The organism is Thermopirellula anaerolimosa (assembly GCF_054657335.1).
On the sequence record NZ_BAAHYX010000006.1, the window covers coordinates 1,038,087 to 1,499,459 of the forward strand.

Annotated in this window: 302 protein-coding genes, 4 tRNA genes and 2 CRISPR repeat arrays (1 of these 308 cut by a window edge); of the genes, 160 read left to right on the forward strand and 146 right to left on the reverse strand. The window is 61.2% G+C overall.

The genetic code is table 11. The annotated features are described in order from the left end of the window. Nucleotides 1–152: 152 nt before the first annotated feature. Nucleotides 153–2,114, reverse strand: a complete 1,962-nt coding sequence (acs, locus tag ACYQ6J_RS09955; RefSeq protein ID WP_460184030.1) for an acetate--CoA ligase — start codon at nucleotides 2,112–2,114, stop codon at nucleotides 153–155. 328 nt (nucleotides 2,115–2,442) lie between these two features. Between acs and ACYQ6J_RS09960 the strand changes: the two genes are divergently transcribed. Further along, complete coding sequence (locus ACYQ6J_RS09960) at nucleotides 2,443–3,972, forward strand: sulfatase family protein (protein ID WP_460184031.1); 1,530 nt, start codon at nucleotides 2,443–2,445, stop codon at nucleotides 3,970–3,972. 212 nt (nucleotides 3,973–4,184) lie between these two features. Beyond that, nucleotides 4,185–5,459, forward strand: a complete 1,275-nt coding sequence (gene nhaA / locus ACYQ6J_RS09965) for a Na+/H+ antiporter NhaA (RefSeq protein ID WP_460184032.1) — start codon at nucleotides 4,185–4,187, stop codon at nucleotides 5,457–5,459. A 145-nt stretch (nucleotides 5,460–5,604) separates the two neighbouring features. On the opposite strand, the gene ACYQ6J_RS09970 is transcribed toward nhaA, so the two are convergent. Both ACYQ6J_RS09970 and ACYQ6J_RS09975 read right to left on the reverse strand, forming a co-directional pair. Continuing rightward, a complete protein-coding gene (locus tag ACYQ6J_RS09970) occupies nucleotides 5,605–6,462 on the reverse strand; it encodes a hypothetical protein (RefSeq protein WP_460184033.1) in 858 nt (285 codons plus the stop codon). Between the two features lie 142 nt (nucleotides 6,463–6,604). Next, the gene (locus tag ACYQ6J_RS09975; RefSeq protein ID WP_460184034.1) at nucleotides 6,605–7,132 is read right to left on the reverse strand and encodes an RNA polymerase sigma factor; all 528 of its coding nucleotides are present in this window, start codon (nucleotides 7,130–7,132) and stop codon (nucleotides 6,605–6,607) included. A 214-nt stretch (nucleotides 7,133–7,346) separates the two neighbouring features. Here ACYQ6J_RS09975 and ACYQ6J_RS09980 point away from each other — a divergent pair, with 214 nt between their 5' ends. Then, nucleotides 7,347–7,583, forward strand: coding sequence for a hypothetical protein (locus ACYQ6J_RS09980; protein ID WP_460184035.1), 237 nt, complete (start codon nucleotides 7,347–7,349; stop codon nucleotides 7,581–7,583). Between the two features lie 186 nt (nucleotides 7,584–7,769). Here the strand turns inward: ACYQ6J_RS09980 and uvrB are convergent, their stop codons facing one another. Then, on the reverse strand, nucleotides 7,770–9,866 hold the full coding sequence (gene uvrB / locus ACYQ6J_RS09985; protein ID WP_460184036.1) for an excinuclease ABC subunit UvrB: 2,097 nt from the start codon (nucleotides 9,864–9,866) through the stop codon (nucleotides 7,770–7,772). Nucleotides 9,867–10,190: 324 nt separating this feature from the next. Between uvrB and ACYQ6J_RS09990 the strand changes: the two genes are divergently transcribed. The 17 genes from ACYQ6J_RS09990 (at nucleotide 10,191) to ACYQ6J_RS10070 (ending at nucleotide 38,428) form a co-directional block, all read left to right on the forward strand. Then, nucleotides 10,191–11,078: a phosphoribosylaminoimidazolesuccinocarboxamide synthase gene (locus ACYQ6J_RS09990; protein ID WP_460184037.1), complete on the forward strand. Its 888-nt coding sequence runs from the start codon at nucleotides 10,191–10,193 to the stop codon at nucleotides 11,076–11,078. A gap of 464 nt (nucleotides 11,079–11,542) precedes the next feature. Further along, nucleotides 11,543–12,682 (forward strand): chorismate synthase, encoded by a 1,140-nt coding sequence (gene aroC / locus ACYQ6J_RS09995; protein WP_460184038.1) that lies wholly within the window; start codon nucleotides 11,543–11,545, stop codon nucleotides 12,680–12,682. Between the two features lie 75 nt (nucleotides 12,683–12,757). Next, the gene (locus tag ACYQ6J_RS10000) at nucleotides 12,758–13,819 is read left to right on the forward strand and encodes a hypothetical protein (RefSeq protein WP_460184039.1); all 1,062 of its coding nucleotides are present in this window, start codon (nucleotides 12,758–12,760) and stop codon (nucleotides 13,817–13,819) included. Nucleotides 13,820–15,163: 1,344 nt separating this feature from the next. Further along, the gene (locus tag ACYQ6J_RS10005) at nucleotides 15,164–15,613 is read left to right on the forward strand and encodes a helix-turn-helix domain-containing protein (protein ID WP_460184040.1); all 450 of its coding nucleotides are present in this window, start codon (nucleotides 15,164–15,166) and stop codon (nucleotides 15,611–15,613) included. 378 nt (nucleotides 15,614–15,991) lie between these two features. Continuing rightward, on the forward strand, nucleotides 15,992–16,852 hold the full coding sequence (locus ACYQ6J_RS10010) for a hypothetical protein (RefSeq protein WP_460184041.1): 861 nt from the start codon (nucleotides 15,992–15,994) through the stop codon (nucleotides 16,850–16,852). A gap of 149 nt (nucleotides 16,853–17,001) precedes the next feature. Further along, entirely contained in the window at nucleotides 17,002–20,568 is a 3,567-nt protein-coding gene (locus ACYQ6J_RS10015) for a helicase-related protein (RefSeq protein ID WP_460184042.1), read from the forward strand. Continuing rightward, entirely contained in the window at nucleotides 20,565–21,728 is a 1,164-nt protein-coding gene (locus ACYQ6J_RS10020; protein ID WP_460184043.1) for an AAA family ATPase, read from the forward strand. The genes ACYQ6J_RS10015 and ACYQ6J_RS10020 overlap by 4 nt, the downstream gene beginning before the upstream one ends. 3 nt (nucleotides 21,729–21,731) lie before the next feature. After that, entirely contained in the window at nucleotides 21,732–22,349 is a 618-nt protein-coding gene (locus ACYQ6J_RS10025; protein ID WP_460184044.1) for a hypothetical protein, read from the forward strand. Next, nucleotides 22,342–25,548 carry a DUF559 domain-containing protein gene (locus ACYQ6J_RS10030; protein ID WP_460184045.1) on the forward strand — a complete coding sequence of 1,069 codons (3,207 nt, stop codon included), beginning with the start codon at nucleotides 22,342–22,344 and terminating at the stop codon, nucleotides 25,546–25,548. The genes ACYQ6J_RS10025 and ACYQ6J_RS10030 overlap by 8 nt, the downstream gene beginning before the upstream one ends. Before the next feature lie 66 nt (nucleotides 25,549–25,614). Then, the gene (locus ACYQ6J_RS10035; protein ID WP_460184046.1) at nucleotides 25,615–29,028 is read left to right on the forward strand and encodes a helicase-related protein; all 3,414 of its coding nucleotides are present in this window, start codon (nucleotides 25,615–25,617) and stop codon (nucleotides 29,026–29,028) included. 4 nt (nucleotides 29,029–29,032) lie between these two features. Further along, on the forward strand, nucleotides 29,033–32,350 hold the full coding sequence (locus ACYQ6J_RS10040; RefSeq protein WP_460184047.1) for an Eco57I restriction-modification methylase domain-containing protein: 3,318 nt from the start codon (nucleotides 29,033–29,035) through the stop codon (nucleotides 32,348–32,350). Then, nucleotides 32,347–33,003, forward strand: coding sequence for a DNA-processing protein DprA (locus ACYQ6J_RS10045; RefSeq protein ID WP_460184048.1), 657 nt, complete (start codon nucleotides 32,347–32,349; stop codon nucleotides 33,001–33,003). The genes ACYQ6J_RS10040 and ACYQ6J_RS10045 overlap by 4 nt, the downstream gene beginning before the upstream one ends. Before the next feature lie 358 nt (nucleotides 33,004–33,361). Then, nucleotides 33,362–33,589 carry a helix-turn-helix transcriptional regulator gene (locus ACYQ6J_RS10050; protein ID WP_460184049.1) on the forward strand — a complete coding sequence of 76 codons (228 nt, stop codon included), beginning with the start codon at nucleotides 33,362–33,364 and terminating at the stop codon, nucleotides 33,587–33,589. 69 nt (nucleotides 33,590–33,658) lie between these two features. Continuing rightward, on the forward strand, nucleotides 33,659–34,528 hold the full coding sequence (locus ACYQ6J_RS10055; RefSeq protein ID WP_460184050.1) for a bifunctional DNA primase/polymerase: 870 nt from the start codon (nucleotides 33,659–33,661) through the stop codon (nucleotides 34,526–34,528). After that, on the forward strand, nucleotides 34,525–36,135 hold the full coding sequence (locus ACYQ6J_RS10060) for a DUF3631 domain-containing protein (RefSeq protein WP_460184051.1): 1,611 nt from the start codon (nucleotides 34,525–34,527) through the stop codon (nucleotides 36,133–36,135). The genes ACYQ6J_RS10055 and ACYQ6J_RS10060 overlap by 4 nt, the downstream gene beginning before the upstream one ends. Continuing rightward, entirely contained in the window at nucleotides 36,132–36,623 is a 492-nt protein-coding gene (locus ACYQ6J_RS10065; protein ID WP_460184052.1) for a TubC N-terminal docking domain-related protein, read from the forward strand. Before ACYQ6J_RS10060 ends, ACYQ6J_RS10065 begins: the two co-directional genes overlap by 4 nt. A 32-nt stretch (nucleotides 36,624–36,655) precedes the next feature. Further along, a complete protein-coding gene (locus ACYQ6J_RS10070; RefSeq protein WP_460185541.1) occupies nucleotides 36,656–38,428 on the forward strand; it encodes a site-specific integrase in 1,773 nt (590 codons plus the stop codon). Here the strand turns inward: ACYQ6J_RS10070 and ACYQ6J_RS10075 are convergent. The 4 genes from ACYQ6J_RS10075 to ACYQ6J_RS10090 all read right to left on the reverse strand — a co-directional run bounded on the left by ACYQ6J_RS10075 (nucleotide 38,388) and on the right by ACYQ6J_RS10090 (nucleotide 41,004). Continuing rightward, nucleotides 38,388–38,461: transfer RNA gene (locus tag ACYQ6J_RS10075), tRNA-Val, on the reverse strand. The two genes, ACYQ6J_RS10070 and ACYQ6J_RS10075, sit on opposite strands and share 41 nt — an antisense overlap. 79 nt (nucleotides 38,462–38,540) lie before the next feature. Next, nucleotides 38,541–38,915, reverse strand: a complete 375-nt coding sequence (locus ACYQ6J_RS10080) for a YbaB/EbfC family nucleoid-associated protein (RefSeq protein ID WP_460184053.1) — start codon at nucleotides 38,913–38,915, stop codon at nucleotides 38,541–38,543. Nucleotides 38,916–39,526: 611 nt separating this feature from the next. Beyond that, a complete protein-coding gene (locus tag ACYQ6J_RS10085) occupies nucleotides 39,527–40,447 on the reverse strand; it encodes a PEP-CTERM sorting domain-containing protein (protein ID WP_460184054.1) in 921 nt (306 codons plus the stop codon). 80 nt (nucleotides 40,448–40,527) lie between these two features. Further along, nucleotides 40,528–41,004 carry a hypothetical protein gene (locus ACYQ6J_RS10090; protein ID WP_460184055.1) on the reverse strand — a complete coding sequence of 159 codons (477 nt, stop codon included), beginning with the start codon at nucleotides 41,002–41,004 and terminating at the stop codon, nucleotides 40,528–40,530. A 689-nt stretch (nucleotides 41,005–41,693) separates the two neighbouring features. On the opposite strand from ACYQ6J_RS10090, the gene ACYQ6J_RS10095 reads away from it, so the two are divergent. Next, nucleotides 41,694–42,233, forward strand: coding sequence for a transposase (locus ACYQ6J_RS10095; protein ID WP_460184056.1), 540 nt, complete (start codon nucleotides 41,694–41,696; stop codon nucleotides 42,231–42,233). Nucleotides 42,234–42,597: 364 nt separating this feature from the next. On the opposite strand, the gene ACYQ6J_RS10100 is transcribed toward ACYQ6J_RS10095, so the two are convergent. Further along, on the reverse strand, nucleotides 42,598–43,791 hold the full coding sequence (locus tag ACYQ6J_RS10100; RefSeq protein ID WP_460184057.1) for a GTPase: 1,194 nt from the start codon (nucleotides 43,789–43,791) through the stop codon (nucleotides 42,598–42,600). Nucleotides 43,792–44,302: 511 nt separating this feature from the next. On the opposite strand from ACYQ6J_RS10100, the gene ACYQ6J_RS10105 reads away from it, so the two are divergent. Beyond that, entirely contained in the window at nucleotides 44,303–44,764 is a 462-nt protein-coding gene (locus ACYQ6J_RS10105) for a hypothetical protein (RefSeq protein WP_460184058.1), read from the forward strand. Here the strand turns inward: ACYQ6J_RS10105 and ACYQ6J_RS10110 are convergent. From ACYQ6J_RS10110 to ACYQ6J_RS10120, 3 genes are all read right to left on the reverse strand, one after another. Further along, nucleotides 44,736–48,131 (reverse strand): polysaccharide lyase family protein, encoded by a 3,396-nt coding sequence (locus ACYQ6J_RS10110; protein WP_460184059.1) that lies wholly within the window; start codon nucleotides 48,129–48,131, stop codon nucleotides 44,736–44,738. The genes ACYQ6J_RS10105 and ACYQ6J_RS10110 overlap by 29 nt on opposite strands. Nucleotides 48,132–48,427: 296 nt before the next feature. After that, complete coding sequence (locus ACYQ6J_RS10115) at nucleotides 48,428–48,865, reverse strand: RrF2 family transcriptional regulator (RefSeq protein WP_460184060.1); 438 nt, start codon at nucleotides 48,863–48,865, stop codon at nucleotides 48,428–48,430. Nucleotides 48,866–48,931: 66 nt separating this feature from the next. After that, nucleotides 48,932–49,807 (reverse strand): phosphoadenylyl-sulfate reductase, encoded by an 876-nt coding sequence (locus ACYQ6J_RS10120; protein WP_460184061.1) that lies wholly within the window; start codon nucleotides 49,805–49,807, stop codon nucleotides 48,932–48,934. Nucleotides 49,808–50,175: 368 nt separating this feature from the next. Between ACYQ6J_RS10120 and ACYQ6J_RS10125 the strand changes: the two genes are divergently transcribed. Continuing rightward, nucleotides 50,176–50,733 carry a YqgE/AlgH family protein gene (locus tag ACYQ6J_RS10125; protein ID WP_460184062.1) on the forward strand — a complete coding sequence of 186 codons (558 nt, stop codon included), beginning with the start codon at nucleotides 50,176–50,178 and terminating at the stop codon, nucleotides 50,731–50,733. Between the two features lie 116 nt (nucleotides 50,734–50,849). On the opposite strand, the gene ACYQ6J_RS10130 is transcribed toward ACYQ6J_RS10125, so the two are convergent. Continuing rightward, on the reverse strand, nucleotides 50,850–51,881 hold the full coding sequence (locus tag ACYQ6J_RS10130) for a GGDEF domain-containing protein (protein ID WP_460184063.1): 1,032 nt from the start codon (nucleotides 51,879–51,881) through the stop codon (nucleotides 50,850–50,852). 418 nt (nucleotides 51,882–52,299) lie between these two features. On the opposite strand from ACYQ6J_RS10130, the gene ACYQ6J_RS10135 reads away from it, so the two are divergent. Then, nucleotides 52,300–55,425, forward strand: a complete 3,126-nt coding sequence (locus ACYQ6J_RS10135; protein ID WP_460184064.1) for a DUF4091 domain-containing protein — start codon at nucleotides 52,300–52,302, stop codon at nucleotides 55,423–55,425. A gap of 29 nt (nucleotides 55,426–55,454) precedes the next feature. Here the strand turns inward: ACYQ6J_RS10135 and ACYQ6J_RS10140 are convergent, their stop codons facing one another. Then, nucleotides 55,455–56,060 (reverse strand): RNA polymerase sigma factor, encoded by a 606-nt coding sequence (locus tag ACYQ6J_RS10140; protein WP_460184065.1) that lies wholly within the window; start codon nucleotides 56,058–56,060, stop codon nucleotides 55,455–55,457. Nucleotides 56,061–56,346: 286 nt separating this feature from the next. Here ACYQ6J_RS10140 and ACYQ6J_RS10145 point away from each other — a divergent pair, with 286 nt between their 5' ends. Next, the gene (locus ACYQ6J_RS10145) at nucleotides 56,347–57,150 is read left to right on the forward strand and encodes an ABC transporter ATP-binding protein (protein WP_460184066.1); all 804 of its coding nucleotides are present in this window, start codon (nucleotides 56,347–56,349) and stop codon (nucleotides 57,148–57,150) included. Beyond that, nucleotides 57,147–58,142 (forward strand): FecCD family ABC transporter permease, encoded by a 996-nt coding sequence (locus ACYQ6J_RS10150; protein ID WP_460184067.1) that lies wholly within the window; start codon nucleotides 57,147–57,149, stop codon nucleotides 58,140–58,142. The genes ACYQ6J_RS10145 and ACYQ6J_RS10150 overlap by 4 nt, the downstream gene beginning before the upstream one ends. A 34-nt stretch (nucleotides 58,143–58,176) precedes the next feature. Here ACYQ6J_RS10150 and ACYQ6J_RS10155 read toward each other — a convergent pair whose 3' ends face one another. Together ACYQ6J_RS10155 and ACYQ6J_RS10160 are read right to left on the reverse strand one after the other, a co-directional pair. Further along, a complete protein-coding gene (locus tag ACYQ6J_RS10155) occupies nucleotides 58,177–59,619 on the reverse strand; it encodes a neutral/alkaline non-lysosomal ceramidase N-terminal domain-containing protein (protein WP_460184068.1) in 1,443 nt (480 codons plus the stop codon). A 462-nt stretch (nucleotides 59,620–60,081) separates the two neighbouring features. Beyond that, the gene (locus ACYQ6J_RS10160) at nucleotides 60,082–60,321 is read right to left on the reverse strand and encodes a hypothetical protein (protein ID WP_460184069.1); all 240 of its coding nucleotides are present in this window, start codon (nucleotides 60,319–60,321) and stop codon (nucleotides 60,082–60,084) included. 830 nt (nucleotides 60,322–61,151) lie between these two features. On the opposite strand from ACYQ6J_RS10160, the gene ACYQ6J_RS10165 reads away from it, so the two are divergent. Beyond that, on the forward strand, nucleotides 61,152–62,540 hold the full coding sequence (locus ACYQ6J_RS10165) for an MFS transporter (RefSeq protein WP_460184070.1): 1,389 nt from the start codon (nucleotides 61,152–61,154) through the stop codon (nucleotides 62,538–62,540). A gap of 86 nt (nucleotides 62,541–62,626) precedes the next feature. On the opposite strand, the gene leuS is transcribed toward ACYQ6J_RS10165, so the two are convergent. The 3 genes from leuS to ACYQ6J_RS10180 all read right to left on the reverse strand — a co-directional run bounded on the left by leuS (nucleotide 62,627) and on the right by ACYQ6J_RS10180 (nucleotide 67,335). Beyond that, nucleotides 62,627–65,494 carry a leucine--tRNA ligase gene (gene leuS, locus ACYQ6J_RS10170; protein WP_460184071.1) on the reverse strand — a complete coding sequence of 956 codons (2,868 nt, stop codon included), beginning with the start codon at nucleotides 65,492–65,494 and terminating at the stop codon, nucleotides 62,627–62,629. Nucleotides 65,495–65,902: 408 nt separating this feature from the next. Next, entirely contained in the window at nucleotides 65,903–66,406 is a 504-nt protein-coding gene (locus ACYQ6J_RS10175) for a ferritin (RefSeq protein WP_460184072.1), read from the reverse strand. 479 nt (nucleotides 66,407–66,885) lie between these two features. Further along, nucleotides 66,886–67,335, reverse strand: a complete 450-nt coding sequence (locus tag ACYQ6J_RS10180) for an Hsp20/alpha crystallin family protein (protein WP_460184073.1) — start codon at nucleotides 67,333–67,335, stop codon at nucleotides 66,886–66,888. Between the two features lie 652 nt (nucleotides 67,336–67,987). On the opposite strand from ACYQ6J_RS10180, the gene dxr reads away from it, so the two are divergent. Both dxr and ACYQ6J_RS10190 read left to right on the forward strand, forming a co-directional pair. Beyond that, nucleotides 67,988–69,154, forward strand: a complete 1,167-nt coding sequence (gene dxr, locus ACYQ6J_RS10185; RefSeq protein WP_460184074.1) for a 1-deoxy-D-xylulose-5-phosphate reductoisomerase — start codon at nucleotides 67,988–67,990, stop codon at nucleotides 69,152–69,154. Continuing rightward, nucleotides 69,139–71,355, forward strand: a complete 2,217-nt coding sequence (locus tag ACYQ6J_RS10190; protein WP_460184075.1) for a site-2 protease family protein — start codon at nucleotides 69,139–69,141, stop codon at nucleotides 71,353–71,355. Before dxr ends, ACYQ6J_RS10190 begins: the two co-directional genes overlap by 16 nt. A 70-nt stretch (nucleotides 71,356–71,425) precedes the next feature. Here the strand turns inward: ACYQ6J_RS10190 and ACYQ6J_RS10195 are convergent, their stop codons facing one another. Both ACYQ6J_RS10195 and ACYQ6J_RS10200 read right to left on the reverse strand, forming a co-directional pair. Beyond that, the gene (locus ACYQ6J_RS10195) at nucleotides 71,426–73,048 is read right to left on the reverse strand and encodes a GTPase family protein (RefSeq protein ID WP_460184076.1); all 1,623 of its coding nucleotides are present in this window, start codon (nucleotides 73,046–73,048) and stop codon (nucleotides 71,426–71,428) included. After that, nucleotides 73,045–74,277 (reverse strand): GTPase, encoded by a 1,233-nt coding sequence (locus ACYQ6J_RS10200; protein WP_460184077.1) that lies wholly within the window; start codon nucleotides 74,275–74,277, stop codon nucleotides 73,045–73,047. The genes ACYQ6J_RS10195 and ACYQ6J_RS10200 overlap by 4 nt, the downstream gene beginning before the upstream one ends. Nucleotides 74,278–74,677: 400 nt before the next feature. On the opposite strand from ACYQ6J_RS10200, the gene ACYQ6J_RS10205 reads away from it, so the two are divergent. Together ACYQ6J_RS10205 and ACYQ6J_RS10210 are read left to right on the forward strand one after the other, a co-directional pair. Further along, complete coding sequence (locus ACYQ6J_RS10205; protein ID WP_460184078.1) at nucleotides 74,678–75,544, forward strand: ThuA domain-containing protein; 867 nt, start codon at nucleotides 74,678–74,680, stop codon at nucleotides 75,542–75,544. A gap of 281 nt (nucleotides 75,545–75,825) precedes the next feature. Then, entirely contained in the window at nucleotides 75,826–76,791 is a 966-nt protein-coding gene (locus tag ACYQ6J_RS10210; protein WP_460184079.1) for a sugar phosphate isomerase/epimerase family protein, read from the forward strand. A gap of 91 nt (nucleotides 76,792–76,882) precedes the next feature. Here the strand turns inward: ACYQ6J_RS10210 and ACYQ6J_RS10215 are convergent. Continuing rightward, nucleotides 76,883–76,966, reverse strand: a tRNA-Leu gene (locus tag ACYQ6J_RS10215). A 780-nt stretch (nucleotides 76,967–77,746) separates the two neighbouring features. On the opposite strand from ACYQ6J_RS10215, the gene mgtE reads away from it, so the two are divergent. After that, nucleotides 77,747–79,126, forward strand: a complete 1,380-nt coding sequence (gene mgtE, locus ACYQ6J_RS10220; protein ID WP_460184080.1) for a magnesium transporter — start codon at nucleotides 77,747–77,749, stop codon at nucleotides 79,124–79,126. 91 nt (nucleotides 79,127–79,217) lie between these two features. Here mgtE and ACYQ6J_RS10225 read toward each other — a convergent pair whose 3' ends face one another. The 5 genes from ACYQ6J_RS10225 to ACYQ6J_RS10245 all read right to left on the reverse strand — a co-directional run bounded on the left by ACYQ6J_RS10225 (nucleotide 79,218) and on the right by ACYQ6J_RS10245 (nucleotide 86,136). Continuing rightward, nucleotides 79,218–80,591: a PFL family protein gene (locus ACYQ6J_RS10225; protein ID WP_460184081.1), complete on the reverse strand. Its 1,374-nt coding sequence runs from the start codon at nucleotides 80,589–80,591 to the stop codon at nucleotides 79,218–79,220. A gap of 112 nt (nucleotides 80,592–80,703) precedes the next feature. Further along, the gene (locus tag ACYQ6J_RS10230) at nucleotides 80,704–81,297 is read right to left on the reverse strand and encodes a glycine cleavage system transcriptional repressor (RefSeq protein ID WP_460184082.1); all 594 of its coding nucleotides are present in this window, start codon (nucleotides 81,295–81,297) and stop codon (nucleotides 80,704–80,706) included. Nucleotides 81,298–81,610: 313 nt separating this feature from the next. Further along, nucleotides 81,611–82,963, reverse strand: coding sequence for an efflux RND transporter periplasmic adaptor subunit (locus tag ACYQ6J_RS10235; RefSeq protein WP_460184083.1), 1,353 nt, complete (start codon nucleotides 82,961–82,963; stop codon nucleotides 81,611–81,613). Nucleotides 82,964–83,026: 63 nt separating this feature from the next. Then, nucleotides 83,027–85,408, reverse strand: a complete 2,382-nt coding sequence (locus ACYQ6J_RS10240; protein ID WP_460184084.1) for an ABC transporter permease — start codon at nucleotides 85,406–85,408, stop codon at nucleotides 83,027–83,029. After that, nucleotides 85,402–86,136 (reverse strand): ABC transporter ATP-binding protein, encoded by a 735-nt coding sequence (locus tag ACYQ6J_RS10245; RefSeq protein WP_460184085.1) that lies wholly within the window; start codon nucleotides 86,134–86,136, stop codon nucleotides 85,402–85,404. The genes ACYQ6J_RS10240 and ACYQ6J_RS10245 overlap by 7 nt, the downstream gene beginning before the upstream one ends. A 608-nt stretch (nucleotides 86,137–86,744) precedes the next feature. Between ACYQ6J_RS10245 and nusA the strand changes: the two genes are divergently transcribed. The 5 genes from nusA to ACYQ6J_RS10270 all read left to right on the forward strand — a co-directional run bounded on the left by nusA (nucleotide 86,745) and on the right by ACYQ6J_RS10270 (nucleotide 94,027). After that, the gene (gene nusA / locus ACYQ6J_RS10250; RefSeq protein WP_460184086.1) at nucleotides 86,745–88,151 is read left to right on the forward strand and encodes a transcription termination factor NusA; all 1,407 of its coding nucleotides are present in this window, start codon (nucleotides 86,745–86,747) and stop codon (nucleotides 88,149–88,151) included. A gap of 223 nt (nucleotides 88,152–88,374) precedes the next feature. Further along, nucleotides 88,375–91,479 carry a translation initiation factor IF-2 gene (gene infB / locus ACYQ6J_RS10255; RefSeq protein ID WP_460184087.1) on the forward strand — a complete coding sequence of 1,035 codons (3,105 nt, stop codon included), beginning with the start codon at nucleotides 88,375–88,377 and terminating at the stop codon, nucleotides 91,477–91,479. Nucleotides 91,480–91,611: 132 nt separating this feature from the next. Next, a complete protein-coding gene (gene rbfA, locus ACYQ6J_RS10260; RefSeq protein WP_460184088.1) occupies nucleotides 91,612–92,058 on the forward strand; it encodes a 30S ribosome-binding factor RbfA in 447 nt (148 codons plus the stop codon). A gap of 72 nt (nucleotides 92,059–92,130) precedes the next feature. Further along, the gene (locus ACYQ6J_RS10265; RefSeq protein WP_460184089.1) at nucleotides 92,131–93,228 is read left to right on the forward strand and encodes a hypothetical protein; all 1,098 of its coding nucleotides are present in this window, start codon (nucleotides 92,131–92,133) and stop codon (nucleotides 93,226–93,228) included. 217 nt (nucleotides 93,229–93,445) lie between these two features. Continuing rightward, nucleotides 93,446–94,027, forward strand: a complete 582-nt coding sequence (locus tag ACYQ6J_RS10270) for a hypothetical protein (RefSeq protein ID WP_460184090.1) — start codon at nucleotides 93,446–93,448, stop codon at nucleotides 94,025–94,027. Nucleotides 94,028–94,030: 3 nt separating this feature from the next. Here the strand turns inward: ACYQ6J_RS10270 and ACYQ6J_RS10275 are convergent, their stop codons facing one another. Further along, complete coding sequence (locus tag ACYQ6J_RS10275; RefSeq protein ID WP_460184091.1) at nucleotides 94,031–95,854, reverse strand: FHA domain-containing protein; 1,824 nt, start codon at nucleotides 95,852–95,854, stop codon at nucleotides 94,031–94,033. Nucleotides 95,855–96,825: 971 nt separating this feature from the next. On the opposite strand from ACYQ6J_RS10275, the gene ACYQ6J_RS10280 reads away from it, so the two are divergent. Then, nucleotides 96,826–97,278, forward strand: coding sequence for a TraR/DksA family transcriptional regulator (locus tag ACYQ6J_RS10280; protein WP_460184092.1), 453 nt, complete (start codon nucleotides 96,826–96,828; stop codon nucleotides 97,276–97,278). Between the two features lie 212 nt (nucleotides 97,279–97,490). On the opposite strand, the gene ACYQ6J_RS10285 is transcribed toward ACYQ6J_RS10280, so the two are convergent. After that, a complete protein-coding gene (locus ACYQ6J_RS10285; protein ID WP_460184093.1) occupies nucleotides 97,491–98,462 on the reverse strand; it encodes a site-2 protease family protein in 972 nt (323 codons plus the stop codon). Nucleotides 98,463–99,586: 1,124 nt separating this feature from the next. On the opposite strand from ACYQ6J_RS10285, the gene ACYQ6J_RS10290 reads away from it, so the two are divergent. Then, on the forward strand, nucleotides 99,587–99,847 hold the full coding sequence (locus tag ACYQ6J_RS10290) for a hypothetical protein (protein ID WP_460184094.1): 261 nt from the start codon (nucleotides 99,587–99,589) through the stop codon (nucleotides 99,845–99,847). A gap of 236 nt (nucleotides 99,848–100,083) precedes the next feature. Then, the gene (locus tag ACYQ6J_RS10295) at nucleotides 100,084–103,566 is read left to right on the forward strand and encodes a glycosyl hydrolase (RefSeq protein WP_460184095.1); all 3,483 of its coding nucleotides are present in this window, start codon (nucleotides 100,084–100,086) and stop codon (nucleotides 103,564–103,566) included. A 38-nt stretch (nucleotides 103,567–103,604) separates the two neighbouring features. On the opposite strand, the gene ACYQ6J_RS10300 is transcribed toward ACYQ6J_RS10295, so the two are convergent. Next, nucleotides 103,605–103,961 carry a cupin domain-containing protein gene (locus ACYQ6J_RS10300; protein ID WP_460184096.1) on the reverse strand — a complete coding sequence of 119 codons (357 nt, stop codon included), beginning with the start codon at nucleotides 103,959–103,961 and terminating at the stop codon, nucleotides 103,605–103,607. A 276-nt stretch (nucleotides 103,962–104,237) separates the two neighbouring features. On the opposite strand from ACYQ6J_RS10300, the gene ACYQ6J_RS10305 reads away from it, so the two are divergent. The 5 genes from ACYQ6J_RS10305 to ACYQ6J_RS10325 all read left to right on the forward strand — a co-directional run bounded on the left by ACYQ6J_RS10305 (nucleotide 104,238) and on the right by ACYQ6J_RS10325 (nucleotide 109,305). Beyond that, nucleotides 104,238–104,552 (forward strand): anti-sigma factor family protein, encoded by a 315-nt coding sequence (locus ACYQ6J_RS10305; protein ID WP_460184097.1) that lies wholly within the window; start codon nucleotides 104,238–104,240, stop codon nucleotides 104,550–104,552. A 57-nt stretch (nucleotides 104,553–104,609) separates the two neighbouring features. Beyond that, nucleotides 104,610–104,873 carry a hypothetical protein gene (locus ACYQ6J_RS10310; RefSeq protein WP_460184098.1) on the forward strand — a complete coding sequence of 88 codons (264 nt, stop codon included), beginning with the start codon at nucleotides 104,610–104,612 and terminating at the stop codon, nucleotides 104,871–104,873. Between the two features lie 83 nt (nucleotides 104,874–104,956). Continuing rightward, nucleotides 104,957–105,163, forward strand: a complete 207-nt coding sequence (locus ACYQ6J_RS10315) for a YgaP family membrane protein (RefSeq protein WP_460184099.1) — start codon at nucleotides 104,957–104,959, stop codon at nucleotides 105,161–105,163. A gap of 384 nt (nucleotides 105,164–105,547) precedes the next feature. Then, nucleotides 105,548–107,149, forward strand: a complete 1,602-nt coding sequence (locus ACYQ6J_RS10320; RefSeq protein ID WP_460184100.1) for an amidophosphoribosyltransferase — start codon at nucleotides 105,548–105,550, stop codon at nucleotides 107,147–107,149. Nucleotides 107,150–107,361: 212 nt separating this feature from the next. Continuing rightward, nucleotides 107,362–109,305 carry a YgiQ family radical SAM protein gene (locus tag ACYQ6J_RS10325; protein ID WP_460184101.1) on the forward strand — a complete coding sequence of 648 codons (1,944 nt, stop codon included), beginning with the start codon at nucleotides 107,362–107,364 and terminating at the stop codon, nucleotides 109,303–109,305. Between the two features lie 120 nt (nucleotides 109,306–109,425). Here the strand turns inward: ACYQ6J_RS10325 and ACYQ6J_RS10330 are convergent, their stop codons facing one another. Continuing rightward, complete coding sequence (locus ACYQ6J_RS10330) at nucleotides 109,426–110,835, reverse strand: hypothetical protein (protein WP_460184102.1); 1,410 nt, start codon at nucleotides 110,833–110,835, stop codon at nucleotides 109,426–109,428. A gap of 545 nt (nucleotides 110,836–111,380) precedes the next feature. On the opposite strand from ACYQ6J_RS10330, the gene ACYQ6J_RS10335 reads away from it, so the two are divergent. Beyond that, nucleotides 111,381–112,847: a Mur ligase family protein gene (locus tag ACYQ6J_RS10335; RefSeq protein ID WP_460184103.1), complete on the forward strand. Its 1,467-nt coding sequence runs from the start codon at nucleotides 111,381–111,383 to the stop codon at nucleotides 112,845–112,847. 357 nt (nucleotides 112,848–113,204) lie between these two features. Here ACYQ6J_RS10335 and rimO read toward each other — a convergent pair whose 3' ends face one another. After that, nucleotides 113,205–114,644, reverse strand: a complete 1,440-nt coding sequence (rimO, locus tag ACYQ6J_RS10340) for a 30S ribosomal protein S12 methylthiotransferase RimO (RefSeq protein ID WP_460184104.1) — start codon at nucleotides 114,642–114,644, stop codon at nucleotides 113,205–113,207. A gap of 264 nt (nucleotides 114,645–114,908) precedes the next feature. Continuing rightward, the gene (locus ACYQ6J_RS10345; protein WP_460184105.1) at nucleotides 114,909–116,039 is read right to left on the reverse strand and encodes a GNAT family N-acetyltransferase; all 1,131 of its coding nucleotides are present in this window, start codon (nucleotides 116,037–116,039) and stop codon (nucleotides 114,909–114,911) included. A 531-nt stretch (nucleotides 116,040–116,570) separates the two neighbouring features. Between ACYQ6J_RS10345 and ACYQ6J_RS10350 the strand changes: the two genes are divergently transcribed. From ACYQ6J_RS10350 to ACYQ6J_RS10365, 4 genes are all read left to right on the forward strand, one after another. Further along, nucleotides 116,571–117,779, forward strand: a complete 1,209-nt coding sequence (locus ACYQ6J_RS10350) for a cobalamin-independent methionine synthase II family protein (protein ID WP_460184106.1) — start codon at nucleotides 116,571–116,573, stop codon at nucleotides 117,777–117,779. A 285-nt stretch (nucleotides 117,780–118,064) separates the two neighbouring features. Next, nucleotides 118,065–118,664, forward strand: a complete 600-nt coding sequence (locus tag ACYQ6J_RS10355; protein ID WP_460184107.1) for a flavodoxin family protein — start codon at nucleotides 118,065–118,067, stop codon at nucleotides 118,662–118,664. Nucleotides 118,665–118,734: 70 nt separating this feature from the next. Then, a complete protein-coding gene (locus ACYQ6J_RS10360) occupies nucleotides 118,735–119,916 on the forward strand; it encodes an FG-GAP repeat domain-containing protein (protein WP_460184108.1) in 1,182 nt (393 codons plus the stop codon). Nucleotides 119,917–120,069: 153 nt separating this feature from the next. Further along, a complete protein-coding gene (locus ACYQ6J_RS10365; RefSeq protein ID WP_460184109.1) occupies nucleotides 120,070–121,800 on the forward strand; it encodes a hypothetical protein in 1,731 nt (576 codons plus the stop codon). Between the two features lie 176 nt (nucleotides 121,801–121,976). Here the strand turns inward: ACYQ6J_RS10365 and ACYQ6J_RS10370 are convergent, their stop codons facing one another. Then, nucleotides 121,977–122,768: a ThuA domain-containing protein gene (locus ACYQ6J_RS10370; protein WP_460184110.1), complete on the reverse strand. Its 792-nt coding sequence runs from the start codon at nucleotides 122,766–122,768 to the stop codon at nucleotides 121,977–121,979. A 547-nt stretch (nucleotides 122,769–123,315) separates the two neighbouring features. On the opposite strand from ACYQ6J_RS10370, the gene purH reads away from it, so the two are divergent. The 4 genes from purH to ACYQ6J_RS10390 all read left to right on the forward strand — a co-directional run bounded on the left by purH (nucleotide 123,316) and on the right by ACYQ6J_RS10390 (nucleotide 128,334). Next, nucleotides 123,316–124,890 carry a bifunctional phosphoribosylaminoimidazolecarboxamide formyltransferase/IMP cyclohydrolase gene (purH, locus tag ACYQ6J_RS10375; protein WP_460184111.1) on the forward strand — a complete coding sequence of 525 codons (1,575 nt, stop codon included), beginning with the start codon at nucleotides 123,316–123,318 and terminating at the stop codon, nucleotides 124,888–124,890. A gap of 34 nt (nucleotides 124,891–124,924) precedes the next feature. Then, nucleotides 124,925–126,001: a mandelate racemase/muconate lactonizing enzyme family protein gene (locus ACYQ6J_RS10380; RefSeq protein ID WP_460184112.1), complete on the forward strand. Its 1,077-nt coding sequence runs from the start codon at nucleotides 124,925–124,927 to the stop codon at nucleotides 125,999–126,001. A 181-nt stretch (nucleotides 126,002–126,182) separates the two neighbouring features. Next, on the forward strand, nucleotides 126,183–127,841 hold the full coding sequence (locus ACYQ6J_RS10385; RefSeq protein WP_460184113.1) for a hypothetical protein: 1,659 nt from the start codon (nucleotides 126,183–126,185) through the stop codon (nucleotides 127,839–127,841). 22 nt (nucleotides 127,842–127,863) lie between these two features. After that, entirely contained in the window at nucleotides 127,864–128,334 is a 471-nt protein-coding gene (locus ACYQ6J_RS10390; RefSeq protein WP_460184114.1) for a TraR/DksA C4-type zinc finger protein, read from the forward strand. A gap of 31 nt (nucleotides 128,335–128,365) precedes the next feature. On the opposite strand, the gene ACYQ6J_RS10395 is transcribed toward ACYQ6J_RS10390, so the two are convergent. Continuing rightward, nucleotides 128,366–129,196 carry a glycosyltransferase family 9 protein gene (locus ACYQ6J_RS10395; protein ID WP_460184115.1) on the reverse strand — a complete coding sequence of 277 codons (831 nt, stop codon included), beginning with the start codon at nucleotides 129,194–129,196 and terminating at the stop codon, nucleotides 128,366–128,368. A gap of 344 nt (nucleotides 129,197–129,540) precedes the next feature. Between ACYQ6J_RS10395 and ACYQ6J_RS10400 the strand changes: the two genes are divergently transcribed. The 6 genes from ACYQ6J_RS10400 to ACYQ6J_RS10425 all read left to right on the forward strand — a co-directional run bounded on the left by ACYQ6J_RS10400 (nucleotide 129,541) and on the right by ACYQ6J_RS10425 (nucleotide 138,193). Then, the gene (locus tag ACYQ6J_RS10400) at nucleotides 129,541–130,596 is read left to right on the forward strand and encodes an NAD-dependent epimerase/dehydratase family protein (RefSeq protein ID WP_460184116.1); all 1,056 of its coding nucleotides are present in this window, start codon (nucleotides 129,541–129,543) and stop codon (nucleotides 130,594–130,596) included. A gap of 267 nt (nucleotides 130,597–130,863) precedes the next feature. Further along, on the forward strand, nucleotides 130,864–132,819 hold the full coding sequence (locus tag ACYQ6J_RS10405) for an ABC transporter substrate-binding protein (protein WP_460184117.1): 1,956 nt from the start codon (nucleotides 130,864–130,866) through the stop codon (nucleotides 132,817–132,819). 100 nt (nucleotides 132,820–132,919) lie between these two features. Further along, entirely contained in the window at nucleotides 132,920–134,737 is a 1,818-nt protein-coding gene (locus tag ACYQ6J_RS10410) for an ABC transporter permease (protein ID WP_460184118.1), read from the forward strand. Then, nucleotides 134,734–136,002 (forward strand): ABC transporter permease, encoded by a 1,269-nt coding sequence (locus ACYQ6J_RS10415; protein ID WP_460184119.1) that lies wholly within the window; start codon nucleotides 134,734–134,736, stop codon nucleotides 136,000–136,002. The genes ACYQ6J_RS10410 and ACYQ6J_RS10415 overlap by 4 nt, the downstream gene beginning before the upstream one ends. A gap of 42 nt (nucleotides 136,003–136,044) precedes the next feature. Then, entirely contained in the window at nucleotides 136,045–137,088 is a 1,044-nt protein-coding gene (locus tag ACYQ6J_RS10420) for an ABC transporter ATP-binding protein (protein ID WP_460184120.1), read from the forward strand. Further along, nucleotides 137,078–138,193, forward strand: coding sequence for an ABC transporter ATP-binding protein (locus ACYQ6J_RS10425; RefSeq protein ID WP_460184121.1), 1,116 nt, complete (start codon nucleotides 137,078–137,080; stop codon nucleotides 138,191–138,193). Before ACYQ6J_RS10420 ends, ACYQ6J_RS10425 begins: the two co-directional genes overlap by 11 nt. A gap of 72 nt (nucleotides 138,194–138,265) precedes the next feature. On the opposite strand, the gene ACYQ6J_RS10430 is transcribed toward ACYQ6J_RS10425, so the two are convergent. Both ACYQ6J_RS10430 and ACYQ6J_RS10435 read right to left on the reverse strand, forming a co-directional pair. Continuing rightward, nucleotides 138,266–139,678, reverse strand: coding sequence for a sulfatase family protein (locus tag ACYQ6J_RS10430; RefSeq protein ID WP_460184122.1), 1,413 nt, complete (start codon nucleotides 139,676–139,678; stop codon nucleotides 138,266–138,268). 31 nt (nucleotides 139,679–139,709) lie between these two features. Then, a complete protein-coding gene (locus ACYQ6J_RS10435) occupies nucleotides 139,710–140,981 on the reverse strand; it encodes a glucose-1-phosphate adenylyltransferase (protein WP_460184123.1) in 1,272 nt (423 codons plus the stop codon). Nucleotides 140,982–141,444: 463 nt separating this feature from the next. Here ACYQ6J_RS10435 and ACYQ6J_RS10440 point away from each other — a divergent pair, with 463 nt between their 5' ends. Then, entirely contained in the window at nucleotides 141,445–142,812 is a 1,368-nt protein-coding gene (locus ACYQ6J_RS10440) for a bZIP transcription factor (protein ID WP_460184124.1), read from the forward strand. Between the two features lie 159 nt (nucleotides 142,813–142,971). Here ACYQ6J_RS10440 and ACYQ6J_RS10445 read toward each other — a convergent pair whose 3' ends face one another. Further along, on the reverse strand, nucleotides 142,972–145,722 hold the full coding sequence (locus ACYQ6J_RS10445; protein ID WP_460184125.1) for a M16 family metallopeptidase: 2,751 nt from the start codon (nucleotides 145,720–145,722) through the stop codon (nucleotides 142,972–142,974). A 243-nt stretch (nucleotides 145,723–145,965) separates the two neighbouring features. Between ACYQ6J_RS10445 and ACYQ6J_RS10450 the strand changes: the two genes are divergently transcribed. From ACYQ6J_RS10450 to dnaB, 3 genes are all read left to right on the forward strand, one after another. Continuing rightward, nucleotides 145,966–146,559, forward strand: a complete 594-nt coding sequence (locus ACYQ6J_RS10450; RefSeq protein WP_460184126.1) for a hydrolase — start codon at nucleotides 145,966–145,968, stop codon at nucleotides 146,557–146,559. A 206-nt stretch (nucleotides 146,560–146,765) separates the two neighbouring features. Next, the gene (locus ACYQ6J_RS10455; RefSeq protein ID WP_460184127.1) at nucleotides 146,766–147,674 is read left to right on the forward strand and encodes an SAM-dependent methyltransferase; all 909 of its coding nucleotides are present in this window, start codon (nucleotides 146,766–146,768) and stop codon (nucleotides 147,672–147,674) included. Nucleotides 147,675–147,882: 208 nt separating this feature from the next. Next, the gene (gene dnaB / locus ACYQ6J_RS10460) at nucleotides 147,883–149,349 is read left to right on the forward strand and encodes a replicative DNA helicase (protein ID WP_460184128.1); all 1,467 of its coding nucleotides are present in this window, start codon (nucleotides 147,883–147,885) and stop codon (nucleotides 149,347–149,349) included. A gap of 95 nt (nucleotides 149,350–149,444) precedes the next feature. Here the strand turns inward: dnaB and ACYQ6J_RS10465 are convergent, their stop codons facing one another. Further along, on the reverse strand, nucleotides 149,445–150,485 hold the full coding sequence (locus tag ACYQ6J_RS10465; protein ID WP_460184129.1) for an HDOD domain-containing protein: 1,041 nt from the start codon (nucleotides 150,483–150,485) through the stop codon (nucleotides 149,445–149,447). Between the two features lie 624 nt (nucleotides 150,486–151,109). Here ACYQ6J_RS10465 and nuoF point away from each other — a divergent pair. The 3 genes from nuoF (at nucleotide 151,110) to nuoE (ending at nucleotide 155,718) form a co-directional block, all read left to right on the forward strand. After that, the gene (gene nuoF, locus ACYQ6J_RS10470) at nucleotides 151,110–153,293 is read left to right on the forward strand and encodes an NADH-quinone oxidoreductase subunit NuoF (RefSeq protein ID WP_460184130.1); all 2,184 of its coding nucleotides are present in this window, start codon (nucleotides 151,110–151,112) and stop codon (nucleotides 153,291–153,293) included. A gap of 86 nt (nucleotides 153,294–153,379) precedes the next feature. Continuing rightward, nucleotides 153,380–155,149 carry an NADH-dependent [FeFe] hydrogenase, group A6 gene (locus tag ACYQ6J_RS10475; protein WP_460184131.1) on the forward strand — a complete coding sequence of 590 codons (1,770 nt, stop codon included), beginning with the start codon at nucleotides 153,380–153,382 and terminating at the stop codon, nucleotides 155,147–155,149. After that, entirely contained in the window at nucleotides 155,146–155,718 is a 573-nt protein-coding gene (gene nuoE / locus ACYQ6J_RS10480; RefSeq protein WP_460184132.1) for an NADH-quinone oxidoreductase subunit NuoE, read from the forward strand. Before ACYQ6J_RS10475 ends, nuoE begins: the two co-directional genes overlap by 4 nt. A gap of 179 nt (nucleotides 155,719–155,897) precedes the next feature. Here the strand turns inward: nuoE and ACYQ6J_RS10485 are convergent, their stop codons facing one another. The 7 genes from ACYQ6J_RS10485 to nifJ form a co-directional block, all read right to left on the reverse strand. Further along, nucleotides 155,898–157,865: a HAMP domain-containing methyl-accepting chemotaxis protein gene (locus ACYQ6J_RS10485; protein ID WP_460184133.1), complete on the reverse strand. Its 1,968-nt coding sequence runs from the start codon at nucleotides 157,863–157,865 to the stop codon at nucleotides 155,898–155,900. Between the two features lie 326 nt (nucleotides 157,866–158,191). Further along, nucleotides 158,192–159,490 carry an FG-GAP repeat domain-containing protein gene (locus tag ACYQ6J_RS10490; RefSeq protein WP_460184134.1) on the reverse strand — a complete coding sequence of 433 codons (1,299 nt, stop codon included), beginning with the start codon at nucleotides 159,488–159,490 and terminating at the stop codon, nucleotides 158,192–158,194. Between the two features lie 282 nt (nucleotides 159,491–159,772). Next, nucleotides 159,773–163,906 carry a hypothetical protein gene (locus ACYQ6J_RS10495; RefSeq protein WP_460184135.1) on the reverse strand — a complete coding sequence of 1,378 codons (4,134 nt, stop codon included), beginning with the start codon at nucleotides 163,904–163,906 and terminating at the stop codon, nucleotides 159,773–159,775. Nucleotides 163,907–164,837: 931 nt separating this feature from the next. After that, on the reverse strand, nucleotides 164,838–165,962 hold the full coding sequence (locus ACYQ6J_RS10500) for a hypothetical protein (RefSeq protein ID WP_460184136.1): 1,125 nt from the start codon (nucleotides 165,960–165,962) through the stop codon (nucleotides 164,838–164,840). Next, nucleotides 165,959–167,350: a cytochrome ubiquinol oxidase subunit I gene (locus ACYQ6J_RS10505; protein ID WP_460184137.1), complete on the reverse strand. Its 1,392-nt coding sequence runs from the start codon at nucleotides 167,348–167,350 to the stop codon at nucleotides 165,959–165,961. The genes ACYQ6J_RS10500 and ACYQ6J_RS10505 overlap by 4 nt, the downstream gene beginning before the upstream one ends. A gap of 363 nt (nucleotides 167,351–167,713) precedes the next feature. Then, the gene (locus ACYQ6J_RS10510) at nucleotides 167,714–168,721 is read right to left on the reverse strand and encodes a dihydroorotate dehydrogenase-like protein (protein WP_460184138.1); all 1,008 of its coding nucleotides are present in this window, start codon (nucleotides 168,719–168,721) and stop codon (nucleotides 167,714–167,716) included. A gap of 29 nt (nucleotides 168,722–168,750) precedes the next feature. Beyond that, nucleotides 168,751–172,332: a pyruvate:ferredoxin (flavodoxin) oxidoreductase gene (gene nifJ / locus ACYQ6J_RS10515; protein ID WP_460184139.1), complete on the reverse strand. Its 3,582-nt coding sequence runs from the start codon at nucleotides 172,330–172,332 to the stop codon at nucleotides 168,751–168,753. Nucleotides 172,333–173,251: 919 nt separating this feature from the next. Here nifJ and ACYQ6J_RS10520 point away from each other — a divergent pair. Further along, the gene (locus ACYQ6J_RS10520; RefSeq protein ID WP_460184140.1) at nucleotides 173,252–173,815 is read left to right on the forward strand and encodes a peroxiredoxin; all 564 of its coding nucleotides are present in this window, start codon (nucleotides 173,252–173,254) and stop codon (nucleotides 173,813–173,815) included. A gap of 43 nt (nucleotides 173,816–173,858) precedes the next feature. Here ACYQ6J_RS10520 and ACYQ6J_RS10525 read toward each other — a convergent pair whose 3' ends face one another. After that, complete coding sequence (locus ACYQ6J_RS10525) at nucleotides 173,859–175,220, reverse strand: Gfo/Idh/MocA family protein (protein ID WP_460184141.1); 1,362 nt, start codon at nucleotides 175,218–175,220, stop codon at nucleotides 173,859–173,861. Between the two features lie 542 nt (nucleotides 175,221–175,762). Between ACYQ6J_RS10525 and ACYQ6J_RS10530 the strand changes: the two genes are divergently transcribed. The 4 genes from ACYQ6J_RS10530 (at nucleotide 175,763) to ACYQ6J_RS10545 (ending at nucleotide 181,582) form a co-directional block, all read left to right on the forward strand. Then, nucleotides 175,763–177,214, forward strand: a complete 1,452-nt coding sequence (locus ACYQ6J_RS10530; protein ID WP_460184142.1) for a CCA tRNA nucleotidyltransferase — start codon at nucleotides 175,763–175,765, stop codon at nucleotides 177,212–177,214. Nucleotides 177,215–177,380: 166 nt separating this feature from the next. Continuing rightward, nucleotides 177,381–177,569, forward strand: coding sequence for a hypothetical protein (locus ACYQ6J_RS10535; protein ID WP_460184143.1), 189 nt, complete (start codon nucleotides 177,381–177,383; stop codon nucleotides 177,567–177,569). Between the two features lie 90 nt (nucleotides 177,570–177,659). Further along, a complete protein-coding gene (locus tag ACYQ6J_RS10540; RefSeq protein ID WP_460184144.1) occupies nucleotides 177,660–179,186 on the forward strand; it encodes an oxidoreductase in 1,527 nt (508 codons plus the stop codon). Next, nucleotides 179,183–181,582: an efflux RND transporter permease subunit gene (locus tag ACYQ6J_RS10545; RefSeq protein WP_460184145.1), complete on the forward strand. Its 2,400-nt coding sequence runs from the start codon at nucleotides 179,183–179,185 to the stop codon at nucleotides 181,580–181,582. Before ACYQ6J_RS10540 ends, ACYQ6J_RS10545 begins: the two co-directional genes overlap by 4 nt. A 102-nt stretch (nucleotides 181,583–181,684) precedes the next feature. Here the strand turns inward: ACYQ6J_RS10545 and ACYQ6J_RS10550 are convergent, their stop codons facing one another. The 5 genes from ACYQ6J_RS10550 to ACYQ6J_RS10570 form a co-directional block, all read right to left on the reverse strand. Then, nucleotides 181,685–183,073: a PP2C family protein-serine/threonine phosphatase gene (locus ACYQ6J_RS10550; RefSeq protein WP_460184146.1), complete on the reverse strand. Its 1,389-nt coding sequence runs from the start codon at nucleotides 183,071–183,073 to the stop codon at nucleotides 181,685–181,687. Between the two features lie 184 nt (nucleotides 183,074–183,257). After that, entirely contained in the window at nucleotides 183,258–184,085 is an 828-nt protein-coding gene (locus ACYQ6J_RS10555) for a ParA family protein (RefSeq protein ID WP_460184147.1), read from the reverse strand. Nucleotides 184,086–184,589: 504 nt separating this feature from the next. Continuing rightward, nucleotides 184,590–187,100 (reverse strand): GspE/PulE/PilB domain-containing protein, encoded by a 2,511-nt coding sequence (locus ACYQ6J_RS10560; protein ID WP_460184148.1) that lies wholly within the window; start codon nucleotides 187,098–187,100, stop codon nucleotides 184,590–184,592. A gap of 408 nt (nucleotides 187,101–187,508) precedes the next feature. Then, the gene (locus tag ACYQ6J_RS10565) at nucleotides 187,509–188,048 is read right to left on the reverse strand and encodes a hypothetical protein (RefSeq protein WP_460184149.1); all 540 of its coding nucleotides are present in this window, start codon (nucleotides 188,046–188,048) and stop codon (nucleotides 187,509–187,511) included. Between the two features lie 12 nt (nucleotides 188,049–188,060). Next, entirely contained in the window at nucleotides 188,061–188,351 is a 291-nt protein-coding gene (locus tag ACYQ6J_RS10570; RefSeq protein ID WP_460184150.1) for a hypothetical protein, read from the reverse strand. A gap of 443 nt (nucleotides 188,352–188,794) precedes the next feature. On the opposite strand from ACYQ6J_RS10570, the gene ACYQ6J_RS10575 reads away from it, so the two are divergent. Beyond that, nucleotides 188,795–189,175 carry a response regulator gene (locus ACYQ6J_RS10575; RefSeq protein WP_460184151.1) on the forward strand — a complete coding sequence of 127 codons (381 nt, stop codon included), beginning with the start codon at nucleotides 188,795–188,797 and terminating at the stop codon, nucleotides 189,173–189,175. A 93-nt stretch (nucleotides 189,176–189,268) separates the two neighbouring features. Here ACYQ6J_RS10575 and ACYQ6J_RS10580 read toward each other — a convergent pair whose 3' ends face one another. After that, nucleotides 189,269–190,948 (reverse strand): hypothetical protein, encoded by a 1,680-nt coding sequence (locus tag ACYQ6J_RS10580; protein WP_460184152.1) that lies wholly within the window; start codon nucleotides 190,946–190,948, stop codon nucleotides 189,269–189,271. 463 nt (nucleotides 190,949–191,411) lie between these two features. Between ACYQ6J_RS10580 and ACYQ6J_RS10585 the strand changes: the two genes are divergently transcribed. Beyond that, entirely contained in the window at nucleotides 191,412–192,551 is a 1,140-nt protein-coding gene (locus tag ACYQ6J_RS10585; protein ID WP_460184153.1) for an LptF/LptG family permease, read from the forward strand. Between the two features lie 90 nt (nucleotides 192,552–192,641). Here ACYQ6J_RS10585 and acpS read toward each other — a convergent pair whose 3' ends face one another. From acpS to ACYQ6J_RS10605, 4 genes are all read right to left on the reverse strand, one after another. Continuing rightward, on the reverse strand, nucleotides 192,642–193,061 hold the full coding sequence (acpS, locus tag ACYQ6J_RS10590) for a holo-ACP synthase (protein ID WP_460184154.1): 420 nt from the start codon (nucleotides 193,059–193,061) through the stop codon (nucleotides 192,642–192,644). Between the two features lie 228 nt (nucleotides 193,062–193,289). After that, entirely contained in the window at nucleotides 193,290–194,258 is a 969-nt protein-coding gene (gene trpS / locus ACYQ6J_RS10595; RefSeq protein ID WP_460184155.1) for a tryptophan--tRNA ligase, read from the reverse strand. Nucleotides 194,259–194,323: 65 nt separating this feature from the next. After that, entirely contained in the window at nucleotides 194,324–195,346 is a 1,023-nt protein-coding gene (locus ACYQ6J_RS10600) for a dihydroorotate dehydrogenase (protein WP_460184156.1), read from the reverse strand. Between the two features lie 191 nt (nucleotides 195,347–195,537). Continuing rightward, nucleotides 195,538–197,238 (reverse strand): L-lactate permease, encoded by a 1,701-nt coding sequence (locus ACYQ6J_RS10605; RefSeq protein ID WP_460184157.1) that lies wholly within the window; start codon nucleotides 197,236–197,238, stop codon nucleotides 195,538–195,540. A gap of 585 nt (nucleotides 197,239–197,823) precedes the next feature. Between ACYQ6J_RS10605 and ACYQ6J_RS10610 the strand changes: the two genes are divergently transcribed. The 12 genes from ACYQ6J_RS10610 to ACYQ6J_RS10665 all read left to right on the forward strand — a co-directional run bounded on the left by ACYQ6J_RS10610 (nucleotide 197,824) and on the right by ACYQ6J_RS10665 (nucleotide 224,667). Continuing rightward, a complete protein-coding gene (locus ACYQ6J_RS10610) occupies nucleotides 197,824–198,951 on the forward strand; it encodes a formylglycine-generating enzyme family protein (protein ID WP_460184158.1) in 1,128 nt (375 codons plus the stop codon). A 120-nt stretch (nucleotides 198,952–199,071) separates the two neighbouring features. After that, nucleotides 199,072–200,361, forward strand: a complete 1,290-nt coding sequence (locus tag ACYQ6J_RS10615) for a Gfo/Idh/MocA family oxidoreductase (protein ID WP_460184159.1) — start codon at nucleotides 199,072–199,074, stop codon at nucleotides 200,359–200,361. A 387-nt stretch (nucleotides 200,362–200,748) separates the two neighbouring features. Further along, nucleotides 200,749–203,088 (forward strand): heavy metal translocating P-type ATPase, encoded by a 2,340-nt coding sequence (locus ACYQ6J_RS10620; RefSeq protein ID WP_460184160.1) that lies wholly within the window; start codon nucleotides 200,749–200,751, stop codon nucleotides 203,086–203,088. A 201-nt stretch (nucleotides 203,089–203,289) separates the two neighbouring features. Then, the gene (locus ACYQ6J_RS10625) at nucleotides 203,290–204,078 is read left to right on the forward strand and encodes a 3-ketoacyl-ACP reductase (RefSeq protein ID WP_460184161.1); all 789 of its coding nucleotides are present in this window, start codon (nucleotides 203,290–203,292) and stop codon (nucleotides 204,076–204,078) included. Between the two features lie 346 nt (nucleotides 204,079–204,424). After that, nucleotides 204,425–207,931: a hypothetical protein gene (locus tag ACYQ6J_RS10630; protein ID WP_460184162.1), complete on the forward strand. Its 3,507-nt coding sequence runs from the start codon at nucleotides 204,425–204,427 to the stop codon at nucleotides 207,929–207,931. After that, complete coding sequence (locus ACYQ6J_RS10635) at nucleotides 207,928–215,595, forward strand: hypothetical protein (protein ID WP_460184163.1); 7,668 nt, start codon at nucleotides 207,928–207,930, stop codon at nucleotides 215,593–215,595. The genes ACYQ6J_RS10630 and ACYQ6J_RS10635 overlap by 4 nt, the downstream gene beginning before the upstream one ends. A 284-nt stretch (nucleotides 215,596–215,879) precedes the next feature. After that, nucleotides 215,880–216,608 (forward strand): type 1 glutamine amidotransferase, encoded by a 729-nt coding sequence (locus ACYQ6J_RS10640; protein ID WP_460184164.1) that lies wholly within the window; start codon nucleotides 215,880–215,882, stop codon nucleotides 216,606–216,608. Nucleotides 216,609–216,989: 381 nt separating this feature from the next. Next, nucleotides 216,990–221,342: a tetratricopeptide repeat protein gene (locus tag ACYQ6J_RS10645; protein WP_460184165.1), complete on the forward strand. Its 4,353-nt coding sequence runs from the start codon at nucleotides 216,990–216,992 to the stop codon at nucleotides 221,340–221,342. 305 nt (nucleotides 221,343–221,647) lie between these two features. Then, nucleotides 221,648–221,734 (forward strand) — tRNA-Ser (locus ACYQ6J_RS10650). 343 nt (nucleotides 221,735–222,077) lie between these two features. Continuing rightward, the gene (locus ACYQ6J_RS10655; RefSeq protein ID WP_460184166.1) at nucleotides 222,078–223,070 is read left to right on the forward strand and encodes a family 43 glycosylhydrolase; all 993 of its coding nucleotides are present in this window, start codon (nucleotides 222,078–222,080) and stop codon (nucleotides 223,068–223,070) included. Nucleotides 223,071–223,284: 214 nt separating this feature from the next. Further along, nucleotides 223,285–223,857: a hypothetical protein gene (locus ACYQ6J_RS10660; protein ID WP_460184167.1), complete on the forward strand. Its 573-nt coding sequence runs from the start codon at nucleotides 223,285–223,287 to the stop codon at nucleotides 223,855–223,857. Nucleotides 223,858–224,328: 471 nt separating this feature from the next. Further along, nucleotides 224,329–224,667, forward strand: coding sequence for an Hpt domain-containing protein (locus tag ACYQ6J_RS10665; RefSeq protein ID WP_460184168.1), 339 nt, complete (start codon nucleotides 224,329–224,331; stop codon nucleotides 224,665–224,667). A gap of 30 nt (nucleotides 224,668–224,697) precedes the next feature. On the opposite strand, the gene ACYQ6J_RS10670 is transcribed toward ACYQ6J_RS10665, so the two are convergent. The 4 genes from ACYQ6J_RS10670 to ACYQ6J_RS10685 all read right to left on the reverse strand — a co-directional run bounded on the left by ACYQ6J_RS10670 (nucleotide 224,698) and on the right by ACYQ6J_RS10685 (nucleotide 228,007). Next, on the reverse strand, nucleotides 224,698–226,032 hold the full coding sequence (locus ACYQ6J_RS10670; protein WP_460184169.1) for an endo-1,4-beta-xylanase: 1,335 nt from the start codon (nucleotides 226,030–226,032) through the stop codon (nucleotides 224,698–224,700). A 46-nt stretch (nucleotides 226,033–226,078) separates the two neighbouring features. Further along, on the reverse strand, nucleotides 226,079–226,807 hold the full coding sequence (locus ACYQ6J_RS10675; RefSeq protein ID WP_460184170.1) for an HAD family hydrolase: 729 nt from the start codon (nucleotides 226,805–226,807) through the stop codon (nucleotides 226,079–226,081). Between the two features lie 97 nt (nucleotides 226,808–226,904). Continuing rightward, nucleotides 226,905–227,210 carry a DUF167 domain-containing protein gene (locus ACYQ6J_RS10680; protein ID WP_460184171.1) on the reverse strand — a complete coding sequence of 102 codons (306 nt, stop codon included), beginning with the start codon at nucleotides 227,208–227,210 and terminating at the stop codon, nucleotides 226,905–226,907. Between the two features lie 68 nt (nucleotides 227,211–227,278). After that, nucleotides 227,279–228,007 (reverse strand): YggS family pyridoxal phosphate-dependent enzyme, encoded by a 729-nt coding sequence (locus tag ACYQ6J_RS10685; RefSeq protein WP_460184172.1) that lies wholly within the window; start codon nucleotides 228,005–228,007, stop codon nucleotides 227,279–227,281. Between the two features lie 456 nt (nucleotides 228,008–228,463). On the opposite strand from ACYQ6J_RS10685, the gene ACYQ6J_RS10690 reads away from it, so the two are divergent. Both ACYQ6J_RS10690 and ACYQ6J_RS10695 read left to right on the forward strand, forming a co-directional pair. Beyond that, nucleotides 228,464–229,936, forward strand: coding sequence for a hypothetical protein (locus ACYQ6J_RS10690; RefSeq protein ID WP_460184173.1), 1,473 nt, complete (start codon nucleotides 228,464–228,466; stop codon nucleotides 229,934–229,936). Between the two features lie 100 nt (nucleotides 229,937–230,036). Then, nucleotides 230,037–231,176, forward strand: a complete 1,140-nt coding sequence (locus tag ACYQ6J_RS10695) for an SGNH/GDSL hydrolase family protein (RefSeq protein ID WP_460184174.1) — start codon at nucleotides 230,037–230,039, stop codon at nucleotides 231,174–231,176. Nucleotides 231,177–231,251: 75 nt separating this feature from the next. Here ACYQ6J_RS10695 and ACYQ6J_RS10700 read toward each other — a convergent pair whose 3' ends face one another. Then, on the reverse strand, nucleotides 231,252–234,173 hold the full coding sequence (locus ACYQ6J_RS10700) for an HzsA-related protein (RefSeq protein WP_460184175.1): 2,922 nt from the start codon (nucleotides 234,171–234,173) through the stop codon (nucleotides 231,252–231,254). A gap of 495 nt (nucleotides 234,174–234,668) precedes the next feature. Between ACYQ6J_RS10700 and ACYQ6J_RS10705 the strand changes: the two genes are divergently transcribed. Beyond that, nucleotides 234,669–235,580: a hypothetical protein gene (locus tag ACYQ6J_RS10705; protein ID WP_460184176.1), complete on the forward strand. Its 912-nt coding sequence runs from the start codon at nucleotides 234,669–234,671 to the stop codon at nucleotides 235,578–235,580. Nucleotides 235,581–235,664: 84 nt separating this feature from the next. Here ACYQ6J_RS10705 and ACYQ6J_RS10710 read toward each other — a convergent pair whose 3' ends face one another. The 4 genes from ACYQ6J_RS10710 to ACYQ6J_RS10725 form a co-directional block, all read right to left on the reverse strand. After that, nucleotides 235,665–236,045, reverse strand: coding sequence for an STAS domain-containing protein (locus ACYQ6J_RS10710; protein ID WP_460184177.1), 381 nt, complete (start codon nucleotides 236,043–236,045; stop codon nucleotides 235,665–235,667). Between the two features lie 218 nt (nucleotides 236,046–236,263). Next, nucleotides 236,264–237,247 carry a DUF6807 family protein gene (locus tag ACYQ6J_RS10715; RefSeq protein WP_460184178.1) on the reverse strand — a complete coding sequence of 328 codons (984 nt, stop codon included), beginning with the start codon at nucleotides 237,245–237,247 and terminating at the stop codon, nucleotides 236,264–236,266. Between the two features lie 400 nt (nucleotides 237,248–237,647). Next, nucleotides 237,648–237,896 (reverse strand): hypothetical protein, encoded by a 249-nt coding sequence (locus ACYQ6J_RS10720; protein ID WP_460184179.1) that lies wholly within the window; start codon nucleotides 237,894–237,896, stop codon nucleotides 237,648–237,650. Further along, nucleotides 237,877–238,746: a hypothetical protein gene (locus ACYQ6J_RS10725; protein WP_460184180.1), complete on the reverse strand. Its 870-nt coding sequence runs from the start codon at nucleotides 238,744–238,746 to the stop codon at nucleotides 237,877–237,879. The genes ACYQ6J_RS10720 and ACYQ6J_RS10725 overlap by 20 nt, the downstream gene beginning before the upstream one ends. 478 nt (nucleotides 238,747–239,224) lie before the next feature. Between ACYQ6J_RS10725 and ACYQ6J_RS10730 the strand changes: the two genes are divergently transcribed. The 3 genes from ACYQ6J_RS10730 to ACYQ6J_RS10740 all read left to right on the forward strand — a co-directional run bounded on the left by ACYQ6J_RS10730 (nucleotide 239,225) and on the right by ACYQ6J_RS10740 (nucleotide 241,930). Then, complete coding sequence (locus tag ACYQ6J_RS10730; RefSeq protein ID WP_460184181.1) at nucleotides 239,225–239,818, forward strand: RNA polymerase sigma factor; 594 nt, start codon at nucleotides 239,225–239,227, stop codon at nucleotides 239,816–239,818. Between the two features lie 168 nt (nucleotides 239,819–239,986). Continuing rightward, a complete protein-coding gene (locus tag ACYQ6J_RS10735) occupies nucleotides 239,987–240,769 on the forward strand; it encodes a hypothetical protein (protein WP_460184182.1) in 783 nt (260 codons plus the stop codon). A gap of 198 nt (nucleotides 240,770–240,967) precedes the next feature. After that, nucleotides 240,968–241,930: a S1C family serine protease gene (locus ACYQ6J_RS10740; protein WP_460184183.1), complete on the forward strand. Its 963-nt coding sequence runs from the start codon at nucleotides 240,968–240,970 to the stop codon at nucleotides 241,928–241,930. Nucleotides 241,931–241,957: 27 nt separating this feature from the next. Here ACYQ6J_RS10740 and ACYQ6J_RS10745 read toward each other — a convergent pair whose 3' ends face one another. The 3 genes from ACYQ6J_RS10745 to ACYQ6J_RS10755 all read right to left on the reverse strand — a co-directional run bounded on the left by ACYQ6J_RS10745 (nucleotide 241,958) and on the right by ACYQ6J_RS10755 (nucleotide 248,784). Then, nucleotides 241,958–243,385: a glutamate synthase subunit beta gene (locus ACYQ6J_RS10745; RefSeq protein ID WP_460184184.1), complete on the reverse strand. Its 1,428-nt coding sequence runs from the start codon at nucleotides 243,383–243,385 to the stop codon at nucleotides 241,958–241,960. Further along, nucleotides 243,378–247,937: a glutamate synthase large subunit gene (gene gltB, locus ACYQ6J_RS10750; protein WP_460184185.1), complete on the reverse strand. Its 4,560-nt coding sequence runs from the start codon at nucleotides 247,935–247,937 to the stop codon at nucleotides 243,378–243,380. Before gltB ends, ACYQ6J_RS10745 begins: the two co-directional genes overlap by 8 nt. A 358-nt stretch (nucleotides 247,938–248,295) precedes the next feature. Next, nucleotides 248,296–248,784, reverse strand: coding sequence for a ComEA family DNA-binding protein (locus tag ACYQ6J_RS10755; protein ID WP_460184186.1), 489 nt, complete (start codon nucleotides 248,782–248,784; stop codon nucleotides 248,296–248,298). Between the two features lie 202 nt (nucleotides 248,785–248,986). On the opposite strand from ACYQ6J_RS10755, the gene nadC reads away from it, so the two are divergent. After that, nucleotides 248,987–249,928 carry a carboxylating nicotinate-nucleotide diphosphorylase gene (gene nadC, locus ACYQ6J_RS10760; protein WP_460184187.1) on the forward strand — a complete coding sequence of 314 codons (942 nt, stop codon included), beginning with the start codon at nucleotides 248,987–248,989 and terminating at the stop codon, nucleotides 249,926–249,928. Nucleotides 249,929–249,973: 45 nt separating this feature from the next. Here the strand turns inward: nadC and hisB are convergent, their stop codons facing one another. The 3 genes from hisB to hisD form a co-directional block, all read right to left on the reverse strand. Continuing rightward, complete coding sequence (gene hisB / locus ACYQ6J_RS10765; RefSeq protein ID WP_460184188.1) at nucleotides 249,974–250,561, reverse strand: imidazoleglycerol-phosphate dehydratase HisB; 588 nt, start codon at nucleotides 250,559–250,561, stop codon at nucleotides 249,974–249,976. An 82-nt stretch (nucleotides 250,562–250,643) separates the two neighbouring features. Then, the gene (gene hisC, locus ACYQ6J_RS10770; protein ID WP_460184189.1) at nucleotides 250,644–251,732 is read right to left on the reverse strand and encodes a histidinol-phosphate transaminase; all 1,089 of its coding nucleotides are present in this window, start codon (nucleotides 251,730–251,732) and stop codon (nucleotides 250,644–250,646) included. A gap of 118 nt (nucleotides 251,733–251,850) precedes the next feature. Beyond that, entirely contained in the window at nucleotides 251,851–253,224 is a 1,374-nt protein-coding gene (gene hisD, locus ACYQ6J_RS10775; protein ID WP_460184190.1) for a histidinol dehydrogenase, read from the reverse strand. A gap of 321 nt (nucleotides 253,225–253,545) precedes the next feature. On the opposite strand from hisD, the gene ACYQ6J_RS10780 reads away from it, so the two are divergent. From ACYQ6J_RS10780 to ACYQ6J_RS10795, 4 genes are all read left to right on the forward strand, one after another. Then, complete coding sequence (locus ACYQ6J_RS10780; protein ID WP_460184191.1) at nucleotides 253,546–257,085, forward strand: hypothetical protein; 3,540 nt, start codon at nucleotides 253,546–253,548, stop codon at nucleotides 257,083–257,085. Between the two features lie 252 nt (nucleotides 257,086–257,337). Continuing rightward, a complete protein-coding gene (pheA, locus tag ACYQ6J_RS10785; RefSeq protein ID WP_460184192.1) occupies nucleotides 257,338–258,462 on the forward strand; it encodes a prephenate dehydratase in 1,125 nt (374 codons plus the stop codon). A gap of 238 nt (nucleotides 258,463–258,700) precedes the next feature. Beyond that, nucleotides 258,701–260,044 (forward strand): outer membrane protein assembly factor BamB family protein, encoded by a 1,344-nt coding sequence (locus tag ACYQ6J_RS10790; protein WP_460184193.1) that lies wholly within the window; start codon nucleotides 258,701–258,703, stop codon nucleotides 260,042–260,044. A 47-nt stretch (nucleotides 260,045–260,091) separates the two neighbouring features. Continuing rightward, entirely contained in the window at nucleotides 260,092–260,679 is a 588-nt protein-coding gene (locus tag ACYQ6J_RS10795) for an LURP-one-related family protein (protein WP_460184194.1), read from the forward strand. Between the two features lie 138 nt (nucleotides 260,680–260,817). On the opposite strand, the gene ACYQ6J_RS10800 is transcribed toward ACYQ6J_RS10795, so the two are convergent. Both ACYQ6J_RS10800 and ACYQ6J_RS10805 read right to left on the reverse strand, forming a co-directional pair. Next, nucleotides 260,818–261,747, reverse strand: coding sequence for a sugar phosphate isomerase family (locus ACYQ6J_RS10800; protein ID WP_460184195.1), 930 nt, complete (start codon nucleotides 261,745–261,747; stop codon nucleotides 260,818–260,820). A 196-nt stretch (nucleotides 261,748–261,943) separates the two neighbouring features. Continuing rightward, on the reverse strand, nucleotides 261,944–266,011 hold the full coding sequence (locus ACYQ6J_RS10805) for a hypothetical protein (RefSeq protein ID WP_460184196.1): 4,068 nt from the start codon (nucleotides 266,009–266,011) through the stop codon (nucleotides 261,944–261,946). Between the two features lie 510 nt (nucleotides 266,012–266,521). Between ACYQ6J_RS10805 and ACYQ6J_RS10810 the strand changes: the two genes are divergently transcribed. Together ACYQ6J_RS10810 and ACYQ6J_RS10815 are read left to right on the forward strand one after the other, a co-directional pair. Beyond that, nucleotides 266,522–267,187: a hypothetical protein gene (locus ACYQ6J_RS10810; RefSeq protein WP_460184197.1), complete on the forward strand. Its 666-nt coding sequence runs from the start codon at nucleotides 266,522–266,524 to the stop codon at nucleotides 267,185–267,187. A 117-nt stretch (nucleotides 267,188–267,304) separates the two neighbouring features. Beyond that, nucleotides 267,305–268,225, forward strand: a complete 921-nt coding sequence (locus tag ACYQ6J_RS10815) for an NAD(P)-dependent oxidoreductase (RefSeq protein ID WP_460184198.1) — start codon at nucleotides 267,305–267,307, stop codon at nucleotides 268,223–268,225. 49 nt (nucleotides 268,226–268,274) lie between these two features. Here ACYQ6J_RS10815 and ACYQ6J_RS10820 read toward each other — a convergent pair whose 3' ends face one another. The 3 genes from ACYQ6J_RS10820 to ACYQ6J_RS10830 all read right to left on the reverse strand — a co-directional run bounded on the left by ACYQ6J_RS10820 (nucleotide 268,275) and on the right by ACYQ6J_RS10830 (nucleotide 271,510). Next, a complete protein-coding gene (locus ACYQ6J_RS10820; RefSeq protein WP_460184199.1) occupies nucleotides 268,275–269,594 on the reverse strand; it encodes a Gfo/Idh/MocA family protein in 1,320 nt (439 codons plus the stop codon). A gap of 78 nt (nucleotides 269,595–269,672) precedes the next feature. After that, nucleotides 269,673–270,749: a flotillin-like protein FloA gene (gene floA, locus ACYQ6J_RS10825; RefSeq protein WP_460184200.1), complete on the reverse strand. Its 1,077-nt coding sequence runs from the start codon at nucleotides 270,747–270,749 to the stop codon at nucleotides 269,673–269,675. Nucleotides 270,750–270,940: 191 nt separating this feature from the next. Continuing rightward, nucleotides 270,941–271,510: an NfeD family protein gene (locus ACYQ6J_RS10830; protein ID WP_460184201.1), complete on the reverse strand. Its 570-nt coding sequence runs from the start codon at nucleotides 271,508–271,510 to the stop codon at nucleotides 270,941–270,943. Nucleotides 271,511–271,897: 387 nt separating this feature from the next. On the opposite strand from ACYQ6J_RS10830, the gene ACYQ6J_RS10835 reads away from it, so the two are divergent. Then, nucleotides 271,898–273,442: a glycoside hydrolase family 172 protein gene (locus ACYQ6J_RS10835; RefSeq protein WP_460184202.1), complete on the forward strand. Its 1,545-nt coding sequence runs from the start codon at nucleotides 271,898–271,900 to the stop codon at nucleotides 273,440–273,442. 94 nt (nucleotides 273,443–273,536) lie between these two features. Here ACYQ6J_RS10835 and ACYQ6J_RS10840 read toward each other — a convergent pair whose 3' ends face one another. Continuing rightward, complete coding sequence (locus ACYQ6J_RS10840; RefSeq protein ID WP_460184203.1) at nucleotides 273,537–275,876, reverse strand: PQQ-dependent sugar dehydrogenase; 2,340 nt, start codon at nucleotides 275,874–275,876, stop codon at nucleotides 273,537–273,539. 324 nt (nucleotides 275,877–276,200) lie between these two features. Here ACYQ6J_RS10840 and tsaB point away from each other — a divergent pair, with 324 nt between their 5' ends. Continuing rightward, nucleotides 276,201–276,950 carry a tRNA (adenosine(37)-N6)-threonylcarbamoyltransferase complex dimerization subunit type 1 TsaB gene (gene tsaB / locus ACYQ6J_RS10845; RefSeq protein ID WP_460184204.1) on the forward strand — a complete coding sequence of 250 codons (750 nt, stop codon included), beginning with the start codon at nucleotides 276,201–276,203 and terminating at the stop codon, nucleotides 276,948–276,950. A 176-nt stretch (nucleotides 276,951–277,126) separates the two neighbouring features. On the opposite strand, the gene ACYQ6J_RS10850 is transcribed toward tsaB, so the two are convergent. The 4 genes from ACYQ6J_RS10850 to ACYQ6J_RS10865 all read right to left on the reverse strand — a co-directional run bounded on the left by ACYQ6J_RS10850 (nucleotide 277,127) and on the right by ACYQ6J_RS10865 (nucleotide 283,631). Next, nucleotides 277,127–278,299 (reverse strand): endo-1,4-beta-xylanase, encoded by a 1,173-nt coding sequence (locus ACYQ6J_RS10850; protein WP_460184205.1) that lies wholly within the window; start codon nucleotides 278,297–278,299, stop codon nucleotides 277,127–277,129. A 361-nt stretch (nucleotides 278,300–278,660) separates the two neighbouring features. Then, nucleotides 278,661–279,959: a glutamate-1-semialdehyde 2,1-aminomutase gene (hemL, locus tag ACYQ6J_RS10855; RefSeq protein WP_460184206.1), complete on the reverse strand. Its 1,299-nt coding sequence runs from the start codon at nucleotides 279,957–279,959 to the stop codon at nucleotides 278,661–278,663. Nucleotides 279,960–280,072: 113 nt separating this feature from the next. Further along, complete coding sequence (locus ACYQ6J_RS10860; RefSeq protein ID WP_460184207.1) at nucleotides 280,073–282,913, reverse strand: tetratricopeptide repeat protein; 2,841 nt, start codon at nucleotides 282,911–282,913, stop codon at nucleotides 280,073–280,075. A gap of 46 nt (nucleotides 282,914–282,959) precedes the next feature. Further along, complete coding sequence (locus ACYQ6J_RS10865) at nucleotides 282,960–283,631, reverse strand: helix-turn-helix transcriptional regulator (protein ID WP_460184208.1); 672 nt, start codon at nucleotides 283,629–283,631, stop codon at nucleotides 282,960–282,962. Nucleotides 283,632–284,271: 640 nt separating this feature from the next. Here ACYQ6J_RS10865 and ACYQ6J_RS10870 point away from each other — a divergent pair. Both ACYQ6J_RS10870 and ACYQ6J_RS10875 read left to right on the forward strand, forming a co-directional pair. Beyond that, on the forward strand, nucleotides 284,272–285,042 hold the full coding sequence (locus ACYQ6J_RS10870; protein ID WP_460184209.1) for a ThuA domain-containing protein: 771 nt from the start codon (nucleotides 284,272–284,274) through the stop codon (nucleotides 285,040–285,042). Nucleotides 285,043–285,144: 102 nt separating this feature from the next. Continuing rightward, the gene (locus ACYQ6J_RS10875; RefSeq protein ID WP_460184210.1) at nucleotides 285,145–285,849 is read left to right on the forward strand and encodes an SDR family oxidoreductase; all 705 of its coding nucleotides are present in this window, start codon (nucleotides 285,145–285,147) and stop codon (nucleotides 285,847–285,849) included. 70 nt (nucleotides 285,850–285,919) lie between these two features. On the opposite strand, the gene ACYQ6J_RS10880 is transcribed toward ACYQ6J_RS10875, so the two are convergent. Then, nucleotides 285,920–288,013, reverse strand: coding sequence for an ATP-dependent helicase (locus ACYQ6J_RS10880; RefSeq protein ID WP_460184211.1), 2,094 nt, complete (start codon nucleotides 288,011–288,013; stop codon nucleotides 285,920–285,922). A gap of 279 nt (nucleotides 288,014–288,292) precedes the next feature. Between ACYQ6J_RS10880 and tsaD the strand changes: the two genes are divergently transcribed. Further along, nucleotides 288,293–289,324 carry a tRNA (adenosine(37)-N6)-threonylcarbamoyltransferase complex transferase subunit TsaD gene (gene tsaD / locus ACYQ6J_RS10885; RefSeq protein ID WP_460184212.1) on the forward strand — a complete coding sequence of 344 codons (1,032 nt, stop codon included), beginning with the start codon at nucleotides 288,293–288,295 and terminating at the stop codon, nucleotides 289,322–289,324. Between the two features lie 82 nt (nucleotides 289,325–289,406). On the opposite strand, the gene ACYQ6J_RS10890 is transcribed toward tsaD, so the two are convergent. The 7 genes from ACYQ6J_RS10890 to ACYQ6J_RS10920 all read right to left on the reverse strand — a co-directional run bounded on the left by ACYQ6J_RS10890 (nucleotide 289,407) and on the right by ACYQ6J_RS10920 (nucleotide 300,723). Beyond that, nucleotides 289,407–289,814: a Dabb family protein gene (locus tag ACYQ6J_RS10890; RefSeq protein ID WP_460184213.1), complete on the reverse strand. Its 408-nt coding sequence runs from the start codon at nucleotides 289,812–289,814 to the stop codon at nucleotides 289,407–289,409. A gap of 185 nt (nucleotides 289,815–289,999) precedes the next feature. Then, nucleotides 290,000–291,895: an alpha-L-arabinofuranosidase C-terminal domain-containing protein gene (locus ACYQ6J_RS10895; protein WP_460184214.1), complete on the reverse strand. Its 1,896-nt coding sequence runs from the start codon at nucleotides 291,893–291,895 to the stop codon at nucleotides 290,000–290,002. Nucleotides 291,896–292,005: 110 nt separating this feature from the next. Continuing rightward, the gene (locus tag ACYQ6J_RS10900; RefSeq protein WP_460184215.1) at nucleotides 292,006–292,860 is read right to left on the reverse strand and encodes a sugar phosphate isomerase/epimerase family protein; all 855 of its coding nucleotides are present in this window, start codon (nucleotides 292,858–292,860) and stop codon (nucleotides 292,006–292,008) included. 112 nt (nucleotides 292,861–292,972) lie between these two features. Continuing rightward, nucleotides 292,973–293,770: a M90 metallopeptidase family protein gene (locus tag ACYQ6J_RS10905; protein WP_460184216.1), complete on the reverse strand. Its 798-nt coding sequence runs from the start codon at nucleotides 293,768–293,770 to the stop codon at nucleotides 292,973–292,975. Next, nucleotides 293,767–295,053 carry a Gfo/Idh/MocA family protein gene (locus tag ACYQ6J_RS10910; RefSeq protein WP_460184217.1) on the reverse strand — a complete coding sequence of 429 codons (1,287 nt, stop codon included), beginning with the start codon at nucleotides 295,051–295,053 and terminating at the stop codon, nucleotides 293,767–293,769. Before ACYQ6J_RS10910 ends, ACYQ6J_RS10905 begins: the two co-directional genes overlap by 4 nt. Nucleotides 295,054–295,305: 252 nt before the next feature. Next, a complete protein-coding gene (locus ACYQ6J_RS10915) occupies nucleotides 295,306–297,327 on the reverse strand; it encodes a glycoside hydrolase family 172 protein (RefSeq protein WP_460184218.1) in 2,022 nt (673 codons plus the stop codon). Between the two features lie 168 nt (nucleotides 297,328–297,495). After that, entirely contained in the window at nucleotides 297,496–300,723 is a 3,228-nt protein-coding gene (locus ACYQ6J_RS10920) for a GH116 family glycosyl hydrolase (protein ID WP_460184219.1), read from the reverse strand. A 500-nt stretch (nucleotides 300,724–301,223) separates the two neighbouring features. Here ACYQ6J_RS10920 and ACYQ6J_RS10925 point away from each other — a divergent pair, with 500 nt between their 5' ends. Beyond that, nucleotides 301,224–305,093: a hypothetical protein gene (locus tag ACYQ6J_RS10925; protein ID WP_460184220.1), complete on the forward strand. Its 3,870-nt coding sequence runs from the start codon at nucleotides 301,224–301,226 to the stop codon at nucleotides 305,091–305,093. Nucleotides 305,094–305,200: 107 nt separating this feature from the next. On the opposite strand, the gene arsB is transcribed toward ACYQ6J_RS10925, so the two are convergent. From arsB to ACYQ6J_RS10965, 8 genes are all read right to left on the reverse strand, one after another. Continuing rightward, a complete protein-coding gene (gene arsB / locus ACYQ6J_RS10930) occupies nucleotides 305,201–306,286 on the reverse strand; it encodes an ACR3 family arsenite efflux transporter (protein ID WP_460184221.1) in 1,086 nt (361 codons plus the stop codon). A gap of 197 nt (nucleotides 306,287–306,483) precedes the next feature. Continuing rightward, nucleotides 306,484–306,903: an ArsR/SmtB family transcription factor gene (locus tag ACYQ6J_RS10935; protein ID WP_460184222.1), complete on the reverse strand. Its 420-nt coding sequence runs from the start codon at nucleotides 306,901–306,903 to the stop codon at nucleotides 306,484–306,486. Between the two features lie 154 nt (nucleotides 306,904–307,057). Further along, nucleotides 307,058–307,231: a hypothetical protein gene (locus ACYQ6J_RS10940; RefSeq protein ID WP_460184223.1), complete on the reverse strand. Its 174-nt coding sequence runs from the start codon at nucleotides 307,229–307,231 to the stop codon at nucleotides 307,058–307,060. A gap of 18 nt (nucleotides 307,232–307,249) precedes the next feature. Beyond that, complete coding sequence (locus ACYQ6J_RS10945) at nucleotides 307,250–307,696, reverse strand: Minf_1886 family protein (RefSeq protein ID WP_460184224.1); 447 nt, start codon at nucleotides 307,694–307,696, stop codon at nucleotides 307,250–307,252. Nucleotides 307,697–307,922: 226 nt separating this feature from the next. Beyond that, nucleotides 307,923–308,999, reverse strand: a complete 1,077-nt coding sequence (locus ACYQ6J_RS10950) for a sulfate/molybdate ABC transporter ATP-binding protein (protein WP_460184225.1) — start codon at nucleotides 308,997–308,999, stop codon at nucleotides 307,923–307,925. Further along, entirely contained in the window at nucleotides 308,996–309,940 is a 945-nt protein-coding gene (gene cysW / locus ACYQ6J_RS10955; protein WP_460184226.1) for a sulfate ABC transporter permease subunit CysW, read from the reverse strand. The genes ACYQ6J_RS10950 and cysW overlap by 4 nt, the downstream gene beginning before the upstream one ends. After that, a complete protein-coding gene (cysT, locus tag ACYQ6J_RS10960) occupies nucleotides 309,937–310,782 on the reverse strand; it encodes a sulfate ABC transporter permease subunit CysT (protein WP_460184227.1) in 846 nt (281 codons plus the stop codon). The genes cysW and cysT overlap by 4 nt, the downstream gene beginning before the upstream one ends. Nucleotides 310,783–310,792: 10 nt before the next feature. Further along, the gene (locus tag ACYQ6J_RS10965; protein WP_460184228.1) at nucleotides 310,793–311,938 is read right to left on the reverse strand and encodes a sulfate ABC transporter substrate-binding protein; all 1,146 of its coding nucleotides are present in this window, start codon (nucleotides 311,936–311,938) and stop codon (nucleotides 310,793–310,795) included. Between the two features lie 318 nt (nucleotides 311,939–312,256). On the opposite strand from ACYQ6J_RS10965, the gene ACYQ6J_RS10970 reads away from it, so the two are divergent. Further along, complete coding sequence (locus tag ACYQ6J_RS10970) at nucleotides 312,257–313,846, forward strand: sigma-54 interaction domain-containing protein (RefSeq protein WP_460184229.1); 1,590 nt, start codon at nucleotides 312,257–312,259, stop codon at nucleotides 313,844–313,846. A 744-nt stretch (nucleotides 313,847–314,590) separates the two neighbouring features. Then, nucleotides 314,591–320,599, forward strand: a complete 6,009-nt coding sequence (locus ACYQ6J_RS10975; RefSeq protein ID WP_460184230.1) for a hypothetical protein — start codon at nucleotides 314,591–314,593, stop codon at nucleotides 320,597–320,599. A gap of 178 nt (nucleotides 320,600–320,777) precedes the next feature. Here the strand turns inward: ACYQ6J_RS10975 and ACYQ6J_RS10980 are convergent, their stop codons facing one another. Both ACYQ6J_RS10980 and ACYQ6J_RS10985 read right to left on the reverse strand, forming a co-directional pair. Next, nucleotides 320,778–322,142, reverse strand: coding sequence for a Gfo/Idh/MocA family protein (locus ACYQ6J_RS10980; RefSeq protein ID WP_460184231.1), 1,365 nt, complete (start codon nucleotides 322,140–322,142; stop codon nucleotides 320,778–320,780). Between the two features lie 378 nt (nucleotides 322,143–322,520). Next, nucleotides 322,521–323,960 (reverse strand): arylsulfatase, encoded by a 1,440-nt coding sequence (locus ACYQ6J_RS10985; protein WP_460185542.1) that lies wholly within the window; start codon nucleotides 323,958–323,960, stop codon nucleotides 322,521–322,523. 391 nt (nucleotides 323,961–324,351) lie between these two features. On the opposite strand from ACYQ6J_RS10985, the gene prfB reads away from it, so the two are divergent. From prfB to cutA, 3 genes are all read left to right on the forward strand, one after another. Beyond that, nucleotides 324,352–325,489, forward strand: a protein-coding gene (gene prfB / locus ACYQ6J_RS10990) for a peptide chain release factor 2 (RefSeq protein WP_460184232.1) whose coding sequence is annotated in 2 segments (ribosomal slippage) — nucleotides 324,352–324,420 and nucleotides 324,422–325,489 — 1,137 coding nt in all. Because the reading frame shifts where the segments join, the coding sequence is not laid out codon by codon here. 69 nt (nucleotides 325,490–325,558) lie between these two features. Further along, nucleotides 325,559–325,987: a hypothetical protein gene (locus ACYQ6J_RS10995; protein WP_460184233.1), complete on the forward strand. Its 429-nt coding sequence runs from the start codon at nucleotides 325,559–325,561 to the stop codon at nucleotides 325,985–325,987. 137 nt (nucleotides 325,988–326,124) lie between these two features. After that, complete coding sequence (gene cutA / locus ACYQ6J_RS11000; protein WP_460184234.1) at nucleotides 326,125–326,472, forward strand: divalent-cation tolerance protein CutA; 348 nt, start codon at nucleotides 326,125–326,127, stop codon at nucleotides 326,470–326,472. A 16-nt stretch (nucleotides 326,473–326,488) separates the two neighbouring features. On the opposite strand, the gene ACYQ6J_RS11005 is transcribed toward cutA, so the two are convergent. Beyond that, the gene (locus tag ACYQ6J_RS11005; protein ID WP_460184235.1) at nucleotides 326,489–327,643 is read right to left on the reverse strand and encodes a DNA topoisomerase IV subunit A; all 1,155 of its coding nucleotides are present in this window, start codon (nucleotides 327,641–327,643) and stop codon (nucleotides 326,489–326,491) included. Nucleotides 327,644–328,030: 387 nt separating this feature from the next. Between ACYQ6J_RS11005 and ACYQ6J_RS11010 the strand changes: the two genes are divergently transcribed. The 9 genes from ACYQ6J_RS11010 to ACYQ6J_RS11050 all read left to right on the forward strand — a co-directional run bounded on the left by ACYQ6J_RS11010 (nucleotide 328,031) and on the right by ACYQ6J_RS11050 (nucleotide 339,103). Next, a complete protein-coding gene (locus ACYQ6J_RS11010; protein ID WP_460184236.1) occupies nucleotides 328,031–330,379 on the forward strand; it encodes a hypothetical protein in 2,349 nt (782 codons plus the stop codon). Between the two features lie 205 nt (nucleotides 330,380–330,584). Further along, nucleotides 330,585–331,622 carry a D-2-hydroxyacid dehydrogenase gene (locus ACYQ6J_RS11015; protein ID WP_460184237.1) on the forward strand — a complete coding sequence of 346 codons (1,038 nt, stop codon included), beginning with the start codon at nucleotides 330,585–330,587 and terminating at the stop codon, nucleotides 331,620–331,622. 480 nt (nucleotides 331,623–332,102) lie between these two features. Then, nucleotides 332,103–332,363 (forward strand): hypothetical protein, encoded by a 261-nt coding sequence (locus ACYQ6J_RS11020; protein ID WP_460184238.1) that lies wholly within the window; start codon nucleotides 332,103–332,105, stop codon nucleotides 332,361–332,363. Then, nucleotides 332,360–332,926 carry a hypothetical protein gene (locus ACYQ6J_RS11025; RefSeq protein WP_460184239.1) on the forward strand — a complete coding sequence of 189 codons (567 nt, stop codon included), beginning with the start codon at nucleotides 332,360–332,362 and terminating at the stop codon, nucleotides 332,924–332,926. Before ACYQ6J_RS11020 ends, ACYQ6J_RS11025 begins: the two co-directional genes overlap by 4 nt. A 12-nt stretch (nucleotides 332,927–332,938) precedes the next feature. Then, nucleotides 332,939–333,223 carry a hypothetical protein gene (locus ACYQ6J_RS11030; protein ID WP_460184240.1) on the forward strand — a complete coding sequence of 95 codons (285 nt, stop codon included), beginning with the start codon at nucleotides 332,939–332,941 and terminating at the stop codon, nucleotides 333,221–333,223. Between the two features lie 285 nt (nucleotides 333,224–333,508). Beyond that, nucleotides 333,509–334,336 (forward strand): hypothetical protein, encoded by an 828-nt coding sequence (locus ACYQ6J_RS11035; RefSeq protein ID WP_460184241.1) that lies wholly within the window; start codon nucleotides 333,509–333,511, stop codon nucleotides 334,334–334,336. Between the two features lie 704 nt (nucleotides 334,337–335,040). Beyond that, nucleotides 335,041–336,630, forward strand: coding sequence for an AAA family ATPase (locus ACYQ6J_RS11040; protein ID WP_460184242.1), 1,590 nt, complete (start codon nucleotides 335,041–335,043; stop codon nucleotides 336,628–336,630). Nucleotides 336,631–336,646: 16 nt separating this feature from the next. After that, a complete protein-coding gene (locus ACYQ6J_RS11045) occupies nucleotides 336,647–337,135 on the forward strand; it encodes a hypothetical protein (RefSeq protein WP_460184243.1) in 489 nt (162 codons plus the stop codon). Nucleotides 337,136–337,882: 747 nt separating this feature from the next. Further along, a complete protein-coding gene (locus tag ACYQ6J_RS11050; protein ID WP_460184244.1) occupies nucleotides 337,883–339,103 on the forward strand; it encodes a tyrosine-type recombinase/integrase in 1,221 nt (406 codons plus the stop codon). A 184-nt stretch (nucleotides 339,104–339,287) separates the two neighbouring features. Here the strand turns inward: ACYQ6J_RS11050 and ACYQ6J_RS11055 are convergent. After that, nucleotides 339,288–339,360 (reverse strand) — tRNA-Ile (locus ACYQ6J_RS11055). 562 nt (nucleotides 339,361–339,922) lie between these two features. On the opposite strand from ACYQ6J_RS11055, the gene ACYQ6J_RS11060 reads away from it, so the two are divergent. The 5 genes from ACYQ6J_RS11060 to cas1 all read left to right on the forward strand — a co-directional run bounded on the left by ACYQ6J_RS11060 (nucleotide 339,923) and on the right by cas1 (nucleotide 343,425). Then, complete coding sequence (locus tag ACYQ6J_RS11060) at nucleotides 339,923–340,123, forward strand: hypothetical protein (RefSeq protein ID WP_460184245.1); 201 nt, start codon at nucleotides 339,923–339,925, stop codon at nucleotides 340,121–340,123. A gap of 94 nt (nucleotides 340,124–340,217) precedes the next feature. After that, nucleotides 340,218–340,565: a hypothetical protein gene (locus ACYQ6J_RS11065; RefSeq protein WP_460184246.1), complete on the forward strand. Its 348-nt coding sequence runs from the start codon at nucleotides 340,218–340,220 to the stop codon at nucleotides 340,563–340,565. Then, nucleotides 340,562–340,729, forward strand: coding sequence for a hypothetical protein (locus ACYQ6J_RS11070; protein WP_460184247.1), 168 nt, complete (start codon nucleotides 340,562–340,564; stop codon nucleotides 340,727–340,729). Before ACYQ6J_RS11065 ends, ACYQ6J_RS11070 begins: the two co-directional genes overlap by 4 nt. 143 nt (nucleotides 340,730–340,872) lie before the next feature. After that, nucleotides 340,873–342,372: a reverse transcriptase domain-containing protein gene (locus ACYQ6J_RS11075; RefSeq protein WP_460184248.1), complete on the forward strand. Its 1,500-nt coding sequence runs from the start codon at nucleotides 340,873–340,875 to the stop codon at nucleotides 342,370–342,372. 24 nt (nucleotides 342,373–342,396) lie between these two features. Next, nucleotides 342,397–343,425 (forward strand): CRISPR-associated endonuclease Cas1, encoded by a 1,029-nt coding sequence (gene cas1, locus ACYQ6J_RS11080; RefSeq protein WP_460184249.1) that lies wholly within the window; start codon nucleotides 342,397–342,399, stop codon nucleotides 343,423–343,425. 727 nt (nucleotides 343,426–344,152) lie between these two features. Further along, nucleotides 344,153–344,724: direct repeats of the CRISPR family, unit length 37 nt; unit sequence GTGCTAAAGGGGCTTGGCCGAGAAGGGCCATTGAAAC. Between the two features lie 828 nt (nucleotides 344,725–345,552). Here cas1 and ACYQ6J_RS11085 read toward each other — a convergent pair. Further along, entirely contained in the window at nucleotides 345,553–346,461 is a 909-nt protein-coding gene (locus ACYQ6J_RS11085; RefSeq protein ID WP_460184250.1) for a hypothetical protein, read from the reverse strand. A 311-nt stretch (nucleotides 346,462–346,772) separates the two neighbouring features. Between ACYQ6J_RS11085 and ACYQ6J_RS11090 the strand changes: the two genes are divergently transcribed. From ACYQ6J_RS11090 to ACYQ6J_RS11135, 10 genes are all read left to right on the forward strand, one after another. After that, nucleotides 346,773–348,044: a hypothetical protein gene (locus ACYQ6J_RS11090; protein WP_460184251.1), complete on the forward strand. Its 1,272-nt coding sequence runs from the start codon at nucleotides 346,773–346,775 to the stop codon at nucleotides 348,042–348,044. Nucleotides 348,045–348,080: 36 nt separating this feature from the next. Then, a complete protein-coding gene (locus tag ACYQ6J_RS11095) occupies nucleotides 348,081–348,239 on the forward strand; it encodes a hypothetical protein (RefSeq protein WP_460184252.1) in 159 nt (52 codons plus the stop codon). 248 nt (nucleotides 348,240–348,487) lie between these two features. Beyond that, entirely contained in the window at nucleotides 348,488–350,083 is a 1,596-nt protein-coding gene (locus tag ACYQ6J_RS11100; protein ID WP_460184253.1) for a Cas10/Cmr2 second palm domain-containing protein, read from the forward strand. After that, nucleotides 350,080–352,488, forward strand: coding sequence for an RAMP superfamily CRISPR-associated protein (locus ACYQ6J_RS11105; RefSeq protein WP_460184254.1), 2,409 nt, complete (start codon nucleotides 350,080–350,082; stop codon nucleotides 352,486–352,488). Before ACYQ6J_RS11100 ends, ACYQ6J_RS11105 begins: the two co-directional genes overlap by 4 nt. Beyond that, nucleotides 352,478–353,995, forward strand: a complete 1,518-nt coding sequence (locus tag ACYQ6J_RS11110) for an RAMP superfamily CRISPR-associated protein (RefSeq protein ID WP_460184255.1) — start codon at nucleotides 352,478–352,480, stop codon at nucleotides 353,993–353,995. Before ACYQ6J_RS11105 ends, ACYQ6J_RS11110 begins: the two co-directional genes overlap by 11 nt. Next, complete coding sequence (csx19, locus tag ACYQ6J_RS11115; RefSeq protein WP_460184256.1) at nucleotides 353,992–354,561, forward strand: type III-D CRISPR-associated protein Csx19; 570 nt, start codon at nucleotides 353,992–353,994, stop codon at nucleotides 354,559–354,561. Before ACYQ6J_RS11110 ends, csx19 begins: the two co-directional genes overlap by 4 nt. Next, entirely contained in the window at nucleotides 354,554–356,965 is a 2,412-nt protein-coding gene (locus tag ACYQ6J_RS11120; RefSeq protein WP_460184257.1) for a TIGR03986 family type III CRISPR-associated RAMP protein, read from the forward strand. The genes csx19 and ACYQ6J_RS11120 overlap by 8 nt, the downstream gene beginning before the upstream one ends. Further along, on the forward strand, nucleotides 356,965–358,197 hold the full coding sequence (gene csx2 / locus ACYQ6J_RS11125; protein ID WP_460184258.1) for a TIGR02221 family CRISPR-associated protein: 1,233 nt from the start codon (nucleotides 356,965–356,967) through the stop codon (nucleotides 358,195–358,197). The genes ACYQ6J_RS11120 and csx2 overlap by 1 nt, the downstream gene beginning before the upstream one ends. Nucleotides 358,198–358,230: 33 nt before the next feature. Further along, the gene (csx15, locus tag ACYQ6J_RS11130) at nucleotides 358,231–358,614 is read left to right on the forward strand and encodes a CRISPR-associated protein Csx15 (RefSeq protein ID WP_460184259.1); all 384 of its coding nucleotides are present in this window, start codon (nucleotides 358,231–358,233) and stop codon (nucleotides 358,612–358,614) included. A 123-nt stretch (nucleotides 358,615–358,737) separates the two neighbouring features. Further along, nucleotides 358,738–360,024 (forward strand): hypothetical protein, encoded by a 1,287-nt coding sequence (locus ACYQ6J_RS11135; protein ID WP_460184260.1) that lies wholly within the window; start codon nucleotides 358,738–358,740, stop codon nucleotides 360,022–360,024. 226 nt (nucleotides 360,025–360,250) lie between these two features. Continuing rightward, a CRISPR array of direct repeats spans nucleotides 360,251–361,049; the repeat unit is 37 nt; unit sequence GTGCTAAAGGGGCTTGGCCGAGAAGGGCCATTGAAAC. 721 nt (nucleotides 361,050–361,770) lie between these two features. Here ACYQ6J_RS11135 and ACYQ6J_RS11140 read toward each other — a convergent pair. The 5 genes from ACYQ6J_RS11140 to ACYQ6J_RS11160 form a co-directional block, all read right to left on the reverse strand. Further along, complete coding sequence (locus ACYQ6J_RS11140) at nucleotides 361,771–363,147, reverse strand: hypothetical protein (protein ID WP_460184261.1); 1,377 nt, start codon at nucleotides 363,145–363,147, stop codon at nucleotides 361,771–361,773. Between the two features lie 69 nt (nucleotides 363,148–363,216). Further along, nucleotides 363,217–364,272, reverse strand: a complete 1,056-nt coding sequence (locus tag ACYQ6J_RS11145) for a hypothetical protein (RefSeq protein WP_460184262.1) — start codon at nucleotides 364,270–364,272, stop codon at nucleotides 363,217–363,219. Between the two features lie 106 nt (nucleotides 364,273–364,378). Then, nucleotides 364,379–365,119: a hypothetical protein gene (locus ACYQ6J_RS11150; protein WP_460184263.1), complete on the reverse strand. Its 741-nt coding sequence runs from the start codon at nucleotides 365,117–365,119 to the stop codon at nucleotides 364,379–364,381. Nucleotides 365,120–365,178: 59 nt separating this feature from the next. Next, entirely contained in the window at nucleotides 365,179–365,883 is a 705-nt protein-coding gene (locus ACYQ6J_RS11155; protein ID WP_460184264.1) for a hypothetical protein, read from the reverse strand. A gap of 1,176 nt (nucleotides 365,884–367,059) precedes the next feature. Next, nucleotides 367,060–367,629: an LIM domain-containing protein gene (locus ACYQ6J_RS11160; RefSeq protein WP_460184265.1), complete on the reverse strand. Its 570-nt coding sequence runs from the start codon at nucleotides 367,627–367,629 to the stop codon at nucleotides 367,060–367,062. Between the two features lie 972 nt (nucleotides 367,630–368,601). On the opposite strand from ACYQ6J_RS11160, the gene ACYQ6J_RS11165 reads away from it, so the two are divergent. Together ACYQ6J_RS11165 and ACYQ6J_RS11170 are read left to right on the forward strand one after the other, a co-directional pair. After that, entirely contained in the window at nucleotides 368,602–369,918 is a 1,317-nt protein-coding gene (locus ACYQ6J_RS11165; RefSeq protein WP_460184266.1) for a hypothetical protein, read from the forward strand. Nucleotides 369,919–369,968: 50 nt separating this feature from the next. Beyond that, nucleotides 369,969–371,450, forward strand: coding sequence for a serine/threonine protein kinase (locus ACYQ6J_RS11170; protein ID WP_460184267.1), 1,482 nt, complete (start codon nucleotides 369,969–369,971; stop codon nucleotides 371,448–371,450). Between the two features lie 26 nt (nucleotides 371,451–371,476). Here the strand turns inward: ACYQ6J_RS11170 and ACYQ6J_RS11175 are convergent, their stop codons facing one another. After that, nucleotides 371,477–372,169 carry a class II aldolase/adducin family protein gene (locus tag ACYQ6J_RS11175; protein WP_460184268.1) on the reverse strand — a complete coding sequence of 231 codons (693 nt, stop codon included), beginning with the start codon at nucleotides 372,167–372,169 and terminating at the stop codon, nucleotides 371,477–371,479. Between the two features lie 129 nt (nucleotides 372,170–372,298). Further along, a complete protein-coding gene (locus ACYQ6J_RS11180) occupies nucleotides 372,299–373,999 on the reverse strand; it encodes a ribulokinase (protein WP_460184269.1) in 1,701 nt (566 codons plus the stop codon). A 531-nt stretch (nucleotides 374,000–374,530) separates the two neighbouring features. Between ACYQ6J_RS11180 and ACYQ6J_RS11185 the strand changes: the two genes are divergently transcribed. From ACYQ6J_RS11185 to ACYQ6J_RS11235, 11 genes are all read left to right on the forward strand, one after another. Then, nucleotides 374,531–375,037, forward strand: coding sequence for an L-2-amino-thiazoline-4-carboxylic acid hydrolase (locus ACYQ6J_RS11185; RefSeq protein ID WP_460184270.1), 507 nt, complete (start codon nucleotides 374,531–374,533; stop codon nucleotides 375,035–375,037). 50 nt (nucleotides 375,038–375,087) lie between these two features. Then, nucleotides 375,088–375,627 (forward strand): phosphoribosyltransferase, encoded by a 540-nt coding sequence (locus tag ACYQ6J_RS11190; protein WP_460184271.1) that lies wholly within the window; start codon nucleotides 375,088–375,090, stop codon nucleotides 375,625–375,627. Continuing rightward, complete coding sequence (locus tag ACYQ6J_RS11195; RefSeq protein ID WP_460184272.1) at nucleotides 375,624–376,811, forward strand: glycosyltransferase family 4 protein; 1,188 nt, start codon at nucleotides 375,624–375,626, stop codon at nucleotides 376,809–376,811. Before ACYQ6J_RS11190 ends, ACYQ6J_RS11195 begins: the two co-directional genes overlap by 4 nt. A gap of 287 nt (nucleotides 376,812–377,098) precedes the next feature. After that, nucleotides 377,099–378,244 (forward strand): glycosyltransferase, encoded by a 1,146-nt coding sequence (locus ACYQ6J_RS11200; protein WP_460184273.1) that lies wholly within the window; start codon nucleotides 377,099–377,101, stop codon nucleotides 378,242–378,244. Between the two features lie 40 nt (nucleotides 378,245–378,284). Then, nucleotides 378,285–380,240 carry an asparagine synthase (glutamine-hydrolyzing) gene (asnB, locus tag ACYQ6J_RS11205; RefSeq protein WP_460184274.1) on the forward strand — a complete coding sequence of 652 codons (1,956 nt, stop codon included), beginning with the start codon at nucleotides 378,285–378,287 and terminating at the stop codon, nucleotides 380,238–380,240. A 496-nt stretch (nucleotides 380,241–380,736) separates the two neighbouring features. Next, complete coding sequence (gene glgC / locus ACYQ6J_RS11210) at nucleotides 380,737–382,002, forward strand: glucose-1-phosphate adenylyltransferase (protein WP_460184275.1); 1,266 nt, start codon at nucleotides 380,737–380,739, stop codon at nucleotides 382,000–382,002. A 207-nt stretch (nucleotides 382,003–382,209) separates the two neighbouring features. Further along, nucleotides 382,210–382,425: a Sec-independent protein translocase subunit TatA/TatB gene (locus ACYQ6J_RS11215; RefSeq protein WP_460184276.1), complete on the forward strand. Its 216-nt coding sequence runs from the start codon at nucleotides 382,210–382,212 to the stop codon at nucleotides 382,423–382,425. 58 nt (nucleotides 382,426–382,483) lie between these two features. Then, entirely contained in the window at nucleotides 382,484–382,792 is a 309-nt protein-coding gene (locus ACYQ6J_RS11220; RefSeq protein ID WP_460184277.1) for a Sec-independent protein translocase subunit TatA/TatB, read from the forward strand. A gap of 370 nt (nucleotides 382,793–383,162) precedes the next feature. Next, nucleotides 383,163–383,951 (forward strand): ImuA family protein, encoded by a 789-nt coding sequence (locus ACYQ6J_RS11225; protein WP_460184278.1) that lies wholly within the window; start codon nucleotides 383,163–383,165, stop codon nucleotides 383,949–383,951. After that, nucleotides 383,854–385,281, forward strand: a complete 1,428-nt coding sequence (locus ACYQ6J_RS11230) for a DNA polymerase Y subunit UmuC family protein (RefSeq protein WP_460184279.1) — start codon at nucleotides 383,854–383,856, stop codon at nucleotides 385,279–385,281. Before ACYQ6J_RS11225 ends, ACYQ6J_RS11230 begins: the two co-directional genes overlap by 98 nt. Nucleotides 385,282–385,309: 28 nt before the next feature. Then, a complete protein-coding gene (locus ACYQ6J_RS11235) occupies nucleotides 385,310–388,666 on the forward strand; it encodes an error-prone DNA polymerase (RefSeq protein WP_460184280.1) in 3,357 nt (1,118 codons plus the stop codon). A 24-nt stretch (nucleotides 388,667–388,690) separates the two neighbouring features. Here the strand turns inward: ACYQ6J_RS11235 and ACYQ6J_RS11240 are convergent, their stop codons facing one another. The 8 genes from ACYQ6J_RS11240 to ACYQ6J_RS11275 form a co-directional block, all read right to left on the reverse strand. Further along, nucleotides 388,691–390,904 (reverse strand): glycoside hydrolase family 32 protein, encoded by a 2,214-nt coding sequence (locus ACYQ6J_RS11240; protein WP_460184281.1) that lies wholly within the window; start codon nucleotides 390,902–390,904, stop codon nucleotides 388,691–388,693. Nucleotides 390,905–391,006: 102 nt separating this feature from the next. Then, the gene (locus tag ACYQ6J_RS11245) at nucleotides 391,007–392,371 is read right to left on the reverse strand and encodes a sugar porter family MFS transporter (RefSeq protein WP_460184282.1); all 1,365 of its coding nucleotides are present in this window, start codon (nucleotides 392,369–392,371) and stop codon (nucleotides 391,007–391,009) included. A gap of 238 nt (nucleotides 392,372–392,609) precedes the next feature. Beyond that, nucleotides 392,610–394,553, reverse strand: a complete 1,944-nt coding sequence (locus ACYQ6J_RS11250; RefSeq protein ID WP_460184283.1) for a HEAT repeat domain-containing protein — start codon at nucleotides 394,551–394,553, stop codon at nucleotides 392,610–392,612. A 146-nt stretch (nucleotides 394,554–394,699) separates the two neighbouring features. After that, on the reverse strand, nucleotides 394,700–395,977 hold the full coding sequence (locus ACYQ6J_RS11255) for a Gfo/Idh/MocA family protein (protein WP_460184284.1): 1,278 nt from the start codon (nucleotides 395,975–395,977) through the stop codon (nucleotides 394,700–394,702). A 155-nt stretch (nucleotides 395,978–396,132) separates the two neighbouring features. Then, complete coding sequence (locus tag ACYQ6J_RS11260) at nucleotides 396,133–397,158, reverse strand: ThuA domain-containing protein (protein WP_460184285.1); 1,026 nt, start codon at nucleotides 397,156–397,158, stop codon at nucleotides 396,133–396,135. Between the two features lie 134 nt (nucleotides 397,159–397,292). Beyond that, a complete protein-coding gene (locus ACYQ6J_RS11265; RefSeq protein WP_460184286.1) occupies nucleotides 397,293–398,543 on the reverse strand; it encodes a Gfo/Idh/MocA family protein in 1,251 nt (416 codons plus the stop codon). A gap of 59 nt (nucleotides 398,544–398,602) precedes the next feature. Beyond that, nucleotides 398,603–399,019 carry a hypothetical protein gene (locus tag ACYQ6J_RS11270; RefSeq protein WP_460184287.1) on the reverse strand — a complete coding sequence of 139 codons (417 nt, stop codon included), beginning with the start codon at nucleotides 399,017–399,019 and terminating at the stop codon, nucleotides 398,603–398,605. 228 nt (nucleotides 399,020–399,247) lie between these two features. Then, nucleotides 399,248–399,943: an RluA family pseudouridine synthase gene (locus ACYQ6J_RS11275; protein WP_460184288.1), complete on the reverse strand. Its 696-nt coding sequence runs from the start codon at nucleotides 399,941–399,943 to the stop codon at nucleotides 399,248–399,250. Between the two features lie 104 nt (nucleotides 399,944–400,047). Between ACYQ6J_RS11275 and ACYQ6J_RS11280 the strand changes: the two genes are divergently transcribed. The 3 genes from ACYQ6J_RS11280 to ACYQ6J_RS11290 all read left to right on the forward strand — a co-directional run bounded on the left by ACYQ6J_RS11280 (nucleotide 400,048) and on the right by ACYQ6J_RS11290 (nucleotide 402,767). Further along, nucleotides 400,048–400,665, forward strand: coding sequence for a Maf family protein (locus ACYQ6J_RS11280; RefSeq protein WP_460184289.1), 618 nt, complete (start codon nucleotides 400,048–400,050; stop codon nucleotides 400,663–400,665). Between the two features lie 478 nt (nucleotides 400,666–401,143). Then, on the forward strand, nucleotides 401,144–402,136 hold the full coding sequence (locus ACYQ6J_RS11285) for a DUF1559 family PulG-like putative transporter (RefSeq protein WP_460184290.1): 993 nt from the start codon (nucleotides 401,144–401,146) through the stop codon (nucleotides 402,134–402,136). Between the two features lie 136 nt (nucleotides 402,137–402,272). Further along, a complete protein-coding gene (locus ACYQ6J_RS11290; RefSeq protein WP_460184291.1) occupies nucleotides 402,273–402,767 on the forward strand; it encodes a carboxypeptidase-like regulatory domain-containing protein in 495 nt (164 codons plus the stop codon). Between the two features lie 89 nt (nucleotides 402,768–402,856). Here ACYQ6J_RS11290 and ACYQ6J_RS11295 read toward each other — a convergent pair whose 3' ends face one another. Further along, nucleotides 402,857–404,215: a tetratricopeptide repeat protein gene (locus tag ACYQ6J_RS11295; protein ID WP_460184292.1), complete on the reverse strand. Its 1,359-nt coding sequence runs from the start codon at nucleotides 404,213–404,215 to the stop codon at nucleotides 402,857–402,859. A gap of 480 nt (nucleotides 404,216–404,695) precedes the next feature. On the opposite strand from ACYQ6J_RS11295, the gene ACYQ6J_RS11300 reads away from it, so the two are divergent. Further along, the gene (locus ACYQ6J_RS11300; RefSeq protein ID WP_460184293.1) at nucleotides 404,696–406,273 is read left to right on the forward strand and encodes a CRTAC1 family protein; all 1,578 of its coding nucleotides are present in this window, start codon (nucleotides 404,696–404,698) and stop codon (nucleotides 406,271–406,273) included. A 48-nt stretch (nucleotides 406,274–406,321) separates the two neighbouring features. On the opposite strand, the gene ACYQ6J_RS11305 is transcribed toward ACYQ6J_RS11300, so the two are convergent. The 15 genes from ACYQ6J_RS11305 to ACYQ6J_RS11375 form a co-directional block, all read right to left on the reverse strand. Then, entirely contained in the window at nucleotides 406,322–408,172 is a 1,851-nt protein-coding gene (locus ACYQ6J_RS11305) for a CRTAC1 family protein (protein ID WP_460184294.1), read from the reverse strand. Beyond that, complete coding sequence (locus ACYQ6J_RS11310; protein WP_460184295.1) at nucleotides 408,169–409,512, reverse strand: tetratricopeptide repeat protein; 1,344 nt, start codon at nucleotides 409,510–409,512, stop codon at nucleotides 408,169–408,171. Before ACYQ6J_RS11310 ends, ACYQ6J_RS11305 begins: the two co-directional genes overlap by 4 nt. 341 nt (nucleotides 409,513–409,853) lie before the next feature. After that, nucleotides 409,854–411,254 carry a hypothetical protein gene (locus ACYQ6J_RS11315; RefSeq protein ID WP_460184296.1) on the reverse strand — a complete coding sequence of 467 codons (1,401 nt, stop codon included), beginning with the start codon at nucleotides 411,252–411,254 and terminating at the stop codon, nucleotides 409,854–409,856. Nucleotides 411,255–411,467: 213 nt separating this feature from the next. Then, a complete protein-coding gene (locus ACYQ6J_RS11320) occupies nucleotides 411,468–415,292 on the reverse strand; it encodes an efflux RND transporter permease subunit (protein WP_460184297.1) in 3,825 nt (1,274 codons plus the stop codon). 95 nt (nucleotides 415,293–415,387) lie between these two features. Further along, on the reverse strand, nucleotides 415,388–417,481 hold the full coding sequence (locus ACYQ6J_RS11325; protein WP_460184298.1) for a heavy metal-binding domain-containing protein: 2,094 nt from the start codon (nucleotides 417,479–417,481) through the stop codon (nucleotides 415,388–415,390). A 321-nt stretch (nucleotides 417,482–417,802) separates the two neighbouring features. Continuing rightward, complete coding sequence (locus tag ACYQ6J_RS11330; protein WP_460184299.1) at nucleotides 417,803–418,249, reverse strand: hypothetical protein; 447 nt, start codon at nucleotides 418,247–418,249, stop codon at nucleotides 417,803–417,805. Between the two features lie 105 nt (nucleotides 418,250–418,354). Continuing rightward, nucleotides 418,355–420,073: a S1C family serine protease gene (locus tag ACYQ6J_RS11335; RefSeq protein WP_460184300.1), complete on the reverse strand. Its 1,719-nt coding sequence runs from the start codon at nucleotides 420,071–420,073 to the stop codon at nucleotides 418,355–418,357. A 107-nt stretch (nucleotides 420,074–420,180) separates the two neighbouring features. After that, the gene (locus ACYQ6J_RS11340) at nucleotides 420,181–421,065 is read right to left on the reverse strand and encodes a hypothetical protein (RefSeq protein WP_460184301.1); all 885 of its coding nucleotides are present in this window, start codon (nucleotides 421,063–421,065) and stop codon (nucleotides 420,181–420,183) included. 28 nt (nucleotides 421,066–421,093) lie between these two features. Beyond that, nucleotides 421,094–421,888: a hypothetical protein gene (locus ACYQ6J_RS11345; RefSeq protein WP_460184302.1), complete on the reverse strand. Its 795-nt coding sequence runs from the start codon at nucleotides 421,886–421,888 to the stop codon at nucleotides 421,094–421,096. After that, nucleotides 421,881–422,780, reverse strand: a complete 900-nt coding sequence (locus ACYQ6J_RS11350) for a MotA/TolQ/ExbB proton channel family protein (RefSeq protein WP_460184303.1) — start codon at nucleotides 422,778–422,780, stop codon at nucleotides 421,881–421,883. Before ACYQ6J_RS11350 ends, ACYQ6J_RS11345 begins: the two co-directional genes overlap by 8 nt. A 256-nt stretch (nucleotides 422,781–423,036) precedes the next feature. Further along, nucleotides 423,037–424,038 carry a DUF4339 domain-containing protein gene (locus ACYQ6J_RS11355; protein WP_460184304.1) on the reverse strand — a complete coding sequence of 334 codons (1,002 nt, stop codon included), beginning with the start codon at nucleotides 424,036–424,038 and terminating at the stop codon, nucleotides 423,037–423,039. A gap of 124 nt (nucleotides 424,039–424,162) precedes the next feature. Then, on the reverse strand, nucleotides 424,163–427,177 hold the full coding sequence (locus ACYQ6J_RS11360) for a hypothetical protein (protein ID WP_460184305.1): 3,015 nt from the start codon (nucleotides 427,175–427,177) through the stop codon (nucleotides 424,163–424,165). A gap of 58 nt (nucleotides 427,178–427,235) precedes the next feature. Continuing rightward, nucleotides 427,236–429,638: a GAP1-N2 domain-containing protein gene (locus tag ACYQ6J_RS11365; RefSeq protein ID WP_460184306.1), complete on the reverse strand. Its 2,403-nt coding sequence runs from the start codon at nucleotides 429,636–429,638 to the stop codon at nucleotides 427,236–427,238. Between the two features lie 10 nt (nucleotides 429,639–429,648). Further along, nucleotides 429,649–430,998: a hypothetical protein gene (locus ACYQ6J_RS11370; protein ID WP_460184307.1), complete on the reverse strand. Its 1,350-nt coding sequence runs from the start codon at nucleotides 430,996–430,998 to the stop codon at nucleotides 429,649–429,651. A gap of 9 nt (nucleotides 430,999–431,007) precedes the next feature. Beyond that, the gene (locus ACYQ6J_RS11375; RefSeq protein WP_460184308.1) at nucleotides 431,008–431,250 is read right to left on the reverse strand and encodes a hypothetical protein; all 243 of its coding nucleotides are present in this window, start codon (nucleotides 431,248–431,250) and stop codon (nucleotides 431,008–431,010) included. A 954-nt stretch (nucleotides 431,251–432,204) separates the two neighbouring features. Here ACYQ6J_RS11375 and ACYQ6J_RS11380 point away from each other — a divergent pair. Both ACYQ6J_RS11380 and ACYQ6J_RS11385 read left to right on the forward strand, forming a co-directional pair. Beyond that, on the forward strand, nucleotides 432,205–433,797 hold the full coding sequence (locus ACYQ6J_RS11380) for a sulfatase family protein (RefSeq protein ID WP_460184309.1): 1,593 nt from the start codon (nucleotides 432,205–432,207) through the stop codon (nucleotides 433,795–433,797). Nucleotides 433,798–433,883: 86 nt separating this feature from the next. Beyond that, nucleotides 433,884–434,255: a hypothetical protein gene (locus tag ACYQ6J_RS11385; RefSeq protein ID WP_460184310.1), complete on the forward strand. Its 372-nt coding sequence runs from the start codon at nucleotides 433,884–433,886 to the stop codon at nucleotides 434,253–434,255. Nucleotides 434,256–434,364: 109 nt separating this feature from the next. Here ACYQ6J_RS11385 and ACYQ6J_RS11390 read toward each other — a convergent pair whose 3' ends face one another. The 3 genes from ACYQ6J_RS11390 to ACYQ6J_RS11400 all read right to left on the reverse strand — a co-directional run bounded on the left by ACYQ6J_RS11390 (nucleotide 434,365) and on the right by ACYQ6J_RS11400 (nucleotide 438,517). Then, nucleotides 434,365–435,768, reverse strand: coding sequence for a choice-of-anchor Q domain-containing protein (locus ACYQ6J_RS11390; RefSeq protein ID WP_460184311.1), 1,404 nt, complete (start codon nucleotides 435,766–435,768; stop codon nucleotides 434,365–434,367). A 220-nt stretch (nucleotides 435,769–435,988) separates the two neighbouring features. Then, complete coding sequence (locus ACYQ6J_RS11395) at nucleotides 435,989–436,717, reverse strand: CPBP family intramembrane glutamic endopeptidase (RefSeq protein WP_460184312.1); 729 nt, start codon at nucleotides 436,715–436,717, stop codon at nucleotides 435,989–435,991. 6 nt (nucleotides 436,718–436,723) lie between these two features. After that, nucleotides 436,724–438,517, reverse strand: a complete 1,794-nt coding sequence (locus ACYQ6J_RS11400) for a B12-binding domain-containing radical SAM protein (RefSeq protein WP_460184313.1) — start codon at nucleotides 438,515–438,517, stop codon at nucleotides 436,724–436,726. A gap of 239 nt (nucleotides 438,518–438,756) precedes the next feature. Between ACYQ6J_RS11400 and ACYQ6J_RS11405 the strand changes: the two genes are divergently transcribed. Beyond that, nucleotides 438,757–439,074, forward strand: a complete 318-nt coding sequence (locus tag ACYQ6J_RS11405) for a hypothetical protein (protein WP_460184314.1) — start codon at nucleotides 438,757–438,759, stop codon at nucleotides 439,072–439,074. A 43-nt stretch (nucleotides 439,075–439,117) separates the two neighbouring features. On the opposite strand, the gene ACYQ6J_RS11410 is transcribed toward ACYQ6J_RS11405, so the two are convergent. The 3 genes from ACYQ6J_RS11410 to larC are packed head-to-tail and all read right to left on the reverse strand — an operon-like array spanning nucleotide 439,118 to nucleotide 442,008. Next, complete coding sequence (locus tag ACYQ6J_RS11410; protein WP_460184315.1) at nucleotides 439,118–440,224, reverse strand: FAD:protein FMN transferase; 1,107 nt, start codon at nucleotides 440,222–440,224, stop codon at nucleotides 439,118–439,120. 18 nt (nucleotides 440,225–440,242) lie between these two features. Then, entirely contained in the window at nucleotides 440,243–440,806 is a 564-nt protein-coding gene (locus ACYQ6J_RS11415; protein WP_460184316.1) for a hypothetical protein, read from the reverse strand. Then, the gene (larC, locus tag ACYQ6J_RS11420; protein WP_460184317.1) at nucleotides 440,803–442,008 is read right to left on the reverse strand and encodes a nickel pincer cofactor biosynthesis protein LarC; all 1,206 of its coding nucleotides are present in this window, start codon (nucleotides 442,006–442,008) and stop codon (nucleotides 440,803–440,805) included. The genes ACYQ6J_RS11415 and larC overlap by 4 nt, the downstream gene beginning before the upstream one ends. A gap of 483 nt (nucleotides 442,009–442,491) precedes the next feature. Between larC and ACYQ6J_RS11425 the strand changes: the two genes are divergently transcribed. Further along, complete coding sequence (locus tag ACYQ6J_RS11425; RefSeq protein WP_460184318.1) at nucleotides 442,492–444,762, forward strand: prenyltransferase/squalene oxidase repeat-containing protein; 2,271 nt, start codon at nucleotides 442,492–442,494, stop codon at nucleotides 444,760–444,762. 90 nt (nucleotides 444,763–444,852) lie between these two features. Here ACYQ6J_RS11425 and ACYQ6J_RS11430 read toward each other — a convergent pair whose 3' ends face one another. Next, nucleotides 444,853–446,106, reverse strand: coding sequence for a ribonuclease D (locus tag ACYQ6J_RS11430; RefSeq protein WP_460184319.1), 1,254 nt, complete (start codon nucleotides 446,104–446,106; stop codon nucleotides 444,853–444,855). Between the two features lie 371 nt (nucleotides 446,107–446,477). Here ACYQ6J_RS11430 and ACYQ6J_RS11435 point away from each other — a divergent pair, with 371 nt between their 5' ends. Next, the gene (locus tag ACYQ6J_RS11435; protein WP_460184320.1) at nucleotides 446,478–447,098 is read left to right on the forward strand and encodes a PH domain-containing protein; all 621 of its coding nucleotides are present in this window, start codon (nucleotides 446,478–446,480) and stop codon (nucleotides 447,096–447,098) included. Between the two features lie 135 nt (nucleotides 447,099–447,233). On the opposite strand, the gene glgB is transcribed toward ACYQ6J_RS11435, so the two are convergent. The 3 genes from glgB to ACYQ6J_RS11450 are packed head-to-tail and all read right to left on the reverse strand — an operon-like array spanning nucleotide 447,234 to nucleotide 450,393. Further along, nucleotides 447,234–449,444: a 1,4-alpha-glucan branching protein GlgB gene (gene glgB / locus ACYQ6J_RS11440; RefSeq protein ID WP_460184321.1), complete on the reverse strand. Its 2,211-nt coding sequence runs from the start codon at nucleotides 449,442–449,444 to the stop codon at nucleotides 447,234–447,236. 54 nt (nucleotides 449,445–449,498) lie between these two features. Next, nucleotides 449,499–449,645 carry a hypothetical protein gene (locus ACYQ6J_RS11445; RefSeq protein ID WP_460184322.1) on the reverse strand — a complete coding sequence of 49 codons (147 nt, stop codon included), beginning with the start codon at nucleotides 449,643–449,645 and terminating at the stop codon, nucleotides 449,499–449,501. 34 nt (nucleotides 449,646–449,679) lie between these two features. Beyond that, on the reverse strand, nucleotides 449,680–450,393 hold the full coding sequence (locus ACYQ6J_RS11450; protein ID WP_460184323.1) for an RNase H family protein: 714 nt from the start codon (nucleotides 450,391–450,393) through the stop codon (nucleotides 449,680–449,682). A 1,021-nt stretch (nucleotides 450,394–451,414) separates the two neighbouring features. On the opposite strand from ACYQ6J_RS11450, the gene ACYQ6J_RS11455 reads away from it, so the two are divergent. The 4 genes from ACYQ6J_RS11455 (at nucleotide 451,415) to ACYQ6J_RS11470 (ending at nucleotide 459,550) form a co-directional block, all read left to right on the forward strand. Further along, complete coding sequence (locus ACYQ6J_RS11455) at nucleotides 451,415–452,296, forward strand: hypothetical protein (protein ID WP_460184324.1); 882 nt, start codon at nucleotides 451,415–451,417, stop codon at nucleotides 452,294–452,296. Nucleotides 452,297–452,572: 276 nt separating this feature from the next. Continuing rightward, nucleotides 452,573–454,027, forward strand: a complete 1,455-nt coding sequence (gene uxaC / locus ACYQ6J_RS11460; RefSeq protein WP_460184325.1) for a glucuronate isomerase — start codon at nucleotides 452,573–452,575, stop codon at nucleotides 454,025–454,027. Nucleotides 454,028–454,270: 243 nt separating this feature from the next. After that, complete coding sequence (locus ACYQ6J_RS11465) at nucleotides 454,271–458,041, forward strand: DUF5696 domain-containing protein (protein WP_460184326.1); 3,771 nt, start codon at nucleotides 454,271–454,273, stop codon at nucleotides 458,039–458,041. 846 nt (nucleotides 458,042–458,887) lie between these two features. Continuing rightward, the gene (locus tag ACYQ6J_RS11470; protein ID WP_460184327.1) at nucleotides 458,888–459,550 is read left to right on the forward strand and encodes an RNA polymerase sigma factor; all 663 of its coding nucleotides are present in this window, start codon (nucleotides 458,888–458,890) and stop codon (nucleotides 459,548–459,550) included. A gap of 78 nt (nucleotides 459,551–459,628) precedes the next feature. Here ACYQ6J_RS11470 and ACYQ6J_RS11475 read toward each other — a convergent pair whose 3' ends face one another. Next, nucleotides 459,629–460,057 carry a DUF423 domain-containing protein gene (locus ACYQ6J_RS11475; protein ID WP_460184328.1) on the reverse strand — a complete coding sequence of 143 codons (429 nt, stop codon included), beginning with the start codon at nucleotides 460,055–460,057 and terminating at the stop codon, nucleotides 459,629–459,631. A 98-nt stretch (nucleotides 460,058–460,155) separates the two neighbouring features. Then, on the reverse strand, nucleotides 460,156–461,373 hold the 3' end of the coding sequence (locus ACYQ6J_RS11480; RefSeq protein ID WP_460184329.1) for an alpha-galactosidase. The gene runs 1,584 nt beyond the window's last position; only the last 1,218 of its 2,802 coding nucleotides appear in the window; the start codon falls outside the window, past its right edge — the gene reads right to left on this strand; it ends in the stop codon at nucleotides 460,156–460,158.

A 461,373-nucleotide genomic window follows, 5' to 3' on the forward strand; every position in this document is an offset into this window, starting at 1 on the left:
CCAATTCGAGTCGCCGCGGGCGGTACGGATCAAGCTTATCACGAGTCATCGACACGAACGATCTGCGGCCTTGTGCCGCCGATTGTGCTTCGGTGCGGATGCGTCTTCGCGCGCCTTCCCGGTCGCTCGTTCGATTCCCTAACGACGGTCGATCAACCTTCGTCGCCGGCGCGAAGTCGAGCCAGCACGCTGTAGTCCTCCAAGGTGCTGGTGTCGCCCACGGTCTCGCGACCGGAAGCGATGTCCCGCAGCAACCGCCGCATGATCTTACCGCTTCGCGTCTTCGGCAGGGCCGCCGTAAAGTGGATGTCATCGGGGACGGCCAGCGCGCCGATCTCTTTGCGGACGTGCTGTTTCAACTCCGCCCGCAACTGGTCGGACGGTTCGAAGCCTTCCGCCAGGGTCACGAACGCGCAAATGGCCTCGCCTTTGACGTCGTGCGGTCGTCCCACGGCGGCGGCCTCGGCCACGGCGGGATGACTGACCAGGGCGCTCTCCACTTCGATCGTACTGAGTCGGTGCCCGGAGACGTTGAGCACGTCGTCGATCCGCCCCATGATCCAGTAATAGCCGTCCTCATCGCAGCGGGCGTTGTCACCGGCGAGATACTTGTGGGGTACGTCCGACCAATACTGCCGCTTGTAGCGTTCGTCATCGCCCCAGATGCCGCGGAGCATCGAGGGCCAGGGTTTGGTGATCACCAGCCATCCGCCCGTACCTTGAGGAACGGGTTTGCCGTCCTCGCCAACGACCTCCGGAACGACTCCCGGCAAGGGCTTGGTGGCGCTTCCCGGCTTGAGCGGCGTGCAACCGGGGAGCGGAGAAATCATGATCCCGCCGGTCTCGGTTTGCCACCAGGTATCCACGATAGGACAACGACCGCCGCCGATCTTCTCGTAGTACCACATCCAAGCCTCGGGATTGATCCCCTCGCCCACGCTGCCCAACAGGCGGAGGCTTGACAGATCGTGCTTATCCACGTGCTCATCGCCCCATTTGATGAACGTGCGGATGGCGGTGGGAGCCGTATACAAAATGTTGATCTTGTAGCGTTCGATCATGTCCCACCAACGGTCCTCGGCAGGGAAATTCGGAGCGCCTTCGTACATGAAGGAGGTGACTCCCGCCGAAAGCGGACCGTACACGATATAAGTATGGCCGGTGATCCAGCCGATGTCGGCCGTGCACCAGTAAATGTCGTCGTCGCGGACGTCGAACACCCACTCGGTCGTCTTCTTGGCGTAGAGATTGTAACCCGCCGTGCTGTGTTTGATTCCCTTCGGCTTGCCGGTGGAACCGCTAGTGTACAAAAGAAACAGCGGCGCCTCGCTGTCCATGGGTTCGGCCGGGCAATTCGCGGAGGCGTTCTCCATCAATTCATGCCACCATAGATCGCGGCCTTCCACCATGGGGATGTCTTGACCGGTCCGCTTATAGACGATGCACTTCTCCACGGTCGGCGACTTCGCCAAGGCGGCGTCGACGTTGTCCTTGAGGGGAACGATCTTGCCGCGCCGCCAACCGCCGTCCGCCGTGATCATCAGCTTCGCCTGGGCGTCATTGTTGCGGTCCGCCAACGCCTCGGCTGCGAATCCGCCGAAGACGACGGAGTGAACGGCGCCGATTCTCGCGCAGGCCAGCATGGCGATCGCCAACTCGGGCACCATCGGCATGTATAATGAAACGCGGTCGCCCTTTTGAATGCCCAAGCCCTTGAGCACATTGGCGAACTTGCACACCTCGCGATGCAACATTTCGTAGGTCAGAACGCGGACGTCGCCCGGTTCACCTTCCCAGATGTACGCCACCTTGTTGCGACGCCAAGTGGTCAAATGCACATCGAGGCAATTGTAGGAGATGTTCGTTTGCCCCCCCACGAACCACTCCGCGAACGGTTCGTTCCAATTGAGCACCTTCTCGAACGGCTTGAACCAGTGCAATTCCTGGGCCAATTCTCCCCAAAACCCTTCCAGGTCATCTTTGGCACGTTGCCACAGGGCCTCGTATTCCGCCATGGATTTGATACGGGCTTTGGAAGAGAACTCCTGAGAAGGCGGGAACAGGCGGGCCTCTTTCATCACGTTTACGATACCTGATTGTCCCTGCGCTGCCATCGATGGCACCTCCCTTTCCGGAAAGAGGAATGGTTACCGAACGGAAGAATCGACTCACGCCGCCGTTCGCTGCAATGTCTGACTGATTCTAGAGACCGCTGATATGGGTGTCAATAATTTCGAAAACCGCCGGTTGGCGCCCTGCGAACTCGAAAACGCAAGGCCGGCGACCCATGTACGTCGAAACGCTGAAGCGCCGGGCAAAGCATTGGTTTTACTGTGTGGGTTGAGTATATTGGCGTCAACCTTGTCCAGAGTTGACGGGCGGTGCGAACCCGCCTGAACCCGTGGGTTCCTCGAACTCCATCCGTCGGGGAGGCCGGCCATCATGACGAAGAATCGCGTACAAAGAAGAATCATGCTGAACGTTTTCTCGCGGGTCCTGCCGGCTTTCGCGGCTTTTTGGCTCAATCCCGCCTTCCTCGCCCGGGCCGCTTCGCCCGCCGCGGATACGCCCAACTTCGTAATCATCTTCATCGACGACATGGGTTACGCGGACATCGGGCCGTTCGGAGCCGAGGGCTATTCCACGCCGCATTTGGATCGCATGGCCGCCGAAGGCCGCATCTTCACCGACTTCTACGTCACGCAAGCCGTTTGCTCGGCCTCTCGCGCCGGTCTCATGACAGGATGCTACAACGTTCGGGTCGGCATCCTTGGAGCGCTGAATCACACAGCGAATCATGGGCTGAGTCCCCAAGAGGCGACGATCGCCGACATCGTGAAACAAAAGGGTTACGCGACGGCATGCTTCGGCAAGTGGCACTTGGGCCATCACCCCAAGTTCCTGCCGACGAGCCACGGGTTCGATGAATACTTCGGCTTGCCCTATTCCAACGATATGTGGCCGTTCCACCCAACCGCCGGACGAAATTACCCCAACCTGCCTCTCTTGCAACAAACCGAGGTGATCGACGACGACGTGACGGGCGACGACCAGAAGAATCTGACGACGTGGTACACGGAACGTGCCGTCGACTTCATCGAGAGGAATAAGGATCGCCCGTTCCTGCTTTACGTGCCGCATTCCATGGTCCACGTTCCGCTTTACGTCAGCGACAAATTCGCGGGCAAGAGCCAACGCGGCTTGTTCGGTGACGTGGTCATGGAGGTGGATTGGTCGGTGGGGCAAATCCTCGACACGCTCCGCAAGAATCAGCTCGATCGCAAAACGCTGGTGATTTTTACGACGGATAACGGCCCCTGGCTGTCCTACGGCGATCATGCAGGCTCGGCCAAACCGCTTCGAGAAGGCAAGGCGACCATGTTCGACGGCGGTTGCCGCGTGCCCACCGTGATGTGGTGGCCGGGTACCGTCCCCGCCGGTACCGTGTGCCGCGAGCCTGCCATGACCATTGACTTGTTGCCGACCATCGCGGAGATCATCGGTGCTCAATTACCGCCGCACAAAATCGACGGAGTGAGCATTTTGCCGCTGATCCGCGGCGATGCGGAGGCCAAAAGTCCTCACCAAGCCCTTTTTTTCTACTGGGGCCGGGAACTGCATGCAGTTCGCATGGGCAAGTGGAAGCTGCATTTTCCACACAAGTATCCAACTTTGGCGGGGCGTCCGGGCGGCACCGGAGGCATGCCCGCACCCTACGAACAAGCGTCCATTGAGCTTTCTCTTTTCGATCTGGAATCCGATCCCGGCGAAACGAAGAACCTCGCCGACCAATACCCGCAAGTAGTTCAGCAGATCGAGGCGTTGGCGGACTCGATGCGAGAGGATCTCGGCGACGCTCTGCGGAACATGCCGGCCAAGGGCGCTCGCCCCGCCGGAACCTTGGAGGAAGGAGAGCCGCGATTCCACTGGCGACCCGGCCAACCCCTCGACCGCACGGCATCGTTCCCGTAATAGCCGTCCGTGTCGCGGCGGTTTCGACTGATCGGTAGGACTTCTCCCCGAAAGCCCTACGCAGCAAGCCCCGCGGCGTGCCGACAGGATGGGCATTCACGCCTTCGCGACGCGGGCGCGCTACGCGCAGCCCGTTGTCTCTCGAAGGTTCCGCGCTACAATTCCGCGACTTGCCTATCCGATTTGTACCGCTCCTGCATTGAGGCCCGGCCATGCAACACCCCGAGCCGAAACTCCAAAACCCGTTCAACCGACTCTCGATCCTCTTTCAAGAGTTCTTACGACAAGAGGCGGCAGGCGGCGTCATTCTCGTGGCTTGCGCGGTCATCGCCATGGCCTGGGCCAATTCGGCGTGGTCATCGTCCTACCATGAACTTCTCGCAAGCGTCATCACGGTCAAATGGAGCGGCGTAGGCGTGGAAAAGCCGCTACTGCTGTGGATCAACGACGGTCTGATGGCCGTCTTCTTCTTTCTGGTCGGTTTGGAAATCAAGCGCGAGATCACCGGCGGCGAACTGGCGGGCTTTCGCAAGGCGGCCCTGCCCGCCGCGGCGGCTATCGGCGGAATGGTCGTGCCGGCTTTGTTCTACGTCGCTTTCAACTGGGGCGGCGAAGGGCTGAGAGGCTGGGCCGTGCCCATGGCCACCGACATCGCCTTCGCCATCGGCGCGCTTGCCCTGGCAGGTCCGCGGGTGCCGGTCACCGCCAAGGTGTTTCTGGTGGCCCTGGCGATTGTGGATGATATCGGCGCCGTGCTCGTGATCGCCCTGTTCTACACGAACCAAATTCACACCGATGCGCTCGTTTCGGCGGCGTTGGCGCTGCTGGTGTTGGCCGTGCTCAACCGCGCGGGATGCCGTTATGCCGTACCTTACATCCTGGTCGGCGTGGTCTTGTGGTACTTCATTCTGAAGTCCGGTGTCCACGCCACCGTGGCGGGCGTTTTGGCGGCGCTGACGGTACCCGGCAAGCCGCGAACCCCCGAGGAAACCGGCGGTCCCGATAGCGCCGTCCCCCATGGCGAAGAAGCCTCCCGCGCCCACTCGGCACACCATTCCCTTCTTGAACGGATGGAGCATGCACTGCACCCCTGGGTGGCCTTTTTCATCATGCCCGTCTTCGCTTTGGCCAACGCCGGCGTAACATTGGAGCCCGGCTTTCTTTCCGGCTTCGCTCACCCAATCAGTTTGGGCATTATGACCGGCTTGTTTTTCGGCAAGCAGATCGGAATTTTCGGAGCGTCGTGGCTTGCCGTGCGATGCAATCTGGCGGAGTTGCCCGCCGGTGTCTCGTGGCGTCAGATTCACGGGCTGAGCGTCATTGCCGGAATCGGCTTCACCATGTCGCTCTTTATTGCCGCGCTCGGATTCGGGCCGGGCCAGTCGCTTGATACGGCCAAGACCGCCGTTCTCACCGCTTCGTTACTGGCCGGCATCGTCGGTTGGTTGCTTTTGCGATTTTCCCCCGCAACGCACGAGCAGGCCTGAGGGACCAACCCCGCACCGTCGGCAAGCATCGTGGAGAGCTTGAAGAGGCTGGGAAGAGTCCGGGAATCCCCGCGGGATCGGTCGCTGCGGTTGCGCTAAGTCGCAACGACCGCGTCTTGTCCGCTCGCAAGCTCCCGTCCCCAACTCAGGCAACCGGACCAAGCGGCGCCAAGAAGCGGCGGTATGCCGCCGAATCCCCCTGGACGACCAACACGTACGTCAACGGCGCGTCGTTCCAGGCCGCAACTGCGGTACGACTGGTTCGCAACAGGGGCCGACTCGGCACCGTACGAGGCAGGCCGGCCACGTTTTCGACCAACGCGAAAAGGGTCGCCGAATCCCCTGCCGAAGAACGCATGTCAAACGCCACAACCGATCGTTGCAGCAGTACCACCGATCGCCATCGGATGTCCCTTCCCAAGACATCCCGGCTAAAGCGGTACGGGTCGGCGGGCGGGCGGCTTGCCAAGGGAATACCGGTACCGAACGCGTGCTCCTGCAATTCGAACTGGGCGCCGGCGGCCTCCATGATCTCCCCGGCCTCCATGGGCCGCGTGGCGGGTTGTCGTCGAGTCAATGACACGACCACCGCGGCGGCGGTTCCCCCGGCAACGACGCCCGCAGTCCATCGCAGCCAACGCCGACGCGACCAATCCCCCCTTCCCATCTCAATCGCCGCGGACTCCGCTCCGACAATCGGACTACCTGGCCCGGCGCCGTCGCTTGCGACCATCATACCCTCGCTCGCGGGATCGGCTTTCGCCTGCCGCAGGACCGCGGCGACGAGTCGCTCCTGAAACCCCTCCGGCAATCGAACAGCGAGAAGTTGACGTCGCACGGACCGGTCGAAACCTCTCCATTGCTCGGCGTCTTTCGCCACGTTGGGCGAAAACCCGTTTGCCGCGAACGAGTCGTCCGGCAAGGAGTCACCGCGGAAGTCCCGTTCGGGACGTCCGGGCGAATCCGGTTGCCGGGACTGGTCTTTTCGCGGATTATCGCTCATGCGCAACCTCTTAATCCCTCCGTGCCTACGATCGGGTTTGCTTCCATCTTTTGCGGCGACGATCCCTGTCGACCGCCGTACCCGTCCCAACCTTCTTACGCAGTACTTACCAACTTACAAATCGCGAATCTTCGTCTCCCAATCAATCTGGCGTAGACGGCGAGACCGCCACCGACCCCGCCAACTTGGCTCGCAATTGCGCCTTCGCTCGCGACAACCGACTCATCACCGTGCCGATGGGCAGACCCAACTGCTCGGCAATTTCTCGATAGGAGAGTTCCTCAAAATAAAACATCAAGACTACGACACGAAAATCGTCCGGTAATTCCGCCAGAGCCTCCTGCAATTGCTCCTCGTCGAACGCCCAATGCTCAGGTGCCGACTCGTCGTCGGCGATTTCCGCGGCTTCCGGCAACTCCACGGTCGGCAAAGCTTGGGACGCGCGACGCGAAGCCAAAAAAGAGTTTCGGGCGACGGTCATCAGCCAAGCCCTCACCCTTTTCGGATCGCGAATCTGGTCCCCTTTCCGCAAGGCGGTCAAAAACACCTCTTGCGTCAAATCCTCGGCTGCCGAAGTCGAACCTGCCAAACGATACAGATACGCGAAGACGACCTCCGCGTGGTCGCGTATCCAAGCCTCCAAAGTTGTCCGCCAATCCTGGTCGGTCATGCAGACGTTATCACCTATAACGATGCGCCGCGGTGGAGAATTATTCCCTCATCAAGGCGATTCGCCCGCCGGACGTGAAGATTCCGAATTTCGGCCAAAAATCTCGGGAATAACCCGACCCTCCCGCGCATCATACCCTCAGGAGCGACCTATGGTTAAGAGGTCGCGTTTCGGTTTTTCGTTGTTTGGGTACCCGAATAGGGGGTTACAGCACATGAAGAAGTTCGCTGCGTTGTTGGTCGTCCTGAGCCTGGGTCTGTTCACGGTTGGTTGCCCGAAACCGGCCGAAAAGCCGGCCGAGCCTGCTGCTCCCGCGGCGGCGGAAGGCCAATCCGAGGCTGCTCCCGCCGAAGGTAGCGGCGCGGCTGAAGCCGCCCCTGCCGAGCAAGCCCCTGCCGAGCAGGCTCCCGCTGAAACTACTCCGGCCGAGGGTTCGTCCGCCAATCAATGATCGCACTCGACAAGCCCCGGTCTCGATCCGCTCGAAATCGTGTGGCGGCGGGGTGATCGCTTCGTGGTGCAGGTCGCCGACGATGCGATACTCCCGGATGAGTGCTTCAAAGTTGTCGGAAAACAAACGGCGATGACTCGCAAGGGTCGTCGCCGTTTCCTTAATTTCACCCGATCCGCACGTCTCTCAGCGTCCCCGGCGTTTTCCCTTCCGCCGAGGGCCGAACAGCGGTTTCGATTCTTCGTTTCGCGCCGATCGGCGTTTTCCACTCGATGACTTCAAGGGTTGACCGATCTTGCCGCGCAGTTCCGTGATGCGGTCCCGCAATTCGGCGGCGCGTTCGAACTCCAGGGCCTCCGCGGCGGCAAGCATCTCCGCCTCCAATTCGTTCAAGTACTCCTGCGTTACGAACTTTTCCTCGTCTTGATGGAGCAATTCGTAGGTCTTGGCATGGGCCGCCGCCTCCGCCTCGATGCCGCGATGAAGATTCTTCCGGATCGTCTCCGGCGTGATGTTATGCCGCCGATTGTATTCCTCCTGTAATTGACGGCGGCGACGCGTTTCCTCCACCGCCCGCTGCATCGAGTCCGTTACCTTGTCCGCGTAGAGCAAGACCTTGGCGTTGATGTTTCGAGCGCAGCGACCGATGGTCTGGATGAGGGAGGTTTCGCTTCGCAAGAATCCCTCTTTGTCGGCGTCCATGATGGCCACCAGCGAAACCTCCGGCAAATCCAAGCCCTCGCGCAAGAGATTGACGCCGACCAAAACGTCGAACTGTCCCAATCGCAGATCGCGCAGCAATTCCACCCGTTCGAAGGTGTCCAATTCGCTGTGCAGCCACTTGCACCGCACGCCTTGCTTGGCGAAGTAGTCGGCCAAGTCCTCGGCCATGCGCTTGGTGAGCGTGGTCACTAGCGTGCGTTCGCCCTTCTCGGCCGTTTTCCGCACGACTTCGAGCAAGTGCGGCACTTGATTGCGTGCCGGGAGAATCTCGATTTCGGGATCGAGCAAGCCCGTCGGTCGAATCAGTTGTTCCACAACTCGACCGCCGCTCTGTTCCAACTCGTACGGTCCGGGCGTGGCGGAAACGAAGATCACGTTGCGGATTTTCCGTTCCCACTCCTCAAACCGTAGCGGGCGGTTATCCAGGGCCGACGGCAATCGGAACCCATGTTCCACGAGCGTCTTTTTCCGACTGAAGTCCCCCCCGTACATGCCGCGAATCTGCGGTACCGTAACATGGGATTCGTCCACGAAGAGCAGAAAGTCGTCGGGAAAGAAGCTGAAAAGCGTGTCGGGCGGACTGCCCGGCGCGCGACCCGCCAAGTGACGACTGTAATTCTCGATCCCCGGGCAATAGCCCACCTCTTGCAGCAACTCCATGTCGTAACGCGTTCGCGCGCTCAGGCGTTGCGCTTCCAAGAGTTTGCCCGCCGATTTCAGTTCGGCCACTCGCTCCTCCAACTCGGCACGGATCGACGCCAAGGCATTTTCGATGCGCTCCTCGGGCAGGACGAAATGTTTGGCCGGATAAATGAACACTTGATCCAACCGCTCCAGCACTTCGCCCGTCAACGGGTGAATGGCCGACACCTGCTCGATCTCATCCCCCCAAAACTCGATCCGATAGGCGAATTCCTCATACGAGGGAAAAACCTCCACGCAATCCCCGCGGACCCGGAACTTGCCGTGCTGAAAATCAACGTCCGTACGCTCGTACTGGATGTCCACCAACCGCGAAAGCATGGCGTCGCGATCCAGATAGGCTCCGCGCATCACCGAGACCATCATCGAACGATAGTCCTCCGGCGAACCCAGACCGTAGATGCACGACACGCTGGCCACAATCAGGACGTCGCGGCGCGTCATCAGCGCGCTGGTTGCCGCCAAGCGGAGGCGGTCGATCTCTTCGTTGATCGAGGCGTCCTTCTCGATGTAGATGTCGCGCTGCGGAATGTACGCCTCGGGCTGATAGTAGTCGTAATAGCTGACGAAATAATGGACGGCGTTGCGCGGAAAGAATTCGCGAAATTCCGCGTACAACTGAGCGGCGAGCGTTTTGTTGTGCGACATGACCAACGTGGGACGCTGCGCCCGCTGAATGACGTTCGCCATGGTGAACGTCTTGCCCGAACCGGTCACCCCCAATAGCACCTGCGCCCGCCTGTCCTCTTGCAATCCCCGACACAATTCCTCGATCGCGCGGGGCTGATCGCCTGCCGGTTGGAACGGGCTGACCAGTTCGAAGTCCCGCGACGCGCCCACAACTCGTTGCACCGGCATTTCTCCCAATCCTGGCGGCATCCCAAGCCCGATCCACGCACACTCACCACGAACCCGCCGGTCGCCCGGGGCCTCCTTCCATTGTACGCCGGAAAGCCGCCGGTTATGGCCCCCAACCATCGCGGTCTGTAATTCCTCTGGGGATAGCCACTCCAACCGCGGGAGCGGTATAATAAACGCCGACGAAAGGTGACGGAACCGACCGCTCCTTTTCAATCTTCGATAGCGTGGATCGCCCGCCCGGTCATCACGGACGGGGCGCGGCATTTTCCAAGGGCAAAGTCGCACGGAAACCCGGAATTTGGAACACAAGGGACCTCGGGCATGTCAACACCCCTCCTGCAATCGGAACTCCCCGGCCTACCGGTTCGCCGAGGCAAGGTTCGCGACATTTACGACTTGGGGGATTCATTGTTGCTGGTAAGTACGGATCGCATTTCGGCATTCGACTGGGTCCTGCCGACGGGCATCCCCTACAAGGGGCAGATCCTGAACCGCATCTCGGCCTTTTGGTTCGGCCTGATCGACGAGCCGAATCACATCATCACGACCAACGTGGACGAAATGGGCTTACCCGCGACCGTCGATCTCGCCGCCTTGCGCGGTCGGACGGCCAAGGTCAAAAAGACGAAAGTCGTCCCCATCGAGTGTGTGGTCCGCGGTTACCTGTCGGGATCGGGCTGGAAGGAGTATCAAAAGAACGGCAGAGTATGCGGAATTCCCCTGCCGCAGGGCCTAGCGGAGAGCCAGGAACTCCCCGAACCGATTTTCACCCCCGCCACCAAGGCCGAGACCGGCCACGACGAAAATATCTCGTTCGAGCAAGTGGTCGAAGTCGTCGGTCGGGACACGGCGGAGGAATTGAAACGTCGCAGCATCGCCATCTTCGAGCGGGGAGCGGAGTACGCACGCGAACGAGGGATCATCATCGCCGATACCAAGTTCGAATGGGGGTGGTACGACGGCGAACTGATTCTGATCGACGAAGTCTTGACGCCCGACAGTTCCCGGTTCTGGCCGGTGGAACAGTACGACCCCGGACGACCGCAAATGTCGTTCGACAAGCAGTTCGTTCGCGATTGGCTGGAACATGTGGGTTGGGACAAGAATAGCCCGCCTCCCGAACTCCCGGACGACATCGTAAGCAAGACCCAGGCCAAGTACATCGAGGCCTTCGAGCGACTGACGGGCACACGATTTCGACCCGAGTGACGCCGCAGGCCCGCCGCTCGCCCATCGACGCGCCCCGTTCGGCGCGTCGCCGCAGTATGAACCGGTGCGCCGGCGTCGTTCCCGCGTGGAGTCAGCGGTACGGCCGAATTCGGCGCAACCCAGCGCCGGTCGTCGCCGCCGCTCCCGATGGTTCGTCCTCTCCGTCGCCGGTAGTGGAGCCGAGCCAAGCCCGTCGGCCCGACTCGAATCGGCCTGTGCCGTTTTCGGGGGATTGAATAAAATGGGCAAATGCGGCTTGTCCGCAAGTCGCAACTGAAATGTACCGAGCCACCTCGGGTCTGCGGATGGCAGGTCCGCGGCGACCTCCACCCCGAGTTGATGCCGCGCCGTGATGCGATCAAGGCGAGCGAAGGGAGCTGTGTAGCAGCGTCTTTTCCTACGGCAGCGCAAGCATCATCACCTCCCATGACTTTTTCAGCGTTACCCAGAATTCGGACCCACGCATGCTTCGATATTGGACGGCAGGCGAGTCTCACGGAAAAGGCATCTTGGCGGTCGTCGACGGCTTTCCTTGCGGGCTTGCCTTAGATACCGCCGTGATCGACCGCGAACTGGAACGCCGGCAAGGCGGTTACGGTCGCGGCGGACGGCAGCGTCTGGAACAAGACCGCGTGGAAGTCCTGTCCGGCACCTGGCGCGGCATGACCCTGGGCAGCCCGATCGCCCTTTGGGTCAAGAATAACGATTACAAGATCGAGAAGATGGACGATCTGGATCGCCCTCGCCCCGGGCACGGCGATTTGAGCGGTTCCATCAAGTACCTCAGTTCCGTCCGCGCCATCCTGGAGCGTGCGAGCGCCCGGGAAACGGTCGGTCGGGTGGCTGCCGGCGCCTTGGCCCGTCAATTGCTCGCCGCCGTCGGAATCGACCTCCTCGGCTACGTCGTCGGCTTGGGGCCGACCGATCTGCCGCCCCGGCAGGGCAGCCTCGAGGAACTACGCGCCATCCGCGATCAATCGCCACTCTACAGCCTTGCGCCCGAAAAAGACGACGAGGCCGTCCGGTTCATCGACTCGTGCCGAAAACAAGGCGACACCCTGGGCGGCATCGTCGAAGTCCGCGTCGAAAACGTCCCGTTCGGGCTGGGAACCCATGCCCAGTGGGACCGCAAACTCGACGGGCGACTGGCGCAGGCCGTAATGGCCGTGCAGGCGATCAAAGGCGTGGAAATCGGACTGGGGTTCGAGGCCGCGCGGAGGCCGGGCTCCGAAACCCACGATCCCATCGCCTATGATCCGAGTCGCGCCGGTGAACGTTGCCTGGGATTCGTTCGGCCCACCAACCGGGCGGGCGGGATCGAGGCGGGCATGACCAACGCCCAGCCTATCGTGGTCCGCGCCGCTATGAAGCCGATCAGCACCTTGGCCAAACCCTTGGAGTCGGTTCACCTGCCCACCAAGCAGCCTCAATCGGCCGCCTACGAACGCAGCGATGTCTGCGCCGTTTCGGCCGCCTCCGTGATCGTCGAGAACGTGGTGGCCTTCGAGGTCGCCGCGGCCTTGGTGGAAAAGTTCGGACAAGACAACATCGAAGAGATTCGCCGACGCATCGAGCTTTTCGAACAGATGGCGCGCAACCGTTAGCTTCCGCTTCGGATCCTGCGATCGGAGGTCCTGGCGGCAAGAAACACGCAACCCATGAGCGCATGGAGGCGTCTCATGCACGAAGGGACGAAACGCTTGCTCTTCCTGAGCGGACTTTTCGCCGCCTGGTTATTGCCCTGCTTCGCCATTCTGGCGATCCTCGTCGGACGCATCCGCCCGGCCTACCACGACTGGTGGCGCATGCAACTGACTGCGGCGACGGGCTTCCGCGCCGAATTCTCGACCCTGGAACACCCGCTCCCGCAAACCGTTCGTCTACCTCGGGCAACGTTCCGCGACTCCCTCCGCAACGAACTCCGTGCCGACTGCGAATCGCTGGTTCTCACAACCGATTCGGACCTCGTGCGGAGTGCTTGGGCGCGCACCGTTCAACTGGACGCCGGGACGCTTCGAGCTTGGGCGGATCATTTGGCCCGCCGCTTGGCGCAACCGCAATTTGGCCCGGCACCGTCTTGGCGAATCTCCGCCGATCGCGTCCTCGTCACCCGCGGCACGGAGATCATTTGGCGCGGCGCGGCGTTTCGAGGTTGGACCGCACTGCAAGAGGGATGGCCTGCCTTTCTGGCAACGTGTCGGCCCGACGCCGGCGCCTCCGACACGCCCCCGATCTCGATCCGGATCGCGGTTCGCCCGACAAACTCCGGCGGGCTCGAGCGCGTGACCACGTTGGATACCGGCGGACGCCGCCTGCCGCTGGACCTGTGCCGGGCCGTTCTCGGGCAAAATCCGTTACGCGACACTGAGACGCGGACCGAATTCAAGGGGACGATCACCGTCCGCGCGACGGAAGGCATGCCGGCACGCACTCCCTTTGCGCCCGACCCGAACTTCGAGGAGACCTTGGTGTCCGGGGAACTGCACTGGGGCCGGAATCTACGCTCCGGTGAGTATCGCACGCAATCGCACGATGAACCGTCGGGCGTCGTCCGCATCGCCATGGACCGCCTGCGCCTGCAAAACGGCCGAGCGGTGGACGGCAAAGCCGCCGTCGTCGAGGCGGACGGCATCTCGCCCGAGGCCGTGAACGGCTTGTTCTTCCTTCTGATCGGCGGCGAGACGATCATCGAACCGTCGGGCAACCCTGCGCCGCTTGCTCGTATCCCCAATGGGCGATGACGGATTCGAACGCGGTTCTAGAAAGTGCGGTCGGGAAAAGAGTTGCGGCATGATGCCGCACTCTGGTGGCTCCGCATGCGGCTCTCCGGATTGTCGCGTGGTTTCATCTCCAAATTCAGCACCCGGCGGTGTGGATTGTGACCTTGACCTAGTCAGCGACCTCCCGTGCAGTGCTTCGGATTGTGGCGACACCGCTTCGAGGGACTCCGGCCGCCGCGCCACGGATTGCGGTCGGGCCATCTCAGGTGGCTGTGCGGGCATCGGCTTGGGGCGCAGCGTTGCCACGCCCAAAGGTCTGCCGCCCGAGCTCGTCGTGATTTGGCCGACACTCACGGATGCGCAACGCCAAGCCGTTTTGCGGGCACTCGAAAGATTGGGATGGCGGTCGGCGTGAAAGGTGTTCGGCCTTGCGGTGCGGCAGCCGGCTGTCAGGTTCCCGCAAATAACGGCCGGGGTAAAAACCCTTCCCTGGCCAAAAGATTGGAAACTGTTGTAGGACGCGTCGCGCACTCCAGAGTACGGGTGAATTTATTCCCAAGTAAGAGAGGTTGGCTCCCCATCGGCGGGTCCGCCAGACCAAACACGCAGGGCGAGATGGACCCTGAGCTTTGACATTCGGCTCAATGGCCGTCATGTAGATTGGGCACTCACTACGGTGGGATGCCTTTTCACGAGATCTTAATTAGGGAATTAAAATCTCGCCTCCACGGTGCACTCCCAAGAAGACAATCCTCTCAGGAGACAAACCTCTCGGGCTTTCCGGTTGATGAAAACGGGCGGACGACCGGCCGCGGTTCAACGCCGCCGGGGTAGCGCATGTGGGTCGGCTTTTTCCGGACGTAGATCAAAATGGGGCGGATGTGAGTCCCGAGGGTAATTCCGACATTTGGGGTTATTGGTAAGGCGAGTGCCAAACCGGCAGGTGGCCGTTTGCCTCCGCGGATGGCAAGCTCGACACGGAATCGTCCGAAGCCATTCTCCGATCCCAGTGCCGAAGAATGGGTGTTTGCAAGGCAACGTCTTGCAAAGAACGGTTTCGCACAAGAGTTGGGGGCGATTGCCACGGTCCAGCCGGCGTCGGCATGAGTAATTACAGGTCAAGCCCCCCAAAGGCAAGCTCGGAAAAATGCGTAATACCCACACGGCATGCGATTAGAGAGGTTGGCACCGCCTATTGCGCTATTCTTGAGGTCCGTTTTCGAGATAGCGGTGGGTTATCATGACGAGAGCTCCTTTTGGGCGGAGGACTGCGAGCAGAAGCCCGTTCCTCATGGCTAACATAGCCCGGTGGGCGAGGGATCGCCGAGATGGAGTGCGCCGATATACAGAAACACGGTGAGTGCCATGACAAAATCTGACAAAACCCGACAGTTGCGCATCGCGCAGCGGAACGCGATTGAACTTTTGCTGACCGGTAAGACCGACCAGGAGGTGGCGGAGGCGGTGGGGGTGACTCGGCAAACCGTGTCGGTGTGGCGGAACCAGGACGTTTTTTTTAGGACGGCACTGGAGGCCCGGCAGAAGGAAATCTGGGGGTCCCACGTGGATCGGCTGCGGCAGCTTGTCGGTCGGGCGGTGGAGGTGTTGGAGGCCAATCTGCTGCAAGAGGAGGATCGGGGACTACGGCAGTCGGCCGCGGTCCACGTGCTGAAGTGCGTGGGGCTGTATGGGACCAATTTGCAGCCCAAGGCATACACGTTCGGCTATTCGTTTTCACAGTGGTCGGACGAGAAACTGGAAAAGGCTTTGCGTCGGCACGGGAGAGCGAGGGCGAGTGGGGAAGCTGGGGAATAAAGCGACCGGCGAGCCACCCCATTCGGCTCGCCGGCGGATGGTCCGTGGAGAGCGCGGATGCGTTGAGGAAATGTGGCGAGTGAGGGACAGGCGGTATCTCACGGGTTGCAGGGGTGGTCCGCATTGGTGCAATTCCGCTTGTGAACAACGGTCTTGGTTTCTATCGAGGCCGTTAGTCTTTTCCTGATGCTCTTCTGCTGTCTCCTGCGTACCGTTGCGGCCAAAGGCGGTTTATAATACGCCTCCAGAGCAGGTCGACCGGTCGTTCCTGTGGTCGAAAAGAGCAGGCCGACGGGGATTTCTCTTTGCGCGCTTCCGGTCGCACCGCGGTATCCGTTGAGGGGCGTATTAATCGCGAGTTTAGGACGAGCGGCGAAAATGGGGAATAACGAGAAAATCAGCAAGGGGCCGGAGGCTTTTCTCAAAGCATTAGAACATCTCCTAGAGCGGGGGCAAGGAGTCTCTGCGGCGTGGCGGGCCTTTTGGGAAATGGAGTTGCGGAGGCAAAGACTGCCTGCGGGGCATTGGCTGCCGCAATGGAAGCCGCATTATGATGCGTTCGCCAAGGCCGTGGATGCCTTTTCTGAAGCGTTTCTCGAGGTGGACAAAGTATATCCTGAGGAGCGAGAGTTCCCGCATTTTTCGTATTGGGGGGACACGGTGAGTCTTCCTTACGAGCTGTCTTATTTACGAGATCGAACGGCGCATTTGCTGGGTATTTTGCGAAGTGCGGAAAGGAATGTGTGGTTTATTGCGGACTTGGCTGACGCGCTAATCGGCAAAGATTGGGGCACCAGGATTGAGGATACTTCTGCGCGGTGCTGGGATGACGACATGGCGACGCTGGCATCTGGCCGGGAGAAATATCGGCATTGGTGGGAGCAGCAGAATCGTGACCGGTTGCGTGCGGCACTGCTGGGAAGGACGCCCGGCGAGGAGATGGAGTCGGACGGTTCCCAGGAGAGGCGGCCTACGAAACGGGCAAAAAAACGCGGGCGGCACGCCCTGAGCGCGGAACAGCAGGCGCTGTACCAGAAGATCCGCGAGGCCTGGCAAGCTTACAGGCGGCACACCAACAACTCGTGGAAAGATTTTGCCGAGGAGGCGCGAGGGCGGTTTGGCGAGTTGTACGAAAAACTCTTCGCGCCGCGGAGGTGGAATGTGCGGGCTGTGAAGCGAGCACTGAGTTGGGTGCGGCGCAGCAGGGCTTCGGAGAAGGAGGACGAGAACGACGCTTGAGCCATCAGCAGGTTGCACGTTGATTGCACCCTCGCCAAAAACCAGCCAGATGGATCTTGAGATCCGAGTGCAGCTCCGCGGTACGTGCCGCTGGGGGTTAGCGGCGTTCCTGTAGACGAGGCCAACGAGATTGCGAGGTCGTGGAAGGAATGGCTGCTCTAAGCGAGAACGAACTCAGATCGATTAAGACCAACGATTGCCGGTTGGCCCCGGGCGATGTGGTTGAGGGCTTGGAACCCTCAGAACTCGTCGAGGTTCGGCGCGTTGCTCCCTTCGGCGACAAGACGCTGGTCGAGGGGGTCGGCCTCCAGTCCCGCCAGCTGGTAAAGCGTCCCCTCTCAGACGACGAGCTGGCGGCGCTGGTCAAGGTGCGGGGTGAGCAGCGCACGTTTGATGGCGATGCCCAACTCTTCCTCCTCGGTGCCGAGGCGGAACGCATCCGGGTCGCGCACCAGTTTGACCCGCTCTTCGCGGTCAACTCTAGCATTATCGATCCGCTCCCTCACCAGGTCGAGGCCGTCTATCGCTATCTGCTGCCGCTTCCGAGAATCCGCTTCCTGCTCGCCGACGACACGGGGGCAGGCAAGACCATCATGACTGGCCTTATGATCAAGGAACTGCTCTTCCGCGGGGCGATCCAAAAGGTTCTCATCATCACGCCGGGCGGCCTGACCAAGCAATGGGCAGAAGAGGAGTTGCAGGAGAAGTTCGGTCTTGCCGCGCGGCTTGTGAATCGCGCGTCTTTTGAAGCGGAACCCGGCCAGTTCTCACGCTACAAAGAGGGCATCTTCGTCACGACTATTGACTTCCTGGCACGGAATGAGGGTTGTCTCAAGGCTGCTTCCGAGACGCAGTGGGACCTTGTGGTGGTGGATGAGGCCCATAAGCTTTCAGCCTACGAATACGGCTCCAATCTCGATGAGAGCGAACGGTACAAGGCGGTGAAGGCGCTCGCGTGCAAGACCGATCATCTGCTTTTCCTGACCGCAACTCCGCACCGTGGGCGAAAGGACACCTTCCGGCGGCTCCTTTTGCTCCTCGATGAGGACTTGTTCCAGAAGGACGAACACGTCGCCGACCGGATTCGCGAGCAGGCAAAGCCTGACCGAAAAGCCGGCGACGAGGACTTTAAGGACGAGCGTTCGATCAGCAAGGCACGCAACCGATTCTTCCTGCGTCGCCTCAAGGAGGAGATGGTCGACTGGGAGGGGCAACCTCTCTTCAAGCCACGCCACACCAAGACCATCGGCTACGACCTCACCCCAGAGGAGAAGACTCTCTATGACGAGGTGACGCGGTACGTCCGCTCGAAGCGTAAAGAAGCCAAGGCGAAGAAGAATCGGAACGTCGAGCTGACCCTCATGGTCATGCAACGCCGGCTGGCTAGCAGCCTTTATGCGATCACGCGGACTCTGGAAAACCGGCTACGCGCTCTCGACGAGGTCCTCGCCATCCTGCGGGATCGCAGCCGATCGGAGGCGGAGAAGAAGAAACTTCTCCGGGCAGCCACCGATCCCGGCGATCCGCGGGACATAACGGAATACGAAGACCTGACCGAAGAAGAACGCGAGTGGATCGATCAGCGAATCTTCCGTCAAGTCCTTACCGACGATCCAGACAAAGTCGAGGAGGAACGCAACGAAGTCGCGGGCCTGTTGCGCCTGGCGCAAGGTCTCAAGAACCACACGGAAGCGAAGTTCGCCGAACTTCTTAAGGTGCTCGATTCCTCGGACGTCATTCGGGCGGAGGATGAAAAGCTGCTGATCTTTACGGAGCACCGCGACACACTCGAAAGCCTCGCCAAACGGCTCGAGGAGAGAGGATACACGGTCGCTACGATCCATGGCGGCATGGACATTGAGACGCGCAAGCAGGCCCAGAGAGTGTTCAGAACGCGGGCCAAGATCATGGTCGCCACCGACGCGGCCGGCGAAGGCATCAACCTCCAGTTCTGCCGCTATCTCATCAACTGGGACATCCCTTGGAACCCAAACCGACTCGAACAACGGATGGGGCGTATCCACCGGTATGGTCAAGCCGGCGACGTCTGGGTCTTCAACTTGGTCGCCCAGAACACTCGCGAGGGCGCCGTGCTGCAGAAGGTTCTTTCGAAGCTGGACGTCATGCGCGAGCAAATAGGCTCCGATCGGGTTTACGACGTGATCGACGAATGGCTGGCAGGAGTTCCTCTCGTGGAACTGATCGAGCGCGCCATCGACAGTGAGGACGAGTCCGGCGGCGTCCGGGAAACCGATGAGGCCCTCGATGTGGCCTCCCGCGAGAGGGTGGATCGGCTCGTGGCGCTCCAGAAAAAGACCTCTCTCGCCTCGCGGCTCGATTTGAGAGCGGCGCGCGAGCTACGAGATGTATCGGACGAGCACCGGCTGCAGCCCCTTTTCATCCAGCGGTTTTTCGAGCGGGCATGGACGGCTTGTGGGGAAACAATCCGCAAGGACGATTACTTTCCGGTCTGGCACATCGGCCCGACGCCGACTGTCCTTCTCGAACTGGCGCGCGAGCGGAGGCAGCCCCTGGCCGAGAAGTACGATACCCCCTTCGTTTTCGACAAACAGTTGGTCAGCGTCGCCAGCAAGGTGCGTGTCCCGGAACGCACCAAGCTCATGGGCCCCGGACATCCCCTGTTCGACACCTTGATCGAGTGGGCGATCCGGGAGTCGCAACAGGCCTTCGCCAAGGGGGCGACCCTCGTGGACCCGAACCTCGCCAAGCCCCAACGGGTGTGGCTTGTCCGTTCGACCATCGAGGACAGTCGGGGGGCAGGCTTCCAGCCTGCGAGCTCAAACAAGAGGGTCGCCCACGAGCGGCTGGCCCTGGTAGTTCAAGACCACATGGGCCTTCGCACGACTTCACCCTCCTACCTGCTCAACTGCCTCGCCCCCGAGACAACTGTGCCGGTACCCGATATGGAGTCGCGAACACTCGACGAGATCCAGGCCTGGGCCTACGAGCAGATCACCGAGCGGCAACTCGCGCAGGTCAAGGCGATCCGCGCCGAGGAGTGCAACCTTCGCCGAGAATACCTCCACACGGCTTTCAAGGATCTGATCCTCGAATTGCAGGAAAAGCTGAACGACCTCCAGCAGGCACAACTTTACGGCGAGGATACCGCCGAGGAAACGGAGCGGCTTCGCAGGCGGATCGAGGAGTTGAAGTCTCGCAGGGAGTATCGGCTGAAAGAGCTGGAGCTCATGATGAAGCTGACGGCGGACCTCCCGGAGATTCTGACGGAGGCTGTGATCGTCCCTGCCCCGGTTGCCACGGTCGAGACGGATGAGGCGACGCCGAAAGGCGTTCCAATGCGGCGCGACGACGAGGTCGAGGCCTTTGCCATGGATGTGGCCATGCGCTACGAGCAGAGCCGCGGCTGGACGCCTGTGGATGTGAGTCGTGACGGCGAGCACTACGACATTCGCTCGGAAGGGCCGAACGGGGAGAAGCGCTTCATCGAGGTGAAAGGCCGTGCCCGCTCGGGTGCTATCGTCCTCACCGGCCCCGAGGTGGACAAGCTCCGCCAGCTCGGGGAGCGGGCCTGGCTCTATATCGTCACCTTCTGCAAGGACGAACGCCCCCGGCTGCGCATCATCCGGGACCCCATTGCCAGGCTCAACCCGCAGGTGTTGTACCGGCAGGTGCAGTACCTCGTCGAAGAGGGCGACTGGGCGCGGCAGGGCGACTTCATCGGAGAGATTCCATGAGCAGAACAAGTAGAGACGCGGTGCGGTTCAGCAAGATCACGCTTCGGAACTGGAAGAATTTTCCCGACGTGCACGTTGCGCTTCAGGGGCGTGTGTTTCTGGTAGGACCGAACGCATCAGGCAAGTCTAATCTGCTTGATGTGTTTCGATTCCTGCGCGACCTGGCCTCGCCGGGGGGTGGTTTTCGCGAGGCGGTGAACCGACGTGGCGGAGTGAGCGCCATCCGTTGTTTGGCGGCGCGCCGGTATGCAGATATCAGCATACAAGTTGTTGTTAAGGGATCGGAGAGCACTCCACAGTGGGAGTACGAACTGACATTTTACCAGGACAATCAGCGCCGACCGCTTATCAGAAGTGAACACCTATTACGCAATGGGAGCGTGATCTTCGAACGGCCCAATGATGAGGATGAAAAGGATCAGGAACGTCTCACCCAGACCTATCTTGAACAGGTAAACGTGAATCGCGAGTTTCGCGACCTGGTTGCCTTCTTCGGCTCGATACGGTACCTGCACATCGTCCCACAATTGGTGCGCGAACCAGATCGGTCTGTGGGTCGGACACAAGATCCGTATGGGGGAGATTTTCTCGAACAGATCGCCAAGACACCAGAACGCACGCGGAATGCGCGGTTGAAAAAAATTCGCGACGCTCTTCGCGTGGCTGTCCCGCAGCTTCAGGAGATTGAACTACGGCGTGACGTCCGCGGCACCCCTCATCTCAGGGGGAAGTATGAACACTGGCGGCCGCAGGGAGCCTGGCAGACGGAAGAGCAGTTTTCGGACGGTACCCTGCGTCTGATGGGGCTGCTCTGGGCAGTCATGGAAGGAGGTGGTCCGCTCCTGCTCGAAGAGCCGGAACTTTCGCTGCACCCGGAAGTGGTTCGCTTTATCCCCCAGATGTTCGCGCGCGTACAAAGACGGACAGGTAGACAGATCATTTTGAGCACTCATTCAGCGGAATTGCTAGGTGAAGAGGGCATTGGGCTCGACGAGGTGCTTTTGCTGCGCCCGAGTTTAGAGGGCACCAAAGTGACCCTTGCCAGCGATCTGGAGGAGATTTCGGAACTCTTGAAAGCAGGAGTCACGCTGCCCGAGGTCGTCATGCCCAAAACGCGCCCGGAAAAGGCCGACCAACTGACGTTGTTTGGAGAGCTTTGAGGTATGCCCGGGGATTTAGTCATTACTGCCGCCGTTGAAGGAATCGTAGACGAGGCCGTCGTTCGAACGCTTATTCAACATGTGGGGGCCACCCCGGGCGAGATTTATGGCAGGAACGGCAAGCAAAGTCTTCGCCGAAAGGTTCACGGCTACAACAACGCAGCCCAACACTCCCCTTGGGTGATCTTGGTGGATCTCGATCAGGACGCCGAATGTGCTCCAGCCTTGCGTGCGACATGGTTGGCCGATCCGGCCCCGTGGCTCTGTTTCCGGATCGCCGTCCGCGAAGTGGAAGCCTGGTTGATGGCGGATCGCCGGGGCATCGCCTCGTTTCTGCGGGTAGCTCTCCGAGAAGTTCCGGTTGATCCTGAAAGCTTGATCGATCCGAAAGAAACCATGGTTCACCTGGCACGCCACTCGAGAAGCCGGGAGATCCGGGAAGACATGGTTCCGCGTCCCGAAAGCGGAAGGTCGATCGGACCTGCCTATGCCTCCCGACTCATCGAGTTCGCTACGAAGCATTGGTGTCCGGAAAAAGCCGCCGCGAATTGCGAAAGCTTGCGACGAGCGATCGCGTGCCTGGAACGGCTCAAGGCATCCTTCGGAGGAAGACATGTTTGAACACTGCCCCCGCCTGATCGAGGTCGCGCTGCCGATCCGGGAGATCTCGGCGGAGAGCGTGCGGGACAAGAGCCTGCGGCATGGGCACATCTCGACGTTGCATCTCTGGTGGGCGCGGCGGCCCTTGGCGGCGTCGCGGGCCGTGGTCTTCGCCTCGCTCGTTCCCGATCCCGACGATCCAAGCTGCCCGGCGGAGTTCCGGGACGCCGTGGAGCGCCATCTCAAGACGCACGTCCCGGCGGAGCTCAAGTACTACACGCGCGGGCGGAAGGTCTATCGGGACGAGGATCCGTACCGGCCCTATGAGGGCATGCCGGACACGCTGCGCAACCGCCTCCTCATGTTCATCGCCAAGTGGTCGCCGGAGTCCCTGGCGTTCGAGGCGGGAAAGGCGAAGAAAGAGCCTGACCCGAAATGCCTTCTCGACGATCGCTCGCTCGTGAAGTGGGAGACGTCGGCCCCAGAGAACCCGCAGGGGCGCGAGGTCCTTCGCGTCGCTCGGGGGCTTGTGAGAGCCGCCCACGGCGGCGAGGTCCCGACCGTGCTCGATCCCTTCGCCGGCGGCGGTGCGATCCCGCTCGAGGCGGGAAGGCTCGGTTGCCAGGCGATCGCCAACGACTACAACCCGGTGGCCTATCTCATCCTGCGGGCGACCTGCGAGTTTCCGCAGAAGTACGGCAAGCCGGGGAAGCGCAAGGTCGTCGTCGAGGAGTTCGGCAAGAGGGTCGAGCTGGAAGTGCAGGTTCCCAATGTCCTGGTCCATGACGTGGAGAAGTGGGCGAACTCGATCCTGGAGCGGGCCCGGGAGAGGATCGGCCACCTCTACCCCCCGGGTAAGGACGGCCGGCCGGTCGTCGGTTACCTCTGGGCGCGGACCGTGCCGTGCTCGAACCCCTCCTGTCGCGCCGAGATTCCACTATTGCGGAGCCTCCTCATTTGCAACAAGAAGGACAAAAAGGTTGCCCTCACGATGCACCTCATGCCCACCTCTTCCCCTCTCCCTCCGGGAGCGACTCCACATTCTTCCCCTCTCCCTCCGGGAGAGGGTCAGGGTGAGGGTCTGGGTGAGAGCCAGGCTGAGGACAACCCCAAAGGCCAAAAGCCAGCCTTGGCCCCACAATTCCTCGCCTTCATTCGCAATTTACGCCGGGAGCAAACCGACGCCGAACGCCTTTTGTGGTCCATCCTTCGCGACCGCCGCTTCTTCGGACTGAAATTCAGACGCCAGCATCCCGCAGGTCGCTACGTCCTCGATTTCTATTGCCACGAACACAAAGTCGCTGTGGAAATCGACGGCGGCCAACATTTCACCGAGGAAGGAATGCGTCGGGATGCACGGCGCGAAGCGTTTTTGAAGTCTCAGGGCATTCACGTGTTGCGGTACACCAATCTGGAGGTGTTGGAGAATCTAGAGGGTGTGCTGGAGGATATCGCGAGGAAACTGGGGGTGATGACTGGCTCCGTTCAGCCCTCACCCCAGCCCTCTCCCAATGGGAGAGGGGGCCAGCCCTCACCCCAACCCTCTCCCAAAGGGAGAGGGAGGGTTTGGTTTGGGATCGCGGAAGGCGAGGCGATCACGAGGACCGAGGGCACCAAACGCGAGCGGGGACCGGCGATCTGTCCTTTCTGCGAGCAGCCGACCTCGGAGGCGGAGCTTCGCCGAGCCGGTCAGGCGGGCCAGATGGGCGAGCGGATGGTGGCGGTCATCGTCGAGGGCAAGGACGGCAAAGAGTACCGGCCGGTCGAGGAGGCCGACCTCGCGGCGTTTCGCGAGGCGGCGAAGATCGAGGTCGAGCGGCCCGGCGAGCTGATCCTGCCGGAGATCAACGCCGAGGGTGCCGACGACGTGGCGAACTCAACGGGCATTCGCGTCCATCTCTACGGCATGAAGACCTGGGGCTCGCTCTTCAACCCGCGCCAGCTCGTGGCCATGCAGACCTTCGTCGCCTGCCTGCGCGAGGCGCTGGAGCAGATGCGGGAGGAGATCCCGGACGAGGAGTACCGGAGGGCGGTGGGGGTGTATCTGGGGTTGTTCATAAGTCGTATCGCTTCTCGTTGTTCCAATGTCGGTCTTTGGAATAGCAAAGGCGAGAACGTCGAACATCCTTTTGGTCGCCAAGCCATTCCCATGACTTGGGACTATCCGGAAGTAAATCCATTTTCTGAATCGACGGGGGGTGCATTAGGTCAGCTTGCCTGGATGCTGGGTGTAATCACACACGAGTCGATCCCTTCCTCGCATGCACAAGTACATCGCGGCGACGGTGCTGCGCTTTCGCTCCGGGATGCTTCCTGCGATGTCGTCGTCACCGATCCCCCTTACTTCGACGCCATCGCCTACGGCGACCTTTCCGACTACTTCTATGTGTGGATCAAGCGCGCCATCGGGGATCTCGTTCCAGAGGCAGCCGCCACACCACTGACGCCCAAGACGGACGAAGCCACGGCGCTCAAGCACCGTCACGGCGGCGACGGCGAAAAAGCCGACGCCCACTTCAAGTCGAAGCTCGCAGCGGTGCTCGCCGAAGCGCATCGCCTCCTCAAGCCTGGCGGTGTCATCGCCATTATGTTCGCCCACCAGTCCACAAAGGCCTGGACGGCGCTGGTTCATGCGATCTTTGAGTCGGGGCTGACCGTGGATGCGACATGGCCCATTGACACTGAACGAACCTTCGCGCTGAAGGCCAGCATGTCGGCGCTGGCATCGTCTGTCACCGTCCTCTGTCGCCCCCGAATCGTGGGCAGTGCTGCGTCCTTCAAGCAAGTCCGCAAGGAGATCGAGCAGGTCGTCAAGGAGTCGGTCAAGCGCTTCTGGTCCTACGGCTTCCGCGGGGCTGATCTCATCGTCGCCTGCTACGGGCCGGCGGTCGGCGTCTTCGGCAAGTACGAGCACGTGGAAAAAGCCGACGGCACGCCCGTCGGAATTCCCGAGCTGCTGGACCTCGCCAAGCAGGCGGCCCGCGAAGCCATCGCGGGGGAGTTCCGGGGCGACAACATCTCCACGCTCTACTACGTCTGGGCCAACCTCTACGGCACGGCGGAGCAGGCCTGGGACGATGCGCGGCTGGTGGTGCAGATCGGCGGCGCCGAGGAGAACGCCATGGAGCGCGCCCACGAGCGACTGGCGGTGGTCATTCAAGACCACCTGGGCCTTCGCACGAGTGCGCCCTCGTACCTGCTCAACTGCCTCGTGCGATAGAATACCGACCTAGGGACCGAGGAATTGTTTACCATAACCTCTCGAAGTGCGTTGGTAGAGTAGATCATGCCTCAAATCTTCGACAACATCGAGAAGGATCTCCTTTCTGCTCTCACCCAGGCGATGGGCCTTTCGGAACGCGCGGACTTCTGCGTCGGATACTTCAACCTTCGCGGGTGGAAACAGGTGTCTTCCCAGGTTGACAGATGGCCGGGCGGCGACGGTCAGTGCTGTCGGATCCTGGTGGGGATGCACCAGATGCCGCACGATCAGCTCAAGCAGGCATTGAATCCCGTCAAGGGCGAGCAGGAAACCGATCAGGCCACCGCCAATATGATGAAGCACAAGCTTGCCCAGCAATTCCGCGACCAGTTAACTCTGGGTCTTCCGACCAACGAGGACGAAGCCGCGCTTCGCCATCTGGCGTCTCAGATCGAAGCCAAGAAGGTGGTGGTCAAGCTGTTCCTGCGCCACCCGCTCCACGCCAAACTCTACCTTCTCTTTCGGCAAGACCCGCTCAATCCCAAGATCGGCTACCTCGGCAGCAGCAACCTGACCCTGGCGGGGCTTTCCAAGCAGGGAGAGCTCAACGTGGACATCCTTGACCACGATGCCTGCGATAAGCTCGCCAAGTGGTTCGAGGATCGTTGGAATGACCGGTTTTGCTTGGACATTTCCGAGGAACTCGTGAAGATCATCAACGAGAGTTGGGCGAGGCCGAAGCCGATCCCTCCTTACCACATTTATCTCAAGATTGCCTACCATCTTTCCCGGGAGGCCAGGGCGGGGCTGAGCGAGTTTCGGATCCCGGCCGATTTTGGTAACAAGCTCCTCGAGTTCCAGAAGGCGGCCGTGAAGATCGCCGCACATCATCTCAATAAGCGTGGTGGCGTGATCCTCGGCGACGTCGTAGGGTTGGGCAAGACCCTCATGGCCACGGCCTTGGCGCGTATCTTCGAGGACGACTACGGGCTGGAAACACTCATCATCTGCCCCAAGAACCTGGTGTCAATGTGGGAGGATTACCGGCAGCGGTATCGACTCCGGGCCAAGGTGCTGTCGATCACGCGGGTTCTCCAGGAACTTCCCAATCTGCGTCGTTTCCGCCTGGTCATTATCGACGAAAGTCATAACCTGCGTAATCGCGAGGGCAAGCGCTACCGTGCCATCGCGGAGTACATCGCTTCGAACGATAGCCGTGTCATCCTTTTGTCGGCCACGCCGTACAACAAGACCTATCTCGACCTTTCGAACCAGCTCCGGCTTTTCGTTGACGAGAATGACGACATCGGCATCCGGCCGGAAAGACTTCTCCGAGAACTAGGGGAGACCGAATTCATCCGCCGACACCAATGTCCTGTCCGCTCGCTAGCGGCATTCGAGAAGAGCGAGCACGCCGACGACTGGCGTGAGCTCATGCGCTTGTACCTGGTCCGCCGCACCCGGAGTTTCGTTCAAGACAACTATGCCAAGTACGATCCTGTTAGCAACTCCAAATACATCGATTTTGAGGACGGCCGGCGAGTGCACTTCCCTGCGCGCGTGCCGAAGACGATTAAGTTCAAGATCAATCCGGGAGAACCCAAAGACCAGTACGCGCACCTCTTCGCCGATGACGTTGTACAGAAGGTGAACGACCTTAAGCTACCCCGCTACGCCCTGGGCAACTACCTGAAGCCGTCGCCCCGCAAGCCGCCCACGCCAGAAGAAGCAAAGGTTCTGGCCGATCTTTCACGCGCCGGAACGCGTCTCAAGGGCTTTTGCCGTACGAGCCTCTTCAAGCGTCTTGAAAGCAGCGGGCATTCGTTCATCCTATCGATCCAGCGCCACATCCTCCGCAACTACATTTTCCTCCACGCCATTGAAAATGGGCTGCCGCTCCCGATCGGGACGCAGGACGTAGGGCTACTCGATACGTGGGCGAACGATCAGGACAACGACCTTTGGGAGGAGGTCGGGGACGATAATGAGGACGCGCCCGAGGACTTGGACAAGCCGACTTACGGCCCTCTCACTGAGGTGGAGGTTTGCAGCCGAGCTGCCGCTGTGTATCAAAGCTATGCTTCCCGATTCCGGCGCCGCTTCAAGTGGCTGAGGCCGGACCTTTTCGATCAGGCACTGGCCGAGGACCTACGCAGGGACGCCAAGGCATTGATGGAGGTTCTGGATTGCGCCGGGACATGGGTTCCCGAGCGGGACGCCAAATTGGACGAACTTGTGACCCTTCTCACTAAGAACCATCCGGAGGACAAGGTGCTTGTCTTCTCCCAGTTCGCCGATACGGTCGAGTACCTCGAACAACAGCTTAAGGCACGTGGTCTGGGGGCCGTCGCAGCGGTCACAGGCGCAACCGATGATCCGACATCCATCGCATACCGTTTCAGCCCCGTGAGCAATGAGCGGCGCGACCGCATCGCTCCAAAGGACGAAGTGCGGGTTCTGCTGACCACGGACGTTCTGAGCGAAGGGCAGAACCTCCAGGATTGCAGCATCATCGTGAATTATGACCTGCCCTGGGCCATCATCCGGCTCATCCAACGCGCCGGCCGTGTGGACCGCATTGGCCAGAAGTCGGAGAGGATCCTCTGCTACTCGTTCCTCCCCGCGGACGGCGTGGAGCGAATCATCCGCCTCCGCGAGCGTGTGACGGCGCGGCTGCGTGAGAACGCGGAGGTCGTGGGGGCGGACGAAGCGTTTTTTGAAGGCGAGAAGGACGACTTGCCGCTCATTAATCTGTACAACGAGAAGGCGGGCATCCTTGACGGGGAGGAAGACACTGAAGTTGATCTGGCCTCCTACGCTTATCAAATTTGGAAGAATGCCGTCGACCGGGACCCTTCCCTTGAGAAAATCATTTCCGATATGCCCAATGTGGTGTACTCAACAAAGCCCCATCAACCGACAGCCGACAGGCCGGAAGGCGTGTTGGTCTACCTTCGGACTGCCGAGGGGAACGACGCACTGGCTTGGATCGACAAGCAAGGGAACAGTGTCACCGAGTCGCAGTTCGCCATTCTCAAGGCGGCCGAGTGCGATCCCGACACACCCGCCTTGCCGCGTGCCGGGGATCATCACGAGCTGGTCGCCAAGGGCGTCAGGCTGATTGTGGAAACTGAGAAGTCGGTCGGCGGGCAATTAGGCCGCCCATCGGGCGCGCGGTTTCGCACGTATGAGCGGCTCAAGAGGTATGCAGAGCAGGTCAAGGGAACGCTCTTTGAATCTTCCGAACTGCTGAAGGCCATCGAAGACATCTACAAGTCCCCCCTGCTCCAATCCGCCACCGATACACTCAACCGCCAGCTCAAAAGCGGCATCTCGGACCAAGACCTGGCGGCCCTCGTCATCGGATTGCGGCAAGACGGCCGCCTGTGCCGCGTGGAAGAGAAGGGCGAGTCAGGCGAACCCCAGGTCATTTGCTCGCTCGGACTCCGCAGACCGGAAAGCGACGCCGGAAAACCAGGAAACAAAGGAGAAGTGTGAACACATGAAATTCGACGTTGCCGCCGTCAGGCAGTGCCTCAAGTCCTTCGACTTCAAGACCCTTTTTCGGGAACACCTGGGATGGGACAACCATCACGCGACGCTGGATGTCTCCGTCGAAGGAAACGTGTACAGACTTACAGCAGTTGCTCAGAAACGGGGATTCGTCGCGTTCTTGTGCCCCACAATTCCCGACCGAGCCACTCGCCTCAAGATCGACCAACGGGTGACCAAATCCGTCCGCGAGCACTTTGTTATCTATACGGATGAGAAGGGCGGCGAGCAGGTCTGGCACTGGGTACGTCGCGAATCAGGAAAGCCTCTCGCCAGCCGGGACCATCGATTTCACATCAAGCAAACAGGTGACCCTCTCATTCAGAGGCTCAACCAAATTGCCGTGAGCCTCGAGGAAGAGGAGCAAATCACCGTCGTGGATATAGCCGGCCGCGCCCAGGCTGCATTTGACGTGGACAAAGTCACCAAGCGGTTCTACGACTGCTTCAAGGCCGAACACGCAGCCTTCCAAAAACTCATCACAGGGATCCCCTCGGACGACGACCGCCGGTGGTACACGTCGCTCATGCTCAACCGACTGATGTTCGTGTACTTCATTCAAAAAAAGGGCTTTCTGGACGGCGACACGGACTACCTGCGCAATCGCCTCTCGATGGTACAGAAGATCCGAGGCAAGGACGAGTTCCACTCCTTCTACCGCTACTTCCTGCTGCGTCTGTTTCATGAAGGGCTTGGCAAGTCCCCCGAGGAACGAAAGCTCGACCCCGAGTTTGAAAGCCTGCTCGGCAAGGTCCCATTCCTCGATGGCGGATTCTTCGAGGTCCACGAACTCGAGCAGCGCTGGGGAAACATCGACATCCCCGACGAAGCCTTCGAGAAACTCTTTGCCTTTTTCGACCAGTACGCCTGGCACCTCGACGAACGCCCCGTCCGTGCCGACAACGAGATCAACCCGGACGTGGTCGGCTACATCTTCGAAAAGTACGTCAACCAGAAGCAGATGGGGGCCTACTACACTAAGGAGGACATCACGGAGTACATTAGCAAGAACACGGTCATTCCCTTCCTGTTCGAGGCCGCGAAGGCAAAGTGCGCTATCGCCTTCCAGCCCGATTCCGCCCTCTGGCGCCTCCTGCGCGACGACCCGGACCGGTATATCTATCCGGCCGTCCGCCATGGCGTCATTCGGGACGACGGCTCGATCGTGCCGGAATCGGACCTGCCGGATTTCGTCCAGAAAGGAATGCACGACCCCCGGGCCCGGATGTTTGACAAACGCTACAACCTGGAGCAAGCCCCGGCGGGCGACCCAATCCGGCTTGTCACCGAGACCTGGCGCGAGTACGTCTATCGGCGCAACCGCTGTCTGGAAATCCGTGAAAAACTTCAGCGTGGCGGGGTGCACGAGATCAACGACCTGATCACGCTGAATCTGGATATCTGGCAATTCGCACGGGATGCCATCATCAACTGCGAAGGGCCAGAACTTTTGCGTGCTTTTTGGAACGCAATTCAGCACGTGAGCGTGCTCGACCCCACCTGCGGTTCCGGCGCCTTCCTCTTCGCGGCCCTCCGCATTCTGGAAACCCTTTACAGCGACTGCCTCGAGCGGATGGAACGATTCGTCGAGGACCTCGAGGGGAAGAAACATCACCCGGAACAGTTCAGTGACTTCAAGAAGGTCCTGGAGCAGATCGCCAAGCACCCCAACGAACGCTACTTCATCCTCAAGTCCATCATCATCAACAACCTCTTCGGTGTGGACATCATGGAGGAGGCGGTCGAGATCTGCAAACTGCGCCTGTTCCTAAAGCTCGTCGCGCAGGTCGACACGGTCGATCAGATCGAACCCCTCCCCGACATCGACTTCAACATCCGAGCGGGCAATACGCTCGTCGGCTACGCCTCCCTGGAGCAGGTTCGCAAGTCGCAGGAGGGAACGTTCGGCTTTGCCGCCGACGAGGTGAAACGCATCGAGGAGGAGGCCGAACTGGTCGAACGCGCGTTCCAGCAGTTTCGGGCCCAGCAGACGACATATGGCGGCCGAGTGACTTACCGCGACAAGCAAGACCTCCGCAGTCGTCTCGACTTGCTAAGAGCCCAGCTCGACCATTTTCTGGCCGCTGAATACGGCGTCAACCTGGAAAAGCCCGAGGACTTCGAAGCATGGAAGAAAAGCCATCAGCCTTTCCATTGGTTCGCCGAGTTCTACGGCATCATGCGCGACGGCGGCTTCGATGTGATTATCGGGAATCCACCGTATGTCGAATACAGCAAGGTGAAGGAAACGTACCGGCTCATGCGATACCGCACAGAGCGCTGCGGCAACCTCTATGCTTACGTCATTGAACGGTGCTTCGATACCCTCCGTACAGGTGGTCGTATTGGGATGATCGTTCAGTTGCCCATTGTGTGTACCGACCGGATGATACCACTACAGGAAGAATGTCTTGGTGAAAGCAGTAACGTCTGGTTTGCAACATTCGATGACCGGCCAGCACGACTGTTTGATGGTTTGGAGCACATCCGGGCAACAATCTTCACGTCCCAGAAGGGAACTATAGAAAGAGAGATTCGCTGCATTTTCTCGACAGCGTACAATCGATGGTATTCCGATGCTCGTTTGCAACTGTTCGAGGTGCTTGCGTTCTCGGAGATTTCCGCCCACCTGATGGATGGTGCAATACCGAAAATCGGCTACCCCACCGCCAAGACGGTCAGAGAACGCATTGCAGGTTTTACATCCGTCAAAGATAGTCTGGCCAGCACTGCCAGCGGCGCGCGGGCTTACTTCCATAACGCCCCACAGTATTGGGTCCGTGCGATGGACTTCGTGCCGTACTTTTGGAACGAGCGCGACGGTGAGCAGATTTCGACGCAGGTTAAAACCTTGCTTCTGCCGTCCAAGTCCGATGCCGCCGTTGTAGTCGCAGCGCTAAACAGTTCTCTTTTTTACTGGTGGTTCCTGATTCTCTCGGATTGCCGCCACCTGAACATGCGCGAAATCGAGAACTTCCCGCTCGGTCTTGAGCAAATACCCGGGGCGCTGAAAACCCGCCTGGCCGAGTTGACCGCCAGCCTCATGGCCGACTTCAAGCGCCAGAAGGTGCGCAAGGAGTGCTACTACAAGGGCACCGGCAAGGTCGTCTACGATGAATTCTACCCTAGGCACTCCAAGCACATCATCGACGACATCGACCGCGTCCTCGCGAGACACTACGGCTTCACCGATGAGGAACTGGATTTCATCATCAACTACGACATCAAATACCGCATGGGCGGAGACGCCGGGGTGGACGAGGAATGACCAGGCGGCCGCGTGGGGTCAACGATGTCCTCCAGCCAATCCGCGTGGAACGGGGCGACGGGGCGTACCCGGCTTCGTTGACGAAGTTCCTCGGCGACCGGGCGCCGGAGTGCATTTTCCTCCAGGGGAACCCCGAGCTCCTCCAGAGGGATCTGCTGGGGCTGTTCTGCTCGATCAAGTGCCCAGGCAGTATCATTCTCAAAACCTACGATCTCTCTAGGGCGCTGCGGGACTCAGGTATTCCCGTCGTCGGGGGTTTCCATACGCCGATGGAAAAAGAGTGTCTCGCTCTTCTCCTGCGTGGGGCCCAGCCCATCGTAATCTGCCCGGCGCGCGGCTTGGAGAGAATCCGACTGGCGCGGGAAGTCAAGGAGGGCGTTCAAGCCGGTCGCGTCCTGCTTGTCTCCATGTTCGGGACTGGGCATCCCCGGGCCAGGGCTGAATTGGCGGACCAGCGGAACCGTCTCGTGGCGGCTCTGGCAGCCAGGATTTTCGTCTCCCACGCCGCCCCGGGCGGAAAAACCGAGGCTCTCTGCCGCGAGATCATCGCGCTGAGCAAGCCCCTGTTCACGATCGACGCCCCGGAGAACACCAATCTTCTTGCTTTGGGCGCGAAGGCGCTGCTCGTCAACGAGATCATCTGTGCTTCGTGAGCGGGCCGCGCTGCTACCGGCATCACCGCGTGGCAGCGGTTGCACTTTCTTCCCCTGCGGCAACTCTATCCACGCGACCGCAATGCCTTGGGCCACCGCCTCCCCAACGGCCGTTGCCAAACGCCTCCTTACTTCCGGCATGCAGAGGCGCACAAATTCCGTCAAGGACGCTGTGAATTTGTGCGCTATTTTCTTATCTGCATCGTAAGTGCTTATCTGACATAGATTTGCGCCCAATCGTCAGGGCGCACGAAATCGGCTTGGAAGCAGCACGAATTTGTGCGCGCACACCTGCGGATAGACTGCGAGAGTAAGACGTTGCAGGTTCGTATTTCAACCCGCAAGAGGAGGTATGTGGATGACCGAACGCCTGCTAACCGCCCATGAGTGTGCCCAATTGCTCCGTGTCAGCCGTCGCCATCTGGATCGGCTCAAGGCCGTTGAGGGTCTGCCGTTCGTTCGCCTGGGTCGGCGGGTTCTCTTTCCTGAAATTGCTGTTCGACAGTGGCTGCAAAGCCGGATCGAATCCGTCGACCTCGGGCCCCAAGCACACCAGGACTTGACACCGGAACGTGGCGGGGACTGAAGTCCCGCGTCGAAAGCGGTGCTTAGGCCCCGCACTCCAAAATACAAAGTTCCATGGAGGTGACTCTTCGTGGGCACCGTGAATCCTGAGACCAGTCGGGACCTCCTTTGCTACCTCGCCCGCGGTTATCGCGTGCATCCGCTCCGGCCGGGGCAAAAAACGCCCCTCCTCCCCCACTGGCCCGACAAGGCGACCAACGATGGCGCCGCCCTCCGTGAGTGGGCTCGCCAATTCCCGGGGTGCAACTGGGGGGTTGTGACGGGCGGGGGCTTCTCGGTGCTCGATATCGATCCTGCCGCCCTGGAGGCCGGCTGGCCGGGAGAAGCACGCCGGCGGGAGCTGAAGGCCACCGGCTGTCCTCTCGTGCAGACTCCCCGAGGCGGCTTTCACTTGTACTTTCGAGCCGACTGGCCGAACTCGGCGAGTAAGATCGCCCCCGGAGTGGACACCAAAGGTCCGCGGGGCTATGTGGTCGTGCCGCCCTCTGTGGTCAACGGGCGGTCCTATGTGTGGCTCCGTCCTTTGGCGGCGATCGCTGAACTCCCGGGCCCGCCGGCGTGGTTAGAAGCCGAAGTCGCGGCGGGAATCGCCCAAGCCCCGTCTCAACCCCGCTCCGCGGAGTGTGCTCCAGGGAACGTCGGCGAGGACCTGGAACTGTTGTTTGAGGGGACGCGAAACCTTGGGCTAACCCGACTGGCCGGCCGCCTGCGTCATCGAGGGCTTTCGCAACGGGAGCTGGAAGCCGCCCTGCTGGCGGCCAACGAACTGCGTTGTCGGCCGCCGCTTCCGGTGAAGGAAGTGCTGGCCATCGCCCGCAGTGTGTCGCGGTATGCACCGGGCGCGGCCGGCACCGTCTTTTCCCGAAGTGTCGCCATGCAACGGGCGTGGCGAGCTTCCGTCCGAGCCTATTCCAAACCGAGAAAAGGAGACGCGCGATGAATTGGTCCGACACCGGCCTGGAGATCTCGGTCGCCCCTGCCGCTCGGGGTTCAACCCGCCTCGTCGAAGTTTATCACGGTCCCCACACGATTCGGGAGCGCGTCGATACCGATTCGATGAGCGCCGTCCGCAAGTTCGCAAAATACACCGCGGACTATCTCAACCTGATCCAAGATGACGCCGACTTTGACGAGTTTTTTCGCTGGTTTTACGGCACCGTCACACAGGCCGCCGAGGTCGCCGATGAAAAGGCCTCGCAAGAGGCAGCACACCATCTCGCCAAAACCGCCACAGAACGGCCCAACAACGCCCTCCCGGGTCAGGGACGCCCCGTGGAGCTGCGGGACCTGGAACCGTGGCTGGATCCCGTCGATCTTGGGAAAACACTCCAACAGTGTGCCCGGTACATCCAGAAATACGTGTACTGCCAGGCTGAACAGGCCGACGCCGCGGCCCTCTATCTGGCCTGGACCTACTGCTTCAGACATTTTGAGGTGGCCCCCATCCTCGTCATCACCAGTCCCACCAAACGGTGCGGGAAAACGACCCTTCTTCGCCTGATTCTCCACGTGGCGAATCGGCCGATCCCTGCCGTGAATATCAGCCCGGCCGGCGTTTATCGGGTGGTGGATGCTTTTCTACCCACGCTCCTCATCGACGAGGCGGACACCTTTCTCGGCCGCAATCCGGAGCTGACGGGGATCGTTAACTCGGGGTGGATGCGGGACAACGCGTACACCCTCCGCTGCGACCTGGAAACCGGCGAGCCGCGGATGTTTTGCACCTTCTGCCCCAAGGTGATTGCCGCCATCGGCAGACTCTCCGACACCGTCGAGGACCGCTCGATCATCATCACCATGGAGCGCCGGCCGAAAAACGTACCTCTCGCCCGGGTCAGAAAGGCCGCCAAGACGGAAGGTGAAACTCTTGCCCGACAGTTTCTCGCCTGGGTGATGGAGCACCAGCCGGAAATCCAAGAAGCCGCCGAAGGCGAGCCTCCCTTGCCGGAAGAATTGGATGACCGCGCCTACGAGAACTGGCGCCCCCTGGTCATCCTCGCCGAACTGGCCGGGGGAGACTGGCCCGCTCGGGCAAGACAAGCAGCGCTATGGGTGTCTATGGGAAAGGTGGAAGCACCTCCCCAAGATTTAGGGACCCGACTGCTGGCCGACGTGCGAGAGGTGTTCGGCGAGGCTGACGCTTTGACATCAAGTGAACTCATTCAGCGGCTGACGAACTTGGAAGAAGCCCCTTGGTCAACGTTCTCCCATGGAAGGCCGATAAGCCCCCACAAGGTGGCGTCTATCCTGGGACGGTTTGGTGTCAAGCCAGTGAAGCGGAAAAATGCGAATCACTACCTCCGCGACGACCTCGAAAGGGTCTTCACCCTCTACCTTCCCCCTCAAAGTTCCACAAGTTCCACCGGAGTCGTAAGTGCTGATTTGGCAAACAAGTTAGGTAGTGGAACTTCGTCTAAACCCCTATCCTCTGCCGCTTCAAAGTTCCACCCCATAAGTGATTGTCTGAAAACAACTTACGACAATGGTGGAACTTGTGGAACTTTGAAAACGGATCCCGAGGAAGAGTTCGAGGAGTTTGAGCTATGAGCGACGCCATTCTGACGACACTTTTGGCCAAAGGCCTGGGTTTTGTCCTGCAAGGGGAGAGGCTCCGAATTCGGGCGAGAAAGGGCGTGGTCACCCCCGAGGAGAGGGTTTGGCTGGCCAATAATCGCGGGCTGGTGATCGCGTATGTGAGAGCACAAAAGGATCATCAAACCGACACTCCGCACGCCGGCCCCTCCCTGCCCACCAACACCCCCCAACTGCTGCTGGAGGCCCTTTGGGAGGCCGGTTTTCGGCTGGAACTGGTAGCATCCTCGAACGCCCCGTCTCGTTACATCCTGATGCCCAGGGGAGAGGCGGAGACTGACTCGAAACTGTTTGAACTTTATGACCGGTACCACGATGAGGCGGTGCGGCTGATTTTGAGCTTGCTCCCCAAAAAGGATGGCCGGCCTAACGTTCCGTGGTGGAATACCCGCGGGCGGACGCCAGCCTCTGCCTCTCAGTCGTTGTCACCGCTTTCCCAATAGCTTCACATTATTGGAGAGAAGGAGACGGATTGATGGCAAGTCTTTCTCGCGATGGCAAGGGTTGGCGGATCCTTTTCTGGGACAGTGATGGGAAGCGGAAGACGATCCGGCTGCCTCGCGGGCTGGACAAGAAAGGGGCCCAAGCCCTTAAGCTCAGGGTGGAAACCATCATCGCAGCGAAATTGGCGGGCACTCCCCTGCCTCAAGATCTCGCGCTTTGGCTGCGCGAAATCAGCAACGAGCTCCACGACCGCCTCGTCCGCACCGCTCTTGTTCCGCCCCGAGAAAACCGATTCACAGTCAAGGATTTGGTGGACCTCTGGCTCCACGAAGCCGAAAAATCTCAAGCTAAGCCGTCCACCTTAGTAGCCATGAGAGTCGGGGCGGCCAAACTCGTGGAATTGTTGGGCGATCGACCGGCCGCCATGATCACCGTGGAAGACGCCCTCCGCTATCGCGATCAGCTTCTCGCCTCTGGTCTTCGTCCAGCAACGGTGTCCCGAAGGATTCAACATGCCCGCCATATCTTTCGCGAGGCTCAACGACGAGGGCTAATCACCAAGAATCCATTCGAGGTTGTCAGACCGCCCAAGCACAACCCGGCTGATCGCCGCAGATACGTGACCGTGCAGGAGACGCAACTTCTCATCGAGGCCGCTCCCAATTCCTCGTGGCGGCTCCTCATTGCCCTCGCTCGATACGCCGGCCTACGAATCCCTTCCGAAGCCCTCTCCCTCCGTTGGGAGGACGTGCTGTGGGCCGACAACCGGCTGGTTATTCGCAGCCCAAAGACGGAACGAACTGGCAAGCCCTATCGCGTGATCCCCATGTTCCCCCTTGTGAAGCCTTACCTCGAACAAGCCTTCGAACTCGCCGAAGAGGGAGACGTGTTCGTATTCCCACAACTATGGCGGCAGCGAGCCCAAGGGGCAACCGGTTGGGTGAACTGTAACTTTCGGACACAGTTCGAACGCATTATCCGCCACGCAGGCCTGGAGCCTTGGCCCCGATTGTGGCACAACTTGCGGGCATCCTGTGAATCGGACCTAGCTCAATCGTTTCCGTTGGCAGTGGTGACCAAGTGGTTAGGAAATACCCCTAGCATCGCCCTGCGTCACTACGTTGACCCGACCGACATCGCATTTGAGCAAGCCGTTCACTGGCATCCGGAAGGACCAAAGCGAACGGCGAACATGGCGACTCCCCTGGAAAAGAGGCCCAATGCGCTCGAACGCTCCATTCATCAAGAAAACGCTGAAGCAGGGCGTCAAATCCCTACAACAACGCCCGAAGTGATCCCATCTCTTCACAACGAAGCATCGCTCCCTACACACCTTCCCTTCCGACAAGCCGCTAACGCCCAACCTCGGGCTGCCATTGAAAAGACCATTCCCATGGAAACTGCGGGCCTGTCCAAGACGTTACAGGAGAAGACGTTTAGGCCACGGCCACAGAAAACGCTCGAGAGAGAGGAAATGCTGAGCCGGGACCTTGTCTCACAATGCGTTGGGGAGCTTGCCACGGAAAAGGCAATCCCCACGGACAACCCAGCCTTGCGCGGCAAATACACGGAGAGGCGTCCCCACGCTCACACGCCCCAAAAAGGCGGTGGCTCCGAATCCGGCTCCACGGTGGCTCCAGAGACGGCGCCGCAATCGACCGCAAGAGAACGCATTGCCGAGAAGACTACGCCAGAAGTGCCCGCAAATATTGAACTTATGCGCCAACTTGCGCTGGACGCCCTCCCCTTGCCAAACCACCCAATGGGCGATGACGGATTCGAACCGCCGACTTCCACGTTGTAAGCGTGGCGCTCTAACCAACTGAGCTAATCGCCCAACGACCGTCATTCCCTCCGCTGAGTTAATGGCTTGACCCGCTGAATCCGTCAAGCCGGTGCGTTTCGGCACGCCTACGTCACGAGGATGGGGCATCGTCCTCGGGTCGCGGGGCCAGCAGATCCTTCAGTCCGTCCATGAGGGGCAGATTCATGCCGCCGCTCAATTCCTGAAGCAGTTCGGCATGCCGGGCCCGGGCCTTCCGCACCGCGTCCTTCATCGCCCCCAGCACCAACTCCTCCAGAAGCTCCCGGGAGTTTTCCCGCAAGAGTTGCGGGTCGATGCTGATCTGTTTCGGCTCCATCGTGCCGTCCAGAACAATCTGCACCAGCCCGCTCCCTGCCGCACCGGTCAATCGCTCTTCCGACAATTTTCGGCCGAGCGACTTCATCCGCTCGCCGATTTCCTGAGCATTGCGGAGCAAGGCGGCGAGGGAAGAAAGTTCCTTCAGCACGGATGGTCCCTCCAATCAAAGGCCCCACGCGGGCCCCGCGCGGTACGCATCTCTCAGCCGGCCGCCCGGATGCTTGCCCCCGGGTGCCAACGTGCTCCACCTTTTCGATTTTACACGGTTTCGCCCCGCGGTCGTAGCCCCATCCCCGAGCCACCAGCGTGAGCTCGTGGTGAGTAACACTATCGAGCTAGAGCCACCAGCGTGAGCTGGTGGTGAAGCCCGGGGTAACGCTGAAACACCTCCAGCTTACGCTGGAGGCTCCAACGCCAAGGGCTCCAGGGAGAACGAATCGCGAAACCCAGAGCCACCAGCGTAAGCTGGTGGTGGGTAGTGTGAATTGGTGTTGAGCGTTGGGTGGTGCTAAAACACCTCCAGCTTACGCTGGAGGCTCCAGGGAAAACGAATCGCGAAACCCAGAGCCACCAGCGTAAGCTGGTGGTGCATCACTGGGTGGTGGAGCGCAAAAAAAGCCACCAGCGTGAGCTGGTGGCGGGTCTCGATTAGCCTTGAAACACCTCGGGCTTACGCCCGAGGCTCTTGATTACACTGATGCATCGCGACGCACAAGGCTCATGCTCGCGGCCGAGAATCATCTCGGCGCCGTATCCCAATCACGCCTTGCGGCGGCGGACGAAGCCCAGCCCTGCCCCGGCCAGGGCCAACGAGGCCAAACCGATCATGGAAGCCGGTTCGGGAACGTAGTTGACTGAGTAATTTCCGTCATCCTTCGTGGCAATCGTCCCACCCTGGCTCGCATACGAATACCCAAAAAAGTTTCCGTTGTTGTCGAGATCCGGAGCTTTGTCAAGCATGATCTGCACGTCTGATGCGGCAAAAATCGCATTGTTCGACAACAACGGTTTGAAATCAGCGATGTTTAGTCCAGCTGCCGTATACATGATAGATAGTTCACCAGTAACCGAATGCTTGTACCCACCCAGAGGATTAGTGTCCAACTGAATCGCAAAAATGTCAGACTGAGAACTCCGGCCGACGCCGAACAACACAGTAGAATTCGAAGCCAGAGCGAGAATGTCGCTTTGCATTTGACCTGAGGTCGCAATCGAAAACGATCCCGTTAAACCATCAAACGGGTATGTTGCGCTATTAGCTGGCACTGCGAACGGGTTGTTGCCCGCTCCAGACCATTCCAAAACGACCGCGATGGACTTATTGAAGGTCCCAGATGCGACACCAAGTAAGTTTTCCAGCGTATACGTGCCGGAGGTTACGGCGTTGTGATACACGACGCCGTTACTAATGCTGGATATCTCCGCAGAATAAACGACGTAAGCAGTGTTCAACGTAGCAGTTGTGTTCACAAAAGCAACCTGCGCGATTCCAAAACCTACGTCGCCGACATCTACGATACCGTTGTTATTGACATCGACCAGAAAACCGTGGCTGTCGTCCTGAATTATGTCGTCTGTAAGGTTTTGAGACGACATGGCCGATATGACTCCCGCATAAGCCGATCCACCGATTGCCACAGTAAATGCAAGTACCGCCAACCATAGTGCGATTTTTCTCATGATCGGACTCCATGAAACCTAGATTTAATTCGGATACAATGAACAGCAAATGCTTCGGAAGACCCCGGCGAGGCGAAAATCTACGCTGGGCGAAGCAGTTCGAAGATCGGACCGGTGGGCAAGATGAGATGTGGCCGATCGATGATTCGACCGGTGAGGGGCGGGGTGAAGTTGTGGAACGTCCAATAAGCGATGGCGACCGGGGCGCCGCCGCTTGGGCCGACGCTGGTGAGCACAGAAGGGCTGCTCATGCCGGGCGCGGATGAAAGCCCGACATGCTGCGAAGTCCAAAATTGCCAGAATGGACCCTGAAGCGGTTCGGGCGGCGCCTCGGGGGTTTCGTGAACCGGTGCGGCCATGCCAGCCGGGGCCACGCCCGTAACATCCTGCACCAGCAGCGCCTGCGTCAAAGCCTGGGTATCGCCGGTGAGAAGGACCTGAGTGGGGGCGTTCAGCACACTGAGCAACCCGGCATGGACCGGCGAGGCAACCGCCGCTGCCGTAAGCAGCGCGGCCGCTAGGATGGCCGATCGTCGCCCAAGGATTGCCGTAATCATCGCCGTGGTTGCCGATTCTAGGTAAGCCTGATTGCCCCGGGCAATCACCGACCTGCCAGCGGTCGGGATCCACCCATTCATCGGTCCATTATATGCGGGTCGAAGCGGAACGCAAGCAAAATTTTTCGGATTTCGCAAAATTTTTTCCAATCGGGGGGTAAGGCGCGGTGAGTCACCGGCGTGAGCTGGTGGTGGGTAACACTGTTTAGAGCCACCAGCGTAAGCTGGTGGTGAGTAGTGTAAATTGGTGGCAAGCGCTGGGCAGTGCTGAAACACCTCCAGCTTACGCTGGAGGCTCCAGCGAAAACGAATCGTGAAAATCTAGAGCCACCAGCGTAAGCTGGTGGTGGGTAGTGTGAATTGGTGGCAAGCGCTGGGCAGTGCTGAAACACCTCCAGCTTACGCTGGAGGCTCCCATAATGAGCAACTCCAACGCTGGAGGCTCCAATGATGGGGGCTACAATAACGGAGGCTCCTAGCGAAACGAATTGTGAAACTTAGAGCCACCAGCGTAAGCTGGTGGTGGGTAGTGTGAATTGGTGGCAAGCGCTGGGTAGTGCTGAAACACCTCCAGCTTACGCTGGAGGCTCCCATAATGAGCAACTCCTGCGCTGGAGGCTCCTAGCGATGGATACTCCAGGGGGCAATCAGCGACAATCTCGCGTAACCAACGATGCGGGGCGGGGGCGATGCAGTATTGGCTTCTGACCTGGACGGTTTACGGCACCTGGTTGCCGGGCGATCCGCGGGGGTCGGTGGCTTCCGTGCGGCGCGGCCCGGGGTCCAGGCGTGAACGCGACCGATACGGCGAACCGTTCGAGCCTCCGATGCCGGGTCTGCAAGCGACGTCGGCGCGGAATCAGGCCTTTTCGACTGCGGCATTGCAGCCCGATCTCGCCCGACCGTTGCTCGAACAATTCCGGCAGACGGCGTATGTTCGGGGATGGCGTTTGGAGGCCGCGGCGATCATGGCCGATCATGTCCACGTCGTGGTCGGCATTTCGGACGATTGCCGCCCGGCAGACGCCTTGCGCGATTTCAAGGCCTACGGTTCTCGCGAGCTGAACGCCCGGACGGAAACGGTGCGGCGCTGGTGGACGCGACGCGGTTCGCAGCGATTGCTCCGCGACGAACGGGCGGTGGAAGATGCCGTGAATTACGTGTTGCGGCAGAAAAGGCCGCTCTTGGTGTGGGTGAAGGGCCAAGATACAGGTGAGCCACCAGCGTAAGCTGGTGGTGGGTAGTGTAAATTGGTGGCAAGCGTTGGGTGGTGTCGAAACACCTCCAGCTTACGCTGGAGGCTCCAATTATGAGAGAATCCAAAATTATGAGAGAATCCAACGCTGGAGGCTCCCATAATGAGCAACTCCAACGCTGGAGGCTCCAGCGAAAACGAATCGCGAAAATCTAGAGCCACCAGCGTGAGCTGGTGGTGAATAACGCGATCCAGAGCCACCAGCGTGAGCTGGTGGTGGGTAGTGTGAATTGGTGGCAAGCGCTGGGTGGTGCTGAAACACCTCCAGCTTACGCTGGAGGCTCCCATAATGAGCAACTCCTACGCTGGGGGCTCCAGGGAAAACGAATCGTGAAAATCTAGAGCCACCAGCGTAAGCTGGTGGTGAGCGATTTGAGGCGGCGGGCGGCGGTGGAGGGACCGGCGCGTGGCAACAATTCCAGGGCCTCGCGGACGGCGGCGGCCTGTTCCTCGGTGAAGGGGATCGCTTCGCCCGGCATGGGCGGCGAGGGGACCAATCGTTCGACCAAGGCTTCCAGGATTGCCGGCACGTCCTCGGGTCGGTGGGCCGACACCTCCACTCCCGGCGGGCGGTCGCCCGGCGCGGCGGGGAGGTCCGACTTGTTGTGTAGCAGGAGGGCCTGGGGATAGCGTCGCGCCAGGGCGTCGTGGTCCGGTTCCCATCCCTGCGAGCGGTCGAAGACCAGGATGACCAGATCGGCGTTTCGGGCGGCGTCTTCGGCCCTTTGCACGCCCAAGCGCTCGACGGGGTGCTCGGCCCGTCGCAGTCCGGCGGTGTCGATCAACTCGATCGGCCAACCGTCGGCGGCGATGACGGCGGAGACGAGGTCGCGGGTGGTGCCGGGCATGGGATGCACCAGCGCTCGACCGTATCCGGCCAAGGCGTTGAGGAGGCTGCTCTTGCCCGCGTTGGGCGGTCCCAGGATGACGACCTGCCAGGGCCGAATCAAGTGTCTCCCCAGCGGAATGCGGGAAGCCAGGCGACGCAGGCGATTGGCCGCTTCGGCATCGCCCCTCTCAAGACCTGCCGCGATCTCCTGCACGGCGGTGCGCAAGGCCCCGTGGTATTGGTCGAGCAGGATATCGGCGGTGCGGGTGGTTCGGGCCTGGGCCAAGGCGATTCGGGCGGCAGTCGCGATGGGGTCGCTCTCTTCGCGGAGGAGCCAATCCTGCCAGGTTTGCCGGACGAAGCCGTCGGCCGAGGCCGCTCGCACGAGGTTTTCCACTACGCGGATTCCCCCGTGGCAATGGATTTCCAGCACGGTTTCTGAGGGGCGGTAGAGCACGGCCTCTTCCGGAACCGGGCCGCCGAAATCCCAGCGGACAAGACGAGGCCGCGGACCCGGCGGAAGGTCGAGGGGTCTGCCCGACCGACCGCGTGCTCGGCGAGGGACGACCGTCGCGACCAAGGGGCCCTCCAGGCGGATCACGGCGATGGCGCCCGCCGCTTGGGCGGTGAGGACCGTCACGGTGTTTCCCGCCGCTGATGGGTCTTGCGGAGCGACGGGCGTTGCCGGGGCTTCGGGTTGCATCTCGATATTCGGAAACCAACAATGAGGTCGAGCGGCTTCCCGCGCGGGAAGCCGGAAAGTCGGGTCCCATACGACGGGGGAAGGTTGGGGCGTGCCCATTCGCGTCTACTGTCCGGCAGGTCACCGCATCACCGTTCCGCACGATTTCGCGGGCCGGGAGATGGCGTGTCCCGTCTGCGGAATGACTTTTATTATACCGGCGGAGAGGGAGACGCCGGTGGATGGGGGCGGGGCGGGACGTTCACCGCCGGTTGACGCCGGCGGCTCTGGAAATGCAACAACTGTTGACGCTGGGGAGGCTGGGAATGCACCGCCGGCTTACGCCGGCGGCTCCAAAACGGACGGCGGCTCCAAAACGGACGGCGGCTCCAAAACGGAAGGCGGATCCAAAACGGAAGGCGGATCCAAAACGGAAGGCGGATCCAAAACGGATAGCGGATCCAGAGAGGGTGGCGGATCCGGAGGGACGTTTGTAAATGAGGCGGGGGCGTATCGGGCGAGTCGGGGGGACGTGGCGAGTGCCCGCTGGGCGGTCGTGTGGATGTGGACGGTGTGTTCGCTCACGGCGATTCCGGCGTGCTTTGCACTGTCGGCAGAGGCGCGACCGGCCTGGGCGGGTTGGCTGTTCGCCGTCGCGGTCATTCAAGCCTGTGCCGTCGGCGCCACGCTGATCTTTCCCGACTGGTCGTCGCGCCGGGCGGCGGGGTGGGGATTCGCGGCCACGGCGGCCATCTTCGCGTACTTGACGGCGGTGGTGGGTCTCAGCCCGGCCTCGCGGTCTCTACCACTGGGTTTGGAGGCTTGGCGGCGGGAGGCTATTCACTGGCTACTGTCGCTCATGGCAGTCCACGGCACGGCAGCCTACTTGTGCTTCCGCTCGGCCGCACAGTGGAAGCGCCGCGTGGAACTTCTCGCTCGACCACGGCGCAGGCGGCCTGCTCGGATCACTCCGTCAATTCGATCCGAAGCGTGAGCATCCCTTGCGGCGGGAGCGTGCTGGGACCCGTCACGGGCTGCAAGGGGGCTTCGGCGATATTGCTTAGCCAAACGCGACCGGTCTTGCCGGGTGCGAATTCGACGGCGACCTCGGCAGGATTCTCGCCCGGGTTGAACAGCCGAACGATCCAGCCTTCACCCCGACGGACGGGCTTCAGCGTCTCGATGACTGCGCCCTCCGCTTGAATGCGGAAGGGAAGTGCGAAGCCGGTCGGGACATCGGGACGAACCACGACGGGCAGGAGGGGTCGACTCGCTTCGATACCCAGCTTGGCGGCGGCCTGGCCGTCGTACCCTCCCGCATGCGGTCGCACCATATAAACGAACGGCGTGGGACCTTCTTGGTCGGCCTTGTAGTTCGTCTCCCAGTAGTTGTTCATCACGTAAGAGTACAGCGTACCGCTCGGCTCGATGGACTCCAGCCATCCGCTGGGGTCGAAGGGCTTGGGCACATCGGTGCGAATGGCCCCGATCTCGACTAGCGGGGCGTGAACGGTGACCCAGGTCACGCCGAATCGTTCATTGGAGAGGTCGGCCCAGCGTTGGAGAGTGTAGTAGTTTTTGCAAGCGCCGGGCAACTGGTCGGTTTCGGGTCGGACCACGGCCCAAGCCGTATCCAAACGAAGCACGGCATCAGGCACCTGGAAGGGAAAGGCGACATGGACGCCTTCCGGCGTGCGGACCTTTTCCTTGTCGGGAATGACCGTGACTTGCAGGGCATCACCGCCGGCGAAGAGGCGATAGACGCGAGTGAGGCTGCGGCAACCCGGGGCGGGGGAGCGGACTTCCAGCGAGGCGACGAGCGGACCGGTTTCCAAAACACGGACCTCGACGCCGCCCTCCGCCCGTTGCGCTGCGGCGGGATCACGTCCCGCCACGTAGAAGAAATCGGCCAGGGCCTGGCCGCCGGCGCGGTCCACCACGTCGTGGCCGGTGGGGCGGTGAACCAGTTTGGCAACGCCGCCGGTTGCGGGGTCCACTTCGACCGTCAGCACGCCGTTTTGCAGGGTCAGCCCCTCCGCTCGGGCGACTTGGTCGGCGGAAAGCTCGGCCTCCGCAGGGGGACCGGACTTCAAAAGGAACCGGCGGCTACCGAAGGCGGGGACGGCATCGGCCCAGAACAGGAGTCGCCCGTCGGCCAGTCGAGCACTGGGGACCGCCTTCCCCGATTCATCGTACACGGCAACATCGGTGGGACCGGCGGCGTCTAGCGTGACCGGACCGCTTCGGTCCCAACCGCACGAGTTGAAGACCTCGACGGCGGAGGGCGAGGATTCGGCGCTCAACCCTTGGACGGCGGCGGAAAGCAACTCTCGCGACTGCCGATCGCCGTCCACCGCGAACTGCCGCTTGATCGCCCACTGCGATTGGGCGAAGTCGCTGTCGGGTTCGGTGATGCTGTTGTGAGCGCCCCAGGTATGTTCGTCGTATAAGACGACGTTCCGCCAAGCCTGATAGAAGTGTTCATCGGGATAGGCTTTGGGATTCAGCACCGCCCAAAGGGCTTCGGCTTGGGAAAGCCGTTCGGCGGAGTCGCGATTCATGGCGGTCTCCAAGGCCGACGACGCCGCTCCGTCCTCCCAGTAGGGCGTAAAATCGCCGGAGACCGTAGGAATGGAATCGCCGTAGCGTGCCTCGAAGTCGCGCATCATTTGCGAGCAGGTGGAGATCACAAGCCGCGGATAGGCGAAACGGGCATTCCATTCCTTGACGAAATCGGAGACGGCGACGTCCGGCGGGGCATTGTCGCCCATGCAATGCCGCAGTTGTACCAAGTCGTAGGGATAGTCGGAGTTCTGGAGATCGCTCAGATAGTCGAGAAGTTGATCGCCGCCCAAGAAGCCGCGCCAGTACCCGCGGCGGGGAATCCAGCAGAGGACGCCGTGCTTGCCGTCGGGTGACAGCCAGCGGAAGGCCCGATCGCCCCAGACACGAAGCGTGTGACCGATACGGTGCCCGCCGTTGGGGCCGATGGAGAAGTACTTCACCCCCGCCTGTCCGAAGACCGACATCAATCCCCAGGTGTAGCCGGGGACGTCGCTAATCATGGCGGAATCGATGGTGAGGCCGTAATCACGGGAAAGCCGTTCGGCGAAGTCCACCAACCGCACCAATTCCTCGGGTCGGCAGAGGGCCGTCAATTCGTTCCCGTAGAGGGCGTCGAGTCCGATCACCCCTTCCCGGACCGCGTTCAGAAATGCTTCCTTTTTAGCGTCGTCGGCCTGCCGCAGGTAGCTATCCACGGCCCAAAGGACCTCGACGTTCCACTTGAAGCGGGCATCGGGCGGGTAATCGGCGGATCGCGCCGCGGCCTCGATCGCCAGGTCGATGAAATGCCACTGGTCGCGTTCGACCTTGGTTTGCACCTCGGTGTAGCCGATATCCACATGGGAGTGCGGCAGCAAATACACCACCCAAGGACGGACGGGTACGAGCGTGATCTTCCGCTCGACCATCACCCGCTCGCCCTCTTTGACGAGGAACGCGGCTTCAGTCGGTTGATCGACCCGGGGCACCGGCACGACGATTTCCTGCGACCCCGGTTCGATCGTACCCCGCCAGACTTGTCGGCCGTCGAGCCAAGCCGTGACCTCCCTCGCGTCGGTGGCCAGCGTGGCGACTTGAATGCCCTGGGCCAAGTCCTCGCCGCTTTTCACCAAGACGGGCAAAGCCCGAACGGAGCGGACGAAAACGGTATCCCGAACCTGCCCGAGCGAGGCCCCGGCAGGCGCCAGCATCTCGATGCCGTCGTACAAGAACCAACTGCCTTGCTCGCCCTCCAGGGTCAGGATATTGGAGCCCTGCTTCAAAAGATCCTGGGAAATCGGCACCTCGATCACGCACTCCTTTCCCTTGGATGCGTCGCCCATGATGGTGTCGTCCGGACCGCCGGCGGGAAGTTTTTGCCGGAATACTTCGGTGCCGTTGATTCCGACGCGGAGGATCGGGGGTGCGCGATCGTGCGTGTCCGTGAAATCGAGGACCAAGCGATACTCACCGGCGGGACGATCGTCCATCGCAAAGAGGATGGTCGCGACATGCACGCGCGATCCCGCCCAGACATCCGCCGGACCGGGATGGGCATAGGGCCAGTCCTTGGCAGGATCCGAAAGGCCGACGATGAAGACCGGGTCTTCCTTGTACTGAGAGAATTGGTTGGGCGCTTGCGAGAATTCGGCCGAGTTATTGTCGCGGGTGCCGATCCGCCAAAGAACCTCGGCGGGTTGCCGGGCCATTGCAAGAGATGCGCTGGTGGACGCCGCTCCGAGCGTACCAACCGTAACTGCAAGCAGGCCGACCTGTAACGCCAGGGCGGTGATCCGACGTTCGCGTGCAATATACATGGCGTCTCTCCCGGTCGAAAGCGGTGGAGTTCGTGCGTGGATCGAATTCATGCCGGCCCACGCGGCGATTTCAGGTATCCGTCGAGGATACGCCAATGTACCGCCGTTGAACGGTCCGAGCAACAACGCGGCGGAATGCCGGCGCCGAAGGCGATTGGGTGACGCAGATCGCGCTAAGAGGCGGAAGAAAAAAAGAAGGAATGAAACCGGCGGGTTATCCGGCGATCTCTTGCCAGCGGAGCACGGTTAGAACCGTAGGCGGAGGTCGCTGCTGGATGTCCCGGCTCAGATCCGGCTCAGATGTAGTACATGGCGGTGTCGTAGCGGCGGGCGTCGTCCAAGAGTTGAGCGAACGTGATCGCCTCCAGTAGTTCTTTTTCCTTGCGATGGACGCCGCGCCAAGCGTCGATCAGGGCCTTGACGGCGGGAGAGTCCGGCGATGCACCGGTAACCATGGCCTCCTGATCGTCCCGGTTACCCTCGATGATGTCCATCACGCGACCCAAGGTCAGGGCACCCGGCGCGACGACAAGGCGATATCCTCCCGCGGCACCGCGCGTGCTCTCCACGATGCCGGCACCCTTCAATTGCAGGAGTATCTGCACCAGGAAGCGCGCAGGCACAGTATGCCGTTCGGCGATCTTACGGATGCGGACGGGTTCGCCGGACTCGTAGCGTGCCGCCAGTTCCAGCAGGGCGACGCATGCGTACTCGGTCTTGGCGGAAATCTTCATCACGGCCTCATCCAAGATTCATCCAGGGCTGTCCGGTCGGACGAACTCTCCAGCACATCCGCTTGTTCAAAGGTTTCCGAATTGCGCGGGCGGTAGCGGCGGTGGATCATCCGCGAGATGCAATCCGCATTCCGTTTTCCCAGTTCCGCTCCACCTCCCGGCCCGTTCATCCTCCCCCAATAGCACGGGCCGCGTGCAGGGCCAACAGCCGATACTCGGGTAACCTTGATCGTGCAAAGGGTTATAGGGGATGTTTTCGTCCAGAATGCGTTGCCAGACCTGTCCCTTCTTCCAGTTGACCAGCGGGTTGATCTTGACCAATCCGAATTTCCTGTCCCAACCGACGACGGGGGCATTGGCACGGTGCGGACTTTGATCGCGGCGAATCCCGCTGATCCAGGCCCGATAGCCGACAACCTCGCGCCGCAACACCTGAATCTTACGATCGAAGCAGCATCGGTCCGGGTTGGTCTTGTACAGCGGTCCGCCGTGTACTCGTTCATACTCCTCCACGGAGGTCTCGGGCTTGGCCAATTCGACCTCGATGCCCAACTCTCGCGCAATCCGATCCCGCAGATCCAAAGTTTCCTGAAATTGATATCCGGTATCAAGATTGAATACCCGCACCCGAGGCTCGATTTTAGCAAGGATCGACAGGATGACGCACCCCTCCGGTCCAAACGCCGTGGCCATGGTCAGTTGCGGGAAAAAAATCTTCACGGCCCATGTTAAGATTTCTTCCGCGGACGCTCCTTCGAGCAAGCGACTGACCTCCGCCAAGCGATTCAAATCGTCTTCGCTCGGCGACCCGACCTCGCCGGGAGCACGCACGCATTCGATGCCGGGAAAACGCCAATCGAGCAGGGAAGATGATGGCGATTCCCGGTTCGCTGCGCTCGTGGAATTGTTGACGGTCGATTCCTCAGTGATTTTATCAACCATGGTCACAAAAATCATGTCTTAATCGAAGTCGGTCGCGTCGAAACGTTGGCGGTGAAAACTGTTGGAGCACCGTCGCGCTGGGGGGCCGTTGGGTAACGACAAATGGTTACGCAATGATGTCATCGTCAATCCAACACGTGATATTGTAGTAAGTTTGTCAACTAAGTCAATTATCAGCGCCCCGCGAATCTCGGAGTCGGCGAAACGAACTGTTATCTAGGAAGTTCCTCGTCCGAACGGCACCGATCCAACATCACCGCATTCAGCGGTAACCGATCATTATCGGCCGGTCAACATTTCGGAACGGGTGACCGGTTGAATCTCCCGTCCCGAAGTCTCATACAATAAGGGAGGAGGGAGGACGTGCCATGGATTCGCTTCAAGGTCGATTCCTGATAGCCGCACCCCAATTGATGGATCCGAACTTTATCCGCACCGTCGTATTGGTGTTGGCTCACACCCCTCAAGGGGCACTCGGCGTCGTACTCAATCGATTGCACTCCAAGACGGTGAAGGACTTGTGGGAGCAGGTTTCGCAAAGTCCCTGCAAAGTCGAACGCCCCTTGAATGCGGGCGGGCCCGTCAGCGGACCCGTTCTGGCCCTGCATCGGCGAAGCGACCACGCGGATGCCGAGGTCTTTTCCGGATTGTACTACTCGGCCCAGCGAGAAAAGCTCGAACAACTGTTGGCGGAGGAGAGCCAAGACGTACGTGTGTTTCTCGGGCACTCCGGTTGGGCGGGCGGTCAATTGGAAAACGAGTTGGCACAAGGGGCCTGGCTCGTCCTGCCGGCCAGCGTGGAACTGGTCTTCAGTCCCGTGGAAGGCCCGGCCCTTTGGCAACTGCTGCTTCACACCGCTGGGCGTACGGTCCTAAGGAACCTCATCCGACCGCCCCATGTCGCCCCGGATCCTACCTTCAACTGACGCACGCAAGCGCGACGTCTTCAATCCGGTCCGGCAATACTTGGCACTTCGGTTGCGGCGATTCGCGATCCGCCAGGAGAATTTGGGAACCAGGCGGTAATCCGCGGCAACGTCGGCTAGAGGCGAGATAGAGCGGACCGCAGACTGTCCGCCAAGACTTGATACTCGGCATCCATCTCCAATCGGTCGCGGCGGGCAGATGCATTGTCCGCGGCGGGAGAGTCCGGGGACGCGCCCGAGTCTTCTTCGCAAACCGGTACGGTTCGGCGCCCGTTGTGCATGTACGTGCAATTCCTCCCGTTGTATTTCGCGGCGTACAGGGCCTCGTCGGCGAGACGGATCAAGGCCTCGGGTGTCTCGTTTCCAGTGGGGCACGCCAAGCCGCAACTCACGCTCACCTGTACGTATTGACCGTCCTTCCCCACGGTGATCTCCGCGACCGCCCGTCGGATTCGCTCTACGGCGCGTGCTCCGGACTCCAGGTCGGCGTTTGGGCAAAGAATCGCGAACTCTTCTCCGCCGATTCTCGCCGGGAAGTCGGTTTCGCGGACCGTGCGTCGAATTGCCCGGGCCACGCGAATCAACGCCTCGTCACCCACCGGATGACCGAACCGATCGTTGATTTGTTTGAAGTGATCCAAATCCAAGAGCACCACGGCGAACGGTTGGCGCGTGCGTCGCCACAAAGCGAATTGCCGCGACAATTCCCCATCGAACGCCCTGCGATTGGCCAGACCGGTCAGCGGATCGGAGTTGACCTGGCTCCACTGCTCCTCGATTCGCTTGGCTTGCTCGGCGAGTTGCGACTCCGCCCCCGCGAGTCGGTCCTGCAATATTTTATTGGCGGCCACAAGACGCCGAACCGCGTCCAAGACGGCCTCATCCAGGGCATCGGCTTGCGGCATATGGAGAAAATCTTGGCTAGCGCTTTCCAGGAACCGGCGATAGTCGGCCACGTCGCTCTCGATACGTCGCGTGATGCCGCGAATCCGCTGAAGCATGGCGCGACGTCCCCGCACGGTCGAGCGGCGCGTGTACCCATCGACCCCGAAATATCGGCTCCACAGCCGACCCAAGACGATCCCGACGGCAAGTTGTACTGCGCCGAACAGAATCCCCAAAAGTACATAGTAGAAAGCGGTCGGCATAAATGACCTTCCGGCAAACCGTAGGTATCGCGCCGCCGACAAGGCAAAAGGACGCTAAGTCGGAAAACCCGCGTCGGGTCATGTTCAGCCAATCGAAACGCCGGCGCAACCCTCTTCCCGTAGCTTAGCTTTTTTGCGGGCGAGTGTCATCTTATCGGGGAGGCGTACAACGCGTCGCTTTCGCGCGGCCTTGAGAATTCGGGCAGACGGTTCCCCCTCGCGGAGCCAAGTATCTTCCCGAAATCCGTTCGTCGCGCCCTGGAACGGCGCTGCAACCCGCGCGAGGCGGAGGCGCCTTCCGACAACCGCGCCGTGGAAACGGACGTGTTGGGCCGCTCCCCGGGGACTTCCAACGGCGGTTTCATCCGCTAATATGGGGTCGTACGTTCCCCGCCTTTTGTTTCAGGAGGTCACTCCCGTGCGACCCGCCTCGCTCAATCTCTCGCAAAGCAGACGCATTCATCGGCTCGTAAGCCTTGCCGCGACGACCATAGCGATCGTTGGCACAGTTCTGTCGGCCGAGCCCGGTCGGGGACAGGAATCCGCTACCCAAACCTTGCCGGACGGCGTCATCAACGGTCAGTTTCGCGAGGGAACCGCGCAACCCGATGGTTGGACGCTCAGCGGCGAGGGCGGCACTTGGGTCAATCACGAGATGTTGGAACTGAAAGGCAGCGCGGAGTCGAGTGCGGCATGGATTGCGCGGCGGCACATCGTCGCGCCCGGCGGCTTGTATCGGCTTCAATTCTCGGCCCGGCGATTGCAAGGCGGGGGCGGGTGCATCGTATCGGGTCCTGCGGACGTGAACCGAGACTATTACGACGTAGGCAACGAGTGGCGGACGTTCGGCCACGTATTCCGAGCGGCCGACTCCTCGCCGGAAGACGTTCCCTTGCGACTGGGTTATTGGGAGGCCCCGGGAACGATCCAGTTCGATTGGGTCCGCTTGACGCCCGTCGTCCCGGTTTATCAACGAACGCCGGTGGGCCCGCTGGGCGGCGATGAAGCAGTGCGCAACGGCAAATACGTCTTTCACACGCAGTTCGGCGGCAATGGAACAAACCATCACCGCGTTTTGCTCCGCGCGACGGCGGGATTCAACACCCACCGTTGGACCTTCGGCAACGGCGAGGTGATCTACCGTTTTGCTTTGCCGGGACGGAAGTTCACGGCGGGCAAGGCCCAATTCGAAGTCGGCTATCACCAGCGCGGTACGATCGCGGCGGAATGCTCGGCGGACGGCAAACAATGGACGCGCGTTGCCGCCGTTTCCGGGCTGGGTACCGCCGAAGGCGCCGTCCCCGACGCATTGCTGCCCGCCGAAGTGATCTACTTGCGGCTTCGCGGAGAGGGCGAATCGCCTTCCGCTCAGGTGTACCAAATCCTTTTCGAAGCGGATTTGGATCAGCCGACCGAGGATGTGGAAGGCCGAACTTGGTACGCCGCTTGGCAAGGCGACACCGACCCGAGCGCAGTTTTGGAATCCCTGGAGTGCCGGGGAACTTCGTCGGGATCGCGGTCTTTGTACGGCGTCCTGCGCGGCTCGATTTCCCAATCGAAAAAGGTCGAAGTAGCGGTTTCCGTCACGGACCCGCAGGGACAAACGACGACCCCGGTGCAATCCGAGGCGGTTGTGAATTCGGACGGACGCGCGGAATTCGACGTGCCCCTGACCCTGGGATCGCCGGGCACGCATCGCGCGGAGGTTCGTTTCACGGCTGGCGGACGAGCTTTGGGGAGCCTGGAACTCGAGGTGCCGGTTCCGGAATTCGAACGGGCGGACTATGGGAACATGATCGCCGACACCCCGGTAGCCGGCGTGTGGTGGTGCGAAGCGGGTTGGAAAGTACCGCGCGATCGACCTTTGCCATCCTCCGAGAAACCAATCTCCGAGGTTCGCTTGGAAGCCGCCCAGGGCGACCACGAGGCCGTTCAGGTCGTGTTGCAACCGAAACACGACTTGCGGGGACTACGGGCCGAAATCTCCGATTTTCGCGGTCCCGACGGCGCCGCCATAGCTTCCGGGAGCGTTGACATCTTGCGGGTGTACTACCACTTCGTGCATTCGCCGACGGATGCGACGGGCGTGCGCGGGTGGTGGCCCGACGCATTGCCGCCTTTCGAATCGCCCCTCGATTTGCAGGCCGGCCTCAATCAGCCTCTTTGGATTCTGGTGCATGTTCCTCGCGACGCCGCCGCGGGGGAATACCGCGGTACGCTGCGTTTGACGGCCGAAGATTGGCGGCTCGAAGTGCCAATCGCACTTCGGGTGTGGAATTTCGCCCTGCCCGAGCGCAATCACATCGAAACCGCATTCGGTTTCAACCCCGGCACCGCTTTTCGCTATCACAACGTTGCGAGCGAAGACGACCGGCGGCGAGTCTTGGATATGTACTTTCGCAACTTTGCGCAGCACCGAATTTCGCCCTACGATCCGGTGCCGCTGGACGATTTCAGTGTGAAATTCTCCCCTGATAGCGATCCGCCGCGGGCGGTCTTGGATTTCTCGCGGTTCGACCCGGCGATGGCTCGGGCCGTAGATGAGTACCGTTTCACGGGAATTCGCTTACCCATCCAAGGCATGGGAGGAGGTACCTTCCACGACCGTTACGAACCATCCATCGCGGGACTGGGAGAGGAATCACCGAAATACCAAGCCATGTTCGCCGATCAAGTGCGACAACTGGAGCAACATCTGCGCGAAAAAGGTTGGCTCGACATGGCCTACGTCTATTGGTTCGACGAACCGGACCCCAAGGACTACGAATTCGTGCGAAACGGGATGGAGCGACTCAAGAAATATGCCCCGGGTCTGCGGTGTATGCTGACCGAAGAACCCGTCAAGGATCTGTTCGGCGCGGTGGACATCTGGTGTCCCGTCACACCGAATTACGACCATGAAATTGCCGAGAGTCGACGCGCCGCGGGCGAGCATTTTTGGTGGTATGTGTGCACCGGTCCGAAGGCCCCGTATTGCACGCTTTTCATCGACCACCCGGCGACCGAACTGCGGGTATGGCTGTGGCAGACATGGCAGCGCAAGATCGACGGCATCCTGGTCTGGTCCTCCAATTATTGGACCTCTTCGGCGGCCTTTCCCGACGGGTATCAAGACCCCTATGAAGACCCCATGGGCTACGTCAGCGGGTATTCGACTCCCAAGGGCGTCAAGCGTCACTGGGGAAACGGCGACGGGCGATTCTTATATCCCCCGCTCTCGGCCCGCGTCCCCGGCGGCAACAACGGCCAACCCATTTTGGACCCTCCGGTCTCCAGCATCCGCTGGGAAATGCTCCGCGAGGGCATAGAGGATTACGAGATGTTGTACCTTTTGCGCGAACTCTTGCGCAATCATGGGAGTCGATTGTCGGCCGAGCAGCGGAGCCGATATCAATCGCTGCTCGAGGTCCCGCCGGAAATCACGCGCGACATGACGACGTTTACGACCGATCCGCGTCCCATCCACGCGCGGCGCGCGGCCGTCGCCAAGGCGATCGAGAGCATCTTGACCTCCATCGACGGGAACAAAACCACCGCTCGATGAAAGCCGGAAGCGCCGAGTACCGCGACAACTCACGCGCGGATATCCGCGGCGTCGCGCAGCTTTTTTCGTAAGCGGCACAATTTCGCCCGCAGGGGGCCTGCCGGACAACCGAGCAACCTCGCAATTTCCGCGATCGTCATGCCCTCCAATTGGAGTTGGAAAAGGCGGCGTTCCTCATGCGTCAGTTTGTCGAATAGGCGGGAAAGATAGTCCTCGTTCTCCAACTCCATGACCGCGGGATCCCGCTCGCCGCCGGCGACTTGGGAGAGAGAGGCTTCCGGCAAGGAAGGCACGTTTTTCCGCCGTTGTCTCCGCCAATAGAGGGCAACCTTGCGGCGGATGACCGTGGCTGCCAGGGCCACCAATTGCTCGGGCGAATCGAGTTGGAACCGCCCCGCCCGAAGACCGGGAATCAGCATCCGCTTCATCGACTGCACCAGGTCCAGAGTATCGACCTGCGAACGCAATAGAGGGCCCAAGGACACGCGCGCCACGATCTCGAATTTGGGTTCGCAGCGCTGGAGCAAGTGAGCGAGCGCCGCATCGCACCCGCCCGCCGCGCGACGGACCAATTCTTGAAAGTCCATCTCCGCAAAAAGCGGCGACTCGTCTTGCGGATGCGGTTCCGGGTTCATGGCGTGCTAAGATCGGCGAGTCAACCCTTGAAATGGGCGTGGGGCGGCGACAACCCGGCGCGTCGCTGAATCAGCGCGACGCTGAGGCGGGGACGCAACGGTCGCCTACTAATTATAATGCGGAAATGCCTCCGCGGTGTCGGTGGCGAGCGGGAGCCGATTCCCCTCAAGGCCGCGACGGCGCCGCGTTCCGCGGGCAGTCGCATTGCAGAATTATTTCACGTCAACGTGGCGACGACCGCAGACCGGTCTGCACAGACGCCTTGAAACAACGAAAGCTTCGCTAATGTCGGGCGATTCCCCTGTCCTTCGCGTCGAACGTCTCTCGCTGTCGCTGAGCGGCAAGGAGATTCTGCGCGACATTAGCTTCGCCCTTCATCAAGGCGAGTACGTTTGTCTGGTAGGCGCCAACGGTTCGGGCAAGACCACGCTGCTACGGTGCTTGATCGGTTACTACGCTTCGTATTCCGGCAACGTTTGGTGGTGGGGGCGTCCGGGAAGAACTTTTTCGCAAAAACACTTGGCACGCCGCGTAGCTTACGTCCCTCAAGGCGAGGGTCGGTCCGCGCCGTTCACGGTCGCGGAATTCGTCATGATGTCGCGGTACCCGCATTGGAGCCCCTTCACTTCCCCGCGACCGGAGGATCGGCAGGCGGTCGCCCGCGCCCTGGATATGACCGATGCCTCGCACCTGGCCGCGCGTGTGGTCGCGAGCCTCAGCGGCGGTGAGCGGCAGCGGGTTTGTCTTGCCGCCGCCCTGGCTCAGGAGGCCGACGTCTTGCTGCTCGATGAACCGACGACGTTCCTCGACTATCGCCACCAAGAGGATCTTCGCCGCTTGCTGACCCGATTCAATCGCGAATGCGGCGTGACGATCTTGGCCGTAACGCACGATTTGAACGCGGCGGTGCTCTCGGGCAAACGGGTCATGGCCTTGCGTGATGGGGCGACGGCTTTCCAGGGGACGCCCGACGAACTCATGCGGAGCGACGTACTGGAACGCATTTACGCCGCCAAACTGGTTCTGACGCCGCATCCGACCGCCGAATTGCCGATGGTGGTGCCTTCCGTGCCCGAGGAGCTATCGTGAAGCGTGCCGACGTGCTCCTCGTGTGGGTCTTGCTCGTGGGGATCGCGGTGCCGGTCGTAGCGCCGCTGATCGGCCCAAAGTTGCTGTCGCCCACGTTGCTCTGGTCGGGAGAGGGCCTCGATGCCCGCATCCTCCGAGACATTCGCATTCCGCGCGTGTTGACGGCCTTTACGGCGGGTGCCGTGTTGGCATTGGGTGGAATGGCCTTTCAGGCGATGTTTCGCAATCCGCTGGCGACGCCGTACACGCTGGGGATCGCGGGCGGCGCGTCGTTTGCCGCCGCCTTGGCCATCCAGCTAGGATTAAGTGCGTCCCTTTTCGGCGTGTCGAGCGTTTCCTTGGCCGCCTTCGTCGGGGCCTGCGGCGTCATCTTGCTGGTTTTCGGCCTGACTCGCCTCCGCGCCGATTTCTCCACCGAAACGCTGCTATTGGCGGGCGTCACACTGAGCTTCTTTTTTTCCAGCATGATTCTTACGCTCCAGTATCTCAGCGATCCCACGCGGACCTTCCGCATGTTGCGTTGGATGATGGGCGGACTGGAAGGCACCGCGGGCTATCGCGACTGGCTGGCCGTCCTGATCCCGGCCTTACCCGCCGCTACGGCGCTTGGCGCCATGCGGCACGAAATGAACCTGCTGACGCTCGGAGAAGAATGGGCGATCGGTCGGGGCGTCGCCCTGGCACGTACCAAGGCCATGCTCTTGGGCCTGGTCGGATGGATGGTCGCCTCCGTCGTCGCCGTATGCGGTCCGATCGGTTTTGTCGGCCTGATCGTACCGCACATCTGTCGCTTGCTGGCGGGACCTGACCATCGCCGACTGTTTCCGGTAACGCTGGTCTTCGGCGGGGCATTCTTGGTCATTTGCGATACGGCGGCACGAACCGTCTTGGCGCCGACCGAGATTCCCGTCGGTATCGTGACTTCGCTACTCGGGGGGCCGTTCTTCTTGTGGTTGCTGGTGCGAAGGTCGCCCGTCTCGAACGTGCCGTGATTTCGCCGACCTCAGCGAGGTCGTCGCCGCGAACTCACGGGGTCGCCGCTTTGCCGTACAACTCCTTCAGCATTTCCACGACTTGGGCCACTAACAATTCGCCCGAACCTTCGGCACAGCGGGCACTGATCGCCTCGTACTGTCCTTCGGCGTAGGCCGAGCGGTGAGGTATATAGCCCAGCGAACCGTTCGCCAATTCCACGACAAAGGTGTGACGGAAGGGAGAAGCAGCCTTGATGTTCAGTCCCAGCGTGACGAAAACCTCGCCCGGCAAAGCCACCCAGGCCAAGTCGTCGCCCAAGGTTATGACTTGAACCTCGGCGGCGAGCGGTTCGCCGTTACGGGCGGCGATATCCAAGACCTTGTATGCGAAAACCTTGTCCAAGAACGGGGCCTTATCGCCCTGACTCGTGATTTCACGAGCTCGTTTGACGTCCTCGTCGGTGATGGGGGCCAACGGCAGAGGAACAATGCGGCTTGCCGTTTGCAGCGGTCCCTTCGACGTCGGACGCATCCGCATCAAGGCCTTGAAGACGTCGCCGGCCAATACGGTGCCGATGCGGCCGGCCTCCGCCGGTCCTTTTTGCGCGACCGGCGAACGCACGTCGATGTGATTGATGTCGCCGCACGCGCCGTTGCCGAAGAGCGTGACGAAGTCGGCCCCCTTGTTTTCGGCAAGTCGTCGCGCGAGCGCCCCGGAGTAATCCGCGGAAACGAGCGTGCCGCCGGTGGTATCGGCGTGCAGGGCGAAATTGACGTACGCGGCGGCGGGACGGCGATCCGCCGTTTCCACATACAGGACCAGAAGTTCGGGATCGATCGGCCCCACCGGGCGGATGATTTTTGGATTCAGCTTGCCGGGATTCCAACCGACCGTCCCGTCGCTCATCCAGAAGCGTCGATTGTACGAAATGTCGTGCTCCTCGTAGCGCGCTACGAAAGTCGAGGCCGGTGTCCGCCCACGGTACGCTGCGACGACCGCCTCCGCGATCTTGGCGGGAAGTTCGGCCGCGTAAGTGGAGGCGATATCCGAGGCGCCGCCGTCGAGGGCGTCCCGTTTCGACCCGCGCGGCAACGATGGGCCGGTATGCGTGTGCGTGGCGGAAATCAGGACGGCCTCCGGGGGGATGGGCACCTCCGCCGCGACCCGTCTCCGCGCTTCGTCCGTGATGGTTTGCGGAATGCTGATCAAGTCGCAGGCCACGAAGGCCGCCGCCTTTTCTCCGTCGTCGAGGACCAGGGCCTTGGCGAAGAGATCGTCGAGGACGCCCTCGCTGCCCCGAGGAGAATAGTAGCCCGCCATGGGGATTCCGTTCGGCGGCGTAATGATCGCGACCGCCGCCCCCGCCTGAAATCCCTTGGCCGGTTCCTCGCCCTCTGCCCGGTGTGGCGAAGTGAACAACACTATCATACCCAGGACCCAGCAAGCAGCGGACATCCGCGCCGATTCCAGGTACCTTCGCTTCCGTTGTCGCATGGATTTCGCTCCCGCCGGCGGTACTGGTCTTTTCGGCCCACAGTCTCCCAAGCCGAACTTTGGTTGAAACGCAGCCTCACTTCGCAGACAGGATCGCACAAGGGATTGCCCGGGTCAAGCAGTTTCCCGGTTCACTCATTCCCGGTAACCCGAGCGCGGTGAATTTCCGGCTTGCGAGCGAGAAGATTCCCGAGCGAGAAGACCCCACCTTACCAAGTGTCCGAGCACCGGATGGTAGGGAGCCACACCCAACGGGTAAGACGCTCTGGCAGGAAACTCTTCCTTGGAACGGTGACAGGCGGGCACGCACGAAAAGTGGCAGGGTTGAAACTCGACTCGAGCTGGTGAGGACTCGGCGGATGCCCGTGGCCATAACAAAAGCTACGCCGGGGCGTCCCCGACGTAGCTACCGGTTGCTTGAAGATGGTACGGTTACGCAAAAGAAAAAGGACCGGAATCCGGTCAGGCCGAGGGACGACGGTAGTGCTGGTAGGCCAGCAGGACCTCATAGAGATCCGTCGAAAGCGTGATTTCCTCGTCCTGAAAATCGGTAAGCCAAGTCCGCTCCGACCGGACGGCATCCACCAAAAGGGGGAGAACCTCTCGCAAGGGCACACTAACGACGGACGTCACGTTGACCGGTTGGGCGGTTTCCTCCTCTTCGGAGGGGCCGTAATACACGCGGAGATGCGACGGCATCATGCTGGAGTTTGCTCCTTCCTTGGAACCACCGACTTTCGCCCCCGACACGGACTCCGGCGGAAACCGCTCGGAGCGGCGCAGGCGGAAGTCGCTTTACGCATCCTTCGCGCGTCATGTATCGGCAGCAACAACGGTCGGCCTTAACGTTTTTTTCCGCAGACGCCGCACTCGCCGTGTTATCTGACAACATAGGAAATACCGGGAAAAAGGCTAACACCGGCAAATTCCGGGCGTGTTCGGTGCCCCGGCGGAGTCGCGGGCCCGATTTCCGGCATGCCGAAGACGAACGGCGACAGCGTGTACCGCCCTACTGCTCGAAAATCATCGCAACTCATTGCCGCGCGGCACGGAAGCCGAAACGCGGCCATGCTCGACCGGTCCCGGGTTGATGGACATTCCTTGGGGCCAAGCCAAGTTATCCAAACGAATCGCCCTCGTTCGCCCTTCTCCTAGAAGCCCTACCTCGCGTAAGATAACGGATAAATTGCGCGGTTCGATCGGATTGGCACGATCGCGGCATCCTCATCCGCGATTTCTCGTTGAGCATTATTCGAAGCGAACCCGCCCGCCTGGGCAGGCCTCCTTTATCGAGCTGGGCCGCTCCGCATAGACTCCAGGTTTCTTTCGGTCCGGTTTTTCCGCTACGGTCCCCTATGATCTCGCCCGCGTCGAACCTCTCCCGAGCAACCACTCTTCCGTCCACAGTGCCGGGCGATCCGACAAGGGGCAGCACGGAAAAACCGCGCTCCGACCCAGGGGAGGACGTCGTACCGCTCCCTCCTTCGCACAGCGGACTCCCGTTGTCGCAGGACGGCGGCAAGTCGGATCGCGTGTACGATTTCTCTTTCTGGTGTGCCTACGCCTCGAATACGCTAGTCTCGATTGCCGCCACGTTGCTCTGCCGCTATGCGGACTTCGTCAGTTTTCTGGGCGGGGATGAATTCCACCTGGGCTGGATCGTCGGCGTCGGCATGGTGGGTAGCCTGGTCGCCCGGTTCGCGGTGGGTCGGAGCATCGACCGCTACGGAGCCAAGACGGTCTGGGTACTTTCCACCCTGGGAATCATAGCGGCCTGTTTCGTCCATCTTTGGATCACCGACTATCGTTCCCCTTGGATATACGCGGCCCGAGTCACCTACGTCTTGATGCTGGCCACCGTCTACAGTTCCTCTTTAACGCTCATGTCGGCCCGAGCGCCCCGCGGACGTCTGGCCGAAGTCATCGGGATATTCGGATCCGCCGGGTTCGCCGGCGTCATCCTGGGCGCACCGCCGGCGGACTGGCTGTTCTCCGGCGCCGTGCTAACCCGGCAACTGATGGACGAGATGTTCCTGATCGCCGCCGTTCTGTGTGCTTCGTCACTTCCGCTCACCTGGATCGTTCCGCCCGGAGTCGAATCGCGGACGGCGACGGCGCTGCTCCCGGCGAACCGCCCCGGGCGACGCCGAAAGACAGCGACGGAGCCGATCTTTGCAACGCTGCGCCGATACTCGCCCGGACCGTTGATTGCCATCGGCATCGTGGCGGGTGCCGCCTTGAACATCCCGCAAACCTTTTTGCCGCGATACGTAGCGGGATTCGAGCACAACGTCATCAGCTCGTTTTTCGTCGTGTACGCCCTTACGGCCATCGTCGTCCGAACCCTCGTGCTGCGAAAGCTGCAACAACTGGGATTGGAACGAATCATTATCGGCGGAATGGGGTTACTGACCCTGGCGTTTCTCCTTTTTCTGCCTGTGCGAGAACCGATGGGACTGCTGCTTCCCGGCTTTGTTTTCGGCCTGGGGCATGCCGTTCTTTTCCCGGCCATCGTGGGATTGGGCAGCGGCGCGTTTCCCAAGCGCCATCGGGGATTGGCCACCACGCTAATGCTGGCGGTATTGGACGCGGGACTGTTCTTGGGCGCACCCATCGTAGGCGCGCTGTTGCGGGTGGCGGAGTATTGCGGACTGCCGCGATACCCGGCGATGTTCTTCAGTGTGGCGGTGGTGCTTTTGGTCGCCGATGGGCTGTACGCGCGATTCTACCGACGGAGAAAACCCCGGTCGCGGGCACGTCCGTACGTCGCTGCGGTTGCGCCGCCGCCATCCGCCCCACCCGTTCCGCTTAGCCCGCCTTCCGCCCCGGTCGAAGCCGAGTCGCCGGGTTTGGGCCCGACCTCCATCGCTCCGAGTTCCACGGACGCGCAACCGGCGGAACCCGTCGCGGCATCCGGTTAGAAGACAACCGCGAACGCCTGGACGGTCCGCTGTCGTGATCGTGCCCGTGCGAGGCTTCACGCCAAGTCGCAAGCGACCGCCGCGGCCTATTGCACCACAAAGTTGACCATCCGCTTCGGCACGACCACGGCTTTCACGACGCGTTTGCCTTCCAATAGAGCGGCCACTTTAGGGTCGGCCTTGGCTGCCTCTTCCATCGCTTTGGCGTCGGCTTCGGCGGGCACGACGATGCGACTTCGTAGTTTCCCGTTGACTTGAACGGGAATCTCGACCTCGCTTTCCTCGAGCACCTCGGGATCGAATTGCGGCCAGGCGTGGTAGGCCAAGCTCTCCTTGTGGCCCAGAAGTTGCCACAATTCCTCCGCCATATGCGGTGCGAACGGGGACAGCAGCAAGACAAATGCCTCCATGGCACTCCTCGGTCGCGTCTCTTGCTTGAGGAAGAAATTGACGCATTCCATGAGTCGGGCGATGGCCGTGTTGAACTCCATCCGAGTCACGTCTTGAGTGACCTCGCGAATGGTGCGATGGATCATGCGGGCTTGGTCCGCAGTAGGCGCCGCGTCCTGGACGGCCGGGTTGATGCGCAAGACTTCGGCACGTTCATCCACGATCATTCGCCAAACGCGATCCAAAAAGCCGCGGACGCCGTGAACGCCGTCCATGCTCCACGGTTTGGTCGATTCCAGCGGGCCCATGAACATCTCGTACAACCGCAGCGAGTCGGCCCCATACTCGCGGACGATGTCATCCGGGTTGACAACGTTGCCCCGACTCTTGGACATCTTATAGGCGCGGGCATCCACCCGAACCCCCGGGCATTCCCGGAGCACAAACACGTCGCCTCGTTTTTCCACCTGATCCGGTTGCAGCTTGACGGGCTTCACCGGTGTACCGGTCACTTTGTGCGCAAAGCGGGACTCGCCCACCTCCCGAACGTCGCTCTCGTCGACCCAACGGCCCTCGCCGTCCTGGAACGCCGAATACTCCATTTCGCCCAGAATCATGCCCTGATTGACGAGTTTTTGGAACGGTTCGGGAGTCGTGACAAAGCCGCGGTCGAAAAGTACCTTGTGCCAGAAGCGGGCATAAAGGAGGTGCAGCACGGCGTGCTCCGCCCCGCCGACGTACAAATCCACGGGCATCCAGGCCTTTTCCAACTCGGGATCGACCAAGGCCCGATCATTGCGGGGGTCGATGAAACGGAGATAGTACCAACACGAACCGGCCCATTGCGGCATGGTGTTGGTCTCCCGTTTGTAGCGTTTGCCGTCGATCGTCACGTAGAGCCATTCGGGCGGCGCTTTTTCCAGCGGCGGTTCCGGCGAATCGTGCTTGGCGTCGAACGTCATATCGGCGGGCAAATCCAAGGGCAAATCCTGCGGACGTAAAGCCCGAACCACGCCGGTGGGGTTTCCCCGCTGATCCAACTCGTGCAACAACGGGAACGGTTCGCCCCAAAAGTGCTGCCTACTAAAGACCCAATCGCGGAGCCTGTAGTTCACCGCTTCGCGCCCGACTCCTTCGGCGGCCAAGTCCTGTGTAATCCGCTTCTTGAATTCGGCGGTCGGCGTGCCGTCGTAGTCGCCCGAATTGACGGCGGTGCCCTCTGCGGTAAACGCCGCCTTTCCCGCCAGTACGTCCTCGCGCGCTACGTCTCCGCGATCGCCGGGATCGACCACCGGAACGATCGGCAGTCCGAACTGTTGCGCAAACTCGAAGTCGCGGGTGTCGTGAGCGGGCACCGCCATGATCGCCCCGGTCCCATAACTGATTAACACGTAATCGGCGATCCAGATGGGAATGGGTTGCCCGTTGACAGGGTTGATCGCGTAGGAACCGGTAAAGACGCCGGTCTTCTCTTTGGAAAGCTCGGTCCGATCCAAATCGCTCTTCCGCGCGGCCTGTTCGCGATAGGCTCGCACGGCATCGGCGTATTCGGGCAGCGTGAGCCGATCGACGAAGGGATGCTCGGGCGCCAGGACCATGTACGTGGCACCGAACAGGGTGTCCGGTCGCGTCGTGTAGATGCGGACGCACGATTCGTCCGGCTTGCGGGGAAAGCCCGCCAATTGCCGATCGCGCCGCCAACCCGCGTATTCCTTATCGGACGGCAACCCCGGCTTGGACCAGAACGTACCGATGAAAAAGTCGACCTCGGCCCCCACGCTGCGACCGATCCAATTGCGTTGCAAAAGTTTGACACTCTCCGGCCAATCCAGCAGATCGAGGTCCTTTTCCAAGCGGTCTGCGTAGGCCGTAATGCGAAGCATCCACTGACGAAGCGGAAGGCGGACGACGGGGTGTCCTCCGCGCTCGCTGACCCCGCCCACCACTTCTTCGTTGGCCAGCACCGTCCCCAAAGCCGGACACCAATTGACGGGCACTTCGGACTGATAGGCCAAGCGGTGCTCGTCGCGGTAACGTTCCACGGCAAGCGGTCCTGCGGCGGCTACCTCCGGCGGGATGGGGAGTTCCGAAATCGGTCGCCCCTTCCCCATCGCTGGATCGAACCAGGTATCGTAAATCAGCAGGAAAATGAACTGCGTCCAGCGGAAATACTCGACATCCGTAGTCGCGAATTCCCGGTCCCAGTCGTAGCTGAAACCGATCATTTTGAGTTGGCGGCGGAAGTTGGCGATGTTGCGTTCCGTCGTGACGCGCGGGTGCGTTCCGGTGCGCTTCGCGTGCTGTTCCGCCGGCAACCCGAAGGCGTCCCAACCCATCGGATGCAGCACGCTGCGCCCGTTCATTCGATAGAACCGGCACATGATGTCCGTGGCCGTATAGCCCTCCGGGTGTCCCACGTGCAGGCCGTCGCCGCTGGGGTAGGGAAACATGTCCAAGACGTACATCTTGGGACCGGTCGGCAGACGCGGCGTGGCGAAAGTCTTGTGCTCCTCCCAATAGTGCTGCCATTTCGGTTCGATTTCGGCCGGATTATAGCGCGGCATGTCGGTTGGTCCCTCGAAAAACTGTATGGAACACGTTTGTCTTGAATCGCGGGCAAAACCGCGGCCCGGGTTCTTTACAAGGTCGTGCCGACCCTACGGGCGGAAGGCGGATCGCCGAGTGAGACGGCCGCGCGAACGCGGTCGGCACAAAACGCTGATTCTACCCACCGCAGGGGAAAGCGGCCAAGGGCACGGCCACGGCGACGGCCGAAAGGAAATCGGGGCCGCTCCCACCATCGACGACGGCAGCATCCACCGAACTGCAAAAAAGAACCGCCGGCACGATACCGGCGGTCGAAGGAAGTGGGATTGCCCAAACAGTGGAGGTGCGGAGTTCTTGGCCCTGCGCCGCACGCCGACGGACCTTCTGACAGTCGCATCAGCGCGGCAGGCGAACTCGTCCGTCGTTCACTCCGCCCCGCCAAGTTGCCGCTTGGCAAGCTCTCGGTCCATGATGAACAGGCCGGACGGACTCCCGCCCATCACCTTCAATTGCTGAACCAGACCGTCCACCGAAGCTTCCTCTTCCACCTGCTCGGTGACAAACCATTGCAGAAGCGCCTCGGTGGCCGGATCGTTCTCCTCCCGCGCCAATTTCACCAAATCGTGAATCCGTTTGGTGATGTACTGCTCATGCTTCAGCGCGTCCTCGAACACCGTCAACGCATCGGGCCAGTCGCCCGTGGGCTTTTCGATGCTCTTCAGTTCGACCGTTCCGCGCCGCAGTAAGATATAGTCGAAGAACTTCAGGGCGTGGTCATTTTCCTCCTGCACCTGGACGCGGAACCAGTGCGCGAAGCCGGGCAGGTTCATGTCCGCACACCGGGCGGCCATGGCCAGGTACAAGTACGAAGAAAAATACTCGGCCTGCAACTGATCGTTCAACGCCTGCAACATCTTCGGACTTAGCATCTTCAAACTCCCGTCGGTGATCAATCACCGCAACCGTTTGTTCCTAAACCTTTCACCCATCGCGGATATGGCAAGTCCGACCTCGTTGAGAATCGGACGGAATTTCCCAGTTCACAAGCAGAGTACATCGTATCTCCGCTCCAGGAAGAGTTATCACCTCATTCTTGCGTTACCTCCCGCCGAGGCAAGTCCCACTCCCTTCGATTCCGAAACGTTGAGACGCACTTCCGCAGAAGGATATTGGTCCTAAAAAAACAGCGAACCGCGGAAGGGCAAGGGAAACGCAGACATCGGCGTCGCGAGAGCTTTCCTTCATTCGACTTGGATGTCGGCGCCATAAAAAGAAATGCCCCCCTGCCGGCCAGGGGGCCACGAGTTCGGCCCCGCGGATTACCGCAGGGGCCGGGTCGAACACATTCATCGGCCCATTGTTGCGGGCCGCCGGGGCACTCCGGGCGGGAGTGCGTCATTTCAGGCCGTCACGTCTTCACCGTGATGCGTTTCGCTTGAGCGGACTCGTCCTTCGGCACGGTGATCCGCAGCACGCCGTCCTTGTATTCGGCTTGAATCTGTTCGGCTTTCACCGCCGTCGGCAGACCCACCGCCCGTTGGAACCTTCCGTATTGACGCTCCACGCGGTGATAGGTCTTGCCTTTCTCTTCATGCTCGTGCTTGCGTTCGCCGGAGATCCAGAGTTGTCCGTCCTTGAGTTCGACGGCAAACTCTTCCGGCTTCATGCCGGGGAGATCGACGCTGATCTCATAAGCCTGGTCGGTCTCGGCCAGGTTGATGCGAGGTGCGAACCAGGCCGTAAGTTCGTTGCCGTCGGGAGTTCCGAAGAACTCGTCCATCAAGTCGTTCATTTCTTTGCGGAGAGACTCGAACATCCGCACCGGATTGCCGGTCCAAGGAACCAAGGTACGTGCCATAGCCTCACCTCCTTTCCACTGCCACCACCTTCTTACCCGCTTATTTTCAGCCCCGACCATGAAACCGAGTCGGCCGACTCTGTCGAGCGATTCGCAACCGTCACTGCCGCTGATTCCGCGAACCGCTGCCGACGCCGCTTTCGACTCGGCTTCGGGGCGACACCGATTGATTCGCGGCTGTTCATCGCAGCCGATTCTCTGGCTTTGCAAACTGCGTACCAATGCCTGCGTGAGTGCCCGTCCGACGCGGCCGGAATTGCGAACCATGAACGCAAATATTGAATAAAATTGCACTTAAGAATGAAGATTCAATCGCGAGTCTACGTCTTCCGGAGGTGCTTCCTTGGGTTTGACGCCCGCTTTTGACTGCCCCAAGGCTGCCATTTTGACATGAAAAGAAAACATAGAAGTCATATCGACTACATACACTAGGAGATCCGAGTCATTGGGTTGACTCGCCGATGGGGTAATGGAAAAACGCTCAGAACAAGCCGCGCGAAAAGCGCAACCTCGGGCTTCCTTACTTTGGCGTCGAGGACCTTCCCACATCGAAACGGCGGCAAAGGCGTCGCCCGCGCGGTAAGCTTGCGAGGATCGCCAATTTGCGCCTAGAATTAGCGGTTCGCATGTTTCTTGGATACGGTACGACAGCATGACGGCGGAAAGAGCGAAAGGCGTGGCGGTGCTCGGTTCGACGGGCAGCATTGGCCGCAGTGCCTTGGAGGTCGTTGCCGCCTCTCAAGGTTGCCTGCGTGCCTCGGTTCTGGTTGCGCGCCGTCAGACTTCCTTGCTCTGGCAACAGGCACGGCAATTTCGCCCCGATTTCGTCGTCGTTACCGACCCCAAGGCGGCGGAGGCTCAAGATTGGTCGGGACTTCCTGAAGGCACCCAGCTTTTGGTGGGAGAAGCCTGCCTCCTCGAGGTGATTTCTTCGCCCGGCGTGGATATCGTCCTCTCGGCATTCGTGGGAGCGGTGGGCCTCCAAGGGACCATGATCGCCATTCAGCAGGGCAAACCCGTCGCTTTGGCAAATAAGGAAAGCATGGTCGTCGCCGGTCCCATCATCACGCGGATGGCACGCGAACGTGGGATCCCGATCCTGCCGGTGGACAGCGAGCACTCGGCGATCTTCCAGTGCCTGCAAGCGGGGCGGCGTGAAGAGGTTCGCCGTATCGTCTTAACCGCCAGCGGCGGACCTTTTCGCATGCGAAACAAGGCCGACTTGGCGCGGGTGACGGTGGAAGAGGCCCTAGCGCATCCCACCTGGAACATGGGACGCAAGATCACCATCGACTCCGCCACCCTGATGAACAAGGCCCTGGAGATCATCGAGGCGCGTTGGTTGTTCGATATCGAACCCGATCGCATCGGCGTGATGATTCATCCGCAATCCATCGTGCATTCGATGGTAGAATTCAACGATGGGTCGGTGGTCGCCCAATTAAGCCCTCCGGACATGCGACTGCCCATCCAATACGCCTTCTATTGGCCTGAACGTCGCGGCGGCATCGCTCGCAAGTTGGATTGGTCACAGGGTTTGACCTTGCAATTCGAACCTCCGGACTATGAAAAGTTCGGAGCACTGAAACTGGGCTTGGAGGCGGCGGAGGCGGGAGGAACGGCGGGCACGGTCCTCAACGCCGCCAACGAGGCCGCCGTGGACGCGTTTTTGAACGGACGCTTGCGGTTCGATCATATCGTACCCGCTTGTCGAGACGTTGTGGAACGTCACGCTTTCCAACCCGATCCCTCCTTGGAGCGGATTCTCGAACTGGACGCCTGGGCTCGTGAGGAGATAAACCGTTGGATTTCGGCCTGATTGTCACCGCGGTCAGCTTGGCATCCGTGCAATACGTCCTCATGGTGGTGGTCGGTCTGGGACTGATCATCTTCGTGCACGAGTTGGGCCACTTCTTGGTCGCCAAGATGTGCGGCGTACGGTGCGACAAGTTCTATTTGGGCTTCGATTTTTTCGGTCTGAAATTGTTTCGCTTTCGCTGGGGTGAAACCGAATACGGGATCGGCATCGTTCCGTTGGGCGGTTATGTGAAAATGTTAGGGCAGGAAGACAACCCGGCTCGTTTGCGCGAGGAACTGGAACGGGCCAAGTCGGGACGGAACCCATCGGCCGAACGCGAGGAATCCCCGGAGAAAGAAAAGGCTTCCGGCGACTCAAGCCCTGTGTCGGACGGTCCCGCCCCCAATATCGAGGCCTTGCGCGATGCCCTCTATAACCCTCGCAGTTACCTGGCGAAGAGCGTGCCGCAGCGGATGGCGATCATCTCCGCCGGCGTCATCATGAATCTGATCTTCGCCTTTCTGGCGGCGGTCACCGCGTATTTGATCGGCGTTCAAGAGACGCCCTGCGGCGTCGGCGATTTGGCCCCCGGCGAGGGAGCATGGCGTGCGGGGCTGTTGCCGGGCGATCGAATCTTGGCCATCAACGGAAATCCCGCGGTGCGGTTTCAGGATCTGCAATATGCCGTCTCCCTGACGCGGCGGGAACAACCGGTGCAGATGCGCATCGACCGTCCCGGCGTGGGCGAGTTGAACGTGGTGATCGTACCGGACCGCATTCGTATTGTGCCCACGATCGGCGTCACCAATCCCTTCTTGCCCGTGCTCAACGACGGCCTTCCGTACTTCCCCACGGCATCGGCGAGCCGGGCCGAACCGCCGTTGGCGTCGGGTGATCGCATCATCGCCGTGGACGGCAAGCCCGTCGAGGGTTACGCCGACATCCACCGCGCGTTGGCGTTACGATGGGACTCGCCGGTCCGCCTGACCCTGCGACGTCCCTCGGAAAAACCGGGAGAAGAGGATATCGTGCTCGACGCTTCCTTGCCGGAACAACCGGTGCGCGACATCGGCATCCGACCCGCTTGGGGCAAGGTTTTGGCGGTGCGCGCCGGTTCCGTTGCAGAGGGCGCCGGGATTCAACCCGGCGACGAGGTGCGGGATATCCGTCTCCCCAACGGAGAAACCTGGGACCGCGACATCTTGAGGCTTCCCGACCGTCTCCAGCGAATCGCCCCCGCGGAAGGCTTCGTCGAGATCACGTTGGTCTTGGAACGCGGCGCCGCCGGACCCGCAAAGGAAACCGCCTCCGATGGTTCATCATCCGGCGCTGCGGGCAATCGAAGGACCGTCGCCCTGCGACTCCGCAAGGCGGCGAGTTACGCCGATCTGTACACACCGGACAGCGGCTTGGAAATCCCGCAGTTAGGAATCGTGATCGGCATTCTGCCCAAGGTAGACGGTGTGGCCCCCGGTTCGCCAGCGGAAAAGGCCGGCATCCGCGCCGGGGACAATCTTCTCGCCGCCCGCATCGTTCCGCCGAAACAACCGCCCGACGTGCCGGGCATGGACGAGCTGCAAATCCGCGAGATGGACGTGCGATTCGACGCCGAGTCCGGCGAGGCGAAGGGAAGCTACGCCTTCTTTTGGCGGGAACTTCAGCGCGTTTTGCCGGGGACCTTGGTGGATGTAACCGTTCGGCACGAAGGGTCGAAGGAGGCTACGGTCCTTGCCGGACTGGAACCGCAAACGGCGGCGGATTCATCGTGGACCTTTCCCGATCGCGGCCTTCTGTTCGAACCCGAGACGACGAACTTGCGGGCGGACGGATTCGCTCAAGCCTTGGGTTGGGGGGCGGCGGAGACCGGATCGGCCGTCACCATCATCTACCGCATGCTCAACCGCATGGGCCGAGGTGATGTCTCGCCCAAGGCGTTGGTCGGTCCGATCGGTCTGGTGGGCGCAGCGTATCGCATTGCCTCTCAAGGTTGGGGACGATTCCTGCTCTTCTTGGCCTTGTTGAGCGCCAACCTGGCGGTAATCAACTTCCTGCCCATACCCGTCTTGGACGGCGGTCACATGGTCTTTCTGCTGTACGAAGGCATTCGCGGAAAGCCGCCCCACGAAGGGGTATTCGTGGCGCTATCCTACATCGGTTTGGCGATCCTTTTGTTTCTGATGCTGTGGGTCTTCGGCCTCGATCTCGGCTTGATTGCCCGCTAGGCATCGCGGTTGCGCAGAACCGAACCATTCGCTCAACGGCGGCGAAACCGCATGGCGGGTTGTCTGCGGCCTATTTTCCCGATTGATTCCAAAGCAACCGAATCAAGTCGGCGGGCAAGGCGGCGGCTTGGCGGAAGATTCGGCTTCGTGCCGTCGTTTCACGGTATCCGTAGAGGTGCCGACGCCGGCGACGCGGATCGGCTTCGCGAATCGCGGCGTCCAAGAGGGTTCGCATGCCCGATCGGACGTTCCACTCCCGATCCGCCGCTGCGCAGACTCCGCGGATTCGATCAAGAGGCACCTCGAGGTCATCGGCCAACGTCCGCAAAAAGGCCGCCGCAGCGGTCGCCTTGGGCCCAACGGGGTGGTCGAGATCGTAAGGTGGATTCCATTCCGTTAGCGGGCGCAATTGGTCGATGAATGTCCCCGCCACGAGGATGGCCGGCGGGATTTCCTTGGGATTCTCCGCAAAATGCCGTCGGAGTCGCGATAGGAATTCGCGGTCCGCCTTGCGACCGGCGTTGCGTGCCGAACACACAAGGATGACGACGTCGCACTCGCGAATTTCCGGCAGAAGTCGCCGAAAATCGGCTTCCGATGCATCATCGCCGTAACCCGGCGTGTCGAGCAAAAAGACCTCGGCCGAGGTGTCCGCGGCAAACGTCCCGGTCGCGGCTTGTTCGGACGCCCCGCCATCCCCCGGCATCTCACTCCGCTTTGGTAAGCGATAGGCAAACGTTCCCGCGGTGCAGGGCACGGCATCGACGGGCGCTTGATGCGCGCCGATCAGGGCGTTGACCAAACTGGATTTGCCGGCCTTCTTCTGGCCGACCACCAGCACGCGAAACGGTTCGACGCACGCCTCTTGGTGGGCTTTCCGAAGCGATTCCGCCTGATCGGCGGTCCTCCGCCCGGCGGGCGAAACGAATTGGCTCATTTCTCCTTCGTCGGGTGTCATGCGACCGGCGTACAACTCGATTGCGTAATGACCCGCCCGGCGGACCGCGTATGCCTTCAAACGCCGCACAGTATCTTCCAGCGAAGCTTGCGTCGCTTTACCAAGCATGAAGAAGCGAAGCTCGCGGAAGAGCGAAGTCCCCGGCGTCAGGGGAATCGAGGCCAGTCGGTACAAGAACCACGCCCACTGAGAAACCTGCCACCAATCGCGAATCCGCAGCCAATCGCCGATAGTGAGAACGTGCGAACCCGGTATCTTCTCGCTGACGACGGTTCGTAGATCGACCGTTACGCGCTCCACGAGTGTGAGAGCGTCGGGGAGCGGCACTTGCAACATCGCCTGTCTGCTGTCGGTGTGGTATACCCGGGCGACGTCCTCCAGCAGTCGCAACAGCAATGCCTTCGCCTCCTCCGGAGAATCCAGGGGGATCTCCCCTTGCTCGACTTGGATGGCAATCTCCTCCACGACTTCGCCGGCACGCTCATCCATTGGTGAGCGGCCATACGGTGTGGGAAATTGCCAGGCGGCAAACCCGGCGGATCGCGCCTTTCGCAAGAAGTGGACGCCGGCCCAGGCAGCGGCGGTGAGCGCGACCCACCCCGCCAGGAATTGCCACAGATACCCGCGGTCCCAAAGCCAAAGGCTGCCGAACACGGTGAGCAAGAGATAGGGGACCGCGGAAACGGCGGCGATGACGATCCACATCACCCAAGACGATTGCCAAGAGGATTTCATAGGGCACCCTGCCGTCCCACGTCGTCTCGTGCGAACCCTTGCTTAAGGCGAAGGCTGAGCCATTCCCGCGACTGCTTGAGTTCCTCTTGATAAAGCTCCCGCAAGACCTCCGGGTTCGGCACCGCCCCGCGGCGAAGGTCCCCGTAATATCGGCACATAGCCACCCCGAGGGCATAGGTGGATCCGGCGACGAATCCCGCCGAAGCGATGGATCCGACGAAGGGAATCCAGCGTGTCAGTTGCTTGGCGAGATACCGGGTCGCAAAGCGAAACCCCAGGGCGCCCATGATTTCCAGCACACGTTCGGAACTCCAAGGCTGTTCGTAGATCGCGGCCAGCTTCTTGGTCATGAGCAAGGGAATCCCGATGACGGCGGGCAAATCCGCAAAGGGCCACGGCACGGCGGCGGCCGTTCCCGCGGTCAAGGCGTACCACACCACAAACGGGTGCGCCTTGCGAAACAGGGCGTCCGCAAAACCTTCGTACAGCTCGGGGGTGCCGCGGATCGCTTCCCGAAGTCCCCACGGGACGGCCTGCTCGATCGCCTCCCAAAGGACGTCCAGACCGTAAAGGACCGGTTCGTACCCATCCTCCGGAAGCGTGAAGTCGACTGCCGCAAACCAGACGTTCGGTCCCGAAAACCACGACCGCTGCAACCGCAGAGCACGAGCCAAGTCGCCAGGCACGGTGGCGGCGAAGTTATCTCCGGAGAAAGGATAGGGCAGGATATGTTTCGGCTCGCGCCAGGGGTAGCCTTCGTGCAAACAAGTTTGCACGATGACCATGGGCCGGTCCGCCCGGCGGAGTTGCCACTCCGCCGCGGCACGTCGTACGGCATCTTGGCCCGGATCCATGGCCTTCATTACTACCATCAAGCAGTCTTGGTGATGTCGGTTCGATTCTTCTTCGAGCAAGGCGTCGGACGCAGTCGCCTCTTCGGCATCGCCCAATCCCGGCGCGTCCACGAATTGGACGAAGAATTGCTCTTCCGACGGAAATCGGTACACCCGCGTGGTCTTGGTGCACGGCCGAAATCCGTCGCCGATCTCCTCGCGCGATCTCCCGGTCAGGGCATGGATGATCGAGGTCTTGCCGGCCTGGGTTTTGCCGACAAGGCGAAACGTGAGAACCGGCAATCGATCGCGCAACTTGCTCACGGTCTGCTCGGCCTCGTCGAGTTCCCTCGGCGAGGAGACCGACTTTTTCCAAATGTGGTCGAAGATGCTCATGCGACCGCGGGATATTGCCCGCCCCAAGGTTGAAACGATTCCGACCGTTCAGCGCGATCGGAGATGCCCGGCCCAATCCCCGCGTTAATATGGTTCCACCAGGAGGAAATACCGAAACCATCCACGGTCGTCCGATACCGGATCCAGAGTGGCTTCGCTCGGTCGCCGCGAATCTTTTTCACCGCGCATCGCTTGGTTTTCGCATCTCCGGGGACTATGCTGGATGATCGACCGTGTCGGTGGACGAAAGTCGGCGTCGGAGCGTCCGGCGTTCCGTTTGGTCGAAGCGTCGACCGTTACGCAGTATCCGTTTGAGCGTGTTCCCGCCGAATGGGTTTTCGGCGTGTGTGCTTTCCGTAATCGGTGTCCTGCCTCGTTTCCACCACCAAGGAGATTCGTTATGAAGCGTCGCGATTTCTTGGCATCCGCCGGTGCGGCGGCGATGTTGTCCGCATTTCCGCTGCGTTGGACCAAAGGGGCATTCGGTGCAGGCCGGAAGATTCTTTATTTTACCCGTTCGGCTGGATTCCAGCACTCCGTAGTCGCGCGCAAGGACGGGGAGCTTGCCTTCTCGGAAAAAATCCTCGTGGAATGGGGGAAAGAGTACGACATCGAAGTGGTTTGCACCAAGGACGGTCGCGTTTTCGACGAAGACCTGGACCAATTCGCGGCGATCGCGCTGTATGCCACCGGCGATCTGACCAAACCGATTAAAGATCGCGACGAACCTCCCATGACGGAGAGCGGATTGAAGCGGTTCTTGGACGCCGTTGCCGCGGGCAAGGGCGTGGTGGGTTTCCATGCCGCCAATGACGCCTTCCACAGTCGCGGCGACGAAGTATCGCCCTACATCCGAATGTTGGGGGGAGAGTTCTTGTCGCACGGTCGACAACAAGAGGCCGCGATGAAAGTCGTTTCCCCCAAATTCCCCGGCGTCGAAAAGCTGGGCGATTCCTTCCGCATGTTGGAAGAATGGTATGCCATGAAAAACCTGGCCTCCGACCTGCACGTGATCCTGGTGCAAGAGACGGAGGGGATGACGGACGAATGCTATCAGCGTCCGCCTTACCCCGCCACCTGGGCGCGCATGCACGAGAAGGGCCGCGTCTTCTACACCTCGCTTGGGCATCGCGAAGATGTTTGGACCAGCGACATCATGAAGCAGATCACGGTGGGCGGTTTCGCCTGGGTACTCGGGGAAGTCGACTTCGACCCGGTGCCCAATATCGCGCAGGTGACCCCCGGCGCGAATCAGTTGAAGCGCTAGGTCGAGCGACCGTCACGCGACCCGACGGCAACCGCAAGCGAGACCGTCGTCGCCTCGCGATTGCTTGATGGTGCGAAGAACGCGAAGACGGGGGACGGATCCAATGGGAACGGGACCGTCCCCCAACTTATGTGGCTGTTTCCATATCACGCTCCCGGCCAACCGGTAGGGATTTCCGCGGTTGGTTTCGTCATTTTCGCGCCATGCTTATTACGGGTATTACGAGTGAGTCTTGTCTTGCTTAACGGGACGTTCCAGTATTAACGGGGGAAAATCACGCCATGGTCGAACGGTCGCGACGCGACATCCTGCGGATCGGTTGTGCGGCAATCGCGGGTTGCGGGCTAAGCAAAAGCACGGTTTTCGGGACCGAATCCACGCCGAACGCAGCGGACCGAGGGACGGAGAAGCCCTTCCGGTTCTGCCTCAATACCAGCACGATTCGCGGATACAAGCTCTCGCTCCCCGAAGAGATCGACATCGCGACGCAGGCTGGATACGACGGCATCGAGCCTTGGACGCGGGAAATCGAGCAATATCTCGAGTCCGGCGGAAAACTGAGTGACCTGCGGAAAAGGCTCGACGACGGCGGCCTGCGGGTAGAGAGCGCTATCGGTTTTCCCTCGTGGATGGTGGACGATGAAGAAAAACGCCGCGCCGGTTTCGAACGCATGAAACTGGAAATGGACTGGATCGCGCAATTGGGTGGAAGTCGGATCGCGGCTCCCCCCGCCGGCGCCTACGGTCCGCCGATTCTGAATCTGGACGCCGTGGCCGAGCGATACCGCCGTCTATTGGAAATGGGGCGGCAAATGGGGGTAACACCTCAGTTGGAGATTTGGGGCGGATCGGCGAACTTGGCCAAACTCAGCCAGGCCGCCTACGTCATCGTCGAGTCCGGCGATCCGGATGCGTGCGGTCTATTCGACGTATTCCACATCTATCGCGGCGGTTCGAGCTTCCGCGGCCTGGAACATTTCAGCGGCGATTCGATGCACGTGTTCCACGTCAACGATTACCCGGCCGACCCGCCTCGCGCGAACATTCAAGACTCGCAACGGGTCTTTCCCGGCGACGGAATCGCCCCACTCGGAGAGATTTTCGATATCTTGCGTCGAATCGGCTTCCACGGGGCGCTTTCGCTGGAACTTTTCAACCCCGCCTACTGGAACGATGACGCTGCAAAGACCGCGCGAACCGGTTTGGAAAAGATGAGACGGGCCGCGGAAACGTCCCCGACGACCTGATCCGGCCCTCCCGGGAACGGGTACGCACCACGAAAGCGCAAGAAAACGCAAGGTCTTTACCGCGAGTCGGCGAAAAGACCTTGCGCCGAAGTGCCCTGGAGAGGACTCGAACCTCCAAGGGGTTGCCCCCACATGGTCCTGAGCCATGCGCGTCTGCCAGTTCCGCCACCAGGGCTAAACCACGTTGCCGAGATTTCCATCTTTTGTCGAGGGCTTGTCGTCGCACTGCCGCGCGACGGCATCTCGAACACTCACCGACACGGGAATCCGGCAACACCCCTATTTTTAGGACAAGCCGCCCCGATTTGCAAGGGCGTCCAGGAAAACATGTGTTACCCACGAATAGAAATGTCCCGTGATTCTCACTAATAGAAATGTCCCTTGCTAGGGGTTCAAGGAACTGCCGAATCGGGCGGCCATCCTCCGCGGCTTCCCCAGACGTCGCCGCCGCGATCTTCCCTCCACCTGTGGACTGCGGCTTGCCGCTGACTGTGGAGTGCGGCGGCTTGCCACCGCTGTTCAAAGCCGTAGCTTTGCTGCCGCACTCCAAAACCGCCCCCGCACTTTAGACCTTTTGGAGGATTGATAGGGACATTTCCGTTCACGCCGCAAGGGGGCATTTCGATTCACGGATGACGGGTCAGGGCACGTTGCAATTGACGGGTCGGGGAGAGGTTCATAAGATGATTTGTATGGACGCCTTCGTGCGTCCGGGTTTAGGTGTGCGTCAATCTCATGAGCGCACGTTCGGTACATGGTTTTTCGTGTTCGAGCAATGAACGGGTCCGAATCGGAAAGCGGCGGTAGTTGCCTCGGTCACTGCCGCATCGCCCCAACAGCGACACATCATCACGCCTGTTTCGCCGTGCGCGTCCCTACGCGGCAAGAGCGGTCACGGGGTTAACGCTCCCCTCGCCCTCCCGGCCGCCGGTCCGCGCGGCAAGGAGGAGCGATCATGCTGAATCCTCTCCTCGTCCCTGAACTCCGCGATTACCTCCGCACGAACGACGTCGAAGGCATCCGCGAGTTCTGTCGGTTCTGCCACCCGGCCTCCATCGCCGAGTTCATCAGCCCGCTGGCTCCCGAGGAGATTTGGAAGATTCTATCTCTGGCCGATCCGGAAATTCGCCCGGAGATTTTCGCCCACCTCGACCCCGAGGTGCAAATGAAGGTCACGGACGTCATTCCGCGGCAGGAACTGGCGAGCCTCATCACGGACCTGCCCCCGGATGATCGCGTGGACCTGATCAAGCGGATGCCGGAAGAACGCCGCGAAATGTTGATGCGTCTTTTGGCGCACGCGGAGCGCGAAGACATTCGGCGGTTGTCGTCCTACGAGGAGGGGACGGCGGGCGCGGTCATGACCTCGGACTACGCGGCCCTGCCGCCGAACATCACCGTGGCCGAAGCGATCCAAAAGCTTCGCCTGGAGGCTCCCGACAAAGAGACCATTTACTACGCTTACGTCGTGGACGCCAATCGTCGTTTGCTCGGCTTCGTGTCGCTCAAGGACCTGATTCTGGCCCTGTCCCACCAGACCGTGTCCGACATCATGCACCGCGACGCGATCTTCTGCCGGGTCACCGACGACCAAGAGGAGGCCGCTCGCATCATTCAGAAGTACGACCTCCTGGCCCTGCCGGTCGTCAACGAGCAGGGTCAATTGGTGGGCATCATTACCCACGACGACGCGATGGACATCATCACGCAAGAGCAGACGGAGGACATCGAAAAACTGATGGCCATCGGAGGCGCGCACTTGGCCGGGGCCTATCTCCGCACCAGCGTGTGGTCGCACTTCAAGAATCGCGCCGTGTGGATCGTAGCCCTGGCCGCGCTGGGTCTGGTGTCCGGAATGATCATCCACCGTTTCGAAGACACCTTAACACACATGCTGATTTTGGCCCTTTACATGCCCATGGTGGCGGATACGGGCGGAAACACGGGCAGCCAATCCGCCACCGTGGTGGTTCGGGCCTTGGCTCTGCGCGAAATCAACCTCCGCGACACGTTGCGGGTCTTGTGGAAAGAGTTTCGTATCGCGATTCTGTTGGCTTTGGTGCTGGGCGTGTTATCGTGGGCCAAAGTCATGTTCCTCTCCCAAGGGGCGGAAATACCGCCCGGCTATTCACTGGGAGGAATCGCTTTTTGCATCGCCTTTGCGCTCAGCCTTCAAGTCGTTTCGTCGGCCTTGGTGGGATCGGGATTGCCTCTGCTAGCGACGGTCTTCAAGTTCGACCCCGCCGTGGTAGCCAGCCCCGCGCTGACCACCATCGTGGACATCACCGGCCTGTTCATCTACTTTAACACCGCGCGGTGGATCTTGGGGTTGTAGCGGAGAGGGATTGGGCCGCGGACGCGCGGTGGGGCGAAGACACCGCCGGCTTACGCCGGCGGCTCCGACTGGGCTGGAAGCTCGAACGGCGTCAATTCCCCAAGGACTGTAGCGGCGCGGGGATGCGACCGCCGAAATGGATGAAGGCGTCGGAGGCACCGGCGTTTCGCACATCGATGACGGGGGCGGCCCCGAACAATCCGCCGAAATCCACCCAGTCGCCGGGTTTGGCTCCCGGGACGGGAATGATCCGGCAGGCCGTCGTCTTGTCATTGATGACGCCGATGGCCATTTCGTCGGCGATGACGGCGGCCAGCGTCTCGGCGGGGGTGTCTCCCGGCACGGCTACCATGTCCAAACCGACGGAACACACGGAGGTCATAGCCTCCAGCTTCTCTAAGACGAGGTGCCCGTTGCGTACGGCGTCGGCCAAAGCGGCGTCCTCGCTGACGGGAATGAAGGCGCCGCTCAACCCACCGACCGAACTGGAGGCGAACAATCCGCCCTTCTTCACGGCGTCGTTGAGCATGGCCAAGGCGGCGGTGGAACCGGGCGCACCGATGTGGTTGATGCCCAGCGTCCGCAGAATCTCGCCGACGCTGTCGCCGACCATCGGCGTGGGGGCCAGCGAGAGATCGACGATGCCGAAGCTGACGCCCAATTCAGCGGCTACCTCGCGGCCGATCAATTCTCCGACCCGGGTGACCCGAAAACTGGTGATTTTGATCTCCTCGGCCAGGTCGCCCAAGGTAACGCGCCCGCCTTGCTCCAATCTCCGCTTCAGAGCGCTGCATACCACGCCGGGACCCGACACCCCGATGTTGATCGCGGCCTCCGGTTCGCCCGCTCCCATGTAGGCGCCGGCCATGAAGGGATTGTCCTCCGGAATGTTGGCAAAGATCACCAGTTTGGCGCAGCCGAAGCCCTTTTGGGCAGCGGTAGCCTGGGCAATGTCTTTGAGCACATGTCCCATGGCATGAACCGCGTCCATGTTAATGCCGGCCTTGCGCGAAGCAACATTGACCGAGGCGCAGACCTTGCCGGTCTTGGCCAAGACCTCGGGCAGACTCTCGATCACTACGCGGTCGCCCGCGGAAATACCCTTGTGTACCAAGGCCGTGTATCCGCCCACGAAATCGACGCCGCAGGCTTGGGCCGCCTTGTCCAGAGCAGCGGCCGCCTGCAACGCGGCGCCGCGACCGTGGCCCGCCAAAAGCGACGAAATCGGCGATACCGCCAATCGCTTATTTACCACCGGAATCCCGTACTTGGCACCCACTCGGTCGCAGACTTCCACCAATCGGCTGGCGCGCGACGTGATTTTCTCCTTGAGCTTGCGACAGAGGTGGTCCACTCCCGGGGCCGCGCAATCCTCGATGTTCAAGGCCAGGGTCACGGCCCGAACGTCCAGGTGTTCGGCATGCAACATCCGAATCGTGGACATGATCTCGTCGGTACGAAGCATGATCGAGAAATTCCTTATTGCGAGAGCAAGAAGATTTTTCGGGCGGAATCGAAAAACGTTTTCAGCGATGCGACGGATTGCGGAGACCGGTCCTTCCCCACGCGCGGGTTCGTCACGGAGCGTCGGACTTGACCGCGGCGGGCATGATCCATCGCAACTGGTTCGTCGCCACGAACACGTTTTCGTGCTGAAGTCGCACGGCAAAGCCCAGTTCACTGCCCATCTGTTCCAAATCGGCTTGCAACATGCGGATTTCCCAATGCTTGGGAACCTCCAATTGGCCGATCAAAACAAATTCGTCGCCCGACCGATCGCCGAACAAATCCATGATGTTGATATCCTTGCCGGCCAGATACTGGCTGAATCGTCGCACGATGCCGGGCTGATCCTTGCCGAAAGCGGTGATGACGAATCGATCGCAGTCCCCGCCGGATACGGCGACCGAGCCTTCGGCGCGGCGCGCCATGACTTGCAAGTCCCACCCGCCGCCCGCCTGACGAACCTGCTCCGCCAAGCTCTCCGGGTCGATCGGTTGGGGCAAGCTGACGATCATGATCAAAGTGAAATAGCCGCCCAGCACCGTTTGGCTGCACGCGTCGATGTTGGCTCCCAATTCTTCCACCGCGGTGCTCACGACGGAAACAATGCCGGGGTGATCGTCGGACATCACGTCCAGCACGTAAGCGTTTTCAAAGCGCGTCATCATCGGTCCAGAAATCCGAATTCGATATGTGGAAAAAAACGGCCCCGCCGGACTGTTCGCGCACCCGCAAGCTCGGAGCGAAAAGCGACAAGACCGGTCCCGGTCGTTCGACTACCACAAGGCCCGCCGGACCGCCCATCCAAGCATCACCGCCGGCAATCACGGGGCGACTTGCCCGCACCGCCGCCGGGGCATCAGATGTGTATTGTAAACCCCCCCGCCGAAAATGCGCATTACCCCCAAAGCCGATCGTGAGTTTCGGCATTCCGCTGGGGTACGACCGGCGACGCTTCGATGGGGTAACTACGGATGTGCCTTAGAAGTCGGGCATGTGGACGATGGTTTCGCCTTCCCGCAGGCCGTCGAGGATCTCGGCATCGACATCGTTCATCAACCCCACGCGAACAGGCTGCTTTTCCAAGCGTCCTCCCCGCACCGCCCAGACGAACCATTCGTCCAGGTTCTCGCGCAACAAAGAGATTCGAGGCACGATCAAAGCGTTCTCGCGCCGGTTCGTGATGATTTGCACTCGAACACGGTATCCCACGCCGACATGATACCCCCGGCGCAACTCGTGGATGTCCTCCGGCGACAGTGCGATGATCACCTTGACGCGCTGTTCCTCGACGCCCAGCGAACTGAGCTTTGTGAAAGCCGCAGGCTGGATGCGCTCCACGGTTCCCTGCGCGACGGGCTGACGATCGTCCGTGCCGAGAAACACATCCACGCGATCGCCCGGCTTGGTTCGAACTGCGGCTTGGGTCAAGACATCGGCCTCCACTTGCAGACGGTCCCAGCGGCCCAATTCCAGCAGTGGGGTGCCCGCGGTTAAGAACTGCTCGCTGGTCACATAGCGATGCAGAACCACCGCGTCGAAAGGGGCGGTCATGACGGCGCGGCGGGCCTGAAGTTCGACGGTCTGCAACTTGGCGGCGGCCTCCGCTCGTTGTTGTTGGAGCTCCGCTCCGGTCAAGGCCTTCTTGTCAATGTAATCCTGTATCAACTTGGGCAGTAAGTCGGTCGCGGCTTGCAGGGAGAGAAGGGCGGCATGGATTAAGCGATCCTGACGATAACCGGCATCGGCTTCGATTTTCGCCAACTGCACACGCTCCAATTCGTCTTGAGGCGCGGCCCCCGATTGGGCCAGCGACGCAATCCGGCGGAGGTTGCTATCCGCGTAGTTGTAGCGGGCCTCGCCGGCCTGCAATCGCGCGGCGGCGGCCTCTACGGTGGTCTGCATGGTTTCGACATACTTTTGAGCCTGTCGCAGTGCCGTGGTTTCGATACGATGGTCTTCGTTGTTCCGCAAGGCGGCATCCAAGCGAGCCACAACGGCGCGGGCCTCCGCCAGCATGTTCTCCACGTCCTCCGGTACCACTTGAGCCAAGACCTCGCCCTGCCGCACCTCGCTCCCTTCCTCCCATGGAATGGCGGAAATGCGACCGGAAAACGGCATGCTGATCAAGAGCGTCTCGGGCAACCGGGTCATGCCTCGCTCGTCGACGAACTCGCGGATCGTCCCCCGGCGGCAGACCGCCGTTTCCACGTCGAGATCGCTCCGGTCCGCAAAGAACGCGTAATAAACGACGGGCAGCGTCAAGATCGCGAGCACCGCGAGCCAAAGCCGTGAATGCTTCGTGCAGCGCGTCACCAGGCTCCTTTGGGACATGGATACTCCTCTCGATTTCTTCAGCGTCCGTCGGCAAAAGGCGGTACATACCGCCTCGGAAGCTCACTCCCTCACTTTGATCGCCTCCAACCAGGGCATGGCGTGGACGGCCCGCTGCACGATCACTTGCGAGGCCATGCCGAACACGGTCCCCCACAAGACGGTTCGCGCCCAAACTTGCGGCGGAAATGTCGAAGGAATCCGCATGACCTCGGTTTGGTAAGCGTGAACGACGTGGTTCAGCAAGGCGTAACCCAAGGGCAGCCCCAACACGATTCCCGCCAGCGTCAAAACGAGGCTCTCGCGCGCCAGGAGACCGCCGACCTGCCAAGGGGAGTACCCCAACACCTGTAGCGTCGCCAATTCCTGCCGCCGCTCGGTCATGCTAATGATAGCCGAGTTCAAGACCGCTCCGAAAAACAGGCTTCCCGCGAAAAGGATTTCGATCGACAGAAACAACCAAAGATTGCGGAGCAGCGTGTTTTCCAGATTGGCTCGTATATCGGCCCGGGCGATGATGTCCTGCACGGCAGGCCAATCCTTCAAACGGAATAGAATGTCGCGGCGAACTTGCGGATCGGGATCCAATGCCATTTGAACGCGGTTTACGGCGGATTCCTCCTTCAAAATGCCGCGGAGGTAGTCAATGTCGGCGTAGATCGTGGTTCCCACGTAGTCATCCATCAAGCCCGCAAGGCGGGCGACCCGCCATTCGCGAGACCCACGAAGCGGTCGAATCGCTACCGCATCACCTTGTTTCGCTCCCAAAATTCGGGCGAGCGCTCGACTCATCAGCAACCCCGCGGGCGGTACCGCCACCTTACGACCGTCGGCTTCGCGCGGTACGGTCATCGCCGCCCCGGCGGTGATCCCGGTCAAGGCCGTCGTTCGCTCCCGGGCACCGAATCGGATTACGCAAGGCATCACCAAAGAGGGTTCCGCGGCACGCACCCCCTCCAGGCGCAGCAACTCTCGAACGACGTCCGAGCTTTGTTCGTCTTTGAGCCCCAGGGTCAGATCGCTGCGGTACACCCACCGGAAGTGGAAGGCCATGAGGTGGTCCACGGCCTCGGCCATGGAGAAGATCATGGCCATAACCGCCGCTCCCAACATGCCCGCCGCAACGCCCGCCCCGCTGCGAACCCGATGCCGCAATATATTTCGTAGCACGATTCTCCAGGCGGCAGACAATCGGTTCCACAATCGCGGAAACCTTTCCAAGAACACGACTCGGCCCGTACGAGGCGGACGCGGGCGCATGGCATCCGCCGGTCGCAATCGCATGACCGAACGCGTACCGTGCCATCCGCCCAACCCGGCACAGGCCACCGCCACGATCACCGCCTGCACATGGATGTCCGCGTGGAACCGGGCGACAAGCGAGGGGAATTCGTAAAACCGCTGATAGATCGATGTCATGGATTGCGCCATCCACGCGCCCAGCACGCACCCCGCCAATCCGCCGAGCAGACCGATCCAAAGACTGAATTCCAGGAAGTGGCCTGCCACCACGGCGTCCGAATACCCCAGTGCCTTCAACGTGCCGACGACCGTCCTCTCTTGCCCGGCACGACGGATCATCATCACGTTCAAGACCAAGGCGGTTACCACAAGAAAGATCATCGGGACCGCAAAGCCGAAGGTCGCCAATCCCTCGATTTCCTGGGTGAGGAAGTTGTTCGAGGGATAGTCGGCCAAAGGCGTCGTTTGGAGAACGCCGTAATCGTCCAGCATCCTTTCGATTTGTTGCAGCACGTTCTTGACTGCGGCGTGCCCGCCGGGTGAAAGCCTGCCGATCAACTCGTTGGCCGCCCCTTCGAACTGAAAGACCTCCTCGGCAAAGCTCCGTTTGAGGTAGAAAATGCCGAATCCCTTACGATCCGGCACGATCGAGCCTGGACCGAGGGCGTACACGAATTCGCAACTCATCGCGGTCCCCACGACCACGACCTCTTCCTGCTTGCCTTGCAGCAGCAAACGAAATCGACTCCCCGGTTTCAGCCCGTGAGCCTCCGCGAAGGAATGGTTCACGATGACCTCGTTCCGCCTGCCGGGCGTGAAATATCCGCCCATTCGCAAAACGACGTCGTTAAGCACGGGTCGTCGCGTATCCGGAAGCGACAACGCCAACCCACTAATCGGCTTGCGTCCCTCACCCAGATCGACCGTGGCGGGAAAACGGATGCGGGGTTGAATCTCCGTCACCCACGGCAGCGTCCGCAACCGAGCAACCTCGTCCGTCGGCACTTTCTTCAATTGAATCCAAAAATCGGCCATCCGCCCTTGGGCGTAGTAGCGGTTCTTGGCGTCGCTCAAATTGCGATGGGCGGACCGCATGGCCACGTAGCATCCCGTGCCTACAGCGGCGATCAGAACGATGGATACGACGGACATGCCGCCCCCGCGCAATTCCCTGAGCAACCGGCGGTGGAGAACGCTCACCATTCCACGTCCTCCGGTCGCGCCGGGGCGGCTTGGCGGACCAATTCCGCGATACGTCCGCTCTTCAATCGAACGATCCGGTCCGCTATGGCGCTGATGGCGGTATTGTGGGTAATGAGAACGACCGTCTTACCTCGCCGCTCTTTCAGATCGGAAAGAATCCTCAACACCTCCTTACCGGTAACATCATCCAGAGCGCCCGTCGGTTCGTCGCAAAGAATCAGGGGCGGATCCTTGACCAGCGCTCGCGCAATGGCCACGCGTTGTTGTTCGCCGCCCGACAATTGCGCAGGAAAATGCCCCGCTCGTTGGGCCAAGCCCACCCAATCCAGCACCTCATCCGGATCGAGCGGGTGCTCGACCAGTTCCGCCGCCGTCAGGATGTTTTCCCGCGCGGTGAGATCGGCGATCAAATTGAAGAATTGGAACACGAAGCCGACCTCGGAGCGACGATAGGCCGTCAATTGCCTTCCGTTGCCGCGGGTCAAGTCGAGTTGACGATACAGCACTCGACCGCCGGTCGGCGTATCCAGTCCCCCGATGAGGTTCAGGAGGGTGGACTTGCCCGATCCGCTCGGCCCGAGCACGACCATCAGTTCACCCTCCATGATCTCCAGCGAGACATCCCGCAGTGCCTCCACCATTACCGATCCCATGGGAAACACTTTGGAAACGTCTTCCAGACGCAAGAGGGGCGACGGTGCAGGACTTGGGCTTTGCGGACGGTTCATGCCGGCGCACTCTGTCGGCAGCGAGTTCCGGTCGAATGGGTTATTCACTTTTTCCGGTTTCCGTCGTTTGCGTTCCAACGAATCGCAGACTTCGGGTCGGCCTTTCCCAAGAAGGGCATGATCGAAGCCCCCCAGTCACCATCGTGACGCCGCCGATTTGTTGACGCAACCCGTGATGTTCACAACGTTTCGGAAAATCGTTGCCGGCTCGATAGCCGATCGGACGCCCGGATGGAGCGTCGCCCGCAATTTTCCCAGTGCCGCGTCTTGCGGACGCACCCCAGGGCGGAGCTATCGACGCCGAGTGCCGGCGCCGCCTCGCCGCCCCGCGACGCAATACTTGACACCCGAAGGGGGGACTGATATGTTGATGAGATTGCCTGGGCAAGGTTTCGTCGCCGTCATTTGCCGCCGGCGTCAAATCGCCCCCACCGGTTGGGCGCGGTTTGGCGGATGGGGTACAATATTGTCTTACAGACCGGCCGAAGCGTGTTCGGAGATGCGGTGACCTGCCGCGCTCGGGCACGTATTAGGTCGGTGTATGCTTTTGTCCGAGAGCAATCAAGTCCGTGCCTCTGTCGAGAACGGAAGGAGTGGACGGATCGGCGATGAACCCTGACGAACTGCTCAGGATCGTGGACGTCATCCACCGAGATAAGAGCATCGATAAGGAAGTGATCTTCCAAAGTATCGAAGCGGCTTTGGTCTCGGTGGCACGGAAGCGATTCGGCGAGGACGAGGACATTACGATTACCATCGATCGACGGGACGGCACAATCACGGGCCGCCGCGGCGACGAGATTTTGGATCCCGCCCAGTTGGCCGCGCGGATCGGCGCCCAAGCCGCCAAGCAGGTCATCATCCAAAAGATTCGCGAGGCCGAACGCGACGCACTATTCGACGAATACAACGATCAGATCAATCAACTGGTGTCCGGAACGGTCCAAAAGGTCGAGCCTCGCGCGGTCATCGTTGCTCTTCCCGGCGTCGAAGCCATTCTCCCCCGTAGCGAGCAAATTCCCGGCGAATCCTACCAACCCGGCGGACGTGTCCGCGCCATCGTCGCCGAGGTTTCCAAGCAGGGCATTCGCTTGCGCGTGGTCCTCAGCCGTACCCGTATCAGCTTCGTCGCCCGATTGTTCGAGCAAGAGATTCCCGAGATCGCGGAAGGCGTGATCGAAATCAAATCCATCGCCCGGGAGCCGGGTTACCGATCGAAGGTGGGCGTGTACAGCGCGGATAGTCGCGTGGACTGCGTGGGTGCCTGCGTCGGCGTGCGAGGCAACCGGATTCGCAATATCGTTGAAGAACTGGCGGGCGAGCGGATCGACATCGTGCGATGGGACGACGACCTGCTGACGCTTATACCCAACGCCTTGCAACCGGCGAAAGTCGAGGAGGTCATCCTTTGCCAGATGATGGGGCGCGCCATCGTTTTGGTGCCGGAAGACCAATTGTCGCTGGCCATCGGCAAGTGGGGGCACAACGTTCGGTTGGCGAGTAAACTGGTGGGCTGGGACATCGAGATCATGACCCGCCAGGAACTCGACGAACAACTCGAACAGGCCTTGATGGGCTTTGCGTCCTTGGAGGGGGTGACGGAGGAACTGGCCGACCGATTGGTCAGCGAGGGATTTCTGTCTTACGAAGACCTTTCGGTGATTGAACCGGAAGACCTGATGGAAATGGGCGGCCTGACGGAAGACCAGGTCAACCATATCATCGCGCAAGCCGAAGAGAAGGCGGAAGAGGCTTCCCAAATCGCCGCGGAAGAGCGCCGAAAGCAGCGTCAACGGGAGCGTGAAGCCGCCGCCGCTGCCGCGGAAGGCGATATAGGCTCACCTCCGCCGAGCGATTCGGCCGATCCTTCCCAGTTGGAAGGGCAAGAAGAAGAGACGCCGCCGGTGGAGGATACCGCCGAGAGTCACGACGAGGTCGCGGATTCTCCCACGGATGCGAGTGAATCCGTGGAGGGGAATCCGGCATCGGCAACGGTCGTCCGAGAAGAGGATTAACCGACGCCGAATGGTGAGCCTCGGACGCTCGGGGAATTCGCGGCGGGGGTCGAAGCCTTGCTTGCGCCGAGAATTCTCGCTTTCCCAGGGACGGCCTGCCCGCGCGGTCGTCTCGGCTTGCGTCCGATTTGCGGCGAAAGCTTGAAGGAGCGTGCGATGGTTGAAGAGTGAAAGTGATCAAGGGTTCCGCGAGCGGGGATCGTAGGAATCCGGAGGGAATTTTGTGGCGACACGTATTTACGCTTTGGCAAAAGAACTGAAGCTCGAGACGAAGTCCATTCTCGAAATCTGCAAAGAGCTTCAGATGAGCGACAAGACGTCCGGCCTCGCGAGTTTGTCGGACGAAGAAGTCGCCCGCATCCGCGATTATGTCAAACAACCCAAGGGGCGAACGGCGCGGGCGCGGGTCGGCACTGCGACCGCGGCGGATTCGGCGGCGGCCCGCCCGATCCGTCCGGAAGACTACGTTCCCCCGACCGGCGTGACGTCGACCAAAGTCCCCGTCCTCGATCGCAAGCCCAACCGTTTGCCCACGCTGCCCGCGCGCGAGACCGTGCAGGAAGCCACTGCGGACCAACCGCAGGAATCTCCGCCGCCCGCCGAAACGACCGCCGTGACTCCGGAGCCGGTTGCGCCGGTCGAGGAAACTCGAGGCGAGACCGAAATCTTGCCCGCGGCCGAACCCCAGACACCTCCCCCCACCCCGGAATTTGTCGCTTCGGAATCTGAGGTGACGGAAGCGGAATCCGCCGTCGTCGCGGAAGCGGAATCGGCCGTCGGCACGGGCGAAGCAACGCCGGTTTCGGCGGAAGCCGAGGCCCCCGCTACGGCCGCTCCGTCTTCGGCTGAAGTAGTTGAAGGAGAGACGCCAACCGTCGGCGAGGTTGAGACCGCCGCCCCGTCGGAGTTGGCTCCAGCCGCCGAAAAGCCCGAGGCCTCCAAGGAGGAACCCGGAACCGCGCCGCCTCAAGAACCGCCATACGGACCGGACTCCAGCCCCCCGGCGGCCCGCCCGATTCCCGTTCTGCGCTCGCGCCGTGCGTCCACGGCCTCACCCGGCAAGGAGAAGCTGCGACCTCGACCCGATCGCCCTGCGCCGCGGTTGGCGAGGATGGCGCCGATGCCCGCTCCGCAACCGATCGCCCCGGCCAAATCGACGGAACCGCCGCCGCAAAAGCCGGACATGAAGCTGCCCATCGAGGCCCTGCGAGCCTCCAAGCTGGGTGCCAAGCCGCTGGCTGAGCACCTGATGCGTCAGCAAGAGGAAAAGCGGAAAGTCGGGAAAGGTAAAGGAATCAAAGAAAGGACGCGCGACGAGGCCGACGTCGTCGCGCCCGGACTGCCGCGCGAACGCGGTCGGCGCGGCAAGCTCGGCGATGAAATGGAGGGGCTGAAAGCCACTCCGCCCGCCAAGCTGAAGAAGAAGCGGGCCGCGGTCGACGTCAAAGCCGACGACGTCGATGACGAACCCGTCGTTACCGTCCGTCCAACACGGTTGCGACGCACGCGAAGCGTCTCGACCGCCGCACCTCGGAAGAGCAGCGTGGTACTGGAACTCCCTTGCACGGTTCGTTCGTTTGCGGAAGCCTTCGGATTGCCCTCGCAGCGCGTGCTGGCCAAGCTGTTCGAATTGGGCACCATGGCCAACATCAATGCCTCCTTGGATCAGGCCACGGCGGAATTGCTGGCCGCCGAACTGGGCTTGGAAGTGGTCTTTCGCGCCGAAACGGATCCCGAAAGCGAAGTGGACGCCATCTGGAATCGTCCCGACGACGAGGCCGCCCTCAAGCCTCGCCCGCCGGTCATCACATTCCTGGGCCACGTGGACCACGGTAAGACGTCGCTTTTGGACAAGATATTGGGGTTGCACGTCGCCTCCGGCGAAAAGGGCGGAATCACCCAGCATATCCGCGCCTATCGCGTCGAGAAGGAAGGCAAATCGATCGCGTTCGTGGATACGCCGGGACACGAGGCGTTTACGGCCATGCGGGCCCGAGGGGCCAATTGCACCGACTTCGTGGTCCTGGTAATCGCCGCGGACGACGGCGTGATGCCCCAAACCGAAGAAGCCATCAGCCACGCCAAGGCCGCCGAAGTGCCCGTGGTCGTCGCCATCAACAAGGTCGATCTGCCGGGCGCGAGACCGGAGCGAGTGATGCAACAATTGACCGGTCTGGGACTGGTGCCCAGCGAATGGGGCGGCGACGTCGAAGTCATCCGCACCAGCGCCTTCACGGGCGAAGGCATTCCGCAATTGCTCGATACGCTGCTGATGCTGGCGGAACTGCACGAACTGAAGGCGGACTACAACCGTCCCGCCTGCGGCACCTGCCTCGAGGCGGAACTGGAGGCGGGGCGCGGCCCGGTCGCCAAAGTGCTGGTCCAGAAAGGGACCTTACGGCCCGGCGACATCGTGGTTTGCGGCACGGCGCACGGTCGCGTCAAAGCCCTCTACGACACGCTCGATTCGCGAAAGCGGTGGAAGGAGGCCGGTCCCTCCACGCCCGTCGATTTGATCGGTTTGGACGGCGTTCCCGAGGCCGGCAGTCGCTTCGTAGTAGTGGAGGACATCGCCCTGGCCCGACGCATCGCCGAGCATCGCGCCGAGCAGATGCGCCGCCGTGACTTGACGCCGGTGCGCGCGCATGTGACTTTGGAAAACCTGTTCGATCAGATGTCGCAGTCGCATGAGAAGAAGTCGCTGAACATTCTTCTCCGCGCCGATACCCGCGGTTCGATCGAGGCCATCCTCAAAGAGATCACAAAGATCGAGAATCCCGAAGTGCAGATCAAGGTGGTTCAAGCCTTGGTGGGCGGCATCACGGCGGCGGATGTGCACCTGGCGGACGCCTCGGACGGCATCATCATCGGTTTCAACGTGGTGCCCGACGAAGAGGCCCGGCAACTCGCCGAACAACTCAAAGTGCAAATACGCCGCTACGACATCATCTACCAAGTGGCCGACGACTTGAAGGCGGCCTTGGAAGGCATGCTCCGTCCCGAAAAGCGGGAGGTCGATATCGGCCGCGCCTTGGTTCAGCGGGTCTTCTACATCGGTCGCATCGGCAGCGTGGCGGGATGCCGCGTCTTGGCCGGAAACATCACGCGGGACGCCCACTTGCGCGTCATTCGGCAAAGCCGAATCATCGGCGATTATCCGATCGAGTCCTTGCGGCGAGAAAAGGACGATGTACGCGAGGTCCGAGAAGGCATGGAATGCGGTATCAAGTTGGCCGGATTCAATGACATCAAAGAAGGGGACCTGCTGGAGGCGTACCGCATCGAGGAAGTCAAACGGACTCTGGAGGATGCCGTCCAAAGCGTGTGAGGCGCAGCGCCGTTGCCGCACGCGCCCTCGAGAAACCGCCATTCGGTGCACCCGAAAGTGTTCGTTTTCCGCGGTACGGCGACTTGCTCTCACTCGCGATGAGCCTTTCCTCTCGGTTTGGATACGGACAACATGACGTCACGCCGTGCTCTGAAACTCGCCGAAGCGGTTCGCCAGGTCGTTAGCTCGGCCATCTTGTTCGAGGTCAAGGACCCTCGCGTCGCCCAGGTCACCGTTACCTACGTGGAGGTCGCCGAAGACCTGCGAACGGCGAAGGTTCACGTCTCCGTGATGGGCGACGAGAAGCGTCAGCGTTTGGCGCTCCACGGATTGGAAAGCGCGGCCGGATTTCTCCAAGCTCGCTGCGCTGAAAAGATCGAAACTCGATTCACGCCCCGACTGCGATTCGTTCTGGACCAAGGAGTCAAACGATCTATCGAAATCACGCAAATCCTCGCGGAGGTGTTGCCGCCATCCTCCGAGGCTTCGACCTCCGAAGCTTCCGGCGATAAGGAGACGAACGAGGCGGAAGCCCCGGCGAACGACGGAGAGCGTGCGGATCGTCCGCCGACCGTGTGAGTCGGCCTTATGCGCCGCGGAAGTGATCCGTCCGGACGCCATCCTGTTTTCCACTTGCTTGACAGGTCGCATATGAGTCCCCCGAGCCGAGTTCCCCAGTTCACGAGCTTGCAGCAGTTGCTGGCCAAACACTATCGGCCCGACCACGCGACGGAGGATTGCGAAACCGTTCTGGATCATCTGATTTTCGCGGCCTTGTTGGAAAACGCACGCCGGGCTGCGGCATCCGAGGCCTTTCGCAGGTTGCGCACCGAGTTTTTCGACTGGAACGAAGTCCGCGTCAGCACCGTGCGCGATTTGGCCGAGATCGCGTCGGAACTACCGGATCCCACCGGCGCCGCTCTTCGGATCAAACAACCGCTCCAATCCCTTTTCGAGAGCACTTACTCGTTCGACCTGGAGGGGTTGCGAAAACTGACGATCAACCAGGCCCTGGAACGAATCGACAAGATCAAGGGTGTTACGCCCTTCATGCGATCGTACGTGGTGCAACACGCCTTGGGCGGTCACACGATCCCCCTCGACGACGCCGCACTGGCCGTCCTTTTTGTGGCGGGTCTGGCTGACGAGGCCGAAATGCGGACCCGAAGCGTGGCGGGATTGGAGCGGGCGATTCCGAAGAACAAAGGCCTCGCCTTCGCCGCCATGCTGCACGATTGGGCGTCCGCCTTTTACGCCGATCGTCGTGATCCGACGGTCGTGAAAATCCTGAAGCACATCGACCCGAACTCGCTCCAACGATTAGAGGCTTGGGAGCGGCAAATCGCCGCGGCGTCCGCGCCCGCCGAGACTCCCGCGCCCGCTGCGGAGTCGTCCGCGCAGGCGGCGGACGGCGAAGCGGAACCCACGGCCAAACGACGCGGAAGAAAGCCTCGCGCCAAAGCCTCCGAGGAAACGGCGGCGAAACCGGTAGGCAAGGCGAGCGAACGGGAATCAGTTGCGGCGGAAGAGACGGAGGCCCCGGCGGGTCGCAAGCCCAAAGCCAAAGCCGAGCCTTCGGACCGGCGTACCAAAGGTCGCTCGGAAGCCGAAAGCGGGAAAAAGACCTCTCCGGGCAGACCCCGCAAGTCCGCTGAGGGTTCCCGCGGCCCAAGCCCCACGCAATCCTCTCCCAAGGGCAAATCGGACCGCGGCGAGGCTCGCAAGTCCGCCCGGCGCAAGCCTCGTTGAAAACCAGTTCGGCCCTTCTTTTGCCCTCATTTTGGCGGCCAAAGACGTCAGCCCCCGCGCCGTCTCGCCGAACAAATTTACCGCCCTACCCGGTGTCTTCTTTCTTCACGCCGGAAGCACTGTTATAATGATGCCGCTGGGGCGGAACTTTAGCCGAGCTCGTTGCCGCCCCCAGGGCGTGGTTCGTCGTGCGTCTCAAGGTAAAGGAGGGTAGGTCATGAGCAAGTCCGTGGGATTCGCGGTGCTCGTCACCGCCGGGGTTCTGTGCGCCGCTTCCGGCTGTGGCGTGCGATCCACCGAACCGATGGGAACGTCGCCCGTCTCACTCGTGCCGGATGAATGGAACGGAACATGGCAGGTACCGGGCTTCGGTGGTTTCTTTGTAGCCAAGGTGACCGACGCCGAAGCAGGTAAATTGGACCTTGCCGTCGTAGCCGTCGAAGACGAGCGAATTCAAATGAGAACTCTCCACGTCCAGATTCGTGAGTCGGGCGGTTGGTTCTTTTTCTCGGTCCCGGTAAAGGAATTCGCCGAATTCGGGGATCAACCCGGAGACGGTTATTTCTGGGGACGCATCAAGAAGGAGGACGACCACGTAGTCTTGTGGTCGCCGCACTTCAAACGGATCGAGGCTGCCCTAACCGAGGGCCGTCTGCCCGGCAGGAAAGTCTCCGACGGCGACATCGAGTTGGGGTCGTTGAAAGACTCCCACTACCAATGGATGACATCCGAAAAAGCAGGCGTCTTGTTCGAATGGGAGGATCCCAAAGTCATGATCCGAATGCCAATATACCGCTAAGGCTCACTCGACCGAAGCGTCCCGCACGTCGGCCTGCGGTGCTGGAAGAGCCTTGTCGTCGGTCCCAAGCGGGGCTTTGTCGCCGGTTTGCAGCTTGAACATTTCGCGCGAAATCCGGCGTTCCGCCAATTGCAACTGCCCCCGCGGATTGACGATGAGTCTCCCGCTCAAGATCGCGTACTGCAAGGCATAAACCAAAAGCGCCATGGCGGCGGCGACGATGCCGTACACGCCGAAGGCAGGCAGTCGGCCTGCCCAGGCGAGTGCCCCCAAAAGCAGACCGCAACCCAAGGCCGTCGCCATGACGGCCAGTTTTCCTTGCATGGCCGTGCGGAGTTTGGCCTTCGCGTAGCGATCGATCGCCCCCTGAGATGCCAATACAGCCAGTTCCCGCATGGCCGCGAAATCCACTGATTTTTCCGCGGCTTGCGGGCGTTTTCGGGCGGGCATCGCCTTGGGACGCTCATTCTTTTCAACGCTTCGCAGTTGCGGTCCCCCGTCTCGCAAGCCAATGGTTCCATCGCCGTCCGCGGTTGCCCGTGCGGCATGCCTCTTTTCGTCCCGACCCCTCACACGAGACAGCAGGGACTGCATGTACGTATCGACTTCATCGGTGTCGGAATCGACGGCGCGGGGAGCCCCGGTGTTTGCACCGGGATCGCCCGCCAGGCCGGTACCGGATTCGAAGCGGTTCACATCCCGCTCCCCGCTCCGGTCAGGCTCCTCGGTGTCCCCGTCCTGCCATCGCAACCATTTCGCGGAAATCAGGGAAGTCGCTTCGTCCTCGTCGCTTTTGGGAGCGTTCAAGGGCGTCTCACGGACCGACTCCGGTACGACGAGATTGTGCCCGTCGTGGGATGGTCGCGCGGAGGTCGTCGGCTCAAACGGATCCGAGTAATCGCGCTTGTTGTTGACCTCTGACGTTTCCGGGACGGTGGCGGAGGGATACTCCGCGGGAACGGACGACACGGAGATGGTTTGCTCTTTTCGTTGTAGAGCGTCTTCCCGGTCGGACAACTCTCGCTCCCGGGCGGCAACCTCGGCGACGCGGCGGCGGAGTTCCTCCTCATCTTGTTGTAGACGCGTCTCCCGTTCCGCGATCCGCGTTTCCCAACGCCGTAGCTCATACTCCTTGGCGGCAAGGTTACGCTCAGCTTCCTCCGCACGTGCCAAGCGGTCGGCCGACGCTTCCAATTCACGCCGATGTTGCTCGGCCAATTGGCCGCACTCCGCCTCCAGTTCTTCGACCCGCTTTTCCTTTTCCGTCAGGCGACTTTCCCAAGTTGCAAGTTCGTCCTCACGGCGTCGCAAAGCGTCCGCGAGACGTTGCAACTCTTCTTCTCGGCGGTCAATCGTCTCCTCGCGGCGTTGCAGCCTCTCCTCCCGGTGAGATCGCTCTTCGGTTTCTTTACCCAGTCCCTCGGGCACTTCATTTCGGTCGGCATCGCCGGCGTGTCCGGCGGACGGGGAGTCTGGGCTTTCGTGCGCGTCATCCTGGTACTCCAGGACGACGGGACCGATTCGCAATAGGTCTCCATGCCGCAGTTCCGCCTCCGAGAAGGCTCGGTCGTTCAGCAAGGTGGCATCGTGTGTGGGACGCACGATGGTGCGCCGCCGCCCGTGAATGACAAAGCAGTGCACAGGCTGGACGCCTCTCGCGCGGATGCGAAGTGTGCAACCTTCAGCCGAACCGATGCTGATTCGGGTCGCGTGCAGGCGAACCTCCCGCCCATCTTGCGAGCTTCCGCGAACGCGGAACACCAACGGACGACGCCCGCCGGAGCCTAAGTCGGGTTGCAACGAACGGTTCTCGACCGCAGTGGACATAACCAATTCCTCTAAATTCCTCTAAATGAAGATCGCGGCAATCCGCAGCGCCCCCCTATAAGAGTTATTTTCCGAGTGTCTCTTCGTCGTTATGATTGCTTGGCTTCAGGATCCCACGGATTTTGAGCGGTACTACTCGCGGAAATTCTTTTCGTCGCGGCATATCATTTGCAAATTCCGGGGAAGCGTTCCGGATCAGTCAAGGTGGCAGGTTCGGCGGGTTGGATGCGTGACCGGAGAGGCTGGTTTCGAGTCTCTGCAATGATCTAGGTCACGCGGAACGGATCGTCAAGCTGGTGGACCCGATCCACCCGTTTAGGGAATAGATAAAAGAAAAAGCTCTGGATATATTTTTCGCTTTTGCCGATCTTGTGGTAGCAATTCCAGAGCGGTAGGGGGTGTGCCCGTCGTCGGTGGGAAGCCGGGTCGGGGTCATTCCGCAGGCGGCGTGAAAACATCGCTGGTCCGGGCCGCGCTCGTTTCGGCAGTTGGGCCTGAATCCATGAACGGCCACGAAATCCGAAGCGGACGGGGTTCGGGAGCGCTGGCTGGAATTCGCTGATTTCTGCGCGAACCGTCGGGTCGGAGCAGTAGTCTAACTACCTCTCGATCCCATCGGTGCGGCACGACTCGCGGTTAAGCCGGAACTTACCGCGTAAATATGTAGACTTAGGAGAAATGGGGAGATTTTGCCGATAAACGACGCTCCATTTGTGGTTTCAGGCCGAATTTCCCGATTTTTGTGAAACTCACGACTAGGCTAAGCGTACTATACTTGCGATGGCGAGTTTCTCTCAAGAGTGCTTTTGAGATGCTTTGATTGGGTTGGACCGGTCTCAAGCAATTCGGATGTCTTGACCGGTAAGGAACGACGGCTTACGGCAACTTATGAGAAGGGGTCGTTCGAAGAAGAAAGACTGAGGGGGGGACCTTCAGCTGCTTCTAAGATCGGACACCGAGGTGGAAGGGTCATGAACCGACGACAATCCATTCTGAACATGCAGCAGATTCTGCTGAAGCGGCGGGAGGCTTTGCGCCGGGCGCTGGCGGGTGACTTGAGCCTCCTCAAGGAAATCAAAACCGAGGCGGGCGGAGACATTGTCGATTTCGCCCTGGATTCCGTCCAGGACGAAATCAGCTCTAAGCTCGCCGAATTGGAGAGCCGCGAGCTTCTCCGCGTGGAAAAGGCCTTGCAGCGCATGGAAGAGGGCCAGTACGGCATTTGCGAAGGGTGTGGATGCAGCATCCCCATGGCACGCCTGACCGCCCTTCCGTACGCAACGCTGTGCATCAAATGCCAGCGCGAGGCCGAACTGGAAGATCGCGAGGACGACACCCGTGATATCGATTGGAGTCGGCTGTCCGATTCCGGCAGTTCCGATGCCGACTTGACCATCAACGATATCGAGTTGGACGTGTCCTGACCTGACGGACGGTCTGGGTTGGGCTCGACCCTCGCTCCGTTGAAACCGAAACCACAGGGTGTATCAAAACGGTACACCCTGTTGCATTTTCTTGCCAGGAGATTCCGGCTCATCGAGGTCTCAACGGCAAGATGAACCGGGTCGATCCCCAAGGAAATCGGACCTCGCGCCTTTGTGGGCGACGCGAGGCCTAAATCGACGGCGGCCAAAACTCACAGCATGAGCGGTTGCGGCGTGAATCCGATGATCGGGAGGAAGAGAATCATCCAACCGAGGACGCGCCGCCTCCAGCCTAAGGGGGCTTGATCGTCCGCCGTGGGTGGGTGCTCCGGTCCCATCAGCCCGAGCAGGAACAAGAGCAGAATCCATCCCCAATATCCCCCCAAGACCACCGCCGCCGTCGCCCCCATCAGCACGAACAGGGACACGAGGTTTGCGGCGGGACCGAGCAGGGCGTACAGGACGTGCCCGCCGTCGAGTTGCCCGATCGGAAAAAGATTCAGGGACGTGATCAATAGCCCCACCCACCCGGCGAAGGCCATGGAATTGAGGTACACCGTGTGCGTAGCGGGGATCTCTCCGAAGAAGAGTCTCGCCAACCACTGAAAAATCAGCGGCTCACCCAATTGGATCGAACCTGGACCGTTTTGAATCGGTTTGACCTCGGAAAAATACAGTCCGATTACGCAAAAGATCAGCGATGGGATCAATCCGGCCAGCGGGCCCGTGATGCCGATATCGAAAAGCTGCCGCCGATTCAGTCGCCGAGTGTCCATGGCGATCACCGCGCCGAATGTCCCGATGGGAGAAAACGGCATAGGGAGAAAAATCGGCAGCGTCGCCGGTGCCCGATACCGGACCGCCTGGAGGAAGTGCCCCATCTCATGGCAGAACAAGATGGTCATGAGACAGACGCTGTAAACCAATCCGTCCCAGACCGAGTGCAACCCGCCGCCCGCCAGAAAGGTGCTCACGCACGTCGCCAAAAGCAGACCGATGAACAAAGGCCAGTTTCGCCGACGTCGTTGCGGGGGACGCGGTGGCGGGGACACTAACTCGGCGACGATGATTTCGTCCGCAGAGCGCTCCCGATTCGTTGCGATATGCACGGGAAACGCCCAATCCGTGAGTCGCTCGTCCGGCAGACGCTCATAACCGTCGTTCGAAGGCGGGCGAATTTCCATCCATCAATCTTTCATCGAACAATCCAACTTGGGTGACGCGACTTCTTCATCCTACCTTTTTCTCCCGGCCTGACCAACCGTGGTGACGCGACGCTGTGCATCGCGGCGGGGGACGGCCACCGGAACCCGATCGACGAATCAAGTCGGCACCGGCCCCATTATCTTCGCTATTCGTTGCCGGCGGTCTAATTTGACATCAATTCACCCGGCCAACGCTCGCTTCTCTCGCGTTTCTCGCGGCGCGCGGCGCCGTCGTGGTGTATCTTTGCGAAGATAATTCCGTCGCGATCGGGCGGAATCGCGTATTCTCACAAAATGCTCGCACAATCCAGGTCTTGATGGCTCGACGGCCGATGATTCTGCCGGTTCTTGTGATACCGGCGATATGCATACTTGCCAACATCTTCCTGTATCCCCAGGTCCAGGAAGAGGTTCGCCGTTACGTCAAGACCTCCCGTCAACAAAACGGCGGTGCCAAACCAATCAGTCCTTCTTGGCGAGGTCAACCCGACGACTCAACCGACACCCCCGCTACCGCTCCCCCGGCGAGTACCGCTTTCAGCCCCAATCGATCACCGGAACAGGCGCCAAGCTTGGTCGCCTCGCTTCAGACACCAACTTCGCCGCCCCACCAATCCGTCGAGCCGCGCGACGCCGGCAATGCTACTACGGAGAAGGATGCACTACCTGCAAATCAAGAGCTTTCTGGAGAGCTAAGGAGATATCCCAGCCCGCCGCCGGCATCCCTCCAGGCCGGTTCCCCACAACTCGACATCGCGAGGGAAATCCTCTCCCCTCGACGGCAAGGTCGTCGCGACGAATCTACGACCTCTGCCAAATCGCAAGGGCGTGAATCCCGGAATACGACGACGGAAATTGCCCGAATCCCATCCGAAACCGTCCAGCAGCGATGGGGACAGCACAACGACATCGAGGGCCGCCACAGACTCGAGGGTGAGACGGAGGAGGCGATCTCCACTCCCGCCTTCTCCGCAACTAGGCGAGAAACCGCTAAACAATCTCCGGGCGACGACGGCTGCGAATTCGGGACGGCCGAATTGGAAGGAGCCGGGTTTGAAAATGGCCATGCCCGAGCAGGTCCAAAGAACGACGAGGCTCCTCCGTTGGAACCGATCGTCTGGCCGAAACGGGAGGGCGACGAGTTGCGGGTCGCGTCGCCCGTTGCGTCGGAACCGCCCGGTCCACCGCCGCTGCGCCCCCACAATCCTCACGGCGAATCGGTCCCCGACTCGCGGCGCGTGCGGCGTCTGCCCCCGCCGGAGCCTTCCGCCGCCGGATTGCAAGAGAGGCTCAGGGCTGCCGCGGAGGCCGTCGAGCCGATTCCCGACTACCCGGACACAGGCTACCCGGCCATCCTTCCGTAGCAGGCTCGGGACGCGATCGCGAATTCCGCAGTGCACGGCAGCAAAACCGGGCGTTGCGACAGTAATCGCTCGCCCTCCGGAATATCGACTCGCTTTCTTGTGATGCGTGCCCCTTCCGCGTTACACTGGCGACACCGTGTCGGGCGAATCCAGGTGTGAGCCGAATCAAGTGCGTTCGTTCGCCCGACCGCGTCGCAAGAAACACCCTCTCAGCACTCTCTACCCGAGGTAACGTCATGGCCGCGCTAGGTCAAAAGCGTTCTTGTCTAGGCGTCGTCGTCGCCATTGCCGCTACGCTAACTTGCGGTACCGGTTCCGAAGGAGCGGTGGGCAGTCCGCCTGAATTGCGTCAAGGTTTCGTCAGCCCGCCGGACATCGCTCGTCCCGCCGTCTATTGGTGTTGGCTCAACGGCCACGTAGACCATCGGCAGATGACTCAGGAATTGGAAGAATTCCAGCGCAACGGCATCCGCGGCGTGTATATCTTCGATATTGGAGCCCGTGATCCCGACAACCGAATCCCAGCCGGTCCCGCTTTCATGGGTCCGGAATCGGTGAAATCGATCGCCCATGCCGTGCGGGAGGCTCGGCGTCTGGGATTGGAGGTCGGCTTGATCACCTCCAGTAGTTGGAACGCGGGAGGCCCCTGGGTTACGCCCGAGTACGCCGCCATGGGCCTATTCTCCTCGGAGACCGTCTGCGAAGGGCCTGGGACCTTCGACGCCGAATTGGCTTTTCCGGAATTGCCCGCAAGCGCCCCGCGCGACTCCCAGGGCCGCCCGCTCTTCGCCCGGGAAGTCGCGGTCCTGGCCATCCCTATCGAACGACGGCGACCCGCTCACGAGTTCATTTTCGAGGTCTGTTTCCCGGGCCGATACATCGTCGATCACGCCATCCTGTGCAATACCGCGAGCACGGACCCCGAAGCGACCGGCCCGCTGCATCGTTTCGCACGCGACTTCGAGATTTTGATTTCCGATTTCTCCGACGAACCGGAGAGCTTCGAATCGGTGGTCCGCGGACGACTCGAGGCAAACACCGAACCGCAACGCTTTGATTTCCCGGCCCGGCCCGCCCGATTCGTCAAGTTGCGAATCCTGGACGGGCACAATCCGGCCCAGGAACGTATCGAATTGGGAGAGTTCGAGTTGTACTCGACCGACGGGCGCAACGTCATTACCTCCTTGCACGAAGACGGCAGCCGAACCGGGGGAAAGCTGCTCGATTACACGTCTCAACTCAAGCTGGACGGCCCCTGGTCGGCCTCGGCGATTCATGACGGCACTCGCAGCGGTCCCCGGGGCGCTTGGTCTTCGGCAGGCTTGCCCCCGCCCGTCGTAGAGGATGTTGCACAGATACTCGATTGGAGCGACCGCTTGGATGCCGGCGGTAGGTTGCGGGTGGAGATCCCGCCCGGGCGTTATCTCGTCCGGCGGTATGTCTGTGCGAACACGGGCCAAAAGCTGGTGCTCCCCAGTCCCAATTCGGCCGGCCTGGCGATCGATCATTTCAACCCCGCCGCCACGGAATGGCATTTTCGGCACATTCTGGAGCCTCTGAAAGCGGAGTTGGGACCGCTCGGCGAAACCGCCCTGAAGCAAATGTACGTTTGCAGTTACGAACTTCGCGGGGCGACGTGGACGCCCGGTTTCCTCGAGGAATTCCGGCGACGGCGGGGTTACGACATGAAACGGCTGCTGCCCGTGCTGGACGGTTGCCTCGTCGGCGATGAGTATCGAAACCGCCGCTTTCTGCACGATTTCCGCAAGACTTTGGGCGAGCTTTTGGTGGATGCCTTTTACCGCCGGGCAAGCGAATTGTCGCGAGCCGAGGGACTGCTGCTCTGCGCCGAGGCAGGCGGGCCGGGACTGCCCCTCCACCAAGTGCCGGTGGACGCCCTGCAAGCTCAAGGGGCCGTCGATATTCCGCGGGGGGAGTTCTGGAAGGAGCACAACATTTGGGTGGTCAAAGAGACTGCCGCCGCTGCGCACATTTACGGGAAACCGCTCGTGGACATGGAGGCGTTTACCAGTTGGCGTCACTGGCAAGACGGGCCCGCGGAATTGAAGCCCCTCGCCGATCGCGCCTTCTGCGAGGGCACTAATCATTTCACGTTTCATACGGCGGCACATCGACCGCCTGAGGTCGGCCTGCCAGGATGGGTCTACACGGCGGGCACCCACTTCTCGCCCCACATCGCGTGGTGGCCCATGGCCGGGAGCTTCGTGGAATATTTGGCCCGATCCGGGTTTCTGCTCCAGCAAGGCCGCTTCGTCGCGGACGTCTGCTATTACTACGGCGATCAGGGATTCAATACCGTGCCGCAGAAGCACATCGACCCTTCGCTGGGCTTCGGGTTCGATTACGACGTCGTCAATGCCGAGGTCTTGCTATCCCGTGCTCGCGTGGAGGGCGGTCGACTGACTTTCGGCAACGGGACGTCCTATGCCGTCTTGGTGCTCCCCGCCAAGCGGGAAATCCAACCGGAGGTACTCGCCAAGCTGGCGGAGTTGGTCGAACAGGGCTTGACGGTCGTCGGCCCGCGACCGCTCCGCGGCAATTCCCTGAGCAACTACCCCCAATGCGACGATCGAGTCCGGAGCTTGGCGGACAAACTTTGGGGCGAGGACAACGGCAACGGTACGGCGGAGCATCGCTACGGTGCCGGTCGCACCGTCCACGGAAAGCCGCTACGCGACATCCTGGCCGAACAAGGCGTCTCGCCGGATGTCGCGCCGGTTGATGGCGACGAAGCCGACATCGATTTCATTCATCGCAGCTTGCCGGACGCGGAAGTGTATTTCGTTTGGAACCGATTGCCGCATCGTCGTCAGCTTGTGCTGACTTTTCGTGATTCTCCCGGTCCGCCCGAAATGTGGGACCCCTACCAGGCATCGATTGTGCCCTGTCTCGCCTATCGGAAATCGCAGCGCGGCACGACCGTCCCGCTGAGTCTGCCTCCGCACGGATCGATCTTCGTGGTGTTTTCCGCCAATGCATCCCGCGCGAGCGAGGACCCGATCGTATCGGTCTTTCGCGACGGCAAGGAAGTGCTTTTCCGCCAGGCGACGGACCGAGACGCCTCGAGGATTGCGATTCAACCCGGCCCCGACGGCACGCCGCAACTGGAGAGCGATCAACCGGGAGAATACCTCGTCCGATTCGCGGGCGGGCGTGAGATCGCCGTGCGCGTGGAGCCTGGTTCCGAGACTGCGCTGAGCGCTCCGTGGACCGTCCGATTTCCCTCCGATTGGGGCGCGCCCGAAGAAATCGTACTCGACGACCTGATTTCGTGGACTGAGCACCCCGACCCCGGCGTGCGTTATTTCTCGGGCATGGCCGTCTACCAGACGGAGTTTTCCCTGCCGGAAGGCGATTGGCACAATCGCTCGCTCGTCTTGAGCTTGGGCGACGTGCGATCCATCGGGGAAGTTTGGCTTAACGAGAAGCCTTTGGCGACGCTGTGGACGCCGCCCTTCGAAGTGGATCTGTCGTCTGCGGCACGACCGGGAAAGAATCGGCTCACGATCCGCGTGGCGAACACTTGGTCGAATCGCTTGGTCGGCGACGCCCTTGGAGTCGGCGACCGCAAGTTCACCGAAACGAACATGCCCTATTCGATCTCGTGGCGAGTGGCCTGGAAGGATACACCGCTGATTCCCTCCGGCGTCATCGGCCCGGCCTTGCTGCAAGTGCGTCATCGAACGCCGATACGCTAGGAACTGCAAGCCGCGGCGAGCTTCGCCCGGCACGACGCTCACGCTTTTCGCAGCATCGTCAACAGCATCTTGAAGGCCTGCTTGGCCCGAACGGCGTGAGGAACGCCGGCAGGCAGCAGGATCGCTTGTCCCTCGCCGACGGTATGCCATGTTCCCGCCACGGAGACCTCGGCCGAGCCCTCCAGGACTTGGATCATCGCCTCGAAGGGCGCCGTGTGTTCCGATACCTCTTGGCCCGCGTCGAAGCCGAACAGAGTAATCGAACCGGACGCATTCTTCAGAAGGATGCGACTGACGATCGCCTGAGACGGAATGTCAATCATCGCACGCGGAACAATGGTTTGGACTTCAGGTTGGCTTCCCGGGTCACCATTGGAGGCCGGTTGAGCATTCATGGCAGACACCCTGTCAATTGGGACGGCATCGAAGCGAAGCGACACCGCGTCGTGCGATGTCACACTATGACTATTGTAGCGGACACGGCGCTCCGGGCGTCACGAATCGCCTCAACCTCGCCTTCGGCGGGAGTTCGCCGCGGGTTAACGACGGCCGCTCCAACACCCTGCGGGAACACATGATCTCCCAGGGGTGACTCTTTATGCAGCGTCGCCATCGTACCATCAAGTGACGACTGCGGTTTGTAACCCATCGACTGCGTCGGGCGTCCATCCATGATGACGCTCACGATGGGCGACGTCGCGTCGATCGGTCCCGTTGATTGGGAAAACGCCATGAAATGCCGAGACTTGCTGCTGGCGCTCAATGACTACTTGGACGGCGAGGTCGATCCCGCCTTGTGCGAGGAGTTCTCTAAGCATTTGGAGGGGTGTAATCCCTGCCAAATCGTGGTGGACAACATCCGCAAGACGGTCACGCTGTACAAATCCGGACAGCCCTACGAACTGCCTGCGGAATTCCATCAAAAGCTTTGCGGCATCCTGCGGGAAAAGTGGCAGCAGAAGTTCGCCGGCGACCGGCAAGCCTAGAATCTGCGCACGAATCACGGATCGACAAACTCTCGAAAGGTACAAAGGTACTGGACCATGAATGGGAAGGAAATACTGCTGTTCTTCGTGATCTTTGCATCCTGGTTCGCGCTCAATCGTTGGGTGTTGCCCTGGCTGGGCATCCCAACCTGTATGAGCGGCAGTTGCTCGACGGGGTGCTCTCTGCCCCCAAACTACCTGAGTACCGAACCGCCGGAAACCGCCGACGATGAACTGAAAAGCGAGGAGGAAGCAACGTCCACGAATCGGGCGGCGAAAACGGTGCCGGCAGGCGCTCAATCCGGATTGCCTTATCGTTGACGGCAAAACGTGAAACGATCCAATTTCGCGATGCTCTCTTAGGTGTCCGAACGAGTCAAGTGAACATGAGGAGGAAATAGCCCATGACGGTAGAACGTGGCTTGCGCTTAATGGCGGGCGTGGTTGTGACCGCAAGTGTCGTGTTGGCGATGGTGCACAGCCCAAACTGGCTCTTCCTGACACTCTTCGCGGGACTGAATCTGCTTCAGTCGGCCTTCACGAATTGGTGCCCCGCCGTTTGGTTGCTCCAAAAACTCGGCCTAAAGCCCTGTAACGCACCTGCGGCTTGATAAGGCGATCGAAGTTCGTGCGGGGGGGCGGCAGTCTCCCATTCAATTCAACCACCGCCGGGTCGCGCGCGTGCGAGTCCCTCGCGGTCCATCGGTGTGCTGAACCGTCTCCCCCGCAACTCGCTGCCAATCCTCCTCCGTCTCGCGCCGAACCTAACCGCTCAGGAGGCTGTCCCGTCACCACCCAACCGCCGGGAATCCGTTGAGACGCCGTGGTTCCGGGTCTAGAATGAGTAAAAGGCTCGGCGGGAGGAAGGTACCGAAAATTGGTCGGCGGGTTGCACCGATCTTGCGGTTCACCGTGAGAGGTTTTTTGTTGAACGCCGCGATCCCTCCCGGTCCACTTAAAAACGGTTCCGGAACCGAATCGGGAATCAAACACCCATGGGTGAGTTGCGCGAAGAGTGCGGCGTAGCGGCGGTTTACCATCTGCCGGGCCGGGAAAACAGTCCCCTTTGTCCGGAAGGCCCGGAACAGGCGACCCGCCTCCTTCCCAAGATGCTGCTGGACATCCAGAATCGGGGACAACTGGCTGCCGGTGTCACCCGCTACCGTTCCGACAATCCCCAACTGCTTTTGACCCACAAGGAGATCGGGTCGGTTACCGAAGTCTTCTCGCTGGGACACCGCGAGCGATTCGACCGGTTGATGTCGAGTTTGGCGGGACCGGCGGGCATTGGTCACGTCCGGTACGCCACTTGCGGACGCGACGACGTCGGCTACGCGCAACCCTTCGAACGCCACCACATCAAGAAGCACAAGTGGTTCAGCTTCGCCTTCAACGGCCAATTGGCCAACTACAAGGAATTGCGAGACCGTTTGCTGGAGGACGAGGACCACCATTTGATTCGCGAGACGGACACGGAAGTCATTATGCACGTCCTGTGCCGGGAACTAATGCCCAACCCCGCTCCGGACCTTTTGGACGTCTGCCGTGTTCTGCCCGATGAATTCGACGGCGCCTACAGCTTGGTGTTCTTGAACGCCTTGGGCGAAATGATGGTGGTGCGAGACCCTTGCGGCATCAAGCCTTTGAGTTGGGCGTTCGACGGGCGACTTTTCGCCGCGGCCAGCGAAAGTGTAGCCCTGCTGAACCTGGGATTCTCTCCGGAGGAGATCAAGCCGGTCGAACCCGGGCGGGCGATCATCGTTTCGCCGCGCGGCCTCCGCGAGGAAACCTTCCGCGAGTCGAAGCGGCGCGCCCATTGCTTTTTCGAATGGGTCTACTTTTCCAACGTGGCCAGCACGCTCGACCGCCGCAGCGTTTACCTGGCCCGAAAGGCCCTGGGCGAAGAGTTGGCCCGCTTGGAGACCTTGGACGTGCACGACGGGCGTAGCATCGTGGTGCCGGTTCCGGATACCAGCAAGGCCGCTGCGGACGCCCTAGCCTACGCCTTGGGCATCCCCTGCTTGGAAGGCCTGATCCGCAACCGCTACGCCGGTCGTACGTTCATCGAAGGCGTCGAGAACCGCGAACGGAAGGCCAGGGCCAAGTACACGCCGCTCCGCGAGGTGCTGGAGGGCAAGCGCGTGCTGCTGGTCGAGGATTCCATCGTCCGATCCACGACGATGCGCGTCTTGTTGCAGCGGATGCGGCAGTTGGGTCGGCCCGCCGAAATCCACGTCCGCGTGGCCTGCCCGCCCATCATCTCTCCGTGCTTCTACGGCATCGACATGTCGTCGGTGAAGGAGCTGTTCGCCCCGCCCTTCGTGACGGACGGTGAACTGACGGAAGAGGCCCAAGCCAAAATGGCCGAGCAGTTGGGGGCCGATTCCTTGCGCTATCTTCCCGTGGACGCCGTCGCCCGGGCCATCGGCTTGCCCGCCGAAAGCCTCTGCCAAGCCTGCATCACCGCGCGGTATCCCACGCCCTGGGGACAAATCTTGGCGGCCGAATCGCTGGAGCGTTCGCGTCGCGGCATCTCGGGGCGGGCCTTCGAGGTCGGTACGCCCGAGGCCGTTTCTAGCGCCAAATGTGGCTCCTAGAGCCGCTCCCGGGCCTTTCCGTCCTTGTTTTCTCGGCGTTCAGGCTTGACGGCCTTGCCGCGCACCGGGTGCAAAGCGATTCGCGGTAGCCTGCCGCGAGATTCACCGTAGAATGACAAAGCCGATCGCATGCCCTGATGCCGACAAGCGACCTTACCGCCGAACCGCCGTCTTGATCGCCGCTCGAATGCGCGACGCCGCGGAGAAACGAAATGAAGCCGAACCATCACTTTTTCCTACCGACCACCCGAGAAGACGTGATTGCGCGCGGCTGGGACTACGTGGACGTGGTGTTCGTCAGCGGCGACGCCTACGTCGACCATCCGAGTTTTGCCGTCGGTCTGCTTACCCGCCTGCTGGAGGCGGAGGGGTATCGGGTAGCCGTGCTGAGCCAACCGGACTGGCGGTCATGCGATCCGTGGCGAATGTTCGGTCGTCCCCGGATTTGCTTTGCGATCAGCGCGGGCAACATGGATTCCATGGTCAATCGTTACACGGCCAATCGCAAAGTCCGCAACGATGACGCCTACAGCCCGGGCGGTCGCATCGGCTTGCGCCCGGACCGTGCCACCGCCGTCTATTGCCAACGGGCCAGGGAGGCATTTCACGGCGTTCCCATCATCGCCGGAGGTGTGGAAGCGGGACTCCGCCGCATCGCCCACTACGACTATTGGAGCGACAAGGTCCGCCGCTCGATCCTGCTCGATTCCAAGGCCGACTTGCTGGTGTACGGGATGGGAGAGCGACCGCTCTTGGAAGTCTTGCGTCGTTTGGGTGCGGGAGAGAACATCCGCGCCCTGCGGGACGTGCGCGGCACCGCCTATCGACTTGGGGCCGCGGAATCGCCGCCGGAAGACGGCCTTCTGTTGCCCAGCTACGAAGAGGTGGCCGCGGACAAACAGGCGTTCGCCCGCATGACGCGAATCGCCCATCTGGAAACAAATCCCTACAACGCCCGGCGATTGGTTCAGTTCCACGGCAGAGAAGCAGTCGTGGTGAATCCCCCGGCCTATCCCCTCTCGGAAGCCGAAATGGATCGGGTTTACGGCCTGCCGTACCAACGCCGTCCCCATCCGTGCTACGGCGACGAAATCATCCCAGCGTTCGAGGTGGTCAAACACTCCGTGCAAATTATGCGCGGTTGTTTCGGCGGTTGCACGTTTTGCTCCATTACGGCCCACGAGGGGCGGATCATCCAAAGTCGCAGCGTCGCTTCGGTGCTGAACGAGGTGCGAACCATGGCGGCGGCCCCTGATTTCAAGGGCGTCATCAGCGACATCGGCGGTCCCACCGCGAACATGTACCGCATGAATTGCAGTCGTCCGGAGGTGAGGGAAAAGTGCCGCCGCTTGAGTTGCATTCACCCCACGATCTGCAAGTTGCTGAACGTCGATCACGCACCGCTGATCCAACTCTATTGCGAAGTTCGGCAAGAAAAGGGCGTGAAGAAGGCCTTCGTGGCATCCGGAATCCGCATGGATTTGGCTCAGCAAAGCCCCGAATACATCGACGAACTGGTTCGCCACCACGTCGGAGGACACCTCAAGGTGGCCCCCGAGCACTGCGATGCCGACGTCCTTCGGCTGATGAAAAAGCCCTCGGTGGAGGATTTCGAGCGATTCGCGGCCAAGTTTCGCGAAAGTTCGCACGCGGCGGGCAAAGAGCAATACCTGGTGCCGTACTTCATCGCGGGCCACCCAGGGTGCGATTTAGCGGCCATGATTCGACTGGCACAGTTCCTCAAACGCACCGGTTATCGACCTCGGCAAGTCCAAGACTTCATGCCGACGCCCTTCGACATCGCCACCTGCATGTATCACACGGGCATCGACCCAATCACGGGCGAGACGGTTTACGTCGCCAAAGGGGAGAAGCAGCGGCGTCTACAGCGTGCATTGCTGCAATACTGGAAGCCGGAAAACTACTTCGCCGTGCGGGAGGCCTTGCTGAGCGAAGGTCGCGAGGATTTGATCGGGGACGGACCGGATTGTTTGATACCGGCAAAAGCCCCCAAAGAAGCGTTGGCGGTTCGGGCGAAATCGCCCACCCGATCGCGAGACCGTCGCGGAGTCAGGCCGTCGCGTCCCGGTTATCGCCCCCATCGCGCCACCGCCGTAAGACGCGAAAAGAGCACGCGGAACCCGCCCGAAGGCTAAAAGCTTTCTCGGGAAGCAAGATGCTTATTCGCTCGGCAAGCCGGTTGCGCCGAAGCAGTTCACTGAATGGCGCAATCGTCGCGGGCAGTCGGCACCGTTTTAGCTCCGTTCCGCCGCATCTCAGCGGTTGCCGCCTCGCGGCGGTTGACGCTTCTGGAAGATTTCGCTCACGGTACCGGGCGATTCTCGAACCACGCCCTCAGCGGGTTTCGCGCGAAAATCATCCGGATTAGCGGCGGATCCGTATCGCACCACCTGCGACTCTCGCTTGTACCCGATGCGACGAAGCAGGTCCTTGAGAGATATCGACACCACGGCCAACTCGCCGGCCCGTTTTAAGAAGTCGGATCGGGCCTGGATCACGGCGACATCGGTCCCCTCGGGCGGTTCCGAGCCGAGTACCACATAGTCGGTCTCCGGCGTGATGCTGCCGTTCATGTTGCCTTGATCGTCCAGCCAGGCATCCACCAAACCGCCGCTATTGCGAATGACCGAGATCAGCAACTCTTGATCGCTCTTACCGTCGCCGTCGATATCCACGAAATTCGTGAGCGCGAATCGCCGTCGGTCGCCGGGCGACCAGATGGGCGTGTGAATGACGTCACCGGGTGCCACGGGGTCGGAGATGACGTCGTCCACGATACGAGCCTCGGCCAGATGCGGTCCCCGGATGGCGGTAACCTCGATCGCTCCTTTTCGCTGGGCGTCGGCGACGTTCAGGGCGTCCGCGGGGAACACGGCAAACGTAGCGCCTACCGTCAAACCGTCCGCCTCACCCAAGTTGATCCAGACCGTTCCCAATTCCTGGTTGACCCACTGAACCTTGCCGTCCGGGGAGTCCAGTCGGGGGTTCTTCAGTTGCTCGATCTCCTGAGTCCGAGTATTCAACAAATTGGATACCGTGCGAAGCCGCGTCTCGGCCTGCTGCTTGTAAGATGCCAATTGAGCTTGGGCCTCTTGAGCCTGTTGCTGGAGGTTATCCACTCGGCCCTGCAAATCGTTTCGCGCCTGCACGGAAGCCTGCAAATCCTGCATGAATTTTTGCCGCTCCTGCGCCAGCGTTTGCTCCGCCGCGTCCGCCCGATTCTGCTGTTGAGCGATCAGCGGGGCCTTGCTTTGTTCGAGTTGCGCGATCTTGGTTTCGGCGTCGCGAAGTTTCTGTTCCGTCGCGACCAGCGTGGCACTCTTCGCCTGAAGCGTGTCGAACAAATGTTTGACCACCGCCCGATAATTCTTCTGCGACTCGTCCAGATCGGCGGCGTAGGTGTCCATCTCGGTCTTCACATCCTGGGTAATCTTGTCCATCGCTTCCGTGGTGCTGAACCCCAAGATGGTCTTAAGCGTGTTCAGGTCGGTTTGCGCCGAACGGGCGGCGTTGTTGGCATTGGCCGCCTCTTCCGCAGCGGTCTGAGCCTTCCGGTACTGCTCGTCGTATTGCCGGAAAAAGAGATAGGTCGTCACTCCCAGCAAAAGCGTAAGAATGACAAAGATGATCAAGGCGATTTGAAGCCCTTGGTTTTCTCTCGCCATGACGAATCCGCTCCTGAGAAATCACTCGGTGCTGGGAGAAAGGTCTGGGAACGACCGGCTTAGGGCCGACTCAGCGTCGCAAATAGTCCGTCCGGGTCCTGCGGTCCAGGCAAATTGGATAAGCAGCGAGACCTAAGTCGATTCTAAATACGCCGGATGGCAGTGTCAACGTAAAGCCCGGCGGTTCTTGCGTCTGCTTTGAGGCTTGGCGGCCTCGTCGGTTCGCGATCGCCGCAGGACCCGAATAATCCGTGCCACCGATCCGAGTTGACGTCGCCGTGCCCTTGGGGTGCGCATGCGGAAAGCGCGGCCTTGCCGTCGGCGATTTCCCGACTTGACACAACCGGCGGAATCCGGAAAATCCGCCGGACATGCACAAGGAAGTGCGCGGCCGAGAGGGACGGGATTCGCGAAACCGGCGGCACGCGGCCAAACGGCCTCGTCGCGGCGAGGACACCCTTCGCCCAATGCTGCTCGTTACCACGTTCGATACCGGCCGGAGGCGTTTTTAGAGGATCACCGCGGAGGTATGGAGGCCTCTAGCGATGGGTGTTTGCCCTGATGCGGCAACGACGATTCGGTTGAACCGGCTCTTGCCCGATCTCCGTCTGGTCGGCGCAACGGACGTGAAAATCACCGGGTGCCGGCGTCATGCTCGGCGGATTGGGCCGGGCGACCTCTACGTGGTTACCCTGGGACCCGGTCCGAAACGCGACGCGGCGGTCCGCGAGGCGGTGAAACGCGGTTGCGCCGCCGTTTTGGCCGATTCGCCCTTGGGAGATTTGCCCGTCCCCGTTTGCTACGTCCAAGACGCCAAGGCGGCCTTCGGGGAAGTCGCCCAGGCGATACGTGGCTATCCCGCCCGCAAGCTTCATCTGGTAGGCGTTGCGGGATCATTCGGCAAGACGACCACGGCCTGTCTCATCGCCAGGATCTTGGGCGAGGCCGGGCACGGCGTCGGGATGTTGGGCACCTTGGGATACTTCGACGGCGAGAATTCTTCCACAGCAACGCAATCCACACCCGACCCCGACGAATTGGCCGATCGCCTGGCCCGCATGGTCGCAAGCGGTTGCACCCATGCCGTGTTGGAACTCTCTGCGACCGGACTGGCGGACAAACGTCCCGCCGGCCTCTCATTTCAAGCCGTGGCGGTTACGAATCAGTGGGCAGGCCCCGGTCGCGCGGATGCGGTACCGATCGACGCCTTGCAGTACATGGCTCCGGACGGTTGCGCCGTGTTGAACGTGGATGACGCGGCATGTCGCGCGGCCGTAACCCGTATCGCCAAGCCTGCGCTCACCGTGGGACTCAACGATTCGGCCGACATCCAGGGACGGGAGATTTCGCGCGAACTGGGCGAAGAGACTTTCTTTTTGACGGCGGGGAGCGAAACCTTTCCCGTTCAAACCAAATTGTTCGGCCGGCACCACATACGGAACTGTTTGGTCGCGGCGGGTGTTGGCCTGGCGACCGGAGTGCCCATCGAGGCCGTCGTCAAAGGCCTGGAGGCCGTGACGCCGCTGCCCGGCCGAATGCAACCGGTGATTTGCGGCCAACCGTTCTCCGTATTCGTGGACGCTGCGGCCGACTCGCATACTCTGGACGCCGTTCTATCCACCCTCCGACCGCTGGTTACCGGTCGCCTGATCTGCGTCAGTCGGCCGCCGATCCGACGCGCCGATGATGCGGCTTGGATGCGGGTACTGGAGGAACGCGTGGACATGGCCGTACTGACGACGGGAGACCCTGCCCACGAGGATTTTTCGGCCTTGATCGATCGCGTGGAAAAACATATTTATACGCCCGCTCGTTATCAACGCATCGCCAATCGCACGGAAGCGATTGCGTGGACGTTGCATCAGGCACAGCAAAACGACTGCGTTCTGATAGCAGGCAACGGGCACAGGCTGTGGCAACCGCGTCTCCACGATCCTTTGCGAGTGGACGACTATCAGCTTGCCAGGCAGTGGCTTTACCAAGAGTTCGAACACGCCTTTCCATCGCCTTGATCAAGGGATACCCTCGGCCCAAAGCCGGAATTGATCGGAGCGATGGAACAATCAAGCGAACAAGAAAGGAGCCAGCGGGAAGCCCCATCGATTGCGTTTAGGTTTGCGGGAGCCTAACGCAGCCCTCCCTCCTGGGGTCGAAGCACGAAGCTTGTCGGAAATTGCGGTTTCTGGGTCGGCCGCTCCGGCGAGCGCTTCTCGATGGGGCTTTGATTTGCCTGAGGGCGGGAGCGACGTTTTTCGCGTCGCTCCTCGCCGCTCAGGGGACGGGAATTCGACGCGGTTGGTCTGTTCGGCGGACACCGCTTTCCGAGGTTCCGCTACCGCCGGTTTCCCCTCACCACTGCCGGTTACCGGTTACTTGTCGGAGATGACAGGCTCCTCGATCGGCGCGGCAGCCAAATCGTAGCCCTCCGCCGCAACAATCTCGCACTCCACGAATTGTCCGGCACGCAGCCCTTCGCCCGTGACGTACACCGCGCCGTCGATCTCGGGCGCGTCGGCGTACGAACGCCCCAGCCAAACGTTTTCCTGCTCCGGCACCGGTTGATCCAACAATACGGCAAGCCGTCTTCCCACCTGATTCCGAGACCACTGGTAGGTGATCTTCTGCTGGATGGCCATCAGGCGGTCGCGCCGCTCCTGAATGACGCGACGGGGGAGATGCTCCTTCATGCGATCGGCGGGCGTGCCCGGTTCGCGTGAGAACTCGAAAACCCCCAATCGTTCGAAACGTTGTTCGCGGACGAACTCAACAAGTTCCTCGAACTCCCGTTCCGTTTCGCCGGGAAAGCCGACGATCATGGTCGTTCGCATTACCAAGTTCTTGATCACCGAACGCAAGCGGTCCAGCAGGACCTCGGTTTCCGCCCGACCGACGCGGCGCTTCATCCGCCGAAGAATGCGGTCGTTGATATGCTGCAAGGGCATGTCCAAATACGGAAGAATCTTTCCTCCCTCCGCCAAGACGTCAATCAGCTCATCGGTGAAGTACATGGGATACAGGTACATCAAACGAATCCAGCGGAGGTCCTCGATCTCCCGCAGTTGTCGCAGCAATTCCGCCAACATCGGCCGACCGTACAAATCCAGCCCGTAATACGTCGTATCTTGGGCGACGACGATCAGTTCACGGACGCCGTCCGCCGCCAACGACCGGGCCTCCTCCACCACGTCCTCCATCGGCTTGGTGACGTGCTTGCCGCGGATGTGAGGGATCGTGCAAAACGTGCACAGTCGATCGCAACCCTCCGATATCTTCAAATACGCGAGGTGGCTCGGAGTCACGCGAAAACGCCGAGCGTCGTTCATCGGCACCACGGACGCGGGATGAAAAAGGGTCCGCTGCTCCCTGATGCCGCCCACAATGCGGTCCACGGCACGGACGATTTCCTCCCGGGCGAAGAGGCCGACTACCTGATCGACCTCGGGATAACGTTTGAGAAGGGCCTCGCGATCGCGCTCCGCCAGACAACCCGCCACGACGACGCCGGATATCCGCCCTCGCCGCTTCAGCTTGAGCATGTCCTCGATGACCGAGAACGACTCTCGCCGTGCGGCCTGCAAGAACCCGCAGGTATTGACGATCACGACGTCGGCCCGATCAGGCTGGGTGACAAGGCGGTATCCGTCGGACTCAAGCAAACCCAGCATGTGCTCGCCGTCCACGAGGTTCTTGGGGCACCCGAGGGCGATCAGACTGCACGTCCCTTTGATTGGGCCGTTAACGGACGCCTTTTCGGATTCCGAACGCGGAGGATGTTGAAGGATCGGCAGAGAGTCCGGCGACTCAGACATCGAGAGGTCTCGCATACACGCAGCTAAGTGACCCATTCACACGCGAAAGAGGAAGGAAGAGGAAACCGACGGCGGAACGCCGATTTCCGAAACCGGTTTTCAGGAAGACCGGGAACGATTCATCCTATACTCGAGACCCTGATCGGGTAAGGGGCGACCGGTCGCATTCCAGGGCGGGTACGCTCTGCCGGCGGACCTTGCCGGGAGAAGGCATGGGGCAAAGCATCCCCAAGGCGGTGAGATGTCGCCGGCCTGAAGGCGGCGTCACGCGGAGCGGCGGGCCAGGATATCCTCCCGCGAATAGAGTCGATCATTCCACCAACGTCGCAAGCGGAGCAATCTGCCTCGGAGGGATTCCGCGTAGTACGTGTACCGATAACTGACGGCGACTTGGGTCGCCCAGTAATCCTTGAACCGAGTCCGCCCCGGTCCGAGATCGATTTCCGCGTCGCCGCGCCGACAGCTATCTTCGACCATCAACCGCATCAGGGCGGTTCCCGGACCGTCGGACCGCCGATCGGGATCATAACCCATCCGCAGACCGATGACGCGACCCTCGTGAACATAGTTGTACGCGTACGCGACGGGCTGATCGTCGAAGAACAGGACGTTGACGTCCAGGCAACCTAGTTGGGCGGCGGAGACGTGCAGGTCGCGGAGGAATTCGCGGGTCGGCTTATGTGCCAAAGTCGTGCCGGCGTCTTGCGTGCCCTGCCAACTCTTCTCGGCGACAGCGACGCAAGCGTGGAACAAGTCCCAACGCGGATCGGCGTCCCGGCACCCGCGACCGCCCGGACGGTGACGCACGTACCGCACGTCGTGCCGCTCTCTCAGTCGTCGCAATTGCCGCTCGATTTCCCGGCGGCGCTCGGCGGGGCGCCCTCGTAGCCATGCGTCCCAACCCCCGGCAGTCTCGATGAGAGGATACTCCATCCACGGTTGAGAGATGGGGTGCATGCCGACCTGACGCATCGCCGCCGGAGTGCGCAGACCGTCCGTCCTGCGACCGTCTATCCACCGCAAATCGAGGATATCCCAATCCCTGGGAGAATCCACAACGTGGCGGAGTGCCGACATCAACGCGGCGGCGCGATGCCCTCCCACCGGTCCGTAGAATCCGCCCCAGTCGTCCAGGGGGTAGGTAAGGGTGCGTATCGTTCCCAAAGAAGTGCGGCGCTCAATTCGCGCCAGCGGTACGATGCCAACGGTTTCGCCCTCGGACTCGACCAGCAGGACGCGCATCTGCTTGTCGTGCCCGAAATGCCGCCAGTAGGCGGCAAACCACTCGTAGGTCAGAAAGAAGTCGGCGCGGCGGGTCTCCTGCCAAAGGCGATGCCAGACGAAGCGGAACGCTTCGAGGGCCTCAAGGGAACGCAGTTCGATGACTCGAGACATGCGCGGCGCCGTTTTTTTTTGACTGGAGCCGAGACTCGGAAAATCCGGACGGAGCGGCAGTGACTGCTGCCCATCGACGGAAACTGTAACTCTCAAACTCATTATCGAGCAAACCGTGTTCCGGAAATTTGGTCAATTGCGCAATCCGGGCAATCTTTGTGCATGGTCTTTTCGGAGCCGTCGAACTCAACCGCATAACTTGCCATCCTCCATCACTGATCCCAGTCCTGCGAGTGTCGTCTTTTCGACTACATTATGGAGTAGTGCAGGGTCCGGACTCGTCGTGACCCGCTTCCTTTGGGGGTACAGGTAAATCGGCCCGCCCCATCAACTGCGGCAACATTCCGTTCCGACGTGTCGCCGACTTGTTGCTCCGCGGCGACACCCCCCATAAAATGTCACCTGTTGCTGTCGTAAATGTGTGTAGCTTCCCTGCCGCGTGAAACGTTTTTCGACAATTCCCACGACTTTTGTCAGCGGACTTGCGTGGGGACGTGACACACGGCGCCGGTCCTCTGGGAGATGTGAAAGATGTTCACCGCAACGAAAGACCTGATGCTGCCCTGCACCACCACCGGATCGTTCCCGCGGCCTCGCTGGTTCGACATGAGCATGTGGGGTCGTCCTTTGGACACTTGCATGATGGACGTGCGGTTTCGTGAGAAGTTTCAAGACGCCTTGGCCGTGGTCATCAGCGATCAGGAGCGCGCGGGTTTGGACCTGGTCACCCCGGGTGATTTCCATTGCGACGAAGACTTCGCGGGACGCTCTTGGCATCACTACCCGCTCCAACGCTGGAAGGGACTCGAAGGCGACTTACTGCAATCCGAAGAGACGCGCTCGCCGTGGCTAAGGTATCCGCCCGGAACTTTGCTGCACGAGATTTACACCGGGTGGCGCTGGCCGATCGTCACTGACAAGGTGGAGCATCGCCCCCTGGATTACCCTAAGATTTGGCGGATGACCCAGGCCAAGACTCAGAAGCCCGTGCGATTCGGCACATGTTGCTCCCAGGTGATGAGCCTGTTTTTGGACATCCATACCGACAAGTACAAGGACAAGCGCGAATTGATTTGGGACATGGCCGTGGCCATGAACAAGGAGTTGCTCGCCCTTCGCGACGCCGGTTGCAAATGCATTCAGGTCGAAGAACCCTGCTTGCACTTCATGGCCAACAGTCAAGGGAAGGATCATCCCGACGTTCGATTCATGCTGGAGGCCTACAATCGCGAGGTCGAAGGCTTGGACGACGTGGAAATCTGGATCCACACGTGCTGGGGCAATCCCAATATGCAGCGGGTGATGGAGGATACCAGTTACGCCGCCTCGCTGGAAATGTACCTCTACGAGTGCAAGGGCGACGTCTGGACGCTGGAGATGAAGGATCGCAATTTCAAGGACATCGAGCTATTCGGGTCGCTGTCGCGCGGGTTGGAGAAGAAGATCGCCGTGGGCGTGGTCAGCCACCGCACGCTCCAAGCGGATCGTCCCGAAGACGTGGCCTCGGAGGTCCGCCGCGCGCTGAAGTACATTCCGCCCGAGAAACTTGTCATTTCGAGCGATTGCGGCTTTGGTCGCCAGGGATGCAACCGCGAAATCGCTTTCTACAAGTCAGCGGCGATTGCCCAGGGCGTCAACATCGTGCGACAAGAGTTGGGGTTGCCCACAACGTATGTGCCCGCTGCGGACCCGGCCCTGCAAATCGACATCGTGCCCAAGACCAGCGACCGCGCGAACTGAGCGATCCAATCCCGCGGTTGGAGAAGACTCCCCACGTCCTCGCCCCGCGCCGTGCCGACCTTCTCGGTCGGCACGGTAAACCGGCGGGAGGAACGAGTTGTACTGCCACACACTCTTGACGGCGGGCTGACCAAGCGTCTCCGAAGGCAATACACTGCCGTATGAGCGCAGCACGATCGATTAGATACGGTGCGGCGACCACGCCGTTTCCGGTCGATTCGATCCGGGGAGGTCGTTCACTGTGTTTGCCAAAGGTGGGATTTTTAAGGAATTGGAGACACCGACATGACTCGCGTGGTGGTCGTATATCACAGCGGTTTCGGGCACACCAAGCGGCAAGCCGAGGCCGTTCAACGGGGCGCGGCAAGCGTGCCCGGAACCCATGCCGAATTGTGGACCGTGCAGCAGGCCATCGACGATTTGGATGGATTGGACTCCGCCGATGCGATTGTGTTCGGGTGTCCCACCTACATGGGGAACATGTCGGCTGAGATGAAACGGTTCTGGGAGGCCGCGGTCGGAAAATGGTTCAGCCAATCTTGGCGCAATAAGATCGCCGGAGCTTTTACCAACTCCAGTTCCTTTTCGGGCGACAAGCTGAACACGCTGGTCGGCTTGATGATATCGGCGCTACAGCATGGTATGATCTATGTCGGCTTGGCCATGTTGCCTTCCGCGAACCGCCCCGACGGCATGAACACCCTCCAGGGGCCGGGACCCGACGCGCATAACCGGGTTGGATCCTTCGTCGGGCCCATGGCCGCGAGCTTTCAGGTATCTCCGGAAGAGGCGCCGTCGTCCGGCGATCTGGAAACGGCTGAAGCCTACGGTCGGCGCATAGCCGAAGTGGCACGTCAAATGAAGTTGGGTCGCGAAGCCCTGTGAATGAACGCGTGGTGATAAGAGCGTTACCACAAGGTCGGCGATCATTGCCCTAACGATGGGAGAAAGCACCATGTTGAGAGCGATTGGGATTGCTGTACTCGTCGCGGTCGCGGCGGCGTCGTGGACGTCTGCCGGCGAAGTCGTATTCGAAGGACATCGCATCGGTAACTTTCGCAGCGAAGCCTGCGGCGTGGCCGACTTCAACAACGACGGCAAACTCGACGTCGTAGCCGGGCCCTTCGTCTATTTGGCCCCCGATTGGAGGGCGTTCAAGTTTCGCGAACTCAAAGGCGAAGTGGACGAGCAAGGCAAGGGGTACATGTGGAACTTCGCCGATTTGCCTCTTGACGTCGACGGAGATGGCAAGACGGACGTCGTTTCCTGCGATTGGTTCGAGAAATGCCTCGATTGGCACCGCAACATGGGTTTGCAAGGACCGATGTGGCCGCGAACCGTCATCGACGTTAGCGAGAACCACGAAACGGCGGACATCGCCGACTTGGACGGCGACGGCGTCGTGGACGAGATCATCCCCAACATTGGAACCTCGGTATGGTGGGAGGCCGTGAAGGAAAACGGCACCGTGCAATGGAAACGCTACGTCATTAGCGAAAAGCGGATGAACTTCGGCGCCGGCGTGGGCGACCTCAACGGCGACGGACGTCCTGATTTTCTCCGACCGGATGCCTGGTTCGAAGCGCCCGCCGACCCGCGAAACGGCACCTGGATCGAACACCCCTGGAAACTGGGCGGCGCCGGGGAGGGCACCTCCGATCACACGCCGCAAATCTTGGTGATCGACGTCAACGGCGACGGGCTGAATGACGTCTTGACCAGTTCGGCCCACAAGTACGGCATCTTCTGGTACGAACAACAGCGCCAAGGCGACGAGATTTCCTGGAAACGGCACGTCATCGACAAATCCTGGACGCAAGCCCACTCCCTTACGTTGGGCGACATCAACGGCGACGGCACGCCGGACCTGGTCACCGGCAAGCGTTTCATGGCTCACAACGGCGGCGATCCTGGCGAGTTCGAACCGCTGGGCGTGTATTGGTATGAACTGCGGAGGACTCCTGAAGTCCAATGGATCAAGCACGTGATCGTGTATAACCAAGGCATCGGGTCGGGGCTGAACGTGCCCGTCGTGGACCTGGACGGCGACGGAGACCTCGACATCGTCGTCACCGGAAAATGGGGCGGTCCGATGTGGTTCGAAAACAAGGGAGCGGCCCCCGCCGCGGAAAAATAGTCTCGGCAACCAAGGCATCCGTAGCCCCCGCGTTTCCGAATCACTCGGGAGGCGGGGGCGTTTCTCGGTCCGTCGTGAACCGCCGCGCGCCGGTTTCGCCGACGCGCCTGAGTGGAAATCGGCTGCATCCATTGACGGTGTCGGAGGTGCAACATGGGTCGGTCTCGCTTGCACGCGTTTGCAGGTCCGTTTTCATTGGGGCTTGGCTTTTCCTTGGCGAGATGGGGCGCCTTGCTATTTGCCTGTCTTTTAGTAGTTTCCGGTCTCGCCGCCGCGAACGAGACGGAGTACCAGGACCAATTCGTCTGGGTCTTTGGCTGGGGGTTGGGCCGCGACAGCGACGTGGACGAGGTGAATCGCGTCTTGCAATCCGCCGCAGAGAGCGGGTGCAACGGGGCGGTGGTTTCCTTCGGTCTGGACAGCCTGTGCAAGCGACCGCCCGAGTATTTCCGCCGCTTGAAGGCGGTTCAAGAGACCTGCCGCCGGTTGAACCTGGAGTTGATCCCTTCCGTCTTTTCGGTCGGTTACGGCGGCGGCGTGCTCGGCCACAATCGCTATCTGGCCGAAGGATTGCCCGTCAAAGATGCCCTTTTCACGGTGCAAGGCGATCGCGCCGTACTGGAGCCGGATCCCGCCGTGGCGATAGTGAACGGCGGATTCGAGGATTTTTCGGGCAACCGCTTGCGCGGCTACAATTTCCACGATCAACCGGGCGAGGTGAGCTTTGCCGATACCCAAGTCTTTCACCAGGGCAAGGCTTCCTTGCGGATGGAGAATTTTACGTCCAATCCGCATGGACACGGTCGCGTCATGCAGGAGGTCGCCGTCCATCCGTACCGTTGTTATCGCGTCACCTGTTGGGTGAAGACCGAGCGGTTGACGCCCCGCGGCGCGTTCCGAATTCAAGTCTTGGCGGGCAACCGGACGCTCGCGCCCCTGGAATTCGGCATCCCCGAGACCGCCGACTGGACGAAATGCACCTTCGTCTTCAACAGCCTGCAATTCGATCGCGTGCGGTTGTATGCCGGCGTTTGGGGCGGTCGCGGCGGACGTTTCTGGCTCGACGATTGGTCCATCGAAGAGATCGGCCCGCTCAACGTGCTGCGACGCCCGGGAACTCCGGTCACCGTCCACGCCGAAGACGGCACCGCATATCAGGAAGGCAGGGATTATTTGCCGCTCGAAGATTCCGCCTACAGTCCGTACCGCGTGGATCGCGAGGCCCCCGCTCTTCGACTTACCGAGAATAGCCGTATCCGTACCGGGCAGCGATTGCGCGTGGGTTGGTATCACTCGCAAAAGATCCACGATTCCCAAATCACGGTTTGCATGGGCGAACCGGAACTGTACGAGATTTTCGACCACGAAGCGGCGTTACTGGCCCAACACCTTCAGCCCAAGAAGGTCTTGTTGAACATGGATGAAATCCGCATGGGCGGGACCTGCGAGGCCTGCCGCGGTCGAGATATGGCGGAGCTATTGGGCGAGTGCGTGCGGCGGCAAGTGGAATCCTTGCGGCGATACAACCCCGGTGTCGAAGTCTATATCTGGTCCGATATGTTCGACCCCAATCACAACGCCCACGGCGACTACTATCTAGTGGAAGGGGACTTCACGGGGTCGTGGAAGTACGTTCCCAAAGACGTCATCATGGCGGTGTGGGGTGGGACGCCGCGCCCCGAAAGCCTCAAGTTCTTCGCCGAGCAGGGCTTTCGCATGCTCATCGCCTGCTACTACGACGCGAATGATCTGGAGGACGTCAAGGGCTGGATGCAAGACGCCCGCGACCTGCCCGGCATTCGCGGTTTCATGTACACCCCTTGGACCAAGCGATACGACCTTTTGCCTGAGTTTGGGCGTCTGATCGGCGGTCGTTCGAACTGAAAAGCTGCCGACGAAGCCGGGTCGATTGGTCGGACGCATTCCGCCGCGCGGTCGGCGCTCCTCGGCACGGGCCGGCTTGGGAAAGCGAGGGACGACCTCTGCCTAGCCCAAACCATCGGGCGATGGGACTCGCCGGGGATTCCCAAAGCACGGAGTGACTCGTATCGTTGCCGCCTCTAGTCGGGAATATCCTGCTTGCAGACCCAGTAGATCGCGTTGGTCAGCATGCGGACGAAGGAGCGGCGACGGAAGTCGTCCGGGTGTCCCAGGGATGTGTAAAATACGCGACCGCCGTTGTGAATCCGCGTCCACGCCACCGGTTCCGTATGGCCCGGGATCGTGCCCGTCAGTAAGACCGTCACGTCTTTCGCTACGTTCTGATTGCGATAGAGACTCCCCTGCGATACGTACGGTTCGAACCCGCGCGTGATGGGGTGATCCTTCCCCGCGGACGTAAGCTCGATTCGAGGCAGGAGGTCCTTCCCGTAGTGATTGCCGTAGTCTCCTCCGAATACTTCTTTATCGAGCGCCAACCAATTTTGAAAGGCATGACTCGCCGTGCGAATACCGACGGCAGGTCGCCCCTCGGCAAAGTATCGTTTGATCCGCTCCAGCGGTTCACCGTCAATCTCGAGTCGCCGCGTGTAAAGCACCATGCAATCGCAGCGATCCAGGGCCTCCAATCCCGGGAGGTCCGTCAAGCTCCGTGCGAAGGCCTTGTCCGAGACGATGCCGAAGTTCTCCTGCAGGTAGTCGGCCAACCACGTCAGCGATTCATCCGAGCGGTATTCCTCCGAACCTGAAACTAGGCACAAGCGCAGCGTCTTAGGGGGCGGTTTGGGGGCGTCTTCCACCTCCAGGAACTCCGCCACGACTTCCGAATGCGGCAACGCCGCCAACGTGGCGGTCAGGCCGACCGTCTGGTGTGCGGAATGAAAGATGAAACGTCGGCGGTTCAGGCGAGACATGGCTCCGCTCTCAACGGGGAGTGACAGGTTGCATCGCGAATAGGCGGGAAGCCGATCCCCTGCCGTCTTCGCGGCAGGGCCTTTCCTCAATTATTCACGGTCAACGGTGGCGCGTCCAATCTTTCCGCTGGTCGAAGTCCCGGTTTTCGACGGAGTGCATTCCGCGAGAATCGCCCGGGCAAGGTTAGCCGAACCGGCAAAACGTGCGCTCACGGCAAGCTATTCCTTGGAGCACGATCAACCGGTGGTACCAACAGCCTTTTCCCGCCCCTTTCGCGTATCCTTGACCGCCGGAACGCCTTGCGCTACACTCCGGTTTTGCCGGGCGCATGCCGGCGGAATCCGATCATGCCACACCATGGCGGCGGGTACCGGCCTTTTCGCCGAATAGGCAAGGGCATGATCGCTTGGCAACAACGTGTCCGCCGCCCGATCCATTCGGATGGATACCCGTCAACTGGCTACCGCGTGTATCCTCACGGATACTACCGGCACCTTTCGTTAGCTTGATCGCCCCCGGAACCCCTGTCAGGGAGAACCGTACGCAATGCCCAATCCTAAGATTCGTCGAGCTTTGGTCAGTGTGAGCAACAAGTTGGGGCTGGCTCCGTTCGCGCGAGGCCTGGCGGATGCCGGCGTGGAAATCTTTTCCACCGGCGGAACGAGGGCCTTCTTGGAACAAGAGGGGATTCCGGTTCGCGATGTGGCCGGTTACACGGGTTTTCCCGAGATGATGGATGGGCGAATCAAGACGCTTCATCCCAAGGTTTTCGGCGGGATTCTGTGTCGGCACGACCATGCCGAGGACATGCAGGCGATCGAGACGCACGGCATTATGACCTTTGAACTGGTCGTGGTAAACCTTTACCCGTTCCAGGCCACGGTCGCGCGACCCGACTGCACCGAGAGCGAAGCCATCGAGAAGATCGACATCGGCGGCCCATCCTTGGTGCGGGCGGCGGCCAAGAACCACGCCTTCGTCACTATTGCGACGGATCCCGGTCAATATGCCGAAATTCTGGCCCAAGTGCAGGACCAAGGTTCCACCACGCTGGAATTCCGGCGACGACTTGCCGCGGCGGCCTTCGCCCATACCGCGGAGTACGACCGGGCGATTGCGGCTTGGTTCGCGCAAAAGACGCGAGAGGCGGATGAGGAACTGCCGGCGCGAATCGATTTGACGGCGGAGCGTCTTGCGGCGTTGCGTTACGGCGAGAACCCGCACCAAAAGGCCGGCGTTTACGTCTTTCCGGGTTACTCCGGTCCCAGCGTCGTCACCGCCCATCAACTCCACGGCAAGGAGTTGTCGTACAACAACCTCTTGGACCTCGACAGCGCGCTCGAAATCGCTCGCTTCTTTGCATCGCCCGCCGCGGTCGTCATCAAACATAACAATCCCTGCGGCGCGGCGGCGGCCGGGACCTTGGCGGAGGCCGCGAAAAAAGCCCTCGCCGGAGATCCCGTCAGCGCGTACGGGTCGATTTTGGGCTTCAACCGGCCCGTTGACGTCGATACGGCCGAGGTGCTCTGCGGGGAGGGGCTTTTCATCGAAGCCGTCGTGGCGCCCGCCTACGATGCCGCCGCGATTGCAATTCTCACCGAGCGGCCCAAATGGCGCAAGAACGTTCGATTGCTCGAAGTCGGCAATATCGAAGGCCGTCATGAAGAGTGGACGTACCGCGTTCTTACCGGCGGACTACTGCTTCAGCAAGCCGACACCCGACCGGACGACGAGGGCGAGTGGCGGGTGGTCACTCAGTCCGCTCCTACCAACGATCTCATGGACGATTTGCGATTCGCTTGGTCGATGGTGCGATTCGTCAAATCCAATGCCATCGTCCTGGCAAAGAACGGGATGCTGGTCGGCGTGGGTGCCGGCCAAATGAGTCGGGTCGATTCCACGGAGATCGCCATTCAAAAGGCTGCCGATCGCGCCGAAGGCTCCGTCTTGGCGTCCGATGCCTTCTTCCCGTTTCCCGATTCGGTCGAAAGGGCGGCGGACGCGGGAATTCGGGCGATCATTCAGCCGGGCGGTTCCATTCGCGATCAAGACGTCATCGACGCTTGCAATCGCCGAGGCGTGCCGATGATCTTCACCGGACGGCGTCACTTCAAACATTAAGCCGGTCGCCAAGACTAGCCGCGTTCCCCAAACCATGATCATCCGAGACCTGGAATTCCAATTGATCCGAGTCCCGAACGAATGGGGGTACGCGCGGGATCGACTGGTCTTGGTTCGCCTTATTTTCGACGGCGATTTGGAGGGTTGGGGAGAGGCCGCCCTGCCCTGGCGAATTACCGAACCGGGACCAAGGCGGGAGTTCCTTCTCCCGATTCTGGCGGGACGCAACGTTTTCGACATCGCCGAACTGCTCGAACTGGAACCGCTGTATCCTCGGGCACTCAAAGCCGCAGTGGAAACCGCCTGCTGGGACGCATTGGGACGCGCGACGGGGCAGCCTATCGCGAGGCTGCTCGGCGGCGTCTACCGACAACGCATCCCTTGTGCCGTTCACCTCCACTCGGAGGATCCCGAAGAACTGGAGGCCGAGACCCGTCGCGCGATCGAGGCGGGCCACGCCTCTCTGCTGCTGGCTGGATCGGGTTACGTCGAGAACGATCTCCGTCGCTTGAAGACCGTCCTTGCCGCCGCCGGGCCGCATGCCGGCATTCGCTTCAACGCCAACGGCCTGTTCGACCTCCCCTCCGCCATGCGATTGGCGCGCGAACTTGAGGCCTTCGAGTCGGTTTTGATCATCGATCCCCTGCGTCGCGCCGGTTGGGATCTGTATTATCAGTTGCACCGCGGCGTCGATGTGCCGATCGCCGCTCACCGGCAAATCACCGGCCCTGCCGACGTCTTTGCCGCCGCCCGCGCCGCCGCCGTCGATCACGTGATCGTCGAACCGGCGAGGGTTGGCGGAATCCTGCGCGCGCGGGATTGCGTCACGGTGGCGGAAGCCGCAAACCTCGGGTGTTCGCTCAATTGCCCCATTTCGGCGGGCATTCAATCGGCGGCCCTGCTCCAGCTCGCATCCGCATTGCCCGCCTTGACCGTGGCCCATGACACGCCCCCTCCGGATGCCTTCCACGCATCCGCAGTCCGCGGTCTCAAGATGACGGACGGAATGTTCGAGGTTCCGCTCGGGCCCGGCTTGGGCGTCGAGATCGATCGCGAAGGCATCGACGGTTTGGCCGTCGCTCGCGATGTGGACGACCTTTTCCCGCAATAGAACGCGGACGTACAGGGCGGTCGCACGCCGCGGATATGCCGACCCTGAATGCCGCCGTACATGGTGCGCGGCGCCCCTCGAGCCTGCCGCTTGCCAATACGTCGCGAGTCCATTAACCTTTCTGTGCAAGTTCTCAGTCCGCGAAGCCCGCCGCTTCCCCCTACCTCCAGGAAGTCACGTCATGGCATCCCAACAAAATGGTTCCTCCAAGACCTCGCGCCGCTCGATCGTCGTCGCCTTGGCCTCGATGCCTATCGGTTGCCTGACTGTTCATCGGCGGATTTTCGCGGAACAGCCCGGCCCGACCGTCCAATCCGCCGATCCCCGAACTTGTACGCGAACCCGAGTCGTCTTGGACGGATCGACGGCAGCGGAAGATTGGCTGAGCAAGAATGTGGGACCGCGGTTCGACGCGATTCGGTCGCGTCCCGCTCGCGAGATCACGGCCTCGCCGCTTTCCGTCGGCATGGAAACGCTGGATCGGGAGATGTTTCAGCCGGATCGCACCTACGACGCGCTGGCGGAATTGGGTGCGAAATGGGCGAGGTTGCAAACCGGTTGGGCCAGGACCGAGACCCGGCCAAGCGATTACGACTTCGCTTGGCTCGATGAAGTCGTGGACGCGGTTTCGGCACGCGGTGTTCGGCCATGGTTCAACTTGGGCTATGGAAACCGCCTCTATACCCCGGAAGCGCCCGACCAATCCGCCGTCGGTTGGATTCCGATCTATCGCGAGGAGGCGATGACGGCTTGGCTGAAGTTCGTGGGCGCGTGTGCTTGGCATTTCCGCGGTCGGGTTCGCCACTGGGAACTCTGGAACGAACCAAACATCGCGAACTTTTGGAAACCGAATCCGCCCTCCGCTGAAGCCTATGTCCGATTCGTTTCCCAAACGGCTTCCGTGATTCGGCGAGAAATACCGGATGCCGTCCTGATCGGCGGAGCTTTGGCGGGCATGCCGACGGACTACCTCACATCGGCCCTTCGGCACGGGCTATTGGACTACGTGGACAAGATTTCCTACCACCCGTATCGTCCCGTTCCCGAAAAGGGATATCGGGAAGCTTTGAAGACGTGGCGACGTCTGCTCAGCGAATACGCCGGGAGTAGGCCGGTACCGGCACTGTGGCAGGGCGAAAACGGATGCCCTTCCCAAAGGGGCAGCGCCGGGGCCCTAGCGGACTTCGACTGGAACGAAATCCGGCAGGCCAAGTGGCTGCTCCGGCGAATATTGTGCGATTTGGTCGAGGGGGTAGAGTTGACCTCGTACTTTCACCTGGTGGACTTGCTGCGTTACAACTGGGGCTCAGGTCCGACGGATCGCGGCAATTTTAAGGGTTTGCTGCGAGGGGACGATTATTCACCCAAGCCGGCCTACGCGGCGTATCAACGGCTGTGCGCCTTGTTTGACACAGAAACTCTTCGCTTCACTGAAGCCGACGAATTCGCCCGAATCGACGCGCTGCCGGCGATTTCCCAGGGCGATACGAAGGCCGGGGCGCCAAGCGACGGGGCAGCCTATTCGCCCGCGGCGACGAGCGTTCCGGAAGTGGATGGAGATGTCATCGGCCCGGCGGGTTTCGTTCGCCGCGGATATCCACTTTGGGTGTATTGGAAAGCGGCGTCGACGACGGTCGATACCGTCCCGCAAATCGTCGATCTGCGCATCCAGGACGCTCCAAGCCTATTGATGCGACGTCCCGTCTTGATCGATCCGCTCTCCGGAGGCGTCCATTCCTTGCTGCATGCCCGCCGCGAGTCGGATGGATGGCGACTTGCTAAGGTTCCCCTTGCGGATTATCCCCTCATTGTTGCCGACTCGGCGGTCCTGACCTCCTGAGGTTCGCAAGGAAGAAAACTCCATGCCGATACGCTACTACAAGCTGTCGTGCGGATCTTGCGGCAAGAGCGAGACGATCTCGCGGCACGAAGCCATGGTCCGCTTGGCGGCCGCGCGCAAGTTGCGGGCGACGGCCTGGAATTCCGACGAAGGCCTGTTGGATGAATTGATTCCCGCCTTGCTGGCCGCCATGCCCTGTTCCTGCGGGGAAAAGAACCGGCGCATAACCGGTTTGGAATCGGCGGACGACTGGACGGAATCACGGAGGTGCCGAGATTGCGGGCGTGTGATTCCGCCCGCCCGACTGGCCGTCCTTCCCGATGCGGAGAAATGCGCCGATTGCCAAACCGCTTCGGAACAAGGCCGATCGACCGGTCCGGATCGCTACTGTCCGCGCTGCGGCCACCCCATGAAATTGACGCCGCGCGACGTCGGCGGCGTCACCCGCTACGTTTGGGTCTGCACCAAGATTCCGCCGTGTCGCGGGGTGTGAAGCCGCGACCACTTCGGCCGAGAACCCCGGATCAAGTCTCGCGGTCGCCGTTCAGCATGGTGACGCAAGCTTGGAACACATCCTCCGTCGAGATTCGAGGCATCACGTCCGGAGGCGCGGATCGCCATTTCAAGGGATACGGTGCTCGCCAGGCTGCTCGGACCACGATGTGCCCTGAACCGAAAGGCCCGGAGAACTCCGGCCAGGTGGGACCGTAGATGCCCACGCAGGGCGTTCCCACGGCGGCGGCCATGTGCAGCGGTCCCGTGTCGTGAGAAATCAGAAACATCGCACGCCGCAGTATCGCCATCAGCGTCGCAAGAGAGGTCGGCGGTGCCGCGCAACAACCCTCCCCGACGGCCTCCGCGATCCGTTTCGCCGTTGTTTGCTCGCGATGCGTTCCCCACAGGATCAGCGCGGGAATTCGATAGTTGCGCCACACCCGGCGAACGACCTCGGCGTATCGCTCGGCGGGCCATTCGCGCAGGCCGTCACCGGTCCCTGGGTTGACCGCCAAGAATCGGCCCGCCATGCCCGTCGCACGCAAAACTTCTTCGCCCGCCGCCGCGGCATCCGGCGCGATGGGCACGCGAAACTCAACTTGGCCGACGTCCCCTCCCAGCGGTTCGACCAACTGTAGCATGTGCTGAACGACGTGCGGGCCGGTGGTCCGGATCCCATGGTTGTTCAAGAGCGGCGCCAATTCTCGGCCGAACGGACGCGCCAAGCCGATCCGATATTTCGCGCCGGAAAACCACGCGAGCAGGGCGCTCTTGGTGAGGCTTTGCGGGTCCACGGTCGCGTCGAATCGAAGCTCCCGCAAACGGCGACGGATCTCCCCAAGGTTCGAGACCGATTTCATCCATCCTCTCGGAAGTTCAATCAATTCGTCGAGTGCTTCATGCCCGCGGAGAACCTGCGCCGCGCGTGATTCGACCGCCCAGGCCAAAAAAGCGTCCGGAAAGCGCCGCCGCAGGGCGCACAAAACGGGCAGCGTCAAGACCGCGTCACCGATCGCGCTAAGCCGCACGATCAGAATCCGTGGGCGAGGAGGGAGTGCAATCCGATCGCGAGCTTTCACGTGGCCCCATCCTGTGACCTAGAATCCTATTGACGAAATTTTCCGCTTTTTCAAAGCTATGCGATATCCGAGGCGAAGGACGGCGCCGCCTCGCCGTTGCGGACGACCGCGCCGAAGCACTTCACGTGCGTTCTCTACCAGCGGGCAAGTGCGTGCAAATGTCCAAGGTTTTGGTCACCGGTGCCACCGGTTTTATCGGATATCATCTCGTTCAGACCCTGACGGAACGGGGTTGCGATACCACGTGCCTGATCCGAAAGACCTCGCGCGTCGATCAGATCCGGCATTTCGGCGTCCGATTCGTCGAGGGCGACCTCTCGAATCGAGAAAGCCTAACGAAACCCTTGCACGACGTGCAAGTGGTCTATCACTTGGCGGGAACCACCAAGGCTTTGCGACGCCGCGACCTTTATCGCACGAATGAAACGGGCGTCGTGGAACTGCTGGAGGCCTGTCGCCGTCTCGTCAATCCGCCGGTGGTCGTTTTGGTGTCGAGCCTCGCCGCGGCAGGGCCGATGCCCGCCGGTCGCCCGATCCTTCGCACCGAAAAGGATCCGCCCAGGCCCGTCTCGTTCTACGGGCACAGCAAGCGGGCGGGAGAATTAGCCGCCGAAGACCGGGCCGGGGACATCCCCATCACGGTCGTGCGGCCTGCCATCGTCTTTGGAGAATGGGACCGAGATTGCTACCTGATGTTTCGCCCGATCCGGCGTTGGGGGATTCACCTGGTGCCGGGTTACCGGCGAAAATACTTCTCGCTCATTCACGCACAAGACCTCGTCCCATTGCTTTTGGCGGCGGCGGAGCGCGGCGAGCGCCTCCCCGGCCCGCAAGATCAAGATGCCGCGCGGGGTACGGGATATTATTTTGCGGCCGGACCGGACCATCCAACGTACGGTCAATTGGGCAAAATGATGGGTGCCGCTCTCGGCCGACGCGTCTTGGTGCTTCCGATCGCCCCGCCCGTCGTGTGGCTCGTCGCCGCCGTCAATACCGTGGTCGGACGCCTGACCCGACGCCCCAAAGCGTTGTCCCTCGACAAAGTTCGGGAGGCGTTGGCCGGTTCCTGGGTGTGCTCGTCGGAAAAAGCCGAGCGGCAACTCGGCTTTCGAGTCGGAGCCTCCCTCGCCGAACGTCTCAAACAGACTGCCGACTGGTACAAGACCCAGGGTTGGCTCTGACCCGCCGACACTCGGTAGTCCGGCAGGTGTGTCGATCGGGCAATGCACTCCATTTTGCCCAGTCTATGCAAACCCGAAGTGTTATTGACCGTGCTCCACAATTCTTTTACGATTCCGAAACGAGAGGCCCGCCTCTCCGGTGGCAATCACCGGTGACTCGGGAGCCTCGGTGATATCGTTTCGAGAGCTTTCAAAAACGCCGATCCGTTCCAGCGGACTTCGGACCGAGTTGTGGTCCGCGCCGTGCCTAGCAAGAGTGACCCAATTATGCTGCGCTTTTCTCTCCTTCGTTTCTTCGAGACTTTCCGTCAAATCGAGGAGTCGCCGCATCCGTTTTCGTGCGGTCCCGCGCGGGGCCCGTGCAATCGCCGGTATCTATGGCTTGGCTATGTAGCTTTGCTGCCCGTCTTGTTTGCCGGATGTCCCCAACCTTCCGGAACCGCACCGGAAACGGAAAACCGAGCGTTCTCGACGGAAACCGGTCAAGGCGGCGAAACCTCCGAATCGCGTCCTGCGCGATCGGAAAAGAAACTCACGCGATCGGACCGGGAACCGGCCCCCGAGGACCTGCTGCTCTTGGCCTATCCCGAAGACCCCGACACGCTGAACCCCATCACGGCCAGTGATACCGTTTCGGAGGCATTCCAATCCCGCGTCTACGAGACTCTTGCCGAGCCTAAATTCTCCAATCCCGACGAACTGGAACCGGTCTTGGCGGAATCTTGGGATTTCAATCCCGAGACCTTGGAATACACCATTCATATCCGCAAGGGCGTCAAGTGGCACCCCATGAAACTGCCGAACGGAAAACCCTTGCCGGAGGCCGAGGTCACCGCGCGCGACGTCGCCTTTAGCTTCGATTGCGTTTTGAACCCCAACATCGAGGCCGCCCACATTCGCAGCTATTTCGAGGACGCGCAACCGGAGAATCCGGATCAACCCTACAAGATCGAATACCGCATGAAGGATAAATACACCTTCGTCGTGCGGTGGAAGAAGCCGTACTTTCTTGCCCGAGATTTCACGCTCTTCGGTTTCCCGATCATTCCGCGACACGTGTACTCCGTGGATGAACGCGGCGATCCCATCTCGTACGATTTCTCGTCCAAGGAATTCGCGGACGGATTCAACAACCATTGGGCCAACAAACTCATGTGCGGCAGCGGACCGATGGTCTTCGTGGAGTGGAAGGCTCAACAACGGCTTTCTTTGACTCGTTTCGCCAACTATTGGGGATCCCCCTATTACTTCAGCGACGTCCTCTATCAATGCATATCCAATAGCAACACCATGACGCAAAAGCTGCTGCAAAACGAATTGGATTTCGCCGGCATTCCCGACAAGGATCAATTTCTTCAGGCGCAAACCCACCCCAACGTCCAGGACGGCAAGGTCAAATTGGTGGATTACAGTTATCCCGGCTATCGCTACATCGGTTACAATTTGGATCGTGCGGTCTTTCGAGATCGCGACTTCCGTTGGGCGTTGGCGTACGCGATCCCCGTCGATGCCATCATTGAACGGGTATTTCGCGGCCTGGCGGAGCGCACGACCGGTCCTTTCTTGCCCGGCAGCAGCAGTTACGACTCTACATTGGAACCCATTCCGTACGACCCGGAAAAGGCCAAAAACCGATTAGAATCGGCGGGTTGGCAAGACACCGACAACGACGGAATCCGCGACAAGGTCGTCGACAATCAGCGCATTCCGGCCAGATTCGAGTTGATGATCTACGCGGACTCGGCCAGTTACCGCCAGGTCGCCGAGATCGTGAAGGAGGAATGCCGCAAGGTCGGTATCGACGTCGTCATCGCTCCCACCAAATGGAACCTGATGCTGCAAAAACTCCGCAAACGCGACTACGACGCCGCCATGCTTGGTTGGGCGCTTTCTTGGAGGCAGGACCCCTACCAAGTCTGGCACAGCAGCCAAGCCGATCTGCCCGACAGTTCCAACCATGTGGCCTACCGCAATCCCAAAGTGGACGCGGCCATCGAAAAGCTGCGCGTAACCATGGATGAAAACGAGCAGAAGGAACTGTACCACGAAATTCATCGACTGATCTATGAAGATCAACCTTATACATTTCTATTCTCCGACCGCGCTACCGGCGGATATGACAGCCGTATCCGTAACGTCAATTTCTATAAGATTCGTCCATGCTACGATGGTCGCGAATGGTATTCGGATCGTCCCCGCCTGACGGGTCGCGAGATGCCCTGACGGGAGGCGCAACCCTGTTCGCCCCGACCGTCGGGGATGCGTCCTCGGTCGGCCCGTGCCGTCCAACCTCGGCTGAACCCTCAAGGAACGAATCGGTCCCGTGCTGAGCTATATCGTTCGACGCCTGATTTTGATCCTGCCCACGCTCTTCGGCGTGACGGTCGTGTCCTTCTGCATCATGCAGTTGGCGCCCGGCGATCCCCTGCTCATGCAGTTGGGCGCCACGGGCCTGGCAGGACAGGGCACTCAGACCCGGGAGGCCTATCTTATTCAAAAACGCGACCTCAAGCTGGATCGGCCCTTGATTCTCAACTTTCGATATTTCCTCGACTATTCGGAGGCCGTACGGCAGGCCGCTCACTTTCTGGTCTCCAGCGAGGCTCAAATCGTGGAAGAATTGAACGCGATCGCCCAAGACCCGAACCGCCTCCACCACCGCGCGGCCCTGCGGTTCCTGCGTTCCTTGGGAATTCCCCGATTTAACCAGCGTCTCTGCGATCCCGCCGAGTATCCCCGCCTCGCCAAAGCGATCGTCGGCTACACTAGGGTTTTCTGTGAAGACTTGGGGATTCACGGCGTCCCCCCCCTGATCGACCTGCTTCGCCGTCGCGACATCGACGCATCCGAGAAGATCGGCGTCATTCACGCCTTGAACGCCATGGTCGTTCAGCCTTTCACTTTTACGTACTCCCACGTTCCGAACGACGCGGAGACGCCCTACGTCGTCGGCGCTTGGCGGCAGTGGTGGCGTCGCGCAGAACCCTTGGCGCGTCCGCTGACGGACGAACGGCGTGCGGAACTCGAGGCATGCTTTCGCGAAATGCTTTCTCTCAGTCGGCAAGAGTTATTCGAGGAATTGGACTATCTGGACCCCGCCGACACGCGGTTCTACATCGAAAAACTTCTTTCCGATTCCACTTTGCAAGAGAAATTCCTCGCAGCGCTCGCCTTGCGACGCCTGGTCCGCGATCCCCTGCGATTGGATGTACCGGATCGATCTCCTGACGAATGGATAGCAGAGGTCGCCGACAATTGGCAAGTCCACTACGAATTGAACCGAAAACAATACGAACCGCCCCTGTGGAAGCGCGCGATCTATCTCTTCACCGATACCCAATATGCCCATATGCTGTGGCGATTGGCCACGTTTCAATTCGGCCGATCGGCCACGAAGACCCGCGAACCCGTCGCCACGAAGATTTGGAACGCGGTCCTCGTGTCGGCCCCGCTGATGCTCATGGCCGAACTCGTGATTTACCTAATCGCCATTCCCGCCGGAATCGTTGCCGCCGTCTATCGCAATACATGGATCGACCGCTGGATCACGCTGAAATTATTCCTGCTCTATTCCATCCCGCCGTTCGTGGCGGGCATGTTGTTGCTGCTGTTCTTCTGTTACGGCGACTATTTGAAATGGTTCCCCATGCTGGGACTTCACTCGCCGGACGCCGATCGCTACGGCTGGGCCCGGTACATGGCGGATTATCTTTGGCACGCCTTTCTGCCGGTCGTGTGTCTGTCCCTATTCAGCCTGGCCGGCCTGGCCATGTATTCCCGAACGGCCATGCTCGACGTCATATCGCAGGATTACATCCGGACCGCTCGCGCAAAGGGCCTTTCGGAATCCAAGGTCATCCTGAAGCATGCGCTGCGCAACGCCTTGATCCCCATTCTTACACTGTTCTCCTCCTTTTTGCCTGCTCTCTTGGGAGGTTCCGTGCTCGTGGAGTACATCTTCGGAATTCACGGCATGGGACGTCTGAGCTGGGAGTCGATCGAGCAAAAGGATTATCCAACCTTGATGGCATTGATCTATATTGACGCGATTGTCGTTTTGGTCAGCATTCTCTTGACCGACATTCTGTATACCGTAGTGGATCCGCGGATCAGTTTCGCGTCCCAGGACGCCCGACCATGAGTCAGCGAGACGGCTACCTCGACATCCTGTGGTCGCAATTCCGGAAGAACCGGGCAGCTTATGTTGCGCTTCATTTATTGTCCCCGCTTTTTCTATTGGCGGTCTTTGCGCCGGTCGTCGCCTCCAACGTGCCTTTTTATTTCAACGACGGGGAACAAACGCTCTGGCCGTGGTTTCGCGCGCTATTGAATCCCGAGGAGACTGTCGACTTCTGGTTCAATACGGCCCTGGTAGCTTTCTTTCCGTGGATTGTCGTCGCTACGCTACTGAATCGCACTTGGCGGCAACGCAAAGTGGGACGTTGGGCCAGGACGGGCAGGATCGCCGTTATCTACCTGGGATTGATTGCGATCGTAAGCGTTCTGCTGCTGATTCCCGGCGTGCGGCCTGACAATCGCTACCGCGCCAGGACCTTTCCCGAGGAACAATTTCGAAAGGGGGACAAAGTCAGGGCGATCTATCCTTTAATCCCTTTCGGTCCGACCGAGCAGGATATCGAGTCCTCGGTCAAGCCCCCGATGTATCGCAAGCCGCGTTTCGTAGTGAACTCGGCGGGTCAAGAAGTCCTCAATTGGCGAAAGAGCAATGACGGCTTTCCCCATCTTCTGGGGACGGATGACGTCGGTCGCGACGTGCTGGTACGGATGATCTACGGGCTGCGGATTTCTTTGACGGTGGGCTTCGTGGCCGTGGGATTGTACATCACCATCGGCGTCATTCTGGGGGCGATCGCGGGATATTTCGGCGGCGCCGTGGACATCGTGATCTCGCGAGTCATTGAAGTCATCATTTTGTTTCCCAGCTTCTTTCTCATTTTGACGCTGGTCGGACTGCTGGGGCAAAGTATCTACATTATCATGGTGGTGATCGGACTGACCGGTTGGCCCACGGTGGCTCGGCTCATTCGAGGAGAGGTACTCAAGCAACGGGCCATCGACTACGTGCAGGCCGCTCGCGCGATGGGCGCCTCTCACATGCGGATCATCTTTCGGCATATTCTGCCCAACGCCGTTTCACCGGCGCTCGTGGCGGCGCCGTTCGGCATCGCGGGGGCCATCATCACCGAGGCGGGGTTGAGCTTGCTCGGGTTCGGGGTACGACTGCCGGCACCCAGTTGGGGCTTGATTTTGCGCAGCGGAAGCGAGAATTATCACTACTGGTGGCTGGTCGTCTTTCCCTCCTTGGCGATCTTTTTCACGGTGACGGTTTTCAATCTGGTGGGAAGCGGACTGCGCGATGCCATGGATCCGCGGTTACGCATTTAGAATGCGGGCCCGTTGATGACAACGCACTGAGGATCAACTGACGTGTCCACGCTCGTCGACCACGATACGACCGCAGAGGCCGGACTGCCCTCGACGCTGCTGAGCATTCGGGACTTGCGGACCTATTTCTTCACTGAAAAAGGCGTGGTCAAAGCGGTGGACGGCGTCTCCTTCGACGTCCCCAAGGCGAAGACGGTGGGAATCGTCGGCGAATCGGGGTGCGGCAAGTCCGTCACCGGCCTGTCGATCATGCGGTTGGTGGCTCCGCCCGGTCGCATCGTACACGGATCGATGGCTTTTCGCGACGGCGAAACGGTCAAGGATCTGGCCCATTTGCCGGAGTCGGAAATCAGGAGGATTCGGGGTTCCCAAATCGCCATGATCTTCCAAGAGCCGATGACCTCGCTCAATCCGGTCTTTACGGTCGGATCGCAAATCCTGGAGGCCATCCTGCTGCATCAGCCCGATTTGGGCCGGCGGAAAGCGAGAGATCTGGTCGTGGAATTGCTGCAACAGGTGGGCGTTCCCGATCCGCAGGCGCGCCAACATTGGTACCCCCACCAACTCTCGGGCGGAATGCGTCAGCGCGTGATGATCGCCATGGCCCTGTCGTGCGAACCGCGTCTATTGATCGCGGATGAACCCACCACGGCGCTGGACGTAACGATTCAGGCGCAAATCTTGGAACTGCTCAAAGCGTTGCAGTCCGAGAAGGACATGTCCGTGATTATGATCACCCACGATCTGGGGATCATCGCGGAAATGGCGGACGAAGTCTTGGTCATGTACGCTTCGCGGATCGTGGAGAAGGCTTCGGTCTTGCGACTGTTCGCCAATCCCCTGCACCCGTACACGTGGGGACTCTTTCGCGCTAGGCCGGTCTTGGGAATGACCAAGGGGAAGGAATTGCTGACGATTCCCGGCGACGTGCCCGATGCCGCCGACTTGCCCCGCGGTTGCAAATTCTGCCTGCGTTGCAAGCACGTCCAAGATCGTTGCCGTGAGGAGGAGCCGGAACTGAGAATTCTCGAACCCGGGCACGAGGTGCGTTGCCATTTCGCGGGTGAGCTTGACTATGAGCGATGATGTGTTGCTGCGAGTGCGTCGGTTGCGGAAATACTTCCCCGGCCCGCGAAGCCTGTTCTCCGGCGAGAGGAAGGTCGCGCGGGCGGTGGACGGCGTATCCTTCGATGTGCGAAAGGGCGAGGTCCTGGGGTTGGTTGGGGAATCGGGTTGCGGCAAGACCACGGTCGGCAGAACCCTGTTGCGACTGATCGAACCGACCTCCGGCACGATCGAGTTCATGGGCCGGGACATCACCCATCTTCAAGGCAAGGCACTTCGCGACCTGCGACGCGAGATGCAGATCGTCTTTCAAGACCCGTTCAGCTCGCTCAATCCGCGCATGACGGTCGGCGCCGCCGTGGAGGAAGGCCTGCTGATTCACGCCGCGCGGAAAAAAGAGGCGGATCGCCGACGCGACGCGAACCCTAGCTCCCCGGACGAAACTCCGGAAGAAGATTGGACCGATCCCGAAACGCGGCGACGCATCGTGACGGATCTGTTTGCGCGGATGCGATTGCCCCCGAACATCAGCGACCGATACCCCCACCAATTCTCCGGAGGACAGCGGCAGCGGATTTGCGTGGCTCGGGCGGTCGCTTTGAGGCCCAAATTCCTGGTGCTGGACGAACCGCTGTCGGCCCTCGACGTCTCGCTTCAAGCCGAGATCATCAATTTGCTGATGAAGCTGAAGACGGACTTCGATTTGACTTACTTGTTCATCTCGCACGATTTGTCCGTGGTCGAATACTTGTCGGACCGCGTCGCCGTGATGTATCTGGGCCAAATCGTGGAAACGGCGGACAGTCGCCGCCTCTACGCGGAACCGATGCATCCTTACACCCAAGCCCTGCTATCGGCGGTTCCGCAAATGGACCCGACCGCGAAACGTCGGCGAATCGTGCTGGAAGGCGACGTGCCCAGCCCGGACAATCCTCCGACCGGGTGCCGCTTTCACCCACGCTGTCCGCTGGCTCAGGATATCTGCAAACGCGAAGCCCCCCGGACGCTGGATTTGGACGGGCATATCGTCAAGTGCCACGTCGTAGAAATGGAACGCGGCAAGGAGGGCCGAATCCTTTCCGAGGACGAATCGAGCGACCTCGCAGCGGGAGCGGCGGCGCAATAGGCCGAGGCGGTCGTGCGGATGTCACCGGACATACCGGGTGCCTTGCGCGCCCGGCTGAAATCGGGAGCCGAGTCAGAAGTCGGTCGCGGGATCTCCCCACTCCGCTTGCAACGCTTTGAGACGGTCTTCGAGTCGCTTTCGCTCCGCCCGGTATTCGGCGCGATCCGCCAGATTGTGCAACTCCCAGGGATCCTCTTCCAGATCGAAGAGTTGCGTGTGGCGATCTTCGCCCACGTGGTAGCGGATCAGCTTGAACCGCTTTTCTCGCACCGTCCGCTGCCAATCGCGATAGGCTGCATAGACTGCGTCGCGGACCTCGGCGACTTCTCCCCGCAAGACGGGCAAGAGCGACTTCCCCTCGACGCCGTCGGGTAAAGGGATGTCGAGCCACTGCGCCATCGTGGGGAAGAGATCGAAAAGGTACACCAGGGCGTCGCTTCGCTTCCCGGCCTCCACGCCCGGTCCCCGCAAAATCAACGGCACGCGGATGCTGTGCTCGTAGAGGTTCTGCTTGCCCATCAAGCCGTGACGCCCCACCGCCAATCCGTTGTCCGAGGCGAAGATGACCAGGGTTTGGCTCGCCAGCCCGGTTTCGTCGAGGGTCCGGAGGATTCGCCCGATCTGCGCATCCAAGTGCGAGATCATGCCGTAATACTCGCCGATTTGCCGTCGAATATCTTGCGGGTCGCGGGGAAACGAGGCCAGCAACTCGTCGCGTATCTTCAGTTCGCCGTTATCGAAGGGATGTTCCGGCATGAAATTGGGAGGCAGCGCGACGTTCTCCGGGCCATACATCCGGGCGAATTCCCCGGGGGGAGTCCGCGGGTCGTGCGGCGCCGTGAATGCAATATAGGCGAAGAACGGGCGATCCCCCTTGTACGTCTTGAGGAACCGAATCGCCTCGTCCGCAAACAGTTCCGAAGAGAACTTGTCGCCGATCTTGCGGTCCTTTGAGGGATACTTGCCGTCGGCGTGGAAATCGAAAACGGGGATCGCGAAGTGGTCGTTCATGCCGCCGAAGAAGATCGCGCCGCCGCCGTCGAAGCTTCGGGCGTATGAGGGGGCGCCGTTGTGCCATTTCCCGACGCCGAACGTGTAATAACCGTGCGCGCGAAAGACCTCCGGCCAGGTCTGCACGTTTTCCAAATTCACGGGAGCCCGCCACAAGCCGCGTCCGCTCATAAGCATGGCTCGACTGGGCATGCAAACGGCGGGATGCGTGGAACCCATGATGAAGGCGTGCGTGAACGTAAAGCCCTGCTCGGTCAGCCGATCCAACACGGGGGTGCGAATCTCCTCGTTCCCCAAGGCGTGGATCGTATCGAATCGCTGATCGTCACTGAAGAGAAACAGTACGTTCTTGGGCTTTTGCGGTTGGTCGCCCGGACAGGGCCTCGCCGTTCCCGGCAAGATGCCCGACAACATTCCGATCAAACCGGTGGCCAAAATCGACGAAGCCGCGAACCGGCGCAAATGCAGAACCATGGCTGACTCCCCAATGGATAGGCCGGCGCGGTCAAGACATCGACCAACCGTCCGGCAAAACCGTCTCTTTCGGCACGACGATGACGCCGTCGCGGATCATGCCGAATTGCGTCTCGGGCGACTCCTGCTCTCCCGAAGCGTTAACCACTCGCACCCTTTTCCCGATGCGGCAGTTTTTGTCGATGATCGCGTTTTCGATGTGGCAGGCCTCGCCGATCATCAGTGGCGGATCCTGGGTAACGCGGTCGCGATCATAATAGTCGTTGCCCATGATGATCGCGTTGCGAATCACGCAGTTGGGGCCGATGATGCTCCGCAAGCCCACAATGCTGTTTTCAATCACGCAGCCTTCCCCAATCACACAACCATCGGCAACCAGGCTGTTCTTGATGTTGGCGGCGGCGATCCGCGACGGCGGCAAGAACCTGGCGCGTGTGTAGAGCGGCGCGTTCGGCGCCTCCAGCGAGAACTCCGCATCGGGTTGCGTGAGGGCTAAATTGGCCTCGAAGAAAGCGCCGATGGTACCGATGTCCTCCCAATAACCGTCGAAAACGTAGGCCTGCACCCGGCACGAGTCGATAACGGACGGAAAGACCTCCTTACCGAAGTCGCGGTAATCCGTGCGTTCCAGAATGTCCGCCAAGACCTCCCGGTTGAAAAGGTAGATTCCCATGTTGGCCACGTATTCCCGACCCTTGGCAGGGACGCCCAGCTTTTCGATCCAAGCCGGCTCCGTCCGCACGGCGTCCAGCTCCTCTTCGGTCTTGGGCTTTTCGTGGAACGCCACGACTTCGCCGTCTTCCTTCAAGTGGACGATTCCCAGGCCGGGCGCCGCCTTGCGATGGACGGGGATAACGGCGATGGTGACGTCGGCATTCCGCTCCTTGTGCAAGGCCATCAATTGGCGATAGTCCATGCGGTATAACTGGTCGCCGGACAGGATCAGGACGTGATCCACATCCTTGCGCCGCACATAGGTCAGATTGTGCCGCACGGCGTCCGCCGTTCCCTGGTACCAATCCGAGTGCGTGAGCGTTTGCTGGGCGGCCAAAATCTCCACGAACCCCCCGTGGAACGCGTCGAAGTTGTAACTGGCGCGGATGTGGCGATGCAGACTCGCGGAGTTGAATTGCGTGAGGACGTAGATTCGCTCCATGCCGCTGTTGATGCAGTTGGAGATGGGCACATCGATCAGGCGATACTTGCCGCCGATGGGTACGGCAGGCTTGGAACGGTATTTCGTCAAAGGATAGAGTCGCGTACCGCGTCCCCCGCCCAAGATGAGTGCCAAAGTCTGCTTCATGACAAGTTCTCGCCCTGCAGTCTACGCCCGTCGATTCCCAACCCTTTGCCCGATAGCACTCCCGATTGATGCATAGTATCACAACGCCCGCCGAGTTCAACCACCTTACGGCGATCCCGACTTGCCGGGACGATTTGCGTCCGGAAAGCGGGCGGCGCGTCCACCCAACGCTCGGGCGTTTGAGTCGACCGGCTGGCGATTCGACGGTGGCAAGATGGCGGCGATAAGACATCGCCGCCGAGGCCCCCTCATAATCGTTATTCTTGGCATTTCGCGCACGCACTTCCGGCTTGGAGGCGAAGATCGCGACCGGCGGCGGACGGCTTGCATCAAATATCAGCAACTCACAGACGATGACAGAGATAGGGTCGGCACGGATTATGCCGCCCTTGTTTCTTAACGGTCCGCAGCACACCCGGCAAAACCGGTGCGGACCGCTTCCGGGAAAGAAAGGACGGATCCGATGAAATGGCGTTGGTTGGTTTTCGCGGTAACGGCGGCCTCGGTGGCATTTCCCACGGTCGTCTTCAGCCAAGAGTCTCCCGAGCAGCGGCTTCAGCGATTGGAAGCGGAGACCCAGGCATTGCGGGCCGAATTGGCTCAACTCAAGGCGGAACCGATTCGCCCCTTGCCGCCGGTGACGTATGATGCGGCGTCGTATACCTTCGAGTCGTCGGCGGCCCCGGAGGCCGAGTATTACACCATGGACGAATTGCGGGCCGAAATGAAAAAGGTTGCCTGGACCAAAGGCGATTTTCAGATCGTGCCCTACGGCATTCTGTGGGGCAGCACGACCTACGAATCTTCCCGCTCCAACGTCGGCGACTACACACTGTACGTCTTCTCCGCGACCGATCAAGGCGAGGCCGCTTGGCACGTCGATGCCAAGTCCACACGGTTGGGCCTGGATTTCACCGGACCGCGAATTCCCGCCCTCGGCTGCGCACAGAGCGGCGGCAAGGTCGAGATCGACTTCCAAGGTAACTACCTTCAGGAAAACAAGGGGTCGGTGCTCCTTCGGCATGCCTATCTGGAAGTCAAGAATGAGTACTTTCGCCTGCTGGCGGGCCAAACTTGGGATGTCATTTCCCCGTTGTATCCCGGCACCTTGATGTACTCGGTGGGTTGGGGCGGCGGCAACATCGGCTACCGGCGCGCCCAATTTCGGGCGGAGAGATACTTCCACTTTTCCGACTACCTCTTGGTCACGACGCAAGCATCCATCAACAGCGACATCGTTTCCGAATTCGGTTCCAACTTGGCAGGAGACCATGCCGATTGGCCGGTCGTGGAGGGACGCTTGGGCTTCACCTTGGGCGAACGCGGCAAGGGCGGGCGACCGTTCGAGTTCGGCATTTCCGGCCACATCGGTGAGCAGTCGTGGGATTTCTTGACGCCCCCGATCGCAGATGACGTGGAGCTTCGAACATGGTCGTTCAACGTCGATTTCCGCTATCCCATTACAAGCCGACTCGGCGTGCAAGGCGAATTCTTCACCGGCGAGAACCTGGGCGCCTATTTGGGGGGAGCGATTCAGGGGGTCAACACGACGACGCGCGATACCATTCGTTCCACCGGCGGTTGGGTCGACGTGTGGTATGATTGGACGGACCGTTTGCATAGCCACGTGGGCTACTCCATCGACGATCCGATCAATAGCGACATCACGACCGGTCGCACCTACAATCAGTTCTACTTCGCCAATCTCAGCTACGACTTGACGAAGAAGTTCCTGGTCGGCGTGGAAGCCAGCCAGTGGAAGACGAATTGGGCGGGCAAGCTTCCCGGCGACAGTTTCCGACTCGAATTCGTGGCGAAGTACGGATTCTGATCCCCTTCAAGAAAATCCCGCCTCTGCGATCGAAGTACCCAACCCGTGACAGCGCAAGCGGCCCGGTCTCTCACGAGATCGGGCCGCCCTTGTTTGGATGGGGCCGAGCGAACGATGTACGAACTCATACCGAGGACGAACCGTGAACGTGTAAGCCGCTCAGCGGGCGTCGCTCGATTCATGCGCCGCCTCGGGGGAGAGCGACGGCAGCGGCGAAGTCGTCGCCAAAATGGCGTGCCCCAAATATTTTCGGGCGACCGCGATCACGTCATCCAGCGTGACGGCTTCGATCCGGGCATCGAACGTCTTCTCGTAATCGAAGCCCAGCCCGTATAGTTCATTCAACACCGCTTGGAAGGCTTGGTCTCCAATGGTAGTGTTTTCTTGGGCGTGGTACGCCGTCAGAAGTTGCTTAGCGATCTCAAACTCCTTGGGATCGATACGGCCTTCCTTGGCTTGCGCCACGCGGCGCTCGATCCGCGAAACGACTTCCGCCAGCGATTCCGGAGAGGTTTGAGACATGATCACGAAGAAACCGGGCACCGGACCGGCGAACGTGGTGGCATGGACCATGTAGACCAACCCCTGTCCACGCAATTCCTCGTGGAGCCAACCTCCCGGATACCCGTATCCGGACATGATCGTATCCAGCACCTGAATGGCGGCATAGTCTTTTTCTTCGCGGACGGACGGCGCGGTGTATCCCAGGAAAAGAAATGCCGTCGGCTTCTGGGTTTGCAGGTGTTTGGCGACATCGCGCGGAATCGAATTGTCGCGATCGAAGGAAATCTCCGCGGATTTTTCGGCGGGTTTCATCGTGCCGAACCACTCCTGCACCAGGCTCAAGGCCGCCTGCGGCTCAATATCGCCGAAGACGGCCACGGCAGCGTTCTCCGGTACAAAATAGCGCGCGTGATGCTGCACCAGATCGTCGCGCGTCAGGCTTTCCACGCTTTCCCGTTTTCCTTCCGGCAGAAGGTGGAACGGTGAGGCCGGAGGCAACAAATCGCAAAACAGCTCCATGGTCTCGGCGTTGGGCGAGGCTTTGCGATTGGCGATCGCCGTCAGGGTAAGCTGCTTGACCTTGGCCAACTCGTCTTCCGGAAACGTCGGTTGGAGCAGGCACTCCGCGACGAGGCTCCCCGCCGACGAAAACTGATCGCGTACGGTCCAGAGCCGCGCCGTGAAGGTGTGCCGATTGGCGGAGAAACTGACTCGGGCGTCGTACGTGTCGAACAGTTCGGCGATTTCCCGCGCGGAATGGTTCACCGTGCCTTTGTCGAGCATTTGCGCGACCAGATTGGAACGTCCCGCCGTCTTGTCGTCGTCCACCAAATTGCCGCCCAGGATCGCCACCTGCATCGTCACCAGCGGCAGATTCGCTTGGCGTTTGAGAATGACCCGCAGGCCGTTCGGTAGGCGTACCATTTGGGCCGGGCTTTCTTCGGCGGCGGTCGCCTCGGTTTGTCGGACGGGCGACTTGCCGGGCGGGTAAATCGCTACGCGGTTCAGGCGTTGGGGCACGAAATAGCGACGTGCCGCCTCGCGGACCTGCTCCGCCGTTACCCGCTGAATCGCTTCCGTGTAGGCGGCGTCGAAGCGCGGATCCCCAGTCGCCAAGAATGCCCGACCTAGGCTGTCCGCCGAAGACTCCACCGTTTCCCGATCGAAAATCAGGTCGGCGGCCTTCTTCCGTTTAATGCGATCCAGTTCGGCCTGCGGGACCAATTCATCGCAAAGCCGCTGAATCTCTTCCATGACGATCTTTTCCGCCTCGGCTTCGTTTTCGACCGGGCAGTCCACAATCACCCCGAACCATCCGCGCACGTACGACGGAGTGGCGCTCGCCGCCGTAACGTTGAGCACCAACGGACGCTCGCGTTTGAGGCGGCGGACCAAGCGCGAGCTTTCTCCGCGAGTAAGAATCTCGGCGGCCACGTCCAGCGGATAGAGGTCCGGATCGCTCAGTCGCACGGTGGGCCAGGCCAGAACGAAATTGCAGGTTTCGCCCTCCATTTCGCGAATCGCTTCGCGGGGCGAGGTTTGCGGGGGCTCCTCCACCAGCGGCAGATACGTCTCGACGGACCGGCGACTTCCCCGATAGCACTCCGCCATGCGAGCCACCACGTCGGCAGTGTTTACGTCGCCGACTACTACGAACACCTGATTGTTCGGCACGTAACGCGAGCGATAGAAGTCGATGATGGCCTGGTTGTCGGTCTGGCTCAGCACGTCCAGATAGCCGATCACCGGGTGCCGCGCCGGGTGCTGAAGGTACAGCGTTTGATTCAACATCTTCCACAGCACGCGTTGCCGATTCGCCTCGCCGTCGGCCAATTCCTGCTTGACGACCTTCAACTCCCGCTCGAACTCCGCCGGTTCGAAGGCGATGTTTTGCATGGCGTCCGCCATCAACTCGATCACCTCCCCCGTGTTCTTGGCAGGGCAGTCGATGAAGTACGCCGTCATGTCGCTGGAGGTGAAGGCGTTCGTCTTTCCGCCGAAGCGGTCGATCATTTCCGCGATTTCCTTCTCGCTCCGGTGCGTCGTGGTCCCTCCCGATACCACGTGCTCCAGAACGTGACTCAACCCGGCGCCCAAGTGCTTACCCTCGTAAATGCTGCCGGTATTGCGGACGAAGCACCGCACCGTAGCCACGGGCGCCGTGTGATTCTCTTGGACCAGAATGGTCAAACCGTTGGACAGTTCGAAAAGGGATATTCCGTCGGGAAAGGCGACTTGCTTGGTAATCCTCGGGACTTCGGACACTTCAGCCTCCATGGGTGCTTCCGCGGCGGCAGGCGCTTCCGCGGCATTCAGGACATGGGGGACCGCCGTCAGCCCCCCGATCATTCCAACGATGAGCTTCGCGACAAAAATACCGCGCGACCGGGAAAGGAAACGCATCATACCAAGGTTTCTCCGTGGGGTTGGAGGGAGCGGTGCGGCCAAGATCATGGAAACCACCCTCCCAGGTCGACGACGCCCGAGGCGGAATGGAAAACGATCGTTTAACATTATTGGTTAGGCTAACCGGACTGCCAAGGGCGAGGCTCGATGGACGAATCGGGCAGCGGTCGTCTCGGGCCGTGCCTAAGGCGGTTGTTCAAAAGGGGAACCAAAGCCGAACGTCAGTATCGTAGGGAGTTCGTTATGAACCAAGATTCAGTCTTGCCGCGGAGTCCGGAATTGATGGCGCCAGGCGATACGGCCCTTCTGGTCATCGACGTGCAGGAGCGGCTTTTGCCCGCCATTCGAGATCGGGACCGATTGGTTTGGAACATTCGCCGTCTGATCGACGCCGCCAAGATTCTGAACGTGGCGGTCGCCGCCACCGAGCAATATCCCAAAGGGTTGGGCGCCACGGCCGCGGTCTTGGCGGAACGACTTGGTCCGCGGACGGAAAAACTGATGTTCAGTTGCCGCGAATGCACCGCGCTAGTGGAGAATTGGCGGCAGACCGGCATCCACCGCATCCTTCTCTGCGGTATCGAGACCCACGTATGCGTGCAGCAGACCGCCTTGGATCTGCTTGGCTTGGGTTTTCGCGTCTATGTGGCGACGGACGCCGTGGGGTCGCGATATGAGTGCGACTATTGGACGGCCCTGCGACGGATGGAATTATCCGGCGCCGTCTTGACGACCACGGAGTCCGCGATGTTCGAGTGGTGTATCCGCGCGGGCACGCCGGAGTTCCGCGAAATCAGCCGACTCGCCAAGGAACCCCCTCCCTCGGAAGTCGCGTGAGGCAAAAAGCTCGCTGGAACACGCCCCCGCGCCCAGCAGTTCGGTCCTCGGATGCCGGCGACCTTTCCGCCGCTTGCCCCGTCTTGCCGCTCGAAGTCGCTGGTAATACGATATGGATATTCGTATTACCCACCTGGGAACGCGATGAGAAGCAGATCGGGTTTCCAGGGCATCTCTCGGTCCTGCTGCTGAAAGGAGTTGCATCGATGTCGCTGACCAACCGACTGCGAGTCTTGAAGCCGACCCCTCGCGCCCTGGGGTGGGTGGTGCCGGCTCTGCTTTCGTGCGTCCTATCCGCCTCGGCGTGGGCGCACCCTACGCGATTGTTCCTGGTGGGCGTGGGACCGGGTGATCCGGACCTGATCACATTGCGGGCCATCGAAACCATCAAGAAGGCCGACCTCGTTTTCTGCACGGATGGCATCCAGGACAAGTTCAGCGAATACCTGGCGGGCAAGCAGGTCGTCACCGGTTACTGGCGTTTGTTCGAGTATTACGGGGCCGATATCGAGACCTTGCCGCCCGGCGAACGTCAGCGGGCCGAGGAATTGGCAGCCAAACGCAACGAATTCATAGCGCGGGTACGGCAGGCGATCGATCAGGACAAAACCGTCGTGATCCTGGACAACGGCGATCCCCTGATTTACGGACCCTGGGCCTGGTGTTTGGAGGAATTCGAGGACCTGCAGCCTACCGTCGTGCCGGGCGTGAGCGCCTTCAACGCCGGCAATGCCGCCATCGGCAGGGGGGTGACCAACGCATCCGAAACCAAATCCGTCATCCTGTCGGCCAACGATTGGCCGGGCAAGACGGATACGATCGACAAATTGGCTCAACTGCGGGCGACGATGGTGCTGTTTACGATGCGGGCGGATTTCAACTTCTTCATCGAGAAATTGAAGACGCACTACCCGCCCGAGACGCCCGTCGCAATCGTCATTCAGGCCGGTTACAAGGGCAAGGAACAGGTGATCCAATCCACGTTGGGAAAAATCCAACAGGAAATCGTCCCGGAACAGTTGCCATTTGAATACATGATCTACGTAGGCGATTTTCTGACGTTTCGCCACAAGAAGACCCCGGCGGCGACAGCGACTCACTCGCACTCACATTGATCCGGACATCCGCCGTCCGACGAACTAGAGGATGTATTGCGCTCGCCCCGAACGGGTGGGGCGAGCTTTTTTGCGCGCCGGATACACCCCGGCAAGATCAGCGGCACGACCTAATTCGGGTGAATTGCCGGACTCGGAAAGCGGCGGTAGATTTGCGTCAAGCGGATCGATTGACGGAAACGTCGGCCACTTCTTTTCGAGGTTTGCCGTGAGCGAGAACGGACGCGACAACAGGGTAAAAGGCTCGAATCGGCACGGCGGTGACGCTGCTCCATTCGGACGGACGCCGCCCCACAGCGACGAAGCCGAAAAGGCCGTACTAGGTAGCATTCTCTTGGATCCCCGGGTCTTAGACGACGTGGCCATCCGCCTCGTCGTCGATGACTTCTATCAGGACGCTCATCGCCGCATCTATGCGCGACTCTTGGCGATGCACGCCGAAAACCGCACCATCGACCCCATGCTGCTGGTCGAGGAATTGCGGCGCCACGGGGAATACGAGGCAGTGGGCGGGGCGGCCTATTTGGCCGAAATCGCCCAATCCGTCGCGGTGGCCTCGCATGCCGTCTATTATGCCGAGATCGTTCAGAACCACGCCTTCGTGCGGGCTTTGATTCAGGCCGGCACCGAAATCGTGCACGACGCCTTCCACCTCGAATTGGAGCCTCGCGATCTGTTGAATCGCGCGGAGGAGCGGATCTTTTCCGTCCGAGATCGCCGCTCCACCAGCGACATCGCCCCGATCGGCGACGTCTTGATGGAGGCGTTTCAACATCTGGATCACCGCATGGAGCACGGGGCGGGAACCGGCGTCCCCACCGGTTTTACCGATCTGGACAAGCTGACCGGCGGGTTGCACGAGTCGGAACTCGTCATTTTGGCGGCACGCCCCAGCATGGGCAAAACGGCCCTGGCGACCAACATCGCCGAATATGTTGCCGTCGACGCCGGCATGACGACCCTGTTCGTCAGCCTGGAAATGTCGCGATTAGAGTTGGTTCAAAGGATGCTGTGTTCCAGGGGCAAAATCAACGGACACAAGTTTCGCAGCGGATTCCTCTCCGCGGACGACCGGGAAAAACTGGTGAAAACGGCGGGCGAATTGAGTCGGGGACGCCTGCTGATCGACGATGCCCCCAGTCGGACCGTGACCGAAATCGCTGCGGTGGCGAGGCGGTTGAAACGCAAGGAGGACCTCCGCCTCATCGTCATCGACTATTTGCAACTGATCGAGGCCGACAACCCCAAGGATCCGCGACAAGAGCAAGTGGCCAAGATGACGCGACGACTGAAGACGCTTGCCCGGGAACTCAAGGCGCCGATCTTGTGTCTGGCCCAGCTCAACCGGCAGACCGAGGTCGCCAAGGACAACCGTCCTCGGTTGAGCCACCTTCGCGAATCGGGCGCCATCGAGCAGGACGCGGACGTCGTGATGTTCGTTCACCGCGAAGAATACTACCACACACTCGAAGAGGCTCAGTCCCAAAACCTCGTCGGCCTTGCCGAGGTCATCATCGCCAAGCAGCGAAATGGGCCGATCGGAGAGGTCAAGCTGACCTGGTTGAAGGACTTCACGCGGTTTGAAAATTGCGAAGTTGCGGACGACGGCGGTTATGCCGGTGATTACATCCCCGACGACTATGTCCCGCAAGATTACGGCGACGCCCCGTTTTGATGCTGCGTCTTGCCGGTTCGGCCGACCGGGCGATTGAGCGGCACCTGTATGCCGAAACGTCTCGCAGCGCCCTCGCGTCGCACGCACCGCAAAGGTCAGACTCCGAAATCTTGATCCAAGACCGCGGTCACGCCGTCGTAGTCGATGGCCGTATCGAGGGCCTCCTCGCGGAAGCGACTCGCGGCCTCCCGCCGCAAACGCCGGCAGTCGATCTCGCCCTCGATCCGCACGGCGAACATCTCGGCGGCGTCCGCGATATCGGCCTTGCACTCCATCGCCAAATCGATGAAACGGTCGAGATCGAAATCGAAATGCCGTTCCAGAAAGGCCTGGATTTGCGGTAGCAGTGGGGAGCCTGGGGTCCACAGGACGTCGGCCAGCAACGTCCCGGCGTACACCGCTTGATACAGGAGTTCGCTTCCCACGGGCGGGAGGTGATGATTCGCGGCGGCGATCGGCAGGGGGTTCGGAATACCCCAGCGTGCGAGCAACCGGCCTCCCAGTGCCGCGTGCGAGAAACCGTAACGATTCGTCTCCGCCTCCTGTAGCGTCGTACCGTGGGGATGCTGCGTGTAGATCTTGACGTACCGGTTGGTATCGACTTGCGCCAAGACCAGCACCCCCAGGTCCGCCAGAAGGCCCGCGCTATAGGCCTCGTCCGCAGCGTTCCGTTGTACTTCGCGACTGAGTCTCGCGGCGGCGACGGCGGCGGTGAGCGCGCGTCGCCAAAAATCGTCGTACACCTGCGCCGGAGTCCCGCGAGTCAAGCGGTCCACCAGACCGAAGCTGAGTACGGCCAAACGCAGAGACCGAGCACCCATCAACATAATGGCTTGGCGAAGGCTGGAGATGCGACGCGGCAGACCGTACGCCGCCGAGTTCACGAGCCTCAAGATCGAGGCCGTCAGCGCCGGGTCTGCCTCCAGGTGGCTTTCCACGTCCCGAACGTCGAACTCCGGGTCTTTCAGCAGATTGAGCACTCGCCAGGCGACCGTCGGCGACGAATGGAGTTCGTCCACGGCGTCCAGGAATGCGTCCATGGCGGCCTCCGTGGAATTGCGATTCTGATCGCAGGCCGATGCCCTCCGCGAAGACGGGGCCTTGTCGTTCGTCGGTCGCTTACTGGAGTCGGTCACAACGCCGTCCTCTTTCCAAACCACAGGTACTCGCCGGTGCCGGGAACCGTCATAAAAACTATAGCTTGCTCAGGAAGCCGACATCGCCGTAATCGTTCCGACCTCAGGGCAAGCCTCCGCGGCTTCCCAGGCATCCCCGACCGCACGCCATAGCGCCACGGCTCGCCGGGTGCGGCGTCCTGCACGGCATCCCGACCGATTGCTAAACTCCAAGGATGACAGGGTTTCGCGTTCGCCCTGAACCACCGGGCGACCAGGCCGCAATCCTCCATTTACGCGAGACTTTTTGGGGGAAAGAACCGACTGAATTGCGACTACGTAATAGCATTGTGGCGATCGGATTCGTTCGGCCGGCATCGCTTGCCAGCGGATTGCAGCGATGGTATGCCGGGGATCGGAGACGCCGTTTGGGAAAGTATCGTTCATAAGCAAATCGTCGCGCAATCTCGGCGGCCTTATTTTTCGAAGTCCATTCTGGTAAATTGGTGCGTGATTGCAGCAACGTTACGCGGCGTTGGAGAAAACCAAGGAAACGGGACTGCCGCGGCCTAGCAATCGGCAGGGGCGGCACGTCTTATCGGCGGCTGGATTGGAACGGGTTCGGCTCAAAGACGAGGAGCGACCGTGAAACAGCAAGTTTGGGATGTATTGCAGTCCATCCGGCAGAAATGCGAGGAGGTCGTCCGCGAGCGGACCGCCGGCGACCGCATTTTCATCCAAGTCGGTTCGGCGACTTGCGAGAATGCCGCGGGCGCAGTGGTGGTTGCCGAAGAGTTCCGCAAGCATATCGCGGCATCCGGACGCGACGACATCGTATTGCGCCGGACCGGTTGCACCGGGCGGTGCAGTCGCGAGCCGATCGTCAGCGTGTATCGGGCCGGGTCCATGCCCGTCAAGTACCAGCAAGTCACGCGCGACCTGGTTCATAAGATTTTCACCCAGCATGTCTTGAAAGGGGAACCGCTACTTGATCACGTCTTGGACGGGCCGATCGACGCCGTCAGCAGGTTCGAGATCCTCAATTGCGCTTCCTTGCGCTGCGGTTGGAAGGGGGAGAAGATTTGCGGCGGTCCCATGGCCAATCAGCTTCGCGCCATGGGCGTGGAACCGGAGGAATGCCGCGTCATCAACGCCAGTTGCTTCGGAGCTTGCTCGGCCGAGGAGGCCGGCAAACGCACGCACATCCTGGTGCGCCCCCAAAACGTGCTGTACCGCATCGAAACGTTGGCCGATCTGGAAGAAGTCGTGCGCGAGCACATCCGCGGGGGACGCATCGTGGAACGACTCCGCGTCCGCGATGAACCGGTCAGCCAAGACTTTTTCGAGTTGTACGGCGAGGTCGCCTTCTTCAACCGGCAAACCCGCATCGCCCTGCGGCACAACGGCATCATCGATCCCGAGAGTATCGAAGAATACGTGCATTACCGCGGATTCGAGGCCCTGGCGAAAGTCTTGAGCCAAGGCGATCCGCAATCTGTGATCGATGAAGTCATCAAATCAAAGTTGCGAGGACGCGGGGGCGGCGGTTTCGCCACGGGCGAAAAATGGGCCTTGGCGACCAAATCCCCCGAGAAAGTCCGCTACATCATCTGCAACGCGGACGAAGGCGACCCCGGCGCCTTTATGGACCGCAGCATGCTGGAGTCCGACCCCTTCAACGTCATCGAAGGGATGATCATCGGGGCCTTCGCCATCGGTGCACATCAAGGGTTCGTGTATGTTCGGGCCGAATACCCTCTGGCCGTCGAGCGGATCGATCGCGCCATCCGCAAGTGCCGGGAATGGGGGTTGCTGGGCAAGAATATCCTCAACTCCGGATTCGACTTCGATCTCAGCATTCGATTGGGGGCGGGAGCCTTCGTTTGCGGGGAGGAAACCGCCCTGATCCATTCCATCGAAGGCGAGCGGGGACAACCGCGGATCCGGCCTCCGTACCCCACCGAAGTCGGCTTATGGGGCAAGCCTACCGTCATCAATAACGTCGAGACCTTCGCCAACGTTCCCGCCGTCATCATCTACGGCGCCGATTGGTTCAGTCGTATCGGCAGCCAAGCCAGCGGCGGAACCAAGGTCTTCGCCTTGGCGGGGAAAATCAACCACACCGGGTTGGTCGAGGTGCCGATCGGCATCACCCTCCGCGAAATCGTCATGGAGATCGGCGGCGGATGCAGCGGCGGCACGGCCGTCAAGGCCGTTCAAACCGGCGGACCGGCGGGCGGATGCATCCCCGCGACCATGCTCGATCTCCGCGTCGATTTCGACACCCTGAATCGGGCCGGTTCGATCATGGGCTCCGGAGGCATGATCGTCCTCGACGAGGACGACTGCATGGTGGATATCGCCAAGTTCTTCACCGCCTTTTCCGAAGATGAATCTTGCGGAAAGTGCACTCCGTGCCGGGAGGGCACCAAGCGCATGATGGAGATTCTGGATCGCATTACTAACGGAAAGGCGGACGAGAGCGACTTGGACAAACTGGAACGCCTGGCGAAACTGGTGCGGCGGTCGTCGCTGTGCGGCTTGGGACGCGCCGCCCCCAACCCGGTCCTCAGTACGTTAACGCATTTCCGAGATGAATATCTTGCCCACGTCCGCGACAAACGCTGCCCCGCCAAGAAGTGTACCGCTCTGATTCGTTTCGAGATCGACGCCGAGAAGTGCGTCGGTTGCACCGCTTGTGCCCGGAACTGCCCCGTCGAGTGCATTTCGGGCAACCGGCGCGAGGTGCACGTCATCGATCAAGCGCGCTGCATCAAGTGCGGGCGATGCTTCCAGGTTTGCCGGTTCGATGCCGTTTTGAAATTGTAACAAGACATGCGGCGGGTGCGCCCTCGGAGGACGAACCCGCGCGGAGCAGTCGGTAAAGTTCGGGCGGCCCAGGGAAACCCTTGACCATGATTCGCAAACGCAAGAAGCAGATCAACATCACGATCGACGGTACGCCGCTGACCGTGCCCGAGGGAACCACCGTGATGCAGGCGGCGGAAAAACTCGGCATCCGCATTCCCCGCTTGTGCTACCACCCGGACTTGAGCCTGGCGGGTTCGTGCCGCGTTTGCATCGTCGAGGTCGAAGGGATGGGGGCATACACGGCCTCGTGCAGCGCCCCGGTTTGGGAAGGCATGTCGGTGAAGACCAACTCGCCCGCCATCCGCGAGGCGCGGCGCGACATCGTCGAATTGCTGCTCGACAACCATCCCATGGATTGCCAGACCTGCGATCGCGACGGCAATTGCGAATTGCAGAATCTGGCCTATTCGCTGGGCGTGCGGGAGCGACTGTTCGCCGGAGTCCGCAAGGACTTTCCCATCGACGACAGCAGCAGCGCCGTGGTCCGCAATCCCAACAAATGCATCCTTTGCGGGCGTTGCGTTCGGGTCTGCGCCGAGATTCAGGGGGTGTACAACCTGAGCCAACACGGTCGGGGGTTCACGACGCAAGTCGGCCCCGCCCATTTGGTCCGCATGGACGATTCCGTCTGCATCCAATGCGGACAGTGCATCAATGTCTGCCCGACCGCGGCTTTCCTGGAGAAATCCAGCGTCGAAGATGTCTGGAAGGCCTTGGCGGATCCCGAGATGCACGTCGTGGTCCAAACCGCGCCGTCCATCCGCGCGGCCATCGGCGAGGGTTTCGACCTGCCGCCGGGGACGCCGTGCACCGGCAAGATGGTCACCGCCCTGCGACTGCTGGGCTTCGACGCCGTCTTCGATACGGACTTGGGCGCCGACTTGACGATCGTCGAGGAGGCCCACGAGTTTCTGACGCGCCTTCAAGAGGGCGGTCCGCTGCCGATGATCACGTCCTGCTCGCCCGGGTGGATCAGCTTCATGGAGAAGTTCTATCCGGAGTTGATCCCCCACGCTTCGACGTGCAAATCGCCGATGAGCATGCTTTCGACGCTCGCCAAAACGTACTACGCCGAGCAGAAAGGCATCCCGCCCGAGAAGATATTCATGGTCGCCGTCATGCCTTGCGTGGCCAAGAAGTACGAAGCGCGGCGTCCCGAACACATAATGGAAAACGGCTTGCCGTACACGGATGCCGTGCTCACCACGCGCGAGTTGATTTGGATGATCAAATGTTACGGCATCAACTTCACCTCCCTTCCCGAGGGCGATTTCGACGCCCCGCTAGGCTTGGCGACGGGGGCGGGCGACATCTTCGGCACCACCGGCGGCGTGATGGAGGCCACCCTGCGAGCGGCTTACCATATCCTCACCGATAAGCCGCCGGAACGCCTGGAGTTCACCGAGGTCCGCGCCGTGGAGGGATTGCGCGAGACCTATGTCGCCATCGGCGAACGCAACATCCATGTCGCCGTGGCCAACGGACTCAACAACGCCAAGCAAGTTTTGGATAAGGTGACGGCGGGCAAAGAGAATTTCCACGTCATCGAGGTGATGGCCTGCCCCGGCGGGTGTATCGGAGGCGGAGGGCAACCCTATCCGCCGCCGCATTATCACGTCTTAGATCCGCAACTCCTCAAGAAACGCGCCTCCGCGCTCTACGCCATCGACGGTTCCAAGAAACTCCGCGAATCGTACGAGAACCCGGCGCTGGAGGAGATCTACGAGAAATTCCTGGGCAGTCCCGGATCGGAACGGGCGCACCAACTGCTGCACACACGCTATTCGCCGAAGTTGCCGCGAGGTATCCGATGAATTGCCAACACGCGTGTTCCACCGACAATTGGGCCGAAGTCAAGGCCGCCGCCGAACGGGTGCTGGGTGAAGACCTGGTCGCCTTCATCGAGCAATGCCGCGCGGAGCAAGACCCGCACAGCCAACTCATCGCCGTGTTGCATCGCGTGCAAGGCAAATTCGGTTTCTTGGGTCAATCGCAACTTGATGCCGTGGCCCAATTGCTCCAAGTGCCTGCTGCGAAAGTGTCGGGCGTCGCCAGCTTTTATCACTATTTCCGCTTGCAACCCCGAGGCAAGTTCATCATCAACCTGTGCCTGGGGACGGCCTGTTATGTCAAGGGAGCGGACCGACTGGCCGAAAAACTCTCGGACGAGTTGGGCATTCATTTCGGGGAAACCACCGGCGACGGCATGTTTACCCTGGAAGGCGCTCGTTGCCTGGGGGCGTGCAGTCTGGCGCCCGTGATGGTGGTCAACGACGACATGCACGGTTCGGTGACGCCCGACCAAATTCCCATCATCCTAGATCAATACATCAAAAAGGCTCGGCAGCAAGGCGAGGAAAAGAGCCAACCGGCAAGCCCTTAAACGGCACGAACCCGGGCCGATTGCTCAATCACCCTGGGTTCATTGCTTGCCCGCTTTATGCTCGAGCGGGCATTTGTTTCGCCATCACAGCTAAGCGGTCGCCGAAAGCAAACAGCTTCCGGCGACCGTGTTAGGTGTTAGGATCGGTTGATGCGGCCTCTACTACTGCGTGCGATTTCTCATGCACCGGCCCCATGAAGGACCGGCCGAATCTTGAATCGACCGACGATTCGGCTCAATGCGTCCGCCTGCGACCCCAATTCTTCGCTACTGGAAGCCAGTTCCTCGCTGCTAGAGGCCGTGTGATTCACAATATCGGTGATACCCGCCACAGCGCGCGCAATCTCTTCCGCACTTTCGGCCTGCACCGCAGCGGCTTCGGCGATTTCGCCGATCTTGCCCGACGTGTTATCGACGGCGGCAACGATGTCGTGCAAAGCCTTCGCGACGGCTTGGCTCAACTCCGCGCCTTGCTCGACGCTTTCATTCGCGCGTCGGATGAGCTGAGATATTTCGGCGGCGGCGCGGTTCGCGCGTTCCGCCAATTTTCGGACCTCATCCGCAACCACGGCGAAGCCCATTCCATGCTGCCCGGCGCGAGCCGCCTCGATGGCCGCATTCAGAGCCAACAGATTGGTTTGCCCGGCTATCTCGGAAATAACCTGGATGATTTGCGAGATTTGCCGGGCATTCTTGCGAATGTCGTCCATGGCTTCCAAAGATTGGTTTACCGCCTTTTCGCCGCGTTTTGCCGTCTCCTCGGTCTCCGTACCGAGTGCTCGCGCCGCTACGGCAACCCTCTTGACATCCGCCACCGAGGCCGCCATTTGCTGCATCGAGGCGTTGATCTGCTCCACGCTGGCGCTTTGTTCCTGCGAACCGGAAGCCAAAGACTGAGAGGCGTCCGACACGATCTTCGCCCCTTCCCGAAATTGCTCGGTCGTGGACGCCACGTCCGCAATAATCAACTCCAGCTTGTCACAAAAAGTATTGAACCATCGCCCCATCTCTCCCAGTTCGTCGTGGCTCGACACGCTCAAACGCTTCGTAAGGTCCCCTTCTCCCTCCGCCACGTCCTTGAGCATGGCGACCACGCCGCGGACCGGGCGAATGACGCTCAACGCCAGAGATATTCCCGCGACGAGCGCCAGGGCGAATGCAACAACGGATGTCCCGACGATCAGGGTTTTCGCCGACCGGGCATTTTGCATGCCCTCCGCCACCGTTCGATCGGCGATCTTCTCCTCCGCGGTGATGAGTTGATTCAAAAGAGAATCCGCCTTCATCTGCTTTTCCTCGGCGTCTTCCATGACCAGCCGAACGTACGCATTCTCGCTTTCCCGCGCGCTGTGTCCCAAGGCGGCCAGCTCCTCGAAACGCGCGAGTACGTCGTTCATCGCGTCGCAGGCATCTTTGAACGTTTGTAATGCCGCGTGGTCCTGTCCGGCTGCTTTCAATCGTTTGATCTCGGCCACGGCCGCATGAAATCGACGGTCAACCTCGGCCTGCTCGCTCACAATGCGCCGGATGGTCGGGTTTTGAGTCCGAAGTTGCGCAATCCATTTTCCAAAAGCGCAGCTCGCGTAATCCTCGCCTCCTTCAAACGCGGTTCCGGTGAGTAATAACGCCTGTGTCTTGGCCAGCAGTTCGTAATGTTTTCCTCGCAAATTCTCGATTTGATACAGAAAGTCCGCGGGGTCGCCCACATCCAGCGACCGGATTTCGCGGCATTGGTCGAGACCCGCGTTATTCAAATCTCGCCATTCGGCAACCGCCGACTTGAATTCCTCCCAAAGCCGTCGCATATCGTCCGTTTGAATAACGGCCTCGAATTTCTCACACTCGGCTTGATAGGTTTTTCTCGCTGCCGCGATGTCCTCGAATTGCCGCTGCCAATCGGCATCGCTGAGCTTCTGCGTTAGAAGCGTTCGCTGTGCAATGCGCAGTTCCTCGAACGCCGATTTCACTCCTTTGAGAGAGTCTATCGAAGGCAGTATGGTTTGGGACACAGTATCGGAGCAGCGTTGAAAACCCGTCAAAGCCCAATAACCGATTCCGCCCACCAAGGCGGACGCCGACGCGACCAGACAGAACCCTCCGATCAATTTACTCTTGATCGTTAGGCGAGAAAAAAGACTGTGCGCCATGATTCACCTCCTTCTTCTTGCCGCGAGAAAAGGGGAATGGCCCGTGAGACCGCCGCTTGGAAGATGCCAAGCGTCCGAAAGAAAAAGACGGAGCTCGCCCGAAGAAGGTAGTGACTGCTGCTGGAAGGCGAAAGTCCCGTGTGCGAGAATGACGACCGGGTTATTTGTTAGAAGGGACTAATGAAACCATAGAATATTTTTGCGGAAGGGGCAACTGATTTTTACTACGTCGTAATGTCTTCTCACGTGGTCGCACAAAGAACTTCGGTCGCGTTCAAAACACTACCGTGGCGACTTATACGCGACCGTGAAGATCATCGCGAGCGTCACTTTGCTCTTGAACGACCGCCGTTCAACAAGATTTCCATGAGCGGCGCGTTGTGGTGGTACGGTTTGACGAGGATATCGAGGCGACCGTCGCCGTTGACGTCGGCAAGCCTGCCTTCGTGGATACCCTGGCCCGTGCGGATGATCTCCTTTCGGAAGCCGCCTCTGCCGTCGCCGAGCCATACGAGGATGCGGGCCTGATCGCCCGCCCCCGGCGATCCCATTTCGCCGATCAGGATGTCGAGGTTGTCATCCCCATCGAGGTCGCCGATCTCGCAGGTGTGACCGTGCACCACGTCCCCCAGCGAATGGGCTTGCCAACCCCTGCCGTCGAATTCGTACCACCGGGCCTCGCCGTCGGTGTCGCCCGGCAAAAAGACGATTTCCGGTCGCCCTCCCGCGACTAATTGCCCGGCCGCGCATTGGGTAAACCGCATGCGGTCATCGATGATTTCGCAGTCGAAGGCGTCCTCGCCGCGGTATCGCAACCATCGCCCGCCGCCTACGATGTCCAACACTCCGTCGCCGTCCACGTCCACGGGGTACGAAGGAAAGCCCTCCAACTCCGGACCGTCCTGCCAGCGATAAATTACCCGTGCCGACCAAGGTGTTTCCACACGCGGATCGTCCGGCGGCGTAAACAGCAGAAGACTTTTGGCGCCTTGATTCCACGACAGCAACTCGGGACGCCCGTCGCCCGTAAAATCTCCAAACGTCTGATCGTGATGCTTGCGTCCCCCTTGGACCTTGATGAGCCGCCGTTTCCAGGGCTTTTCGAAATGGGGGTCCGGATTCTCCCACCACCACATCTCCGTGCCGGAGGCATCTTGGCCCAAGATCAGGTCGGGATCGCCGTCCCCGTCCAAATCGGCCGCGACGCCTCCCGCCTCGGGTCGCAGTGCGCCCGCCTCGATGACGCGGCGTTCCCAAGTCGTGCCGGTCGATCGATACCACACGATGCCCGGCGATCGGGTCCGCTCACCCACCGCAAAATCGAGGATCGAATCGCCGTCGAAATCGGCGACGACCAAACACGTTTGTTGATCGCCTTCGTTCGGCGGCGGAAAATCTCCCAAACGACTGCTTTTCAGCGTCCAGGAGTCATAGGCTGGTTCATCGGCGGTCGCAACAACCGCAACGCAACTGCAAGCGAACCATGACAACGCCAATGGGCCGAGGAAGCGCATCCTCGACCGCGGTTCGCTCAAAGGCCGAGCGATTCCCCGAAGCCACGATGACGCGACGGCGCGGGCGCTTTGGGCGCTGCAAGACGGCGGAAAAGGCTTTTTGTCGTGCATGGCGGTTCCCCACGTTCGTCGTAACTATTCAATTCGAATTCGCAAAGCCAGACAGGCTCGAACCTGTTCGGCGTTTGGGATGGTGCTATTGACCGGATTCAGTCTATCGCCGCTCAAGGCGCCTCCAAGAGCCTCTCGACTTTGGACGCACCCGGCCCTCCCGACAGCGCGGAACACGTCGAAATATCGACGGCGTAGACAACGCGGCGCAGCAAAAAGGGCCGTCGGCGGTCAAACCGGCGGCCCCCGTCTCAGGAGGGAGGGGAAGGATTCGAGTTTCAACTACGGCGTGGTAATGCCGAGCTTTTCTTCCTCTTCTTCGGGGATGATGATCCGCGGCGTGACCATCATCATGAGGCTTTGGGTTTCTCGGCCGACGCTGGCGTTCTTGAAGAGCCGATTGACGTACGGGATCTTCGAGAGCATCGGCACGCCGAACTCATTACGGCCTTCGCTCAGCCGCTTGATACCGCCCAAGAGAACCGTACCACCGTCCGGAACGCTGACCGTCGTGTTGACGGACACCGAGGCCACGGTGGGCAATTGGACGGTGCTGCCTTGCCGCGTGGTCGTGCGGTTGCGGCTGTTCTTGGTGTTGTCGTTCGGCTCGTTCTGGTTCCCTTCCGCCGAGGTCGTCTCGGTCGTCGTCTCCGAACCGGTGAAGGTGAACTGATTCACCTCTTGGATTCGGGCGAAGTAGGGGATGACCGTCATGCGGACGAACCGGCGATCCTGGGAGACCACGGCCTGCACCGTGAGGAACGTGCCCTCGGAGACCATCACGACCACCGGTTGCTGAGCGGCGGCGAAGTCACCGACCACCGGGATGATTCCCATCACGAAGGGGCTGGTGGATTGGTCGGAAATCGAGGCGTACTGGCCGTTGAAGAGCGTCACCTTGGGCGCTTGCAGGACGTTCGATCGGCGATCGCCCTGAGCCGCTTCGATGAAGAAGTAGGCCTCGATCTCGCTCAGGATGGCGAATCCCAATTGGGCGCCCGCCGTGCCGTCATAGCCGCCGAATTGCGGCGTGGCCAAGGCGAAACTGCCTTGCCGGAACGGGATGTCGAGGTCGGCGCTGAAGCTGGCCGGGGCACCCAAGCCCACCGGAGCGCTAAGCCCCACCGTCACGCCGCGGCTGTTATCCTTGTCGTTCAGATCACGGACCTCAGCGTCGTCATTCGCCGGGTCGGCCGGCGTCACGATCTGACCGAACGTGACACCACTTTTACCGTCGATCTTGTCGTTCAGGTCGAAGTCGAAGTCAACTCCGATCCGTTCGAAGAAATTGTCGTTAAGGGTGATGAATCGCACCTCGACGGTCACTTGCAGGTCCTGCATTCGGCGGAGTTGCTCCAACAGATCCGCGATCTGCTCGTGAACCTCCTGCGTGTTGCTGATGACCAAGCTGAGGTTGGTGGGGAATGGCGAGATGGAGCCCGGACCGCCCTGTGCGTCCCAACTGGTGGGATCCACCGTGGTTTGGATCAGCTCGATCAAGCTGTCGAAGTCGGCGAGAGCGGCACCGCCCATTCCGCCGGCCCCCGCCCCGAACGGCACGTTCGCGCCGCCCGGCAGAGCGTTGGCCGTGGATTGAGACATCTGGGCCAGAATGGCCGGGTTGATGACGGCCGAGACGCGTTCCCCGCCTCGCGAGGCGAGCACCGTGTTCGGCGTGGAACCGGCCGAGGCCACGCCCGCTTGCCGCATCGCGTTTGCATAGGCTGCATCGAGCGGCATCCCGCTTTGGATGAAGTTCGGGATGGGGCTGACCAGATCGGCTACGTCGTAGGCTCTGGTGAAGACTACGCCGCGCGTCATCTGCTCGCTGGTGATCTTCAGCACGTCGTCTTGGATGACGTACGAGAGGTGCAACGGTTGCAAGATGAGGTTCAGCGCGCTTTTCAGCGAAACCTCCTGATTCAGCTTGATGGTTACCGGGGTGTCCGTCGAGACGCCCTCCGCCGCCAGTCCGTTCGGATCGATGTGCATGTTGACGTCCGTCAGCTTGCTGAGGTAATCGATCACTCGCGACAGCGGCGCCGCATCGAATTGCAGCATCACCAGGAATGAGAGTTGGCGCTCGATTTGCAGTTCAGCTTCGGAACGTTTCAAACGGCTGTCGGTCCTCTTCGCCCGCCGATCCGTCAACTGCTTCCATTCCGTGGCGTCCGGCAGCAGGAAGGGGGTGGAGTCGTCGAAGGGCACGGAAGAGCGATCCACCGAAGCCAACGTCGCGAGGAAGGCCTGCTCCTTTTGATCCTTGAGGGCCATGTTCTCGCTGTATTGCCGGATGAATCGGGCGTTCAGCACCAGTTGCTGGGTGACGGGGTTCTCGGGGTCGAGTTCCGCCGCACGCTTCGCCACGACTTCCGCCTCCGCGAATCGCTGCTGGCTGATGAGTTGGTTGTACTCTTGCACCATCTCGGCCAGCTTGCTCTGCTTGTCGAAAGTTCCCAACCGGGTCTGCGTGATGGAAGCCTCGACCTCGGCATTCTTCTTTTGACGGTCGATGATGGGCTTGTTCTGCTCGACGTAGCGATCGATTTCCGCCAGTCGGGCATTCAAGCGCCGCAGGAGTTGATCCCTCGCCGCGGAATCGACGGAGGCCGTCTCGATCTTGCCTCGCATCAACTCCAAAATGTTCCGGCTTCGCGCGGGATCACTGTCCAGCAGGCTCAGCGCTTGCGACTCCTTTTGAGCCAATTCCGCGGAAAGTTGTCGCGCGATCATCTGCTGCTGCATCGTGATTTCCGACGCTTCCTGCACCGTCTGGTAGCTCGTTCGCGCGGCGTATTGTTGCAGCACGTCTTGGACCCGTTGGACGGTCACGGGATCCATCTCGGCGAAGTAAGCCGTCGATTGGCGGAAGTATTCCATGGCGGTCGCTTCATCGTTGCGCCGCAGGGCTTCCTCGGCTTGCCGGACCAGCATCATGCCGCGACCGGGAACGGCGGCCTCGGCTTGGAAGGGGCCGGACGGAAGGCCGGGCTGGACCGCCGAGGCCGGCACGTTGCGGGTGGCATCCGCGCTGGGGTTGTAAACCGCCGCCGCGGCGACGTTGGGAGCGCCGAAGTTCCCCGAGGCCGGCACAACGCCCTGCGCAGCCGCCGGGACCACGCCGGCCGCCGACTTGGCTTGTTGCACCGCGGCCAACATGCGGCTGGGGCTATCCTCCCCGGGGCCGAAGGCCGACTCCGGAAGCTGGAACGAAGCCGCCTGCATGGCATAGGTCTCGGCCGTGCTCCAGTCTCCGGCATTCAACGCCCCCCGAGCACGGTTCAGAAGATCGGCGGCGCGCTGCTTGGCCGCCAGGGCATAACCGGGAGCGGTCGAGGCCGCGTCCGGAACGCTCACCGGACTGCGACGGCGGCGTTCTTCGGCCACGCGATCGAGAATCGTCTCCGGTCGTAGTTCGAAGGGGCTGAAGCTAATGCCTTGCTGCGCTGCGAATTGAGCCAGACGCTCGGCCTCGTTGAGATCTCCCCAGCGAAGCAATCCGTCCGCCTGCTCGAGCAGCAACTTGGCGTACAGCCGACGCCAGCCTTCGCTTTGACCTCGCTCGGCCTTTTGAGCCATGAGGTCCTGATGCGTGCGGATCAGAGTCTCAATGCGTTCCGGCGAGTCTTCGAATCGACCGTAGGTCAACCCTAGTGAGCGAATCTGCTCCACGTGGCGTTGCGCGGTCTTGACGTCCCCCAGGGCCAAGGCCCGCCGGGCTTCCAGCAACCATTGGTCGCTCTGCTTCTGGGTGGGCGATTTGGTTTCCGGAGTGATGCCGGGCGGGGTCATCGAGGTCATTTGGCCCACCGGCGGAAGCGGCGTCATAGGCGCTCCGTTCGGCGAACCGGCCTGAGCGGTCGCGTTAGGATCGTATCCCATGCGGCGGAGATCTTCGGCCAGCTTAGCCGGCGAATCCTCATCCGGCGAGAACACCGCCGAAACGCTCACCGCGGCACGGTACCAATTGGCGGCGTCCTGCACGTCCCCCTTCGCCAGCGCCAGCCGACCGTTTCGGAGGTAGGTCTTGGCGAGGCTCTTGGGATCGTCGGCGCTCAATCCCCGGGCATCGAAGGGAGTTTGCCCGGGAGCGGGAGCACCGGCGGAGGAACGAGCCGCCTCCAAACTTCGGCGCACCTTGTTCGGCGTGTCTCCCAGGTGCATCGGCGGATATTGGACGCCCAGGGCTTCCGCCTGGCGGATCAGCAACTCCGCGCCCTGGTAGTTTCGTTCGGCGATGGCCTGCTTGGCACGCTTCAGCAAATCGTCGCTCTGCCGACGCAAGGCGTCGGCGTCTTGGGCGGGCTGCGTCGTGCCGAAGTCGGTACGTCCTTGTCCGATCGCCCAGGGTGCCGCCATCAGCAGCCCCAGGCCGACGGCAGCCATGCCGGTGAGGATGCGCACTGTCGTTTTCAACCCAGTTCTCCTTTCGAGACTCGCAGGACTCCGTTCCGCGCCTCGGTGGCGGCTGTCCCAGCCAAGATTACTTCGGTGTCCGTAACGCTCCGACGGCATAGGGGTATCGCCTCCATGCGATGCCTTCGTCGCCGCAATCTCCCCGAGCCTGTTCCCTCGCAAGGCTCGCTTCGACGGGCGGAGATTCGGTGAATTCGCCATTCCGACACAGGGTCGGTGCGGGACAAATACTTGAATGGTGTTATTGGGTCAAGGCTGATTTCTCTGAATTTTCCGCGGCCCAAGCGATTTCGTTCCCGCGTGCATCCTCTTACGAACCATCATCTGCGGAACCGGTCGCCGCCGCTCATGCCTTCGTCCTTTCGGCTCCACGTGCAGCCATGGGATGTCGCTCGTCGTGCCCGGCGGAGCGTGCTTTCTCTCGTCGCTCGACCGATAGGCCGCGCCTCTTCGCCGTTCACGACGACATCTTCTTCGTCGCACGCGGAAACGCTCGCTCACGCCGTTTAGGCCCCTCTCGCTCAACTCCTCGCTTCGCTCTTAAGACCGGACGCGTCCAGTCGCGGAGGCTCACCCTTCGCTAGTGAAATCCCCGGTCCACGGAGCAAACAAGATCGAAGGCGTCGATCCGGCAAGAGGGCGGAAGAATACAAGTCTCACCGAGAGCTGTCAACGCCGATTCGAAGAGTTCGCAAAAAAGAAAGGATGTCTTATCGCACTATAGAGCGGACAATCTAGCGCGAACGCCCCAAGAACGCAGGAAGCGCCCTGAGACATGGCGGTTCGGCCATCGCCGTGCCGACAGAGTGCCGGCAAGGCCGCAGAGGGCGCTCATCGCGCATAACGCGACCATGTAGCGAGTAGCTATGTTCGCCGTAGGGTTCGCCGAGAAGAAACGTTCGCCGAGGCTAGCGATCACCGCCTGCGCAGGTCACGGCGAGGACGCCTTGACGCATCGCACCACCTGCGCGAGCATCCAACCGATCACCGCGACGCCCAGCACGAACGTTACCAGGAACAAGACCATCGGTCCCCAGTCGGGGCTTTGCGGAACCTCCCAGACCTTGCCGTACGGGGCGATTTCCAGATTTTGCACGACCTGCCGACTAACCGCGTTGAGCGCCAGGACGACGATTTGCGATCCGCCCACCGCACCCGCCGCAACGACGTCCGCGGCGCGATTTCGGAATAGCGTCAAGACCGCAACCGGCAAGACGGGAGAAACGGCCGTCAGGACGGTCAGCGGCAATCGCGAGCCCGAGGTCATGTACGACAGCAGGTCGCGAGGCCAGGTTCCCCAGACGTAAGCGGCGCCCGCTGCGGTCGTGACGACCACTCCGACTAGGCCCAAACGCCACGCGAATCCCGCGGCCCACAGGCGGTATTCGTTCCGATCGGTCTTCACGAAGCACGCGGCGTCGACCACGGTATAAGCGGCAGTGGTCAGCATGGCCAGACCCAGCATCAACGACCATCGCAGCCACAGCGAGGAATCGGCGAAATTGTGGGCCGTTCCCGTCGCAGCGCCGGCGACGTTATGCCCCAGCCAAAGCGGCTTCCAATGATCGGGCGACGCCATCAACGAAAAGCCGTTGCAGAAAAGCAATCCCATCACCAGGAACAACCCCGCCGCGATCCATCCCGCCGCATACCGCCACAGCTGCATGGCCTGGGTCTTCGCCTTGAGTCCGAAAGCGAAGGCATAGACTCCGTAGTAGGCGAAGATCAGCAGAATGACGATGGAAAACCAAAACCAAGCCGTCAGAATGGTGGCGGGGTAAAAGGCCCAAGGGTACGCCACTTGAATGAAAAGCAGCGGCACGATGCCGAAGTTAACGCCGAAGGCCACGATGACCGGCATCTGCGTCCCGATGCGTTCGGCCCACTCTCGGGCGTGCCCGGCACGTTTGTAAAACAGCACGGCCAACACCATGCCCACGAACCAAAGATTCATGGGCACCATGTGCAGAATGAAACCCAAGACCTTGAAGAACTGCACGAACCAGAACGGCGCCGGCATTGCCGGCAAGGCGGATGTATCCAACGATTCGATCATCGTTTGGCCTCCAACTGCTCCAAGTTGGGATAGATGCCCTTGGGACGCTCGGGCCGGAGCGTCCACAAATAGTCGGTCACCAGTTCCGCTTCTTCGCGCGTTCCCGACCAAGGAGGCATGAAATAGTGGGTTTCGTGCAGGTGCGAAACCATATCCACCAGCATCTCGCGAGACCGCCCGAAAAGCACGGGACCGACCGCCGAGTAACCCTGCCGCTCGGCGTGGCAGTCATTGCAGTGGTGCATGAAAATCAGGCGACCCGCCAGGACGCGGTCCTCCGGTTTCAAATCGAGCAGCTTTCGCGAATCGACTCGGTCGCCTTGCAGGGCTTCGGGGAAGCGTTCCTTCACGTACTCGCGCGTCCATCGACCGCTTTGCAGGAACCCGGCGGCCCGAAAGGCCGGCACCTCCTCCTCCAAGATTTGATTGCCCAAAACGACGTTGTACACCACGTAGGGTTTGCGGACGGCCTCTCGAATGAATTCACCCGTACTGAAAGCGGCCAGTCCGAACAGGAACAGCGCTAGGGCGAATCCGGGACTCATCCACTCCGGGTGACGATACGGCCCGAGATACAGCAGCAGAAAGACCGCCGCCGTCAGGGCGAAGATCAGCACCGTCAGTACCGTCAAGACCGCCGCCGCCTCCAAGGCCATCCTCGCCGAATCCGGAAGCATGGCGAACCAACCGATGCCGCCCAAGGTGATCATTACGGCCCCAAGCAGCGCCGGTCGCGTCGATCGCCGGACGATCAACTCGCGAAGGCCCGACTCCTTGAGCGTCCACGATGCATGCACGTAGACGTAGAGGGAGGTCAGCAGGATGGCGCCGCCGGTTCGCGAAATCGTCTGCGGGAGGAATTGCGGATTGAAAAACCCGCTCCAAAACGTGCGGTGCTCCAACCAAGAACCGGGATTCAGCATGAAGGCTGTGATTCCCGTAATCAGCACCAGGCTGATCCACGCCGCGCCTGCGTAAATCCACGCGATCGCCACGTGCGTCTTCGGTTCCAATTTGCCCCAGAAATAGTAGAAAATGAACGCCGCCGAAAGCTCGATGACAAAAAAGACCCATTCCGTCGCCCAACCAAACACGAAGTTCCGGATCAAAACTTCCGTGGCCAGCGGCGAGGCCAGACCGATCGTCCACCAGATTCCCACCCCGGATATCGCGCCGAAGACGACGGTCAGCAGGATGAAGAAGGGGGCGTGACGCCGCAGATATTCGAGGTAATCTCGATTGCCCGTGCGGTAAGCGAAACCGGTTTCCACGGCGAAGAACAATCCGCCCCCCACCGCGTAGTGCGAGACCAGCACGTGCAAGACCGAAACCACGGCAATGAGCATCGGTGCCGTAAGCTGGGGAACGTACCACCAGGGATAATGCATGGTTGAACCCTTGCTTCGTAACCTGGGAATCTTCCGCCGCGGGATGCCATGGGACCGGCGAGCCCCGCTCATCATAGCACCGGCGATTCGGCGAACCGGTGGGCGTTTTGCGACGCTTCCGTTATGATAGCCCGTCAAGACCAAATCGCCAGACGGACTCTTGACGAGCGAGCCTTGCGGAAAACGCCGTCGCTCAACCCGCAACGGCGTGCATCGCCGTGCGGGCGTATACAAGAAAACATGGCTGTTCGGCATTGAGCCGAGCAGGCATGGCGAAATCCTTTCTTACGAAATTCACTGCTCCGCGATCTCTCCGGGAGAGAAGCGGCCCGCCGAGCGATCCCGCAAGAAGGCCGTACGCAATCAGATCGGCGCGCCGGTGAACGACGCCAACGCCTTCATGTAGTTTCCGCGTTCGAAAGCCGCCGGGTTGGGCGAATTACGATGGCTCACGCTTCCCTTCATCTGCGATACGGAAGCGTAGTCGTTTTCCTCCATCCAGAGTTTCATTTGCTCAGCCATAGCCCCGACGCAGCTCAATCCCTGCTTATACAGGGCGGACGCGAGCATCACGACGTCGGCCCCGGCCAGGACGGCCTTGATCGCGCCCTGCGCGGAATGCACCCCGCTGGTCAGCGCCAGCGAGGCATCCACGCGACCGTAGAGCACGGCGATCCACCGCAGCGGCAGAAGCAATTCGAACTCGGTGCTCAGCACGAGGTGGGGTCGCGTGTCCAAGGTATCCAGGCGAATATCGGGTTGGAGGAACCGATTGAAGAGGACGAGCCCTTTCGCCCCGGCGTCGATCAGCCGACGTGCCATATGGCCGACCGAGCTGAAATACGGTCCGATCTTGACCGCCACGGGAATCGAGACGGAGGACGACACGGCCTGGACGAGATCCAGATACCGCTTTTCGACCTCCTCGCCCGTCATTTCCACGTCGGCCGCCACGAAGTAGATGTTCAACTCCAAGGCGTCGGCCCCGGCATCCTCGATCAGCTTGGCGTAACGAAGCCAACCGCCCAAAGAGGTGCCGTTCAGGCTCGCGATGACCGGAATCGAGAGTGCCCGCTTTGCAGCCTGGATACGATCGAGGTATTCCTCGCTGCCGATGCGGTATTCCTCCGGTTCCGGGAAGTAGGACAAGGCCTCCGCGAAGCTATCGGTGCCGAACTCGTGCACGCCGACGAAGTTCTCCTCCTCTTGCAAGATTTGCTCCTCGAAGAGGGAGGGCAGCACCACGGCGGCGGCCCCGGCGTCCTCCAGTCGTCGCTGGTTGTCGAGGGATTCCGTCAACGGACAGGCGGATGCGACGAAGGGGTTTTTCAGCTCCAAACCCAAGTATTTAGTCCGTAAATCAACGCTCATTTTCCAGCCTCCTAAAGGGTCGAGAGTGGTCACGCCGGATCCGCGGCAGCGGCGGTCTTGGCACCGCTCCCAGCCAGGGCCGTGCTGAAGTTTTCGTAAAGCGAATAACGGAAGTTGATATCCTCTTGCCCCAAGCGGAACAGTTGTTCGGCCCGCTCCGGCTTGGACCGCGCGAGGATGGCGAAGCGCGCTTGCTTGAGCGCGAATTCCTTGAACTCGCCCTTGGGAGGCCGGCTATCCACGCGAAGCGGTTGCTCGCGATCGCGCGGATCGAAGTGATAGAGCGGCCAATAACCGGTGGCGACGGCCTCCTTTTGGTATTCAAAGCCCTTGGACATATCGATTCCCCAGCCGATGCAGTGGCTGAGGGCGATGATAATGGACGGCCCACGATAGGACTCGGCCGCGCGGATCGTCCGAATGGCGTGCAAGGGGTTGGCGCCCATCGCGATTTGTCCCACAAAAACGTTGCCGTAGGACATGGCGATCAATCCCAGATCCTTTTTGCGGCCTGGCTTGCCCGCCGCAGCGAACTTGGCGACGGCCCCGCGGAAAGTGGCCTTGGACGCTTGTCCGCCCGTGTTCGAGTACACTTCGGTATCCATCACGAGCAGATTGATGTCGCGCCCTGACGCCAGGACGTGGTCCAATCCGCCGAAGCCGATGTCGTAGGCCCAACCGTCGCCCCCGAACGACCAAATGCTGCGCCGAATCAAATAATCCGCGGACGCGATCAGATCGCGGGAATCCGAGTCGCCCACACCGACCAACTTGGCCTTCAATTCCGCCACGAGTCGCCGCTGCAATGCGATTTGCTCATCGGTCTCCTGAGGATTGTTGAGCAACTCCTGCACCAGATTGTCGCCAACCTGCGGGGCGAGCTTCTTGAGCAGGTTCGTCGCGTGGTCGATCTGCTGATCGACGGCCAAACGCATGCCGAAGCCGAACTCCGCGGCGTCTTCAAACAGCGAATTACTCCACGTGGGACCGCGGCCTTCGTGGTTGGTCGTGTACGGAGTGCAAGGCAGATTTCCGCCGTAGATGGACGAGCACCCCGTCGCATTGGCGATCATCATGCGATCGCCGAAGAATTGGGTGATCAATTTGACATACGGCGTTTCCCCGCAACCGGCGCAAGCGCCCGAGAACTCGAACAGCGGCAACAAGAGTTGCGAACCTTTGACCGTGTCCGCCGCCACCTGCTTGCGATCAATATCGGGAATGCTCAGGAAGAAATCGAACGCCGCCCGCTCCCGCTCCAAATGATCGAGCTTGGGCAGCATGTCGATGGCTTTGTGCTTGGCCACTTCCTTGTCTCGAACCGGGCACACTTCGACGCACAACCCGCAGCCCGTGCAATCGTCCGGGGCGGTCTGAACCGTCACCATCATGCCGGGGTATTCCTTGCCGCGCCACTCGGTCGACTTGAAGCCCTCCGGCGCGCCCGACAGCACGGCAGGGTCATAGACCTTCATGCGAATGGCCGCGTGCGGGCACGACAACGAGCACAGACCGCACTGGATGCAAATCTTGGCGTCCCAGATGGGGATCTCCAGGGCGATGCTCCGCTTCTCGTACTTGGTGGTGCCGGTGGGGAAACTGCCGTCCGGCGGCAGTGCGCTGACCGGAAGATCGTCGCCGCGATAAGCGATCATCATGCCCAGAACGTCCCGCACGAAGTCCGGCGAATCCGGCGGCACGGCGGGCACCATGTGCAGTTGGGACGTCACTTGCGAGGGCACTTTGACCTCGTGCAGCGACTCCAAGGCCCGATCCACCGCCGCGAAGTTCTTCTCGATGATCGACGCGCCGCCCTTCTTCCCATACGCCTTGACGATCTGCTCTTTGATCTCCTTGACGGCGTCCTCGATGGGAATCACCTTCGCCAACGCGAAAAAGCACGTTTGCATCACGGTATTGATGCGTACGCCCATCCCGGTCTCCTTGGCGACCGCGTAGGCGTCCACGACGTAAAACTTCAGCTTCTTCTCGATGATCTGCTTTTGCACTTCGGCCGGGAGGTGGTCCCAGACGGTGTCCGCCGGAAAGGGGCTGTTGAGGAGGAAGGTGGCCCCAGGCTCCGCCGACGCGAGCACGTCGATGCGTTCCAGGAAATGGAATTGGTGGCAGGCCACGAAGTTGGCCTTGTGAACCAGGTACGACCCCTTGATCGGCCGGGGGCTGAAGCGGACGTGCGACGTCGTCATCGAGCCTGCCTTCCGCGAGTCGTAGACGAAGTACCCTTGCGCGTAGTTGGGGGTATTTTCGCCGATAATCTTCACGGAACTGCGGTTGGCGCTGACCGTACCGTCGCTGCCGAGACCGAAGAACACCGCTCGGACCACGTCGTCGCCCTCGGTCGAGAGATCGGGATCGTAATCCAAGCTCAAATGGGTCACGTCGTCCAAGATACCGACCGTGAAGTGATTTTTCGGCGTCGGCTTGGCGAGTTCCTGGAACACGGCGACGGCCATGGCCGGGGTGAATTCCTTGGACGAAAGTCCGTAACGCCCGCCGATGATCCGCGGCGCAGCCGTTCCCTGGAGTTGCTGCCAGTTCTCGGTAACGGCGCCGATCACGTCCATGTACAGCGGTTCACCCAAGGCCCCCGGTTCTTTGGTGCGGTCCAGCACCGCGATGTGCTTGACGCTCTTGGGCAAAGCCTTGACCAGCGAGGCCCCGTCGAACGGACGATAGAGCCGCACCTTGAGTACGCCGACCTTCTTGCCTTGGGCCGTGAGATGATCGACGGCTTCCTCCACCACCCCGCAACCGGAGGCCATGGCGACGATGACGTATTCCGCCTCCGGGTGCCCGCAGTAATCGAACAGGTGATACGACCGGCCGAAACGCCGCGCGAATTCGTCCATCGTCTCCTGAACGATCTGCGGGACCTTTTGATAGAAGGGATTGCAGGCCTCGCGGGCTTGGAAGAAGACGTCCGGATTTTGGGCCGTTCCCCGAAGGACGGGCCGCTCGGGAGACATCGCCCGTTCCCGATGCGCTCGGACCAACTCGAAATCGATCATGCCGCGGACGTCGTCCTCGGTAAGTTGCTCGATCTTGGCGACCTCGTGCGATGTCCGGAACCCGTCGAAGAAGTGCAGGAAGGGGACCCTTGCCTTCAGCGTTGCGGCGTGCGCGATCAGGCCCAGGTCCTGCGCCTCTTGCACGGAACCCGACGCCAACAAGGCGAAACCGGTACTGCGGACCGCCATGACGTCGCTGTGATCGCCGAAAATGGACAAAGCGTGGGTGGCTACCGTGCGGGCGGTCACGTGGAACACCACGGGCGTCAGCTCTCCGGCGATCTTGAACATCTCCGGAATCATCAGCAGCAGGCCCTGCGAGGCCGTAAAGGTGGAGGACAAAGCCCCGCCCTGCAACACGCCGTGAACCGCTCCGGCGGCGCCCGCCTCGCTCTGCATTTCCACCACGTGAGGCACCGACCCGAAAATGTTCTTTCTGCCGGCGGCGGCCCAAGCGTCGGGCATCTCGCCCAAGCCCGAGGACGGCGTAATCGGATAGATCGCCATGACCTCGGAGCACAAGTGCGCAATGTTGGCCGTTGCTTCATTTCCATCCACGGTCACGAAGCGTTTTTCTGCCACGGTGTGATCTCCTCTTTCGAACGGGTGAACAGCCTTGCCGCCGGTCGCATCCGCGTAGATGACGCCGACGAGGCGCTGCGAATTGCAATGGCGCTCTATGGCGGGACCCCACCCTCCCGCAAACGTCCACAAAAAAAGATGTCCCCTAGATGTTCGTCCGTGCCGCGAAACTACGCCCGATACCAACGCAATCCTCGGACCGTCGCGCGGAAGCCTCTCCCCAAGGCGGCATAACCAAGGGATGAGCGACGTGATCGGCGAAAGAGAAGAGGCGCGAAGCCGCAAAGACGGAACCCAGCCCATTCCGGTCGAATTGCCGTCTTGATTGATCCCCTCTTAACGCGCCGAAACCGGACTCCGCCGAGGGCGGAGAGTTTGCTCGGAGCAACGCGTCGTCCCAATCCCAAATCGCCCGCAAATCCCAGGCCTTTTGCACGCCGTCGGCCAAGATACGTCCTGACTTCTCGAACCGTCCGGCAACGTCCCAAAATGTCCCAGAAACCATTTAACGTAGCGAGTTCCGCCTGCGGTCGCAAGTTGCGAACATGGCCGATGCGGCGGAAAACGCAAAACTTCCGTTCTGTCCGAACAGGTATCCTCGCGAGTCATACGCTCATTTCGAGGCCCGTCGCGATATTCAGCGACTCCGTCTTCTTCCCCAATAACACAACGTTGACAACGATTCGCTTCCGCTTTCCCCTGGACTTCGCAAACACTTGCGTATAATTGCCACAGGTTTAATTGTGAAAATCACCATGTATCTAAGCGTATGTCAACGAAACCGATTGACCTGGTTTACCGCTCCACACTCGTTTCGCAACGACGTTTCACTTGGACACACGTAACGCCCGTAGCGACTTAAGAGTAAGTTCCGTCACAGTTGAAGGTTGAGGTCCCCGTTATGACGATCGTCCAGGCAATGTCGAGTATTTCTATCGCGGCGCTGCTTTTCGGAACCGTGAGCCTTGCCACCGGGGCCGAACCCGAAAAGTCCCCCGAGCAAAAGGAACTGAAGGTCGGCGATCCAGCCCCCGAATTCGTCCTCAAGGGCAGCGACGGCAAGACTTATCGGCTCTCGGATTTTCGCGGAAAGCAGATCGTCGTCCTCGCGTGGTACCCCAAGGCTTTCACCCCGGGATGCACGCGAGAGTGCAAGTCCTTCGGCACGCAAGGCGATGCGTTCAAGTCCTTGCCGGTGGCATTTTTTACAGCCAGTGTAGATACGCCGGAGGACAACCGTCGGTTCGCGGAGTCTCTCGGGGTGAAGTACCCCATCCTAAGCGATCCGGACCGCAAGACCGCCATGGCGTACGGTGTCGTCGACGGCCCGAACGCTTACGCCAAGCGATGGACGTTTATTATCGGAATGGATGGGAAGATCCTTCACATTGATAAGGCTGTGAAGGTCGACACCCACGCCGAAGATGTCGCCGCCTGGATCACCAACTGGCTGAAAACTTCGACGTCCAAGGCCGGGTCGTAACGCCACTAGCCTGCCGCAAAACCGCGACGAACCCGTCTGCGAATCAGATTTCTTTCGTCACGCCGGGTATCGCGCACGGGAATATTCCGTCCGGACCTTCCTGGATCGGCGGCGTGGATTCGAAAGAAAGATGATCGATGTCATCGACAAACTTGAATTCCGAATTCATGGCCTCGTCCCAGGTGACGCGTTGTCCGGTGTGCGCCGCCATCCTACCCATTAAGGCGGCAAGGTTAGCGAGTCCGGCGCGCCGGGCCTCGTTGTGCGGTTTGTCGTTCATGACGGCGTCGAGCAGCACCGCCCATTCCGCGTGATATGGGTTCACGTCCGGTTCGGGGCATTCCCACACGATTTCCGATTTTTCCATGCGTTGGCTCTTGTAGATCCGGGGTTTCGGCCGGCTCAGGCTCTCCATCAAGACCGCCGACCCCTTCGCCCCATGGACGTAGTCGGAATACGTTTCCCAGCAGTTATTCATGTGGCGGGAAAACGCGAATAGCTTCGCGCCGTCGGCGAAAGTGTACTCGATGCAATAGTGGTCGAAATTGTTGCCGGCCTCCGCGAAGCATCGCCCACCCATCGCCTGGGCTTCCACCGGCCAAGCATCCTTCACCCAGCAAGCTTGATCCACGTTGTGGCAATGCCAATCGACGAAGAATCCACCGCTGACCCAATTGAAGCAAGTGGCGGCGCGGATTTGGAATTCGATGGGGTTGCGATCGGGCGCCCGCTTGGGCACATACACCGGTCCGTGGACGCGGTAGATTCGCAACGTGTGCACGTCGCCGATGGCGCCGTCTCGGATGCGATCCACCAGGGCTTGCCGCGCCTTGGAATGCCTCCACATGAAACCGCAACCGACCTTCAGGTTCTTCTTCTCCGACTCCTCGGCCGCGCGGAGCAGACGGCGGTTGGCGGGCGCGTCCACGGCGAACGATTTCTCCATGAACACGTTGACCCCTTTCTGCACGGCGTACTCCAGATGCACCGGACGAAAAACCGAGTGCGTGGCCAAAATGGCGATATCGCCGGGCCGAAGCTCGTCGATTGCCTTTCGGTAGGCGTCGAAACCCACAAAACAGCGTTCCGGCATCACATCCACGCGGTCCGCGAAGTTGGTCCGTAGAGCGTTCAAGCTGCCCTGCAAACGATCCTCGAAGAGGTCCGCCATGGTGTAGAGTCGGACGGGCGCTCCCGGCACGGAAAAGGCATCTCCAACCGCTCCCGTTCCGCGACCGCCGCAACCGATCAAAGCCAGACGGATCGTGGGGTCCTCGGCGACATGGGCGCGAACCATGCCGGAGAATGTAACGGCCGACGCCGCCGCTAACGCACCGCTTTGAGCGAGAAACTCGCGACGGGAACGACCTCGGACTTCGGCGGGATGCTTCTTTTGCGCGGACATGACACTTCTCCCCGGTTCCAGTGGATTGAGAACGCCAGAAACTTTCAGGCGAAAAACAGCATAGCCCCGACGCAGGCGAAAAACAACACACGCGGCGAGTGTTTGTTACGCACGAATCGACGCGAATGGAAATGTCTATTTCAACGAACTGCCGAGTCGGGCGGCGGAGCGAGTCCGGAGCGGAGATGCCCGATTCGCCCGACCCTTCGCCGGCGTGGTATCTCCTGCCTTCGCCCGGCCGCAGACCTCCAGTCTCGCCCGCTCTTTTGCATTCATAATGTGCCCATACAACCCGACTCTCGGAGGGTTGACAGGGCCATTACGATTCGCGCCGCAAGGGGACATTTCTATTCACGTATGTAAGCGTCCGGGGAAACATCGCGATTTCCTCGTATCCGACTCCACAGCGGGGCCGAAAAACGCCACAATGGGGATCGTAATTCGTCCTCGGGCAATCGGGTGCCGCGGGAATAAGTCTCGGGAGAAGGCCCCGCGCGCTCGGGCAAAAATGTGCATACAAGGCTTGCGTTTGAGTCCATCCCGTGCCGATCGATCCCACAAAGCAGCGTGATTTTGCGGTGGAAGTCGTGGTCCGACTTCGCGAGGCGGGCTTCACGGCGTATTGGGCGGGAGGTTGCGTCCGCGACGAACTCCTGGGTCGCCCTCCCGTGGATTACGACGTCGCAACCAACGCTTCACCGGACGAAGTGCGCGACATTTTCGGTCGGCGGCGGACTCATGCCGTGGGTGCCGCCTTCGGCGTGATTACGGTGCTTGGTCCGCGGGGCGCGGGACAGGTGGAGGTCGCCACCTTCCGCAGCGATTTGTCATATTCCGACGGAAGGCGACCGGACGCCGTTCGTTTCGCCACCCCGCAAGAGGATGCCCTCCGCCGCGACTTCACCATCAACGGCCTTTTCTACGACCCCGTCTCGCGCAAAGTCATCGACTACGTGAACGGCCTTGCGGACCTTCGGGCACACGTGATTCGGGCCATCGGCGATCCGCACGTTCGTTTCGGGGAAGATTATTTACGAATGCTGCGGGCCGTGCGGTTCGTCGCTCAGTTGCGATTTCGACTCGACCCGGGTACCTTGGCCGCCATTCGCGAGATGCCGGAGCGAATTCAATCGGTCAGTCGCGAGAGGATCGCGGCCGAATTGGAAAAACTATTGACGGCGGAGGGACGCGCCGACGCCGCTCAATTACTCCATGAGAGCGGATTGTTGAAGCACGTTTTGCCGCCCATCGCGCACCTCCCCACCGAAGACGAACCGCTGTGGCGAAAGAACTTGGCCGTTTTGGGACGCCTGCCCCGGCCCAATGTATCGTCCGCCCTGGCAGCCTTGGCCGACGGCGCGATCGCCCCCGATAACGCCCGACAATTGGCCAAACGATTACGACTCTCCAATACCCAGGCCGAAGAATTGGCTTGGCTCCTCGAGCATCGACAGTCCCTGGATAATGCCCCGAACCGCCCCTGGTCCGAGGTTCAACCGATCCTCATCTCGCCCTGGGCCGAGGATTTGCTCGACATGGTGGAAGCGCGGGCCGAGGTCGAAGGTCGCTCGAAAGCGGGCATCGACTGGTGCCGGGAAAGGAGATGCTTGCCTGCCGCCGAATTGAATCCACCGCCGTTGATCCGCGGAGACGACCTGTTTCGATATCGCCTTCCCGCGGGACCCATTTACCGAGAGATTCTGCAAGAAGCGTGGCGAAACCAATTGGACGGACTGCTCCGAACGCGAGAGCAGGCTTTGGATTGGCTCGATGAGGCCGTCGCATCGAAACGTCCGGGTCGGGGCACATCCTTCACGAACAATGTCGCCGGAAAGAAACGGCGTGGTCGGCAACAGGATGCGGCGTCCCCGCTAAGTCAGGGTAACGAACATCACATCGACTCGCCGCAAGACGCGGCCAACCGTTCGGATACGATTTCACAATCACGTGACGATCAAGACGACACCGCTCCCAGTCGCGATTCGTCGGGATAGAATAACACTTTCCGCACGCTGAGACCCGTCAATCAACCTCGATGGAAGTCCCGGCATGATGAGCGACTTGGGGCAACCGGCGAAAAATGAGGGCCGGTTGTTGGCGATCGGAGAACCCAGGGCGTCATTTTTGACAGTGAAGCGAGGCAAGGTTGGGGAGCGAGACATGTCACCCAAATCGGGAGATCGACGGGCCAAGCGCAAGCTGGAATCGTTGCGAGAACAGTTGAAACAGGTGCAGCAACGTTTGGCCGGCGCCAAACGCCAAACAGACGACCCGCGAGAGGTCGCCGAACTGGAACGCAAGCAGGCCGAGATTGAGGCGGAAATCGCTCGCTGGAAGCAGCAGGATTGAACGTTTCGGCGCGAACGTCGGTTTCTCTGACAGCTTGGAAAACTCGTGTCCCTGGGCGATTCGCCTAAAGGGGATTAGGAGCGGATGGAAATGGACGTGGTTCGCTTGACGCGCCTGGAATCGCCCCAACAATTGCGCGAAGCGGTGGAAGCCTTGGGGTACACGCTTCCCGTCGACAACGACGTGCTGTCGGCGTCGCAAGACTCGCCCTTGGCACGGCCGATCGAGATCGGCGGCTTTTCCGTCGGCAATCGTTGGTGCATCCACCCCATGGAAGGCTGGGATGCCACCGAGGACGGTTTGCCGAGTGAACATACGGTGCGACGCTGGGAACATTTCGGCGAGTCGGGCGCGAAATTGATTTGGGGCGGAGAAGCCTTCGCCGTTCGTCGCGACGGTCGGGCCAACCCCAATCAATTGTATCTAGGCCCCGGCAGTCTCGAAGCCATGACGGCCTTGCTGAATCGTCTCCGCCGAACCCACCGCGAGAAGTTCGGACCTCGTGCCGACGAAGACTTGCTCGTGGGATTGCAGTTGACCCATTCGGGCCGATTCTGCCGCCCGAATCGAAAGGACCGCGCCGAACCGCGCATTGCGTATCATCACCCGGTCCTCGACGCCAAGTTCGGCATCGACCCGCGTGACGAAACCGTGGTCTTTCAAGACGACGATATCGATCGATTGATCGAAGATTATGTCGCTGCCGCCGTCATGGCCGATCGCGCGGGATTCCGGTTCGTCGACGTCAAGGCTTGCCACGGATACTTGGGCCACGAGTTTTTGTCCGCCTTCGATCGTCCGGGCAAGTACGGCGGAGACTTCGCCGGCAGGACCCGCTTCTTGCGCGAGACCATCGGCGCGATCCGGCAAGCGTGTCCCCGTTTGATGATCGGCGTCAGGCTTTCCGCCTTCGACTTTCCACCGTTTCGACCGGATCCCAACCTCAGCAAACCGGGACGACCGGGGCCTGGCATACCGCATGAATTCCCTCTGCCTTATCCCGGCTTTGGATGCCGGCGCGATGCCCCTTTGGAAATCGACCTCACCGAACCCATCGCGCTGCTGCGTATGCTACGCGACGAATGCGGCGCGGCTTTCGTCAACCTCACCGCTGGTTCGCCGTACTATAACCCTCACATCCAGCGACCGGCCTTGTACCCGCCCTCCGACGGTTATCAACCGCCCGAGGACCCGCTCGTCGGTTGTCTGCGTCAGATCGAAGTCGTGCGGCGATTGAAAGAGGCGGTTCCCGGTCTGCCGATGGTCGGAACGGCCTACACCTACTTTCAAGAGTTTCTGCCGCACGTGGCGCAGGGAGTGGTCCGCGAAGGTTGGGTCGATTGTGTGGGAGTGGGAAGACAGGTGCTGGCCTATTGGGACTTGCCCGCCGACGCCCTGACCGGTCGACCGCTGCAATTCAAGAGGCTATGCCGGACCTTCAGTGATTGCACGACCGGACCGCGAAACGGTCTGGTGAGCGGTTGTTATCCGCTGGATCCCTACTACAAATCCTTGCCGGAGCACGCGAGATTGAAGGAGATCAAGGCCCGGTCGCGCGTCGCTTCGGACCAACCCGCCCCTGGGAACGCGGATTCATCGTCAGAGGATCAGTCGTGAATCGCGAGGGTTATGAACCGGCGTTATCCTCCGTCGGGTCGCGCTTTTCGTTTCGCCTGGCGTCGTTTTTGGTCGCACGGCGTTGGGTATTGCTGGCGTTGGGCACCCTTCTGTTCGCCGCATCGCTGATGCCCGCCATGCGGCTCCAATTCGATCGCTCTTTAGAGAGGCTATTTCGACCGGGCGATCCCGATTTGGCAGCATTACAAAAAATTCGCCAGGTCTTTTCTGCCGGGGATATGATCCTCGTCGTCTATCGCGACCCGGACCTGTTGGCGGGCGACGCCGGCGGATTAGAGCGACTGCGCGAGATCGCACGGACATTTCGCGAAATCCCCGGCGTTTACGACGTGTGGAGCTTGGATCAGCCCATCGGCGACGAGATCGTCGATCCGCATTCCGATTTGGCGGCGCGCATGCGGCGACTGTTCGAAGGATACACGCACAACCGCCGCGGCGATATCTCGGGCTTATCGGTGTTGCTCCGACCGCAGGATTCAGCGGGACGCTCGCGCGACGATACGGTCGCGGAAGTGCGACGCGTGGCGGCAACGTTGCCGAACGGCATGATGGCGGGCGAGCCTGTCCTCACCGCCGAGGGATTTCGTTATATCGCCGAAGACGGCGCACGGTTGGGCTGGGCGTCCTCGCTCTTGCTGGCCGCCGTGATGCTGCTCGTGACGGGCCGACCGCGATTCGTCCTGGTTGCCTTGGCGGTGGTCCAGGTCGCCGTCTTCGGCACTCAAGCCTCGTTGGTCATGTTGCGGTTGCACGTCAGTTGGGTAAGCTCGGTACTCACCGCCGTCATCACGGTGGTGGGAATCGGGGCCGTGATGCATATCTTGGTCCGATTCCAGGAAAAGCTACGCGCTGCCCGAACCGAGGAAGAGGCCCTGACCGCGGCGCTCGCGGAGTTGATCCGCCCCGTGTTCTGGGTTTTGGTGACGGACGCGATCGGTTTCGGGGCGTTGAGTGCGTCGCGCGTCTTGCCGATCCAAGAGTTTTCCTGGATGATGGTTTTGGCCGTGATTTGGGTGGGAATCGCCGCGGTGCTGTTCGTGCCGGGCCTGATTCTCTTCCCCCGTCCGCGCCGGTATTTCGTTCCCGATTTAGCCCCATCGACCGTACCCACTCGCTCGGCGCGGACGCTCGATCGAGTCTTGCAAGCCCTGCTGGGGGGGGCGACTCGCCATCCGTGGGTCTCCGCCCTTTTCATCTTGACGATCTCCACGGCGGGCGCACTCGGCTGGATGCGGCTTCGCGTGGAGACCGACTTTACCCGAAACTTTCGCGAGCGCAGCGAAGTTGCTCAATCGTACGACTTCATCGAGAAGGAATTGGGCGGAGCGGGGGTCTGGGATATCCTCCTTCCCGCGCCGGAGTATCTGAGTTGGCCCTACCTCCGCCGCGTGCAAAAGCTGGAAGACCGCCTTCGCCGCGAGGTTACCGTCACAACGCCGTCGGGCACGACTCCCGGTCTGACCAAGGTTTTGAGCCTGATCGACGCCGTCGCCGCCGCAGCGCCGCGCCCCTTGGAGGAGATTCGCTCGAACCTGGTTCGGGACGGTGTGATTCGCGTCGGCATGAATCTCATCCGTCGCCGCATGCCGAGCTTGTACGAGGCGCTCTACGGCCCGGACCCCACCGCGCCCAGGCCGGAGTATTGGTACCGCATCATGCTGCGCTCTCAAGAGCGGCTATCCGCGACCGCCAAGCAAGCGATCATCGCGGATGTCCGACGTATCTGTCGCGAAGAATTTCCCGGCGGCACCGAATTCGAATCCGCCCGAGAGCCTGTCGTCGGCGGTTATTACGTGCTCCTGGCGCGGCTTGTCGAGAGCGTGATCGAGGACCAGAACAAGAGCCTCGCGCTGGCGATCGCGGGCGTGTTTTTGACGATGTTGATCGTGTCGCGCAGCATCCTAACGGCGACGGCATCCCTGCTAGCCAACCTCTTGCCCGTCGCCGCCGTGCTGGGAACATTGGGTTGGCTGGGCATCCACGCCAACATGGGCAGCGCCATGATGGCCGCCGTCGCTCTGGGCCTTTCGGTGGACGGCACCATCCATTACCTGTTTGTCCGCGACGCGGCACTGGCTTTGGGGAAGAAGCACGACGAGGCGTTGCGGGCCGCGCAGTCCGTGGTTGGCCCCGCCGCCGTGCTGGCGACCTTGGCCCTTACCGCCGGATTCGCCACGATGATCCTCAGCGAGTTCATCCCCACCGTTCACTTCGGCCTGCTGCTCAGCCTGACCATGCTGGGCGGCATGCTTTCCAACCTCTACGTCCTTCCCTGGATGCTGACGCTCCTGCACCGCCTGACAAGACCCAATCGCAGAAAGGCGCGAAGCACTATTTCCCGGGAATCCGTCCCTGCCGCTATCGGTCCGAGTTGACACGGATCAAGCACGAATTGGGTGTGTTCCACCGAGCGGAGCCCCGCCGAAGTTGCGCGCTTTAGGCTTGGGTTTCCCACCGCGGGGCGAAGATACCACCCGTCATGGACGTTCCTCGAAACTCTCATAGAAACCGCCGGCAGGCGGAGACTTGCGCTGCCCCAGTGAACGGGCGACGCTCATCATGAGCGACATGGCGCGACAGCTATCGGCAACCGCCGAGGCCAGGTCTCCGTCGGTCGCCGCACGCTCCGCACGCTCGCGCAGACCCTGAAAACGTTCCCAAGGGACGTCCCAGCCTTCTTGTCGGGCGGCCGATTCCTGCTCCCCTAGAATCGTTTGAAGCTTGTCGAAGAATTCGCGACGCGGCGTCGCATGGGCTGTGGCGTACGGCCCCTTACCCAAGCGCGGTGCGTGCCGCGCCCCATGGATCGGACCGCTCTTTTCGCGTGACGCTAGAAGTTGAAGGACGGACGCCAGAATCACCAGCATAAGCCCCGCGATGCCCAGCCCAAAGGCCTGTAGGGTAAAACCGCTCAGCACCATCGCTCCCCACCCCAAAGCCGCGAACAGTGCGCCGAGGACGCCGACGGAAAGGGGGATCCATTTTCCCACGCCGGGACGACTCGGCCCCTTCGCCGCCAAATCCGCTTTACGCTTAGCCCGAGTGTGCGTGCTGTCGGGCAAGGTTCCGGCGATCGCCTCGCATTGGGGAGAAAGCACCTCCACAATGATCAAGGTGATGTTGTCCGGTCCCCCTCGGAGATTGGCCAAGTCGATCAAGGCAGGCCCCGCCTCCCGAGGCGGCAAGCATGTCAGAATTTGGCCCAATTCCTCATCGCTGACCTGGCCGGAGAGGCCGTCGCTGCATAACAGGAAGGTATCCCCTTTTTCGATCGCGAAGGGGCCTTCCAAATCCACTTGCACGGTGGGGTTCGGGCCTAACGATCGCGTGATGATATTCTTGGGGACGTAATCCAGGTTGGTTCCTTCCGGCAGATTTCCAAGCGTTCGCAGTTCCCAAACCAGACTGTGATCGTAGGAAAGCTGTTCGATGCGTTGATTCCGGCACAAATAGGTACGACTGTCGCCCACTTGGGCCGCGTAGGCGCCCTCGGGGAGCAAGCACAACACGCTGACCGTGGTGCCCATCCCGCGAAAATCCTCGCTCGACTTGCCGCGGAGGTGAATCTGGCGGTTGGCCTCCTCGACGGCCTCGCGGAGGGCCTCCGGCGGCGCAAGATCGCGGAGTTTCCGATAGGTCAAGGGAATGATCTCGGCCGCCACCTTGCTGGCCAGCTCACCCGCCGCATGGGCACCCATGCCGTCCGCCACCAGAAACATATGGCCCCGAGCGTGAAAGGCTTCGACGCTGGGTGCCAGGTCCACGGCGTACGAATCTTGGTTGTTGATTCGGCGCAGACCGACATCGGTACCGGCATAGTAGTCCAGGCAGTGCTGCCAGATGTTGCCGTGCGACGATGCCGTCATAGCTCACAAAGAATTCGCCGGAGTCGAGACAATACTTGGCTCGGCCTGATAATCGGCCGCCGACTCCTATTGTTGCATCGGAAAAGTCGGATTCCCAGTACTGCAACGCCCATCCGGGGCTGAATCCGTGATGGGAGCACCGATCGTGGATTCGCTCGTCCGCGCGGCGGTATGAGAACGATGATCAACCGACCGCCCTGTGCAGTGCCGGATACGTTCCCTCCGCCGTTTGTGCCAGCACTTCCTCGGCCAATTTTCGGTAATCCTCCGCCCCATTCGAGTCCGGGGCATACGCGAAAATGGATCGGCCGAAACTCGGCGCCTCAGCCAATCGGATGTTGCGACGAATTCGGGCGCGAAACATGCGGGCACCGGACCACGGTTTGTCCGCTTCGTGCCGGCGGTCGAAAAAGGCGTCCACGTCCTCGCTGACTTCCGCCGCCAGCCGCGTCGTCGTATCGAACATGCACAGGATCACCCCCGTCAGACGCAATCGGCCGTTCAGACGCTTAGCCACAAGCTCGATGGTTTGCAACAACTTGCTCAGCCCGTGCAAAGCCAAGAAATGGGGCTGTAGCGGGATGAAGACCTCGTTGACTGCCGCCAGGGCGTTGATGGTCAGAATGCCGAGCGAGGGCGGGCAATCCACGATGATGTAGTCGAATTCGGCGGCGTCTTCCGACAGTTTGTCGCGCAGAATTACCTCTCGCCCCACCACACCCGCCAGTTCCACCTCCGCGGCGGCCAAGTCCAAATGCGAGGGCACGATCCACAAATTGCTTTCGACCTCGCGGCGAACTTCTCGGATGGGCCTGTCGCGAACCAATACATCGTAGACAGAGGACATTTCCAATTGCGGTTCGATGCCGCAGTGCAACGTGGCGTGGGCCTGAGGGTCCATGTCGATCAGGCACACCCGGCACCCCGCCGCCGCCAACGCGGCACTCAAATTGACCGCCGTGGTGGTCTTGCCCACGCCGCCCTTTTGGTTCATGATCGCGATGGTCCGCATCCGTTCGTTCTCCACTTCGGCAAGAATCGCCGCGCGACGGGAATCCGGCCCGCTTGCAGGAGGAATAAGTTCAAGATTGCAAGCCGCATTATAAGGACGGCCGACATGGGTTCCTAGATCAAGTCGGCGGTTTTCCAATTCGCCCAAACCACCCATCCTTCGCAGGTACAGTTAGGTTCCCCTCACCTTGATGGAACCCACCCCGGTACGACGAGGGCGACAGGGGGAAGGGCGACCTGATCCGATGGACACGGACCGATCACCGAAACACGGTCCGAGGGATTGTCAAACCTGCCCCGCAGACGAGTGTTACCCACAAGTAGAAATGTCTCCTGATTCTCACGAATAGAAATGTCCCTTGCCAGGGGTTCAAGGAACTGCCGAATCGGGCGGCGGAGCGAGTCCGCAGCAGAGGCGCCGGATTCGCCCACCCCTTCGCCCGCGCGATCGGCGGGCGGCGAGTGCGGCGCGGCCAAGTGCCGGGCGGCACGGGGTTTCGCGATGTCACGAACCGGCCTCGATGAATCCCGCGTACCGTTTGAGCAGATAGATCGCGGTCCCGCTGGGCTGGACGTGGCCCGACGGAGGGTAGCAACTGTAAATGGCCGCCTTGAGATCATCCTCGGCGGCGATGGCCACCACGGCAGGGCGATTGAACAGCAACTGCAATTGCTGAAGGCGGCGCGCCGTCGGCGGCTGGGCCGATGCCACAACCACCGCGTCGCCCTCTTCTTCGATCGGCAGCACGCCCAAATGGCGGGCAATTCCTCCGTCGAAACGTTGTAGCAGTTCGGGTCGCGGTTCGACGCCGGCAAGCTTGACAAAGCGACAGTTGTGACTAACCGCAAGCGCCTGTGCGGCCTCGACGGCCCGCGGGTCTTCTCGAAAGGCAATCATGGCGGCCAACCCGGCGGGCGTCGCATGCAGACGCACGTCCGCGGCCGAGGTCCCGCCTTCCGCTTGGCACTGCCAAACGCCGTTCGCACTCCCCGCGATGAGACGGGACAAGACGGGCATCAGCCAATAGACGGGCCAGTCGTGATCCGCCAAGACCGTGTTGCGGATGCGGTAAACGAATTCCAAGCGATCGTCCCGCGGCACTATCAACATGTGCGAGGCGCGGTAGTGTTTCGCCTTGGCCGAATGCAAGGCCAAAAGGTTATCCACCACGGGATTCCGCTCGTCGAACACGTCATCCACCGGCGTATGCCGCCGGAGCCTCGCCAACCACGTTTGCGCGGCCCCCGCGTCGGGCATCAGAGCAGGATCCTCCGGTATGGCCGCGATCCGCCGGACGAGTTCATCCGCCTGACCGGCCAAGTGATTCAGCAGCGCCGCGTGCGTGTCGATGCCGGGGTTCTGCTTGACGATATAGCAGAACAAGAAGTTGAACCATTCGTCGAACAACAGGACGGGATCAAAGGGAATGCCTCGCTCACTTTCGGCCAAGCGGCAGGCCGCCACGTAAAGAGCGTAACTAAGCACGATCGGCATCAACTCCGGATACCCGCCGAGCATTCGAAGAAAATGCGAGATGATCGCCTCGCGCAAGACCCAAAACCGGCTTTCCAAATAACTCCGGGCGGGCGACGGCAGCACCGCCAGCATTTCCGACCTCGGAATGACGACGTCCAGGCCCCATTTGCTGCTCGATCGCGTGCACAGTTTGGGTCGGCGGCGAATATCCTCGAATAGATCGAGCAATTTGTCGCTGGCGCATTGCCGCAAATACGCGAGGATGGCTTCGGCGGGATGCCCTTCCGGCGGAGCAGGCCGATCGAATCGTGGTTGCTTGCCCGACCATTCGCCGGGCGGAATGTTTTGGGCCAACTCGGCCAGGATCAGCGTCAACGATTCCGGGTCGGTCGGCCCGTACAATCGCTCGATCAGCATGCGCAGACGGCCTTCCGGGGCCAAGACCAACTCCAAAGGCCGATTCAGCCGGAACCGCAGGTCATCGAGGGCTTGGGGACTGCGGGGTTCGGCCACCGCCACGGTAACCAGGTCTTGCCGCAGGGCGAGGGGAAGCACCATGTAATCCCGGGCGATGTCCGCCGGCACGGCGGACAACACGTCGGCGGGAACATGCACGTCTTGCAGGTCGTGAAACGGCAGGCTCAGGCGCACGGCGCGCTCTCGGGCGGCCTCCGTCACCGCGGCAGCGTCGCCCGAGCACTCCAGCAAGACCGACAGACCGTACGGCGTGTTGCGAAAATGCAATCGCAGTCGTCGCTCCTGCCCCTTCACCACGACCTTGATCCAGCCGAAGAAATTGATCATGGCGATCAGGCGAACCGCCACCGGAAGCAACAAATCGGGGGGCAGATCCGATCGCGTCACGATTCCATCATCGACACGAAACGCCGCTTTCACCCGATCCTTGAACTGAGCCAAAACGATTCGCTGGGCACCGATTCGAATAGCCTCTCCCAGCAATGACTGGATGGTGCGGGTGACGTCGGGACTGTCGGGATCGACGGCCAAAGCCGCCGCCGTTACGGATTCCGCGGCTTCCGGCACCTGCACGAAATCGATACCGCCTTCGTCGGTCCCCGTTCGATCGGACCGATCGCGCGCCGCCTCTTGGCTATCTTCGGCGTCCGCTTGCCCATAGATCGCGCGCACGGCGGCACGCAATTGGCACTCTGCCGCCAATACCACGCGGATGCTGTGGTCCAGCGCGAATCGCAGACGATCGGACAGATCGGGCGAGGGCGGGTTCGCCATCACCAGCACCAAGCGCTCTTCCGAAAAGCCTAGCGGAAGCAGCAGGTAATCGCGTGCCAAAGCGTCCGGCACCAGCTTGAGAATGTCGCGCCGAACTCGCCGCCCTCTCAAGTCCACGAACGGAAAGCCCAATCGTCCGGCGTGACGCTCGGCCGCCGACAACTCCGCGACCTCCTGCGACGAGCGGTGTTCCTCCGCTGCAAGGATTTCGATCTCCGGCGCATCCGCGGGCGCGTCGCCGAAGTGGCCACCCGCCCCGATTCCACTCGCTTCCTCGTCCGGTGCCATGACAGCCTCCTCGAGAATCGATCGTACGGTCTCGCGTCGCCGCGTCCCGTCGAAACTGCCGACTATCGGCTCAACGTGACAAGTCGTGGAATATGCATTGCGAGGGCGGACCGCCTGCCGTCCCTTTTGTCCGCACCGGCGGCATGCCGGCGAATTGCGCCGTGTCATCGGCTTCGAAGACGCGGGAACAGCGGTTCGATCGCCTCACTCATCTCTGCGCCGAGACGAGCTGCGCAAACCCGTCATCAAGTTTTTCCCCCATGCGATGCTCTCAGTTCGCTGGGCATTATAAGTCCCGGCGCGATACGGCGTCAAACAAAATCGGCCGCTGGTCGCGAGGCCGAACCGGCACTCGAACGCTCTCTAAAGAGCATCAAGAGCACGCGCGAAACCGGTAGTGTCAGGCGTTTATTGTGCAGACGGGGGAGCGGTCACCTTGCCGATGAGAGCCTTTTCGATGAGAAGGTAATTCTGCCCGCGGAACTCCGTAACGGTTCCATCCACCGTCCAATCCGGCGATTCGGTAAACGAGGCGTTTGTGCGGAGGATTCGTTCGAGGGCCAGATTCTCGAGGAGGATGTAGCGTTCGTCGCGTTGCGACAGGAACAGCGTCCAACGATCGCCGACCGGCCGAATCGATCCCACCAGGCCGCGGAGCGTCGTTCCTTCTCGCAGTCGCATCGGCCCCGGTTCTTGAGCCGAGGCCCGCGAATCTTCGGCGCCTGTGGGCGAGGCCGCCGAGGGAAGAGCCGAAGGATTGGCGGCATCTTCCGCCCAAAGAAACCGTCCGCAGGCGGAAACTAAGAGGAACGCCGCCGCGAGGACGACGGAAGCGACAACGATCCACTCCGGCCGCCGCGACACTCCGCTCCGGGCAAGCGCAAAGAGTAATCCGCCGTCGCCGGAGCGGCGCGGCCGGTTGCCCAATCGTACCCCTGGATGAACCATGCCGGATTCGCCTCAACCGGGTTTCGGCAGCATCAGACTGTAGAGCACCAGCACGGCACTTGCGGAAAGGGCCGCGTAGCCCGTCCATTCCGGAAAACTGATGGTCTTCGGCGGCAGCGGCGGTTCCGTTCCCGTCAATACGCCCACCGCCTTGCTCGTCGCCGCGACCGGGTGACCGGTTCGTTCCGCGAGGAACTTTGTTACCTCGGGAGTCAAGGTGACGGATTCCACGGTCTGCAATTCCAGACCGCAAAAAAGCAAGAACAGCCCGATCATGAAATAGTGATAGCGATTCAGTTCCATGTTCGTGGAGCCATGCCGGAGGTGAAAACGCTGGGATATCCTATCGTTCCCTTTCGGCGGAGGGAGCGACCGGCGCTTGCACAATCGTCAAGCGGTCGTCCAAACGATCCATCGCGCATAATCGGCCGTACCAACCGCCCCCGGACCGAAAACCGCTTGTGAGGCCGTGTTTGTGGGAAAAGCCGATCGTGCGGGTTGTGCCTGCCTGAAAAACCGCGTGATCTCAGATCACGATGTGGATCCGTCGCGCCGAGTCGCCGTCGTGACCTATGGTTTTCTGGGAAATCCACCTCGGTGATACGACGCGAGGCTTTGCCATCGCCTCGCAGAACGGCACCCATCGACCGAAGCCAAACCGTCGTTACGCCGGACGTACGACGGCATGAGGGCGGCAAGACCACTCGTAAACCCGCACGATCGGGCATGATGGAGGAGGTTCGACGATGACCAAGCGGCTTTTGATCGCGGACGACTCGGCACTGATTCGACGCATGATCTCGGAGGTTTTGACGCAAGCCGGATGGGAGGTCGTCGGTGAGGCCGGCAACGGAGCCGAAGCCGTGGAAAAGTACAAGGAACTCCGCCCGGATGCCGTGACCCTGGATATCGTGATGCCCGGCACCGACGGACTCTACGCCTTGGACGGAATCCTGGCCTTCGATCCGCACGCCCGCATCGTGGTCGTCAGCGCCCTCAACCAAACCAAACTGATTTCCGAAGCGATCCGCAAAGGCGCACACGACTTCATCGCGAAGCCGTTCTTGCCCGAGCAACTCCAAGAGACTGTGAACGCCGTGCTGGGCGAAACGGTCGGCGTTGGCTGATCGCGTCCCGCCGAGAGCACCGTCCTGGAGACGACAAGCCGCCGCACAGATGCCCGCGACGTGCTGCCGCCGCGGATCGTCCTCCGCCGCCGTTTATCTCTTGACCTTTTCCGGCACGGAAAACTCGATCGAAGTCTCGCCCGTGCGGCGACTCAGCAAATCCGTCACGGACAACCGCAACGCGTAGCGCCCCGGCGTAAGTTGCGGGGGTATCGACAACTCGCACCCGATGAAGAAGTCGCGTCGAACGCGGCGGCAAAACTCTTCATTGGGCGGATATTGGTAGTCCGCCACCACCCTCCCGCTCTCATCGAGGATGCGATACGAGCTTTGCCAACTCGTCCGGTAGCCTTGGGCGGTCGACTCGCTCTTGAGGTTCTCAATTTCGGCGTAGAGCAGAACCTGTCGGCCGGGCGAGAATTCGTTCTTTTCGAACGGATCGTACACGCCCCAGCTTTGGACGGCGGTTACGAACGCCGGGTTGCGAATCTCCAAGGGACAGTTTTCCTGAAGGCGCTGGAGCGCGTCCTGTAGGTATCGCTGCGCCTCGAGCGTGGAGACTTGCCCGATCTCAGCGTCGCCGCTCGGAGTATCCGTAATCATCAGCGACAAGCCGAAAAAGGTCTTGGACCAAAAGTCCTGCATGTTCGGCGGCAATCCGGCCACGGGTCGGACGGCGCCTTCCCGATCCGCCAGCGCCAGGTTCAGAAGTCGGAGTCGCAATTCATCCTGCAAATTCGATCCGCCGGCGTCCGTCTTGATCCGCGATTCGAGTTGCCATCTGGCGGAGTTGAGCAAATAGCGCCAGTCTCGCTCGGCGGGGTTGGGCGGCAGGGGGTTCGCCGTGCTTTCGACCTCCGGAAAGGTGGGACGAACGGAACTCGCGGCGACCGATGGTTGCGATGACCCTATCTCCGAGGCACCCGGCGTCTGAGTCGTTGCCGATCGCGGCCAAGCGTTCGGCGACGTCCCGGCATTCGGCGTTTCGTAACCCGGGCTGGGAGTCGAAATGGTCGCGGTCGTCGGCGAAACGGTTGCGTTCTTCGGCGGGGGCGGCATGATCGCGACCGCCGGAGCTGCCTCTCCCAACGCGGCCCCCGACTGCGGTTGATTCTCGGAGCCCATCCCATCGTTCCTCTGACCCTCGCCGCCCGCGCTGCCGCCGAAAGACAGCGCACTATTTGTAGCCGGAGAGGACAAAGCGGCTTGGACCACCGACGCGTCGTTTCGGTCGTCCCGGGTCGGTTGCGAGCTGGCCTCCCCCTGCCGGGACGCTTCCGTGCGGCGGTAGGCCAGCGTGGCACGGAACAATTGAACCACGGCAGGCCACAAATGCGGAGGCGTGCGCTGCAAATCGTCGATGAGACGCTGCCTCGTCGTGGGTTCCAACGGTTGGGACGCCTCCAATTCAGCAATCAAAGACTGAATCGTGATGTCGCCCGTGCCCGCCTTTTCGTCTTTCACCTCGCTCGCGGCCACCGATGCCTTTCGGCCGATTGCATCCCCTTCGCCGACGTTTTGCGTCGCATCGGGTTGCAATTGAAGCGGCTTCGTCTTCGCTGAACCGTTGCCAACTTCGGAAGCTTTCGAATCGCCCTCTTCACCGATGTTGCCCGAAACGTCTTTCTCCGCGGGCCCGGCGCTGGAGGTTGTCGGCCCGGAACCGCTAGCCGGATGGAGTCCGCCCAGCGGTATCGTGGCGCAGCCCGATGCCCCCGCGACCATGGTCGCGATGAGCGTCAAGACGGTGAGGCTGGTGTTTCGGGTTGCCATGGCACTGTCGATCCGTGGATTCCGGGCGGGCGAATGTTAAGAAAACCGCCGTCTCGATTCAAGGCAAGAAGGTGTATTTGAGTGCGTGTCTTCAAATCGGGCCGCACAAGTATTCTCTCCCTCTGAGAGAGGGTGAGGGCGAGGGCAGCGCGGTCAAGTAACCGAGATATTCTTGTTGCAATCACAACGGTTACCCTCACCCGGCGGCGTCGAATGCGATACAGCGTCTCACTATCAATCACCCAACAGCAAGGCCGCGCAGTAATCTTTTCCAAATCTTGCCCAAACCGTACAATCGGACCACGCCAATGATGAACCCTCTCTACAGAGGGGAATCTACAATACCCTTGGGGACCATGACGACAAACGAAATTATTCGCGAGGAAAACGCCTCGCCTTCCCGGATCAACGAAGCCGCCTTCACCGATAACCGTCCCTCAGACAGGATGAATAGCCGTCGGTAATGAACATCTTTACCCGTTACGTGTTGTCGGAACTGCTGCGGATATTCGGCTTGGCCTTGGTCGCCCTGACCTTTCTTCTGGCCATAGGCTTGGGGGCGCGCGAGGGTCTCAATCGCGGCATGCCGCCCGCCCTCATCGTCCGCATGATGCCGTTCATGCTGCCCGAAATACTGGGCATCACCACGCCGATCGCCGTTCTCTTGGCGATCAGTCAGGTCCTGGGGCGAATATCGGGAACAAATGAACTGATCGCCATCCGCTCCGCCGGTTTGTCGCCTATGGTTGTCGTTCGCCCCGCGATCGTCTTCGCATATTTCATCAGCCTCTTCACCGTTTGGTCTTACGACCTGGCGGCGACATGGGGCAGAACCAACGTGCGCCGCGTCGCCGTCGAGGCCCTCGAAGAGATCGTGTACGCCAAACTTAGACGCGAAAAGGGCTACGAATCCGACAAGTTCGTCATCAAGGTCATGGGATTGGACGGCAAGCGTCTCATTCGCCCCACCATCACAATCCAGACCGATCCGAACCAGCCGCCGGTGGTTTTGCGGGCGGAGCAAGCCGAGCTATTTACCAACGTGAAAGCGGGAATCCTGACCATCGTCTGCCGAAAACCCGTCGCGGAAATCGGCGACGCCAGGATGACGGACTCCGAAACGCTGACCCAAACGATTCCCTTGGAGACGCCGCAACCCAGTCTCCACCGGCAGTGGCTCAGCATGGCCGAAATCCCCGCCGCCGTAGATCAACTGAGGCGCGAAGTCGAACAATTGCGCCTCTATCTTCAATCCGCCGGGGCCGAAAAAGAACAACGCGCTGCGTGGCAGGCCCAGATTCAACAGTTGCAGACCCGCATCCGTCAACTCCAGACCGAACCTTACCTCCGCTGGGCGAACGGGTTTAGCTGTTTGTGCTTCGTCCTGTTGGGAAGCCCGGTCAGCATGTACCGTCGCAGCGAAAACCTATTGACCAACTTCTTTCTCTGCTTTCTGCCCATCTTGATCATCTACTACCCCATGTTAATGGCGGCCAAGGAGTTGACGACTTCGGGAGCGTTACCGCCGATCGGCTATTGGGCGGCCAATCTCAGCATCGCCGTGCCCGGCGTATTCCTGCTCTACCGCTACTGCGAGAGCTAGAAACCGACCGTCCGACGAGGGAACGCGATCCCCCTGTTACCCCGCGTGAAGCGTTTCGATACTCGGCGCCGGCGGGAGAACTCGCGCCGCTCATTGCGATTCGGCGCCGGTGGGTCGCTCGCGCCGCCTTTCGCCGACGGCAACGGCAAAGGCGGTGGCGTGGCTGCGACAATGCGAGATGCTGATTTCGATGCTCGATACGCCCAAGAATTGGGCCGCCTGCAAGGCGCCGTCGCGGAGCACCACTTCCGGTCGCCCGCCGGGACGATTGACGATCTCCACGTCGCGCCAACTGATCCCCCGCACCCAACCGGTTCCCAATGCCTTGAGCACAGCCTCCTTCGCCGCCCATCGGCCCGCGAAATGCTGCGTGGCCTGTTTCCGGCACTGGCAGTACATGATCTCCGCCGGAGTGAATACCCGTTGGAGAAACAGTTCACCGTGGCGCTCGATCATGCGTCCGATGCGGAGGCACTCCGTGATGTCCGTACCTATCCCAAGAATGTCCATGGGAAACCGATATCCCATCCATCAAGCCGCTCGAAGGTGGACCTAAAAAGCCGCCATGTTGCCATTATTCTTCGCCTTCGCGGCCTCGGGCAAGCAAGGCACTGCTGAGATTGCCGACCAAGGCGCTGGACCCCGGAGAGGAAAGTCGTGATCGGCAGACCGATTGAAGGGACGAACAAGCATCGGTGACGGCAGTCGTCGCCAAAGCGATGAACGACGCACGCCGCCTCAATACTTGATGCCGCATGCCGCTTGGGCCCGATGCAGGACTTCCGCCGCCCGTTTCCTGGCCATCGCGGCGCCGTCCCCCAAGATCTCGCGAACCTTCCGCGGCGACTTTTCCAACTCCTTGCGGTATTCGTACGCTTCGGCAAAGTACTCCAGCGCGGCGTCCGCCAGCGCCTTCTTCACGTCGCCGTAGCCGAATCCGCCGCGACGGTACAGGGCCGCCATTTCTTCGCGGCGTTTCTCATCGACGAAAAGGGAATAGAGTTGGTACAAGTGATCCGACTCGGGATTCTTCGGTTCCGACACCGGGCGGGAATCCGTCTTGATACGCATGACCGCCTTTCGCACGGAGGCCGGTTCGTCGAAGACGCCGATCGTGTTGTTATAGCTTTTCGACATCTTCTCCCCGTCCGTGCCGGGGATCTTGGCCGCGTGCTCCATGATCTTCGCCTTGGGCAGAACGAAAACCTCGCCGTACAGATGATTGAAACTGCCGGCCAAATCGCGACACACCTCAATATGCTGCACTTGATCTTCGCCGACCGGAACGGTGTCGGCGTCGTAGGCCAGGATGTCGGCGGCCATCAAGACCGGATAGGTGAACAGTCCGGCGTCGGCGGGAAGCCCCTTCGCCTTCTTATCCTTGAAAGCGTGGCATCGTTCCAGCAAACCCATGGGGGTTCGCGTCATCAAGAGCCAACAAAGCTGCGTCACTTCGGGGACATCGGATTGAACGAACAGCGTGGCGCGATCGGGATTGATGCCCAGCGCAAGCAGATCCGTTGCCGCGTCCAGCGTATATTGGCGAAGAAGCTGAGCGTCTTCCACCGTGGTCAAGGCGTGGAGATTCGCGATGAAGTAGTAGGCCGCATCCGCTTGGTTCTGTAGTTCCACATATTGGCGGATGGCCCCAAAATAGTTCCCCCAATGAAAACGCCCCGTCGGTTGGATGCCGGAGAGTACGATCATACCGTTGGAATCCGCTTGAATACTTAATCACCAACCCGATTGAATATTTCCAAGATCATCACTTCTCACCCGTTGCCACTCCGCGCGGAAGGGACTCCCGCCTGGTCGGAAGCGGAGGGAACCGCGGCGGCGCAGGTCTTCCCAAGACCGCCGGGCGTCCGAAACGTGCCCACCACGTCCGACAGCCTTTCGGCCCCCAGGGTCCGTAGCGCATCCGGCAGTCGGTCCAGGATCTCGATGACCGCGTTCGGACGATAGAAGGAAGCCGTGCCGATTTGAACGGCATCCGCACCCACCACGAAAAACTCCATGCAGTCATCGACGCCCGCAATACCGCCCACGCCGATAATGGGGATGGTCACCGCCTGCTTCAACTGATAGACCGCCCTCAGGGCGATCGGCTTGATGGCCGGTCCGCTCAGTCCGCCCAATACGTTTCCCAACCGGGGAACTCGTCGCCGCCAATCGACAGCCATGCCCAGGCACGTATTGATGGCCGTCAAGGCGTCGGCCCCGGCTTCCTGGGCGGCCAAGCCAATCCGGACGATGTCGGTGACATTGGGTGTCAATTTAACAAAAACAGGAAGGATGGTCGCTGCGCGAACCGCTTCCACGACCCGACGACACATGGCGGCGTCCGCTCCGAAGTCCACCCCTCCGCTGACGTTCGGGCAAGAGACATTCAGCTCCAGCGCCGTAATGCCGGGGCAGCCATCGAGTCTTCGCGTCAATTCGGCGAATTCCTCCACTGTCTTTCCGGCAATGCTCACCACGATGGGCACACCTATCCCCGTCAAATATGGGATATGGTGGGCGAGAAACGTTTCCACTCCGTCGTTATCCAAACCAATGGAGTTTAGCAAACCGGCGGGCGTTTCCGCCGTTCGGGGAGGCCTATTCCCTTTTCTAGGATGAAGCGTAATCGTCTTCGGCACGATCGCGCCCACCCGGCTTAGGTCCAGCACGTTTTCCATCTCTTGCGCATAGCCGAACGTGCCCGATGCCACCATGATCGGGTTCGGGAAACGCGCTTTGCCGATGGTAACGGAAAGATCCATGAGGTAACCGATGGACGCGGGGGATGGCATCAGCCGAGCGCCTCGCGGCAGCCCAAACCGCAAGTCTTTCACCCGGCATCTCACCCCGCCGCAAGAACCGCGGAAATTTTAATCTACCGCATGCGTCTCAGAGTAACAACGGGCGACCGTCTCGCGGAGGACCGGCAGCGAAGACCGGTGGGCGGTCTCGGATCGCCGGGAGCGTGGGCGGCGCACGCGTACTACGGGAGGAACCACAGCAACATGGCGAACAACCCGGCAGCGCTCAGATAGTAGACCGTCGGCAGCAAGGTCTTTCGAATCACCAATCCTTCCCGACCGAGGATCCCCACGGTGGCCGCCGCGGCCACCACGTTATGTACGCATATCATGTTGCCCGCCGCACCACCCACCGCTTGTAACGCGACAACCCCCACGGGATCGAGACCGCTTTGCAGCGCCACGCTGAATTGAAAAAGAGAGAAAGTCATATTGCTAATGGTGTTGCTCCCGGCGACGAAGGCCCCGAACGCGCCTACAGACGCGGCTACCAGCGGCCACGCCCCGCCCACCAATTGCGAGACCGTGGACGCCAATTCGTGCGGCATGCTCCGCAGTCCCGCCAAATTGACGTCCGATTGCAGGAACACCCGTACCGCCGGCACCGCGAACAGCAGCACCGTCCCCGCTCCAAGCGTCCCGGCCAATGTTTCCCGAAAGGCCGATCGGACCGCCGCCGCGTTTGTCTTCAGCAGCAGCGCGGCCATCCCGACGGCGATCAAGAACGCCGTCCCCGGCGAAAGGACCGGATTCCAGCGGACCTCGATGTCGGCTCCCGCCGTAGCCGGGCGATCCAACACTTGACGGAACTCCGCGCGGCTCAGGACTGTGCGAACCGCCGGAAGTTGAGACGCCACCAGCAAGCCGGCCACGATGATGTACGGCACGACGGCTAAGGCCGGATGGCGGCGAAAGGCCGTCGCATCGTCGTTTTCCGCGGTGTTACGAAAATCGCTCCGCCACTCGATCGGCCACGTTTCGACGGGCGCGAAGTCCCATGACTGCTTGGGCACGAACCACCCGCGCCGGGCCGCCGTCACCGTCAAAACGGTCGCGCACAATCCGCCCAACAGCGACGGGAATTTCGGGCCGAGCGCGAGGCCGAATGTCACATAAGGCAGGCAGAACGCAACGGCGGCGAAGAGGCAGAATCTCCATGCTCCCAGACCTTCTCGCCACGACCGTCGGGCGCCGAAGAAACGCGTCATCATGCACACCATGAAGAGCGGAATCAAAAGCCCGATGACGGCGTGCAATACGGCGACATAGCCCCCGATCGTGAACAGCAACCTCTCGTACGCAGCTTCGCCTTGGAGTCCGCCCCAGCGGTCGGCGTGCGCAGCCAGGTAATCCAGCACCAGGGGCTGATTCTGCAACCCTTTATTCACGCCGATCAGGATCGGCGTTCCCACCGCACCGAACGAGACGGGTGTGCTCTGAATCGTAACCGCAGCGATCACGGCGGCGAGCGGGGGAAATCCGAGGATGACCAGCAACGGTCCAGCGACGGCGGCGGGCGTGCCGAATCCCGAAGCCCCTTCGATGAACGTGCCGAAGGCCCAGGCCGTGATCACCACCTGAATACGGCGGTCCGGCGTGATGTTTGCAAAAGCGGAGCGAATGGCGGCGACGGCGCCGGAATGCTTCAAAACGTAGAACAAGAGGAGGGCGCCGAAAATGATGTACAACAAAGTCGCCGCAATGAACACGCCTTCCACGGTGGCCGCGTACATGCGCCCGAGCGGCACCCGCCAAAAAAGCCCCGCCGCCAGTAACGCGGCAAGATAGGCTGCGGGCATGCTGCGGCGGGCCGGCCATTTCCAGATCACCAAAAGGCCGAACACCAGCAGGAACGGCAAAATCGCCACCAAAGTGTTGAGCACGTTTCTCGCCTCTCCGAGCAACACGACCGCGCAAGGTCCCGTTTTTTCGCCGCCATTCTATTTACCGCCGCCACGTCTCGCCACCGACAACCGATCCGGCAACGCGACTCGGCAGTGCGTTGATCGTGCGGACCGTTACGGCTTTGCCGCCGGGCCGAGGTGGAAAAAGTCGACCGTCAGCCATCGGGTGGTTTGCGTCTTCCAACCGGGGCACTTATAATGACTGCCGTTTCATGATCGTGTGCGACGCGATTTGCCGAGCACGAACCCACCGAACTTTGCGCGGTATTATGTCGTTTTCGGCCGTTTGTGTTCCCTGTGTTCCCACCGCCGGATGCTTTCCCATGATTTGGGATTCCATCGCCGACGCAATGGGGTTACAGGCGGGGCCGATCGCACAGTACCCACAGACGCCAATTTCGGTGCGGTGATTGCGGATCGCCGGGTCGGCAGGTCATGATGGTTGAAGGGAAGGACGAAAGGTTCGCCGTACGGTGCGTTGACGTCCGCCGTTGCATAAAAACGGCGTCGCGCGCGGCGGCGAGGGTTTGTTTTTGGGACCCCTTGAGGAGAGGTCGTCGGTACATGCAACTTCGTTCGATGTTTCTCGTTGGTTTGGCCGTGGGCGCCGTGTTGGTGTGCGGTTGGAGGCTTGCCCAAGCGGAAGAGGCCGCCGGAGTGAATCCCGCCGAAGATTACGTGATCAAGTGGCTGCCGAAACCCTATCCGGTTCCCGACGCCGACGCGGCCTCCGAGTCGGAAATGAAGCCGTACACGGAGGTGATCGTCGGGACGGACATCAAGTTCGACATGCTGCCGATCCCCGGCGGCAAGTTCATGATGGGCAGCCCGGAATCCGAGGAGGGCCGCAAGGACGACGAAGGTCCCCAACACGAGGTCATCGTCGAGCCTTTCTGGATGGCCAAGTACGAAACGGTCTGGGACGCCTACGAAACGTGGTCGTTCGAATTGGACAAGCGTCGCCGCGAACAGATGCGGGAACAGGCCACCGACTGGGACAAATTCGCGGACGCCATCGCCCGGCCCACCCCGCCGTACACGGACATGTCGTTCGGTATGGGTAAGAAAGAACGTCCTGCCGCCTGCATGACCTTGTATGCGGCGCAGCATTTCTGCAAGTGGCTGTCGGCCAAGACCGGTCGTTACTATCGGCTTCCCACCGAAGCGGAATGGGAATACGCTTGCCGTGCCGGTACGACCACGGCGTATTCCTTCGGCGACGATCCCGAGGATTTGGATGACTACGGTTGGTACTTCGACAACAGCGACGACAAGTTCCACAAGATCGGCGAGAAGAAGCCGAACCCGTGGGGCCTCTACGACATGCACGGTAACGTGGCGGAATGGGTGCTCGATCAATACGTCCCGGACGCCTATAAACGCTTCGCCGGTCAGACCGTTAAGAATCCGTTGATTCCGGTACAGAAGGAATTTCCGATCACGGTCCGCGGCGGTTCCTGGGCGGATGACCCGGAATTGCTGCGGAGCGCTGCTCGCCGCGGTTCGCACCCTGACTGGAAGATGCAGGACCCCCAGATTCCGCAGAGCATTTGGTATCTCACCGACGCCCCTTTCGTGGGCTTTCGCGTGGTGCGACCGCTGCGACTCCCGACCGAGGAGGAAGCCAAGATGTACGAACCGGATCCCGAGATCTTGCGGAATTATCGCAAGGCTCAGGGCGGCAAGTATTGATCGATGATCGGCTAGGGCGTGCCCAGCGGGGTTTGTGCGCTGGTTTGCGTCGTATTCACTGCCGCCGGGCGGTGAGTGTGTTTTTGGTTTTTTGCAACAGATGAATCAGGAGATGCGGCAATGAACGAGAAGTTGACATCGGCCTCTCGGCGAAGCTTTCTGAAGAGCTCCGCGATTTTGGGCGGCGCGGCCATGACCGGCCTCAGTCTTTCCCGCTCGGTGCACGCCGCGGGCAGCGACGTGATCAAGACGTGCTTGGTGGGGTGCGGCGGTCGCGGCAACGGCGCCGTCCGCGACAACCTCAAGGCTGCCGCCGAGGCCGGCATTAAAGTCCAGGTGGTTGCCATTGCCGACGCCTTCGAGAGTCGGGCGAGGGGAACCGCCGAGAACCTGCGCAAGGAATTCGGCCGCGACATCGTCGATCTGCCCGACGATCGCGTGTTCATCGGCCTGGATGCCTATAAAAAGGCGATCGACTGCGGCGTCGATATGATGATCAATGCGTCGCCGCCGGGATTCCGTCCGTACCAATACAAGTACGCCATCGAAGCCGGCAAGCACGTCTTCATGGAAAAACCGGTCTGCGTGGATGCCCCCGGTTACCGAATGGTCATGGCGGCCAATAAGTTGGCCGATGAAAAGGGCCTGAAGGTGGGCGTCGGTCTTCAACGCCACCACCAAGCCAGCTACATTCGGGAAATCGGCGAGATTAAGGAAGGCAAGATCGGCGATATCACGTTCCTTCGTTGTTATTGGAACGGCGGGGCGATCTGGATTCGTCGGCCCGACCCCAGCATGAATGAGCTGCAAGCTCAGGTCCACAACTGGTACCATTTCACCTGGTTGAGCGGCGACAACATCGTCGAGCAGCACGTCCACAACCTCGACGTCTGCAACTGGGTGATGGACGACCACCCGGTCGAGGCCAACGGCATGGGCGGTTGCGAGATGCGCTATCGCGGCGACAATCGCGGAGTGGGTCAGATTTTCGATCACCACTTCGTGGAATTCACCTATGCCAACGGCGTGAAGATGTTCAGTCAATGCCGGCAAATCAACAATTGCTGGAACAACGTCTCGGAGGCCGCCCACGGTACGAAAGGCTTCTCCGGTTGCTCCAGCGGTCCCGGCGGTACGAACCCGTACGTGCAGGAGCACATCGACCTCCTCAACGCCATCGTCAAGAACGAGAAGTACAACGAAGGTTATTTCGGCGCCAATAGCACGTTCACTGCCATCCTTGGTCGATTGGCAACCTATAGCGGCCAGGTCGTGAAGTGGGACGACGCCGTTCAAGGGATGCCGGCTTTGGCACCCGAGATCACCTCGTGGGATCAAGACCCGCCGGTCACACGAAATGAGGACGGCGATTACCCGATCGCACAACCCGGCGTCTACAAGCCGTACTGATCGCGGCGATGGCCGTCTGAGCCAAGGTGTCCGCCGAAACCGTCGGCGGGCGACCTCCGGTTCGCTTCGGCACGACTTTGCTTGAAGAATGGCGACCCTCGACCGATGTCGGGGGTCGCTTTGCGTTGCACCCCATGGATTTCGGCCCGACGTTACCGCCGGACCCGGTATCGAGAATATGCTCTCCCCGATGCCGACTATTGATCGCGCCGTCGGATTGGTTCAACCGTACAATTCCCAACAGGGGCGTTCTTTGATCGGCGGTTGGCCTCTTCGTATTGAGCAACCGGTTCAATCGGGAGCGATGTTTATCGCCACGTTGGGAGCTGCGGCGGAACGAACGTACGCTTGCTCAATGCGCTCACTCGTAAAGGCAGAAGCGATTTCATGAAGCAAACCGAGGAAAACTCTCGCGGCGCGGACGAGTGCGAACTCCTGCTGAATATCGCCGGGATGCACTGCGCCGGGTGCGTAGCTCGAGTGGAAAACGCCCTCCGCTCGGTGCCGGGCGTGGCCCAAGCGTCCGTGGATTTGATGACACAGCAAGCCAGGATCGTAGCGCGATCGTCCGAGGAACTATCTCCTCGCTTGGTTGAGGCGGTTCGCTCCGCGGGCTATCAAGCCGAACCTTTGGAGCGCCCTCCCCAAAGCGCATATGGCCTCCGCAGCGAATCGACCACCGATGTCGCCCCGGAATCGGAACATTCTCTTTCGCCGTGGGAACGCCAGGAGCGCTACGCCAAGGAACGCCTTCGGGATTCGCTATTCGGCCTGATCGGCTTGGTGATCGTCTTGGCGGCGATGTTCGCGCTGCCCGCATCGGGTTGGGCCGTCTTGCCGGCAATTCTCGGGGCAGGATCGGTGCAACTGTTCGTCGGCGGTCCGATCGCCTGGGCGGCCTTGCGACAACTCCGCCACGGCGTGATCGGCATGGATGCCCTGGTCGCGCTGGGAACCTGGACGGCCTTCGCCGCAGCCTTCGCCGAGACGCTGTTTCCCGGCCTATCCCTCCACGAGACCATGGGAATCGGGCACGGCGGTTCCAGCGTCTCGATGTACTTCAGCGATTCCGTAATGATTCTGTCGATCATATCGTTCGGGCGTTACTTGGAGACCAAGGTCAAAGTCCGGGCATCGAACGCCATCCGGCAACTGATGGACTTGGCCCCGCCGACGGCCTTAATGCAGCGCGAGGGTGATTTTCGCGAGACCCCGGTGGATCGTATTCCGAAAGGGGCCGTCGTTTTGGTTCGCGTGGGAGAAAAGATCCCGCTCGACGGCGTCATCGTTCAGGGAACTTCGGACATCGATGAGTCTTGGTTGACCGGTGAAGCCTTGCCCGTGCCGAAAAAGCCCGGCGAAGGCGTTTTGGCCGGAAGCATCAACTTGACCGGCCCGCTGCAAGTGGAGGTACTGAAACCTGCCGGCGAGACCGCATTGGCTCAGGTCGTCCGCCTGGTCCGACAGGTACAGTCGGGCAAACCGCGAATCGGACGACTGGCGGACCGTCTGGTGGCCTGGTTCGTGCCGGTCGTTGCGGCCGTCGCAGTGACTTCGCTCATCATTTGGGGCCCCGTTCTGGGACGCTGGGGCACGGCCCTCAATGCGCTGGTGGCGGTCTTGGTGATCGCCTGCCCGTGCGCGCTGGGCATCGCCACGCCGGCAGCCCTGATGGTCGCCGCGGGCATCGGCGCGAGACGGGGCATCCTCAACAAGAATGCGGAAGTCTTGGAAACGATGGGCAATGTCAACGTCGTCGTCTTGGACAAGACCGGGACGCTGACTTTGGGAAGACCGCAACTGGTCGGGACGGCGGTCGTCCGCGAATCCACGCCCGAAGACGTGTTGCGATGGGCTGCCGCGGCCGAGCAAACCAGCGTTCATCCTCTGGCGGCGGCCATCGTGGCCGAAGCGGGAAGACGCGGCATCTCATGGAAACCCGCCGAAACGACGGAGCTTTTGCCCGGCATCGGCATTCGAGCTTTTTTGGACGGCCGAGAAATGCTCGTCGGCGGCGACGCGGTCCTTCCCGACGGCATGTCGCCCGCCCAGGCACTCGCCCTTTTGCACGCGCCGCCAGAGGACGAAAACGGCAAGTCGAACTTGGAGGGTGAAATCCGCGTTTGGGTGGTTGGCGAAGGGCGACTTTTGGGTATGCTCCGATTCGCGGACGTTCCCGCCGAAAGCAGCCAAGAGGCCGTGGCCTTGCTTCGCCGCAGGGGACTGCGAATCGTGATGCTGACCGGCGATCGTCGCGAGACGGCCGAACGAATCGGCCGACAATTGGGGATCGACGAGATCGTTGCCGAAGTTCGGCCCGACGACAAATTCGAAGTCGTGCGGCGATTGCAACGCGAAGGGCATTGCGTGGCGATGGTCGGGGACGGCGTCAACGATGCGCCCGCCTTAGCAGCGGCCGATGTGGGGATCGCCTTGGGCGCCGGCGCCGATGTGGCCAAGGAATCGGCCGACGTCGTGCTGATTGGACGCGACCTCCGCGCGATTCCGGAGTGTTTGGCCCTTAGTCGCAACACCATGGGCACGATCTGGGAGAACATGTTTTGGGCCTTGGTTTACAATGCCGTCTTGATTCCTCTGGCGGCGGGAGTCGCCGTCCCGTGGACCGGGTTCCTGGTTCCTGCTCCCGCCGCCGCGGCGGCCATGGCTTTGAGCGACGTTTCCGTAGTCCTCAACAGCCTGCGACTGTATCGCAAGCCCCTGGCATGACCGGCATTCGGTGCATGCGCCCCGGCAAAAAGGCCGGCGTCGTCCGCTCCTCTTTTCGGACTGGGTCGCACCCGCTCCGCCTTTCGCGGATAATGTCGGTATCGTACCGGCGCGAACATCCGGCGCCCGGTGTAGGCCGTCTGCGGTCCGCTTGGATGCCCCAATCCTTTTGACCGCATCATGCGCATGGGAGGATCGGTAATGAGTGCCTCGGTGAGCGAAATGCGGTGCGCCCTAGTGACCGGGGGATCGCGAGGTATCGGCGCCGCCGTTTGTCGCAGCTTAGGTAAGTTGGGATTCGCGGTCGTGGTCAACTATGCGCGAAGCGCCGATGCGGCCGAGTCGGTGGTCGCGGAGATCCGCACCGCGGGCGGGGCGGCGACGGCAGTACAAGGAGATGTAGGACGCCGAGACGATCGGCAACGCCTGTTGGCCGCGGCATTGGACGAATTCGGTCGTCTCGACGTCCTCGTGAACAATGCGGGAATCACCTCGGTAGGTCGCCGAGATATTTTGGAAGCCACCGAGGAATCGTGGGACACCGTCTTCGACACCAACCTCAAAGGCCCGTTCTTCCTGTCGCAGATTGCGGCTAAGGAGATGATCCGCCTCATTCACTCGGGAATCGTGCCCGAGGGGTATATCATCAACGTCTCGTCCATATCGGCCTTCGCCGTATCCACCAATCGCGGCGATTACTGCATCAGCAAGAGCGCCATCAGGATGATGACGCAACTCTTCGCCCAACGCTTGGCGGACGAGAAGATATTCGTCCACGAGGTCTGCCCGGGCGTGATCGAGAGCGACATGACGGCCCCGGTCAAGGAAAAGTACGATCGCCTGATCGCGGAGGGTTATTGGCCGATCCGCCGCTGGGGTAGCCCGGACGACGTGGCCTCCGCCGTCGCGGCCATCGTGTCGGGGGCCTTCTCATTCAGCACCGGCAACTGCTTCCTCGTCGACGGCGGCTTTCACATTCGTACTCTCTGATCGCGAGGTGCTCGGCCGAGTCAACCGAAATCCGCAAAGGTCGAGAATTGGCCCGGCCTTTAGAGATGCGATCCGGTTGCATTTCACTAAGCCGGCGTGTTTGCGGCCTGTGGCACATCCTCCCGAATACGATGGCACGCGTCCCGCCCGCCGCTGGACGGCACCCACGAGCGTCTTTGCCGAAAAGCAAAGGACTGAGTAAACTGGAGCGTAGATATTGACCTTGCCGGTCGCGGGAAACGTACCCGTTTGTCTCATCGAAGGGCTAGCCGAAATCCCATAACCCCCTACTTTCAGGGGATGCACCTTGGATTGCGAGTCGATCCTCAGACAGATCCGCGACTTCGTGAGGAAGCCGTCTGCTATTCACAACCGAAGGGCGGCGTTCCGCGCTTTCGTTGGCGCGCTTTTTGTCCTGGGAGCGTTCGGGCTGACGCCGGAGCGTCCCCGCCCCAGTGAGTCGCTTCCACTTCAAAAGGCGGGGCTGTGCGGCGAGTTTTCGGTCCTGCTCGGGATCGTGCAGGGTGTGTTCGGAGAGGACGCCCCGGGGCCCGGTTCGCTTCCGCCGGGCGGCGGTTCTGCCGAAAACCCGGAAGGAACGAGCCCGCCTCCCCAGCCTGCAACACCGCCCACGCCGCCCCCGCGCACCGGACCTCCAATCACCGGTCCCGTCGTGCAAGAGGCGCAGCCCGAACAAATCTACATCCGCGATGCCGATGGCAATCTGAAACTCATGCTCGGCTGGACAATGGAACAGTTCGAGCAACTGGTCCGCATTCGCGACGGGCTGGTTCAGACCGATTCTACGCCGCGGTTCGTGATCAACGAGATCCAATTGACGGGGAAAACCGAAGGCGCCGTCGCCAGATTGACCGCCGTCATCTCGCTCCGCGTCAAGGACGCGGAAACGGTTCGCGTACCCCTGCGAATGGGCGAGGCGGTTCCCCTTAGCCCGCCGGAATACCAAGGCGGCGGCGAGATGTGGATCATCCCCAATCGGCCGGGCTGGGACTACACGGCCTATCTCCGCGGGGATCCCGCTCAGGATCACGTCATTCGTCTCGAACTGTTGGTACCCGTTGAGGACTTAGGGAACGAGCGAGGGCTTTCGCTCAGTTTGCCGGATGCGGCAGTCTCTCGGTTGCAACTCGACATTCCCGAATCGCCGCTCCTTGCGACCAATCGCGGGGGCAGCGGCATCCTGCAAGTGGATTCCCTGCCTGCGGGCGGTTCCCGGTTGGAACTGGTCGGACTGGGTCCCGCCCTCAAGATCGCTTGGCAGGAGGATCGCTCCAAGCAGGCCGAGGGCGGCACCGCTGTGGAGGTGGACGGCGAAACCTTGGTGCGATTCGGGTCCGGGAAGGTGGCCTTCGATGCTCGCCTGTCGGTCAAAACCTACGGCGGTCCCTTGGAAAGAATCGTGGTAAAGCTGCCGCCCGAATGCGATCTGGTGACCGCCGACGGAGTGAGCACCGCCTTTCGCGTGATGCAGGGCGCGCAAGCCAACGGCGCTGCGGGCGGCAAGGTGGTGGAACTGGCGGCGGAACGCCCCGTCACCGGCCCGGTGGAAATCCGTTTGACCGCGCAACGACCCGCTTCGGAGGCCGACTCCCCGGTACCGCTCGCCGGATTCGAGGTACTCGGAGCCGTCCGGCAGACAGGGCGAATCGGTCTGGTTGTACCGAACGATTTGCTCCTCTTGTGGGGAAATTCTCAGGGCGTCCGGCAAGTCGAACCCAAACGGTTGGTCGGGGGAGCGGAGGCCTCGTTCGCGTTCGAGTACTTCGGTTTCCCCTTCGATTTGAGCGTCACCCCGGTCCCGCGACGAAGCCATGTCACGGTTACCCCCAGGTACCGCTTAGAGGTCGGCGCCGCGCGAACCGATGCCGAAGTGAATCTGAGTTACGAAGTTCGTGGGGCGGAAAGCAGTTCCTTCGCGGTGGAACTCTACGATTGGGTCTTGGACGAAATCGTTCCGTCCTCCGTGATCCCGCCTGAGGGAATCATCGAAAAAGACGGCGTGACCACGTTTTCTCTTCAGCAACGGGTGATGGGAAAGCTCGAAGTCACCCTCAAGTTGCACCGCGATCATCGCTCCGACGAACAGCCCTTGAAGTTGAGTCTCCCTTCGCCGCGGGCCGATGTGGTCGTGCCCGCTGAATTGGTGGTCATACCGGCAACCAATGTGCAATGGACGCCCCGACCGTCCGAATGCGTGGGGCTGACGAGCCTCGTCACCGGCGGCAACGGCGACCGCGGCAAGAGCGCCCAACTCTTTCGCGTGCAAAAGAATCCGGCGGTCTTGGTTGCGGACTGGAAAACGCATGCGCAGGAAGTCCGCGCTCAGATATCCACGCACATCACCGTGGAGGCCGATCGAGCCAACATCGAGCAGCAGATCCGTTTTCAGGTGGCGTACGAACCGCGAACGCAACCGTGGCGACTCGCGGTTCCGGCATCGGTGCCGACGGCGGGATTGTCGGTTCTGCTGGATCGACGGCGGATTCCGTTGGACTCGTCCACCGTGATCGCGCGCGGTGATGCGACCCCAACCGGCGCCGACGGAAGCGAGGATCAGGCGACGCCGGCGACGGTGATCGAAATCCCCCTCCCCGCCGCCGTGCTGGGAGATTCCGGCGTCAGTCTTCAGTACACGGTCGCACTGCCCCAGGATTCGAACGCCAAGGAAGGGGAGTGGGTTCTGCCTCTGGTCCAACCCTTGGATGCGACGGACGTGCGCCAATCGCTGTCGCTGCAAATGGATGACGACGTTGCTTGGCGGCAGGTGCAACCTCCGTGGAGCGTCAACGATGACGCGATTCTCGCGCAGGATTCCGGCGGAGTATCCTTCTTCTCCGCGACAGGCCCCGTGGATTCGGTACGCATCGCTTGGATAAGGTCGCCGTCCGCCCGTATGGTCGCGATCGATCGCGCATGGATACAGACGTGGCTGGACCCGATTGGGCGACAAGAACGGGCCGTCTTCCGCTTCCGAACCAAATTGAACAATGTGGAACTGGCCTTGCCCCGCGGCACGCGCTGGGAGGCCGTCCAAGTCTTATTGGACGGCAAGCCTACGCAAGTCTCGGCCCCCACGCCCAAGGGCTTGATCATTCCCTTGGAAGCCCCCGCCGAGGGCAACCGACCGGTGACGCATTTTTTGGAAATCTGGTATGAACTGCCCCGGGTCGATTTGGGTTGGGGACGCCAACGCCTGGAGTTTCCCCGACTCGGCCCGGAAGCCTACGGCAGGAATTGGTACTGGGAACTCATCCTTCCGCCTACGGAGCACTTTTTGTCCGTCGGACAGGGATGGGTGGCGGAGTATCGTTGGGAGTGGCAGGGATCCGGTTGGGTCCGTCGACCCAGCCTTTCCGAAGCGGATCTGGAAGCCTGGATCGGATCGGCGACGGAATCCCGGCAGACTCCGTTGCGGGCCAATCGCTATCTTTTCAGCTCCTTGCATCCCGTGGATGTCAGTCGCGTGTTGATCGTTCGCCGAACGTGGCTGGTAACGGTCTGCTCCGGTATCGTTTTGGCCTTGGGTTTGTTGTGGCTCTATGCCCCCGCCGTTCGTCACCCCTGGTTCGCCTGGCTGTTGTTGACGGTCGTTTTGGGCTTTTTCGCGGTTCGAGCGGATTGGGGCGTGCTGGTGGCCCAGGCGTCGGCCTTCGGCGCCGCCTTGGCGGTGACGGCCTGGATGCTGCAACGAAGTCTGGCGGGTCCGCGACTCGAGCAATCCGGATGGGACGTATCCGAAGAACGGAGTGCGGCGGATACCGTCGTCTGTCAGGCCCAGCCTCGCCCCGCCGAAATGGTCGCCGCAGATACCAAGGCGGAGTCGGCGCCATGAGGTCGGAGATCGTCGATCGCCGCGTCGTCCGCGTCTCGGCCGCGCACTTGACGGCGGCATGGCTGCTCTCCTTTTCATGTTTCTTCTTTGCGACCATGACCTCGATTCGCGGTGCCTCCGCTTTCGCAGCGATCGCGACCTCCTCAACCGCCGTCGAATCTCCGTCCGTCGCTCCGCTGCCGCCCTTGCGATTTCGGCGCGTATTCGTGCCGCTCGGCGACATGGATGCCATCCGGGACCGCGTTCCCTACTATCCCATGGCCCAGGACGAATTCGAGGCCTTGCTGAATCTATTGAATCGTTCCGCCTTGGAAGACCCGGTTCGGACATATGTGGCGGCAGCGCGTTATTCGGCCGTTTTGGACGGGGAATCCTTGCGAGGAGAAGATGCCCGTCTGGAAGTGGTTCTCCGAGATACGGATCCGGCAATTCTTTCTTTCGAACCGACCAATATCGCGATTCGCGATCCGGTCTGGGAAGATTCCGCGGACCGCCAAGCCGTTCTGGGCATTGCGCCCCAGGGGGGGACGCAACTCTGGGTCACGAAGAGCGGTACCTTGCGATTCGGTTGGTCCGCCGGGGGGCGCAAACAACCGGACGGGACCCTGAAATTCGAACTTCGCTTTCCGCCCTCGCTGCGGGGTGAACTGGAACTGTTTCTGCCCGAAGCGCTCCGACTGGAGCGAATCGAAGGAGGGGCGGTTATCGCCGGCCAAGGCGGCACGGATAGTCGCAACGTCGTCCATATCGCCTTCGCCGCCGGTGCCGAATTGGACCTTATCGTCGTCCGACCCCAAATTTCGGATCACTCCGTTCCTCAAGCGGAGTACGCCGAAGAAGCGGCTTTCGATTGCTCGCTGGGCGGCCTCGATCTGATGTGGCAATGGTCCATCAGCGTGACGGGAGAGCCTCTCACGGAGCTTTCCATCGCCTTGCCGCCGGGAGTCCGGGTGACGGGCGTCGTTTTGGCCGGGAACGAACCGCGGTGGTCGGAAGAGCATACGGACGACGGTTCGCCGGGAAGACTGATCATTCGGCCCGAGTCGCCGATTGAGGGCCGAGACCGCATCCTGCGCATCCAAGCGGTGATGCCCCTTTGGACCGATCGTCGATTCGAATTGCCGGTCCTCAGCGCGGCCGGATTCGCCCGCCGATCCAGTCGCGTGGAATTGATCGTGCGTGCTCCGCTGGAGGTCGTGGACTTGACGACTCAAGGAGGGCGGGTAACCCAATCCTCCCCACTGCCATCCGATCCCGGCGGGCGTTTGATTCAACTGAATTGCTTCGATCCCCGCGCCAAAATCGGAATCGATCTCCGCGCGTTCAGTCCGGCGATCACTTGCAGCAGCGCGACGCGAACGCAATGGGGAGCGGATGACGTATCGGCGGACGCCCTGGTTTACTGCGAAAACGACCGCGGCGCCGTCTGGACCTGGACGTTGCCGCTGGCGGAAGGCTGGGTGCCGCAGCGCGTGGAGTCCGTCGAACCCAACGGCTTGGCGGATTGGGCGATCGAAACCCAACCCGACGGACGCGGCATCCTCCGCACACGGTGGAATCGAGCACTGGTACCCGAACAACCCGCCCTCCTGCGTTTGACCGCGCACCGACCCTGGAACGGTCCGCCGCCGCACCAACTCTCTTCCGGCGACTTGGTTCCCTTCGATCTCCAAGCCGCGGAGATGGGCGGAAGCCACTCCTTGAACGTTACCTTGACCGCTGATTTGGCGAGACATTGGCAACTGCGCGGCGAGGGAAAACTCGATCACGAGCGGCCTTTGGAGGTGCCGGCCTTGGAGGAGTTCCTGGCTCCGACCGCGGACCTCAAAATCCGCGATGCGACCGCCGAAAGCCGAGATTACGTCTTGAGACTTCTACCGCGGACCGTCCACCATGACGTGCAGGCCGCCTGTCGTATCCTGCTCGACGGCGACACGATCCGGCAAAGCATCCGCGTTTTTGGTCGGCGGGAGGCGTCCGACGGAGGTCCCCTGCGGATCGGTTTCGCGGGCGCGATCCCCGCCGCCCCGCACACCGAATGGCGCATGCGGCTGTCGGACAGCACCTTTGTGCCGTGCCAAGCCCGATCGATCGCTCCTCCGAGTGCTCGCCTACCGAGCGACGAGGCGGAAAGCCCAAGCGTGGGCGACGCGGGCGCATCGACGGCTTCCGTGTGGGAGATCGATCTACCGGAGGAAAGCGAGGGGGATTTCACGCTTCTGGCTTCCCGAGCAGGTCCCTTCGCACCGGGCCATCTCTCGCTCCCCTTTTTCATCGACGATCCCGACGCACCGGTCACCGTGGAACTGTTCCAAAGGGAGGGATTTGAAGCAGGGCTGACGGTCCGCGGCTTGGAAACCTTGCCAGTCGTTCTTGAAGAGCCGCCGGAAGGTTTTCTCTGGGCGGGAACATTCGCTTATACGGCAACCAAGACGAACGGAATGCGCGGAGGCCGCGGAGCCCCCGGCATCGTCGTCACGCCCGGCGAATCACCGCCTGGAAACACCTGGGCCGATCAGTGCGTCGTCCTCAGCGCCGTCGATGGGTCGGGCAGGTTCCGCCACATTATCCGCACCCGAGTCGATCGTCTTTACGCCGGCAATCTTCGCTGGAAACTGCCCGAGGCCGCGCCGGACATGCGGATCATCTCCGCCAAGATCAACGACCGCCCCGTGCGTTGGGACATTCGCGACGAAAACGGCGACCGGCAGTTGACCTTGGACACCGTGCCCGATCAACCGGTGTTGATGGTGGAACTGGAATGCGAACAACCGGGCCAAGAGGGCGGCGTCATCAAGCGGTCGCAACCGGCGGTCCCTGCGCCTCTATTTCCCGTGGCGTCCGTACGTTGGGTGCTATTCGTCCCGCCGGACATAGAGGCCGTTTTCCCGAATGACTTGACCCGCCTGAATCAGCGTTGGACCGCGTTGCCGCGGCGACTGCTGGGACCGCTGAGGCGACCGGAGGATCGTCCGCTGTTGATCTTGGAGGAAATCAACCAGGTGCTGTTTTCCGCGACCGGCGCGCCGCCGGACGCCGCAGTTCGCAAAGCGGATAATTTGTTATTGGAACTCGGGCGACAGTGTCGGCAGTCGTTCGCGCCCTCCGCCGCCACTCCCGCGACCTCCGCATCACGTGCCGCCCCCGCGACTGCGCCCATGCTCGACAGGGGATCATCGGCGGACGGTGCCCGGTCGCGATCGCAACCCGTCACTTGGGGAATGCTCTTCTCGGATTCCTTGATCGAGGCCGCTCATGGCCGGCCTCCTTCCACGCGAGCCGTCTTGTTCCTGGCCGACGCCGCGATGTTGGAGCGAGTGGGAGTGCGACCGTGGTCGCCCATTCCACAGGCCGCGATCGATCGGATTCGGCAGGCCGTATCACAAGAATCCGATGACTTGGCCCTCGGCAGGCAAGTCTTGGAGGATTTGGGGTTGATCCTGCTCATAGGTCGCCGAGCGGTGACGCTGACCGCCCGGGAGCAGCTACCTTTTCTCCGCGACGGCGACAATCTGACCTGGAGCCGCCCGCCGCTTTTCAAGCTCGTCGCCCACAGCGATTGGTGGGAGCGCTTCGAACAAGCCGCGATTCAAGACGGCAACGGCGGCATTTGCCGGATTCGAGTCTGGAATGAACTGCCTGGGTTGGAAGAAAAAACCGAGCAACCGGAACGCGGTGCATTGGATCGCGGCGCGCTTCCCTTTCAGATTCCCATTTCCAGCGGATGGCGGGCGAAGCTTCCGGCGAGTTCGTCCGTAACGATCCCCTCCGGTACGACGCTTTGGTTGATACCGCGAGCCTTCGTGGATTCCGCGCGTTGGATCGCTTTGCTCCTTACTTTTGCCGTCTGCGTCACGCTGATTCGCAATCGCCCGCGAGTAATGTGGTTCTTGGCGGCGGCGTGCGTGATCGCCGAATTGTTCGTGCCGGATGTCTTGGCGCCGCCGGTTTCGGGCATGTTTTTGGGAGCGGTTCTCGGTTTGGTGGCCGTGCTGCTTCTCCCTTTCGGCGGACTTCGCAAGGCTTCCGCTGCTAAGGGCGCGTGCCAAACCGCGAGCACCGTCTCCAAGATGCTGCTGATCGCCGCTATTTGCTTGAGCGGGTTGAAAACCGCTCGGGCGGGAGAGGCTGCCCTCGCCGAGGAACAGCCTGTCGCCCCGGTGCGGTACCTCGGCTTCGCGACCTCAAGGAACGCCTCCGCGGCGCGCTTCGTGACCGTCTCCGAGGCATCTCCGCTATCGGACGATTCCTCAAACTTCTCCCCCTTCGAAACGCCGCCGGCCAATCCCGCCACGCCCCCCTCCCCGCCCGTTGCGGCACGACCTGCGTATCGCGTGTTCATACCGACCGATGAACAGGGAAACCCCGTCGGAAAAGAGGTTTACATCTCGGAAGACTTCTATCGAGAACTCCAGCGGAGAAAGAACGTTCGATCGCAAAGCGTGGCCGCTTGGTTGCTGCTGTCCGCCGAGTATCGCGGGAGCTTGGTACCGGGAATGGAAGCGGCGAAATACGTCTTGCCCGAACTGCAAGCAGTCTGGGAGTGCGAGACCTTCAAGCCCGACGTGGAAATCGAAATTCGCGTCGGCGGAGAACAAGAGGGAACGGTGTCGGGCGGCATCTTTCTGGACGGCCGACCGGTCGCCGCCGCCGTGGAGGGGAACGTGATTCGGTGCTTGATCCCCCAGGCCGGTCGCCACCGCATTCAAACCCGAATCCAGCTCAGTTCGCAGTTGGGCGAATCCTATTCCGGCGTCCGCGTCCGCGTGCCGCCCGTCGCCGATGCCCGAATCGAACTGGCGATCTCGCCGGACATCGCCCAGATCGAGGCCGTAGGCGCGGTCGGGGCGGCTAAGCGAGATCCGGAGGGAACGCATTGGTCCGTCGATTTGGGAGCGGCCGAAGTCATCGTGCTTCGCTGGTACGATCGCCCCTCGCTGCTCGCCGGAGGGATATGCGAGGCGGACGAATTGAGCCGACTCCGCATCACCCCGGCGGGCGCCGTCTTGGACGTGTACTGGCGGATTCGCGTCGTGGACGGGCGACTGAATCGCATCCGGGCAACGTTCGAACCGGGTTTGCAATGGCTCGGCGCCGAAGGCCCCGATCAGCCCATCGCCCAACTTTTATCGGATTCTCCGACTCGACCGGTCCTGCAAATTGACTTCCCGCAACCCATCACGGAAAGCACCAATCTGCATTTGACGTTTCAGCTCAAGGAAGGCGGAGGTTGGGGCCGCATCACTTTGCCGACCGTCACGTTGCTCGACGGTTCCATCAGCAGTCGCCGGTTGGCGGTCGCCGTGGATGCCGGCATCCGGATTCAACCGGACGACATTCGCGGTTGGGACTCGATCCCGACGACCGCCGTTACCGAAATGTGGCCCGAGGCCGGGGCCGATTTGGCGGCGGCGTACCAAGCTTCCACCGGGCGAACTTATTGGGCGGCGGTGGCTGCTCCCCTCCTGCCCGAGCTTGTCGCCGATGAATCGGTACAAGTCCGCGTCGAACGGCGTCGCGCCCTTCTGCGCTGGCAATTCCTGATTCCGACGGACCGCGAGCCGCGCAGCTATTTTCGACTACGCATCCCCGCCGAATTGCGACTGCGACGGGTTTCTCTTTATTACGGTGCCTCCGAGCGCCCCGTCCGCATCGCCGATTCAAGCATCATTCTGCTTTGGAACGACCGAGAATATCCGGGCGACCGGAGAATCGTCCTCGAGGCCGAAACAACCCACCCTTCCAACGGGCCTTTCTCCGTGCCCAGACCGGAACTTCTCGACGCGCGACTCCGAACGTCGAGCTGGAACATCTACCGTTCGCCGGACACCTGGGCTGAAGTCCGCCGCGTCAACGGCTTGAGCGCCGAACCGAACCTGCCTCCCGTCTCGCAAACCTCGCCGGACGTCCCCGTCGTCACCCTTGCCTCGCGCGATCCGCAAGGCGTGGAGGTTGAACTGGCCGTTCGCCCCAACGATCCCGTCATTCGAGGAAAACGCATTCTGATCTTGCAGCGAAAGCAAGACCGCTGGATGCTGCAAGCGATGTTCCCGCTCTTGATTGAAGGCGGTACCGCAAGCGAGCTTCGCTGGATCGTTCCCTCGGGAAGTATAGCCGGGATACCGACCGCTGAAGGGGCAAGCGTCCTCCCGGCGGAAAACGGGGAAGCCTCCGCGTATCGCATCATCGCGGCGACTCCCTGGTCGGGAACCGCTGCCGTGCAAACCCAGGCGGAATTGCAACTCGATTCCGGCGGACGGCTCGTGGTCCCTTTACCCCAACTGGAAGATGTGATCTTCGAGGACACCGTCCTTCTCTTACCGCTGGAATGCTCTTTGGAGGATGAGGCGGTCGAACTGGATTCCGCTGCGATTCAAGAGGTGGCGGGCTTTTCCGGCCTGCCCCTGCCCGAGTATCGCGGCTATCGCCTCACGCCCGCCGATCTTGCGGACAGCGCGGACCGCGTCGTGGTCCTTCCCGCACGAACTCGACCGGCGCGGATCCCTTTCGCCGATGTGATCTTGCGACCGACCGGCGCGGACCGCTTCCTGGCGGTATTCGATCTTCACATCGACGTCGGCGATTGGCGCGAACTGCGAGTGGACCTACCCACCGGCGGACGCCTTCTTCAGGCCTGGCAAGAGGGAAATCCCTTGCCGATACACGCCACAACATCCCCGCGACAGGTCGGCATTCCGCTTCCCCGCACGCCGCGCGTCCGACTGCTGACTCTCGTCTTCGAGGGACCGTTCAACACCGCGAACACCGCCGACGGTTCGGCTTGGTTGGCCTTGCCTCAGTTCGACGTTCCGATCGAATCGTGCGTCTTCGCGGTCCTCGGTGATCCCCGACGCCCCTCCTTGGATTCCGCTCGATTCACTGCCGTTTCGGCTTGGGAATACTACTCGGCCTCGGCGCGGGCATGTCTCGATCGGATGTCCGAGTTGCTGGAAAATCCCTCCGAAGCCAACGAAGAAACAGAACGTCGATTCGAGTTTTGGAGGGAAGCCTTCGAATCGGCACGGCAAGCGGCCAGGGCCTTCGTCCTGTTGCATGGCAAGGGCTTGCAACAGGGGCCTTCCGCAGAGACGCGACTGGCCAACCTCGAATTGTCCGCCTCCCGAGTGCTGGAGAAAAGTCGGCAAGTTTTTCGCGAACTCCCCCAGGAACCGGTCCTCGTTGCCTCGCCCATGTTCAACGAAACCGTCCACGGTTTTCTGGAACGCGGCTTCTACGAAAGTCTCGGCGGAGACGCGGAGTACGGGACGGCAACGGAATACCCACGCGAGTTATCGTTCGTGGTTCCCCCCTCCGCCTTCGCCGACCAAGGCCGACTCGTCTTGCTCATTATCCCGATCGCCTTGCTCCTGCTATTGAGCCCGTGGGTTCCCCGACGGATTACCGGTGCCTTAGAGCAATGGCTCATGAGGTTCCCGCATCCGATCGTGGTTTTCTTCGGCGTCACTTGGTGGCTCTGGATGAACCCGCCCTTCGTGGGGTGGGTATTCATCGGTTTGGGAATCTACTTACTATTGCGGCCACGATGGCGGCCAGTGCCTAACAATGAGGCAGTGGTGCCTATCATCGTGCAGCATTCCGGCGCCGCCACGTCGAGCAAGGCCTCCGGGCTGGGAAGCACCCTCGGCCACACACCCAAGCCGTGACCCCGGGACGCTCGCCGAAACATCGCGACATAGAAACGGTTTCGTCTCGCGTTGGCGGCACGAGTCACCCCCAGGCGGGCGTCTTCATGACTGGGAATTGTCGTTCTACAGCGAGCGGAATCCCTAAAAATCGGGGAAGAAAGACTTGCTGTTCGAATCGGCGATGTGGGACGGGACTTCAAATCCCGCCCCGCTTGGCACTAGATTTGCGAGACGACGCTTTCTGACCATTGGCACTTGCCGTTTCCCCACGAATACGCCGATATTATGCGGAGACAGTCAGCGTGACTCGCGTCGTCGTTTTTCAACAGGCACCTCAGGAAAACCTCGGGACACTCAACGATATCTTTCGTGCGTCCGGTTTGGCCGTCCAAGTGGCGCACCTCTATGCGGACGTTCCGAAGAGCATGGACTGGGGCGGCATCGTCGGCCTGGTAGTTTTGGGCGGACCGATGAACGTCGATGAAACGCGGACCCATCCCTTCCTGAAAAAAGAAATTCAATGGATCCAACAGGCCCTGACCTGCCAGGTGCCCATTCTCGGCATTTGCCTCGGTGCTCAACTACTCGCCAAAACGCTGGGTGCCCGCGTCTATCCCAACGCCGTTAAGGAAATCGGTTGGTACGACATTCATCTTACCGAAGCGTCCGGCGATGATGCCTTGTTCCTGGGGCTACCGGGCGAATTGGTCACGTTCCAATGGCACGGCGACACGTTCGACCTTCCGCAAGGGGCCGTTTTGTTGGCTTTCGGTCCGCAGTGTCGCCACCAAGCGTTTCGATTCGGTACCCACGCCTGGGGACTGCAATTCCATCCTGAGATGACCGTCGAAATGATCGACGCCTGGCTGTCCCACCCCGAAAACGCCAAAGACCTGAGCTTGTTTCCGGATGACCGTGCGGAGACCATTCGATCCAAAACGCCCGTGATGATGCGGCACTACCGGACCTGGACGACCACCGTACTGGAGCGATTCGCCGACTGTTGCACCCGACGCAAGAGTGTGTCGTAATGATATCTTTGGGACCGTTCCACGTGCCTAAGCCGAATGGCGCATCAAAATCTGACTTTCTGTTCGTAGGGTATCGGTATCGCGAATCACAACTCTCCTCCAGCCAGCGAAAACGTATCTAATACCCTAAACTATCCATACATCGCTGAGTCATCACAAGTCCCACACGCCCCAAACCATCGCGCATCCATCCTATTTTATCCGGCATTCTTTTTTCTCCAGTCCGGATAGATTAAACTGCTTCTTGATGAAGTGATGCCTATTCAGAGACCCGTCGCCGCGAAATGAACTCCGGCATGCCGACTTGATTCCTGGAGATTGCCCGGGCAGGGTCGCAACGGCAAGGCAGGGGCGGTTAGCCTTCCGCCAAGGGGGTGGTGTGTGACAGAATCCGATCGTCCGGCAAAGTGGAAGCCTAATTGGCGGGCTTGGGCGATTCTCATTGTCGTTCTGGCGGCCCTTGGGCTACTCATCCCGTGGTTGCACGCCCGTCAAATCCGGTCCACGTTGCACAAGATTCGTGAACGAGCCGAACAAGCGGAGGCTGCGGCCGAAGTCGCTCGGTCCAAAGGAGACCGCGAGGCCTATCTAGCATCGCTACGGGAGGCGGTCCGCGGTTACGACGCCTATCTTCGCCAGGCCCCGGACGACACGGAGACTTTGAATCGCTTGGCTTCGGCGGTGGCCGCGCAGGCCGCCGCGTCGCCCGGCAATTCCCAACTGCAATGGAACGCCTACCAAATCCTCAATCGTGCCGTCTCGAAATCCCCGAAGGACGGCCGCTTGCAACGCCGGTTGGCCGAATTCGCCGAACGTTTGCAGCGCTGGTCGGAGGCCGCTGAAGCATGGCGAGCCGCGGCCCAGCTAACGCCCGACGATTCGGATGCCCGACTCCATTGGGCCCAATGCTTGGCCGCGCAATCGCTGTATCAAGATGCCGTCAAGGTTCTGCGGGAAGCGATTGCTGCGGACCCGCGGAACGTCGCCGCCTACATCTTGCTGGCGCAATGCTACCGTCGACCCACGATCGGGGATGCGACCGCCGCCGAAGAGGTGCTGGCGGAATTGGGCCGGAATTGCGGCGACGATCCCGCGGCGTATGCGCAACGCGCTCGGTTTCGCCTTTGGCTCCGTCGCAACACGCGCAATCCGCAAGAGGCCGCCGAATCGTTGCAACTCGCGGAAACAGACGTCGCGCGCGGCTTGGAGCTTGCCCCCAACAACGTCGCCGTGCGAATCGCCGCCGCCGACTTGGCCCTGGAAAAGGGGGACGCCGAAGCGGCGGAATCCCACCTGACGGCCACGCCGCCCTCGGATGCCGAGGACTCCGACGTTTTGGAGATTCGCCGCCGCGTTGCCGCCGCAAAGGGGGATTTCGCAACCCTGCAAACCGTGCTCGCAAAGCTGTCGGAGCAAGAACCGGCCCGATTGGCGGAGTGGTTCCAAGTCTGCCTGGACCGGATTCCGCCGGACTTGACAACCGCGAAGCAGGTCTTGGACCGCATGCGGGCGGCTTCGTTCTCGCCGGATTGGATCGATTTGTTCACGCTGCGATTGCAGGCCGCCGAAGGCGATCTTCGCCCTGCGGCGCAGGGTTTGGAGGCTCTATTGCAACGGTCGCGGCGCGGCGACCCGTGGAAGGCCGAGGTCGCCCTGGCGCTTTCCCAAGTCTATCTCGAGTTGCGGCAGTGGGAGCGTTCCGCCGAGGTGTTGGGCTCCCTGCTTCAAGAGTCGCCCGACTCGCGCAAGGCGCGTCTGGCTTATGCCCAAATCCTCGCCCGGCTTGGAGAATTCGATCGCGCCTCCGCCGAACTGCGGCGCCTGGCTCAGGAGTTGGGCGTTGATAGATTGCTCTCCACGCCTGGAGCGGCGGCGGACTATCTGGAGGTTATGGTGCAAGCCGCGGTGTCGGGAACGGGCGGCAACAAGGCTCGGTCCGAGGCGGAAGACCTGATTCAACGTTATCCCGATCGACTTCCCGCGTGGCAGCGAATCTCGTCGGAGGCGCGGTTGAAGGCGGCGGCGGGAGACACGGCGGGCGCGGAGGCCATGCTGGATCAAGCACTCGCCCAACAGGGGGATGCTCTGGGGCTGTGGTCCGCCAAGGTCGATGTTCAAGTCTTGTCGGGCGACTCCCAGGCCGCCGCAGCGACGGCGCGAGAAGTCGTGAGGAAATTTCCCAAGGCGCCCGAGGCCGTCTTGCTGCTGATTCGCACGGCGTCGCGCGCAGGCGACCGAGACGCGGGCTTGACGATGCTCGCGGAGGCCCGCCGGGCGGCTGAAACCTTGGAAGAACCGGGCCGAGACTTCGTATTGCGCGCCGTCGCCGCTGCTTATTTGAAACGGAACGACGCCGCGGGCGCCGCGGAATTGTGGACCCGCCTTGCGAATTCGGACGCCCAAGACGTCGAGAGTCGCCGCCTCTTGTTCGAACTCGCCCGCGCCCGAGGTGACGATGCTGAGATGCAGAAGCAGCTATCCGCGCTCCGCGCCGCGGCACCCGATAGGCCCGAGACGATCTTCGCGGAGGCGGCTTACGAAATCGCTTCGGCAACCAAGGAGGGCGTCTCGCCCGACCGTCGCCGCGATTTACTGCGGAAGGCTGACGAAAAGCTGAACGCCGCCGAGCGCGCCCGCGCGGGCTGGAGTGAGTTTTCTCGATTGCGTGCCGAGCTTGCCGTGCTCCAAGGCCGCTGGGATTCCGCAATCCGAATCTTGCAAGACTTGCATGCCCGAGGACTGGCCACGGAAGGGCAGACGGCGCAACTCGTTCAATTACTGTTTTTGACCGGTCGAGAGGACGAGGCCGAGGCGGTGCTGTCCTCCATAAAACCGGACCGCCAACGGCCCGAATTGCGTCGCATTCAAGCCGAGCTACTCGTGCGAGAAGGCAAGATCGACGAGGCGATCGCGGCGTCTGAGCAGGATGCAGCGAGTTCGCCGGATCCCATCGAGTACATGTGGCAGGCTCGCCTGTTGACTATGGCTAACCGCTTGGACGAGGCCGAGCAAAAACTTCGCGCTGCCGTCGCCCTGGCCCCCGACTGGCCCGCGCCGTACCTTTCCCTGATCTCCCTTGCCGTCGTTCGCGGGAAGAAGGACGCAGCATTGCAAGTCCTTCAGGAAGCGGGGGGACGTCTGCGAGGTGCGGCAGGCTACTGCGCCCTGGGGCTGGGTTATGAGACCGTGGGCGATACGCAGTCCGCGGAAAAGTCTTACCAACGCGCCCTGGAGGTCGCCCCACTCGACCCGGGGCCGATATTGGAATGGGCCGGCTTTCTCATTCGCACCCGGCGATGGGAGGACGGGCGACGCGTTTTGGAAGAGCTTGCCGCCGCGAGCGATCCCTCGCCCGAATCTCAGGGGATCATCCGCAACGCACGCCGCAATTTGGCGCAACTCCTTGCCGCCGACGGCGATTACCGAAACTTCCGCCGCGCTCTAGATCTACTGGACCAAAACCTCCGCGAAAACGACGCCGCCTTGGATCGCTTCCTGAAAATCCGCCTCACGGCGGCAAGGCCGGAAAAATCGCTCCGGAATCAGGCCGTGACGGCTTACGAAAAGGAAGCCCAAGCGGGCGCGACGCTGCCGATCGAGGACCGGTTCCAATGGGCCGTGGCGCTGGAGTCGTTAGGGCGATGGCCCGACGCCCGAGCGCGGCTTGCCGAGCTTTTCCGCCCGCGGGCAAGGTCCGGCAGGCACCTCGAATTCTACATCCGCAAGCTGATCGAACATGACTCCCCCGCCGGTGAGATTCGTCCCTTGTTGCAAGACCTGGAGACGCTCGCGCCGTCTCCCTGGACCGCCGACGAATTGAAGGCTCGCTTGGCGGCGCGCGAGGGAGACTTGTCGGAAGCCGCTCGCTTGCTTGCCGGTCTTCTGCCGAGGGGAGACGATTCCCGTCCCCGACCGCCGATAACCCTTGTGTTACAGTGGTTTGAGGAACTGGGGCTTTATCAAGAGGCCGAAAGCCGATGGCAGTCACTGGTTGCATCGCAACCTCAAGCGGTCTTGGGGTTGGCGGGGTTCCTGGGGAGGCGAGGGCGAACCGACGAAGCCCTGGCACTTTGCCGTTCCGCGTTGCAGACGGTCGCTCCCGACTCCGCAGCATCCGCCGCCGTCGGCATCTTGCGCGACCGCCGCGAGGATTGTACGCCGGAACGCATCGCCGCCGTGGAGGAAATGATGCAAGCGGCGGAAAAGGCATCCGGTCGCACTCGGGCATGGCTCCTTACTCGCGGCAATTTCCTGCACCTAACGGGACGGCATCAGGATGCGGCGCCCGTCTATCGCGAACTTCTAGAACGTCAAGACCTCCGCGACATGGAAAGGGCCGCCGTGCAAAACAACTTGGCCTACGTCTTGGCCGCCGCGGAACTCGACTCTCCTCAGGAAATAGAGAGGAATCTTCGCGAAGCGGAAAGCCTTGTGGACCAAGCCGAAGAAGTGCTCGGCCCGCGGTCGAACATTCTGGACACCCGCGCTCTGATTGAATTGCGACGAGGACGCGCCGAGACGGCCCTGAAATTCGCTCGCCGGGCCGTAAACGAGTCGCCGGAGCCTTTGAATTACTTGCACCTGGTGATGGCATTGGACTCCCAGGGAGACACGGTGGGCGCCACCCGCGAGTGGGAAACCGCAAGGCGGGTCTACGATCTCCGCAAGGAAGTCCTACCGCCGCTGGAGCACGCGGCCTTCGAGCGGTTGAAAACGAAGCTGGAGCGGCCATAATACCGGCCGGAAGCCGTCTCGCCGCGCTTCCCGCCCCCTTGTTGGTCGGCCGGCGGTTTTGCTATCTTGCCCAAAAGGCGGTCCGATTGCCGTTTTCGCGAATCCCGATCAAAGCGACTCGGTTGGCGGCGGCAACTCTGGACTGCAATCGCGTACGGTGGCGGGAGAAACACCGTTGCGACGACTTCCGCGAGGTCAGCGCCGGGGATGCGTCCGCTAAACGGCTTGGCGGTAACCTGCTTTCCGCGTTGGGACCTCGTAGCCGTGGTGATAGAATGACGGAGAGCACGGCCTGCTCTCAATGAGGATGGGTGGCCGAGTGGTCTAAGGCGGCAGTCTTGAAAACTGCTGTACCCGTTCGGGTACCGGGGGTTCGAATCCCTCCCCATCCGCTCAAGGCGACGGCATGCGGCGCGATTTCGGGGCCATCCGCGTCCCGCAAGTCCGCAGGGAGAGCTTGCCGCCGAAGCGGAACTCCGGCTTTCTGCCTCAAGCCTCATCGGATGGCCGTCCCGAACCATCGCCGCGGATGAGGGACAATTTGTTTCCGCCCCTCTTGCCGACTCCACGTCCTCCTCGGCGCCCGCGGGTGACGTGACCGCGCGGTGATGTTACCATGGCGGAACCGTCACACGACCGTCTCAGCGACGGCCTCAACCGCGTCGCCCAAATCGGCGCGGGTTCCTTCGGCGGGCTATCGCTCCGGAATCTTCAGTTTCATTGAGGGATGGGACTATGCAGTCATTATGGACACGACGGGAACACCTGCGGCATACAAGTTGGGCCGTCGCCGCCATGCTCTTGGGAAATCATTCCGCGGCGAGAGCGGACGCATCTCCCCCCGATTCGCAGGCGTTACCCAAATTCCGCTACGAGGCGATCCGCAACCCGGTTTGGCGTCTGCCGGACATTCACCTGCGCGATCCCGCCGCCTTGGTTCACGAGGGTAAGGTCCATCTTTGGTTTACCTATTACGATCCGAAGAAGGTGACGTGGCACATCGGCCAATCCGCGACGGAGGATTTCTTGGAATTCGAACCGATCCGGTTGATCTCACCCGGCGGCTACGCCTCGCCCGGCAACGTAATCCGCGTCGGCGACGAATGGATCCTGTGTTACCAACAATACGCCCAGTTTCCGCACTATCTGTGCATCGCACGTTCTCGGGACCTGATCCACTGGTCGGAACCGGAACACATCTTCAACACGGGCCCGGAGAACAAGTGGAACATCGACGGACGGACGATCGACCCGCTCCTCGTTCCCTGGCAGGGGCGTTACTACCTCTTTTACACAGGCTCGACGCGTTGGGGTCGGCAATCCGGCCACAACCTGATCGGCCTGGCCGTCAGCGACGACCTCAAGAATTGGACGGACCTTTCGCCGGACCGTCCCGTCATCCCGGCCGATCGGCCCTTTGAACAACCGGATGGAAACGAGAACAATTGGGTGCTTCGCCGGGAAGACCGTTGGTTCATGTTGTATTCCGCCGGTCTTCGCTACCAGAAAATCGCTTACGCCGTGAGCGACGATCTGCTTCACTGGGAAAAGATGGGCCTTTGCCGCGTGAAGGTCTTCCCCGAGTCCGAGCGACGCTTTGGGGCACCGGTGGTACTGGAGAACTTGAGCGGACCGAGGACGTTCCACATGCTGTTCCAAGGTGAAGACCCGACGGGCCACGTCAGCTTCTTTCTGCTGGAAAGCCGCAATCTGATCGACTGGGAATGACAAGGTCGCTCAAGGAACGGGGCCATTCCGCGCCCGGCGATGGGACGCCGAAGCCCAAGGCCGCAAGGTTGCCGCGACTGCCGAGAGGTCGGCCCGACCATCAAGAAACGGTGAGACCTGACCGCATTTGGGAGCGATGCGGTCAGGCCGTATATCATTCCGTCGGATGTAATTCTCGAGTTAGCGATTCACGACTGCAAATCGATCGGCTTACTTGGCGCAACCGCACGCAGGGGCTGCCGGGGCGCAGGCCGGTTCGCAAGCCGTAACGCAGCAGGCCTTCGCCGCGCGACGAGCGCGAATCCGATCGCACAGGCTGGGACGGCAGACGGGTTGGCAAGCCGGTTCGCAGGCCGGTTCGCAAGCGGGCTTTTCGCAAGCCGGTTGGCAAGCGGTGGCGCAGCAGGCCTTCGCGGCGCGACGAGCGCGAATCCGATCGCACAGGCTGGGACGGCAGACGGGTTGGCAAGCCGGTTCGCAGGCCGGTTCGCAAGCGGGCTTCTCGCAGGCCGGTTCGCAAGCGGTGGCGCAGCAGGCCTTCGCGGCGCGACGAGCGCGAATCCGATCGCACAGGCTGGGACGGCAGACGGGTTGGCAAGCCGGTTCGCAGGCCGGTTCGCAAGCGGGCTTCTCACAAGCCGGCGCACAGGCCGGGGCACAACAAGCATGGTGCTTGTGGAACAAGCCCGCATCCGCGGACTTCCAACCCGCCAAAGAAATCATGGCCGCAACGGCCAACACACCCAACAAAGCATTACGCCTCATGGAACACCTCTCCTTAAACTAATGGACGTCGGGGACCGACAAAACCTGCCGAAGGAACGCATCCTTCACAATACCTGTTAGCTTATATCGACCACGCAAGCGATAGTTTTTGCCCGGTTAACCCAGAAATCCCAAAGCTTGGTTGTTTACCAATTCGGATTCTGCCGACCGTAACGATTGGATGCCCCGGCATGGAGTGTTCCGGCGACTCCGCCCCATCGAAACGGTCCCGCAACCTGGACCAGACCATCTTTAGCCCACTCCGCCAACCTCATCGTTAACGCCACATTATTTTATCTCAGCCACGTCCGATCTCTCACTCGACCTATATTACTGAGAACATCCACGGCCTTTTGTCAACGCATTCGATCCCAACAACCCACATATCCCAAAAGTTTTCATGTGCTAGGTTTTATACAGGACCAGGACGAATGCCCCGCAACCGCAGGGTTGTGGTTCGTTTCTTTCGACAAGCCAAGAGAAAGGCGTTTTCATGATGGAAGCCAGCCTCGCCAAGGAATCCCGGTGGATCTACTCAGAGATCGGGGAAGATCCGGAACTGCGGGACTTGATCCAACTTTTCGTGGACGAAATGCCCGCCCGCATCTCGACCTTCGAGGACCTCTTGAAAGAAGAGAAGTGGGATGAGCTGCGGCGATCGGCCCACCAGCTCAAGGGGGCGGCGGGGAGCTACGGATTCGGCAGCGTGACGGCGGCGGCGGCAGCGGTCGAGCAGGCAATCCGGCAGGAATCGCCCTTCGAAGAAGTGCGGCGGCGACTGGACGAGCTAATCGATCTCTGCCGGCGGGCACGCGTCTCGCCCGCCGGTTGAAGGGTCGCGCCATTGCGTCTCAAGGGCGCTTCATTGGGGTGCCAAACGGATTTGGAAGACGTTGGGAGCACCCTTGGCGACGTGCAGCACGACTTCGGTCCGCCGTCCATCCGCAAGCTCGACGGTAAAGCGGTGTTCTCCGTAGAAGACCCGCCCGCGAATCTTGCCGTTCTCATCGCTTTGATACTCGCCGCGCGACCACCACTCGCCCTTGACGAGTCGCAAAAGGGCTTCGTAGGCGGGCTTGGGCGACATATCCTCGCGGACCAGACCGGCGGGCGCGCCCTGCCAGGCATGGTAGTCCGAGAAATCCCACCAAGTAATCGCCTCGACCGCCGGTTCGGCGAACAACATCGTGTAGAATCGCGTCACCTCCCGCGCCTGCCGCTCTTCTCCTTCGGGCGTGGTGGGCCAAGGCCGCGGTCGCTCCCATCCGGACGCTCCCGACACGATGGTCATTTCGGTAAAGTGGAGCGGAACGCCGAATCTCGCGAATCGCTCGCAGACCGTTCGAATCTGCTCATTCGGCCACACGCCGGAGTGCATGTGGCTTTGAATGCCGATCACGTCGTAGAGTCGCTTGCCCTGATCGTCCACAAGCTTCTCGATGAACTCGGCGTAAGCCGGGTCGGTTCGGTAATCGTTGATCAACAACACGGCCTCCGGATTCGCCGACCGCGCGGCCATGAAGCATCGCCGCGCGAACTCGACCTGGCCGACCTCGCTCCACATCCGTGTCATCTTCGGCGCACGGCGGGCAAACTGCTCTCGATCGAAGTGCGTCACTTCGTTGACCACGTCCCAGCGATCGATCAGTCCGCGAAATCGCGACACGCAGTCGGTGATGCGGTCGATTTGCAAGCGATAGATCTCCTGCGGATCGTCCGGCAACCAACGAGGATCCGCGAAGTTCCAAGCCAACGGATGGCCTTTCACAGCGACCCCGTGCTCCTTGCACCAACGGGCCAACCTCTCCGTGTAGTCGTGGTTCGGTTTGCCTTGCTCGGATTCGTAGGAAGGCCAATAGAACGGGGCCGTGGCGTAGTTCAAGAGGTCGGTGAAACGACGCAGGTAGGCCTCTTGCAATTCAGGATCCGAGATGCGGCCCCATTGGAAGATGTTGCACCCGAACAGAAAATCGTGGCGCACCTGCTCGGCAACCACCTTGACTCCCACCACCGGACGCCCCTCGTCCAGCACGGTGACTTCGAAATCGCCTTTGCGGCATGCCTCGATGCGTTTCTCGGCATCCGTCAGCCAGTCCGGCTTTTCGGCCGTCGCGCCCCGGGGCGATGCCGCCATCCCAACAAGAGCGACGCCGACGATTCCCCAAACGATCCGCGACAAAGCGTTCCGGTAATTCATCGGACCTGATCTCCCGGTCGTAAAAGCGTCACCCAAAGCAGCGGCCTCAAGCCTCCCGGGACCTCGAAGCGATCTCCGGGAGGGGAAGATTCAATAATTCGTACAGCTTCGGATCGGTCAACCCTGCGATCCGCATGCGGGCCGCACCGAAGTCGTGGCGCGCGCTGTGCGGCGCCGGCACCGCGACGGTCCATGCTCCCGCGGCGGCGGCGGCGCGACAACCGTTTTCGCTGTCCTCCAAGACAACCATTCGACCCGGCGGAATGCCGAACTTTTCGGCGGCAAGCAGGTAGATTTCCGGGTGGGGCTTTCCGTGCGTGATATCGTCGGCAGTCAAGGTGAAATGAAACCTTGGCTCCATGTTAAAGCACCCCAGCACCGCCCGCAACGTTCGCCGACTGCTGCTCGTCGCGATCGCCTTTGGGATGTCGTGACGCTCCAGTGCGTCCAACAGCTCCAACAGGCCGGGCATCGGTTGAATTCGACCTTGAATCATCTCGATGAAAAGGTCTTCCGATTCGCCCACCAAGCTCTCCGGTGAATCGGACAAACGATGCCACTCGATCATGATTTCGAAGCTGGCCAGGGGCGGTCGCCCCATCATCGCGTCGCTCAATTCGCGAGAGAAACGGCGACCACGCCGCTTGAGAAGTTCGTCGCCCACTAGGAAATAAATGTCCTCCGTGTTGAACATCAAGCCGTCCATGTCGAACACCACGGCCAAAGGGCGATCCGCGGCGGCCTCTCCCTCGCGTTTCTCGTACGCTTCACTCATTTCGATTCGTTTCCTCGTGCTCTTCATGCTTGGTGCGCAACCGCGGGGGCCGTCCGCTCATCCGCGGACCTCGCGGCGCGTCGCTTTTTTCGCTTCGTCACTCGGCTGTCAAAAGCAGGCCCCGCAACCGCTCTTTCCACTCGTTCTCATTCAGGCCGCGAACGACAAGCCGCTTGGACGACGCCGTGGCGCCGCTCACAAGCTCCACTTGGGAACGCTTGACGCTCAGCGTTTTCGCGAGCAGTTCCACCACGGCTTTGTTGGCCTTTCCCTTCTCGGGCGCCTGCGTCACCGCAATCGAAAGCTCATCACCGTGAACGCCGCGGACCTCGTTGCGGCGAGCACTCGGGTGAACCCGCACCCGCAGCACGAGACCTTCATCGCCGAATTCCCAAAAAGTCATCTCGCGGCAAGCCTTTTCCCATGCGGAAGTTGCCGGGTTCGTCCGGACGATGACAACGCCCCTCGTCGTTACGCCTCAGTCGCATCCGGTTCGATGCCTTCGAAGAGCAGCGATCCCACCCGGACCATGGTCGCCCCCTCTTCGACGGCGATTTCGAAGTCGCCGCTCATACCCATGGAGAGGTCTTCGAGTGCGAACGTATTCGGGAGTTGCCTCCGCAATCGATCCTGCAATTGACGCAGGCTTTGAAAATCGCGTCGAGCCCCCTCCAAATCACCTTCCCAACCCGCCATGCACATCAGACCGCGAATCGCCACGTGCTCAAACTGCGTCAGGCGATCCGCCGAGGCAAGCAGCGCGTCCGGTTGGAAACCGTGTTTGGCCGGGTTTTGCGAAGTGTTGACCTCTAGGAGTACGGCCGGGCGCAAGCCCTGCTCGGCGGCGATTCGGTCCACTGCGGCCAGCAATTCCCAGGACTCCACCGAGTGAATCCATGACGCGTATTTCAGCGTCTTGCGAATCTTATTCTTCTGCAACGGGCCGATGAGGTGCCACACCACCGCGGAATCGGCGAGAACCTCCGCCCGCTCCCAAAGTTGCTGAGGACGACTCTCACCCAAGTCGCGCTGACCCATCGCCGCCAAACGGGCGGCTATTTCCACGGGGACATATTTGGTGACGGCGATCAAGCGAACGGAATCCGGCGATCGACCGCTTCGCGCCGCCGCACGCTCGATCCGTTGCAATACGGTGTCGCGATTGCGCTCCAGGCGATGCTGCACGGAGTCTTCGTTCATGGCATGCACAACACCCGCCGGACCGCGCCGGCGTCCACGCTTCCCGTCCAATCTTGTGGGAAACGCTCACAGCAGTTCGAGTTGCGGTAATCGACCGCCGCGATCGCCCCTTTCACGACAAACCCGAGCGATTGCACGTCTTCACCAACCGCCGCCGTCGCCCCTAAATCGGCCTTATTCCCTCCAATGTACCGGCACGCCGCTCAACACTGAAGTGGACGCCGCCGGGTGTCGCGGGCAAAGCAGGGCAACCTCAACGCAGAGCGCTGCCGGATGTCGCCGCGTCGGACAAGAGGTACCGCGCCGCGTGCCGCCCGCCATCGGTCTTCCTGCGATTGCATGGTCACACGTAAGCGCGTTGATCCCTCGCTGGCACCGCGATAACATACGGGCACGGTCGGCCGAATGACCGTAAAAACTCTGGGATGCTCGGCTTCCCATTCAGGATCCATAGCCATGACGCGCGAACCACGCACGGCGTATCTGAGAGCTTTTTGTCTGGCGGGGCTTGTCGGATTGGGAATGGGCCTCGCGTCCTTCGGGATCGCCGAGGAAACATCTCCGACCGGTGCCGCCTTTGCCGTTCGCGCCCTCTACGCGCCGGGGCATTTCGGAAATAGCTACGAAGTCATGGGGACCAACGAAATGCGGCGTCTGCTGGCCGAAGCCCGGGCCTGGGGCTTCAACCGGTACGGCGACTGGTTCGACATGGAGGATTGCTCCGATCCCTTCGCCCGGAATAACCTCTATCAACTGGCGCACGCCATGTGGGAACGCAAGAAGGCCAATTATCAGGCCGCGCAGTCTTTGGGATTCGCTTGCGACCTCATCATCACGCCGAATCATGTGTACGTGGACCAGTGCCGCGAAGACTTGGCGGCGGTGCAAGGCGGGCGCATTTTCGGGCAGTTGATTTGCCCCTCCAACCCTGAGGCCCGGCGTATCATCTTGGCCGATTACGAAGACTTATTTCGCGATTTCGCCGCCGCGGGCGTCCGTCTTTCGGCGGTGGTGACGGCCCCTTACGACTTCGGCGGATGTGGTTGCGATCGCTGCCGCCCGTGGATTTTGACCTTTGCCCAACTCTCCCAAGAAATTCACGCCGTTGCCGAGCGCTATCATCCGGGCGTAGAACTTCACATGATCGGTTGGTGGTGGGAACCGGAAGAGCATCGTATGTTCGCGGAGTGGGCTGATGAACACATGCCGGGCGGCGTCCGCCGGATGTATCTCCATATTCCCTACGGAAACACCGTCACCGCCGACGTGCCGTTGCCGCGGGGATGCGAAAGATCCGCGTTCGTTCACATCGGCTACGCGGATCAGGCCCAACCTCGCGACGTGTACGGGCACTTCGGTCCGGTCGTCGCGCCGAATCGACTGGAGAAGACCGTCCGCGATTTGGTCGCAAGCGGATGCACCGGCGTGATGGCCTACTCGGAAGGCGTCTTCGACGACGTCAATAAGGCTCTGCTGGCAGGTCTCGGGTCGGGCGAATACGCCTCCGCCGACGAGGTCTTGAAGGCCTACGCCCGGCGCTACTTCGGCGCCGAAGAGGCGACCGCCGCTGCTTGGGCCGATTGGCTCAGGCCATGGGGATTGCCCTTCCAGAGGGATGCCGATCAAGCGGCACGGACGGTACCGCCGGCAAAGCGACCGTCGGACGACCCGTGGCGACTCGAACAGTGGCTACGCAAGAGCGAGCTTTTCAGCCTTCACACCCAAATCGCGGCGGAGAACGATTGGACGCCGGCGCGACTGGCACTCGTCGATCGCTTTTGGGATGCTCAAGAGCGTCTCCAACGGGAGGTTTGGGGACTCGGCCAATTGCGGCACATCTTTGCCCGAAAGTACACGCCTCTGCCCTGGTACGCGAGTTGGGCGAAGCATCAAGCACAACAGGCCGCGACCGCCGCGGACCAGCAATGACCGGACGCGATCCGGCATCGTCAACGCTTGGTTGTCCGGAAACAGGAAGTCAACTCTGCCGAATGCCTTTACATCACCAGTTAGAACGGGAGAAACCATCATGCGTTCTCTTCGACCCACGCGTCGAGAAGCTATCAGTGTCGCGGCAAGCGGTGCCGTGTTCACCATGCTGGGCCTGCCGCGAATCGCCTTCTCCGCCGCTTCGACGACCGCCGAACAAGACGGCACCCAATGGCACGACGTCCGCGAGTGGGGAATCGAAGGTCGCGGCTGGAATGATACGGCCCGATACTTCGACCGCCTTCCCGCCAAAGCCGAGGCCATGGTTCGCCCCGCCGTCTGGAACCTTAGCCGACACTCGGCAGGCATGTGCGTCCGCTTCGCCACGGATTCCGCGGTCATTCGGGCCGGGTATTCGCTCCTCTCTTCCAATTTGGCCATGCCGCACATGGCCGCCACGGGGGTAAGCGGACTGGATTTGTATGCCGCGGATGAAGCAGGACGTATGCGCTGGGTCGCCGTCGCACAACCGACCCGGCAGGAGGTGGAAATCACCCTGGCGGCGAACCTGCGTCCGGGGCGGAGAGAGTACGCCCTTTACCTGCCGCTATACAACGGCGTCGAATCGTTGCAAGTCGGGGTCGCGCCGGGAACCGCGTTCGAACCGATCCCGCCGCGACAAACCGGCCTCTTGGCCTATTACGGCACGTCCATTGCCCATGGAGCGTGCGCCGGAAGGCCGGGCATGGCGTTTCCGGCGAGTCTGGGCCGCAGACTCGGCCTTCCTCACGTCAATCTCGGATTTTCCGGAAACGGCAAGATGGAACCGGAATTGGCCGACTTGCTGGCCGAACTCGATGCCGCCGTCTACTGCATCGATTGTCTGCCGAATCTGACGGCGCCCGAAATCGAAGAAAGGGCGGAAACTTTCGTCAAGAAACTTCGCGGAGCACGGCCCAACGTGCCGATCGTCCTGATCGAGGATCGCACCTACGGTAATTCATGGATCTTGCCCGAGCGAAGGTCGCGCAACGATACGAGTCGCGCCGCATTTCGGGCAGCCTACCGCCGCCTGCTCGAGGCGGGCGTCACCGGTCTGGAGTATGTAGAAGGCGAGCATCTGCTGGGCGATGACGACGAGGCCACGATCGACGGTTCGCACCCCTCCGACCTGGGCATGATGCGGATGGCCGATACCTTGGAACCCGTCTTGCGGCGCGTGCTCAAGTTGCCTGCATGACCCTGCAACCGCACACCGCCAAGGCCGATCTTCCAGGACCAATACGACCGACGCTCGACGCACGGCACGCCGCGTTCAGTGTGCCGCCAAGTTCCGCGACGAAGCGGGCCGATCGGGGCGATAACGATAGTCGGGCCACAGCGGACAGTTCAGGTCGATCCAGCACTTGACGGCCCGCTTTTCCGCCTCCGTCAACGACACTTCGTGGTGTCCTGCGTCGAGGACGCTCCACAGCTTACTGCGAACGGTGCCGAACGTCAGAGGATCGGCCTTGTGATGGCGGAGGTTCCATGTGTAGTCGAAATAGTGCACCCAACCGCCTGTGATGAGCGTGCGGTAGGAGGCGGGAACCTTGTCGGGGTCGAGGTCGCCGCCCAGGTTGAGCCCGCGTTCGTCCGTCGCGTTGTGGCAGCGCACGCAATTCCGATCCCAAACAGGTTGCACGACCTTTTCGTAGGAGAACGGCCCGGCGCCCCACGGCGGCGGTTGGACGACCGCGACATCCGGTCGCGCCCCCGCCTTCATCTCCGGGACGGGGGCCGCGCGACGGTTCTCGTGGCACCCGACGCAACTGCGGTATTCTCCCGGTTGGAGTTGCAGCACGCTTCGCATGCGTTGCAGTTCGTTGTATTCCGCGTCCAAGACCTGGAAATACAAGACCTTGCCGGCGGGGACCTCGAAGGTTGCCGAACCGTCCTCATGAACGGGGACCAGCCCCCATGTCGCCTTGGCCACGTAGCTCGGCCAACCGTTCGGCCCGCGGACCAGATGCGTCGGCGTAGCATACCAGTCCTGAAAATCCTCGTGATCCCAGCGGCATTGCCCGTCGGACAGGTGATCCAGCTCCGAACGCACCTCCTCGCACACGCGGAGGTATTTCACCTGGCCCCGCTGAACATGGGGCAAAAGCCCCTGATACACGTCCGCCAGCGAAAGCACGGCCTTGCCCCGCGCCGCGAGGTCCGCATCCAAGGACGAAGGTAGGATCGGGGGTCTGGGACGGGGGCGCAAGGGCGTCGGCGACATGGCGTCGATCTCGCGATCCAAGTAGAGCAACTCGCGATTCCCATAGCGATCGATGAGGTACAGCCCGAATCGTTCGCCGGGTACGTGGGCCGCCAGGAAGTAATCCCGCGAGATCGGGGCCGGATCCCGAAAACACTCGTAGCGGGGCCAATTCATGTTGTAGCGCGGCGCCACGTCCGGCGTGATATTCGTCACCGCCGTCGTGTCGAAGGGAGACCGCGGACGCTGGATCAGCCCAATCGGACCGTTATGGTCCCCGCCGTGCGAGAACAGCGTGCACACGATTTCCTCGCTGTCTGGAACCTCGTGCCCGTTGATGTAGCAATTGGGCGTGTTGTTGCCGAAGACCAATTCCGGGTGGGTACCGTCGGGGTGAATCGCCCATAACGTGTGGCCGAAATCCGCGCCCTTATCGACGTACTCGGAGCGCGTCCAAAGAATGCGACCGTCCCGCATGACCGTGGGCGTCCACTCGCTCAAATTGGCGTGCGAGAGCGGGCGGATGTCGCTGCCGTCGGCATTCATGCGGTACAGAACGAAGGCTTGGGGACGCCAGCACAAAAAGCGAGCCTCGACTCGCGTCGAAATGAACGCCAGGCCGCCGTCGGGTAGCGGACACGGATAGTAATCGTGGTACGGCCCGTCGGTCAAACGCCGCAAGTCGGCCCCGTCGGCGTTCACGGACATGAGGTGCCAGTAAGGGAGCCAGCCTTCGACGGGACTGCGGTCCGGGCGATAGGCGAAATAGATGCGCCGGGCCGCGAAATCGGCGACGGGGTCGCGCGCGATCCCATCGGATGCGTCGAACAGCATTTGCAAATGTGCCGCCTCCGGCACATAACGACCGTCCACGCGAGGAATGCGCAAGACGAACACCCCGCCGCCCGGCCGAAACTGAGAATCCAAGACGTCGCTGTAGTTGTGCGAGGACCAATAAGGATAACGTTTCACGAACAGAATGCTGCTCAGCCCCGCCAGGTCCGGATCGCGAAACATCAACCGCCGCTTGGCCGATCTCGCGTCGTAATAGAGGCGGTTGTACGCGTCCTCTTCTCGGTCGTCCGTCGCTTTCCATGCATCGCGGCCGGCTTCCAGTCGTTGCAGTTCCCCGCGTTCCTCCGCGACGTCCACCCCCTTCTCCTCCAGTCGCGCAATCATCTCCGCGAATAGAGTCAGCGTACGATCGAGCGGATCGAGTCGGGCAATGCGCGCCCAATAGCCGGGTCCGCCCGGTTCCGCAGGGCGATCGGTTCGCAACGGCGACAGATGATCGTCGGCGGACATGCCGCGCCAAGAGTCTCGCTCGCACTCGAAGGCGTACCGAAGCAATTCGGGCCAGGTCCACTCCTTGGACAGGGGATGGCTTCCCGAGTATTGCCAGTCGCGCGGCGGAGGCACCACGGGGCGGGCATGAACTCTTGCCGCCGTCGTCCACTGTTGGCCGTCCAAAGAGGTCTCAATTCGGAACTCCGACGGTAGGCGATCGTGATAAACGCCCTCGCGATCCCGGGAAACCACCACCTTGGAAACGACCGGCCTGCCCGGCAACTCGACTTGCGCCCATTCTTCTTGGTCGGTCGCCGCGATCCAGCTATGGGCGTTGCCGTACAGGCCGTCATTCAAATGAGGGATTTGATGAATGGCATAGCCGGGCAAACAGGACGATGCCGCCGCCACGCCACCCAGCGCCGCCGCGGCAAGGTTTTGGGCCCCTTCGGTATACACTTCCAGTTCGTCGATACAGGGCTGACCGCCGGCGCTTCTCTCGATGAAAACGCGGACGTATTTCGCCTCGCGCGGGGGAAACGATATCTCGAGCGGCACGTCGGCCTGAATGCTCGTATTCACGGCAACGACTTCGCCCGACTCGTTTGCCACCTCCTCAGCCAACCCCTGCGCGCACCCGACCAACCATCCTGCCAGAAGCCCCGGCAGCAGGCGACCGATCCGGAAACGACGTGCGTCTTTCATCCCCTATCCTCCACAGCGCCGGGCCGGTTCGCCAAATCCGCTAAGCAAAACGCAATCACACGCCGTCGTTATCGCTTCGGCGGACTGCTGCGACGCGCATGATCCCCGTTTCGCTACGGTCATGGTGAAACGAACGACGGCGATTGTCAATCCTGATGAAGGCCGACTGCGAGGCTTGCACCGAATCGTAAAACCGGGCGGGCGCAACCAACCGTCCCATCTCCGGCGACAAGATACCGGAAAGGGCGGCGGCGCGGAGATCTCGGCCGACGGTGATGTTACGGGCAGTCGATAGCCGTTGACATAATTGGGAGGCTTCGGTAATTTTCTCGACCGAGTTGGGAAACCGCGGTCCATGCGCCGGGTCGGGCCGACGGTGCGAAACCGCCGTGCGCCGCTTCGCCTTGCCCGCGGACGACCTGCGAACCGACGCGTTTCCGACACAGCCGAACGCCGTTGCAAAGAATACGCGCCGCGTTGAAACCGCCTTGCACCGTGACTCCATCCGCCGCCTTCAATACGAGATGGATTGCCCCCGCCTTGGCCGCGGTCTGGCTCGCCGTCTGCGGATGCACGACGCTGCGACTGGAAGGCAAGTCGCCGCTCTTGCCCCCCAAGATGTCGCCGCAGAGCGTGGTCTTGGACATTTTCTTTCTTCGCATTCCCGCCAACGACGCCGCCAAGGTCGATGCGATTTGGCGCCAGGCCGACGAACAACGATTTGCCCGCGAGGTCCGGGACCGCTGGAGTTGGGCGGGATTTCGGGTGGGCTTGCTCTCCGGACAAATCCCCCCGGAATTGGCCGAACTGATGCGCGTTAGCGACGAGGCGTCGCCTTTGGTTTTCGAAGAGACCAAGGACAATGACGTCGAGAGCTTGACGGACGAAGAGGCGCCGGTGCGCCGGCACATCCAAACCAAATTGGGCAACCGCGTGGAGGTCATTGCCTCCGAGACCTACGACGAATTGCCGTTTTTCCGGCGAGACAAAGGGAAGTTGGTGGGGTGCAGCGTCGAAAAGGCGCAGGGCATGTTCGCCCTGACCTGCTCGGCCGAAAAGGACGGTCGCATTCGCCTGCGGATGGTCCCCGAGATCCATCACGGCGATCCGCACCTGCAACCCGTCGGCGGCCAAGGCGTGCTCCGCCTGGAATCGCGCCGCGATCGGCAGATACTGGAAGAGCTAGCCTGCGAGGCGACAATGAGCCCCGGCGATATGCTGCTGGTCAGTTGCCTGCCGGATCGACGAGGAAGCTTGGGCGATTACTTCCTCACCACCACGCAAAGCGGAAAACGCGAACAAAAGCTCCTCGTCATCCGCCTCTCGCAGACGCAACAAGACCCTCTGTTCGATCCCCAAAAGGCCGGACAACCGCTCGCGGCGAATAGGCCCGTGCCGCAACCCTGATCGAATTGCCCCTCCCTCCCCGCGAACGAGCGACGATCCGAAAGACGGTCGACGAAAGACGCGTCCGCCCCGGATCTGCAACCGTCAGAACGAGGCCAGGGCATCCGCTTCGGACTTGAAGATTTCGAAGATGGTGTTGAAACGGGTGATCTCAAAGACCTTGTAAATGGTCGGCTGAATGCTGCACAATTTCACAACTCCCCCCAGGCTGCGAATCTTCTTTTCGAGAGAGTTGAGTTTTCCCAACGCGCCGCTGGAGAGAAAGTTCACGTTGGCGAAGTTGAGGAGCAATTTCTTGCGGTGCTCCACGTCCACCAGGTAGAAAAGCTCCTGTCCCAATTCCTGGATGGCCAAGTCCTCGAGAATCCTCTGATCCTTGAAGTGGACCACCGTCACGTCATCGACCTCGTACACGTCCAAGTGTCGAAATTCCGGAAGCGGCTTTTTGGTTGGATTCTGGGACATCGTTTGCCTCGTTCAAGCAAATGGAATCGTGGAGACGAGAGGACCTACCCCTGACACCGTCGGTACCGGTTCACGACTCTTTCGCGCGTGCTGCCGAAACGGACCTTTGGGCAATCGCCCCGTCGATCGTTCCTACAATATGCGAGTTTGCAAGCCCTAACGCAAGTGGGCGGTATGAAGGATCGCCTGGCTTCGCCCGGCGACGGTCGCGCCGGCGGTCAAGGCGCTTCTTTCGCCATCTTTTTCAGTTCGTCGTAGGCGGCCCGGATTTGAGCGTCGCTCGCCGCGCCGTCAAACACGGCGACTCCGTAGCGCAGGATCAGTGGGGATTCTCGAGACGTGACCGTCAGGGGTTCTTCGGCCAGGCCCAGCGTGGCGGAAATATACGTGAATCCCTGCGTCATGGTAAACCACTTGGCCGGCGACCGCGGATTGCCCGGCAAGTCGTACAATACCGCGGTAACAGGCTTGCCGTCGAGTTCCGCAGTATAGGCACACCATTCGGCGGATGCTTTGTCGGTGCCTTCCACGCCGCGTCCGCCCGCCGCGTTACGGAAATCGTTCCCTCCGTCCAAGGCCGCTAAGAAACGAATTCCCAGGCCGAAATACTCCCGGCCCCAAAGCTGGACGGATTCCGCGCCCTCGGCGGGGCTTAGATCGAATCGCCACAACAGCAGGACGGCCTGAGGCACCTGCGAGGAATATCGCACGCGGAGTCGGCGCCGCTCGATGAGTTGCCGCTTGCCCTCCGGCGTTGTCCAATTCAAGGTGTGCCCCAACGTGACCGTCGCGACCTTGTCATCCGCGGCGGCGGAGGCCTGAAAGTCGCCCGCCTCGATCTGTCGCCCCGAATCCGCGAATTCCGCCCAATAATCCACACCGTCCACGCCTACGGCGAACATCAGGCCGTGATGGTGCTTGTGATCCGCGGGCGAATCTCGCAAGATGTTGCGACCGGAAGGCGGAGCCAACTCGGCGACATAGGCCTTGGGCACACCGACCGCCTTGCGATAACGCATCAGGGTCTTGCCGTTGCAGGTGATGGAGCAGTCCTCGTCTCCGCATCGGACCTCGAGGGCGACGCTTTTCGGAGCGTCTTCCGCCGCCATCCCGGGGGATGCGAGAGACACGCAGGCCGAAGCGACCAGGACCACACCAATGCGGCCAAGCAGGCCGATGCCCATTCTTGAGTGCTTGTTCACCGTTGAACCCTCATCTTTCATGGGTGTCCCTTGAAGCTGAGGCGTGCCGCCGAATCCCGGTATCGACCGGCGCCGAATAACATCGAGGCGATGCCAACGCCTCTTGTAGGGGCATTGTCCGCATAGGCGCCACTTAAACGGTCGCCCCCGGCCGGTCTCCACTTCAAACGCAGATTTTCGACTGTCGCACATTCTAAACCCGCATTCGTCCGGACGAAAGGGTCGACCGGAATGCGAAAACACAGCGCCCGTTCCCCAGCCGACGCGGCCTTCGTTTCTCCTGCCGCCGCGCAATAAAAAAGGCGAGTCGCAACTCGCCTGGTGCATCTTCGAGATATCCAAGTCTGTTGTTAACCGCTGCCGAACGCGTTGGGTCCGGCACTCACCGGGATCACGCGATTCAAGCGGTCAAACCGAAGTCCGAAAAGGGATACGGTCGACCCGCTTCGGCCAGGGTTGATCCCGGCACGGAACCGGTTTGAACCGTCACCCCGCCTTCGGGATAGGGTGGGCTGCCGTAATCCGAGACCTCCAAAAAGAGGAAGACGCAACCCACGATCACCGCCACCAAAGCAATCGCCAACAGGACCGTATAAATGTCGGCCCGCGGCGGCCGGTACTGTTGAGGATTACTCAAGTTTGCTTGCAACGCGATCTCCTTGCTGAATGGGGCCGCGGTTGTACTCGGGAACGATCTGGCAAACCGCGCGGTCGGGTTCCGTGCGGATGACTTCCACGCGACCCAGATACTTGCCTTCGCCGCCCGCCAAACGGAACACCTCCAAGCGGTGCCCTTTGGCCAGGCCGTCATCGGAGCCGAGCGAGATTTCGACGAGGTTATTACCGGGAGCGGCCAGGACCACACCTTCCACCTGCGGCGGTTGGTCGAGGTAAGCGCCCGGCTCACCCTTCAAATTGAATTTTGCCAGCACTTCGCGGGCCTTGGCCAGGTCCTGGGCCAACACCGTGGATTGGTCTTTCAAGGTCCGCAGTTCATTGGCCGTTTGATGGAGTTCATCGGTCCGGCTCACCAACCGAATCAGGCTATCGTGACGATCCTGTTGCGCCTGCTGCAAGTCCGCCCGCAACGTGTTGACCTCGTTGGTCCGCGCGGCCAACGTTTGATGCGCGGCTTGCATGGCGGCGACGGCCTCACGCTCTTGCTGCGTCAGTGCCGTCAATTCCTGCATCCGCTGATCCAATTCGCGTTTGAGATCGTCGCGCTCGGCTTCCAATTTCGCCAGTTGAGCACGTTTCGCGGCGATTTCCGAATCCAGACGTTTGGTCAGTTCATCCAGTTCGGCCTTGAGCCGATCGTTCTCCTGCCGCGCGTTTTGGACTTGCAACTTCAAGCCCAACGGCTTGTCCGGCGTCGCGGTGCTGTTTTCCACGACCTCTCGCCAATTGATGTGCGCCGAATACACCATGATGGCGAAAGACATGAACACCAGGCTCATCACGAAAATGAGCACCACGAAGATCTTCCCGACCAGGTTCATAAGACGACCTTCTCTTGGGAAAAGACGACCGTTCCCTTCGACATCGCGCCCATCGGGCCGATTTTGTCGCTTGACCGAAATTCCTCTGCCAATCGGTCGCGGACACTGCTAGGCTAACTACGATCTCGCTGTCGCACCGACCGGCGTGTAGCCCTAGTATAAATTCACGCAAATTGCCCTGTCAAACAGAAACCCCGTAACCGGCAATGTTGCGGCAAATGCGAACGCTGGGAGTTGCGGGTTAAGGTTCCTTAACACACGGAAACAACCAACACCACAAGGGTATTTAATAACAACACCTGCGAGCTACCTGCTGAACCGGGGCGACAAGGTACGTCGCGTCTATTCCGCTCCAAGGCGAGGACTTCAAAATGTATGGCGTCCCGGCGGGCTTGCGTTGGGCGTGCCGATCGGACAAAACCGGTGCATGGACACAACAGAACCACGCCGAGCGGTAACGAATGGATAGGACGGTCGAATGATCGACTCCGGGAATGATAACCAAGTGCTCCGGACGCCCGACGCCGTTGAAATCGATTGGGATGCGGAACTCCGCAAGCATACCCGCTGGCTGCGAGCGGTCGTGTTTGCGCGAGTGGGGGAACCGCAGGCCGTCGAAGAGGTGATGCAAGAGGTGGCCCTGGAGGCGGTACGCCAAAAAGCGCCCATCCACGACCCGGCAAAAGTGGCGCATTGGCTGTATCGTCTGGCGGTGCTGCAATCGCTGCTTTATCGGCGGCGTCAGGGCAGGCGGCGAAAACTGCTGGATCGTTACCGGCAAAAAGTCGGCGATTCCGGCGGGTCGCCCGGTGATCCTTTGGAATGGCTGCTACGCGGAGAACGGATGAGGTTGGTCCGCGAGGCCATGGCACGCTTACCGGCGCGCGACGCGGAGGTTCTTCTCATGAAATACGCGGAAGACCTCTCGTACGAACAAATCGCCGAGCGACTGGGAATCAGCTTCTCCGCCGCTCAGGCCAGGCTGCATCGCGCTCGGAGCCGATTGCGGAGCGAAATCGAGGGCCGAATGGGAAACTCCGCCGCGGCAAAGTCCTCGCCGGATTCCTCGTGAAACCGTGGGCCCAAGCCGAGTAGCCGAAGAATTCCGGAGCGGACGGAAAACACCGAAGAAAAGCAGCATTGGGAACCCGCAACCGCGGAACCCTTCGGGTTGATAAACACGACTGACGGGGCAATTCGTTGAAGGCTGGTAACCATGAATCGGCCGGAAAAGATTCCAATGCAATGGTCGCAAGAGTTGGCGGATTTGCTGGTGGACGGCGAGTTGGCGGAAGAAGCTCGTCGCGAGTTTCTGAGCCGACTCGATTCGACCGACGACGGTTGGCGCCGACTTGCCATGACCTTTTTGGAGGCCCAAGCTTGGCGTCAGTCGATGGGCGAATTGCTCGCCGGGGACCGGGATACGCAACCGCCCTTTCGGGAATCGGAGGACGAGTCCGCCCCAACTCGGTTCATCGCCCGCGCGGAGAAGGCATCGGCCTTCGGTCCGCGATGGGCCGCCCAGCGATGGGTTTTGGAAGTTGCGGCCTTAGCCGCGGTCTTCATGATCGCATTGGTCCTAGGCAGGTGGCTCGGTCAAGGGATTCCGCGGACGGGGCCTTCCGCCCTGGAGCCTCGCGTGGACTTGGCCGGCAATTCCGCGATCAGCCCCGCCACCCCGACTACTCCCGTTTCACCTGTTTCACCTGCTGAGAACGGTCCCCAACAGTCGGTAGCGTCGCCGTGGCGACTGGTCTCGGTGCCCCTGGGAGTCGGACCGGACGGAGCCATGACGATGGTCGATCTTCCGGTCCTCGACTCCGAGCACCCGACCGCGGCCTCCGCCGCTCCGCCGGGACCTTACCTGCCGCTGCCCCAGTTCGTCGATTCCCTGCGGCAGAGCGGGCATGCCGTCGAACATCAGCGGCAATACGTCCCGGTGGACATGCCGGACGGAAGCCGTACCGTGTTTCCCGTCGATAATCTGCAAATCAAATATGTCGGCAACCGGAATTACCAATAGTCTTCCATAGAGTTCCCGTGCGGACTTAAGGCTTTGCTCGGGCACGCTCCTCGCGTCTTCGATCGGCCGACGAAGGCGGGGTTGCCGTGCGACGAGGGAGGCTCCGCGTGTCCACCTCGTGCGATCGAGGTTAGTGACTCTCAGCGTGTTTTCCAATCGACTTGCGGAAACGGTCGAGATTTGTAAGGAGGTATCGTCATGTCGCAAAAAAATGCGTATCGTTGGATCGCCGTCATCGCACTTCTAGGGGCGGCGTCGTTCAGCGCCGGGGGCGTATGGGCCGAAGACAACGCCCCGCCCAAGGCCGACGATTATTGGCTCGGCGTCCTGTGCGGACCGGTACCGGAGGTCCTGCGAGCCCATCTCGAGCTTCCGGAAAACACCGGCTTGTTGGTTGAGGATGTGGTCAAGGAAGGACCCGCTGAAAAGGCGGGCGTGCGTGTTCACGACATCTTGCTGCAAGCGGGCGACAAGTCCTTGCAATCACCCGCCGACCTGGTGAATGAGGTCCATGCCGCCGCAGACAAGCCGCTGACGCTCCGAATCCTACGCGGCGGCAAGAACATGGAGCTATCGGTCACGCCGGAGCCTCGGCCGAAACAAGACCTTACTCCCCCACCGTTCAGCCCGGAGGTCGATCCCCAGGCTTGGGAAAAGTGGTTTGAGAACTTCCGATTGCAGCCGGGCCAACCGCCGTTGACGTTCCGCTTTCTGCATCCCGGCACTGTGATGCCCCCGTGGCGTTCGCCCAAGTTGCCGGAAGGCATGGTGATCACGATCACCAAGTCGGGCGACGAGCCGACGAAGATCGTAGTCAAGCAGGGGGATAAGACGTGGGAAGTGACGGAGAATGAGCTGGACAAACTTCCCGCCGATGTTCGCCCTCACGTGGAACGCCTGCTCAGCGGACGAGGCTGGATCGAGCGTGGTTTGGAATTGCCGAAGGTCGTCCGTCCGGTTCCCGACGGCGTATTGAAGACGCCCTTGGGTTCGTTGCCCGAAGGAGATGCGGAGCGCCTGCGCAACGCGGAGCGTCGGTTGGATGAACTGCAAAAGCGATTGGAGCGTTTGGAGCGTGCTCTCAAGAAGCCCGCCGCGGAGGACCACGGCGCGAAATCGGGCGGCGACGCGCAGCCTCGGGAAACCGAGTCCCGCACTTGAATCCAACGGGAGCGCGGGCGCGGGATTTCAGGAATTGAGCACGAACTGATGGATCGCTTGGGCCGCTTGCCGGCCCTGATAGATGGCATGGACGACCAGCGAGGCCCCGCGGACGGTATCTCCCGCGGCGAAGATTCTCGGAACGGAGGTCATCCAGTTCTTCACGATCACATTGCCGCGCCGGTCGCGTTCGACGCCGAGTTCCTCGATTAAACCCTCGGCTTCCACGTGCACAAAGCCCATCGCGAGCAGCACGAGGTCTGCCGGGACGGTGAACTCCGTTCCCGGCTTTTCTCGCATCTGCCATCCGTTCGCGTCGCGATACCATTCCACCTCGCAAGCGTGGAGGTGCGTCACGCGACCTTCGTGCACGGAGAGGGCCTTCGTCAAGACGCTCCAGCGCCGCTCGCAACCTTCCTCGTGAGAGGACGAGGTTCGCATGATCCGCGGCCAAAGCGGCCACGGCGTCTCGGGGTTCTTGCTCTCGGGCGGTTTGGGGAGAATCTCGATCTGAAGGACCGACTTGGCGCCTTGCCGAATGGAAGTCCCCACGCAGTCGCTCCCGGTGTCGCCCCCGCCGATCACGACGACATGCTTGTCTCGGGCGTAAATAGCTCCGGGACCTTCGGTGGGGATGGCATCACCCGCCGCGCGGCGGTTCTGCTGCGTTAAGAAGTCCATCGCGAAGTGGACCCCGTCGGCGTCGGCGCCGGGCACGTTGAGCGCTCGCGGTTTGCCCGCCCCCATGGCCAAAAGGATCACGTCGAACGACCGCTTCAAATAGTCGGCGGAGAGATCGCGCCCGGCACAGACGTTCGGTTCGAAACGGACGCCTTCCGCCACCATCTGCTCCAACCGGCGGTCGATGATGAATTTTTCGAGCTTGAAGTCGGGAATGCCGTACCGCAGCAAACCGCCGATACGGTCCGACTTTTCGAAAACGACGACCTCGTGTCCGAATCGATTCAGTTGCTGGGCCGCGGCCAGGCCCGCCGGTCCGGATCCGATGATCGCCGCCCGCTTCCCGCTCCGCGAGGCGGGTTTGAGCGGCCGAATCCATCGTTCGCGGAATGCCCATTCCGCGATTTGATATTCGATATGTTTGATGTGGACCGGCTTGTCGTTGATGGAAAGGGTACAGGCGGCCTCGCAGGGAGCGGGACACACGCGGCCGGTGAATTCCGGAAAATTGTTCGTCGAGTGCAGATTCTCCGCCGCGCTCGCCCATTTACCGCGATACACCAGATCATTGAATTCAGGAATGCGATTGAGAACGGGACACCCCGCCACGTGACAGAACGGGATCCCGCAGTCCATGCAGCGAGCGGCCTGCTCGTTCAAGACGCGTTCCGCCAAGGGCAAGTCGAACTCGCGCCAGTCACGAATCCGCTCGTTGACGGGCCGATGCGGCAATTCCACTCGCGAATATTCGATGAAGCCGGTCGGATTACCCACTGAAGACCTCCTCCGTTGCGGGCGGCTGCTCGGCGCGGGCCTGTTCCTGCTGTCGAATTCTCTCCATGGCCTTCCGGAATTCGATGGGAATCACCTTCACGAATCGGCCGATCATGGCGGGCCAGAGATCCAAAATCTGCCTGGCCCGACGACTGCCCGTCAGGCTCTCGTGCCGCTTGATCAACCGTCGCAACTCGCGCTGGTCGTCGGCCGCATAAACGGTCTCGATGTCGACCATGTCGAGATTGCAAAGCGTGTCGAACAACTGATACTCATCCAAGACGTAGGCGATGCCGCCGCTCATCCCCGCGGCGAAATTGCGTCCCGTCTTTCCCAGGACCACGACCGTGCCGCCGGTCATGTATTCGCATCCGTGGTCGCCCAACCCCTCCACCACGGCGACGGCGCCGCTGTTGCGAACGGCGAACCGCTCCCCCGCCGTGCCGTTGATGAAGACTTCGCCCGCGGTAGCGCCGTACAGCAAAGTGTTGCCCACGATGACGTTCTCGGCGGGATCGAAAGGCGCCCCTTCCGGCGTGCGTACGATGATCTTTCCCCCGGATAGCCCCTTGCCCAAATAGTCGTTGGCGTCGCCGATCAATTCCAGGGTGATTCCCGGGGCGAGAAATGCCCCGAAACTTTGCCCCGCGGAACCGCGGAACACCAGGTGGATGGAATCCTCGGGCAATCCTCGCGATCCGTGCCGCCGCACGACGTGGTAGCTCAAGGTCGTCCCCACGGTCCGGTCCGTATTGCTGATCGGGAGTTCCATGCGGATGGGGGCCTTCCCGTCCAGCGCATCGCGCAACTTCGGCAACAGCCTCTCGTCCAAACGATCTTGGTGCTTATCGGCCTGCGGGCGCACGCAGCGTCTGGGGGCGTCGGGGGGGATCTTGGGTTGCCCCAGCACGGCCGAAAAGTCCAATCCCTTGGCCTTCCAATGATCGACGGCGGCGCGGACCTTCAATCGGTCCACGCGACCCACCATTTCGTCGAACGTGCGAAAGCCCAGTTGCGCCATCAGCATGCGGATTTCCTCGGCCACGAAGATCAGATAGCGCACCAAGTATTCCGCCTTTCCCGCGAAGCGATCGCGCAGATCCCGCCTTTGGGTCGCGATGCCGACGGGACACGTTCCGAGATGGCACTTGCGCATCAAAATGCAACCGAGGGAGACCAAGGCGGCGGTGCCGAAGCCGAAACGTTCGGCACCCAATAGCGCCCCGATCACAACGTCGCGTCCCGTTCGCATTTGCCCGTCCACTTGCACTACGATGCGATCCCGCAACCCGTTGAGCAGGAGCGTTTGCTGCGTCTCGGCCAACCCCAATTCCCAGGGAATGCCCGCGTGCTTGATGGAGGACAGAGGACTGGCTCCGGTTCCGCCGTCGTGACCGCTGATCAAGACCTCGTCGGCGTTTCCCTTGGCCACACCGGCGGCGACGGTTCCCACGCCCACCTCGGCCACCAATTTGACCGAGACCTTGGCGCCCGGATTCGCGCATTTCAAATCGTAGATCAATTGCGCCAGGTCTTCGATCGAGTAGATGTCGTGATGCGGCGGGGGCGAGATCAGGGACACACCGGGAATGGAGTGCCGCAGACGAGCGATCTCTTCCGTCACTTTGTGGCCCGGCAATTGTCCGCCTTCTCCGGGTTTGGCGCCCTGCGCCATTTTGATTTGCAGAATCTTGGCCTGGGACAGATATTCGATCGTGACGCCGAAGCGGGCGCTGGCGACCTGCTTGATGCCGCAATTCGTGCTGTCGCCGTTCGGCCCGGGCCGATAGCGTCTCGGATCCTCCCCGCCCTCGCCGGTGTTCGACATCGCTCCCAGGCGATTCATCGCCACGGCCAGCGTCTCATGCGCTTCGGCGCTGATGGAACCGTGCGACATGGCGCCCGTGTAGAACCGCTTCACGATTTCGCGAACCGGCTCCACTTCGTCCAAAGGCACGGGATCCCCCGGTTCGAATTCGAACAGTCCCCGCAAGGTACACAAATCGCGATTTTGCCGATTGACCCGTTCGGCGAACTCCAAATACTTCTCCCACGAGTTCTCGATCACGGCGTGCTGAAGCTTGGTGACGGTGTCGGCGTTCCAAAGGTGCCGTTCCCCGTCGATTCGCTCGTGATACTCGCCGCCGAAATCGATCGGCAACTCGCCGGGCATCCGCGCGCCGAAAGCGTCGGCGTGTCGTTTCAACGACTCTCGGGCAATTTCGTCCAGACCAAGCCCCTCGATGCGCGAAGGCGTCCCCGTGAAATAGCGTTCCACGAGCAGGGATTGCAGTCCCACCGCCTCGAACTGCTGGGCGGCGTGGTAGCTCCGCAGGGTCGAGATGCCCATCTTGGACATCGTCTTGAGGATGCCCTTGTTGACCGCGGTCACGTATCGGTCGATCGCCTCATCGACGGAGGGAATCGTCGGCAAGTCGCCTTCGCGGTGAAGTTTTTGGATGGCCTCGAAAGCCAAGTACGGATTGACAGCATTGGCGCCGTAGCCGCAGAGCAGGCAGAAGTGCATGACCTCGCGGGGCTCGCCGCTTTCCACGACGAAGCCCACCTCGTCGCGGAGTTGTCGCCGTAATAGCCCATGGTGCAACGCCGAAGTCGCCAGCAACGATGGAATCGGCGCATGCCGTTCATCGGCGTCGCGATCGCTGATGATAAGTAGCGAAACCCCGTCCTCGATAGCCTTCTCGGCCTCCGCCAGCAGGCGATCCAACCCTTCCTGCAACGCTTCGCCCGGGCGGTCGTGATCCACGCGGAAAAGGGCCGGTATTGTCGCCGTCTTCAGGTCCGGGTGATGGGCTTGCCGCAACCTCGCCACGTCTTCGTTGGTCAAGATCGGGTGCGGAAGTTTGAGTTGCCGGCAGTGTTCCGGGGTCTCGTCCAACAGGTTGCGTTGCTTTCCGGCGAAGGCCATCAACGACATCACCAGCCCCTCGCGGAATGGGTCGATGGGCGGGTTGGTGACCTGCGCGAAAAGCTGTTTGAAATAGGAGAACAACAACTTGGGCCGATGGGAAACCACCGGCAAGGCCGCATCATTCCCCATCGAACCGACGGGTTCCTGCGCGTCTCGGGCCATGGGACCGACGATCAGGCCCAAATCCTCCCCCGTGTATCCGAAAAGCCGCAGACGACGGTTCAAAGTCTCGGGGTGATATTCCTCCTCCCGGGCAGGAAGAAACAGTCCCCGCAGTTCGATGCGGTTCTGCTGAAGCCAGCGGCGGTAAGGCCGCCGCCGTGATATATTTCCCTTGATTTCGTTGTCCGGAATGATGCGTTGCTCGACCGTATCGACCAGGAACATGCGCCCGGGCTGAAGCCTCCCCTTCTCCCGGACGTGCTCGATGGGGAAGTCCACGACCCCCGTTTCGCTTGCCAATACCGCTAAGCCGTCATCGGTAACGAGGTAGCGGCAGGGACGCAGACCGTTGCGATCCAGCGTTCCGCCCACGAGGCGACCGTCCGTGAAGATCAACGCGGCGGGACCGTCCCACGGTTCCATAATGGCGGCGTGGTACTCGTAAAAGGCGCGCTTGTCGATGCTGATGTGGTAGCGAGGACCGAACGCCTCCGGCACCATCATCATCAGGGCGTGCGGGGCGGAGCGTCCAGCGCGGACCAACAACTCCATGCAATTGTCGAACGCCGCCGAATCGCTGACCCCCGGTTCTACAACCGGCAGGATGTCGCTCAAGTCCTCCGGCAACAATGGCGACGCAAGCTTCTTTTCGTGGGCGGCGAGATGATTGATGTTCCCGCGCAGCGTGTTGATCTCGCCGTTGTGGGCGACCATGCGGAAGGGTTGTGCCAACTTCCAACTCGGAAACGTGTTGGTGCTGTAGCGCTGATGAACGATCGCCAAGGCCGAGCGGACCCGCTCGTCGCTGAGATCGGGGTAATAAGCCGCCAACTGCGGGGCCAAGAACATCCCCTTGTACACAATCGTGAGCGCGGAGAGGGACGGAATGTAGAAATCCGCGGCCAGGACGCCCAACTCCCTGCGTACGCGGTGCTCGGTCCGCTTGCGGATGATGAACAGGCGTCGCTCCAATTCGTCACCGCTCAGCCCCGCCCCGTCCACGAAGAATTGATAGATCAGGGGTTCCGCGGCCTTGGCGATGGGGCCGATGCACCCGCTGCAAGTCGGCACCTCGCGCCTTCCTATGAGCTTCAGGCCCGCCCGAACGATCTCCGACTCGAAGATCGCCTCGCTTCGCGTCCGAGGATCGTCATCACGGGGCAGAAAGGCCATCGCCACGCCGTAGCGTCCCCGTTCGGGCAGCGAAAAATGATTCTCCTCCGCAATATCCAGAAAGAAGTCGTGGGGAACTTGGAAGAGGATGCCCGCCCCGTCCCCCGTCGTTTCGTCCGCGACCGCCGCCCCACGGTGCATCAGATTGATCAGAATTTGCTTGCCCAACTCAAGGATGCGGTGCTCCGGGGCGCCCGAAATGTTGACCACCGCGCCGACGCCGCAGGCATCGTGCTCGAATTCCGGCGAATACAAGAGGGGCGGGCGGACTGCTTGTTTTTCCATGTTGCGTGTGTCTACCGTACCGAAGAAATTCACGAAAGCCTTGTCACCGAGGCCGACCAAGCTGAGTCGTTTGTCCGTTACCTGCCCTTACTTGGGGGGGTACCCGCACAATCGGCACACATACGGCCGAGAATGAGCCTCCCAGCCTTACGCCGTCAACGGCGATGCCCAGTCCGGTCGCGTGAGCATGTAGTCGGCAATGATTGGGGCGGGATTGCGCCGTTCGACCGAACCCCATCCAACCGGAACAGACGTGAAGCGACAATGCCAGGTTCGACGACTCAATATCAGATTATATACAGCTTTTGCCTCAAACGTAAGTTTCTCCGAGTCGCCGCACGGTCGTTAAACGGACGGATTAATTCGTAGTGCGGGACGATCCCGCCGGGGAGAGGGGCGATTCCAGCAGATATTCTTCCCCCTTCGTGGCCTCGGCGGGCGAATCGGGAGTCGGCTCAGCATTGATCACCAAGTAAGGCGTGATTCGATTCAGCGTCTTGCTCCCTACGCCCGGGACATTCCCCACGTCCGCGGGCGACGAAAACGGCCCGTGCAGCCTGCGATATTCGACGATGCGCTTAGCCAGGGTCTCGCCCACACCGGGAAGCTGCGCGAGCTCGGGCCAGTCTGCCGTATTGACGTCCACGCGGAACTCCGCGCGGAGCGGCGAGGCACGGTCGAAATCGATCGTTTGCCGAGAGCATCCGCCGTGCAACGCCCACCACACTCCAACGCCCAGCCAAGCCAAGCTCAACCCGACCGCCAAGGGCACTTGCTCACGGACGCTCCACCACGATCCTCTCGCGGAAAAGTGTTGTTGCCGAACCTTGCGGTGATTTCCGATCAAGATTCGCGCCCCTTCTACCGTCCGCCGCCGTCGCGGCGATTGTTGTCGCGAACCACCCCCGCCGCTTACCTTCACGGTGATCTCACCATCATAATAGAGCGAAGTCTGAGCGAGTAGCTTGAGGCACGACACTAGTGCGCGGCCGACGACCGGTTAGGCCGTAGCTGCCAATCTTGGAATCATCGAGGAGGTTTGTCCCGCTATGGACCGCGATTTCCGGCAGATTGCGTGGGGAAGCGAGCTCGAGGAAATCGTCCGCGGTCTGGCAGTCTCGGCCAAGGCGGAGGACCTGCTCCCCGACGGGGACATTACCTCGAGCGCGCTGATCTCTTCCGAGGCCGCGGGAACGGCCCGACTGGTTTTGCGAGAGGACGCCGTGACCGCCGGACTGGAGGCCGCGCCCGTTTGGCTCGCCGCTTATTCGGGCGACTTGCTGTGGCGACCGACCGCCCGTGACGGCGCGGAGCTTGCGGCAGGCTCCGTCTTGGGAGAATTGTCCGGCCCGGTCTTGAGCCTGTTGCAAGCCGAGCGGACACTCCTGAATTTCCTGTCCCATCTCTTCGGCGTGGCGACAATCACGGCCCGTTTCGTCGCCGCAACGGTCGGGACGTCCGCCCGCATCTACGACACTCGAAAGACGACGCCCGGTTGGCGTCTGCTCGAGAAATATGCCGTACGATGCGGCGGCGGTCGCAATCACCGGATGAACCTGTCCGATGCGGTGCTCATCAAGGACAACCACATCGCGTGGTTGGCGGAGTCCTTGGGACTTTCGCCGGAGGCCGCCGCCAAAGAGGCCGTCGCCCGCGCCAAAGCGCGATGCCTCCATTCCCTACCCGCCGGGGGGCATCTCCCCGATGCCTGTGTGCCTTTGATCGAGGTGGAAGTCGATACCTTCGATCAATTGCAGGCCGTGCTGCCCGAGCGACCGGACATCGTACTGCTGGACAACATGACTCCGCCAGAACTCGCGCAAGCCGTTCGCTTGCGTGACGCCGTCGCTCCCGAGGTGGAACTCGAAGCATCCGGCGGCGTGAGGTTGGCGACCGTTCGCGCCATCGCCGAGACGGGCGTCGATCGCATCAGCGTGGGGGCGCTGACGCAAGGCGTGCCCGCAGTCGACATCGGTCTGGATTGGGGGTGACTCCAAGACCGCCTGAGACGTCGGAACCGGAGAGAGTCCCCTTCGCTAGAGGACGCCCTTCGTGCTCGGAATCCCCGGCGAGCGGGGATCGAGTTCCACGGCCTGCCGAACGGCCCGCGCCGCGGCCTTGAAGACGGCCTCCGCAATGTGATGACCGTTCTTCCCGTAGTGCAGTTGCAAATGGACGTTGGCGGCGGCGTTGTTGGCGAAGGCCTGCCAAAACTCGGCCGTCAATTCCGAGTCGAAGTCTCCGATCTTGGGGTTGGGAAAATCGACCTGAAACACCAGCATCGCCCGACCGCCGAAGTCCACCGCCGCGGTGACGAGGCTTTCCTCCATGGGCAAGGTCCAATGTCCGTAGCGGCGAATGCCCTTTCTCTCGCCCAAAGCAGTCGCGAAGGCCCGGCCCAGGACGATGCCCACATCCTCCACCGTGTGATGGGCGTCCACGTGCAAATCCCCCTCCGCCTCGACGACCAAATCCACGCAGGCGTGCTTGGCGAATAGGGTCAGCATGTGATCGAAGAACCCGACACCCGTCCGGATCGAGGATTCTCCCGTCCCGTCCAGATTCAACTCCAGTACGATGCCGGTTTCCTGAGTTTTTCGTTCGATTCGGGCCGCACGTTGCATGCTTGTTTTCTCCGACCGTTCGGTCGCGTCGCCGTTCGCGAAGGGCAATCCTCGATCGCCTCCGGTCGTTCCGATCCGGCGACTAAACGATGGGCTTCAGCGCTTCCAGCAAGGTATCAATTTCGGCATCGGTACCCACCGTGATTCGCAGTCCGTCGCCCCAACGCGGATAGACCATGTAGCGAACCAGTATCTTTTGTCGTTTCAGCGCCGCGAAAAGGTCCTCGGCCTTCCGTTCTTGGTGGGTGCACCACACGAAATTCGCTTGCGAATCCAGCACCTGGAATCCCAACTCGCCCAATCCCGCGCTCAGTCGTGCCCGGGTGGCCAGGATTTTCGCACGGTTTTCTCGCAACCACGCTTGATCCTCGATCGCCGCCGTCGCCGCCGCGATGGATAACGCATCGCAATTGTAGGAATCCTTGACTTTGCGAAGCTGTCGGATGATATCGGGATGGGCGATCAAAAAGCCGAAACGCAAGCCCGCCAAAGCATACGATTTACTCAAAGTGCGCGATACGAGAATTCGTTGGCATCGCCGAACGGAATCCAGGCAGTTCTCGTCGGCAAAATCGGCATAGGCCTCATCCACCAGCAGCGGACACGGCAACCGCTCCGCCAGAGCCTCGATCGTTGGCGGGCGAATCATCGTCCCCGACGGGCTGTTGGGATTGGGAAGGTAACAAAGACGCAAGTCCTCTTCCGGTACCGCGAATTCTTCGGGCAAGTTCCAGTCCGGTCGGAACATCACCTCCTCGATCTTCGCCTCTTGCAACCGCCCCAATACGCCGTAGAGGAGATAACTCGGGTAGGGGTAGCGGATGCGGTGCCCGGTCCCCACGAACGCCCGCGTGCAAATCGTCAAGATATCGTCGCTGCCGTTGCCCGCCAAAATCCAGTCGGGATCGAATCCGAAGACTTTCCCCGCCGCTACCCGAAAAGCCGTTGCCAAGGGGTCGGGATACTTTTGCAACCCGCGGAGCAGCGCCCGCCGAATCGCCTGCTCCACCTTGGGCGAGGGTGGATACGGATTTTCGTTGGTGTTCAACTTGACGAAGCCGCTCTCTTGCGGTTGCTCGCCCGGCGTGTAACCTTCCATGGCTCGGATATTAGGACGGAACAGCGCATCCACGTCCGAGACGGATTCAGATCGGGTGTCAAAGGTTTTCATGGATTCGGTACGCAAATAGGTGTGAACGCGACACGGCGAAGGGACGAGGCAAAGCACTGCATTCGGCTTCAGGGTGCTTGACGCCCTTTGGAAGGACCTTGAACCGGTCGCAGTCTTCCTACGACGTCGACCGGGGATGCCGCAGGCGAACCTCCACGCTTTCGCGATGGGCGGTAAGCCCTTCTTTGTCGGCAAGGACGCGAACCAGCCCCGCCAATTCCGCGAGTCCCGTTCGGTCGAAATACAAGACCGAAGTCGGTTTGAGAAAGTCGTTGGCCGAAAGCGCGCCCGCGAAGCGAGCGGTCCCGCTGGTGGGCAAAACGTGGGAAGGCCCCGCCGCGTAATCGCCCAGGGCCACCGGGCAGTACTCGCCGAGGAATATCGCCCCGGCATTGCGAATCTTTTCAGCCAGCACTTCGGCATTTTCCGTGATGATGTGCAAGTGCTCGGGGGCGATCGCGTCGGTGATTCGGCAGGCCTCGTCTTCATCGCGAACCAAGACGGCGGCGCCGTAATCCTCCAGGCTGCGACGGGCCAGGTCCGCTCGAGAAATGCCCGCGAGGCTATCCTCCACCGCCGCCAGAATCCCTTGCAGCACGGCATCCTCCCAGGCGACCAGAATCGAGGCCCCCGGCGAGTGCTCGGCCTGGGCCAGCATATCGAAGGCGGCGAAACGCGGATCGGCGGAACGATCCGCAATCACCACAACCTCGCTCGGACCCGCGATCGAGTCGATATCGACCTCACCGAAGACGAACTTCTTGGCCAGCGCCACGAACAGGTTCCCCGGTCCGACGATCTTGTCCACGCGAGGACAAACCTCGATCCCGTAGGCCAAGGCGGCGACGCCGTGGGCGCCGCCCATCCGGTAGACCTCCTTCACTCCCAATTCGTAGCAGGTCGCAAGGATGTCGGCGTTGTACGCCCCGAAGTCGGTCGGCGGCGCAATGACGGCAATCTCGTCCACGCCTGCCACCTGCGCCGGCACCACCGTCATCAAGAGAGTCGAGGGATAGGCCGCCGCTCCCCCGGGGACGCAAACACCCACGCGCCGCAGCGGGCGATAACGTTCCACCAAATAACCGCCGGGACGTTCGATACGGACATCCCGTTGGAGGATCGCGCCCTGAAACTCTGCCACGTTCTCGCGAATCCGACGGACGGCATCCAAGAAGGCGGGATCGGCCCGGCGATGGGCCGCCCGCAACTCGTCTTCACTTACCCGCAATGTATCGGCCCGTAAATTCCTCCCATCGATCCTCCGCGTGTAGTCGAGGACGGCGGACAATCCTTGCGATTGCACGTCCCGGCAAATCCGTTCCACCACTTGCGTCGGAGTCAACGGTTCGCCGAATACGGCGACGGTCCTTCGGCGCGATTCTTCCGAAACCACCTCTCCGCGCGGGCTGAGTTCGTGCCGAAGCCTTTGCAGGGCGGCCTCGCCGCCGCCGTCGGAAGTATCAAGTTTGCGGATCGTAAGGGACTTACTCATGAGCGGAGTTGTTCGTAATGAAAAACTTCGTAATTGTCTTCAAGAAAGACACGCTGCACGGACAGTCGTTCGCCCGAAAACGTCGTCAACTCGCCCTGTTTGGCGGCACACTGCGGCGAACCCGTCGGTAATGCGTTACTCTTTATCAGGGCCTACAATTCCAAAAGAGGCCCCTTCAAGGCAACTTCAGCGGCGCCAAAGCGTTGCAAGTTGCAGACACCCCTCCAAAAGGGGTGCGCATGAGTCGAAACGGTCGCTGCGGGAGGCGAAGGCTCGAACGAAATCCGTATTCCTCTTTCCCAACGAAAGAATCGCTGACGCGTGTCGAAACCGCTTTTCCATGTTCACTGTACCACCTGCGGGGCACGACTGAAAGTGACCGACCGTCGCGCCGTGGGCGCGATATTGGCGTGCCCGAAGTGTCAGTGCATGGTCGAGGTGGTTCCGCCGCCCGGGTTTCGGTTGGAAGACCATCCCGTCCCTCCGCCCGCCCCGACCGTGCCGCATCAACCCGAAGCGGTACTTCAAGGAAGCGAGCAAGCCGGTCTCAGTTCGGCAGAATCGCCGTCACAAGGCGGCGCCGCCGACGCCTTGGGTTTGACGCCCGGTATGGCAACCGCCGAACCAACCGCATCCCATGAGGTGGATGGCTCGGCCGAGTCCCATGCCGCGTCGCCGTCTCCGGGCGAGGAAGCAAGGTCGCGGTCGGTCAAGGCCCCGCCGATCGCAAGAGGCACAGTCCCCCCTGCCGCCGAGGAGGATTGGGATTCCGAACTCAGCGATACCGCCGCCACGTGGTTGTCGCCGGCGGAGTCTAGAGTACGCAAAATCTTGCTGGTTGTCGCGGGCGGCATCGCTGTCATTGCAATTGTGGCGGGAGTGTGGGTTTTTCGGGACGGAACCGCGAAGAATGAGAGCGGCGAATCCGCCGCCGCGAAAGTCGATGCCCAAACGCCCCCGGAGCAGTCCGAGGCCGTCAGTCCCCCATCAGGCGACGCTTCGCCCGTAACCGGCCCAACATCCACACCCATGGCGCAAGGCGAAGTCTTCACATCGTGGTTGCCCAGCGATGCGATCCTGCTAATGGGCGGGGGGCACGAATTCCGGCGCTCGTTGGCCCAGACCGCTTGGCTCTTTTCTCCCCTTCTGCCCAACAACGCAGACGCCCTTATCAGCGACGCAATGAAGTCCCTGGGTATTCTGCCCAACGTCGTCGCCTGGGTCGGCTTGGGCGTGGGGCCTGCCGGTCCTCCTCAGACGGTCGTAATGTTCCGGTTGCGCGACGACCAATCGACTGCATCCTTGGAATCACTGGGGCGCCCCGCCGACGTCGCGATTCGCAATCACAAGACCATCGTCTTGCAGGGGAGCGAAAGGAATCAACTCCTCATTCTGGTGGACGCCAAAACGGTGCTACTGGGAGACGCCGATTACCTGCAATCCGCCGGCGGGGCGGGGGACGATGCCAACTCGAATCACGGTCCGTGGAGGGACTTGGGCAAGGATGGATCGCAATGGTTTGTCGGCGTCGATTTGGAGCGTTGGCGATCGCAAAATTATCGGTTCCCGCGTTGGGTCCTCGACCGATTGCCGGACGTCATGCCGCATTGGCGACGGATTCTGGATTCGTCTTCCGCCCTCTCCGTCGAGATGCTTCGTTCGGAGAAGGAAACTCGGCTGACGTGCCGATGGAGTTTCCCCAGCGACGGCGACGCCGACGCCGGTGCCGAATCACTGAACGCCTTGACGGAAGCGGCCCGGCAATTGGTCGATCAACAGAAGGAAACCCTTGCGTCCGCCGTCGAATCGGGAGCGATTTCCGCGGAAATAGCGCGACCACTGGAGACCTTGCTTTCGCTAACGCGGTCGCTCCTTGACTCGGTCGCCGTTGAGAAAACTAATGATACGGTCGTGCTCAATATCCCCCTCGAACAAGGAGCGGAGCATTGGATAGAAGAGGCGATCGGTGCCCGCCCGCTACTGGAATCGGATTGGCTGCAACGGGGCGCGGCCTTGTGGCGACTTCGCGGCGAAACGCTCGGCGCGGGGTTGCAAGCGGCGGTGGAGGCGGAAGGGCTATTCCCGCAGGCGGCGGCAGGGGGAAGCCTGCTCCCGCCCGATACCCGTTTGAGTTGGATCGCGTCCACTCTGCCGTATTTCGGATATAACGAGTGGCACGCGCGAATCAATCCGGGCTATGGTTGGCGGGCACCGCAAAACCGGCCCATCACGTCGCGGGAATTGCCGGAGGTCATCAATCCTCTTCTCGGCCCGACGCAAAGTCGCGAAGGCTTCTTCGACTCGCATTGGGTGGGAGTGGCAGGAGTCGGGGAGGACGCCGCATCGCTCCCGCTCGACGATCCCCGGGCGGGGCTTTTCAACTACAACGGTCGCAGGCGGTTGCAAGACCTGGAACGCGGTGCGGCGAATACGTTGGCGGTGCTGGGGGCCTCTTCCCGGCTGGGAGCCTGGGCCGAAGGCGGATTCGCCACCGCGCGCCCCCTCACCCGGCGGCCTTACGTGGATGGCCCGGACGGTTTCGGCAGCGGACTTCCGCAAGGGATGTCGGGAATGATGGCCGACGGTTCCGTCCGCTTGATCCATCGCGACATTGCGCCGGAGGTGTTGGAACGCTTGGCGGCGGTTCGCGGCAATGGAGCCGCTACGGTGGCCGATCTATTCCCGCCGGGGACGGTTCCGGGAACGGAAATGGCGGGTTGGCCTACCGCGCCCGGGGGCAACGATGTGCCCACCCCTCCTCTGCCGGACGGGGATCGGCCCCCAGACTCCGCACCGACGGAGACGCCCTTGTTTCCTGCCGAGCAAGCCCTCGCCACCCGCGTCACCCGCGTTACTATGCAGGATGTCCCGCTGGGATTGGTGCTGCACCTGCTTACCCAGTGGTCGTCGATTCCGGTATCCGTGCAACCGGAAGCCTTGTGCGCCCAGGACGTATCCTTGCGTTCTCCGATCAGTCTTTCCTTGGAGGACGGCACCCTGCAAGATATCGTGCGACAGGTCGCCGAGCAGGCCGGGTTGGAGGTTCGAATGGAATCGTCGGGCGTCATAACTCTCACCTCGATCCGTGCGGATTTGCCCGAGACGCGACTCTACTCCGCGAACGATTACCACGGATGCGTTTCTCTCGACGAAACCCTCGCCGAGCTTATTCGTTCCATTTTCGGAACGAACCCTGCCCAGGGCGCCGCGCCCGACTTCGAAGCGGTGCCGGTAGCGGAAGGGCTGCGCATCAAGTGCCCGCCGTGTACTCATCGCGAAATCGAGAATCTATTGCGGCGGCAACTGTGCCGCGGTCCGTCCGAGGCGAACCAGGCCCCCGTTGAGCACCCCCACCAAGAGGCCGGCGACTACCTCGTCTCCGCTACCTTCCTCCAGCCAACCCCCCTATCCGATGTACTTTTAATACTCGATCAAGCGTGCGAAATCGATATCTTGGTCGATTGGACGCACTTGGTTGCCTTGGGCATCACCCCCGATACTCCGGTGACTTTGACGGCCGACGACACCCCCATCGGCCAAGTCTTGCGAGGTCTCGGCGGGGAAGTTCCGCTGGGAACGCTGGAGCTTGAAGACAGCGTCATTGTGACTACACCGGAGATCGCGAGTCGTCCCGTCGTAAGGGTGTATCCATTAGATTCCCTCCTGGATTCGGGGACCAGCGCGGCTCGAATTCGTGAGCAGATCGTCGCCAATTGCAGTCCCGATTCTTGGGTCGATCGTGGCGGACAAGGGAAAATCGTCCCATTCGCTGCGGCGAAGTGCCTGGTCGCCCGTAATTCCCCGGAGGTATGCGACTGCATCCAAAAATTCCTGGATGACCTTGCGAAAAAGAAGGATTAGACTGGAGAGCAGGTCTCAATGATGGCAGCGGGCGTGCGTCGGTCGATATGCTCGGATCAACCTAATCGAAAATACCCCTGTAGAGCGAATCATAAAGACTACACAAGGAACCGTCGTCCATCCTTTGCGTGGACGGTGTTCAAAGAATTCCCGCGAAATCGCTCGCTCGGCAATTGACACGGGCAGCGTTCATAACTACAAGTAAATTCAAGGTTTCTTGGCGGTACGTCAAAGGAACGACTGGGTATTGCAATGGCGAAAGTCCCCAGAAAGACGCCGACGGGCGAAAAGAAACGCCTCCCTGTATCCGTTCCGCGACTCCAGGCCGCCATTCGGTCGCTGGATCAAAAGATACTCCAGTTTTTGAACCAGCGTGCGACCTACGTAAAACACCTCAGCGAACTGCGTCTCGCCGAAGGCAAGCCGGACGTACAGTTGGCCGACGAAGACCGCCAACTGAGCGACGTTGCCGAACACGCCAAGGGCCTGCTGGGCTCTACCGCGATCCACAACATCTTTCGCGAAATCATCGGCGGTTGCAGGTCGCTCGTCCGCCCCTTGCGCGTGGCCTATTTGGGCCCGCAGTACACGTACAGTCACCTGGCGGCGCTGCACCGTTTCGGGTCGCAAGTCGAATACGTCCCCGTGGGAACTATCGCGGCGGTTTTCGAGGAGGTCTTGCGCGGGCATTCCCAATTCGGCTTGGTGCCGCTGGAAAACTCCACGGACGGCAGGATCGCCGACACGCTGGACATGTTCTCGCGGCAGCCTACTCGGATTTGCGGGCAAGTGGAGCTTGAGATTCATCATGCCTTGCTGGCACGCTGTCCACGCACCGAGATTCGAGAGGTGTACAGTCGTCCGCAAGCACTCTCGCAGTGCCGTAATTGGCTCTCGAAGCATCTTCCGGCGGCACGTCTGGTCGAGGTGACGAGCACCTCGACCGCCGCTCAATTGGCCCTGGAAAAGCCCGGCGCAGCGGCCATCGCGGCGGTGCAGGCGGGAGTCCACTACGGTCTGAACATCATCGCGGAAAACATCGAGGACAACAGCGGAAACACGACGCGCTTCGCGATCATCGGCGGCACCGCCTCTCCCAGAACGGGCAATGACAAGACGGCGATCATGTTCCAATTGGAGCATCGGCCCGGCACCTTAGCCGAAGCCATGAGTATCTTCAAAAAGAACAAACTCAATCTCACTTGGATCGAGTCTTTCCCCGTGCCGGGATCTCGAGGAGCCTACTATTTCTTCGTAGAATTGGAAGGCCACGAAAGCGAATTGCGCGTTCGCAAGGCGATCGCCGCCCTGCAAAGAAAGACCCTGCGTCTGGAATTGCTGGGTTCGTACCCCGCCGTCTCTCCGGTCGTGGGTTAGGCCCGGTAACGCTTCCGTTCCCCCGAAGCTTTGGTTTCGCAAGCCACGGGGACCCGTCTGCGCCGCGTCGGCCTCTTGCCCGCCCTTCGCTTTCGGTCGCTTCGCTCCCGGATTCGTCTTTTTCACGATACCGTGCCGCCAATGGCGCGGCGACCTGCTATACTACCGCTTGCCCCATTGCGCAGAGGCGAAGGCCGTTCGTTTGAAGGTTGTTCACAAGTAGGGACGAGGTGACTCTATGCACGGCGTTGTCTTTAAGCCGCGGCGGACTTCTGCCATTCGTTCGAGCGTTCGCCGGTTCGGCAAACATCGCTTCTTCCCGTGCAGTCCGGCGATCGGCATCTTGGTTGCGGGACTATTGTCGGTCTCGGTCGCATCGGTTTGGGCCGCCGACGAGTGGACGCGGTTTCGGGGACCTAACGGTCGGGGTGAGATCCCGAGCTTGGAGTTCCCGGGCGGCCTGAGTGACGGCCATATCGCTTGGCGCGTCGAGTTGGGCGGTAAGGGGCACTCCTCGCCGATCTTGGCCCAGGGGTGCGTGTTCGTCGCCTCGGCGGCCCCGGAGACGGGCAAGCAACTGGTGCAGTGCCTGAATCAGCAGGACGGTCGCGAGCTTTGGCGCCGCGAGGAACCGGGGCAAGTCTTTTCCAAGCACGAATTCAACAGTTTTGCCTCCTCCACGCCGACATGGAGCGACGGCACACTCTTCTACGCCTGGGCCACGCCCGAGCATCTTCGCGTCATCGCCTTGCAAGCCGATTCGGGCGAGACGATTTGGGAACGCGACCTGGGTCCCTTCGTCTCGCAGCATGGTTTCGGGGCTTCGCCCATCGTCTTCGACGACTTATTGATCGTGCCGAATGAACAGGACGGAGTCAGCTTCATTACCGCCCTGGACGTGCGCGACGGGCACACGCGATGGATGACGCCCCGCCGCAGCGAAAAGGCCGCCTATTCCACCCCCACACTCTTTCGGTCCGAGCAAGGGGATTCCCAACTGATTTTCACCAGTTGGGCGCACGGCGTGTACGCGCTCGATCCTCACACCGGAAATCCGCTTTGGGAGTTGCCGGTTTTTCACAACCGCACGGTGGGATCGCCGCTGCTGGTGGGCGATCTTGTTTTCGCGTCGTCCGGGGAAGGCGGAATCGGAAGGGAGATGTTCGCCGTTCGCGTCGGCCTGCCCGAAAACAAGCGGGAACCTTCCGTCGCCTACGAGATCCGCGGATCGCTGCCGTACGTCACTACGCCCGTCGCACGCGATAACCTGGTATTCCTGCTCTACGACCGGGGCGCGCTAACTTGCCTGGAAGCGGAGAGCGGTGCGGTGGTGTGGCGGCAGCGACTCGCCGGAGAATTCTTCAGTTCGCCCATCCGTCTCGGCGACAAACTCTATCTGCTCTCCCGCGCGGGAGAAATGTTCGTGGCGGCGGCGGATCGACAATTCCGCGTGCTGGGCCGCTACGACTTCGGCGAAGCCTCCCACGCCACGCCCGCCGCGACCGACGGCGCGTTGTTCGTCCGCACGGAGCGGCACTTGATCAAGCTGCAAGGAGCACCGAGTCAAGTCGGGTCGAACTAGCAGTCGTGCGTTTCCCCTTTTCTTTTCAAACCTACTGGAGAGCGACCATGAACCCGGTACTGTCTCGCAACAACTTCCTCGTTCGTGAACACGTCGGTCTATTCAAGGCCGCCAGCAACTACGACATTTTCGATGCCCAGACGGGCGAACTTCTGATGGAGTGCCGCGAGGAACAATTGGGGTTCTTCACCAAACTGCTTCGTTTTACCGATTACAAGCGGATGACGCCCTTTCACAGCGTGGTGCGAGACACCCAGGGAAATCAAGTCCTGCGCGTCTCGCGCGGGGTCGCGATTTTTCGGTCGCAAGTCAAGGTCTTCAATGAGAACGACGAATGGATCGGGCAATTTCGGCAGCGGATATTCTCCATCGGCGGGCGATTCGACGTGCTGGATGTCAACGGCCAATATCTTTGCGATTTGCGCGGGAAGTGGACGAGTTGGGAATTCTACTTCGAACGTGACGGCAACGAACTGGCGCGGGTCACGAAGAAATGGGCCGGTCTGGCCAAGGAGATGTTCACCTCGGCCGATAATTACGCCCTTATCATTTCCGAGGCCGTTCCCCCGACCAGTCCCTTGCGTCAACTGATCCTGGCCGCCGTTCTGTGCATCGACCTGGTGCTGAAGGAATAGTCTCGCCGGAATCGGAATCGCCCGCCGGAAAAACGCCGAAGCATGGGACGCCCTTTCGGCGGGCGACGGGACGGCCCCGCCTCGTATGGGCGCCGAGGTTTGCGAGGAAAAGCCGTCTCCTCCGAATCCGCCGCAAGATCAGTGCATCTCCGTCTTCACCTCACCCAAGGCCGGGCGATAGAAGTTGAATTGCACGTTGGGATGATCGGCCAGCAGAGACATGGGCACGGCACTGTCGGCAATGCCCTTGGAGATCATCAGCGCCGTCAGCCTCATGCCGAAGGGGTTGTCGTGCATGCCCGCCTGCCAAATGGAGACTTTCTCCGCCTTCCAAGTCTCCACCGGACCGACGGTGGCGGCTTGCGTGGGTACGAGATTCACCTGTCCTCCGCCGCTGGTCCGCGCGTTCTGCATGATCGTCACCGGATGCAAATCGGTGACGCGCGTGCGAAGTTTGCGGTACTCCTGCGGCGGCGGAGGAGCGTCCTTCCATCGGCCTCGCCGGCGAGGCGGATCGTTGAACGCCCAGTGCTTGACGTCACCCTGCCCGCCCTGCATCACCACACAACGAATCGCATCGTACGAGGCCGAATAGGCTGCCAGATCACCCGTCGGAAAATGCAAATGATCCTTCGGCATTCGCAGTTTGGGATGAATTCGGCCGAAGCACAAATCCCAATCGGCCCGGGCGAAGCTCAAGGGGTGATCGGTGGGGACGGGCTTGCCATCCTCGACCCACTCATCCATTCCCCAAAAGTGCGCGTCGCGGACGTCGAGATTCAATTCGTTGACCAACCTCGCCACCAGCGGCAACTGCTCGGTGGGACCGATCGGCCCGCAAATACCGCAAGGGTTGTCCGCCGTCGACTGTCGCCACGCCTGGATGTATTCCAAGGCCTCGGCCAGATAGAAATCCTCCAGCGTGTCGTACATGACCACGCGAAATCCCGGGCGTGACAGTCGTTCGACCTGCCGGGCTGTGAGTTTCGCGGCATCCTTCAGAATCTCGGGATCCAGCGTCGTGTAATCCCACCAATCGGGCGCCAGTTTACTGAGCGGTCGGGCCATCGGCATATCTCCCAAACCTAGGCGGACGAGTCGGTACGATCGCCGACCCCGCCGTCCATGCACCACGTACGGCGACTGCGACCGTCCGGGCGGATGGTCCGGCGTGCGGGTCGGGCTTCCTTCGCTCCACGCTCCTCCGCGTTTGCCGCGGAGAGTCGCATGGAAATGGCGATAGTGTAGCCGTTCGGCCGACCGTTTACCACTGGCCGTTCAGGCTGAGATAGGCCAAAGCCGCCGGATCGACGGACTTGGTGTTCTGATTGTCGGAGGCCACGGCGCGAACTTGGGAGAATCCGAGCACGCGATAACGGAATGGTTGTGAATCGGGACCGCCGGAAAGCTCCAGGCCCAACGCCGTCGCAGCCAGGTGATCGGCGACGTTCGAGTCGTACAGCAGGGCGTAGTCGTTCCCGCCGTTGGCGGAGGTGACTTCCACTTCTTCGAACTCGCGGAGTCGGATCGAGTAATCGGCGCCCGATAGCCGCGCCAGCGTCGGTCTGCCGACAAAAATGTCGTCGCCCGATGAGTCTTGAAGAGCGGCTCGATCGTTGCCTCCCGCCAGTGAGTAGGCGTGCACGTAATCGAAGAGGTTGGCCTTTAGGGTGTAACCCGGCCCGGTCATGCGGACGGCGCCGCGGCCGCCCTCGAACAGGTCATTGCCCGCCGAATCATAGATGTGCACCACGTCCGTTCCCCCCTGGGACGCCGTGACTTCCGCGAGGGCATAACCCTGGATTCTCATGTTGTATCCGCCGCCTTGGAAGGTTACCAAACGCGGCGCCATGATGAACTCGTCGTCGCCGCTCGTGTCCGTAATGGAAGCGGCATCCGAACCGCCCATCGAATAGACCGTGGTCGCGACGAATCCGTATGCCGCTTGGGCGAAACCGGTACCGGCGACGACGATCTCGCCCGGCGCTCCGCTGAGGCTCTCCGCCCCCGCGGACCCTTTCAGGTGGGCGGCGTCGTTTCCGCCCGACAGGGAAAGCCCCGTCACCTGCTCGAAGCCGTCGGCTTGGATTCTGAATCGCGCCCCCGTCATGCTCGCCCACTGCGGTGTGGCGATGAACGTGTCGTCTCCCGCCGAGTCGCGAAGTTCGGCGGAATCGAGGCCGGAGTCCACGGCATAGGCTCGAACCTCCCCGAAGCCCTTGACTCGCACGAAGTAATCGTAATCGGCGCTGGTGAGGCGAGACCAAAGCGGCGTACCGACGAAGAAGTCCTTGCCGTCGGTGTCGTAGAGATCGGCGACGTCGTCCCCGCCGTTACGACGGTACGCATGCACGATCTCGGTTTCCCGTGCCTCGAAACGAAAGCCGCCGCCCTCCAGGACGCTGCTCCCCAGTCGGCCCGTGAAGACATCGTCGAACGGCGTGTCGGTGATTTCGGCCACGTCGCGTCCCCCGCGACCGATAAACCGGACCTGCTCCGTACCTTGCAAGGAAACACTGAAACCAGCCGCCGTCACCTCGGCGCCGCCCTCTCCGCCGTACACTCCCATGGCAACGGCGTCGTCGCCGTCGGAACCGAGAACGACGACCTGGTCGTCACCGTCGCGTCCCTGGAAGATCACCCTGCTGACTGAGGGATCCAGTTCGTAGGGCACTCCGTTGAGGAGAGCGTAGAATCCGCCGTCGTAACCGATCGTGACGGTGTCGTCGCCGGAAGTACCCAAGATCGTGACCGCCGGGTCGCTCAGAGAGAGCGTCGCCGGATTGGCCAGCGTGACATCCACGTTGCCGGACAGTCCTGCGATCATGAGGTAGTACGTGGTGCCCGCCGTGACTCCCGCATAGCCCAGGTGCGTGGTATCGGCGGCCAAGAGCTGGTAGAGGCCGTTGGCGTCGACTTTGACCAAGGCCGTTTGAGTCGCCGCACCGACACCCGCTCCGGAGACGTCCGCCGTGAAGGCTCCGTCCGCGGCGACTTGGAAGCTATACCACAGCGCGCCGCTGGAAGGCGATTGATTCGTGAGGGTCAGCGAAGAAACCGTCCCCAGCGAAGCGGCGGTCCCCGAGGGCACGACCGCTACCGTTCGGATCGAGGTATCCGTACCGGCGGGACCGAACGCCCCCTGTGTGACCGTGAACACGCCGACCGAGGAATAGGTGTGAAAGCCCGCATCGTCGAAGTAGCCGTCCCCGTAGTCGTACAAGACGTCTTCGTAGTTGAGCGCCGCGTTCATGAACACCACCGACCGATTCAACGGCACGGCGGTGGGCGTCACCACGAAACGCGAAACCGTCGTCGGGTCTCCGGAACCCCAAGTCGTGCTGATCGCATTGTAGGCACGACGATACGCGGTGCCGCCGACGGAGAATTGAACCGCGGCCTGCTCGATATGCAGGTTCTCGATCCGGTTGGCGGGATCGCCCGCAAAGGATTCCACGTCGGTCCGCCATCCCCCGGCCAGGTTGTCGTAAATCGCATATCCCACGTCACGGGGTTGGAACGTCTCATCGTAGCCCGTGGTATAAGCCACGGACCACGCGGCTAGCCCCTTGCGCAGCGCAATCTGGTGAATGCGCACGGTCGTGGGATTGGACGACTGGTAGACTTGCCAGCTTTGCGACGTTCGATCATAGGTGCCCAACACCACGTTGTTCAGCGTGGAATAGGCAAAGGTTCCATCCCGCACGGTGAGCATGGAAACCTGCGTTGCCAGGTCATGCGTGGAGAGTCGGAATTGCCACTGCCCCAATCCGTAATCGTAGGCCGCGGCACCGACGTTCCTCGCCACATAGCTTCCGCCGTCCTCGTACCCGATCGTCCAGGCCACGACGCCTTTGTGGTTCTGCACATCGACGATGGAACGATTGGCCGCCTCGGGCGACGAGAACGTCTTCCATTGGCCTCGTCCGGGATCGTAGGCGGCGATTCCTACCGTGCGTTGGACCCAACCGCCCGATCCGTCCGGTCGCGACACCGTCCACGCCACTAAACCGTTGCTGATGGAGATATTGTCGAAAAGGACGTTGGTTCCTTCCGGCGTGGAGTTCAGCTTCCACTTCTTTTGAGCGGCATCGTAGAATGCGGTGCCCAAGCTACGGGTGGTGGCTCCGCCGGCGTCGGTCGATTCCAGAACCCAGGCGACCATGGAATCGTTGCTCACAAGCTGCGTGATGGTCTGATTGGCGGCCAAAGTCACGGTCTTGGTCTGGAAACCCCCGATGCGAGAGTCGAAGGCCGTCAGGCTGAGCCGATTGTTCACGACTCTTCCCGAGGCGTCTTTCTTCACCGAAACCCAGGCTTGGATTCCGGGGCTCGAGGCCACTTCGGTGACCTGCCAACCCAAGCCGTAATTGGATTGCGTGGATTTCCAGGCGTGTCGGGCCGTATCGAAAAAGGCCGTTCCCAATTCCTGGATCGTGCCCGTGTCCGCTCGTTTGGCCTGCCACGACACAGACTGCCACCCTACGGAGAGGTTGCGCACTTCCAGATCGGCGGGAGCCGAGGTCTGATAGCGTTTCCACTCGTGGACATCGCCGTCGTAATAGGCCATTCCGATCCAAGCCGGGCGATGGCCGGCCCCTTCGGGCAGCCCAATGGTCCAGGCCACCACGCCCTCATTGTTTGCCGTCTCCACAATGATCCGCTTGCCCAACGAACCCGCCGTCTGAAAGAACTTCCATTCCTTCAGCGTCGCATCGTAGGCGGCGGCCCCAATTTCACGCGGGACGAAAGCGCCGCCCTCGGGATAGCCGACCGTCCACGAGACGACTCCCTGTCGGTTCTCGAATTGGAACACGCTGAGGCGCCCCAAATTCGCCGATTGCCCAATGATCCACTGGTTTGCGTCGGTGTCGTAGACTGCAAAACCCACGCGGCGGGCGATTACCCGGCCCAACGAGTCCTGAGACCCAACGGTCCACGCCACGTAGCCGTCATTCACGACCAGATCGGTGATGATCTGATTGTCAGCATAATCCTGCGATCCATTCTGCCATACGCCGCCGACATCGGCGCGGAATCGCACCGTGTGCCCATCGACCCAGGCCTCGACGGTTTGAGGCGGCTCATACGGTGTTGCCGTGCTTTGCAATACCGTGGGCGTGGTCATCACGCCGATTTCGGGGGGGAGGTAATCGCCGGAGACCCCTGAGCCGGGCAAGGACAGCGGAGCCACCACGGGATCGTTGAGGCCCAGCCCGCTGAGAAGTTGCCGGTCCTCCAGGCTTTCCAGCAGCAACCGCGTGGATTTGCGCGCATGCCCGGAACCTCGCCGCTTCGTTCGATCCGACAGAAGGCTCTTCCACAATGCCATGATGACCGTCCTCGATTACTCTCAGGTGAGTTGGTTCGGTGTCGATAGACGCCCGGCGCGATCCGCCCGCAGTGTCTCCGTACTTTGCCCCCAGCGCGGCTCCCATACTTGAGCGAGTCGCTGTTGTCATCGGCAAAATGCGTAGGAAAAGTACAGTCGATTCTTCTCGGACATTCGGAAAGGTCCGCGAAATCCGAATTATCACGGAAAATGAGCTACGTAGGTTCCCGAAAGTTTGAATGCTCGAAATATCGGATGTTCCGTCGAAAACGGCACTCCGTCCGCCCTGCGGGATGGAATCCGCTTTTGGGCGAGTTCGACTTTGCCTCCCCTTTTTCCCCAAACGCCGTAAATCTCGCCTATTGCCCAGACAATTTTTCCCGAATGCGATAGGCAATGTGGTTTCGGGAGCCGGCAACCGCTAGAATGATGGGCAACTAGAATGATGGGCAAGCGGTGAGAGTTGCGTCTCCGCGCTTGCGTTCGCCCGGCCAAGCAGGGAAATGAATCATGATCTTCCGACCCGACATGTTGCTCTTCGGCGATGCCGTCGGCGCGATCATCACGCTGATCATCATCGTGATTTCGATCGTCGGAAGCCTGATGCAGCAAATGGCGGAGGCGAAAAAGAAAAGAGGTCCGGCCGGGAAACGCCCCCCTCGAGGAGGTCCACCTGCCGGAGACGATTTGCAGCGGGAAATCGATGCCTTTTTGAAAGGGGCGGGCAAGAAGGCGGAAGAAACGCGTGGAAGACGGGTTCCCCAACCGGTCGTCGCCGAACCGGTGGAGTCTGTGATCGTGGCCGAACCGGTGGAGCAAAGCCTGGCGGATCACGTCCGTCAGACGATGGGGGAGCTTGGCGAGAAGCGCACGCCCATTCCGCCGGCGGCACCGGGTCAACGCAGCCGACGCCCTGCTCGGGATCGGGCGGAACAGCGCCGTGCCGCTCGGTCGTCCCAGTCGATGCCGTCGCAGAGGACGGCGGACGCCGCTGAGCCGCCTTCTCGGGCCGAACCGACCGCCCCAACCGCAGCGACCGCTTCGCGCGTGGTTCGGGCGAGCGAATTCCCGCTGTCGGCGGCCCTCATGGAAAGCCTGCAATCGCCGAAGGGCCTCGCGACCGCCTTCGTGCTCCACCAAATCCTGGAGCGTCCGGAAGAACGTTGGCAGCGGTGACGGCAGGTCGCATTGGCCTTCCGCGCGTCCGGATTCCCTGCACGACCCAAGCGATCCGCTCGTTATTGCGCTGCGAAACCCGTCGTCATCGGTCTTCACTGAAGAGGATCCAACACCATGCCGCATATCGCCGAACCGGGAAAGACTCGCATTGGATGGATCGGTACGGGCGTGATGGGGGCCGCCATGTGCGGTCACCTGCTGAAGGCCGGTTATCAAGCCGTGGTCTTCAATCGCACCAAATCCAAAGCGGAAAGCTTGTTGGCCGCGGGAGCGGATTGGGCGGACTCCCCGAAGGCCGTCGCCGAAGCCGCCGACATCGTCTTCTCGATCGTCGGCTTCCCGCATGACGTGCGAGAGGTGATTCTGGGAGATCGCGGCGTGCTGGCAGGGTGCAAACCCGGCAACATCATCGTCGATATGACCACCAGTGAACCGGCCTTGGCCGTCGAAATCGCCGAGAAGGCCGCGGAGCGGGGAGTCGCGAGTCTCGATGCCCCGGTGACCGGCGGCGACGTCGGTGCTCGGGAAGCAAGGCTTTCGATCATGGTAGGGGGCGACCAAGCGGCCTACGAAACGGTGCTTCCCTGTTTGCAGATTATGGGCAAAACGGTGGTTTACCAAGGCGGACCGGGCAGAGGGCAGCACACCAAGATGGCCAATCAAATCCTCATCGCAAGCACCATGGTCGCCGTTTGCGAGGGGCTGCTGTACGCCTATCGGGCAGGGCTGGACCTGAATAAAGTGCTGGAGTCCGTGGCCTCAGGCTCCGCCGGAAGTTGGTCGCTATCGAATCTAGGCCCGCGGATCATCAACAACCGATTCGAACCCGGCTTCTTCGTGGAACACTTCATCAAGGACATGGGCATCGCGCTCGCCGAAGCCAAGCGGATGGGGTTATGCCTGCCGGGATTGGCCCTAGCGCACCAGTTGTACTTGTCCTTGGCGGCTTGCGGTCACGCCAAAGACGGCACGCACGCCCTGGAATTGGCCCTGGCCCGCATGGCCGATATCGACTGGGTCCGCCGAGACGCATGACCGCCGAGCGGTGGGCAATCGGCGGAACGAAAAGCCGCGGCGATTCGCCTCAATCCAACGTCCACGGTTTCCGGTGCTCGTAATCGAGCAGGGCGTTGGCCGCTTCGTGATTGGTGAAGCGCTCTTGTTCGGCATCCCACTCCAAACGGGCACCGACGGCCAAAGAAATGTTGGCGATCAGGCTGCACGTGGTGGAACGATGACCAATCTCCACATCGGCGTTGGGCTTTTCGCGGGATTTCACGCAGTCGAGGAAGTTCCGCGCGTGGGCCACGGTCATGACGTCGTTTTCGCCCTCGCGAATATCGATGTTGATCGGTTCCATGCGAGGGGCGGCATCCTGAAATTGCCCGCCGCGTTCGGGAATCACGTTCAACCCGCGAGAACCGATGTACGCCGTGCCGAGGGTTCCGCGCAGCTCCAATTCGCCCTGCGGAAACACGGGATTGCCGCTCGCCTCGTACTGGCCGAAGATCGCCAGGCGACCGGAGGCGAATTGGAAAACGGCTTCAGCGGTGTCGGGAATGGTGCGGTCGTCCTCGACGGCGAAGCGTCCGCCCATCGCGCACACGGAGGCGGGCGCCAGTTCACCGGTCAGCCAGCGAATGGCGTCCAAGTAATGCACGCCCCAGTTGGCCATTTGAGAGGAGTACAGATCCCACCAGCGGAACTTGTAGGGCGCAATGGTCTCTTGGAACGGTCGTTCGGGCCGCGGACCGAGCCATAAATCCCAATGCAAACCCGCCGGAGGGTCGCCGGGCGGCGCCTTGCCGATGCCGCCGGGGTACATGTTGCTGAGCCGGTAGGCACGGCTGACGGTGACCTTGCCGATCTTGCCGCCGCCGATCAATTCGGCGGCCTGAGCGTACAGCTTGGACGACCGCCGATGCGTTCCCACTTGTACGACCCGCTCATATTGGCGGGCCGCCTGGACCATCTTGCGTCCCTCGACCACCGTGATCGAAAGCGGCTTCTCCACGTAAACGTCCTTGCCCGCCCGACACGCCCAGATGGTTTGCACGGCATGCCAGTGGTCCGGCGTGCAAATGACGACCGCATCGATATCCTTACGGTCGAGAACTTTCCGAAAATCGATCGTGGCGTCCGCCTTGGACGGCAGCTTTTCCTGGGCGCGATCCAAATACGGTTCGAACACGTCGCAAATGGCGACCACTTCCATATCTTGATGCGGCAGGAAGGCGGCGAGGACTTGGCTGCCGCGGTTCCCAACGCCGATGAAACCCAATCGGATTCGATCATTGGCGCCCCAGACGCGGCGGGCGGACACGGCGCTGAAAGCCACGGCGCCGACTGCGCCGGCGGTACCGGCCTTGGTGAACTCACGGCGATTCATCCGCGGCGAATTCATGATTCGGTTCCTCCTGACGATGATGGGGGCGGGCGGAAAGTCTCGCACCGGTGATTCATGTTTCGTCGTCGCCTCGATTCACGCGACGCGGCGACCATCGCGGTCCTCTTGGACCGGATTGGCGGGCGCACCGATCTTCGCGATGGCGGATCGCATATCGGTGTCGGCCTGAATGTTCTTCAAGCGGTAGTAGTCCATCAGCCCCAGTTTGCCGCCGTCGAAGGCGTCCGCCAGCGCTCGGGGCACTTCCGCTTCCGCTTCGACGAGTTTGGCGCGGCTTTCCTCGATCAAAGCCAAGTTCTCTTGCTCGGCCGCCACCGCCATGGCGCGACGACTTTCCGCCTTGGCTTGGGCGACGCGCATGTCGGCTTCGGCTTGGTCGGCCTGCAAACGCGCGCCGATGTTTTGCCCCACGTCGATATCCGCGATGTCGATGGACACGATTTCGAATGCGGTTTGACGATCGAGACGACGGCCCAGCACCGCCTTGGATATGCGATCCGGGTTCTCCAGCACCTCGAAATGGGTCTCGGCGGAACCGATGGCGCTCACGATCCCTTCGCCGACCCGGGCGATGATCGTTTCTTCGGTCGCCCCGCCGATGACTTGGAGAATGTTGGCGCGAACCGTTACCCGCGCCTTGACCTTGAGCTGAATGCCGTTTTTCGCCACGGCGTCCAAGGACTCCTTACCGGAGCCTTTTTTCGGGCAGTCGATGACCTTGGGGTTCACGCTGGTTTGCACGGCCTCCAGGACGTCGCGACCGGCAAGGTCGATCGCGGTCGCCAAGCGAAAGTCCAACTCGTTCATCTTGGCGTGCCGGGCGGCGATCAGCGCTCGAATTACCTGATTGACGTTTCCACCCGCCAAGAAGTGCGCTTCCAACGCCTTGCTGGTGACGCCTTCGCGATCGGTGATGCCCGCTTGGACCGCCATGATCTTGGCCCGAACGATGACATCCGGGCGGACCTTCCGAAAACTCATCCCCAGAAGGTCCAAAATACCGATGCCCGCACCGGTCGTCTTGCATTGAATCCACAAGCGGAAGAACTTCGCGAAGACCGCCAACATTACCAGGCCGACGACGATTACGGCCAGGACCACGAAAAGCGTCATGATGCGTCCAATATCGGCGTCCTGGGCAAAAATGGGCATGGTGTCACCTGGAGGAAAAGTCGCTATTGCGTTTTCGACGTCATCGAGATTCTAGGGTCGAAGCGGCGAGCCATCGCGACCGCCGCCAACGTTCGCCCATAAGCATATCGCCCGCGACGGCGAAAAGCTACACCCGCTCGCGTGTCTCTGCGGAATGGGCCGCAACTTTCGCCAAAACGCCTCCGCCACACTCACTCTTGGCGGAAAGGATCAACGTCGGAACCGGGCAAGGGCTGGGTCCACGGATCGCCGTCTTGCTTGCCCATGGGAACGTCATCCACCGCTCGAACGACCAACCACGTGCCTTGCACGGCGACGACTTTGACCTTGCGACCCGCATCAATAGCGGTTCCCTCAGTCAGGGCGTCGTAAGAGCGTCCGTTGATCTGCACGACGCCGGAGGGGAGCATCGGCGATTTGACCTCGCCGATCTTCCCGATCAATTCCTTTAGTCGGTGAAGCAGCGGATTATCGGGCAGCGTCTTCGACGCCTCCGGTTCTTGCAGCATGATTTTCTTACCCACCCCAATGCGGGGCCAGACCTTGATGAATAGCGTCAAAAAGATGGGAATTCCCAACACCGTTACCAGCAACAAGCCCATCCCAAGGGCCTGATCGTACATGAAACCCAGCACGATGGACGCCGATGCGGAAGCAACCGCCAAGAAAGTCAGGACGCCGTACGAGACGAAAAAAAGCTCCAGGAAGGCGAAAAACAATCCAGCCAGCAGGAGCAAGACGGGCCAGATCCAGGTATCCATGAATTCCCTCTTCAGCGGAAGTCGGGAATGCGATTGCCGAAAGCCGCTGTGCGAAAACGGACTCGATGCGGAAGTGGGATTCTGTAAAAGTCCGTCGGCCAATCGCTTCCGCCAATTCAATCTAGCAACGGCCCCAAGCTTACTCAAGCGTCTTAGGGGCCGGACCGAATCCATCCGGAAGACGCCGAAGTCTCACACGCTTGACATCGCCATACCGGATCTCATAATCCACGGCGTCGCCTTTGCGACTCCCGCCTCGAAGTTTGCGGGGTCGCCCGGTCATTCTGAGGCGGCAGCGATTCGTCAACGCGCGGCGTGCGTTGGGGACAATCGACAAGCTACGTCCAAAGTCCGCGTCTTCACAATGCGTCCGGGAGGGAACAAGCCATGTTCGATCGCCTTGTTTTGGCGGCAATCACCGCCGCAGCGTTTGCCCACGGCAGCCTGTGCATGGGAAACGATTTGTGGAACTTGCCCCGCCTGAGCGACGACCAAGTCGTGGCGGAGAACGGGCTGTGGATCGAAACACCGCTCGAACGCCGCTTTCACAGCAACAAAACCGTGATCGTGGCCGAGGCAGAGGGACCGGGCGTCATCACCATGATCCACTTCGCCATGCCGCAACGCCAAATCGCAGCCAATTCCGACTACCAACTTGGGCGCGACCTTGTTGTCCGCATGTATTGGGATGGCGAAACGAATCCCAGCGTGGAATGTCCGCTGGTGGACTTTTTCTGCGATCCCGCAGGAGAACGGGAGTTTTTGAATACGGCCATGGTGAATAAGAAACGCGGATGGAACGCCTATTTTCCCATGCCATTCCGCAGATCCGCCAGAATCGAGTTGGCCTACGACGGGGAATTGGAACCGGGCGAAGAGCTTTGGGCGGCCATGCCGTGCTACAGTTACGTGATGATCCGCAAAACCGCGTCGCTGCCGGATGACGTCGGTTATTTCCACGCCCATTGGCGGCAGGAGATGCTGAATCTGGCGAAGCGAGACTACGTTGCACTCGAGGCGGAAGGACGAGGCAAGTTCGTCGGGTGGAACGTGACGCTGCGATTGCCCGGTCGCCCAGGTTACCCCGTCGATATGAATGAGAAGTTCTACGTGGACGGCGGGACGCAACCGGTGGTGGAGTTTCAAGGAATCGAAGATTCCTTCGGTTTCAGTTGGGGGTTTCCGCCGGAGGAAAACCTCTTTCCCTTCACCGGCTATTTCCCGTTTCATCAGGATGGTGCTGCCGCGTATCGCTTCTTCCTCAGCGACGCGATCACGTTCCAAAAGAGCCTGAAAGTCGCGATCGGCTTCGGCGAGAATGAGCACCCCATGTTCCGCGAAATGTTCGGTCGCCCGGGGAATGAACTAGAGTTGGCTTCGACTTGCTACTGGTATCAGACCGAACCGCACGTCGCCTTTCCCCCAATGCCCGCCGCGGGAGAACGTGCGCCGATCACCCGGGATTGGCGGGACCTGGAACAACTGCCAAACGATGAGGAACGACAGGCTCGCGGCGTGAAACTGGAGATGCGTTGCGGGCGACCGGAAAAGGAATTGGTATTCGCAGAGTCGGGCTACCACGCGGAGGCAGCGCGGGGGTTTTCGTACACGGGTTGGCCCTTCCCCGTATTTCACACCCGAGCGGATGAGGAGGAAGTTCAAATCATCTTGGACGTGCCGCCCCGATCGTCCGGGCGACTGCGTCTCTACATGATCGACCCCGATCACTTTCAAGGCGGACGCCGACAGGAAGTCTTCATTGCAGACCGTTCGTTGGGCATCGTCGCCGATTTCGACCGCGGCACCTGGTTGGAGGCAGCGGTCGGCCCCGACTTGACGAGCGAGGGAACCGTTCCCATCCGCGTCGTCAATCGCAGCGGCAACGCCAAATCGAACGCCGTCATTTCCATCGTCGAATGGCTCGAACCGTAATGATGGTCATTCGCCGCCGACGGTGAAGTTTGGCGGGAGATTTCCACAGCGGGTCGATTCACGCGATTTCGCGGTATGCGGCGCCGGTTTCGCCTCAACGTGCGGGCGGCATCGAACGAATCCAGACCTCGATTAAGCGGACGGCGGTTTCATCGCGCACCCCGGACGCCAGCGGCGGCATGCGACGCGGTCCCAGGGTCTCGACGCGGTGCCAAAGCTCACTGCGATTTGGGTCGCCGGGCAGGACCAGCTTACTCCCCGCCGGCGCAATACTCCCTTGGCCGGGGTTGACTCCGATCAATTGCGACTTTGCGGTCGGAGTGCTGAAGCGGAAGTCCGGGCGTCCCACAATCCCGTTCGGCACGTGGCACATCGCACAATTGGAATCCAGATAAGCCCGAGCGTGCCGCTCAAGCTCGTCTCGCCCCAAGCCTTCCGCCGAGACAGGCCACTCCGCGAACGCAGGCAACGCTTCCCAGGATTCCGTCGGCGGATTGGCAAAAACTCCCCAATCTCGCCACGCTGCGATTTGATTGGACGCCCCCGACGGATCTTTTTGGCTTGCGGCGCGATCATCCACCGAACGAACCGCGACCGGCGTGGTAGGCGGGCGATTCATCTGCGGCGTCTTCAGCCCCAGCACGAACCCGGAGGCCGGAGTGTGACACGCCATGCAATCCGACCGGCTTGGGAAGTACCATTCCCTCCGAGCAACACCCCGTTCGTCGGGCACCGGGAACACGACTCGCTGGGCGCCGTCGATCAACTCCGCGTCCGTCTGTTCTTCGTTCCAAACGTAGGTGTATCCCTGCCAACCGTCGGCGCCATGCACCAGAAGGCGAGTCTCCAAACGTCGCCAAGTGCCCGTGTCGCTCGCCTCCTTTGCCGACAAACGAGGGGGCGACTTCAGCCAGACGGGCGACGTCCCCGGTCGCGGCAGGAAAAACGTCTTGACCAGCACTGCGCCGACGGGAAAGTCCCAAGCCGTCTCCGGGTGGAATTGCACGGACCGGGCGGCGGGCAGTACGACGAAGCGATGCTTGGCCGCTCCGTCCGACCACAGCGGGACGTTCACGTCGTACGGTAGCGCAGCCTCGCAAGGCTCGAAGTCCTTCACGGAGCGAAAGAGGCCGGTCTCCGAAAGTCTGCGCGGAAAGGCGTCGGCCAAGGCCTGAATGTCCCCCGGTCTGCGACGAAGTCGGTGAATCATGCCGTCGAAGGCCGCCAGATACATCTCACCGTCTTCATCTTCACCGAAAGCCGCGATGTTCAAGTTGGTCCGCGCGACTTTGCGGTTCTCCTTCAGCTTGCCACGATCGTCGACGCGCAACGCCCAAATGTTTCCCGTCACGTAGTCGGCGTAAAAGTAGGCCCCGTAATACTCGGGAAGCCTATGACCGCGATAGACGTAGCCCCCGGTGACGGACATGCCTTCGTGGCGGAAATACTCCGTGACCGGATCAATGAGCGGTTCTTCCGTCGTTTCCGCCTTGGGGTCGAAATCGTGGAAGCCCTCGCGCAATTTCCAACCGTAGTTCCCGCCCCGCACGATGATATCGACTTCTTCGTACCGGTTTTGGCCGACGTCCCCGACCCACAAGTCACCGGTGACTCGATCGAAGGTCAACCGCCAAACGTTCCGCAGACCGTACGCCCAAATCTCGCCGCGGACGCCGTCTCCGCGACCCACGAAAGGGTTGTCCTTGGGAATGGCGTAGGCGAGGCCGGGATCGCGATGATCTACGTCGATCCTCAAGATGGACCCCAGCAACGTCTTCAGATTCTGCCCGTGACCATGCGGATCGTTGGCCGAGCCTCCATCTCCCAACCCGATGTAGAGATAGCCGTCGGGCCCGAACTCGATGCTCCCGCCGTTGTGATTGCCGTACGGTTGCTCGATCTTCATCAGCACCTCTTCGGAATCCCGATCCGCGCGATTGGGATTATCCGGAGAGACGCGAAACGCGGAGATGATCGACGCCCGCGGTTTGGTCGAGTAATAAACGAAGAAGCGCCCGTTTTCCTTGTATCGGGGATGAAATGCCAACCCCAAAAGCCCCTCCTCGTTATGATCCCGGGAGACGACCTCGCGAATGTCGAGAAAAATGTCGGTCCGATCCGCGTCCGGTCGATTCGGGAAGACGTGCACCACGCCGTGCTGTTCCACCACGAAGAGACGATTGGTACCGTCGGGGGCATGAGCGATGGTCACGGGGCGATCGAAATGCAGACGCGGAAATGCCGGTTCCGTCTCCAGGGGGAGGGGATCCGGCGAGCCTAACAACTTCGACGTATCCGCCACGATCGTTTTGGGTCGCGCCGGCGTGGTCTCCGGGGCGATCGACCACACCGGCGGCGTCATCAGAAACATGCTCGCGCCCCAGGTAAAGACCGCGGACACCGTAAACCTCAGAAAGACGCTTCCTCGAAGCATCGAGTTCTCCTTGAAATGCGGAACGGAACCCAAAATCGCAGAATGGATCGGCAAACCGGAACGCGGCCTGAAAACATCGGACGGGCGTCCGGCAACCAGGCGCCGAGCGGCAACGCAATTTTCACGACGAAATTATAGGAGGCGGTGTCCAGTACCGCCCGTGATTTTCCCGGTTCCGTGACCGACCCCTGAAAGCAAGCAGGCTTTTGTTCTTTTGGGGAGTTCCGCCGGTTCTGGCACGTCCGAGACGGTGTCTTCGATGGACACTCTTCCTTGCGACGGCAACCGACGTTGCGTCAAAATAAGGAAACGCGAATAACCCGCATGTTTACACACCACCTACCACCGCGGCGAAAAGGTCCGCCCCCGAACATGCACACTCTGGCTTTGGAGACGACCGACCCCATCGGCAGCGTCGCCTTGTTTCGCGACGACGAATGCCTGAGTTGGCGCCGGCTGCCCCATGATCGGCGATCCGCTCAGACCCTAGCGCCGGCCATCCGCGACCTGTTGCAAGAATTTCGAGTTCCACCCGAGGAAATCGGTTTGGTCGGCGTCTCGATCGGACCGGGATCGTTCACCGGAATCCGAATCGGCCTGGTGACCGCCAAAACCTTCGCCTACGCCGTGGGCGCCGAGATCATAGGCATCGACACGCTGGAGGCGGTCGCCGCCGGCGTTTCTCCCGATACTCCCCGGCTCGCGGCCATGGCCGATGCGCAACGCGGCGACATTGTGGGGAAGTTGTTCGAACGCGATGAAAGCGGCCTCCGTCCTGCCGGGGAGACATCTTGGCCGCAAGAGCCTTTGGAATGGCTGCGCACGCTCCCCTCATCGAGCGGCCTTGTCGTCGCCGGTCCCGGCGCCGTGCGATTCAGGGAAATTCTGACGGCCCATGGTTATCGTCCGGCGCCGGACGAACAATGTCGCCCCAAGGCATACGAGGTGGGACGCCTCGCCCGGACATATTACGGCCTCGGACGCCGTGACGACATCTGGAAACTGATGCCGCAATACTTCCGCCCCAGCTATGCCGAGGAAAAAGCGTCTTCGGCATCCGATGCTCGTTCGTGACAGCCTTCCGCTTCAAACAGTCCGACATGCGGCGGGCACAAACCGGATTCTCGCGACACCCGAATCATTCCAAGCGAGATTGCTGCGATCGCCCCAGCGACCCGGTTCCCATGGGTTCCACCGCCGCGGCAGAAACGTCCGAGCATTTCAATCGCTCGTGCTGATCCATCCCATCGTCAGGGGCGCGACGTCCGTTGTGCTTCCTCGATGACGGCATGAAAGGCCGATTTGGGTTGGCAGTCCGCATCAAAGAGCAAGGGGTGCTGCCCGTACCGCCACGTGCGGCCATCGTTCAGGCCCCAAAAGGTCACGCGGTCGATGACGTCCGTATGTTTGAGGAAGATGGCGAACAGTTTGGCGTAAGCGTCGGCCTGAATCTGTAGTTCTTGTGCCGTCGGCGGACGAATGTTGCGTCGTCCGCGTCCGCCGTCGAACTGCCCGCCCGAAGCCCCCGCAATCGTCACGTCCAACTCCGAAACGGCCACCTTTAGGCCCAACGAAGCGTAGTCGGAAATCGCTTGATCCAACTCGGCGTACGGGATGGATCGGGTACTCCAGTGGCCCTGGATACCCACGCCGTGAATGGGTGCCCCTTCTCGGAGCAAGCGGCGTAACAGGACCATCGAACTGGCATGCTTTGGGCCGGATTCGATGCCGTAGTCGTTGTAAAAAAGGAGGGCCTCCGGATCGGCTTCATGGGCGAACTTGAACGCCAGCGTCAGGTATTCCGGGCCGACCGCCTGTAACCAGGCCGTATTGCGGAGGTTCTCGGTTTGACCCGTTTGTGCATTGCCGCCGTCGTTGATGGCCTCGTTGACCACATCCCAACTGCGAATCTTCCCCTTGTATCGCCCCACCAACGTTTGGATGTGGTTCTTCATACGCTCGATCACCAATCCTCGATCATCTCCCTGGAAGAACCAGTCGCCCGTTTGGTGGTGCCACAACAACGTATGTCCGTGGACGGCGGTGATCTTATTGCTCAGGCACCATTGGACAAAGGCGTCCGTCCGCTCGAAACGCCATTGGTCTTCGCTTGGATGCACCAAGGCCGGTTTCATGCAGTTTTCGGGAGTGGCCGCGTTGAACTGTTCACGGATCAGATCCAACTCGCGCTCGGAGTAGTTGCCCGGCAAGTCGCCCGCCATTCCAACGAGAAAATCGTCCCTAAACGCATCCTTCAAGGACGCGCCGGCGCGTTCGGTGGATCCACCGTTAGCGTCCGCGGGTTGGTCGGTCGCCTGATCGGCGTATCCGGCGGAATGAACCGCCCCGAATAAAGCCGCGATCGCGAACACCATCACCACCCTGTCGAGGAGACACCGCGAAATCAATTCTGCGTAAAGCACGTTCTTCCTCCAGGGTAACCGCGGACCGAATGGATACGGAAACGGCCTGCGCCGAACGAACTCGGCGCAACCTCGCAATTCACGGGGCACAACTTTTTCGCTCGCCGCACAACGCGCCACGCCCCCGCGACGCTTTTCGCAAAGCGCACATCCGCGACCATTGCCGATTATCGACCGCCCCGGTCCCTGCGTCCAGCGCCCGCGCCGCGCCGGACGCCAACTGTCTTGAACTCATATTAAGTCCATTTCCAAACCCGCCAACGTCGAAAATGGGACGAATCAAGACACCCCGAAGTCGCAGCGCTCCCTCGTCGCCGTTCGCCCAAAGACGTGGACCGCTCTCATTTGCAAGGCCGGGCGGTTACTCTGCCGCCAAAACTTCTCGGAGGCTCTCGCGCGCCGCGGCGATCGTGACCTCGATGTCCTCGTCCGAGTGTGCCGTCGAGAGGAACATCGCTTCGTATTGGCTGCACGGGAGGTAAACGCCGCGGTCCAGCATGGCATGGAAGAATCGGGCGAAGGCGACGGTATCGCATGCCGAGGCCGTGTCCCAGTTCACCACCGGTTGCGAAGAGAAAAACAGGGTCAGCATCGCTCCACATCGTCCGATATGGCAGGCGACGCCGGCCTCCTCCGCGGCGGAACGCAATCCCTCCGCCAATCGCTGGGACTTCCGTTCGAGCAGTGCAAAGGGATTCGTCTCGCGAAGGACTTCCAACGTGGAAATGCCCGCCGCGGTGGCCAAGGGGTTGCCGCTGAGGGTTCCGGCCTGGAAGACCTTTCCGGCGGGTAGGATGTGATCCATGATCTCGGCGCGTCCGCCGTAGGCCCCGACGGGCAGTCCGCCGCCGATGATCTTGCCCATCGCGGTCAAATCCGGCGTGATTCCGTAAAGCTCCTGTGCGCCGCCCAGCGCAACGCGAAAGCCGGACATCACCTCATCGAAAATCAAAATGGCGCCGTATTGCGAGGTGAGGTCGCGCAGGGTTCGCAGGAACTCCTCCGTGCCGGGCACGCAGCCCATGTTCCCGGCCACGGGTTCCACAATCACGGCGGCGATTTGATCGCCCAAGCGACCGAAGGCGTCGCGAACCTGCTCCGCGTCGTTGTAGCGGAGAACCAGGGTATCCACCGCCACGGCAGGCGGCACGCCCGGCGAACTGGGTACTCCCAACGTCGCCGCCGAACTGCCCGCCGCTACCAAGAGGCTGTCCACGTGTCCGTGATAGCAGCCCGCGAACTTCACGATCTTCGCTCGGCCCGTGTATCCCCGCGCCAAGCGTAGGGCACTCATGACGGCCTCCGTGCCCGAGTTCACCAACCGAACCTTTTCCACGGACGGAACAATCCGGGCAATCATCTCCGCAAGGCGCGTCTCGGCCTCGGTCGGCGCACCGAAGCTGGTCCCTCTCTCTAAGGCCGCTCGCACGGCGGCAATCACGCGGGGATGGCAATGCCCCAGAATCATGGGTCCCCAGGAGCCCACGTAGTCGATGTATCGATTCCCGTCGATGTCCCAAAGGTAGGCCCCCTCGCCTCGGGCGATGAAGGGCGGCGTCCCGCCGACCGCGCCGAAGGCTCGGGCCGGACTGTTGACTCCGCCGGGAATCCATCGCTTAGCCTGTTCAAAAGCCGCAAGACTCTTGGGGCGGTCGCGCATGAAAGTCGTATCCTTCTCGTCAACAACATCCCTCAACTGAGAGGGTTCACGTAAGATGATCGTAGGGTCCTGGAAGGATCAGCGTCCCGTTCCAGGTACGTATGCAACGAGGCTCAAGGAGCGGCGCCCTCGCCGCAGCGACTCACCACGGCACGATAGAACTGCTCGGCCGACGGTGACGGGAACCTCGCCCGCAACTCGTCGGCCAGCGATCTCGCCGCCGCGCAGCGCCGTAGATCGACCATGAGCAGGGCGTAGGCCTGAAGCAAATCAGGGCTGGGATCGCCCAGGCGATAAGCCCGCGTGAACAGCGTCTCGGCCTCCTCCAGTTCTCCCGCCTTGTGCAAAGCCAAGCCCGCATTGTACGCTACGCGCGCGTCGCCGGGCATCAGATCCGCGGCACGCTTCAAACAATCCGCCGCCTCCGCCAGTCGCGCTGGGTCCTCCGCGATCAGCAATCCTAGGGAAAACCACACATCGCCCAGCGTGGGCACCTTTTCCAAAATGGCGCGAAACTCGCGCTCGGCGTCGGTGGTACGCCCCTGCTGATAATACAACCGAGCCAAGTTATCGCGGACCGGAATGTAATCGGGATCGGCTCCGATCGCCAGGCGGTATTGCTGCTCGGCTTCCTCCCAGCGGCTTTGTCGAGCGAACAGCATGGCGAGGTTGTTTCGGGCGGGAAGAAAGCCGGGGTCCAGTCGCAACGCCGTTTGGTACTCGGCCTCCGCCTCATCCGGTCGCTCGAGCGCATCGTAGAGCAAGGCCAAATTGACGTGCGCACCCGGTTGATCGTCGACCAACTTCTGCGCGGCGACATATTCCTTCACCAAACGATCCAGCACATCCGCCGAGAGCAACCGCCGATCTTGGGGAGCAAACTGAATCAGCCAGGGAAAGGCCTCCAATCGCGCCGCGCGAATAGGGTCCTCGAACAGGTTTTTCACTCGGGCGAGGGTGCCGGGGTCGGGCGGAAGGTTCTGCAAGGCCCTGGCCGCGGCGATCCGTAACAACGGGTCCGGCGCTCCGGCGGAGGCGACGATGCTCCCCAACGCGGATTGGGGGGATGCCCGCGACAATATCAACAAGGCGCTTGCCCGCACCATGCCCGACAGGTCCTGACGTCGCACCACGGCGGCCAGGTCCGCGGCGGCGGCGACATCGCCTCGTTTCCCCGCTGCGAACGCATAGGCGAAATGGTTGCGATCGGGCTTTCGTCCGTACCACTTTTCGATCCAATCGGCGGCCCACTGGGGAGACTCCCCTTTCGCCCGATCTTGGTGGCAAAGGTTGCAAGCGTTGGGGATGCCCAGCGACACCGTGAGGTCGGGACGCGGCACCCGCAAACTGTGATCGCGTCGGGCATCCACGACCATGTACGTGGTCTCCGGCATGTGGCAATCCACGCATCGACTGCCCGGTTCGCCCACCTTGGGATGAAAATGATGCGCCGGCGTATCGTACTTGGCCGGCACGTGACATTGCCCGCAAAGTCGATTGTCCGTGTAGGGCTTGCGAATTTCACCCGGTCGCGTCGCTTCCGCGAACTTGATTCGCCCCGTGTGCGCATCGTGACAGTCCAGGCAGCGCACGCCCTTGCGGTACATCAAGCTCTGCGTAAACGAACCGTATTCATAGTCCTCGTCCAGGATTTGGCCGTCGTCGTAATAGAGTTGGCCGTCCAAGAACTCCGGCAGATAATGATCGAGGAAATGATTGCCGCCGACGAAGCCCTCCTTCAACGGGCGCCGCCTCGCGTGACAAGGGGCGCAACTATCGACCAACACGGTGTTGGGAGCGCCTTTCAGTTGCGGCAATCCGTAACCACGCTTACGGTCCCAAAACAGACTCCACGACTCCGCCAAGCGGACGTGTACGCTCGCCGGACCGTGGCAGGTCTCGCAACTGACGTCGATCTCCGACCACGTTGTACGATAGGTGTTGCTCGCCACGTCGAAATTCTTGCGCAGGTTGGTGGTGTGGCAATCCGCGCACATGTAGTTCCAGTTCTGCAAAGAGCCGGTCCAATGCAGGGGATCGTTGTGCGGAATCGGTTCCGACGGGTACAGGTGGAACCAACTCTTGCTCTTCACGTCCCACGCCAGGGGCAAGCACTGGATACGCCCGTCGGGAAACTCGACCAGATACTGCTGTAGCGGATAGACGCCGAAGACGTATCGGACCTCGAACTCCCGCAGTGTTCCGTCGCGGTCGTCCGTTTCGACGAAGAATTTGCCGTCCCGTTGAAACATGCGACTGCGGACGGCGAAGTCGGGATGCAGTTCACCGGCCTCGGTCATTTTCGCGGCAATGTCGCGAATGGTTCGATGGGCCGCGGTGATGTCGCAAGGTCGCGCGAACTGTTTTTTCCAAGCCGTTTCCTCAAGGATCGCCGCTCGTCGCTCGTCTGAAAGCGCGGCCGCAATCCGTTTCCGCGACTCGCGCCCGCTGGGATGCTCGATGCCCAATTCCGGCATCGGCGGCGGTTCGTATTCTTGCAAGGCCGTCGCCAAGACATCGTCGGGAATGTGCTCCACCAATCGCCGCAGTTCGTCTTCCGGCAAACGCCAAAGCTCGCTGAAGGCGATGTGAAGAAATTCGCGGTCATTGAAGTCGCCGAGAACGGTCTCGGGCAAGGCCCGATCCATGGCCAGATCGTGATCGGACCCTTCCCAGAGCTTGCATTCCTGCTCGTGACAGGAGGCGCAACTTTGCCGCCCGACGTACTCCGCCTGAACGGATTCCGGCAGGCAATGCCACCAGTCCCAGGCCACGTAGCCCGCCGCCAACGCAAGCAGAAAGAAAACGCTGAGAAAGGCCCGAAGAAGCCAACGTGCTGGACGGCCTTTTCCCCGCCGGTCGCTCCGCCCCGACGCGGCCCTCGGGTCATCCGAACCGATCGCGCCCGGACGATCGGGAGACAAGCGATCTTGTCGCGATCGTCTTTCCTTCACGCGGGCGACTCCATTTGGTGCCGAGATCCCAAGGAGGATGAAGTGCTCACATCATCACGGTGGCCGCGGGGGCATCCGCCGATTGGCCGACGCCGCCGACCTCGAAGACGCAGCAGGGGGCCCCGTCGTGACGGCAAGCCACCTGCTTGACCGGCGCTCCAACCACCAAGGAAATGATTTCGTGATCCAAAAGGCAGGCCGCGCGGTTTTCCTCGAACATGATGATAAAGGGGCAACTACGCTGACGCACCGTGAGTTGCCCCATATCGTCCTCGATGTCCACCAAAACCCCCTCTTCGCGGAGGATGGCGGTCATCTCGCTGAGTCGCTCGGCGGGAGTGGTGCCGTGAATCCTTTGAAGGTAATGCTGTGCCAGCACCGCGCTGACGCGGCGAACCACCTCTTCCGTCAATTCCGTGCCGCCAATCTCTCGAATCGCCCGCCAAATGGCGGGAAGAACCAACCGCTGATTCTTGGCGAATAGCAGCAGCAGGGCGCTGGTAGTCGCGGTATAAACATGGCGGGGGCGACCGCGGCCTTGCAACCGCTGCAACTTTCGCTCCACTAGCCCCGCCGCGACCAACTCGTTCAACTGCTCGGTGATGGCGGTTCGCGTCACCTTCATCTCACGTATAAGATCCGCCACGCTGCGGGGGGGATTGCCCACCAAGAGCTTTATGATTCTCATCCCGGCGTGACTGATGGAGAGATTTTGCATCGACCCGTGTCCCGTTCCCGAAAGTCCATGAATCCGTCTTGAGCTGACGCTGTTTGTGCCCGGCCCAAAAAAACGAAACGCCGAACCGCTTACCGTACGGACGACACCGAATTGATACACGCTACAGGAGGGATTTTGCTAGCTACAATGTAGGGTCCGCGGTGCCGATTCCTCTTGTAGAAAAATTATTGGTCAGCGCGTACGGCATCGCCCCATCATATTGCCACATTTTGCTACGAAAAACGGGAAAACAAAGTTCGCCAAAAAATCCGCCGTAGGCTCCCAAAAACAGACTCCGTCTAACTCAGATTTAGTTGTCGAAAATGCATTCTATCAGACGGTGCCGGGGGAACGCAAACGCCCTTCCCGCTCCCTTAAAAAAATCTTTTCGCCGCGACGCCGCCGGTGAGTACGCCGTGGAGGGAATGCGGACGCGAGATGATGGAATGCTTGGTTGCCGCCGCGATCAAAAACCGGAAGAACCGCCCAGTTACCGGCACCCCTGATAAGCCGTGCAAGTGATTGACGGGAGCGATCAGCGAGTCTAGAGTAGCGGTTACGTTCGGTCGCCGTCGAAACGCGGCAAGTCGGTAACTCGACCGAGACGAGAACCTTTGCCCAAATCCGGGGAGCACGCATCATGACAAGTCGTCGAACGGTTTCGCTGCTGTTGCTGTTAAGCGCGGTCGTCGTGGTCGCCGTTCCGTTCTCCTGCTTGGCGGAGGAAGGATCGGCCAAGCCGCGCAAGCCCATCCGAGTGCTCCTAACCTACGGCGGACACGGATTCGAAGAAGAGGCCTTCTTCGCCATGTTCGACGCGTTTCCCAACGTCGAATACACCAAGATTCAGTTGCCGGAACAGGCGGATGCATTGAACCCGGACGTCGCCGACAAATACGTCGTCCTCGTAATGTACGACATGGTGCCCGGCATCTCGCCGCAACAGCAAGAGGCGTTTATCGCCCTGCTGAACAAGGGCATCGGCGTGGTCGCGATGCATCACAATCTCGGCGCTCATCGCGACTGGGCGGAATACCGGAACATCATCGGCGGCATGTATTTGCACGAGGCTTGCGAAATCGACGGCAAGAGCTATCCCGCCTCCACCTGGGATCACGACCAAACGCTCAATATCCACGTGGCGGACGCCGAGCACCCGATCACCAAGGGGCTGAAGGACTTTACGATTCATGACGAGACCTATCACGGGTTTTATGTGTCGCCCAAGGTGCATGTGCTGCTGACGACCGACAATCCGAAGAACAACGCCGAAATCGCTTGGACCACCCAATACGGCCGGAGTCGCGTCCTCTATTTGCAATTGGGCCACGACAGCCAGGCCTGGAAAAACCCGGCCTACCCCAAGCTTCTGCTCCGCGGAATTCGCTGGGCGGCGGGGCGTCTCAAGTAGATGCGTTACCCTCGCACAGAGCATGCTCCCGATGCGTCGTTCGCCGGATCGCTTTCGTGTGCGCTACCCTGAGCCGAAGCGGAGGCTTCTCGGAGAGGCGGCATGGAAAAGAAGGTCGTCGTAATCACGGGCGTGGGTCGAGGGTTGGGGCGTGCGCTGTGCGACGAGTTCATCTCCCTGGGGCATCGCGTGGCGGGTTGCGCCCGCAGCGCCGAGGCGATCGCGGCCTTGTCGCGGGACTATCCCGACCATCGCTTTCGCGTCGCGGACGTATCGCGGGACGATGAAACGGCAGCCTGGGCCGATGAAGTCATCCACGACCTCGGCCCTCCCGATCTGCTGATCAACAACGCGGCGATCATCAACCGAAACGCCAAGCTTTGGGAGGTCCCGCCGGAAGAGTTCGCCGAATTGCTTCGCGTGAACGTGGGCGGAATCCACTGTACGATCAGACATTTCGTGCCGGCCATGCTGGAGCGAGGTCGCGGCGTCATCGTGAACTTCAGCTCGTATTGGGGAAGATCGGGCGCGGCCGAAGTGGCGCCTTATTGCGCGACGAAATGGGCCGTGGAGGGACTCACACAATCCCTGGCCGAGGAATTGCCGCCCCCCTTGGCCGCCGCCACCGTCAACCCCGGCATCATCGACACCGACATGCTCCGCAGTTGCTTCGGCGAACAGGCCGCCCGATATCCGAAACCTCGGGCTTGGGCAAGTCGTACCGTCCCCTTTCTTCTCGCGCTCGATCGCCGTCACAACGGTCGGGCGTTGACCGCGCCGTGGTCGGACTCCGGCGACGAGGAGTGAAGCCGACGAGGCCGATCTCGTTGCGACTCACAGCGCCGAGCGACGCTGCGCCTCTCGCCAAAGCCGGACCTCAATCCCATGACTTGAACAAGCGACTCAGCGGATTACGATTCGCGTCGCCCTCAGGCTCTCGCCCTTCAATCTGCAAGACCGTGACCGCCTCGGCCAATTCGTCCGAGACGGGATGATCGCCCGAGGTCTGCCATTGCACGTGCCGCCGCACGTCTTGGCTGAGAAATCGAGAAAGCTGCGCGAATCCGTAATGGGGGTCGCCCGAATAGCGGGAAATGTAGTACCGCGTGGGATGGCAAACGACCAGGTGCCGCTTGGCACGGGTCAAAGCCACGTAGAAGAGACGCCGTTCCTCTTCGATCTCCTCAAGCGAGCGAGTGCTCATATCGGAAGGAATGTGACCGTCCGTGGCGTTGAGCACGTAGACCGCGTCCCACTCCAACCCCTTCGCGGAATGGATGGTGCTGAGGATCAAGTAGTCGTCGTCCAAATGCGGGTCCGCCGCCAAGTCCTGCGTGGAAGAGGGAGGATCCAGCGTGATTTCCGTGAGCATCGTGCGACGATCGGCGAAACGTGAAGCGATCAACTCCACTTGCTCCAAATCGCGCGCCCGGGGATTCGGGTTGTCGTAAAGCTCCGGCAACAGCGGCTCGTAGAACTCCCGGATCGCGGCAACTTGCGAGACCAAGGGCACCTGGGAATCGCAGAGAGTTTCCATGAGATTCACGAAGTCGGGCCACAGCTTTCTGGCCGCGGCGGGCGGTTGGGTCGCGCGCCAGGCTTCAAAGGGGTTCGGCCGAAGCGGCAACATCCCCAAGAGTGAGCGGGCTTTGGCCGGGCCGATGCCCGGCAACAACCGCAACACTCGGGTGCCGGCGACGATATCCCGCGGATTTTCGGCCAGTTTCAAAAAGGACAACAAATCCTTGATGTGCGCCGTTTCCAGAAACTTCAGCCCGCCGTATTTGTGGTAAGGTATTCCCCGCCGCGTCAACTCCGCTTCCAAGACCACGCTGTGGTGTCCGGCCCGAAAAAGGACCGCCTGGCATCGCAAATCGATGCCCTCCTCCCGCAGGGTCAAAATGCGTCGTACGATGTGTTCCGCCTGGTCCTGCTCGTCATCGCAAGCCACCAGCAGCGGCTTGTCGCCGAACTCGTTGCTCGACCAGAGGTTTTTGGTAAACTTTTCCGCCGCCGCCGCCATGACCTCGTTGGCCAGTCGCAGAATGGGGACCGTGCTGCGATAATTCTGCTCCAAAACCACCAACCGCGTAGCCGGGTAATGTTTGGAAAAGTCCAAAATGTTGCGGACGGTCGCGGCGCGAAACGAATAGATCGATTGGGCATCGTCACCGACCACGGTCAGCCCGGCGCCCGTCGGGCAAAGACGATACAGAATCTCCGCTTGCAAAACGTTGGTGTCCTGGTACTCGTCCACGAAAACGCGGCTAAACCGTCGGGCCAGTTCGGAAGCGACCAACGAATCCGCCGACACTTCCCGCCATTTCAAAAGAAGATCGTCGAAGTCAAGATTCGCGTTCTCCAACTTGCGTTGCTGATAGAGGGAAAACAATTCGCGAAGATCGTCCTCGAAACCCCGGCACCAGGGAAACCGCTCCTCCAAGACCTTTTCCAGCGGTTCTTGCGCGTTGACGATACGACTGTAGATGTCGGCGCACGTCCCTTTCTTGGGGAAGCGGCGACTCGTCTTTTCCGTGAGCTTCAGTTCGGTTCGCAAGACGTCGAGATAATCCTCCGCGTCCGAACGATCGAGCACGGTGAAGTCGGGCGACAGACCGATTCTCGGACCGTACTGCCGCAAAATGCGCACCGCCACGGCATGAAAGGTGCCGCCCATCAGGCCGGATGTGATAAGCGTGGAGCCTTCCTCGCTCAGCGACATGCGGCGCAGCAGGTTGCTCACGCGCCGAATCATCTCCTCGGCCGCGCGCCGCGTGAACGTCAACAACATGATCCGGTGAGGCGGAACGCCGTCGAGAATCTGCCACGCCACGCGGTGCACAATGGTGGCCGTCTTGCCTGTGCCCGCCCCCGCCACGATCAAAAGCGGATCCTCACCGTGCGTCACAGCTTCCCGTTGCTGAGCGTTCAACGGCTTGAGAAGTTGATTCCGAATGGATTGTATCGACACGGTTCACCGCGTAAAAAAGGGGATGGCTCGGGCAGCGGGAATCGCCTCCGCGCGGCAATCGGGATCGCTTCCTGCGCGATCGGAGGATATTTGTAGTCTAAGGAGAGCGTTCGCCGACGACCAGCATCCAAAGCGGGCCGGAACCTTTCACCCCAAAGAGCGGGTGATCCATCAATCTGACGACACGGGCACCCACCAAAAAGGGACGGAGCGTCGCCGCCCGGGTCGGACGGGTGCTTCATAACCGAGCCGAAGTTTCCGTCTCGTGGGAAATACGAAATGTCGATTCGCTTTCTAGCCATCGAAACCACCTGCGACGAGACCGCCGCCGCCGTCATCACCGAAGACTTGCAGGTCTTGGCCTCGGTGGTCGCCTCGCAAGACGATCTGCATTCGCGTTACGGCGGGGTCGTGCCGGAAATCGCCTCGCGGGCGCACGTGGAGCGGATTTTGCCGGTCATTCACGAGGCCGTCCGCCGCGCCGAGGTCCAACTCCGGGACCTGGCGTTTGTGGCGGTGGCACACACGCCGGGGTTGGCGGGATCGCTGTTGGTCGGCCTCTGCGCCGCCAAGGCTTTGTGCGCGGCGCTCGACATTCCGCTCATCGGCATCAATCACTTGCAGGCTCACGTGTACGCCTGCCGCATCGCGTCGGGCGAGAATGTCTTTCCCTGCGTCGGGTTGGTGGTCAGCGGCGGACACACCAGTCTCTACCTTTGCCGCAGCGCGCTGGAGTTCGAACTGCTCGGATCGACCATCGACGACGCCGCCGGAGAGGCCTTCGACAAAGTGGCCTCCATGCTCAAGCTGCCCTATCCCGGCGGTCCGTCCATCCAGCGCGCCGCCGAAACCGGCAATCCCCAAGCTTACGACTTTCCACGAGGATTGTTGGATGATCCCGAATCTCTGGACTTCAGTTTCAGCGGCCTGAAAACCGCCGTCCGATACGCGATCACGGGCCCCGGTCGTCACGACCCCACCGAATTCACGCTGAGCGAAAAACAGGTCGCGGACCTGGCCGCCTCGTTTCAGGAAGCCGTCGTGGATTGCTTGGTGACGAAGACCATGCGGGCGGTCGCCGGCGCCGGCGTGCACAAACTGTGCGTCGGCGGAGGCGTGGCTGCCAATGCCCGACTTCGCGAGCGTCTCGAAACCGCCGCGCGGGACGCCGGTGTCCGTTTGTACGTCGCCCCATTGCGTTTGTGCACCGATAACGCCGTGATGGGTGCGATCGCCTTGGAGAAATGGCGGGCCAAGCGATTCGACGACTTGGACCTCGACATCGCGCCGGGGGTGGTTCGCGGCGCTTAGCGCGGCGGTAGCCTATCGCCGCGTCGCAGTCGACGTTTTCCCCGACTTCGAAGAACCGGCCGAAAATCTCTTCCGTCGTAAACTACTCCCGAACCACGTAATCCACGACCAGCACCTTGTCCAGGTGCGGTCCCAGGACTTTTCCGAAGGCCTTGTGCTCCGGATGCGGCAGATACTCGTCGCGATCCTTTTGGCTCTTGAAGGTCAACACGAAGCAGTGAGTAAAACCTTGGGACAGGTTCTCCACGCTGCAATCGGTCCCCCATTCGAAGCCCGCGATTTGCGGAATCTTCGAGGGCAGCGCCGCGAACGCTTTTTCGACCTTCGCGACGTCCTCGGGCGACGTGCCGTCCTTGAATTTGAAGAGCACCACGTGCCGAAGTTGTCCCGCGTGCGAGTACTTGCTCGGCGATTCCGCCGCCGACCAAGCGGCCGCCACCACACCTGTCAAGACCGCGATCGCCATGATACCCAGCAACCATCGCTTCATGAGAACATCTCCTTCTTTTGAAATTGTGTCCGAATTTTATCCGCCCCCACGAACGCGAACGACACTTCGTGCACCGCGTAGTCAACCACACCACAAGAGGTCGGTCGGCGTTGGCAACGGCATTCACCAGGTGGGCGTGCACCAATGGAAACCGCAGCAAGCCGCCGCCAATGCCCACACCTTCGTCACTCCCGAACCAAGGCCGCGCGGAAAATGGTGGCGCTCAGGGGAGCGACACGCAACGCCGGGCCCGACGCCGCTTCGAGTTGCCGCAGGGCTACCCGCGGAGGCTTGCCCGGTTCGTTGTAGGCCATGGGATCATCGCCTGCCACTTGCCAAACCTCGACCACGTCGCCCAGCTTCGCCCCGTTCAAGACGGGCCGAATCTCGGCGGCATCCGTGGTGGCATTCACAACCGCCAATGTCAAGAATCGGCCGTCCTCGCTCAGCGCCGCCTGGACATCCAGCGGCCCTTCGCAGCGCGTTCGCACGGGAACTTGGCCGAAGTGGCGGCGATACAGCACCAGCATCCAACCGGTCGTCTCTAAAGCGGCGGCGGTGTTCGTGGTCTTTACCGCCCCGATGACGTTGACGGTCTGGGCATAATTGGCCATGGCGTACACGTCGGTATTGCGGGCGAATTCGTTCAGGGCCGCGGCCACGCCTAGACCGTCGCGCAAGAAGTACCGCGTTCCCAACTCGCCGTAGACATGTTCGCCGTACCAGTAGTTCCACTCATCCAGGGCCACCGGAATGGCCTTTCCGCCCAAGATTTCCCGGCGGTACTTGCGATGAGCGCCGGCAATCTCGCGGACGCGCCGGGCGGCCTGAGCCACGTGCTCGGCGAGGTTCTCCTTGGCGCCCACGTAAAAGTGCTCGCTCAACAAATCCATGCGGTCCGCGCAACCGCGGAACATGCCCTCCGTCCAAGGTCCCACGGAGCCTACCGCAATCACTTGGATGCCGGGGTCTTTGGCTCGCATGGCGTCCACGAAGGCGTTGTGTTTCTTGACGTACTCGTCCAACGGCATGTGCCCCAACTGCCAGTTGCCGTACATTTCGTTGCCGATTCCCCAGTACCGCACGTGATAGGGTTCGGCATGACCGTTCTTCGCCCGGATACTTCCCATGGGCGTATCGGCGGCCCCGTTGACGTACTCCAGCTCTTCCAAGGCCATGGAGACGTCGCCCAAGCCGGTATTGACCACGACCAGCGGTTCCGTTCCCACGACTCGGCAAAACGTCATGAATTCGTCGATGCCGAAGTCGTTCGGCTCGATCCCTTGCCAGGCCGGATTCTTGCGGACGGGACGGCGATCACGATCGCCGATGCCGTCCCGCCAGTCGTAACCGCTGACGAAGTTTCCGCCCGGCCAGCGGTAGATCGGCGAGTCTAATTCCTTCAGCAGCGCGATCGTGTCGGCACGCATACCATGGATGTTATCGGCGGGCATCAGAGAGAGGGTCCCGATCCGCAGGCGTCCGCGTCCCCGGGCGACAATCTCCAACCGTGCGTTCTCGGAACCGCCCTGCGGAGAAAAACGAAACTCGACCCGGGTGTATTCGGCTTTCAACTCGGGCACGACAACGACCTGCCGCGCGTCGGGGGCATCTCCCCAAGCGAGCGAGATTTCCACGGGAGCCGCGTCCGCATCACCCGCCAACCAGGCATGGCCCACATATTCTCGCCCTGCAATCACCCCAAGTCCGCTCTGCCCGATGCCGCACGGCACCTCTCCCGTCGCTCGCACCTCCGGCACATGGACACCCACGAAGGGATCACGCTCGCTCATCACGACGACCCCTTGCGGTCCCAGCGCGTACCAAGGCGACGGCGCAGCACCCACATCGAAGAAGAATTTGCGGTCCTCGATCATTTCGGCCCAGATTCCGCCGTAAATGCACCTTCCCAGATGCTCGATGAATTGTCCGTAAATGTACGGCGAGATCGGCGGACCGACTTCCTTCACATCGACGGCGACTTCCACCGCTTGTCGGGAAGGCTCCACCGCGAAGCCAAGACCGGCGGCGAATCGGCTCAAGGTCAGCAAGCAAAACAAACAGGCCGTGCAAATCCGCATGAATTTTCTCCTTCTCAACCAACGATACGACAACGCGTCGACGGTCGCCTCCTCGGCGACGTCGCCCGTGATGCCCCCGCCTAAACGAACGACCGCCCGAGCGGCAGCCTTCAACCGGAAACGAGCGTATCCACGACCCCGTTCACATATCCGACGGTTTCGGCCAATCCCGGTAAGGGATCGTTCTGATCCTTTTCGAACTCGAAGGCCGCCATGCCCGAAAAGCGAATCTCGATCAACTTTCGAATGAAGCCGGGCAAATCGATGACGCCGCGCCCCGCCTCCACGCACTTGCCGGCGGGGGAGGCTTGGTCGACATCCTTCAAGTGCACGTCGATCAAACGGTCGGCGAATCGACCCGCATCTTTGATCGGGTCCTCGCCGATGCGAACGGTGTGGCCGATGTCCATGCACAATCCAAGCCGCTTGTCGAAGGGCTGGACCCGTTCGTAAACGCTTTCCGGAGTGGGGAACTTTTTGTCGCCGGGACCATGATTGTGAATCGCCACCGCAATGCCGGTCTCGCGGATGCGGCGGTCCACGAGCGGCAAAAGGTCCGGGTCGGGAGAGGCTACGATCACCCGCATCCCCGCCGCTGCGGCATAGGTGAAAGCGTGATTGACCTCGTCCTCGTTGGCCATGTTGATGACGCCGCCCGCGTACAGATCGATGCCCGCGTCGGCGACCTCCTTGCGAGCGCGTGCAATTTCCTCCGGCGAGGCTTCCAGGGGCAAATGGAAGGATTTGAGGCAAATGTGCTTCAAGCCCACGCGCCGGGTCATCGCCAAGGCCTCGGTTAAGGGAAACGCGCGCAGCGTGTACGACGCCAGGGCAATTCGGAAGGGAATCTTCTCTTCATTTCTTTCCAGAGCGGTCGCGGCTACCCCGGGTAAGAGTCCCGAGGCCAAAAGCCCCAACGCGCCGGAAGCGACGAAATCTCGACGAGAGGCGGTACCGCTCGGCATATCAACCTCCAAAACGTTCGTACGGACCGTGCAAAAACACATCGAAACAGCGACCGCACCCCGCACTTCGGGCCGACGGTCTCAAAGCGCCGGTCCGCTCGCGGGTCCGAAGTCATTGCGAGTCGGACATGCTTTCCTGTTCCGGTAGCGGAACTCCCCACAATTCCGCGATCATCCGATAAGTCTCGGGATCGTGCCGCCGTAACTCTTCGCGATCGAACGGGTAGAAGTCATTCCGCCCGAAAAAGGCCTCCGTATTCTCGGCGAAGAACTCCATCGGGTTCTTAATGGCGTATGCCCGTTTGGTGGAGCCTTGGACGTATTTCACTTCATCGTACAAGCCCGCCTTCGACGCCCGCTCGAAGGCCTCACGGATGCGCCGATTGCCGTAACCGCCCGGCAACACTTGGTCATGGTAGGCGTGCGCGGTTTCGTGCAGCACCATACAAGGTTGGGCCTTGCGCCATGCCAAAAAGTTGTGAGCGCTCGAGATTTCGATGCCCTTGGCTTTGTCGGGGTTGACGCCGTGAGACGCCAGCCACTCTCGACTCGGATGATATACCATGCCGCCGCGAGGATTGGCATCCAATTCTGCCCAGATCGTCAGGCCGCGGACCTTTTCCAGGGCTTCCGGGGGCAAAACACGGTCGATCTCTTCGAGTTGTTCGCGCAAGGATTGCCGGACCCGTTCCCAGAGCGCGGCGTCTTGATATAGACCGGGGTGGACCAAGACGCGCCGCCCGACCACGAACTCTTCGTGATATTGGTCGGTCGGGGTAAATGCCGCGGGAGGAGAGGGAGAATCGGACGCGGCGTCGCGAGCGATCCCCTCTCCCGCAAGCATTCCAATCCAAGTACATCCCAGCGCAAGGAACCAAGCCGCCGACCTTCGCGCCGCAGCACTGATCACAATTTCCATCCTTCACGATAGGGCGTATGGATCCACGGATCGGCCTCGGGGCAACCGATGGCTTTCAGGTTTTGCGCATCCCATTCGATCTTTCGCCCGGTGCGGTACGCAACCGTGCCCAAGAGGGCGGCCTCGGTGAGCGGACCCGAATACTCGAATCGGCACGTCGTCGTACCGCGTCCCTTGCAGGCCTCGATCCATTCCTGATGATGGCCGATGGAAGCCGGAATGGTCTGCGGCGGCGGGGTGAAATCGGCGAACTTCTCTTCGGGCCACAGCACGCGCCTGCCGTAGTCGGCCAAGAGCATCCCTTTTTCGCCGACGAACAGCACGGCGGAGGCCCAATCCGGCAAACCCGCCTCGGCTTGCAGCGGAGGTCGTTTGCCGCCGTCGTACCACGTCAGCTTGACCGGCGGAAGATCACCGCGTGCCGGAAACTCGTAACGCACGATCAGCCAGGGCGGAGTGCTGTCCGGATGCGGCGGCGGCCCCTCCGCTTCCACCGTCAGCGGGTAGCGCAAGTCCAGCGCCCAAAAGGCGAGATCGCAATAGTGGCAGAAGAAATCCCCCAACCCTCCATTACCGAAATCCTTCCAGCCTCGCCACCGGAACGGCACGTAAGCCGGGTGATAGGGTCGATACGGAGCGGGACCCAACCACAAATCCCAATCCAAATATTCAGGGACGGGGGGAGTATCGGTCGGGCGATCCCCTCCGCTATAGCTCGCAGCGGACCACACATGCACTTCCGAAATGGGGCCGATTACGCCCGCTTGCACAAGCTCCACCACCCGACGATAGTTGTCGCCCGCATGGATTTGCGTTCCCAATTGCGTCGCCAAACGATTCTTGACGGCCAATTCGGTGAGCACGCGGGTTTCGTACACGCAGTGCGTGAGCGGCTTTTCGCAGTAGCAATGTTTGCCGAGGCTCATAGCCGCCGCAGCGGGTGGTGCGTGCGTATGATCCGGCGTACTGACGACCACTGCGTCGATCGAGTTTTGCACCTCGTCCAGCATCCGGCGGAAATCCCGGTACAACTTGGCCTGCGGGTGATTCTTGGCCGCCGCGGCCAAGTAATTCGCATCCACGTCGCACAGCGCCACGATGTTTTCAGACGAGACGCCGGCCAGATTGGCCCCGCCTCGATTCGCCACGCCCACAACCGCGACGTTCAGCTTTTCATTCGGGGATTCGGCCCACGACGGCAGTATCCAACAGGCACCGACGGCGGCGGCGCTGGTGCCCAGGAATGTTCTTCGCGAAGTTCTTCGGCGATGCATGGAAATGTCTCCCAAAAACCGGCGGGAAGGGCAAGCCGGCCGTCTCAACGGAAAACCGACCGGCCTGCGGAAGGATCAACAAACTCGAACGCAAGCATAATCCGGGCGTGCAACGCAAGCAAGCGTTTCCATCTGCGAGGAAAACACCACCTTTGACGCACTTCCCAGCGGCCCAACGGCGCGGACGGCGTGACTCGCAAAGGCGGGCCATTTTGCTTCAGCGCTGCGAAGCCGCAGACTGCCTCATCGGCGTCAACGGACCGGTTCCAGCACGACCTCGTCCAGCCCGAACATATAGGACTTCACCGCTGCGTCGTTGGCTCCTACGATTTCGATCTTCAGCACGTTTTCCCCTTGCTTCAAGTCGAACTCGCCGAGGGGAATCACGTCCGTCCGGATCACCTCCGGATTGTACAAATCGATCGGTTCGCCGGCCTTTTGGCCGTTCACGGACAACTGCACAATCCCGTAATCCCGGGCCTTGGTGAGGATCACGCCGACCTTGTGCTTGCCGGCGTGTTCGGCGTTGAAGCCGACTTCGAGGACGTGCCCGGGTCGGGCATCGGTCCACCAAAGATGGTCGTCACGGGTCCACTTGCCCGCGCCGAAGTGCCGCAAGTCCTGCGTCTGGACGTTGCCCATCGGTTCGTTCAAGATGCGGAATCCCCCCGCCGTCGCCGGACGCTTGACGTAATAGCCGTGGCGATCTTCCACCGGTACCGGAGCGTACGGGTCCCGCCCTTGACCGTCCAAATACCAGCACACCGTGGCCGCGTATTCCGTACCCTTTTCCTCGGTCTTGAAATACTTCTCGATATAACCGTCGAAGGAGGTGTGGAACGGAATGTTATCGACCAAGTGCCACCGATAGACCGACTGATGTCCCTTGTTGTTCTGCGTCATGGTCTGGCCGTGATAGGCGCGCTGGAACAGATGGGGATCGCACCAGGCGTAGCCGAAGTAGTCTTCCGAACCGGTTCCGAATGTCGAGGGATACTTCTCGCCGTCCACGAAGAACTTCTCGTCCCCCTCGCCCCACCAGCCCCCCACGGGGTTCCAAACGTGCAGCATCACACCGAGAAAACGACCGCGCCCCTCGGTCCGCAAGAGCGACCAATCCGGCCAACGGTCGGCGGGCGTCTCGAACGTATCCCGATGCCATTTGCAGTGGAAATAGCCGAGGTTCTCGACCGATTCCAAAGGCATGCTGACGATTTCATAGTCGATCGTCCGCGACTTCTCATCCTCGTTGCGGACTTCGATCTTGGCGCTGCGAGCGAAGGGCATGTACCAATAGGCGTACCCGCCCTCTTCCGTCATTCCCGTCAGAAAACCTTTGTATAGATTGATCCCGGGGGCTGTACCGAAGAAGTCTCCCACCGGACACCACACGGCCGGCGCCGATTGCCCGTCCCACGTGATGCTCAATACGACGCGGCGCATGGCCGCCATTTCGTCTTCACGATCCTCGCCCGTAGAGACCTTGCCTTTGATCGCGACGATCGCGCGGGGCCCCGTCAATTCCATGACCTGGGCCTCGCCGGGAGCTAACACCAGTCGACCGCCGTTCGCCTCCAATTCCTTCCCGGCATAGACCGGCGGCAACTCGCCCATCTTTTCCTCGAAGAACTTATGCACCTTGCCCAGCAACTCGGCATGCTGCGCGACAAGGGTAGGGCTGAAGGTCGGCACCGTGGTTCCCTTGGGAAAGGTGCGATACACGAACTGGTAATATGCGCCCCAGCCTTTTTCGGCCACGATCTTGCAAGACTTTTGATACGGAATGGGCAGATAGAGATTTTGCCCGCGACAACCGAATTTCTCCAAAGCGTAGGAAAGCTCCGGGAAATTGAAGGGTGCGGTGTCGCCGGAAAAGTACTGTTTGAACGGCAGATCCACCACCGGTTCCGCGTTACCGTCCAGGTAGATTTTAACGCGGCCATCCTGGGGCAAAGCGGACCATATCCGCCAGATGCAGCCCGGCCCCTCCATTTCCGCCATCACCTGAAGGCCGTCTTCCTCGCGGATGATCCCGCCGCCGTCGCCATTGGCGTCCCAATTCACGTACTTCCCGGTCGCCTCGTCGTAGCGACTGGCGCGATCCCAACTGGACCACTGTTTGCAGGACTCGCCGTCGGGCGGTAGGACCGCGGGGGCGCGCGGGTCGACCATTTGCATGACAAGGTCGCTGTAGGTGTAGGTCGCGCCCTGCCCCCACACCGGTCCGACCATCAGTAACGCCGCCAAAACCCCCATAACCGCGGTTGCTTTCATTTTTACCTCCTAAAATCCATGTCGATCTTTCGACCAACTCCATCGGCGACGGGTCGCGTCCAACGTCCCGCTCCACCATCTTCCGCCATGCAACGTCCGCCGGCGACCATCCGCGAACGCTTTTGACTTATTGCGCCGCCGCGTGACTGTTCGCACGCAGCAAAGCGATCACGCAAGCGTCACCTCCAACGTCTCACCCGCTTCCAACGTCGCCTCGCGTCCAAGAGTGATGACCACGCGATCGCCGCGACGATCGACGGCGCCGGGCAACTCGACGACCGTTTCCCCGGATCGTTTCCGCACGGTCGCCATCACGGGGGCTTCCGTAGGGAACTCGAGCGCCAAAGTTTTCACGCTGACGCGCCCCCACAACACTGTTACGGCGTTTTCCTGACGCCCGTCCGCGCGGCGCTGCTCGATCGTTCCCCAGCCTTCCGCCGCGGTGAACGGGGCGCGGAATCGCTCCGGATTCAACTTGGGTGCGAATCCCAGGTGCGAATTCGGTCCGTGATATTCGAAACCGCAGAGCGCGAGGAATACTCCGTGCGACGCCATGCCTCGGGCATAGTGGTCGCCGCACTCGACCTCATTCCAGGGATTGTGGCTCGAGGGATGGTAGCGTTCGTGAATGCCGCGGCAAATGGCCAGGGCCTCGGTCACCATGCCGTCCCACACCATGTTGCCCGCCACTTGATATTCGATCCCCGTCCAAATCTCGTCGCGGTAGAGAACGCTGTCCGGTCCCAGGTGCTTCGATTTGGGCCACGTGCACGTGAAAAGGCCGGCTTGACCGGGGCGGGCAAACCAGCGCTGCGGCGGATGGGCTTGATTCTGAGGCCCCACGTCCGGCGCCCAGTTGTATGTCCAAATCGCCTTCAAAGCGGACCGGACCGCCTCCGACGGGTAGACGTAACCCAATCCGACCAGGTGCGCCCAACCTTGGCCGAAGAGTTGGTCCGACAGGCATCCGTCGGCGTACTGGTGCTTAGGGTGTCGGTTCAGATCGACTTTCTGAATGAAGTATTCGCCGTTGAACAACTCCCGCATGGTAGCTTCGCGTCCCGCCTCGTACACGCGTCGGCACTTCTCGGCGAAGGCCTCATCTCCGAGTTCTTTGGCCATCTCCTCGGCTGCGCGACACGCCGCCAAATAGAGCGAGCCGATCATCGTGTTGGGGCCGAAAAAGTTGATGTCGTACGTATTGTGCTGCTCGCCTTCGATGAGACCGTCGTTGTTGCCGTCTTGCGCGAACAAGAATTCGAGGCACTTCTTGATCCGCGGCCAATTGTTTCGGAGAAAAGCGGCGTCCTTGGAACATTGGTGCTCGCGATAGGCCTTCAGTACCGTGCCGCCCTGCGAGTCGCCCGCCCAAATCGCCCACCCCTCGCCGCGAAATCGCACGGCGCCCGTCTTCTCGTCGAAACCCGCCTCCGGGTTGAAATCCTGCATTTCGCGGACCGATCGCTCCAGTCGCGGAAACAAGCGGGCCATCGTGTGCTCGTAGCTCCACACGTGGGCGCACGTGCCGTGGCAGCATCCTACTCCCTCCCAGGCCCAAAAGCGACCGTTGGCCCACCACTGGCACGTCCCGGTCGCCAACGTCGAGGCGGTGGAGAGCAAACGATCCATCAGCCACCGCGGTAGGGTACTCGTCTCGTACCAGATCTCATGCCACTTCAAAGTCTGTTCCTTCAAGCGTCCCAAATGGGCCTCAAGATAATCGCACACGGCGTCGACGTCGGGGAATCGCACCGCGTAGTAATTCCCGTGTTCCGGACGATGCGGAAAATGCCACGCGATGGCGAAGGTCAGTTGCGCCGTTTCCCCCGGTTGAAGTTCGAGTCGATAGGCCAAGCCGCCGACCTGTTTTTCGCCGAGCGGCAGTTCCTCCGGCAGGACGCCGACTCCTTGCGGCAGCGCGTCGGCCTCGAACAAGCGGGAGAGCGGATCGCCTTGCTCTCGCCACGCGGCACCCAAGAGTTCGGCGTCGACGGGTCGCCCATCCACGGTAACATCGATTGCGGCCAACGTCATGGCGCCGAAGTCGGGTTGCGTCTCAAGAGGACCGCCCGGCGCAGACCTCGGGTCGTCGCGCAATTCGATCTGGTCGATATTGATGTGCCCCCACCCGCCCGACTCGCGATCCACGATCTCGATCTGGGCGGTTTTGCCCTCGAACTCACGAACATCCCAGTTTCGCCATTCCAGTTTTTCGCGGTTTTCTCCGACCGCCGTGCGAACCACTCGACCGTCCACCAGCAGATTGATGCACGTTTTGTCCGCGTGGTTTCCGCCGCCGATGAGAAAGCTCAGGAATCGCCGGTCCACGACGAAAGGCGGCGAAACAAGCCTGCCTTGCGGTTGATCTCCGCCGAGAAACGAGTTTACCAAGCCCTTCCCGGCGAACCCGCTGACCTCCTGCTGATTGGGAAGCGTGCCCTTCGCCGGGGCCGTGCCGAACGCCTCGCCTTCCACCTTCCAATCGCCGTAGTCGGCGCCCTCGAAATCGGCCAAGACCCTCGGTTCCCGCAGACCGGCAGGCGGGGGTGAGGGTTCCACGCTGAACCGGATTCGACCGCTTGTTCCGCGCCGCGCGAAATCCGCCTTCCGTTTGCCGAAGAACCACGCGGAGGAATGGCACGCGACGGCATTTTCCAGCCAACCGCCCAAGGTCAATTCGATCGCGTCTTGCGAGACATTTCGAACCGTGTAGGTGAGCAGCGTAGCGGGAAGCGCGGAATCCTCTTCATTGAGCGGAATGAAGGGCGAAAAGGCTTGCAGCGTCACACTGACGGGCAGCGCCGAGTCCGGATACTCCACCCACGCCACAGGATATTCGCCGTTGAAGCGAACGCCGGGAAAACCGGTGCGATCGAGGGGAGTCCGCCGAATAGCGTCGCCTTGACGCACGGCCAGTGCGAAACCTTGCAGCACAGGGTAGTTCGGGGCCGGATTCTTCTGATAATTGTCGGCGCCGTATCCGCTGAACGCCGTCTTGTTGAAGATGTCCCAATGCGTCAACCGCCCGTCTCCGGAGAGGTAGAGTTGGCCGGCGCAGATTCCCCCTATCGGCATGGCGATCTTGTCCAAATCCTTGCCGGAATACCAAGTTCGCTCACCGCGTTCGAACAATCGAGCGATCCACTCCGGTTGCAGTTTTTTGTCGGCGGGCACGAAATGGTCGGCGGTGTCACTCGGCTCAAACGGTCCGGCCACGGCCCAGCGCGGCGTACCGGAGAGAATGGCTGCGGCCGCGCCGGCTTGAATCCCGCGTTCCAAAAAGGTCCGACGCGTGACGAGTCCGCCGCATCGGTCGGTTTTGGAATCGCAGCAACCCGGAGAAGCCTGCGAGGAACATGCAAGTGCTTGCGAAGGAATCGGCTTGGGTGTTGACATGGCCTCGGTTCCGAAAGAAAGGGAGAGCTACAATCGTTGGGGGACGACACGGTTTCAAGGCGGACGGAGAGCTCGGCGGCAAGCCGAGTTCGCGGTATGCCGCTGTGTGCCGACCTCAGCTTTACATATTCCGGCGGCTTTCACCATCCATCACCGCGGATCGGCGGCACGCTCCCTCCAGGTAGGCAAGATTGTAAAGCCTCGCTCCGCCGTTCTCAAGCGTCCAACTTGCGGAGAGGAAAAGGCTAGCCCGCTCGACTGGTTGCTGCATCGCGGATTAATTCCACAGACCTTTAAGGCAAGAGCTTTCTTTGTGCTTGCAGGCGAATGTTCGGAGCCTTATGATCCGATTCCAGTGCTTGCCGGAATTTGCCGCCGGCCTTCTTTGATTCCCCTTCGATGAAACCAATCCCAAAGGTACCGCCATGCGAGCCTTGCCGATCGTTGCAGTCTGGTTGTGGATGTCTTTAACCGCCGCGACCGGCGAGGAGGTTGTCGGCGTGCGGCCATACGAAATGGACTGGGCGGGACGGACGGAGGACGATCACCCCGCCTTGATCGACTTCGAGAATCCGGAGGGGTGGACCGTCGAGTGCAACGACGCGGAAGCCTCATTCTCGCGGACGCGAAGGCAACAACTGTGGGGACGGTTTGTGGGAACGTTGACCTATCGCGGCACGGGAACGACGCCTCGCATCGTAATTCGCCCACCCCAACCCATCGCCCTGCCCGACGGATTCGATTGCGTCAATTTTTGGGTTTACGGAAACAATTGGTCGTGGGTGCCCGACCCTAGCACGCCGCCCGTCGAAATCACGCTTCTGTTTCGCACCAGCCAGGATCAGACCATTCGGGTATCGATGGGAACCGTCCATTGGCGGGAATGGTGGCTGATGCACCGCAAATTGTCGCCGGATCAACAGGCCGCCCTCAAAAGCGGCGCTAGGCTCGCAGCGATCGAGGTTACCCGAGGACGCAACAGCGAGGATCGCGAACTGCACTTCGACAACCTATCCGTTTATCGAGAGGAATTGCCGCCGTTGACCTTCGAACCGCGACCCCGCAGGAACCTCACGCTGCCGACCGATCAGCCCGTCGGCACGAACATCGGACCGGGCACGCTCCCGTTTCCCAACCGCGAGGAAACGCTGTTGCCCGACAATCTGACCGCCGACTACACGGTTCATATGGAGCAAGACGGCGAGGCCTTCGTCTTCGTCTATCAAGGCTCGGATGGGCGTCTCGAATACCGCTACCTCCCTCGAACGGGAACACTATCGGATATCACGGCGACATGGGAACCCAAGCCCGCCGAGGCCGCGACATCCGACGGATCGACCGGTCGCGTCCGATTCCAACCGATGGTTGACGGTGCCGTGGTGTTCGCCCAAGACGAATCCGGACCTGCATCTCCCAGGGCCGGACAGGCGCAGGAGGGAGCCTCTCTCGCCGCCGAGTTGCTGTCTTGCGAACGCACGGGCGACACGGTGACGGCAAAATGGCGGATGCCGTTGGGGAATCAGAGCGCCGTGGTAGAGTACGCGTTTCGGCTTTGGCAAAAATCCCTGGTGGTGGACGTCGCTTGCCGCGGCGGTCGAGTCGAACAATTCCAATTCGGTCGCGCCGTGGGCTTGACGAATCCGCGTCTGGTCACGCTCCCGTATCTCACCTGCGACGAGGAGCGTCCCGCCGTCGTGGTTGCCGGTCCCGAGGATCAGCCCGTGTTCCTGTTTGGAATCATGGATTATTATCGCTCGAACGCCTCGGCGCTTTGGGCGGCCAATCGTGTGGGTCGCGACGGCGTCACGTACAACGGCGGTTCCCGCTACTTACCCAAGACCGACGGCAAACGCAACGACTGCTTCGAACGACTGTTTCTGACGGTCTCCTCTCGATTCGAGGAGGTCCTGCCGAATATCCCCAATCCCCGATCGCCGTGGATGCATGTAGCCGGTGAACGGCTTTGGATCGCCCACGGGGCTTCGGATCGAGAAAAAGACTATGCCCTATGGAAACAACTCGCCCGTTACGGCATGACGAAGGTTGTCATCACGGACCACGAGACGGGCTGGAGGGACGGCGGGGAGAGTTTCACGTTTCGCACCCGGGCCGCACCGGGTAAAGGCGGCGACGAGGGGCAAGCGGAATACGCCCGCAAGGTGCGCGCCCTCGGTTTTCGCTACGGCATCTACAACAACTATACCGACTTCGCGCCGGTCAACGAGTTCTGGCACGAGGACATGGTGACGCGACTTTCCGACGGCAATTGGCAAACCGCTTGGCCGCGCTGTTACAACCCCAAACCGGCGCGGGCCGTGGAATTCGAGGCTCGCCTGGCCCCGATCATCCAGCAGAAGTTTCAACTCGACACGGCATATTGCGACGTCCATACGGCGGTTCGGCCTTGGAGTTACGTGGATTACGATGCCCGCGTGCCCGGCGCCGGCACGTTCGCCGCCACGTTCTACGCCTACGGCGAAATCATGCTGCATCAAAAGCAAACCTGGAACGGCCCGGTATACAGCGAAGGCAACAACCATTGGTACTACTGCGGCCTTACCGACGGCAACTACGGACAGGATCAATTGGCGCACCTCAGCGAGCGTCCGTGGTTGGCGGACTTCGACCTCCGCAAGTTACATCCTTTGTGTTGCAATTTCGGGATGGGCAACCCGGGCATGTTTTTCGGCAATGCGGGATTGGGGAAAACGGCGGAAGAGCGTGAGACCCGCCTCGACAGGTTCCTCGCGGCGACGCTGGCGTTCGGCCACACGGGATTCCTGGTCCTGGACGGTGGAATACCGACCGCCGCACGCAGCTATTTCAATCTGCAACAGGTTCACGCCGCCTACGCTCAAGCCGTCGCGGAAGACATCCGCTATGCCGACCGAGACGGCAAGCTGTTGGATAGTTCGACCGCCGTGGCGACGGGGGCCTTCGAACGGTCGCAAATTCGAACCCGCTATTCCAACGGCCTGACGGTCAGTGTCAACGGACATCCCAAGGAGGATTGGGAGGTCGACGGCATGGTTCTGCCGCCCAACGGTTGGCTGGCACGAAGCGACGACGGCCAACTACTGGCCTACAGCGCCCTGGCGGAGGGACGCCGCGTTGATTACGTGGACTCGCCTGCCTACGTGTACGCGGACGGTCGCGGCCGATTCACCCGATTTCCCAAGGCGGCCTGCGACGGGCAATTGATCGCCCACAAACGGGGGCAGGACCGGTTCGAGGTCATCCCCGTGGGCGCCTGCCGCGAATTCGCCATCGGACTGGACGGTCGATCGGCCGACGTGACGGCGCTCGACGAAGAAGGGGTTGAGTTGGGTCCCGCTGAGACCCGCCTCAGTCGCGGACTGCTTTACATCTTGCCCGTTCCCAAGGCCTTCAGCTACGTCGTCTCCGCTCGCCAAGAGGTGCCGCGCAGCCTCGATTGCCCGAGGATTCAAGTGGTGCCCGGTGAAACCGTCACCATCCGCGGCAAGGCGGAATATTCGTGGAAAGTCCCCGAGGATGCCGCGATCGGTGCCCATCTATGGCAATCCTTCGAAGACGCCTGGATCGACTTCGATGTGATTCCCATGGTCGATGCTCGGCTGACATTCGATGACCGCTGCGAGTTGCGGCTGACGCCGCGATTCCCCGCCCGTTACGGTCCCGGCGTCGTGGAATGGAACGGCAGGCAAGTTGGGCCGCGGCTGGAAGCGGAAAAGCCGTGGCACTATCGCGAGCCGCACGCCTGGACGTTGGATCACGAGGAGGTTCGCGATATCCTGCTCCGCGTGATCGTCGGCCCCTTGCAATTCGAAAAGACGTGGCAATGCAAGATCGAGCAGGGTATCGTGCGCCTGCCCGCCGTTTTCCAAAGATTCTCCGCCGGGGAATGCCGTCGGGGCAACGACGAGGGACCGTTTCAAAGCGGCAGCGGCGCCCACGCATACCTTACCGACACGAGTTGCGGTGGCGTCGCTCGCCCGTCGCTGTTCATGCATCCGCCCTACCAGCGCGGCGTGGGATACACCTATGCGGTTTTCGATCCCGTTGAGCTTCCCGCGCAACCGCTCGCCTTCCGCTGCCTAATCGGCAAGGGTGACGGCAGCGATCCCGGCGACGGCATTCTGTTTCGCATCGCCGTCGTCGCCGATGACGGCACGGAAACCGTCGTCGCCGAACGGCAATGGACCCGTCACGCGTGGGAACCGATGGAGGCGGACCTCTCCCAATGGGCCGGCAAGCGCATCCGCATCAAGGTCATGGCCGACGTCGGCCCGGCCGACAACTCGGTGGGCGATTGGGCGGCGTGGTCCGACCTGCGATTGGAAAGTTTGAAGCCGCAATGGACGGCCAAGATCGTTGAAGTACACCCCTGACGCGGAGACGGTTCGGAGACCGTTGCCTCCCCGGCAACCCGAGTGCACGGCGACGTACGCGCCGCGAAGCATCTCCCCGCCCGAACGGGCACGTCGCTCGTTCGACCTCAGGCGGTCGACGGGGCGGGAAACCAACCGCGAGTGCGGTTGCAGGCCGCGCAGACGGACAGCATGACGGGCACCTCCACCAACACGCCGACCACCGTCGCCAGGGCCGCTCCGGAACCGGGGCCGTACAGGGCGATCGCCGTGGCAACCGCCAATTCGAAGAAGTTGCTGGCGCCGATCAGAGCGCCCGGCGCGGCCACGTTGTGCGGCACCTTGAACAGCCACATCAACCCGTACGTCAACGAGGAGTTGAAGTACACCTGAATCAAAATCGGAACCGCAATCAATAACACGTGCAACCAATTGTTCAATATATTGTCGGCTTGGAAGGCGAAGATCAAAATCAGCGTGGCCAGCAAGGCCGTGATGGCGACGGGCTGAAACCGCGGCAGGAATGCCTTTTCGAACCATTCCCGACCCTTGGCCCGGATTAGGCTAGTCCGGGTAATCACCCCAATGGAAAGCGGAACCACGATAAAGACCACGACCGACATTAAAAGGACCTGGAAAGGAACGGCCAACCCCGACACGCCCACCAAGAAGCCGACGATGGGCGCGAACAAGACCAGCATGATGAGGTCATTGACGGCCACCTGCACCAGCGTGTAAGCCGAGTCGCCGTCGGTCAAGTAACTCCACACGAACACCATGGCCGTACAAGGCGCCGCCGCCAGGATGATCACGCCGGCGGTGTATTGCTTGGCCAAGTCCGGACCGATCCAAGGTAGAAAGAGATACTGGAAGAACAGCGACCCCAGCAGAAACATACTGAACGGTTTGACCAACCAGTTCACGAACAGAGTAATCAGCAACCCCTTGGGACGCCGCGAGACGCCCACGACCGACGAGAAGTCGATCTTCATCATCATGGGAACGATCATCAACCAGATGAGCACGGCGATCGGCACGTTGATCTGGCTTCCCTCGCCGAACTCCATATGCCGCAGGGCGTCGGTCAGGCCCGGAAACGCCCGCCCCAGCCACACCCCCAGCACCATGCAGACGGCGACCCAAACTGTCAAGAATCGGTCAAAGACGTTAAGTCGCTTACGTTCCCCGGATTGCAAGGCTGCGTTTTCGGCCATTCCACCTTTCCCCCAAATCGAGGTCAAAATCATAAACCTCGCGTGCGATCTCGGCGACGGAAGGCGACGCTTCGCGCCGGCGAGATTACGTCACGCACTCTTTTCAGGCAGCAGTGAAAACTGAAAGAGAGAGCGGGAACCGCTCGACCTGAGCAACTCCCTCCGCCGGACGTCGCAGCCGCATCGCCGCCGCGTGATCAGGCGTTCGGTCGAGCCTTGGAGCGTTTCTCGCAACGGGTTGCGTTCCTGCGAATCGCCCCACGACGTCCTGGACACACAGCGATGCCGTCGCGACGCTGCACCTCGTCGAGGCACGCCAAGTCGGCCTGAAACGCCGAATTCTGCTTTAGGCAAGCCCGCAACAGTCGCAGCGTCGCGGCATCGAACGGCGTCGTCGCCCGGGCAAGGCGGTAGTGCTTCCAAACCCCTTCCCGGCGCACCTCGACCAGACCATGCGCCCGCATCACCGCCAGATGGCGCGATATCTTGAACTGCTCCTCCCCCAAAGCCTCCGCCAAATGGCACACGCAGACTTCGCCTCGCGCGGCCAATAGCACGGCCACACGCAGACGCGTGGGGTCCCCCAGGGCCTTGAGCTTACCGGCCGACTCCTCCATGTTCTCTGTTCCCTTTGCTGCTTATCTGCACATATACGCAGATATCATACGAAGTTTAGAGGCCGGGCGATCGACCGTCAAGCTCTCCGGGTTCCAGGCTTCCGAGCACGCCGCGCGACCCAAGCCGATCGCTCCGGTCCGAACACCGCAGAGGTCAGCCACGAACGGCCAGGGTCACAAGAAAGGCCATCCAGGCCAACCACAACAGCAGCGACAAAACAAGGAGAATGCGTTGAACAGCGCTTGGCCGATACCTGCCGTGCTCCTTGCCCGGACCGTTCGTCGATTGCGAGGCTTCGGCAAGCGGACCCTCAGCGGGGCCTACCATAGGTCGCTCCTCGGCAAGCTATTCCTCGACGTCCTTGCTCCCCGAAACCGATATGCGAAAGCCTCGCTCGAACGCCTCGTCGAAATCGTAAACGTCGTCGAAATCCTCGCGGCGGTCCTCGCGAGTTTTTCGCATCATCCCGATCCGGATGAGATTGTAGACGATTTCGCCGATGTCGCCGGTCGTGTGGATGCCCCAACTGTTCAGAACGGCCCGGGCCAGATAGCCGTATTGCTCGAACGCGTAATCGCGCGCGGCCAGGCATAGCTCCTGACCGGTCACGTGCTGATGCGGTTCCTCTTCCTCGCCTTCGTCTTCATCGAATAGAGGTTCACTGGGCGCAGCCTTGCCGAACCCCATTTGCCGCGCGTAATCGATAGCGCGAAAGACAAAGAGGTAGGCGTCCAGCTTGTAACGCGGGTCTTCCTTCAGCAACTCGGCCAAGGGGCCTGGCGCACTCTGCATGTCGTGAACCGAGGTTGGGACCAAGAAAAAGCCATCATTTCCCACACCGCCCCGAGGCGATACCCCGTTCGGAGCGGATCATTATTATGACGCAACTCAAGATGATTACGCAACTACGGAGGGTTCCGGTTCACGGCGCCGAAGCGGACACGGACAGGCGGCGCGGAATTCACCGCGCTAAGCCGCCGAAAACGCTTCCGCAATTGTTCCGAACAGAAAAGGTCACCTAACCGGCGGCACCGAGGCGGGAGTCGTCCGCGGGAAAAGAGCGAAAATTCTTCGGTCGCACGAAGACCCGCTCGCCTAAAGCCCGATCGAGGGGCGGTTCTTCGCCGTTCCCCAATTCCGCCGTAAAGATCTCGCCCGATTCGGCCTGCAACCAAAGCCTCTCCCGAGCGCCCGCGGCATGCACGCGAAGAATCTTCGCCCAAAAGCCGCCCGCGTCCGGATCGCCGCCGAGAACGAATTCGTGGGGACGAACGAAGACGACGGCACGCTGCGTCGCTGCGTCCGGCACGGCGGCATCGGCCGTACCGAAGACGATGCGCTCCCCAACACGTCGCCCGGCAAAACGGTTGACCGCCCCGACAAACTCCGTGACAAAGGCCGTTTTGGGACGATTGTACACGTCCTCGGGCGAACCGACTTGCTCGATCCGCCCGTCACTCATCACTACCACTTCGTCGGCCAACTCTAAGGCCTCGTCTTGATCGTGCGTGACGAATACGCTGGTCAATCCGATCTCGTCATGCAATCTTCGCAACCACGCCCGGAGTTGCCCCCGAACCTTGGCGTCCAAGGCCCCGAACGGTTCATCGAGCAGCAGGACTCTAGGTTCTACCGCCAAGGCCCGCGCCAGGGCCACACGCTGCCGCTGTCCTCCCGAGAGTTGATGCGGATAGCGGCGACTCATGTTTTCGAGCTGAATCAATCGCAAAAGGGTGGTGACGCGATCGGCGATGGCTTGATCGGAGAGGCCCAATTGGCGGCGCCGCACGCGGAGACCGAAGGCGATGTTTTCGAATACCGTCATGTGTCGGAACAGGGCGTAGTGCTGGAACACGAATCCCACTTCGCGTCGGCGCGGCGAGTGCGAACTCACATCACGACCGTCGAATAGAACCGCGCCCCCGTCGGGATCCGGGTTTTCCAATCCGGCAATGATGCGCAGCAGCGTCGTCTTTCCCGACCCGGAAGGCCCCAGCAGGGCCACCAGGCGCCCCGACTCGATGTTCAAGGAGACTCGATCCAACGCCCGAAAATTCCCAAACGTCTTCGATAAATTGCGAATCTCGATCTTCATGGCATGCTCTTTCGTCGCGATCGGGGCGTGTTCGGTCGGCGATCCGACTCGAAGGCCCGTTCCATAATTCTCTTCGAGACCAAGGATACCAAAGCCGCGATGGTCAGCAGCGACGCCGTCGCAAAGGCCGCGGAAAAGCGATACTCGTTGTAAAGAATCTCCACATGCAGCGGCAGCGTGGTGGTCAGACCGCGAATGTGGCCGGACACCACGGACACCGCCCCGAATTCCCCCATGGCCCGGGCCGTACAAAGCACAATCCCGTAAAGCAAAGCCCAGCGGATGTTCGGCAGGGTCACGTGCCAAAATATCTGCAAGCCGTTAGCGCCCAGCAGTCGTGCGGCCTCTTCCTCCTCCGTCCCTTGCGATTCCATGATCGGAATCAATTCCCGCGCGATCATCGGCAAGGTCACGAACGCCGTGGCCAGCACAATGCCCGGTACCGCAAAAATAATCTCGATCCCCCATCGTCCGAACATCCCGCCCAGCCAGGAATGGCGTCCGAACAACATGACCAGCAGAAGCCCGGCCACGACGGGTGAAACGGCAAACGGTAAATCGATCAAAGAAATGAGAATATTGCGTCCCCGGAAGCGGTGCTTGCCCAAACACCAGGCCGCGAACAACCCGAACACCGTGTTCAGCAGTAAGGCCCACACCGTGGCCAGCAAGGTGAGTCGCACGGCGGCCAGGGCTTCCGGTTCCGTAATCGCCGCCGCATAGGCCCTCCAACCGTGTCGCAAAGCCTCGCTGAACACCACCGCCAAAGGCAGGATCAAAAAGGCCGAAAGAAAGCAAACGACCACCGCAATCAAGGCCCCGTGGAGCAATCGACCGCCTCCTTCCGTTTCCCCATCAGGCCCGCGCGACCATCCTTGGCCGGGAGACGCCGCTTCTCGCCGTTCGCTGAACGGTTGGTTTTCCACGACAGGAAGGCTCATGCCGCGGCCTCCCCGTAGCGATAGGCCTCGACCCTCGCTTGAAAGCGGTTGATGCCCCACAGCGTCAGCAAAGACAAGGCGGACATCAAGACCGCTAGGGTCGCCGCGCCCTGGTAGTCGTATTCCTCCAACTTGATCACGATCAAAAGCGGAGCGATTTCCGTCTTCATCGGCAGATTGCCCGCAATGAAGATGACCGATCCGTATTCCCCCAACCCGCGGGCGAAAGCGAGGGTGGCGCCGGTCACCACGGCGGGGAATAGGGAAGGGAATACCACGCGTCGGAAGGTCGCCCAACGCCCGGCGCCCAGACAGGCGGCCGCTTCTTCCATGGCCGGATCCAAATCTTCAATGGCCGGTTGCAGCGTCCGTACCACGAAGGGCAGTCCGATGAACATGAGCGCGATCACAATACCTACCGGCGTGTAAGCCACGTGGATTCCCACCGGCTCCAGCAGTCGCCCGATCCAACCGTTGGGGGCGAAGAGAGTGGTCAGCGCGATGCCGGACACCGCCGTCGGCAGCGCGAACGGGAGATCGATCAACCCGTCCAACCACCTTCGAAAGGGAAAACGATAGCGGACCAGCACCCAGGCCGTCAAAAACCCCATGACCCCGGTGAGCAGGGCGGCAACCAGCGCGGTGATGAAACTCAGTCGCACCGCCGCCCAAACCCGTGGCTCCCGGAGCGTGGACCCGATCGCGTGCCAATCGCCTGAGGCCATGAATGCGATCAGCGCCGCCCAGGGCAGGAGCAGCATCACTCCCAAATAGGCGAGCGTGACTCCCAGGCTCAAGCCCAGACCCGGCAACACGCCTCGATTGGTCGATCGCGCATGCATCGTGCATCCCTTACGGTTGGGCGTTCATGATTTGGTCGAAGCTGCCGCCGTCGTCGAAGTGCTCTTTCTTGGCTTGCGCCCAACCGCCGAAGACTTCGTCCACGGTAAAAAGTTCCAAGGCGGGAAAACGGTCCCGGAATTCCTCCGCCACTGCGGAATCCGACGGACGGAAGTAATGCTTGGCGATGATGCGCTGCGAGTCCGGTTCGTACAGGAACTTCAAGTACGCTTCGGCAAGTTTTCGCGTGCCCCGGCGATCGACCACCGCATCGACGACCGCGACGGGAGGTTCCGCCAAGATGCTGACGGAAGGCAGCACCATCTCGAGCCGATCCGCCCCCAACTCCTTGACGGCCAGAAGCGCCTCGTTTTCCCAGGCAATGAGTACGTCGCCGATGCCCCGGTTTACGAAGGTGTTGGTCGCCGCGCGAGCGCCCGTATCCATCACGGAAACACGACCGAAGATTCGCTTCACGAACTCGCGCGCTTCCTGCCGGGCCTTGGCGACTTCTTCGGCCGCGCTCGGGTCGCGGAGCTTGTCCCAAGACCCCAACGAGCGTTTCAGCGCGAACCCCCACGCCGCCAGATAGTTCCAACGCGCGCCGCCCGACGTCTTCGGGTTCGGCGTCACCACCTCCACGTCGTCCCGCGTCAAATCGTCCCAATCTCGAATACCCTTCGGGTTTCCTTTACGAACCAGAAAGACGATCGTCGACGTGTAAGGGCAACTATTGTTGGCGAGTTGCTCCCGCCAATCGCGGCGGATCCAGCCCCGCAATTCCGCGATGGCGTCGATATCCGAGGCGACGGCCAAAGTCACCACGTCGGCCTCCAGTCCGTCGATGACCGCGCGAGACTGCTTTCCCGACCCGCCGTGGGATTGTCGGACCTCGACGCGAATGCCGGTTTCCCGCAACATTCGCTCGGCGAAAAGCCGGTCGATCTCCTGATACAGTTCTCGCGTGGGGTCGTAGGATACATTGAGTAGCGTAACTACGTTTTCCGATTTGCCGCACCCAACGACGGCGGCCAAAATCAGCAAAGCCAGGCCGCCGGCGGCAGCGAGCACAATGCGAATACCTTTGAAAGGCTGAACACGGCGCCCGCCGATAAAACCGCTGACTCGGTTCCCGCACCCGTCTTCGCAACGTTCCATTGCAAGCCTCCGTTCCGCTCCCCATCTTCCAGCGGAAATGATGAATCGAATGACTCCCAGGACGCCGCCAAAGACGGCCCGCGATGTTGCGGCACAACTTCGCGGGGTGTTAGTTTAGCAATTTCCAGTCCATCGGCGGAGACAAAGCCATAAATACTTTTGGATAAATAAGTTAAGGATTGATCTCCGCCTCAATTCGACGGGCGGCAAGAATATCCTTGATATTTCACGGCCTAAATCCGTTACAATACACGGATGACCGTTTTATTTAACGGCATTGATGGCGGATTCGTTACCGGTTTTGTGCGAGCCATTACCGTGTCATCTCCCCAATTCGTAGCAGCAGCCATCTGGCGCGAGGCCGGTCGCCACCTCGAAATTCAGGAGACGACCGAGGCGATCATGCGCGTGGTCGGCGAACATCTGCCTGCCGCATATTTCCTGGTGCGGCGTCTCCAACTACCGGAATCGCAATTCGAAACGGTTGCGGCGGCCCCTCTGTCGCCCCCCTGGTTGGGACATCGCGTCACACCGCTCCCCCCGCCTCTTTTGGCTCAGGCGATCGATTTCGCGGTGCGCGGTTCGGTCGCGGAGTTTCGGCCGGATCAGCCCGCCGACTTCGACCGTGAAATGCACTGGATGCTGGGAAACCCGCCCTGTCAGATCTTATTGGGAGGACTCCGCAGCGAGCGGCGTCCCTTGGGAGTACTGGCTGTCGCGGGCATCCCCGGAACCGAGTTCACTCCGCAGCACCGCGACTTTTTCCGGACTCTCCTGGAACCATTTGCAACCTGCTTGGAAAACGATCAGCGCATCCGAGAGATTTCCCTCCTACGCGAGGCCGCCGAGGCCGACAAACAACGTCTCCTGACCAAGCTGGGTCGGCACGCGTTGGGCGACACCATCGTGGGCGCGGAAGGGGGACTGCGACACGTGATGGAGCGGGTGGATCTCGTGGCTGCCTCCGACGCTCCCGTCTTACTGCTGGGAGAAACCGGCACCGGGAAGGAATTGATCGCCCGAGCCATTCACAACCGTTCGCGGCGTGCCCGAGGTCCGTGCCTGCGCGTGAATTGCGGAGCGATTCCCCCCGAATTGATCGACTCCCAGCTTTTCGGACACGAGCGAGGGAGTTTCACCGGGGCCTCGGAGACGCACCGAGGCTGGTTCGAGCGGGCCAACCACGGAACCTTGTTCCTGGACGAAATCGGCGAACTCTCCTTACCGGCCCAAATCCGCCTGCTACAAGTTGTGCAAGACGGCACGTTCGAACGCGTCGGGGGGCGGCAATCCATCGTGGTCGATGTCCGTATCGTAGCCGCGACCCACCGCGATTTGCGGGAAATGGTTCGGCAAGGACTGTTTCGCGAAGACCTTTGGTACCGCCTGGCCGTGTTTCCGATCTCTCTGCCGCCGCTCCGAGAGCGGTTGGAAGATATCCCGGCGCTGGCGCGGCACTTCGCCGAGCGTGCCGCGGTTCGACTTGGGCTGGCCTTGCAATTGCCCAACGAAGAAGATATCCGACTATTGATGTCATACCATTGGCCGGGCAATGTGCGCGAACTGGCCGCCGTTATCGACCGCGCCGCCATCTTGGGAAACGGCAAACGCCTCGAAGTCGCCAAGGCTCTGGGCGTCGTGGATCCGACCACGGCACCTGAGTCGATGTATCGCCCGGCGGATGGCTGCACCTCCCACTCGGAAACGTTCCCGTCTCTGGACGACGCCGTCCGCGCGCACATCGTCGAAGCATTACGGCGCACCGGCGGCAGAATCGAAGGCCCTCGCGGCGCCGCCGCCCTGCTCCAGGTCAATCCCCACACGCTTCGTTCCCGAATGCGGAAACTAGGCATACCTTGGAAGAAGTTCCGCGATCTACCGCACGGCCCACCCGCCCAGGGAAGTTGATTTCCACATGTCGGCCCTCGCAAAAGACTCGCGCCCCCCACACTGAACTAACACTCCCCTCCACAGTCCGGGGATCACCTCGGCTGGAATCTTGCCCTATTCCGCCTTGTGAATCAGCCCGAACCAACCGGTACGGAGCACAACACCGGAACTCTCGGCCTGCTCAGCGCATCCAACAATTAACCGGAGGGCATCGGGCGGCAGTTTGTCTGCACACAAGCGAGTGGCTGGTTTGCCCAAATCGCCGGGGCGAGTCTGTGGCCGACATCGCTCGCTGTCGCTGGGGCGGAACGAAGTCCTGCGAAGATGACGCAGTCCAATGAACATGACAGCGGCGAGAAATTGGAATCGGTAAAGTGTAGCAAATTGCGGTTCGGCGCGTTGTGCGCGAGAAAAACCGCGTCAAAAAAGCATCACCTTGAAAGGTCGCGCCTTGACGGTCGCACACACTGCAATCATGATAAAGCAGTCGATATGGATAGCCTGGATAAATTAGCACGCCGCTAATCCGGTGGCCCCCTGAGACCTGCGGTTCACGAAACCGCCGATTGCCGAAATCACCCCATCGCGGTTCGGCGCGGATCGTTTTCGAGTTCGGGTGCGGGCGGTAGTCAAGGCTTGGGCCGGTGTTTGGGCGAGCACGGCGGGATTCGATGCTCTCCCAATTGGTCGCGTGAGACTCGTCGAAGGGATTCTCGCACACATCTGCAAGGGCGGAACTGACAACGATTGAGGAATTCTGACATGGCGCAGTTTCGGTTGTCCTCTCGGCGGCAAAAAAGGTCCCTTTGGGAGACTATGTGGAATCGGCGCGGCGATTCGCAGGCAAAGAGGACACGCAAACATCGTCGCCTGAGCTTGGATGCCCTGGAAGAGCGGACGCTGCTCAGCGTCACGCCCGTCGACACGCTTGACAAACTCGTCAACCAGTCGCTGCTTCCGTCCCTCACCGACGGGACCATCGCCGGGCAATCCATCGCCGTTGACAATGACGGCGATTTCGTGGTGGTTTGGTCCCGGGCCGACACGGTGCTTGATCCCTTCTCGGGCAACCCGATCCTGGATCCCCTCACGGGTCAACCCCAGACGGAATGGAATGTTTACGCCCGATACTTTACCGATGAGGTCCAGCGGATCACGTTGCCCAGCGGGGTCCTCAACGACGCTTTTCCCAGCTTGTACGGGCGAGTATCGCTGATTTACGGCGGCACGACGCTGGTGCAACGACTCAACGTCACGGCGACGCAACAGCCCTACACCTCGTTTCAGCAAAACATCCAGGGCACGTTCGTCCTCCAGGCCGACACCAACGGCGATAGTATCATTTCGCCTACCGAGCGCGCGACGATCGTCTACGACGAAACGGTCGCCCCGGATCAATTGGCGGCCACGATTCAAGCCGCCCTTCAAGGGTTGGGCGGCCCGCTTCAAAATACCAAGGTCACCGCAGTCAGCGGTCGAGAGTTCCTCATCGAGTACGGCAGTGCGGCGCTGGGTGTCAATCAACCCAAGCTTTCGGTCGATAGCCCGAATTTCACGAGCGGTTTCTTCCCCAACGTCTCGGTCACGACGGTCCGCCAACCAACGCTGATCGCGGATATCCCGGTCTCTCCGACCAACCCCCAGGCCACGGCCACGGCGATCGAACAGGCGTTCAATTCTCGATTGCAGAGCGAACCGCTAGGTCCGATCGATTTCCCGCCGCCGGACCACGTGCCGAGCCCCGTAGAGGGACCGTACACGGAACCGCTTACCACCGTCACGCCTCGCCCCAAGGTCTCCGTCACCGCCATCAGCGCGACGGAATTCGAGGTCCGCTTTGTGGGAGATTCCGGCAAGGAGGATCACCCCGAACTCATCATTTCGGCCGTGAAGGACGAATTGGGCAACAGCCTGTTGCCCTCGGCTCAAGCCAAGGTCGTGACGCTCAAACAATCGAGTCCCGAATTCCGCGTGAATCCGGACGAACCGGATGACCCGTTCACGCCGGGACCGGACAAATACGATCAGACCAATCCCGCCGTAGCGATCGACGCCGACGGTGACTTCGTGATCGTGTGGCAAGGGGAAGTGCCCGATTCGCAGATTTTCGGCAGCGTCACCGACATCTTCGCCCGGCGCTATCGCCCCGCGGCGATGACGGACCCGAATGCCGACGGCATTCCCGGGGTCGAGGTCGTCGCGATTCCCGATACGGAAAGCATCGCGCGTGTCGACGCCTTTACCTTCCGCGTGAACGACGAGACCACGCGACCGCAATTCCAGCCCGCGGTTGCCATGGACGACACCGGCGATTTCGTCATCGCCTGGGCAAACGGAGCCCAAGACTTCAGCTTCTTCAACGGGATCAAGGCCCAGATCTTCAATCGAAAAGGCGAGCGAATCGGGACGGAATTCCTAGTCAGCACGGAAGAAACGGCGATCCAATTCGATCCCGCCGTGGGTATGAGCCACAACGGCAATTTCGTCGTCTCTTGGGATCGCACGGACGATGCTCGTTATCTGACGGGCGGGCCCTACGCGTCCGCAGTCTTCGCCAAGGCTTACGACTTGAACGGCCAAGTGCTTTTGAACCAGTTCAGCGTGGGCGGCGGCGGGGCTTCGACGGTGGCCTTCGATTCCGCCAATCACTTCCTGGTGTCTTGGCAAACGGTGGGCGACGCGGACAACACCGGTCAAACCACCTCCGGCGTACGAGCCATCATGTACGAGTTGGTCGACGCCCAGGGCGTCGCGACGGGAACCGTCCTCCGCGATACCTTCCGCGCCAATAGCGCGTCGTTAGCGGCGGGCGGTGCCCCTCTGTGGCCCGGTTTCCAGGGCGGCGCTCAAGCCGGACTCGATGCCGACGGCGACATCGTGATTTCCTACGAAGGCTACGGTCCCGACGTCTCCACCGACGCCCTGCTTTTCGCCAACACGTTTCTCCAACGGCAAATCAACGCCACGACCAACACGGACCTGCTGACGTATTTCGATCCGAGTTTCGAATCCTTCCCGGTCGGGTTCCAGAATAACGGAGACGTGGACGGCGCTTTGGAGGAGATCCTCGTCCGGGCGGTCAACCGCGGCGCCAACGCGGAGCAAGTCGGCCGCCTGCGGTCGATTCTCGACGGCGTGGCGGGCCTGCTGCGGGGCGAGGCCAACGGCATCATGTTCAGCCGTTTCGACGCCGACCCCAACTTCAACGTCCTCACGCTGTTCAGCGACAGCATCGCCAATGCCTACCGCGACGGCCACAATCAGCGATACTTCATCATCATGAACCGCAACCTGAACTGGGAATCGTTCCAGGTGCGGCTTTTCCGCAGCGGACAGGCGGGATTCGAGAACCTCACGATCGATAACCTGCAAATCAATAACGTTTGGAGCTTGCAGCAAACGATCGATCGCATCGATGCCGTGCTGGAAGGCGCGGCGCGAACCGGCGTGAACTGGGCGGAGACGACCTACGAAGGCCCGATCGACGTCCGCCTGCTTTCCTTCGGCGAAATGCTCGACCGGCAAGGCACGCCTTGGGAAGTCTTGGACGGCTTTGGAAACCCGGTCGATCCCTTCAACAATGCGGTGTTTGAGGTCACCTTCCAAGGTGAAGGGCACGATTGGGACTTTTTCATGATTCCCAATCCGGGCGCTCCGGGTCGTGCGGGCGGCGCCGACGTGGCTCCGCCGGACATCGTGGAGTACATGACCGCCGACGTAGGCACGACGCAGACGGAAGCCTCGCTGGGGATTACGCCCGACGGGTCGTTCGTCATTGCCTGGACACAGTGGGAACGTGCGACGGACGGTACCGTGACGAACGCGACGGTTCGCTACCGCCAATTCCTCGAGACCTTGGACACGGCCGGCCCGATCGTGTCGGATGTCTATGCCCCCGACGGTCAAGCGATCGACGGCACGCAATTGGTCACGCCCAGCGGCGTGCAATATCTCGTCATCAACTTCGACGAAGAGATGCTGGCCTTCGACGACGCGACCTTGGCCTCGGCCATCCAGCAACGCGACCAAGCCCTGGCCAACGGTCAACCGGTCCCCGCCTCCGTGAAACGCGTTTTGGACAGCGTAACCAATCCGGAGAACTACCGCCTTTCCAAGGACGGCGTCTTGATGGGTGGTGCGGTGACCCGCGTCCAGTTCGGCATGAACAAAGCGGCTGAGTTGGGTGCTCAGTTGGGCCTCAACGTGCCGGCGGCCAACAAGTGGCAAGCGGTCTTGGAAATCGACGCCAACCCCGGCGAGGCGGGATTGCAACCCCTGGACAGCGCGGCCTACACCCTGGAGGTGCTGGCGCCGGTGACGGCGGGGGCCGGACAAACCGAGCAGAGCGGGGTGCGCGATAAGGCCGGCAATCCTCTCGGCCGCACCGGTTTCACTCCCAACGGCGGCAATTACACCTTGGACTTCCGTCTGCTGGTCGGGGTCCCCGGCCCAGGCGTCCCCGGTACGCCCGGCACCGGCGACGTGGATGCGATCGCCAACACGACGCTCGTCGGCAATCAAACCGCTCCTGCCGTGGCCATGAACAACAACGGCGACTACGTTGTCGTTTGGGTCAGCCCCGGCCAAGGCACCGACACGGGCACCACGGATACCAACATCATCGCCCAGCGGTACAATCGTCGCGGCGAACCGCAGGGACCGGAGTTCATCGTCAATACGTTCGAGACGGGAAACCAAATCGAGGCGGACGTGGCGATGGATGATGCCGGAAACTTCGTCGTGGTGTGGTCCGGGCAGGGCGATACCGACGCCGACGGCATTTGGGCTCGCGTCTTCGATCGCTTCGGCACGCCGCAGGGCCAGCAGTTCCGCGTCAATCAGTACCGCCTCAACGCCCAATACAGCCCCAAGGTGGCGATGGATTCCGTGGGCAACTTCGTCGTGAGCTGGAGCAGTTACGGCCAGGATCTCGACAGCAACGCGGTCATCGCGCGGCGTTACAACCGCTTCGGGCAGGCGCTGGGCAATGAATTCATGGTCAATCTGCCCAATCCCGCCTCCCAAAGGAATTCCGACGTCGCCATGGACGACGCCGGGAACTTCGTCGTCGTGTGGATGAGCGACGGCCAGGATGGCAGCGATTGGGGCGTTGTCGCCCGGGTCTTCAACGCCGACGGAACCGCGCGGACGGGAGAAATCCTGGCCACGCAATATCGCGTCAATCGGCAAATCGACCCCCGAGTGGCCATGGACGCCGACGGCGACTTCGTGATCACTTGGAGCAGTTTCGGCCAGGACGGCAGCGGCTACGGGGTGTACGCTCGCCGGTTCGCCCCCAACGGAACGGCCAAAGGCGATGAATTCCGCGTCAATCAAACCACGTTGCACTGGCAATACCAAAGCGATGTGGCCATGGATAAGGCCGGCAATTTCACCGTGGTCTGGACCACCATGGGCCAGGACAACGATTTGGCCGTGGATTGGGGCATTTATGCCCGCATGTTCATGGCCGACGGTAACGACTTCGTCTTGCCGCCCAAGGGGCAGGCGGGCGAGTTCCGCGTGAACGCCGACATCGCGGGCGACCAAGTGACGCCCGTCATCGCCATGGACGCCGTCGGCAACTATGTTGTGGCTTGGACCGGTCCGTCCACCGATCCCGACCCGCTTGTGGCGGCGGCCAACGGCACCGACATCTTCACTCGCTTGCTCGATCCGCCCGGAGTGCAGCCTTTGGGCGTGGAGATCACCCAACTGTCGTTGCGGGGCACCGAAGGCGACGATGTGATCGAATTCATCGCCGGGGCTACGCCGGAAAACTGGACCGTCAAGATCAACGGCAACCTGCAAGCGATTCCCAAGTCCCTGACCTATCTGGTTATCGACGGCTTGGGCGGTCGGGATACGGTTTCGATCCGCGGGACCGCCGGCAACGATACCGCCGTGGTTTGGGCGAGCGGGGCCGCCATCATGTTCGGAGGCATCTATCGCTTCCAAGCGGAGAACGCGGAGGGCGTTTTGATCGACGGCCTCGGCGGTACGGATTCCCTGACCGTGTACGACTCGCCTCGCGTGGACACGGTTACCGCCGCCCCGGCACTGCTTACGATCTCCGATGCCGAGAACTCGTATGCCCACACGGCCAAAAACTTCGAGCAGGTGCTGATGATTTCGCAGGCGGGCGGCGAGGACGTCGCCTTCCTCTACGACTCACCCGGCGATGACCTGTTCCAGGGTACACCGACCTACGGCGAATTGACGGGGACCGGTTTCCGCTTGCGTGCGGAGCATTTCCGCTACGTCCACGCTTACGCGACCGGAGGCGGTTTCGACGCGGCGCAATTATACGATTCAGCCGGCGACGACCGCTTCGTGGCGACGCCCGATTTCTCGCTGTTCGACGGTGCGAGTTTCTTCTTCCGCGCCAAGTTCTTCGACGCCGTTCACGCCTACGCCCTCAACGGCGGCTATGATACCGCCCTCATCAAGGGTTCGGCCGGCAACGACAAGGTGATTCTGGACGCCGTGCAAGTTCGGTTGAATTCGGGCAGTTACGTCCACCGGGCCAAGTTCTTCGAAGAGGTCACCTTCCGCGGAAACGGCGGTCGCGACATTGCCTACGTGAACGGCGGGACCGTGACGCCCGGCATTGTCACCCCCGGAACGTCGCCCGTACCGTCCAACGCGGCGGAAGTCGCCTATCTGACGGGCCTGTACAAGATCAACGTCACGGACGAGGGCGGCGTGGTCGGCAAGAATACGACCATCCGCAGTGCGGTCGATGCCGTCTTCACCTCGTTCTGGCTCTGAACGGAAACCGGACCGCGCGGCACATTTTGCCCGCGGCACTGAAGGCACGGGATGCAATTTCTACGCAACAGGGCGTCGGGCCGAAATCAACCCGACGCCCTGCTTCTCATTCGGAAGACCCCGAAGACTTGCGACGGTTCCGGCCCCGTCGGCACGCAACCGCGCAAGGCAAACCGCATCAATACTCGCGGTCGGTCTTTACGCCCGGCATGGGCTGCGGATACAGCCCGTTTTCTTGCACGGTGACCGGGGCGGGCGAGTCGTCCGTGAACTTGTCCACGTCCGGCGCCATCTCATGCGGGCAATTGAGGATGTCCTCGCGGGTCACGATGCGACCGGTGTGCGCGGCCATGCGGCCCATCGAGGTCACCAGACTCGCTTCCACGCCGCGTTCCACCTCGTTATAGGCCTGATCGGTACGAATGGCCTCGATCAGATCGTCCCACTCCAATTGGTACGGATTCGGCTCCGGTTGAGGAAATGCCCAAAGCTGATTTTCCGGGCTGAAAATGTGGCCCTGGAAGGTCCGCACCTTGCCCGGCGTATGGGCGGATGTCGAGACGATGGCGCATCCCTTGGTGCCGTGGACATAGCTGGCGAATTCGTTGTGGCAACCTGCCATTTGGCGACCGAAGTAGAAAAGCTTGGTACCGTCGGGATACGTGTACTCGACGGAATAGGTATCCAGATTCTGATCCACGGCGTTCCCGCGATAGTGCCGTCCGCCCAAGGCATGGGCCTTGACGGGGAAGGCCCCTTTCATCCAAGAGCACTCGTCGATCTGGTGGATGTAGAAGTCGCTATAGACCCCGCCGCTCGCCCAAATGAAGCTGTGGAACTGCCTTACCTGGTACAGCAACTCGGTGATGCCGTCGGGCTTGGGACCGCAGTTCGCCGCCGGACCGCCCATCCGATAGGCGTGCATCATGGTGATCTCGCCGATTTCGCCGTCTTCGATCCGCTTCTTCAATTCCCGGCGACCGCGGCAGTGACGAACCATCAACCCTACGCCGATCTTGAGGTTCTTCTCGACCGACTTTTTGGCCAATTCAAACATCCTCCGCGACGTCGGACCGTCCACGGTGATCGGCTTTTCCATGAACACATTGAGATTCTTCTCGATGGCGTACGTGAAATGCACCCAGCGGAAGGCGGGAGGCGTGGCGAAGATGGCCACGTCGCCGGGCCGAAGGCAATCCATCGCCTTCTTGTAGGCGTCGAACCCCAAGAACTTGCGATCGTCCGGTACGTCGACCTTGTCGCCCATCCTTTCCTTCAGGTTCTTGAAGCTGTTTTCCAACCGATTCGGAAATACGTCGGCCATGGCCACCAACTTGACGGGCCCGTTTTGCACGGAGAGCGCGTTCTGCGCGGCCCCCGTCCCGCGCCCGCCGCAGCCAATGAGCGCTACCTGGATGGTATTGTCCTCGCCCGCGTGGACGCTGGGCACAAACGTCCCGGCCAGCGCCGACGCCGCCGCAATGCGACTGGTCGTCTTCATAAATCCTCGACGCGTGGAACCTCCCCGGCCATCACTCTTCATCACAAGCCTCCTCTGTGAGACATCCAAAGAAACGCAAACGCGACATGATTCCCTCGGGCGAAAGCCGGAGATCCCTCCGGACTGTCAAGACTCCGGTTGGCGGAACGTCTCGCGCCGACGGTGACTTGCGGGCACGATCCGTCCCGATCGGTGGGTCATCCTCGAAGGCGGTCGCTGGAAAACACGCTCTATTGTCGGGAATGATCGGGTCCCGTCAAGCGGACTTTGATCTCGGTTTGGAGAGCAAACTATTCCAAGCAGAGTCCCACAGCCGCGTTTCCGGACGCCCTTGGGGAACTCGGCCGATCGGAACTGCGACGGCGACGCCTCAACGCAGACGCCCGGTCGCGGCGGAAAACGCCCCGCCAGCCCATCGCTTTACTTCCGCTTGGGAACCTGCCAATTCGGGTGCGGGACATGGGCCTCGTCCATGTAGCGGATAGCCTTTTCCACCAAATCGGGATGTTCCTCGGCCACGTCTTTGGTCTCGCCGATGTCCGCGCTGAGGTCGTACAGTTCCACGCGACCGGTGAGCATGGGCTTGCGGATCGCTTTCCAATTGCCGAAGCGAACCGCTTGAGCGGAACCTTGCTCGTAGAACTCCCAATACAGGTACTCGTGGGTCTTCTGCTCGTCGGGACGCCCCAGGAGGGTCGGCAAAAAGCTGATGGAATCGCGGTCCGGCGGCAGCGGCACGCCCGTCAGATCGCACAACGTGGCCATCATGTCGCCGAAATAACCGACGTGATCGGTGACGGTGCCCGCCGCGATGCTCCCGGGCCACCAAGCGATGAAGGGCACCCGGATTCCGCCCTCATAAAGGTCGCGCTTCATGCCGCGGAGCGGTCCGGAGGGCTGAAAGCGGCGTGGATTGTGACCGGCCTCGTTGTGCGGCCCATTGTCCGAACTGAACATGACCAAGGTCCGCTCCGCCAAACCCAACTCCCGCAGCGTATCCAGGAGTCGCCCGACGTCGGCATCCATCCGGGTGATCATGGCGGCCTGCCCTTTGTCGGGATCCGGCCAGTCTCGATCGGCGTAGATGCCGTAATCCGGAACCTCGGCCCCGTTCCCCGTGCCTCGCGTGCCCTCGTTGTTGGCGTGCGGAATCGTCAAGGCCAGGTAAAGAAAGAAGGGGCGTTCGCGGTTTTCGCGGACGAACTGCAAGGCCTCGGTCGCGAACAGATCGTGCGAATAGTCGATTCGCTTGACGGCGTAACCGGGCGTAAAACCTCCGCCGTAGTCCGGCCCCGGTCTGCCCTGACTTCCCCCTATCCCGACCACTTCGTTCCGCAACGGAACCTTTTCCATGTTGCGCCAGAGATACTCCGGATAATAATTGTGGGCATGACCTTGATTGAGATAACCGAAGAAGTAGTCGAAACCCTTCGCAAGCGGATGGCCCGGTTCGTTGAGTTCGCCCAGTCCCCACTTGCCGATCAAAGCGGTCCGGTACCCGGCGGAATGCATGATATCCGCGATCGTGACGTCCTCCTCGCGTAACGATTGATTGATACGGAGGTTGCCGGGGGCGTTGCCGCGGACGTGGCAATGTCCGGTATGCTGACCGACCATCAAGACGCAGCGCGACGGTGCGCAGACCGTGGCTCCCGCGTAAAACTGCGTGAAACGCATGCCCTCGGTCGCCATGCGGTCGAGACGCGGCGTCTGGATAATCCGCTGACCGTAGCACCCCAAGTCGCCGTAGCCGAGATCATCGGCAAGAACAAAGATCACGTTCGGTCGCTGCCTCGTCGCCGCCGTCGCCGACTCCTCCGCCCCCAGGCTTGGACCGACGAATCCGCTCGCAAGGCCCATCGAAAGGAAAACCGCGAGAAAAAGCAAAGCGTGGAGTTGGAGGAAATTCTCCATCGGGCCGCCTCTCCCGGAAATCATGCCGCATCATGGACGCGGTCATCACCCCTGCCGCAAAGCGCGGGGGCATGCCAAATCGAAGAGCCATTGTATACTGCGGGCGATCGGCCTCTCAACCGACTGCGCCGGGCGCATCGGTCGCGGGCGATTCTTCCAAGGGAATCACATCAGGACGGCCCGGAAGTCGGCTTGCCCGGGTGGCGCTTTTTTCGACAGACAGTATAATTCGATTGGTTGGAGTGTTTGCTTATTCCGAAAATAAGTTGCCGCCGCGCGGTCGCCGCCTTTCGCAAGTCGGCGGTGTACTTGCGGTTGCCATGATGGAGAAATACCGATGGAAGGCGAGACGCTGAATCGTGCCGAAGCCATTCGTGAGCGCTTGACCCAATTGCGAGACTCTCTTTGACTACGCCGGGAAAAAAGCCCGCGAGGCCGAGATCGAATCCATCATGGCCGGGCCGGATTTCTGGAACGACCAGGAAAAGTCGGGCGCAATCTTGAGCGAACTGAAGGCGATTCGGGCGATCGTCAAACCGGTCGACGAAGCCTTTCGGCAACTCGATGACATCGACGCCATGATCCAATTGGCCGACGAAGATCCGGCTTTCGGGGAAGAGGTCCCCGCCGCCCTGGAAAACCTGGAAGCTCTCATCGAAGACCTGGAAATCAAGTCGCTGCTGAGCGGCGAGCACGACGCCTGCAACGCGTTGCTCACCATCAACGCCCGCGACGGCGGAACCGACGCCCATGATTGGGCCGCCATGCTCCTCCGCATGTACATCCAATGGGCCGAAAGCCGCGGCTACGAAGTGGAACTATTGGACCGCCAGGACGGGGAAATCGCAGGCATCAACTCCGCCACCGTCGCCATTCGCGGTCCCATGGCCTACGGCTATTTGAAGGGGGAAACCGGGATTCACCGCTTGGTCCGCATCAGTCCCTTCAACGCGGAAGGCAAACGCCAGACCAGTTTCGCCGCGGTGGACGTCACTCCGGAGATCACCAACGACAACGAAATCGTCATCCGTGACGAAGACATCGAGGAGCAAGCCATCCGTGCCAGCGGTCCCGGCGGACAGCACGTCAACAAGACCTCCAGCGCGATTCGCCTGTTGCATATTCCGACGGGCATCATGATCAAGTGCCAAAGCGAACGGAGCCAGCATCAAAATCGCGCCATGGCCATGAAGATGCTCCGTGCGCAACTTGCCCGATTGGAGGAGATCAAGCGCGAAGAGGCTTTGGCCGCCAAATACGAATCCATGCCCAAGACCGGTTTTGGGTCGCAAATTCGCAGCTATTTCCAGCACCCCGATCAACGAATCAAGGATGCGCGGACCGGCTATTCCCTGAACAATTTTCAGGCCGTCATGGACGGAGAAATCCAAGGGTTTTTGGACGCCTACCTGCGTTGGCGAGTCTCCCAAGAGGCTGCCGCGAAGGAAAAGGCCAGGGCCGCGGGCAAGGCGTAACGCGGTCGTCCCGCATTCGGCGGCAAGCGACATGCGCCCGCCGCGGGGTCTGGATGAGGACTCGGTTCGATGGATATGCAGCGCATCGCCAATCTGAGATTGGAGTATTCCGATCGGTACGTCGTTGTCGAGGGCGATCGGCCCGAGTTGGCCCGTTTTCGCGGCAAAGTGGGTCGCGTGCAGACGATCAACTGCAACGGTCGGGCGGTCGTTCAGTTCGAAGGCGTGGACCGATCTTGGTACGATCTCGATTTGGATTACTTGAAGATCGTCGAGCCTCCGAAAACGGACGGCGCGGCGAAACCGGCGGCGACCGCGGCGGACGGGGACAAGTCGCCCTCCGCACCGGCCAAGGCTAAGAGCGATCCATACCGGCCGTCCGCCCTCGAAATTGCCCGCGAGGCCAAGGAAAAAACCCAACCTCCGGCACCGTCCTCTCCGGAGGACCATCAGACCTCCCAGAAGAAAGACGGCGCCCCCTCCGATAACGCCGGATGATCGCCGCTCGCCGTCGAAGGTCGCAAGCGGATTATTTCGTGCCGAACCCGTGGGTCTCGCGGAAGGCGAGGCCTGTTCAAACTCACTTCACCGGATGCGTACAGCCTGCCGGTCTAACTTTCCCAAAGTAGCGACCGATGAACGACTCCCGATTCCTTCAGGTCTTCGTCACCGTTCCCAACCCGCAATTGGGGAACCAAATCGCGTCGCAAATGGTCGAAGATCGGCTTGCCGCCTGCGTGCAAGTGATCGGCCCGATTCGCAGCGTTTACCGCTGGCAAGGGAACATCGAAAGCAGTGAGGAGTGGTTGCTGGTGCTCAAGACGGACGGCGCTTCGTGGCCAACGCTTCGCGAGAGAATCGTCGCCTTGCATTCCTACGAAGTGCCGGAAATCTTGGCTCTTCCCATCAGCGACGGTCACCCCCCGTATCTACAATGGCTGGCCGATTCCTTGTCGCCGGACCGCTCGACCGAGAAGACCTAGGGGCGCAATCCCTTCGTCAATCGAGCCAATCCCGGTCGCGCAATCGCTGCGGGGCGTAGACTTCCGTCACATAGCTGATGTCCTTGGAAATCAGGGCTTCCACCTCCAGCTTAAAGCCGTTATCCAACAGCTTCTTGATCTCCTCTTGCCACGCCTTTTTTGGGGCGAACCACGGGTACTCCATGATCTGCTTGGCCCGTTTGCGGTCCGTATCGGTCAAATTGATGATCACGCTGTCCGATAAGCCGCAACGTTCGAAGTCGGAAGAGCGAAGCCCCAGGAATCGTGCGTCCGGAATCGCCATCCGTTGCGATTCGTAGGCCAAATTGATCGAGCCTTGCTTGATGACGCTGTAGATGTAATATCCCCAAGGGTCGTTATCCAACAGGCAATAGACGGGCAACCCAAGTTCATGATGCATGCGATGCAACAACCTTCGGACGCCGCGCGGCGGTTGGCCCATGCCGTGCGTTAGAATGCACTTGTGCTTTCGCCAAAACTTGTCTTCGTTGAAGCGACGCCAAACCGTGTCCTTTTCCACGTGCAGGATGAATTGGGCGTTGCACTTCACGAACTGGATCACGCTGGGTTCCACGATGGAGGGAATGGAGTAACCGCCCGATCCCATCCGCGTGCAATCGATTTCGTCCCCACTGTCACGGAGCGTGATCTCGCCGACCATGGCGCCGCGGTTGCTGGCGTAGACGTGCAACTCTTCGCGCAGGGCATTCAGCGTCACCTCTACGTCTTCGATGACCGGATCGCATTCCTCCTGTGTCGCGAACGTCTCCTCGCGCGTGCCTTCGATCGTGTGCTTGAGAAGATAGAACAATCCACGGATGCTGGTCGTCTTGCCCTGCTCGATCAAGCGTTTGCAACCGCTGGCCACAAGCATGGTCTGCATGTAGCTCTTGGCTTGCGCCAAATTGAATAGGTGCCGACGATTGCGAGCGTTGCCCATCTCGATGAACCGCTTCTTGCGGTTGTAATGCACGTTGGAGAGCGTGCGAGAGGGGATATCGAGGTAGGGATCCCTCCCCGATCGGGCGGCGGTAATCACGTGGTCGGCCAACCCGGCGATGCGTTCCAGCGTGCGTTGATCTCGCTCATCCAGCGCCGCGGCGGCAGTTGCCGTATCGGCCTGAGGACTTTTGGTCTTTTTTCTCGGCATATCGATCGATCTCGAACCGCGATGGAAATCACTCCAACGAGTTAATCCCGGGCCCCCGTCGCACAATCTCGGGAGCAATTCATCGAGTTTAGAGGAAACCGTCGCCGGCCGACAAGCGTCCACGGAGCTTACGCGGACCGGCCAACCACACCCCTCGAAGCCGGATATGCGATTGAACCGGCAGCGAAGCCTTGCCCATCTATCCCGACCGCCCTATAACCCCGTCCGCAGGGTGTGACATTCACTTTCAAGCGAGTTTTTTGTACGGTTCGCCAAGCGATTCGCCACTAATACCAAAGGGGAGATCTACGCCACTTCCCTAACGGAATCGCCGACTCGCACTTTTGCCCCCCAGGGCAAACCTATTCCGTCGGACACGAGGTTGCCATGCGACTGACTTTGCGAACCATGCTGGCCTATCTGGACGACATCCTCGAACCGGAGGACGCCGCCGACATCGGTCGAAAAATCGAGGAAAGCGAAGTCGCCAAGACGCTCGTCCGCCGCATTCGGGAGATCACGCGGCGACTCCGCATCGGGGTGCCGCCCGTCTTGGACGACAAACCGCCGCTCGATCCGAACACCACGGCCGAATACCTCGACAATACGTTGCCGCCCGACCGCGTGGCCGATTTTGAAAAGGCCTGCCTGGAAAACGACACGCTATTGGCCGAAGTTGCGGCGTGCCATCAGATACTTTCCATCGTACTGGGCGAACCGGCGGAAGTCCCTCCCGCCACCCGCGACGCCATGTACCGGTTGCTCGGAACCGTCAAGGAACCGACCGAGAAAGACATCGTTCGATCGCTATTTCAGGAAGACGGCGGCGAATCCGAAGCGAAAGCTTCGCCCGAGGAGGCGGCACTCGCTCCTCCGCCCGATCGTCCCGCGGCGGCGATCGACCCCTTCGTGCCGGGCACCACGGAAGCCGACCGCTGGCGGTGGTTCTTCCCGGCCCTCATTGCGGTGGCTTTGGTCGGTACGTTGGTCGTGGTCGGAATGTGGCTCTACCGGACCCAATTCTCCGGCAGGCCCGGTTTCCTGAGCAATCCGGAAACCGCGATGGTGTCTCCCGACGAGGGTGCGGCACGTGTTAGCCCGCCGGAAACTTCGAACCAAGATAACACCGCGAACCGGCAATCCAATCAAGGCGCGGCGCCGGAGTCCCCCGCGGAACAAGGCCCGGCCGGTCCTGCTGCGGCCGGCCCCACGCCGCCGTTGCCCGACCCAAGCTCCCATTCCTCGAACGCATCCAGCGGTTCGTCCGCCCAGGCTCCCCCTCCTTCAGAACGGCCTGATCAGGGAGCCTCGACTCCCTCGCCCATGGAGCCGGGCGACGGCGTCCCCGAACCCCGACCGGACGCATCCGTTCCGCCGGAGCAAGGCGTCCCATCCGCCGCCACTCCCCAACCCGCCGGGCCGGCGCAGGAACAATCCCCGGAACCTCCCGTCGGGATGCGCCCGCTGCCCCCCACGCAACCGTCCGACCTCCCGCAAGTGATCCAACAACCGGGTTCAACCGAGTCGCCCGCTGTGCCGCCCAATCCGCTTCCCAGCACCGATTCCGCGCCTCTGCCTCCGGAACCGGTTGGAGAGTTCGCTCCCGAAGGTCGGTTGCCGCAAATGCTTTTCCGCATGCTGGGCAACACGGGAAACTTTCAGCCCGTCCCGGCTTCCGAAAAACTCAATAGCTACGAGCGATATTTCGTCCCGCCCGGTTTTCGTGCCCGAGTCCTCATGCCGGGCGTGGAAGTGATCGGCATCGGCCCGCTGTTCTTCGAGATTCTGTCCACCGACGCCGCCGGTTCCAACGGCTTAGGACTGAGTTATGGAAGAATGATCTTGAACGCCCGGGCGGAGGCCGGCGGCGACCTGATCGGCCCTCCTACCCTGCGCTTGAAGTTCGGCAATATCTCCGGCCTCTTACAGTTGCGTGACAACTCCTCGGTCGGCCTGGATGTGACCCGCGAAGACGCAGTCCCCAACGATCCCGAGACGCAACCGGTCCCTTGGATCGTGGACCTTTACGTCCTAGCCGGAGAAGTGGTGTGGGGCGATTCCGATCACTCGCGCCCGATGGCCTTGGTGCCCCAGGTTCAAGTGCGATTGTCGGAACGGGAACTGCGCACCGTTCCCCTGGCCGGTCCCGTGGCTTGGCTGAACCCGCCTCTCTCGGCGGAGCGTCTGCTAGAGGAAAACGCGATGGGGCTTGTGGCCGACGCTCTGGCGGGCAACGCCAAACCTCCGCTCATGGTGCTCGAGGAACTGGCGGGCCATCGCCAGCAGGAAGTCGCCTGGTTGGCGCAGCGCACCTTGGCCTTTCTGCGATTTCCCGGCCCATTGTGGCGAAGCCTCGACGATCCCGCCGCCAAAGCCCGCTGGACGCAAAGCATCGAACAATTGCTCACCGTGGTTCGCCAATCGCCGCAAGCGGCGGCGGCCGTCCGTGCCGCTGCGGAAACCGAGTTCGGCGAGCGGGGACCACTGCTGTACGCCTTGCTTTGGAAATACGGGGCGACGCTCGATAAGCTGCAAGCCGCCGAATTGATCCAACTCTTGGAACACGACAACTTGGCCGTGCGCGTGCTGGCCTTTTGGAACCTCCGCCGCGTGACGGGCGTCACCCTGAACTACGAGCCTAGCGCCGTACCCGTCGAACGCCAACGCGCCATCCGCCTGTGGAAGACCCGCTTGGAAGGCCCGGCGGGACTGCCGAACGTATCCGGTCGCACCTAGCGCCCGTCGGAGCGACCTGAGAGTATTTCCCGCCGCCCATCCCCCTTTGCCGAAAAGCCCCACCGCCGTAGTCTGAAGACTGCGGCCGAAGGCACCCCCAATCCGATTTCCTCGGTCGGTTTCACGGTTAGCCGGGCACGCCTGCGCCCGACTCGCAGGGGTCCGGGGAATGCACAACCCTCGGCACCGCGAAGCTTCCTTCTGCATGATCAGTCTCGCCCCGTACAAAGGTCACGCCATGCGGATCGTCTTGTGTTTTCCCAACGAAGAACGGCAGCGACGTCGAATTGCGGAGGCCGCGCCCTGGGCCGAGGTGGCCGACGTACCGCAAGAGCGAATCGCCGAGGAGTTGCTTCACGCCGACATCTTTTGCGGCCATGCCAAGGTGCCCGTGGACTGGAACGCCGTGGTACAACGCGGCCGACTGCGTTGGATTCAATCATCCGCCGCCGGGATGGATCATTGCCTGGTACCGCCCGTCATCGCATCCAATATCGTGGTGACCAGCGCTTCCGGGGTCTTGGCCGACCAAGTATCGGAACATACCACCGCTCTGATCACGGCCTGGCTTCGCAGTCTGCCCGTCTTTTTCGCGGCCCAAAAGAAGCATGAGTTCATCCGCCGTCCCACCCGAGATTTGCATCACAGCACGATTCTAATCGTGGGCTTCGGCGGCGTGGGGCGCCGCTTGGCGCAGGTCTTGCGCGTCTTCAAAACGCGCCTTTGGGCCGTGGACCTGTTCCCTGTGGATAAGCCGGAGTACGTCGAACGATTGCTGCCGCCGAGCGAGTTGCCTTCCCTGCTGCCGGACGCCGACCTGGTGATTTTGGCCTTGCCGCTCAACGCCTCCACATTCCACGCCTTCGGCGCCGAGCAATTCGCCCGCATGAAGCCGGGATCCCTCTTCGTCAACGTCGCCCGGGGAGCCATCACGGTCACGGAAGACCTGGTCGCCGCCTTGCAAAACGGTCCCATCGCCGGCGCCGTCATGGATGTGACCGATCCGGAACCGTTGCCGCCGGGTCATCCCTTGTGGGACTTTCCCAACGTCATCATCACCCCGCACGTGGGCGGTCAATGCGCGTCCCGCGCCGACGACATCACGCGACTGTTCTGCGAGAATCTTCGCCGTTGGCACGAGGGACGCCCGCTGATCAACCTGATCACGGACAAGCAGGCGGGCTTTCCGTTTCGGGACGGCCATACTCCGCTTTGGATCGACGTCTGCGACTCGATCTCCTGACGACGGTCCGGTTACCATGCCGCACCTCCCGCCGCCGATCGAGCGTCCCGCCAAAAACGCGAGTCGGCACCGCCGAACTCACAGCGAGAGTCTTGCCCAATACCGGGACACGAAACCCCGAAAGTCCCGATACCTCGAGCTTGTCCGCGTCCCACCCGACGCCTCGAGACGGCGCGTCTCGTCATAAACCGTGTTGCCGGACGCCCCGCACATCCGTTTGATCCTTCAAAAAGGCCGGATCAAACCATCCCCGAAAAGTGCCGAATAGGCCCGGAGGGATTCGAACCCCCGACCAAGGGATTATGAGTCCCCTGCTTACTTTCACAAGTAGCTTAAAATACAGCACTTACAAATAGCATATTCCTTGGTTGCACTCATGGTTGCACCTGTTTTTCCCCGGCGATACTTCGCTATAATCGGGTTAGACGGCGACTCAGCGGCCTTGTAACGGGGCAAAAACGGTTCATGGAGGTTAGGGCGATGCGAATGGTTTACGTTTGCAAGTGTTGCGGCAAGGAGTTGTACGACGCCGACGTTCGGCGGCTGCCGGAGGGTGCGTATGTCGAGCTTGAGGAATCCGAGTTGGTTCGCTTCCGCCAACGGCTCCAAGAGGTGAAGAACTCCGGCGGCGAAAACTTGAAAGAAGTCGAAGACGTGGTTCGGGCTTGGCGCGGCGAAGCCGCTCCCAGCGAGGACATTTTCGCCAATGCGATCCGTGGATTCCGAGGGGGTGAACAATGAGCATACTGAGTCGGTTGAGTCCGTTTGAAACTCCCACGTGGTTCGAGCCGCAACTCCGGCAGCGAGTCGAAAAGTGGAACGCTTCCCTGGCCGAAGCCCAGGCCCTGGAGCAAAAACTTTACTCCCTGCAACAGGAAGTCAAGTCGAGTTTCTCGGCAGCGAAGGCGGCAAGCCTCCAAAAGACGGCGATGGCCTTCTTGGAGGCCGCCAACAGGATTTTGGCCGAGCATCGCGAGGTCGCCGACGCAATCAACGCGGCACGGAAGACAGCGATTCAACAGGAAAAAGACACGCTCGATTTTGTGATCGCGGAGACGGCGGCGAAGCTGGCCCACGTTCTTGAAATCCCCGTCCCGGAGGAAAAGACGGCCGCGCACGCCGCGTTGAAGATGGCCGCGGAGCTAAGCCCCGCGGTGGCGAGACAACGGCATACCGTGGACAAACTCCGCGAGACTGCCGGCCACGCGACCGGGTGGACGCTCGTTCGGTCATACGTCGCCGCCGACCTGGCGAAGGCGGCCAAAGAGCTTATGCCGGTTTGTTCGGTTAGTTTCACGAGATGAAACGGCTGCCCCATGATTCGCGACAACCGCGGTAGATTCGTCCAGGGAGGCCCCGGAGGCCCCGGGAGGCCGAAGAAGCGTTACGGGGCCGTAGAGCTACGCAAGGCCGTCCTGCAGGCTGTTACGCCCGAAGAATTGGCCTCGATAGTCCGAGTGTTGTTCTCGCGTGCGATGGAAGGCGACGTTGCGGCGGCCAGGGAGGTTTTGAACCGCGTCCTAGGCCCGCCGGTAGAGGTGGATTTGGTGGAGCGGCTCGAGGAATTGGAGAACGCCATCTATGGCCAGGCTTCGCGATAGGCTGCAGCGCATCGAGCGGCTTGCCCCAAAACCCGGCGAACCGGACCATTACCACGTTATGAATGAGGGCGAGGCCGATCCGACCGAGGATTGTGAGTTATGTAAGGCCGGGCATGTTGCCGTTCTGTTTGTCCAGCGTGTTGTCAGATCGCCGGAGGATGGTAAAAAGTAGTTAACTCTCATTGTGCCGGGGCGGGCTAGGGTTCGCGGCCCGAATACCGTATCCCCAACGGCCGCCCGCCCTCTATCTTTTTGGGGAATCTCGCTCATGCGAAAGGGGATCGCATGTCTACTGGTAAGCGCGAATACTTGGTTGTATTCAATGATTGGCTTGCGTGGTTATCGTCTTGCTTGTCGCAAATTACTCAAGTCTTTCGCAACGGTGACGACGCCGAACTGAAGACGCTGATTCGCAAACTCTCGGCTGAACAAGCGGGGTGGGCGGTAAAACTCCCGAGGATGCGCGAAGAGTTTGAGGAGCTAGCAAAAGCCGACCCCGAGGCCGCAGTGCGAATATGTTCGGAACTATGGCTGACGTTCACCGGGCGCACTCTACCCATGTCTAAATCGCAGCTACACGCGGAGGCAGTTGAGCTAGGCTTTCCGGCGGATTCGGTGGACAAACTCGCGGATGAAACCATCATCGTTTACGTCATGGAAAAATGGTTCGAACGGCACATGATCCGTGAACCATTGCAACGATACGCGCTAGCGGCAGGGGTCCCCGCAGAGAAGATCGCGGCCATCGAAGACCCGATGTTGCTTGCGGCTTACCTCGAAAAGATGCCCGCCGCGGCTGAGACTGGGCAGCGGCAAGGCCAAGACGCCGGAAATACTCAGCCGAAGGTGGACATTAGGGACTACATACCGGCGACTGTGGCGGCACGACAAAAGTTCATGAACTACAAGCAATTCAAGCGATGGCTCGATGGCGTGCCCAATGACGTCATTCGGCGGTGTAGGCCGAGTCGCAACCGGCTCTTGGTCCACGCAGGGGACTGGGCTAACTATTGGAAAGCCCGCGACGATGACTATTGGAAGAAAATCGACTACCTGGTTGCAAGGCGACGCGGCGGGAAGCCAATACTACTGGAACCCGGTGGCCGCGAATAGGGCCGCTACTCCCGCGCTACTCCCGCAGTTAGTCCCGCCACACTAGGCCCCGCACGCTGTTTTTCGCGGGGTTTTTTTATTCGTCTAGTCCCGCGATTACACACCTCGTCTGTGGTCCTCCTACATTGCAGTGTGGTTTCACGCAAGGAGAGACGCATGGACCTTCAAGATGAGATGTTGTCGTCGGCCGAGCTTGCGAGGCGGCTTCGCGTGTCCCGTCGGACGATCTTTCGTTTACTGGCCAGCGGAAGATTGCCGGAGCCGACCCGATTGAGCGCGCGGACGCTCCGATGGCGCTGGCAGGCTGTACGAGACTTTTTGGATCGCAGTGGGAAGCGGCAGAAATCACGAGGAGGCGACCGTGGCTGAACGGTTAGTTCGTCTTCGCCAGCCGGCGACACAAACCCGGGTGCCCGTCCTTGTGGTCTGTTGGCCTCCGGTGCGCGAAGGCGCCCCTTGGTTGGTTGAGGTCCGCGCGCCGCGGGGTTTTGTCACTGCAAGAGTCGTCTCGCCTCCAATCGCGAACCTCGACGATCCGCGGGCGGAACTGCTGGGCGAGCGGTTTGTTGCGCAGCGGATTCCTCAGAATATGCGAGAACTACTGCTGCCGGGTGCGGTTGTCGCATCGGAGAACCTCCGCCCCACAGTACCAAGCGAATTCCTCGATTCACAACGAGCCACGGCCTTGATACGGGGTTTAGTTCATGCATAAAACGCAACCGGCGACAATCATCGCAACCGCGCGCAAGGACGCCCGGATATCGGTCACCCTCAAAGGTGGACACCTTCCCACGCCCGTCACCCGTTCTGTTCCATCGAATGATCGAACGGCTTGGCGGGAACTCGCCCAAAGGCTATTCGAGCGGTACGGCATCCCGAAGGGTGACACGCTCAACACGCTTCAAGAGGCGATCATAGAGGCGAAGGCGCGGAATGGGGACGGTCACCCGGCGGAGGCCTCGGTTGAAGCCCGGCCCGGCGCAGAATTGGAGAGTGATTTTCAACCGATCATCGTCAAGCTTGAGGAGGTGGCGGCGACCCCAGTGGAATGGCTCTGGCCGAAGCGCATTCCGTTAGGCCGGCTCACACTCCTGGTCGGCAAGCCGGGCCAGGGCAAGAGCTTTCTGACGTGTGACCTTGCGGCCCGTGTGACCACCGGGACGCCTTGGCCGGACGGCTCGCCGTGTCAGAAGGGTTCGGTTTTGATACTCACGATGGAAGATGACCCGGCGGATACCATCCGCCCTAGGCTTGACGCCATGCACGCGGACGTTGCGCGGGTGCGGGTGTTGAAGGGAATGGTCCGCCGGGACGCGGACGGCTCACGCCGGGAGCGCGGCCTAACGTTGGCCGATCTAGCCGTGATCGAAAAGGCCCTGGATGATGTGCCTGACTGCCGGCTGCTGATTATTGACCCAGTGGGCGACTTTCTCGGCTTGCGGGTTGATTCGCATCGTGATAACGAGGTTCGATCGGTTCTTGCGCCCCTCGGCGAAATGGCCCGGCGGCGCAAGGTTGCCGTCCTGGTGGTCGTGCACCGCCGGAAATCCACGGGCGACGGCGGGGCCGATGAAGCGGTCATGGGGTCAAGAGGGTTCACGGGCATCGCCCGGAGTGTGTGGCATGTATCGCGGGACGCTGACGACAAACAGCGGCGGCTGTTCCTTGCCGGAAAACAAAACCTATCCGAGGAGTCGCCCGGCTTGGCGTTCCGTATTGTGGGCGAACCACCTCGCGTTGAATGGGACCGGGAACCCGTCAACATGACGGCTGACGAGGCGCTGGAACGGGAGCGGCAGGCATCCCGGCCAGGACCGGAAGCCGACGCCCAGGAAGATGCCAAAGCGTTTCTGTTGGCGGCTCTGAGCGGCGGCCCACGGCTGGCTAAGGATGTTACGCGAGAATGGACCGAAGCCCATTGCGGAAGCGACAAGACCCTACAGCGGGCAAAGAATGCGGTTGGAATCGTCTCATACCGTCCGGAGAACCCCGGCCCGTGGTGGTGGCGCTTGCCCGACAGGGCAGACGGTCAAGCACGTAGCCAAGGCGCCCTAACACAAATAACCTGGCCATCTGGTCCGTCTGCGTTAAATAACGGGGTTTCAGAGCATTCCAGGGGGGCACATGGTCAAGATGGCCACGTTATAGGAGAACCTGGCCATGTGCCCAATGACCCCGAACCCGCAGCCACCAAAAACCACGCGCCTGCGCTCCCCGGAATCGACCCGGAAGAGGTCAACCGGCGATTGGTGGAAGCGGCGGAAGCCGACGGCGAAGTTTGGGTGGAGTTCTGACGACCGGAGGGCGGTTATGGACTCAAGGCAAATAAGCACCCTGGACCCTGGCAATCACTTGGCGACCATGCCGGAAAGCCACCAGTACTTCCTACACTGGCTCAACCGCCCTGGCGTCAAGGTGGCATGGGAAAGCGGCAAACTTCGGCTTGGCGTGAGGCCCGGGGCGTTGACGGCTGGCGAAGTGGCGACCTTGCTTGAGCACAAAGAGGAAGTGGGCGGCTGGCTGCTTTTGCACAAACTTTGGGAGGCTGGTTTCCGGCTTCGGCTGGAGCCGAGCCGATCCGGCCCGGGATACGTTTTGATTCCCATCGGTCAACCGGCCCAACCGGTAGACTTCCCGACCCTTTTCGAGTTGTACGACACTTTCCACGACGCGGCCGTATGCCTGCTGCTGGACGTGTGCCGGCTACTCAAGATTGACCCCGTGGACTGGCCAAAGGCTGCGGAAAGGCTTGTAGGGGAATTGGCCCGGCAAGCTCAAGAAGGAGAGTTGACGCCATGAGAACATCTGCACGCAAAGATACTTCCCCGCTAACATTCCGTGACTTCCAAGAGGCCGTGAGCTGGATACTCCTAGAAGGTTTCCGGCTGGAAAACAAACCTAACGGGAAGGTGGGCGTATGGCACGCCCTCCCCGGCGGAAGGACGGTCACCCAAGAAATCTTGGACGCCCTGGAACCGTTTTCACGGGAACTTCGTCGCCGGTTGAAGAAACCCCGCGGTTGGCCAAGGGGCGTTGACTTGCCTCCCTGGTGGTCAGACATTGCCCTGAGTTTCAAGATCACGCGGGCGAGGGCGTCAGAATGCCCGGAATGCGCTTTCCCCGTGGCCGTGCTCATCGGATTCGATGGATATGACGCATGGCACTGCCCGCAATGCGGCGTGCATTTGATGCCACGGAATGGTGGGAACACGCGACCGGCGGAGACCCCTACGTAGCGGGGTGTTCGCGGCCAAGTGTGCCGGATTCTGTGCCGCGCGGATGATGACCGGTTTCGCAAGTAGTCCTATTTGCGGCACTTATGGTTTTGGGTTCGAGTCGTGTGCCGACCATAGCGGACCGCGAAACTGCAACGGGGCAAGATTCGACCAGCGGCGGTTGGCAATTCAGAGTTCCAGTCGCAACGTGCCCGCGGTATCATGACGCGGAAGCGTGGGCGGGATAGGGGACGCCCGACAAGCCGCCGTACCCCCGGCTTCCCGCCCGCGGCTTCTCTTGGGGTACTGCAAGCACTCAAGGGGTGCCGGTATGGCGTTCATCTTCAAGAAGACGCTGATTCGCTGGACATACCAAGGGGAGCGGATTACAGCCGCGAAGGCAAAGCGGCTCGCCGGGCGGGGGAAGCCAGTCGAGAAAGTGAAGGAGCTATCCCGCAAGTGGTACATTCGGCTTCGGCTTCCCAACGGTCGAGTGAGAGAGTTCGCGGGGTTCACGGATAAGAGGGCTACGCTGTCCTATGCGGCGGAGTTGGAGCGGGACGCGGAGCGACTGGCGTCCGGTCTAACTAGGCCCTCAGACAAGCTTCTACGCGATGCCGTGGGCGACCACCTGGACGAGTTCCGCCGTGATCTGGAGGCAAAGGGGAGGAGCCGCGATCACGTAAGCCGGACACTCTCGCGAATCCGCAAGGTATTCTCTCTCGCCAATATCGAGGCCCTGGGCGATATACGCCCGCAAGCCATCCTGGACGCCGTTCTGTCGCTGGAAGTGGGTACGGAGACACGAAACCACCACCTAGTGGCGTGCAAGGCGTTCTCGCGGTGGTTGTGGAGGAGCGGCAGGCTGGCCGATGATCCGTTGGCCGGGTTATCGAGGTGGAACGCCGAAGTGGATCGGCGGATTCGGCGACGGGTCTTATCCGTGGATGAGTTGGGCCGACTGGTTGGAGCCGCGGAGCAAAGCCGATGGGTCTTCCGGGGACTGACGGGGCCGGATAGGGCGGCCTTATACTTGCTGGCCGGCTACTCCGGCCTGCGGGCCGCCGAGCTTGCAAGCCTCACTCGCGGGGCGTTATCCATCGAAACCGACCAGCCGACGGTCACGGTGGAGGCGGCCTATGCGAAGAACAAGCGGCAAGACGTTGTGCCGCTTCCCGAGAACGTTGCCGAATATCTGCGGCAGTGGTTGAGCACCCGGCCCACGGTTCCAGTCCCGACGGTAAGACTCTGGCCCGGGACGTGGTTCACGCGGGCGGCTCGAATGATCGCGCACGACCTACGGGATGCCGGAATCCCGCCCGAGACTGAAGCCGGGCGTCTGGACTTCCATTCGCTCCGGGGGACCTACGCGACACTTTTGGCGCGGGTTGGAGTCAACCTCCAAACAGCCCAGGCACTCATGCGGCATTCGGACCCGAAGTTAACGGCCCGGACCTATACCAAACTCGGCGTTACCGACCTGGGCGAGACTGTTCGGAAACTAGCCGTCGCTGTCCCTCGCCACGATCAAAAGAAGGCCGCCGACGACTAGGGTAATACTACCACGGTAATGGTTGCACTCATGGTTGCACTTCTTGTGTTCCCTAATAGGCTTTTTCTGTCCCTAACTGTCATAATTGGCATTACGACACTTTTGGACTGTGGCGCAACACAAAACCCCGCGAAATCAACGCTTAAGCGTGAAATCACGGGGTTCACAGTGTTAACTGTGCCAATAGGCCCGGAGGGATTCGAACCCCCGACCAAGGGATTATGAGTCCCCTGCTCTCACCGCTGAGCTACGGGCCCAAAGCGTATTGGAATCCGCCCCGGGAGATATGGCTGCGGTCCTGATCGCAAAGCAGCACGAAGCGATCCATCCGAGGAGCGATCGAGTACCCGCCCTTCGCGTGCCATGCGGCGGCCCCGTTCTTTCCGGACGCTCGCCCCGCAGCACGACCCGCCGGGTGTCCGACGCCGCCCGCGTTTCGGATCAAGCGGCAACGCCACGGTTCAGCCTATCAAACCGGCATCACCGCGTCCAGACTCGCCGGCTGGTGCGCCCCGCGGCTGACCTCACGAACATCCGTGCGACCACGGCGCGGAAGCGGGATTCGATGCAAGGGACCGCCGGCGACGGCCTCGGCGCGAGCCCCGGGGTTCATCGGGAGCCTCGGGCGTCAGCCCGAGGCGTCTCGGCGCCACCCAAGATTCGCCACCGGCCCACGCCGGCGGCTCGTGAGGGGCGGTCACGAGGAATAGAGGAATATCGGGACAATCAAGCTGTTATCCGCCGACGGCGCCGTTCGTACTCTCTTCAATGGTGAGCCGCCGAGGGCACGGCTCTGGGACGCAAGAACGGAGTGATTCCATGACGCATTCGACGACGGAAACGATGCGAGCGGACGCCAATCCCATCGACGCGAATCAGAGTGCCGGCGTGTCGTGGGACACGGCCGAAATGACAAGCGTCGCGTTGCTGCTGGGATCGCTGGTTTTGATCCTGTTGTTTCCCCTGCTGTTGCTGGGAATCGTGATTTGGGTGGGTCGCGGACCCGGTCGGCCGGATTGATGCGGCCAAAACCGCGTTATGGACGCGCGGCGGAAGCCGTAAGAATCCCAGGGCGTTTCTCGGGCAGTCCCTCGGAGCACGATCGAGAGAAGCCATGCCGTTCATTATCGCTTACGATATTTGCCATCCCCGTCGCCTTGCGCGCGTGGCTCGACGATTGGAGAAGCGTGCGTTGCGCCTACAGAAGTCGGTCTTTTGGTTCGACGGCTCCTGCGAAGAGGCCCGTCGCGTCTTAGATTCCGCGGCCGAAGCCATCGATTGGGAGTCGGACTGCATACAGGCCTGGATGTTGCACTCCCAAGAATCCGCTCAGGGGCAGGTTCGAGGCGTCAACATCCCGCTGGAACCCGCCGCCGCCGTGCTGGGAGAGGCATCGCCCCGACTGGTGGCCGAGCGCCGACGCTCTCCGCGGAAGAAGACCGGAACGAGACATTCGCCATGACGCTTTCCTTGCTTGCCGCTATCACCGAACTGCTCGGGTTGGGGGTGGGGTTGTATCTGCACATCGCCAAGGTCCACGGCCTGTTCGCCGTCACATGCCTCGCGGCGATCTACCGCCGACTGAGCAAGCTGCGCGTGATGTCGTCCGTGATGGGAAAGGCCTGAAAGGAGGTCCCCGTCTTCGTGTCCGCGAACGGGAAGCCGCGGCGTCCGCGGCGAGCGGCTAGCCAAACATCGGTTGCGCCCTTCCGGAATTCTACGGTGCGGCGCGAGAACGCGACGGTTCGAATCACTGGGAGCATGTAGCCATGTCAACGGTCGGAAAAGACCTCGTTACGATTCAGGCACACCTTTGTTCCGAGCAAAAGAAGCTCGGGGGGCCCGTGCCCCATCTGACTGCTTGGCTGGTTGATCGCCGAAACCTCAAAGCGGCTTGGCAGCGCGTCAAGGCCGCTCCCGGGGCGGAGTCGCCGGGGCCGGATGGCTTAACTCCGCGGCACGTGAAAAACCCGGACCGTTTTCTCTCCGCCATCGCGGAGGAAATTCTCAAGGGACGATTCCGCCCCTCTCCCTTTCGAACGGTAGAAGTGCCCAAAGGCCCCCATAAGGTCGGAACGCGCACCTTGACCATCCTCAATTTGCGCGACCGAGTCGTTCACACCGCCGTCAAGCAGATCCTGGAACCGCTTTTCGAGCCTACCTTTTCGAGCGCCAGTTACGGATTTCGTCCCGGTCGCTCCGTCGCCGGGGCCGTCGCCGGCGTGGTGCGTGCGCTTTCGGAGCCGGGGAACGCGTTGAGCTACGGTTGCGGCCTGGATATCGCCGACTGTTTCGACCATTTGGACGTCTCCCTGCTCCTCTCCCAGTTGAGTCGCGGCGTTCAAGACTCGGATTTTCTCGGTCTTTTGGAACTCATCCTCGAATCCGGGAGCCGGCGCGTGGGGCTGTGGCATCCCCGGCGCGTGGGCATCCTTCAAGGAAGCCCTCTGTCACCCCTCTTGTGCAACCTCTATCTCGATCCCATCGATCGCGCGATGGCGGCGTATCACGCGTCGCGTTCTCACCAAGCTGACTATTTTCGATACGCAGACGACATTCTCCTCTTGGCCGAGAGTCCCTCCGAACTTCTGGGATCGGTGCGCCGTCTCCATCATTCCTTGCAGGAGAAAGGACTGCGTCTGCGCGAATTCACAACTCCTCTTGCGATCCTGGCCCAAAGCACTTCCTGGATTCTTAACTCGCACGCGGACGTCGTTTCGAGACTTCTTTTCTCATATTCTCCGGTCAAGCACGGCGTCTCGTGGTTGGGCGTCCATATTCGCCCGCGATGCGTGCTCCCCCGCGAGCGAGTCCTGTTCGGATATTACGTTCCCGACTCCAAGATCGCCGACATCCTGGCGGCGGTAGAAGAGATGACCGCTCTTCCGGACATCCGCCTGGAACCGAAAAGCTTCGTCGCTTCCGGATGGATCCGATCGCTCAATCGCCAACTTCGTCAATGGCGTCAAGCCTATATGCACGCCGATAACGCCTACGCTGTCTTTCAGGTCGTCGACGACTTCGTCCAACGGCAAGTGAAACGTCTGTTGAAACATCTCTACAAAATCAGTGCGCGTGAAGTGCACGAGCGATTCTCCCGACGTCTGCCCCGAGGGTTCAGGACCTTCGAGGTGGAAGGTGTGCAACTGGTGACCCTGTCCGCGATGCCGCCGGAACGCCCGGGCAGGCTCATTTACAAGCCCGCCTGGCTCAATGCCCCTGCGCGCGCCGCCAATAACGACGCCGCTCGCGCCCTCGTGCAGGACTGACAAGTCACGCAAGGAGCCTCAGTCATGCGAGTCACGCAACTTGCCTCCCCCATTGCGCACCTTCTGGGGCCGGGAAAACTCCGCATCATCAATGGCCAATTGGCCTACGGACAAGATCAAGCCGGATGCATCCGCCTTCGTCCGGAATCGCTTCGCTACGTGTTTTGCTACGGCGACGTTACCGTGACGGGCGAGGCGATCCGAATGCTCTTCCAAAGAAGAGTCGAATTGGCGTGGTTGACGCCGGGCGGCTTTCGATGCGCCGGCCGAGTCGCCTCCGTAAACCCAGACTCCGGCCTGTTGCGACTGCGGCAATACCACGCCCTCTCGGATGCGCGCTGGTGCCGCAATCGAGCGGCAAGTCTCGTCAGTCGCAAAATCGCCCAAATGCTCGAAGCTGCACGACACTACCAACGCCATCAGAACCCCGAAACCAAGCAACTGATCCGACAATTGACCCAGCTTCAACGCAAAGTCGAATCCACGCCCCCGATCGAAAGCCTCCGCGGGCTGGAGGGCACGGCCTCCGCCGCATGGTTCCGTCTCTTCGCCTCCCGATTGCAGTCGCCGTGGCAATTCAGCGGGCGACGCCGTCGCCCGCCGCCGGATCCGATCAACGCCCTGCTCAGCTTGGGATACACGTGGTTGCTCCGGCAGGTTGAAGCCCGAATTCAAGCGACCGGGTTGGAGTTGACGTTCGGAACCTTGCACGCCTACCGCCCGGGCAGGCCGTCCCTGGCGTGCGACCTCATGGAACCGCATCGCGTGCCCGTCGTCGACCGCTGGGTATTGCGCATTTGCAACCAAAAACGCATCACCCCGGCCGACTTCGATTCCTCGCCGCAAGGCGTCGCTTTGAAGCGGGACCGCTTCGCTGCGATTCTGACCGATTGGCAGGAGTGGTGGAACCAAGGAAAACACGAAGAAAAAGTCCTCGCGACGGTCCGCGACTACATCCGCCGCTTAAACGAGATATCACCGCCCTTCCTGCAAGCGGATGAATTCGAGTCGGCCGCCGGGTCGGACACTTTCGAAACCGAGGAGGTCTCGTGACCCGTTCACGCCGTTGCCGAAAAGCCGCGCCGTGTCCCCTCGCCCCGTTCGTTTGCAAGATGAAGAGGCTCTCAAGCCGACCGAAGTCGATGGCGAGTATCTCGGATGACTGTCTTCGCGGGGGCGAACCTGTGGTGCCGAGCGGCCCCAAAAAGCGGTGCGGCGGCGTCTTGACAAGCGGCGGTTATACCCGAGAAATGCCCCCTCGCGGCGTGAATGAAAATGTTCTTATCCGTCCTCCGAAAGGGTCTGGAGTGCGGCGGCGAAGCTGTCGCTTTCAGAAGCGGCGGCAAGCCGCCGCAGTCCACGGCGAGGCGGCGACCTCTGGGAATGCGGAGGGGGCAGGGCCGGTCGAATCGGGCGGCTCCGTCTCGGCGGTTCCTGAAACCCATGGTCGGGGACATTTCTACTCCTGAGAACCAGGGAACACTTCTCTATTCGTAATAGACAGCGTCTTGACAAGAGAGGATGCACGATTAAGATTAAGCAAGACCCTCAAGGATTTGCCACTATTTAGGGGTGCTGGGTCACGTTGCCCATACCCATATGGAAGGGTGAAAATGCTGGGGGTGTGGGCAAAAACGCAAATACTTGATTATAAACGACTTATGGCGGAGAATTCATTGTTGCACAACATTGCAAGCATGCAAAAATATACCTCTAATGGGAGGGGTGTGGGCAAAACGCGTCGCAAGTCGTTTTGCAGTAAGCACTTCGGAATGGTGCGGTGCTAAAGGGGCTTGGCCGAGAAGGGCCATTGAAACAGACAGGTGTCTCCCTAACTCGGAAATAATTCGGTCGATAGTGCTAAAGGGGCTTGGCCGAGAAGGGCCATTGAAACAACGCCGGAACGTCTTTTCTGTTTTTCCGTACTCTTAAGTGCTAAAGGGGCTTGGCCGAGAAGGGCCATTGAAACCTCCATGACCCACAGGAGGACCTGCCCCGCGCGCAGGCCCAGTGCTAAAGGGGCTTGGCCGAGAAGGGCCATTGAAACTTTCCTTTGACGACGGGGGATGGGCACCCAAAGAGGGGTGCTAAAGGGGCTTGGCCGAGAAGGGCCATTGAAACAGACAGGTGTCTCCCTAACTCGGAAATAATTCGGTCGATAGTGCTAAAGGGGCTTGGCCGAGAAGGGCCATTGAAACAACGCCGGAACGTCTTTTCTGTTTTTCCGTACTCTTAAGTGCTAAAGGGGCTTGGCCGAGAAGGGCCATTGAAACATTTACGTACTCAATCAGTTTCTCTCGTTCCCCCGGGGTAAGGTGCTAAAGGGGCTTGGCCGAGAAGGGCCAAACGACGCCAACCCGAATTCGGTCGAGTGGATCACTCATGGGTGCGCACATGCACCGCCGGCTCACGCCGGCGGCTCCCGAAGTGCGCTCGCGCGGAACAAAACGCGTACAAGAGCCTCGGGCGTCAGCCCGAGGTGCCTCGGCGCAACCCAAGATGCACCGCCGGCTCACGCCGGCGGCTCCCGAAGTGCGCTCGCGCGGAACAAAACGCGTACAAGAGCCTCGGGCGTCAGCCCGAGGTGGCTCGACGCAACCCAAGATGCACCCCCGCCTCACGCCGGCGGCTCCCGAAGTGCGCTCGCGCGGAACAAAACGCGTTCAAGAGCCTCGGGCGTCAGCCCGAGGTGCCTCGGCGCAACCCAAGATGCACCCCCGGCTCACGCCGGCGGCTCCCGAAGTGCGCTCGCGCGGAACAAAACGCGTACAAGAGCCTCGGGCGTCAGCCCGAGGTGCCTCGGCGCAACCCAAGATGCACCGCCGGCTCACGCCGGCGGCTCCCGAAGTGCGCTCGCGCGGAACAAAACGCGTACAAGAGCCTCGGGCGTCAGCCCGAGGTGGCTCGACGCAACCCAAGATGCACCCCCGCCTCACGCCGGCGGCTCCTGAAGTGCGCTCGCGGGGAACAGAACGCATACAAGAGCCTCGGGCGTCAGCCCGAGGTGTCTCGACGCAACCCAAGATGCACCGCCGGCTCACGCCGGCGGCTCCTGAAGTGCGCTCGCGCGGAACAAAACGCGTACAAGAGCCTCGGGCGTCAGCCCGAGGTGCCTCGGCGCAACCCAAGATGCACCCCCGCCTCACGCCGGCGGCTCCCGGTAGGGGATTTCACTGGCGGTTAATCGAGGATGACGCGCCAACCGCCGCCGCCGGCCACGCGGTGTCCTGCAGCGTGAAAAAGCCCGGCCCAGTACAGCCACGGGATGAGCGAAGCGGGGACGTTCTTGTACGCGGCGCCGCCCACGCATCCTTGGACTTCGAACCGTTGGCGGGTGCGACCGGACCACTTGATTTGCCGGAATGTTTGATAATAATCCTCGCGGCACTCCACGCGGTCGGCGGCCGCTTGCAGGTCGTCGAGATCGGCTTGCAGGGGCCGGCCCTCCTGGGCGAAGGCGCGGCAAAGGACGATCTTGGCGGCCGTGAAGAGATCGCCCAGGCTCGGGTGCGAGACGGTGTTTCGCCGGCCGTCGGCATCTCGTCGCCGCAGGATAAGAGGCGTATTCAGGCCGATGACCACTCGGGGATAAACGCCGGGCCATTGCCGGGCATGGGTCGGCAAGTCTTCCGGGGCAAGTCGGCCCTCGGAAAAGGCGAGTTGTTGGGCGATGAAGCGAATGCCGTCGGGGCCGAGACCGGGCTTGCGTCCGACGTCGGCCAAGGCGCCGATCACGGCGGGCCCATCGCGGCACGCCCTGTCGCCCAAGAGAAGCATGCGGACCCGAATCTCGTCGCCCGGTTCGACGCGATCCGGCGCGGGATAGTAAGGCGATAAGACCAGGGGACGAAAGGCCTCGCTTTCGTCCTCGCGAGCGAGCGGTTCGTACAGTCGGCCGTAGGGGCACTCATCGTGGTGGCGGCAACCGCGGCAATAGGCGGGTGGGTTGCCGTCTGCGTCGAGAACGCGGCAGGTCATGACCTTCAATCTGCCCGCCGTCAATCCGCGCAAGGCGGGTCCAATCCAGGCGATCAGCTTTCCGGCGGTCGTGGCGCGGAGACTCAGCTCCACGATCGAGTACGGCAGCATGGTTCCAACCCCGTTTGCGCGCGGCGCACCCTCATTCCTCGTCGGCGTCTCGGAGCTTCCATTCTATCGGTTTTCGACGCGGTCGGTAGCGACGCGGCTTAGCGTGGCGGCCGAGCCGGCGAGTTTTTCGTCGTTACGAGCGCGGCGGCGGGATCGTAAAAGCAGGGAAAGCCGGCGGCTCGCCGCCTCCGCGAGGGGAGTGATTCGGCGGGAACAACGAGGCTTGCTTGTTATGGAACGCATCGGGCGGCCGTAGTGAAGGGATGTAGGCGGGGTCGAACCGCAAGTCCCAATTCCTTGGAGAAACAAAGATGTTGGGTCGTGCGCGGGTGAACATGACGGTTGTTTTGGTGCCGGCGCTTTTGGTCGGGACGGCCGCGCGGGGGCCGAGCGACGCGGCTTGGGCGCAGGCTGTGGCAACGCTCCCCGAGGCGGGACCGCAAACCGTCGGCGAGGCGGCGGATGCCTTTCATCGCCGATGGCTGGCCGCCAGCCCGGACGAGCGAGTGAGGATCGCCGAGGAAATCGGGGAGAAGGGTGCTAGGGAATTTGCTCGACAGCGCGGCTACACGCCGATCTTCGACGGCCGGGGCCGAACGGTGCCGCAAGGACCGGATCAAGTTTACCTGGATCCGCGGACGGGCGAGATCGTCGTGCTGGAGGCCAAAGGCGGTACGTCCCCGTTGGGCCGCGGTTACGGCTACGAGCAGGGAACCAAATGTTGGGCCGTGAAATCGGCGGAGAAGAATCTCCAGACGCCGAACATCTCGGCGGCGGAACGGCGGGCCTTCGAAAGCATTGTCGACGCTGCGCCAAAGGACAAGCTGCGGGTAGAAGTTGTCAGAACGCCGCACACGCTGGGACGACCGGGGATCCCGGTGCTCGAAAGTTCCGCGACGGCGGCGGACGACACTGCGCAGGCCGCTCGACTCGCCCGGGAGGCTATCGAGCGACTGAAGCTCCGCCTGACGGAGGTCCCGGCAATGTCCAAGTCCGGCACGAAATGGGATGATTTGAGCGGAGTCGGACGCGGCGTGGAGCGTGCCCCGCAAGCGGCCGAGGAAGCGGCGGAGGCGCTGCGGCAAGCGGGACGGGCGGGTAAATCCGCCATCGCGGCCGAGGAGGGTTCGGCCCAGGGCATCCGCGGCGCGTCGCGCGCCGTCGGCGCCGTCGAAGCGGGAGCGGCACCCGGCCTGGAAGCCGCATCCGGTGCGCGGGTCGCGAGCAAGACGCTGGGAACCGCGGCGAAGGTGGCCGGCCCCGTTGCCGTTGGCGTGGATGTGGCACTGCGGGCCGAACGCGTTCGTCAGGTGGAACAGGCCTACGCTCGCGGGGAGATTACCCAGGGCGAGCGCCGATTGGAACACGCGAAAAATGCGGCGGGTTGCGCGGGCGGTTGGGCCGGAGCGTATGCGGGAGGAGAAATCGGAGCAAGTGCCGGCGCAGCTGCGGGAACGGCCATTTGCCCCGGCATCGGAACGGCGATCGGCGGTTTCGTCGGCGGCGTGACGGGGGCCATCGGGGGATATTTCGCCGGCGAAAAGTTGGCGGAAAGCGGCGCAGAGGCCGTCATGGGGAAATGAGATGCAGATTTCAAAAGCAACAGAATCGCAAGAGAGATGACGGAATCGAACGACGAAGGCCGCATGGTTTGGCCTGTGCTCGTGCCGGCCTGCATGGTAGGTCTGGACCAGGTGGGGGAAGTGCTCCGAGCGATTCCCAACGTGGTGATGTTCCCTTTCAACTGCGCCATCGTGGGAGGATTGCGGCCTGAATAACCTTGCCCGCCGGGCGGCGGCGAGACAGCGCGGGTCCGCGATCGGCGCGCTCTCGGCAAGGCGAGGTTTCCGGTGCTTGACTTGCCGACTCGATCGTATAAGTTGTTGGGAAGCTCATGACCGCTTCCACCCGGGTTTGGGCAGCAGCGATCTCGTGGATCGAGTATCCGCGATGGTCGAACGCAAGCATCTGACTTGAGCGGGATCGCGCGGCGCTGACGTCAGCGGGGAGCAGGAAAGGAGGATGCATGAATCTGGTTCTCATCGAAACCTGCGGCAACCAAGCCTTCATCTTTGCCACGAACAAATTGCGCGAGAACGTCGGAGCTTCGCAATTGACGTTCGAGGTCGGCACGAAATTCGTGTTGGAGGCGGTGCAAGCCGCGGGGGGAAGGATTCCGCAAGACGTCGGCGACCCGCAGAGTTATCCCGGCATCGATGATCAGAACCCGATCGAGATCATTCTGGCCGTTTCCGGCAAGGCGCAACTGCTGGTTCGCGACGCGGAGATCGGCCGAGCGATCGTCCGCGAGGTGACCCTGCGGGCGTTGAAGGAAGCCCCGGGACTGGAAGTTCGCGGCGTGGTCAGTGAACCGTTCGAACTGCATTCCGGGCGTCTACACGCCGCGATCCAGGCCGTACATCGCGAATTCGAAAACGTCCGCTCTCGCTTGCCGGGCCCGGCGGTTCGGTTCCCGCGTTTGCCGATCGTCGAGGAGTGCGCCACCAGCGGTCTGCCGGCGGCGCGCACAGCCCGAGCGAGCGACGGCCTGCCCTCGCAACAACAAAGGGCATATTCGGCTTCGACGTTCGCCAAGTTCCAGGCGCGGGACGCCTGGACGAAGCGCCGCGATGCAATGCTGAAGCGACGCGGGGTTCAAGTTTGCTTGCCGAACGCCACGACGGAATTGGAGGAGCTGGGTTGCGATTGGATCGCGATCGTGCACGCGGACGGAAACGGGCTGGGGCGGGTGTTTCTCGATTTCGAAAGCAGGGCGCGCACTTCGGGCGATCGCGAATACATCACCAAGTTGCGTCATTTTTCCCTGGCCTTGGACGCATGCACGGAGCAAGCATTTTGCGACTCGTTGGGCGAGTTGGAGCCGAAGGGGGAAGTTGCTCCCATTGTCCCGTTGGTTCTGGGCGGGGATGACCTCACCGTCATTTGCGACGGTCGGCAGGCGCTGCGATTCACCAAGCGGTTCATCGAGGCTTTCGAGACGGCGACTCGCGAGCACCCGGATATTCGGACGATCCTTTCCGGCGGCGTGACAAGCTGCGCGGGCGTGGCGATCACTAAACCCCACTTTCCCTTTTACGCGGGATATCAACTGGCGGAGGATTTGCTGCAATCGGCGAAGAAGCTCGCCAAGAGCGACCCGGAACGGTACGTGTCGGCCCTCGACTATCACATCCTTTACGACGCCGGCGGGTCGGACTTGGGTCGCATTCGCCGCGAATTGACGGCGGACGGCGGGCGGACGTTGTTGGTCGGTCGCCCGTACGTCGTCACGCGAGATCAAGGTCCGGTCGGGCGTCGCTGGTCCGAGTTGGAAACGCGCATCGCCGCCGTGAACGCCAAGGACGAAGAGGAGGGCCGTCGCCGGTTGCCCAACGGAATGTTGCATGAGCTGCGCGAATCGCTCTTTCTGGGGCGTTCGGTCGCGGATGCCCGGCTGCGTCTCGTGTTGGAGCGATACCGCGAAGCAGGTTTGGACAAATTGTTGGGCGATCGGCCCAATCGCTCGCTCTTTTGGAAGGAGAAACGCCGGGAGACGGAAGTTTACCGTACCGGCTTGCTCGATGCCGTGGATACCGCCGACTTTTGGAGGGGCGCATCGTGAGTCAATCTTGGCTGCTGCCCGAACGCTTTCGCGTTCGACTGACGATGGAATCCGACTGGCACGTCGGTTCGGGCATGGGGCGTCCGGGCAACGTCGACCGCTTGATCACACGCGACGCGGACGATCTCCCGTGCGTTCCCGGGAAAACGCTCCACGGCATTTGGCGTGATGCGTGCGAGCGGCTCTGCCTTGCCCTGGATGACGGCCGACCCGGCAAATGGACGGCGCTGGTGGACCGCCTTTTCGGCAGCCAACCCGCCTTGGGGCCGAACGATCCCACCGGACGACACCGCGATCCCACGGCGGCTCCCGTGCCGGCGGCGGTGCGGATTCGTCCCGCGCGGATTCCCTCCCCGTTGCGGGAACGTTTGATCGGCGCGGACCGTCGCGTGCGTCAAGCCCTGACCTTCATCAAGCCGGGCATCAAAATCGACCGCCGCAGCGGCGCGGCCCAGACCGACATGCTGCGGTTTGAAGAGATCGCCCGAAAAGGAACTGTTCTCGAAGCGGACTGCCGACTGGAGGTCGATGATTCTTCCAGCCGAGAGACGGCCTCGGCCTTATTGATCGCCTCGGCGAAGCTGGTCGAACGACTCGGCGGCAAGCGGCGTCGCGGAGCGGGAAGATGCCGCCTGGAGATTCTCGAGGCGGACTTCGAGCAGGCCGCGGCCTGGCTCGAGAACTGTGATCAGCCTCCTGCTTGGATCTCCTCGACTCGGGATGATGTCGGTCCGGCGGCACTTTCTTCGCATACAGCGCAGCCGACCGATCCCTGGGTGAGGGTGCCGCTCGATCTGCGTCTTCAATCGCCGGCGGCGGTGTCCTATCGGACCAAGGGAAATGTCGTCGAAACCTTGGATTTCTTGCCTGGAACCTATCTCTTGCCGCACATCACCCGCGTCTTGAGCGGGTTGGGGCTGGACGCGCGCGCGGCCATTCAAGCGGGCGACGTGATCGCTCTGCCGGCCTATCCGGTAGTCGCGGGCGAGCGAGGGCTGCCGGTGCCCCTGGCATTATTCGTTCCCAAAGGTTCGGAGACGGCCCTGCCGGACGCGGACATCCCGGACGCGGTCAACCGCTTGCGGCAAGCCGCGCCGAGCGGCATCCAGCTCAAGCAGATGCGTGAAGGATTCATCGGCCCGACAACCAGGCAAGTTTACCGGCCGCCCATTACGTCACGAACGCACAACACGGTCGAGGATCAATCTCAGCGACCGACCGAAGAGGTAGGCGGAGTGTACACCTATGAGGCCATCGCCCCGTTGGACGCGGGAAAACCGGTGATTCTACGATCGGAGCTGCGGCTGCGAAAATCCTGGGCGGATCTTGCGGCTCGAGCGGACGCGCAATGGTGGGAGCGGCTGAGCGGCGATATCTCGCTGGGACGCTCCAGGAAAGATGACTACGGCTCCGTGCGGCTGGAAGCCCGCCCGCCGGAGGACGGCCCGACGCCTCGCGGCAATCGCGAACGCGAACTGTACGTGTGGCTCGTATCGGACACTTTGCTCCGCAATGACCGCCTCCGGCCTGAACCGACGGCCGCTGTTCTGGCCGAAGAATTGTCCCTGCGTCTGGGCGTAACCATCGAACCGCGGGCAAATTCCGGGGCCGACGATCGGCTCGATGAAACCGTTCGTCTCCGGCGGCTGGAAAGCTGGCACGTAGGCTGGCATCTGCCGCGCAGCTCCCTCGTCGCGCTGCAAGCCGGATCGTGCATGGCGTTCACCGTCAAGGGCGAGCTTGATGCCGCTGAACTCGATCGGCTGGAGGCGTCCGGTATCGGCGAGCGCACCGCGGAGGGCTACGGACAATTGCTGTTCAATCCTCCGATCCTTCAAGAGCCTCGCGTTCCCCTCACGGAGGCCGCCGCGACCGCCGGCGCCAACTCGATGGCGCATGATGCGCCGGTCGACTCCGGTGATCCGGTCTTCGAATTCGCTCGAATGATCGAACGTGAGTGCTGGAAACAAGAGATTCGCCGCGCATGCCTGGACTTGGCCGATTCCGCAGCCAAACGGAGGGAGACGCTCGGTTGGGAGGCCAAGGGCGAACAAGGGCGACCGCCCATGAGTCAATTGGGAGGCTTGCGGGGGCAATTGGCGCTGTTGCGAGGCGTCGAAGACCGACGGCGGGTCATCGATTGGCTGGAACACCTGGAGAGCAACCCGCGAAGAAAAGACAAGTGGCCCTCCGTTTCCCGTGTAAAAGCACTCATCGAAACGGACCACGACATTTGGAGGCTTATCGACACCGAAGGATGGCCCACGCTGACCAAGGATGGGAAAGATGCGCTAATGCGTGAGCTTTGGCCGTTGGCCGTGCGTACCTTTTTCGACGCCTGTATTCGGGCGCACAAGCGGCAATTGGAGAGCGAACAACGATCGGGGATCGTCCATGGCTCGTAGCGTTTACAGTCGAATTCAGCTTCAGGGAACGCTGGTCGCCCAATCGCCGCTGCATGTGGGCGGCCACGGCGAGGATGTGGACACGGACCTGCCCTTAGCTCGCGACGGGGCCGGCCAACTGTACGTTCCCGGCACAAGCCTGGCCGGCGCCCTTCGGGAATTGGCCGAGCGGCTCTTCGGTGAAAGCGTCGTCGATGAATTGTGGGGCTGCCAGGACCGGGATCGCGGCCATGCATCCTTCGTCGTGGTCGATGACGCCGAAGTCGAAGACAGCGCCTCCGTGGCGGTCGAGATCCGCGATCACGTGGGGATCGATCGCGAATTCGGCGCCGCCGCGGAGCACATCAAGTACGATCGGGCCGTCCTGCCGCGCGGCGCCCGAATGAAACTCCGGTTGGCGCTGGACGTACCGGACGAAGACCAACGGACTCCGGCTCTGGCCATGCTGGCCGCTCTCCGGCAAGCCATGGAAGACGGGGAGGTTCGTCTCGGAGCCGCCAAGACGCGAGGGCTGGGGCACGTGCGACTGGAGGAAGGGCGCCTGACTGAGTGCTTCCTCGGCTCGCGGGTCGGCATTCTGGCGGCGTTGAAGCGGCCGGGCGGCGAGCCGGTCCCTCAGAACGACATCGATCGGGCCAAGCAAGCATATCCTCCGCGAAAACGACCTCGGCTCTCCCTGAGAATCCATTGGAAGCCGATCGGACCGTTCATGGTCAAAGCCGGTTACGACGGCATCGCCGCCGACATGCTCCCCTTGCTCAGCGCTCGTGAAGGCGGAATGGCGCTCGTACTCCCCGGCAGTTCCATTAAGGGCGCGTTCCGCGACCGCGCCGAGTGCATCGTGCGAACGGTCCGCGGCGAAACGCGGCCGAAGTGGCTCGATAAGGAGGGCAAGAAAAAGTTTCTCGACGCCGTGCAAGTTGAGTTGGTCGAGTATCTTTTCGGCGCCGCGAAGCAGCGCGATCAAGCCCCCGACCTCGGACTCAGCGCCTTGAGCGTCATCGATTGCTTCGCGACTCAAAGCGTGTCGGTCGATCATTGGCAAGCCGTTCAGGCCGCCGGCACCGACCGGGAATTACGCGAATTCTTGGACAAGGCCGGCCTGTCGCACTGGTCCGAAGCCTATCACGTCGCCGTGGATCGCTGGCTCGGCTCCGCCGCGGAAAGCATGTTGTACACGATCGTGGAGCCGCATCGAACGGAATGGGAGCCGCTGACGCTGGAAACGGACTTGCGGCGATTGCCCGACGATCTTCGGCTGCCCGCGATTGCCTTGTTGCTGCTGGTCATCCGCGATCTGGCCCAGGACCGCCTGCCGCTGGGTTTCGCCACCCATCGCGGCATGGGGGCGATCAAGGTGACGGGTTTGGAAATCCAGGGGCGCGACCTGGAAGGCGACCTGGAAAACGTGTCCCGCGTCGAACTCCGCGACGGTCGCTTCAGAAACCTTCCCGAATCGTTGAAAACCGCGTGGCGTCGTTGGGCCACGCAAGAGGTACCGGCATGAGCGCCTCGTTGTTCGTTTACACACGGCGGGGGCCGTCTTTGGCGGAGGCCTTGACCGACTTCGGCGAGATCGCCGGCGACGGTCCCGCCGCGGCCCTCCTCTTCTCGCCGCGACGATGCACACCGGCCGCCTGGGAGGCCGGGAGCCTGGTCGGACCGGATGGCCGCCCCACGAGCCTGGATGACGCGTTCGAAGCCCGCCTGTTCTCCGAATCGGTCGAGCTTCGCTGGCTGAACGATCCCTCCGCGGAACGGCGCCACCGAGCCGTCATGTTGTCGGAGCAAGCGCTATCCCCCTTGCACGCTTGGGAAACGGAAACGATCGCCGTTATCGCCACGCTGCCGCAAACGTACCTTGTTTGGGGAGAAGGGACGGGCCGGCCGATGAACGGCCGCTGGAGCGAGTTGGCGACGGCCCGCATCGGACCTCTGTACGTGCCGATCCCGAACGCCGGCAAGAATGCACGCGTCTTGTTGCGCACCGTGGAATACGTCACCGAAGCCGACCACGGCAACGCGGTGGTTTTCGACGAACGCCTGGTGAAACTGGAGGTGGCCCGTGGCTGATTCCAATCAGCGGCTGGAAGGCATTCTACATGTTGCCGGTGGGAACGGTGCGCTCACCCTGGAATGGGGAGCCGGAAAACAACAGAAGGTCAAGAGCAAGCATTTCGAAGAATCGTCTCGATCGCAGTTGGCAGCGCTGCAAAAGGGAAAGTCCCAAAAGCTGCGAGTCACCTTCGAACTGGTGGGCGGCCAACCCAAGGACATCCGAATCGAGCAAAACCCTTCCCGCGCGGGAAGCGCGCCGAAGCAAGGCGGCGGAAGTCGCCAACCGGAACCCAAAGGCCAATCACGGCTCGCCCCAAGCGTTGGGAATTTTCACAATCCCTACAACTTCGTACCGGCTCCGCCTCGTCCGGCCGATCACGCCGAACTGGGTGATCATAAACCCATCGGCCGCCACGTATTGTATCCCGATCGCTTCACCGGCGTGATCCGCGTCAAAATGACCGTGAACACGCCGCTCCTCGTGCCCGATGCCGGCAAGGCTGCGGACCTCCCCGATGACCACAAGAGCTTTCCCGTCCGCTTGGATGCCGACGGACAGCCTTATATTCCGCCCACTTCGATCAAGGGCATGCTCCGCTCGGCTTACGAGGCGGTGACCAACTCTCGTCTGGCGGTGTTTCCGGGAGAGGAGGGGGACGAGGGGCGCAACGCTGCGGGGCACGGCATGCGGTTGGCATTCCGGCGACCCGCGAAGGTGGAGGTCGTCCCGGCTCGCGTCGAGGAGTGTTCCCCGCTCCGGTTGAACCTGCGCATTCTATCCCGTTTGTGGCTGAAATCCGCGGCGAAACTGCCCCGTTATCGTCAACATTCCGGTCGCGATCTTCGCAAGGGCGAAGACGACGCCGCGCTCCGCTACGCCGACGGTTCGCTTCCGAAGCACGGCGACCATGTTCTTGTTCAGGTCGACCCGAAGGGCAAGGTCTTGAGAATCTCCCCCTACGGCGAGCGATCGAATAAGGCGGATGGGTGGCAAGAGGGCTGGGTCTTGATCACCGAGCCGAACATCGGCAACAAGAAATTCGAGCGTGTTTACGTCGTTTCGGACAACGACCAGGTGCTCACTCTTTCCGCATCCAAGGCCGCGTCGGTCCGTCGGATGTGGAACGAATTGATCGCAAACTACCGGAACGCTCACGTCAAGGACCTCGCGAACCGCGAAAAACAAGGACAAAAACCGAACGATTATCTGGGCGACGAGCCGGGAAAGACCGCTTGGTCCCGTCATATTTGGGATGATGACTACCAAGAACTGCGAGAGGGCACGCTTTGCTATCTTCAGATCGAAGGAAAGAATGTCAAGGGCATCTTTCCCGTGAGCATTTCTCGGGACCTATATTCGTCCTCGCCGCTGTCGCTGCTCCCCCAGTCGCTGCGGCCTGCCGCCGCGCTACAGCAACTCTCCCCCGCCGACCGCGTTTTCGGCTGGGTCAACCAGCGGGGCAAAGGAGCCTGCAAGGGTCACGTCCGCGTCGGACCGGTGACCTGTCGCACGCCCAAGGAACAAGCCGTCGAAGATTTCGGCCAACCCGGCTTGCCGCTGGCGATCCTTGGTCAACCAAAGCCGCAGCAGGCGCGTTTCTACGTCGCCGCATCCCAAAGTGGGGAGGCACAGAAAAACGGCTTGTCCAAGGAGTCCGCCGGTTATTCCCGCAATAGCAATAAAGGCCTGCGCGGTCGCAAGGTGTATCCGCACCACAACGGGCTGCCGCCGGGATATTGGAAAATCCCCAAGCAAGATCGCACGCAACAAGCCATCGACGGATACTTCCAGGAATATCGACGACCGAAATTGAACGGCGAGGAGCAACGCGACAGCCAGAATCGCTCGATCCAAGGCTGGGTGAACCCGGGCACCGAATTCACGTTCGAGATTCACGTGACCAACCTATCCCAGGTCGAACTCGGCGCGCTCCTCTGGCTGCTCAGCCTGCCGGAAAACCACTACCACCGTTTCGGCGGGGGCAAACCGCTCGGTTTCGGCAGCGTGCGACTCGAAATCGAATCCTCCTCGCTGTACGACGGACGAGTTTGGAAACGAATCTACTCGACGCTCGATGACGAGGAGTGGCCGACCGCCGATCACGAACCGCTGATCCAGGCTTTCCACGAAGCCGTACAGACTCAGTTCGGCAAGGATCGCCCTTTCGATCAAGTACCGTTCATCGCCGCCTTTCTTCGCGCGGCGACGGGCCACCCCGACCGTCTGCCAACGCACTATCCGCGGGCACGCCGCTTCAATCAAACCGGCCCCGTGCCGCCGCATCCGGAGGGCTTGGCCTACGAATGGTTCGTGGCCAACGACCGAACCGGGAAGGAGAGCGGACCCGCCTTGAGCCTGCCCGACCTAGTGAACGACAACGGCTTGCCGATTTTGGACCGTAAAGAAGGGATGTCTTGATGCCGACGACCATTGTCAGCTTTTTGGGAACGGGGCAGAAAGTCGCCTCGCAAAGTGCGCGTAGCGAATACCGCAAAACCGTCTACGAATTCCACTCGCCCGACGGTGAACCCTATCAACAAGAAACGTCGCTATTCGGAACGGCGTTGGTCCGATTTCTCCGAAAGCTCGATACGGACATTGACCGCTGGATCGTGCTCGGAACCTCAGCTTCTTTATGGTCCGAACTCAACCAAATCCTGGCCGATCCCGACGGCGTTTCTCGCGAATACTATGATATCGACGAACTTGTGATCCGCAAACAAGTCGATGAGGCTGCTTTGCGAAAGTGGGAGCAAACGCTCAACGCCGAAGCCGCGCCGCTTCAACTTTGTTTGCGTCTCACCGGCGACGCCCTGTCGCGGGAATCTCAGCAACGTATCGCGCAAGCCTTGTTTGAAAACATTCCGCGCCGCAACGACGTCGTCTTCGATATTAGTCATGGATATCGACATCAACCCGTTATTGCCGGTTTTATTATTTCGCTCATGCGCTGGACGCATGCCATTGGAAAAGTTTCCTTCTATTCCGGGGTGTTCGAGGCTCGTCAAGGAAACGTGACTCCCGTCATCGAATTATCGATATGCCAAGAACTGCTCGACGCCACCGATGCGACGGCCATTCTCGGCACTACGGGGAACTACGAAAGCGTGGCGCGGTGCCTGAACATGGACGCCGAACTGGCATGGTTCTTGGAAAATACGAATCAACTCGGAAATGCTCGCACTGCGGCTCAACAACTCCTTTCCCAATCGGCCGGGTCTGCCGATGTCGTCGGCGCCCAACTCTCGACGCTCCTGCGAGAGAGATTGGAATGGTCGCGTGAAGCCCGTTTCGCGGACCGTGTCAGGGAATCTGCTCGCGCTGCACTGGAGCGAGGAGATTATTTCCGAGCGGTGGTGCTTGGCTACGAAGCGATCATCATTTGTGCGGGACAACTTCTCTACCCGAAGCCCGACCCGCTGAACTACCAGACCCGCAAAGATGCTGAGCAAGCCCTATACGATCAATTGAACGGCCACGATCGTGAGTTGTTGCACGACCTGCGGCACACGCGAAACGCGTGTGCCCATGGAACCCGCTCGGATCGTGCAAATCCGCAAAAGATCTTACAGAACCCGCGAAACTTTCAAGACCTCATACGGCAGGCCTTCGATCTCTTCGATCGCCTTAAGCAATTGTTGCCGCCGTGAAACGTGCATACGTTCGCAATGGATTGATTCGCTATGTTCGTCCTGAATTTCGCCCATCCGCTCACCGACTCCCAACTAGACCGCATCGCGGAGCTGGCGGGCGGGAAGGTGGATCGCGTCGTTTCCGTCCCCCTGCAATTCGACCACGCCCGGCCATTCGACGAGCAGGTCCGCGAGGTGCTCGCCGGCATTCCCCTGACCTCGCAGGAGTGGCAGACGATGCCCATCGTGATCAATCTTCCCAGCCTCGCCGTGATCGCGGCCGTCCTCTTGGCCGAGATTCACGGTCGCGCCGGATACTTTCCCACGATCCTGCGACTGCGACCCGTTGCGGGAAGTGTTCCGCCGCAATTCGAGGTCGCCGAACTGGTCAATCTGCAAGCCGTTCGAGACGCCGCGCGCGCGTGCCGGGGTTGATACGCGATCCTGTTCGTCGACGAACGACGACGCAGCCGCGGCACGGTGAGCCGGCAACGCAAACCGATTCCGCCGCGCTCCGCGAGAGAGTTCCCCAAGCCCTTTTTTGCGGAAATACGAGTTTTGAACGACTGGTTTCGCGTTCGTTCGAACGCCCGCGAGTTGCACGTCGAGTTCGTCGCCTCGCGGGACCGCTTTTGGCCGCCCGACGTCCTCCGCGAGCCTCCCTTGCCTATCGAAGGGGTGAGCGGTCGGCGGGTCATGCTCTCGGGACCGGGCGCGGTTTGGATGTACGCGCACGCGGCGGCCCGATTCCGCGCGGCCGGGGCCCAATCCGTTCGCGTCGAGTCCCCTCACAAGCCCGGCGACGCGGACGGCTTCGAGGGGAGCGAAAGCCGGCTCATTCCGGCCGACCTTGAAAACGAGAAAGGCGCGCTCCTTCTCGTCCGCCTCAGACCGGCCCCGCCCCTTTCCGCCGATGCCGTCAATCGCTTGCTCGAACCGCGACTGGACGAGCTCCTACGGCTTCGTCCCGCCGAGCTGGTAATCAGCGGCCGGGCCGGCGTCGATGTCTACGCCCGGGCCGCGAGCACGGCCATCGACGCCGGGGTCCGTCGCGTCTCTTGCTGGTCCGCTCGCGACGGGCTGATCGTCGTCCACGATCGCCAAGGCGATCTCTTGGGGGCCACGATCACGCGGCCCGATTGGTTGGCCCGGGCGATGCCGAAACCGGTTCAGTCTTGGGTACTGGGCGTGGCCGGCGACCCCAACTCCGGCAAATCCGTCTTCAGCATGGTCTTGGATGTCTACCGGGACCGGATCGGTTGCGACGGCTGGAAGCTGGATTGCGACGGACAATCCCCCACGCCGCCATGGTATCTCGATCCCACGGATCGGGAAACGGCCGGCAAAATGCGGGAAGCACACAAACGCGACTGGACCCCCGCGATGGAAGCCGCCATCGCTCGGCAATTGTGCCGCGCTCGCGAAATGTTCTCAGTCTCCATTGCCGATTTGCCGGGGGGCAACCACAAGGTCTCGCCGCCCCAGCGGCTCCCCCCCGGTCGCGAGATCATCTTCGCTCAAGTCGACGCCCTGATCCTGCTCGACAAGGAAAATTCCCCCGCGGAGGCGGCCTGGCGCGAGGCCCTCCGTCCCCACGGCCTCGATCAACGCATCGCCGCCGTGCTGCTGTCGCACGATCCCGCGGGTACGCCCTCGCTAACGGTGCACGAAGAGAACGGCCTGCTCCGGGGGCGGGTGACGGGACTCGACCGCTCCCGATCGGCGGAAGACCTCCTCGAGGCCTTTCGCGAAGGTCTTGACCAATTGTGGACGGCCATCGGCGAAAAAGCGACTCACTTGCGCCTTGACAATAGCTTGGGTGCTGGTAAGATAACGGCTGAATGATCGCAAGATCGATTGTGGGGCAAGCACAAGGTTGCCCATACCCCATCGTAGGGGCAAAAGTGCGGGGGGTGTGGGCAAGAACGCAAATGCTTGATAATAAACGACTTATGGCGGAGAATTCATTATTGCACAACATCGCAAGCATGCAAAAATATACCTCCAATGGGAGGGGTATGGGCAAAATGCGTCGCAAGTCGTTTTGCAGTAAGCACTTCGGAATGGTGCGGTGCTAAAGGGGCTTGGCCGAGAAGGGCCATTGAAACCGTTTTGTCTACCCACCGGATTACCCGGCAGATAAGCTTCCGTGCTAAAGGGGCTTGGCCGAGAAGGGCCATTGAAACAACCAGATTGTCTCAAGTTCACAACAGTGTCGATGCACCTAGGTGCTAAAGGGGCTTGGCCGAGAAGGGCCATTGAAACCCTCAAAATTTTTGACCGCCTCTTCTCTTGAAGAGGCGTGCTAAAGGGGCTTGGCCGAGAAGGGCCATTGAAACGAATCGCAGACGGGTCTGTTTCCCGGACGATATTGAGTGCTAAAGGGGCTTGGCCGAGAAGGGCCATTGAAACCCATCTGAATATAGAACATCTTTTCCCTCCTCAGGGAAAAGGTGCTAAAGGGGCTTGGCCGAGAAGGGCCATTGAAACCATTTTACGCCTCCGTTTTTCGAGGATCCGCACGAGTGCTAAAGGGGCTTGGCCGAGAAGGGCCATTGAAACATCCGCCGTGCCCTCCAGGGTGCCGTCCAGCGATGTAGTGCTAAAGGGGCTTGGCCGAGAAGGGCCATTGAAACTCCCAATCCGCCCGGAGGGCCAGCAGCGACCTCCACAAAAGGTGCTAAAGGGGCTTGGCCGAGAAGGGCCATTGAAACACCCGGCTGTCTGGACCAAAAAACATTCCAATCCTTGTGCTAAAGGGGCTTGGCCGAGAAGGGCCATTGAAACCCAACCGCCTCAGCACCTTGACGGCCTCCTCCTCCGAGGAGGCCGTGTGCTAAAGGGGCTTGGCCGAGAAGGGCCAAACGACGCCAACCCGACTTCGGTCGAGTGGATCACTCATGCGTGCGCACATGCACCGCCGGCTCACGCCGGCGGCTCCAGAAGTGCGCTCCCGCGGAACAAAACGCGCTCAAGAGCCTCGGGCGTCAGCCCGAGGTGTTTCGGCGCAACCCAAGATGCCCCCCCGCCGCACGCCGGCGGCTCCAGAAGTGCGCTCCCGCGGAACAAAACGCGCTCAAGAGCCTCGGGCGTCAGCCCGAGGTGTTTCGGCGCAACCCAAGATGCCCCCCCGCCGCACGCCGGCGGCTCCAGAAGTACGCTCCCGCGGAACAAAACGCGTACAAGAGCCTCGGGCGTCAGCCCGAGGTGTTTCGACGCAACCCAAGATGCCCCCCCGCCTCACGCCGGCGGCTCCAGAAGTGCGCTCCCGCGGAACAAAACGCGTACAAGAGCCTCGGGCGTCAGCCCGAGGTGGCTCGACGCAACCCAAGATGCCCCCCCGGCTCACGCCGGCGGCTCCCGAAGTGCGCTCGCGCGGAACAAAACGCGTTCAAGAGCCTCGGGCGTCAGCCCGAGGTGCCTCGGCGCAACCCAAGATGCACCCCCGCCTCACGCCGGCGGCTCCCGAAGTGCGCTCGCGCGGAACAAAACGCGTTCAAGAGCCTCGGGCGTCAGCCCGAGGTGCCTCGGCGCAACCCAAGATGCACCCCCGCCTCACGCCGGCGGCTCCTGAAGTGCGCTCGCTCGACGTCAAAGCGTTGCGGTCGCATTTTCGCGGCCCGCCGAACGTAGGTCCTTCACCGAGTAAATGGAAATGGACTGATCGTCCTTGGAGGGCCTGGGCTTGCCGGTCTGACGATTGGGGGTGTGCTGGAGATAAATCAGTCGGGCGTTATCGGGCGCGGCGTACGACCAGGCAAGACTCATCAACTTGTTGCCCGGCGTTACGTCGATCATCAGCGAGTCGGCGTCTTTAAGATCGGGCATCATCTCGTGCAAACACCGGCGAAACTCGCCGATGAAATACGGCAAGTCTCCGTTTTCGATCTTCCTTAGCCTAGCGGCGATGCCCTTGCTCTCCAACCAAGATCGAGCCTTCTCGGCAAACTTCTCGAATTGACGTTTCTCGTCCTTTGTGTACAGGATCAGAGACGCTTCGGGGCGAAACACGCAATGGGCCAGGTGGACCAATTCCGGGCTGCCGCTGACAATGGTGACGAGGCAACGGCATTCCCGCTGGTGCGGCGGCAGCTTGGCGCGAAGGTGCTCGGCGAGGTCGTCCACGATGCAATCGAGATAATAATTCAGCCTATCGTCAGGATCGTCGATCCACAGGTAGGTGTCGGCACGTTCCTCGAAACCGTCCTCCCGGCCCGCCCGCACCCTTAGGACCTGAAGATACGGTTTCATGGCCGACCGCGGTCGGATCTGGGATTCTTTGAGCGGCTCGATTCGGATCGCAAAGCCGCTCATTCGAGCAAAATCTTGGGCCTGGATGAGACATTTTTCAGGCAGGAAGAAGTGGGTGGCTTGGAACTCGCGGGCAAGCTCCAGTTTTTGTGCGATGCCTTCCACGGAGCGGATGCCCGCATCGCGATCCCAGGCTCCGGTCGCCCAGACCTTGCGGTCGGGTTTGCCATGGTGCGCGGCGAGCATCAGGCCGGCCGCTAAGGGAACCCAGGCCGAACTATAGTCGCCCTGTAGAAATTTGGCCCCCGGTCCGTCAAAGAGGCCATCCTCGGCGGGTTGCAGCCGCCAATCGTCATCGAGCAGAATTTTGTCTTCGCCCGAGTCGCCGTCGGCCCACGCTCGCAGGGTGCTGAGAACGCTTCTAGCGACTGGCTCGAGTCCCGGCGGAAGATCGACCCGAGGGTTCGAGTTGCCTTTCTTCCAACGCAGAGGCAAGACTGCGGCGGATCGCAAAGCCGCGTTATGCTCCATCTTGAGGACGGTTGCGACCCAACACGCCCCGCAACCCTCGGGCAAAGAGGGAGACTCCCAAGAATTCAATTGGTCTTGGGAGAGGCCGCAGTCACGTCCCTCTTGGATTGCCTTTCGCAGTACCTCGCGTCTCAGCAACCAAGGAGCCAATTTGCCTAGCCGGACCGCCAGTCTGAAAGCCCTCACGGGCGATATTTCTTCCGGCGACAGTTTGACGAGAGAATCCAAGTCGTCGGATCTGCCCGTTAGAGCCATTCATTCACCTCCGGTCGGTTCCAACTCCTCCCAAAGCTCGTCGTTGATTCGCAAGGGGAGCGATTCCGATCGGTTTGCGAAGGCGAGGAGGTCGTCGAGAAGTATCTCAACGCGGGCATCAGGTCCGAGCAGTCCGCCAATCCCGGCACAATCGACCCTCGCCCCTGCAAGCTCGTTAGCCGGTTCCTCGTCGGGTCGATAAACGGTCAACTTGACCTTTTGGCCGTGGAAAGGCTTTCGAGGACACGGCAATACCGCCACATAGCCGCTGGGCGATCGCCAGCGAAGCATAACGACCGGGTCGGAAGGGGCGGGGGTGTCGGCGGCCAGGGCGATGGGGGTGATGTCACGAATCACGGACGCCGCCGAACGTCGCCCGCCGGCGGCGGTGGCCGGAACGCCCGTTTGCGACAAAAATAGCTCCAATTCCCGGCGTACGCGCTCCGCCACTGCCTCCAGGGTGCCGTCCAGCCAGTAGGGCGGCAGCGAAGCATAAGGCTCAACCAATAGCGCCCGCCAGTTCCGCAGGAGTTCGGTGTCGACGAGCGTGGACAGCAACTCAAGGTTTTCTTCTTTTTTCATGAGGGAGTCGAGGCTAGTCACCGCCTCGCCTAGGGCATCCAGGCTCTGGCATAACCTCTCCGCCATAGGATCCCCTTCGAACATCGCCTCGAGCGCGGCCTCGTTGAGTGCGATAGACGCCGTCCAGACGTCCATGCGTCGCACTACAATATCGACGCAGACTGCCTCTTCCTCCCCAATTGGGGCGTTATCCCACTGCTCAGGCAGAGTATCGACGGCGCGACGAAGATTCGTGATTTCCCGCATCAGGGCATTTGCGGCGCCCAGGGCCTCGGGGACGGGTAAAACGCCTTCATCCTCCCCCGCGTCTAGGCCGAAGACGCGGCAATAACCCAATGCCGTGGCGACTTGCGCCGCGGCGTGTTCGGCCGCCTCATCCGGAACCGAATCGAACTTTTCCAGCTCCGGGGCCGCAAGGGCCTCGCGGAGCTGGTGAACATAACCTAATACGTCTTCGCGGTGGACGTTGGACATGGCCGGTATTCCTAAAAATCAGTACTCGTTTATCGATTTTCCGGCGAAAGGGGACTGACACAGCTCGTTCCGCCACAGCCCCCGCGGTCGCATTCGCGCTACTGCGTTACTGATCGAATTCCTCATCCCAGCGGAAACTACGCTTCTTGAGCCGACGTTTGCGTGTAGCAGGGACATCCTCTTCCGGTTCCGCGGCAGGCCACGACGACAACCGTCCGCGCCACGGAGTGCCGGTCAGCTCCTCGCAAAACCCCCAATTATTGGGGGCAACAAACCGCCGATGGCAAACCTTGATTGCGGTATCCTTTTTTGCAATCGTGAACTCCTCGTTTTCGTCGGGCAGCAAGCATCGCGGTGGGTTCCCCTGAATGGGTACATACACCCGGATCAAGTGCCGAACAGCTATCTGCCAACGGCGCCTTCTTCTCTTCTCTACGGCGGCGGCGCGAAAGTAATAACATGTAATCCAAACGAGTCTGCTATTACCACCGTACAACACCGCCAGCGCCCCGCTCGGCAAGACCAACATCCAGCGCTGCCCCTTGTGCCACTTTCCGCCATATTTCACCAACATCACTTGCGGACGTCGCAAGGTCTCGGTTGCCTGTTCCCGAAGAACGGTGAGCACCCTGCCGAGAACCGCGGGATCGGACAAGGTTTCGTCGCCGCTCGCCCTCAAAGCGCGTACGACGTCGGCACCGAACTCATCCTCCCACGGTTCATCGCAGGCCGTCCAATGCTTAAGACAGTGCGACCAGGCCCTCTTGGGGAATTCGATCTCCAATCGCCGACCATGATTCTCCGGTCGCGGATCCGGCAGGCCTCGCCACGGTTCCCAATTACCCATAGCCGCTTTCCCCCTAATAGCGCCTTGCTCGATAAGACCTTCATCCCTCGATCAAGGATTCAATTCCGTAACTCCTGAATCCAACCCAGTTCTAGGAGTCCTTTCTTGAACCGGCTAAGCGCCATGCGCAGCGACGATTCCGACACATTGAGCAGTTCCACGAGAGCCTTCAGCCGCTCGTTGTAATCGTCGTATCCGGAAAGCTCTTCGGGAGGAAAATCCTCCGGCAAACCCACCTGCTCGCGCCACACGTCCCATTTTTCCGGCGGGACCTTACGCCAAAGGTTCAACACCGTCAGACCGAGCACGCGGACTCTCGGCGAGAGTTTCAATTCCAGCCGAGCCTGATCTTCTTCGGAAAAGAATTGCTCGAAGTCGTGAAGCGTTTCGTAACCGCGGCTCTGATCACTACTGCGATCGGGGATTACTTCCAACAGTGGGGTTGAAACCTCGCGTTTAGATTTTGTTTTCCTCGCTGCGTCGATCAACCAATTCCGCAGCACTCTCGCCGCCCACGGAAGAAAGGGCCGACTGCCGTCGTAACGATCCAAGCGTTCAAAAATAACGGTCAGGGATTCGCTCGCGAACTCTTCTTGCGGGCCTTCTTCCCATAGCAACTGACCCGCAACGCGACGCGCCACGACCTGGATATGGGGGGCCAGTCGGCGCCATGCTTCTTCCTTTTCCGCAGGAGTGCCGCTTTGGGCAAGCCTCGCCAAGCGGCTGACTTCATCCGGAGTCATTGGGTTATCCCCGACGCCCATGCACAGTCTCCTTTCTTCCCGACGCTCCCCGGTCATCTCGGACCTCTATTTTGGTTCACCGACTGCACCGCCGCAATCCCGCCTCGGCGCCGGGTGTTAGCCCCAAATAGAAATGCCGTTACGCGCCGTCCATACCGACGTGCGTATCGGTGCACCGCAAGGAAAGCGGCGTGGAGACTTTGCGGACAAGGGAAAAAGAGCAGGCGATGTCGTAGGTAGGCGGTCGGGAGGGGTGGGAGCTACTTCTCGGCGAAGGCAAGCGAGATTCTTGAAGCAAATTAGCCCCGGACCAACCGCGAACGGTCGCGCTGCGCGACATTTGGGGCCGCGCCGTCCAGAGCGACGTTTCCTTCTTTTGGCGAGGCGCGACCACCGCCGACTTGCGCCGCCGGTTCATACTTGAACCCGCACCCTCGCGTGAAGTGTGAAGTTTAGCGATCCGCCGGGCGGAACGTCTCGCCCGTCGACAAACCGATTCTTAACCCAAGAGCAGGCTGTCCGGTCGATACTCGGCCTCGCGCCGATGTGCTCGCCGCGACACCGTAACGCCATCAACATCCGAACCGGCCGGAAGTTGACCAGTTTGCCGAGTACGCAGGAGCGGGCGACTTCGCCGAATCGCTCGGTCTCGTCGCCTCTGCAATATTATTCGGAACAGAAGATAACTTTTTTCCTTTCACACGTCATTGATACATTCCATTAGTTCACGCAGACTGAATAACGCTGCGATAGTGAAGAACCCTCCACCTATAAACACGTCCAGGATTAACACAGTCGTCCCAAACATGATCCATCGCTGCTTAATGATTTCGAACTTTTCCGGTGTCATGAAAGAAATCTCCGCGGGAGGGAAAACACCCTATCTAAACACTGATACCGCGACATGAATAAGGCGCTGTCGTTGCTATCAGGTCGAAGTCTAGGCGAACTCAGAATCAGCGTCTTCTCCGGTTCTTATCGCCAACAGGCCTAGGCGTCACAAGGGCGGCCATAATAGTAGCCGTTAACAAGGGAAACACATTGCCTTTGATGAGGCTGTCGATCAACCCTGCCAGCATGATCAGCGTGCCTATGTCCACTCTTTTATACTCCAGCGGAATTGTGGCGACTCTCGATGCGCACTGTAGTACGGATGATCCCACACCATCCTATTAATAAACGTGCAGCGGATCGCCGTTAGAATTTCCCACCCCTCCTGTTCGCACACACGGCCACGGCATGGCCCGTAAAATACTGAGTGGTCCACCGCCGGGTCCTATAATAAGGATTCCCTTTCGCCCCGTAACCCGCGATATACTCCTCTTCGTGGTGCTTAATATGTTTATCCCAGAAGAATTCGACATAGGAGTTTCCGCCGGCGAGCGCCACTTCGAACTTCAAGATATTGGCAACCTCCGCGGGATCTTCGCACTTATCGTACACGCGAATCAATCCAAGACGGCGCGTAATCACGCACCCCTGTAAGGTTTCACGTTTCGTGCCCGGGATCCAGTTGTTGAGCCTTTGGAGAAAGCCGTTGTAGCATCGCGAACACAGCAAACGGGAACGGACGGCGGTAAGCGTCTGCTTGGCGACCCTGGAGCGGCACAAGCTGCAAACGTGGCATTGATTGCACACATTTCGTCCCTCGATGTTGGTCGAGAGGCAACTGCTGCATACGCTCACCTTGCAATGATCGCAGGAGTACCGCCATCTCCAATACCACAGGAAAGGCTTGCCGCACCGAGCGCATTGATCCGCAGTCATGTCTTTTCTCCCAGCCACGGGACAGGCGTATCAGGGTGGGCGCCGACCACCGATCCTTCGGGCGACTATCGCCGCCGATCACAGCACGGGCGCAGCATCGCGACCGGAGGCACTATGAACGATCCGGGTGAACGGTCACCGTGCTTGTCTTGGTACCGAATCACAGTTGATTCGGCGGATGGACTCAGGGACGCTGCAATCGGGTTGTGCGATCAATGAGAGCGTTCGCCGTCTTTCTCGATGCCGGCGTCCTGCGTCCCACTCAAGGCGCCATTCCGGCGCCGTTTTACGAAGACTTCTCCTATAGGTGCGATTTCCCTTTCGGGGTTGCGTCGCCGGACCGGCGGCATGAAGTTCTCGCCTCGTCTTGCCCGTCATCAAGTTCACTCCTCCCTTAATTACGGTTGAGCGACCGCCCTCGCAAGTCTTCGTTTTGCCGCCACGCACTGCTTACGCCTCAGGTTTTGCGTGAGAGCGTTTCTCCTAGGAATTACGATGCCGGAACCCGATTCTTAACGCTTCCTTTCAGAGTTCTGCGCTGCCGGCGTCGTCAGTCTTGTCACAACGCGGCGCGTGTGAGCACGAGTCGGCCTCGCGGGCGAAGCGGGTGCATCGCCCCTGGAAGGCGTTCCGCTCGTCCTCCACTCCGCCGCCCGATTCGGCAGTTTCTTGAAGCCTGGGTGGGGGACATTTCCATGCGTGAGAATCCGGGGACATGTCTATTCGCGGCTAACAATGCCGTGCAAAATACTTGTCATGCAACGTCTTTCGAGGACATAATGAGAGACCCCATGGGCCGATCCCCACGCGGGAGTGGGGTAATGCCGCTGAGCACCGCGCCCGGGATGCTACCCGATGCAGGACCTGTTGCCCGATCCGGTCGGTGCTGCCGCAGTCCCTCGTAAGTCCAAAGTGAAGTCAGGCGGTGCGTTGTGAAGAGCGTTGTCTTTTCGAATTCGGAGCAATGAGATCGTGGCATCGAAAAAACGAACCCTTTGGGCGTTGTTCGGCGTCCTCGTGCTGGGGGTGTGCGGATTGGCGGTTTTCGCCGTCTTGACGCAAGTTTCGAGCGCCTCGATCGCCGGTAACCTGGCCAAACTCCGGGAATCGGGGGCGCCGACCAATCTGGCGGAATTAACGGCAGCGCTTTCCGCGGGCAAAGCTGAAGGAGATGCCGCGGAGTCGGAGAAGTTGTTCGAAGCCGCTCACGCCTCGGCCAAGGATATTTGCAAAAAATTGCAGGATTCCTACGCCCCGGCGGTGCTGACGGCGGGACGTTACAACGAACAGGGTTTAGCGCGGGCACGACAAGCGTTTGCGGCCCATCCCGACTTCGTAGCCGACGCAGAAAAGTGGACGACAAGCCCGCCCTCGTCCGCGGATCAGCCGCCATCCGATGCCTCGCCCGAGCAATTCCTGCAACACATCGTCACCGTCACGCAGTTGCGGATCACCGTCGCCAGAGCGCTACAATTTCGAGCTTTGTTGGCCCTGGAGGACAAGGATTGGGCGGAACTGGCGCATGTCATCCGGATACTATTTCAGTGTTCGCGTCGCTGCGAGGCGATGCCGGGCGCCATCGCCATGCAAACCACCCTGTTCGTCGATCGGCAGGGACTGGAGTTGCTGCACCTTCTGTTGCGCGAAGGCACTGCATCGGCGGCGGACCCGATCCTGCAAACATTGTCGCAGTCGCCCCCGCTGACGGAACGTTTGCTCCGCATGGTGCGACAGGAGCGTGCGTTCGGTCTGACCCTGACCGAGCGCTATCCGGACAAGGACTCCTTTTGGAAGCGTTACCCGTACAATCGCTTCCGCTTGAATTACCTTAAGTTTTTCGAACGACTCGAATCTGGTTTGAAGACGGGCGTTTACGGAGATGTGGCCAACGTGCGGATCGAGAACTACGTCAACCCGGACGCGGACGCCGCCAAGATGACGGCGCCGTCGCTCCGCTCCGCCATTGCGGAGGCCTACCGCGTCGAGGCGCTTCGACGATTGCTGCTCACCGCCGGACGCATCCTCGAACGATCGCGAGGCGGCGGGGCGGTACCGCAAAGTCTGCGAGAGGCCGACATCCCGGAGGAATGGAAGCGCGACCCCTTCGACGGGCAAGAGCTTCGCCTAGCTCAAACGCCGAGCGGATGGATCGTTTACTCCGTCGGCGAGAACTTGCATAATGACGGTGGCGAAATGGGAGGGATTTCGGACGACATCGCCGTGGGACCGTTCCCTCCGCGCGAAGAATCCGAACGGACTCCGGCCGCACCGCCTCCAACGCGAGAGTAGTCGACCGGCAGACGCAAAACGGCGTTGGGAAGAAAGACCGGGGTTGACTCATGTCCGTCTCGATGAATGACACGGTCATTCAGCGGTTGCGGGAAAGCCGTTTGCTCGACGAAGAGCAATGGCGCGAGTTGCTTCGCGACAACCGCCTGCCCGACGCCGAGGGCGCTTTGAATTGGCTGAAAGAGCGTAATCTCCTCACCGATTGGCAAATCGCGGAGTTGCTGCGAGGTCGCCGCGATTTCTTCCTGGGAAAGTATCGACTGCTGCGACTGCTGGGGCGGGGCGGCATGGGCGAGGTCTACTTGGCCGAGCATGTCACCATGCATCGCCGCGCCGCGGTGAAACTGATTTCGCCTCGCATCAGCCGCAATCCGCAGGCCGTCGAACAATTCCTCACGGAAGCCCGGTCCATCGCCGCGCTCGACCACCCCAACATCGTCCACGCCTATAACGTCGATACGTGGGGCGACCACTACTACTTGGTCATGGAATACGTGGAAGGCGAGAGCCTGCAAGAGTTGGTGGATGCTCACGGTCCCTTGCCGATCCCGGAAGCCGCGGACGGCATACGGCAATGCGCCGAGGGTCTAAGCCACGTACACGACCATGGGATTTTGCACTGCGACATCAAGCCGGCCAACCTTCTCATCAATGGGCAAGGGGTGGTGAAGATTTTGGACTTGGGTATGGCCCGGCTCATTCAAGGAGAGCGCGCCGCCGGCGCCCAGCCTCAGGACGGCCTTCTGGGGAGCGTCGATTACATGGCCCCGGAAATGGCCATGCAAGACGGTTCCCTCGACCGACGCGCGGACATCTACTCGTTGGGCTGCACCTTCTTCTTCGCCCTGACGGGGCGCGGCCCGTTCGCCGAGGGCACCGTGGCGGAACGCATTCTGAAGCATCAGATGGCGCCGCCGCCTTCCTTGACATCATTGAGGCCCGATGTGCCGGAGGAACTGGCCCGACTGTGCGAATGGATGTTGGCGAAATCGCCGAACGATCGTCCGGACCACGCCGGATTAATCGTCAAAGCGATTCGGCAGTGGGAGGAGAGTCACGCGCGGTACTTGGTGCGAGCCAGGCCCCTGGAAGACATCGAGGAAGAAAAGGACTTGCCGGCGGAGGCGGAATCCGCGGGACCCGCGTTTTCGCCGGAGGTCGCCGCGGAGTCGGCGGCGACAACGCCGATCGCGGTGACGCCGCCCGGTCGCACTTCCAGCGGCGTCAAGACCGTCGACGCGGCAAGCCGGAAAGAGTCTCAAACCGTTAAACGCAAGTTGAACCCGGCCCTCATCGCCGGGGCGATCGTGCTAGCGGTCGCCGTTGCCGTGTTCTTATTGCTAGGCTCGCTCCGCGGCGGCACCGCTCCCACAAGTTCCGAGCCGACGCCATCGGTCGCCCCGAAAGCTAGCACGCCGAGCGACGAGGAAACGGACGAGTTTCAGCGCGGCATCGAGGAGTTCATGCGTCGGGAAAAGGCGAAAGCGTCCGCCGAATCCCCCTCGGAGTCTCCCTCAAAGCCCGGCGGTTGAGACTTCGCCGAGTAGTAATCTTTCCGCTAACCGCTCGCTCGTGTCACGGTGGACGGCGTTCTCGGGGGTACGATCTGGCCGTATCCGTGGTGATAGCGATCGTACCATTTCCGGGCCTCGTCGGGCGGAATTGTCAGCGGTCCGCCCAATTGCGCGGCGAGAAAGGCCTTTTGGGCCACGTCCTCCAACACGATCGCCAGCTTGACGGAATCGAGCGCCGTCGGTCCCCACGTGAACGCGCCGTGGTTGGCGAGCAAGATGGCCGGGGCCCGATTGCGGTGACGAATGATGGCCTGGCCTATATTGTTCCCGTCGTTATCAACGTACGGAGCGCAGGGAATCTCCGCTCCGAAGTGATCGGCGATTGGCGTCAGGCACAACGGGATGGCACGCCCCGCCGCCGCCCAGGCCGTGGCATACGTACTGTGCGTGTGGGTGATTCCCTGGACCCCCGGCAGATTTCGATAGAGATGGAGGTGATGCGGCAGGTCCACGCTGGGCCGCAAACGGGAATCGACCACTTTGCCGGTAATCAACTCCACGGTTACCATGTCGTCGGGAGTCATGGTTTCATAATCCACGCCCGACGGTTTGATGACCAACCGCCCGCTCTCGCGGTCCAGGCCGCTGACGTTTCCCGAGTGAAGACATACCAACCCGTGTTGAGCGAGGAGTTTATTCGCCAAACAGACCTGTTCTCGCAGTTCCCTCAAATCCATGGCCGATTCCTTTGTGGGAGGCCCGCTTGCGGCGGTATATTCAGTTCGCACCGGCAACACGGTCGGAATACAACCGCATCACCTTTTCATTCTACGCCGGAGGCGACGAACCTATTCTACTCGGGAAGCCTATTTTTCGCCGCGAACTCGTTTGCGGATGGCAATGAGTCGCTTCATCACGTCATAAACGTCGGCTTGGACGTTCGGCATTCCGAAGGCGTCGTGCAGTCGACGATACAGCGAATACAGTTCGGCGTAGACTTCCGCCGCGGCCTTTCGGGGACGAAACACCACGGACTTGGTGCCGGTCATGCGTTGCTGCGCCCTCTCCACGGACGGGTAGGCTCCACCCACCACCGCCCCAAACACCGCTGCACCGAGGGCGCAGGTCTGGGACGCTCGACTGATCTTCATGGGCCGATTGCAGACATCCGCGTAAATCTGCATGACGAAGGGGTTCTTCTCGGCGATACCGCCGCAGTTGACGACCTCCTTGACCTCCACGCCGTACTCTTCGAACCGCTTGATGATGGTCAACGCTCCGAAGGCCGTGGCCTCCACCAGGGCGCGATAGATCTCCGGAGCGGTGGTGGCCAGCGTCTGCCCGACCAAAAGCCCCGTCAGAAGCGGATCGACCAAGATCGTCCGATTGCCGTTGTTCCAATCGAGGGCCAACAAACCGTTCTCGCCGGGCTTGAGCGTTTCGGCCTGACGCGTCAGGTTGACATGCGGGTCGCCCTTCGCGGAATACGCCGCGGGCGTGAGATGCTGCACAAACCAGTGAAAGATATCGCCCACCGCGGACTGACCGGCCTCCAACCCGTACATGCCGGGCACGATCGAATGCGGAACGATTCCGCACAGTCCCGGTATATCCGGAAGGTTTTGATCGAGGGGCACGACCATCATGTCGCAGGTGCTGGTACCGATGATCTTGACCAAGGTACCGGGCTTGATTCCCGCCCCCACGGCGCCCATGTGAGCATCGAAGGCCCCCACCGCCACCGGGATTCCCGCCGGCAATCCGACCTTCTTGGCCACGGCGGGATCGAGGCGACCCGCCTCACGGTCGGAGGGTAATGCCCGATCGGCGTAGCGGCGCCGAACCTTGACCAAATCCGGGTCCAGAGCGGCCAAAAACTCCTCGCTCGGCAAACCGCCCCAAGACTCGTGGTACATGGCCTTGTGCCCCGCGGCACAGATCGAACGCGGCATCGTCTCGGGCTTGAGATTTCCGGTAATGAAACCGGGCACGAAATCCGCCAATTCCACCCAGGCATAAGCCGCTTGAAAGACCTTTGGGTGTGCCCTGCGGCAATGTAAAATCTTGGACCAGAACCATTCCGAACTGTAGGTCCCGCCGCATTTGGCCAAATAGGGCAGGCCCATCTCTCGGGCCTTTTCAGTGATCTCGCTCGCCTCTTGGTAGGAAGTATGGTCCTTCCACAACCAAGCCTGCGCGGCCGGATTTTGCTGAAACTGCTTTTTGAACGCCAGCGGCATGCCGTCCTGATCCACCGGCAAGGGCGTGGAACCGGTGGTGTCGATTCCGATTCCCACGACGTTCTCCGGCAGGAAACCCGCATTTCGCGGAATGGCTCGAATCGCGCCGCGCACCGAGCGATAAAACCCTTCCACGTAGTCGGCCGGGTTTTGCCTGGCCAAGTTCGGATTCTTCGGGTCGAGGATGACTCCGTGCTCGCCGCTCGGGTACGGGAAGACGGACGTTGCCACCTCCGAACCGTCGGCGACATCCACGACGACCGCCCGAACGCTGTTGGTACCGTAATCCACCCCGATGGCGAACCGACGCTCTCCCCGCTTAGCCATGATCGACTCCTCGCTCGGCTTCTCACGAACCCCTAAGATAAGCAACCTCGCTGCTCAGCCCGTCACGGAACCTTTAAGGGGCATCCTCACTTTTCCAGGCCTAAATGATTTGTCCACTTGCCGGGACCGAACCCCGACTCGGTCGTGTTTCCGAAGTCCTAGGCTAGCGTCTTCCACGCCCGCCGACAAGATGCAAGGCGACGCTTCGCCCAGCCCTCGGCCAACCGACCGATCGCCTTTCGACGCCGCTGCCGGCGCAAGATCGCGACCGACTCTCCCAAGACCACTTTAGGTCCTTCGTCAATGCCGTTCTCGGGAAAACAAGGGCGAGTTGTCACGATCATCGCCGTGCCTTACCATCGTTCTTTGTGACGGCATGCAGGCATGTCGCCTTCCCAATTTGCCCGTGTCGGTTTCGTAATCGCGATGTTGACGACCGTGGTCGCCGGTCTCTGCGGCCCGGATCGAGCTTGGTCGCGCGACCGATTCACCCTTCTACAAATGCTTACCGGTACAAGGAAACCTTTTTCCATGAACGCACCCGCAAACCCCAACCATGTCGAGGCGGAACTGCGCCGGCGTCTGTACGACTCCTACAAGAACCGCGCCATGATCTATTGGCATTTGTTCGAAGAATTGTCGGCCGAATTGGGCGCCCAGCGGGCCGAAGCGGTCATGAAGCGGGCGATCCGGCGCCGCGGAGAGGAGGTCGGCCGAAAGTTTCGTCCCTATGCCCCCAAGAATCTCGAAGGCTTGAAGGCGGCGTTCTTGGGCGACATTCCGGACGAGGGGCGGATGTTCCAACCGGAAGTGCTGCAAAGCTCGGCGGAAGGTTTGGATATCTATTTCCACCGCTGCCCCTTGCGGGAGGCGTGGCAGGAGGCCGGACTGTCCGACGAGTTGACGGCAACGCTCTGCCGCATCGCGGCCGAGGTGGACTACGGCACGTTCGAAGGCGCCGGTTTTCGATTCTGCGCCGATACTTGGCAACCCGGCGAGACCGGATGCTGCCGCCTGCACATTCGGCCCGGCGCGTGACACCGGGTCAAGACGGCCTCTCAAACAGTCTTTACGTGGGAGATCATAATATGCAGATTCTGATTGCCGAGGACCAACTGCGGGAAACGGTGGACCGTCTGGCGCGGCAGATCGAGGAGACCTACTCGGGCCGCAAACTCACGATCGTCGGCCTGCTGCTGGGTAGCGTGGCGTTCTTGGCGGACTTGATTCGCAAGATCAGCATTCCCTACGAGTTGGAAATGGTGTCCTCTCGCCAACCGATGGACAACTCCGAGCGTCCCGGACCGCTCGTCATCAACCCCGACGTGTTGGCCCCGGTTGTCGAGGGCCGCGACGTGCTGGTGGTCAAAGACATTTTCGATACGGGCGAAACGCTTTGGGAGCTGATTCCACAACTCGACGACCTGGGCGCCGCGCGCGTGCGTTCCGTCGTGCTGCTGGTCAAGGAAGGTCGTCGTCGCATGCCCGTCCAACCCGACTTCAAGGGATGCGACATTCCGGACCTATTCGTGGTGGGCTACGGGATGGACCACCTGGGCAAGTATCGGCACTTGCCGTACGTAGCCGCTTTGGACCCGGACGAAATCGCCGCGGAGTCGCCATCGTGAAGGCCCGGCCTCGCGTCGTACTAATCACGCGACGATTTTGGCCGCTGATCGGCGGAGCCGAGCGATTCATGGCCGAGTTGGGCGCCGGACTGGTCGGCCGAGGATGCCCCGTAACGCTATTGACGGCCCGATTGGACCCATCCTGGCCGAATTGCATCCAATTCCGGGGCTTTCCGGTTGTACGTTTGCCCAATCCCAATGTGCGGTTTTGGGGCACGCTGCGATACATGCAGGCCCTGATAAGCCGACTGAGGCGGCACGCGGGCGAATACGACATCGTGTACACGGCCATGCTGAAACACGATGCCTGGGCGGCGATCCGGGCCGTTTCGCGGACTCATCCGGTCGTTCTTTTCGCCCCGGGAAGCGGTCCCACGGGCGACTGCGCATGGCAGGAAACCGCGCTTCTAGGCACCCACATCCGCCGCGTCTGCCGCCGCGCGGACGCCGTGACGGCCCCCAGCCCACAAGTCTTCGAAGAATTGGTCGCCGCCGGTTATCCGCCTGACCGCTTGCACCTTCTTCCCCACGGGATCGTCGTCCGAGCGAAGCGGACTCCCGGCGACCGCAATCTCGCAAGAGATGCGTTAGGGCGTATCCAACCGCAACTGCGACTCGCCGACTCCGACGTCATGAGCGTTTACGTGGGCCGACTCCATCCCGGAAAAGGGTTGCTCGAGTTGGTCGAAGCCTGGGAAACCGTCGTTCGCCGGCATTCCCACGCCTTTCTTTGGTTGGTGGGCGAAGGTCCGCTGGAGCAGGAGTTGCGACATGCCATTCGTGCGCGCAACCTGCAACACCGCGTGATGCTGCCGGGGGCCTTCGACGACGTTCGCGACTTTCTGTTGGCGGCCGATTGTTTCGTTTTCCCCTCGCACCAGGAGGGAATGCCGCTGGCGATTCTGGAGGCCATGGAGGCGGCCTTGCCCATCGTCGCCACCGACATCCCCGGCAATCGCTTGTTGATCCGACCGGATCGCGAGGGTATGCTCGTGCCGGTACGGTCGCCCGACGCACTCAGCCGCGCCGTATCGCGTCTGCTGGAGGAACCGGAATTGGCGCAATCGCTGGCCGCCGGCGCGAGGGCGCGAGTGGAAGCCGAATTCGGTTTCGAAAAGGTCCTCGATGCGCATCTCGACCTTTTCTCGCGGCTGCTGGACCGTCGAAGAATATCCGCCGCATGAGATGCTCCCACCGCCGTTTCATGCCGCCGGTTCCCTCTAACGCGGGACGGTTTCGCCGCGTGCCCCGCCCGAAGCGGCGCACATGTTCGTCTTGACCGCAACCGCAAGGACTGATAAACCGAGTAAGAAACGCGAGGACCGTCGCGGACTTGCCCTCCGAGCGTCCGACAGAACGCGGATCACTTCCTCGGCACGAGGGTTCGGCGTATCTTTTCGTCGCTGGAATGAAGGCCGATGAGTTTCGCCGACAACCTTCCAACCACTGGAAAGCATAGGGATCGCATTTCGTGTCCGAAACGGGAACCGTCCTGCACATCATCCCCACGCTGGACCAAGCGGGAGCGGAAAAGCAGTTGACGCTGCTGGCCGCCGAGTTGAAGCGCCGCGGATGGCCGGTGCATGTGTGCGCCCTGACGCGGAGCGGTCCGTACGAAAAGGACTTGGAATCGGCCGGCGTCCCCGTGACGGTCATCGGCAAGGCCGCCAAGCTCGATCCCCGGGCCTATCTAAGGCTTCGGCGATTCATTGGGCAACTTCGCCCGGATATTGTTCAGACCTGGCTTTTCGCGGCCAATGCCTACGGTCGTTGGGCGGCATGGCGGACCGGCGTACCTCATATCGTAGGCTCGGAACGATGCGCGGATGATTGGAAATCGTGGTGGCATTTCCGTATCGATCGCTTCTTGGCTCGGCTCAGTGATGCGATTGTAGCGAACGGACGTTACGTCCAAGACTTCTACGTCGCCCACGGAATACCCCGGGACAAGATCGTCGTCATTCCCAACGCCGTCCTCGAACCGCCGGCACCTTCGGATTCCCGCCGGGCCATGCTGTTGGAATTCGGCCTGCCGGACGATGCCCGGGTGATCGCGCTCGTGGGCCGTCTTTGGCCGCAAAAGCGAGTCGAAGACGCGATTTGGGCGACCGATCTCTTGAAGCGAATCCGCGACGACGTCCATCTGCTCATCATCGGAGACGGCCCCCTGCGGGAAAGATTGACGCAATACCGCGACGACATCGAAATCGCGGATCGAGTCCACTTCGTCGGCCATCGCACGGACCTTGCCCGCTGGATGCCGCACTTCGACGTGCTTTGGAACACCAGCGCCTACGAAGGCCAATCCAACGCCGTGCTGGAGGCCATGGCCTGCGGCGTGCCGGTGGTCGCCGCGGATATCCCCGCCAATCGTGAACTGATCGTGCCGGATGAGACGGGTTATTTGGTCCCGGCGGGGAAGAGCGGCAGGGCGCCCTTGGCCGCCAAGACGAAAAAACTCCTCGAAGCCGAGGACCTGCGTCGTCGCATGGGAGAGGCCGCTCGCCGGCGTGCCCGCGAGGAATTCAGCCTCGCGCGGATGGCGGAGGCCTACTGCCGGCTTTACAAAGAATTGCTCAAGAAGACGCCGAGTCGGTCCGGCGATCCGCACGCCTGAGCGCAAACCTCTTGCCGCATGATCGAAGGAGAACGGCCCGATGTGTGGGATTGCCGGCGCGGTGTGGACCGACTCTCGGTTGGCTCTGGACGCGCCGACACTGCAACGCATGGCCGACGCGCTGCGACACCGCGGCCCCGACGACCAAGGCTACCTGATCCGAACCGTACCGCCGTCGGCGACGTCGCCGAGAATCTCGGTCGGTCTCGCGCACCGTCGCCTCTCCATCATCGACCTCTCCGGCGGTCGTCAACCGATGAGCAACGAGGACGATTCCGTCCACATCGTCTTCAACGGCGAAATCTACAACTTTCGGGCTCTCCGCGAGCGACTCCAGGGGCAAGGCCATCGCTTCCGCACGCACTCCGATACCGAGGTTCTCATCCACCTATACGAACAGGAGGGCGAAGACTTCCTGGAATTCGTGAACGGCATGTTCGCGTTCGCATTGTGGGACGAGGGACGCAGGCGATTGATCCTAGCGCGCGACCGCCTGGGGGAAAAGCCCTTGGTGTACCGCTTGGAGCAGGGCCGCCTGGTTTTCGCAAGCGAGTTGAAGGCTCTGCTTGCCGTGCCGGGCATGCCGACCGAGGTGGATCCCGCGTCGGTGGACGCCTACCTGGCCTACCAATACGTGCCCCATCCGCGGACGATCTATCGCGGCATTTCCAAACTCCCCCCGGCCCACATGGCCGTTTACGAAAACGGCGAATTGCGGATTCGTCCCTATTGGAATCCCGACTTCAATCACGAAATGACGGATCGCGAGGCCGACGACGCCTGCGACCGACTTCGCTCGCTGCTGAGCGATTCCGTGCGTATCCGCCTCGAATCCGAGGTCCCCTTGGGGGCCTTTCTCTCCGGAGGAATCGACTCGACGATCATCGTCGGCTTGATGCGGCAATTCTCGTCTTCACCGGTCAAGACCTTCTCGATCGGTTTCCCCATCGCCGAGTACGACGAGACCGACTACGCCAAGACGGCGGCGCAAGCCTTCGGCACGGAACATCACGAGTTTCGCGTGGAACCGGACGCGGTCCAAATCTTGGACCGGCTGGTTTGGCACTATGACGAACCCTTCGCCGACAGCTCCGCCATTCCCACCTGGTATGTGTCGCGCGAAACTCGAGCGCACGTGACCGTAGCCTTGACCGGAGACGGAGGTGATGAGTTGTTCGCGGGCTACCCGCGCTATTGGGCCATGAGCATCGGACAGCGGTTCGACGCCCTACCCTCCGCCGTGCGCGGACTGCTGGCCTCGCCGTGGTGGCGTGCCCTACCCCAACGCCGCCAGAAATCGTTTTGGAGTCGCCTGCGCCGGTTCGCCGAGTCGCTGCAACTCTCCCCGCAACGCCGCTATTTGGATTGGATCGCAATCTTTAATTCAGCGCGGCGGGCCGAGTTGTATTCCAATTCGTTCCTCGAGGCTCTCGACGGTTACGATCCCGCCGAATTTCTAGAAGAGAGCTACGCCCGATCCTGCCGTCGGGACATTATCACTTCCACCACCCTGGCCGACTTGACGACCTACCTTCCCTGCGACCTGATGGTAAAGGTCGATATCGCGTCCATGGCCCACAGCCTGGAGACGCGCCCGCCCTTCCTCGATCACCGCGTCGTCGAATTGGCCGCTGCGCTGCCGATCGGAGCGAAACTGCGAGGGAGAAAGGGCAAGCGGATTCTGCTCCGGGCGTTCTCCGATTTGATTCCGCCGACCATTTTGCGGCGCGGCAAGATGGGGTTCGGCGTCCCCCTCGACCACTGGTTTCGCGGACCGCTATCCCGTCCGACACGAAACGTCCTGCTCGATGAGCGGACGCTCAGTCGGGGCTGGTTTCGCCCGGACGCCGTGCGGCGGCTAATTGACGAACACCTATCCGGAACGTGGAACCACAGCCATCGCATTTGGGCTTTGCTGTTCTTCGAATTGTGGCAACGCCGCTGGATCGATCACGATTCCGAGTCCTTCGTCGCGGCCTTGAGAGCGGACTCCTAGCGGATTTGTTCGACGGGATCTGCCGGCACACACGATCGCTACAAGCCAAAACACATGGCGATCCTGCGACTTTGCGAAGCCTCCGCCTGCAAAAATTCCGGGACGATTTCTCCGAACAGCCTAACCGTACACGCCTTCCGTATTTCCGCAGCGCAAACGACCGAGCTATAGCTCCTTGCGACTCCCAAGGGCAAGCCGAAATCGGATTCTTTGCGGCTTGAACAAAACGCCGGAGCGGTTGCGTGCCCGTTCCAGGCCAAAAGTTCCGCACAGGCTTCGCAAGGCAGTACCGCCCGCGGCTGCGGTGCCGATACAATGTGACAAGGAGCCAACCGCCGAGGAACCGGGAAGGGAGGCAACCGGCGGTCGAACCCGCGCAATCCCACGGTGAGTGCTCCGCCCTCGGTCGGGGCGATTCGCATCGCCCCCCTATGTACGCGGAAAGGGAGTTTGCCTTCAGCGAACCCGCGGAAACCGTTGCTCGAGGAGACCGGCAATGAGCGCAACGCAAGAACGCATCGTGGCCGTGATTTTGGCCGGCGGAAAAGGTTCACGGTTGGACCCGTTGACGCGGGATCGGGCCAAGCCCGCCGTTCCCTTCGGCGGCGCCTACCGCATCATCGACTTCACCATGTCGAACTGCCTGAATAGCGGTCTGCGGAAGATATTGATTCTCACTCAATACAAGGCGATGAGCCTCGACCGCCACATCAATGTGGGCTGGCAGCGCTATTTCTGCCGTGAATTGGGCGAGTTCGCCGACGTCGTCCCTCCCCAGCAGCGCATCGACGAAAACTGGTACCAGGGTACGGCGGACGCCGTTTATCAAAACATCTACGCCATCGAGAAAGAGCACCCGGACTACGTCGTCATCCTGGCGGGCGATCACATCTACAAGATGAATTACCGGCGACTCGTGGAATATCACATCGCACAAGGGGCCGACGCCACGATCGGCGTCCTCAAGGAACGATGCGAGACGGCAAGTCGCCAATTCGGCGTCCTCGAGGTCGATGCGTCGAGTCGCGTCGTCGGCTTCGAAGAGAAACCGGAATTCCCCAAATCGATCCCCCAGGAACCGGGATGGTGCTATGCCTCGATGGGTATTTACGTCTTTCCCGCCCGGTTTTTGTTCGAGGAATTGTGCCGCGACGCCACCAAGCGCGGCAGCACGCACGATTTCGGCCGCGATGTGATTCCCTCCATCCTGCAAGCCCACCGAGTGTTCGCGTATCCCTTCATGGACGAGAATCGCAAGCGGAATTCGTACTGGCGCGACGTGGGGACCCTGGACAGTTTTTACGCGGCCAACATGGACCTGGTGGGCGTGGACCCGGAACTGAACCTCTACGACGAACGTTGGCCCATCCGCACCTACCAGCCCAACTATCCGCCTCCCAAGTTCGTCTTCGCGGATCCGCAGCGACGCGGTCAAGCCCTGGACAGCATCGTTTGCAACGGGACGATCATTTCGGGCGGCACGGTGCGGCGATCCATCCTCGGCCACCGCGTCAGGATCAATAGCTACGCCACGGTCGAGGACTCCATCCTGTTCGAGGGCGTCGAGGTGGGACGCCACGCCAAGGTTCGCCGTGCGATCATCGACAAGCGCGTTCGTATTCCGGAGGGCATGGAGATCGGCTACGATCCCAGCGCCGATCGCGCGCGAGGCTTCGTCGTCACGGAAAGCGGCATCACCGTGATCGCCAAGGCGGAAAGCACGGTCACGTACTGGGAACATGCCCTGGAACGGGATCCTTGATCGACGTTATCTGATCATATGCATCGCCCGGCGTTCGCCCGCGCCGCCCGCGTGCGACCATCCTTCGCGAAACAGCACGGTTCCCGAAAGTTCGAGGGTAGTTTGACGGGCCGGATTGCGGCAATATAATGAAAAATGACGCCCACCGACACCATTGGAGTGTCGTCCTGCGCCACCCCTGCGTTCTCAATTTCGGAGGTTTCTGCCGTGTCCCTGCCCTTCGCGGTCTTCTTTGGAATGCCCGGGCCGATGGAGATGCTCATCATCGGCGTCATCATCTTACTGCTGTTTGGAAACCGTCTTCCCGGCGTCATGAGATCCCTTGGAAGAGGTGTAGTGGAATTCAAGAAGGGTCTTTCCGGCGAGGATGACGGCACGGATAAGGTCGTTACCGACGAGAAAAAAGACTCCAAATCGACGTGATCTCGCCTCGCGGTCCTTCACCGCGAATGGCGGACCTACATAAGCGGAGGTGGCTTGTATGGCTCCGTTATGGGCCCAATTCGGCATGCCGGGTGGAGGAGAGATGATCATCATCATGATCGTCGCTCTGCTGCTGTTCGGCAATCGTCTCCCACAGGTCGCGCGGTCCGTGGGACGCAGTTTCATGGAATTCAAGAAAGGCCTGCAAGGGATTGAGGACGAGTTGAGGTCGGCGGCGACCGAGACGACCAAGCCGACACCCCAGAAATCGCGCGAAAACGAAGAAGACAAACAAACGAACCCCGCCCCCAAGTTCGTTCCCCCTAGCGCGGAACCGCAAGAAGAACCCGCCTCGCAGCAGGCGTGAGTTCCGCTTCTTGCTTCTTTCTTACGTGATATCCCAAAAAATCCGTCGCCTCGCCTTCCCAAGGCCTTTGCGCATGGTCGCCGCGATCCGCTTGGGTGGGTGAGAGCGGTTTCCGTTCTTTTCTTTACCGTCGCTCGGTCGGCGATCTCGCATTCTCCGCCGAGGCATCGCTTGCCTCGCCGTGCGCGCCGGTCGATTGCCGCGATCCCAGGTCTCATCGTTTCCGTGGAACAACCCCTTGAGGCGGATCCCTCAAGCCCGCTTTCACCCGGCGGAACGCAAGTTTTTCCGGCTTGACGCCGATACGGTACAAAAGTACATTACATGTACATGCGTACCTACCACCGGGCCGGAGGATTGACGACCTCCCATGAACACCGCCGCGAACTCCGCCGAGACGCCCTCGCTCGCCGAGCCTTCCGTTCGCCGGGTGGTGGAAGACCTACGTCGGCGTCTGGAGGGATTGCGGCCCCTTCCCACCACCATCGGTCCGCGACTGCAAACCGGCTTTCGGGAAATCGACGAAGAACTGCTCGGCGGAGGCGTTTCTCCCGCATCCCTCGTGGAATGGCTTGCCGATCGCCCCGGTTCCGGCGCCGAAGAGATGGCGCTGCGATTGGCGACTGCGGCCTGTCGCGACGGAGGAACGGCGGTGATCGTGGACGATACGGGCACGTTCCATCCCCCGGCGGCGTTCCGGCGCGGACTCGATCCGGCGAGAACCGTTCTCATCCGCCCGGCGTCGCATCGGGATGCCGTCTGGGCGGTCCACCAATGCCTTGCCGACGAAAGCGTGGCGGCGGTGCTCGCCGCATTTCCCCGACTGAACGACGTCGTACCGCGAAGGTTTCAATTGGCCGTCGAGCGAGGCGGCGGACTGGGGCTGATCCTGCGACCGGCGGCGGCACGGGCCGATCCTTGCTGGGCTGCCGTTCGCTTCCTAGTGGAACCGCTGCCTTGGCCGCAGCCGGGCGACACGGCATCCGAGGCTCGGCGACTGCGGATTCGTCTGCTGGCCGCCCGGGGAATGATTCCCGGACGCAGCGTGGAGATCCTCGTCCATGAACCGACGTATCCTTTGTCTGATGATCGGCGACTGGCCGAAAGATGCAACGCACTGGCCGCGCCCGACCCGCCGCGAAGACGACTCCGAGGGTAATGCAAAGCGTTCACTCCGCGACGTACTGGCCGAAAGATTGACCCGGTACACGCCTAGCATTGCGCCGAATCCCCTCGACGATCGCGCTTTGATTTTGGACATCACGGGGCTGTCGCACCTTATTTCCTCGGAATCGGCCCTGATACGGGACATTCTGGCTGATTGCGAGGACTTGGGGACGCCGCCGGTCCGCATCGCCTTCGGAGATACCATCGGCATGGCCGGCATCTTCGCGCGAGAACCGGCGTTCCTTACCGAGGGCGTCGCTGCTTCCCCGCCTCTTTCCCGGGTGTATTGGATTCCGCCGGGTCGAGGCATCGCGTTCCTTCGCCGGTATCCCATTACGGCGCTGGGGTTTCAGCGGGAAGTCGCGGTTTGGTGCCGAGAATTAGGCATCCGGACGGTCGCCGACTTCATGGAGATACCGGCCGACGAAGTCGCCGCCAAATTCGGCCTCGATACGCGGCGGCGGTGGGAGGAAATCCTGGGCCATCGGGCGGAACTTCTCCCTGCCTGGCAACCTCCGGAAGAGAGATCCGTAACGCAATGGTTGGAATACCCCAGTACCTCGCCCGAGGCGTTGGCCTTTTGCCTACAGCGCGCCGTGGAGCTTTTGGTGTTTCAACCCGCGAGGAAGGATCTCGGCATTACGAGACTGAAGGTCGCCATCCATTGCGAGGACGGCGGAAACGTGGAGGAAGAACTGGAATTTTTCACCCCCGCCGTGGATCCTCGCGGCATTCTGGAGGTGATTCATTTGCGTCTGGAACGTCGCCGCTTTTCGGCGGCGGTGTCGGGAGTGCGTCTTGAAGCCCTCGAGACCGCCCCTTTGAACCTGCGCCCGCGTCCGATGTTCGAGGAATGGCCGGGAGAAAGGCGACGAACCGAAAGGTGGGGACGCTTGGCGGAAAGGCTTGTCGCCCGATTGGGCGAGGATCGAGTGCTCCAACCCGTTTTGCGGGCGGAATACGAACCGGAACTGGCTTGGCGAGGAGTTCCGCTGTTTACCGCCCGAAAGCAAAAACGGAACCGACGGCACTCCCCGCCGCTTCCCGAAGTCGGCCCCAGACCGACGCGGTTATATGCCCGACCGATTCCGATTCCGGTCGTGGCGGCGCATCCCGACGGTCCGCCCTATCGCTGTTTTTACGAGGGAAAATGGTTTTCCGTGGTTCGGGCCTGGGGACCGGAGCGGATCGAAACCGGGTGGTGGCGCGGCCGATTGACCGCACGCGATTACTACCGCACGGAATGGGAAAACGGCTCGCACTTTTGGCTGTACCGACGACTGCAAGACGCGCGTTGGTTCCTTCACGGTCGCTTCGACTGATCTTGGACGGACGCGCGGCCTTCGGCGAATGCCTACTTCCACGACCTCCACTCGCGCCATGTATTGCGAACTGCACGCCAAGACGAACTTCTCGTTTCTGGAAGGGGCCTCTCATCCCGACGAACTTGTCCGACAGGCCGCCGAGATCGGGTGCCGCGCCGTGGCGATCACCGACCGCGCCGGACTCGCCGGCATCGTCCGGGCCCATATCGCGGCCAAGGAAGTGGGAATCAAGCTCGTAATCGGAGCCGAGATCGAACCCGACGATTCCCTGCCGGTCGTGCTTTGGGCGACCGATCGAGCTTCCTACGGTCGATTGTGCCGTCTCATTACTCTGGGGCGGCGCCGAGCCGAAAAGGGACGCTGCGTACTTTCCTTCGCCGATGTGGCGGAACACGCGGAGGGGCTTTTGGCCGGGGTGATTCCCCGCTTGCAAGGCCCCGGCGCTTTGCTGCCGCGTTTGCGCGAATATCGCGATCTGTTCGGCGATCGCGGTTATCTTTTGTGCGAGTTGTATTTCGGCTCGAACGACCGTCGCCGCCGGGAGTGGCTCCACGAACTCTCACGCCGATCGCGGCTTCCCGTCCTGGCCGCGGGAGACGTGTATTATCACCACTCCGATCGCGCGGCGCTTGCGGATGTGCTGACCGCGATCCGCTTGGGGACCACGGTCGATCAATTGGGGGCGCACCGTTTCGCCAATGCTCAACGTTACCTGAAAACGCCGGAGGAAATGGACGCCCTATGGCATGGCTTGCCCGAAGCCGTGCGGCGCACCCAAGAAGTCGCCGATCGTTGTCGCTTTTCCCTCGATGAGCTGCGGTACGAATATCCCCGGGAATTGTCTCCCGACGGCCAGCCGCCGATCGAATATTTGGCCCGATTGACCTGGGAGGGGGCGCACCGGCGGTATCCCCAAGGGATTCCCGAAAAGGTGCGGAGACTCTTGGAGCATGAACTGCGGCTGATTCGGGAATTGCATTACGAGGCCTATTTCTTGACCGTTTGGGATCTGGGGCGTTTCGCCCGATCGCGCGGCATTCTTTGTCAGGGTCGCGGTTCGGCCGCCAATTCCTCCGTCTGTTACTGCTTGGGAATCACCGCCGTCGATCCGGATCGGATGGACCTCTTGTTCGAACGCTTCGTCAGTCGCGAACGGAATGAGGCCCCCGACATCGACATCGACTTCGAGCACCAGCGGCGGGAGGAGATTCTGCAATACCTCTATCAAAAGTACGGGCGGGATCGGGCCGGCATGACGGCGGAAGTCATTACCTACCGCCCTCGGTCCGCGGTGCGCGAAACCGGCAAGGCGTTGGGGTTTCCCCTCGCGGAGATCGACCGCCTGGCCAAGCGGATCGAGCACTTTCACCATGAGCCGAACCTGGCGGAGCGATTCCGCGAAATCGGCCTCGACGCGGATTCCCCCGCGGCCCAACGGTGGATCGCCCTGACGCAAACCCTGGTCGGCTTCCCGCGGCACCTCTCGCAACATACGGGCGGCATGGTGATGACGCGGGGGCCTCTCTGCGAACTCGTTCCCATCGAAAACGCCGCCATGCCGGAAAGGACCGTCATCCAGTGGAACAAGGACGACCTGGACGAATTGGGAATCCTCAAAGTGGACTGCCTGGCGCTGGGCATGTTGACGGCGGTGCGCCGATCCTTCCAATTGATCGAAAAACACTACGGCAAAAGGCTGACCCTGGCTTCGATTCCCGAGGGAGACGCCGGCGTCTACGCGATGATCCGCCGCGCCGATACGATGGGCGTCTTTCAGATCGAAAGCCGCGCCCAAATGAGCATGCTGCCTCGCCTGCGACCGAAATGTTTCTATGATCTGGTGATCGAAGTGGCCATCGTCCGACCGGGCCCCATTCAGGGAAACATGGTCCATCCGTATCTTCGCCGCAGGGCGGGGCGAGAACCCGTGACCTATCCCCACGAGACGATTCGCCGCGTGCTGGGAAAGACGTTGGGGGTGCCCCTGTTTCAGGAGCAGGCCATGCGATTGGCCGTCGAAGCGGCGGGTTTCACGCCGGGAGAGGCCGATCAGTTGCGCCGCGCGATGGGGGCGTGGCGGCGACCCGGCTTGATCGACGCCTTCCGGAAAAAGCTGATCGAGGGCATGGCCGCCCAAGGCTTCGACGCCGATTACGCGGAGGCGGTCTTTCGCCAAATCCGCGGCTTCGGCGACTACGGATTCCCCGAGTCGCACGCGGCAAGCTTCGCGCTTTTGGTGTACGTCTCGGCCTGGCTCAAGTATCACTATCACGCCGCGTTCACGGTGGGATTGTTGAACAGCCAACCGATGGGTTTTTATGCACCGGCTCAATTGATCGCCGATGCCCGGCGCCACGGCGTGGAGGTGCGCCCCGCGGACATCAACTACAGCAGTTGGGAAACCGTCTTGGAGGATGCCGCGCCGCGAATCGGCGTTGCGTCTCGGGCGACCGCCTCGTTCCCGCGATCGCAGGCGGCGGAGGTCCTCGCTCCCGCCTCGCAGGAAATCGACCGCCCGCATGACGATCCGTCAAACGACCGGGAAGAAGAGTCGGCCATCCCCTTGCACGGTTCGCCGCCCCCGGACGACACGGCGGGGAAGCGACCCGGGGCGAGTCTTGCGGAATCGGCACTTTTCCCCCCCAAGGCCGTTCGCCTGGGATTCCATCTGGTGGACGGTTTGCGCCGCCAAGACGTCGAGAGACTCGTCGGCGAGCGCGACCGCGGCGGACCGTTCAGCGACTTCGACGAATTCGTCCGCCGAACGGGCCTCTCGCGATCGACCCTCGCCCGATTGTCCCGCGCCGACGCCTTCCGCTCCCTGGCGCTGGATCGCCGCCGCGCCGGTTGGAAGGCCTTGGACGCGGAAAACCGTCCGATGCCGCTCTTCGAGGCCGCCGAAGCGGCCGGTTGCCCTCTCCGCCGGGACGCAACCGGCCCTGCATATGCGCCTCCCAAGGCCGAACCGGTGGAGGAAGTCTTGGCCGACTATGCTTGGACGGGTATGTCGCTGCGAAGACACCCGCTCGCGTTTCTGCGCCCCCTGTTGCGGGAGCGCGGAGCCGTAACGGCCAAGGAGTTGGAACGTCTGCCGCCGGGAAGTCCCGTCCGCGTGGCGGGGATCGTGATGGTACGGCAGCGCCCCGGCACCGCCAAGGGGATTACGTTTGTGAGCCTGGAGGACGAAACGGGCATCATCAACTTGATCGTCAAGCCCGACGTGTGGCGGCGCTGGCGCAACGCCGCCCTTACGGCGGTTGTGCTTTTCGCGGTCGGTCGCCTGCAAAGGCAGGAAGGCGTCATTCACGTCGTCGTCATGCGACTGGAGGACCTATCCTCCAAATTGGAAAGCCTCGACAACCAATCGCGAGACTTCTGTTGAACCGCCCCGCGCCGCAGCGAACGATCACTCCGCCGCCTCGGTCGACGTGTTCCATATCGACCGCAATTCTCGAATCGCCAGTGAACCGATCTCCGCCGGTCCGTCCGCGGTGATCTGAAGCCCCGATTGTTCCGGATCGAGAGGCACGACGAACGACATGACATATCGACCGTCCGCGACGAAAACCTCGATCGACGTCCGATCAACGAGGAAACGCAGCTTCAGCGGTTGATCCTTTCGCAAGTCTTCGATCTTGCTCCCCAGGCATTCCAGCGTGCCCTCCTCGGGACGATAGGCGACCTCCACGCCGCGCAGATTCAAACGGATGAGAGCGGCCCCCCGTCCTTCCAACGACAACTCCGCGTCGAGCAACTCGCCGCTTGGAAACTCTTGCCGCCGATCCGCCGCCAAGGGAATCGCACGCCCCTCCAGCACTTTGTCGTACAATCCCCGAATTTCCTCGATGGGCAAGGCGTGGAGTCGCAAGCCTTCCTCCGTACTTCGCAAAGTGAACCTCCGGGGAAACGTCATCTGTTGATTGAAGGGCATGTCGCGGTAGGCGGAACCGTCCGAATTCATCCAGCCGATGAAGATTCGCCTTCCGTCCGGCACATCATTCCAGGTTTGGCCGGCGTAGCAGTTTTTGCCCCACTCGCTCCGCAAGACGGGACTTTCCGGCGTGAACGCATGACCGTCGAAAGTGCCGATTCGATGGTTTCCCGACGCGGACCACAGCACCCAACGCGATTCGCCGGGGCGATCTTCGATGGGAAGCTCGAACAACTCGGGGCATTCGTGCGCGGAGGGAAACTCGACCTCGCCCTCCGATTGCCACGCCTTCAGATCAGGCGAGGAAAAGAGCGAGAAGGCGTCGCGCCGAACATACAAGACCATGATCCAGCGCGAGGCGGAAGCGAACCAAAAGACCTTGGGATCGCGGTTGCCCTCGGCGATCGGGCCTACCACGGGATTGCCCGCGAATTTCGTCCAGGTTCGGCCCTGGTCCACGGACCACGCCATGCATTGCGTGAAAGGGCGCGGATCGAACGAATGGCCGCCCGCCGCCGTGTAAAAGGCGCACATGGCGGGGCGATCGCTCGATCCCAACCCCGACGTTTCAGCGTGATCAACAACGGCCGAACCCGAGAAGATCGTGCCTGATTCGTCGGGCAGGATGGCATCGCCCAATTCCCGCCAATGGACCAAGTCGCCGCTCACGGCATGCCCCCACGTCATATTTCCCCAACGTACGCCGAACGGGTTGTGCTGGAAAAAGAGGTGGTATTCGCCCTGAAAATAGACCAGCCCATTGGGATCGTTCGTCCACCCCACGCGCGGTGAAAAGTGGAACTGGGGGCGCCGGTCTTCCTGGTACAAGTCCTGAGGGAAAATGGGAGCTTCCGCCTGGCGAGCCTGCGCGGCCACGATTTCCGCGGTCGATCGAGGTCGAACGTCCCAACGCAATGTCCGGCCGCGAAACTCCGAGATATCCAAGGCGGCCCAAAACCTCGCCCGCGTGCCGGGTTCCGCGACGTCAACGTCGAAGTAGCGGACCACGCGATCCCCAAGACGCAGCCGGCACTGGATTCGCTCGCTGTCGTCACCGACCGGCAGCAAGAGGAATCGCGATTCGACGACGAACTCATGCACGGCGGCCTCGGCCTTGTTCACGTCCGATTGGACGATTTCGTCCACGTTGATGTGCCCCCAACCTCCGGAGCGATGATCCACGATCCGCAGAACCGCCGTCTTGCCCCGAAACTCCGAAACGTCCCACGATTCCCAATCCAATTCCTCCGATCCGCCCGGGTGAACGTTCGGTCCGTAGGCCTTGCGAACGCTTTTGCCGTCCACGAGCAGTTCCATGAAAGTCTCGTCCGGATAACCGCCTCCGCCGATCAAGAAGCAGAGATACCGTCTCTCGATGCGAAACGGCGGACTGACGAGGGTGCCTTGCGGGGCGTCGCCGCCGTAGTACGAATTGACCAACCGCTTGCCACGGTAGCCCGTCACCGGCATCTGGTTAGGCAAGGTACCTTCCGCAGGTCCGGGACCGAAAGCGTCGCCCTCGACCGTCCACGGTGCGTATTCCGCCCGCTCAAAATCGTCGATCGGAATATCCTGCGTTCCCACATCGCGAGCAGGCCCTTGCCCGGCGGTTGCTCCAGCCACACCGATGGGCGTGAGCAGCATCACGACGACCGCACAGATCAACGCACGCTTGATCGAACGTTTCACGATATCCCTCCCATTCCAGGCGATCCGCCTCTCGAAGCGTCCCCACAAGCGCCACCGGGATGAAACCAAACCGCGTCGGATTGCATGGAGACTCGCTCCCGGTCACCGCGCCGCCGAACCGGCTTTTCCAGCCAAACGCTTCTCGATTTCCTCCAGTGGAACGCCCTTGGTCTCCGGCATCACAAAAAGCACCCATAACAATTGCAAGACCATCATGGCCGCGTAAAAGGCGAAGGCATGGCCGCCCGATGCCGCCGCGATCATGGGAAACGTCCACGAAATGGCGGCGCACATGAACCAGTGGGTGAAACTCCCCAACGCCTGGCCATAGGCGCGAACCGTGTTGGGAAACACCTCGCTAATGAAAACCCAGATCACGGCCCCTTGTCCGAAGGCATGCGAAGCGATGAACACCAGCAAGCTGATCAAGACCACGGCGTTCCCCAGGCCGTCGAACTTCGCCCCATACCAGTAGAAGGCCCCTGCTGTGGCGGCAAGGCTGAGGATATAACCGATCGAGCCTACCAGCATGAGGAATCGTCGGCCGAAGCGGTCGATGACGGCCATGGCGAGGAGGGTGAAAATCAGATTCGTTCCGCCCACCGCCACGGCCTGTAGAAAGGCCGTATCTTTGCCGGCCCCCGCCATTTCGAAAATGCGAGGCGCGTAGTACATCAAGGCGTTGATTCCGGAAAGCTGGTTGAACGCCGCGATGGCGATCGCCAAGAGCATGGACCGTCGATAGCGGGGAGACAGCAGGGCCTCCCAAGCCGCCACATCCCGGTTCCCCAGGGATTCCTGGATTTCCCGGACCAAGCGAGCGGCCTCTTCCGCTTCGACTCCCAGGCGAACCAAGACGTCGGTCGCTTCGCGGGATCGTCCGCGGGCCACCAACCACCGGGGACTTCGCGGCGTGCCGTACAACAATACCCAGAATGCCGCCGCGGGAATCGCTTCCATGCCGAACATCCATCGCCACTCGACCTCCCCCAATTGCAGCAGGGCAATGCAATAGTTCGAAAGGAAGGCCAGCAAGATGCCTAGCACGATGTTGAACTGGACCACCGCCACGAGCCGACCGCGCGACTGCGGGGGTGTGATTTCGGCGATATACATCGGCGCCACCACCGACGCGCCGCCCACGCCCAACCCGCCCACGAATCGAAAGATCACCAGCGAGTACCAGTCCCAAGCCAAGCCGCTACCCACGGCCGAGACAAAATAGAGGACCGCGATCAGAATCAGCGTTGGCCGTCTGCCCCAACGATCCGCCGGATAACCCGCCGTGAGCGAACCGATGATGGTCCCGATCAGCGCGGAGGCGACGGTGAAACCCAGCCAGAAGTCCGACAAGCCGAAGACGCTTTGCAACAGCTTCTCGGTTCCGGAGATTACGGCGGTGTCGAAACCGAACAACAGCCCGCCCAATGACGAAACCAAGACGCACAACATAAGATAGCGATTCATGCGCATGTCCGACCGCCGATCAATCGCGAGGGTACAACAAGGTATATCCGAAAAATCGCAACAGCGCAGATTCACCGCCCGGCGCGACGCCGGGCGGTGACACTCCAGCGATATCGAAAACGAAACTCGACACCAAGGGCGACGATCGAGCACGTTGCGACGGGCTTGCCGGGGGCGACGACTTTGGGGTCGCGTCGCCGTCCCGGCGTCGAACGACTCGAATCGCTACCCTAAATTCCTAGCGGATGCGGTTGAGAACCGCCTCGGCTCGGGCTTTGAGTTGGGCATCCTTAGTACCGGAGATCACCCGGTCCATGGCTTGAGTCACCAGATTCCGATTGGCGGTCCATTTTTCGCCGATCGCCACCGCCGCCGCGTAGGCCGCTTCGGCCGTGGCAGGGCGATTCATCTCTTCCATCACCATCTGAAGAGACGCCGCACCGGGATTCCTTCCCAGCACCTCCATCACCAATTCGCGCTCGGCATCCCGGCGTGAAAGTTCCAGCGCCTTGCGGCACATGGCCAAGCGATCTTGCGGCGGGACATTCAACTGTCGGGCGATACGGATGTAGGCCCGCAACATGCGAACCTGGAACCGTTCGGCCTTGCCCGACTCGATGAGGTCGACCAAAGGCTGGGCGGCATCCGGCGTCATCCAATTGCCCAGCGCCGCCGTCGCCAGGTCCTGCAATTCGGGATCGTTGCCTTGCGCCGCTTGCAGAACCGTCTCCAAGGCGGTCTTGCCGCCCGCGATGGTAAGCAATTCGAAGAGGAAAGCCCTCGTTTCGCCGCTCGCGCCGGGGATCATTTCAGCCAAGCGCCCCGCGGCGGCATCGGCATCGGGCTGCCGGCGCAACGCCGTCCGAAGGGCTTCGCGAATGACGTCCTTTTCCTCGTCGGTGGACGCCTTTCCCAACCGCGACAGCAGGACGACCACATCATCCCACTGAGCGATGGCGCCCAAGGCCGTCACCGCGGCAGCACGCCGTGCGGCATCCGCTGATTCGAGCGACTCGCGGAGCACGGGGGCCGCCGCGGCGAGGCGCCGCCGTCCCGCCGTAGCCGCCAGGGCGAGCCAGTCTTCTCCCTCCGCCGCCCGCAAACGCTGCGCCAGAGCCTCGCCGATGCCGGGGGCATCCAGCGTGTCCAGGGCCGCCTGTGCGGCCGCGCGGACATCGGCGCTTTCGCTGGCGACGGCTTGGCCCAACAGATCGAGGTCTTGAGACGCCCCATGTTTGGCCAGCACCCGCAGAGCGGCTACCTGAAGACCGGCGTCATTTCCCTTCAGGGCTTCCCGGGCCAATTCCGCCGCCGCTTCTCCGTTCAGATCCGCGATCGCGAGCAGGACGATTCCCCGTCGGTCGACCGGGGCGACCGCATACAGTTGCGTCAATCCCGGCACCGCCTTGGACGGCTCGAGGTCTCGCGCCGCTCCCATCGCGGCGGCGAATATGGCGTCATCCGGCGACTTGGCCGCCTCGTCCCACAAGGCAAGCCCCTCGTCGCCCGCCGTCACGATTTCACCGCGGATGGCGGCAATGACATACCGAATGGAAAGCTTGGCGCCGCGGATCGCGCGGTAAGCGGCAACGGCTTGGTCCTTGTTGCCGTCACGACGCAAGACGTCGGCCCCGATCACCAGGGCGTCCGCGATGAAATCGGCTCGACCGCCTTGCGCCGACGGAAGCGCCTCGATCAGAATCCCCACGGAATCGGGCGTACCGATCCGGGCCAAGGCCGATGCCGCCGCATCCGCCAACGCGGCATCCTCGGACGCCAATAGCTCCTTCAATGCGGGAACCGCTTCGGCGTCTCGGCGGGCGCCGATGGAATTGATGACGCCCAACTTCAGCGTCCCCGGCACTTTTTTCAACGCCTCCCGCAACGCGGCATCCACCGCCTTCCCTGGGATCGGTTCCAAGGCGAACCGGGCGTAATGCGAGAGCCGTTCGTCTCCCAACAGCGAGGCCAGAACCGGCACCGCCGATTCGTCGCCCACCACGGCCAACTGCTTGCACGCCAAGGCCTTGTCGTGCAAGGAAGCGTCCGCGGATTGAAGCACGGCAATCAGCGAGGCCGCATCGACGTTCCCCGCCTGTTGCGCAGGCGAAAAAGATGCGGCGACCAGGCACACGACGGCGCCCAGACATGCCGAATACAGGATACCTTTGGCCATCTTCATATCTTTCAACCCTTATGCTCTCTTTTCTCTTGAACGTTTGCACAATCGGCTCGCGAGCTTGAAAGGATCACGGGATGCTTTCCACTCGCACCTCCATCGAGATCGGCTGATCGTTCACGATCAACGCAGCCCCTACAACCTTCATTTCAAATGTGCCACGGTTGACGCAAGGCCCGGGAACGCATCCGGTTCGCCTCCTCATCGCCGAGGAATTCTTCCTTGACGGGATCGAATCGCACCTTGCGTCCCAATTGCCACGAGATGTACGCGCAGTGACTGGCGATGTGCGACTGAGCGGCGACGTCGGCATTGGCCTTGGGCTTGGCTCGCGTCTTGACGCAATCGAGGAAATTACGGATGTGCGTGGAGGGGTCCGTGCCGGCCATCGTAAACACCGGCATTTCCGCCCGCAACGATTCGGGTTCCAGGGCAACCAGGCCGCGATCCCCGGTCTCGATCCAACCGTCCTCGCACTCGAAGCGGACGCTGCACGTTCCCAACCCCAGCCAACCCGTATCTCGCATGATGAGCTTGACGCCGTTGGCATACACCGCATGTACTTCGTTGCCGTGCGGTTCGTACTCGATGGGGGCCGTATCGTCGGCCTTATTCGCCCATTGGCAAAGGTCCACGGTGTGCGATCCCCATTCCAGGATGCCGCCCCCATGGAAATCGAAGAATCCCCGCCAACCGCCGTTGACGTACCGCCGGTTGAAGGGGCGCCACGGCGACGGACCCAGCCACATTTCCCAATCGCACTCATCCTTCGGCGGGAGAGGTTCCTCGGGCAACCAGTCGTGAGTCGTGGCGGGGGCCAGCGTGTTGGCATGTACGGTGTGCAGTTTGCCGAGGCGTCCGGAGTAGACGAGATTCACGGCGTAGATGAAGTTGCCGATATTCCGCCGCTGCGTGCCGGCCTGGTACACTCGACCGTAGCGCCGCATGGTGTCGGCCAAGGCCCGACTTTCCGCGATCGTCATGGAGCAAGGCTTTTCGCAGTAGATGTCCTTGCCCGCCTTGGCCGCGGTAATGGAGGCCATCGTGTGCCAACGGTCGCCCGTCGCGATGAGGACCGCGTCGATGTCGTCTCGGGCGAGAAACTCGAACATATTCTGATACGTACGGCAATCGCTATTGCCGTAGCGTTCATCCACCATTTGCTTGACCATGTTGCGGCGCTCGGCCTGGGCGTCGCAAACGGCGACGAACTGCACGTCGGGATTTTCTAGAAAGTGCCGCAGGTCTTCACGACCGCGGGGACCGATCCCCAATCCGCCCATCACGATCCGATTGCTGGGAGCGAAGGCGTTGTTCATCCCCAACGCGGTTCCCGGCACAAAATAAGGTACGGCGGCGAGCGCCGCGGTCTTGGTCGCCCGCGACAGCAATTCCCGCCGCGAAAAGCCTTCCTTCTTTCGCATCATCACGCATCCTCCCTATCCAGGTTTCTCAAAAGGAAACAATTACAAGTCACCGAATCTAGAGCAACTTTATGCCGATTCGATCGACGGTTCGAGGTAAATGATTTCGACCGAAGCTTCGCCCGCGCGAAGCACCGCGTACCGCCGCGAGACGGTTCTCAATCCATGGCGTAGTCTTTGGGACGCATGCCCTTGCGAAACGCGCCGAACCCGAAGTAGCTGGGATCATACGGCCCGACCGTCTCCACATTGGCTCGCTCAGGAATCTTGTCCTCCAATCCGAGGCACCAGTAGGCGGCGTTCACCAACAGCCTTCGCAGCCCTTCGCTTTTCAGGTCCACTGCCGCTCCCATGGTCGTGGTGAACACGCGGCCCACCCAGCCGTTCTCGCCTTGGTAGGTCTTCGTCCAAGCGACGGGCATCATGGGATCGTTCTTGTGCCCCACCAGCGGAGGATCGTCGGGCGACATCCCCGTCAGCACCCGGCCGAGCACAAGCGGTTGAGAATCGCCGGGTAACGGCAAGCGAACGGTGTACACGTCGGTCGGTCCCCAAATGTCCTCGCAACCGCGGACGATCGGGTGGCTTTCCATTCCGGGGGCTATGACGCCGCGGGTGCTTTCCTTGTTGTGCGCGCCGTGATGGCTAATCCACGTCTCGCCCAAAATCTGCCGTCCGAAACCGCCGTCCCACTCCTTGCTATTGAAGCTGTATCGACCGAACGCACGATCCGCCGGGATATTGAAAGCGTGCGTCGCCGTGCGCAGTCCGATGATGGGCTTGCCCGCCTTCACGTAGCGATCGATGCAGGCCATCTGCTCGTCCGGCAGGTTGCGAAAGCGCGTGAAGATAATCATCAGGTCGGCCGAATCCAAAGACTCCAAGCCCGGAATATTGGTGACGTTCACCGGATCGATCTCGCCGGTCTGCGGGTTGATCGCGAACAAGACGGTGCAACGAAACCCGTGGTGCTTGGCCAGGATCTTGCCCAGCATGGGCAGTGCTTCCTCGGACCGATACTCTTCGTCGCCCGAGACCAACACGATGTGTTTCCCTTTTCCCGGCCCTTCGCCGCCTTCGTAGGTAACCCAGGGGTCTTCGGCCCGCGAAAGCGAACCCGGCAAGGCGATACAACAGAATGCGACCGCCGCCGTCATTCCCAACCGCGTCAAGATGGCACTCATGAAATCATCTCCTCATCGTTGCGAGTTTCCGGTTGATGCAGAATCAGCGACCGATTCCATGGTAGGCCCGGTCACACCCTATGGTAGCAAAAGCCGTGTGGGATTGCTCGCACCGTCACAATGTCCAGCGACAATCATTGCGGTACGTGCAGAACTTCGCCGCCGCGCCCCTGCTGAATCCGCGGGATGTAGTCTTCCAGCAATTGTTGCGTGGACGGATCGGTGAGGTCCACGGCGGCCCTGCGTTCCGCGGAGAGATACGCCGCCATGGTCAGCCGAACGACTTCTCGGCCGTACTCCCAGTCCATGAGCGGCGGGCGACCGGTGTGGAGCGCATCAACCAGATCGAGATTCTCATCGACGTAGCCGTACAAGTCCGGTTCGTTGGGTTGGATAGTCAACAGACCGCGCGTGGCCTGCTGCTTTTCCAAGGCCGCCTCCGCGTCGGCCAACCCCTGCGCGGCGGCGTCGCCGACGAAGACTTCGACCGGAGAGCGGAGGCTGTTCAGTTCGAAGGCATACCCCGGACCCAAACCGTCCATCATCACCCGCAAACCCTGCTTGTCGTACATCCACGAGACGGTGAACTGGGCTTTGCTCAAGAAGCCGTTTTCGGGGTTTTCAAAGGTGATCATTCCGGTGGCAAAATCGTCGGCCGGCGTCTTGGTATAATCCACTCCGAACCGATCGAACAACTCCCGCCGCCATTTCGGCCGACCCCATTTCAGGAGCGCCAAATCGGCTTGCACGGAGATCGGGCGGAGGAACCGCAGCGGTTTGCCGGGCGGCGTCAACAAGTACCAAGCCACCGCCACGCTGTGACAGCCCATGTCCTCCATCACGCCGCCACCCTGTTGCGTGGGATCCCAAAACCAGGCGCTGTGCGGTCCGGCGTGTTCCTCGGAGGCGCGCACCAGCATGAGCGGTCCCATGGCCTCCATGGCCGGTCCCAATTGAGCTCGGACGCCCTGAACGGCTTTCATGTGAAGCTGATTCTCGTAATAGACCAACGGAATCCCGAAAGGTCGCAGCAGTTCGATCATTCGCCGCGCTTCCACGAGGTTTCGAGCCAAGGGTTTATCGCAGATCACCGCCCGAAGCTTGGCCCCTTCACTCAGGGCGGTCGCTATCTCCTCGCAGACCGGCACGCGGGTGAAGTTGGGGGAGTAAATCGCGACCACGTCCACGTGATGGGCCATTTCGCGAACGCTTGGGAATATCCGACCCTCGCCCAAACGCGAATCGCGTACGAAGCGAGCCAAGCTCTCCGGGGGACGTCGCGAAACCAGGCCCGCAACCTCCACGCCGCGGACCTGCGACAAGGCCCGAAGTTGAAACTTCGCGTAAAATCCGCCGCCGACGATTCCGTATCGCAATACCGACATAATCTCCTCCTCTTGTTCGACAACCCCAACCGAACGACCGCCGTCACGGCGACCCATCGCTATTCCTCAAGCCGAAGCAACCGCCCCAACAGCACGCTTCCGTCGCCGCCGCGGGGATCGGGTTGCGTACGATTGGCCGTGCGGTTCGGGTAGACGTACTCGCCGACGGTCACCCACCACTCGCGGTCGGTGATTTGGGCGGCGCCGAAATTGCCCATCTGGGCGCCTCGTTCCGGCAAAACGGTCTTTTCCGTAGCCCGGAGCACGCACAGTCTCTCCGGATCGACCCGTGCGATAAAGAGCGGCGCTCGATGCCGGGCGATGTGATCATTCTGCGCCTCGCGCTGCGTATAAACCAGATACAGTGCGTCGTCCCAAGCAACCCAGTGCTGCTGCGTGTTGTAGCTGCCCAGGTCGCTTCCGTCGTCTCGGCAGGCGGAGCTAGCGCGGCCCCGCCCTCGCACCTTCACCGGCATCCGGCGGAAGGCATCGTCGAACGCGGCGAGAAACGCCCCACAAAGGCGCCCCCGGAGTTGCGAATTATCGTAGCCCCAAAGCCTCACCCGAGCAAGCAACGCAGCACGCCGGGTTAACGAGGCGTCTTGAGAGCCGTCTTAATGCCGGCCGGAGCAGGTCGGGCGGATGAGCTTTCGACGGCGCGCAGGACTCCACGCCATCCGCGTCGCCAAGCCCCCGCGCAACGGTCAACTCGGCTGAGAGCCGTCGTCGACGCAACTCGCCGTGAATCCCAGCGATTGCCACGCAGCGGGAAGCGACGCCGTGACCACAATGGGCCGGTCCTCCGTCGGGTGTAGGAAGGTCAATCGTCGCGCGTGCAAGGCAATGCCGTCACCAAACGCACGACGACTGCCATACTTGCGATCTCCCACAATCGGCATTCCCTCCGCCGACAGTTGGATGCGAATCTGATGTTTGCGACCGGTCTCAAGTTCGATCTCCAGCAGCACCAACCCTCGTTGCGCCGCCAAACGACGGACCAAAAGCGACGCCTCTTGCGCATCGGGATCACCGCGATGCGTGACATGGACGCGGCGAAATCGGGCGTCGCCACGCAGCCAATGTCGCAATCGGCCCTCGCGGACCTTCGGCCCACTCTCGACGACCGCCCAGTAGATCTTTTCGACGGATCGCATCCGAAACTGCTCGGCTAACCGCGCCGCCGCCTTCGAGGTTTTGGCCACCAAAACCGCCCCGCTCACCGGGACGTCCAACCGACTCACGATCCCCAAGTAGACGTTCCCCGGCTTGGAGTCTCTTTTTTTCAGAAAGTCTTTCAGTGCCGTCAAAAGCGTTGCCTTTCCGGCGGCAAGCCCCATCGTGGCCAATCCCGCCGGCTTATTGACGACCAACACGTGTCGATCTTCAAATAGAATTTCCATCGAGCAACCGAAAGGAGGGGATTCTTTCGCCCTCACCGCAAGCGCCTAGTGACGCGGCAAGATTTGAAACGCTTTCCTCGAGTCAGCATACGGGAGAAGATTCGATGTCGCAAAGCCCCGAGGATGCGACCCGCCGGGAATTGATTCTCGCGAGCAACTCTCCGCGACGGCGCGAACTCCTGACCGCGGCGGGGTACGCCTTTCGTGTCATCCCTCCCGATCCCGCTGCCGAAGACGGCCTGTGCAGCGGTGAACCGCCCGTGCGGACCGTCATGCGCCTTGCCCGACAAAAGGCCGAGAACGTAGCCCCAAAAGTCCAAAACGGCCTGATTCTGGCGTGCGACACCGTGGTGGTCTGTCGCGGTCGATTGCTGGGAAAACCGGAAGATCGCAAACACGCGCGGCAAATCTTGCGGATCCTGCGGGGACAACGCCACGAAGTCATTAGCGGACTCTGTCTTTGGGATTATCCCGGCGGCGAACCCGACGTTCGCGCCGCCGTCTCCGTATTGATGATGCGCAACATTCCCGACGAGGCCATCGAGGAATACCTAGCCACCGACTTGTGGGAGGGCAAGGCCGGCGCCTTCGGGTATCAAGACCGCTTGGATTGGCTGTCGCTCTTGGAAGGCAGCGAATCGAACGTGGTCGGCCTGCCCATGGAATTACTGGCGGAAATGCTGGAGCCGCACGGTCTGTCTCCCCGCCGGGACTCGGCATGAACGACACGAATCCTCCCAGAGCGATCCTTCGCGACGTAAAGTGTTACGCGCACAATACATATGGAGTTTTCACCCCCGAGCCGAGCCTGAATTGGCGCAAAGTCAAGCTGTGAACCGACTGCGGCCTCAAAAAGCCGCTGAAAAATCGCCGGCGAAATTGCGCCAAATACTTGACACACATTTCCGGTGGCTATAATATCCTTTGCGACGAACGGGTGGACAAAAGGGCTGACGGGTGACGATTGCTGAACCATCGGCAATCGGTAGGCGCGTTAGATCGCAAGGCGATTCGATAGCCGCAGCTTCTCGCACGATCTTGTGAACTGCTATTTTGGGCTGACCTTGTCGGGCACGAGGAGGTTCCGGTGAAAACGTCGTCGTTTTCGCCGAAAAGTTACGCGCGGATTCGGCTGGGGTCGGCACTTGACAGCCGATCGGATTTCGCCGTTCGTCCTCTTTTCTGAAAGGAGGGTGCCTCATGGTACGTCTCGCAGCCCGTTGGAGAGGCTTCACATTGGTGGAGCTGCTGGTGGTGATTGCCATCATCGGCATTTTGATCGCCCTGCTTTTGCCTGCCGTTCAAGCGGCACGGGAAGCGGCACGCCGCAGCCAGTGCTTGAACAACCTCAAGCAACTCGGCTTGGGCATGCATAACTATCACGACGTCAACAAGCAATTCGCGCCGGGAAATCGCAACTGCGATCCCGCCAACCCCGGCACAGGTTCGTGCAGCGGAGGATACGGCAACGTGTGGGAGGGTGGGGCGCACCGCAAGGGCAGCCTGCTGGTCAAGATGCTTCCCTACGTGGAACAGCGCCCGCTCTACGATCAACTCGATTTTCGCGGCGATGTGATCGCACAGTTAAGTTCGTTGGGTTACGGTTCTCGAGAAATCCCCGGCTTTCGCTGCCCGAGCGATCCCTGGACGAATCCCAACCCGGGCCAGTCGAACTATGCTCCCAGCCTCGGTTTCCAACCCATGCCCGGTCGATCGTGTACGGCTTATCAGCCCCCGAACGTCATCAACTACTATCACAGCAACCTTACGGGCCACGGGAGTACCGAAAATCCTCAAAACGTCTCGGGTTGCTTCTCTCGTTACTCTTTCGCCGCCAGTATCGCTCAGATTACCGACGGCACATCGAACACGATCCTGATGGGGGAGATTCGCCCGTGGTGCGGCGATCATCACCGCGGTGGTTGGATGAATCCGAATGCCTTGTGGACGGCCACCACTTCGCCGATTAATTATCCCACGTGCCCGGATGAAGCACCCGGCAACGGCGGTACCGACGGTTGCAACGCCTACGGAAACTGGCAGACATCGCAAGGCTTCAAGTCCAAGCACCCGGGCGGCGCCCAATTCCTATTCGCCGACGGTTCGGCGCGATTCCTCTCGCAGACGATCGATTACGAGACCTACCAGCGATTGGGCGACCGCTGGGACAACCTCCCGGTCAACAATTTCTGAGATAGGTTCGGCCACGAACCGCGCTAAAGTGCCGGTCGCGACGTGAGATGACGGATTCCGTGGCGCTCGCGTATAGTCGGGCGCCGCGGACGTTTGGGTTGTGTTTCGCGAACCAATGGCAAGGGGGATTCTTAGGATGCAAAGATTTGCAAGCAGCTTGCCCGTGGTGGTTGGCATTGCCGCTTTGGGTTTGATCACCTTGGGCTGCTCGAAGGGCAGCGGATTGAAGACGGGAAGCGTCAGCGGGACCGTCACCATGAACGGACAACCCGTTGCGAACGCCCAGGTGGTGTTTCAACCCAAGCAAGGCGGACAAAACGCCGTCGGTACGACCGACGCCAATGGCCGATATACACTGATGACCGGAACCGACCGCGGTGCCATCATCGGTGAACATCGCGTGACGGTGACCGTTCAGCAGGGGGCCGAACAGTTGTCCGGCATCGACGCGGCGGATCCCTCGGCGGCTTACGGTCAGGCGATGATGGCGGCGGCATCCGGTCGTCCCCCCGCCGGACAAACTCAAGGCTCCAGCGGCATCCCGGCCAAATACGCCGATCCGAACACTTCGGGGTTGGTGTTCACCGTGCAAGCGGGCAGCAACACGTTCAACATCGAACTCACGCCGTAGCCCGGCTTTCGGGGAGCGAGTCGGTCGGTGGCGTTTAGTTCCCTCGCTGTAGCAGTGAGTGAAGTTGGCGATTGGTGCGTTCGTTGCCCTCAGGGCGAGGGCGCTTTATTTCCGTCATTCGATTCCTGGGTCGCCGGGCGCCGCCGTCCCGATGTTGGAGTCGGGCGGGCGACGGTGTTTTCCAATCTCAAGACGGACTGATAAGCCGTGTCATTGGCGGGATCCAACCCAAGGGTCGCCCGATACCAAGAAAGCGCCAGCAGGGGACGGTTGATCTTTTCCGCGATCTGAGCCAGTTCCAGGCGCACGGCCGAGTCGAACGGCTTCTTGATCGCCTCCATGTGCAGTTCGGCGAATCGGTCGTGCAGCTTTCGCCATTCTTGCATGGCCTTCAACTCGCGCTCCGCAGATTCGCGATCGCCCCGTCGCTCGTGCGCCTGTACTAGATAGAATCGCAATCGCCACTCGGCGGGGTGGTAACGCAGGGCCGATTCCAAGACTTGAACCGCCTCCTCATACCGGGCGTCGTTCAACCGCCGTTGCGCCTTCAGTTGCAACGCACGCAAATTGGCCGGATCCCTTTGCAAGGCGGCCTCGATCTGTTCCTCCGCGGCGGCGGCATTTTGCAACCCATCGTAGCATTCCGCCTTCGTTGCGCAGACTTCGGCGGAAGGCGACAGGGCAGCCAAAATACCCAAGGCCGCCTCGAATTCGCGTTGCCGCATCAGACACTCCGCCAACTCGAATTGAATCTCCGCCGCGTCCGCCTGTTTCGGGTCGCGGCGCAACGATTCGCAATACGCCTCCACGGCGCGCGGCCACTCCTCGAAATCGTGAAACATCAGCCCCAGCAATCGCAGCGATCGCGCGTCGGTGGGATCCCGCTCGGCAACGATCTGCAAGTGGTGCGTGGCTTGATTCATCGCCCCGAGATCGTAGTAGCACGCGGCAAGCCAGCGATGGGCGTCCGTCAGATCGGGATTCAATTCCACGGCCTGCCGCAAGACCTGGACGGCCTCGCCCAGTCGATCCAATTGATACAACGCTTCGCCCGCCGCGCAGAGAGCCCAAACCTTCGTATCGGGATGATCGCGCGCCGCGAGCAGCACGTCGAGCGCGGGCCCCGGTCTTCCCCGTCGGAGCAAAGCATAGCCTTCCAAGAGCGCCCGGTGAGACTCCCAGGACGATTCGCGGGGGATACCTTCGGCGGCGGCCAAGACCGCCGTGGGATCATCGCGGCGGATTGCGGCCAATCCCTCTTGGAAGGCACGGTCCGGTGACGTTTGATACCGTTGCCAAGTTCGCCAAACGCCGAGAGTCGGCCCCGCCGCGAAGGCAACAAGAAGAATCACCGTCGCCAAGCGACGCGGTCGCACAAAGGAGGAAACGCCCTGCTCAGGCGATGCCGTCGCGGATGATTCGCGAAGAGTCCCGTCCCGCAATTCCATCTCGCTTTCCGCCATGCTCTGCGACTAACAAAAAGAAAACCGCCGATCACCGCCGAATCTACTATTGACAAGCGAAAGAAAGGGCGACGGAACCGGCATCGAGAGCGATTCAAGGATTATCCTTCATTGTACCGCCGACAACTGACCGCGACTCACCGAACCCAGCCATTTGTTCCATCCGTTTAACACGGCGGGTTGAATATGCCTTGGGGTATTCTCACAATAGAATCACCATCGGAAATGCTGTCCGTTCGGGTTGCTGATAATCCCTTCCATCGGTCTCATCCGTCGTGTATGAATTGCATTTCCTCTCATCTTATCGCGGCAATTGGATTCTTGATCCTCATCGCAGTGTCGACCGGTTGTCCCTCGAAGCGATCCCAAGATACCGATGCGTCGCGGGGTGGCGAGGAGTCCGTTCCGCCAGACCGGGCAGCGCCAACCGCCGCCCGGACGCGCTGTCCCGCGGTGTTCACGGACGTGACGGCGTCGAGTGGGATCACGTTCGTCCACACGGACGGATCGAGCGGTCGCCATTACATCATGGAGGCCATGAGCGCCGGACTGGCCGTCTTCGATTACGACAACGACGGCGACGAGGATCTCTACCTGCTCAACGGCGCGCCCTTGCCCGGCACCGTCGTCGAGGTCCCGCCCCGCAACGCCCTCTATCGCAATAACGGCGACGGCACGTTCACCGACGTCACCGAGCAGGCGGGCGTTGGCGACCCCGGTTTCGGGCTGGGCGTCACCGCCGGAGATTACGACGGCGACGGCTTCCTCGATCTATATCTCAACAATTTCGGCCCCAACGTCCTCTACCGAAATAACGGAAACGGAACCTTTACCGACGTCACCGAGACTTCCGGCACTGCCAACGGCGCCAAGGTCGGCGCCGGTTGCGCCTTCTTCGACACGGACGCCGACGGCGACCTCGACCTCTACGTCGCGAATTATCTGGTGTTCAGCTACGACATGCACATCATGCGGACGAAGAACGGTTATCCCGCCTACCCGTCGCCGCGCGATTACGATCCCGTGCCGGATACGCTCTACCGCAACAACGGCGACGGCACCTTTACGGACGTGAGCGAGGAGGCGGGCATCGCCCCGCACGCGGGCAGCGGTATGGGCATCGTTTGCGCCGATTTCGACGACGACGGCGATCCCGACGTCTTTGTCTGTAACGACGTCGGCGCGAACTTCTTTTTCGTCAACCAAGGCAACGGAACCTTCCGCGAAGAGGCCGTCTTTCTCGGGACGGCGTACAACGGTAACGGCGAGGAAAACGCCAGCATGGGCGTGGATTGCGGCGACTACGACAACGACGGTTTGTTGGATTTCTTCATGACTTCCTACCAAAACGAACTACCCGTCCTCTATCGAAACACTGGAAAAGGCTATTTCGAAGACATGACCGCTCGAACCAACGCGGGCGCATCCGTCTTTCGTCAAGTCAACTGGGGAACCGCCTTGGCCGACTTCAACAATGACGGTTTCCGAGACATCTTCATTTCCAACGGTCACACGGAGGACTATGTGGATATGTACGACGATACGACGTCGTACAAGGCGGCCAACACGGTTCTCATGAATATGGGACATGGTGATTTCACACCGCTTCCGCCGGACTGTGGAAGCGGATTGAAGCCCGTGCTCGCCAGTCGCGGGGCAGGCGTCGCCGACCTCGACAACGACGGCGATCTCGACGTCGTCATCCTCAATATGCGAGACCGAATCACTCTATTGCGCAACGATAGCCCCAAAGCGGGACATTGGCTGCAACTCGATCTCCAGGCGCCGGGCGGCAATCGTTTCGGAGTGGGCGCCAAGGTGACGGTGTTCGCGGGAGGTTTGCGCTGGGTCGATGAGGTGCACAGCGGGCGCGGTTATCAAAGCCACTGGGGACTGCGGTTGCATTTCGGCTTGGGATCGCGCGATCGCGTGGACTGCGTTGAAGTCCGCTGGCCCGGCGGTCCCGTAGAAACGTTTACCGGGCTGTCCGTCGACCGTCGCTACGTGCTTCGTCAAGGCGGCGAGGTCGTTCCGGTACCGTAGCCGAACGCCGCAACCGACGATCGTTCAGGCCGCAGAATCGGCCCCCCATCAGCGCGGCAAGATCCGTCCGGTTCCCTCCTGAAGCGTCCAATGGCGATCCGCCGCCGCATTTTGGAAACGCTCTTTCTTTCCGGAAGGCCAGGTGACTTCGATGCGATCGGCGGAGGTGTTTCCGCCTAGACCGAAATGCAGCCTGAAGCCCCAATGGCTTTGATAACCGCGACCGGAATGCACCTCTTGAAACTGCGTGCGACCGCCGCACGTAACGGCGACCTTAGCACCGACGGCAAAGCGGTTGGGCGGTTCGCCGCGCAGGCTGAGTTGGAGCCAATGATTGCCCGGGGGTGAGTCGTTGCGAAGAATGGTAGGCGCTCGCCGAGAATTGAGGACGACCACGTCGAGGTCGCCGTCGTTGTCGAGGTCGGCGACGCCTGCCCCGCGGGACGCTTCCACAACCGGAGGTTCGGGACCGCATTCTGCGGAAACATCCGCAAATCGTCCGTCGCCCAAGTTGATCAAAACCAGATTGGGCTCGCGGTATCGTCCGTCGGGATAGCGCTGTTGGATGTTATCCTCCGTGTGCCCGCACGCGATAAACAAATCCAGGTCGCCGTCATTGTCGAAATCCGCCCAGGGCGCCCCCCAAGTGACGTGCGGCAACGTGGCGCGATCCAACCCGCACCTTCGACTCATATCGAGGAAATATCGCCCCTCGAAGTTCCGATAAAGCATGGCGGACTCGTTTTCATAGGAAGTCACGATCAAATCGAGCCACCCATCATTGTCATAGTCGCCGACATCCGGCGCCATGCTGGCCTGGGGCAGACCGGCCAGATCGTAGGCCACCCCGAACATGCCGCCGACCTCGTCGAAACGTCCGTCTCCCCGATTGAGAAACAGGAAGTTGGCCATCCCATCGTTGGCCACGAAGACGTCGGTCCGCCCATCGCCGTCCGCATCGAAGCAGATCATCCCCATGCCGGTGCCCGCGTGCGCGGCGATGCCCGCCTCTTCGCTCACGTCCGTAAAGGTGCCGTCGCCGTGGTTGCGGTAGAGCGTATCCGGTTCCGGGTCATGTTCCAAGGGACCGGGATAGAACACCACGCCTTGCACGATGGGCGCACGGTGCGTCGCCGGATCGAATTTCACGTAGTTCGCGACGTAGAGGTCGAGGTCGCCGTCGGCGTCCATGTCGAAGAAGGCGCAACCGGCGCCGACCTTGGTGCCGTTGGCGGTACCGGAGGTCTCGGTGACGTCGGTGAAGGTTCCGTTTCCGTTATTTCGGTAGAGGACGTTGGGGCCGAAGTTGTTGAGGTATAGATCGAGGAAGCCGTCGCCGTCGTAGTCTCCGGCGGTGACGCCGAGGCCGAAACCCGGGTCGCCTACGCCCGCCTGCTCGGTGACGTCGGTGAACGTGCCGTCGCCGTTATTGCGATAGAGGGCGTTGCGGGGCGGGACCTCGACGACGGTGCCGGGCAAGGGCGCGCCGTTGAGCAGGTAGAGATCCTCGTCGCCGTCGTTGTCGTAATCGAAGACGGCCAGTCCGGCGCTCATGGCCTCCATGATGTAATGGCGACCGCTCGATCCGTCCGTGTGGACGAACGTGATTCCGCTCGACGCGGTCACGTCCGTGAATCGGACGGCGGTGGTAACCGTCCGATCCTCCGTCGCCGCGACCGGCGGTCGGTATCCGCGAAGAGGCCTGCCATGCATTTCCCCTTGGCCCGCGGGCGCACCGCGCTCCGAGCCGGGAAAGGCCGTGATGTTCGGCACATCACCGCGACGCAACTGGTTCCGAGGGCGATGCAACACGACGACGGCGACGCCGCCCAGTAAGACGATGACGACCGCGACCGCTGCCGCCCGCGCCAGGTGCGATCCCGTACGCCGCTCGCTCATTGCCTACCGGCCTCCTCCTGCAAATCGCGGTCCGACGCTTCGGACGATGCGTCGGGAATCAGGGAACGCGAAGAATCGCTCGACGCCAAGGACGCCGCCTCGCGCTCGTGCCGTCGCGATGCGATCAGGTCGCCGGTTGCGCGGTAATACGCCGCCAAAAGGGCATGGGCGGTCGCCTCTCGGGGATTCAGTTGCAGGGCCGACCGCAACCAGCGAGCGGCGTCGCTCGGGTCCCCGTACCGCAGCAGAATCGCACCGATTTCGCAGCGGATTTCCGAGTCGCCGGGTTGCTCCACCGCCGTCCGAATCAATTGCTCGAGCCGCCGCAAGGCCGGTTCCGCCTGCGCCACGTATTCAGCATGCGGGCGGGCATCGTCATCGCGACCGAGACCGCGCAACGTTTGAACCAGCGCGTTGCGGACCGTGACATCGAATGGTCGCTCCGCCGCCGCCCTCTCCAGATGCGGGAGCGCCGACGCGAAATCCCCCTCGGCTAGATAGATTTCGCCCAGCAAGGATCGCGCGGCGAATCCATCCACTCCCTGCGACACAAGCGACTCCAACGCCTCGCGTGCCTCGGCGACGCGGCCTGCACGATAGGAACATTCCGCCCGAAGAAGGACCGCTTCCGACGCGGACTTACCCGATTGCCGTGCGTATTCCAGTACCTTTGCGGCCTCGTCGTAGTTCCGCATTTCCATAAGCACCTCGGCCAAGCGACGTCGAACTTCATCGCGGTCCGGTTCAATCTTCAGGGCCTGCCGATAAGCCTCCGCCGCCTCCGGGAAATGCGCCATCGCCTGGTTCAAGTAGCCTCGCAGATAATAGACTTGCGCGTCTTGCGGATGGTCCTTTTGCCAAGTATCGAGCAGTCGCCTTGCGTCGTCGAATCTCAAATTGGCGAAGTAGCCGAGCACGTAGGCCTGGCAAGTTTCCAGGGCGTCGCCCTCTTGATCGATCAGCAATTCGCGCAAATGCGGTTCGGCAGCCTGTAAGTCGCCCGACTGGGCCTGAATCAACCACCGTTCCCTTTGCACGCGACGGGGATTCAACCCCAGCGATTCCGCTCGCGTCAACAGCCAATCCGCCCGCTCCCAATCGCCTTGGTGCCGATATGCACGCGCCAACAGGAATAGGGTGTCGGCGTCGTGGGAATTGTACCGCAAGGCTTCCCGCAGTTCCGGCAGGGCTTCGGCCGATTGATGGCGCAGGATAAGCTCTCGGCCGCGCTCGCGATGCCGCTGCGTCTGCCACCAAGGCCCGACCCACCAGCAAAACGCGAGCCATCCGGCGATCAACCCGACGCTCAGGGCTGCGCGACCTGCGATTCGACGACTCATCGCGATGCGAATCATATCGACCCGTCCGTCGGCAGGGTGCGATCCGCGGGCGGTTTTAATCCCAACACACCGCCGCCGGGCACCCGAAGAAAAGCAGCGAGGCCGCTCCTACCCACGCGCCGGGCGGAACGACTCCCGCGACCAAGAATCGAGTGGATGGGGCGACCCGATCGACCGCCGCGGGACGTCGTTATTATATACGGGACTACAGGCACTTGCCCCCGAGCGGAAGCGACGATCGGCCGAAATCACGCAGTGGCAATCGCGACGATGAGGATCAGCTAAGCAACCACGGGTTGCGAAAGATCGTCGGCCCGTTTTTTCGCCTTGGGGCCCGGCCCTCAACGGATGGAAAGGCTTTGCAGAAATCGCCGTTGCTCGGCGAAGTTTGGGTCGGAGGGCAGGAGATCCAGGGCCTCGCGAATCACGGTCGCGGCTTGAGCCGTGTCCTGCATTTCCGCGAGATGCAAGGCCCAACGGGCATACAATTGGGCGACGTTGCCGGGCAAGGGACCGTAATCGGGATCGATCCGCACCGCCAACCGAAGCCGCTGCGCCGCCGCCGGATAGTCCTTTGCACCCGCCGCCGCAATAGCCCAATTGTTCAGCGCGGCCAGTAGGTTGTCCCGGGCCGTCCGATTGCCGGGATCCAGGAACAGGGCTTTCACATTATCCGCCACGGCCTCCGCGAAGCGTTTCTTCAGAACGGCCTCGACGCCTCGGTTGTAATACACGGTTCCGACCAACGCCACGGGACTCAGCGAGCGCGTCGCGTCTCCGTAGGGATCGGGTTTGCCCGCGAACTTCGGCCCGGAAATCAGAGGCCCGTTCTCTCCGCCCTCCGTGCCTCCGACAAGGCGGGAATCGCGCGACTCGCCGTGATCACCTCGCCGAAGGTCGAACCACTCCGCGCATGTCGCTTCCACGATGACGGGCCGGCCCTGGCAATCCACGCGGCAATAAGCGTGCGTCGGCGACTGGAGTGGCTCCGCCGACAGACCAAGACGTTCGGCCAACGCGCAGAACCACACCGTGGCGCTGACGCAGTTGTAGCGCCCCCGGGTCAGCGGTTCTAGGGGCGAGGTGGCCTCCAGGCGATAGTCACCCGTCAGTATCTCTTCATGCAAGTAACGAAAAACTGTCTCCAGGCGTTGCCGCGCGGAGGCACCGGCGTCGATTCGCCGCGAGGCGTTTCGCACATGGAATTCCATTCGTCGTCGTAGCCACTGCAACTCGGCGGCGTCTCGGACGCCCGCGGCGACGGCAGCGGCTTCAGGCAGCGACAGCGTATCCCAGCGACCGTCATCCGCGTCCTCAAAAAGGCGGCGTTCCAAATCCGTCGTTTCCGAACGCGTCGCCGCTAGGAGCCAGGCATAGTCCGTGTCTGCCGCGGGTACGTCATTGAGTGCCAGAGCGGCGCGGATCATCTCGTCGGGCAAGCCCGCTCCGACGCGAATCTCCGTAGGCAGCGGCGTGCCCGTCGCCTTCGTCCGAGCAACACCGAGAGCATCCGCTCCCACGGCGCGGGCAGGCGCAGCCAATTGCCGGTAGGAGTGTGCCGGGACCGACGCCTCCGCGGAGGATCGCGGAGCATCCTCGGCGTGGCGCGCCTCCAAGCGAATGGGCAGCAACTCGCCCTGCGGCGACCGCCAAAATCGGTTTCCGTAACCGATCAGGCAGAGGACCGCAATCGGAATCAGAATTTCCAAAGCCCGGCGGTGAGAACGAGAAATAGCATTCATGCGGTGATCCACGGATGCGGCTATTCCCGAGGTAAGACTCCGGACGGAGTCTGTCGAAGCCTCCATTCCCGAAAAACGTAGGTTGCGAAATCACCACAGGCAAATCGCCTCCAATTTTTCCGCAGGGACGCTCTCGAGCACGATCACGCCTCCGCCGCCGTCCGATTCGGGAAAAGCACGGAATCGCTTTTCGGTGTTCGGCGTGTGACGGTTCTATCGACTTTCCGGCTTACCGGACAATCGCCAACGCCATTCCTTGACCATGCAGTAAGAGACCGGGACCACGAACAGCGTCATCAATTCGATCAACATGCCGCCGAAAGACGGAATGGCGATCGGCACCATGACGTCGCTGCCCCTGCCTACGCTTGTCAGCACGGGCAACAAGGCAAGGACGGTGGTGGCCGTCGTCATCAGGCAGGGACGAATGCGCCGCAGGCCCGCGGCCAGCGTGGCATCGCGAATCTCGGCGATACTCTGCGGCTTTCGTTTTGCGAATTGTTGATCCAGGTACCCGGCGATGACCACGCCGTCATCCGTGGCAATGCCCCACAACGCGATGAACCCCACCCATACCGCCACGCTCAGGTTCATAGCCTTCATCTGGAACAACTCTCGCACGTGGGCGTCGAAGACCGTGAAATCACCGAACCAAGCCTTGCCGTACAGGTATAAGAGGAGAAAACCTCCGGAGGCCGCCACAATCACGCCACTGAACACGATGAACGTGGTGGCGACGCTGCGAAACTGCATGTACAGCACCAAGAAGATGATGAAAAAGGTAAGGGGGATGACCACCGCCAGCGTCCGGGCGGACCGCACTTGATTCTCGTACGACCCAATGAACGTGGGCATCTCCGTGCCCGGCGGCAGTACCAAATCGCCGCTTGCGTGGGCATCGCGGAGCAAATCGCGGCAGGCTTCGACGACGTTCACCTCGGCGAATCCCGGCAGCTTGTCGAAGATCACGTACCCGACCAGTTTGGTATCTTCCGAGCGAATCTCCATCGGGCCGCGCACGTACTGGATGTCGGCGACCAATTCCAACGGGATTTGGGCGCCGGTGGAAGTCGTGACCAAGATGCGCTTCAATTGCTCGATGGAATCACGGCGCTCGCGGAGATAACGGACGCGGACGGGGTAGCGTTCGCGCCCTTCCACGGTTGTGGTGAGCGGTTCGCCGCCCACGGCAATCTCCACCAGGTCCTGCACCTGGGCCACGGTAACGCCGTAGCGTGCCAAGTCATCGCGGCGGAGGTGGATCTCCAAATAGGGCGATGCGACCATGCGGTCGGCGAAGACGGTCTCGGGGTCCACGCCCGGCGCACGCCGCAGGATCGCCTCCAATTGCAGTCCTACAGCCTGGATGTCGTCGAGACTGTTTCCCCGAATTCGTGCGGCCATGGCCGCTCGTATTCCCGTCTGCAACATCACGATGCGGGCGGCGATGGGTTGCAGTTTCGGCGCCGCGGTCAATCCCGGCAGTCGCCCCGTCCGCTCGATGAGACGCCACAAATCGTCGGCGGTTCGGATTTCCGGTCGCCATTGGCGAAAGGGTTTTCCGCTGGGGTCGGGAATCAGGTTTCCCGCCGCATCGCGTACGAACTCCACGCGACCATCCTTCTCGCGATAGCGGTAATACACGCGTCGCCCGTCGCCGTCGACCGCATATTCCGATTTGTACGTGATGACGGTTTCAATCATTCCCACCGGGGCGGGATCCAAGGCGCTGTCCACGCGACCCAGCTTGCCCACCACCGATTCGACCTCCGGAATGGCCGAAATCGCTTGGATCTGCTTCGCCAGGTAGTCCTCGGCTTGAGCCAAAGAGACGTGCGGCATGGCGGTCGGCATCAACAAAAATGATCCTTCATCCAAAGGCGGCATGAATTCCCGCCCCAAACCGGGGAACTCGTGGCTCGCCCAAACCCACCAGGACTGACCTCGAATGGCATCCTCGGAGATTCCCAACTTGGCGGACAGGCGGGGGATAAAGCCGAACATCCGATCGAAGCCCAGCCACACGCAACCGGCCAAGACCACCGCCGTGACGGGAAACAAGTAGAACGTCGCCTTATGCGCGAGGAAGAAGCGCAACAGCGGTCCGTAGTAGTGCTGGAAAAGAAGGAAGGCCGCCAAAAGAGAGCCGATCACGCCGCCGCAAAAGAGGGTGTTGCGGGCCCAACCGGCGTCCGCCCCCAGCGGCATCCAGTCCTGGGAGAGCAGGAAGATTCCCAACGCCGCCGCCGCTGCGGTCAGCGAGCGTCGATAGACGGCGGCAAAGCGCGGGGCGAACTCCGCGATCAGGATGTTGCCGGCCCAAAGCAGCAAAGCGGGCAGCAGCCACCATGCGAAGGTCGCGGCGCCGACCGCGCCCGCCGCGGAGAGGGCCGCCGCCGCGCCCACTCGCAACCAGCGATGCGGTCGCTTGACGCTGAAAAGAATGTGCGCCAGAGGAGGCAGCAGCGTCAAAGCCACGATCACGGACGCCAGCAAAGCGAAGGTCTTCGTGTAGGCCAACGGTCGAAAAAGTTTCCCCTCCGGTCCGACCATCACGAACACCGGCAGGAAGCCTAGGATCGTGGTGCTGACGGCGGTCAACACCGGGCGTCCCACTTCGGACGCCGCCCGAAAAATGACTTCCAATCTCGATTCCTCGGGCGGAGCCTCCTCCAAATGTCGCAGCATGTTCTCCGTAAGGATGATGCCCATGTCCACCATCGTTCCGATCGCGATCGCGATGCCCGCCAACGACATGATGTTGGAATCGACGTGCAAGACCTTCATGCCGATGAAGGACATCAAGACGGCCAGCGGTAGCAGCGACGAGATCAGCACCGAAGAGCGAAAGTGGTTCACCGTGATCAAGACGACGATGATGGTGACCAGCACCTGCTGACGCAAGGCATCCCCCAGCGTCCCCAGCGTCTCCTGAATCAAGTCCGTTCGATCGTAGAAGGGAACGATGGTCACCTGCGAGCGGCGACCGTCCGCCAACGTCTTGACCGGCAATCCCGGCGCGATCTCGGCGATCTTTCGGCGGACGTTTTGGATTACGGCCATAGGGTTTTCGCCGTAGCGCGCCACAACCACGCCGCCCACCGCCTCCGCCCCTCCCTTGTTCAAGACGCCGCGGCGCATGGCCGGTCCCATGGTGACGTGCGCGACGTGCTTCACCAGGATCGGCGTCTCGCGGTCCGACCGAACCACGGCGTTTTCCAGGTCCGAGATGTCCCGAATGAAGCCTCGACTGCGGATCATGTAATCCACGCCGTTGATCTCAATCGTCCGAGCGCCGACGTCGAGATTCGAGCGACGCACCGCGTCGAGCACTTCGTGCAGGGTCACGCCGAAATGCGCCAGCAACTCGGGATCGACGTCGACCTGGTACTCGCGGACGAATCCCCCGATCGAGGCCGTTTCGGCCACGCCTTCCGCCGATTGCAAGGCATAGCGCACCTGCCAATCTTGAATCGAGCGCAATTCCTCCAAATCCCAACCGCCGGTCGGCTTTCCGGTCTCGGGATCGCGTCCCTCCAACGTGTACCAAAATATCTGCCCCAGCGCCGTGGCGTCCGGTCCCAGAGTTGGAGAAACCCCCGCCGGAAGCAACTTCTGGGCGATCGGCAGTCTCTCCAGAATCCGCGTCCTCGCCCAATAGAAATCCACATTCTCTTGAAAGATCACGTACACCACGGCGAAGCCGAAGTACGACGAACTGCGGATCGTCTTGACCCCCGGCACACCCAAGAGCGACGTCGTCAGCGGATAGGTGACCTGATCCTCCATGTCCTGCGGCGATCGCCCCGGCCATTCCGCCAGCACGATCTGTTGGTTTTCGCCGATGTCGGGAATGGCGTCCACGGGCACGGGACTCCGCGGCAACCACGGCAACTCCCAGTGGAAGGGCATGACCGCCGCCCCCCATCCCACCACCGCCGCGATTATGAGAAACACCACCAACTTGTTTTCCAAGGTGAAGCGGATGACCGCGTCCACGAAACCGGAACCGAAAGGTTGTGCCTCGCGCTGATTCATGATGACATCCTCACTGCCAAGGGCCTTCGCTTTTTGACGGGGTGCCGTCGAGAGAGATCAAACCTAACCCGATAGCGCTCGCTCTCTTCGTCCCATCACGGCGACGCCCGGCGCGGTTCGTACGTCGCCTCCGGCGTCCCGCAGCGAAGCATCTTGGCGCCGAAATACGGATTGGCGACGTCGCCTTCCTCCTGCAACCAATCGGCGCCGCGGTTGGAAAAGGCCATCGGACAGTGAACGCGTACGATGGGCAGGGGAAGATCGTGGCCGACCGCTTCGATCATCCGCTGGGCCGCTTGCGACAAACGCTCGAACTCCGCACGCAAGGCTTCGATGTCTTGTGCCTGCCCGGCGGCCTCGCAAGACCGGTTCACGGCCAGCGTCCAACTCCGCCACTGCTCGGCCGGGCCTTCCTTTAGGATCGAAGCATCCACCGCCGCCAACGCCTGCCGAAGAATCCGGAACCCCGATTTCGCGGCTGCCGCGTCGTCCCCGGCCAACGCCTGCTGAATCTTCAGGTAGCCTTGCCATACCGGTCGCAGCGCGGCCGTGAACTCGCGCGGGACCTCGTCACCGGATCGCGGTTGCAGCGTCGCCGCGACTTGCCCGGCCTCCGACGTTTCCGCATGGTGATGTCCCGGCGGCATGTTCGGTTCGTCGCCGTCGTGCATCATGCTGGGCAAACCGGCCAATTGGGCCGCACTGTCGATCTTGAAATTGCCCCGCACAACCACTTGCTCTCCCTCCCGGAGTCCCTGCAATACCACGTATCCCTCCCTGACGCGCGCCCCCAAGACCACGGGTCGGCTTTCGAAAACCGGTTCCTCACTTCCGGTGCGAACGTACACCAACGACCGCATCCCGGTGATGAGCGGCGCGGATGCCGGAATCACCAAGGGGGGCGTCAAATCCTCTTCTCGCTTCGCCGTCGGGTACCCCAACTCCGTCAACGCGACGAGATCCATGCCGCATCGCGTGCATTGTCCCGGCCCGTCGGCGGTTACATCGGGATGCATGGGGCACACCCACTTCCCAAGCAGATCCGGCTCATAGACTTGATCGCCGTCCGCCAAGCGAGATTCGATCACTCCGCGCGCCAACATGCCGGGCTTGAGGCGACCGCCCCGATTCTCCACGTTCACGCGGACGCGGATCGTCCGCGTTTTCTCATCCAAAGTGGGCTGGATAAAGGCCACCCGCCCCGTAAACTTCTCGCCCGGAAAGGCCTCGGTCTCGAACGTCACCGGCTGTCCATACCGTACCCAAGGCAAATCCGCCTCAAAGGCGTCGAAAAAGACCCACAACTCGCTCATGTCGGCAATGGTGTAGATGGGGCTTCCGGTCTGAACGTAATCCCCTTCCTTGGCGTGCTTGGTAATGACGATTCCGCCTTGCGGTGCGTAGATCGTCATGTGGTCCGTGCTCGCCCGGCGGGCTTTGATTTCCGCGATTTGCTCGGGAAGGATGCCCCACAATCGCAACTTCTCCTCCGAACTCTTCAAGAGCGAGGCCGCTATGGAATATGCGGGACTGCCCGGCGGGGAGGAATCCAACGACGACATCGCCCGCAACAATTCCTGCTGCGCCACGTTCAGTTCCGGACTGTAGATTTCCACCAGGTGGTCGCCCTTGCGGACGGGCACGCCCGTGTAGTCCACGAACAACCGATCCAGCCGCCCCGGAAATCGGGCGGAAATCGTCGTCCAGCGCGTTTCGTCGAATTCGATGCGACCCCATAGGCGGACTTCTCGCACGGGAAACAACCGACGCGCCGGCAGCGTTTCCACCTCGGCAAGGGCTACCGCTTCCGGCGTCATCCGCAACTGTCGCGGGCCTAGCGAGCTTTCCTCCTCCGACGCCGGGATCAGATCCATGAAACAAATGGGGCACTTGCCGGGCTTGGGCTGCCGTATTTGCGGATGCATGGAGCACGTCCACCAGGAGACGGCCTGGTCGCTCGCGTGTTCCGCCCCGTTATCCACCGCACCGGGATGGGAGTGGGGCGACATCGCCCCACCGCGCCCCAACCACCAACCCGCGACGAACACCAACGTCAAACCGGCAACCACCGCGTATGGGCGAGCGGCACGGCCGCCGCGCCACAACCTTGGCAAGAGCGAACGTGCGGCCTTAGCACCGGACGGGGACGCGACTTCTTCGGGTATCCTGGACTGTTCCAATTCGGTCATGTCAATTCCTCCGCATCAATTGGGATTGTTAATCGTGAGCTGTAATATCCTGAATTCGACGCCACCTCGACTCGCCCCATTGGCAGACCGGCAATCGTCCGAAGCTAACCAGAGAAGCCGAATTTGCCGTGCAACGCACGCTCTACCGGGTCCCAGTCGCGCCAAGGGCGATGACGGTGAAGCCCGCTCATCAAAGCGACTATTTCGCCGCGGAGCACGAATCCTGCGACACAGAGCAGGAGTGCTCAGGCGCCATTAAGGGGCGTCGGCAACCTAAGGATTCATCAACTCGGCAACAAAAAAAGTGCCGAGCGCGCACGATTAAATTCGCAAAACGCAGAGGCGTAAATGAAGAGGAACCGGCTCGTAGCGCAGGCCGGATCGGGCATCCGAAAGAACTTCGAAGTTCGACCACCCCACGAAGATCGGTAACGGAGATGCTATCGCCGGAACTCCCCGGAAGACAGGCTTATCCGCCCCGTCCGGCGAGACCTTGCCGACCGTCACCGCGGCATCCGGGTGGCAGCACTTGGCGGGCGACGAATCCGGCGCATTGCGTCCCGGACCCTCCGAACTCGTGGGGTTTGCCTGCTTCGGCATGGCCGGGCCAGAGGATTCGTCCACAAGTTTTTGGCAGAGTGGACAGCCTTTCGAGACCGGTCGCGATACCAAAAGCCGTTTGACGCCCGCTTGGAGGGAACAGACTCCGTGCGGAGTCCATCCCAACAGCAGCCAAACGGCCAACAGAATCCGAGAGAGGGAATTCATCGCGACGATTTCAAACCTTTATCCATCGTGCCCATCACAATTCTAGCATCTCCACGCCGCACGGCAACCCGAATACCCGACAATCGGTGGGGCACGCTTGCATTCTTACTCCAACAGGCTTGGAAATGCAACGCCGTATCTTTGGCTAAGAGTCGTTCTCGCATTCTGCTCCGCTCGATTCAGAGCGGATACCGTCCTTTGCAGATTGGCAGCCACTTGAGCCTGCAACCGGGGATTGCCGGGATTTTGAACCAACACTTGAAGCGACTTGACAAAGACGTTCATCAAGTCGCAGATTGCCGACTTGCATTGAATCGCTTCACGATCGACATTCGACTCATCCAATTCGTTGAGAAAATCGATTAAAGCCAGGCAGGATCCTGCGAAGTCGAGGAGAATCTCTATTTGCTCCCCAACCGGAAAGCGTTCAATTTGGGGCAAGGTGGAGTTCAATTGCTTCCAGATTTGCAGGGCGGCCTTCATGGTGAGCCAGTATCTCAGCGTCGCCTCGCCGGTCTCGGACAGCCCAGCAAGATCATCCCCGCCGCCGTTTGCCGCACGTTGTGAGGATTGCGGCGGCGGGAATCTCGACAATTGCACGCTCGGCAACAGAGATATCACTTGATCCGCACTCACGGCGAAATTGAGATTCTGTGCGCGAATATCGGCCGACAATGCTAGGGTATTCACACCGACCACCCGACCTTGAGCATCCACGAGAGGCCCGCCGCTATTTCCCGGCGAGATGGCGGCTGTGGTCTGAATCCATCGGATGTTGTCATACGGGGTCATCGCCCCGACCAAGTCTTGCAAATTCCGATCCAACTCCTCGGTGGTTCGCACCGCACTCACAATTCCTTCCGTGACCGTCCCGCTGAAACCCAAGGGAGCGCCGTAGGCGAAGACTTTTTCGGTGAGTTTCGGCAGACTCTCGCGCAGGGAGAGGATCGCCGGCGGTTGGTGCAGGCCGTCAACCGCTAAAAATGCCAAATCGTATTGAGGATACGCCGAGCCGCGATTCACGCCCAACAGCGTGCCGTCGTGCAACCGCACTTGAACCACGCCAACGTCCTCCACGACGTGGCTATTGGTCACCACGACACAACGGAGCGAAGGACTATCCACGAAAAAACCGCTTCCCAGGCCATTGTCGGTCAAGATAGTCACCGTGGCCTTTTGGACACGTTCGAGCCAGTCAGCGGGTCCCACGGGGGGCGGCGGCGGGACGACCGGCGGTCGATCGGGTTCCGGGCTGCCGTTTGATGAGGGCGGTTCTCCAGTCGGTCCCTTCGCCCCGGAATCGCTTTCGGCCCGGTGATTTTCGGTTTGCGGCGGCGGAGTGGATTCCGGCGACCCCCACGCGTCTCCGGCGTCCCGCCAGTCCCCGAAATCTAACGGCGTTGCCGTCGTTGATGGGTAGAACTCAGTATCCCAAGCAATGTAGCCATGTCGGGTGCTTTGCCAGGCCGCGCTGATAATCGCCGCCAGCAAAACCAAGCCGCCTAACGCTGCCGCCGCGATGCCGATTGCCGCGCGCCCGCTGAACCGGGGGAACATCCCACGGGATAGGCCCGTCCACGTGCGGTTGCGGGGGGGCGGGGAACCGGATACCGACGACTCCGTACCCGACGCGTTTGGCCTGGCCGCTAGCACGGATCCCGGCGGCAGAATCGCCTCAGGTGCGTGCCAAGTCCGGCCGTCCTCGGAGAGTTGCGCGTCCGCGGGCAGCTTACCTTGGCCGGCAAGTTCGAGGACGCCTTGTTCCGGAAATGGGCCGCGAACCTTGCCCTCGGTCAAGATGTAGAAGAGTCGCCTTTGCATCATCTCCGCCCTTTCCCCCGGACAAAATCAAGGCCGCGACGCCCCCGACCATCGGTCTCGCCAAAATCGCCGCCGCGCCGTTCGGAAAACCTCGATGCACGCAGAAAGCGTCATTGCACATAGCCTTCGCTTCCGCCGCGATCTATCAACCCGCCCTCTTCGCCCATCATCAGTACCCGATAGCGAAAACCCGCCTTGACCACCGCCTCGCGGAAAACAGGCCAGGTGTCGAAAGTGTCCGGCCACAGGCCGATTTGCAAATCGACGCCCGCTCGGCAACTACGTATTCGCTGCACGATGGCGGCGGCGTTCTCGGGGACGATGGGGATGCCTTTCTCCGGTCGCGGCGTCACGCGAACGCCGTCAAATGTTTCACGCAGAACGTAGAACTCCGCGACGTTCAATCCCAGGCTTCGCCCCTGTGCATCGTACTGATGCCAAACGTACATCCTGTCGTAGCGGAGGATCAGACCCGGCCCGCCCTCAGAATCTTGCCGTTCTCGCGGAAGCTTAATGGAGAACGTGGCCCGCGCCTCGGCCGACGCCACTTCCTCCGCCTTCGTCTTCAAGTCACGCTGTTTGCGTTCTATCTCTCTCCGCAGGTCCTCGAGGTCCTTTCGCAATTCATCCTCTTGCATGGCGAACCGTCGCTCCCGTTCGGTGAGGTCCGCGATGCGTTCTTGTATCTCTTGCTCGCGTTTTTCCAAATCTCGCTTCTCTCGCACCAAATCGGCGATTTGTTGCGGCAAATCTCCCTCCGCTAGCCGCAAAGTCTCGATGTTTTCTTCCAGTTTTTGGATGTCGGCGGCCAAACGATCCCGCTTTGCAACGTCCGTAAGACGTGCCAGGGTTTCCTGCAATTCCTTTTCGCGCGAGGTGACGGAATTGCGCGTCAAGACGGCCAGAAGGATCGTAATCAGAACGATCCCGCCGAAGGTGTTGCAAATGGTATCCAGCATCAACTCAAGGCTGTCGCCGGCTGCCTCGCGTCGCACCGCGTCATCCTCCTGCCAAGGCGTTTTCTTACGAACCCGCCGTCAACTGGAATTGCTGATCCTCGCCCAGGGGTTCGAACCCTCGCGGTATGCCGCGACTACGGAGTCGCTCCAAGATCTCGTCTGCCTCTTCTCTCGCCGACGGCCGTACGACAAGAAACACATAATCCCCGTTGCCTCGCTGATCGCACCACCGCAAGGCCTGCGATTTCCGCTCCGCGGTGCCGCCGGTCCACCGCACCACCGGTCGGCTTTCGCCCATCCGGCCCAAGCGCGTGACTGTCCACGCATTCGGCCCCAAATCCAACACATAGCGATTGGAATCCTCAAAACCGCTCAGGTTGAAGGTCACTTCCTTCATCTTGCCGACCAGGCGCAACCGATCTTCGACGTGCGCCAGGTCTCGATCCAGTTGCTCGTTTTGCCGCGTCATGGCCGCGATTTCATCGGCTCCCGCCCGCATTTCCTTGTTTCCGCGGGCAAACATCGCCTCCGTCCGCTCTTCGATCTCGCGCAACTTGGCTGCCGCCTCCTCGACGCGCCGCCGTAGCGCCGCTACGCCCTCCGGCGAAATTTCGCCGTAATCCTGCGCAGCTCGCATCATTCGCTGCAACTCTTGCTCCAGTTCATCCTTCTTGTTTTCCAGACGTCGGATCTCCTCGTCCGTCGGCCCGGTCTCTTTCGCGACCTCTTGCACGCGAACGGCGGCTTGCACCAACTGCAATGCCAACAGCAGTGCGATGAATAGAAGGATTCCCATCACCGAGGTGATGATGTCTTGAAAGGAAAAAAGACTGATGGTCGGTCCGCCGCCCCTACGCATGTTCGATTCCCTGCGATTCCTCGATGGTCAACCTGAGGCGACCGATGATGAAACGGCTACAGTATTCGGAGCAACTTTCGAGGAACTCATACTCGGCCTTCCGCAACGACGTGATGCCCATCTGGATGATAAGGGCGGCGATTAGGGCCACCAGAGTCGTGTCGAAGGCCGTCCCCAGACCGGCGGTCACCGAACGCAATCCTTGCGTCAAGGAACTCACGTCGCCGCCGCCGGCCAAGACTTGCGAGAATGCGCCGATGGATTGAGACAATCCCAAGACCGTGCCGATGAATCCCAGCACGGGAATCGCCCAAACAAAGCCCTGCACCAGACTGTACGACGTTTCCAGGGCGGCTTCGTCCTGGTCCGCGATGGACCGCAGGATGTCATCCACCTCCGTTACTCGGCCGAGATTCCGTAGATTGGAAAGCGCCAACAAGATCCGGTGATAAAGAAGATACGCCTGCGGTTCATCGGCGACGGCATAGATGCGCTGCACGACTTCATCCACCGTGAGAGGGGACAGTACGAAATCGGGATCGTCGGGCGCGACCGAGTAACTGAGAGCGGTCCTTTGGACCCTCAACTTCCGCCACTTGATCCAAAGAAATAGAACGGACCAGATCGCAAGGAATACCGTTGCGTATTGCGTGGGGCCGCGGTGAAGAATAATGTCCGCGTACCGCGCCCAACGCTCCGGCAGCGCTAGCAAACCGCCCAACACCCCGGCGCAGAGGATCGCGGACGCAATCCCCGCCGCCAACATGTTGACCCGGGTAAAACGTCCGCCGCGCAGTCCCCAGCGGCGCTCGGGGTCGTCACGATGCCATCGCAGCGGTGTTTTTACCGCATTCTTTTCCCCTGTCATCCACTCGTCTTGCGTCATCGTCATAAGAACCTGCTCCCCGGGGAAAACGAATCGGTGCCGACAAACCGAGATCAGCCCCCCTGTACAATCCCTTGCTTTCAGCACTCCGTGACCGGCAGGCTTTTGCGAGAGACCGCCGGAGACCCCATCGTCGGCCCATGTGCAAAGCCGGGATCCGGCGAGCGAGGCAATCCTCGTAACTCTATGAAGCGACCCTCCCAACCCACAAACGCCGTGCTCACTAACGACCCCGGCTTAAGCTTGTCTCCTGTCGCGACCCTTACATGAACGGCCTGCCGTCGGGACGCTCGGCTAACAAGCGATTTAATCGATAGGCCTTGCAAGCACGATAATAGTCCCAGGCCGGCGGTACCATAAAACAAATAAAGCGTGCCAGACTTCCGATAAACCAGAGAACCCAAAGCACGCCGACTAATGGACTAACTGAGAATCCTGATCCAATTATTCCAATGATGAACGGCACGCCTAGGGTAAACGTAACAATCTGAACGACCGCGCCCCAAGCATAACCCAACACAACAAAGATCACACTTACGATTTCTAGTATTCCCAACGGCGATAGCGATAACAGCACAATTCCCACCACCTCAATGGCGTCATGATCTACCCCATACGATTGGAGGCTTTGGTTTCTCGATATTACTGCTACGACTAGCACTCCCGATAAACATAGTAAGGCACTGACGACATAAAGAATCCACGCTGCATGAATGATGCCCGGCACTTTCGGTTTTGCCGATGGGAATCCGGATGCATAGGGTGCCGCGTGCGCCAATGAATAGCCCCGACCTGTGATCGAGGACCTGGGCGGTGCAGCGACCTGCGGCGGCAGATGCGCCGCCAATTCCGTGGCGTGCACCGGTTGCCAATCCTTCATGCCCTCTTTCCACACACGATTCTCCGGTCCCACCAATCCCTTGGCGATGAGCTGTATCAATTGGGAAGCCGGGACGGGCCCGTTTTCGCGGCCATCGTACTCGTAATACCAGGCGGTGCTTTGCCCAGGCTCCGATTCATTCGACGAAATTGAAAAGGAGGCTGCTACCGATTCGGTCGTGGCGGGCGCTGCCGCAGGGGGGGCGGGCGGTTGAGGAAATAGCTCCTCGCGACTGCCGGCGGGTTGCCAATCCGAACCGTCGCACGAAACCTCGTGCATCCGGGTCAACTGCCCGCGATCGATCATCTTCAACAACTGCTCTCGACGAAAGGGGCCCAGCACGTTGCCGCGAACTCGTATATGGTAGGTCTCCTGCGTGGACATGTCCTAACTCCTGTGAATCTCGTCTTGCAAGCGTACTTGCCGGTGCTTCTCACGTCGGTCGCATGCCGATCATTCACCGGCGAAAAAACCGACTTTGACGTTGCCGGTTCAATATTCCTGACACTTATTTGCCTGATGACACGAGCGATTCACCGAATGCAAAGAGCGGTGTACCAAACGGCACGCTCGAATATTGCCATTCCACGCCGCGCTGGTCATTAATCGTCGCTATTGCCCGAAAAGCCCCAACGCCGGTACCGGACGACGGCGAGGGGAGGCCGACCAGGATCGTGTTGGGACGCAACGCATCCTTCACGCCGTGGAAGTGCGGTGTGGAAGGATTGTCCTCAGCGTAATAAACGAATCCGACCCAGCGCAGCGTTGGTAGGGGCGACTGCTTTTGCTCCAACTCCTTCAACGTCGCCGTCGCCGTTGCCTCCGCGTCACGCAGCGACGGGATGGAGAGCCGAATCGACGGGACACCATCGGCGACATCGCTTTCCCAACGAGGTTCGTACGCCATCCACTCCTTTTGGCATTTCGCAAGCTGGATTTTCAGTTCCTTGACGGTCGGTTCCCAGTGCTGCGCAAAAACCGGACTAAGTGCCGATACCGCGGTGACGGTATCCACTAACAACTGAGCGAAGATATAGTCGTTGACCGGGATGCGGGGAAGGCGTGCGACGGATCGGGCGGGGGCGCCGGTCGCCCGAGTCGCCGACTTCCAGGCCGCCTTCGCAGTCTCTTGGTCGGCGATCATTTTCACGAGAATCTCGCAGGCAAGCGTCTCCAACCGACCCGGCGAGACGGACAGCGTTCGCAGCGACGCCTCCAACTCTTCACGAACACGGCGTTGCGGGCTGATATCGGCAACAATAACGGCGGGACCGGAAACGGTCTTTCTCTCCGACTGCCACGTATCCCCGAAGGGGTTTTCGGTCACCAAGGCATCGATGCCCACCAATTTGGCGGACAACTTGCCGCGCGAGTCTTCCAGAGAGTAGAGGATCGTCTCCCGACCGTCCGCCAATTCGCAGTAGCGATAAGCCTGCTTGACGATCGGCGCCTCCCAGGATTTAAGAATCGCGTTCATGGCCGCTTGGTCGCGTCGCGCGACCGATTCCAAGTACGGTAACCACTGCGCTCGAAGAAACTCGTTCCACCCTCCGTTCGTCACCGCCGGATATCCCGTCTTCTCGATGGAAGCGATCAGACGGGACGCCGTGCGGGGATCGGGGTCTTGACGCTGGGTATTCCAAAGCGCCGCCAAGGCGTTCCAAGTGTCGACGGCGTCCCACGGCAACGCATCCGCAACTGCCGCGCAGTCTGCGGCGAATCGATAATTCTCGTCTTTCGACAAATCCCGAAGAGAGGCCTCGAAGGCCCCTCGCCGCTCCAGGGCACCGATCAGAGGCTGGACGCGTCGTAAATCCTTTTCGAACTGCTCACGGCGACTCTTGACGGCGGTCAATCGCGCCAACAGCGGCGACGTGGACGACGTCAGGGATTCGTCCACGGTCGTGTCACGACTCAATTCTCGGAGAGCATCCTCCGCCTGACGAATCTCGTCTGCGGTCACCAGCGAAATATCCGCCGCCTCCAGAAGCCGAATCTTGTCCGTCAGGGCGACGAATCGGCTCTTCCAGTCATCGCGCGCCAGGCGGTCCAGATCGCGCCAACGTTCCTCTGCACGCCCGGTCGCCGTCCGCGCCCGAAGCTTCTCCTCATCGCTTCGGGCAAGCGCAGACAGTCGTTCCACGTCTTGCTTGGCAGGATTGCCGTCCGGCACGGCCAGTCGCTCCTCGATCCGAGCAATTACATCGTTGAATTCATTGAGCCTCGCAACTTCCTTTTCGCGGGCACGCTCCAATCGCGTCACAGCGGCTTGCACGACCGTCGCCTGCAAAACATCGGGGCGATCCTGCTTCAAACGCGCCACGAACTGATCGGCCGCCTCCAGCTCATTCTTCGCGATGAACTCATCGAGGCTCTGCGCCACGGCGGCACGATCTCTTTGCCGCAGGATCAGCCACACCGTTGTGACCACCCCGCCTAACAGCACCAGCGCGAGGGCTCCGGCAATCACGAGCCGAAACTGATGCCCGCGCTGCCGATCCGATTCCAAACGACTTACCACCAACCGGTAACGTCGCTCCAGTTCCATCGGGAGCTTGCGCCCGCCCGAGACCGCGACGTCGTGCAATTTGACGATTTGCTCCAACGCGCCGGGATGATCGAGTTCCCGTTCCAAGGAGGCCTCCGCCGCCGCGGCACGCCTACGTTGCTCCTCCTCCCGCATCCGCTGAGTCCACCATTCCCTGGCAGGCTCGGCCGATACTCTTCGCGGGTCACCGGAATCCAGATTCAGGGAATCGCAGAGCGCGTCGAACTCTCGAAGAGCCTCGCCCACCCCCTGCTCGTCGCCCGCGGCGTACGCCGTTTGTAGCTGTTGCCCCACCTGCCCGAGTCGAGTCGTCATGCGATTATGGTCGAGCTTTTTGACGGCCTGCTCGATCTGCTGGACCACCTCTTGCGGAACCTGAACCGTCCACGTTGCCGACTCGATTTGCGAGCGGAGTCGCAACAGGCTCTCGCGGTCGTCCCGTTGGATTGCCGCCGACACCTCCCCCTTGATCTCCTTCAGCCATGCCTCCTCGAACAAGCGAATGTCATCATGCCAGGCCAAATTCGTCGCGTCCGCGCCGGCCAATCGGCGCAACGTATCCAAGCGTTCGCTAATCGCGGCCCGGGCCAGGTTCTGGTAGCGCCATAACCGCGTCAACGTCTCCAACGTGGGCGAGAGCGCATACGCTTCGTTGAGGGCTTTGATCCGATCGTGCGACAGGGCAGGTGGCAACGTCACGCCCAGCAATTCACATAGGGACGCCCAGCGTTCGCGTTCGTTGAAGTCGAGCGAGCCTGCCCAATCGATCAGTCGCGGTTCCAACTCCGCCAAACGGATGGCCTCCGCCGTCTGTCCCTCACGCAACAGCTTGAAGCATTCCCCGATGCGCTGATTCACGGCGCGGCATTGCTCGGCGTACTCCGCGGCCAATTGCGCCAATTCACCCTGATCCCATTCGCCGGGCGCCGCAACCACGCTTTGCAGTATATCGACCAACTCTTGATAATCCCGCATAAACCGATCCCGCCCTCCTTCCTTCTTGCCTTACGGACCTTATTCAGCCCCCGGGGCTCTAATTGCGATTAGTTGCCTCCGATGGGTACTTCCACTCCTGATTCACGATGCGAATGCGAGACCGGGGCGGTTCATTCAAAACAACATCGATCGTCAGACTGCCGCGTGCCTGCGTCACTTTCATGCCTGTTATTTCGAAGCGTTCCATCGTTATTATGGGATCACCGATTTCTATCGCTATGCCTTCACCCTCCCGCTTGACCACCTTGACGTCACATTCGAAACTATCGGGGGCCTGCTCTTTTCTTTGGTCGTCCTTTCCATTGATAGCAAACTTCACGAGCTTACTTGTCCGTTCCAGCCCGAGCGACTCCGTCCAAGTATCCTGTGTTCTATATTCCCAGGTTGGTGTCATTCCGCGAGCTCTAGCTTTGGCCCCTCCTTTTTGTTCTTTTTCAGAGACCGCGAGCGCCACGCACATTTCGTTTAATGTCACTTGTACATCCAATTCGGCGTCCGCGACGCCGCCTCCCCTAATGTCGCTGAATGCCGCAATGATTTCTTTTGGAGCCGACAGGATTAATCCACATCCAAGCGACTTGCCGCCCGGCATTGTTCCCTGCGCTACGGATTCTCCTCTTTGCTCCATACGCAGGTCGGTCACAGCGGGAGGCGAAGACAGTAGGATCAAGCGTTCTCCGTCTATTAAAAGATTAAAGGCGTGCTCCGGATCCTGCTTATTCCCCACGGATGGAGCGTTTCCATTGTCATTGCGACACTCTTCAATGACGCCGATTCTGATGAAACTTGATAGATCGTGACGAATCTCGCGGATAGACCACTGGGGCTTGATGGTCGCGTCGAAGATGGACGGGCGCTCTTCGAGTGCCTGACTCGCTTCAGGCGCAGCCTTGGGCGCCGGTTCGGGATTGGCTTCGGGAGGCTGAGGAGGATCTATCTTTCCATTCGGCCCCTCGGACGCCTCCCCGCCGCTAGGCTTCTTGACGGCTTGCGTTGTTTCGGCAGCCTCGGGTTTTGGCGCTGACGACGGCGGCGGAGTCGTTGGGGGCGGCGTGCCTTTCGACTGCGATTCCTGCTCGCTGGGAGCTTCCGCGGCGGTCCGTTCGCCGCCCGTTTGCCGATTTTGCGGTGCGGACGACGACTCGGTTGCTTCCGTTTGTTGCCCGGCTTTCGCACCCGACTTCTCGCCCCCAGCGGATGCTGCTACGGTAGACATCTTGCTCAGTTTCGGTAACAGTTCAAGGTACTGGGCGGCGATCGCCAAAGCGATGCCGAGTATCATTAAAGGTACCGACGCGATCAGAAGCGTATCGCGAACCACGCGGCCTTTCGAGAAACGCTTGGCATCGCCAATCGGGACGATGGCAGGCGGTTCCGCTCGACCAAGTTCGGGCGGGCGAGACGCGCCGTGCGCCACGGGGGGCGCCGCCGCACGGACGGGACGGTTGGTAGGGTAAACGCCCAGGTCCGCATCCTTCACCGGGGCGAAAACGCGACGCGTCGAGTTTGCGACCGCTGGGGTTACCGATTGAAGGAACGTACCCCTTCTGGCCGCTTCGACCGCTGACGTTTGCCGTGGAATGGGCACGGGGCCGGGTCGCGTAAGATCGATGACCGGTTGATGACGCACCGCCGCCGCGCGAATCGCCTCGCGCGTGCCATCGATGAGAACTCGCCATCGCACGGAAACATCCGCCGGAAATTGGTCGCTATAGAAAGTCGAAAACGTTAGCGACCAACGCAACTCGGGCGGCAGCAGCGCAAGCGATTCTTCCAACAAAGGAAGCACGGGCAATCCGGCGGGAACGATGATGTGCACGGGCGGCCCTTCGGCATCGAGTGCGGATTCGGCCACGATTCCGGCCCAACCGGCGTCACCCGCCGCGGCCTGCCAGCGTGCACAGGGTCGCGGCGCGACATCCTGGCGGGGAATGGGCTTGCCCCCGTCGACGACGCCGACGACGCCGTCCCAAGTCGCGTCAAAAAAACCGGGCTGAGACATCAACCAGGCGGGGCCGGCGGGAGGCAGCTCATTGTGGTCTAGAACAATGTGATGGGCGAATTTGTTGGTCCGTCCCGAATAGTCGCGTCCCGCGTCGCATATTCGACTCAACACGTACCACGTGCGTCCGCCTTGGTAAAGCTGAATAAAATGGTAAGCTACGGGATTATCGGGGTTACCATTTTCCTGCGGCGCATATAGATGGGTGTACCCGCTAAGGGATTCCAACCTTTGAGCCAAGGGCTGCGGAATGCCTCTCGTTGCCTTCACGGTGCAGAAACCCCGACTGCCCGCCGACAATCCTCGTTCAGCCGAGGTGTACCAGAGTTGGTGGCTCACGATCAATCTCTCCCTTTTCCGCCGAAATTCGATCCGATATCGTCGCGTCTCGTCTCCCGGTATTCGCCTTCGCCCTGGGCGTGATCGTTCTCGCGTCATTCAGCGGCAATCATTGTTCGGAAAGGCCGGCAGGCGCCGCGTCGGCTTCCGCGCCCTTGGCACGAATGGCGGCAGTCCTGCTCGGCCGCGTGCTCCCGATAATGCCGCGTTCCCATTTCGCGAGATAGTACAGCATGGGAACCTCGGTCCAAATCGGCTTCAGGGAGGCCGGACGAAATCCCCAGGCGTTTCGTGCCTCGTCGAAAATCGGAGCGGCGCCGGTTGCCGAGACCGGGATGTAAATCACGCGATCGCAGAGGTCTTCGGCGGTATTGACGACCTCCGGCGTCCATCGCAAGAGCAATTCTCGCACGCGGCGCGAGACCGCTTCGACGGCATGAGTCTCGACGCCCGCCAAACCCAACCTCTCGATGTACCGCCACGGCGACGGAAGTTCCGAATCGCCGAGCAACGATCTCCAGGCGTCGAACTTCGTCACCACCAAGGCCATGGGAGGGCGGAGTCGTTTATCGGCAAAACGGTAGCTTCTGGAAATCCGCTGCGAGGCCTCATTCAGTACCGATTCCTGGCGGTAGGCGGCCTGGCGATTCCTAATAGCCGCCGCCACGTCTTGGTCCGCCGAAGAATCCGCGGCGATCGCTCGGCGAAAACGCACGTCTTGCGTGGGATCGAATAAAAACATCAAGAAATCGGAGGCGGCCAAATGCCCCGTCACCGGGCGCGAAGAACTATCCTGGCCCGGTAGGAAGCTCTCGCCTGCATTGTCGTACATGCACAACAGGCGACCCAATTGGGAAGCGCCCCGGGCGTTGGGGTGATCCGCGGTAGGCTTTAAAGTGAACAAGAACGGCTTGAGATAGTGCACGGCTTGGCCGTTGAATAGAACACTACTATAGAACTCGCCGAACGTCTCCGTTTTCGGCAACTCCACCAGGGCATCGTCGTCCGGATTCAAAAAGAGCAAGGATTCGTAGTCGTTCAATCGTTGATTCATGAGAGGATCGGCGTCGGCGAAGGCGACGCGAAATTGTCCGGCCAACACCGTTCGCAAGGCCCATGCTTGGGCCGTGATGAAATAGGATTTTCCACAGGCAGGCGCCCCGATCACCGATACCACGCGCGGTTTCAACTCGATGACGGCTCGGGGAATCTCGAGATGGCATCGCGGGCAGGCGAGACGCCGACAAGGCATTCCTTTTACGTCCAAGGCGGCACAGTCCGGAGTAAACCGCGTCGGCAGGAACCGCGGCGGATGCTCCGAGCCGAGCCTGGCATCCCCCAACAAATCGGGATGGCTCGCGATGTAGAGGGCGTCGTATACAGCGAACCCGTGCCAGCAATGGGGGCACGTCACCTTAGAACGAATCGGCGCATTCCGCTGCGGGGCAGCATGACTCATAGGGCTTCCTCACTCCGCGATCAACGGCTTATCATCGTCCGGCATTTGGGCTTGATCGAGGCTCGCCCCCCGGCGTTCCATTTCTTTCAGCAGTCGTGCCGCAAGCGCAGCCGACTCATCGTCGTTTTCGGTAAAGCCCTGAAGCCCTTGCCACGCCTCGAACAATTCACGGTATCCCTCACGAGCATCGCCGCTCGCGGATCGGGCGAGGGCATCGCGTGCCCTTTGAACCGCGGCGTTGCGACCGGGCATGGATCGGCTCGCCGAGTCGGGCGATGTCCCGCCTTGTGCCCCCGTGCCGGACGTACCCCTCGCACCGAGACTGCCGGGGACCGCTCCGCCCGTTTCGTTTCCCGATGCGCCGCCGGAACCGGACTTCGCCCCGTCTTCGCCCATTGACTTCCCCGCCGCATCTCGTCCGCCGCGACGAGATGACTCGCTCGGTGGTGCCTTTTCGCCGTTTGCCTCGCTGTCGGTCTTTTGTGACGTCGAAGGCGCTTTCTGCTCCGAGGCGACGGTTTCGGACGCCTTGGGCGCACGGTTTGCGGTACCGGATTCGGTTGCCGGACGACGGCACCCGGTCGCCCACACGGAGCAGCCAATCCCCACAATCAGAAGAATCAGTTGGACTGAACCGCCTCGCAGTCGCATCGTAGCCCCCTTTTCGTAAAGTGCCGATCGTATGACGTTAAAACTCTTGCTGAATGGCTGAGCGAATCCGCATCCAGCGATTCCTGTTGAGTTGAGAGACTGCTGTAAGGTACGACCGTTCTCGATCAATCTTAACCGAAGGGTTGGACAGCCCACGTCCAACCTCGAACACGCATTTCGGCGATCGTACCGCCTTCATCTCCAGCGACGTGCCACTCAGGATCTCACACGGATCGTCGCGAACTCGACAAAGTCGCCGACGTTGACTCGCATGAGCACGATTGCGAAGGGGCGAAGCTCCTCGAAGACCGTCGACGCGGGGCAGTCCGTCGGTCGACACGAAAAAGGCCGTGCCCCCGCCGATTAGGCCGGGCCACCTGAAATGGCGTTGCGGGTCGGACCTCATTGACGGTTTGCAGGACGTCCATCGGGCGTCTATGCTACGTGCAATTGCGAACAAGCGCAACGTTCCAGCCCACGCACTGTCGGCAGAACGATGAGACGACCACGCGCGATTTCAGGATTCTTACCCAGCTACCCGAAAGGAGCGGCCATATGATCCAAAGGGTTTCGGGTCGGCGACGGACGCGTCGCCTGTTTGTGAGATTCGCACGTTTGCAATATGCCTCGATCTTGTTGAGCCTCGCGGCGAGTATCGTCGTCGCGTATGGCCATGCCGCTGCGTCCCAAAGCGAAGAGCGGAGCGCGCCGCCCAACATCGTGATCCTTTACGCGGACGATTTGGGCTACGGAGACGTGTCCTCGTACAATCCCGATCGCGGGAAGATATCCACCCCGAATATCGATCGACTGGCGCGAGAGGGGATGCGTTTCACCGATGCCCATTCCAGCAGCGGCGTCTGTTCGCCGTCACGTTATACGTTACTCACCGGGCGGTATCATTGGCGGAGCCGACTTCAATCGGGAATCGTCGGCGTGTTCGAAGAGCCTCTTATCGCCGCCGACCGCATGACGGTGGGACACTTGGCCCAGCAGCGAGGTTACCGCACCGCTTGCTTCGGCAAATGGCATTTGGGCTGGGACTGGCCCATTCCGCCGGACAAGATGCCCTTGTTCCGCCTGCCCCGCAATCAACGAGGCGTGCAAACAACCGCCGAGCAAGTTGCCGCTTGGCGCGAGGTATTCAGCCAATCCATACCCGGCGGGCCGACCACGCGCGGTTTCCACGAGTATTTCGGGACGGACGTGCCCAATTGGCCGCCCTTCTGTTTCATCGACAACGACCGCACGGTCGGCATTCCCCAAGAATTGCTGCCGGATCGTTACTTCGACGCCCAACCGTTGATGGCCAGCCAACCGGGACCCGCCGTAGAGGGTTGGCGGTTCGAACCGATTCTTCCCACCATCACGCGGCGCGCCTGCGAATTCATACGGCGTTGCACGGGGCAAGGCACACCGTTTCTGCTCTACTTGCCATTCACCTCGCCGCACGAACCCTTAGCCGTCAATTCCGAATGGATGGGAAAAAGCGGTCTGCATATCTACGCCGATTTCGTGATGGAAACCGATCACGCAGTGGGAGAAGTGCTTCGGGCGTTGGACGACGCGGGCATCTCCCAGAACACCCTGGTGATTTTCACCAGCGACAACGGCAAGGCGCAATACACGGGCGCAGCGGAGCTGGAGCGACTGGGGCACTATTCGAGCGGGCCTTTCCGCGGATACAAGGCATCCGCCTACGAAGGCGGGCACCGCATTCCGTTGATCGTCCGTCAGCCCGGCAAAGTCGTCGCGGGAGGCGTGTGCCCACAACTCGTCCATCAAGCGGACGTCTTCGCCACACTGGCGGAACTCTTGGATATCTCGGTTCCGGAAAACGCCGGCGAGGATAGCTTCAGCCTGCTTCCGTTGCTACGCGGCGAAGATCGCCCGATCCGAACCAGCGCCGTCAGTTGCAACGCAAATGGCTTGCCCGCCATACGAGACGGTCGCTGGAAATTGATCCTCTCCAAGAATCCCGAGTTGTTCGACCTTCTGGAAGATCCGGCCGAAACGACCAATTTGGCCGACCGATATCCCGAACGGGTCAGCGCCATGCGAGCCCTTTTGGAGAAACTCATCGTGGAAGGCCGCAGTACGCCGGGGCCGCGTCAAAAGAATGACGTCAAAGTGCGCCGCTATCCGTGACATTCCACGCGTAATCGAATTATTTCGACGACTGACGGTGTACGCCGCTTCCGCAACGCTCAGCCTGCACGAAAGGAACCAGCCCAATGAGGTCTGCCACAAGACTCATCCCTGCTGTGGGATTCCTGGTTCTGATTTACGGCCTCACAACGACGCTGCATCACTCGGCTAGCGCCGAAGAAGGCCCCCTCCAACCCCGGATCGTCGGCGCATGGCGGCGGATCGCCCGCAATCCCGATTTGAGCGAACTGACCGGCGAGAGCGCTCAAACGAGCGTGTATTTTTCGCTCGATCCGCCGGACTTCGGCGTCGATCGCGACGAAGATCACTTCGTGTGCACGATGCCGATCGCCGCGCCGGAGATTCTTCGGCATCAAGACGAGTATTTCGTCGCCGCCCTGCTGCCGAGTCTGAAAGGCATTGCCGTCGCTCGCCTGAGTTGGACCACGGCGCCATGATTTCCGCCGGTTGGTCGGCCTGCTAATGCCGTCGAATCGGTGCTAAAGATCGTCCACCGAGGAGAACCGCGGCGCCCGCGATTCGGGCCGGATCGTGATCTCGCCGCCGTCAACTTCCGGAGGGTTCTTCGGTCCACTCGAAGGCGCCGATGTCCACGGCGTCGCCCTGCGGGCGCGTGGTTCCGCGGATATCGACCCGCGGCGCCCCTTCGGCGGTGCCGGCATCGACCGCGGGACACTTTTCTCGCAGTCGGAAATCCCCGTGCTGCGAATCCACGAACATCTCGCCGGGCTTCTCCACGATCAAATTATGGTCCGCAGTCATCCCCTCCCCGCGGACGTCGAGCGCGGAAACCAAGTTATTGCGAACGATACAGTCCCGCGAAGGCATGCCTCTCTTGTGATTCCCGATGCGTACGGCGGCGGGACCGGGTCGGCGGTCGTTGGGGTCGATCACCGTGTTGTTGATGATCCGACAATTCACCGCGCCGCCGAAGGTGATGCCGTGGTAATGGTCCACGAAGACGACATTGTTTTCCACCACCCAATCCACGTACATACCGTCGAAGCAACCGATACCTTGCAGGGCGCCGCGATGCGGTTGGTTCGGGTCCTCGTAATTGATAATAACGTTGCCGCGGAGGACGATGCCCTTGACCTGTCCCGTGCCGACTCCGTCCGGTCCGACGGACCAACTTTGAAATCCGTCGTCGTGATTCTCGTTGACGTCGTAGCAATTCTTGACCACGTTGTATTGAAAGACGCCGTAGTCCCCCAAGCCGCGCAGCCCGTCGCCCGAAAAGTTTTCGACGACGTTATGCTCCACAAGGCCGTTCGGACCGCTGACGGAAATGCCGAAATCCACGTTCTTCAGGCGATTTCGTCGGATGGTGATCGAGGCCCCGTTGGTGATGATGCCGTCGCAGGCCCTACGATTCCAATCGTCCGCCGACCATTGCGAGGTGTCCTCCGCCGATTGAAGCACGCAATCTTCGACGATGATATCGTGCACGGGACCGCGCCAACCGTGCGATTCCAAGAAAATCATCGCGCGCGGCTTGTCGCCTGATCCGTACTCGGGACTCACATGCAGTCCTTTGAGAACCCAATGCGATCCGGACTGGATGTGAATGCTGCGGAATCGCGGCGTTTGGCCCTCCTCCGCCCGAATCGTGATGAAATCGCGGTTGTAATGGCTGCGGATGACCAGGTCGCCGTAATCGCCGCTCCGCAGATGGATCGTATCACCCGGTCGGACCGGAGCGCCCGCGTTTTTCGGCAGCAATTGCAACTCGGGCTTGTAGGGCAGTGACGGCCAATCGCGCGTTTCGATCCAACCGCGGTCCAACACGTCCTGAAGACTCTTCCACGGGCGATCCTTACTGCCGTCATTCGCGGCATCGCCGTGCTGGGGATCGATGTAGAAGTCCGCCGCGGGCGAGGACAAGGCCGACAGGGACAACACCGCCAATACGGCGGCCCAAATTCGAGACAGACGGCAACGGTCCGGCATGTTCGGCGCCCTTACGATGGAGAATCAGATCAAACCAAAGTCACGGCATCCGCACGCCACGCCCCGTGTATACCCATGGGGGATGCGGTTCGCCACGCTCGTCGCGGACATGGCGTCATTATAATCGCCGCAAAGAGGCTCGTCGCCGTCGCCACGGCGAATCCTTCCGACTGCCTTCCGCCGACGGAAACGCCGTGCCCCCCTGGCGAAGACGACCACTTCAAGCCGCGATCACCAGATCGTAGCCCACCACGAAGATCGCGGCGTCGACCAAGGCGTGGCTGAGCCAAGGCCCCAGGAGCGAACCGGAGCGGTGGTAGATCCAGCACCAAACGAAACCGCCCACCGCTACCCCCAGCGAGAACAGGACGTGCGTGAGGGAACCCCAGCCGAAATACACTCCCAGGATGATGACATGATGGGCCATGAAGGCCAAGCTTCCCACCACTGCCGCGGGCATGAACGCCAGGTAATCTCGCAGGCGTCCGAACACAAACCACCGCCAATAGTACTCTTCCAACGCCGAATGCAAGAGCGATACGAAAACCCCAAAGGCTGCATATGTAGCCGGGCTGTCGAGACCGAAACCAATCAACTTGTCGCGGACGGCCTCGGCGGCGGCGAGAAACGGCGGTGATCCGCGCAATGCCGCGTAATACAAAACAAGCATCGCGAGCGACACGAACGCGCCGAATGCCAGGCCGATCGGCACCCCGGCGACCGATCGCGGCACTCGCGGAAGGGGTCGCCGCTCGACGCCGAAGTGCCAAACAAGCGGCAACAGCAACACAAGCTTTCCCAATCCGTAGGCGGACCGCTGCCAAACGACCGGCAGCGTCCGGGCCTGCACGAAGTAAAAGAAAGCGGCCACGGTCGGCAGGACCATGGCTGCAATCAAGACTGGGAGCACGCTCGGAGTGCGTTTGCGAAGACGCGAATCATCAGGCATTTCGTCTCAGCTCAAGACGTTTAGCACCGGTCTCGCTAGGGCAGGCTCGACGGGAACCAAACGGAACTTGGGTTGAGGAGGGGCCGTATGATACTCGATCGGCCCGGACGCCAACTGCCGCAGCCATCCACCGACGTTCCACATCGATTTCGCCACGCCGTACATGCCCCAAAGTTGCGTCGCGATCCGTTCCTTCCACAGCGGATCCCATTTCGGCAGAGATCGTACGAGATTGATGGGATTGTAGAAGGCCAGATAGGCGGCAATCATATTGAGCTGCCGCCGCAACGGACTGGCATGGCCGGTCGCAATCGCGTGATTGCCGTCGTAATGGAAGTCCTCGACCGGGACTCCCGCCGCGCTCTTCAGCACGATGCCGTCCTGGTACGGTTGTTCGTAACCTTTGCTGCCCACCGAGGGCGTCAGCATCGTCACCTGGCACGTAATCGCACCGGTCTTGAACAGGAAGTTGACTTGATTCAGGATGCCTTGCAGGCTCCTCCACGACCAAAGAGGTTGCTTGTCGTGGTGCATCATCATCGGCATGGGAGCGATCCCGTGCCGAATCAGATGGCTGAAGACGACCTTGGTCTTCTCCGGCGACTGGCCTTTCTTGACCAAATCCGCGGTAAGGTCCTCGATTCCGAACCAAATGCTGCGGAGGCCCGCTTCCCGCGCCAACGGCACCAAGTCCAGATTCTTGTGGACGTCGTACTCCGTCGCCTCCGTGGCGAAGCGGATCTCGTCGCGGAAGGGACGATTGCGGAACGTCGCCCGGGCCATAGCGGTGAAGATCTCCTCCACCGTCTCCCGGTTGTTGAAGAAGTTGTCGTCCGTCCCGAAGAAATTCGTGATCCCGGTCCGCTCCTTGATGCCCCGGAATTCCTCCACCAATCGCTCGGGGCTTCGCCAGCGAAACGTGTATTGGTTGTAGCCGGGAATGGGGCAGTACGGGCAATGGAATTTGCAACCGTGGGTCGTGATCACCGAAACCACCCGGGCGTACTCGCCCATCTTTTCGGTGGGAATCGGTTCCGCGGATAGCGTTTCGTGCCGATGCGGCGGTTCGAACAGCGAAAAGGCGTCATAAGGCAAGGGTAGTTCGTCCAGATCCTGCACGAGTCGCTGGATCCCGGTGTCGATCAAATACTCCGGCATGCCGACCGGAGGATCGGGCCGAAAGACCAGCCCCGGGATTCCGTTCAAAGCCCCCTCGCTTCGCGCTCGTTCGAAGGCGGCCCGCAAGTGCTCGCCGGGTAACTTGTAATCGAGAATGCGGTCCAATAGTTCGAGCAAAACGTACTCTTCGCCCGTGCAAACCACATCGGCACCGACCGCGCCGTCCTCGGATAGCCCGAAAAAGTCCCACGGTTCATAAATGGCCTTCGGCCCGCCGGCGATGATCAAGGGGCGGTCGTCCCCCAGTCGCCAAGCATCCCGAATCAAGTCGTATGCACAAGCGCTGTGAATCTGCATGCTGGAGACCAGCAACAACTCCGGCGTTCGACCGTCGATCTTGGCGCGACTCGGCCGAATATTGGGGTTCCATTGCTGCATCACCACCCGCAACTTGCTGAAACCGGCGGCGTACAAGGCTGAGGCCACGGCGCGCGGCGCTCCGGGAATCAGGAGCTTTTCGATCATGACAAACGGTCCCAAGCTGGTCCGCTTGTCAAAGGCGTAGATAAACAGCGTGGGAACGTCCTCGCGAGACGCACGCTCGCGGACCTCGCGTTCCAATTCCCGATACCGTCCCGCAGGGGTATAGCGATCGTTTTTTTCTCGTCGTGGAAGTTCCATTGCAAATGCCTTCTTCAAAACCTTTTCTTCTCGCGAGGACGAGTCGTTGTACCCGTTCCGCGCGTCACACTCCGTAGGGACCGATCATGCCGTCGAACCCTTGCACCCGGTTCCCGTCCGAAGCCGCGAACACAACCGAGTTGGGCGAATTGTATACGTCCGCCCATCCGATTGCAAAGGCTGGGAACATGGAAAAGAGACCGCTTCAGAGGAGGGGCAAGGCATGATGAGACTGATTGATGCATCCACCGCAAATTTGGGATTGTCGACCGACATTGCGCCGCGTGGACTCTCAAACGCCGCCCGATCGTCAAAAAGGCGAGGAAACAACCGATACCTCACAACAACCTACTCGACGTGCGGGAAAGGGAATCGCTCTCGATTCTGGAACGCAAAACCGGTCAGTCATCGCCAAGGGGTTGGCGAATCACATCATCATAGGGTTCGGCCGGCCCAAATGCAATCATAAAAGACATATTTCGCCGCCATATTTTTCCCGCAATCGTCGCAAAAATCAGCCGCAACGATCTGATAAATTAGAAAAGAAGGATAATTGATTGTAACAAGCCGTCTCATTAGTCACGCACCTATTATATGCCACTAATTAGGGGGAATGACCCGAGGGGCATGGCCGATGGAAAGCAACTCCGGGCTATTCGGCGATTTGCCGCGCACAACGAAGACCACGCCGACCTTATCCATCTTCTCACAAACCACCTGGGCGGCGTCGGGGCCGAGCACGAAAAAGGCCGTCGAGAGGGCATCCGCTTCGGCGGCGGTCCGCGCAACGACGGTGACGGACAGACAGTGATCCACGGGAAGACCGGTACGCGGATCCAAAACATGCCCAAACCGCTTGCCTTGATGATAAAAGAATTGAAACGCCGTACCGGACGTCGCTAGAGACTGATCCAAGAGGATAATCTCGCCCAGCTTTCCCCCTCGTAAGATGGGATCAGCGATTCCGACCGGCCAACCGATCCGAGGGCTGGCAGGATTTCCTCCCGACTCGATTCGACTCCCCCGCGCTAATACGCTGCTTTTCCCCCCGTGGACCAGGAAGTCGCCGACGCCATATTCTTCAATCTTCTCTGCCAAGCGATCAAGGGCGTAACCTTTTCCCACGCTACCCAGATTCAACTTGATACCGGGTTTTCGAAAAGCGACGGTCTTTTTGACGTCGTCCAAGTCCAACCATTGCCAGCCGATGCAATCCTTGGCTTCGTCCAATTCCGGCTGGGAGGGTAGCCGCCCCTGCCGCCGTGCGAAACCCCAGGCTTCCCAAAGCGCCCCCGCCGTAATGTCAAAGGCGTGATCCGTCTTTTCCCAAAGCTCGCGGCAGAAGAGCAACAGATTCCACAACTCTTGCGAAACGGGGACCGGGCCGAAGGGGGCCAGGGCATTGATCCGGCCCAGTTCACCCCGAGGCCGAAAATAGGACATCATGTCTTCCAGCGGTTCCAGCAATTGGATGGCTGCCAACCCGGCATCCATGGCCTGTTCGTACTGGGCAAGATTGAAGACAACCTGAAACTCCCCTCCCATCGCTTTGGCCGTGAGCGATAGCTCGCGGCTGACTCGATCGGACGAGGTTTCACCGGGTCCACCATCCACGCGCGAGAGGCCATCCGGGTCTCCGCCCGGCCCGCGAGCGACAGGCTTGGTCAACCGCCGCAGGAACTCTCGTCGCGGTGCGTCGGATGTCATGCAAGACCTGCCAATCCGCTATTGAGCCAGCTTCCGGCGAATCCGTTCTTCCGCAATGCCGAGTTGCTGCGAGATCTCGGCCGGACTGAACCCATAGGCGGCGAGGCTGCGAACCTCGTCCCACAACGCTTCCGACGGATCGCCTTCGCCTTCGGAATCCGTCGGGTCTCGATCGGTTGGGGCCAATACCGCCGAGTCATCCATCACACTGCCTGGAGGAGGTCCCGAAGCGTTCCCGTTCTCCGGTACCCGAGAGGCGGCCAAGGCGCGTTCCAACCGCGCCGCGACGGACTCCGCGCGGGATATCAACTCTTGCAGGACCGCCAACTTGGCGTCGATCCGCGCCGTCACTTCGCGCGACTTTTCATGCAGACGAATTTCCAATTCGTCCTCTTTGTTCGAGAGCGCGGACTCCTCGCGGGCCAACTCCCGCTTGCCCCACATCCGAGGCTCGGATGCGACGCGAGTCCTGGCGCGCCGCCCAAGTCGCCACATCAAATACCACAACACAACCAACACGGCGACCGGATAAAGGATCTGGAGGTCCATGGTTCGAATCGGCTTGCGCCGCCTCTCGATCATGGCCGCTCGTTCGCGGCGGATTCGCGGGCAAAGGCCTCTGCGGCCTCTCGATACACCACCTGCAGCGGGACGCGGTGTTTCCGCGCCGCCTCGCGACAGGACTCGAATTCCGGAGAGAACCTCCGCGTACCTTCGGGAGTAAAAGCCACCTTGCCGGCGACCGTGCCCCATCGGGTCCGCACTTCGGCGGATTCGCGTTTGAGGACCCGACGCTCCACCGGCCAGCGCCGCACCCCGAGCGTCGTCGTCTCGGTCAAGACGACGCTTTCCACCGCGGCCAGGTGTTCGTCGCGGCACAATACCGTCAACCTAATCGCCGGACGATTCTTCTTCATTTGTCCGGCGGAGGCAAACACATCCAAAGCACCCGCCTCGAGCAAGCGTTCCACGGTGTAGCCCACAATCTCGCCCGGAACGTCATCAAGATGGGTTTCCACCGTCCAAATCCGCTCCAACGAGGTTTCGTCGCGTGCGAGGTCGGACTCTTCGCACGTCCCGATCAGTACCCGAAGCAAGTTGGCTCGGTGCGGTATGTCGCGGGAACCCGCCCCGTATCCGATACATTGTAGGGTCATGCCGGGCGGGGGGCCGAAACGTTGTGCATAGCTCGTAATCAAAGCGGCGCCGGTCGGGGTCGTCAGTTCGAAGGGGACGTCCGCCTCCAAAATCGGGACGCCGACCAGCAACTCGGCTGTGGCCGGCGCCGGGATCGAAACCTCGCCGTGTTGGATGCGGATGGTACCGCGGCCTGTCGGCACGGGAGAGGCGAAAACGCGTTCCACGCCCAAGAGGTCCAGGCACACGACCGCGCCCACCACATCGACGATGGAATCCGCGGCTCCCACCTCGTGAAAGTGTACCTTTTCTATCGTGGTGCCGTGGACCTTCGCTTCCGCCTCGGCCAAGCGGCGAAAAACCGCCTCGGCGCGGCTCTTTTGTGCGGCGGTCAAATCCGATCGCTCCAATAGCTCCAAGATGTGCCGCAAGTGGCGATGGCCATGTTCGGGCTGCGTTTCCACGCGGATGTGCTTGGCGCGGAAGCCTCCCTTGCGCACCTCCTCAGCGATCAAGCGGCAACCGGGCAACGCCAACGAGTCGATCGCCGCGGTCAAGCGTTCGAAATCCGCCCCGGCATCGACCAAAGCCCCCAAGATCATGTCTCCGCTGATCCCGCTGAAGCAGTCGAAATAAGCTATTTTCATGCAGTCCCCCGCCTTCCGATGGAACGCCGAGATGGGCCGAATGAGGCCGCGACATCGAACACGGACGCCCGGCTTGCCCCTGCCGCCGACTCCTCCCGCGATTCCGAACGCGCAGACCGCCGGCGTCGCGCTCGAATAGCGTGATTCTACGATGGAAAACTCGATGTGCAAACCGACGTTGCAGCGATGCAACGGGGTTGCTCGCGACGGATGACGCCGCCGATGTGGAAACCCCGCAAATTCCTTGACACCGGTTTTCCGACGTGTATAACAGAAGTCGCAAGGTATGCCCGCGAATCGAGGCACTCCCACATTCGCGCCGCGAATCTTTTCTAACTCGGGCATTTGCGAAGTCGATCGCTGAGCGGTCGACTTTCGCGAATCGCGCGGAGGAGGCTTGCCGTGCCAGGGAACCGCCGTTTCTTGCGAGGAGTCGGCAACCGCGAATCCAGCCCCGGTTTTTTCACGACATCGCGGGTTGCGATGTTTTGTGCATGCGGGCTGATCGCCGTCGCGATGCCGGGGGTGTTGTCGGTTGTGGGTTGCCGCAAGGCGGAGTCGCCCGCCCCGGTCCCGACGGTCGTGGAAGAAGTTGAAGGTCTCTCCCAAGAGCAAGCCGCCTCTCCGCCCGTTCAAGAGTCGCCCAAGTCCGCAGCGCTTTCATTCGCCGCCATCGAGCCGATCGAGATTTCCGCCGGCGAAGAGGTTACCCGAGAGTTGAAGGTGGATCGCGCCGGAGCGGAAGGCGCGGTGCAATTGGATTTCCAGAACGTTCCGGACGGGATCGTCATTACCCCGACCGAGATCCCCGCCGAAGCGGACTCCGTGCAACTGAAGATTCGCGCGGAGGACCGCCTCGCCGACTCGCAATTGCTCTCGGTGGTGATCATTCGAGCTAGCGCAGGGGACGCCTACGGATCGCGGAATGTCTCCCTCGCGATCGTTCCCGTGGTATTGCCGAAGGTTCAACCGCCGGTCGAGCAATTGGTCCGCCCCGGCGATGAAATTGTCGTGCCGGTCAAACTGGATCGCGGCGCGTGCAAGCGTCCCGTACGGATTCGTTTGGAGAATCTTCCCTCCGGGGTCACGGCCGATCCGGTCATCGTGCCGGAAGGCTCGGACGCGACCGAGATACGCATCCGCGCCGCAGAGAACGCGGCGGAGGGTAAACACTCCGTTAAGCTGGCGGCGGAGATTGCCGGAAAATCGTCGGGCGCGGATTTTGCGCTCAGCGTGCAACGTTCTCCCTATCGCGTCAATTCCTTCCGTGTGGTCCGACTGAAGCCGGGTGAAACGCAGGAGGTCACCCTTCCGGTCGAACGTCGCGGATACACAGGTCCAATTCACTTGGAATTCGAGAATCTTCCCGACAAGGTCTCCGCGGCGCCGGTCGACGTCCCCGCCGGCGGCACATCGGTCAAGATTCGCTTTGCGGCCGAGGCGGACGCCAAGGAGCGCGTACGATCGGTTTACATTCGGTCTCGGGCGGGCAGTCTCGGCAGTCGCGATCCGATCATCGTGCGAGTCTCCTGGGGAGAGACCGGCTTTCTTCCGAGGGAAATCGGGTTCGATCCGGAAATTGCGCCGCTTTTGCGACGAGGCTCCTTCGGCGGTCGGCTGACGGCGCACGCCAAAGCCGCTCTCTGCGACGCCTACGGCGGCACGCCGGAGTCTCAGGAAGCGATTTTGCGGGGACTGCGCTGGCTGGCCGCCCATCAAGAGGAAGACGGTCGCTGGTCGCTCAAGAATTACGGTCGCAGTGTGTCCGGATGCGATTGCCACCTTTCGGACGAGGCCGAAGCGGAGATCGTGGACAACGATACGGCGGGAACGGCGCTTGCCCTGCTGCCCTTCTTGGCGGAGGGAATCGGCCCCACCACCGCCCCGGAGGATCCCGCCGATTTGCCGCGTTACCGCAATTTGGTGCGCCGCGGGCTGACGTGGCTAATGAAGAACCAGGTGAACGATCCCCAATCGGACAAGGACGGTCACCTGGGCGGCAACACGTATTGTCATGCCGTGGGCACGATCGCGCTCTGCGAGGCTTACGCTCTGACGGGAGACGAGCGGTTGCAATTGGCGGCGCAAAGGGCCATCAAGTACCTGATGAACGCCCAGCACACCGCCGGCGGATGGCGTTACGGCTTTCGCGAGGCCGGCGATATGTCGGTGGTCTCTTGGGTGTTTCTCGCGATTCGCAGCGGTCAGCTCGCCGGTTTGAGGATCGAGAGCAGCCCCCTCACCCGCGCGGCTCGCTTCATCGACAGTTGCGCCGTCGGACCCGAACCCGTCAAGCTCTCGCAATACTGTTACCAACCGGGAAAGGAACCGACGAACGCCCTGACCGCCGCCGGTTTGCTGACGCGGCAATATCTGGGTTGGCCCAAGGACAATCCCCATCTTCAGGCCGGTTGCCAAAAGATCGTGCAAGCTCTTCCGCCCGCCGAAGGCTCCAACGTGGGACCGCTTTATTTCTACTATTACGCCACCGAGGTTCTGCACCACATGGAAGGCGAGGATTGGGACCTGTGGAATCACCGCATACGGGAGTTGCTGATTCGCACGCAAGAGAAGTCGGGGCACCGCGAAGGGAGCTGGAGTCCGGAAGGAACCGATTGGGGTAAACGCGGGGGAAGAATCTACGCCACCTCCTTGGCACTCATGACGCTCCAGGTCTATTACCGTCACCTTCCCTTGTATCGCCCCGTTCCTCGGGGACAAATCTCCGGCGCCAACACAACCGCGGGTCGCTGATTCGTGACGCCGTCACGGCGGGCGCGGAGTCCGTAGAACCGTGCAATCATCGTGTGCCGCCCGGCCGACATCGCGCCGATCCCAGCGGCTTCATTCCGCGGCATCACGTCCTTCCGCGGCGCCTTGGTCGGGCAACTCGACGAGTTCCAAGGGGTGATCCGATCTCGCGTCACGGATACGAAGGGCCGCCTTTCCCGACAACAACCGATCGAACAAATCCCCGATCAATTCCCGCCGCCAACCTTGGGCCAAAAGGGGCGGTTCGTCGTTCGCCTCACCCAGTCGGTAAGACACCCAATCGCGGATGTCTTGCGTACTTCCCACCAGTCCGACCGAAATGTCGCCTTGGCGGCAAAGGCCGCCGAGGGCCGTGAAGAGAAATTGTCCCAGCAAGGGTGATTGGGACACCCCCTCGCGGTGATCGGGTCGCGGCAGGTTCTCCTCCGGCATGGCCAGCGCGCGACGAATCCGTTCGGCGATCTCGGGAATCCAAGGTCGCAGGTGGCGAAAATTCATTCCCCGGACGGCCATGATACGCTTCACGTCGCCGGTCTTCTTCTTGGCGAGCTCCAGCAACAGATCGTCGCGAAGAATGCGCCGGGCGGGGACGTTTTGGTACGAGGCGCGTTCCTCTCGCCACAGCCACAATTCCCGCAAGATCGCCAATTCCCTGGCACTCAGCGCGCGATGCCCGGCCAACCGCTGCCAGCGTTCGCTCTCGTGCCGTTTTTGAATGTCGTGTTGGTGACGCACCACTTCCTCCTCCAGCCACGAACGGCGCCCCAGCTTCTCGAGGATATTGTCCAAGCGATCGCGCAATTGCAAGAGAAAACGCACGTCGTCCAATGCGTAGACGATTTGCCATTCCGACAGCGGGCGCCGCCGCCAATCGCTTTGCGTCTCGTGTTGCGGCGAGAAATCGCCTACGTACTTCTGAATCAGATTGGTCAGACCGCTCGGATATTCGGTACCGGCCAAGCCCGCCGCGATCTGCACGTCGAAAACGCGAGGGGGAAACCGCCCCGTGGCAAAATAGCAGAACTGCAAATCCACCTGCCCCGCGTGCACCACCGTTTCCACGTCCTCATGGACGATGGTCTCCCAAAACGCGCTCACCGAGCCTAAGGGGAACGGGTCGATCAAGACCAACTCGTGGTCGAGCGCCACCTGGATCAGACAGAGGTTCGGATGGTAGCTATCCTCGGCGACGAACTCGGTGTCGATGGCCAACCGCGGGCAATCCCGCAGGCCGCGGCAAAACGCCTGAAAATCATGAGGGGTCGAAATGATGCGGTAGGGTTGGGAAACATTACTATGGTCGCCGCCTTCGCTTTTCTCCGTCACGTTCGCCCCCTGAAACTGTTTCCTCCGATAACCAACCCCCGGCCCCCACCGCCGGCAACGAGTCGCTTTGATGTTGAAACTCGATTCTAGTACACGCGACCTTTCCATGAAAGCGGCGCGGAGGCATTCTTTCGGCGGCCCTATTACGTTCGTCAACAAGGACGACGGAATGGGATGCCTCCCTTGGGCAATAACCCTATGGCGGTAACAGGACGCCCTGGGAAGTAGTGACGACGCCCACGCGGGCGATTAAAATACTGAAGCCGCTGCGGCGAAGAAGGTATTGCGGATCGCGACGCGGTCGGCAGTTGACGGCGAAAGATTGCGTCTTACGGCGGGATTCACGGCTCTCGTAAAGAAAGGCCAAATCGATGTCACAAGATCACAACGCTCCGGAAACCGGTGAAGCTTTACGGGAAGCGACTTCCGCGCCGGGCGGTCAAGCCTCGGCTTCCGCTCCCGCTCCCGGCGGCGAAACGCACCGGGCGCCGCGGCGCGGCGATCCCGACGTGGAAATCTGGCGAGGTCGCTACTCCGGTTGGGCCATGTTTCCCACCTGGATATTCTTGGCTTTGATCACCGTCGGTGCGATCTTCCTGGGAGTGGTGATCTCGCGACGCGTCGAGTATCCCCTCACGGTTTGGTCCGTACTGCTGGGCATCGTCGCCCTGCTCTGGGTCTATCACGTTTTGCTCTACCTCTATCGCCGCTATACGGTCAGCTACCGCGCCACCACGTACCGATTCTACAGCGAGAAAGGGTTGATCTTTCACAGCGTACATTCGATGGAGATTATCGACATCGACGATATGTCGCTGGAACAGAACCTGTTGGAGCGCATCGTAGGAGTGGGCAGGGTCGTGCTGCGGACCAAAGACTCCTCCGATCCGTTCTTCGTCATTCACGGCTTGAAGGATCCCCAAACCGCTTTCGAGAAGATCGACGGGGCACGGCGAGACGAACGCATCCGCCGTGGAATCAATATCGCGTAGTCGAATGCGGCCCACGGGGTGACCATGCCGCCGCGTTCCGTCCCCCAGCGCACGACAACGGCGGCGCGGATCGGCGCCGCCGCTTTTCGTCATGGGAATCGCGATGCTTTCGGCTTCGCTTGGTTCGGCGCGGCTTCATGAACGCCGCGGCTTGAAGATAGCCGCTCCCAGCGGCGGTAGGACGAACTTGAGCGAGGCCGGCATTCCGTGCCAGGGCATGGGATCGGCCTGCCGCCCTCCGTAGTTGCCGATATTGGCTCCGCCGTAAATCGCGGCGTCGCTATTGAACACTTCCTCGAAATAGCAAGTCTCCGGCACGCCGATACGGTGTTCGTAACGCGGTACCGGCGTGAAGTTGCAGGCAACCACCAGGTAGTCGGCGGGATCCTTCCCGCGGCGGATGTAGGCCAGCGTGCTCTCCTCCCAATTGTGGCAGTCGATCCACTGGAAACCTTCCCAGGTGAAATCCTGCTCGTGCAGTGCCTTCTCCCGTCGGAGCAGTCGATTGAGATCGGCCACGCACCGTTTGACGCCTTGATGGGTTTCCCACTGCAACAAGTGCCAATCCAACGATTGCTCGCAATTCCATTCGCGCCACTGACCGAAGTCGCCGCCCATGAACAAAAGCTTCTTCCCGGGGTGGGTCCACATGTAACTGTACAGCAATCGCAGGTTGGCGAACTTCTGCCAAAGGTCCCCCGGCATTTGATCCAGGAGCGACCCCTTCCCGTGAACGACCTCGTCGTGCGAGAGGGGCAGTACGAAATTCTCGTGAAAGGCGTAGATCAGACTGAAGGTCAATTGATCGTGATGATACTTGCGGTGGATGGGTTCGCGCCGCATGTAGCTGCGCGTATCGTTCATCCAACCCATGTTCCATTTCATGCTGAATCCCAGGCCGCCGTGATGAGTCGGCTTGGAAACGCCGGGCCAGGCCGTGGATTCCTCCGCGATCGTCAACGCACCCGGAAACTGAAGGTGCACCTGCTCGTTCAGCAACTTGAGAAACGCGATGGCCTGGAGGTTTTCCCGACCGCCGAATTCGTTGGGAATCCAGTCCCCCGGTTGACGACTGTAATCGAGGTACAGCATGGAAGCCACGGCATCCACGCGCAGGCCGTCGATGTGGTACTTATCGAGCCAAAACAGGGCGTTGGCGATGAGGTAGTTGCGAACCTCGTATCGGCCGTAGTTGAAGATGTGCGTGCCCCAATCGCGATGCTCTCCCTGCCGGGGATCGGCGTGTTCGTACAGCGCGGTGCCGTCGAATTGCCGCAGTCCGTGGCCGTCGCGGGGAAAATGCGCCGGGACCCAATCGATGATGACGCCGATGCCGTGCTGATGCAGGTAATCGACAAAGTACATGAAATCTTCGGGCGTGCCGTAGCGAGAGGTCACCGAGTAGTACCCGACCACCTGATACCCCCAGCTCGCGGTCAGGGGGTGTTCCGCCACCGGCAACAATTCCACATGGGTGTATCCCATCTCCTTGACGTATTCAACCAAGAGCGGAGCGATCTCGCGATAGTTCATCCAGCGCTGAGGATCGTCTCCCGGTCGTCGCCAGCTCCCCAAGTGCATCTCATAGATCGAGACCGGCTCCTCGAGCCAGTTCCGCGTCTTTCGGCCCTCCATCCAGTCGTCGTCTTGCCAGCGATAGCGGTTGAGATTGTACACACGCGAAGCCGTTCTGGGGGGCACCTCGGCCCAAAACCCGAAGGGATCGGCCTTCTCGAAGACCCAATCATGATGACGAATCTTGAACTTGTAGAGGTCGCCTTCCTTCAAGCCCGGCACGAATAGTTCCCAAAAACCGCTGGGGATGTGCTTCCGCATCAAGTGGCCGCGACCGTCCCAACCGTTGAAATCGCCGACCACGCTGACCGCGGAGGCATTGGGGGCCCAGACGGCGAAATTCACGCCCTCTACCCCGTTACGCACGCAAGGTTGCGCCCCGAGCTTGTTGTAGCATCGCCAATGCCGCCCCTCACCCAGCAAGTAAAGGTCGAAGTCGGTCAGCATCGGCGGAAACGAGTACGGGTCTTGCATAATGATCTTCTTGCCGCTTTCTTCCGCCACCTGAAGCAAATATTGCGGCGCACTGCCGTTGACGGGGCAAACCGCCTCGTACAGGCCCGCCGGATGAATGCGGCGCATCGGCCGGGGCGTACCCTCGTGCGCCAAATCGATCACCCATGCCCGCTGCGAGCGGGGCAAAAACGCTCGAATCGCCATGGCCTGACGACCCGCTTCCTGAATCGGGTGCGGACCCAGGATCTCGAACGGGTTCTCCAGCCTTCCCTCCACCAACTGAGCCACCTGATCCAGTCCCAAGGTGCTACGCACGGATACCTCCTTGCCTTCCATATTCTCACAGCTTACTCAAACGATAGATTTATCTCAAACGTTGCAAAGCATTTGCCGCGACAAATCGATCGCGTTTTCCGTTCGACCGCCGTCCTCCAGACCTTCGTCCCGCAGTTCGACCAGGGCGATGTCTCCGTGTCGCTCACCCCGTTTCTTCCGTCCCCACGAGCGGACCGACATCCGCCCGACGAATCATGCAGATTCCCTGCGGACGTCAAGCCCAGCGAACCTTGGTCGCGGGCGGTTTACGACCTTGCACAGCGTCGTTCGCGGTCGTCTCCCGTTGGGCTGGGTAGGACGTGAATAACGGGAGCACGAGTTCCTGAAGCAACGATACCCCATCGCGAACGGCAGCCAAGAGGGCGGTCCCAACGCCGTCCGTCCCCAAGCGAGACGGCACGGGCTTCAGCGCACCGCCTTCGAGCGTCCTTCGTCCAACCGATCGCCTGCCGGAGGGGGAACAGGGTCCCGGGAGGGACTTTCGGCCGGGCGAGCGGTGGGGTGGGTCCAATCTGAGGATCCGGCAATCTACCGTGTGGAATTGTAGGGCGCGGTCAACCCTTTTCCATAGGTCGCCGTTCTTGACCGGCACGCGATGCTGGAAACACTCCCATTCCCAACCGTTCTCTCGCCACTCGGGAAGCCCCCGCAGCAGTCCTTCGCGAATGTAACGATTGGTCGTCAAAATGGTGACGTGCGACGGTTGATTGAGTGCCTCCAAACCGCGAACCAGGGTCAGCAACTCCAGCCTTTCGCCCACCGAATCCGGTTCCACATCCTCGGCGGTCATCTCATCGCACCCGTCGGGTGTGCGCAGAATGAATCGCCACCGATGCGGATCGCCGCCCACCCCTGTCTGGGTAATCAACAGGAAATGGTCCAGAGCCTCGGAGTTCGGCACCTGTCCCGGCAAATTGAATCCAATCATGGATGCTTCATCCTCGATAACGCCGCCGACGTCGGCGAATCGGACTCGGACACTCGACAGATCGATCGCCTCAAGTCTCCCAAAACGCTCGCAGCCTCCAACGCGACTCCGACCGGTCGCACTCGGGTCGCCCCGGCGATCGCCGTGACGGACATACGGATGACCATTCAATTTCCCTTTAATACCCTTATCGACTCACGCTGTGCATTTTATCCATCCTCACCAAACTGGAATCCCTCCCATTAGCAATACATCCCCGTCAAACAATTCCGAAATGTCGGTTTCTGAGCATTGCGACGCGCTGAAGTTCGCCGAGTTCGGCTGAGCCTGCTGAACCAGACGGCGGGACCGCTTCCAGTTTTGTGCGGAGCGACTCTCTTTGCAGGCACGAAACGGGCAAATTCGTAGGGATTACGTGACAAGACGCAGCCGGAAAAAAGTCCGCGCGGATATCCCCCAAGAATGGGACTGGGAAACCCTCTTTCTGCCCCTGATCCTCAAGGATGGTTCGCCGCATGTGGAAAAATCGCTGGACACGGGAAAAAGCGTCGATATCATAGAAGGTGAACGGGCAAGCGATCGCCATCGCCCCCATTCCGAAACGGCCTCTTCTCTGTTCCGGCCCCGTCGTCTCGCTGAGAATTGCGAACGGCGGGGTTTTTTCGTGCCGCCGGGTTCAACCGCCATAGCCCGCACAAACCGCCGCCAGCCGATTTGGCGACCTCTGGAAATGCCGGATCATTCCGTCTTTTTGTCCCGCGCTCTCGACCGCGTCGCATTTCGCCGGGACGCTTCAGCGCCGGCAATCGAAACCCAGCATGATCCGAAGTATTGCCGCATCCTTGTGCCGCAGGCTGCGACTTTGCTAATCTCTACGGAAGCGGCAAAGGAGGTTGACCAAACCACCGCTGGAGGTTCTTGGGCCGCGCCGAATCGGAGGGCGAACCGACGTTTCGCCCTTCGCCGTAATCGCTGATCGCAACCGCACCTCCCCGCGTTCGAGACACGAGCGAAAGGAAGCATGCAAGATTCTTCGAGCACGACCTGGAAGTTTGAGGGCAACATCGCCACATGCGGCGGTCCGAATCTATTTTGGAGCACCGATGTCCAACACCCTGACGGCGGAGTGTCTTTGCGCGCCTCCGGCGGAAGTCCGTTGCCGACCGATTCCGAAGCAATGGCCCGGGTCTTCGCGTTGTCGCTGGAAGGGCAACCGGCATCCAGCCTGCGACTATGCGACGCCTTCGCCAAAGCCAACCATCTGTACTCTCGGTACGAGGATTGGAGCGACGGCGATCCCAGCAACGGTTGGGAAATCCACGTGGCCTTGACGGCCCGGCGTCTCGCCGCTGAAACCATTTGGCAAGACGCACCTGCGGAACGACACCGAGGGGCCGACGAGTACCTCTTGGAGGCCGTAATCAGCGCCCGAACGGAGAACCCGGGCTTAGAGCGCGACGTTCGCATCGGCTTTCACGGCCCGGCTGAAGATGTTTCATGGCAGGGCATCGCTCTGGATGACGCCGAACGCCGCACGGCAACCGTCCCGATTCACCTCGCGAAGAATGAGAAAGATGTCGGCGCGGAGAGGACGGCGGACCTCGGCGGATTCTCGTTTCCCCTAATCGGTTTGCCGGGATGGTCTTCCGCGCTGGGGTTGCTGGTTCATCCGACGGGAATTCGCCCTCTCCAGTTGGAGGAATCGGCCGTTCCCGTCTTCTTCGATTTCCGGGACGGAAGATTCTCGCTCGAATATCGCGTATTCCCCTTATGCTTGGAAAAGGGGGTTGTAGTGCGCAGCGCGTTTCAACTGCTGCTACTCGATCGCGCCAAAGCGGAGGAGCGTTTCCATGAAGCCGCAAGGCGATTCCTCTCATCCCCTCCGCCGCTAACGGAAGAATAATCGCCGCAAGCGGGGGTTGGGTAGCTTACGGCGGTCGCGTTCGATAGTATGGGTTATCCACTGCCACGAAGATTGAAAAGGGCAGATTCCGATATCCGTCCGTTGTGCCCGAAATCACGCCCGGCGCCCCCCGGTCGCCGGGTCGCGATTGTGGGTTGTGCATCCGCTTTGCCCAAGATTCCGAGCGCAGCTTTTTCGCGACTCGGCTTGAAGGGCTGATAACGGCGCCGCCGTCCCAGGTCCTCGAACGGTTTTCCGCCCCAAGGAGCCAATGACATGACGCCATCGACGTTCCTAGGTGAGAATTTTTTGCTCGAGCATGACAGCGCGGTGCGATTGTACCATGAGTACGCCAAGGACATGCCCATCCTCGACTATCATTCGCACCTTTCTCCCGGTTTGATCGCCGAGGATCATCGATTCGGCAATATGACCGAGATCTGGCTTCGAGGGGATCACTACAAATGGCGGGCGATGCGGGCCAACGGGGTCCCCGAGTATTACTGCACCGGCAACGCCTCAGACTACGAGAAGTTCCTCAAGTGGGCCGAAACGGTTCCCAAGCTCTTGCGGAATCCCCTCTTCCATTGGACGCACATGGAATTGCAGCGACCGTTCGGCATTGACGATCGTTTGCTCAATCCCGAAACCGCGGCGGAAATATGGGAAACATGCAGCGCCAAGCTGGCCTTGCCGGAGTTCACCTGTCGCGGCCTGCTCCGCTATTTCAACGTGACGTTGGTTTGCACCACCGATGATCCGACGGACGATCTCCAGGCTCACCGGCAAATCGCACGGGACTCCAATTTTCCGGTCCAGGTGCTGCCCACCTTCCGACCCGATCGCGCGATGCTCCTCCAACATCCCGAACGGTTTCACGTTTGGGTGGACAAGTTGAGTGAGACATCCGGCATCGAGGTCAAGGACTACACCACGCTAATCGAGGCCTTGCGGAAGCGTCACGATTATTTCCACGAACACGGTTGCCGCCTCTCGGATCACGGCATCGAACAATTCGTCGCCGAGGACTACGAGGAAGCCGACCTCAACCGCATCTTCCGAGAGGTGTACAACAATCAAACCGTGTCGGTCGTGGACCGCGCCAAGTTCAAGTCGGCAGTCCTTTATGAATGCGCCTTGATGAACTACGAAAAAGGGTGGTCGCAGCAATTCCACGTCGGCGCGCTGCGGAACGTCAATTCCAAGATGTTCGAGACCCTCGGCCCCGATACGGGATTCGACGCCATCACCGACATCAATTTGGCCCGTAACATGACGCGATTCCTGGATCGCCTGGAACGGCAGGGAAAACTGTCGCGGACCATCGTGTACAATTTGAACCCCGCCGTCAACGAAACGGTGGCATCCATCTTGGCCTGCTACCAAGACGGCAGCGAGCCTGCCAAGATGCAATTCGGCGCCGCATGGTGGTTCCTCGATCAGCGCGACGGCATCTTGCGGCAACTGGAGACGCTCTCCAACTTCGGATTGCTCAGCCGATTCGTGGGCATGCTGACCGACAGTCGCTCCTTCCTCTCTTTCACGCGGCACGACTATTTCCGCCGAATCCTCTGCAATCTGTTGGGCGGAGAGATGGATCGCGGTCTCCTGCCCAAAGACGAAGCCCTGCTCGGTTCGGTGGTTCGAGACATTTGCTACAACAACGCGGCACGATACTTCGGCTTCCGAGCGCCTACGGTGCACACGCCGGGCGCCGCCGAAACCAAGTAAGTTGTTTCAACGCGAATCGGCGAAAGCTCCCGATCTCCCAAAGCCCCGTTATGCGATTTGCTCTCCGATAAACGAGCGCGGCCGCGCCCTGCAAGGTCGAGAACCGAAGTGCTCAAGACCCTGGATCGCCTGCCGGGCGGTCGGGGTGTTGAGTTTGTTCGCGCCCCGGGCTATCGTTGTAGCGTTGATTATCCTGCCCAATTTCCCCCCGGACGCATACCCTATCCAGCGGAGGACTTCCCCATGTCCCATTTCGCACAGTTTGTTGCCGACTTCCTAAGGCCCCTCGGAACACCGCGACATGTGGTCGCTCGGCATCGCGCCGCGCTGTTATCGGTCGTCACCGCAGCCTTGGTGTTCCCGTCCTTCGCCGTCGCCTACAATCCGCCGGTCGATCGAGCGGAAGGCGTCACTGTGCGGATCGAGGCCCCGGAACGAGTCCCCACCGCGGGCGACGCGATCGATGTCGCCGTGATCGTGGAAAACGCGGGCAACGAGCCGATCTCGGCGAACCTTCGGATGGGCCTTATCGATGGTTGGCAGGCCGATCCGGGCGAGTTTGCCGAAGTGCGGGTGGCGCCCGGCGAATCGCAACGGCGGACCTGTCGCGTGCAAACCGCCGCGGACAGCTATGCCGCTCATTATCCGATTCACGTCCGGGCGACGATCCGCCGGTCCGATAAGCCCAATCTCGAACTTCACCCGATCGCCGTCCTCGTCGTCGATAAGGCGACAAGCAGTCGGGCACGTCAGGCCGCCGATTGGAAACCCATCGCGCTGTCGCGGGACAGTGCGTTCGCCTTGGAGCAGACAAGCGTGCGTCGTGCCGTGATCCAGGTCTTCGGAAAGCCTGCCGAAATCAGCGAAGTCGGTTGGAGCGGCAGTCATCCGCAGCACTCCGGCAGCCTCAATCAGGTCGATTCGACTCTGGGGGATGTCACGAAGCCTTGCCTCGGCATCCATCCGCCGTGGCGAGACGGACAGGTCGGAACCCTCGCCGCCGAGTTTCCCGTCCGCTTGCCCCCCAATACACCCGTCAAGCTGGACTTCTCGCTCGGTATGACTCCGGAAGGGCAAAGCGACGGCGTGACGTTCCGGGTTCGGGTCCTCCCTTGGGACGCGCCGGCGGGAGCATGGGGAGAAGTCGTCTGGGAACGACATACGACCGCTAAGGCATGGGAAGACTACGAAGTAGACTTGTCGAAATTCGCCGGTCAAACCATTCGTCTGCAATTAGAGTCGCACCCCGGACCGCGGAACAACACGGGCTGGGATTCCTCGTTCTGGGCGGAACCGACGCTGGTCGTCGGTAACCCGCCGCAACCCGATCAGTCACCGCCGGCCTGGGATCGCGCCGTTACCTTGGGGCGCGGCACGGCGGCGGGGTTGGATTGCGAATATCGCGTCGTGCCGGGCAACCGGGGTCTCCTCGATGCCGCCGTCGGCTTTGCGACGCCGCAGGAAACCGTTTGGTTTCGCGGGTTCCGAATCACAGTCGATTCCGCGCGACTGGACGGTTCCCGCTCGGCGGTGGCGATCCGCGGCGTTGAAGTCCGGAACCCCGTCGGCCCGGGAGCGCCCCTCAAGGTGACACATCGTTTCGTCGGGCAAGATTCGCAGTTCGATCTGGTGGGCGAACTGGCCGTCGTGGAAGGCGTCTTGACCGCGAGTTTTCGCGTGGAAAACGCCACGGAACCGAAACCTTGGCGGCACATCCACATCGAGGACGCGGCGGCGGGGACCTGGAGCCGCCCCCTGGACAAACTCTTTGCCGGAGCGGGGAACGTCGTGGTCCAACCGGGGCGGTACCGCTTGGGATTCGACGGCCATCGCTTATCCACTTCGTTCGTGGGCTTCGAATTCACGCCGCGGCTCAGCGTGATTCAAGCCTGCGACGTGCCGCCCAGCCATCTCGACGTCATCCCGGCCGAGCGTCATTTCTCGCTTCACGCGGCGCCCGACGTGCGATTTACGTTTATTGCCGCCGCCAACGCATGGGAAGGCGCCAAGAGGTGGCGCAACATCAACGGCCTGCGTCCCGCAGGGGGAGTGCAACAGGCAGCGGGGCGATTCGTGTTCGATCTTTGGGGCGGGCGCTACCGCGACAGCGCGGAGGAACTTCGCCGCGCCTTCCGTTACGGCTTGACCGACAGCATGGTCATTTGGCACAACTGGCAGCGCTGGGGCTACGACTATCGTCTGCCGGAAATCTGCCCCCCCAATCCGCAACTCGGCAGTTTCGAGGATTGCCGTTACCTGATCGAGTCGTGTCGCGAGGCGGGCGTCCTCTTCGGTCTGCACGACAACTACATCGACTTCTATCCCGACGCCGAGGGCTTTTCCTACCGGGAACGCATTGCGTTTCACTCCAATGGAGCGCCCGTCAGGGCCTGGTTCAACGAAGGTCGGCAAGCGCAATCCTACCGCTATCGGGCCGATCAGGTCGAACCCTTCCTGCAATCGAATCTGCGTTGGATTCGCGAGAACCTCGCTCCGACCGCCTATTTCATCGACGTGTGGAGCAGCATCGGTCCGTACGACTACTGGACGGCGGACGGTCGATTTTTCGATCGCATTTTCACCCGCGACAGTTGGGGCAAACACTTCGCCTGGATTCGCGAATTGTTGGGAAACAACGCTCCGCAAATCTCCGAGAGCGGCCACGACCAATTGATTGGCTGGTTGGACGGGGCGCAAACCAACCATTTGCGGGTGGGGAACCCCATGCCCGGCTATTACCGATGGTCCGTATGGGATTGGGAGTGCAAGGACGCGGAACGGGTGCCGTGGTTCGACGCAGCGCACCACGACCGTTTCGTTCTACACGGGGCGGGCTACGAAGGGCGCTACGCCGCCGGTCTGGACACTCGACTGCACGGCATGTACAGCGACGATTACATCGCGACGGAGGTCTTGACCGGGCATCCCGCCATGGTGTCCCGACCGTTCGGGGAAGACGTTGTGCGAAAATACTGGCTGCTATCGCCGCTCATGCGGGCATTGGCTTTGGACCGCATCGAGTCGGTGGAGTTTGTGGACGGGAACATCCACCGGCAGCACGTTCGCTGGCAACGCGGCGGCGAAGTTTGGTGCAATCGCGGGGAGACCGACTGGGAGGTGCAAGGTGCCGTTCTGCCGCAGTACGGATTCCTCGCCAAGGTGCCGCTGCCCTCGGGCGGCGATCAAGCTTCGCCGCAAGTCATCGAAGCCGCCGTCGCCCGAATGGACGGCGTGATCGTCGAATACGCTCGCTCCCCGCAGTGGCTCTACTTCAACGGTCGAAAGAGTTACGGCGGAGTCCTTCCCGCACGTCCCCTGCCTGGCGCGTTTCGCGACCTGGGCGGGAGGCGACTGGAATTGCAGGTGAACTGGCAACTGCGCCGCAGCCTGCCGGAAAACTACGTCGTTTTCTCACACTTTTGCGATGAGGAAGGTGAGATTATCTTCCAAGGCAATATGGAGCCGCGCCGACCCGACGGTCCCATCCCCGGCACCGTACCAACCGTACTCCGTGCGAACGTGCCCGACCAACTCAAGCCCGGCGACACGGTCGAACTGCGGATCGGCGCCTACGACCCGCGGAGCGGACGGCGTCTAACCCTTGCCGGTCCCGGCGACGGTGATACCCGCGTACGCCTCGGCACGTTAGCTGTGGGCGAAGATGACAAACTGACGTGGACTGCCCAAAGCGAGGTCGAAGATCCCTTGCAGGCAAGGATGAACTCCGACGGCAAGGCCATCGACTTCGGGATCGTCACGACCGCGCAGGCGCTACGCATCACCCGGGAGGGCGACGCCGTTCGGATCACCGCCTTGCCACACGACGACACCGTCGAGGCGAATATCCACTGGGAGCGAGTCGTCGGCACCCCTGTGCAGAGGGTCCGCCTTGTCTATCGCGACGAGACAGGCCAGACCCTCCGAAATGAGGATATGCAAATCCCTGCCGGGGGCATGGTAGCGGTCAGCATTCAGCCGAACGAATTCGATTGCGTGATTGACAGGCAGAATTGACGATATATCGGGCAGCGTGAGAGGTTCTGATTTCTCGCCCGACAACGATTCCGTGGCTGTCGGGCGAGGAAATGCGGTCACCTGCGGCGAAAGGACCGCGAACCTTCCGTTAACTGCCGTTGTCATCTCACGGTGTGTTACGCTATGGGTTCAGCAAACTCATGCGGGGCACATTGCAGGGGTCAAGGGCGTTCCGCCGGTTATGCCGCACGGCAGCGGCGGTCTTCCAAATCCGGATGTGACATTTGACCGGGTTTTCGGAACAAGACTTGCTCGCAACGATGGTGCTGAGAATAATGGAGGGTGTTGTGCCGGAGTCCTTGACCGACTTGTCGGCATACTTTGGTCCTTAACTCTTTTTGGTGCGCCTTGGCGCAGAGGTGGATCATGCGTACGTTCGTGAAGACGCTGAAGACGGCTAAGCATGTGGTTCTCGCTCGCGTCGCTCGAGTGGGCAAACACGTCGTCACGGTAGTCTGCACGAAGGTTACGAAGGTTCTGCGCGCCGCTCTGTCTTTGCGCACCGATGGCATTCGCCGTTACCCGGGTTTGTACTCGGTCCACGGCATGGATTCTTTTGGGGGATCCCAATCCGGTCTGGGTTGTTGGCAATCCCCGTCTTGGTCTTGGCAGCCGGCCGCGGCGTCCAGGCTCGCCGCCCGCGCGGAGGCCTATAGGGCTTGGTCACGTCCACCTAGAAGTTAACACTGCCCGATCATCAACGCGGCAGGGGACGTCGACCAAGGCCCAACGGTCCGGCTGGGATCGGTGGGGTTTGGCCTCTCCGTCCTTGCCTTCTCCGACGGGTTCTCGGTCTCCGTCCGTTGTCGCGCAACGGAGGGAGTCATGGCTACGGTCTTACAAGAGTTTGAGTTAGAGGAATTCGGACTCGACTTCGGCCTTCCGGTGAATTTCCAGGCCGAAGAAAAAACTACGGAAACTTGCGAGACGGTGTGCGAAGAACCGCAGGACCCCGTCTCGAAGTTGCTGACCGCCGCCGCCCGGGGCGATCGCTTCGCGGCGAACCGAATCGTGGGAATGTTCGAACGCTATGTGCGGGACGCCGTCCGCCGACGCCTGCGCGATGAAAGCGATGTCGAGGAAACCACCCAAGATGTCTTCATCCAAGCATTTCGTAAGCTCGATCAATTGCACGACAAGCGGTGCTTCGCGGGTTGGCTTCGCCGCATAGCGGACCGACTGGCGATCAATCAATTGGTGCGTCGCCGGCGGGAGCGCACCGTGAATTTCGAGAACCTCGACCAAGCCGACTCGGGCGGCGAACCTTGGTCGGAGGTCGTCCGTCGTGAGCAGCGGAAGGCCGTCTGGGAGGGCTTGCAACGACTGGGCGAGATGGACCGAGATACCCTCGTGGCCTTCTATATCGAAGGGAATTCGCTGGTCGAAATGAGTCGCCGTTTCGATTCGCCGGTGGGTACGATCAAGCGCCGCCTGCACACCGCGCGAAAGCGACTGGCGAAGGAGTTGACCGAACTCCACGCCGCTTGACGGGTCTTGACGGATTGTGAACGGTCGCCGCCGCGACGTTCCGGCATCAGAAAACCGGAGCGTGGCGGCGGTATCGTTTTACTGACGGGAAACCGAATGCGGCGTGTCGGGAGGCGAGGTCTTGCCGGCGCCCATCGGCCTCGCAAAGGCCGCCGCTGCGGCGACCAACCAACCCACGATCAGGAGCGTCCCGCCGATCGGTACGATCCAGACCACATCCACGTGAGGAAATACGATCCGTGCGTAAAGCCCGCCGCTGAATCCCGCCGTCCCGAACAGGAACAAGACCGCAGCGGCGGCGATCAACCGAGACGGTTGCCGCCAACTCCAAACGCCCAAAATCAACAGCGCCAAGGCATGGAACATTTGGTAGCGCACCGCCGTCTCGAAACCGCGGTACGACGCGGCATCGACCCCGCCGCGGACGAGATGGTCGCCCATGGCGGCCAGCGCCACGCCGAAAGCCCCTAAGATCGCGCCGCAAAAAAGGAGAATTCTGGCTTGCATGGGAGTCCGCGCTCCAACGTTTCTTCCGGTCATGGCTCCGCGAAACGGATTGCACCGTCGCCTTGGTTGCGAGTGGAAAACGTCCGGGCATTCATCCGTCACGGCTTTTCCCGCCACGCCGCCTCTCCCACTAAAATAGGCGTCAGGGCAATCGGCGTCCATGCCTCCGCAGTCACACTCATGGTGTTTTCACCGGGGGCGATCTCGAGGTCGCCTCCCACGATAAGCTCGCTCAGAAGTTTATTGTGTTGATCGAAAACCTTGGCCTTTCCGCCGCCCCAATACTCCACGTAATCGCCTGCTCGCAAAGCCGCGGGAAGCCGAAGAGTGTTGCCCCCGATCGCCAGCGTGGGCTGTCGCAACTCCTCCGGGGATTCCTTCAAGGCGGTAATCGCAAGAACGCGGCACCGTGCGTCCGCGGCAGGCTTTCGCATCCAGCGAATGTTCAGGGCGCGAATCCGTCCGAAATCGAAACCGTACAGGGCGGCCTTGAATGGATAGTTGGCATGGGCCGGGCGAAACTCGGTCAAAATCCTTTCCGGTGTGGGCTTGGGCAGAACGATCGTTTTTTCGCCCACGAAATCCAAGTCCACGTAATAGTCGCGGAAGCGTGCGCCGCCCGCCTCCAACTGAAAATTGAGCACGCCGGGCGGGTCCGCGACGGGACCTTCGTGCCGCAATCGCACGGCAAGCGCGCGGTGCGACAGGAAGTCCACGCTCCTGCTTCCCTGGACAACCCGAAGCACCGCCGTCTCCGCCGGCGGATCCAAACCCTCGATCGCGCCACCCTCGGCGCCGTCCCAAACGATCGCTCCCACCGAAGCCCCCGGCATGGCGGCATCCGCGGCGGGTTGCGGAATCGAAATTCCGCTTTCGCCGGCATTCACGATCCGAAGATTCTCCGGGGACTCCCAATCCGCCAACTTGGGGAGCACTTGCAATCGAAATCGCAGCGACTGTGCCGCAAAAGGGTTGTTGAGCACGAAGTCGCCCGGCGTTTCCAGGCGTCGCGTGACGTAACGCACCGGCAGCAGGGCCCGACCATTCTCCGACGTCTCCAGATGCCATTCGCCTTGTTCCAGCAACTTCCGCACATCGTTGGGGACGATGCCGGAAAGCCGCAGGGCTTCCCAACGGCCTAACAACTCGAGCAGTTCCTCGGTGCGCCCGTTGCGGGAAAGGGCGGCCATGTTGGTCTCCAAGGAAACCGGCGTGTCCAAGGCGAGCATTCGAGCGGCATAGTACTCGACCTCATCCGGTCCCGTGGCGTTCTGGTGGGGTGCCCAATCCAGGAATCCCCACCAACCCAACTCCGC

Bases quoted from the DNA above. Each gene is read 5' to 3' on its own strand.
- acs (WP_460184030.1), bottom strand. From the start codon at position 2,114: ATGGCAGCGCAGGGACAATCAGGTATCGTAAACGTGATGAAAGAGGCC.
- ACYQ6J_RS09960 (WP_460184031.1), top strand. From the start codon at position 2,443: ATGACGAAGAATCGCGTACAAAGAAGAATCATGCTGAACGTTTTCTCG.
- nhaA (WP_460184032.1), top strand. From the start codon at position 4,185: ATGCAACACCCCGAGCCGAAACTCCAAAACCCGTTCAACCGACTCTCG.
- ACYQ6J_RS09970 (WP_460184033.1), bottom strand. From the start codon at position 6,462: ATGAGCGATAATCCGCGAAAAGACCAGTCCCGGCAACCGGATTCGCCC.
- ACYQ6J_RS09975 (WP_460184034.1), bottom strand. From the start codon at position 7,132: ATGACCGACCAGGATTGGCGGACAACTTTGGAGGCTTGGATACGCGAC.
- ACYQ6J_RS09980 (WP_460184035.1), top strand. From the start codon at position 7,347: ATGAAGAAGTTCGCTGCGTTGTTGGTCGTCCTGAGCCTGGGTCTGTTC.
- uvrB (WP_460184036.1), bottom strand. From the start codon at position 9,866: ATGCCGGTGCAACGAGTTGTGGGCGCGTCGCGGGACTTCGAACTGGTC.
- ACYQ6J_RS09990 (WP_460184037.1), top strand. From the start codon at position 10,191: ATGTCAACACCCCTCCTGCAATCGGAACTCCCCGGCCTACCGGTTCGC.
- aroC (WP_460184038.1), top strand. From the start codon at position 11,543: ATGCTTCGATATTGGACGGCAGGCGAGTCTCACGGAAAAGGCATCTTG.
- ACYQ6J_RS10000 (WP_460184039.1), top strand. From the start codon at position 12,758: ATGCACGAAGGGACGAAACGCTTGCTCTTCCTGAGCGGACTTTTCGCC.
- ACYQ6J_RS10005 (WP_460184040.1), top strand. From the start codon at position 15,164: ATGACAAAATCTGACAAAACCCGACAGTTGCGCATCGCGCAGCGGAAC.
- ACYQ6J_RS10010 (WP_460184041.1), top strand. From the start codon at position 15,992: ATGGGGAATAACGAGAAAATCAGCAAGGGGCCGGAGGCTTTTCTCAAA.
- ACYQ6J_RS10015 (WP_460184042.1), top strand. From the start codon at position 17,002: ATGGCTGCTCTAAGCGAGAACGAACTCAGATCGATTAAGACCAACGAT.
- ACYQ6J_RS10020 (WP_460184043.1), top strand. From the start codon at position 20,565: ATGAGCAGAACAAGTAGAGACGCGGTGCGGTTCAGCAAGATCACGCTT.
- ACYQ6J_RS10025 (WP_460184044.1), top strand. From the start codon at position 21,732: ATGCCCGGGGATTTAGTCATTACTGCCGCCGTTGAAGGAATCGTAGAC.
- ACYQ6J_RS10030 (WP_460184045.1), top strand. From the start codon at position 22,342: ATGTTTGAACACTGCCCCCGCCTGATCGAGGTCGCGCTGCCGATCCGG.
- ACYQ6J_RS10035 (WP_460184046.1), top strand. From the start codon at position 25,615: ATGCCTCAAATCTTCGACAACATCGAGAAGGATCTCCTTTCTGCTCTC.
- ACYQ6J_RS10040 (WP_460184047.1), top strand. From the start codon at position 29,033: ATGAAATTCGACGTTGCCGCCGTCAGGCAGTGCCTCAAGTCCTTCGAC.
- ACYQ6J_RS10045 (WP_460184048.1), top strand. From the start codon at position 32,347: ATGACCAGGCGGCCGCGTGGGGTCAACGATGTCCTCCAGCCAATCCGC.
- ACYQ6J_RS10050 (WP_460184049.1), top strand. From the start codon at position 33,362: ATGACCGAACGCCTGCTAACCGCCCATGAGTGTGCCCAATTGCTCCGT.
- ACYQ6J_RS10060 (WP_460184051.1), top strand. From the start codon at position 34,525: ATGAATTGGTCCGACACCGGCCTGGAGATCTCGGTCGCCCCTGCCGCT.
- ACYQ6J_RS10065 (WP_460184052.1), top strand. From the start codon at position 36,132: ATGAGCGACGCCATTCTGACGACACTTTTGGCCAAAGGCCTGGGTTTT.
- ACYQ6J_RS10070 (WP_460185541.1), top strand. From the start codon at position 36,656: ATGGCAAGTCTTTCTCGCGATGGCAAGGGTTGGCGGATCCTTTTCTGG.
- ACYQ6J_RS10085 (WP_460184054.1), bottom strand. From the start codon at position 40,447: ATGAGAAAAATCGCACTATGGTTGGCGGTACTTGCATTTACTGTGGCA.
- ACYQ6J_RS10090 (WP_460184055.1), bottom strand. From the start codon at position 41,004: ATGATTACGGCAATCCTTGGGCGACGATCGGCCATCCTAGCGGCCGCG.
- ACYQ6J_RS10095 (WP_460184056.1), top strand. From the start codon at position 41,694: ATGCAGTATTGGCTTCTGACCTGGACGGTTTACGGCACCTGGTTGCCG.
- ACYQ6J_RS10100 (WP_460184057.1), bottom strand. From the start codon at position 43,791: ATGCAACCCGAAGCCCCGGCAACGCCCGTCGCTCCGCAAGACCCATCA.
- ACYQ6J_RS10110 (WP_460184059.1), bottom strand. From the start codon at position 48,131: ATGTATATTGCACGCGAACGTCGGATCACCGCCCTGGCGTTACAGGTC.
- ACYQ6J_RS10115 (WP_460184060.1), bottom strand. From the start codon at position 48,865: ATGAAGATTTCCGCCAAGACCGAGTACGCATGCGTCGCCCTGCTGGAA.
- ACYQ6J_RS10120 (WP_460184061.1), bottom strand. From the start codon at position 49,807: ATGGTTGATAAAATCACTGAGGAATCGACCGTCAACAATTCCACGAGC.
- ACYQ6J_RS10125 (WP_460184062.1), top strand. From the start codon at position 50,176: ATGGATTCGCTTCAAGGTCGATTCCTGATAGCCGCACCCCAATTGATG.
- ACYQ6J_RS10130 (WP_460184063.1), bottom strand. From the start codon at position 51,881: ATGCCGACCGCTTTCTACTATGTACTTTTGGGGATTCTGTTCGGCGCA.
- ACYQ6J_RS10140 (WP_460184065.1), bottom strand. From the start codon at position 56,060: ATGAACCCGGAACCGCATCCGCAAGACGAGTCGCCGCTTTTTGCGGAG.
- ACYQ6J_RS10145 (WP_460184066.1), top strand. From the start codon at position 56,347: ATGTCGGGCGATTCCCCTGTCCTTCGCGTCGAACGTCTCTCGCTGTCG.
- ACYQ6J_RS10155 (WP_460184068.1), bottom strand. From the start codon at position 59,619: ATGCGACAACGGAAGCGAAGGTACCTGGAATCGGCGCGGATGTCCGCT.
- ACYQ6J_RS10160 (WP_460184069.1), bottom strand. From the start codon at position 60,321: ATGATGCCGTCGCATCTCCGCGTGTATTACGGCCCCTCCGAAGAGGAG.
- leuS (WP_460184071.1), bottom strand. From the start codon at position 65,494: ATGCCGCGCTATAATCCGGCCGAAATCGAACCGAAATGGCAGCACTAT.
- ACYQ6J_RS10175 (WP_460184072.1), bottom strand. From the start codon at position 66,406: ATGCTAAGTCCGAAGATGTTGCAGGCGTTGAACGATCAGTTGCAGGCC.
- ACYQ6J_RS10180 (WP_460184073.1), bottom strand. From the start codon at position 67,335: ATGGCACGTACCTTGGTTCCTTGGACCGGCAATCCGGTGCGGATGTTC.
- dxr (WP_460184074.1), top strand. From the start codon at position 67,988: ATGACGGCGGAAAGAGCGAAAGGCGTGGCGGTGCTCGGTTCGACGGGC.
- ACYQ6J_RS10195 (WP_460184076.1), bottom strand. From the start codon at position 73,048: ATGAAATCCTCTTGGCAATCGTCTTGGGTGATGTGGATCGTCATCGCC.
- ACYQ6J_RS10200 (WP_460184077.1), bottom strand. From the start codon at position 74,277: ATGAGCATCTTCGACCACATTTGGAAAAAGTCGGTCTCCTCGCCGAGG.
- ACYQ6J_RS10205 (WP_460184078.1), top strand. From the start codon at position 74,678: ATGAAGCGTCGCGATTTCTTGGCATCCGCCGGTGCGGCGGCGATGTTG.
- ACYQ6J_RS10210 (WP_460184079.1), top strand. From the start codon at position 75,826: ATGGTCGAACGGTCGCGACGCGACATCCTGCGGATCGGTTGTGCGGCA.
- mgtE (WP_460184080.1), top strand. From the start codon at position 77,747: ATGCTGAATCCTCTCCTCGTCCCTGAACTCCGCGATTACCTCCGCACG.
- ACYQ6J_RS10225 (WP_460184081.1), bottom strand. From the start codon at position 80,591: ATGCTTCGTACCGACGAGATCATGTCCACGATTCGGATGTTGCATGCC.
- ACYQ6J_RS10230 (WP_460184082.1), bottom strand. From the start codon at position 81,297: ATGATGACGCGCTTTGAAAACGCTTACGTGCTGGACGTGATGTCCGAC.
- ACYQ6J_RS10235 (WP_460184083.1), bottom strand. From the start codon at position 82,963: ATGTCCCAAAGGAGCCTGGTGACGCGCTGCACGAAGCATTCACGGCTT.
- ACYQ6J_RS10240 (WP_460184084.1), bottom strand. From the start codon at position 85,408: ATGGTGAGCGTTCTCCACCGCCGGTTGCTCAGGGAATTGCGCGGGGGC.
- ACYQ6J_RS10245 (WP_460184085.1), bottom strand. From the start codon at position 86,136: ATGAACCGTCCGCAAAGCCCAAGTCCTGCACCGTCGCCCCTCTTGCGT.
- nusA (WP_460184086.1), top strand. From the start codon at position 86,745: ATGAACCCTGACGAACTGCTCAGGATCGTGGACGTCATCCACCGAGAT.
- rbfA (WP_460184088.1), top strand. From the start codon at position 91,612: ATGACGTCACGCCGTGCTCTGAAACTCGCCGAAGCGGTTCGCCAGGTC.
- ACYQ6J_RS10265 (WP_460184089.1), top strand. From the start codon at position 92,131: ATGAGTCCCCCGAGCCGAGTTCCCCAGTTCACGAGCTTGCAGCAGTTG.
- ACYQ6J_RS10270 (WP_460184090.1), top strand. From the start codon at position 93,446: ATGAGCAAGTCCGTGGGATTCGCGGTGCTCGTCACCGCCGGGGTTCTG.
- ACYQ6J_RS10275 (WP_460184091.1), bottom strand. From the start codon at position 95,854: ATGTCCACTGCGGTCGAGAACCGTTCGTTGCAACCCGACTTAGGCTCC.
- ACYQ6J_RS10280 (WP_460184092.1), top strand. From the start codon at position 96,826: ATGAACCGACGACAATCCATTCTGAACATGCAGCAGATTCTGCTGAAG.
- ACYQ6J_RS10285 (WP_460184093.1), bottom strand. From the start codon at position 98,462: ATGGAAATTCGCCCGCCTTCGAACGACGGTTATGAGCGTCTGCCGGAC.
- ACYQ6J_RS10295 (WP_460184095.1), top strand. From the start codon at position 100,084: ATGGCCGCGCTAGGTCAAAAGCGTTCTTGTCTAGGCGTCGTCGTCGCC.
- ACYQ6J_RS10300 (WP_460184096.1), bottom strand. From the start codon at position 103,961: ATGAATGCTCAACCGGCCTCCAATGGTGACCCGGGAAGCCAACCTGAA.
- ACYQ6J_RS10305 (WP_460184097.1), top strand. From the start codon at position 104,238: ATGATGACGCTCACGATGGGCGACGTCGCGTCGATCGGTCCCGTTGAT.
- ACYQ6J_RS10310 (WP_460184098.1), top strand. From the start codon at position 104,610: ATGAATGGGAAGGAAATACTGCTGTTCTTCGTGATCTTTGCATCCTGG.
- ACYQ6J_RS10315 (WP_460184099.1), top strand. From the start codon at position 104,957: ATGACGGTAGAACGTGGCTTGCGCTTAATGGCGGGCGTGGTTGTGACC.
- ACYQ6J_RS10320 (WP_460184100.1), top strand. From the start codon at position 105,548: ATGGGTGAGTTGCGCGAAGAGTGCGGCGTAGCGGCGGTTTACCATCTG.
- ACYQ6J_RS10325 (WP_460184101.1), top strand. From the start codon at position 107,362: ATGAAGCCGAACCATCACTTTTTCCTACCGACCACCCGAGAAGACGTG.
- ACYQ6J_RS10330 (WP_460184102.1), bottom strand. From the start codon at position 110,835: ATGGCGAGAGAAAACCAAGGGCTTCAAATCGCCTTGATCATCTTTGTC.
- ACYQ6J_RS10335 (WP_460184103.1), top strand. From the start codon at position 111,381: ATGGGTGTTTGCCCTGATGCGGCAACGACGATTCGGTTGAACCGGCTC.
- rimO (WP_460184104.1), bottom strand. From the start codon at position 114,644: ATGTCTGAGTCGCCGGACTCTCTGCCGATCCTTCAACATCCTCCGCGT.
- ACYQ6J_RS10345 (WP_460184105.1), bottom strand. From the start codon at position 116,039: ATGTCTCGAGTCATCGAACTGCGTTCCCTTGAGGCCCTCGAAGCGTTC.
- ACYQ6J_RS10350 (WP_460184106.1), top strand. From the start codon at position 116,571: ATGTTCACCGCAACGAAAGACCTGATGCTGCCCTGCACCACCACCGGA.
- ACYQ6J_RS10355 (WP_460184107.1), top strand. From the start codon at position 118,065: ATGACTCGCGTGGTGGTCGTATATCACAGCGGTTTCGGGCACACCAAG.
- ACYQ6J_RS10360 (WP_460184108.1), top strand. From the start codon at position 118,735: ATGTTGAGAGCGATTGGGATTGCTGTACTCGTCGCGGTCGCGGCGGCG.
- ACYQ6J_RS10365 (WP_460184109.1), top strand. From the start codon at position 120,070: ATGGGTCGGTCTCGCTTGCACGCGTTTGCAGGTCCGTTTTCATTGGGG.
- ACYQ6J_RS10370 (WP_460184110.1), bottom strand. From the start codon at position 122,768: ATGTCTCGCCTGAACCGCCGACGTTTCATCTTTCATTCCGCACACCAG.
- purH (WP_460184111.1), top strand. From the start codon at position 123,316: ATGCCCAATCCTAAGATTCGTCGAGCTTTGGTCAGTGTGAGCAACAAG.
- ACYQ6J_RS10380 (WP_460184112.1), top strand. From the start codon at position 124,925: ATGATCATCCGAGACCTGGAATTCCAATTGATCCGAGTCCCGAACGAA.
- ACYQ6J_RS10385 (WP_460184113.1), top strand. From the start codon at position 126,183: ATGGCATCCCAACAAAATGGTTCCTCCAAGACCTCGCGCCGCTCGATC.
- ACYQ6J_RS10390 (WP_460184114.1), top strand. From the start codon at position 127,864: ATGCCGATACGCTACTACAAGCTGTCGTGCGGATCTTGCGGCAAGAGC.
- ACYQ6J_RS10395 (WP_460184115.1), bottom strand. From the start codon at position 129,196: ATGAAATCGGTCTCGAACCTTGGGGAGATCCGTCGCCGTTTGCGGGAG.
- ACYQ6J_RS10405 (WP_460184117.1), top strand. From the start codon at position 130,864: ATGCTGCGCTTTTCTCTCCTTCGTTTCTTCGAGACTTTCCGTCAAATC.
- ACYQ6J_RS10415 (WP_460184119.1), top strand. From the start codon at position 134,734: ATGAGTCAGCGAGACGGCTACCTCGACATCCTGTGGTCGCAATTCCGG.
- ACYQ6J_RS10425 (WP_460184121.1), top strand. From the start codon at position 137,078: ATGAGCGATGATGTGTTGCTGCGAGTGCGTCGGTTGCGGAAATACTTC.
- ACYQ6J_RS10430 (WP_460184122.1), bottom strand. From the start codon at position 139,678: ATGGTTCTGCATTTGCGCCGGTTCGCGGCTTCGTCGATTTTGGCCACC.
- ACYQ6J_RS10435 (WP_460184123.1), bottom strand. From the start codon at position 140,981: ATGAAGCAGACTTTGGCACTCATCTTGGGCGGGGGACGCGGTACGCGA.
- ACYQ6J_RS10440 (WP_460184124.1), top strand. From the start codon at position 141,445: ATGAAATGGCGTTGGTTGGTTTTCGCGGTAACGGCGGCCTCGGTGGCA.
- ACYQ6J_RS10445 (WP_460184125.1), bottom strand. From the start codon at position 145,722: ATGATGCGTTTCCTTTCCCGGTCGCGCGGTATTTTTGTCGCGAAGCTC.
- ACYQ6J_RS10450 (WP_460184126.1), top strand. From the start codon at position 145,966: ATGAACCAAGATTCAGTCTTGCCGCGGAGTCCGGAATTGATGGCGCCA.
- ACYQ6J_RS10455 (WP_460184127.1), top strand. From the start codon at position 146,766: ATGTCGCTGACCAACCGACTGCGAGTCTTGAAGCCGACCCCTCGCGCC.
- ACYQ6J_RS10475 (WP_460184131.1), top strand. From the start codon at position 153,380: ATGATTCGCAAACGCAAGAAGCAGATCAACATCACGATCGACGGTACG.
- nuoE (WP_460184132.1), top strand. From the start codon at position 155,146: ATGAATTGCCAACACGCGTGTTCCACCGACAATTGGGCCGAAGTCAAG.
- ACYQ6J_RS10485 (WP_460184133.1), bottom strand. From the start codon at position 157,865: ATGGCGCACAGTCTTTTTTCTCGCCTAACGATCAAGAGTAAATTGATC.
- ACYQ6J_RS10490 (WP_460184134.1), bottom strand. From the start codon at position 159,490: ATGCACGACAAAAAGCCTTTTCCGCCGTCTTGCAGCGCCCAAAGCGCC.
- ACYQ6J_RS10500 (WP_460184136.1), bottom strand. From the start codon at position 165,962: ATGATCGAATCGTTGGATACATCCGCCTTGCCGGCAATGCCGGCGCCG.
- ACYQ6J_RS10505 (WP_460184137.1), bottom strand. From the start codon at position 167,350: ATGCATTATCCCTGGTGGTACGTTCCCCAGCTTACGGCACCGATGCTC.
- ACYQ6J_RS10510 (WP_460184138.1), bottom strand. From the start codon at position 168,721: ATGAGCGTTGATTTACGGACTAAATACTTGGGTTTGGAGCTGAAAAAC.
- ACYQ6J_RS10520 (WP_460184140.1), top strand. From the start codon at position 173,252: ATGTCGAGTATTTCTATCGCGGCGCTGCTTTTCGGAACCGTGAGCCTT.
- ACYQ6J_RS10525 (WP_460184141.1), bottom strand. From the start codon at position 175,220: ATGTCCGCGCAAAAGAAGCATCCCGCCGAAGTCCGAGGTCGTTCCCGT.
- ACYQ6J_RS10535 (WP_460184143.1), top strand. From the start codon at position 177,381: ATGTCACCCAAATCGGGAGATCGACGGGCCAAGCGCAAGCTGGAATCG.
- ACYQ6J_RS10540 (WP_460184144.1), top strand. From the start codon at position 177,660: ATGGACGTGGTTCGCTTGACGCGCCTGGAATCGCCCCAACAATTGCGC.
- ACYQ6J_RS10550 (WP_460184146.1), bottom strand. From the start codon at position 183,073: ATGACGGCATCGTCGCACGGCAACATCTGGCAGCACTGCCTGGACTAC.
- ACYQ6J_RS10555 (WP_460184147.1), bottom strand. From the start codon at position 184,085: ATGCGGACCATCGCGATCATGAACCAAAAGGGCGGCGTGGGCAAGACC.
- ACYQ6J_RS10560 (WP_460184148.1), bottom strand. From the start codon at position 187,100: ATGGCACCGGACGAGGAAGCGAGTGGAATCGGGGCGGGTGGCCACTTC.
- ACYQ6J_RS10565 (WP_460184149.1), bottom strand. From the start codon at position 188,048: ATGGTTCATCCAGGGGTACGATTGGGCAACCGGCCGCGCCGCTCCGGC.
- ACYQ6J_RS10570 (WP_460184150.1), bottom strand. From the start codon at position 188,351: ATGGAACTGAATCGCTATCACTATTTCATGATCGGGCTGTTCTTGCTT.
- ACYQ6J_RS10575 (WP_460184151.1), top strand. From the start codon at position 188,795: ATGACCAAGCGGCTTTTGATCGCGGACGACTCGGCACTGATTCGACGC.
- ACYQ6J_RS10580 (WP_460184152.1), bottom strand. From the start codon at position 190,948: ATGGCAACCCGAAACACCAGCCTCACCGTCTTGACGCTCATCGCGACC.
- ACYQ6J_RS10585 (WP_460184153.1), top strand. From the start codon at position 191,412: ATGAACATCTTTACCCGTTACGTGTTGTCGGAACTGCTGCGGATATTC.
- acpS (WP_460184154.1), bottom strand. From the start codon at position 193,061: ATGGACATTCTTGGGATAGGTACGGACATCACGGAGTGCCTCCGCATC.
- trpS (WP_460184155.1), bottom strand. From the start codon at position 194,258: ATGATCGTACTCTCCGGCATCCAACCGACGGGGCGTTTTCATTGGGGG.
- ACYQ6J_RS10600 (WP_460184156.1), bottom strand. From the start codon at position 195,346: ATGCCATCCCCCGCGTCCATCGGTTACCTCATGGATCTTTCCGTTACC.
- ACYQ6J_RS10610 (WP_460184158.1), top strand. From the start codon at position 197,824: ATGCAACTTCGTTCGATGTTTCTCGTTGGTTTGGCCGTGGGCGCCGTG.
- ACYQ6J_RS10615 (WP_460184159.1), top strand. From the start codon at position 199,072: ATGAACGAGAAGTTGACATCGGCCTCTCGGCGAAGCTTTCTGAAGAGC.
- ACYQ6J_RS10620 (WP_460184160.1), top strand. From the start codon at position 200,749: ATGAAGCAAACCGAGGAAAACTCTCGCGGCGCGGACGAGTGCGAACTC.
- ACYQ6J_RS10625 (WP_460184161.1), top strand. From the start codon at position 203,290: ATGAGTGCCTCGGTGAGCGAAATGCGGTGCGCCCTAGTGACCGGGGGA.
- ACYQ6J_RS10635 (WP_460184163.1), top strand. From the start codon at position 207,928: ATGAGGTCGGAGATCGTCGATCGCCGCGTCGTCCGCGTCTCGGCCGCG.
- ACYQ6J_RS10655 (WP_460184166.1), top strand. From the start codon at position 222,078: ATGCAGTCATTATGGACACGACGGGAACACCTGCGGCATACAAGTTGG.
- ACYQ6J_RS10665 (WP_460184168.1), top strand. From the start codon at position 224,329: ATGATGGAAGCCAGCCTCGCCAAGGAATCCCGGTGGATCTACTCAGAG.
- ACYQ6J_RS10670 (WP_460184169.1), bottom strand. From the start codon at position 226,032: ATGAATTACCGGAACGCTTTGTCGCGGATCGTTTGGGGAATCGTCGGC.
- ACYQ6J_RS10675 (WP_460184170.1), bottom strand. From the start codon at position 226,807: ATGAGTGAAGCGTACGAGAAACGCGAGGGAGAGGCCGCCGCGGATCGC.
- ACYQ6J_RS10680 (WP_460184171.1), bottom strand. From the start codon at position 227,210: ATGACTTTTTGGGAATTCGGCGATGAAGGTCTCGTGCTGCGGGTGCGG.
- ACYQ6J_RS10685 (WP_460184172.1), bottom strand. From the start codon at position 228,007: ATGAACGAAGACTCCGTGCAGCATCGCCTGGAGCGCAATCGCGACACC.
- ACYQ6J_RS10690 (WP_460184173.1), top strand. From the start codon at position 228,464: ATGACGCGCGAACCACGCACGGCGTATCTGAGAGCTTTTTGTCTGGCG.
- ACYQ6J_RS10695 (WP_460184174.1), top strand. From the start codon at position 230,037: ATGCGTTCTCTTCGACCCACGCGTCGAGAAGCTATCAGTGTCGCGGCA.
- ACYQ6J_RS10700 (WP_460184175.1), bottom strand. From the start codon at position 234,173: ATGAAAGACGCACGTCGTTTCCGGATCGGTCGCCTGCTGCCGGGGCTT.
- ACYQ6J_RS10710 (WP_460184177.1), bottom strand. From the start codon at position 236,045: ATGTCCCAGAATCCAACCAAAAAGCCGCTTCCGGAATTTCGACACTTG.
- ACYQ6J_RS10725 (WP_460184180.1), bottom strand. From the start codon at position 238,746: ATGAACCTGGTCGGGAAGATCTTCGTGGTGCTCATTTTCGTGATGAGC.
- ACYQ6J_RS10730 (WP_460184181.1), top strand. From the start codon at position 239,225: ATGATCGACTCCGGGAATGATAACCAAGTGCTCCGGACGCCCGACGCC.
- ACYQ6J_RS10735 (WP_460184182.1), top strand. From the start codon at position 239,987: ATGCAATGGTCGCAAGAGTTGGCGGATTTGCTGGTGGACGGCGAGTTG.
- ACYQ6J_RS10740 (WP_460184183.1), top strand. From the start codon at position 240,968: ATGTCGCAAAAAAATGCGTATCGTTGGATCGCCGTCATCGCACTTCTA.
- gltB (WP_460184185.1), bottom strand. From the start codon at position 247,937: ATGGAAAAACAAGCAGTCCGCCCGCCCCTCTTGTATTCGCCGGAATTC.
- nadC (WP_460184187.1), top strand. From the start codon at position 248,987: ATGGACCGCGATTTCCGGCAGATTGCGTGGGGAAGCGAGCTCGAGGAA.
- hisB (WP_460184188.1), bottom strand. From the start codon at position 250,561: ATGCAACGTGCGGCCCGAATCGAACGAAAAACTCAGGAAACCGGCATC.
- hisC (WP_460184189.1), bottom strand. From the start codon at position 251,732: ATGAAAACCTTTGACACCCGATCTGAATCCGTCTCGGACGTGGATGCG.
- hisD (WP_460184190.1), bottom strand. From the start codon at position 253,224: ATGAGTAAGTCCCTTACGATCCGCAAACTTGATACTTCCGACGGCGGC.
- pheA (WP_460184192.1), top strand. From the start codon at position 257,338: ATGGCGAAAGTCCCCAGAAAGACGCCGACGGGCGAAAAGAAACGCCTC.
- ACYQ6J_RS10790 (WP_460184193.1), top strand. From the start codon at position 258,701: ATGCACGGCGTTGTCTTTAAGCCGCGGCGGACTTCTGCCATTCGTTCG.
- ACYQ6J_RS10795 (WP_460184194.1), top strand. From the start codon at position 260,092: ATGAACCCGGTACTGTCTCGCAACAACTTCCTCGTTCGTGAACACGTC.
- ACYQ6J_RS10800 (WP_460184195.1), bottom strand. From the start codon at position 261,747: ATGGCCCGACCGCTCAGTAAACTGGCGCCCGATTGGTGGGATTACACG.
- ACYQ6J_RS10805 (WP_460184196.1), bottom strand. From the start codon at position 266,011: ATGGCATTGTGGAAGAGCCTTCTGTCGGATCGAACGAAGCGGCGAGGT.
- ACYQ6J_RS10810 (WP_460184197.1), top strand. From the start codon at position 266,522: ATGATCTTCCGACCCGACATGTTGCTCTTCGGCGATGCCGTCGGCGCG.
- ACYQ6J_RS10815 (WP_460184198.1), top strand. From the start codon at position 267,305: ATGCCGCATATCGCCGAACCGGGAAAGACTCGCATTGGATGGATCGGT.
- ACYQ6J_RS10820 (WP_460184199.1), bottom strand. From the start codon at position 269,594: ATGAATTCGCCGCGGATGAATCGCCGTGAGTTCACCAAGGCCGGTACC.
- floA (WP_460184200.1), bottom strand. From the start codon at position 270,749: ATGCCCATTTTTGCCCAGGACGCCGATATTGGACGCATCATGACGCTT.
- ACYQ6J_RS10830 (WP_460184201.1), bottom strand. From the start codon at position 271,510: ATGGATACCTGGATCTGGCCCGTCTTGCTCCTGCTGGCTGGATTGTTT.
- ACYQ6J_RS10835 (WP_460184202.1), top strand. From the start codon at position 271,898: ATGTTCGATCGCCTTGTTTTGGCGGCAATCACCGCCGCAGCGTTTGCC.
- ACYQ6J_RS10840 (WP_460184203.1), bottom strand. From the start codon at position 275,876: ATGCTTCGAGGAAGCGTCTTTCTGAGGTTTACGGTGTCCGCGGTCTTT.
- tsaB (WP_460184204.1), top strand. From the start codon at position 276,201: ATGTTTACACACCACCTACCACCGCGGCGAAAAGGTCCGCCCCCGAAC.
- hemL (WP_460184206.1), bottom strand. From the start codon at position 279,959: ATGCGCGACCGCCCCAAGAGTCTTGCGGCTTTTGAACAGGCTAAGCGA.
- ACYQ6J_RS10865 (WP_460184208.1), bottom strand. From the start codon at position 283,631: ATGCAAAATCTCTCCATCAGTCACGCCGGGATGAGAATCATAAAGCTC.
- ACYQ6J_RS10870 (WP_460184209.1), top strand. From the start codon at position 284,272: ATGACAAGTCGTCGAACGGTTTCGCTGCTGTTGCTGTTAAGCGCGGTC.
- ACYQ6J_RS10875 (WP_460184210.1), top strand. From the start codon at position 285,145: ATGGAAAAGAAGGTCGTCGTAATCACGGGCGTGGGTCGAGGGTTGGGG.
- tsaD (WP_460184212.1), top strand. From the start codon at position 288,293: ATGTCGATTCGCTTTCTAGCCATCGAAACCACCTGCGACGAGACCGCC.
- ACYQ6J_RS10890 (WP_460184213.1), bottom strand. From the start codon at position 289,814: ATGAAGCGATGGTTGCTGGGTATCATGGCGATCGCGGTCTTGACAGGT.
- ACYQ6J_RS10895 (WP_460184214.1), bottom strand. From the start codon at position 291,895: ATGCGGATTTGCACGGCCTGTTTGTTTTGCTTGCTGACCTTGAGCCGA.
- ACYQ6J_RS10900 (WP_460184215.1), bottom strand. From the start codon at position 292,860: ATGCCGAGCGGTACCGCCTCTCGTCGAGATTTCGTCGCTTCCGGCGCG.
- ACYQ6J_RS10910 (WP_460184217.1), bottom strand. From the start codon at position 295,053: ATGCATCGCCGAAGAACTTCGCGAAGAACATTCCTGGGCACCAGCGCC.
- ACYQ6J_RS10915 (WP_460184218.1), bottom strand. From the start codon at position 297,327: ATGAAAGCAACCGCGGTTATGGGGGTTTTGGCGGCGTTACTGATGGTC.
- ACYQ6J_RS10920 (WP_460184219.1), bottom strand. From the start codon at position 300,723: ATGTCAACACCCAAGCCGATTCCTTCGCAAGCACTTGCATGTTCCTCG.
- arsB (WP_460184221.1), bottom strand. From the start codon at position 306,286: ATGGCCGAAAACGCAGCCTTGCAATCCGGGGAACGTAAGCGACTTAAC.
- ACYQ6J_RS10935 (WP_460184222.1), bottom strand. From the start codon at position 306,903: ATGGAGGAGTCGGCCGGTAAGCTCAAGGCCCTGGGGGACCCCACGCGT.
- ACYQ6J_RS10940 (WP_460184223.1), bottom strand. From the start codon at position 307,231: ATGGTAGGCCCCGCTGAGGGTCCGCTTGCCGAAGCCTCGCAATCGACG.
- ACYQ6J_RS10945 (WP_460184224.1), bottom strand. From the start codon at position 307,696: ATGCAGAGTGCGCCAGGCCCCTTGGCCGAGTTGCTGAAGGAAGACCCG.
- ACYQ6J_RS10950 (WP_460184225.1), bottom strand. From the start codon at position 308,999: ATGAAGATCGAGATTCGCAATTTATCGAAGACGTTTGGGAATTTTCGG.
- cysW (WP_460184226.1), bottom strand. From the start codon at position 309,940: ATGAGCCTTCCTGTCGTGGAAAACCAACCGTTCAGCGAACGGCGAGAA.
- cysT (WP_460184227.1), bottom strand. From the start codon at position 310,782: ATGCATGCGCGATCGACCAATCGAGGCGTGTTGCCGGGTCTGGGCTTG.
- ACYQ6J_RS10965 (WP_460184228.1), bottom strand. From the start codon at position 311,938: ATGGAACGTTGCGAAGACGGGTGCGGGAACCGAGTCAGCGGTTTTATC.
- ACYQ6J_RS10975 (WP_460184230.1), top strand. From the start codon at position 314,591: ATGGCGCAGTTTCGGTTGTCCTCTCGGCGGCAAAAAAGGTCCCTTTGG.
- ACYQ6J_RS10980 (WP_460184231.1), bottom strand. From the start codon at position 322,142: ATGAAGAGTGATGGCCGGGGAGGTTCCACGCGTCGAGGATTTATGAAG.
- ACYQ6J_RS10985 (WP_460185542.1), bottom strand. From the start codon at position 323,960: ATGGGCCTTGCGAGCGGATTCGTCGGTCCAAGCCTGGGGGCGGAGGAG.
- ACYQ6J_RS10995 (WP_460184233.1), top strand. From the start codon at position 325,559: ATGGATATGCAGCGCATCGCCAATCTGAGATTGGAGTATTCCGATCGG.
- cutA (WP_460184234.1), top strand. From the start codon at position 326,125: ATGAACGACTCCCGATTCCTTCAGGTCTTCGTCACCGTTCCCAACCCG.
- ACYQ6J_RS11005 (WP_460184235.1), bottom strand. From the start codon at position 327,643: ATGCCGAGAAAAAAGACCAAAAGTCCTCAGGCCGATACGGCAACTGCC.
- ACYQ6J_RS11010 (WP_460184236.1), top strand. From the start codon at position 328,031: ATGCGACTGACTTTGCGAACCATGCTGGCCTATCTGGACGACATCCTC.
- ACYQ6J_RS11015 (WP_460184237.1), top strand. From the start codon at position 330,585: ATGATCAGTCTCGCCCCGTACAAAGGTCACGCCATGCGGATCGTCTTG.
- ACYQ6J_RS11020 (WP_460184238.1), top strand. From the start codon at position 332,103: ATGCGAATGGTTTACGTTTGCAAGTGTTGCGGCAAGGAGTTGTACGAC.
- ACYQ6J_RS11025 (WP_460184239.1), top strand. From the start codon at position 332,360: ATGAGCATACTGAGTCGGTTGAGTCCGTTTGAAACTCCCACGTGGTTC.
- ACYQ6J_RS11030 (WP_460184240.1), top strand. From the start codon at position 332,939: ATGATTCGCGACAACCGCGGTAGATTCGTCCAGGGAGGCCCCGGAGGC.
- ACYQ6J_RS11035 (WP_460184241.1), top strand. From the start codon at position 333,509: ATGTCTACTGGTAAGCGCGAATACTTGGTTGTATTCAATGATTGGCTT.
- ACYQ6J_RS11040 (WP_460184242.1), top strand. From the start codon at position 335,041: ATGCATAAAACGCAACCGGCGACAATCATCGCAACCGCGCGCAAGGAC.
- ACYQ6J_RS11045 (WP_460184243.1), top strand. From the start codon at position 336,647: ATGGACTCAAGGCAAATAAGCACCCTGGACCCTGGCAATCACTTGGCG.
- ACYQ6J_RS11050 (WP_460184244.1), top strand. From the start codon at position 337,883: ATGGCGTTCATCTTCAAGAAGACGCTGATTCGCTGGACATACCAAGGG.
- ACYQ6J_RS11060 (WP_460184245.1), top strand. From the start codon at position 339,923: ATGACGCATTCGACGACGGAAACGATGCGAGCGGACGCCAATCCCATC.
- ACYQ6J_RS11065 (WP_460184246.1), top strand. From the start codon at position 340,218: ATGCCGTTCATTATCGCTTACGATATTTGCCATCCCCGTCGCCTTGCG.
- ACYQ6J_RS11070 (WP_460184247.1), top strand. From the start codon at position 340,562: ATGACGCTTTCCTTGCTTGCCGCTATCACCGAACTGCTCGGGTTGGGG.
- ACYQ6J_RS11075 (WP_460184248.1), top strand. From the start codon at position 340,873: ATGTCAACGGTCGGAAAAGACCTCGTTACGATTCAGGCACACCTTTGT.
- cas1 (WP_460184249.1), top strand. From the start codon at position 342,397: ATGCGAGTCACGCAACTTGCCTCCCCCATTGCGCACCTTCTGGGGCCG.
- ACYQ6J_RS11085 (WP_460184250.1), bottom strand. From the start codon at position 346,461: ATGCTGCCGTACTCGATCGTGGAGCTGAGTCTCCGCGCCACGACCGCC.
- ACYQ6J_RS11090 (WP_460184251.1), top strand. From the start codon at position 346,773: ATGTTGGGTCGTGCGCGGGTGAACATGACGGTTGTTTTGGTGCCGGCG.
- ACYQ6J_RS11095 (WP_460184252.1), top strand. From the start codon at position 348,081: ATGACGGAATCGAACGACGAAGGCCGCATGGTTTGGCCTGTGCTCGTG.
- ACYQ6J_RS11100 (WP_460184253.1), top strand. From the start codon at position 348,488: ATGAATCTGGTTCTCATCGAAACCTGCGGCAACCAAGCCTTCATCTTT.
- ACYQ6J_RS11110 (WP_460184255.1), top strand. From the start codon at position 352,478: ATGGCTCGTAGCGTTTACAGTCGAATTCAGCTTCAGGGAACGCTGGTC.
- csx19 (WP_460184256.1), top strand. From the start codon at position 353,992: ATGAGCGCCTCGTTGTTCGTTTACACACGGCGGGGGCCGTCTTTGGCG.
- csx2 (WP_460184258.1), top strand. From the start codon at position 356,965: ATGCCGACGACCATTGTCAGCTTTTTGGGAACGGGGCAGAAAGTCGCC.
- csx15 (WP_460184259.1), top strand. From the start codon at position 358,231: ATGTTCGTCCTGAATTTCGCCCATCCGCTCACCGACTCCCAACTAGAC.
- ACYQ6J_RS11145 (WP_460184262.1), bottom strand. From the start codon at position 364,272: ATGTCCAACGTCCACCGCGAAGACGTATTAGGTTATGTTCACCAGCTC.
- ACYQ6J_RS11150 (WP_460184263.1), bottom strand. From the start codon at position 365,119: ATGGGTAATTGGGAACCGTGGCGAGGCCTGCCGGATCCGCGACCGGAG.
- ACYQ6J_RS11155 (WP_460184264.1), bottom strand. From the start codon at position 365,883: ATGGGCGTCGGGGATAACCCAATGACTCCGGATGAAGTCAGCCGCTTG.
- ACYQ6J_RS11160 (WP_460184265.1), bottom strand. From the start codon at position 367,629: ATGACTGCGGATCAATGCGCTCGGTGCGGCAAGCCTTTCCTGTGGTAT.
- ACYQ6J_RS11170 (WP_460184267.1), top strand. From the start codon at position 369,969: ATGTCCGTCTCGATGAATGACACGGTCATTCAGCGGTTGCGGGAAAGC.
- ACYQ6J_RS11175 (WP_460184268.1), bottom strand. From the start codon at position 372,169: ATGGATTTGAGGGAACTGCGAGAACAGGTCTGTTTGGCGAATAAACTC.
- ACYQ6J_RS11180 (WP_460184269.1), bottom strand. From the start codon at position 373,999: ATGGCTAAGCGGGGAGAGCGTCGGTTCGCCATCGGGGTGGATTACGGT.
- ACYQ6J_RS11185 (WP_460184270.1), top strand. From the start codon at position 374,531: ATGAACGCACCCGCAAACCCCAACCATGTCGAGGCGGAACTGCGCCGG.
- ACYQ6J_RS11190 (WP_460184271.1), top strand. From the start codon at position 375,088: ATGCAGATTCTGATTGCCGAGGACCAACTGCGGGAAACGGTGGACCGT.
- asnB (WP_460184274.1), top strand. From the start codon at position 378,285: ATGTGTGGGATTGCCGGCGCGGTGTGGACCGACTCTCGGTTGGCTCTG.
- glgC (WP_460184275.1), top strand. From the start codon at position 380,737: ATGAGCGCAACGCAAGAACGCATCGTGGCCGTGATTTTGGCCGGCGGA.
- ACYQ6J_RS11220 (WP_460184277.1), top strand. From the start codon at position 382,484: ATGGCTCCGTTATGGGCCCAATTCGGCATGCCGGGTGGAGGAGAGATG.
- ACYQ6J_RS11225 (WP_460184278.1), top strand. From the start codon at position 383,163: ATGAACACCGCCGCGAACTCCGCCGAGACGCCCTCGCTCGCCGAGCCT.
- ACYQ6J_RS11230 (WP_460184279.1), top strand. From the start codon at position 383,854: ATGAACCGACGTATCCTTTGTCTGATGATCGGCGACTGGCCGAAAGAT.
- ACYQ6J_RS11235 (WP_460184280.1), top strand. From the start codon at position 385,310: ATGCCTACTTCCACGACCTCCACTCGCGCCATGTATTGCGAACTGCAC.
- ACYQ6J_RS11245 (WP_460184282.1), bottom strand. From the start codon at position 392,371: ATGAATCGCTATCTTATGTTGTGCGTCTTGGTTTCGTCATTGGGCGGG.
- ACYQ6J_RS11250 (WP_460184283.1), bottom strand. From the start codon at position 394,553: ATGAAGATGGCCAAAGGTATCCTGTATTCGGCATGTCTGGGCGCCGTC.
- ACYQ6J_RS11255 (WP_460184284.1), bottom strand. From the start codon at position 395,977: ATGATGCGAAAGAAGGAAGGCTTTTCGCGGCGGGAATTGCTGTCGCGG.
- ACYQ6J_RS11260 (WP_460184285.1), bottom strand. From the start codon at position 397,158: ATGAGTGCCATCTTGACGCGGTTGGGAATGACGGCGGCGGTCGCATTC.
- ACYQ6J_RS11265 (WP_460184286.1), bottom strand. From the start codon at position 398,543: ATGTCGGTATTGCGATACGGAATCGTCGGCGGCGGATTTTACGCGAAG.
- ACYQ6J_RS11270 (WP_460184287.1), bottom strand. From the start codon at position 399,019: ATGCCGGTGAAGGTGCGAGGGCGGGGCCGCGCTAGCTCCGCCTGCCGA.
- ACYQ6J_RS11275 (WP_460184288.1), bottom strand. From the start codon at position 399,943: ATGGAAATTCTATTTGAAGATCGACACGTGTTGGTCGTCAATAAGCCG.
- ACYQ6J_RS11280 (WP_460184289.1), top strand. From the start codon at position 400,048: ATGTCGCAAAGCCCCGAGGATGCGACCCGCCGGGAATTGATTCTCGCG.
- ACYQ6J_RS11285 (WP_460184290.1), top strand. From the start codon at position 401,144: ATGGTACGTCTCGCAGCCCGTTGGAGAGGCTTCACATTGGTGGAGCTG.
- ACYQ6J_RS11290 (WP_460184291.1), top strand. From the start codon at position 402,273: ATGCAAAGATTTGCAAGCAGCTTGCCCGTGGTGGTTGGCATTGCCGCT.
- ACYQ6J_RS11295 (WP_460184292.1), bottom strand. From the start codon at position 404,215: ATGGAATTGCGGGACGGGACTCTTCGCGAATCATCCGCGACGGCATCG.
- ACYQ6J_RS11305 (WP_460184294.1), bottom strand. From the start codon at position 408,172: ATGAGCGAGCGGCGTACGGGATCGCACCTGGCGCGGGCGGCAGCGGTC.
- ACYQ6J_RS11310 (WP_460184295.1), bottom strand. From the start codon at position 409,512: ATGAGTCGTCGAATCGCAGGTCGCGCAGCCCTGAGCGTCGGGTTGATC.
- ACYQ6J_RS11315 (WP_460184296.1), bottom strand. From the start codon at position 411,254: ATGAATGCTATTTCTCGTTCTCACCGCCGGGCTTTGGAAATTCTGATT.
- ACYQ6J_RS11320 (WP_460184297.1), bottom strand. From the start codon at position 415,292: ATGAATCAGCGCGAGGCACAACCTTTCGGTTCCGGTTTCGTGGACGCG.
- ACYQ6J_RS11325 (WP_460184298.1), bottom strand. From the start codon at position 417,481: ATGACCGAATTGGAACAGTCCAGGATACCCGAAGAAGTCGCGTCCCCG.
- ACYQ6J_RS11330 (WP_460184299.1), bottom strand. From the start codon at position 418,249: ATGAATTCCCTCTCTCGGATTCTGTTGGCCGTTTGGCTGCTGTTGGGA.
- ACYQ6J_RS11335 (WP_460184300.1), bottom strand. From the start codon at position 420,073: ATGATGCAAAGGCGACTCTTCTACATCTTGACCGAGGGCAAGGTTCGC.
- ACYQ6J_RS11345 (WP_460184302.1), bottom strand. From the start codon at position 421,888: ATGCGTAGGGGCGGCGGACCGACCATCAGTCTTTTTTCCTTTCAAGAC.
- ACYQ6J_RS11350 (WP_460184303.1), bottom strand. From the start codon at position 422,780: ATGACGATGACGCAAGACGAGTGGATGACAGGGGAAAAGAATGCGGTA.
- ACYQ6J_RS11355 (WP_460184304.1), bottom strand. From the start codon at position 424,038: ATGTCCACGCAGGAGACCTACCATATACGAGTTCGCGGCAACGTGCTG.
- ACYQ6J_RS11360 (WP_460184305.1), bottom strand. From the start codon at position 427,177: ATGCGGGATTATCAAGAGTTGGTCGATATACTGCAAAGCGTGGTTGCG.
- ACYQ6J_RS11365 (WP_460184306.1), bottom strand. From the start codon at position 429,638: ATGACGCGAGAACGATCACGCCCAGGGCGAAGGCGAATACCGGGAGAC.
- ACYQ6J_RS11370 (WP_460184307.1), bottom strand. From the start codon at position 430,998: ATGAGTCATGCTGCCCCGCAGCGGAATGCGCCGATTCGTTCTAAGGTG.
- ACYQ6J_RS11375 (WP_460184308.1), bottom strand. From the start codon at position 431,250: ATGCCCGGTCGCAACGCCGCGGTTCAAAGGGCACGCGATGCCCTCGCC.
- ACYQ6J_RS11380 (WP_460184309.1), top strand. From the start codon at position 432,205: ATGATCCAAAGGGTTTCGGGTCGGCGACGGACGCGTCGCCTGTTTGTG.
- ACYQ6J_RS11385 (WP_460184310.1), top strand. From the start codon at position 433,884: ATGAGGTCTGCCACAAGACTCATCCCTGCTGTGGGATTCCTGGTTCTG.
- ACYQ6J_RS11390 (WP_460184311.1), bottom strand. From the start codon at position 435,768: ATGCCGGACCGTTGCCGTCTGTCTCGAATTTGGGCCGCCGTATTGGCG.
- ACYQ6J_RS11395 (WP_460184312.1), bottom strand. From the start codon at position 436,717: ATGCCTGATGATTCGCGTCTTCGCAAACGCACTCCGAGCGTGCTCCCA.
- ACYQ6J_RS11400 (WP_460184313.1), bottom strand. From the start codon at position 438,517: ATGGAACTTCCACGACGAGAAAAAAACGATCGCTATACCCCTGCGGGA.
- ACYQ6J_RS11405 (WP_460184314.1), top strand. From the start codon at position 438,757: ATGCATCCACCGCAAATTTGGGATTGTCGACCGACATTGCGCCGCGTG.
- ACYQ6J_RS11410 (WP_460184315.1), bottom strand. From the start codon at position 440,224: ATGACATCCGACGCACCGCGACGAGAGTTCCTGCGGCGGTTGACCAAG.
- ACYQ6J_RS11415 (WP_460184316.1), bottom strand. From the start codon at position 440,806: ATGATCGAGAGGCGGCGCAAGCCGATTCGAACCATGGACCTCCAGATC.
- larC (WP_460184317.1), bottom strand. From the start codon at position 442,008: ATGAAAATAGCTTATTTCGACTGCTTCAGCGGGATCAGCGGAGACATG.
- ACYQ6J_RS11425 (WP_460184318.1), top strand. From the start codon at position 442,492: ATGTTTTGTGCATGCGGGCTGATCGCCGTCGCGATGCCGGGGGTGTTG.
- ACYQ6J_RS11435 (WP_460184320.1), top strand. From the start codon at position 446,478: ATGTCACAAGATCACAACGCTCCGGAAACCGGTGAAGCTTTACGGGAA.
- ACYQ6J_RS11445 (WP_460184322.1), bottom strand. From the start codon at position 449,645: ATGTCGGTCCGCTCGTGGGGACGGAAGAAACGGGGTGAGCGACACGGA.
- ACYQ6J_RS11450 (WP_460184323.1), bottom strand. From the start codon at position 450,393: ATGATTGGATTCAATTTGCCGGGACAGGTGCCGAACTCCGAGGCTCTG.
- ACYQ6J_RS11455 (WP_460184324.1), top strand. From the start codon at position 451,415: ATGCAAGATTCTTCGAGCACGACCTGGAAGTTTGAGGGCAACATCGCC.
- uxaC (WP_460184325.1), top strand. From the start codon at position 452,573: ATGACGCCATCGACGTTCCTAGGTGAGAATTTTTTGCTCGAGCATGAC.
- ACYQ6J_RS11465 (WP_460184326.1), top strand. From the start codon at position 454,271: ATGTCCCATTTCGCACAGTTTGTTGCCGACTTCCTAAGGCCCCTCGGA.
- ACYQ6J_RS11470 (WP_460184327.1), top strand. From the start codon at position 458,888: ATGGCTACGGTCTTACAAGAGTTTGAGTTAGAGGAATTCGGACTCGAC.
- ACYQ6J_RS11475 (WP_460184328.1), bottom strand. From the start codon at position 460,057: ATGCAAGCCAGAATTCTCCTTTTTTGCGGCGCGATCTTAGGGGCTTTC.